At 70.7% G+C, this 461,373-nt stretch carries 397 protein-coding genes, 4 tRNA genes and 1 pseudogene (2 of these 402 cut by a window edge); 227 read left to right on the plus strand and 175 right to left on the minus strand.

Going from position 1 to position 461,373, the window contains the following annotated elements; genetic code table 11:
- The 3 genes from JOF44_RS15685 to JOF44_RS15695 all read left to right on the plus strand — a co-directional run.
- On the plus strand, positions 1–523 hold the 3' end of the coding sequence (locus JOF44_RS15685; protein WP_209893513.1) for a DEAD/DEAH box helicase. It extends 1,583 nt beyond the left edge of the window; only the last 523 of its 2,106 coding nucleotides appear in the window; its start codon lies off the left edge, out of view; its stop codon occupies positions 521–523.
- Positions 524–617: 94 nt separating this feature from the next.
- The gene (locus JOF44_RS15690; protein WP_209893514.1) at positions 618–3,245 is read left to right on the plus strand and encodes an AAA family ATPase; all 2,628 of its coding nucleotides are present in this window, start codon (positions 618–620) and stop codon (positions 3,243–3,245) included.
- 2 nt (positions 3,246–3,247) lie between these two features.
- A complete protein-coding gene (locus JOF44_RS15695; RefSeq protein ID WP_209893517.1) occupies positions 3,248–3,562 on the plus strand; it encodes a hypothetical protein in 315 nt (104 codons plus the stop codon).
- 16 nt (positions 3,563–3,578) lie between these two features.
- On the opposite strand, the gene JOF44_RS15700 is transcribed toward JOF44_RS15695, so the two are convergent.
- Positions 3,579–5,300 (minus strand): DUF2075 domain-containing protein, encoded by a 1,722-nt coding sequence (locus JOF44_RS15700; RefSeq protein ID WP_209893520.1) that lies wholly within the window; start codon positions 5,298–5,300, stop codon positions 3,579–3,581.
- Between the two features lie 252 nt (positions 5,301–5,552).
- Between JOF44_RS15700 and istA the strand changes: the two genes are divergently transcribed.
- Positions 5,553–7,115: an IS21 family transposase gene (gene istA / locus JOF44_RS15705; protein WP_209887479.1), complete on the plus strand. Its 1,563-nt coding sequence runs from the start codon at positions 5,553–5,555 to the stop codon at positions 7,113–7,115.
- Positions 7,112–7,858 (plus strand): ATP-binding protein, encoded by a 747-nt coding sequence (locus JOF44_RS15710; RefSeq protein ID WP_342591655.1) that lies wholly within the window; start codon positions 7,112–7,114, stop codon positions 7,856–7,858. The genes istA and JOF44_RS15710 overlap by 4 nt, the downstream gene beginning before the upstream one ends.
- A 57-nt stretch (positions 7,859–7,915) precedes the next feature.
- On the opposite strand, the gene JOF44_RS21275 is transcribed toward JOF44_RS15710, so the two are convergent.
- Positions 7,916–8,107 (minus strand): MazG-like family protein, encoded by a 192-nt coding sequence (locus JOF44_RS21275; RefSeq protein WP_209893523.1) that lies wholly within the window; start codon positions 8,105–8,107, stop codon positions 7,916–7,918.
- A 267-nt stretch (positions 8,108–8,374) separates the two neighbouring features.
- Here JOF44_RS21275 and JOF44_RS15720 point away from each other — a divergent pair, with 267 nt between their 5' ends.
- The 3 genes from JOF44_RS15720 to JOF44_RS15730 are packed head-to-tail and all read left to right on the plus strand — an operon-like array spanning position 8,375 to position 11,741.
- Positions 8,375–9,463 (plus strand): tyrosine-type recombinase/integrase, encoded by a 1,089-nt coding sequence (locus tag JOF44_RS15720; protein WP_342591810.1) that lies wholly within the window; start codon positions 8,375–8,377, stop codon positions 9,461–9,463.
- The gene (locus JOF44_RS15725) at positions 9,460–9,786 is read left to right on the plus strand and encodes a helix-turn-helix domain-containing protein (RefSeq protein ID WP_209893526.1); all 327 of its coding nucleotides are present in this window, start codon (positions 9,460–9,462) and stop codon (positions 9,784–9,786) included. The genes JOF44_RS15720 and JOF44_RS15725 overlap by 4 nt, the downstream gene beginning before the upstream one ends.
- Complete coding sequence (locus tag JOF44_RS15730; RefSeq protein WP_209893529.1) at positions 9,783–11,741, plus strand: hypothetical protein; 1,959 nt, start codon at positions 9,783–9,785, stop codon at positions 11,739–11,741. Before JOF44_RS15725 ends, JOF44_RS15730 begins: the two co-directional genes overlap by 4 nt.
- 1,537 nt (positions 11,742–13,278) lie before the next feature.
- On the opposite strand, the gene JOF44_RS15735 is transcribed toward JOF44_RS15730, so the two are convergent.
- From JOF44_RS15735 to JOF44_RS15750, 4 genes are read right to left on the minus strand one after another with little or no spacing between them, the layout of a single operon-like run.
- A complete protein-coding gene (locus JOF44_RS15735) occupies positions 13,279–14,190 on the minus strand; it encodes a carbohydrate ABC transporter permease (protein WP_209893532.1) in 912 nt (303 codons plus the stop codon).
- Positions 14,180–15,106 carry a carbohydrate ABC transporter permease gene (locus JOF44_RS15740; protein WP_209896107.1) on the minus strand — a complete coding sequence of 309 codons (927 nt, stop codon included), beginning with the start codon at positions 15,104–15,106 and terminating at the stop codon, positions 14,180–14,182. The genes JOF44_RS15735 and JOF44_RS15740 overlap by 11 nt, the downstream gene beginning before the upstream one ends.
- 54 nt (positions 15,107–15,160) lie before the next feature.
- The gene (locus tag JOF44_RS15745; protein WP_209893535.1) at positions 15,161–16,411 is read right to left on the minus strand and encodes an ABC transporter substrate-binding protein; all 1,251 of its coding nucleotides are present in this window, start codon (positions 16,409–16,411) and stop codon (positions 15,161–15,163) included.
- 40 nt (positions 16,412–16,451) lie between these two features.
- The gene (locus JOF44_RS15750) at positions 16,452–17,741 is read right to left on the minus strand and encodes an alpha-L-fucosidase (RefSeq protein ID WP_209893538.1); all 1,290 of its coding nucleotides are present in this window, start codon (positions 17,739–17,741) and stop codon (positions 16,452–16,454) included.
- Positions 17,742–18,349: 608 nt separating this feature from the next.
- On the opposite strand from JOF44_RS15750, the gene JOF44_RS15755 reads away from it, so the two are divergent.
- The 5 genes from JOF44_RS15755 (at position 18,350) to JOF44_RS15775 (ending at position 23,023) form a co-directional block, all read left to right on the plus strand.
- Positions 18,350–19,180 carry an FRG domain-containing protein gene (locus JOF44_RS15755; RefSeq protein WP_209893541.1) on the plus strand — a complete coding sequence of 277 codons (831 nt, stop codon included), beginning with the start codon at positions 18,350–18,352 and terminating at the stop codon, positions 19,178–19,180.
- Between the two features lie 176 nt (positions 19,181–19,356).
- On the plus strand, positions 19,357–19,998 hold the full coding sequence (locus JOF44_RS15760) for an ABC transporter permease (RefSeq protein ID WP_209893544.1): 642 nt from the start codon (positions 19,357–19,359) through the stop codon (positions 19,996–19,998).
- Positions 19,991–21,232: a betaine/proline/choline family ABC transporter ATP-binding protein gene (locus tag JOF44_RS15765; RefSeq protein ID WP_209893548.1), complete on the plus strand. Its 1,242-nt coding sequence runs from the start codon at positions 19,991–19,993 to the stop codon at positions 21,230–21,232. The genes JOF44_RS15760 and JOF44_RS15765 overlap by 8 nt, the downstream gene beginning before the upstream one ends.
- On the plus strand, positions 21,225–22,019 hold the full coding sequence (locus JOF44_RS15770; protein WP_209893551.1) for an ABC transporter permease: 795 nt from the start codon (positions 21,225–21,227) through the stop codon (positions 22,017–22,019). Before JOF44_RS15765 ends, JOF44_RS15770 begins: the two co-directional genes overlap by 8 nt.
- Positions 22,020–22,021: 2 nt before the next feature.
- A complete protein-coding gene (locus tag JOF44_RS15775) occupies positions 22,022–23,023 on the plus strand; it encodes a glycine betaine ABC transporter substrate-binding protein (protein WP_209893554.1) in 1,002 nt (333 codons plus the stop codon).
- 58 nt (positions 23,024–23,081) lie between these two features.
- Here JOF44_RS15775 and JOF44_RS15780 read toward each other — a convergent pair whose 3' ends face one another.
- The 5 genes from JOF44_RS15780 to JOF44_RS15800 all read right to left on the minus strand — a co-directional run bounded on the left by JOF44_RS15780 (position 23,082) and on the right by JOF44_RS15800 (position 29,156).
- Positions 23,082–24,509: an FGGY-family carbohydrate kinase gene (locus tag JOF44_RS15780; RefSeq protein ID WP_209893557.1), complete on the minus strand. Its 1,428-nt coding sequence runs from the start codon at positions 24,507–24,509 to the stop codon at positions 23,082–23,084.
- On the minus strand, positions 24,506–26,038 hold the full coding sequence (locus tag JOF44_RS15785) for an FAD-binding oxidoreductase (RefSeq protein WP_209893560.1): 1,533 nt from the start codon (positions 26,036–26,038) through the stop codon (positions 24,506–24,508). The genes JOF44_RS15780 and JOF44_RS15785 overlap by 4 nt, the downstream gene beginning before the upstream one ends.
- Before the next feature lie 106 nt (positions 26,039–26,144).
- A complete protein-coding gene (locus JOF44_RS15790) occupies positions 26,145–26,921 on the minus strand; it encodes an SDR family oxidoreductase (protein ID WP_209893563.1) in 777 nt (258 codons plus the stop codon).
- Between the two features lie 54 nt (positions 26,922–26,975).
- Positions 26,976–28,253, minus strand: a complete 1,278-nt coding sequence (locus tag JOF44_RS15795) for an MFS transporter (RefSeq protein WP_209893565.1) — start codon at positions 28,251–28,253, stop codon at positions 26,976–26,978.
- A 315-nt stretch (positions 28,254–28,568) separates the two neighbouring features.
- The gene (locus JOF44_RS15800; protein ID WP_209893568.1) at positions 28,569–29,156 is read right to left on the minus strand and encodes a glycerol-3-phosphate responsive antiterminator; all 588 of its coding nucleotides are present in this window, start codon (positions 29,154–29,156) and stop codon (positions 28,569–28,571) included.
- A gap of 290 nt (positions 29,157–29,446) precedes the next feature.
- Here JOF44_RS15800 and JOF44_RS15805 point away from each other — a divergent pair, with 290 nt between their 5' ends.
- From JOF44_RS15805 to JOF44_RS15825, 5 genes are all read left to right on the plus strand, one after another.
- Positions 29,447–30,151 (plus strand): FadR/GntR family transcriptional regulator, encoded by a 705-nt coding sequence (locus JOF44_RS15805; protein WP_209893571.1) that lies wholly within the window; start codon positions 29,447–29,449, stop codon positions 30,149–30,151.
- Positions 30,152–30,154: 3 nt separating this feature from the next.
- Entirely contained in the window at positions 30,155–31,054 is a 900-nt protein-coding gene (locus tag JOF44_RS15810) for a dihydrodipicolinate synthase family protein (protein WP_209893574.1), read from the plus strand.
- 49 nt (positions 31,055–31,103) lie between these two features.
- Positions 31,104–32,378 (plus strand): extracellular solute-binding protein, encoded by a 1,275-nt coding sequence (locus tag JOF44_RS15815; protein WP_209893577.1) that lies wholly within the window; start codon positions 31,104–31,106, stop codon positions 32,376–32,378.
- An 85-nt stretch (positions 32,379–32,463) separates the two neighbouring features.
- Entirely contained in the window at positions 32,464–33,411 is a 948-nt protein-coding gene (locus JOF44_RS15820) for a carbohydrate ABC transporter permease (protein ID WP_209893580.1), read from the plus strand.
- Between the two features lie 5 nt (positions 33,412–33,416).
- Positions 33,417–34,238 (plus strand): carbohydrate ABC transporter permease, encoded by an 822-nt coding sequence (locus JOF44_RS15825; protein ID WP_209893583.1) that lies wholly within the window; start codon positions 33,417–33,419, stop codon positions 34,236–34,238.
- Between the two features lie 117 nt (positions 34,239–34,355).
- On the opposite strand, the gene JOF44_RS15830 is transcribed toward JOF44_RS15825, so the two are convergent.
- On the minus strand, positions 34,356–36,647 hold the full coding sequence (locus tag JOF44_RS15830; RefSeq protein ID WP_209893586.1) for an outer membrane protein assembly factor BamB family protein: 2,292 nt from the start codon (positions 36,645–36,647) through the stop codon (positions 34,356–34,358).
- A 539-nt stretch (positions 36,648–37,186) separates the two neighbouring features.
- Entirely contained in the window at positions 37,187–37,705 is a 519-nt protein-coding gene (locus JOF44_RS15835) for a hypothetical protein (RefSeq protein ID WP_209893589.1), read from the minus strand.
- Positions 37,706–37,977: 272 nt separating this feature from the next.
- Here JOF44_RS15835 and JOF44_RS15840 point away from each other — a divergent pair, with 272 nt between their 5' ends.
- Together JOF44_RS15840 and JOF44_RS15845 are read left to right on the plus strand one after the other, a co-directional pair.
- Positions 37,978–38,589 (plus strand): CGNR zinc finger domain-containing protein, encoded by a 612-nt coding sequence (locus JOF44_RS15840; RefSeq protein ID WP_209893591.1) that lies wholly within the window; start codon positions 37,978–37,980, stop codon positions 38,587–38,589.
- Between the two features lie 70 nt (positions 38,590–38,659).
- Entirely contained in the window at positions 38,660–39,232 is a 573-nt protein-coding gene (locus tag JOF44_RS15845) for a GNAT family N-acetyltransferase (RefSeq protein ID WP_209893594.1), read from the plus strand.
- A gap of 31 nt (positions 39,233–39,263) precedes the next feature.
- On the opposite strand, the gene JOF44_RS15850 is transcribed toward JOF44_RS15845, so the two are convergent.
- Positions 39,264–40,028 carry an SDR family NAD(P)-dependent oxidoreductase gene (locus JOF44_RS15850; RefSeq protein ID WP_209893597.1) on the minus strand — a complete coding sequence of 255 codons (765 nt, stop codon included), beginning with the start codon at positions 40,026–40,028 and terminating at the stop codon, positions 39,264–39,266.
- A gap of 124 nt (positions 40,029–40,152) precedes the next feature.
- Between JOF44_RS15850 and JOF44_RS15855 the strand changes: the two genes are divergently transcribed.
- The 7 genes from JOF44_RS15855 (at position 40,153) to JOF44_RS15885 (ending at position 48,744) form a co-directional block, all read left to right on the plus strand.
- Positions 40,153–41,544 carry a hypothetical protein gene (locus JOF44_RS15855; protein ID WP_209893600.1) on the plus strand — a complete coding sequence of 464 codons (1,392 nt, stop codon included), beginning with the start codon at positions 40,153–40,155 and terminating at the stop codon, positions 41,542–41,544.
- Between the two features lie 184 nt (positions 41,545–41,728).
- Positions 41,729–43,159, plus strand: a complete 1,431-nt coding sequence (locus JOF44_RS15860) for a plasmid pRiA4b ORF-3 family protein (RefSeq protein WP_209893603.1) — start codon at positions 41,729–41,731, stop codon at positions 43,157–43,159.
- Positions 43,160–43,324: 165 nt separating this feature from the next.
- The gene (locus JOF44_RS15865; RefSeq protein WP_209893604.1) at positions 43,325–45,034 is read left to right on the plus strand and encodes an ABC-ATPase domain-containing protein; all 1,710 of its coding nucleotides are present in this window, start codon (positions 43,325–43,327) and stop codon (positions 45,032–45,034) included.
- Between the two features lie 176 nt (positions 45,035–45,210).
- Positions 45,211–45,741, plus strand: a complete 531-nt coding sequence (locus JOF44_RS15870; RefSeq protein WP_209893607.1) for a Dps family protein — start codon at positions 45,211–45,213, stop codon at positions 45,739–45,741.
- Positions 45,742–45,991: 250 nt separating this feature from the next.
- Positions 45,992–46,642 carry a VOC family protein gene (locus JOF44_RS15875; RefSeq protein ID WP_209893610.1) on the plus strand — a complete coding sequence of 217 codons (651 nt, stop codon included), beginning with the start codon at positions 45,992–45,994 and terminating at the stop codon, positions 46,640–46,642.
- 238 nt (positions 46,643–46,880) lie between these two features.
- Positions 46,881–47,324 (plus strand): carboxymuconolactone decarboxylase family protein, encoded by a 444-nt coding sequence (locus tag JOF44_RS15880; RefSeq protein ID WP_209893613.1) that lies wholly within the window; start codon positions 46,881–46,883, stop codon positions 47,322–47,324.
- A 247-nt stretch (positions 47,325–47,571) separates the two neighbouring features.
- Positions 47,572–48,744, plus strand: coding sequence for a mandelate racemase/muconate lactonizing enzyme family protein (locus JOF44_RS15885; protein WP_209893616.1), 1,173 nt, complete (start codon positions 47,572–47,574; stop codon positions 48,742–48,744).
- 73 nt (positions 48,745–48,817) lie between these two features.
- Here JOF44_RS15885 and JOF44_RS21020 read toward each other — a convergent pair whose 3' ends face one another.
- Positions 48,818–48,952, minus strand: coding sequence for a hypothetical protein (locus tag JOF44_RS21020; RefSeq protein ID WP_281067098.1), 135 nt, complete (start codon positions 48,950–48,952; stop codon positions 48,818–48,820).
- Between the two features lie 3 nt (positions 48,953–48,955).
- Between JOF44_RS21020 and JOF44_RS15890 the strand changes: the two genes are divergently transcribed.
- Positions 48,956–49,792: an SDR family oxidoreductase gene (locus JOF44_RS15890; protein WP_209893619.1), complete on the plus strand. Its 837-nt coding sequence runs from the start codon at positions 48,956–48,958 to the stop codon at positions 49,790–49,792.
- A gap of 164 nt (positions 49,793–49,956) precedes the next feature.
- Here JOF44_RS15890 and JOF44_RS15895 read toward each other — a convergent pair whose 3' ends face one another.
- The 7 genes from JOF44_RS15895 to JOF44_RS15925 form a co-directional block, all read right to left on the minus strand.
- Positions 49,957–51,927, minus strand: a complete 1,971-nt coding sequence (locus JOF44_RS15895) for a BglG family transcription antiterminator (protein WP_209893623.1) — start codon at positions 51,925–51,927, stop codon at positions 49,957–49,959.
- Positions 51,924–52,586, minus strand: a complete 663-nt coding sequence (locus JOF44_RS15900; RefSeq protein WP_209893626.1) for a P-loop nucleotide/nucleoside kinase family protein — start codon at positions 52,584–52,586, stop codon at positions 51,924–51,926. Before JOF44_RS15900 ends, JOF44_RS15895 begins: the two co-directional genes overlap by 4 nt.
- Positions 52,587–52,591: 5 nt before the next feature.
- Positions 52,592–53,437, minus strand: coding sequence for a class II fructose-bisphosphate aldolase (locus tag JOF44_RS15905; RefSeq protein WP_209893629.1), 846 nt, complete (start codon positions 53,435–53,437; stop codon positions 52,592–52,594).
- Between the two features lie 14 nt (positions 53,438–53,451).
- Positions 53,452–53,865 carry a tetratricopeptide repeat protein gene (locus JOF44_RS15910; protein ID WP_209893631.1) on the minus strand — a complete coding sequence of 138 codons (414 nt, stop codon included), beginning with the start codon at positions 53,863–53,865 and terminating at the stop codon, positions 53,452–53,454.
- 14 nt (positions 53,866–53,879) lie between these two features.
- Positions 53,880–55,169, minus strand: a complete 1,290-nt coding sequence (locus JOF44_RS15915; RefSeq protein ID WP_209893634.1) for a PTS sugar transporter subunit IIC — start codon at positions 55,167–55,169, stop codon at positions 53,880–53,882.
- Between the two features lies 1 nt (position 55,170).
- Entirely contained in the window at positions 55,171–55,473 is a 303-nt protein-coding gene (locus JOF44_RS15920) for a PTS sugar transporter subunit IIB (protein WP_209893637.1), read from the minus strand.
- Between the two features lie 76 nt (positions 55,474–55,549).
- Positions 55,550–56,008, minus strand: a complete 459-nt coding sequence (locus JOF44_RS15925; protein WP_209893640.1) for a PTS sugar transporter subunit IIA — start codon at positions 56,006–56,008, stop codon at positions 55,550–55,552.
- A 229-nt stretch (positions 56,009–56,237) separates the two neighbouring features.
- Between JOF44_RS15925 and JOF44_RS15930 the strand changes: the two genes are divergently transcribed.
- A complete protein-coding gene (locus tag JOF44_RS15930) occupies positions 56,238–57,662 on the plus strand; it encodes an Nramp family divalent metal transporter (protein WP_209893644.1) in 1,425 nt (474 codons plus the stop codon).
- Between the two features lie 50 nt (positions 57,663–57,712).
- On the opposite strand, the gene JOF44_RS15935 is transcribed toward JOF44_RS15930, so the two are convergent.
- The 3 genes from JOF44_RS15935 to JOF44_RS15945 all read right to left on the minus strand — a co-directional run bounded on the left by JOF44_RS15935 (position 57,713) and on the right by JOF44_RS15945 (position 61,185).
- Positions 57,713–58,165, minus strand: coding sequence for a hypothetical protein (locus tag JOF44_RS15935; protein ID WP_209893647.1), 453 nt, complete (start codon positions 58,163–58,165; stop codon positions 57,713–57,715).
- 385 nt (positions 58,166–58,550) lie between these two features.
- Entirely contained in the window at positions 58,551–59,621 is a 1,071-nt protein-coding gene (locus tag JOF44_RS15940) for a LacI family DNA-binding transcriptional regulator (protein WP_301472742.1), read from the minus strand.
- A gap of 40 nt (positions 59,622–59,661) precedes the next feature.
- Positions 59,662–61,185, minus strand: a complete 1,524-nt coding sequence (locus JOF44_RS15945; RefSeq protein ID WP_209893650.1) for a sulfatase family protein — start codon at positions 61,183–61,185, stop codon at positions 59,662–59,664.
- A gap of 245 nt (positions 61,186–61,430) precedes the next feature.
- Here JOF44_RS15945 and JOF44_RS15950 point away from each other — a divergent pair, with 245 nt between their 5' ends.
- From JOF44_RS15950 to JOF44_RS15980, 7 genes are all read left to right on the plus strand, one after another.
- Complete coding sequence (locus JOF44_RS15950) at positions 61,431–62,927, plus strand: ABC transporter substrate-binding protein (RefSeq protein ID WP_209893653.1); 1,497 nt, start codon at positions 61,431–61,433, stop codon at positions 62,925–62,927.
- A 19-nt stretch (positions 62,928–62,946) separates the two neighbouring features.
- Positions 62,947–63,915, plus strand: a complete 969-nt coding sequence (locus JOF44_RS15955; protein ID WP_209893656.1) for a carbohydrate ABC transporter permease — start codon at positions 62,947–62,949, stop codon at positions 63,913–63,915.
- Positions 63,912–64,859 (plus strand): carbohydrate ABC transporter permease, encoded by a 948-nt coding sequence (locus JOF44_RS15960; protein WP_209893659.1) that lies wholly within the window; start codon positions 63,912–63,914, stop codon positions 64,857–64,859. The genes JOF44_RS15955 and JOF44_RS15960 overlap by 4 nt, the downstream gene beginning before the upstream one ends.
- A 20-nt stretch (positions 64,860–64,879) precedes the next feature.
- Positions 64,880–66,562 carry an alpha-L-arabinofuranosidase C-terminal domain-containing protein gene (locus JOF44_RS15965; protein WP_209893662.1) on the plus strand — a complete coding sequence of 561 codons (1,683 nt, stop codon included), beginning with the start codon at positions 64,880–64,882 and terminating at the stop codon, positions 66,560–66,562.
- Positions 66,563–66,635: 73 nt separating this feature from the next.
- Complete coding sequence (locus JOF44_RS15970) at positions 66,636–68,069, plus strand: sulfatase-like hydrolase/transferase (RefSeq protein WP_209893665.1); 1,434 nt, start codon at positions 66,636–66,638, stop codon at positions 68,067–68,069.
- Positions 68,070–68,177: 108 nt separating this feature from the next.
- Complete coding sequence (locus tag JOF44_RS15975; protein WP_209893667.1) at positions 68,178–70,964, plus strand: DEAD/DEAH box helicase; 2,787 nt, start codon at positions 68,178–68,180, stop codon at positions 70,962–70,964.
- A 177-nt stretch (positions 70,965–71,141) separates the two neighbouring features.
- Positions 71,142–71,735, plus strand: a complete 594-nt coding sequence (locus JOF44_RS15980) for a TIGR03086 family metal-binding protein (protein WP_209893670.1) — start codon at positions 71,142–71,144, stop codon at positions 71,733–71,735.
- A 656-nt stretch (positions 71,736–72,391) separates the two neighbouring features.
- Here the strand turns inward: JOF44_RS15980 and JOF44_RS15985 are convergent.
- The 3 genes and pseudogenes from JOF44_RS15985 to JOF44_RS15995 form a co-directional block, all read right to left on the minus strand.
- Positions 72,392–72,583 carry a hypothetical protein gene (locus JOF44_RS15985; RefSeq protein WP_209893673.1) on the minus strand — a complete coding sequence of 64 codons (192 nt, stop codon included), beginning with the start codon at positions 72,581–72,583 and terminating at the stop codon, positions 72,392–72,394.
- 101 nt (positions 72,584–72,684) lie between these two features.
- Entirely contained in the window at positions 72,685–73,227 is a 543-nt protein-coding gene (locus tag JOF44_RS15990) for a hypothetical protein (protein WP_209893674.1), read from the minus strand.
- A gap of 334 nt (positions 73,228–73,561) precedes the next feature.
- Positions 73,562–74,525 (minus strand): annotated as a pseudogene (locus tag JOF44_RS15995) (IS256 family transposase); the annotation flags it as partial.
- Positions 74,526–74,962: 437 nt separating this feature from the next.
- On the opposite strand from JOF44_RS15995, the gene thpD reads away from it, so the two are divergent.
- Both thpD and JOF44_RS16005 read left to right on the plus strand, forming a co-directional pair.
- A complete protein-coding gene (gene thpD, locus JOF44_RS16000; protein ID WP_209893677.1) occupies positions 74,963–75,859 on the plus strand; it encodes an ectoine hydroxylase in 897 nt (298 codons plus the stop codon).
- 222 nt (positions 75,860–76,081) lie between these two features.
- Complete coding sequence (locus tag JOF44_RS16005; protein WP_209893680.1) at positions 76,082–77,344, plus strand: glycosyltransferase; 1,263 nt, start codon at positions 76,082–76,084, stop codon at positions 77,342–77,344.
- 78 nt (positions 77,345–77,422) lie between these two features.
- On the opposite strand, the gene JOF44_RS16010 is transcribed toward JOF44_RS16005, so the two are convergent.
- A complete protein-coding gene (locus JOF44_RS16010; RefSeq protein ID WP_209893682.1) occupies positions 77,423–78,061 on the minus strand; it encodes a dihydrofolate reductase family protein in 639 nt (212 codons plus the stop codon).
- Between the two features lie 154 nt (positions 78,062–78,215).
- Between JOF44_RS16010 and JOF44_RS16015 the strand changes: the two genes are divergently transcribed.
- The 4 genes from JOF44_RS16015 to JOF44_RS16030 all read left to right on the plus strand — a co-directional run bounded on the left by JOF44_RS16015 (position 78,216) and on the right by JOF44_RS16030 (position 82,151).
- The gene (locus tag JOF44_RS16015) at positions 78,216–79,007 is read left to right on the plus strand and encodes an alpha/beta fold hydrolase (RefSeq protein WP_209893685.1); all 792 of its coding nucleotides are present in this window, start codon (positions 78,216–78,218) and stop codon (positions 79,005–79,007) included.
- A 156-nt stretch (positions 79,008–79,163) separates the two neighbouring features.
- Positions 79,164–80,342: a MalY/PatB family protein gene (locus JOF44_RS16020; RefSeq protein WP_342591811.1), complete on the plus strand. Its 1,179-nt coding sequence runs from the start codon at positions 79,164–79,166 to the stop codon at positions 80,340–80,342.
- 61 nt (positions 80,343–80,403) lie between these two features.
- The gene (locus JOF44_RS16025) at positions 80,404–81,315 is read left to right on the plus strand and encodes an SDR family oxidoreductase (RefSeq protein ID WP_209893703.1); all 912 of its coding nucleotides are present in this window, start codon (positions 80,404–80,406) and stop codon (positions 81,313–81,315) included.
- Positions 81,312–82,151, plus strand: a complete 840-nt coding sequence (locus JOF44_RS16030; protein WP_209893706.1) for an arylamine N-acetyltransferase family protein — start codon at positions 81,312–81,314, stop codon at positions 82,149–82,151. Before JOF44_RS16025 ends, JOF44_RS16030 begins: the two co-directional genes overlap by 4 nt.
- Before the next feature lie 109 nt (positions 82,152–82,260).
- Here the strand turns inward: JOF44_RS16030 and JOF44_RS16035 are convergent, their stop codons facing one another.
- From JOF44_RS16035 to JOF44_RS16065, 7 genes are all read right to left on the minus strand, one after another.
- Positions 82,261–82,821, minus strand: a complete 561-nt coding sequence (locus JOF44_RS16035; RefSeq protein WP_209893709.1) for a DUF421 domain-containing protein — start codon at positions 82,819–82,821, stop codon at positions 82,261–82,263.
- 36 nt (positions 82,822–82,857) lie between these two features.
- Positions 82,858–83,775 (minus strand): class A beta-lactamase, encoded by a 918-nt coding sequence (bla, locus tag JOF44_RS16040; protein ID WP_209893713.1) that lies wholly within the window; start codon positions 83,773–83,775, stop codon positions 82,858–82,860.
- Positions 83,776–83,805: 30 nt separating this feature from the next.
- Positions 83,806–84,567 carry an SDR family NAD(P)-dependent oxidoreductase gene (locus tag JOF44_RS16045; protein ID WP_209893716.1) on the minus strand — a complete coding sequence of 254 codons (762 nt, stop codon included), beginning with the start codon at positions 84,565–84,567 and terminating at the stop codon, positions 83,806–83,808.
- Positions 84,568–85,026: 459 nt separating this feature from the next.
- Positions 85,027–86,733 (minus strand): glycoside hydrolase family 13 protein, encoded by a 1,707-nt coding sequence (locus JOF44_RS16050; protein WP_209893719.1) that lies wholly within the window; start codon positions 86,731–86,733, stop codon positions 85,027–85,029.
- A 60-nt stretch (positions 86,734–86,793) separates the two neighbouring features.
- The gene (locus tag JOF44_RS16055; RefSeq protein WP_209893722.1) at positions 86,794–87,705 is read right to left on the minus strand and encodes a carbohydrate ABC transporter permease; all 912 of its coding nucleotides are present in this window, start codon (positions 87,703–87,705) and stop codon (positions 86,794–86,796) included.
- Positions 87,702–88,658 (minus strand): carbohydrate ABC transporter permease, encoded by a 957-nt coding sequence (locus JOF44_RS16060; protein ID WP_209893725.1) that lies wholly within the window; start codon positions 88,656–88,658, stop codon positions 87,702–87,704. The genes JOF44_RS16055 and JOF44_RS16060 overlap by 4 nt, the downstream gene beginning before the upstream one ends.
- Positions 88,659–88,707: 49 nt before the next feature.
- Entirely contained in the window at positions 88,708–90,009 is a 1,302-nt protein-coding gene (locus JOF44_RS16065) for an ABC transporter substrate-binding protein (RefSeq protein WP_209893728.1), read from the minus strand.
- Between the two features lie 97 nt (positions 90,010–90,106).
- Between JOF44_RS16065 and JOF44_RS16070 the strand changes: the two genes are divergently transcribed.
- Complete coding sequence (locus JOF44_RS16070) at positions 90,107–91,309, plus strand: ROK family transcriptional regulator (RefSeq protein ID WP_342591812.1); 1,203 nt, start codon at positions 90,107–90,109, stop codon at positions 91,307–91,309.
- Between the two features lie 105 nt (positions 91,310–91,414).
- Positions 91,415–92,488 carry a PQQ-dependent sugar dehydrogenase gene (locus JOF44_RS16075; protein WP_342591814.1) on the plus strand — a complete coding sequence of 358 codons (1,074 nt, stop codon included), beginning with the start codon at positions 91,415–91,417 and terminating at the stop codon, positions 92,486–92,488.
- Between the two features lie 202 nt (positions 92,489–92,690).
- Here JOF44_RS16075 and JOF44_RS16080 read toward each other — a convergent pair whose 3' ends face one another.
- The 3 genes from JOF44_RS16080 to JOF44_RS16090 all read right to left on the minus strand — a co-directional run bounded on the left by JOF44_RS16080 (position 92,691) and on the right by JOF44_RS16090 (position 95,572).
- Complete coding sequence (locus JOF44_RS16080; RefSeq protein ID WP_209893731.1) at positions 92,691–93,161, minus strand: hypothetical protein; 471 nt, start codon at positions 93,159–93,161, stop codon at positions 92,691–92,693.
- An 85-nt stretch (positions 93,162–93,246) separates the two neighbouring features.
- Entirely contained in the window at positions 93,247–93,459 is a 213-nt protein-coding gene (locus tag JOF44_RS16085; RefSeq protein ID WP_209893734.1) for a CsbD family protein, read from the minus strand.
- 169 nt (positions 93,460–93,628) lie between these two features.
- Positions 93,629–95,572 (minus strand): aconitate hydratase, encoded by a 1,944-nt coding sequence (locus tag JOF44_RS16090; RefSeq protein ID WP_209893736.1) that lies wholly within the window; start codon positions 95,570–95,572, stop codon positions 93,629–93,631.
- A 357-nt stretch (positions 95,573–95,929) separates the two neighbouring features.
- On the opposite strand from JOF44_RS16090, the gene JOF44_RS16095 reads away from it, so the two are divergent.
- On the plus strand, positions 95,930–97,087 hold the full coding sequence (locus JOF44_RS16095) for a 3-deoxy-7-phosphoheptulonate synthase (protein ID WP_209893739.1): 1,158 nt from the start codon (positions 95,930–95,932) through the stop codon (positions 97,085–97,087).
- 122 nt (positions 97,088–97,209) lie between these two features.
- Here JOF44_RS16095 and JOF44_RS16100 read toward each other — a convergent pair whose 3' ends face one another.
- Positions 97,210–98,106, minus strand: coding sequence for a phosphotransferase family protein (locus JOF44_RS16100; RefSeq protein WP_209893742.1), 897 nt, complete (start codon positions 98,104–98,106; stop codon positions 97,210–97,212).
- Positions 98,107–98,259: 153 nt separating this feature from the next.
- On the opposite strand from JOF44_RS16100, the gene JOF44_RS16105 reads away from it, so the two are divergent.
- From JOF44_RS16105 to JOF44_RS16120, 4 genes are all read left to right on the plus strand, one after another.
- Positions 98,260–98,664 (plus strand): VOC family protein, encoded by a 405-nt coding sequence (locus JOF44_RS16105; protein ID WP_209893747.1) that lies wholly within the window; start codon positions 98,260–98,262, stop codon positions 98,662–98,664.
- Between the two features lie 146 nt (positions 98,665–98,810).
- Positions 98,811–99,389, plus strand: a complete 579-nt coding sequence (locus tag JOF44_RS16110) for a DUF5701 family protein (RefSeq protein ID WP_377785190.1) — start codon at positions 98,811–98,813, stop codon at positions 99,387–99,389.
- Between the two features lie 228 nt (positions 99,390–99,617).
- Positions 99,618–101,063, plus strand: coding sequence for a DUF1990 domain-containing protein (locus JOF44_RS20845; protein WP_245348977.1), 1,446 nt, complete (start codon positions 99,618–99,620; stop codon positions 101,061–101,063).
- A 77-nt stretch (positions 101,064–101,140) separates the two neighbouring features.
- Positions 101,141–102,031: a dihydrodipicolinate synthase family protein gene (locus tag JOF44_RS16120; RefSeq protein ID WP_209893750.1), complete on the plus strand. Its 891-nt coding sequence runs from the start codon at positions 101,141–101,143 to the stop codon at positions 102,029–102,031.
- A 33-nt stretch (positions 102,032–102,064) separates the two neighbouring features.
- On the opposite strand, the gene JOF44_RS16125 is transcribed toward JOF44_RS16120, so the two are convergent.
- Entirely contained in the window at positions 102,065–102,832 is a 768-nt protein-coding gene (locus JOF44_RS16125; RefSeq protein ID WP_209893753.1) for an SDR family NAD(P)-dependent oxidoreductase, read from the minus strand.
- Between the two features lie 202 nt (positions 102,833–103,034).
- Between JOF44_RS16125 and JOF44_RS16130 the strand changes: the two genes are divergently transcribed.
- From JOF44_RS16130 to JOF44_RS16150, 5 genes are all read left to right on the plus strand, one after another.
- On the plus strand, positions 103,035–104,747 hold the full coding sequence (locus JOF44_RS16130) for a carbon starvation CstA family protein (RefSeq protein WP_209893756.1): 1,713 nt from the start codon (positions 103,035–103,037) through the stop codon (positions 104,745–104,747).
- Positions 104,744–105,214, plus strand: coding sequence for a cory-CC-star protein (locus JOF44_RS21280; protein ID WP_377785193.1), 471 nt, complete (start codon positions 104,744–104,746; stop codon positions 105,212–105,214). The genes JOF44_RS16130 and JOF44_RS21280 overlap by 4 nt, the downstream gene beginning before the upstream one ends.
- On the plus strand, positions 105,205–106,197 hold the full coding sequence (locus tag JOF44_RS16140) for an ArsA family ATPase (protein WP_209893758.1): 993 nt from the start codon (positions 105,205–105,207) through the stop codon (positions 106,195–106,197). The genes JOF44_RS21280 and JOF44_RS16140 overlap by 10 nt, the downstream gene beginning before the upstream one ends.
- A gap of 51 nt (positions 106,198–106,248) precedes the next feature.
- Complete coding sequence (locus JOF44_RS16145; RefSeq protein ID WP_209893761.1) at positions 106,249–107,262, plus strand: amidohydrolase family protein; 1,014 nt, start codon at positions 106,249–106,251, stop codon at positions 107,260–107,262.
- 102 nt (positions 107,263–107,364) lie between these two features.
- Positions 107,365–108,396, plus strand: a complete 1,032-nt coding sequence (locus JOF44_RS16150; protein ID WP_209893764.1) for an aldo/keto reductase — start codon at positions 107,365–107,367, stop codon at positions 108,394–108,396.
- A gap of 114 nt (positions 108,397–108,510) precedes the next feature.
- Here JOF44_RS16150 and JOF44_RS16155 read toward each other — a convergent pair whose 3' ends face one another.
- Positions 108,511–109,212 carry a helix-turn-helix transcriptional regulator gene (locus JOF44_RS16155; protein WP_209893767.1) on the minus strand — a complete coding sequence of 234 codons (702 nt, stop codon included), beginning with the start codon at positions 109,210–109,212 and terminating at the stop codon, positions 108,511–108,513.
- Positions 109,213–109,335: 123 nt separating this feature from the next.
- Between JOF44_RS16155 and JOF44_RS16160 the strand changes: the two genes are divergently transcribed.
- A complete protein-coding gene (locus JOF44_RS16160; RefSeq protein ID WP_209893769.1) occupies positions 109,336–109,704 on the plus strand; it encodes a VOC family protein in 369 nt (122 codons plus the stop codon).
- A gap of 68 nt (positions 109,705–109,772) precedes the next feature.
- Here the strand turns inward: JOF44_RS16160 and JOF44_RS16165 are convergent, their stop codons facing one another.
- The 6 genes from JOF44_RS16165 to JOF44_RS16190 form a co-directional block, all read right to left on the minus strand.
- A complete protein-coding gene (locus JOF44_RS16165; RefSeq protein WP_209893772.1) occupies positions 109,773–110,297 on the minus strand; it encodes a hypothetical protein in 525 nt (174 codons plus the stop codon).
- A gap of 86 nt (positions 110,298–110,383) precedes the next feature.
- Positions 110,384–112,384, minus strand: a complete 2,001-nt coding sequence (locus tag JOF44_RS16170) for a serine hydrolase domain-containing protein (protein WP_209893775.1) — start codon at positions 112,382–112,384, stop codon at positions 110,384–110,386.
- A gap of 59 nt (positions 112,385–112,443) precedes the next feature.
- Positions 112,444–113,031 carry a TetR/AcrR family transcriptional regulator gene (locus JOF44_RS16175; protein ID WP_209893778.1) on the minus strand — a complete coding sequence of 196 codons (588 nt, stop codon included), beginning with the start codon at positions 113,029–113,031 and terminating at the stop codon, positions 112,444–112,446.
- Positions 113,032–113,381: 350 nt separating this feature from the next.
- Positions 113,382–114,986 carry an MDR family MFS transporter gene (locus JOF44_RS16180; protein ID WP_209893781.1) on the minus strand — a complete coding sequence of 535 codons (1,605 nt, stop codon included), beginning with the start codon at positions 114,984–114,986 and terminating at the stop codon, positions 113,382–113,384.
- Between the two features lie 435 nt (positions 114,987–115,421).
- Positions 115,422–116,285, minus strand: a complete 864-nt coding sequence (locus JOF44_RS21200; protein ID WP_209893783.1) for a response regulator — start codon at positions 116,283–116,285, stop codon at positions 115,422–115,424.
- A complete protein-coding gene (locus tag JOF44_RS16190) occupies positions 116,282–117,616 on the minus strand; it encodes a sensor histidine kinase (protein ID WP_209893786.1) in 1,335 nt (444 codons plus the stop codon). The genes JOF44_RS21200 and JOF44_RS16190 overlap by 4 nt, the downstream gene beginning before the upstream one ends.
- A 102-nt stretch (positions 117,617–117,718) precedes the next feature.
- On the opposite strand from JOF44_RS16190, the gene JOF44_RS16195 reads away from it, so the two are divergent.
- Positions 117,719–118,468, plus strand: a complete 750-nt coding sequence (locus tag JOF44_RS16195) for a GAP family protein (protein WP_209893789.1) — start codon at positions 117,719–117,721, stop codon at positions 118,466–118,468.
- Positions 118,469–118,583: 115 nt separating this feature from the next.
- Here the strand turns inward: JOF44_RS16195 and JOF44_RS16200 are convergent, their stop codons facing one another.
- On the minus strand, positions 118,584–119,240 hold the full coding sequence (locus tag JOF44_RS16200; RefSeq protein WP_209893792.1) for a hypothetical protein: 657 nt from the start codon (positions 119,238–119,240) through the stop codon (positions 118,584–118,586).
- Positions 119,241–119,374: 134 nt separating this feature from the next.
- Here JOF44_RS16200 and JOF44_RS16205 point away from each other — a divergent pair, with 134 nt between their 5' ends.
- From JOF44_RS16205 to JOF44_RS16215, 3 genes are all read left to right on the plus strand, one after another.
- A complete protein-coding gene (locus JOF44_RS16205; RefSeq protein ID WP_209893795.1) occupies positions 119,375–119,998 on the plus strand; it encodes a TetR/AcrR family transcriptional regulator in 624 nt (207 codons plus the stop codon).
- A 172-nt stretch (positions 119,999–120,170) separates the two neighbouring features.
- Positions 120,171–121,244, plus strand: coding sequence for a LacI family DNA-binding transcriptional regulator (locus tag JOF44_RS16210; RefSeq protein WP_209893798.1), 1,074 nt, complete (start codon positions 120,171–120,173; stop codon positions 121,242–121,244).
- 5 nt (positions 121,245–121,249) lie between these two features.
- Positions 121,250–122,536: an alpha/beta fold hydrolase gene (locus tag JOF44_RS16215; protein ID WP_425351057.1), complete on the plus strand. Its 1,287-nt coding sequence runs from the start codon at positions 121,250–121,252 to the stop codon at positions 122,534–122,536.
- Between the two features lie 141 nt (positions 122,537–122,677).
- Here JOF44_RS16215 and JOF44_RS16220 read toward each other — a convergent pair whose 3' ends face one another.
- A complete protein-coding gene (locus JOF44_RS16220; RefSeq protein ID WP_209893805.1) occupies positions 122,678–123,712 on the minus strand; it encodes a formylglycine-generating enzyme family protein in 1,035 nt (344 codons plus the stop codon).
- A 179-nt stretch (positions 123,713–123,891) separates the two neighbouring features.
- On the opposite strand from JOF44_RS16220, the gene JOF44_RS16225 reads away from it, so the two are divergent.
- The 3 genes from JOF44_RS16225 to JOF44_RS16235 are packed head-to-tail and all read left to right on the plus strand — an operon-like array spanning position 123,892 to position 127,549.
- Entirely contained in the window at positions 123,892–125,589 is a 1,698-nt protein-coding gene (locus JOF44_RS16225; protein ID WP_245348978.1) for a sugar ABC transporter ATP-binding protein, read from the plus strand.
- Positions 125,586–126,596: an ABC transporter permease gene (locus tag JOF44_RS16230; RefSeq protein ID WP_209893808.1), complete on the plus strand. Its 1,011-nt coding sequence runs from the start codon at positions 125,586–125,588 to the stop codon at positions 126,594–126,596. Before JOF44_RS16225 ends, JOF44_RS16230 begins: the two co-directional genes overlap by 4 nt.
- Positions 126,593–127,549, plus strand: coding sequence for an ABC transporter substrate-binding protein (locus JOF44_RS16235; protein ID WP_209893811.1), 957 nt, complete (start codon positions 126,593–126,595; stop codon positions 127,547–127,549). The genes JOF44_RS16230 and JOF44_RS16235 overlap by 4 nt, the downstream gene beginning before the upstream one ends.
- A 15-nt stretch (positions 127,550–127,564) precedes the next feature.
- Here JOF44_RS16235 and rbsK read toward each other — a convergent pair whose 3' ends face one another.
- Positions 127,565–128,539, minus strand: coding sequence for a ribokinase (gene rbsK, locus JOF44_RS16240; RefSeq protein WP_209893814.1), 975 nt, complete (start codon positions 128,537–128,539; stop codon positions 127,565–127,567).
- Positions 128,540–128,721: 182 nt separating this feature from the next.
- Here rbsK and JOF44_RS16245 point away from each other — a divergent pair, with 182 nt between their 5' ends.
- From JOF44_RS16245 to JOF44_RS16255, 3 genes are all read left to right on the plus strand, one after another.
- Positions 128,722–129,144 (plus strand): RbsD/FucU family protein, encoded by a 423-nt coding sequence (locus JOF44_RS16245; protein ID WP_209893817.1) that lies wholly within the window; start codon positions 128,722–128,724, stop codon positions 129,142–129,144.
- 168 nt (positions 129,145–129,312) lie between these two features.
- A complete protein-coding gene (locus JOF44_RS16250; RefSeq protein ID WP_342591815.1) occupies positions 129,313–130,755 on the plus strand; it encodes an exo-beta-N-acetylmuramidase NamZ family protein in 1,443 nt (480 codons plus the stop codon).
- Between the two features lie 10 nt (positions 130,756–130,765).
- Entirely contained in the window at positions 130,766–132,538 is a 1,773-nt protein-coding gene (locus JOF44_RS16255; RefSeq protein ID WP_245348979.1) for a glycoside hydrolase family 3 protein, read from the plus strand.
- Between the two features lie 58 nt (positions 132,539–132,596).
- Here JOF44_RS16255 and JOF44_RS16260 read toward each other — a convergent pair whose 3' ends face one another.
- A complete protein-coding gene (locus JOF44_RS16260; protein ID WP_209893819.1) occupies positions 132,597–133,850 on the minus strand; it encodes an MFS transporter in 1,254 nt (417 codons plus the stop codon).
- Positions 133,851–133,989: 139 nt separating this feature from the next.
- Between JOF44_RS16260 and JOF44_RS16265 the strand changes: the two genes are divergently transcribed.
- Positions 133,990–134,604: a helix-turn-helix domain-containing protein gene (locus JOF44_RS16265; protein WP_245348980.1), complete on the plus strand. Its 615-nt coding sequence runs from the start codon at positions 133,990–133,992 to the stop codon at positions 134,602–134,604.
- A 7-nt stretch (positions 134,605–134,611) separates the two neighbouring features.
- Here the strand turns inward: JOF44_RS16265 and JOF44_RS16270 are convergent, their stop codons facing one another.
- Positions 134,612–135,850, minus strand: coding sequence for a glycoside hydrolase family 183 protein (locus JOF44_RS16270; RefSeq protein ID WP_209893821.1), 1,239 nt, complete (start codon positions 135,848–135,850; stop codon positions 134,612–134,614).
- Between the two features lie 234 nt (positions 135,851–136,084).
- Here JOF44_RS16270 and JOF44_RS16275 point away from each other — a divergent pair, with 234 nt between their 5' ends.
- The 9 genes from JOF44_RS16275 to JOF44_RS16315 all read left to right on the plus strand — a co-directional run bounded on the left by JOF44_RS16275 (position 136,085) and on the right by JOF44_RS16315 (position 144,513).
- Complete coding sequence (locus tag JOF44_RS16275; RefSeq protein ID WP_209893824.1) at positions 136,085–136,972, plus strand: glycoside hydrolase family protein; 888 nt, start codon at positions 136,085–136,087, stop codon at positions 136,970–136,972.
- Positions 136,969–138,054 carry an enolase C-terminal domain-like protein gene (locus JOF44_RS16280; RefSeq protein ID WP_209893827.1) on the plus strand — a complete coding sequence of 362 codons (1,086 nt, stop codon included), beginning with the start codon at positions 136,969–136,971 and terminating at the stop codon, positions 138,052–138,054. Before JOF44_RS16275 ends, JOF44_RS16280 begins: the two co-directional genes overlap by 4 nt.
- 19 nt (positions 138,055–138,073) lie before the next feature.
- The gene (locus JOF44_RS16285) at positions 138,074–138,481 is read left to right on the plus strand and encodes a GNAT family N-acetyltransferase (RefSeq protein WP_209893830.1); all 408 of its coding nucleotides are present in this window, start codon (positions 138,074–138,076) and stop codon (positions 138,479–138,481) included.
- Positions 138,482–138,556: 75 nt separating this feature from the next.
- A complete protein-coding gene (locus tag JOF44_RS16290) occupies positions 138,557–139,513 on the plus strand; it encodes a phosphotransferase (RefSeq protein WP_209893832.1) in 957 nt (318 codons plus the stop codon).
- A 428-nt stretch (positions 139,514–139,941) separates the two neighbouring features.
- Positions 139,942–141,105: an ABC transporter substrate-binding protein gene (locus JOF44_RS16295; RefSeq protein WP_209893835.1), complete on the plus strand. Its 1,164-nt coding sequence runs from the start codon at positions 139,942–139,944 to the stop codon at positions 141,103–141,105.
- Between the two features lie 113 nt (positions 141,106–141,218).
- Positions 141,219–142,049, plus strand: coding sequence for a carbohydrate ABC transporter permease (locus JOF44_RS16300; RefSeq protein WP_209893837.1), 831 nt, complete (start codon positions 141,219–141,221; stop codon positions 142,047–142,049).
- Entirely contained in the window at positions 142,046–142,870 is an 825-nt protein-coding gene (locus JOF44_RS16305; RefSeq protein ID WP_209893840.1) for a carbohydrate ABC transporter permease, read from the plus strand. Before JOF44_RS16300 ends, JOF44_RS16305 begins: the two co-directional genes overlap by 4 nt.
- Positions 142,867–143,619, plus strand: coding sequence for a hypothetical protein (locus JOF44_RS16310; protein WP_209893842.1), 753 nt, complete (start codon positions 142,867–142,869; stop codon positions 143,617–143,619). The genes JOF44_RS16305 and JOF44_RS16310 overlap by 4 nt, the downstream gene beginning before the upstream one ends.
- 135 nt (positions 143,620–143,754) lie before the next feature.
- A complete protein-coding gene (locus JOF44_RS16315) occupies positions 143,755–144,513 on the plus strand; it encodes an NAD(P)H-binding protein (RefSeq protein ID WP_209893845.1) in 759 nt (252 codons plus the stop codon).
- A gap of 19 nt (positions 144,514–144,532) precedes the next feature.
- Here the strand turns inward: JOF44_RS16315 and JOF44_RS16320 are convergent, their stop codons facing one another.
- The 3 genes from JOF44_RS16320 to JOF44_RS16330 are packed head-to-tail and all read right to left on the minus strand — an operon-like array spanning position 144,533 to position 147,704.
- Positions 144,533–145,372, minus strand: coding sequence for a carbohydrate ABC transporter permease (locus JOF44_RS16320; RefSeq protein ID WP_209893848.1), 840 nt, complete (start codon positions 145,370–145,372; stop codon positions 144,533–144,535).
- Entirely contained in the window at positions 145,369–146,319 is a 951-nt protein-coding gene (locus tag JOF44_RS16325; RefSeq protein ID WP_342591816.1) for a carbohydrate ABC transporter permease, read from the minus strand. The genes JOF44_RS16320 and JOF44_RS16325 overlap by 4 nt, the downstream gene beginning before the upstream one ends.
- Complete coding sequence (locus JOF44_RS16330; protein ID WP_209893850.1) at positions 146,316–147,704, minus strand: ABC transporter substrate-binding protein; 1,389 nt, start codon at positions 147,702–147,704, stop codon at positions 146,316–146,318. Before JOF44_RS16330 ends, JOF44_RS16325 begins: the two co-directional genes overlap by 4 nt.
- A gap of 248 nt (positions 147,705–147,952) precedes the next feature.
- On the opposite strand from JOF44_RS16330, the gene JOF44_RS16335 reads away from it, so the two are divergent.
- The 16 genes from JOF44_RS16335 (at position 147,953) to JOF44_RS16410 (ending at position 167,476) form a co-directional block, all read left to right on the plus strand.
- Positions 147,953–149,077: a glycoside hydrolase family 172 protein gene (locus tag JOF44_RS16335; RefSeq protein ID WP_209893853.1), complete on the plus strand. Its 1,125-nt coding sequence runs from the start codon at positions 147,953–147,955 to the stop codon at positions 149,075–149,077.
- Positions 149,078–149,109: 32 nt separating this feature from the next.
- Complete coding sequence (locus JOF44_RS16340; protein WP_209893856.1) at positions 149,110–150,765, plus strand: fucose isomerase; 1,656 nt, start codon at positions 149,110–149,112, stop codon at positions 150,763–150,765.
- Positions 150,766–150,982: 217 nt separating this feature from the next.
- Positions 150,983–151,978: a LacI family DNA-binding transcriptional regulator gene (locus tag JOF44_RS16345; protein ID WP_209893858.1), complete on the plus strand. Its 996-nt coding sequence runs from the start codon at positions 150,983–150,985 to the stop codon at positions 151,976–151,978.
- Between the two features lie 155 nt (positions 151,979–152,133).
- The gene (locus tag JOF44_RS16350) at positions 152,134–153,798 is read left to right on the plus strand and encodes a purine-cytosine permease family protein (RefSeq protein ID WP_209893861.1); all 1,665 of its coding nucleotides are present in this window, start codon (positions 152,134–152,136) and stop codon (positions 153,796–153,798) included.
- A 3-nt stretch (positions 153,799–153,801) separates the two neighbouring features.
- On the plus strand, positions 153,802–154,104 hold the full coding sequence (locus tag JOF44_RS16355; protein WP_209893864.1) for an urease subunit gamma: 303 nt from the start codon (positions 153,802–153,804) through the stop codon (positions 154,102–154,104).
- 14 nt (positions 154,105–154,118) lie between these two features.
- Entirely contained in the window at positions 154,119–154,439 is a 321-nt protein-coding gene (ureB, locus tag JOF44_RS16360; protein ID WP_209893867.1) for an urease subunit beta, read from the plus strand.
- Positions 154,439–156,142: an urease subunit alpha gene (locus JOF44_RS16365; RefSeq protein WP_209893869.1), complete on the plus strand. Its 1,704-nt coding sequence runs from the start codon at positions 154,439–154,441 to the stop codon at positions 156,140–156,142. The genes ureB and JOF44_RS16365 overlap by 1 nt, the downstream gene beginning before the upstream one ends.
- A gap of 5 nt (positions 156,143–156,147) precedes the next feature.
- Positions 156,148–156,864: an urease accessory protein UreF gene (locus tag JOF44_RS16370; protein ID WP_209893872.1), complete on the plus strand. Its 717-nt coding sequence runs from the start codon at positions 156,148–156,150 to the stop codon at positions 156,862–156,864.
- A complete protein-coding gene (gene ureG / locus JOF44_RS16375) occupies positions 156,857–157,612 on the plus strand; it encodes an urease accessory protein UreG (RefSeq protein ID WP_209893875.1) in 756 nt (251 codons plus the stop codon). Before JOF44_RS16370 ends, ureG begins: the two co-directional genes overlap by 8 nt.
- Positions 157,609–158,331 carry an urease accessory protein UreD gene (locus JOF44_RS16380; protein WP_209893878.1) on the plus strand — a complete coding sequence of 241 codons (723 nt, stop codon included), beginning with the start codon at positions 157,609–157,611 and terminating at the stop codon, positions 158,329–158,331. The genes ureG and JOF44_RS16380 overlap by 4 nt, the downstream gene beginning before the upstream one ends.
- Before the next feature lie 440 nt (positions 158,332–158,771).
- Positions 158,772–159,854 carry an IS110 family RNA-guided transposase gene (locus tag JOF44_RS16385; protein WP_209893881.1) on the plus strand — a complete coding sequence of 361 codons (1,083 nt, stop codon included), beginning with the start codon at positions 158,772–158,774 and terminating at the stop codon, positions 159,852–159,854.
- A gap of 315 nt (positions 159,855–160,169) precedes the next feature.
- On the plus strand, positions 160,170–161,426 hold the full coding sequence (locus JOF44_RS16390) for an IS256 family transposase (protein WP_209886477.1): 1,257 nt from the start codon (positions 160,170–160,172) through the stop codon (positions 161,424–161,426).
- A 177-nt stretch (positions 161,427–161,603) separates the two neighbouring features.
- The gene (locus tag JOF44_RS16395; RefSeq protein ID WP_209893884.1) at positions 161,604–162,149 is read left to right on the plus strand and encodes a hypothetical protein; all 546 of its coding nucleotides are present in this window, start codon (positions 161,604–161,606) and stop codon (positions 162,147–162,149) included.
- Between the two features lie 35 nt (positions 162,150–162,184).
- The gene (locus JOF44_RS16400) at positions 162,185–163,081 is read left to right on the plus strand and encodes an aldo/keto reductase (RefSeq protein WP_209893887.1); all 897 of its coding nucleotides are present in this window, start codon (positions 162,185–162,187) and stop codon (positions 163,079–163,081) included.
- Positions 163,082–163,336: 255 nt separating this feature from the next.
- Positions 163,337–163,837, plus strand: coding sequence for an FBP domain-containing protein (locus JOF44_RS16405; RefSeq protein ID WP_209893890.1), 501 nt, complete (start codon positions 163,337–163,339; stop codon positions 163,835–163,837).
- Positions 163,838–163,930: 93 nt separating this feature from the next.
- Entirely contained in the window at positions 163,931–167,476 is a 3,546-nt protein-coding gene (locus JOF44_RS16410; protein ID WP_209893893.1) for a beta-galactosidase, read from the plus strand.
- A 9-nt stretch (positions 167,477–167,485) separates the two neighbouring features.
- Here JOF44_RS16410 and JOF44_RS16415 read toward each other — a convergent pair whose 3' ends face one another.
- From JOF44_RS16415 to JOF44_RS16460, 10 genes are all read right to left on the minus strand, one after another.
- A complete protein-coding gene (locus tag JOF44_RS16415) occupies positions 167,486–168,154 on the minus strand; it encodes a nucleoside/nucleotide kinase family protein (protein WP_209893896.1) in 669 nt (222 codons plus the stop codon).
- Complete coding sequence (locus tag JOF44_RS16420; RefSeq protein ID WP_209893899.1) at positions 168,138–171,395, minus strand: UvrD-helicase domain-containing protein; 3,258 nt, start codon at positions 171,393–171,395, stop codon at positions 168,138–168,140. The genes JOF44_RS16415 and JOF44_RS16420 overlap by 17 nt, the downstream gene beginning before the upstream one ends.
- A complete protein-coding gene (locus JOF44_RS16425; protein WP_209893902.1) occupies positions 171,392–174,091 on the minus strand; it encodes a PD-(D/E)XK nuclease family protein in 2,700 nt (899 codons plus the stop codon). The genes JOF44_RS16420 and JOF44_RS16425 overlap by 4 nt, the downstream gene beginning before the upstream one ends.
- A 102-nt stretch (positions 174,092–174,193) precedes the next feature.
- A complete protein-coding gene (locus JOF44_RS16430; protein WP_245348981.1) occupies positions 174,194–175,822 on the minus strand; it encodes an MFS transporter in 1,629 nt (542 codons plus the stop codon).
- Entirely contained in the window at positions 175,815–176,831 is a 1,017-nt protein-coding gene (gene glsA / locus JOF44_RS16435) for a glutaminase A (RefSeq protein WP_209893904.1), read from the minus strand. The genes JOF44_RS16430 and glsA (JOF44_RS16435) overlap by 8 nt, the downstream gene beginning before the upstream one ends.
- A 54-nt stretch (positions 176,832–176,885) precedes the next feature.
- On the minus strand, positions 176,886–177,980 hold the full coding sequence (locus JOF44_RS16440) for a DoxX family protein (protein WP_245348982.1): 1,095 nt from the start codon (positions 177,978–177,980) through the stop codon (positions 176,886–176,888).
- 84 nt (positions 177,981–178,064) lie between these two features.
- On the minus strand, positions 178,065–179,537 hold the full coding sequence (locus JOF44_RS16445) for an arylsulfatase (RefSeq protein ID WP_209893908.1): 1,473 nt from the start codon (positions 179,535–179,537) through the stop codon (positions 178,065–178,067).
- A gap of 70 nt (positions 179,538–179,607) precedes the next feature.
- Positions 179,608–180,723, minus strand: coding sequence for an SPFH domain-containing protein (locus JOF44_RS16450; protein ID WP_209893911.1), 1,116 nt, complete (start codon positions 180,721–180,723; stop codon positions 179,608–179,610).
- Positions 180,724–180,789: 66 nt separating this feature from the next.
- Positions 180,790–181,278: a glutathione peroxidase gene (locus JOF44_RS16455; RefSeq protein WP_209893914.1), complete on the minus strand. Its 489-nt coding sequence runs from the start codon at positions 181,276–181,278 to the stop codon at positions 180,790–180,792.
- A gap of 77 nt (positions 181,279–181,355) precedes the next feature.
- A complete protein-coding gene (locus JOF44_RS16460) occupies positions 181,356–182,267 on the minus strand; it encodes a PfkB family carbohydrate kinase (protein WP_209893917.1) in 912 nt (303 codons plus the stop codon).
- A gap of 76 nt (positions 182,268–182,343) precedes the next feature.
- On the opposite strand from JOF44_RS16460, the gene JOF44_RS16465 reads away from it, so the two are divergent.
- Together JOF44_RS16465 and JOF44_RS16470 are read left to right on the plus strand one after the other, a co-directional pair.
- The gene (locus JOF44_RS16465; protein WP_209893920.1) at positions 182,344–182,622 is read left to right on the plus strand and encodes a PIN domain-containing protein; all 279 of its coding nucleotides are present in this window, start codon (positions 182,344–182,346) and stop codon (positions 182,620–182,622) included.
- Between the two features lie 52 nt (positions 182,623–182,674).
- On the plus strand, positions 182,675–184,609 hold the full coding sequence (locus JOF44_RS16470) for a penicillin-binding transpeptidase domain-containing protein (protein ID WP_209893923.1): 1,935 nt from the start codon (positions 182,675–182,677) through the stop codon (positions 184,607–184,609).
- A gap of 18 nt (positions 184,610–184,627) precedes the next feature.
- On the opposite strand, the gene JOF44_RS16475 is transcribed toward JOF44_RS16470, so the two are convergent.
- On the minus strand, positions 184,628–185,104 hold the full coding sequence (locus JOF44_RS16475) for a nucleoside deaminase (RefSeq protein WP_209893925.1): 477 nt from the start codon (positions 185,102–185,104) through the stop codon (positions 184,628–184,630).
- Positions 185,105–185,118: 14 nt separating this feature from the next.
- The gene (locus JOF44_RS16480; protein ID WP_209893928.1) at positions 185,119–187,209 is read right to left on the minus strand and encodes an NADPH-dependent 2,4-dienoyl-CoA reductase; all 2,091 of its coding nucleotides are present in this window, start codon (positions 187,207–187,209) and stop codon (positions 185,119–185,121) included.
- 90 nt (positions 187,210–187,299) lie between these two features.
- Here JOF44_RS16480 and JOF44_RS16485 point away from each other — a divergent pair, with 90 nt between their 5' ends.
- A complete protein-coding gene (locus JOF44_RS16485; RefSeq protein WP_209893931.1) occupies positions 187,300–187,908 on the plus strand; it encodes an isochorismatase family protein in 609 nt (202 codons plus the stop codon).
- A 53-nt stretch (positions 187,909–187,961) separates the two neighbouring features.
- On the opposite strand, the gene JOF44_RS16490 is transcribed toward JOF44_RS16485, so the two are convergent.
- Positions 187,962–189,848, minus strand: a complete 1,887-nt coding sequence (locus JOF44_RS16490; RefSeq protein ID WP_209893934.1) for an HNH endonuclease signature motif containing protein — start codon at positions 189,846–189,848, stop codon at positions 187,962–187,964.
- Between the two features lie 591 nt (positions 189,849–190,439).
- Between JOF44_RS16490 and JOF44_RS16495 the strand changes: the two genes are divergently transcribed.
- Positions 190,440–191,654, plus strand: a complete 1,215-nt coding sequence (locus JOF44_RS16495) for an ATP-binding protein (protein WP_209893937.1) — start codon at positions 190,440–190,442, stop codon at positions 191,652–191,654.
- 43 nt (positions 191,655–191,697) lie between these two features.
- A complete protein-coding gene (locus JOF44_RS16500; protein ID WP_209893939.1) occupies positions 191,698–192,198 on the plus strand; it encodes a DUF1648 domain-containing protein in 501 nt (166 codons plus the stop codon).
- A 47-nt stretch (positions 192,199–192,245) separates the two neighbouring features.
- Here JOF44_RS16500 and JOF44_RS16505 read toward each other — a convergent pair whose 3' ends face one another.
- A complete protein-coding gene (locus tag JOF44_RS16505; RefSeq protein ID WP_209893941.1) occupies positions 192,246–193,349 on the minus strand; it encodes a MerR family transcriptional regulator in 1,104 nt (367 codons plus the stop codon).
- Positions 193,350–193,543: 194 nt separating this feature from the next.
- Here JOF44_RS16505 and JOF44_RS16510 point away from each other — a divergent pair, with 194 nt between their 5' ends.
- From JOF44_RS16510 to JOF44_RS16525, 4 genes are all read left to right on the plus strand, one after another.
- A complete protein-coding gene (locus tag JOF44_RS16510; RefSeq protein ID WP_209893943.1) occupies positions 193,544–194,584 on the plus strand; it encodes a GNAT family N-acetyltransferase in 1,041 nt (346 codons plus the stop codon).
- Between the two features lie 86 nt (positions 194,585–194,670).
- Positions 194,671–195,876: a YncE family protein gene (locus JOF44_RS16515; protein WP_342591817.1), complete on the plus strand. Its 1,206-nt coding sequence runs from the start codon at positions 194,671–194,673 to the stop codon at positions 195,874–195,876.
- A gap of 2 nt (positions 195,877–195,878) precedes the next feature.
- Complete coding sequence (locus tag JOF44_RS16520) at positions 195,879–196,349, plus strand: SRPBCC family protein (RefSeq protein ID WP_209893947.1); 471 nt, start codon at positions 195,879–195,881, stop codon at positions 196,347–196,349.
- Between the two features lie 35 nt (positions 196,350–196,384).
- A complete protein-coding gene (locus tag JOF44_RS16525) occupies positions 196,385–196,846 on the plus strand; it encodes a DnaJ family domain-containing protein (RefSeq protein WP_209893949.1) in 462 nt (153 codons plus the stop codon).
- A 9-nt stretch (positions 196,847–196,855) separates the two neighbouring features.
- Here JOF44_RS16525 and JOF44_RS16530 read toward each other — a convergent pair whose 3' ends face one another.
- Positions 196,856–197,773: a serine protein kinase RIO gene (locus JOF44_RS16530; RefSeq protein WP_245348983.1), complete on the minus strand. Its 918-nt coding sequence runs from the start codon at positions 197,771–197,773 to the stop codon at positions 196,856–196,858.
- A gap of 205 nt (positions 197,774–197,978) precedes the next feature.
- Here JOF44_RS16530 and JOF44_RS16535 point away from each other — a divergent pair, with 205 nt between their 5' ends.
- From JOF44_RS16535 to JOF44_RS16555, 5 genes are all read left to right on the plus strand, one after another.
- Complete coding sequence (locus JOF44_RS16535; protein ID WP_209893951.1) at positions 197,979–198,710, plus strand: VOC family protein; 732 nt, start codon at positions 197,979–197,981, stop codon at positions 198,708–198,710.
- Complete coding sequence (locus tag JOF44_RS16540) at positions 198,707–199,096, plus strand: DoxX family protein (protein WP_209893953.1); 390 nt, start codon at positions 198,707–198,709, stop codon at positions 199,094–199,096. The genes JOF44_RS16535 and JOF44_RS16540 overlap by 4 nt, the downstream gene beginning before the upstream one ends.
- A gap of 128 nt (positions 199,097–199,224) precedes the next feature.
- The gene (locus tag JOF44_RS16545) at positions 199,225–200,505 is read left to right on the plus strand and encodes an ABC transporter substrate-binding protein (protein ID WP_209893955.1); all 1,281 of its coding nucleotides are present in this window, start codon (positions 199,225–199,227) and stop codon (positions 200,503–200,505) included.
- A complete protein-coding gene (locus JOF44_RS16550; RefSeq protein ID WP_209893957.1) occupies positions 200,495–201,406 on the plus strand; it encodes a carbohydrate ABC transporter permease in 912 nt (303 codons plus the stop codon). The genes JOF44_RS16545 and JOF44_RS16550 overlap by 11 nt, the downstream gene beginning before the upstream one ends.
- Entirely contained in the window at positions 201,399–202,229 is an 831-nt protein-coding gene (locus JOF44_RS16555; RefSeq protein ID WP_209893959.1) for a carbohydrate ABC transporter permease, read from the plus strand. Before JOF44_RS16550 ends, JOF44_RS16555 begins: the two co-directional genes overlap by 8 nt.
- A gap of 48 nt (positions 202,230–202,277) precedes the next feature.
- Here the strand turns inward: JOF44_RS16555 and JOF44_RS16560 are convergent, their stop codons facing one another.
- Positions 202,278–203,783: an amidohydrolase gene (locus tag JOF44_RS16560; RefSeq protein WP_209893961.1), complete on the minus strand. Its 1,506-nt coding sequence runs from the start codon at positions 203,781–203,783 to the stop codon at positions 202,278–202,280.
- Positions 203,784–203,895: 112 nt separating this feature from the next.
- Here JOF44_RS16560 and JOF44_RS16565 point away from each other — a divergent pair, with 112 nt between their 5' ends.
- The 7 genes from JOF44_RS16565 to JOF44_RS16595 all read left to right on the plus strand — a co-directional run bounded on the left by JOF44_RS16565 (position 203,896) and on the right by JOF44_RS16595 (position 211,353).
- Complete coding sequence (locus JOF44_RS16565; protein ID WP_209893963.1) at positions 203,896–204,906, plus strand: ABC transporter ATP-binding protein; 1,011 nt, start codon at positions 203,896–203,898, stop codon at positions 204,904–204,906.
- Positions 204,903–205,772, plus strand: a complete 870-nt coding sequence (locus tag JOF44_RS16570; protein WP_245348985.1) for an ABC transporter permease — start codon at positions 204,903–204,905, stop codon at positions 205,770–205,772. Before JOF44_RS16565 ends, JOF44_RS16570 begins: the two co-directional genes overlap by 4 nt.
- A 24-nt stretch (positions 205,773–205,796) precedes the next feature.
- The gene (locus tag JOF44_RS16575) at positions 205,797–206,948 is read left to right on the plus strand and encodes a sensor histidine kinase (protein WP_245348986.1); all 1,152 of its coding nucleotides are present in this window, start codon (positions 205,797–205,799) and stop codon (positions 206,946–206,948) included.
- Positions 206,945–207,583 (plus strand): response regulator transcription factor, encoded by a 639-nt coding sequence (locus tag JOF44_RS16580; protein ID WP_209893967.1) that lies wholly within the window; start codon positions 206,945–206,947, stop codon positions 207,581–207,583. Before JOF44_RS16575 ends, JOF44_RS16580 begins: the two co-directional genes overlap by 4 nt.
- A gap of 68 nt (positions 207,584–207,651) precedes the next feature.
- On the plus strand, positions 207,652–208,578 hold the full coding sequence (locus tag JOF44_RS16585) for a bile acid:sodium symporter family protein (protein WP_209893970.1): 927 nt from the start codon (positions 207,652–207,654) through the stop codon (positions 208,576–208,578).
- Positions 208,579–208,693: 115 nt separating this feature from the next.
- Entirely contained in the window at positions 208,694–210,529 is a 1,836-nt protein-coding gene (locus JOF44_RS16590; RefSeq protein WP_209893973.1) for an ABC transporter ATP-binding protein, read from the plus strand.
- A gap of 35 nt (positions 210,530–210,564) precedes the next feature.
- On the plus strand, positions 210,565–211,353 hold the full coding sequence (locus JOF44_RS16595) for a class I SAM-dependent methyltransferase (RefSeq protein ID WP_209893976.1): 789 nt from the start codon (positions 210,565–210,567) through the stop codon (positions 211,351–211,353).
- On the opposite strand, the gene JOF44_RS16600 is transcribed toward JOF44_RS16595, so the two are convergent.
- Positions 211,319–212,278 carry an arsenic resistance protein gene (locus tag JOF44_RS16600; protein WP_209893979.1) on the minus strand — a complete coding sequence of 320 codons (960 nt, stop codon included), beginning with the start codon at positions 212,276–212,278 and terminating at the stop codon, positions 211,319–211,321. The two genes, JOF44_RS16595 and JOF44_RS16600, sit on opposite strands and share 35 nt — an antisense overlap.
- A gap of 95 nt (positions 212,279–212,373) precedes the next feature.
- Here JOF44_RS16600 and JOF44_RS16605 point away from each other — a divergent pair, with 95 nt between their 5' ends.
- The 3 genes from JOF44_RS16605 to JOF44_RS16615 are packed head-to-tail and all read left to right on the plus strand — an operon-like array spanning position 212,374 to position 215,463.
- Positions 212,374–213,612, plus strand: coding sequence for an SPFH domain-containing protein (locus JOF44_RS16605; protein WP_209893982.1), 1,239 nt, complete (start codon positions 212,374–212,376; stop codon positions 213,610–213,612).
- A 6-nt stretch (positions 213,613–213,618) separates the two neighbouring features.
- On the plus strand, positions 213,619–215,091 hold the full coding sequence (locus JOF44_RS16610) for a TFIIB-type zinc ribbon-containing protein (protein ID WP_245348987.1): 1,473 nt from the start codon (positions 213,619–213,621) through the stop codon (positions 215,089–215,091).
- 51 nt (positions 215,092–215,142) lie between these two features.
- On the plus strand, positions 215,143–215,463 hold the full coding sequence (locus JOF44_RS16615; RefSeq protein ID WP_209893985.1) for a hypothetical protein: 321 nt from the start codon (positions 215,143–215,145) through the stop codon (positions 215,461–215,463).
- A 38-nt stretch (positions 215,464–215,501) separates the two neighbouring features.
- Here JOF44_RS16615 and JOF44_RS16620 read toward each other — a convergent pair whose 3' ends face one another.
- Both JOF44_RS16620 and JOF44_RS16625 read right to left on the minus strand, forming a co-directional pair.
- Complete coding sequence (locus JOF44_RS16620) at positions 215,502–216,752, minus strand: prolyl oligopeptidase family serine peptidase (protein WP_209893988.1); 1,251 nt, start codon at positions 216,750–216,752, stop codon at positions 215,502–215,504.
- A gap of 40 nt (positions 216,753–216,792) precedes the next feature.
- On the minus strand, positions 216,793–217,674 hold the full coding sequence (locus JOF44_RS16625; protein WP_209893991.1) for an NAD(P)-dependent oxidoreductase: 882 nt from the start codon (positions 217,672–217,674) through the stop codon (positions 216,793–216,795).
- A gap of 89 nt (positions 217,675–217,763) precedes the next feature.
- On the opposite strand from JOF44_RS16625, the gene JOF44_RS16630 reads away from it, so the two are divergent.
- Positions 217,764–218,981 carry an endonuclease/exonuclease/phosphatase family protein gene (locus JOF44_RS16630; RefSeq protein WP_209893994.1) on the plus strand — a complete coding sequence of 406 codons (1,218 nt, stop codon included), beginning with the start codon at positions 217,764–217,766 and terminating at the stop codon, positions 218,979–218,981.
- 53 nt (positions 218,982–219,034) lie between these two features.
- Positions 219,035–219,889: a sulfurtransferase gene (locus JOF44_RS16635; protein WP_209893997.1), complete on the plus strand. Its 855-nt coding sequence runs from the start codon at positions 219,035–219,037 to the stop codon at positions 219,887–219,889.
- On the opposite strand, the gene JOF44_RS16640 is transcribed toward JOF44_RS16635, so the two are convergent.
- Positions 219,886–221,673: an alpha/beta hydrolase gene (locus JOF44_RS16640; protein WP_209894000.1), complete on the minus strand. Its 1,788-nt coding sequence runs from the start codon at positions 221,671–221,673 to the stop codon at positions 219,886–219,888. The two genes, JOF44_RS16635 and JOF44_RS16640, sit on opposite strands and share 4 nt — an antisense overlap.
- 95 nt (positions 221,674–221,768) lie before the next feature.
- Here JOF44_RS16640 and JOF44_RS16645 point away from each other — a divergent pair, with 95 nt between their 5' ends.
- Complete coding sequence (locus tag JOF44_RS16645) at positions 221,769–222,710, plus strand: NAD(P)-dependent oxidoreductase (protein WP_209894003.1); 942 nt, start codon at positions 221,769–221,771, stop codon at positions 222,708–222,710.
- Positions 222,711–222,723: 13 nt separating this feature from the next.
- On the opposite strand, the gene mtnN is transcribed toward JOF44_RS16645, so the two are convergent.
- The gene (gene mtnN, locus JOF44_RS16650; protein ID WP_209894017.1) at positions 222,724–223,479 is read right to left on the minus strand and encodes a 5'-methylthioadenosine/S-adenosylhomocysteine nucleosidase; all 756 of its coding nucleotides are present in this window, start codon (positions 223,477–223,479) and stop codon (positions 222,724–222,726) included.
- Positions 223,480–223,587: 108 nt separating this feature from the next.
- Between mtnN and JOF44_RS16655 the strand changes: the two genes are divergently transcribed.
- On the plus strand, positions 223,588–224,484 hold the full coding sequence (locus JOF44_RS16655; protein ID WP_209894020.1) for an alpha/beta hydrolase fold domain-containing protein: 897 nt from the start codon (positions 223,588–223,590) through the stop codon (positions 224,482–224,484).
- Between the two features lie 33 nt (positions 224,485–224,517).
- Here the strand turns inward: JOF44_RS16655 and JOF44_RS16660 are convergent, their stop codons facing one another.
- Positions 224,518–225,225: a lysoplasmalogenase family protein gene (locus JOF44_RS16660; protein ID WP_209894023.1), complete on the minus strand. Its 708-nt coding sequence runs from the start codon at positions 225,223–225,225 to the stop codon at positions 224,518–224,520.
- A gap of 152 nt (positions 225,226–225,377) precedes the next feature.
- Entirely contained in the window at positions 225,378–227,114 is a 1,737-nt protein-coding gene (argS, locus tag JOF44_RS16665) for an arginine--tRNA ligase (RefSeq protein ID WP_209894026.1), read from the minus strand.
- A 195-nt stretch (positions 227,115–227,309) separates the two neighbouring features.
- Here argS and JOF44_RS16670 point away from each other — a divergent pair, with 195 nt between their 5' ends.
- The 7 genes from JOF44_RS16670 (at position 227,310) to JOF44_RS16700 (ending at position 234,892) form a co-directional block, all read left to right on the plus strand.
- Entirely contained in the window at positions 227,310–227,729 is a 420-nt protein-coding gene (locus JOF44_RS16670; protein ID WP_209894030.1) for a YccF domain-containing protein, read from the plus strand.
- A gap of 39 nt (positions 227,730–227,768) precedes the next feature.
- Positions 227,769–228,338: a flavin reductase family protein gene (locus tag JOF44_RS16675; protein ID WP_301472747.1), complete on the plus strand. Its 570-nt coding sequence runs from the start codon at positions 227,769–227,771 to the stop codon at positions 228,336–228,338.
- A 135-nt stretch (positions 228,339–228,473) separates the two neighbouring features.
- Complete coding sequence (locus JOF44_RS16680; RefSeq protein ID WP_342591818.1) at positions 228,474–229,403, plus strand: alpha/beta hydrolase; 930 nt, start codon at positions 228,474–228,476, stop codon at positions 229,401–229,403.
- Positions 229,400–230,875: an alcohol acetyltransferase gene (locus JOF44_RS16685; protein WP_209894033.1), complete on the plus strand. Its 1,476-nt coding sequence runs from the start codon at positions 229,400–229,402 to the stop codon at positions 230,873–230,875. The genes JOF44_RS16680 and JOF44_RS16685 overlap by 4 nt, the downstream gene beginning before the upstream one ends.
- The gene (locus JOF44_RS16690; protein ID WP_209894035.1) at positions 230,872–231,537 is read left to right on the plus strand and encodes a DUF6320 domain-containing protein; all 666 of its coding nucleotides are present in this window, start codon (positions 230,872–230,874) and stop codon (positions 231,535–231,537) included. The genes JOF44_RS16685 and JOF44_RS16690 overlap by 4 nt, the downstream gene beginning before the upstream one ends.
- 189 nt (positions 231,538–231,726) lie before the next feature.
- A complete protein-coding gene (locus JOF44_RS16695) occupies positions 231,727–233,517 on the plus strand; it encodes a DUF7937 domain-containing protein (RefSeq protein WP_209894038.1) in 1,791 nt (596 codons plus the stop codon).
- A gap of 64 nt (positions 233,518–233,581) precedes the next feature.
- Positions 233,582–234,892, plus strand: a complete 1,311-nt coding sequence (locus JOF44_RS16700; protein WP_209896148.1) for a uracil-xanthine permease family protein — start codon at positions 233,582–233,584, stop codon at positions 234,890–234,892.
- Between the two features lie 28 nt (positions 234,893–234,920).
- Here the strand turns inward: JOF44_RS16700 and ctlX are convergent, their stop codons facing one another.
- Together ctlX and JOF44_RS16710 are read right to left on the minus strand one after the other, a co-directional pair.
- Positions 234,921–235,895 carry a citrulline utilization hydrolase CtlX gene (ctlX, locus tag JOF44_RS16705; RefSeq protein ID WP_209894040.1) on the minus strand — a complete coding sequence of 325 codons (975 nt, stop codon included), beginning with the start codon at positions 235,893–235,895 and terminating at the stop codon, positions 234,921–234,923.
- 2 nt (positions 235,896–235,897) lie between these two features.
- Entirely contained in the window at positions 235,898–236,926 is a 1,029-nt protein-coding gene (locus tag JOF44_RS16710) for an ornithine cyclodeaminase (RefSeq protein ID WP_209894043.1), read from the minus strand.
- Between the two features lie 152 nt (positions 236,927–237,078).
- Here JOF44_RS16710 and JOF44_RS16715 point away from each other — a divergent pair, with 152 nt between their 5' ends.
- Positions 237,079–237,510 (plus strand): Lrp/AsnC family transcriptional regulator, encoded by a 432-nt coding sequence (locus JOF44_RS16715; protein ID WP_209894045.1) that lies wholly within the window; start codon positions 237,079–237,081, stop codon positions 237,508–237,510.
- A 15-nt stretch (positions 237,511–237,525) separates the two neighbouring features.
- Here the strand turns inward: JOF44_RS16715 and JOF44_RS16720 are convergent, their stop codons facing one another.
- From JOF44_RS16720 to JOF44_RS16730, 3 genes are all read right to left on the minus strand, one after another.
- The gene (locus tag JOF44_RS16720) at positions 237,526–238,302 is read right to left on the minus strand and encodes a metal-dependent hydrolase (RefSeq protein WP_209894048.1); all 777 of its coding nucleotides are present in this window, start codon (positions 238,300–238,302) and stop codon (positions 237,526–237,528) included.
- A gap of 176 nt (positions 238,303–238,478) precedes the next feature.
- Entirely contained in the window at positions 238,479–239,186 is a 708-nt protein-coding gene (locus JOF44_RS16725; protein ID WP_209894051.1) for a response regulator transcription factor, read from the minus strand.
- Positions 239,183–240,382, minus strand: coding sequence for a sensor histidine kinase (locus JOF44_RS16730; protein WP_209894054.1), 1,200 nt, complete (start codon positions 240,380–240,382; stop codon positions 239,183–239,185). The genes JOF44_RS16725 and JOF44_RS16730 overlap by 4 nt, the downstream gene beginning before the upstream one ends.
- Before the next feature lie 129 nt (positions 240,383–240,511).
- Between JOF44_RS16730 and JOF44_RS16735 the strand changes: the two genes are divergently transcribed.
- Positions 240,512–241,285 (plus strand): ABC transporter ATP-binding protein, encoded by a 774-nt coding sequence (locus JOF44_RS16735; RefSeq protein WP_209894057.1) that lies wholly within the window; start codon positions 240,512–240,514, stop codon positions 241,283–241,285.
- On the plus strand, positions 241,282–242,667 hold the full coding sequence (locus JOF44_RS16740) for an ABC transporter permease (protein WP_209894060.1): 1,386 nt from the start codon (positions 241,282–241,284) through the stop codon (positions 242,665–242,667). Before JOF44_RS16735 ends, JOF44_RS16740 begins: the two co-directional genes overlap by 4 nt.
- A gap of 125 nt (positions 242,668–242,792) precedes the next feature.
- Here the strand turns inward: JOF44_RS16740 and JOF44_RS16745 are convergent, their stop codons facing one another.
- Positions 242,793–245,693, minus strand: coding sequence for an FAD-binding and (Fe-S)-binding domain-containing protein (locus JOF44_RS16745; protein ID WP_209894063.1), 2,901 nt, complete (start codon positions 245,691–245,693; stop codon positions 242,793–242,795).
- A 168-nt stretch (positions 245,694–245,861) separates the two neighbouring features.
- Between JOF44_RS16745 and glsA (JOF44_RS16750) the strand changes: the two genes are divergently transcribed.
- The 4 genes from glsA (JOF44_RS16750) (at position 245,862) to JOF44_RS20850 (ending at position 250,570) form a co-directional block, all read left to right on the plus strand.
- Positions 245,862–246,896 carry a glutaminase A gene (glsA, locus tag JOF44_RS16750; RefSeq protein WP_209894078.1) on the plus strand — a complete coding sequence of 345 codons (1,035 nt, stop codon included), beginning with the start codon at positions 245,862–245,864 and terminating at the stop codon, positions 246,894–246,896.
- Positions 246,897–247,220: 324 nt separating this feature from the next.
- On the plus strand, positions 247,221–247,697 hold the full coding sequence (locus tag JOF44_RS16755) for a GNAT family N-acetyltransferase (RefSeq protein WP_209894083.1): 477 nt from the start codon (positions 247,221–247,223) through the stop codon (positions 247,695–247,697).
- 237 nt (positions 247,698–247,934) lie between these two features.
- A complete protein-coding gene (locus JOF44_RS16760; RefSeq protein WP_209894085.1) occupies positions 247,935–248,765 on the plus strand; it encodes a DUF5926 family protein in 831 nt (276 codons plus the stop codon).
- On the plus strand, positions 248,762–250,570 hold the full coding sequence (locus JOF44_RS20850; protein ID WP_245348989.1) for a glycosyltransferase: 1,809 nt from the start codon (positions 248,762–248,764) through the stop codon (positions 250,568–250,570). Before JOF44_RS16760 ends, JOF44_RS20850 begins: the two co-directional genes overlap by 4 nt.
- A gap of 67 nt (positions 250,571–250,637) precedes the next feature.
- Here JOF44_RS20850 and JOF44_RS16770 read toward each other — a convergent pair whose 3' ends face one another.
- The gene (locus JOF44_RS16770) at positions 250,638–252,758 is read right to left on the minus strand and encodes a hypothetical protein (RefSeq protein ID WP_342591819.1); all 2,121 of its coding nucleotides are present in this window, start codon (positions 252,756–252,758) and stop codon (positions 250,638–250,640) included.
- A gap of 228 nt (positions 252,759–252,986) precedes the next feature.
- On the opposite strand from JOF44_RS16770, the gene JOF44_RS16775 reads away from it, so the two are divergent.
- The 4 genes from JOF44_RS16775 (at position 252,987) to pheA (ending at position 255,723) form a co-directional block, all read left to right on the plus strand.
- Positions 252,987–253,415: a GntR family transcriptional regulator gene (locus JOF44_RS16775; RefSeq protein ID WP_209894088.1), complete on the plus strand. Its 429-nt coding sequence runs from the start codon at positions 252,987–252,989 to the stop codon at positions 253,413–253,415.
- Positions 253,412–254,011 carry a GNAT family N-acetyltransferase gene (locus JOF44_RS16780; protein WP_209894091.1) on the plus strand — a complete coding sequence of 200 codons (600 nt, stop codon included), beginning with the start codon at positions 253,412–253,414 and terminating at the stop codon, positions 254,009–254,011. Before JOF44_RS16775 ends, JOF44_RS16780 begins: the two co-directional genes overlap by 4 nt.
- A 61-nt stretch (positions 254,012–254,072) precedes the next feature.
- Complete coding sequence (locus JOF44_RS16785) at positions 254,073–254,624, plus strand: GNAT family N-acetyltransferase (protein ID WP_209894095.1); 552 nt, start codon at positions 254,073–254,075, stop codon at positions 254,622–254,624.
- A gap of 130 nt (positions 254,625–254,754) precedes the next feature.
- Positions 254,755–255,723: a prephenate dehydratase gene (gene pheA / locus JOF44_RS16790; RefSeq protein ID WP_209894098.1), complete on the plus strand. Its 969-nt coding sequence runs from the start codon at positions 254,755–254,757 to the stop codon at positions 255,721–255,723.
- A gap of 36 nt (positions 255,724–255,759) precedes the next feature.
- Here the strand turns inward: pheA and JOF44_RS16795 are convergent, their stop codons facing one another.
- On the minus strand, positions 255,760–257,001 hold the full coding sequence (locus tag JOF44_RS16795; protein WP_209894102.1) for a diacylglycerol/lipid kinase family protein: 1,242 nt from the start codon (positions 256,999–257,001) through the stop codon (positions 255,760–255,762).
- Positions 257,002–257,064: 63 nt separating this feature from the next.
- Between JOF44_RS16795 and serS the strand changes: the two genes are divergently transcribed.
- Together serS and JOF44_RS16805 are read left to right on the plus strand one after the other, a co-directional pair.
- The gene (serS, locus tag JOF44_RS16800) at positions 257,065–258,327 is read left to right on the plus strand and encodes a serine--tRNA ligase (protein WP_209894105.1); all 1,263 of its coding nucleotides are present in this window, start codon (positions 257,065–257,067) and stop codon (positions 258,325–258,327) included.
- A 94-nt stretch (positions 258,328–258,421) separates the two neighbouring features.
- The gene (locus JOF44_RS16805) at positions 258,422–259,297 is read left to right on the plus strand and encodes an HAD family hydrolase (RefSeq protein ID WP_245348990.1); all 876 of its coding nucleotides are present in this window, start codon (positions 258,422–258,424) and stop codon (positions 259,295–259,297) included.
- A gap of 86 nt (positions 259,298–259,383) precedes the next feature.
- Here the strand turns inward: JOF44_RS16805 and JOF44_RS16810 are convergent, their stop codons facing one another.
- Together JOF44_RS16810 and JOF44_RS16815 are read right to left on the minus strand one after the other, a co-directional pair.
- Positions 259,384–260,325, minus strand: coding sequence for an NAD(P)H-quinone oxidoreductase (locus tag JOF44_RS16810; protein WP_209894111.1), 942 nt, complete (start codon positions 260,323–260,325; stop codon positions 259,384–259,386).
- Positions 260,326–260,327: 2 nt separating this feature from the next.
- On the minus strand, positions 260,328–261,305 hold the full coding sequence (locus tag JOF44_RS16815; RefSeq protein WP_209894116.1) for an MDR family oxidoreductase: 978 nt from the start codon (positions 261,303–261,305) through the stop codon (positions 260,328–260,330).
- Between the two features lie 150 nt (positions 261,306–261,455).
- Between JOF44_RS16815 and JOF44_RS16820 the strand changes: the two genes are divergently transcribed.
- From JOF44_RS16820 to JOF44_RS16835, 4 genes are all read left to right on the plus strand, one after another.
- A complete protein-coding gene (locus tag JOF44_RS16820) occupies positions 261,456–261,815 on the plus strand; it encodes a GntR family transcriptional regulator (protein WP_209894119.1) in 360 nt (119 codons plus the stop codon).
- A complete protein-coding gene (locus JOF44_RS16825; protein WP_209894122.1) occupies positions 261,812–262,690 on the plus strand; it encodes an ABC transporter ATP-binding protein in 879 nt (292 codons plus the stop codon). Before JOF44_RS16820 ends, JOF44_RS16825 begins: the two co-directional genes overlap by 4 nt.
- Before the next feature lie 13 nt (positions 262,691–262,703).
- Positions 262,704–263,420, plus strand: a complete 717-nt coding sequence (locus JOF44_RS16830) for a hypothetical protein (protein ID WP_209894125.1) — start codon at positions 262,704–262,706, stop codon at positions 263,418–263,420.
- 92 nt (positions 263,421–263,512) lie between these two features.
- Positions 263,513–263,600 (plus strand) — tRNA-Ser (locus JOF44_RS16835).
- A gap of 23 nt (positions 263,601–263,623) precedes the next feature.
- On the opposite strand, the gene JOF44_RS16840 is transcribed toward JOF44_RS16835, so the two are convergent.
- Entirely contained in the window at positions 263,624–264,232 is a 609-nt protein-coding gene (locus JOF44_RS16840; RefSeq protein WP_209894129.1) for a TetR/AcrR family transcriptional regulator, read from the minus strand.
- Positions 264,233–264,392: 160 nt separating this feature from the next.
- On the opposite strand from JOF44_RS16840, the gene JOF44_RS16845 reads away from it, so the two are divergent.
- Positions 264,393–265,364, plus strand: coding sequence for an ATP-grasp domain-containing protein (locus JOF44_RS16845; protein ID WP_209894132.1), 972 nt, complete (start codon positions 264,393–264,395; stop codon positions 265,362–265,364).
- Here JOF44_RS16845 and JOF44_RS16850 read toward each other — a convergent pair.
- Positions 265,321–266,235, minus strand: coding sequence for an SDR family NAD(P)-dependent oxidoreductase (locus tag JOF44_RS16850; RefSeq protein WP_209894134.1), 915 nt, complete (start codon positions 266,233–266,235; stop codon positions 265,321–265,323). The genes JOF44_RS16845 and JOF44_RS16850 overlap by 44 nt on opposite strands.
- Positions 266,236–266,337: 102 nt before the next feature.
- Here JOF44_RS16850 and ptsP point away from each other — a divergent pair, with 102 nt between their 5' ends.
- Entirely contained in the window at positions 266,338–268,056 is a 1,719-nt protein-coding gene (gene ptsP, locus JOF44_RS16855) for a phosphoenolpyruvate--protein phosphotransferase (protein ID WP_209894137.1), read from the plus strand.
- Positions 268,057–268,104: 48 nt separating this feature from the next.
- Here the strand turns inward: ptsP and JOF44_RS16860 are convergent, their stop codons facing one another.
- The 12 genes from JOF44_RS16860 to ku all read right to left on the minus strand — a co-directional run bounded on the left by JOF44_RS16860 (position 268,105) and on the right by ku (position 281,328).
- The gene (locus tag JOF44_RS16860) at positions 268,105–268,377 is read right to left on the minus strand and encodes an HPr family phosphocarrier protein (RefSeq protein WP_209894141.1); all 273 of its coding nucleotides are present in this window, start codon (positions 268,375–268,377) and stop codon (positions 268,105–268,107) included.
- A 102-nt stretch (positions 268,378–268,479) separates the two neighbouring features.
- A complete protein-coding gene (locus JOF44_RS16865; RefSeq protein ID WP_209894144.1) occupies positions 268,480–269,622 on the minus strand; it encodes a mannitol-1-phosphate 5-dehydrogenase in 1,143 nt (380 codons plus the stop codon).
- A 5-nt stretch (positions 269,623–269,627) separates the two neighbouring features.
- Positions 269,628–271,940: a PTS sugar transporter subunit IIA gene (locus JOF44_RS16870; RefSeq protein ID WP_209894146.1), complete on the minus strand. Its 2,313-nt coding sequence runs from the start codon at positions 271,938–271,940 to the stop codon at positions 269,628–269,630.
- 132 nt (positions 271,941–272,072) lie between these two features.
- A complete protein-coding gene (locus tag JOF44_RS16875) occupies positions 272,073–272,804 on the minus strand; it encodes a TVP38/TMEM64 family protein (RefSeq protein WP_245348991.1) in 732 nt (243 codons plus the stop codon).
- A 73-nt stretch (positions 272,805–272,877) separates the two neighbouring features.
- Positions 272,878–273,681, minus strand: a complete 804-nt coding sequence (locus JOF44_RS16880; protein ID WP_209894149.1) for a DUF1684 domain-containing protein — start codon at positions 273,679–273,681, stop codon at positions 272,878–272,880.
- A gap of 80 nt (positions 273,682–273,761) precedes the next feature.
- Positions 273,762–274,109 (minus strand): GntR family transcriptional regulator, encoded by a 348-nt coding sequence (locus JOF44_RS16885; RefSeq protein WP_209894152.1) that lies wholly within the window; start codon positions 274,107–274,109, stop codon positions 273,762–273,764.
- Positions 274,106–275,011: a hypothetical protein gene (locus JOF44_RS16890; protein ID WP_209894154.1), complete on the minus strand. Its 906-nt coding sequence runs from the start codon at positions 275,009–275,011 to the stop codon at positions 274,106–274,108. Before JOF44_RS16890 ends, JOF44_RS16885 begins: the two co-directional genes overlap by 4 nt.
- Positions 275,012–275,094: 83 nt before the next feature.
- Positions 275,095–275,406: a putative quinol monooxygenase gene (locus JOF44_RS16895; RefSeq protein WP_209894157.1), complete on the minus strand. Its 312-nt coding sequence runs from the start codon at positions 275,404–275,406 to the stop codon at positions 275,095–275,097.
- 110 nt (positions 275,407–275,516) lie between these two features.
- Positions 275,517–276,356, minus strand: a complete 840-nt coding sequence (locus JOF44_RS16900; protein ID WP_209896154.1) for an SDR family NAD(P)-dependent oxidoreductase — start codon at positions 276,354–276,356, stop codon at positions 275,517–275,519.
- A gap of 86 nt (positions 276,357–276,442) precedes the next feature.
- The gene (locus JOF44_RS16905) at positions 276,443–277,570 is read right to left on the minus strand and encodes an LLM class flavin-dependent oxidoreductase (protein ID WP_209894160.1); all 1,128 of its coding nucleotides are present in this window, start codon (positions 277,568–277,570) and stop codon (positions 276,443–276,445) included.
- Between the two features lie 153 nt (positions 277,571–277,723).
- Positions 277,724–280,234: an excinuclease ABC subunit UvrA gene (locus JOF44_RS16910; RefSeq protein WP_209894162.1), complete on the minus strand. Its 2,511-nt coding sequence runs from the start codon at positions 280,232–280,234 to the stop codon at positions 277,724–277,726.
- 74 nt (positions 280,235–280,308) lie between these two features.
- Positions 280,309–281,328, minus strand: coding sequence for a non-homologous end joining protein Ku (gene ku, locus JOF44_RS16915; RefSeq protein WP_209894171.1), 1,020 nt, complete (start codon positions 281,326–281,328; stop codon positions 280,309–280,311).
- A 93-nt stretch (positions 281,329–281,421) separates the two neighbouring features.
- Here ku and JOF44_RS16920 point away from each other — a divergent pair, with 93 nt between their 5' ends.
- The gene (locus tag JOF44_RS16920; RefSeq protein WP_209894174.1) at positions 281,422–284,064 is read left to right on the plus strand and encodes an ATP-dependent DNA ligase; all 2,643 of its coding nucleotides are present in this window, start codon (positions 281,422–281,424) and stop codon (positions 284,062–284,064) included.
- 535 nt (positions 284,065–284,599) lie between these two features.
- Positions 284,600–284,803, plus strand: a complete 204-nt coding sequence (locus JOF44_RS16925) for a cold-shock protein (protein WP_076810267.1) — start codon at positions 284,600–284,602, stop codon at positions 284,801–284,803.
- Between the two features lie 134 nt (positions 284,804–284,937).
- On the opposite strand, the gene JOF44_RS16930 is transcribed toward JOF44_RS16925, so the two are convergent.
- The gene (locus JOF44_RS16930) at positions 284,938–287,277 is read right to left on the minus strand and encodes a family 78 glycoside hydrolase catalytic domain (RefSeq protein ID WP_209894187.1); all 2,340 of its coding nucleotides are present in this window, start codon (positions 287,275–287,277) and stop codon (positions 284,938–284,940) included.
- Between the two features lie 111 nt (positions 287,278–287,388).
- Between JOF44_RS16930 and JOF44_RS16935 the strand changes: the two genes are divergently transcribed.
- From JOF44_RS16935 to JOF44_RS16945, 3 genes are all read left to right on the plus strand, one after another.
- Positions 287,389–288,105, plus strand: a complete 717-nt coding sequence (locus JOF44_RS16935; RefSeq protein ID WP_209894191.1) for a M50 family metallopeptidase — start codon at positions 287,389–287,391, stop codon at positions 288,103–288,105.
- 108 nt (positions 288,106–288,213) lie between these two features.
- Positions 288,214–289,800, plus strand: coding sequence for a lipase maturation factor family protein (locus JOF44_RS16940; RefSeq protein WP_209896156.1), 1,587 nt, complete (start codon positions 288,214–288,216; stop codon positions 289,798–289,800).
- 40 nt (positions 289,801–289,840) lie between these two features.
- Positions 289,841–290,458 carry a biotin transporter BioY gene (locus JOF44_RS16945; protein ID WP_209894194.1) on the plus strand — a complete coding sequence of 206 codons (618 nt, stop codon included), beginning with the start codon at positions 289,841–289,843 and terminating at the stop codon, positions 290,456–290,458.
- 14 nt (positions 290,459–290,472) lie between these two features.
- Here the strand turns inward: JOF44_RS16945 and JOF44_RS16950 are convergent, their stop codons facing one another.
- The 4 genes from JOF44_RS16950 to JOF44_RS16965 form a co-directional block, all read right to left on the minus strand.
- Positions 290,473–291,489, minus strand: coding sequence for a YdcF family protein (locus JOF44_RS16950; RefSeq protein WP_209894197.1), 1,017 nt, complete (start codon positions 291,487–291,489; stop codon positions 290,473–290,475).
- Positions 291,490–291,600: 111 nt separating this feature from the next.
- Positions 291,601–292,605 (minus strand): YdcF family protein, encoded by a 1,005-nt coding sequence (locus JOF44_RS16955; protein ID WP_209894200.1) that lies wholly within the window; start codon positions 292,603–292,605, stop codon positions 291,601–291,603.
- Positions 292,606–292,744: 139 nt separating this feature from the next.
- A complete protein-coding gene (locus tag JOF44_RS16960; RefSeq protein ID WP_209894202.1) occupies positions 292,745–294,181 on the minus strand; it encodes a tagaturonate epimerase family protein in 1,437 nt (478 codons plus the stop codon).
- Between the two features lie 96 nt (positions 294,182–294,277).
- On the minus strand, positions 294,278–295,330 hold the full coding sequence (locus JOF44_RS16965) for a zinc-binding alcohol dehydrogenase family protein (protein WP_209894205.1): 1,053 nt from the start codon (positions 295,328–295,330) through the stop codon (positions 294,278–294,280).
- 265 nt (positions 295,331–295,595) lie between these two features.
- On the opposite strand from JOF44_RS16965, the gene JOF44_RS16970 reads away from it, so the two are divergent.
- The 5 genes from JOF44_RS16970 (at position 295,596) to JOF44_RS16990 (ending at position 300,161) form a co-directional block, all read left to right on the plus strand.
- Positions 295,596–296,633, plus strand: coding sequence for a LacI family DNA-binding transcriptional regulator (locus JOF44_RS16970; protein ID WP_209894209.1), 1,038 nt, complete (start codon positions 295,596–295,598; stop codon positions 296,631–296,633).
- Positions 296,634–296,643: 10 nt separating this feature from the next.
- Positions 296,644–297,315, plus strand: coding sequence for a helix-hairpin-helix domain-containing protein (locus tag JOF44_RS16975; RefSeq protein WP_209894212.1), 672 nt, complete (start codon positions 296,644–296,646; stop codon positions 297,313–297,315).
- Positions 297,316–297,561: 246 nt separating this feature from the next.
- Entirely contained in the window at positions 297,562–299,316 is a 1,755-nt protein-coding gene (locus JOF44_RS16980) for a potassium channel family protein (RefSeq protein ID WP_209894223.1), read from the plus strand.
- A gap of 131 nt (positions 299,317–299,447) precedes the next feature.
- Entirely contained in the window at positions 299,448–299,921 is a 474-nt protein-coding gene (locus JOF44_RS16985; protein ID WP_209894226.1) for a peroxiredoxin, read from the plus strand.
- Positions 299,922–300,072: 151 nt separating this feature from the next.
- A tRNA-Ser gene (locus tag JOF44_RS16990) sits at positions 300,073–300,161 on the plus strand.
- Between the two features lie 171 nt (positions 300,162–300,332).
- On the opposite strand, the gene JOF44_RS16995 is transcribed toward JOF44_RS16990, so the two are convergent.
- The gene (locus tag JOF44_RS16995) at positions 300,333–301,142 is read right to left on the minus strand and encodes a GntR family transcriptional regulator (RefSeq protein ID WP_209894229.1); all 810 of its coding nucleotides are present in this window, start codon (positions 301,140–301,142) and stop codon (positions 300,333–300,335) included.
- A 290-nt stretch (positions 301,143–301,432) separates the two neighbouring features.
- Here JOF44_RS16995 and JOF44_RS17000 point away from each other — a divergent pair, with 290 nt between their 5' ends.
- The 5 genes from JOF44_RS17000 to ppc all read left to right on the plus strand — a co-directional run bounded on the left by JOF44_RS17000 (position 301,433) and on the right by ppc (position 307,718).
- Entirely contained in the window at positions 301,433–302,359 is a 927-nt protein-coding gene (locus JOF44_RS17000; RefSeq protein WP_209894232.1) for a transporter substrate-binding domain-containing protein, read from the plus strand.
- An 85-nt stretch (positions 302,360–302,444) separates the two neighbouring features.
- A complete protein-coding gene (gene ehuC / locus JOF44_RS17005) occupies positions 302,445–303,281 on the plus strand; it encodes an ectoine/hydroxyectoine ABC transporter permease subunit EhuC (protein WP_209894240.1) in 837 nt (278 codons plus the stop codon).
- Positions 303,278–303,928 (plus strand): ectoine/hydroxyectoine ABC transporter permease subunit EhuD, encoded by a 651-nt coding sequence (ehuD, locus tag JOF44_RS17010; RefSeq protein ID WP_209894243.1) that lies wholly within the window; start codon positions 303,278–303,280, stop codon positions 303,926–303,928. Before ehuC ends, ehuD begins: the two co-directional genes overlap by 4 nt.
- Entirely contained in the window at positions 303,921–304,694 is a 774-nt protein-coding gene (gene ehuA / locus JOF44_RS17015; RefSeq protein ID WP_245348992.1) for an ectoine/hydroxyectoine ABC transporter ATP-binding protein EhuA, read from the plus strand. Before ehuD ends, ehuA begins: the two co-directional genes overlap by 8 nt.
- 195 nt (positions 304,695–304,889) lie before the next feature.
- Positions 304,890–307,718, plus strand: coding sequence for a phosphoenolpyruvate carboxylase (gene ppc / locus JOF44_RS17020; protein WP_209894245.1), 2,829 nt, complete (start codon positions 304,890–304,892; stop codon positions 307,716–307,718).
- A gap of 102 nt (positions 307,719–307,820) precedes the next feature.
- On the opposite strand, the gene JOF44_RS17025 is transcribed toward ppc, so the two are convergent.
- From JOF44_RS17025 to JOF44_RS17040, 4 genes are all read right to left on the minus strand, one after another.
- Positions 307,821–308,837 (minus strand): aldo/keto reductase, encoded by a 1,017-nt coding sequence (locus JOF44_RS17025; protein WP_209894248.1) that lies wholly within the window; start codon positions 308,835–308,837, stop codon positions 307,821–307,823.
- Between the two features lie 150 nt (positions 308,838–308,987).
- Positions 308,988–309,566, minus strand: coding sequence for a GNAT family N-acetyltransferase (locus JOF44_RS17030; RefSeq protein WP_209894251.1), 579 nt, complete (start codon positions 309,564–309,566; stop codon positions 308,988–308,990).
- Positions 309,563–310,678: an App1 family protein phosphatidate phosphatase gene (locus JOF44_RS17035; protein ID WP_342591821.1), complete on the minus strand. Its 1,116-nt coding sequence runs from the start codon at positions 310,676–310,678 to the stop codon at positions 309,563–309,565. The genes JOF44_RS17030 and JOF44_RS17035 overlap by 4 nt, the downstream gene beginning before the upstream one ends.
- Positions 310,679–310,684: 6 nt before the next feature.
- Positions 310,685–311,170: a GNAT family N-acetyltransferase gene (locus JOF44_RS17040; protein WP_209894254.1), complete on the minus strand. Its 486-nt coding sequence runs from the start codon at positions 311,168–311,170 to the stop codon at positions 310,685–310,687.
- Positions 311,171–311,339: 169 nt separating this feature from the next.
- Here JOF44_RS17040 and JOF44_RS17045 point away from each other — a divergent pair, with 169 nt between their 5' ends.
- A complete protein-coding gene (locus JOF44_RS17045) occupies positions 311,340–311,858 on the plus strand; it encodes an arsenate reductase/protein-tyrosine-phosphatase family protein (RefSeq protein ID WP_209894257.1) in 519 nt (172 codons plus the stop codon).
- Between the two features lie 99 nt (positions 311,859–311,957).
- Here JOF44_RS17045 and JOF44_RS17050 read toward each other — a convergent pair whose 3' ends face one another.
- From JOF44_RS17050 to JOF44_RS17080, 7 genes are all read right to left on the minus strand, one after another.
- On the minus strand, positions 311,958–313,277 hold the full coding sequence (locus JOF44_RS17050) for a midas domain-containing protein (RefSeq protein WP_209894262.1): 1,320 nt from the start codon (positions 313,275–313,277) through the stop codon (positions 311,958–311,960).
- Positions 313,278–313,888: 611 nt separating this feature from the next.
- Positions 313,889–315,526, minus strand: coding sequence for a phosphoglucomutase (alpha-D-glucose-1,6-bisphosphate-dependent) (gene pgm / locus JOF44_RS17055; protein WP_209896163.1), 1,638 nt, complete (start codon positions 315,524–315,526; stop codon positions 313,889–313,891).
- A gap of 96 nt (positions 315,527–315,622) precedes the next feature.
- Positions 315,623–316,405: a hypothetical protein gene (locus JOF44_RS17060; protein ID WP_209894266.1), complete on the minus strand. Its 783-nt coding sequence runs from the start codon at positions 316,403–316,405 to the stop codon at positions 315,623–315,625.
- The gene (locus tag JOF44_RS17065; protein ID WP_209894268.1) at positions 316,405–316,545 is read right to left on the minus strand and encodes a hypothetical protein; all 141 of its coding nucleotides are present in this window, start codon (positions 316,543–316,545) and stop codon (positions 316,405–316,407) included. The genes JOF44_RS17060 and JOF44_RS17065 overlap by 1 nt, the downstream gene beginning before the upstream one ends.
- Positions 316,542–317,558, minus strand: coding sequence for an inorganic phosphate transporter (locus JOF44_RS17070; protein WP_209894270.1), 1,017 nt, complete (start codon positions 317,556–317,558; stop codon positions 316,542–316,544). Before JOF44_RS17070 ends, JOF44_RS17065 begins: the two co-directional genes overlap by 4 nt.
- Positions 317,559–318,182 carry a DUF47 domain-containing protein gene (locus JOF44_RS17075; protein WP_209894273.1) on the minus strand — a complete coding sequence of 208 codons (624 nt, stop codon included), beginning with the start codon at positions 318,180–318,182 and terminating at the stop codon, positions 317,559–317,561. It abuts the gene before it with no gap.
- Positions 318,183–318,483: 301 nt separating this feature from the next.
- Positions 318,484–319,107, minus strand: a complete 624-nt coding sequence (locus JOF44_RS17080; protein ID WP_209894276.1) for a hypothetical protein — start codon at positions 319,105–319,107, stop codon at positions 318,484–318,486.
- 237 nt (positions 319,108–319,344) lie between these two features.
- Between JOF44_RS17080 and JOF44_RS17085 the strand changes: the two genes are divergently transcribed.
- Positions 319,345–320,004 carry a PH domain-containing protein gene (locus JOF44_RS17085; RefSeq protein ID WP_209894279.1) on the plus strand — a complete coding sequence of 220 codons (660 nt, stop codon included), beginning with the start codon at positions 319,345–319,347 and terminating at the stop codon, positions 320,002–320,004.
- Positions 320,005–320,056: 52 nt separating this feature from the next.
- Here JOF44_RS17085 and JOF44_RS17090 read toward each other — a convergent pair whose 3' ends face one another.
- A complete protein-coding gene (locus JOF44_RS17090; protein WP_209894281.1) occupies positions 320,057–320,749 on the minus strand; it encodes a hypothetical protein in 693 nt (230 codons plus the stop codon).
- Between the two features lie 500 nt (positions 320,750–321,249).
- The gene (locus JOF44_RS17095; RefSeq protein WP_209894284.1) at positions 321,250–322,167 is read right to left on the minus strand and encodes an alpha/beta hydrolase family protein; all 918 of its coding nucleotides are present in this window, start codon (positions 322,165–322,167) and stop codon (positions 321,250–321,252) included.
- A gap of 258 nt (positions 322,168–322,425) precedes the next feature.
- On the opposite strand from JOF44_RS17095, the gene JOF44_RS17100 reads away from it, so the two are divergent.
- Positions 322,426–323,592, plus strand: a complete 1,167-nt coding sequence (locus tag JOF44_RS17100; protein WP_209894287.1) for an ROK family transcriptional regulator — start codon at positions 322,426–322,428, stop codon at positions 323,590–323,592.
- 100 nt (positions 323,593–323,692) lie between these two features.
- On the opposite strand, the gene JOF44_RS17105 is transcribed toward JOF44_RS17100, so the two are convergent.
- From JOF44_RS17105 to JOF44_RS17120, 4 genes are all read right to left on the minus strand, one after another.
- Positions 323,693–325,111, minus strand: a complete 1,419-nt coding sequence (locus tag JOF44_RS17105; RefSeq protein ID WP_209894290.1) for an ABC transporter substrate-binding protein — start codon at positions 325,109–325,111, stop codon at positions 323,693–323,695.
- 10 nt (positions 325,112–325,121) lie between these two features.
- Positions 325,122–326,060: a carbohydrate ABC transporter permease gene (locus tag JOF44_RS17110; protein ID WP_209894293.1), complete on the minus strand. Its 939-nt coding sequence runs from the start codon at positions 326,058–326,060 to the stop codon at positions 325,122–325,124.
- Positions 326,061–326,074: 14 nt separating this feature from the next.
- The gene (locus tag JOF44_RS17115; RefSeq protein ID WP_209894296.1) at positions 326,075–326,989 is read right to left on the minus strand and encodes a carbohydrate ABC transporter permease; all 915 of its coding nucleotides are present in this window, start codon (positions 326,987–326,989) and stop codon (positions 326,075–326,077) included.
- Positions 326,990–327,061: 72 nt separating this feature from the next.
- On the minus strand, positions 327,062–329,305 hold the full coding sequence (locus JOF44_RS17120) for an alpha-galactosidase (RefSeq protein ID WP_209894298.1): 2,244 nt from the start codon (positions 329,303–329,305) through the stop codon (positions 327,062–327,064).
- Positions 329,306–329,552: 247 nt separating this feature from the next.
- Between JOF44_RS17120 and JOF44_RS17125 the strand changes: the two genes are divergently transcribed.
- Complete coding sequence (locus JOF44_RS17125) at positions 329,553–331,121, plus strand: AbgT family transporter (RefSeq protein WP_209894306.1); 1,569 nt, start codon at positions 329,553–329,555, stop codon at positions 331,119–331,121.
- 161 nt (positions 331,122–331,282) lie between these two features.
- Positions 331,283–332,494, plus strand: coding sequence for a pyridoxal phosphate-dependent aminotransferase (locus JOF44_RS17130; RefSeq protein ID WP_209894309.1), 1,212 nt, complete (start codon positions 331,283–331,285; stop codon positions 332,492–332,494).
- Positions 332,495–332,539: 45 nt separating this feature from the next.
- On the opposite strand, the gene JOF44_RS17135 is transcribed toward JOF44_RS17130, so the two are convergent.
- From JOF44_RS17135 to JOF44_RS17150, 4 genes are all read right to left on the minus strand, one after another.
- The gene (locus JOF44_RS17135) at positions 332,540–334,006 is read right to left on the minus strand and encodes an FAD-dependent oxidoreductase (RefSeq protein WP_209894312.1); all 1,467 of its coding nucleotides are present in this window, start codon (positions 334,004–334,006) and stop codon (positions 332,540–332,542) included.
- Between the two features lie 271 nt (positions 334,007–334,277).
- Entirely contained in the window at positions 334,278–335,258 is a 981-nt protein-coding gene (locus JOF44_RS17140) for a transglutaminase family protein (protein WP_245348993.1), read from the minus strand.
- The gene (locus JOF44_RS17145; protein ID WP_209894318.1) at positions 335,251–337,536 is read right to left on the minus strand and encodes a circularly permuted type 2 ATP-grasp protein; all 2,286 of its coding nucleotides are present in this window, start codon (positions 337,534–337,536) and stop codon (positions 335,251–335,253) included. Before JOF44_RS17145 ends, JOF44_RS17140 begins: the two co-directional genes overlap by 8 nt.
- A gap of 50 nt (positions 337,537–337,586) precedes the next feature.
- A complete protein-coding gene (locus JOF44_RS17150; RefSeq protein WP_209894321.1) occupies positions 337,587–338,264 on the minus strand; it encodes an AIM24 family protein in 678 nt (225 codons plus the stop codon).
- A 228-nt stretch (positions 338,265–338,492) separates the two neighbouring features.
- On the opposite strand from JOF44_RS17150, the gene JOF44_RS17155 reads away from it, so the two are divergent.
- From JOF44_RS17155 to JOF44_RS17165, 3 genes are all read left to right on the plus strand, one after another.
- Positions 338,493–340,598 (plus strand): serine/threonine-protein kinase, encoded by a 2,106-nt coding sequence (locus tag JOF44_RS17155; RefSeq protein WP_209894328.1) that lies wholly within the window; start codon positions 338,493–338,495, stop codon positions 340,596–340,598.
- A 168-nt stretch (positions 340,599–340,766) separates the two neighbouring features.
- Complete coding sequence (locus JOF44_RS17160; RefSeq protein ID WP_209894331.1) at positions 340,767–341,576, plus strand: thioredoxin domain-containing protein; 810 nt, start codon at positions 340,767–340,769, stop codon at positions 341,574–341,576.
- 114 nt (positions 341,577–341,690) lie between these two features.
- Positions 341,691–341,762: transfer RNA gene (locus tag JOF44_RS17165), tRNA-Thr, on the plus strand.
- Between the two features lie 131 nt (positions 341,763–341,893).
- On the opposite strand, the gene JOF44_RS17170 is transcribed toward JOF44_RS17165, so the two are convergent.
- Both JOF44_RS17170 and treS read right to left on the minus strand, forming a co-directional pair.
- Complete coding sequence (locus JOF44_RS17170; protein WP_209894335.1) at positions 341,894–343,447, minus strand: variant leucine-rich repeat-containing protein; 1,554 nt, start codon at positions 343,445–343,447, stop codon at positions 341,894–341,896.
- Between the two features lie 297 nt (positions 343,448–343,744).
- Positions 343,745–345,523, minus strand: a complete 1,779-nt coding sequence (gene treS, locus JOF44_RS17175; RefSeq protein ID WP_209894343.1) for a maltose alpha-D-glucosyltransferase — start codon at positions 345,521–345,523, stop codon at positions 343,745–343,747.
- 130 nt (positions 345,524–345,653) lie between these two features.
- Between treS and JOF44_RS17180 the strand changes: the two genes are divergently transcribed.
- Entirely contained in the window at positions 345,654–346,385 is a 732-nt protein-coding gene (locus tag JOF44_RS17180; RefSeq protein WP_209894347.1) for a hypothetical protein, read from the plus strand.
- A 77-nt stretch (positions 346,386–346,462) separates the two neighbouring features.
- On the opposite strand, the gene JOF44_RS17185 is transcribed toward JOF44_RS17180, so the two are convergent.
- Positions 346,463–347,140 carry a uracil-DNA glycosylase gene (locus JOF44_RS17185; RefSeq protein ID WP_209894350.1) on the minus strand — a complete coding sequence of 226 codons (678 nt, stop codon included), beginning with the start codon at positions 347,138–347,140 and terminating at the stop codon, positions 346,463–346,465.
- Positions 347,141–347,217: 77 nt separating this feature from the next.
- On the opposite strand from JOF44_RS17185, the gene JOF44_RS20855 reads away from it, so the two are divergent.
- The 10 genes from JOF44_RS20855 (at position 347,218) to JOF44_RS17235 (ending at position 357,921) form a co-directional block, all read left to right on the plus strand.
- Positions 347,218–347,694, plus strand: coding sequence for a DUF3263 domain-containing protein (locus JOF44_RS20855; protein WP_245348994.1), 477 nt, complete (start codon positions 347,218–347,220; stop codon positions 347,692–347,694).
- 84 nt (positions 347,695–347,778) lie between these two features.
- Complete coding sequence (locus JOF44_RS17195; protein WP_209894353.1) at positions 347,779–348,375, plus strand: LytR C-terminal domain-containing protein; 597 nt, start codon at positions 347,779–347,781, stop codon at positions 348,373–348,375.
- Positions 348,376–348,731: 356 nt separating this feature from the next.
- Positions 348,732–350,378 carry a chaperonin GroEL gene (gene groL, locus JOF44_RS17200; RefSeq protein WP_209894356.1) on the plus strand — a complete coding sequence of 549 codons (1,647 nt, stop codon included), beginning with the start codon at positions 348,732–348,734 and terminating at the stop codon, positions 350,376–350,378.
- Positions 350,379–350,617: 239 nt separating this feature from the next.
- Positions 350,618–351,772, plus strand: coding sequence for a hypothetical protein (locus JOF44_RS17205; RefSeq protein ID WP_209894359.1), 1,155 nt, complete (start codon positions 350,618–350,620; stop codon positions 351,770–351,772).
- A gap of 23 nt (positions 351,773–351,795) precedes the next feature.
- Complete coding sequence (locus JOF44_RS17210; RefSeq protein WP_209894362.1) at positions 351,796–352,215, plus strand: hypothetical protein; 420 nt, start codon at positions 351,796–351,798, stop codon at positions 352,213–352,215.
- Entirely contained in the window at positions 352,212–352,709 is a 498-nt protein-coding gene (locus JOF44_RS17215; protein WP_209894365.1) for a hypothetical protein, read from the plus strand. Before JOF44_RS17210 ends, JOF44_RS17215 begins: the two co-directional genes overlap by 4 nt.
- A 956-nt stretch (positions 352,710–353,665) precedes the next feature.
- Positions 353,666–354,739, plus strand: coding sequence for a TRAP transporter substrate-binding protein (locus JOF44_RS17220; RefSeq protein WP_209894367.1), 1,074 nt, complete (start codon positions 353,666–353,668; stop codon positions 354,737–354,739).
- Positions 354,736–355,404 carry a TRAP transporter small permease gene (locus JOF44_RS17225; protein ID WP_209894370.1) on the plus strand — a complete coding sequence of 223 codons (669 nt, stop codon included), beginning with the start codon at positions 354,736–354,738 and terminating at the stop codon, positions 355,402–355,404. The genes JOF44_RS17220 and JOF44_RS17225 overlap by 4 nt, the downstream gene beginning before the upstream one ends.
- Positions 355,405–355,407: 3 nt before the next feature.
- Positions 355,408–356,727: a TRAP transporter large permease gene (locus JOF44_RS17230; protein ID WP_209894373.1), complete on the plus strand. Its 1,320-nt coding sequence runs from the start codon at positions 355,408–355,410 to the stop codon at positions 356,725–356,727.
- Positions 356,728–357,105: 378 nt separating this feature from the next.
- Positions 357,106–357,921, plus strand: a complete 816-nt coding sequence (locus tag JOF44_RS17235; protein ID WP_209894376.1) for an endonuclease/exonuclease/phosphatase family protein — start codon at positions 357,106–357,108, stop codon at positions 357,919–357,921.
- Positions 357,922–357,985: 64 nt separating this feature from the next.
- Here JOF44_RS17235 and JOF44_RS17240 read toward each other — a convergent pair whose 3' ends face one another.
- Positions 357,986–358,996, minus strand: a complete 1,011-nt coding sequence (locus tag JOF44_RS17240; RefSeq protein ID WP_209894379.1) for an LLM class flavin-dependent oxidoreductase — start codon at positions 358,994–358,996, stop codon at positions 357,986–357,988.
- A gap of 106 nt (positions 358,997–359,102) precedes the next feature.
- Here JOF44_RS17240 and JOF44_RS17245 point away from each other — a divergent pair, with 106 nt between their 5' ends.
- The gene (locus JOF44_RS17245) at positions 359,103–360,071 is read left to right on the plus strand and encodes an MsnO8 family LLM class oxidoreductase (protein ID WP_209894383.1); all 969 of its coding nucleotides are present in this window, start codon (positions 359,103–359,105) and stop codon (positions 360,069–360,071) included.
- A 3-nt stretch (positions 360,072–360,074) separates the two neighbouring features.
- Here the strand turns inward: JOF44_RS17245 and JOF44_RS17250 are convergent, their stop codons facing one another.
- The 5 genes from JOF44_RS17250 to JOF44_RS17270 all read right to left on the minus strand — a co-directional run bounded on the left by JOF44_RS17250 (position 360,075) and on the right by JOF44_RS17270 (position 363,402).
- Positions 360,075–360,899, minus strand: a complete 825-nt coding sequence (locus tag JOF44_RS17250; protein WP_209894386.1) for a zinc metalloprotease — start codon at positions 360,897–360,899, stop codon at positions 360,075–360,077.
- Positions 360,818–361,360, minus strand: coding sequence for an FAD-binding oxidoreductase (locus JOF44_RS17255; protein WP_342591822.1), 543 nt, complete (start codon positions 361,358–361,360; stop codon positions 360,818–360,820). Before JOF44_RS17255 ends, JOF44_RS17250 begins: the two co-directional genes overlap by 82 nt.
- 42 nt (positions 361,361–361,402) lie before the next feature.
- Positions 361,403–361,969 (minus strand): hypothetical protein, encoded by a 567-nt coding sequence (locus tag JOF44_RS17260; RefSeq protein ID WP_209894388.1) that lies wholly within the window; start codon positions 361,967–361,969, stop codon positions 361,403–361,405.
- A gap of 75 nt (positions 361,970–362,044) precedes the next feature.
- The gene (locus JOF44_RS17265) at positions 362,045–363,028 is read right to left on the minus strand and encodes a cation diffusion facilitator family transporter (RefSeq protein ID WP_209894391.1); all 984 of its coding nucleotides are present in this window, start codon (positions 363,026–363,028) and stop codon (positions 362,045–362,047) included.
- Positions 363,025–363,402, minus strand: a complete 378-nt coding sequence (locus JOF44_RS17270; RefSeq protein WP_342591891.1) for an ArsR/SmtB family transcription factor — start codon at positions 363,400–363,402, stop codon at positions 363,025–363,027. The genes JOF44_RS17265 and JOF44_RS17270 overlap by 4 nt, the downstream gene beginning before the upstream one ends.
- 219 nt (positions 363,403–363,621) lie before the next feature.
- Between JOF44_RS17270 and JOF44_RS17275 the strand changes: the two genes are divergently transcribed.
- Positions 363,622–365,223, plus strand: a complete 1,602-nt coding sequence (locus JOF44_RS17275) for a long-chain-fatty-acid--CoA ligase (protein ID WP_245348995.1) — start codon at positions 363,622–363,624, stop codon at positions 365,221–365,223.
- Between the two features lie 122 nt (positions 365,224–365,345).
- Here the strand turns inward: JOF44_RS17275 and JOF44_RS17280 are convergent, their stop codons facing one another.
- Positions 365,346–366,881 carry a DEAD/DEAH box helicase gene (locus JOF44_RS17280; RefSeq protein ID WP_209894395.1) on the minus strand — a complete coding sequence of 512 codons (1,536 nt, stop codon included), beginning with the start codon at positions 366,879–366,881 and terminating at the stop codon, positions 365,346–365,348.
- 285 nt (positions 366,882–367,166) lie between these two features.
- On the opposite strand from JOF44_RS17280, the gene JOF44_RS17285 reads away from it, so the two are divergent.
- From JOF44_RS17285 to JOF44_RS17320, 8 genes are all read left to right on the plus strand, one after another.
- Positions 367,167–368,258: a LacI family DNA-binding transcriptional regulator gene (locus JOF44_RS17285; RefSeq protein WP_209894399.1), complete on the plus strand. Its 1,092-nt coding sequence runs from the start codon at positions 367,167–367,169 to the stop codon at positions 368,256–368,258.
- A 184-nt stretch (positions 368,259–368,442) separates the two neighbouring features.
- Positions 368,443–370,398, plus strand: coding sequence for a glycoside hydrolase family 2 protein (locus tag JOF44_RS17290; RefSeq protein WP_209894402.1), 1,956 nt, complete (start codon positions 368,443–368,445; stop codon positions 370,396–370,398).
- Positions 370,399–370,532: 134 nt separating this feature from the next.
- The gene (locus tag JOF44_RS17295) at positions 370,533–371,294 is read left to right on the plus strand and encodes a class I SAM-dependent DNA methyltransferase (protein WP_209894405.1); all 762 of its coding nucleotides are present in this window, start codon (positions 370,533–370,535) and stop codon (positions 371,292–371,294) included.
- Positions 371,291–372,298 carry a GNAT family N-acetyltransferase gene (locus JOF44_RS17300; RefSeq protein ID WP_209894408.1) on the plus strand — a complete coding sequence of 336 codons (1,008 nt, stop codon included), beginning with the start codon at positions 371,291–371,293 and terminating at the stop codon, positions 372,296–372,298. The genes JOF44_RS17295 and JOF44_RS17300 overlap by 4 nt, the downstream gene beginning before the upstream one ends.
- Positions 372,299–372,340: 42 nt before the next feature.
- Positions 372,341–373,375, plus strand: coding sequence for an alcohol dehydrogenase catalytic domain-containing protein (locus JOF44_RS17305; RefSeq protein WP_209894411.1), 1,035 nt, complete (start codon positions 372,341–372,343; stop codon positions 373,373–373,375).
- 180 nt (positions 373,376–373,555) lie between these two features.
- On the plus strand, positions 373,556–374,578 hold the full coding sequence (locus JOF44_RS17310) for a ribonuclease HI family protein (RefSeq protein WP_209894414.1): 1,023 nt from the start codon (positions 373,556–373,558) through the stop codon (positions 374,576–374,578).
- On the plus strand, positions 374,578–375,975 hold the full coding sequence (locus JOF44_RS17315; protein ID WP_209894417.1) for a DUF418 domain-containing protein: 1,398 nt from the start codon (positions 374,578–374,580) through the stop codon (positions 375,973–375,975). The genes JOF44_RS17310 and JOF44_RS17315 overlap by 1 nt, the downstream gene beginning before the upstream one ends.
- A complete protein-coding gene (locus tag JOF44_RS17320) occupies positions 375,972–376,529 on the plus strand; it encodes a DUF4031 domain-containing protein (protein WP_209894420.1) in 558 nt (185 codons plus the stop codon). The genes JOF44_RS17315 and JOF44_RS17320 overlap by 4 nt, the downstream gene beginning before the upstream one ends.
- Positions 376,530–376,695: 166 nt before the next feature.
- Here the strand turns inward: JOF44_RS17320 and JOF44_RS17325 are convergent, their stop codons facing one another.
- From JOF44_RS17325 to JOF44_RS17345, 5 genes are all read right to left on the minus strand, one after another.
- Positions 376,696–378,528, minus strand: coding sequence for a sensor histidine kinase (locus tag JOF44_RS17325; protein ID WP_342591823.1), 1,833 nt, complete (start codon positions 378,526–378,528; stop codon positions 376,696–376,698).
- A 17-nt stretch (positions 378,529–378,545) separates the two neighbouring features.
- Positions 378,546–379,265, minus strand: a complete 720-nt coding sequence (locus tag JOF44_RS17330) for a response regulator transcription factor (protein ID WP_209894422.1) — start codon at positions 379,263–379,265, stop codon at positions 378,546–378,548.
- Between the two features lie 54 nt (positions 379,266–379,319).
- Entirely contained in the window at positions 379,320–379,826 is a 507-nt protein-coding gene (locus tag JOF44_RS17335) for a LapA family protein (protein ID WP_209894425.1), read from the minus strand.
- Between the two features lie 265 nt (positions 379,827–380,091).
- Positions 380,092–381,747, minus strand: coding sequence for a DNA repair helicase XPB (locus JOF44_RS17340; protein WP_209894428.1), 1,656 nt, complete (start codon positions 381,745–381,747; stop codon positions 380,092–380,094).
- A gap of 55 nt (positions 381,748–381,802) precedes the next feature.
- Positions 381,803–382,798, minus strand: a complete 996-nt coding sequence (locus JOF44_RS17345) for a hypothetical protein (RefSeq protein ID WP_209894429.1) — start codon at positions 382,796–382,798, stop codon at positions 381,803–381,805.
- Between the two features lie 336 nt (positions 382,799–383,134).
- Between JOF44_RS17345 and gndA the strand changes: the two genes are divergently transcribed.
- A complete protein-coding gene (gene gndA / locus JOF44_RS17350) occupies positions 383,135–384,598 on the plus strand; it encodes an NADP-dependent phosphogluconate dehydrogenase (protein ID WP_209894432.1) in 1,464 nt (487 codons plus the stop codon).
- A gap of 159 nt (positions 384,599–384,757) precedes the next feature.
- On the opposite strand, the gene JOF44_RS17355 is transcribed toward gndA, so the two are convergent.
- A complete protein-coding gene (locus tag JOF44_RS17355; RefSeq protein ID WP_209894435.1) occupies positions 384,758–385,087 on the minus strand; it encodes a hypothetical protein in 330 nt (109 codons plus the stop codon).
- Positions 385,088–385,258: 171 nt separating this feature from the next.
- Positions 385,259–387,421: a helicase-associated domain-containing protein gene (locus JOF44_RS17360; protein WP_209894438.1), complete on the minus strand. Its 2,163-nt coding sequence runs from the start codon at positions 387,419–387,421 to the stop codon at positions 385,259–385,261.
- Positions 387,422–387,561: 140 nt separating this feature from the next.
- Between JOF44_RS17360 and JOF44_RS17365 the strand changes: the two genes are divergently transcribed.
- Both JOF44_RS17365 and JOF44_RS17370 read left to right on the plus strand, forming a co-directional pair.
- Positions 387,562–387,638 (plus strand) — tRNA-Leu (locus JOF44_RS17365).
- 73 nt (positions 387,639–387,711) lie between these two features.
- Positions 387,712–388,443 (plus strand): YggS family pyridoxal phosphate-dependent enzyme, encoded by a 732-nt coding sequence (locus JOF44_RS17370; protein ID WP_209894441.1) that lies wholly within the window; start codon positions 387,712–387,714, stop codon positions 388,441–388,443.
- A 162-nt stretch (positions 388,444–388,605) separates the two neighbouring features.
- On the opposite strand, the gene JOF44_RS17375 is transcribed toward JOF44_RS17370, so the two are convergent.
- Positions 388,606–389,697 carry an ROK family transcriptional regulator gene (locus JOF44_RS17375; protein WP_209894445.1) on the minus strand — a complete coding sequence of 364 codons (1,092 nt, stop codon included), beginning with the start codon at positions 389,695–389,697 and terminating at the stop codon, positions 388,606–388,608.
- Between the two features lie 285 nt (positions 389,698–389,982).
- Between JOF44_RS17375 and JOF44_RS17380 the strand changes: the two genes are divergently transcribed.
- The 4 genes from JOF44_RS17380 (at position 389,983) to cls (ending at position 395,263) form a co-directional block, all read left to right on the plus strand.
- Positions 389,983–391,296 (plus strand): MFS transporter, encoded by a 1,314-nt coding sequence (locus tag JOF44_RS17380; RefSeq protein WP_209894448.1) that lies wholly within the window; start codon positions 389,983–389,985, stop codon positions 391,294–391,296.
- A 183-nt stretch (positions 391,297–391,479) separates the two neighbouring features.
- Positions 391,480–392,613, plus strand: coding sequence for a trans-sulfuration enzyme family protein (locus JOF44_RS17385; protein ID WP_209894451.1), 1,134 nt, complete (start codon positions 391,480–391,482; stop codon positions 392,611–392,613).
- A 142-nt stretch (positions 392,614–392,755) separates the two neighbouring features.
- Entirely contained in the window at positions 392,756–393,673 is a 918-nt protein-coding gene (locus JOF44_RS17390; RefSeq protein ID WP_209894454.1) for a Bax inhibitor-1/YccA family protein, read from the plus strand.
- A 102-nt stretch (positions 393,674–393,775) separates the two neighbouring features.
- Positions 393,776–395,263 (plus strand): cardiolipin synthase, encoded by a 1,488-nt coding sequence (gene cls, locus JOF44_RS17395; RefSeq protein ID WP_209894457.1) that lies wholly within the window; start codon positions 393,776–393,778, stop codon positions 395,261–395,263.
- Positions 395,264–395,324: 61 nt separating this feature from the next.
- On the opposite strand, the gene JOF44_RS17400 is transcribed toward cls, so the two are convergent.
- On the minus strand, positions 395,325–396,143 hold the full coding sequence (locus tag JOF44_RS17400) for a hypothetical protein (RefSeq protein ID WP_209894461.1): 819 nt from the start codon (positions 396,141–396,143) through the stop codon (positions 395,325–395,327).
- A 36-nt stretch (positions 396,144–396,179) separates the two neighbouring features.
- A complete protein-coding gene (locus JOF44_RS17405) occupies positions 396,180–397,109 on the minus strand; it encodes a hypothetical protein (protein ID WP_209894464.1) in 930 nt (309 codons plus the stop codon).
- A 323-nt stretch (positions 397,110–397,432) separates the two neighbouring features.
- On the opposite strand from JOF44_RS17405, the gene thiD reads away from it, so the two are divergent.
- Positions 397,433–398,308: a bifunctional hydroxymethylpyrimidine kinase/phosphomethylpyrimidine kinase gene (gene thiD / locus JOF44_RS17410; protein WP_209894466.1), complete on the plus strand. Its 876-nt coding sequence runs from the start codon at positions 397,433–397,435 to the stop codon at positions 398,306–398,308.
- A 32-nt stretch (positions 398,309–398,340) separates the two neighbouring features.
- On the opposite strand, the gene JOF44_RS17415 is transcribed toward thiD, so the two are convergent.
- Positions 398,341–399,552, minus strand: coding sequence for a glycoside hydrolase family 3 N-terminal domain-containing protein (locus JOF44_RS17415; RefSeq protein WP_209894468.1), 1,212 nt, complete (start codon positions 399,550–399,552; stop codon positions 398,341–398,343).
- 75 nt (positions 399,553–399,627) lie between these two features.
- On the opposite strand from JOF44_RS17415, the gene JOF44_RS17420 reads away from it, so the two are divergent.
- The 5 genes from JOF44_RS17420 to JOF44_RS17440 all read left to right on the plus strand — a co-directional run bounded on the left by JOF44_RS17420 (position 399,628) and on the right by JOF44_RS17440 (position 405,379).
- Positions 399,628–400,215 (plus strand): hypothetical protein, encoded by a 588-nt coding sequence (locus tag JOF44_RS17420; protein WP_209894471.1) that lies wholly within the window; start codon positions 399,628–399,630, stop codon positions 400,213–400,215.
- On the plus strand, positions 400,212–402,392 hold the full coding sequence (locus JOF44_RS17425; protein WP_209894475.1) for a prolyl oligopeptidase family serine peptidase: 2,181 nt from the start codon (positions 400,212–400,214) through the stop codon (positions 402,390–402,392). The genes JOF44_RS17420 and JOF44_RS17425 overlap by 4 nt, the downstream gene beginning before the upstream one ends.
- On the plus strand, positions 402,392–403,051 hold the full coding sequence (locus tag JOF44_RS17430) for a DinB family protein (RefSeq protein WP_209894477.1): 660 nt from the start codon (positions 402,392–402,394) through the stop codon (positions 403,049–403,051). The genes JOF44_RS17425 and JOF44_RS17430 overlap by 1 nt, the downstream gene beginning before the upstream one ends.
- 11 nt (positions 403,052–403,062) lie before the next feature.
- Positions 403,063–404,436: an alpha/beta fold hydrolase gene (locus tag JOF44_RS17435; protein ID WP_209894480.1), complete on the plus strand. Its 1,374-nt coding sequence runs from the start codon at positions 403,063–403,065 to the stop codon at positions 404,434–404,436.
- A gap of 214 nt (positions 404,437–404,650) precedes the next feature.
- Positions 404,651–405,379, plus strand: coding sequence for a hypothetical protein (locus JOF44_RS17440; RefSeq protein WP_209894483.1), 729 nt, complete (start codon positions 404,651–404,653; stop codon positions 405,377–405,379).
- A gap of 36 nt (positions 405,380–405,415) precedes the next feature.
- On the opposite strand, the gene JOF44_RS17445 is transcribed toward JOF44_RS17440, so the two are convergent.
- Positions 405,416–406,852 carry a DUF2079 domain-containing protein gene (locus JOF44_RS17445; RefSeq protein ID WP_342591824.1) on the minus strand — a complete coding sequence of 479 codons (1,437 nt, stop codon included), beginning with the start codon at positions 406,850–406,852 and terminating at the stop codon, positions 405,416–405,418.
- A 177-nt stretch (positions 406,853–407,029) separates the two neighbouring features.
- On the opposite strand from JOF44_RS17445, the gene JOF44_RS21035 reads away from it, so the two are divergent.
- Positions 407,030–409,714: a S8 family serine peptidase gene (locus JOF44_RS21035; protein ID WP_209894489.1), complete on the plus strand. Its 2,685-nt coding sequence runs from the start codon at positions 407,030–407,032 to the stop codon at positions 409,712–409,714.
- 116 nt (positions 409,715–409,830) lie between these two features.
- On the opposite strand, the gene JOF44_RS17455 is transcribed toward JOF44_RS21035, so the two are convergent.
- The 9 genes from JOF44_RS17455 to JOF44_RS17495 form a co-directional block, all read right to left on the minus strand.
- A complete protein-coding gene (locus JOF44_RS17455; RefSeq protein WP_209894492.1) occupies positions 409,831–410,994 on the minus strand; it encodes a sialidase family protein in 1,164 nt (387 codons plus the stop codon).
- On the minus strand, positions 410,991–412,205 hold the full coding sequence (locus JOF44_RS17460; protein WP_209894495.1) for a sialidase family protein: 1,215 nt from the start codon (positions 412,203–412,205) through the stop codon (positions 410,991–410,993). Before JOF44_RS17460 ends, JOF44_RS17455 begins: the two co-directional genes overlap by 4 nt.
- Positions 412,206–412,467: 262 nt before the next feature.
- Positions 412,468–413,151, minus strand: a complete 684-nt coding sequence (locus JOF44_RS17465) for an N-acetylmannosamine-6-phosphate 2-epimerase (RefSeq protein ID WP_209894498.1) — start codon at positions 413,149–413,151, stop codon at positions 412,468–412,470.
- A gap of 37 nt (positions 413,152–413,188) precedes the next feature.
- The gene (locus JOF44_RS17470) at positions 413,189–414,142 is read right to left on the minus strand and encodes an ROK family protein (protein WP_209894500.1); all 954 of its coding nucleotides are present in this window, start codon (positions 414,140–414,142) and stop codon (positions 413,189–413,191) included.
- On the minus strand, positions 414,135–415,070 hold the full coding sequence (locus tag JOF44_RS17475; RefSeq protein WP_209894502.1) for a dihydrodipicolinate synthase family protein: 936 nt from the start codon (positions 415,068–415,070) through the stop codon (positions 414,135–414,137). Before JOF44_RS17475 ends, JOF44_RS17470 begins: the two co-directional genes overlap by 8 nt.
- 103 nt (positions 415,071–415,173) lie before the next feature.
- Positions 415,174–416,004 (minus strand): ABC transporter ATP-binding protein, encoded by an 831-nt coding sequence (locus tag JOF44_RS17480; RefSeq protein ID WP_209894506.1) that lies wholly within the window; start codon positions 416,002–416,004, stop codon positions 415,174–415,176.
- Complete coding sequence (locus JOF44_RS17485) at positions 416,001–418,046, minus strand: dipeptide/oligopeptide/nickel ABC transporter permease/ATP-binding protein (protein WP_209894508.1); 2,046 nt, start codon at positions 418,044–418,046, stop codon at positions 416,001–416,003. The genes JOF44_RS17480 and JOF44_RS17485 overlap by 4 nt, the downstream gene beginning before the upstream one ends.
- 1 nt (position 418,047) lies before the next feature.
- Entirely contained in the window at positions 418,048–419,013 is a 966-nt protein-coding gene (locus JOF44_RS17490; RefSeq protein WP_209894511.1) for an ABC transporter permease, read from the minus strand.
- A gap of 85 nt (positions 419,014–419,098) precedes the next feature.
- On the minus strand, positions 419,099–420,739 hold the full coding sequence (locus JOF44_RS17495) for an ABC transporter substrate-binding protein (RefSeq protein ID WP_342591825.1): 1,641 nt from the start codon (positions 420,737–420,739) through the stop codon (positions 419,099–419,101).
- 428 nt (positions 420,740–421,167) lie between these two features.
- Here JOF44_RS17495 and JOF44_RS17500 point away from each other — a divergent pair, with 428 nt between their 5' ends.
- Together JOF44_RS17500 and JOF44_RS17505 are read left to right on the plus strand one after the other, a co-directional pair.
- Entirely contained in the window at positions 421,168–421,890 is a 723-nt protein-coding gene (locus JOF44_RS17500; protein ID WP_209894513.1) for a FadR/GntR family transcriptional regulator, read from the plus strand.
- 122 nt (positions 421,891–422,012) lie between these two features.
- Complete coding sequence (locus JOF44_RS17505; protein ID WP_209894515.1) at positions 422,013–422,555, plus strand: arsenic metallochaperone ArsD family protein; 543 nt, start codon at positions 422,013–422,015, stop codon at positions 422,553–422,555.
- 25 nt (positions 422,556–422,580) lie between these two features.
- On the opposite strand, the gene JOF44_RS17510 is transcribed toward JOF44_RS17505, so the two are convergent.
- Positions 422,581–423,168: a TetR/AcrR family transcriptional regulator gene (locus JOF44_RS17510; RefSeq protein ID WP_209894518.1), complete on the minus strand. Its 588-nt coding sequence runs from the start codon at positions 423,166–423,168 to the stop codon at positions 422,581–422,583.
- A gap of 93 nt (positions 423,169–423,261) precedes the next feature.
- Between JOF44_RS17510 and JOF44_RS17515 the strand changes: the two genes are divergently transcribed.
- Positions 423,262–424,314: an NAD(P)-dependent alcohol dehydrogenase gene (locus JOF44_RS17515; protein WP_209894521.1), complete on the plus strand. Its 1,053-nt coding sequence runs from the start codon at positions 423,262–423,264 to the stop codon at positions 424,312–424,314.
- Positions 424,315–424,317: 3 nt separating this feature from the next.
- Here JOF44_RS17515 and msrA read toward each other — a convergent pair whose 3' ends face one another.
- Entirely contained in the window at positions 424,318–425,013 is a 696-nt protein-coding gene (gene msrA / locus JOF44_RS17520; protein ID WP_209894524.1) for a peptide-methionine (S)-S-oxide reductase MsrA, read from the minus strand.
- 224 nt (positions 425,014–425,237) lie between these two features.
- On the opposite strand from msrA, the gene JOF44_RS17525 reads away from it, so the two are divergent.
- The 4 genes from JOF44_RS17525 to JOF44_RS17540 all read left to right on the plus strand — a co-directional run bounded on the left by JOF44_RS17525 (position 425,238) and on the right by JOF44_RS17540 (position 430,607).
- On the plus strand, positions 425,238–425,939 hold the full coding sequence (locus tag JOF44_RS17525; RefSeq protein WP_209894527.1) for a DUF6318 family protein: 702 nt from the start codon (positions 425,238–425,240) through the stop codon (positions 425,937–425,939).
- 412 nt (positions 425,940–426,351) lie between these two features.
- On the plus strand, positions 426,352–427,032 hold the full coding sequence (locus JOF44_RS17530; protein WP_245348998.1) for a PKD domain-containing protein: 681 nt from the start codon (positions 426,352–426,354) through the stop codon (positions 427,030–427,032).
- A 307-nt stretch (positions 427,033–427,339) separates the two neighbouring features.
- The gene (locus JOF44_RS17535; RefSeq protein ID WP_209894530.1) at positions 427,340–428,902 is read left to right on the plus strand and encodes an HNH endonuclease signature motif containing protein; all 1,563 of its coding nucleotides are present in this window, start codon (positions 427,340–427,342) and stop codon (positions 428,900–428,902) included.
- A gap of 82 nt (positions 428,903–428,984) precedes the next feature.
- The gene (locus JOF44_RS17540; RefSeq protein WP_245348999.1) at positions 428,985–430,607 is read left to right on the plus strand and encodes a sulfatase family protein; all 1,623 of its coding nucleotides are present in this window, start codon (positions 428,985–428,987) and stop codon (positions 430,605–430,607) included.
- 136 nt (positions 430,608–430,743) lie between these two features.
- On the opposite strand, the gene JOF44_RS17545 is transcribed toward JOF44_RS17540, so the two are convergent.
- Genes JOF44_RS17545 through JOF44_RS17575 form a run of 7 tightly spaced genes read right to left on the minus strand, consistent with a single transcriptional unit; the run spans position 430,744 to position 437,245 of the window.
- Positions 430,744–431,295, minus strand: a complete 552-nt coding sequence (locus tag JOF44_RS17545) for a hypothetical protein (protein WP_209894533.1) — start codon at positions 431,293–431,295, stop codon at positions 430,744–430,746.
- The gene (locus JOF44_RS17550) at positions 431,292–432,599 is read right to left on the minus strand and encodes a DUF58 domain-containing protein (protein WP_342591826.1); all 1,308 of its coding nucleotides are present in this window, start codon (positions 432,597–432,599) and stop codon (positions 431,292–431,294) included. The genes JOF44_RS17545 and JOF44_RS17550 overlap by 4 nt, the downstream gene beginning before the upstream one ends.
- A gap of 47 nt (positions 432,600–432,646) precedes the next feature.
- Positions 432,647–433,672, minus strand: coding sequence for an AAA family ATPase (locus JOF44_RS17555; protein ID WP_245349000.1), 1,026 nt, complete (start codon positions 433,670–433,672; stop codon positions 432,647–432,649).
- Positions 433,669–434,178, minus strand: coding sequence for a hypothetical protein (locus JOF44_RS17560; RefSeq protein ID WP_209894539.1), 510 nt, complete (start codon positions 434,176–434,178; stop codon positions 433,669–433,671). Before JOF44_RS17560 ends, JOF44_RS17555 begins: the two co-directional genes overlap by 4 nt.
- Complete coding sequence (locus tag JOF44_RS17565; protein WP_209894542.1) at positions 434,175–434,930, minus strand: DUF4129 domain-containing protein; 756 nt, start codon at positions 434,928–434,930, stop codon at positions 434,175–434,177. Before JOF44_RS17565 ends, JOF44_RS17560 begins: the two co-directional genes overlap by 4 nt.
- Positions 434,927–436,204: a THUMP-like domain-containing protein gene (locus tag JOF44_RS17570; protein WP_209894545.1), complete on the minus strand. Its 1,278-nt coding sequence runs from the start codon at positions 436,202–436,204 to the stop codon at positions 434,927–434,929. Before JOF44_RS17570 ends, JOF44_RS17565 begins: the two co-directional genes overlap by 4 nt.
- A gap of 54 nt (positions 436,205–436,258) precedes the next feature.
- The gene (locus tag JOF44_RS17575; RefSeq protein ID WP_209894548.1) at positions 436,259–437,245 is read right to left on the minus strand and encodes an NADP-dependent oxidoreductase; all 987 of its coding nucleotides are present in this window, start codon (positions 437,243–437,245) and stop codon (positions 436,259–436,261) included.
- A gap of 150 nt (positions 437,246–437,395) precedes the next feature.
- Here JOF44_RS17575 and JOF44_RS17580 point away from each other — a divergent pair, with 150 nt between their 5' ends.
- Complete coding sequence (locus tag JOF44_RS17580) at positions 437,396–438,655, plus strand: molybdopterin molybdotransferase MoeA (protein ID WP_209894551.1); 1,260 nt, start codon at positions 437,396–437,398, stop codon at positions 438,653–438,655.
- 120 nt (positions 438,656–438,775) lie between these two features.
- Here JOF44_RS17580 and JOF44_RS17585 read toward each other — a convergent pair whose 3' ends face one another.
- The gene (locus JOF44_RS17585) at positions 438,776–439,093 is read right to left on the minus strand and encodes a hypothetical protein (protein ID WP_209894554.1); all 318 of its coding nucleotides are present in this window, start codon (positions 439,091–439,093) and stop codon (positions 438,776–438,778) included.
- A gap of 278 nt (positions 439,094–439,371) precedes the next feature.
- On the opposite strand from JOF44_RS17585, the gene JOF44_RS17590 reads away from it, so the two are divergent.
- The 4 genes from JOF44_RS17590 (at position 439,372) to JOF44_RS17605 (ending at position 445,158) form a co-directional block, all read left to right on the plus strand.
- Entirely contained in the window at positions 439,372–440,364 is a 993-nt protein-coding gene (locus tag JOF44_RS17590) for an ABC transporter permease (RefSeq protein WP_342591827.1), read from the plus strand.
- 4 nt (positions 440,365–440,368) lie between these two features.
- On the plus strand, positions 440,369–441,370 hold the full coding sequence (locus JOF44_RS17595) for an ABC transporter permease (protein WP_209894557.1): 1,002 nt from the start codon (positions 440,369–440,371) through the stop codon (positions 441,368–441,370).
- An 11-nt stretch (positions 441,371–441,381) separates the two neighbouring features.
- On the plus strand, positions 441,382–443,154 hold the full coding sequence (locus JOF44_RS17600; RefSeq protein ID WP_209894560.1) for an ABC transporter ATP-binding protein: 1,773 nt from the start codon (positions 441,382–441,384) through the stop codon (positions 443,152–443,154).
- 273 nt (positions 443,155–443,427) lie between these two features.
- Positions 443,428–445,158: an ABC transporter family substrate-binding protein gene (locus JOF44_RS17605; RefSeq protein WP_209894563.1), complete on the plus strand. Its 1,731-nt coding sequence runs from the start codon at positions 443,428–443,430 to the stop codon at positions 445,156–445,158.
- An 86-nt stretch (positions 445,159–445,244) separates the two neighbouring features.
- On the opposite strand, the gene JOF44_RS17610 is transcribed toward JOF44_RS17605, so the two are convergent.
- Both JOF44_RS17610 and moaA read right to left on the minus strand, forming a co-directional pair.
- Positions 445,245–445,571 carry a MoaD/ThiS family protein gene (locus JOF44_RS17610; RefSeq protein WP_209894565.1) on the minus strand — a complete coding sequence of 109 codons (327 nt, stop codon included), beginning with the start codon at positions 445,569–445,571 and terminating at the stop codon, positions 445,245–445,247.
- Positions 445,572–445,584: 13 nt separating this feature from the next.
- Positions 445,585–446,685 carry a GTP 3',8-cyclase MoaA gene (gene moaA, locus JOF44_RS17615; protein ID WP_209894568.1) on the minus strand — a complete coding sequence of 367 codons (1,101 nt, stop codon included), beginning with the start codon at positions 446,683–446,685 and terminating at the stop codon, positions 445,585–445,587.
- 242 nt (positions 446,686–446,927) lie between these two features.
- On the opposite strand from moaA, the gene JOF44_RS17620 reads away from it, so the two are divergent.
- The 4 genes from JOF44_RS17620 (at position 446,928) to JOF44_RS17635 (ending at position 450,701) form a co-directional block, all read left to right on the plus strand.
- Positions 446,928–448,229 (plus strand): molybdopterin molybdotransferase MoeA, encoded by a 1,302-nt coding sequence (locus JOF44_RS17620; protein ID WP_209894572.1) that lies wholly within the window; start codon positions 446,928–446,930, stop codon positions 448,227–448,229.
- Positions 448,226–448,708, plus strand: coding sequence for a cyclic pyranopterin monophosphate synthase MoaC (moaC, locus tag JOF44_RS17625; protein ID WP_209894575.1), 483 nt, complete (start codon positions 448,226–448,228; stop codon positions 448,706–448,708). Before JOF44_RS17620 ends, moaC begins: the two co-directional genes overlap by 4 nt.
- Complete coding sequence (locus JOF44_RS17630; protein ID WP_245349001.1) at positions 448,705–449,766, plus strand: molybdenum cofactor biosynthesis protein MoaE; 1,062 nt, start codon at positions 448,705–448,707, stop codon at positions 449,764–449,766. Before moaC ends, JOF44_RS17630 begins: the two co-directional genes overlap by 4 nt.
- A gap of 80 nt (positions 449,767–449,846) precedes the next feature.
- A complete protein-coding gene (locus JOF44_RS17635; RefSeq protein ID WP_209894578.1) occupies positions 449,847–450,701 on the plus strand; it encodes a metallophosphoesterase family protein in 855 nt (284 codons plus the stop codon).
- Between the two features lie 205 nt (positions 450,702–450,906).
- Here the strand turns inward: JOF44_RS17635 and JOF44_RS17640 are convergent, their stop codons facing one another.
- Positions 450,907–451,074, minus strand: coding sequence for a hypothetical protein (locus JOF44_RS17640; RefSeq protein ID WP_209894581.1), 168 nt, complete (start codon positions 451,072–451,074; stop codon positions 450,907–450,909).
- 563 nt (positions 451,075–451,637) lie between these two features.
- Here JOF44_RS17640 and groES point away from each other — a divergent pair.
- The 7 genes from groES to JOF44_RS17670 all read left to right on the plus strand — a co-directional run bounded on the left by groES (position 451,638) and on the right by JOF44_RS17670 (position 458,855).
- The gene (gene groES / locus JOF44_RS17645; RefSeq protein ID WP_209894583.1) at positions 451,638–451,934 is read left to right on the plus strand and encodes a co-chaperone GroES; all 297 of its coding nucleotides are present in this window, start codon (positions 451,638–451,640) and stop codon (positions 451,932–451,934) included.
- Positions 451,935–451,938: 4 nt separating this feature from the next.
- Positions 451,939–453,522 (plus strand): chaperonin GroEL, encoded by a 1,584-nt coding sequence (gene groL, locus JOF44_RS17650; RefSeq protein WP_209894586.1) that lies wholly within the window; start codon positions 451,939–451,941, stop codon positions 453,520–453,522.
- 421 nt (positions 453,523–453,943) lie between these two features.
- Positions 453,944–456,034, plus strand: a complete 2,091-nt coding sequence (locus tag JOF44_RS17655) for a BCCT family transporter (protein WP_342591828.1) — start codon at positions 453,944–453,946, stop codon at positions 456,032–456,034.
- A gap of 9 nt (positions 456,035–456,043) precedes the next feature.
- Positions 456,044–456,229, plus strand: coding sequence for a hypothetical protein (locus JOF44_RS20870; RefSeq protein ID WP_245349002.1), 186 nt, complete (start codon positions 456,044–456,046; stop codon positions 456,227–456,229).
- Positions 456,230–456,364: 135 nt separating this feature from the next.
- Positions 456,365–457,066, plus strand: coding sequence for a hypothetical protein (locus JOF44_RS17660; protein WP_342591829.1), 702 nt, complete (start codon positions 456,365–456,367; stop codon positions 457,064–457,066).
- Positions 457,054–458,043 (plus strand): pseudouridine synthase, encoded by a 990-nt coding sequence (locus JOF44_RS17665; RefSeq protein ID WP_342591830.1) that lies wholly within the window; start codon positions 457,054–457,056, stop codon positions 458,041–458,043. Before JOF44_RS17660 ends, JOF44_RS17665 begins: the two co-directional genes overlap by 13 nt.
- Positions 458,044–458,072: 29 nt before the next feature.
- Entirely contained in the window at positions 458,073–458,855 is a 783-nt protein-coding gene (locus JOF44_RS17670) for a hypothetical protein (protein WP_209894589.1), read from the plus strand.
- 9 nt (positions 458,856–458,864) lie between these two features.
- Here JOF44_RS17670 and JOF44_RS17675 read toward each other — a convergent pair whose 3' ends face one another.
- The gene (locus JOF44_RS17675; protein ID WP_209894592.1) at positions 458,865–460,502 is read right to left on the minus strand and encodes an inorganic phosphate transporter; all 1,638 of its coding nucleotides are present in this window, start codon (positions 460,500–460,502) and stop codon (positions 458,865–458,867) included.
- A gap of 297 nt (positions 460,503–460,799) precedes the next feature.
- Between JOF44_RS17675 and guaB the strand changes: the two genes are divergently transcribed.
- Positions 460,800–461,373, plus strand: partial view of an IMP dehydrogenase gene (gene guaB / locus JOF44_RS17680; protein ID WP_209894595.1) — the 5' end (the start) only. Its footprint extends 926 nt past the window's final position; the window shows 574 of its 1,500 coding nt (coding positions 1–574); its start codon is at positions 460,800–460,802; its stop codon lies beyond the right edge, outside the window.

The following is a 461,373-nucleotide window of genomic DNA, read 5'->3' on the forward strand; positions in this document are numbered from 1 at the left end:
GCAGGTGGAACCGTCCACCGTGGGAGGGAAGGTCCGCTGGTCCGGCGTACCCCAGCCGATCTCCGCGGCACTCACCGGCGCGATCAGGCGGTCCCTCCAGGGTGCTGACGCACAGGGAGTGGAGCTCACTCGGCGTGCGCGCGAGAAGCTGGTCGATCTGCGGGTGGAGTTCGCTCCGTTCGTTGGGGTGGGGGAATCCGATGTGCTCTCCCCGCACGATCGTGGCCGTTCCCGCTGGTGGACGTGGGCCGGTGGTCGTGAGAACGCCCGCACTCTCGCAGCGCTCACCCGGGTGGCCCCCGAGCTGCTCGGTGAGGCGCCAACCTGGGACAACTATGCGATCACCCTGTCCGACTCGGCGACGATTCCCGCACTGCGGGCAGCGCTCGAGGAGGCACAGAGGAGGGCGGCCGAGGGTGACAACGTGTTCGCGCCGCTCATCGACGACAAGGTGCTGCGCGAGGTGAAGTTCGGAGACATGGTCCCGGAAGAGATGCTGCGAGCGGAGGTCGCGGGGCGGTGAACTGTTGGCGGCCACTCATGTCCCGCACAAAATTCTCTCGCGATTTTGGTTGATCTCCAACTCACGGGGAAGGAGCAATGCCAACATGTAAGGTATGGAGTCGACGAGCGCATCGATCACTTTCTTCGAGCTGCAGGAGATCCTACGGGAACGGTCTCCTGACGATGTGCAGGCCTCGCGCGGAGAGCGGGGGACGGCTGAGCGGGACCCTGCGTGGACGATGATCCTCGACTTGTGTGATGAGCTCGCCGAAGCGGAGGACGGCAGTTCACGACTCCTCGAGTACCGATGGGCGTTCGAGTCCCTCGAGGTCACGAACTTCCGCGGCGCGAAGCGCAAAAGCATGCTGGAGCTTGATCCGACCTATGCGCTGACAATCCTCCACGGGCTCAACGGAGCGGGGAAGACCACGATGATCGAGGCGCTGAGGGTCGCCATTCACGGAGCTCTGGACTCTTCGCACATCGGGCGCGACGGCCCCGGTATGCGAACGAAGGGGAAGCTCTGGATTGCTGAGGAGCAACGGCCGGATCCGAGCGCACCGGCCAGAATCATCCTTGCGCTCAACGCGGTGGACGCCCCAGGGACCTCGCTGCAGATCACTGCAGGATTCGGTGACGATCATCAGGTGCACCGTACCGCGAATCTTCGACGAGCAGGAGAGGAGCCCCAGACCATCTCCGAAACTTCGGCTGAGTGGAGACTGTGGGATATCAGCGCACGTGCGTTTCCGCCCAGCTACAGCTATGCGTCGCTGAGCGACGAACTCCGCGATCCGCAGGACATTCACAGCTGGTTCTACAGTAGTCTCGGGCTAGGTTTGGCCCCCGCAGCACTTGAGCAGGCGCTGAAGTCACGCCAGCGCATCGCAAAGGAAGCTGACGGTATCCTGAGAGGTGCACTTCGAAGTGCGAGTGATGCCATCCAAGAAATCGACCATGAGGCACGAGAGGCTGGCATAAACATTACTGAAATCGCCTGGGACCAGCTTAGTTCCGCAACAGACGTCGAGAAATGGTGCATCGACAACAACGTCGGTACCGGCGAAATTGTTGGTGAAAGCCTCCCCGACGATGTCGCCGAGGTGCTCGCTGCCGCCGCTCGGGATCTAAGGGCCGCTTTCGCGGGCTGGCGGGAAGCGGTGGTTGAAGGCATGGACAACCACTGTTTGGAAGCGCTTCTGAAACTTCGCAATGCGCTGGGGGAGCGGCATGACCACACCGCCCTGGATACGTGCCCGGTGTGCGGGAGCGCTCGCAGCGACTGGTGGGAATCCTTTCAACGCCGGGCAGATACCTGGGCCGTCAATGAACGTGCGTGGCGGAACCTCGAGGTGGCCGTTGACCGACAAGGCCAACAGCTCGTCGATTTGTATCAGGCAGTGATCGAGCAGGCCCCTGAGGATCCGGTCTTGAGCGCACAGGCACAGCTGTTGCGCCAGTTACTCCCGAATCATGAGCAGAGACAACGCAGCACCTACCTGCAGAGCTCCGAGTCGAAGAACCGTCTCGAGCGACTGGCTCAAGTGGCTGAGGAGCCGAAGACGCGGGCCCTCGTTGATAGCGCAGTGCGCACGGCAGGACGGAGGGGCCGCTGGAGGAATGCACGGCGCATTGCGCTCGCCGAATATCTCGACCTCGACGTCGAGACCAAGCGATCCGCCGAAGAGCTGCCGACGGTGAGACGTGCCGTAGCTCTGTGGAACCCGATCCTGCGCGACTTGCGGGATGAACGCACCGACATACTGCAGAGCCGCGTCGGAGGAATCATCAACGATCTGCTCGCCGAGCAGAACATTGAACTCGACAGCTTCAGCCTCCCGAAGACGGAGAAGAACTTCGAGATGCTCCTCGCTCGAAATGCGACCGATCCCGATACCGAATCAGCCGGGCATAAGGAGCAGCTGAAGCTCGCTCACCTCAGCGCGGGCCAAAGGAACATCCTCCTGCTCTCCCCTATGGTGGCTGCACCCGAGGAGGGACCTTTCGCGTTCCGGGTGTTCGACGACCCTGTCCACGCCCTGGACGAGGTCCGGGTCGACCGACTGGCTCACAACCTCGTCACCCGAATGCCCTCCATGCAAGTGCTGGTTGCAACGCACGATGGGCGTCTCGCCGAGCACCTGACGATCCCGGCAGGAGGAGTCGTGAACACGTACGACGTCAACCTGCTGGACGGCCACGTCACGGCGTCGCCGGTGGAACGGGCATGGACGCAGCTCCTCCGGATGGCCGCGGAGACGAGGGGAGATCTGCAAGTAGCAGCACGGGAGGCAAGGGGCCAGGCCGATACTGAAGCACCCCCTGTTCAGCACTGTGCCGTCGAGGTAAGGACCCTGCTGAGGATGGCGCTCGATGCTTGCCTGGAGTATGCGCTCCGGCGCCGTGCATGGCGTGCCCAGCAGAGCTATGCACGAGAAGCTGATCCACCGGAGAGATCGGTGACCGAGTACATTGCCGCGATCGACGGCGCTCGGACTCTGAGGGCCCGAAGAGATCTTCTGCTCAGTTCCGATCTTCCAGAGGAAATCGACCGCAGTGTCGAACGATCGCGTGAGGCGTTGGACCAGGTGGACGACTGTCTGAAGGTGTGGAACGAGGCAGCCCATGACGTCCGCAATGGTGAGGTCGAAGACTCTCAAGAGGTCGACGTCGCAACGCTGAACGGAGAGATCGACAAGTGCAAGATGGCCTGTAGGCACCTCAGTGGGATCTGGAGGTGAGCATGGACCGTGACGTGCTTCTCCGCGCTGCTCGGCTACGAACCCGTATCGATCGCGCCGGTCGAGAAGCCTGGGAGCACACCGCCCGAGTTGGCCACGGCAGCCACATGCAGAAGCACGAGATCCGAGCATTCCTCGGAGCGGCAGCCGTGGGGGACGCTGAATTGACCGTTGGGCATTTCCGACTTCTGAGGCAGGTTTACTCGGATCTCAGCAATGTCATGCACGGCCGCTGGTCCGCCGCACATTTCACAGGTCGCCATGCTGAGGAATGGGAGCGCGCAGTGGACGCGATTCTCGGCGAGGAGGCCGATTGAATAAAACCGCGGCCACTCATGCTCCCAGTACTCGCCGGAACCTCTCACGCAGCAGCGGGTCGACGACGTAGACGTACGTCCCCCGCATGCCCCGGGTGAGCAGCACGCGATAGATGTTGGTGATGTACTGCAGCAGATCGTCGTCGGTCGTGTCGCGACCGCGCATGCGGTTGTTCTGCTTGCCCTTCTTGTCGAAGTAGTTCGCCTTGTCCGCCACGAGGCGTCCGGTCTCGGGGTCGATCCGGAGGTCTCCGCCGATGAGGACGCCGGCGTAGTTGAGGTCGTAGCCCTGCACGGTGTGGATGGACCCGACCTCTTCGAGCGCGGTCTTCGACGCGATCCAGTCCACGTCGGAGACGTTCCAGTCGAGGCTCACGCCGTCGAGCTCGATGTCGTGCTTCCCGCTCTTCTTCCGGCTGCGCCACTCCCAGGCGTACCCGGCGACGAGCCGTGCCAGCCCGTACTCGGCGTCGCGCTCCCGGATTCGCTGATGCATGGCACCGAGGTCGTCGAACAGCTCGACTTCGTAGTCCTGGAGATCCGGAGCGGTGGCAGGCGGCTCGTTCGAGATCATCGAACGTGCGAACTCGAGGTACTCCTTCCCGCCCTTGACGCGCATCTGGGTCTCCAACGGATACCAGCGCTGGGCCTCTTTCGCCTCGGCGATGACCTGATCGAACACCTCGGGCTCGATGTCCGCCGGCCGCACACTCTGCTCCGTGTCGAGCAGGAGGATCGTGTGGCGGGACCGGGCGCGGATCCAGTCGAGCTGGTTCAGTGAGTGGTCGTCGGTGCCGAACAAACGCTGGGTGATCTTGGCGTAGCGCGCGGTCAGCGTCCCGTGCGACTGCGAGGCGCGCTGCGTGAGACGGTGCGCCTCGTCCACGACGAGCACATCGAAATCCTCCTCGGCGTCGGCCACGTCGTAGGGGGTCAGTACCTGGGCGTCACGAAGCGCGGGCACCTTGCGGAACACCGTCGAGATCGACCGTCGCAGCGATTTCTGCGGGACGACGAGACCGATCCGCAGGTCGTCGAAGAGCTCACGGTTCCCCTCGACGAAGAAGTCGGAGAACATCGAGTCGCCCTCGACCTCGTCCGTCGGATCGAACTCGGCGATGTCCCGCATCAGCTTCATCAGGTAGATGCCCACGATCGTCTTGCCGGTCCCCGGGTCCCCCTGGATGACAGCGAGCGATCGATCCTCGAGGGGGAGGTCCTCGACCAGACCTTCCAAGATGTCCAGCACTGCGATGCCCTGCTCGGTGTTCAGCGCCTTGTACGGGGAGAGCTTGAAGAGGTCGGAGTTCTCGATCTGTGGGATCGTGCGCTCGAAGTAGCCGCGGGCGCGGAGCTCGCCGAAGATCTCCTTGAAGGAGTCGTTGTACTCGCTGCGCTGGTAATAGTCCTGGTTGGTGATGCCCTCGTTCCGATTGAGGAGATCGAACTTCCCGTCGCCGTCGAGCAGCCGGATCAGCAGGGACTCGAGATCCAGGCAGGCGGAGCCGTTGAAGCGATCATCGATGACGATCCGTACCTCGCGGAGATGCTGCTTCTGCTGCGACTTCAGGTGCTGGCGCATGCGGCGGTCCGCGCTGCCGGTCTCGCCCACGTAGATGTCATGCCCGTCCTCGATCAGGTACACGACCGGCCAGTTCGAGAAGCGAGGGAGACGGCTCCTCGTCTCCTCGGCCGACTCCGGGGTGAAGCGGAGCTCCTCGATCTCAAAGCCGGTCATACTTCGTGCTCCGTCCCTTCGCCTTCTCCACGGGGTACTTCTCGCCTGTGCGCTTGAGCTTGGTGCGGATGATCTGCTCGGGATCCAGGTTGAATATTCGCGTCACTGGGGTCCGTCGGTAGCGCGTCTCGGGGCCGGTGCGCGAGTCGGGGTGTAGCGCGCTCGGGGGCCACCGACGGTGTGCTTGGGGGCCACGTCCATAGGCTCCTTCCGCCGCGTGTATAGGGCACGTGGCGGAAGGAGCAATCGGAAATGGTACGGAAGATTAGAGCGAAGCTCGTGCTGCAGCTGCGGGCGGAGGGCTTGTCCGGGCGGGCGATCGCGGCGTCGCAGGGCATGTCGCGCAAGAGCATCACGGCAGTACTGGAAGCTGCAGACGCGGCCGAGATCAGCTGGGACGATGTCGCCGACTTCCCTGACGGGGAGGTGTATGCCTGGTTGTTCCCGGGCCGGGGTGAGCATGAGAGCGTGTTCGCCCAGCCGGACTGGGAACGCGCCCACCGCGAGATGGCCCGGGTGGGGGTGACGCTGAAGCTGCTGCACGGTGAGTACGTCGATGCCTGCGCTGCTGCGGGAGATCCGGCGATGGGCTATGACCGGTTCTGCAAGACCTACCAGCGTCATGTCCTGGTCACCGGGGCCGCCTCCCGGGTCGGGCACAAGGCTGCCGCGAGCGTGGAGGTCGACTGGTCCGGCCCCACGATGACGCTGAGCGACCCGGTCACCGGGAAGGAGACCAGGGTCTACCTGTTCGTGGGGTGCCTGCCGTTTAGCCGCTACGCGTTCGCCTGGCCGGCGCTGGATATGCGTCAGGACACCTGGCAGCGCGCGCATGTGGCGATGTTCGAGGCCTTCGGCGGGTCGACGCCCCGGGTCGTGCCGGACAACCTCAAGACCGGGGTGATCAAGCATCCCCGCGAGGGCGAGGTCGTCCTCAACGACGCCTACCGGGAGATGGCCGCGCACTACTCCGCGGCAGTCCTTCCCGGCCGGATCAAGAAGCCCAAGGACAAGGCCAGCGTGGAGAACACGGTCGCGCACGTGGCGACCTGGATCATCGCGGGACTGCGGGATCGACGATTCACCTCGCTGCCGGAGTTGACAGCAGCGGTCGCCGAGCGGATGGACGAGTACAACGCCGAGCCGTTCCAGAAGCGGCCCGGGTCTCGGGCCAGCGTCTTCACCGCGGAGGAGAAGCCGTTGCTGACCGTGCTGCCGGCGGTGGGCTATGAGATCTCGCGGTGGGTCTATGCCCGCCGGGTCGGACGCAACGCGCACGTGGTCTGGGAACGGAACTACTACTCGGTGCCGTTCGCTCATATCGGGGAGCGGGTGGATCTGCGGATCACCGACCGGGCGTTGGAGGTCTATCGCGGCACCGAGCGGCTGACCAGCCACCTGCTGCTGCCGGAGACTGCGGCCAATGAGTACCGCACCAACGAGGCTGACCTTCCCGGTGGGGAGCGTTACCAGCCCTGGGACGCTGCACGAGTGAGGGCGTGGGCCGAGCGGATCGGCCCCGCAGCCGTGACCGTGATCGACCGGATCTTCGAGTCCGTGCCCATCGATGAGCAGGGCCTGGACGCCGCGCTGGCGGTGCTGCGCCTATCGCGCCGCTACTCCAGTGAACGGGTAGAAGCGGCCTGCCAGCTGGCGCTGGCCGGGAGGGTGAGGTCGCCGCGTTATGCGCACCTGCACCCCATTTTGGCGACCGGCCAGGACCGGATGGCCGCGTTGCGGCCACCACGAGAAGAGAACGCTGAGCAGGGCGGTTACGTCCGTGGCGGCGACTACTACGCCGGAGGTGTGAAGTGAGCGTCATCGATATCGAGACCAAGCGCAAGCTGCGCGAGATGGGCGCGGCACCGCTGCTGGAAGCGTTCGAGACCCAGGATGAGAACCTCGTGCTGGGGATGGGGTTCGAAGACCGTCTCCAGCTCGCCGTCGACGAGGCCCACTCGATGTTCACCCACGCGAAGGTCGAAGGACTGATCCGCCGGGCCAGACTGCGTTACCCCGGTGCTGACCTCCGCCGGCTCGACCTGATCGAGCAGCGCGGCCTGGACCGCAACGTGATCACCCAGCTCGCGACGTGCTCATTCATCGCCCGCCAGCAGAACGTCGTCTTCCAGGGCTTCACCGGCTCGGGGAAGTCGTATCTGGGATGCGCATTGGCCAAACAGGCTTGCCAGCACCGAATCCGTGCCCACTACATCCGGATGCCCGACCTCGCCGAGGCCTGGGCCCTGGCCCGCGACAAGCCCCAGGGGAAGAACAAGTTCCTGCGGAAATACGCAGCGTTCAGCCTGCTGGTGATCGACGAGTGGCTCCTGGACCACCCTGACGCGGACATGCGCTACATGCTGCTGGAGCTCCTCGAACACCGCTACGACAACGCCTCGACCGTGTTCTGCACCCAGTACGCGAAGAAGGACTGGCACCAACGCCTCGGCTCCGGAGTCCACGCCGACGCGATCATGGACCGGATCGTCCACAACACCATCTGGGTCGATACCGGCAGCCACAACATGCGCGAGCACGTCGCCACGCTCAAGTAACCAACCCCGGTGGAGGCCGGCGGCCCCGACAGCCGCGACCGCTGGCCCCCACCGGCACTACCCCTGGCCCCCAGAGGCAATATCCGGTGGCCTCCACAGCTTCAAATATTCATCCAGGTCGAGTCGGTCCGCGAGGAGCAGCGCGTAGGTGAGGACGTCGGCCAGCTCGTCGGCCACCTCATCCCGGTCGCTGGCGGCGTCCCATTGGAAGCACTCGAGCAGTTCGCCGGCAAGTGAGCAGAGTTGCATTGGATGAGTCAATGGTGTGGATGTTGACGCGGCCCCACCGCGCGCCGCAAGGCCGGTTCGACGTGACTGAGTGCCTCCGTTGCCGCGTGCCTCGCGGCGGACTCAGCTCAACAATTCCCTGATCAAGAGGCAGATCGGTGCTTGCTGCATGCTGCGGACACCGTCCCGGGCGTAGTGCCCAATCGTGGATGCCGCGTTGCACTGGCAGACTCCATGATACATTTATGGCATGTATGATGCAGTAGACGCAATGCCGAGGTGCGGGTGGTGACCCGCGAAGTCCGATCCCTGGCTCCGGTGTTACAGCTGGACCCGGCTCGTTCGACGTTCGAGGAGATGCTGCGCCGCTACGCCGTCTCGATGCGCTCGCGTGGCCTGTCAGAAGCCACGATCCGGACGCATCAGTTCGGCGTGAAGCGGTTCTTCCATTTCGCTGAGACCTATCCGTGGGAGTGGCGGCCGCAGGACGTTGAAGACTTCACCTCGTCGCTGCTGTCTCGTCCGGAACCGTTGGCGCACTCCACGATCCGCGGCTACCACCAGATCGTGAAGGGCTTCTGCGGGTACATCTCGCATCCGTCCTACGACTGGGTCGACGTCTGTCTGGAACGGTTCGGGGCCGCGCCAGCCCAGATCTGTCATCCGTGGAACACGTTCGCGCACCTGGCTGAGTTCGAGGCACGGCCCACTCGACGGCCGTTCGGGTATGACGAGCTCGAGGCATTCTTCGCGCAGGCCGATGAGCGCGCCCACCACCTGCTCGCGGGCCGCAAGAAGGGTGCGTTGCCCGCGCTGCGGGACGCGCAGTTTTTCAAGACAGTCTACGCGTTCGGGCTCCGACGTCGCGAGGCGGTGATGCTCGATCTGAACGACCTCCGCCCCAATCCCTACGTTCCCGAGTGGGGCACGTATGCGAAGGTGCAGGTTCGATACGGCAAGGCGATGAAGGGGTCACCGCCGCGCCGCCGCACCGTGCTGGCGTGCCCGGAGTTCGCGTGGGCATCAGAAGGACTGCGCTACTGGGTTGAGGAAGTGCGACCGCGGCTCGCGACTGCGACGGAAGCTCTGTGGGTCAGTGAACGACGCACCCGCATGACAACTCGCACGGTGGACCAGCGGTTCGCGCAGATCCGCGACGCGGCGGGCCTGGATTCTGCGCTGACATTGCACAGTCTCCGCCACTCCTACGTGACCCACCTGGTCGAGTTTGGCTACGCCGCCCAGTTCGTGCAGGAGCAGGTCGGACACAATCACTCCTCGACGACCGCGATCTACACGTCGGTCGGTGACGACTTCAAGAACCGCATCTTCCAAGAAGCGCTGCGACGCGTGCTCGGAGAAGGAGAAACCGCATGACCCGTCAATTCGATTGGCATCTTCGCCGCAAGCTCGCCGAGAACGGCATATACAAGACCACCGAGCTGGTGCCGCTGCTCGCCGATCAGGGCGTGAAACTCTCACGCGAGCAGGTCTACCGCCTGGTGACATCCAACCCGCAACGGCTGAACATCGAGGTCCTCGACGCGCTCTGCGTGATCCTCGACTGCACACCGAACGATCTGATCAGCTTCACCGTCGCGGCACGCGCGCAACCAAAAGCCGCCGGTGGCGGCACGGTCACCGACATCGGCACACTCAAGACTGTCCCGGCGCGGATCACCCGGCCCGACAAGTCGTGACCCCGCGATCATCTACCGCACTTCTCGACAACACCGCCGCGCTGCTCTCCCATGGTGACCCGTGGACGGCGGTCGGCGAGGCGGGGGTGCGGGCGCTGCTCGAGCAGGTTGCCCCCACGCCGCAGGGGCAGGCACATCTTCGACGTTTCCTTGCCGAGGCGGACGCGACCTGGATCACTGACGCCGATCCGCACCTCCCTCGTCAGGCGCAACGATTGCTGCGGATGCTCCGAGCCAGCGGGTTCCCGGTCGCCCTGCCAGTATGCAGCGGATGCGGCCGAGAACAACTGCTCACGCAAACGCTCGAGGACGGACTCCGGGTCTGCAATGCGTGCCGGAACGTTCGATACACCCGTCGCTGCGACGGCTGCGACAAGACCAGAGTGATCTCGCACCGCATCGAGGAGAAGAGCCTATGCGAGACCTGCTACCGGCGACGGCCGGAGGCAAAGAAGACTTGCATCCGATGTGGGCATGACCGGCTCGTCCAGAACCGAACAGCGGACGGCCCGATTTGCCCCCAGTGCGCGCCCGGCAAGATCGAGCCCTGCGTCCACTGCGGCCGTGAGCGGCGAGTCCAGGTCAGGTTCCTCGGCGGCGCGACTTGCGAACCCTGCTTCAACATCATCCGCGGCACTCGCCGCCCCTGCCCGCGATGCGGCACGGTCGGCCTGGTCGCGTCGGTCGCCGACGACGGTACTCTGGCGTGCTCGGCCTGCACAGGGGTGCGATCGCGGTTCATCTGCGCCGCGTGTGGCGTCGAAGACATCCGCAACGGGAAACGCTGCTACCCGTGCCTTGCACGCATCGCCATCGACGACCTGTTCGCCACCGGAACGCCCGCCCGCCGTCAGGCTCTCGAACCGCTCCGGCAACGCCTCCTCCACCACCCCGAACCCAAGAGCATGGCACGCTGGCCCGGCCGCAGCGCATCCGCCGCGATCCTGCGCGAGATCCTTACCGAGGACATCGAGCTCACCCATGAAGCATTGGACCAGCACCCCACGCTTCAGGCGGTGAACCTGCTCCGTCATGCGCTCGTCGACGTGGGCGCACTGGAACCCCGGGACACCGCATCGGTGCAGTTCACGGCCTGGATCGACACGTTCCTCCAGGGCCGCCCCGAACACATCACGCGCACCCTCGGGCCCTTTTGCCGGTGGCACGTCCCTGCTCGCAATCAGATACTCGTCCAACGCAATGGAATCACCGACGGCACGTTCGTTCGCGCCCGCCGCTTATGCCGGATCGCCGCTGACTTTCTCGCCGACCTTGACGCAGGCGGGATCGAACTGAAGACCGCCCCGCAAGACGCCGTGGAGTCCTACCTCGACCGGCACCCGCGCAACTTCGAACCGCTCGCTGCCTTCTTGCGCTGGGCGTCGCAGAGAGGAATCGCCGAACGGATCCACCCGATCCCGTCTCCATATGCGACCCCCTACACCGCGTACCCGATCGACACCTACAGAGCCTGGATGCACCGATTCGCGACGGACGAAACAATCCGGCTCAGAACCCGCATCTGCGGACTACTCGCAGGCATCTCCGGCAGGCCAAGCACGACCATCGCAGCCCTAAGCACCACGAGCATCATCGATGACACCGACGGGATGCAACTCCAGCTCGGGGCGACACCCTTCCAGCTGCCGCCCCCGTTGCCAGCGCTGATCCGACGGCAACTCGCCGCCCCACGGCGATGGGACATGGAATCAACGTGGCTCTTCCCGTCGAAACTGCGAGCCGGCGAACACGTGCACGCCAGCCGATTCACCACAGACCTGCAGAACCTCAACTGCAGCCTCGTCGAACTCCGAGGAGCCGCACTGCTAAACCTCGCCGCCACCATGCCCGTCGCACTGCTCTGCGACCTCACCGGAGCGTCGCCAAACGTCGCCGCAAGATGGCAGACCGTCGCCGCATCCGCCTATGCGCAATACCCCGCGATCCGGCTCTGAGCCGAGCTTGACCACGGGCCCGACGGATCCGTGATCGACGGCTTCGCATGCTCTGGCATGCACCTCGTGTGGTCGCCGACGTGGGCTGGTGGATTAGTCCCGTTGGCCAGGTAGATCGAGGGCGCCACGTGGCTGCCGCAACCTGAATGGTGTAACGTGCGTCACTCACGCATCAGCGAGAGCAATGAGAGGACGTGTTTCACGTATGCGTCGCAAAGTCCTTACGGCCGCGGCAACTCTGGCAGTTTCGGCGGGAACCGCATTCGGCACTGCTGGGGTTGCTTACGCCGATAATCCCAGTGTCTCAGAGACAACCGCTACTTGCATCACTAGCGGAAGTAGCGGTGTCGAGGGCACCCCTTGGACGGGAAAGAATCCCGAAGACTGTTCGGGGGAGTATCGGCTCTATGACATTACGCGAGGCCGGCCGACACTGATCGCTCAGATTGACAATGCCGACTCGATCGGAATTAAGGAAGCTGTAGCTGGAGATTATGCGAGCGCACAGGACTGGTGTGCTGATAACTCGCTTTCCTGTAGCATCCTGACCGGTGCCGGGTTCTTCGTCTTGGGCATTCTTGTTAACAGGTAAGTACAGGAGGGTGCCCGTGTCGCGTTTTACGAGGTTCTGTCTACGATTTGTCGGCGGCTACGTTGGAAGTATTTTAGTACTCAAAATGCTGACAGTGGATGTCGGTCTAGAGGAGTTTCTGGCGGTCGGCTGCACTCTCCTGCTTGGGGAAGTGCTATTGCGGACTGCTCGCAAGGTCCGCTTCCGCTCCGAACGGAACGGTGCCACTCAACCCTAATGTCGCATTTCGTTAGTGGCGGGCGGTTCTTGGGTCGGGAGATCGGATATAGCTCCTTCCCTTGTGTTTCACGATGACGACGACGTGGAATTTCGGCGCTGGCTATTGTCCTCGACGGATGAAGTCTGCTGATCACGGGGAGCGGGCACAGAACCTACTGTTGGGATGCGAAGGTATGGCCAACATCGAGATCGCTCATCGACGCCGGGAACCTGTGCCCAGGCGGTCGGCCCGCGGCCTCAACGTGCGGGCGGTCACTCCACAACTGCGAAGTCATCCGAGTATTGCCCACTGCAATTGAGCACTTGCACCAGACCTCGATCGCGACGGACTTGGCGAGGTTCTCCGGACTGTGGAACTGCTCCCAGTCGCGTTCGGCCATGAACGAGCGAAGAGTCGGAAGGAGTGGGGCATCGGTCACGACCTCACCGTAGCAATGGTCGACACTGGGATAGGTGACGAGAGCGGAAGCGAGGGGCGCGTCTCTGGATGTCGTCCGGCGCGGTCCTCACCATCCGAACGACCGCCCCGTTGGCGCCCCGAATCCGCGGCCTCGCCGCGCAGCCCCTCAGGTCACAGAGCTGCGGCTAAGAGACGGGACCCATGCATTAAGCCATGACGCGTGCATCCGATGATGCCGCATACGGGTCATCGTTCCCTTCGCGCAGAAGCAACGCTCTCGAGGCGTCGTGCGGACATGCCCCTCGGACCTGGCGCCTCCGGCGCTGTCACCGACCGCCGAGGCCTGCGGTGGCGATTCCGCTGACGAGGTGACGCCGCAGCAGCAGCACGAGGATCACCGTCGGGACCATCGAGACGATGGAGGCGGCCATGACGAGGTGCCACTGGCTGCCCTGCTGGCTGAAGAAGAGCGCCAGTCCGACGGGGACCACGCCCTTCTCGTAGATGCTGTGGGTGATCACGAGCGGCCACAGGAAGCTGTTCCAGTAGGTGATGAAGGTGAAGACCGCCAGGACGGCGAGGGTGGGCCGTGCCAGGGGCAGCATCACCGAGAGGAAGATGCGAGCATGCCCCGCCCCGTCGATGCGTGCGGCGTCCTCCAGCTCAGCCGGCACCCCCAAGAAGAACTGCCGGACGAGGAACGTGCCGAAGGCCGTGAAGGCGAAGGGGAGGATGAGCGCCTGGTACGAGTCGACCCAGCCGAACACCTGCATCTCGATGAACAGCGGGATGACCAGGACCTCCTGCGGGATCATCAGCGTGGACAGGAAGAGCAGGAAGAAGAGCGCGCGCATCCGCCACCGCAGCCGGGCGAAGGCGTATGCGGCCAGGCTGGAGACGGCGAGCACGATCACCGTCCCGGCGCCGGCCACCACGAGGCTGTTGGCGATGAACCGCAGGAACGGCAGGTACGTCATCGCCTCGATGTAGTTTTCCCACCGGATCTCCGAGCCCAGCAGAGTCGGCGGGATGTCGAAGATGTCCGCCGGGGGCTTCAGGGAGACCGCCACGGCATAGATGATCGGCGACAGGAAGACGAGGGCGGTTAGCCACAGCAGTGCGGCGGAGATCGCGTGCCGCACCGCCCGCGGACGCCTCCTGCGGCGGGCGGAGGGCTGCGGGTTCCCGGACCGATGGCTCTGCGGCACCAGCGGCTCGCGGGTCGTCTCAGGAGTCATAGTGCACCCACTTCTTCTGTCCGATGAACTGCACGAGTGTCACGAGCAGGATGAGGGCGAACAGGAACCAGCCCGCGGCCGCCGCCGACCCCAGGGAGAAGGCGCTGAACCCTTCCCGATAGACGAAGAGCACCAGTGTCTCCGTCGCGTTCCCGGGTCCTCCGCCCGTCAGCAGGTAGGGCTGGGCGAAGACCTGGAACGAGGTGATCAGCGTCATCGTCGTCGCGAAGAACATCATCGGGGAGATCATCGGCAGGGTGACGGAGCGGAACCGCTGCAGCGGCGTCACCCCGTCGACGCTCGCGGCGTCCTGCACGGACTGCGGGATCTGGTCCAGCGCCGCGGAGAAGATCAGCATGTTGTACCCGAATCCCTGCCACACGCTCATCACGACCATCGAGATCATCGCCCAGGAGCTGTCTCCCAGGAAGTTGGGCGCCTCGACCCCCAGCGGTGCCAGCACTCCATCGATGGCGCCGTCGGGCTGATACATGAGCCTCCAGACCAGTACCTGCGCGACGATCGGCGTGACGACGGGGATGAAGAAGATGACTCGCAGCGTCTGCTTCCCTCTCCTCATCGTGGAGATCCAGATCGCGAGTCCCAGCGACACGATGATGTTCAGCGGCAGGTACAGCCCGGTGTAGAGCACGGTGTTGACGATGACCCGGCGGAACTGGCGGCTGGTGAGCAGATCCGTGTAGTTCGAGAGCCCGAGGAACTCGCGGTCGCCGAAGGCCGGCCAGTTCCACAGGCTCACCACCACCGACATCACGATGGGGAAGAGCGTGAACGCCGTCAGGCCGATGAACGCGGGGGAGGTGAAGGCGGCGGCGGCCACGGAGTCGGAGCGGCGCCGCCGGCGTGCTCCGGGCGTCGGCGGTGTGCGCGTTGCCTGCGCCGCGGTTCGGGTCATCGTCACGTGGTCCTCCTCCGAGAGGTCGCCGCGCCTCGTCGCACGGCTTGTGGGTCAGCGTTCGTACTCGTCCTGGAGGATGCGCAGGACGCTCTGCGGATCCTTCTCCCCGTTGAATGCCTGCCCTCCGTACTGGGCGATGCCGTCGGCGACCTGAGTCCAGTTCTCGCTCGTGACCAGTGGTGTGGCCGTGTCGAGCGCCGCCGACAGAGCCTCTTCGGAACCCGCCGGGGCGTTCGCGTACCAGGACGCCTGCGGTGCGGTCCGCGACGGGAAGGCTCGGCCCTCGGAGGCCAGTGCTTCCAGTGTGTCCGGTCCCGTGAGGCTGGTGACCGCGAGGAACGCCTCGTCGACGACGGGGCAGCTCGTGGAGATGCCGAAGCCGGACCCCGCGGAGAGCGTCGCGGGACCGTTCGACCCGACGGGCAGAGGGACGAGGCCGACGGTGAAGTCCGCCTGGGCGTTGACGTTCAGGATCGCCCACGGGCCGGTGGGGACCATGGCCGCGTTCCCGGCCAGGAACTGATCGAGGGCGACGTCGGTGTTCCCCGAGATCTCCGGTGCCACTCCGAGATCGCGCACCAGTCCGGAGTACCAGCTGAAGGCCTCGATCATGGCCGGGGAGTCGAGGGTCAGCCGGCGATCGTCGGTCACCGCCGTGGCGCCGTTGTAGGACAGCAGCATGGAGAGCATGGGTTCGCTGTTGGGGAACGCGGAGTACCCGAACTGGGTACCCTGCGTCAGGGAACGCGCCGCCTCTTCGAAGTCCTCGATCGTCCACCCCGCGCCGGGCGCAGGAACGCCGGAGGCCTCGAATATGTCCCGGTTGTAGAGCATCAGGATCGGCCCGTTGTCGTACGGCAACGCCATCTGCCTGCCCTCCGATTGCAGAGCCTCGAGGGCGTTGTCATCGAAGGCCGCCAGGTCCAGGTCGCTCTCCGCGATCAGGTCGTCCAGGGGGAGCATCGCGTCGTCGAAGGTCCCCAGCCGCAGGCTCTGCATGCTGACGACGCACGGAGCGGCGTCGCCGGCGATGCGGGTGCCGAGATTCGTGAAGTAGTCCTCGAACGCGCTGGTCTGCAGCTCGACCGTGAGATTCGAGTGTTCGCGCTCGACGGTGCGGGCGGCGTCCTGCCAGGACTGCCGCTCCTCGCTGCCGCCGGACCACATCGTCCACGAGACGGTGGCGTGGCCCGAGGAGTCGGCATGCCCGCCGGGGTCCGTCGCGGGCGCGCACGACGCCAGAAGCGGGCCGGCGAGCATCGCGGAGGTCAGCGTCCTCCGCGAGAGGGTATGAGGGAACATACTGTCTCCTCGTCGAGACGGGCGGGAGTCCGCCGGCGGGTCATTCCTCGAGGAAGATCTCCAGGACGGGGATCCACGGATCGGGCTTCTGCACGGGCAGCTGGAAGGTGACCGTGCCGGGCTCGAGGCCACCGACATTGGTGTTCCACGCTCTCGCCTGCGGGTCCGTCTCCTGGAAGGTGACTTCAGAGGCGTCGTTGAGCAGCTGCGCGTAGGCGATCCGGCCCCCGGCGTTCGTGAGGTGGAGGTGCTTGAGGGGCCACGCCAGGAAATGCACGTACACGCGGTTCTCGCGCTGGGTCATGACGGTCCCCGCGGGTGCTGTCAGCGCAGTGGCCGGACCGGCGCCGTAGATGGACCGCTGGTGGAGGTGCATCCATCGGCCGATGTCCTCCAACCTCTGCGTGTCCTCGTCCCGGACGTTGCCGCGTCCGTCCGGGCCGATGTTCAGCAGCAGGTTCCCTCCCTTCGCGACGGAATCCACCAGCATGCTCAGGAGCATGTGCGTGCTCTTGAAGTCGAGGTTGTCCCGGTCATAGCCCCACGACCCGTTGAGGGTCTGGCACGCTTCCCAGCGCACGGGGCGTCCGTCATCGTCGGTCATGGGGCTGTCCGGCTGATACTGCTCGGGTGTGACGAGGTCGCCGGGGATGCCCAGACGGTCGTTCACGATGATCCCCGGCTGGAGTTCGCGGGTCATCGCCAGCAGCTCCTCGGCGTGCCAGTCCTCCGGGCCCTTCCCGAAGTCTCCGGGGAAGGTGAAGTCGTAGAACATGTAGTCGATCGGGCCGTAGTCGGTCAGAAGCTCGCGCACCTGTCTATGCAGGTAGTCTCGGTAGCGCGCCATGTCCTTGCCCCGGTCGACGCTGTCGATGTCGGAGCAGTCGCGCAGCGGGTGCCGCTCGTCGACCGTGTAGTCGGGGTGGTGCCAGTCGAGGACCGAGTGGTACAGCCCCACCTTCAGGCCATCGGCGCGGACGGCATCCGCGAACTCGCGCACCAGATCACGCCCGCACGACCGCGGTGCGCTGTAGTCGGAGAGCGCCGTGTCCCAGAGGCAGAAGCCCTCATGGTGCTTCGTCGTCAGGACGACGTACTTCATGCCCGCGTCCTTGGCGAGCCGCGCGAAGGTCGCAGCATCGAAGAGATCGGGATCGAAGTACCGCGCGTAGCGTTCGTACTCGGATGCGTCCCGCTCCTCGATGGACATGACCCATTCGTGACGTGCAGGCATCGAATAGAGCCCGAAATGGATGAACATCCCGAAGCGGTCGTGATCGAACCACTCGGTGGAGGGCGTCGGCGTTGTGGCGGTCGACGGTGTCGGCATCACTGATCTCCAGTAGGGGTGTCGTTGCGGTTTCCGTGGGGGACGCGATGGTTGAGCTCGGTGGGTCCCAGGGCGTCTCGAAGCGGCTTGGGAGCACGGCCATGACGTGCATCACATGCTGTAGAGAGGTCGGAGGTATGTCAAGGGGTGTGTTCACGTCTGCCCGCCGAGCTGCGTATGACCGTGGCTCTTACCCGTGATTTCCGTTCTTGTCGTCCATAGACCTCGGATGCCTTCGCGGGGGATCTGGCGGTCATGTGCAGGTCCATGTTGTGTTCCGACGTTGTGTTCCGACGCGTCATCAGCTTCCGGGGTCTTCCGTGCTCGGGCTCCGAGCCGATGCGCCAGAACGGCGACGCCCCCTGCGGCAGCGACCGGGCGCGGGAGCCCGGCGTCGAAAACGGCTCCTGCCGTCGCTCAGCCCGACGTCCCCGAGCCGATGCTGCGGCTCTATTCCAGCGGTGATATCTGACCGAACGGAGAGGTTATGATCTCGTCGGAGTCGCGGGGCGACATGGGCGCCACGCCGCACGAGAGGCGGGGGCAAGATGCCGAGCAAGAAACTCTGGCCTTGGTGGGAGCAGCCGACCGGGACCACGGATTATCGAGTGCGAGAACTGCTGCGAGCGATTCTCGACCTCCATGGCTACTACGGCGACAAGGACGTCTGGCTGTGGCGAGGTCAGGCGAACGCTGACCACGATCTGACCGCAGGGGTTCACACACGGATCGAGTTCTCGAACCGAGCCGTCGATGACGGCTCGGTCGTCTCGGCGACCGAGAGCCTGCTCGACGACCTTCGCAGGGCGAAGTTGGATACTCACGAAGGGGCGGCGCTTCCCGATCTCGCGTTGCTCGCGCAGGCGCAGCACCACGGTGCGGCGACGCCCCTGCTCGACGTCTCAATGGATCCGATGGTGGCGCTCTACATGGCAGTCGTCAGCCCGTCCTCGCGAGACGCGGAGAAGGATGGAGTTCTCTTCGCCATCCGACGTCCCACGATGACGGACGACGTCAAGGTGCTTCCGTTCGACACCCGCTCCTTCCGCAAGATCTATGGTGACCTGCCGCGAAGCAAGCCGATCCTGTACTCGGCACCTGACGTGAGCGATCGGTTGCGCATCCAGCGTGGGCACTTCCTACTATCCACGGTGAGTACGACGGATGCCCGTGTTCGAGTGAATCTGACGGCTGAGTCGCAGGGCGCGTCGGAGACGTGGCTGGCGAACAGGCTCGCGCGACGGGGCAGACCTGGCCGAGTCGGAGCGCCGAAGTCGGATATCGCCACCTTCCGGATCGACAAGAAGTTCAAGAGGATGCTGCAGGACTGGATCGAGGAGCGTACGGGCCTCACCGAGGAGTACGTGTACCCGACGATCTGGCACCAGCCCCACCAAGAGGTCTTCGCCAAGAGCCACGGGCGCCGTTCGAAGGTCTGACGTGTGGGCCACGGCGTGGATCGCGCGATACCGCCGGCTCGGCATGAATCCCAGCCCGCGATACCTGCCCCTGACGTTAGGATCACCCACAACGCTCGGACGGACACGTTCCGTGACCCGATGCCCGTGAGCCGAGCCGAAAGGATTCAGCCACGCTCGATCGAGGGAGTCCACCCGTGTGGGAGTACGTCTCCAGCCGCTTCGACCAGATCGCCTTCAGCTCCTGGCAGCACTTCAGCCTGGTGGTGCAGTGCCTGATCCTGGCGAGCGTCGTGGGCCTCGGCATCGGAGCCCTGGTCTACCGCCGAAAGCGCTGGAGCGCCGCCGCGAACGCCGTCTCCGCGGTCGGGCTGACCATCCCTGGTTTCGCCCTGATCGGACTGCTCATCGCCCCCTTGGGATTCGGGGTCCTCCCGGCGGTCGTGGTCGTGACCTTCTACGCGACGCTGCCGATCCTGCGCAACGCGGTGGTGGGGCTCGCGGGAGTGGATTCCGCGCTCGTCGAGTCGGCGCGCGGCGCCGGGATGAGCAGAATGCGCACCTTCTTCCAGGTGGAGCTGCCGCTGGCCTGGCCCGTGGTGCTCAGCGGGATCCGGGTCTCGGCGCAGATGGTGATGGGCATCGCCACCGTCGCCGCCTACGTGCTGGGCCCCGGACTGGGCGGCTACATCTTCTCCGGGCTCTCCCGCCAGGGCGGAGCCAACGCGCTCAACTCGGTTCTGGTCGGACTGATCGGCGTGATCATCCTCGCGCTCATCCTCGATCTCATCCTGCTCGGCATCGGCCGACTGACCACGTCGAAAGGTATCCGTGCCTGACACTGCCTCCGCCACAGAAACGCCCGACGCAGCCGCCGTCACCGGCCGCTCGATCACGCTCGATGGCGTCACCAAACGCTTCCGCGGCCAGAAGGCACCGGCCGTGGACAGCATCACCCTGGAGATCCCCGCCGGGCAGGTGGTGATGCTCGTGGGTCCCTCAGGGTGCGGCAAGACCACCACGCTGAAGATGATCAATCGGCTGGTCGAGCCCTCCGCGGGGCGCATCCTGCTCGGTGGTGAGGACGTCACCGACATCGACGGGGACAGGCTCCGGCGGCGGATCGGCTACGTGATCCAGGCCGGCGGGCTGTTTCCGCACATGAGTGTGGCCGCCAACGTGGCCCTGGTGCCCAAGATGCTGCGCTGGGACGCGGATCGGATCGAGGAGCGCGTGAACGAGCTGCTGGAGCTGGTCTCGCTCGACCCCGACATCTACCGGGACCGGTACCCCCGGGAGCTCTCCGGCGGCCAGCAGCAGCGCATCGGCGTGGCGCGCGCACTCGCCGCGGACCCCCCGGTGCTGCTGATGGACGAGCCGTTCGCCGCGGTGGACCCGATCACCCGGCAGAGACTGCAGGACGAGCTGATCGGGATCCAGCACGAACTCAACAAGACCATCGTCATCGTGACCCATGACTTCGACGAGGCCGTCAAGCTGGGCGATCGGATCGCCATCCTCGACGAAGGCGCCCGAGTGGTGCAGTACGACACGCCAGAGCGCATCCTGGGCGATCCCGCGGACGACTTCGTCGAGGACTTCATCGGTTCCGGCGCCGGCTTGAAGCAGCTCTCGCTGCGCCGTGTACGGGACGTCGAACTGGTCGAGGCGATCACCGTCACCCCCGACGTCTCGAGCGCCGATGCCCTGGCCCGCGCCCGGCACGCCGGCCACGATCACGTGGTCGTCGTGGACCGGAACCAGCGACCGGTGGCCTGGCCATCACTGCGGGAGCTGGAACGCCTCCCGCAGCTGCCCAGCAGAGCTGATCCCGACCTCCCGCTGGTCGGGATGGGAGCACCGCTGAACGACGCGCTGGACACCATGCTGGTCATCAGCGTGGGTGGAGCCCTGGCCACGAGCAACCGGGGACAGTTCGCCGGTGTCATCGACGTGGAGACCGTGATGAGAGCCATCACCGAGGTCCGCGAACAGTCCGCCCCGGACCCCGACGCGCCCATCGGCACCAACACCAGTGACATGCCCGCGGTGACGAAGGCCGACGATGACTGAGATCCCTCTCGAGGACCGCACGAGCACGGAGGAGCCGCGGACGAAGGAGGCCACCGGTGCGCTGGGTGCGGGCTGGCGGGCGCTCCTGATCCAGCTGGTGGTCATCCTGGTCGCCGTGGGAGCAGTGCTGACCTACGTCGCGGTCGCGCCGCTGACCGACACCGAGCGCAGCACGCTGAACGCGGGCTCGCTGCAGCGATACACCCTCGAGCACCTGCAGCTGACCTTCCTGTCCGCGCTGCTCGTGCTGGCCATCGCCATCCCGCTGGGCGTGCTGCTCACCCGGCCGAGGTTCCGCAAGGCCAGCGGCCCCGTGATCGCCGTGGCCAACGCCGGACAGGCCGCCCCGTCCATCGGACTGGTCGTCCTGCTCGCCGCCCTGATCCCCTCCGGCTTCTGGGCTGCGATCGTCGCCCTGGTGGTCTACTCGGCGCTGCCCGTGCTGCGCAACACGATGGTGGGGCTGCGTGGGGTGGACCAGCGTCTGGTCGAGGCCGGCCGGGGGATGGGGATGAGCGCCGTCGCGGTGCTCGTCCGGATCGAGCTGCCTCTGGCCGTGCCGGTGATGCTGGCCGGTGTGCGCACCGCCCTCGTGCTGCTCGTCGGCACCGCGTCCCTGGCCACGTTCATCAACGGAGGGGGCCTCGGGGTGCTGATCACCACCGGCGTCAACCTGGACCTCAACCCGGTGCTCGTCGTGGGCGCGCTCCTGATCGCCCTGCTGGCCCTGTTGATCGACTGGCTGGGCCGGGTCGTCGAGCACATCGCACGTCCGAAGGGGATCTGATCATGGGTTTTCGTCCGAACCGTCGGCTGGCGCTGAAGACTCTCCTCGGCGCGAGTCTGCTCACCGTGGCGGGCTGTGGGCTGGAACCGGCCGCATCGCTCATCCCCCAGGTGGGACCGGGATCGATCCGACGGATCGAGAACCTGCCCGACGACGCCAAGATCACCGTGACCTCGAAGAACTTCACCGAGCAGATCATCCAGGGGAAGATCGCGCTGCTGGCCCTCACCGCCGCCGGATTCGGCGTCGAGGACCTCACCAATGTGCCGGGCAGCCAACCGGCGCGCGGCCTGATGGAAACCGGCAAAGCCGATATGACCTGGGAGTACACGGGGACAGCCTGGTTGACCTATCTGGGGCACGAGAAAGGGATCCCCGACCGCACGGAACAGTGGGAGGCCGTCAAGGAGGAGGACGCCGCCAACGGCCTGACCTGGCTCGAGCCGGGACCGCTGAACAACACCTACGCCCTGGCGGTGCGCGACGAGGCCGTCGACGAGCTCGACGGGGTGGAGACCCTGAGCGACATCGCCGAGCTGCCGGTCGAGGATCGCACGATCTGCGTCGAGGCGGAGTTCAACTCCCGCCAGGACGGGCTGGACCCGATGCTCGAGGCCTACGGCATACCGCGCGGACAGGCCGACGGCGTTCCCGAGGAGAACATCTCGCTGTTCGACACCGGAGCGGTCTACACGGCCACCGACCGCGGCACGCCCTGCAACTTCGGTGAGGTGTTCACGACCGATGGCCGCATCGACAGCCTGGGGCTGACGGTGCTGGAGGACGACAAGCGCTTCTTCCCCTCCTACAACGTCGCCCCGGTGCTCAACACCCGGACTCTCGAGGAATATCCCAGCCTGGCCGACGTGTTCAGCGAGGTCACACCGAAACTGACCGACGCGACGATGCGGAAGCTCAACCTGAGGGTCGACGAGAACGGCGAGGAGCCGATCGACGTCGCCTATGACTTCATGCTCGACGAAGGCCTCGTCACCGAGCCCTGAACGCGGCAGGGAGCGGGCCAGCGGATCTCCTCCCCGCCCGCCCCGCTCCCTGAGTTCGTCACCCGAGAGTCTCCCGAGTACGTCGGTAGATCCCATCGGTCGCAGCGCGCACATCCCGGTACACCGTCTCGAGGTCCCGGTAGATCTCGGTGTTCTCGGGGATCGGCTCGGTGCGGTCCGTCACGACGGCGAATCGCTCCACCCCGTCGGAGACGGTGGGGACGAGGCCGGTGGCGACGGCGGCGCAGATCGCCGCGCCGCGCCCGGCGGAGCTTCCCCCCTCCAGCCGGAGGCATTCGAGGTCGAAGACGTCGGCGAGGATCTGAGTCAGAAGGTCCGAGGATGCCCCGCCACCGGTGACGACCAGATGCTCGAATGTCGTCCCCAGCTCAGCCGCCATCGCGTCCGTCCGCTCCTTCATCGTCATGGCGATGCCTTCGAGGATCGAGCGGAACATGTGCGCTCTGCCCTGGCGTCCGTCGAATCCCAGGATGCTGCCCTTGCGCGACGGCACCTCGGCGGGGGCGAGCCAGTCCGGCACGGTCAGCAACCCGTCGGATCCCGCCGGAACGCCGTGCGCTTCCCGCCCCAACAGCTCCTCGACGCTCTCACCGCGCGACTCGGCTTCGCGTACGGTTCCTTCGCCGAGCAGGTCCCGGAACCAGCTCACCGTCCACATCCCCCGACGGATCCCGCCGCTCTCGTAGAGATGCTTGCCGGGTTCGGCACCGAAGTTCGTCCAGAAGGACGTGGCCCCGGTCCTCCCGGCATCGCCCACGGACATCCCGGCGATGTAGGTGCCGAGGGACAGCAGGAGGGACTGCGGATCCTGCAGGCCCGCCCCCAGCGCTTCGACCGCCTTGTCGTTCGCGGTGGCGATCACAGGCACCCCGGCGGGCAGCCCCGTCGACCCTGCGGCGGCCGGCGTCAGGGTCCCGAGCTGTTCGCCCGGCATGACCAGGTCGAACAGCATGCGGCGGGGCATGCCCGTGCGCCGGTAGTCCTGCTCGTCGCTGGACCATGCCCAGTGCGCGGCATCGAGGGGCCACACGCCCTGATAGTTCGCCACCGTGTCCGTGAAGTTCCCGGTCATGCGGTGAGTGATGTACCCCGAGGAGGTCGTGACGTAGGCGGCGTCGGGAACCTCCGCGCGATAGGGACGGCCGACGCGCTCGTCCATCCAGCTCTGCACGGGCTGTGCCAGAGAGCCATCGGAGCGCAGGATCGCGCGGCAGAACCGGATCGTGCACAGGCCGATCCCGACGATCCCTCGAGGATCTCCCGAGAAATCCGACAGGGCGCGACGACAGGCCTCGGCGATCGACTCCCACAGGACGTCGTCGGGGTATTCCACCACGCCCGGCCGAGGGGAGTCGTTCGAAGGGAGCGGCACCCTACCCACGGCGCAGACGCGGCCGTGATCGTCGTAGATGGTGACCTTGGAGGATTGCGACCCGTTGTCGATCCCGACCACGTATCTCGTCATGAATCGGTGCTCTCGAGGTCGCGCCCGCTCTCTCGGGACTGCGGCTGCGCAGCTTCCGGCTGGATCGCGCCCTGCGCCGGGATGATCGTTCCCTTGTTCATGATGCCGTTCGGATCGAAGGTCTCCTTGAGGGCCGCGAGCACCGGGTAGGCGGTGCCGTGCTCCTGCTCGGTCCAGGGGGTGCGGTACTTGCCGATCCCGTGATGATGCACCATGGATCCCTCGTGCCGCAGCGCCTCCTCGACGATGATCGCGTTGAGCGGGAGGTGGTACTTCTCGATCTCCTCCTCGGGCGAGGCGTCGATCCGGTAGTCGTACACGAAGTACATGTTCGTCCCGGTCTGGTAGCTGTGCGAGGAGTGGCCACCGAGCATGGTCAGGTCCTCGGCATGCGGGTACTCTTCGCGCACTCGACGGATGACGGCATCGTACAGATCGGCCACCTGGGACCAATTGGCGGAGACCTCCGTCGTATAGCCCAGGTGCTGGGAATCGAGCATGGCGACCTTCTCCGCGTCGATCTTGTCCTGGCCCCAGTTCAGGTGGTCGAACCAGTCCTCGATCAGTGCGGGATCGACCTCGTCGTGCTCGTGCAGATCGAGGACCCGCATGATCTCCTCGCTGGTCGCACGGACCAGGCCCCTCGGTCCTTCCGCCACGAACACGACGACGCACTTGCCCTGGCTGAAGTGGGAGAAGTGCTGGTCGGCGTCCTCCGGCGAGTACAGGCGAGCGACCGAGGGGTGGAAACCGTTGGTGATGACCTCGCGGAGAATGGCGATGCCGGTGCGCATGTCGTCCACCAGCGCCCCCCGGAATTCGTTGTTGTGCGGGTAGTGGCGGAACACCTTGAGGGTGACCTCGGTGATCACGGACAGGGCGCCTTCGTTGCCGATCACGACATGACGGATATCGGGCCCGGCCGCACGCCGGGGGACGGCCTTGATGCGCGCGGTCCGGCCGCCCGGGAAGACGGTCTCCAGGCCGACGACCATGTCCTCGATCGCGCCGTACAGCGTGGAGAACTGGCCGATGCTGCGCGTGGACACGAGGCCGCCGTACTGGGCCAACGGCTTGGACTGGGGGGAGTGGCCCGTGGTCAGTCCCTGTGCGCGCAGCACATCTTCCAGAGATTGCAGTGTCACGCCGGCCTCGACGGTGACCTGCATGTTCTCAGGATCGATCGACAGCACCCGGTTCATGCGGGAGACGTCCAGCACGATCGTGTCGGCGACGCTGGTCTCGAGGCCGCCCTCGGTGCCGGTGCGGCCGCTGCGCGGCACGATGTTGACGAGGTTCTCGTCGGCGAACTCGAGCACCGAGGCGACATCTGCCGTGGACGTGGCGTAGACGATCGCGACCGGGAGCGGGGCGGTGAAGATCCCGTGCGCCGACTGGTACTTCTTGAACCGATCGACGCTGGCTTCCTGCAGCGAGGTCTCATCGGTCTCGATCTGGGAGGGGTTCAGGAGCTCGTGCAGCCGGTCGAGGATCTGGTGGCGGTCCAGGGGGGAACGTGAATCGATCATGATGCGGAGGGTCCTCTCGGGGTGGTCCGTGTCGTCGGGTGGATGGTGGTGGCCAGGAGGTCGGTCGCCGTGGGGCACGCGGACGCGGTGCGCGGCGCGGGAACGGTCAGCGGACGAGGTAGCCCCCGTCGACGGTCAGAACGTGTCCGTTGACGTAGTCGGAGGCACGGGACGCGAGGAACACAGCAGCCCCCATGAGGTCGGCGACATCTCCCCACCGGCCCGCCGGGATGTGCTCGAGGATGCGACCACTGGCGTCGGGATCCGCGCGGGTCGTCGCCGTCAACGCCGTCGCGAAGTACCCGGGGGCGATCGCATTGACCTGGACGCCGTGCTGGGCCAGCTCATCACAGTACGCCTTCGTGAATCCGACGATGCCGTGCTTCGTCGCGGCGTACGCGGGGGAGGACTGGCCGCCGAGGAATGCGAAGAGCGACGCGATGTTGATGATCTTTCCGGAGCCCTGATCGATGAAGTGGTCGACGGCTGCCCGCGACAGCGCGAAGGGCGCCGTGAGGTTCAGCTCCACCATCGGGTCCCACTTCTCGCGGGAGAATTCCTCGACGGAGCCGAGCTTCGACATGCCGGCGGAGTTGACGATCACGTCGAGTCCGCCCAGGGAACCGAGAGCCTCTGCGATGACGCGGTCAGGGGCCTCGGGGTCGGTGATGTCGATCTCGAGGAACTCATAGCGGCGTCCGGTCGCCTCGATGAGCGAGCGCGTGGTGCCGTCGTCGTCGACGATGCTCGGGACGAGGATGTCGGCCCCGGCCTTGGCGAGGGCGAGGGCGAAAGCCTGGCCGAGACCGGAGTTGCCTCCGGTGACGACCGCGACCTTTCCGCGGAGCGAGAAGAAGTCGAGCGAGAATTCAGTGATGTCCATGGTCACGGTCCTTCGGTGAGGGGTGCAGAGGTGGTGGGATGCGGCGAGGCGGTGTCATGCGGGCGTGGGGACGGACTCGGGGGCGCGCGTTTCGCGTGAGTGGATGCGCATCGTCACGGTGCACAGGACCATGCCGATCACGGCGGCGCCGATGAGGACGAGGAACATCGAGGAGAAACCACCGCCTTGGGAGGGGATCCCGTTGCTCGGATCGCCGATCCACCACGAGGCCACGGCGGGCAGGAAGGCGTCGGGCAGGTATGCGAGGCCGGACGCGAGCCCGATCACGCCCCCGCGTTGAGCGGCGGGGATGCCGAGTTCGCCGACCGACGCCCAGTACACGCCGCGGGCGGCGAAGACGGCCAGGCTCATGATGACCATCAGTGCTACGGCGATCCACAGCAGACCGGCTCGTGGGGGCAGGAGAAGATAACCGACGGCCGTCAGCCCGACGATCGCGAAGGTCAGGCGGAGGAACCGGGGCGTGGATCGGAACATCTTGTCCACCAGCACTCCGCCCACGGGGCCAGCGACGAACTGGAAGACGTAGGTGCGGATGACGCCGATGACGCCGATCATGCCGGCCGCGACCCCGAAGCCGTCCTGCAGCAGCGGCGAGAGGTACCCCATCAGCGTGTAGAAGGAGTACATCATCATGACGGTGCCGCCGATGAGCCAGGTGTATTTGTTGGTCGCGGCCTTCAGCAGCTCCCGGAGGCCGACGGACTGGCGCTCGGCCTTGCCCAGCTCGTCCTCGCCCTGGTGGACGACGAGGTGCACGAGAACGGCGAGCACGAGCGCGAGCACCCCGTAGATGCGGATCAGCGTGGTCACGCCGGCGCTGGCCACGACGGCCTGCGCGACGATCGCGGAGCCGACGAGACCGATGACCGTCGTCGTCAGTCCACGGATCCCCTCCAGGAAGCCGAAGAGGCGTCCCTGTTCTCCCTCGCTCCCGAGCAGGCTGATCGACTTCACCAGCGCCGACCAGTACAGACCCATTCCGAGCACCGCGAAGAGTGCATGGACGATGAGCACCATCCAGTATCCGGGCGCGGTGGCGACATACAGATCGAGCGCACCGGTACCCGCCATCGCGATGATGATGAGCAGCTTCGGGGAGAACTTGTCGGCGAACCAGCCGCCGAGGAAGTACATGACGACGGCCACCGCCCCGAAGACGGAGGTGACGGTGCCATACTCCTGCACCGTCAGCCCGAGTGCCTCCGCGCCGTCGCTGAGGAACAAGAACCGTAAGTAGGCGACCTGGAAGATGACACCGCCGGTCATCGCCAGGATGAGAAAGCTTGCTGACCTCCGCAGTCGAGTCATGGGGCCACTCCTTCGTGGAGGAAGTCGGGGGTTGGCGGGGGAGTCGTCGCAGCCGGTCCGGGCAGCTGCGGCGCGTGTCGTGCATGGGGAATCGGGCATGAAAAAAGAGACCAGCAAGCAGTCGCCCCCTGACGGGAGCGACGCCACTGATCTCTTGGTCTCTGTCGTGACGTCCGGGAAGAACCCGGAGTTATGAAGTTTTGTCGGACGGTACCAGCGCCTCGCTCGCGGTGTCCATTCCGTCATCGCCCGGGCGGCCGCGGGCCGTTCGAGCACGGGGCGAGCACGGCGATCGTCCTGCTTCGCTCGCAGTGGTCACATGTCCCAGACGAGCTGGTCGGACGTGGCGATCGCCAGTGCCCCGGCGCCGAGGGCCGCATCGACGTCGCCCCGTTCGCAGACCAGTCCGCCGGCGATGATCGGCGTCGAGATGTCATCCTGCAACCACTCGATCACCCGAGGGACACAGCCCGGCAGAATCTCCACCATGTGCGGCTCGCCCTGTTTCAGCACGCGTCCCAGCTGGTGGTACGAGATCGAGTCGACCAGGAAATACCGTTGGACGGCGGCGAGATGTGCGCGGCGAGCTGCACGCACGACGCTCGGTTTGGAGGAGAGGACCCCGTCCGCGTCCGTGTGGGTCGCCAGCCACTCGACGGCGGCGTCCTGGGAGGACAAGCCGTCGACGAAGTCCACGTTCACCAGCACGATCTTCCCGGCAGACTTGCCCCGGGCGACGGTGTGCACGATGTCGACCAGACTCCCGTAGAGCAGGAAGAGCACCTCGTGCTCGGACTCGAGCGCAGCGGTCAGCCCCGCCTGGTCCTTGACACTGGCGATGACGGGATCGGACTGCAACGACTCGAGAACTGCCGTCGCGCGTGATGAGTCGATTCGCTCCACGAGCACTCCTCCTGGGTGGGATCTCCGGGGCCTGCGCGGCCGATGACCGGTGCGGACGGTGCGTGACGTCGCCATCGGTAGCGGATCACATGCCGAGGCGCGTGGCGCCCCGGCGCACGCTACCGGACCGGGGACGAGAGCCGTGCTGTCGGGTCGGATCGATGTCGGGTCCGTCGTGACGGGTGGGCCGGGGCCGAGGCGCACCCGGTTGCCCCGATCACATATTGCATACCATCGCGCCGCTCAAGGACACCTTCCGCAACATGTCAGATATCTGATAACTTCACTCCATGACCCACGTCACACCTCGCTTCGAGACCCTTCAAGCCGAGCTCCTGGAGCTGATCCAGACGCTCGGCCTGAAGTCCCACGACGCTCTGCCCTCCGAAGGCGAGCTCGCTGAGCGGCTGGGCGTGAGCCGAGCGACCCTGCGTGAAGCAACACGGGCGCTGCAGTCCCAAGGGGTGCTGGACGCTCAGCAGGGGCGGGGCCTCTTCCTGCGCTCGTTCTCCGTGGAACCGGTCATCTCCCGCCTTCCGTACCAGCTGATCGAATCCGGTGCCGATCTCGACGAACTGCTCGTCGCCCGCGCTGCGCTGGAGCGCGGGCTGATCCGCGAGGTGGCAGAGCGCATCGGCGAACAGCGCCTGGCCCGACTCGACGAGATCGTCCAGGAGATGCACGAGCTCGAGGCGAAAGGGCTCGCGTTCCCTGCGCAGGACCGCGAGTTCCATCGCTGCCTGTACGTCGACCTGCACAACCGCGTGATCGACGGGACGCTCGAGGCGTTCTGGCAGTTGATGGACAAGATGCGCGACCGGCTCCCGCCCCTGCGCTACGACGACCTGGCCGACCGGCACGCGGCGATCGTCGCCGCGCTCCGCGACCCGCAACGTCACGACCCGGTCGTCGCCCTGGACGACCACTTCATCGACATCCAGCAGCGCAGCGATGCGCTGGCGCACCGCGACTCCGTCGTCCCCGAGGAGAACTGAGCCATGACCTCATCCGAGACCCTGAGCAGGGCCGACGGGATCGTCGCAGCCCTCCTGACTCCCTACCGCGCTGACGGGTCGATCGCCGTCGACGTCCTCCGGAGGCACACGGCACGCCTGGTCGACGCCGGTATCGACGGGCTCTACGTGTGCGGATCCACCGGTGACGGCGTCGCATTGGACGAGGACGCTCGCGTGCTGTGCACCCGGGTCGTGGCCGAGGCCGTGGATGGTGAGGTGCCGGTGATCGCCCACGTGGGCACCAACTCCACCGAGCTGACTCTGCGGTTGGCCGACCGCTGCGTGGGGGTGGGTGCCGACGCCGTCTCCTCGATCCTGCCGTCGATCCCGCTGACCGAGGCCGAGGTCCGTGATTACTTCCTCGATCTGATCCGCAATGCTCCTGCACCCTTCATCGCCTACAACTTCCCCGCCCGGTCCGGAGTCAGGCTCTCCATCGACCTCCTGGCAGAGCTTGCCTGCGAGCCCAACCTCCACGGACTCAAGAACACCTCTGGGGACGTGTTCGAGATGTCGGCGTTCACCCGGCTTCGGGACGGAGACTTCCGCGTGTGGAACGGCCACGACGAGGTGCTCTACGCCGGATTGTCCGTCGGTGCCTGCGGGGCGATCGGCAGCACCTTCAACGCGTTCCCGACTCTGTACCTGGATCTCCTGCGGCAGTACCGAGACGGCAATCATGAGGCGGCCATGACGCGGCAGCGCCAGGTGGAGGACCTCGTGCGGGTTCTCGCCGGCTATGGAGTCATGCCCTCCCTGCGGGCCGTCCTCGACGCGCAGGGACTCGACATGGGTCCGAGTCGCCGCCCGCTGCTCGATCTCGACGACGCCGGCCGGCGCCGCCTCCTCGACGACATCGCCGCTCTCGACCTGACCGCGTGACATCGCCCTCTCTCCGCTACCTCATCAGTTTGGCCATGAAGGAGTCGTCATGATGAACCACCACCAGAATCTCACCCGGCGCAGCGCACTCGTCGGCGGTGCCGGTCTCACCGCCGCAGCCCTCGCGGCCTGCACCCCCGGGGGTACCCCGGCCACGGGCGGATCCGGAGGAAGCGACGGCGGCGGCGGTTCCGGCGCCCTCACCTTCTGGCACTACTACGGAGGAGCCGCGACCGCCCCGATCGAAGCACTCGTGAAGCGCTACACCGAGGAGACCGGCAACGACGTCGATATCCGCTTCATCCCCTTCGGCGACTTCAATCGGACTCTGCTCCAAGCCGCGACCGGGGGCGGGCTGCCGGACATCGCGCTGATCAATGCCTTCGACACTGCGCTCTTCGCCGGCTCGGACGTGCTCACCGACCTCAGCGACCGCGTCACCGAATGGGGTGAACAGAACGCGTACTTCACCGGCCCGTGGGACACCACGCAGGTCGGCGGGTCCACCTACGCCATCCCGCACGTGGCCGACACCTATTCCTTGTGGACCAACACCGGTGTGCTCGGCGAGGCCGGCGTCGAGGCCCCCACGACATGGGACGAGACCGAGCAGGTCGCGGTCGACACGGCGGCCGACGGTCGCTTCGGCCTCGCGTACTGCGGGATCGATGGTGTGGAAGGCGCCACGGCGTGGCTCCTGCGGTTCCTCGCCGCCGGCGGGGACGTCACCGACTTCACCGGCGATGCCGGCACCCGGGCCATGGGCTCCTTTCAACGAATGCTCGAGGACGGGGGCTTCTCCGAAGGTGTCCTGACCTGGAACGAGGACGACGTCTACACGCAGTTCCGGACCGCAGCGTCCGCGATGATGATCAACTCCGCCTCGTACCTGACCTCGCTCGCCGAGGAAGCACCTGACCTCGAGGTGGACATCGTGCCGATGCCCGCCGACGAGACCTCCGTGTCCTGGCTCTCGGCCGAGAACCTGACGATCACGAGCACCGTGAGCGACCCCGACTCCGCATGGGAGCTGATCACCTGGATGCAGCAGCCCGACGTGATGAACGAGTACCTCCCCGATCGCAACAAGCTCCCCGTGCGTACGGATGTCGCCGAGGACGAACAGTGGCAGGACCCGGTCAAGAAGGTCTTCGTGGACCAGCTCGAGATCGCGTGGGCACCCGACGAGAGCGTCTCGCCGTCCTCGGCCGAGATCTTCACGGCCGTCCAGGCGGCCCTGCAGTCCGTGCTCAGCGGCTCGGCGAGTGTCGACGACGCCCTGTCGACGCTGCAGTCGACCACCGACGAGGCGCTGCAGGCGTGAGGGCGCACCCTTCGGCCGTCACGCGGTACCGAGGGGAGCGCCCGCCGTCGCGCGCTGTCCCCCGCCGCTCAGAAAGGACCCGACGATGACGACGACGCGCGTTGCGGCCGCGACGAAGACGTCACCGGGCAAGCCACCGCGTGCCGGACGGAAGCGGAAGCGCTCCCGGAGCCTTGGCACGTACCTGTTCATCCTCCCGGCAGCCCTCTTCGTCGTCGCGACGACGGTGTACCCCCTGCTGTACAACGTGAATCTCGGCTTCTACGACGCCCCCATCCAGAAGTTTCTGCGCGGGACCGTCGAGTGGGTCGGCCTGTCGCAGTACCAGGAGGCGCTCGGAGACCCGAAGACCTGGGTCAGCCTCGGCACCTCTCTGGTGTACACCCTCGCGACGATCGCCCTCATGCTCACGGTGGGCACGGCCTTCGCGATTCTCTTCACCAAGACCTTTCCGGGGAACAAGCTGCTGCGGTCGCTCCTGTTCCTGCCCTACATCCTGCCCTCGGTGGTCGCCGCCAACGTCTGGCGCTGGATGCTCGACGGCACCAGCGGCTTGGTCAACTACCTCCTCACGACGGTGCGGATCATCCCCGAGCCCGTCTTCTGGCTGGGGAGCCCCACGTTCGCGCTGCCGGCAGTCATCCTCGCGACCGCGTGGACGATGGTGCCCTTCGCGATGTTGCTGATCATCGCCGGCCTCCAGAACATTCCCCGGGCCACCTACGAGGCGGCCGAACTCGATGGGGCAGGGCGGTGGAGCACCTTCTGGCGAATCACCGTTCCCCTGCTGCGCCCGGTGCTGTCCGTGGTGGCGCTCTTGGGATTCATCTACACCTTCAAGACCTTCGACACGATCTTCATCATGACCAGGGGCGGTCCCGGCGATGCGACGACGGTGCTCCCGATCCTCGCGTACAACGAGGCCTTCGTGAACTTCGACCTCGGATCGGGAGCGACGGTGAACACGCTGCTGCTGGTCATCCCGATGGTGCTGGCCATCATCTACTTCCGGTCGACCAGGAAGGAGGGATGAACGGCATGAAGAAGCCGTTTGCGCTCACCGTGGCGGCCACCGCCCTGGTGCTGGTCTATCTCATCCCGGTCTACTGGATGGTCGCGACCTCTCTGAAGGAGCCGGCCGACGTCTTCAACGTCCCGCCGGACATCATCCCGACCCCGGCCACGGTGCAGGCCTATCTCGACACCGTCTTCTCTGACCCTGCGATCTGGCGCGGACTCCGGTCGAGCACGATCATCACCATTCCCACCTTGGTGCTGACTCTGGTGATCGGGGCACCGGCCGCATACGGGCTCGCGAAGTACCGCTACCGCGTCACCGGAGGAGTGCTGTTCCTCCTGCTCGCGGCCCAGATGCTCCCGACCATCAGCCTGGCGCTGCCGATGTTCGCCATCTTCAGCCAGTACGGACTCGTCGACACATATGCCGGGCTGATCATCGCCAACGTCTCGGTCACCCTGCCTTTCGCCGTCGTGCTGCTGCGTCCCTACATGGGCGCGATCCCCGGGGATCTGCTCGAAGCCGCCCGACTCGACGGCTGCACCGCCTTCGGTGCCTTCCGCAGGGTGGGCCTGCCCCTGGTGCGGCCCGGCCTCGTCATGGTCGCGACACTCACCTTCGTGATGACCTGGGGAGAGTTCGTCTTCGGGCTCACTCTTGCCACCAGCGACGACAAGCAACCGATCACCGTGGTGCTGAACAGATTCATCGCCAGCTTCGGTACCCAATGGACGAATCTGATGGCGGTCTCCACCGTCATCGCGATCCCGATCATCGTGGTGTTCATCGTCCTTCAGAAGCACGTCGTCGCAGGCCTCACGGAGGGCGGATTGAAGGATTGAGCGACGGCGCCAGCCATCTCCCAGCCTCCGATCGCGCATGACGCAGCGGTGATATCTGGAGAACGGCATCTCACGGAGACTCATGCTGCCTCGCCTGACCAGCCCCGCCGCAACCCCTCATCCAGCCACCTCACCGAGCCCCGTGATCCCCCGCACCAACCCGGTGTTGTCGATCGTGACCAGCAGGTCCAACCCCTCATCGGCCAGCGGCGCCGGCGTGGACATAGTGTACGTATTCGAGACCTTCAGGACGGTCGTGATCTCGGGCTGGGCGAGGTCGATTCGCACTAGCAGCCCCGCAGTCGAGACCATCCAGTAGATGGCCGGGTCGGCGGTGGGCACGGGGGAGGAGCCCCAGCTGGCGCTGGATCCGGGGACGAAGGGCAAGGTCTCGGGGCCGTCCTGCCACAGGGTCTCGCCGGTGGCCTCCTCGAGCAGGAGCACGGCGCCGTTCTTGCCGTCGATCACCAGGACCCCGAACTCGCTGATCACGGGTCGCGTGAACTGCACCCGGTGCAGGCCGTCGACGCTCCAGCGCACCTCACCGCTGTCCGCGGACAGCGTGGTCGCGCCCGTGTGGGCGGGGACGAAGAGATCTCCGGTCGGCAGCATCTGCAGCGGGGCCGCCCACGGGCCGTAGATCGTGCGGTGGTACGGGGTGTCGGTGCGGCCGGCGACCATGGTCGTCCACGCCTGCTCGCCGGTGCCCGCCTCGAGCGCGTGGACCTGGCCGTCGCTGCTGCCGGTGAAGACCAGCTTTCCGTCGGTGCAGGCCTGTCCGGTGAAGGTGCCGCCGATGTCTGCCTGCCAGACCGGGGATCCGTCCAGGCTCAGCAGGAAGAAGGTGGTGCCCGCGGCGACGCCGATCCGTGGGCCGTCGGGAAGGTCCAGGACGGCGATCTCGCACTGGACCGGGGCGCCCAGGTCGTAGCTCCACACCGTGCGGCCGGTCTCCGCCTCGAGGGCATAAAGCTGGTGGTCGGCGCTGCCGATCAGGACGGTCTTCTCGTCCGGGGCCATGACCGGGGCCTTGTAGACCCCGCCCAGCTCACGCTGCCATGCGGACTGCGCGCCGCCGGTGCCGACGGTCAGTGCTTCGACTGTGCCGTCGGTGGCGGCTGCGATCACCAGGGTCCCGCGCCGGGCCAGACCTGCCATCACGGTGGACATCGACAGCGGGTGGCTCCAGGCCACCTGGGCCGACGACGAAGACGGGACGGTCACCGGGGCGACCGCATTCCACACCGGGTCCTCGCCGCCATCGCTCGCCCGCAGCTGGACGCGATGCTCCCCCGGGGGAAGTGCCGCGACGTCGAGGTGGCCGTCCCAGCGCGGCCCCTGGCCGCGTCGTTCCAAGGGAGTCCACGGCAGCGGCGCCACGCCCTGCGGATAGATCCGCGCCGCCAGCTGCGAGGGCCACTGCGCGCTGCCTCGCCCTTCGCTGCGGGCCCGCACCGTGACCTCCTCCCGGTCACCGGAGAGGTCCACGTCCAGTGGGCCGAAATCGTCCCCGGGCCCGGACTCGCCCAGCGGCGCCTCGGTGACCAGGCTTTCGGTCGCCTCGCCCGAGGCAGGGACGTGTACCTCGGTGAGTGCGAGCCGGTCCTCGTCCGCGTCGGTGATGCGCTCGGCCCAGTAGTAGACCGGAGCCTGCATGAGGGCATCGCCGACCACGTGCGTAAGCCCGTTGAACTTCCGGACCTGCAGCTTGTGGATGTGCCCGGCGAACATCGCGCGCACGCGGTACGGCTCGATGATCTCCAGCAGCTTCTGCGCGTTGTTGACGAACTGGTGGTCGTCGCTGAGCGGGAAATGGTTGAACATGATGATCGGCACGTCGTCGGGCACGTTCTTCAGGTCCGCGCGGAGGAACTCCAGCGACTCCTCGCTGAACTGATAGGAGGGCCACTGCTGGGAGACCAGCGGATCCAGTCCGATCATGTGGAGTCCGGCGGCGTCGAAGCTGTGGCGGCCGGGGCCGAAGTGCCGGTGGTATTCCTCCCAGGCGTCCGCGTTCCACTGGGTCTCGTGGTTTCCCGGGACGTAGTGGATGCGGGAGGCGAGACCCGGCGGGACGGCGGAGAGATAGTGCTCGACCCCGTCGGCCCCGCCGAACTCGGTGATGTCGCCGCAGTGCAGCACGAAGTCCGGATCCCGCGACTCGATGTGCTCCAGGACCCTCGCCACGGTTTTCGTCTCCTCGGGGGCGGCGCCGTCAAGCTGTGAATCCGCGATCACGGCGAAACGTGCGGAAGGCTGCGGCGGCGAGTTCTCGGCCTGCGCCGCTGAGGTGGCCCCCGCGGCGGCGGCGCCGGCCAGCGTGGCACCCAGCAGGCGGCGGCGGGTGAGGCCCGCCTCGGGACCGGCTCCGGTCGGGATCATCGAGTGGTCGGCGGGTCGCTGCCTCATGGAACCTGTCCTTCGTCTCGCGGTGCTGGACTGCTGCGTCGTCGGCCGTTGCCTGGAACCACGCCACGAGCCGTCGATCGGGTTCAGGAGGTGTCGATCCCGTTCCCGATGCTGTCCGTGGCGGTGCGTGCCCGGGCCGGAGGCGACCGGGGGTCACCGTCGCCGACGCGCTCGCTTGTTATTCGTCTCACCGTAGAGTGGATGCGAGCCGAAAGGTGCCTGTTGCAGTGAATCGTGGGTGACCGGCCAAGGAACTCCGGACTATCCGGGGCTCGACTGTTCGCTCCAGGTGCCCGACCCTCGTCGTCGCATCCCCGTACTCGCATGTGCAGTGCTTCGCGCATCCGGGCGCGTCCTGGGGAACACCTACCGGGCGAGCCGTGCTGAAGGCGGCGACGCATCCCCTCACGCATGAAACCGGGCCGTCACCGCTGCGATGTGCAGCGACGACGACCCGGTCTTCCCAGGCGGCGGCCCTCACGGGCGGGGCCCTGGTGCGTATCACCCCGGGATGGCGACCGGGACCCGTGCCCGTCAGATCAGGCCTTCCCGTAGGCCCAGGACGACCAGCCGCCGAAGCCCTCGGCGTCCATCCGGATCGCCACCCAGCGGCCCTCCTTGATGTTGCCGGCGCCGTCCGGGGTGCCGAGGTTGAACACCTGCTCGCGGTCGAAGCCAAGGAAGGTGTCGGTGTCGAGCAGTCCGTACGGGGCGCCGCTCGCATCGGCGGAGTGATAGACCTTCACCTCGACCCGGACGCCGTAGTTCTTCTTCCCCACCCGGATCTCCAGAAGGTCGCCATACGGTTCGAACACCGCGCTCTGCACGGAGCCGTCGTTGAAGGTGGCGCTGACCGCCGCGATGTACCCACCCGTGTCCATGTTGTCCTCGACGTAGCTCTGGCATGCGTAGTCGGACTCGGTGCCGTAGCCCCTCTCGTCCCGGCCTTCGCCCCGTGCAGCGGGCGCCAGACCCGCCACCACGGCGGTCGCGGCGAGCCCGAAGCCCGCTCGTCGGGTCACGCGGTGGTTCAGTCCGGTCGTGAGATGCGTTTTCATCGCAGTGGTCTCCCCTTCGTAGATAGCGACTCTGCTCTCTGTGCGCTCACGGATCGTGGTGAGCTCCCGGTAGCCGACCACATCCCGTGCTAACGGGTCAAGGGGTTCGTAGACCATTAGGAGAGGTGGGGCGCTCACCCCGCTGTCGGGTCGGTGATCGCCCCGCGCTCCGGGAGGGCGGGAGCGGGCAGAAAGGTCGCTTCTGTCGCGCCGAGGCGGAACGGTGGCGCGACCAGGCACATGGGGGCATGCCCGGGCGTACCATTAGAGTCATGGATCAGCTGCCCGCCGTCCTGTCGAATCCCACCTTCACCGCATTCCTGCGCTCCGAACCGCTCGCGGTGGACCTGGTCAACACCCGCCTGTTCCTCGAGGACTCCTGGGTGGATCTGCTCGATGACCGGCCGACGCGGCAGGAGTGGCTGATCGCGGAGGTCGGACGTCTCGGCGTCGGCGGGGAGGACGCCGTCGGGTTCACCGATGCCGCCGTCGACGACCTGCGACCGGTGCGCACGCACGCCGCAGCGGCCATCGACGCCGTCCGCCACGGCGCAGCCCCGTCGGCCCGCAGTCTCTCCGGCCTCAACCGTGCCCTCCGCGCCGCGCCGGTCGTCCCGCAGCTGCACTGGGACGGCCACGCCGTGGTCGCGGCGACCACTCGACGTTCCGGGCCGCTCGGGCCGCGTCTGGCGGCCGGATTCGCCCACGCCACCCTGGACCTCCTCACCGGCTCCGACATCAGCCAGGTCCGGCGCTGCGAAGCTCCTTCGTGCGTGATGCTGTTCCAGGCCAGGAACGCCAGGCGCCGCTGGTGCACCCCGTCCATCTGCGGCAACCGCACCCGCGTGGCGCGCTACTACCGGCGCCATAGCTCAGAGGGGTAGACGGGGCGGCTGGGTGAGGCCCGATGGGGGCGCGGGCCATCGGTGCGCGTGCCTGTGGTGGACTGGCGTCATGGCTGTGAACACGATGTGGCCGCGTCGGACCTCGCGTCTCCACCTCCGCGAGATGGAGCCCGGCGACGTCGCGCGCATCGTGCAGATCAGGCAGCTTCCCGAGGTGGATCGCTGGCTGCTGATCGACGCGGTCGATCCCGGCCAGTACCGCGAGCAGCTGCTGTCTGACATCGGCGACCCGCGTCACCACGAGATCGTCGCCGTGCGAGAGGACGCAGTCATCGCCCACGCCGGCATCACCGTGCTCGATCCCCGGGCCCAGGCCAGCGCCTCGCAGGCCCGCGGTGAAGGGGGTATCGGATACGTGCTGGACCCCGCCTGCGCTGGTCAAGGACTTACGACCGAGATCGCCGAAGAGCTTCTGCTCGTGGCCTTCGAGGAGCTCGATCTGCACCGCGTCACCTCCGACACCCTCGCCGGCAACATCGCCTCCTGGCGGGTGCTGGAGAAGATCGGGATGCGGCGCGAGAAGCACGCGCTGTCCAGCGTGTGGCACCGCGAGCTGGGCTGGGTCGACGAGTACGAGTACGCGATCCTCCGCCAGGAGTGGCTCCGCCGCAGCGAGGGGTGACCGGCGGGTCAGCGGGCCCCGTCGTGGATCGTCACCGCCCTCGCGCAGCGAGCCTCGCCACGAGCCCCGACGGCGCGAATCCCGCGACCGTGTAGATCGCCCGGTACCGCCGGCTCGGCACGGAGACGGCCTTGCCCCGCTCGACATCTCGCAACGACTCGGTGACCACCCGTGGTGCCTCGAGCCAGAGCCAGCTCGGGATGCCCTCCTTGCCCTTCGGCAACCCGAGCCGTGCGTGGAAGTCCGTGTGCGTGTAGCCGGGGCACACGGCCGTGACGGTGACCCCGCGGGATCTGTACTGCGTGTTCGCCCAGCGGGAGAACATCACCAGCCATGCCTTGCAGGCGGCGTAGGTGGAGCGGGGCATCACGGCGGAGGCCGAGGCGATGGTGAGGATGGTGCCCGAGCGCCGGGCCAGCATGCTCGGCAGCACGGCGTGCATGAGGCGCATCGGCACCTCGTCGTGCAGCCGGAGGTGACGCACCTCGTCCTCGATGTCGTTGGTCTCGAAGGCCAGCGGCAGCCCGAACCCGGCGCTGTTGATCAGGGTCTCGACGGGCCGGTCCGGGTCGGTGAGCCGGTCCGTGACCGCGGCGATGCCGTCGGGGGACGACAGGTCCGCGGCCAGCACCTCGACGTCGGCCGCTCCCTCGCGCGTCAGCTCGGCGATCAGCTCTTCGAGCCGGGTGGCATCCCGGGCGACGAGCACGAGGAGGTCGCCGCGTCGGGCGAGCTGGCGCGCGTACTCGGTGCCGATCCCGGAGCTGGCGCCGGTGATCAGGGACGTCGATGTCATGATCTCGAGGGTAGCCACCGCCGGGTGTCGGGGGAGTCCACCGGAGATCGACGCGAACGGCATGTGGGGCCCTTCGGCGCGACGACGCGCACGGGGTGGGCGGAAGACTCCGCATAATGGACGAATGGTGTCCCTGCCGACGAACCCTTACAAGCTCTCCATGATCGTGATAGCGGTGGCGATGGTGATCGTCGTGGCGGGCTACATGGTCTTCCGTGCGGTGACCGCGCCGTCTCTGGAGGGGCGGGTGCTCTGGCACGAGAAGACCGCGGTGTCCCAGCTGGGCCCGAACGGCTGGATCGCTCTGCGCAGCGACGGCGACGTCATGATGCAGAACGTCGTCACGGGCGAGCAGTACGTCGGCGCATCGGACGGGCAGCTGGCCTATGTTCTGCCGGACGGCGGGTACCTCGATGCCTACGACACCCTCGTGATCCACGGCTCTGACGAGGACGAGGGCATCCGCTTGGAGCGGGAGCAGATCGGTGTCGGCGTCGAGAGCATTGCGGGCCTGGAAGCCGGTCCCCCCGAGATCCTCGGCGTCTCGGAGACGACGGTCGCCGTTCTGTCCTGCTTCGCGGCCGAATCGGAGTTGCTGGGGTCGGAAGCGCCCGGTGGGCACACGGTCATGGCGGGGTTCTCTCTGGCAGACGGAGAACGGCTGTGGGCGCGCGACACCGGGCAGGGCTGCGTCGGCACGGACCTCTTCTCTCCTCCCGTGGCGTCGGTGGGCGCCATGGACTACGTGATGACCTACGACGGCGACCAGGCGACGGTCACCGACCTGGCCGACGGGAGGATCGCCGCCACGTGGCCGGATTCTCCCCGGTACTCCGATCGGTTCGACGACGATTCGGTGATCCTGCAGGACGGGCTCGCCCTCCGCCGCACCGGCGAGACCACCATGGAGGTGGTCGACCTGGAGGAGGGGGAGACGCTCGCCGAGACCAGCTGCGCCGATGCCCGACTGATGGACCCGGGGCCGACGGTGAACCTCTCCTCCGAGGCCGCGCTGGCCGTCGAATGCGGGGAGGAGGAGGTGCGGGTCTTCGAGCGCGACGCGCAGGAGTTCACCACGATCCAGGCCCCGTCCCTCCGCATCGTCCCGGACGGCGGCTCGGCCGTGTACGACAAGTACATCCTCAGCCGGGACGGCGAGACCGTGACCATCACCGACGGTCTCAGCGGCACCGAGATCGGCAGCTTCTCCGCTCCCGTGGAGATGCGGACCTCGAACACCGCCGCACGTGGCCGCGTGCTCCTGATGTACATCCGAACGGACAGCGGCGAGTTCGCCGAGCAGCAGATGATCGCGGTCGACCTGCGCACGGCGGACATGCTCATCACCGACTCCCGCGGACTGAGGGTCGGGGCCGGCGTCGATCCGTCCGGGTTCGCGCTGGCCTCCTCCGGCGAGTTCGTGGACCACGGCGGCGGCCGGTACGGGGACGACTGGACCGAGCACCGGATGGAATCGTGGCTCGTCGGAGTCGACGGGACCCCGATCGACAGCTGAGCGCCCGTCGCGCGCGATGCCGCCGTCTGCGGGATGCAGGCCCACGGCGGCCAGGCGTCGGTGCCCTCCGCGCCCATCCGGATGGCCACCCAGCGGCCCTCCGTGATGTTCCCGTACCGTCCGGGGCGCCGTCGGACTTGACGCCGGCCGGACCTGACGTCCGCTCACCGATTACCGTGTCCCCATGACTCCCGCCGACGGCTCCGAGGCCGATTTCCGCCGCCGCTTCGACGAGATCGTCGCGGACATGCCCGCCGACCAGATCCACGAGCTGCTCGGAACTCTGCTTGGCGGTGGCTCCGACGTCGGCGCCGTACCGCCGGCTCCCGATCTGCGCCGCGCGCCGCTCGACCAGCCCGCGATCCTCACGATGCGCCTGGACCTCGAGGGCGCGACACCGCCCATCTGGCGGCGGCTCGAGCTGCGCAGCGACCTCACGCTCGCCGAGCTGCATCGCATCATCCAGATCAGCTTCGACTGGATGGACTCCCATCTGCACCGCTTCGCGCTCGGCGGGAGCCCCTTCGACCCCAGCGCCCAGCTGTTCCTGTGCCCCTTCGACGTCGAGGAGGGGGAGGACGAGGGCCTGCCGGAGGCCGAGGTGCGGCTCGACGAGGCCGTGCAGGAGGTGGGCGACACGCTCCGCTACGTCTACGACTACGGCGACGACTGGCAGGTCCGGCTGAAGGTCGAGGCGGTCCGTCCGGCACCCGAGGACGCTCCGGCCGCGGTCGTCGTCGGCGGTCGTCGCGCTGGGCCGCCCGAGGACTCCGGCGGCATCACCGACGCCGAGAGCCTGGCCGAGGTGCTGGCGGATCCGGCCCATTTCGACCTCGACGCGGTGCAGCAGGCGCTGGAGGCCGAGGAGCGCGGCCTGCTGGTGCCCGGAGCGCATCCAGCGCTCGCGGAGGTCGTCGAAGCCCTGGACGGGACGCCCGCCGCGTACGAGGTCTCGCTGCGCCTGATCGACGTGGTCAGCGCCCCGGAGCCGCCCGAGGAGGACGAGCTGGCCTCGGCGCTGCATCCCGTGCTGTGGTTCCTGGACCGTGCCGGGGACGGCGGCATCGCCCTCACCCAGGCGGGATACATGAAACCGGACATGGTCATCGCTGCCAGCATCGTCGTGCCGGACCAGGACACCTGGTACGGGAAGAACAACCGCGAGACGCTCGCGATCCACGTCCTGGACTTCCGCGAGGCGCTGCAGAGCGTGAAGCTGCTGCGCAAGTACAAGGGGCAGCTGCTGCCCACCCGTCGGGCGGCCGCAGCGAAGACCGATCCCGGTGCCGTCTGGGAGCTGCTGGTCGAGACGCTGATCCCGCAGAAGGAGGGGTTCGTCCGGGAGGCGACCGCGCTGCTGCTGCTCCACATCGCCGGCATGCGACCGGGGGAGTCGGTCTCCTTCGACCAGGTGGCCGAGGAGCTCACCCAGCGCGGCTGGCGGGTGGGCGGCGACCCCGTGGGCTTCATGAGCATCCGGGAGCTGCCGGCCGTCTCCCTGCTGCGCAGCTTCACCCCGGCTGAGGAGGGAACGAGCCGGGCGCTCGAGTCCTTCTCGCCCGTGGCTCGGACCCTGGCGGCGACGGTCCTGGCCCCGCCGATCAGCGAGGACTGACGGCGAAGCACCGGATCGGGGTCCGTCGGGCGGACCGAGCGGTCTTCCCCCCAGGGTCTGCTGGGGCTGAGAGATACGGTGGCCGACCGAGACCACCGGACACGGCACCCGCATGACGCAGGATCGATGCCGCCGTGTCCGCGCCGACGCGAAAGGCTGGTGCGCATGAGCGGCGATGCCGATACCCTCCGACAGCTCCTCACCTCGATCGACGGCCGCGGATACGGTTCCTACAAGCAGCTGAAGGGCTCCTACGACCTGGGATCCTGCCGCCTGCTGATCGACCACGTGCAGGTGGATCCCTTCGCGCCGCCGTCCCTGATGCGCCTCGTCGTCGACGCCGGCACCGCTGCTCTCCCCGAAGACCTCATCAGCGACCGTCACGGACACGTCGCGACCACCGACTACCTGGCCCGCGCCGTCGCCGCCACCTCGCACTCCATCGAGGGGGTCAGCATCGGGACCCCGCAGCAGGAGGTCCTCGAGCGCACCAGCGTCGCGATCACCGAGGACGGGGTCGAAGCGCGCATCGCGGTCCAGCTGCCTGCCTCCGGCCGTCGGGTCCGAGGTCGCCAGGCCGCGCGGCTGCTCACCGAGGACCTGCCCCGGATCGCCCGGGCCGCCCTGGTCCATGTCAGCCTCGACGCGGCGGCCCTGCACGCCCACGTCACCCTCCACCGCGACCAGGAGGCCCTGCGCGATCAGCTCGCCGAGCGCGGCCTGGTGGCCTTCGTCGGCGACGGCGCGATCCTGCCGCGCCGCTCCGGCGACTCCGACCTGCCCCTGCAGCAGGGAGCCGTCCCGTTCCGCAGCCCCGAGACCCTGCAGGTCAGCTTCGACCTGCCCAGCGGTGCCCGGGTGGCCGGGATGGGCGTCCCCGACGGGATCACCGTCATCGTCGGCGGTGGATACCACGGCAAATCCACGCTGCTGCGCGCCATCGAACGCGGCGTCTACCCGCATCGCCTCAGCGACGGCCGCGAATGGGTGATCACCCGGGACGACGTGGCCTCCGTCCGCGCCGAGGACGGGCGCTCCGTGGCCGGGGTCGACATCTCCCCGTTCATCACCGGCCTGCCCTCGGGCACCGATACCCGCAGCTTCTCGACCACCAACGCCTCGGGCTCGACCTCGCAGGCCGCCACCCTCGTCGAGGCGGTCGACGCGGGTGCGTCAGCGCTGCTGATCGACGAGGACACCTCGGCGACCAACTTCATGATCCGCGACGAGCGCATGCGCCGGCTGATCCCCGCCGAGCGCGAACCCATCACCCCGTTCGTCGACCGCATCCGCCCGCTGCACACCGAACGCGGAGTCTCCACCGTGCTGGTGGCGGGAGGGTCCGGGGCCTTCTTCGACGTCGCCGACCACGTGATCGCCCTGGACGAGTACGTGCCCCACGATGTCACCGAGCAGGCCCGCGCGCTCGCGGACGACGCGAGCTCGCTGCCCGACGAACCGGTGTTCGGGCCGTCGCGGGCCCGGGTCCCGGCCGCCGGGGCTCTGCGTCCGCCGGGGAAGACCAAGCCGGCCACGGGGCGCGGACGCGAGACCGTCCGGTTCGGGCGCGAGAACATCGACCTGGCGGCCGTGTCCCAGCTGGTCGATGCCGCACAGACCGAGGCCATCGCCAAGGCTCTCGACCGCCTGGCCGACCTGCTGGACCAGGCGGGACCGGCCGAGCGCACCGGGTCGTCGGACTCCGGCCTCACGCTCGACGCGGCGATCTCCGACGTGTTCGACCGCCTCGACGCCGAGGGCCTCGAGGCGCTCTCACCCCATCGCGGCCACCCGGGCCACCTCGCACGCCCGCGCCCGCTGGAGGTCCATGCCGCCGCCAATCGCTACCGAGGGCTGCGGCTCGACCAGGGGTGAGCGACGAGCCGTTGCACCTGAGGGCCCCTGGGCCTGGTCGGCGCAGACCCCCGTCCGACGAACCGCGCGCGCCCATCCCACTCGTATCGACCGTTCGGCCCGGAAGATTGCCGGACCCTGCGGCGCTCGTTAGCGTGAGAGGCGTCCGAGCATGTCATCGACAAGGAGGACCTCTCATGAACGACACCATCACGGTTCCCGATTCCGCCGGCGCGAAGCGCACGAAGAAGGAGAACGCCGAGAGCGGCTTCCTCGCTCCCGCGGCGCTGGCCAAGAACCTCCAGGCCGTCCTCGTGGACCTCACCGCGCTGCACCTGGTCGGCAAGCAGGCGCACTGGAACATCGTCGGCCCGAACTTCCGCGACCTGCACCTGAACCTCGACGAGGTCGTCGACATCGCCCGCGCGAGCGCCGACGACATCGCCGAGCGGATGCGCGCCCTGCATGCCACGCCCGACGCCCGACCAGCCGTGGTCGCCGAGCAGACCTCCCTGCCCGAGTTCCCGCAGGGCGAGGTGCTCACCCACGACGCGATCGACCTGATGACCGCCGCGATCGAGAAGACGGTGGGAACCATGCGCACCGTCCACGACGAGGTCGACGACGCCGACGCCACCTCGGCCGACATCCTGCACGCCATCCTCGAGAAGCTCGAGCAGCAGGCCTGGTTCATCAGTGCGGAGACCCGCACCCCGAAGCAGCGCTGACCGGCGTCCCCGACGGCGAGGGCCGGGCTGCGAGTGATCGCGGCCCGGCCCTTCGCTGTGACCGTGGCAGACCGCCCGGAGCAGGTACCGTCGACACCATCGACGGCGGCGCCCTCCTCACCCGGACCCACCGCCACCTGCTCACCCTCGGAGACCCCGCTCTCGGAGAACTCACCCCCGAGAACTCACTCTCTAGAACTCACCCTCGAGACCTCATCCTCGAGGCCCCGACCCCGGACGAAGGAGCGCCATGAGCGTCCCCCATCTGCTCGACCACATCGTCATCGCCGGCCCCGACCTGGGCGAGATCGTGGACTGGTTCCACGAGCTGACCGGCGTCACCGCCGCACCCGGCGGCGCCCACCCCAGTGGGACCGCCAACGCGCTGGTCGCTCTCACCGTCGGCGGCCAGCCGCGTCCGCACTACCTCGAGCTGATCGGCCCCGATCCCGACCGGGACGAGGAGGAGCTGCCGAAGACCTTCAGCATCAACCGGCTCAAGAAGCCCACACTGATCACCTACGCCGTGCACCCCACGGGGATCGACCAGGTCGTCGAGCACGCCCGCGCCGAGGGCTTCGACCCCGGCGACGTGCAGGACCTCTCCCGCCGCACCCCGGACGGCGAGCTGCTGCAGTGGCGGCTGACCCAGGCGCAGGCCCCGCGCAACTACGGCGTCCCCTTCCTCATCGACTGGGGCGAGACGACCCAGCCCGGTCTCGGCGAGCTGCCGTCGATCGAGCTGGTCTCCTTCGAGCGCATCGAGGTCAACCCCGGCCCGCAGCAGAAGGCCACCGCCGCGCTCGGCCTCGGCGACGGGGTCGCCGCGATCCGCGAGGCGCAGGGTTCCCGGTTCGTGCTGCGGCTGCGCACCGAGGACGGCCGCGAGATCGAGATCTGAGGCGACGTCGAGCTCCGGCCACCCGGGTGGCAGCCCCGCCGAGCGGGGGAGGAGGTGCCTCGCGGCCTCACGGAAACGGGTCGCGAGTGCCGACGCGCGGTGAGCGGGAGCCCGCGACGAGGAGCCCGAGCGGGACTATGGTGCTGACAGGCGAGCCGGGGACCGACGGCACGCGGACGAGGAACGTCCGAGCACGGCAGGGCACCGGAACGATCCACGACCGGAAGAGATGATGCACATGTCGCACGCACAGCGACTCGATATCGCCGCCATCGACAAGAGCGCCTACGCGCCGCTGCTGGCCCTGGAGAAGTACGTCCACGCCGGGCACCTCGGCGAAGCGCTGCTGGCACTGGTCAAGCTGCGGGCCTCGCAGCTGAACGGCTGCGCCTACTGCTTGAACATGCACGCCCACGAAGCCCGCACGGCCGGCGTCGCCCAGCAGAAGCTGGATGTCCTCGCGGGCTGGGACGAGGCCCCAGAGGTGTATAGCGACCGGGAGAAGGCCGCGCTGCGCTTGACCGAACAGGTCACTCTCATCCGCGACGGCGTCTCGGACGAGACCTGGAAAACCGCGGCATCTCGGTTCGACGACCAGGAGATGGTCGAGCTTCTCATGGCGATCTCGGCGATCAACGTCTGGAACCGCCTCGCCGTGAGCACGCATCAGCACCTGGACTGAGCCCCGGTCCCAGGCCCCCGGGGCCGGCCGTCAGCTCTGCCTCGGAGGGTCCCGCGCTCCGCGCATCGGCCCGGTGTCGTGGCGACGGAGCGCGACCGTTGCGTTGATGGCTCTTTCGAGGTCGCAGAACGCCATCTGCGCAACGGTGGAAGGTACCGGGTGTCATGGCCTCGTCGACCCCCTCCTCTGCCGAGACGTTCCCGCTATCGTCGGTGCCCCCAGACGGCACAGGAATTCGAGACCACCGATGCTCACGATCTCCCGGGTCGACACCTTCGTCCTCACGGTGCCTCTGGGCGCCGACCGCTTCTACTCCTCCCAGGCCGAGTTCCCCGAGCGCACCTCGCTGCTCGTGCGCCTGACCACCACCGAGGGAGAGGTCGGCTGGGGAGAGGGCGGTCAGTACGGTCCCGCCGAGCCGGTCCGCTCCTGTATCGAGGACGTGCTCGCCCCGCAGCTGCTGGCGATGCGCGATGCCTCGCCCGGTGTGGTCTGGGACCTGCTGTACGCCCGCACCCGGGACTTCGGCCAGCGCGGCCCCTACATCGAAGCGCTCAGCGCGATCGACATCGCTCTGTGGGACCTGCTCGGCACGCGCCTCGGCACCCCGATCAGCGAACTCATCGGCGGCCGGCACCGCGAGAGCGTCCACGCCTACGGTACCGGCGGCTACTACACTTCCGTCGACTTCGACCCGGCGCGGGACCTGCAGCAACTCGGCGACAGCGTCGCCGGATACGCTGAGCAGGGTCTGACGATGCTGAAGATGAAGATCGGCCTGCTACCCATCGCCCAGGACGCGAAGCGTGTCGCCACCGTGCGCGAGCGGCTCGGCGACGAGTTCGTGCTCGCGGCCGACGCGAACCACGCCTACAACGCCCGAACCGCGATCGCGATGGGCCGCGTGCTGGACGAGCACGGCTTCGTCTTCTTCGAGGAGCCCGTCCCGCCGGAGGACCGCGAGGGCTACGCGAGGGTGCGGGATCGTCTGGATCTGGCGATCGCCGGAGGAGAGGCCGAGTACACCCGCTTCGGTTTCCGGGACCTCATCGGCGCCGGCTGCGTGGACATCATCCAACCGGATATCTGCGTGACCGGCGGGATCTCGGAGGTCCTGCGCATCATCGCCCTCGCGTCGGCCCACAACCTGCGCATCATCCCGCACGTGTGGGGCTCCGGGATCGCCGTGGCCGCGGCGCTGCAGGTGTGCAGCACGTTGCCGCAGGTGCCGTCCACGCATCGCCCGGTGCCGCTGGAGAACGAGCCGGTCATCGAGTTCGACCGCACCCGCAATCCGCTGCGCGACGACCTGCTGACCGTTCCGCTCACCCTCGAGGGCGGACGGGTCGCGGTGCCGGACGGTCCCGGGCTCGGCGTCGAGGTGGACCTGGACGTCGTCGAGAGGTACACCGTGGGGTGACCCCCGTGACCGGCCCGCTGTTCGCGCGCGGTGATGCGTCCAGCGCCCGGCGACGCGGAATCGGGGTGGATGCTCAGTCGGCCCAGAACTCGTCGGCCTCGAGGATCATGACGTCCAGCGCCCCGGGCCCGCTCGGCGTCCAGTCGGATCTGGATATCGTCGCGGTACGCGCTGCGGGACGATCCTGCGGCATGGAGCGGAGGAGCATCAGATGCAGGACGTCCTGGTCGTGGTCGGCACCGGCGGCATGGGGGAGGCGATCGCCCGGCGCAGCGGGGCCGGCCAGCAGGTGCTGCTCGCCGACTTCGACGAAGCAGCCCTCGAGCGCGTCGGCACCGCGCTGACCGGAGACGGCTTCGCCGTGACCACGCAGCAGGTGGACGTCACGTTTCGCGACTCCGTGGCGGCGCTCGCCGCGGCCGCCGCGGAGCTCGGGCCCGTGCGACGTGTCGTCCACACCGCGGGCCTCTCGCCCCAGCAGGCACCCACCGCTGCCGTGCTCAAGGTCGATCTGTACGGCGTGGCCGTCGGCCTCGAGGAGTTCGGGAAGGTCATCGCCCCCGGCGGCGCGGGCGTGGTGATCGCGTCGATGGCCGGGGCCCTGGCGGTCGGTCGCTTCCCGGCCGAGCTGGAGGGCGCGCTGATCTCCACGCCCACCGAGGAGCTGCTGTCCCTGCCGTTCCTGCAGGAGGGCGCGCTGCCGGATTCCGGCGCCGCCTACAGCATCGCCAAGCGCGCCAACCAGCTGCGCGTGCACGCCGCGGCCACCGACTGGGGCGCTCGCGGGGCCCGCATCAACTCCATCAGCCCCGGCGTGATCTCCACCCCCATGGGCCAGCACGAGCTGGCCGGCGAGAGCGGCGCCGGCATGCGCACCATGATCGAGGCCTCCGGCACCGGACGCATCGGCACCCCTTCGGACATCGCTGGCGCCGCCGCCTTCCTGCTCGGCCCCGACGCCACCTTCATCACCGGCACGGACCTGCTGGTCGACGGGGGAGTGGTGGCCGCTGTGCGGACGGGAGGGATCCAGCTGCCCGGAGCCTGAGGCGGGGCGGAGCAGTCGACGGACGGCATGCCTCCATGTGCATGCCTCGGAATGACCTGGTACGTCTCGAGATGCCCACGGGCTGTCCGACCCGTCGCACATTCTCCGCCCATGACCTCCGCCTCAGCGTCCTCGAGGCCGCCCGGGGCCCTCGTCGCAGTTCCTCAGAGGATGTCGAGCAAGGTCGAGATGAAATCCTCGTAGCTGCTGCCGTGCGCGGCGAGCAGTTCGATGTTGCGGGGCTTGGAGAGCACGCGGATCACGGACTCGAACAGCTCCCCGAACTCCTCGCGGCTGTCCTTGCTGAAGGCCATCATGGCGACCAGGGACACCGGATCGCCGTCCCAGTCGATGGGCTCGGTGGGGACGTGCACGGCGATCGAGGAGGCATTCGCGCCCATGATCATCGAGTGGGGGATCGCGACCCCGCTGCCCAGCGACGTCGAGGCCATCGCCTCCCGCTCGAGCACACCGCGGTGGAAGTCCGCATCGACCACGCCGGCGCTCGTCAGCGCCTCCGACATCTGGGCGAGGACGTCCTCGCGGGAGGTGGCCGTGAGGTCGAGGAAGAACTGCGGCTCGATGAGGTTCACGAGGGTGGAGCCCACTCGGGCCCGGCGCTTGGTCTGGGCGATGTCGAGGACGACGCCCCGCACGCGTTCGAGGTCCTCGGCGTCGGGCAGAGCACTCAGCTGCACGACGGGCCTGTCGAGCGTCTGGGGCAGTCCCACGAGCGGGACGGTGGAGACGATCAGATCGGGCCCCGGCAGATCGGTGGCCAGCTCTGCTTCGTCCACGGCGACCAGTTCGATCTCGCCGACTCCGGCGATCGCGGACTGCAGCAGGGTGCGGGCGGAGTCCTGCAGATCCAGGTAGGTCGGGGAGATCAGGGCGATCCGCACCCGCTGTTCTCGCGCGTAGACGCTCTCGAAGTGTGCGCCGACGTGGAACGAGATCAGCCCGATCTCGTCGGCCCGGATCTCGATGCCGAGTGCCAGCTCGAGCCGGCGGGCGATGAAGATCCCGATCTCGTAGATCAGCGGGTGGGTGTCCTTGATGGACTGTCCGATCGGGATGTGGGCGGCCTGGCCCCGCTGGGCGCGGCGCACGAGGTTGCGCGAATGCACGCTGAGGAACCCGATGAAGCGGTCGTTGTCCAGATCGATCAGATAGTTCTCGCCCACCTGGCCCACGATCCGGCGCACCAGGGCCACGTAGTCGACGTCGCCGTCGGCGATGACCCGTTCTGTGACCAGGAGCGAGAGATCCTCGGGGGTCGTGTTCTCGTCGAGGAGGCCTTCGAGGTAGTCCACTTCGCCGGCGGGCAGGCGCAGCTCGAAGGTCGACTCGACCAGGGCTGCGATGCGGAGAGCGGCTTCGTGGCGCAGCGCGTCGTCGTCGGCCGCGGTGTCCGGGGACTCGAGCTCGTGGCCCTGCCGCAGCCTGCCCACCATGACGGCCACGTGGGCGAGGATCGCGTGCTGGCTGTTCTCGGTGGCGAGCAGTCCCAGCTCGGACAGGATCCGGGTGAGCCCCTCGCGGAACGTCAGCAACGAGGGCTCGGCGGATTCGATCGCGAGCTCGCGCACCGAGACGAACTGGGTGCGGGAGCGGGCCGCGTCGGTCATGATCTGGCGCACGAGGCGGCGCTTGGCGGATTCGGTGCCGACGATCCGCAACGACGGGCCGCGACGCTCCAGAGTGAGCTGATGGATGGACAGCAGGGCACGGCACTTCGTGAGGTCCGCCTCGAGCGTCGAGTCGCTGACCCTCAGCTCCTCGGCCAGCTCGTGCACGTCGGCACCGTCGGCCGTGCTCAGGGAGCGCAGCAAGGAGGAGAGCCGCTCACCCGGGCTGAGCACGCGCCGGGACGCCGCCGGGCGCTGGTCGTCGGCCGAGGCGAGCGCCGCGAGATCGAGCGCGTACCCCTCGCGGGAGGAGGTGACCACCTCGCGATCGTGCTCCGTGTTCAGCCGGGAGACGTAGCTGCGCACGCTGCGGGTCGAGACGCCGAGGCGTCGGGAGAGGTCGTCGGCCCCCATCCGCTCGGATCCCGCCTCGACGAATGCACCCAGCATGCGCTGGCGCGTGGTCTCCCACGGGTCGCGGCGTCGTGCGGTCATCGAAGCGGTCATGCCCTTTCCTTCTCGATCAGGTCTGTGCCCCGGTCGGTCCGAGCAATCCGGGAAGCCTGCGATATCCGGGAGATCAGGTCGTCGTCGTCGATCTGCTCGAAGTCCGTCGTGTCGATCTCGATCGTCGTCCCGAGGGCGAAGGTGCCGTAGCCGCGGTGCAGGTAACGGTCGAGGAACACCTCTCGGCGCAGCAGTCGGGGCGCAGCTCGACGGTCGACGAGCGTATCGCCGGGGCGGTACGTATCGACAAGGTGTCCCACGTGACGGCTCGGATCCAGGTCCCGCTCGCGCTGACGCTCGAAGAGCACCTCGAAGTCCGCGACCAGGCGCACGGTCACGGGCCTGACCTCGTAGTCGGCGCAGGCCGCCTCGAGCTGCGGCCGCTGCTTCTCGCTGAACGGGTACTCGGCCAGGATCGGACGACCGGCGGCCATCATGGTGCGGACCTGGGCGAGGAAGATCTCCAGCGCAGCCCGGTCCAGGTGCTCGCGGGCTGCCGAGTCGACGAAGCCGCGGCAGTCGTACAGCTCCTCCTTCACATCGTCCAGCGACAGGGACGCGAACGGCCCCAGACGCTTCTGCACCAGGGTGCGCAGGCGGCTCTTGCCGGTCCCCGGGAAACCGGCGACCAGCAGCAGGATCTGTTCGCTGCTCATCATCGCGCTCAGCCGACGGTGGCCGGGAGCATCCGCCCGATCTTGTGCGCCACGATCTCCGCGACCGCCGTGTTCGCCGGGACGATGTTGTTGCGCAGCGAGGCATGGAGCTCGGTGGCGCCGAAGGTCTCCTTGGCGCTGCGGGTCCAGCCCACGATCAGCTCGGTGCCGATGTTGAACTTCCGCACGCCGCGCTCGCGCAATTGCGCGTAGTCGGCCTCGTCGACGCCGGTGCCGCCGTGCACCACCAGGGGCACGTCGACCTCGGCGTGGATCTGCGCGATGAGATCGAGATCGATCGCGGTCTTGCCGAGGTACGAGCCGTGATGGGTGCCGACGGAGACCGCGAGGGCATCCACCCCGGTGGCCTCGGCGAAGGCGCGCGCCTCCTCGGGCTTGGTCAGCGCGCCCACCTGCACGGAGATCCCTTCCTCGGTGCCGCCGATGGTGCCGATCTCGCCCTCGACCGAGACGCCCCGGTCATGGGCGAACTCGACCACGCGACGGGTCTTCAGCACGTTCTCGGAGTAGGGGAGCGCGGAGCCGTCGAACATGACGGAGCTGTAGCCGGCGTCGACCGCGTCGCGGATGTCGGCGAGGTTCGTGGAATGGTCCAGGTGCAGGACCACGTCGACCGGCTCGCGCTCGCCGATGCCCTTGCACAGGGCCACCAGGTTCTCCATCCCGATGTACCGGGCGGTGCCGATGGAGGTCTGGATGATGATGGGGCTGCCGGCGTCCCGGGCCGCGGAGATCATCGCGGGGATCATCTCGAGGTTGTGCGCGTTGAAGGCGCCGACGGTCGAGCCGATCGTCTCGGCCTCGGTGAGGACTTCGGTGAGGGTGACGTACATGGTGACTCCCGATCTCAGTAGTTCTCGCGCATGATGCGCTTGGAGGTGGCCAGCAGCTCGTCGATCTTCGACATCCAGGCATTGATCCCGTCGCCGTCGCCGGCGGCCGAGGACTGGGAGAGCTTGGTGTTGTAGAGCGTCATGAGGCGGTTGTACGACTCGCCGTACTGCGTGTGCTCCGCGAGCGCGCTCTCGTGGTCGCAGATCGCGGCGTCCGGATCCCCGAGCCGCTCATGGAGGATCCCTGCCTCTCGGTGGAGCTCCCAGCTCTCGCCCTCACCGGCGGCGAGGGACTGCCGGATCTCCGCCAGCCGGGCGATGGCACTCTCGCGCTCGGCGCCGTCGAGCTCGGGGGCGTCGGTATCTCTCGGGTTCGTGGTGGTGGTGGAGGATGCGGGCCTGCCCAGCAGGCGGTTGAAGAATCCCATGTCTTCTCCTTGTCTCAGAAGGCCTTCATGAGGGGGCCGACGACCCAGGCGAACAGCAGCGCTGCCACGATGGTGTCGACGTCGGTCGCGGAGAGGCTCGGGAACCCGAGGCTCTGGAATGTGCCCACGAGCAGCGCGGGCAGCAGAGTGATGAAGAAGCCGTGCACCAGGCCGCCGATGAGCGCACCGCGTCGCCCGCCCACCGCATTGCCGAAGATCCCGGCCGTGCCGCCGGCGAAGAAGTTCGTGAGCATCCCGGGCACGATCACCGCGAAGCCAGCGAGCGGAAGCACGAACATGGCGATGACGGTGCCCACCGTGGTGGTCAGGAACCCGATGATCACGGCGTTCGGTGCGTACGGGAACAGCACCGGGGCATCCAGCGCGGGCTTGGAGTTCGGGACGAGCTTCATGGAGATGCCGCGGAAGGCCGGCACGATCTCACCGAGCAGCAGTCGCACACCGGCCATCAGCACGTACACGCCGACCACGAACTGCATCGACTGCAGGAAGGCGTACACCAGGTAGTTCGTCTCCCCGGCAGCCTCGGCGGAGGCTGCCGGACCGGCGAACAGAGCGGTGATCAGGTACAGCGGGATCATCACGACAGCGAGGGACATGTAGGTGTCCTGGAGGAACTCGAATGCCCGGGGGAGCTTGAGGTCCTCGGTGGTCTTGCGGTCCGGACGGCGGTCGCGGACGAGGTAGGCGACGCCGGATTCGAGCAGGTACCCGATCGTGCAGAAGTGACCGAGGGCGATCGCGTCGTTGCCGGTGATCCTGCGGACGATCGGCTGGGCCAGCGCGGGCATCGCGACGGCGAAGACGCCGCCGACGATGCTGCACAGCAGGATCAGCCAGATGCCGCTGAGCCCCACGGCCGAACCGAAGACGACGGTCATCGTCGCCATCCACAGCAGCGCCTGCCCGGTCAGGAAGATGTACTTCCAGGGGGTGACGCGGGCGAGCACGACGTTGACGATGAAGATGCCGAGGAACGAGATCGCGATCGGCCCTCCGAGCCCGAGATCGTTCGTCGCGAAGCCGTTGACCGCCTCGATGGACGGGACGATCCCGGTGAGGTTGAAGGCGGCTTCGAACTGCGTCCCGAAGTAGGTCAGGGTCGCGACGAGGACCGCGGAGCCCGCCGCGAGGACCATGAAGCCCAGCAACGTCTTGAACGTTCCGGAGACGACGGATCCGGCATCCTTGCGCTGCAGCAGCAGACCGAGCATCGCGATGAGCGCGATGACGATCCCCGCCTGCGTGAAGATGTTGGAGATGATCCATTCGAGGACGGCCATGTCAGACCTCGCGCCCTGCGATCGCCGGGACGAGCTTTTCCGTGATCTCGTTCTTGTCGACGATGTTGTGCAGGTAGACGATCGTGACCGAGGGGTCGATCTCGTACTTCTCGATCTGGGGGCGGAAGCTCTCCGCCGAGACGATCACGTCGGTCTTCAAGCCGGCGACCGACGAGACGGACTCGTGCTCGAGCTTCGCACGGACCTTGTGCGAGGCCAGCACTTCCTCGGCCTCCATCTGGCAGGCGAGGCTGCTGCCGAGACCGGCGCCGCAGATGAAGTAGATGGTGGGGATCTGGGCCATGATGTTGCTCCTTTGCACGGTGCCTGTGACATGCGGGCAGAACGGAATGATGCCCGGTGAACAGGGACGGGGAGGGTCAGGCGTCCGTCGGGACCAGGCCCGAGGAGAACTCCTGAGGTGACGCGGCGGCGATCAGCCGCTCCACGGATTCGGGGGCGCGGATGATCTGCACGAACGCCTTCAGCGCCTCGAGGTGGGAGGTGCTGTCCTGCGCGGCGAGGCAGAAGACGAGTCGGACGGGATCGTGCTCGGACTTGCCGAAGTCGACGCCCCGGGGCAGGGTCGCCGCGCTCATCGAGGTGCGGGAGACGGAGCCGTCGGGCTGGGCGTGCGCGAGCGCCACCCCGGGGGCGAGCACGATGTACGGGCCGAACTGGTCGACCACGTCGATCATCCGACCCACGTACTCCTCCGTCACCGCCTGCGAGCGGAGGAGGGGGAGAGCGGCCTGGCGGATGGCTTCCTGCCAGGTGTCAGCGGATGCACCGAGGACGACATGGTCGTCGGTGACCAGCTGAGAAAGGGATGCCGACATCGCGGAACCTCTCTGTCGGGATGAACGTCCCGATCAGTCTGCGAGGACGGTGCTGCGGTTCGCCAACAGGGTTTCTTCCGCGAGAAGCCGGGACGGCGGAAGGACGGAGGGGGACCTCCACGGACGCGTATGGCTGCGTTCGGACGTGTGTGGCGCAGGCAACGGCGCGCTCGGTAGGGTCGCTCGACCTGCTCCCGCGCGGAGCGCCCAACCCCACCAGGAGTCATCGGTGACTGCGTCCTCCTCCTCGTCCGAGCTCTCGGAGAAGCCCACTGAGCGGTTCGTCAGCGGCGACCCGTACCGCCTCGACCCATCGGCCGTGAAGGAGCCGCCTGTCGGCTGGCGGGCCTCGTCGAAGTTCTTCGGGCCGGGCCTGATCGTCTCCGCCTCGGTGGTGGGTGCCGGCGAGCTGATCACCGCGACGTCCCTCGGCGCCCAGGCCGGCTTCGTGCTGCTGTGGCTCGTGTTCGTCTCCACCATCGTCAAGGTGGCGGTGCAGGTGGAGATGGCCCGCTACTCCATCGTCACCGGCGAGGGCGGCATGGAGGGCTACAACCGCGTCCCTCCGCGCCTGGGGCGGGTCAGCTGGGTGTTCCTGATGTGGGCGCTGATGGCGCTGAGCAAGCTGATCCAGACGGGCGGGCTCATCGGCGGCATGGCCGCGGCCCTGTCGATCCTGGCCCCGCTCGGATTCGGGCCGCTCTCCCCGGCGGCCGTGACGATCTGGGCCGTGATCGTCACCGTGATCGCCATCGCCACCTTGATCTCGAATCGCTACGGACTGATCGAGAACGTCGCCACGTTCCTGACCATGGCGTTCGTGGTGGTCACCGTGCTGGTCGTGATCGCGCTGCCCGCCAGCGAGTTCGCGTACACGGGAGCGGACCTCGCCTCCGGCCTCAGCCTGCAGCTGCCGCTCGGCGCCGTCGGCATCGCGCTGACGATGTTCGGCCTGACCGGCGTGGCCTCCGAGGAGATCACCGCCTACACGTACTGGTGCCTGGAGAAGGGGTACGCCCGCTGGTCCGGTCCCAACGATGGCTCCGCGGAGTATCGCCGACGCGCCCTCGGCTGGATCGCCGTGATGCAGAAGGACGCGATGGTCTCGTGGCTCATCTATACGGTCTCGACCGCGGCGTTCTTCATCCTCGGCGCCGCCGTCCTGCACCCGCAGGGCCTCGTCCCCGAGGGCAACGAGATGATCCTGACCCTGTCCGAGACGTTCTCCGGAGTCTTCGGCGACGTGGGGAGGATCGTCTTCCTGTTCGGTGCGCTCGCCGCGCTCGGCTCGACGATCTGGGCGGCGATCCCGTCCTGGTCGCGGTCCTGGGCGAACGCCCTGTCCATCGTCGGCGTCTTCGACTGGACCGATGGCCGCAAGCGCACCCTCTGGATGCGCGTGTTCATCGCCTTCCTGCCGACCATGTGGCTGCTGACCTTCCTCTGGATCAACCAGCCGCTGATCATGATCATGGTGGGCGGCATCGCCGGCGGCATCTTCCTCGCCGCCGTCGCGGTCTCCGCGCTCTACCTGCGCCGTCGCATCGAACCCGCGCTGCGGGGCGGACGCTTCCTCCACATCGCGCTGATCGTCAGCTCGCTCGCCATCATCGCGCTGGGCGTGTACTCGGCGGTGACCACGGTGGCGGGCTGAGGGTATCGCCTCGCTCGCCAGGGTGCGCGCCGGATCCGGCACGCCGCGCGTCAGGGTTGAGTCACGGCGTGGAGCGGCTGCGCGGACGCGCGCTGCGGGGAGAGCGACTGCGCGAGGTATCCGAGTGCCAGGAGGAGGAAGACCGCAGCGGTGACCCACCCTGCTGCGCTCTGCCAGACGGCGACCTGCTGCGTGACGGCCGCCAGGGCGCCGACCGCGCTGGTGGCGCACAGCGCACCGGCGACGCGCCGACCGAACGGAGAAGCGCCGATGTCGCGGAGCGCGAGGAGAAGCACGCCGAAGCCGACGCACACCACGCCCAGGAGCCGACCGAGCGCATGTGGTGCATAGGTCGTACCGGCGCCCTCGCCCGCGATCTGCGACGCGTCGCCCAGCGAGAAGCCGTACCCCTGGAGGAGCAGGTTCGCCGTGCCCGCCCAGAACAGGACCCCTGTCGAGATCAGCAGTGCGGCGTGCACCATCAGCAGATTCCGGAGCGTCACGAGCTTCCCCCTGTGGTCGTGAGTCGAAGTGCGTATCAGGCGGAGCGTCGGGTCGACGGGACGAGATTCCGGAGTCCTCGTCCTTGCCCACGGCGTCGTGGTTCGAACCCGGTCCGCTTGTGTCAGTGTAGGGATCGGTGGGGAGCAGGGCAAGAGTCGCTGCGGGACGCTGCGGCGGAGGCGGCCGTCGCCGCCGCAGCCGACATGGTCCGCGTCCCGGACGCCGACCACAGCAGACGGCTGGTGAGGGGACACCGATGGTGTTCATGCCATCGGACGAAAGCCGCATCATGGCGGTGGGCGGCACCCGGCACGGCATTCCGCCGTTCCGCTCCCTTGCCGTCGGGCCGACCACCACCGCGCAGAGCGTGCGACCGACGGGCCGTCAGCGCGGCGGTGCCGTGGACTGACGGACCACGAGCGACGGCGTCACCAGCCGTCCCACCGAGCGGCGTCGGGGGTGCGTACCTTCGGGTGGCACCGTGGCGGCATCGCCTCCTTGCCCGTCGGCCTCGATCAGGCCCAGCAGGTATGTGAGGCTGCGCCGCCCCACCTCCTCGAGGTCCTGCGCGACCGACGTCAGCGGCGGAGTGAGGAACGGTGCGAAGTCCTGATCGTCGTAGCCGACGATGCTGAGGTCCTCGGGCACCCGGATCCCCTTCTCGGTCGCGGCCCGCAGCACCCCGGCGGCCATCTGGTCGTTGGCGGCGAAGATCGCGGTGGCGTCGTCGCGTTCGAGCAGCTCGAGGGTGGCACGATGTCCGGAGGTCGGGGACCAGTCGCCGTGGACCACCGCAGGCACCGGGCGGGCGTTCCGGGTGAGCATCCGCTGCCACGCGGTGCGGCGGCGCCGGGCCGGGTTGGATCCGGACGGCCCGGCAAGATGATGGACCGTCCGATGGCCCAGTTCGAGCAGATGGCCGACAGCCGCGCGGGCGCCGGCGGCCTCGTCCATCCCGAACGTGGGGTGGTCGTGGGAGGTGCCGCTGTCCGCGATCACGACGGGGACCTCCTGCGGCAGCTGGAGATTCGGCGTGTCCAGCACCCGTGCTTCGATGACCACGATCCCGTCGACGGCCCGATCGGTCAGCGTGCGCACGGCGGCACGGACGTCATGCTCGGTCGGCGCCTCGACCACGGCCATGTTCACCGCATAGCCCCGTGCCTGAGCTTCGGCGATGACGGCATCGACGATCCGGATGTTGCCGACGGCGGTGAGGTTGAAGGTGACCACGCCGATGGTGCGGAAGCGGCCCGTCGCCAGGGCACGGGCGGCAGCGTTCGCGCGATACCCCAAGCGCTGCATCGCGGCTTCGATGCGCTCGCGGGTCTCGGCGGAGACGCCGGGATTGTTGTTCACCACGCGCGAGACCGTCTGTCCGGAGACCCCGGCCAGACGCGCGACATCGGACATCGAGGCACCCTTGGAGGCGCCGGTGCCGGGCCGTCGGGTCACCAGAGCCTCCTCTCGCGCAGTTCGGGACGTCGAGCACACCCTATTGTGCGCGGTCGGCCGCCGACGCCTCCTGGTGGAGCTCTCCTTCGAAGTCGCTCAGCGAGGTGTCATAGCCCTTGCCGCCGACCGGGTACATCGAGGTCATCCAGTGATGGAAGTTGTCGCCGCGCACGCGCAGCTGCTCGTACAGCCGATGCAGCAGGTCGTCGCGGACCTCCCGGTACGCCGGATCGAGATACCGGTTGTGGAGCTCGTCCGGATCGGCAACCAGGTCGTAGAGCTCATTGACGCTCTCCGGGTTCACGATCAGCTTGTGCGAGGGGGTGCGCAGCATCCGCTGGGGGTAGGGGAAGTGGTGCCCGTGGAACTCCGCAGTGATGTCCTGTCGCCAGTCGGTCGGCGTCTGGCCCCGCGTGATCGGCAGCAGGCTGAGTCCATCGGCCTCCGGATCGGGCTCCACCCCCGCGAGGTCGAGGATCGTGGCCGTGAGGTCGACCAGGCTGGTGAAGTCCTCGGACTCGACCCCGACCGGGTCTCCCGGGACTCGCAGCAGACCGGGAATGCGGTAGATGTCGTCGTACATCGCCGGACCCTTGTCGTGCAGACGGTGGGCCCCGGTGAACTCGCCATGGTCGGCGGAGAAGGAGACCGCCGTGGAGTCCCACAGGTCCAGCCGCTCCAGGGTCTCGACCAGGCGGCCCACCTGCTCGTCGATGAGCGTCACGTACCCCCAGTACGCGGCGATCAGCCAGCGACGGGTCTCCGGATCCAAGGTGTCGTGGGTCCAGTGCTCACTGTATCGCTGCTGGACGAGAGGCTTTCCCTCGAAGGTCTCGGCCGCCGAGGCGGGCAGCTGGATCGCGCCCGGGTCGTACATCTCGAGGTACTCGCGCGGCAGCAGGTAGGGCAGGTGCGGCCCGAAGAAGTGGGTGGCCATGAAGAACGGGCGGCCCTGTCGGTGGTAGTCCGCTCCGTACTGCTCGAGCCAGGCGATCGTGCGATCGGTCAGAAAGTGCTCGAACGTGGCGTCGGCCGGCTGGTTCAGGGTGCCGGCCAGAAGGTTGCCGGGCTCCCCGTTGGGGAAGGTGCCGCGCACCTCCTGGGACACGGCGGGCTCGGGCAGACCTCGCTCAGCCAGCCAGGCCCGGTACTGGGGATGAGCGATCGGATTGTGCCAGCCCGGATAGTGCGGACCGTCGAATCCGAACTCGCCCGGCCCACGCTTCTTGCCGACGTGCCACTTGCCCTCCAGGCCGACGTTGTAACCGGCGTCCCGCAGGCGGCGGGAGAACGGGGTGAACTCGTCCGAGAGTTCCTCCGCGTACCCGACGTTGCGCTCGTAGTTGGCCAGCAGCTTGTGGCGGAACGGCAGCACGCCGGTCAGCAGGCTCGCCCGGGCAGGGGTGCAGATCGCCGAGGGGGTGAAATGGGCGTCGAGCCGGGTGCCGGCGGCCGCGATGGCGTCGAGGTGTGGCGTGTGCACGATGGGATTGCCGTAGCAGCCCAGAGTGTCCACGCGATGTTGATCCGTCATCAGGAACAGCATGTTGGTGCCGCGGGTCATGAGGCCTCCTGAGGCATGTGTGCGCAAACAGTATGGGCGGTCGTCGGAGCTCCCGAAGGGGCTCGGGCCGACGAGATGCGCGGTCTCGTCGACCCTGTGAACTGGTCCTCATAGCGTCATCACACCATGTCGAGCTCTTGACGCATGAGCTTCGTCACTCTACGTTAGCGCTAACATACAGGAGTCCGGACGGACGGCAGACGAACGGACGCCACCTCGAGTCGACGACGACGAAGGGCATTTCCATGGGTTCACAGCGCAGCACCACCACATCCCCGTCCAGCATTGGCCGCCGCACGGTGCTCGGTGCGTCCGGTGCCGGAGCCGTGGCCGCCGCCCTGGCCGCCTGCACCGGCGGCGGGCAGTCCGCCCAGGAGGCAGGCGGCGGGGGCGGAGGAGACGGCACCCTGCAGTGGTGGGACCAGTTCCGTCCGCTGACCGATACCTTCGAGCAGGACCTGTTCGGGCCGTTCATGGAGGAGAACCCGGAGATCACCGTCAAGCGGCGCCAGCTCGCGGCGGCGGACCTCGGACAGGCCCTGCAGATCGCCAGCCGCAGTGACCAGCTGCCGGACGTCCACTCGCTGGCCGGGCTGGACTCCTCACCTGCGGCGCTGGTCAGCGACGACTGGTTCCAGCCCATCGGCGAGTACGCCGACTTCGAATCCAGCGAGATCGCCGACCAGCTCTACGACGGCATCCAGCGGTTCGACGACGAGCTGTACACCGTGCCCATGTTCTCCGGCAGGTGGCACGAGAACGTTCCCTGGTTCAACACCGCCCTGATGGAGAAGGCGGGGATCGATCCGGAGGGCGAGGGACCGGCCACCTGGGACGAGCTGCGCGACGTCACGCGCCGGGTCATGGGCGGGGCCGATACCGAGGGCATCTTCATCCCCGGTCAGGACCCGGCCTACCTCAACCAGCTCGTGACCCGCCTGGCCCAGACCGCCGGCGCTCCCGGGACCATCGACTGGGCCACCGGCGAGTACGTGCAGGATTCCCAGCCGTTCCTCGACGTCTTCGAGTTCCTGCAGTCCCTGCTCCAGGACGGCCTGATCCACCCCTCCTCGCCCTCGATGAACCCGCGCGACGCCCGGGCCCGATGGGCCGCGGGGGAGGGGGCGATCTACCCGTGGGGCGCCTGGTTCATCGGGGGGCTCTCGGTCGAGGAGCCCGAGGCCGTCGAGCGCGGCATCTCCTGCTGGCACCTGCCCGGACCCGAGGCCGAGCGCAACCCGATCTACTCCGGACCCTCCGGCGGGACCTTCTGGGTCTCCGCGGACGCCCGGGAGCCGGAAGCCGCCGGGCAGCTGCTGCATCGGCTGACCACCCGTGACTTCCAGATGGCGCTGGCTGCAGCGATGGATCAGCCGCCGGCGCTGCTGGACGTGATCGAGGAGGCCGACGTGCACCCCGCCTACGCCCGGTGCGTGTCCTTTTTCCAGGACGACGTCCTGATCTCCCCTGTTCCCGAGTCCGGTACCCCGGGCGCGTGGCGGGTGGCCGCCGAGATGCGGGACATCCGCCCGGACGTCGGAGATCTGCTCCAGTCGATGCTGGCCGGCGAATCGGTCGACGTCGCCGGGGAGCTGACCCGCTTCACCGACGAGCTGAGCAAGGAGCGGGACCGCGCCATCGAGGCCGTCCAGGACGAGACCGATGTCGACCTCGGCGCCTGGGTCTTCGAGAACTGGGATCCCAGCCGCGACTACGAGCGGACGGACTATGACGCACGCTGACGGCACTGTGCTCCGAGACGTGAGCGAGCCAGGACCGGACCGCGCACCCGGTGACTCCGCCACGAGCTCCCGCTCTCGCCCGTCGCTGCTGCGGCGACTGCGTCGGGACTGGTGGATCTACCTGTTCCTGCTGCCCACGATCCTCGGCTACGGGGCGTACACGGTGTACCCGCTGGTGGCCTCCTGGTGGTTCGCGCTGCTGGACTGGCCGGGATTCGCCGCCGTCGGCACCTTCACCGGACTGGACAACTTCGCGCGGCTGATGGGCGACGACCTCTTCTGGAACGCCTTCGGCAACTCCCTGATCTTCCTGGTCTGCGCGGTCCCGCTGCGGGTGGGGATCGCGCTGATCCTGGCGATTCTGCTGAATCGCCGCGCGACCCCGTTCAAGGGGTTCCTGCGGACTCTTTTCTTCCTGCCGGTGGTGACCACCGGCGCGATCATCGGCGTGGTGTTCACCCTGCTGCTGGACGCCGGCGGACCGATCAGCCTCGCGATGGTGGCCTCCGGGCTGCTGGATTCGCCCGCGAACTTCGTCGCCGACACCGGCACCTCGCTCTTCGCCGGCGTGGCCGTGTGGGTCTGGAAATGGCTGGGCATCACGATGATCTACTGGCTGGCCGCCCTGCAGACCATCCCCGATGAGGTGCGCGAGGCCGCCATGATCGACGGCGCCGGCCCGGTGCGCGAGTTCTGGCACGTCACCCTGCCGCTGCTGATCCCGTTCCTGGTCATCATCACCTTGATCGACACCGTCGGCGCCCTGAACGTCTTCGATCTGATGTACACCATGACCGGCGGCGGACCGTCATTCTCCTCCGAGGTGATCGAGATCTTCATCTACCGCACCGCCTTCGGAGCGACCGTGCCCCAGCTCGGCTACGCCTCCGCGGCCGCCGTGCTGTTCGGACTGCTGACGATGGGGCTGGCCGTCGCCCAGGCCGTCGGGGTCCGGTGGGCCCGCCGCGCGACAGGAGCGATGACATGACCGCCCCCGGCTCTCTCGACCGGGCCCCCGAGACCGGCACGACCCGTCGGCCCGTCGGCGGTGGACCGCAGCGTCACGAGCTCGCGCGCGTGCGCCGGGCACGGCGCTGGCAGGCGATCCGCGCCCGGCCCGGCAACCTCCTGATCTTCCTGGGCCTGCTGATCCTGGCCGCCCTGTGGATCTACCCCTTCATCTGGCTGATCTCGGCCTCGCTGAAGACTCCCGGCGAGGTCTTCGGATCCGGCCTCGGGCTGATCCCGGAGACGCCGATGTGGGAGAACTACTCCCGCGCCTGGACCACTGTCGGCTTCGACAAGTACTTCCTGAACACCATCATCATCACCGCCGGCACGGTGCTGCTGATCGTCGTGCGCAGCGCCCTGGCCGGCTATGTGCTGGGCCGCTACTCCTTCGCCGGGAAGAAGCTGCTGATCATCATCTTCCTGATCACCTTCTTCCTGCCGGAGGGATACACCATCATCCCGGTGGTGCAGCTGACCGACCAGATGGGTCTGCTCAACACCCACCTGGGCGTGATCCTGGGCCTCGGTGCCGGAGGACAGATCGCCTCGACCCTGCTGTATGCCGGCTACTTCCGGGGCCTGCCCAAGGAGCTCGAGGAGTGCGCCCGCCTCGACGGCGCGGGTCACTTCCGGATCTTCTTCCAGGTGATGCTGCCGCTGGCCTGGCCGATCACCGCGACCGTGGTGATCCTGACGTTCCTGTTCGCCTGGAACAACTACCTGCTCCCGCTGGTCTTCACCCTCAGCGAGCCGGGTCTGCGCACCCTCGCCGTCGGCATGACGGCCTTCGTCGGCGAGTACGGGACCGACTGGCCCGGCATGGCCGCAGCGGCCATGCTCTCCCTGGTGCCGGTGATGATCGTGTTCGTCGCCCTGCAGAGCAAGTTCGTCGACTCCATCGCCGGAGCGGTGAAGCAATGACCCCATCGGAGGAACTTTCCATGACCGACCCGTCCACCCCGAGCGCCGCCCACCACGTCGGCCACGACCGCGTCCTGCAGGAGGCCCACGTCCGGATCGACACCCGACGCCCGCTGGGCACCGTCAGCGACGACATCTACGGCCACTTCCTCGAATCCGCCTTCTTCGGCAACATCGAAGGCGGCGTGTTCGACGAGGGCTCCGAGCTCTCCCGGACCGGATCCGGCCACCTGGACGGCATGCGCTCCGACGTGCTCGAGCTGGTCAAAGACCTGCGCCCGGGGGCGATCCGCTGGCCGGGCGGGAACTTCACCTCGGCCTATCACTGGGAGGACGGCATCGGCCCGCGCGATCAGCGCCCCGCGCGGCGGGAGCTGGCCTGGGGCGAGATCGAGACCAACCGCTTCGGGACCGACGAGTTCCTGGCCTGGTGCGAGGCCGTCGGGGCCGACGCCTACCTCGCCCATTCCGCGCGCGACGTCGACGAGGCGGTGCGCTGGGTCGACTACACCAACGGCCGAGGGGACACCGCCATGGCCCGGGCCCGCCGGGCGAACGGCCGCGAGGACCCCTGGCGGGTGCGGTACTGGGGCGTCGGCAACGAGGTGTACGGGCCGTGGCAGATGGGCCATCGCGGCGCCGAGCGGTACGCCGAGGACGCCGCCGAGCACGCCCGCTTCATGCGCGCCGTCGACCCGGGCATCGAGCTGGTCGGCGTGGGCATCCCCTGGGACCAGGAACGCTGGACCACCCCGCTGCTGGCGAAGGCGGGGCGCTTCCTGGACCATCTCTCGCTGCACCACTACGGAGCCAGCAACCACCTGATCACCGGTGACGACTACGACGACGTCGTCGCCCAGTCGCTGTTCTTCGAACGGGAGATCTCCCGCTACTCCCAGCTGGTCACCGACATCTCCGCCCGGGTGGGTCTGGACCGGGTGCCGCAGCTGGTGATCGACGAATGGAACATGCGCCACCTCGAACCGGCGTCCTGGCCCGAACCGCAGGCCGGGGCCGACGGCGGCATCGCGGAGCGGGACACCCCCGCGGTCGACGGGCTCCCGCAGCACACGCGCGTCAGCCGCTACAGCCCGCGAACGCTGGGCGACGCCGTGTTCTCGGCCGGGGTCTTCCAGGCCATCCATCGCAGCGTCGGCGATGCCTCGGCCGTGACCATGGCCAACCCGGTGAACCTGCTCAACGCCAACGGCATCGTGGTGGCTCGCCCGGAGGGTGCCTTCGGCTCGACGCTCTACCACGTGTGGCACCTGTACCGGCACCACACCGGCCGCACCGTGCTGCCGGCGACGGTCGATGGGCCCGCGCGGTCCACGAACGTCCGTCTGGGCGACAGCCGGGATCCGGAGGGCAACCAGCCCACCTCCCCGATGACGGTCCCGTACCTCGACGTGGTCGCCACCCGCGCGGACGACGGGTCGATCCGGCTGGTCGTCGTCAACCGCCACCGCTCGCAGTCGATCCGGCTGCGCCCGGTGCTGGACGGCTCCGCCGACGCCACTCCGTCGCGGGCCCGCATCCGGTCCCTCGGCGGTGACGTGACGGATCTGAACGCGTCCAACAGCCTCTCCGCGCCGGAGACGGTCGCCGTGCGCGACCTCGGCGACGTCGAGGCCGACGGGGGAGCGTGGGTGGTGCCGCCCCACTCCGTCAGCGTGCTGACGCTGGCCGGGGCCAGAGCCTGAGGGGCGCCGGGACACATCCGCACCACCGTGCCGAGGCGCGTGCCGCCCCGCCGCACGAGACAGGAAGGACTTCATGGAGCAGCCGAACATCCTGCTGCTGTGCACCGACCAGCAGCGGTACGACGCCGTGGGCGCCTCCGGCAATCCCCACATCGACACCCCGCACCTGGACCGGCTCGCCGCCGACGGGGTGCTGTTCGAGAACTGCTATGTGCAGTCCCCGGTGTGCGGACCGTCCCGCGCGAGCCTGATGACGGGACGCTACGTCCCCTCGCACGGTCTGTACGCCAACGGGGTGGATCTTCCCGCGCACGAACGGCTGTTCACCCGGGACCTGGCCGATGCCGGCTACGACTGCGGTCTCGTCGGCAAACTGCACCTCGGCGCCTGCGCCGGCGGCCGCAGCGAGCCCCGGACCGACGACGGCCTGCGCGTCTTCCGCTGGGCCCACGACCCCTACCCGGGATCCTCGGAGAACGCGTACCACCGCTGGCTGCGGGCCCGGTACCCCGAGCTGTACGAGGAAGCCGTCGGGCCCGGCGGGCGCGGTTTCGACGCTCTCCCCACCCGGGCACACTACAGCCACTGGATCGGGCAGGAGACGATCGACTTCCTGCGCCGCGACCGGGTGGCCGACGCCCCGTTCTTCGTCGCGGCGAACTTCTTCGACCCCCACCACGGATTCGGTGCCCCGCAGGAGTACCTGGACCGCTACCCGCTCCAGGACGTCCCGGGTCCGGTGACGGTCGAGGGGGAGCTGGAGAACAAGCCGCCGATCCAGGCCGAGGCGTCCGAGAGGTCCTACGCCGGGGCGGCGAAGGGGTACGCCGAGTACTCCGCCGCAGAGCTGCAGGAGGCACGCCGCGCCTACTGCGCGATGGTCTCGCTGGTGGACGATGAAGTCGGCCGCATCCTCGAGGCCCTCGAGGAGGCGGGACTCGCCCGGAACACGATCGTGGTCTTCACCAGCGACCACGGCGAGATGCTGGGCGACCACCAGCTGATGCTCAAGGGACCGTTCATGTACGACTGCGCGGTCAAGGTACCGCTGATCGTGCGCTGGCCCGGCGTCTCGCAGCCGGGTTCCCGTCGGCAGGAGCTCGTGCAATGGGTGGATCTGGCGCCGACGTTCCTCGGCGCGGCAGGCATCCCGACCCCGGATGCGGTGCAGGGGGAGAGCCTGGAACCGCTGATCCGCGGAGCGGACGTCCCGTGGCGCCAGTGGGCCCTGTGCCACTACCGCAACAGCGGCAACCCCTATCCCGACCCCGCGCACGTGACCATGCTGCGCCACGGCCGGTACAAGCTCGTCGTCCACCACGGATCCCCGGCGAGCGGGAGGGAACGGACCGGGGAGCTCTACGACCTGGAGACCGACCCGCAGGAGCTCACGAACCTCTGGGACGAGGCGGGGCAGCGCGAGACACGGATGCGGCTGCAGGAGACGCTGCTCGATGTCGAGGTCGCGACCGAGGACCGCAGCGCCGACAGGGTCGCCGTGTGGTGAGGCTGTCGGCCGGCGCGTGATTCCCCACCGACGGGCACCCTTCCTCCACAACGATCCTCCGTCCACAGCCGTCCCCGGGCTGTCCCACCGCGCCTGCATGCTGGGCAGATGAGCAGCCTCCAGCACCCGTCGCACCCCCTGGCGCTCGCCGGCAGCGACGACCCGTCCGAGCTGCTGCGCGTCACGGAGGCCTGGCATCGGCAGGGTCCGAACACCGCGGGGCTGACGGCCGCGGCCCGGGAGCGGGCGGACCAGCACCTCGCCGCGGGTCAGGTGCCGCTCCTGGTCGGCATCGAGGGCCGTTTCCTGCTGTTCGAGTTCCCCGACGGCGCCACGGTCCACACCGACCAGCGCTTCTTCGTGCGGGGCGCCGACCGATGCTCCTGCGGCGAGCGCGAGTGCCGTCACCAGCTCGCGGCGCTGCGAGCTCTGGGCCAGAACCGCTTCCGCCGCTCCTGGCGCAGCACCCCGGTCCTCGCATCGGCCGACGCGGCGGGGGCGTCGGCTGCCAAGCCCGTCGTCACCGGCCTGGTGCTCTCGTGGGACCCCGACTCCAGGCCGCGGGGGAGGGAGGCGATCGTGCTGCGGCCGTCCCGTCGCACCGTCAAGGGCACCTGGCACCGCACCCTGACCTGGGACGCCATCGGTGATGGCATCGCATGGCTCCCCATCGTGCAGCAGAATGTGCTGCGCATGCTGGACCGCTGGCGATGGCCGCATCGCGCCGGGATCCGCCTCGAGGACCACGGGGCGGAGCTGTGGACCCTCGTGGACTCCGCGCGCAGCGCCGGGTTCGAGATCGACGCCGACGGCGACCTGCACCTCGCCGATCAGGAGATCGGGGTCGACCTCGACCTCGAGCGGGCCCCGGGCGGCCTCGTCCTGCGCGCAGCGCCGTCCTGGGACGAGGGGGCCGCCCCGACGGCCTGGTCCCTGCTGGGCGAGCCCGCCCACACGATCCTGGCCGAGCACGCCGACGGCGTCGTGCTGCACCGCCTCACGCAGGATGTCGACGCCCTCGCCCTGCTCGGCGCCGGGGAGGTGTGGATCCCGGACGCCGATCTCCCGGAGTTCTCCCGCACCGCGCTCCCGCGGCTGACCACCCGGCCCGCTGTGCACCTGCTCGGGACGGAGTCCGACCTCGCCGCGCCGGGACCTCCGGCCATCCGCTGGGAGCTCGTCGAGCTCGAGGACCACGATTGGCTGGACCTGGACGGGACCGTCACGGTCGGCGATGAGCAGATGCCGCTGGCCGTGCTCATCCAGGCTCTGCGCTCCGGGCAGCGCTACCTCGCCGCCGGCGGACTGTACATCGACCTGGACACCGAGGAGATGCACCGGCTGCGCAGGCTGCTGGAGACCGCGGCCGCCCTCCCGGACGAGGAGCGGATCCGCATCAGCCGTCACGACCTCGACACCTGGGAACAGCTCTCCGCCCTCGACGGGATCGAGGCCGACGGCGACCGATGGCGAACCCTGCTGCGCGGCATCCGCCCCGTGGACCTGTCCGACGAGATGCTCGATGAGGCGGTCGACGCGGAGCTGCGGCCCTACCAGCTGGAGGGCTACCGCTGGCTGAGCGCCCGCTGGGACGCCGGCCTGGGCGGCGTCCTCGCCGACGACATGGGGCTGGGCAAGACCCTCCAGCTGCTGGCCGCCATCCGCCGCCACCGCCGCACCGATCACCGCCCGGTGCTCGTCGCCGCCCCGCGCTCCGTGCTCGGCACCTGGGAGCAGCAGGCCGCGCAGTTCGTACCCGATCTCCGGATCCGGGTCATCACCAGCCGGCTCACCGCCGCTCTCGAGGCCGACGAGGCCGACCTCGTCGTCGTCTCCCACCAGCTGCTGCGTCTGGACTCCGAGCGGTACCAGGAGGTCAGCTGGGCCGCGCTCGTCCTCGATGAGGCACAGGCCGCGAAGAACCCTTCTTCCCAGCTGCACCGGGCCTTGCGCGCCCAGCATCGGGACGTCACCTTCGTCGTCACCGGCACCCCGGTCCAGAACTCCCTGCAGGACCTGTGGGCGCTCATCGCTCTGGCCGCCCCGGGCCTGCTGCCGCCGCTGCCGGAGTTCACGGTCTCCTGGCGCCGGCCCATCGAACGGGGCAGCGCCCCGGAGCTGCTCGCGACGCTGCGGCGGCGTATCGCCCCGATCCTGCTGCGACGGACCAAGGACCTCGTCGCCCGCGACCTGCCGCCCAAGCTCGAGACCACGCGCTCCCTCCAGCTCGCCCCCGCCCATGTCACCCGCTACACGACGGCGCTGAACAAGGAGCGCCAGCGGGTGCTCGGCCTGCTCGATGACCCCGAGCGCAACCGCGTCGAGATCCTGGCGGCGCTGACCCGTCTGCGCCTGCTCGCCACCGACCCCGGGACCCTCGAGGCGCCCTCGGCGAAGGTGTGCGAGCTGATCGACCGGCTCGAGGAGCTCACCGGAGCCGGCCACCGCGCACTCGTGTTCAGCCAGTTCACCAGCCACCTGCGCACCATCCGCGAGATCCTCGAGCAGCGCGGCATCACCACCGCCTACCTCGACGGCTCCACCGTTGCCCGCGAGACGGTCATCGACGACTTCCGCACCGGGGAACAGCACGCCTTCCTCATCAGCCTCGCAGCCGGCGGCTCCGGGCTGACGCTCGTCGAGGCCGACTACGTGTTCCTCCTGGACCCCTGGTGGAACCCCGCCGTCGAGGAACAGGCGATCGACCGCACCCACCGCATCGGCCAGGACTCCGCGGTGAGCGTGTACCGCCTGGTCTCCGCCGAGACCATCGAGGAGAAGGTCCTCGCGCTGCAGGAGTCCAAACGTGCCCTGATCTCCTCGGTGATGGACCCCGACGCCGATATCACGACCGCCCTGGACGCGGCGCAGATCCGGGAGCTGATCACCGCGTAGGTGCGACGGGCATGCTCTCCGGCCGACCTCTGCGCATTCGTTCCCACAGCTGGTTTTGGCCCCGACACCGCAGAACTCGGCAGTAGCTCGCTCCCGGTGCGGGGCCCGGCACGTCCGCCGCGGTCCAGATCCGCTGAGATCCCTGCGCACGGCGCGCGATTCTGCCACGGTGGACCCATGGCAGAACCGCGAGACCTCCGCCCGGCCGCCAATGCGATCGCGACCATCGTCGAGGGCGTCCCCGAGGATTCCTTGAGGGATCCGACGCCGTCGTCGGACTACCGCGTCGGCGATCTCCTCGAGCACATCGACGGACTCTCGACCGGTCTGCAGGCGGCCGCTCGCAAGGAGCCGGTGCCGGAGGCGGAGCTGCGCGACGGGGACGCCGCCCTGCTGCGGTTCGACTGGCGCGAGCGCATCCCCGTCCAGCTGGCCGACCTCGCGCGGGCATGGGCGCACCCCACCGCGTGGCAGGGCGAGACGATCGAGGGCGGCATCCCCATCCTGGCCTCGGCGGCGGGAATGTTCGTGCTCGATGAGCTGATCGTCCACGGCTGGGAACTGGCGCGAGCCACCGGCCAGCCGTTCGATGCCAGAGAGGACGACGTGCTCTCCCTCATCGACTTCCTGGAATCGCTGCCGCCGATGCCGGAATCGGAAGGACTGTTCGCCCCGCCCGAACCGGTGCCGTCGGCGGCGCCGCCGATGGACCGGTTGATCGGGTTGACCGGGCGCGACCCCGCCTGGCTGGGCGCCTCGCGCGAGCGTTAGGCGAAGCCGCCGGGCATCCGCCCTCGGTGCTGTCGAAGCCGCGGAGGAGGAACGCCCCATGCCCGTGCCGCCCGATGCCGATCGCGTCCGTACCGCCCCGGAGGAGTCGTGGCGAGCTCGACGGCGACCATCACGACCGAAGCCGTGATGATCGCCGTTCCAGCGGGAAAGCTCGCGGCCCCCCGGTCAGGCCCAGCCCCCATAGCAGCAGTGCAATCGCGACAACCTTGACCACCCCACTCGCAAGATGCCCCATGAGAGCGACGGGGAACGCCGGGGGATGGAGTCGCTGACTTCGCTGTTACCTGCCATCACAGTGGATCCCTTCGGGTGAACGATCGGGTCAGAGAGAGCAGGCGGAGACGACGCAGCCCGCTCCGAGGGTGCCTTCAAGGACCTTCACCGCGTCCTCTCCGATCTCCGAAGCGGATCGCCGTCCAGATCACTCGGATCCCACCCCAGATCGCGCGGGCCCGTCGGATCCCGCCGACGACCTTTGCCTCAGGGATCCCGTACTCGATGACCAGCGGAACGATCGCTGCAGCGCAAGCGGCCACGTAGAAGGCTGGGGCGATCCCGCCCGAGGGAGCGGAGTGCCAGGTCACACCCTTACCAGTCGAGAGTTTCGTGGCGCTTCGCCTTCGCCCCACTCCATATCAGCGGCGGCGATTCCGTGATCTGTGTTCCTTCGCCTGTTCCCACAGATAGCCGACAGCGAGCAGGACGGCAATACCCACCAGCGTTCCGAAGAACGTGATGATGCCGTCTGTGGGGCTGTCGAAAACGGCGTCGCCTGCGCCGAAGAGTAGCGCAGTGGGAACTCCGATGATCACCACGACGGCGACCACAGCGATCCAGCCGGTGAACTTTCCGGAGGTACGGCGACTCCTGTTGCGAACGGGCGAGTCGTGTCGGTCGGGTCGACCCGGGTCAGTGCTCCTCGCCAAGACTAGATCTTCCCCAGAGCGCACTGCCCGGCCGCCAGAGCGAGCACGCCGACTACGCCACCCGGAAGGACGGAGTGCGCGGCCTTCTTGGTGAGGAATTTCGCGATCTTAGGAGATGTCTTCCTGAGAATATTGAAAGCGATGGACGAAGCCTTATTCCATTGCTTGCTCTTCAATGCTTTTCGCACGTTAGGTTCAGCAAGCGCTTTGATAATTGCTTTGATGTCCGCGATGCCAATCTTCTCTGCGAGACACTTGCCGAAATGAGCGTTGTCCCATTGTGGGGTGACAGCTGTGGGACGTCTGGAAGAGGCGGCTGCGACCAGCGCGGTCTGGTTCGTGTGGCCACTATCTAGCGCCTTGAACAGCATGTCGAAGTCGAAAGCTTGGAAGGTTCCGTCCTCCAGTCTGATCCCGCCGTTGGTCTCCACGTCCGCGAGCCCAGCAGCGGTGCTGTTCACGACAGTCACCTCTTCGTCGGTCAGCGAAGAGGTGTCTGCCAGAGGGTCGGAGCCCTCAGCTCGGGCAACGGCGGGCGCGGTCATCGAAACTCCAGCGACCGATGCGGCAACAAAAAGCGACCGCCGAGAAGGTGAGTAGCACGCGCCCGTTGTCCCGTTCGCTCCTGCGGCTTCGTCATGGCGTGTTGAACGCTCCATTGCGTGCACTACCTCTCTGCGGGATCTAACGGAACCCTCGGGGGAAACTCGACCGTAGCATCCTCCCCGTGGTGGCTCGAAGGTGCCGGCCGGGCCGGACTTCCATCCGAAGCCTCGAACACGCCCTCCCGTTCGCGAAAGGCGGCCCAGGCTGCGGTGGGATATGCCGGCACACGTGTTCGTCCACGCCTGGGGCGGCATGTTGTCGCTCCCCTGATTCGTGGTCGGTCTGGTCGTCGGGGCGTTCGACGAGTTGGCCTTTCTCGAATAGCGCTCCGGCGCGGACGAGTGCGACCAGGTGGGGTGCGTTCACGGCGCCACCAGGTCGGGGCGGACTCGATGAGCTTGAATGCCATCGCGATGCCGGCGGCGCGGGAGCCGGGCCCTTTGGTGACGCGTTGGCGCAGTCGGATGGTGGCGAACGTGGACTCGATCGGGTTGGTCGTGCGTGGGTGGATCCAGTGCTCGGCGGGGTAGTCGTAGAACTCCAGCAGTACGTGGAGGTCGTCGGTGACCTTCGCGGCGGCCTTGGGCCGCTTGACGCCGTATTCGTCGGCGAAGGCTCTCGCGGCGGCCTCGGCGTGGGTGCGGTCCTCGGCCTGCCGGATCTCGGCCAGGGCCTTCTTCGCACCCGGCTGGGCGGACTTGGGCAGGGCGTTGAGCACGTTGGCGATCTTGTGGAACCAGCAGCGCTGTTCCCGGGTGGCGGGGAAGACGTCACGGAGGGCGGACCAGAAGCCCAGCGCGCCGTCCCCGATCGCGAGAGCCGGGGCGGCCATCCGGCGACGTTTGCAGTCGCGCAGCAGGTCGGCCCACGACTCGGCCGACTCGCGGTGGCCGTCATCGAGGGCGATCAGCTCCTTGGCGCCGTCGGCGCGCACGCCGATCATCACCAACAGGCAGATCTTGTCCTGGTTCAGGCGGACCGTGAGGTGGATCCCGTCGACCCAGACGGAGACGGAGACGAAGACGTAGACGTAGACGTAGTCGGTGTCGGCCAGCGACCGGGTGTTGAACGCGGCCGCCTCGTCCTGCCACTGGCCGGTCAGGCGGGTGATCGTCGCCGACGACAGCCCCGCGGCGGAGCCGAGGAACTGCTCCAGCGCCGGGGCGAAGTCGCTGGAGGAGAGCCCGTGCAGGTACAGCAGCGGCAGCGCCTCGGCCACCTGTGGAGACTTGCGTGCTGTTCGGCGTGCGCATGTTCCTGGCGGAGATCGTCCCGGCGTTCAAGGGGCTGTCCGAGAAGGCGCTGTGCGCGCCGTGCGGTCATCCGCGATACCCCGGAGTTTACGGCCAGGGCCCGTTCGCTGGGGACGGAGAAGCCGACCGGGAGCTCCTCGATCTCGCGGCGCAGGTCGTCCACGAGAGTGCGGAACATGGAGCGGTCGACCATGCGTCGATCTTCGCACGGGCTCGGCGAGAGCACTTCGCCGGCTGTCGGCCGAGACGTGGGCGATGGCCCACCGGGAAGCTCGTGAAGCGACGACCAGGTAGAACACCGCGCGCTTGCCGTGTACGGTCCGTGACGTCGCCGGGCTCCGCGTCCGGCGTCGGCATGTCCTCGGTCGTGCCACGGTCGGGGACCTGCCCGCACTGTGAGAACGCTCGAGGAAAGGACACCATGACCACGGCGACCATGACCGACGATCTCTACCGCACCCGTCTCACGGAGGCGGCCGAGCCCGTCGCCCGCGAGCACCCCACCGTCTGGGGCACGGCGGAGGACGGCCCCTTCGACGCCGAGGCGCTCGCCGCCCATGAGCAGCGCGGCTTCACCATCCTGCAGGACCTCATCACCCCCGACGAGGTGGCGACCTACCGGCAGGAGCTGGAGCGCCTGAGCGCCGACCCGTCGCTGCGCGAGGACGAGCGCGTGATCACCGAGCGCGCTTCCGGCGAGGTCCGGTCGATCTTCGCCGTCCAGCAGCTCAGCGAGCTGATCGACCAGCTCTCCCGCGATCTGCGGCTGCTGGAGCGCGCCCGCCAGCTGCTCGGCTCTGACGTCTACCTGCACCAGACCCGGATCAACTCCATGCCGGGCTTCCGGGGCAACGGCTTCTCCTGGCATTCCGATTTCGAGTCCTGGCACGCGGAGGACGGCATGCCCGCGCCCCGTGCCGTCAGCTGCTCGATCGCGCTGACGCCGAACTTCCCCTACAACGGCGGGCTGATGGTCATGCCCGGCTCCCACCGCACCTTCGTGCCGAGCCTGGGGGAGACCCCCGAGAACAACCACCTCTCCTCGCTCAAGGGGCAGACGGTCGGCGTGCCGTCCGAGGAGGTCATCACCGACATGGCCCATCGCCACGGCATCGATCAGTTCACCGGCCCGGCCGGCTCGGCCCTGTGGTTCGACGCGAACATCATGCACGGCTCGGGCAACAACATCACCCCGTTCCCGCGCTCGAACATCTTCATGGTGTTCAACAGCGTCGAGAACACCCTGGAGCAGCCGTATGCAGCGGCCGCACCGCGCCCGGACCACATCGCCCACCGGGACGCTCAGCCTCTGCGCTGATCACCGAGGAGGCGACCGCGCCACGGGTGATGTGAACCGACGACGGGGACGGGCGAGCGGATCGTCCGTCCCCGTCGTCGTCCGCGCCGGCTCGTCACGGGCTCCTTCGAAAGTACCGGAATCCTTGACGAACCCTGCGGCGCGCAGGAGCGTGGCAGTCGTCCTGGCGGGCTCCGCACCGGAGCATCCGGGGACCGTTCCGTCTCACCAGGGGAGTCATCGATGAAGGTCCTGATCTACGCCAACGGCACCGAGGGCGACATCCGCCCGTTCGTCGCGCTCGCCCGCGGGCTGCACGCGGCCGGCCACGAGGCGGCGCTGTGCGCCCCCGAGGGTTTCGTCGAGCTGGTCACCGGCCACGGGGTCGAGCTGCTGGCGATGGACGACGAGATGCTGCAGCTGATGCAGGGCACGATGGCGCGCTTGCGCGGGCCTCTCGACATCGCGCGCGCGGCCCGGCGGATGACACGCTCCATGCGACAGATGATGCTCGACCAGTGGACGGCCGCCCGGACGTGGCGGCCCGACGCGATCGTCTACCACCCCAAGACGCTCGGCGCCCCGCACGTGGCCGAAGCTCTCGACGTGCCGGCCACGATCGCCCTGCCCCTGCCGATGTTCACCCCCACCGGAGAATTTCCCATCCCCTTCATCGGTGACTGGCCGCTGGGCGAGGCCGCCAACCGGGCCAGCTACCGGATGAACCACTTCGAGATGCTCATCTACGGGTCGATGATCAACGCCTTCCGCACCCGCACCCTGGGCCTGCCCGCCAAGGCCCGCCTCGACGACCTCAAGCACCGTCGGGACGGCTCCCGCGTTCCGACGCTGTACCCGATCAGCCCGCACCTGGTACCGCCCCCGGCGGACTACCCCGCCTCCGCGCACATCACCGGGGCGTGGAGCCTCGACGATGGCGAGGAGGCCGAGCCGTCGGCCGCACTGGAGGACTTCCTCACCGACGGCGAGCCGCCGGTCTACGTCGGCTTCGGCAGCATGGGGTTCGGCTCCGGCGCCACCCAGCGCACCGAGCACCTGGTCGCGGCGCTGCGCAGACACGGCCGACGCATCGTGCTGGCCACGGGCTGGGGCGGACTGACCGCCGTCGAGGGCGCCGAGGACGTCCTCAGCCTCACCTCCGCCTCGCACGAGTGGCTGTTCCCGCGTGTCGAGGCCGTGATCCACCACGGCGGATCCGGCACCGTCCACGCCGGGCTGCGTGCCGGCCGGCCCACCCTGATCTGCCCGTTCCTCGGCGACCAGCCCTTCTGGGGGAAGCGCGTGCAGGAAGCCGGCGTCGGCCCCGCGCCGGTGCCGCGGCGCGTGCTGGCCAGCGACCGGGGCGACCGACTCGAGGAGGCCGTCGACCGTCTGCTGCACGACGACGGGATCCGCGAACGCGCCGCCGAGCTCGGGCGCGCGATGCGCACCGAGGACGGCGTCGCCGCGGCGGTCGAGATCCTCACCGGCGACGACGGCCCGTGAGAACGCTTGCGGTGCGCCTCCTGCGGAGATCAGCGAGGCGAGGGCCCGCCAGGGCGGAGACGAGGTCCCGGCGCGAGCTCACCGCCACAGGAAGCAGTGCGTGTACCCGCTGTCAGCGGTGATCCGCTCCAGCTCGAAACGGTCCGTGAGCTCCTCGGGGCTCTCCCACAGCTTCAGTCCGGTGCCGAGATCCCACGGGGCGACGGCGATGTGCATCTCGTCGATCAGGTCCGCCTCGAGGAACTCGCGGACGGTGCTGACCCCGCCGCCGATCCGCACGTCCTGACCGTCGGCCGCCGCGGTGGCCTGCGCGAGGGCGTCGGCCGGGGTCGCATCCAGGAAGTGGAAGGTGGTCTCGCCGAGCGAGAACGACGGGCGCACGTGATGGGTCAGCACGAACACCGGGGTGTGGAACGGCGGTTCGTCGCCCCACCATCCCTGCCAGGACTCGTCGGCCCAGGGCCCGCGCTGCGGACCGAACTTGTTCCGCCCCATGATCTCGGCGCCGATGTTCCGGGCGAAGTCCCGGGTGAGGTGATCCTCGAATCCGCGCGACCCGCCCGGATCGGTGCGGCCCGGCCAGCCGGCCGTGGGAAAGGCCCAGGTGAACAGTTCGCCGGGATCGACATGGCCGAAGGGCTGCTCGTAGCTCTGCTCCTGACCGGCTCCGATGCCGTCGCGGGAGACGGTGAAGTTCTGGACACGGACACGAGTCATGGGGGAGCCCTCCTCGGGCCTCGGAACCTCGGAATCCCACCCATCGTGCCCGGCAGCGGGCGCGGTGTCACCACGTTTCCGGATGTCCGCACTGGGCACCGCGGACCGCTCCCGCTACGGTGGTCCGGCAACGACGCAGACGATGAGGTGAGCGATGTTCGTCCTCGACCAGGGCAGCGGACCGGCCGTGGTGCTGGTGCCGGGCCTGGGCTGCGACCACACGATGTACGTACCCCAGTTCGACGCGCTGTCGGGCATGCGTCTGCTGGCCGTGGACCTGCGCGGCACCGGGCGCTCGCCGAGCCTCGAGAGCATCCCACTCGCCGACGTGCTCACCACCCAGGCCGACGACATCGCCGACGCTCTGCACGAGCGCGACATCGGCAGCGCCCACCTCGTCGGCATCTCCTACGGCGGCGTCGTGGTCCAGCAAATGATGGCGCGCCACGCCGCGCTGGTCCGCTCCGCGGTGATCTGCGACAGTCTGTGCGACACCGGGGCCCGCACGCTGTCCGAGCGGGTCCAGCTGTGGCCCGCGCACCTGCAGCCGGTGATGCTGCGCGCCATTCCCCGTCGGGCGCTGGCGAGAGCGACCCGCGCGGCCTACCCGCGCTGGCCCGAGGCCGGCGAGGCGATGGCCGACATCTTCTTCGCGGACCAGGGCGACCTCATCACCCAGCGCCGCGTGGTCAACCGGATTCGCTTCGAGCAGATGCTGCGTGGCTGCGAGACGCCGACGCTGTGCCTGGTCGGCGACCAGTCCGCCCTCGCGAAGTCGATGATGGTCCGTACCCACGACGCGCTGCCGCACTCCGAGTTCCACATCATCCCCGACTCCTTCGACCCCTCCAGCCTCTGCAACCCGGAGGCCTTCACTGCTCACCTTCAGCGCTGGGTCACCGCGCGGGAGGCGGGGGAGCGGCTCGGGCTGCCGCTGATGGGCTGAGGGATGTTCGGCGGCGGGCGCGCTCCCGCGGGGCGCCGGGCGCCGCGTGCGCAGCCGACCGACCGACACACTCGATACGCTCGCAGGAGCAGCCCCGCCCTCGCGGGAGCGCCCCGCCATCGCAGGGAACCCCACCGCCGTCGAAGGAGACCTCCAGTGCCCAGCATCGACGAACTCGACGCGATCACCCAGGACGAGCTCATCGCTACCGGCGCCACCCGCTGGGCCCGCGGCGACGACGTGATCGGCGCCTTCGTCGCCGAGATGGACTTCGGCACCGCCGCGCCGATCACCCGGCGGCTGCACCGCGAGGTGGACCGCGGCGCCTTCGGGTACCTCCCCGCCGCCCTGAGGGCAGAGATGCAGCAGGCCACCGCGGAGTTCCTGCATCGTCGGACGGGATGGACGGTGGACCCAGCCGACATCCACGAGATGCCCGACGTCATCTCCGTGTACGAGGCGGTGCTGGACCACTTCCTGGTCCCCGGCGCGAAGCTCATCGTCCCCACCCCGTCCTACATGCCCTTCCTCCAGGTCCCCGACCTCCATGACCGGGAGATCCTCGAGGTCGAGATGCTCGCCGACGACGCCGGCCGCTACCACTACGACCTCGACGCCCTGGAAGCCGCCTTCGACGCCGGCGGCGAGCTGCTCGTGCTGTGCAACCCTCACAACCCCACCGGGCGGGTCTTCACCCGCGAGGAGATGGAGCCGCTGGTCGAGCTGGTGGACCGCAAGGGCGGCCGGGTCTTCTCCGACGAGATCTGGATGCCGCTGGTGCTCCAGGGCGAGCACATCCCCTACGCGACGCTGAGCGAGACCGCCGCCGGGCACGCGATCACCGCCGTCGCCGCCTCGAAGGCCTTCAACCTGCCCGGACTCAAATGCGCCCAGATGATCACCAGCAACGATGCCGACCGCGCTCACTGGGCCGAGGTGGGGCACTTCCCCATGCACGCCGCCGCGAACCTCGGCCTCGCCGCCGCCTCGGCCGCCTACGGAGACAGCACGGACTGGCTCGAGGACATCGTGACCTACCTGCGCCGCAACCGCGAGACCCTCACCGAGATGGTCGCGAGGCTCCTCCCGAAGGCGCGGATCACCACCCTGGAGGGCACCTACGTGGCCTGGCTCGACCTGCGCGCCTACGGCATCACCGGCTCCCTGCACGATCATCTGCTCGAGCACGCCCGCGTCGAATGCACCGACGGCACCGCCTGCGGCCGGTCATGGGAGGGCCACATCCGCTTCATCTACGCCATGCCGCACCCACTGCTGGTCGAGGCGATCACCCGGATCGCGAACGTGCTGGAGCCGGAGCGCGCCGGGCGGTGACCGGACACCGGCGGGGGATGCCCCCTGGCACCCGCATCGCACTGTCGTCATGCTGGGAGGCATGAGCGAGACATCTCCTCCGACTGCGGCCCGGAACGTCCTGGTCGCCGGGGCTGGCGGCTACCTGGGCCGCCACCTCGTCACCGAGCTGGCGAGGGGCGGCCACAGCGTGCGCTGCCTGGTCCGGCGTCCCGAGGAGCTGGCCCGCCCCGGTCGATCTGGCGCCCCCTCCCTCGCCGGGCTCGACCTCGACGTGCGCAGCGCCGATGTCACCGACCCCTCCACGCTCGCCTCGATCGCGGACGGCGTCGACGCCGTGATCTCGACGATCGGGGTGACCGGCCACGGCGGCGATCCGTGGCGCGTCGACCACGCCGGGAACCTCGCCCTGCTCGACGCAGCCCTCGCTGCCGACGTGCGGCGCGTCGTCTTCGTGAACGTGCTGCACGCCGAGCAGATCCCCGCTGACCTCACCCGTGCCAAGAGCGCTTTCGCCGCGACGCTGCGCCGCACCACCGACCAGCACCTGATCGTGAATCCGTCGGGCTACTTCTCCGATCTCGGCGCCTATGCCTCGATGGCTCGGCGCGGCGTCGCCCTCGTCGTCGGCGGCGGGCGGGCACGCCTCTCGCCGATCGACGGCGCCGACCTCGCCGCCGTGATCCGTCAGCAGCTCGAGGCGGGCACGACGGGAGACCTGGACGTCGGCGGGCCGCAGACCCTCACGCACCACGAGATCGCCGAGCTCGCCTTCGAGGCGAGGGGGAAGCGCCCCCGCATCGCCTCGGTTCCGCTGCCGGTGGCGCGCGCCGGCCTCGCCCCGGTGCGCATGGTCGCGCCGTCGGCCGCCGGGATCGCCACCTTCCTGCTCGCCGGGCTCGCCGCGGACTCCGCCGCCCCGCAGTTCGGCCACCGCCGCATCGCGGAGCACTTCCAGCAGCTCGCCGCCGCGGACGACGGCGGCCGACGATGACCGGGGCCGCCCAGGCCGACGGGGCCGACTGGGCCATCGACGCTTTCGACCCCGACGTCTACTTCGACCGGATCGGCGTCGAGCCCGGCCCGCCGGGCCTCGACCTCCTCGAACGCATCCACCGCGCCCACGTGGCCACCTTCCCCTTCAGCAATCTCGACGTGCTGCTGGGACACCACCCCGGCGTCGATCCGGACACCGTCGCCCGGCGCATGCTGCACGAGGGCACCGGCGGGTACTGCTTCGAGCACGCCCAGCTCCTGGCCGGGGTTCTCGAGCGGCTCGGGATGCGGGCCCGCCGCCGGCTCGGTCGGGTCCACGCTGCGACCAACACCCGCACCCACATGACCGTCGACATCGAGCTCGAGGGGCGGTGCTGGATGCTGGATCCCGGCTTCGGCCTCTCCGTGACCGGCCCCATCGCGCGCGAGGACGGTGCCCGACGCGAGGAATGGTTCGGCACCCTGTCGATGCGCCGCCAGGAGCGCACGGACGGCGTCGAGCAGTGGGAGCTGCGCCGCGGCGAGGATCTCCAGCACGTCACCGACCTGCTGCCCGTGGTGCCGGCCGACGTCCGCGCGGGCCACCACGTCACCTCGACCATGCCCGGTGCTGGTCCCTTCACAAAAATGCTCATCGTCAGCCGCTTCACCGTGGGCGGGCACGTCACCGTCACCAGCGCCGCCCGCACGATCCGTCGGCCCGGGCAGGAGACCGTCCACGAGGAGCTGATGCCCGCACAGGTGATCGACGCCGTCGCAGACCTCGGTCTGCCGCTGGACGCCGGCACCGCCCGCACGCTGCGGAACCGTCTGGCGGAGCATGCGGCGGGCTGAGCCGCTGCCCGCTGCCCGCTGCCCGCTGCCCGCTGCCCGCTGCCCGCAGCCGGCGGCTGGTAGCCCGTTGCCGGTCAGCCGACAGCACGCGGCGCGCTGGAGGGGCCGGTCAACCGGAGAGCAGGTGCTCCGGGATGGCCTCGCGCCCCTCGACCTCCGCGATCAGCGAGCGGTCGATGGTCGATCCGTGACGGACGACGGTGAGGTCACCGCGGGTCTCGAGGATCACGAGCTCGGCATCGTCCAGGTCGAGCACCCCGTGGGAACGCAGCAGATCCCACAGGTTCCGCTGCGAGAGGTGGACCCGGTGCAGCCCGGAGGACACCGGCCGTCCCCCGATCATCAGGACCGTCGGCCGTCGCCGGGGCAGCGGGTGCGGCAGCTTGCGCATCGTGCCCAGCAGGTATTCCATGACCATCAGCGTGTTCAGGACGATCAGCGCACCCAGCATGGTCGGCGCCTCGCCGAGGGTGGCGCGCGCGGTGACCCCGCCGATCACGGCGAGCACCGCGAAGCTGCCGACGGTGGGGTTCGCCATCAGGCGGGGGCCCGACAGATGCATGAGCAGCGCGAAGAACAGATACAGCACGATGGTGGAGGCCACCACCCCCAGCGCTCCGCTCCAGCTGATGCCGATGTAGTCCCGCCACACGATGTCCCAGTCGATCATCGCTCCATTGTCGCGCGTCGCCGGCGCCCGGCCTCGTCAGTCCTCCTCGAGCAGCGCCGTGAACGCGACCTTCGCCGCCTCGGCGATGAGCCGGTCGTCGTACTCGGCGTCCGGAGCGTCGCGATGGGTCATCACCGCGATCACGATCGGGGCATCCTTGCCCGGCGGCCAGGCGATGCCCAGATCATTGCGGGTGCCGTAGGTGGCGGCACCGGACTTGCTGCCGACCTCCCACCCCTCGGGCGCCCCTGCCATGATCAGAGTGTCTCCCGTGGTCGTCGCAATGAGCATTCCGGTCAGCAGCTCGCTCCGGCCCGCGTCGAGCCCGCCGTCGAGCACGAAGGTCCGCAGGGACGTCGCCAGCGCGCGCGGCGTGCTGGTGTCTCGGGGATCGCCGGGGGAGACCTCGTTGAGCTCCGGCTCCCAGCGGTCCACGCTCGTGGTGCGATCGCCGATCGCCCGCAGCGCGGCCTCGAGCCCCTCGGGGCCGCCGAGCTGGGCGAGCAGGAGATTGCCTGCGGTGTTGTCGCTGTAGCGCACGGCGGCATCCGCCACCTCGCGGAGGGTGAGCGTGCTCCCGACCTGCTCCTGCAGGACGGGCGAATACTCGACGAGGTCCTCCGCCTCCACCGGGACGGGAGTCTCCAGGTCAGGGGCCGAGGCGAACACGGCAGCGGCAGCCAGGGCCTTGAGGGTCGAGGCGTGGCTGAATCGTTCGTCGGCCCGGTGCTCGATGCGCGTACCGCTGGCCGCGTCGAGAGCGAACAGGCCGAGGCTGGCGGAGAAGCGGCTCTCGAGAGCGGAGAACGCAGCGTCGAGGGAGGCAGGCTCCCGGGTGACGGGCTCAGGGGCGGCAGCCTCCGCAGTCTCGGGGCCCGAGGCCGTGACGCAGCCGGCGAGCGCAATCGGTGCGGCGGACAGGATGACGGTTCGGCGGGAGACGGATGTCGTCATGGTGACCTCCTCAGGATCGGTGTGTGAGCGTCAAGGCCGCAGATGCGAGGCGCCGTTCAGATCCAGCACCGCACCGGAGGCCCACTGCGCCCCGGGCGAGGTGAGGTAGGCGATCGCGGTGGCGACCTCCTCAGCGGTCCCCACCCGCCCGAAGGGGCTCTGAGAGCGCACGTCGTCGCCCGCCGCGCCGTCGAGTGTCGGCTGCTGGCGCTCGGTGGCGATGAAGCCGGGAGCGACCGAGGCCACAGCGATCCCGTGCGGGGCCAGCGAGAGCGCGAGGGACTGACCGAGGGCATGCAGGCCCGCCTTCGCAGCGGCATACGCGGGCGCGCCCGGTTCACCGCGGAAGGCGCCGCGGGAGCCGACGTTCACGATCACGCCCGGAGCGCCGCGGGCGATGAGGGAGCGGGCCACCAGGTAGCTGACGTTCGCCGGGGCCGTGAGGTCCACGTCGATCATCCGGGTGAAGCGCTGCTGCCAGGTGGCGTAGTCCGTCGCCTCCACGGGATGGTTCGTGGACTCCCCGGGGGCGATTCCGGCATTGTTGACCAGCACGTCGATCTGGCCCAGCTCCGCTTCGGCCTCCTCGACCACGCGCCGCGCCGTCTCGGGGTCGGCGAGGTCGCCGCCGACGAGCGCGTGGCCCTCGCCGTGCAGCAGCCTCAGGGTCTCCTCGGCGTCGGCGCGGTGCGCGGCGTAGTGGACCGCGACGCGTTCGCCGCGCTCGCTCAGCGCGATGGCCGTCGCCCGGCCGATACCGCGGGAGGCCCCCGTGACCAGAGCACATCTCATGGGTCGTGTCCTCTCGTGCCGAAGGTGGTGCAGGACGCAGGACGTCCTCCACCATGCCGCACCGTACGGGACGGTGCGGGCCGGCGCACGGGGGATCGAGAGTGTCATTCCGGGGGCCTCCAGGCGGCGCGAGGCACCCGAAACGACACTCTCGATCTGCGCTTCCGGCCGCGATCCTCGCTTCTGGCCGTGATCCTCGCTTCTGGCCGTGATCCTCGCTTCTGGCCGTGATCCTCGCGCCCGTCGCTGGGATGTCTCCGCACCCTGAGTCGGTTGTTCACTGAGGGCGGAATCAGCATCCGGTTCTCGTCATCGACATGCTCAGCGGCGAGCAGATCGCCCAGGCCCACCTGACCGACTGGCGTCGTCGGACCCCCGGCGATGACGGTCTGACCTGCCCCGCCAGGAGGCTCGCCCTGAGCCCTGAGCCCTGAGCCCTGAGCCCTGAGCCCTGAGCCCTCAGGCCTCGCCGCGCCGCAACCAGGCCGTCGTCGCACCGGGCAGCAGCGCCGTCCCGTCGGCGTCGTCCACCGGATCCCCGCTCATCACCAGCAGCTCGCCGTCGGGCAGCGCGACCGGCTCATCGCCGAAGTTGGTGATGCTCAGCCAGCCGCCGGGCCGGGTGAAGGCGAGCACGTCCCCGCCGCTGAGCTCCTCGTCCCAGGTCAGCGTCTCCGCGCCCTGCAGCTCGCGGCGCAGCCGCAGCGCCTCGCGGTACAGCTCCAGGGTCGAACCGGCCACGCCGTCCTCGGCCTCGACCGAGGAGTCGGCGAACCAGGCCGGCTGCGGCAGGTGCGCCCCACCGGTGCCGAAGCCGAAGGAGGAGCCCGTCCGGGTCCAGGGCAGCGGCACGCGGCACCCGTCGCGGCCCAGGCCATCGTGGCCTCGCGTCTCCGGGGTGGTGCGCCAGAAGGCGGGGTCCTGCCGCCGCTCGTCAGGAATCTCGGCGACCTCGTGCAGCCCCAGCTCCTCGCCCTGGTACAGGTAGGCGCTGCCGGGCAGGGCCAGCTCGAACAGGGTCGCGGCCCGTGCCCGGCGCAGCCCCAGCTCCGCGGCGATCTCGTCGGCCGGCCCACCGGCGAGCACCCAGTCGGCGCCCTGCTTGCCGGGCCGACCCGCCCGCGGGGCCAGCCCGTACCGGGTGGCGTGGCGGACCCCGTCGTGATTGGAGAACACCCAGGTGGTCGAGGATCCCGTGACGGCGGACTGCGCGAGGTTGTCGGTGACGATGTCGCGGAAGTGCGTCGCGTCGAAGTCGGCGTCCATGAGGTCGAAGTTGAACGCCTGGCCGAGGCCCGTCGGGCTGGCATACTTCGCGCGCCGCTCCGGGGTCTCCACCCAGGCCTCCGCGACGGCGGTGCGCGCCGGGGTGTACTCGTCGAACACGGCGCGCCACTCGGCGTAGATCTCGTGGACCTCGTCGCGGTCCCACAGCGGGTGGGTGCCGTCCGCCTTCGGCATCGCCTTCAGTTCCGCCTTGCTGGGCAGCACGTCACCGAGATCCTTCGCCAGTCCGTGGGCGACGTCGACCCGGAAGCCGTCGACCCCTCGATCGGACCAGAAGCGCAGCGTGCGCAGGAAGTCCTCGCGCACCTCGGGATGCTTCCAGTCGAAGTCCGGCTGCTCGGTGGCGAAGGAGTGCAGGTACCACTGCCCGTCGGGCACCTGCGTCCAGGCCGGACCGCCGAAGATCGAGGTCCAGTCCGCCGGCGGCAGCTCGCCGCGCTCGCCCTTCCCGTCGCGGAAGATGTACCGCGCCCGGGCATTCGAGCCCTTCGGGGACTCCAGCGCCTCGCGGAACCACGCGTGGCGGTCCGAGGAGTGGTTGGGGACGATGTCGACGATCAGCTTGATGCCGACCCCGTGCAGGGCGGCGACCATCTCGTCGAACTGCTCCAGGGTGCCGATCTTCGGATCGACATCCCGGAAATCGTCGACGTCGTAGCCGCCGTCGGCCAGGGCCGAGGGGTAGAACGGGCTCAGCCACACGGCCTCGATCCCCAGCTGCAGCAGGTAGGGGACGCGGGAGATGATGCCGCGCAGATCGCCGATGCCGTCGCCGTTGCCGTCGGCGAAGGAGCGCGGATAGATCTGGTAGACGGCGGCCTGACGCCACCAGTCGGTCGTCTCTGCCAGGGGAGCGAGGGTGGTCGCGGATTCGGTCACGGTCGGAGAACCTCCAGGTTCGATCGGGGTCTGGTCGTTGTGCGGCGGATCAGGCAGAGGTCACTTGACGGCGCCCTGAGTGAGTCCGGACATGACCCAGCGCTGGGCGACCAGGAAGACGATCACCGCCGGCGCCATGGCCATCAGGTACGAGGAGAAGGCCACGTTGTAGCTGTTGGAGAACTGGGTCTGGAACATGTTCTGCAGCACGGGGATGGTCTGCAGGGTGGGGTCGGAGATGATCAGCGACGGCATCATGAAGTCGTTCCAGGACTGGATGAAGGCGAAGATGCCGACGGTGGCGCACATCGGCGCCAGCAGCGGCAGGATCAGCCGCCAGAACACCCGCCAGGTGCCCGCGCCGTCGATCCGCATGGACTCCTCCAGCTCCACCGGGATGGTGCGCAGGAACGCGGTCAGGAGCAACGTGTTGAACGCGAGCGCGAAGGCGATGTGCAGGATCGCCACGCCGAGCGGATTGTCCAGGCCCAGCATGCCGGTGAGCTTGATCTGCGGCAGCGCCACCACCGGGAACGGGATGAACATGGCCGCCAGCAGGTAGTAGAACGACCAGCGGTACAGGCGCCGGTCCCAGTTGCGCACGATCGCGTAGGCCGCCATCGAGGAGATCAGGATCTCGCCGACCACCGCGACCACGGTGATGAACACGGAGATCGCGAAGCCGCGCGGGAAGTTCGTCAGGTTCCACGCCGCGACGAAGCTCTCCAGGGTCAGCGGGTCGGGCAGGGCGAAGGCATTGCCCTGGACCGCCTGAGAGGTGGATTTCAGCGACATGTTCACGGTGACGAACAGGGGCACCAGCACGGTCAGGGAGCCGACCGCCAGCAGGATCGTCGCCGGCCAGTTGACGCGCCCGCGACCGATCCGTCGGCGGCGGCGCCGGGGAGCGGCCGTCGTGGCCGAGGTCTCGGGGCCGGAGGGGGTGGTCTGGGCAGAGGTGGTCGTGGTCATGATCCGAAGGCCGTCCTTCCCTTGGTCACGCGGAGCTGGAGCACGGCGATGGCGATCGAGATGAGGAAGAAGATCATCGCGTTGGCCATCTGGTACGCGTAGTCGCCGCCTTCGAAGCCGCGGAAGATCGACATCGCCACGGAGCGGGTGGCCACGCCCGGGCCGCCGTCGGTCAGGCCCACGATGATGTCGTAGGCGTTGAGGTAGTTCTTGAAGCTGAGGATCGTGTTGATGACGATGAAGCCGGAGACCAGCGGCAGCGTGATGTGGCGCAGGTTCTGCCAGGCGGAGGCGCCGTCGATGGAGCCGGCCTCGTAGACCTCGGTGGGGATGGTGACCAGGCCCGCGATGTAGATCAGCATCGTGCCGGGGATGGTCTGCCAGGCGGTGACGATCACGATCGACAGCCACGCCCAGTCCGGATTCGCCAGGATCGAGGTGGACAGCGCATCGGAGCCGACGGCCTGCCCCATCGAGGGCACCGTGTTGGCGAACAGGTACTGGAACACGAAGGCGATGACGATCCCGGAGATGACCATCGGGATCACGTAGATCGTCCGCAGCACGGCGGTGAAGCGGATCTTCGAGGTCAGGCCCACGGCGAGGGTGAAGGCGAGGACGTTCACCACGATCACGGTGACCAGCGAGAAGCCGAGGGTGAAGGCGTAGGAGCCGAGGATGCCCTGGTCGCGGAACATCGCGATGTAGTTGCGCAGGCCGATCACCTCCCAGTCCCCGAACCCGATGGAGTTGGTGAAGCTGTACAGGAAGCCCAGCACCGCCGGCAGCGTGATCGCCAGGGAGAAGAGGATCAGGGCGGGGAAGAGGAAGAGGTGGTAGATCGGATCCGTGCGCCGCCGGCGGGAACGCAGCGGCGTGGCGGGGCGCGGCGCGTCGGCCGAGGCCGGAACGTCGGATCCGGGGGCGGACGGGGTCGTTGTCGTCGTCGACATCGATGCTCCTTCATCGTGCGTCATCGGGCTCTCGCTGGTCATCGGGCTCTCACTGCCGGAAGGCGAGTCGCGCCCAGTCGGCGTCCATGCGCGCCAGGATCGGCTCGGGGTCGCTGCCGCCGGCGATCGACTGGATGTAGTTCTGCGCCGGGATCGAGTTGGGGATGAACTGGGACGGGCCCATGTAGAAGCGGCCGTCGTCGAAGTACTGCTGCATCTCGACGATCCGGGGGTCGGACACCGCCGGCGCGTCGGTGGTGGTGCCGAAGGCGAGGAACTCCGCGTTGTACGGGTTCTGCACCTCCGGCTGCATGAGGAACTCCAGGAACTGGCGCGCCCCGTCGTGCTCGTTCGCGGCCTCGGGGATCCACAGGGACAGGTCGATGTTCACCCGCACCCGCAGGTCGGCGGGGTCGTCGGTCACCGGCAGCGGGAAGGTGCCCAGGTCGACGTCGGTCCCGGCCTTGGCGATCTCCCCGAACGCCCACGGGCCCTGGAAGTACATCGCGGCCTTCTCCTGCGCGATGGCGGTGTTGCCGTCGCCGTAGCTGCGGCCCGAGGCGTCGTCATTGACGTAGGGCAGCAGCTCGAGCATGCGGCGGACGGGCTCGAGCATCGTGGCCTGGAAGGACACCTCGGAATCGGGGCCGACGTCCGCGCCGAGCGCGTTCATCTGCTCGTAGAAGGAGCGCACGTCGATCATGCCACCGACGGTGTAGTCGAACAGGCCCTGCTCGATGGTCCACGGGTCCAGGAAGGTGCCGTAGATCGGCGTGACGCCGCTCGAGCTCAGCGTCTCGCACACGGCGAGGAACTCGTCCCAGGTGGTGGGGACCTCGAGCCCGTGCTGCTCGAAGATGCGTCGGTTGTAGATGACCGACGCGGCGGTGACGGAGTAGGGGATCACGCTGGTGCGGCCCTCGTAGGTCGCGTACCAGTCCACCAGCTCCGCGACGTTGTCCCGGATCCGCCCGGCGGCGGGCAGATCAGCGAGGTCCGACAGGGCGCCGCGCGCCATGAACCGGCCCATCTCCAGGTTGTAGTTCAGACAGCCCAGATCCGGCGGATTGTTGCGCACGAAGCTCGCCGAGAGGTTCGTGGCGATGTCGTGCTGGACGCTGTACTGCGATGATTCAGAGGAGAAGTCCTTGGCCAGCTGCCCGAAGTAGGGGATCGCCTCGGGCTTGGACTGGTAGAACGTCAGCTGGGAGGCACCGCTGGTGGCGGTGCAGGCGGGCAGGGCCAGGGCGGCCGCCGTCACGCCGGCGCCGCCCAGCAGGGAACGTCGGGACAGGGGAGTGGATGACGTGGTCGAGCCGGATGAGGTGGTCGAGTTGGTCGAGGAGGACAACGCCGTCTCCTTCGCATGGCGGTCGCACGGGTGCGATGATGTAGTCGACAAGGCTTATATTTAAGGCCCATCGGAAGTATGGGTGAAGGAGGATCGCGTGTCAACGCTTCAGGATCCGGGGGCGAGCTCCCCGCAGCTCCTGCGGCGCGCCAATCGGCAGGCGCTGCTGCAGTACGCCCTGCGCACGGGCACCTTCTCCGCAGCCGACGCGATGACGACGACGGGTCTGACCCGGGCGACGGTGCTCGGGGTGTGCGCGGATCTGCACGGCGCGGGCTGGCTCGCCGAAGTAGAACCCGATGGTGACGGGACGCGGCGGGGCAGGCCTGCCCGGCGCTACGAACTGCGCGCTGACGCCGGTCTGCTGATCGGCGTCGATGCCGGCGAGCACACCCTCGCCGCGCGCGCCGTCGATCTGCGCGGCCGCGAGCTGGCCTCCGAGGTCGAGACGGTCGAGATCGGTGTCGACGATCCCGGTGCCGCCGACGCACGCCGGGAACAGGTCCGTGGCCTGCTCGAGCGGCTGCGCGCTCGGTCCGGGGCGGGAAGCGCCCACCCTCTGCTGACCGTCGTCGGCGTTCCTGCCCCCGTCGGCCCCGACGGGCTCTCCCCGCACGGGGAGGCCGGCTACTGGCCCGTCATGAATCCGGACCTCGGCGGCGCCCTGAACGGCGAGGTGCTCACCGACAACGACGCCAATCTCGCCGTGACCGCCGAGCACGCTCTCCGCGGCGGCGAGCACCTGGCCACGCTGCTGATGGGGGAGCGCTTCGGGGCCGGCCTCATCATCGACGGCCGCCTCCTGCACGGGGCCCTCGGGGGCGCCGGCGAGATGCGCTTCCTCGACGACGTACTGGTCGACTCCCGCGGAGCGGACGGCGTGGCCGCGCTCGCCCGGCGCTGGACCACCACGGCGTTGGAGGCGGGGGCGCGCTCACCGGCCCTGGAGGCGATTCCCGCCGACCGCCTCACCGCCGTGGACGTGTTCGACGCAGCGCGCGCCGGTGATGCCGTGGCGCAGAGGGTGCTGGAGCGTATCGGTGAGCGCATCGCGCGGATCGCCGGGATCTTGGCCAGTCTGCTCGGCGTCGAGACGGTGGTCGTGGCCGGTGCGATCGCCGGGGCGATCGGTCCCGTGCTCGTGCACGCTCGCGAAGCCCTGCCGCAGGTCAGCTCGGCGCCCTACCCCCAGCTGGTGGCCAGTGAGCTCGGAGGGGACGTGGTGGTGCGCGGCGCCGTCGAGACCGCGCTGCGGCAGCTGCGGGAGAACCCGCTGGAGGTGCTCGGGTCGCACGGGTGAGAGTATCGGCGCTCCTCGGGAGCGTCCTGGCCGGGCCCACTGGCCGGAATCCTGCGGCCCTGCGAGAATGCCGGTACCGCATGCGCCAGGACGGGGGACGCTCTCGTGATCACCCGACGACACATCACCGCACTCGGTGGGACGCTCGCTGCCGCGACGTTCCTGGGCGCCTGCGGCGAACCGTTCACGGATCCGTCGGCCGATGAGAGCCCGCAGACATCGAGCGACCAGATGCTCACCAGCGTGGTCACCACCGGGCTCCAGGCGCCCTGGTCGATCGCCTTTTCCGGCGAGACCGCCCTGGTCAGCGAGCGCGACTCCGCCCGCATCCTCGAGATCGCGGCCGACGGCGCCACCCGCGAGGTGGGCGTGATCGACGGCGTCGAGCCCGGGGGAGAGGGCGGCCTGCTCGGCCTGGCCGTCCACGGCGGTCAGCTGTTCACGTATCTCACGGCTGCCGACGGCAATCGGATCGAGCGCCGGGAGCTGACCGGATCCCCCGGGCGCCTCGGACTCGGCGACGCCCGGACCGTGCTCGAGGGCATCCCGTCGGCCCGGATCCACAACGGGGGCCGCCTCGCGATCGGACCGGACGACATGCTGTACGCGACCACCGGTGACGCCGGGGACCGCAGCAGCGCCCAGGACATCGAGTCCCTCGGCGGGAAGATCCTGCGGATGGCGCCCGACGGGACGGCACCGGCCGACAACCCCTTCCCCGATTCGCTCGTGTACAGCTACGGCCATCGCAACTGCCAGGGGATCGCCTGGGCCGAGGACGGCACGATGTACGCCAGCGAGTTCGGGCAGGACACCTGGGACGAGCTGAACCTCATCGAGGCCGGCGGCAACTACGGCTGGCCGGACGTCGAAGGCATCGCCGAGCAGGAGGGCTACCGCGATCCTCTGCAGCAGTGGGAGCCGGCCGAGGCCAGCCCCAGCGGCATCGCGATCACCGGCGGGTCTCTCTACCTCGCGAACCTCCGCGGCCGACGTCTGCGTGTGGTGCCGCTGACGGACCCGTCCACCGCCACGGAGCTGCTGGTCGGGGAGTACGGACGGCTGCGCGACGTGGTCCTCGCACCCGACGGGGCGCTGTGGGTGCTGACCAACACCACCGACGGTCGGGGCGACCCGGCGGAGGAGGGGGACCGGATTCTGCGGGTCGCGATCGGCTGACCAGCGCGAGAAGGCGAGAGTGCCGAAGGGCCGATGCAGATGACATCGGCCGCGGCGATATCGGTCACGACGGGTTCCGTGGAGCCGGAGGCGTGTGCGTCGTCGCGCGTCAGGATCAAGGGGCTCACCGTGCTGTCCGTCCAACGACTCGCCCGATCGGTCAGACCGTCGACGAGCGTGTCCCCTGTCGAGGGGAGACAGCCTATCGTCTCGGGTCCTCACCACGGTCGTCCTCGCTCCGCAGGAGGTCGCGGATCGAGGCCCGGAACGTCGGCGTGACCTTAAGCGGAACCTCCTGATCGATGACGCCGTGGTGACCCAGCCGCAGTGTGAGGACCGTGCCGGTCGGGGTCGCCGCAGTGCGCACGTCGAGGATCTCTGCGGCCGCCTCGGGGCCGACGAGGATCTCCTCGTCCTTGATCGTGAATGCTTCGCCCGCCCGCATTTGCAACCCGTGCGCGGAGCAGACGTCGAAGACGTGATGATCAGACTCGAACCACTCCTGGGGCCGGGAGTCGCACCCCCGGACCTCGCAGCGCACGGGGAACGCGTCCGCGTGCGGTCTGGCTCCGTACCGCATGAACTCAGCTCCCTCCGACTCCACAGTAGGCACCCGACAGCACTTGACCCAAGGGTCCTGACCGGTCGGATGCCCGCCGGGAGAGGGCTTCATGTGGTCTGCTGCGGGGCGTCGTGCCTGATGGGGACGACTGCCCTGCGGGGAGCTCGGCCCGGAGTTCGACGTCCCTGCGTCGGCGTCAGTCGGTCTTGTCCTTGTTCCCGAACATGCCCTCGGCCGCGCCCTTGACGGTGTCGCGGGCGTCCTGGGCCTTGTCCTTCAGGTCGGCCTTGCCCTGCTCGGCCTGGCCCTCGGTCTCGGCTTCTTTGTCGCCGGTCAGCTTGCCGAGGCCTTCCTTGGCCTGGCCGCCCAGCTTGTCCTTCGCGTTCTCGAACTTCTCTTCGTTGCTCATCGGTGCCTCCTGGCGGTGACGGGATCACGCGAATCGTTCGGTGGGACGAGCATAGGACCCCGAGCCGCCGCAGGGCCCGGACTCCGACCTCCCGGTCGGGAGCGGGCCGCGACCTGCCGTCGCGGCCGCAGCCACGGACGCATTGCGGGACCGAGCCGCCACCGTGCCCTCACATCTCCTGCGCCGCCAGCGGGATCCGCCCGCCGGCGAGGATCATGTCGACCTGCCGCGGCGAGAGGTCATGGTGCAGACCCACCTCGCGACCGCCGATCTGCGCGGTGATCTCCCGCCCGGCGCGCAGGGCGTCGTGGATCCCGCTGAGGACCACCTCGTCACCCTGCGTGCACTGCTCAATGTCGGCGGGATCGTCGAACGCGAGGCCGAGGATCCCGAAGTTGGCGAGGTTCTGCCAGTGGATCCGCGCGAAGGACTTCGCGATCACCGCACGCAGCCCCAGGTAGCGCGGGGCGATCACGGCGTGCTCGCGAGAGGACCCCTGCCCGTAGTTCTCCCCGGCGATCACCACGTGCCCCTGCTCGGCGTCCTTGGCACGCTGGGGGTAGGTCTCGTCGATGCGGACGAAGGAGAAGTCGGCGATCTTGGGGATGTTGCTGCGGAAGGGCAGCACCCGGGAGCCGGCCGGCATGATCTCGTCGGTCGAGACGTTGTCGCCCATCACCAGCAGAGCCGGCACCCTCAGATCGTCCTCGACGGGGGAGAAGTCCGGCAGCTTCGAGATGTTCGGCCCCTTGACCAGCTCGACCTTCGCGGCCTCCTCCGGCGGCAGGGGCGGCATCAGCATGTCGTCCACCGTCGAGTAGAACTCCGGCATAGTGGGGCGCGGGTACGCGAGGTCGTGGCTGGTCTCCAGCGTGCGTGGATCGGTGATCTTCCCGGTCAGGGCCGCGGCCGCGGCGGTCTCGGGCGAGCACAGCCACACGGCGTCCTCCTCGGTGCCGGAGCGGCCGGGGAAGTTCCGCGGCATGGTGCGCAGGGAGTTGCGGCCGGTCGCCGGCGCCTGCCCCATCCCGATGCAGCCCATGCAGCCGGACTGGTGGATGCGCCCCCCGGCGGTGACCAGCGAAGTCAGCCAGCCGCCCGAGATCAGGTCGGCGAGGACCTCGCGGGAGGTCGGGTTGATGTCCAGGGACATGCCGGGGGCGATCTGCTGGCCGTCGAGGATCTCGCCGACCACCGCGAAGTCCCGCAGACCGGGATTCGCCGAGGAGCCGACGACCACCTGGGAGACGTCCTCGCCGACCACCGAGGCGACGGTGACGACGTTGCCGGGGGAGGAGGGCTTGGCGATCAGCGGCTCCAGGGACGAGAGGTCGATGTGCTCGGTGACGTCGTAGGTGGCGCCCTCGTCGGCCTCCCAGCGCTCGTACTCGTCGGCGCGGCCGACGGCCTCGAGGTAGGTGCGCGCCGCGTCGTCGGCGGGGAAGACCGTCGCGGTGGCGCCCAGCTCGGCACCCATGTTCGCGATGACGTGGCGGTCCATCGCGGTCAGCTGCTTCAGCCCGTCGCCGTGGTATTCGATGACGCGGCCGACGCCGCCCTTGACGCCGTGGCGGCGCAGCATCTCCAGCACCACGTCCTTGGCGCTGACCCAGTCCGGCAGCGACCCGGTCAGCTCCACGCCCCAGATCTCCGGGGTCGAGACGTACAGCGGCTGGCCGGCCATCGCCATCGCGATCTCGAGGCCGCCGACGCCGATGGCGAGCATCCCCAGCGCGCCGGCCGCGCAGGTGTGGGAGTCGGAGCCGATCAGCAGCGCGCCGGGACGACCGAAGTGGGCCTGGTGGACGGGATGGGAGACCCCGTTGCCGGCCTTCGAGAACCACAGGCCGAAGCGCTCGGCCGCGGACTGCAGGAACAGGTGGTCGTCGGGGTTCTTCTCGTCGGTCTGCAGGAGGTTGTGGTCGACGTACTGGACCGACAGCTCGGTGCGGATCCGGTCCAGGCCCATCGCCTCGAGCTCGAGCATCACCATGGTGCCGGTGGCGTCCTGGGTGAGCGTCTGGTCGACCCGCAGGCCGATCTCGGAACCCGGGTCGAGCGATCCCTCGACGAGGTGTGCGGCGATGAGCTTCTGTGCGACGTTGCGTGCCAAGGGGCTGCCCTCCAGAGGATTGCGGCCGACGCCGATCCGGCGACGGACCTCCCGCCACCATAGGCCGGAAAGGACGCGGGCGCACGAGCACGTGGCATCTGCGCGGGGGAGGCCGTGGCCCCCCGGCTCGCGCGTGCGTCCACCTCGCGGGCGTCTGTTTGCGCTCCGCGCGTATCCCTGTAACCTCACCGCCATGCAGAACCGTTGGTTTACCTATGTGCAGTCGGCCCTGGAGGGGCCGGCGACCACGTAGCGTCACCAACCCCTTCAGAGCCGACCGGGCAGAGCAGATGCTCTGCCCTTCGCCATTCCCGGCGGGCTCTGCAGCGGGTTCGCCCTGATTCCAGGACAGGACCCATGACCGTTCTCGACACCGCCCCCACCGCCGTTCCCGGCGTGCGCACGGCATCCCCCGCCGCCCCCGGCACGGGCGCCACGGCCCCCACCACCGCTCCCGACCGCCACATCGCGAACTACACGCCGCTGCCCACCCCGGCCGAGCTCCTCGCCGAGCTGCCGCTGGATCCCGACCGTGCCGAGCTGGTCGCGCGCAGCCGGGACGCGATCCGCGACGTGCTCGACGGCTCCGACGACCGCCTGCTGGTGCTCGTCGGCCCCTGCTCGATCCACGACCCCGACGCCGGCCTCGAATACGCCCGCCTGCTCGCCGACGCGCAGGAGGACCTGAGCGGCGACCTGCTGCTGGTGATGCGCACCTACTTCGAGAAGCCGCGCACCACCGTCGGCTGGAAGGGCCTGATCAACGACCCGCATCTGAACGGCAGCCATGACATCGCCACCGGTCTGCGCGCGGCGCGTGCTTTCCTGCGGGACGTCACCGCGCTCGGTCTGCCCTGCGCGACCGAGTTCCTCGAGCCGATCAGCCCGCAGTACATCGCTGACCTCATCAGCTGGGGCGCGATCGGGGCCCGGACCACCGAGAGCCAGATCCACCGCCAGCTCGCCTCGGGGTTGTCGATGCCGATCGGCTTCAAGAACGGCACCGACGGCGACATCCAGGTCGCACTCGACGCGGTCGCGGCGGTCTCGGCCCCACAGGCCTTCCTCGGCATCGGGGCCGACGGGCGGGCGAGCCTGGTGTCCACCACCGGTAACCCGGACGTCTCCCTCATCCTGCGCGGCGGGTCGACCGGCGCGAACTGGGGCCCGGGACCCGTGCGCGCCGCTGCCGAGCGCCTGACCGAGCAGGGCCTCGCCCCGCGCCTGCTCATCGACGCCAGCCACGGCAACAGCGGCAAGGACCATCGGCGTCAGGCGGAGGTCGCCGCCTCGCTGGCCGATCAGGTCGCCGTCGACGGCGCGGCGATCGCCGGGATCATGCTCGAGAGCAATCTCGTCGCCGGCGCGCAGAGCCTCGACGTCGACGCCGGACCCGCCGAGCTCGTCCGTGGGCAGTCCGTCACCGACAAGTGCATGGACTGGGAGGTCTCCGACGGGGTGCTGCGCGCGCTCGCCGGGGGAGTGCGGCGGCGCCGGGTCGCGCGGGCGCGGTGAGCCCCGGGGCCGGGCCGGGATGAACCGCAGAAGCGGGACGTGAGAGGCACGGCGCGACGCATGGTGACAGCCCGTTCCGCTGGCGTCCCGGATCTGCCGGCCGGGGGCCGCGCCGGGTCGTCTCAGCCTGCCCGATGCATAGTGCGCGAGATCGTCTCGCGGACCCGGCCGGCCATCCCCGGTCCGTCGACCGCTCGACGCCCGGCGACCTGGAGCGGGATGAATTCGGGCCAGTTCGGGCCGAAGTTCAGCAGGCGCTGGAGGTCGGGCGCCGGATCGACCCTCACTCCGGCCAGTTCCTCGTAGGCGTCGAGGAACCGCATCGCGGCATCCGCGGAGAACAGCACGGCGAGGTTGAGCCGGCAATGGCCGACATCCAGTCCGCGGTCCGCGAGACCGACGGTGGGCCAGTCCACCACCGCCGAGATGCACTCGCCCTGCCAGAGCACGTTGAAGTGCTGGTAGTCGCCATGGCTGAGCACGGCGCGAGCGGGATCGGTGGGCCGCGCGGCGAGCTCGCGGGCGGCGCGGGCGAGCCCCGGGTCGCCGCCCTGTTCCAGCCAGGACAACTCGGAGGAGGCCCACAGCTCGCAGGGGCCGAGCATCGGCGGCGGCACGGCGTGGATCCGTGTGAGCATCGCGGCGAGCCGGCGCACCCAGGCGCGCAGGTCGAGGGGAGCGAGTTCCACCTGGCCGGGCAGGAAGCGGGTGAGCGTCGTCGGTCGCCCGGAGGTGGCCCCTTCGGCATCGGCAACGAGCAGCGACGGGATCGGTAGGTCGGCGCCAGCCACGGCGTCCAGTCCGGCCGTCTCGCGGCGGACCATGTCGTGCTCCCAGGTCCTGTCCCCGGACCAGCGCCGCACGACGACGTCACCGTGGCCGTCCGCGCGCCGCAGTTGCAGCATCTGCCCGGTGATGCCGCCGATCAGCGGACGCACCAGCGAGACCTCGCCGATGAGGGGGGAGAGCCAGGCGCGCAGCGCAGGATCGAGGTCCCAGGCATCGGAGGTCGAGGGCATGCGGCAGAGACTGTCAGAGGCGCCCGAGGGGCTCAACTGCATTCCGGGCCGCTGGAGCTCTCTCCCGGACAGGACCTGTCCTCGCCACTTCCTACGGTGGGAGGACGAAGCGGCTCGGGCATCGGGTCGCGCCCTCTCAGAAGGAGAACTCACGTGTCCGCATCCCTGTCCGTCTTCACCCTGTACCGCGATCCGATGGCGGCCGTGTCCTGGCTCGTCGAGGCCTTCGGCTTCGAGGTGGTCAACAGCTTCGGTGCCGAGGAGGGGACGATCGATCACGCCGAACTGCGACTCGGCGACGCGGTCGTCATGGTGCAGGCCGCCCTCGACGGTCAGGGCCCCGCGCCCGAGGCGGAGGGCTCGACCAGCCGCGCGCCCGTGCTCTCGCTCGACGACGAGGCGTCCGTCGGCGCCCTGTACGAGCGGGTCAGCGCCGCCGGTGCCCGCACCCTGCACGCCCCGGGGACGACGCCCTGGGGCAACTATCGCTTCGAGGTGCTCGACCCCGAGGGGCACCAGTGGTCGGTGGGCAGCTACCGGCCCGGCATGTCCTGGTGAGGGAATAGCGCGGCGCCCGGGGTCGTTGAAGTGCGGCCCGCGCAGGATCCGCCGCTGCCGTCCCCTCCTCAGGAGAAACCATCCCCGAGCACACCGTCGCCCTTCCCACTCTTTCCGCGCAGGTCCAGCGCCTCATCGACCTCGACGTGCCCACCCGCGCCGACCTCTCCGACGAGGCGTTGCGGGCGGCCGTCGCGCAGTGGGGGAGCGACCGTACCGATGCCCTGCTCGCGATCCGTCCGGACCTCGCGCCCCCGTCGGCCCTCGCTCCGCTGCTGCGCCGCGGCGACAAGCCCGGGTTCGTGGTCGAGGACATGACCGACGTCGACCGCTTCGCCCCGACCGGGGTCGAACTGACCGGTGAGGCGCTCTACCTGGTCGAGGGCCTCGACCACGGGGACGACTTCGAGAACGCCTCACCCGCGGAGGCGCTCGCCGAGCTCACCACCCGCGGGCGCACCCCGCTGCTGCTGAGCGAGGGCATCCACTGGGTGCTCCAACAGCCGGAGGCGCTCGAGCGCAACCACTGCTTCATGACCATCGGCTCCCGCATGACGACGGCGACCGGGAAGCTCGACTCCCGCACGCCGGCGCTGTGGATCAGCAATGGCACCGGACGCGACGGGAAGGAGCGCAAGGACTCACCGAAGCTCGGCTGGTGCTGGTGGAACAACCGCCACACCTGGCTCGGCATCGCTTCAGCAGCGGGGCGCTCGGGCGGCTGACCGCGTCGGCCCGGGGATCAGCTGTCGACCCCGTCGGACGTGTCGCTCAGAGCAGTGCTGAGCAGCACATCCGACGGGGTCGATCGCCGGTGGCTGCGTGGAGCACGCGGTCGGTCGCCCGATACCAGGCGCTGCTCCAGGCTCCGAGACGGCCGTCCTCGCCGAGCGCCGTCGCGACCTGCGTCACGGGGTGGAGGCCGAGTGGCGGCGCGCTGTACGGTCCACCTCATGACCTCGACCGCTGCACCCACGTGGTGGGAGGACCATCAGGCGTTCCTGCGCGAGGCCGCCGCCGCGGATCCCTCCTACGAGGATCCGTTGCTGTCCGACGACATCCTTGCTCTGCTCGACGAGGTCGAGGGCGAGTTCGCCGAGACCGGCGCCGGCACCCCTGGTTGGGAGGACCCACACCTCCGAGCAGACGGCGGGACCCGCGGCAGCCGCGACGAGGAGTACAGCCGCTGCCTCGAACCCGGCAAGTACCGGATCCTGTGGACCCGCGCCGAGGCGTGGATCCGCGTGCTCACCGCTCGCGGCTGGGCCGAGGCGGTCAGCGTCGAGGACGGTGGACAGCTCGAGTGGGCCTCGCCGCCGTTCGTGTCACCCCATCGCGCCACCGTGCTGCACCCCCTCCGGCGGGACGCAGAGCCCCTCGTGCTCGCCCGGACAGCTCCGGACGATGCGACCGGCAGCACGGATCTCCGCGGCGAGGACGCTGAGGTCCCGGGCCTCGTCGTCGGTTTCGGTGATCCCCCGCTGCCGGTGAACACCACGCCGGACTGCGGGTGCGACGCCTGCGATTCCGGTTCCGGTGATCTGCTCGAGGACCTCGACCGGACGATCCTCTCGATCGTCGACGGCTCCTTCGAGGTCGTCGCGACGGCAGAGGGCACCTCGCGACGCACGTCCTTCGGTGCCGAGGAGGACGGACCCGGCGGAGGTGACCCGGTGTCCGTACGAGTCACTGCCGGGCCCTGGGCGGAGGGCTGGATCCCGCGACCGATGCGCGCGACGAGCGACCCGCTGGAGTCCGCCTGGGCCGACGAGATGCTGCGCGAGGCGTGGCCCACGCGCCTGCTCGATGCCGTCATCCACGCCCTCCCGCCGCCGTGCGCCGCCCGGATCGACCGCCTCCGCCCCGGGCACTCTGTGTCGGTGACCTCGAGCCTGTACATCCGCTACGCCCCGGAGACCACGGCACCGCTCGACGCCCTGGAGACCGTGCCCGCCGGGTACCGCCGCCTCCACCGCAGCGCCGTGGTCACGGGCACGAGCTTCGAGGAAGCCGCCACCGCGGTGCTGACCTGGACGCTGCAGCATCGCGCGGGCATGGGAGTCATCGCGTCGCAGTCCCCGGTCGAAGTGGGCACGGAAGCACGACTGCGACTGGGCATCGCCCCGTTCACGATCACCGCCCCGTGCCGGGTGCTGCAGGTGATCGACGAGCCGGACCGGCAGGGTTTCACCTACGGCACCCTGCCCGGGCATCCGGAGTCCGGGATCGAGCAGTTCACGGTGACCCGCACCGCGACCGGGCTCGTGCGCGTCCACCTCGACGCCGTCTCCCGTCCCGCCACCTGGTACGCCCGTTTCGGCGCGCCTATCACCCGGATCGCCCAGGAGATCGCCACCCGCCGCTACCTCCGCGCCCTGTCCACGCCGCCCGCTCGATGAGGAGCCCGCCATGCCCGCCACCCTGATCCGCTCGAACACGCCGTCCGACGTCGACTGACGGCACCCCAGGAGCACACATGTTCACCGGCCTCAGCGCCTTCCCGCTCACCCCGCTGCGCGACGACCAGGTCGATCTCGCCGCCTACGGGCGGCTGATCGATCGCCTGGTCGCCGCCGACGTCGACTCGATCAGCGCGCTCGGCTCTACCGGCTCCTACGCCTATCTCGACCGGGCCGAACGACGGGAAGTGGCCGCCGCGACCGTCGAGCACGCGGGCCGGGTCCCGGTGCTCATCGGCGTCGGCGCCCTGCGCACCTCGCAGGTGCGAGCGCTGGCCGCCGACGCCCAGGAGGTCGGTGCCGACGCCGTGCTGCTCGCTCCGGTCAGTTACCAGGCGCTCACCGAGGACGATGTTGCCGGCCTCTACGAGGACGTCACCGCCGAGCTCTCGGTGCCCCTGGTCGTCTACGACAATCCCGGCACCACGCACTTCACGTTCACCCTCGACCTCTACGCGCACATCGCCTCGCTCCCGCACGTCGAGGCGATCAAGATCCCCCCGACCGCCGGCAGCGTGGCCGAGGTGCGCGAGCGGGTCCAGGAGATCCGCGCCGTGATCCCCGAGCAGGTGCGGCTCGGCATCTCCGGAGACGGCTTCGCAGCGACCGGACTCCTGGCCGGCTGTGACGCCTGGTTCAGCGTGCTCGGCGGTACCCTCCCGCACGCCATGGCCGAGATCGCCCGGCCGGCGCTGGCCGGGGACGACGCGGCGCTCGCCGAGTCCGAGCGCCTGGCGCCGCTATGGGAGCTCTTCTCCGAGTTCGGCAGCCTGCGCGTCACCGCCGCGATCGCCGAGCACCTCGGCCAGGTCGACGCACCCTGCCTGCCGCGACCGCTGCTCCGCCTCACCGGAGCCGCCCGCGACCGGGTGCGAGCGGCGGTCGAGGAACTGGGGCTGAGGGACTGACCGGTCGAGAGCAGGGTCGGTTCGCCGGTGACATCAGTGCACCGAGAAACCGCCGTCGACCGCGATCGACTGCCCGGTGACGTACGCGGAGGCCGGGCTCGCGAGGAACACCGCAGCGCCTGCGAAGTCCTCCGGCTCTCCGTTGCGGCCGGAGAGCGTGCGCGCGGCGAGTGCTTCGACCCGGGCCGGATCTGCGCTGAGCCGACGATTCAGTGCGGTCTGCACGAACCCCGGGACCAGCACGTTCGCGGTCACGCCTCGCGGCGACCAGGCTTCCGCCTGTGAACGGGCCAGCGCCTCCACCGCGGCCTTCGAGACCCCGTAGGCGCCGCTGTCGGCGAAAGGTCGATGCGCCTGCTGCGAACTGAGGTGGATGAGTCGGCCGAAGCCGCGCGCCGCCATCGCCGGCGCCAGACGCTGACCGAGCACGAACGGCGCTTCCAGGTTCACCGCCATGGTGGCGTCCCAGGTGTCCTCGTCCAGTTCCGCCAGCGGCGGCCGCAGGTTGATCCCTGCGCTGCTGACCAGGATGTCCACGTCCCCAGCGGTCTCGGCGAGGGCGTGAGAACCGGCCCGGGTGGAGAGGTCGGCCCGGATCCCGTCGGCAGTGCCGCCGTCGGCCAGGATCGTCTCGACGGTCGCGGTGATCGTCGCCTCGGTGCGGGCGGCGATCAGCACCCGTGCCCCGGCTCCTGCGAGGGCGATCGCGATCGCCCGGCCGATACCGGAGCTTCCCCCGGTGACCAGGGCGGTGCGCCCGTCCAGGCCGAAAAGGGACTGAGGAGTGGGCGCGGAGGTCATTTCCCGAAGGTACCCAGTGGACGCCGTGCCCGGCCGCACCGGTCCGCGGGTCCGAACACCTGCCCCACGGCGGCGGGGAGTCGGTTACGGTGACCCCACATCGCGCGCGATGGTGACGCGACAGGTGCCGACGGCCGAGGACGGTCAAGGCCCCGCTCGTAGCCCCGTCGTGGACCCTTCCCCACCCCGACAGGACGGACCCGTGAACTCCCTGATCCTCGCAGTGGTCGGCGTCGGCATGATGATCGCCGGCTACCTGCTCTACAGCCGCTTCCTCGCCCGGCGCGTGTACAAGCTCGACGCCGCCTTCCGCACCCCATCCCATGAGCTCAGCGACGGCGTCGACTACGTCCCCACCAACAAGTTCATCCTGTGGGGACACCATTTCACCTCGGTGGCCGGCGCCGCGCCCATCGTCGGCCCCGCCGTCGCGGTGATCTGGGGCTGGCTGCCCGCCTTCCTCTGGGTCACGCTCGGCACCGTCTTCTTCGCCGGCATGCACGATCTCGGCGCCCTGTGGGCCTCGGTGCGCAACCGCGGCCAGTCCATCGGCGCGCTGTCGGCCCGCTACATCGGCAAGCGCGGCAGCCGGCTGTTCCTGGTGGTCATCTTCCTGCTGCTGCTCATGGTCAATGCCGCCTTCGCCGTGGTGATCGCCGGACTGCTGGTCTCCACCCCCACGGCCGTCATCCCCACCTGGGGCGCACTCGTGGTGGCCGTGCTCATCGGTCAGGCGATATACCGCCTGAAGTGGAACCTGCCCCTGGTCTCGGTCGTCGGCGTCGCAGCCCTGTACGGGCTGATCCTGCTCGGCGACCGCCTCCCGGTGGTGCTGCCGGACTCGGTGCTGGGGCTGTCCCCGGAGGCGTTCTGGATCATCGTGCTGTTCATCTATGCCGCGATCGCCTCGACGCTGCCGGTGTGGGTGCTGCTGCAGCCGCGCGACTACATCAACGGCCTGCAGCTGTTCATCGGCCTGGGCCTGCTGTACGGCTCGGTGCTGATCTTCCGGCCCGAGATCGTCGCCCCGTCGTTCAACACGAACGTGCCCGAGGGGACGCCGGGTCTGATGCCGCTGCTGTTCGTGACCATCGCCTGCGGCGCCATCTCCGGCTTCCACGGCATCGTCTCCTCCGGCACCTCCGCCAAGCAGCTGGACAAGGAGACCGATGCCCGCTTCGTCGGCTACTTCGGCGCCGTCGGCGAGGGGCTGCTGGCCCTCGGCGCGATCATCGCCACCACCGCCGGGTTCCGCACCCTGGCCGACTGGGAGGAGGTCTACAGCGCCTTCAACGAGGGCGGCGTCGCGGCCTTCGTGACCGGCGGCGGGTCGATCCTCAACCAGGGCCTGGGGATCCCAACCTCGCTGTCGGCGACCATCCTGGCCACCATGGCGGTGCTGTTCGCGGCCACCACCATGGACACCGGCGTGCGCCTGCAGCGCTTCGTGGTCCAGGAGATCGGCGACGTGATCGGCGTGAAGCTCGGCACCATCGTGGCCACGGCGATCGTGCTGGTGGTGTGCCTGGCGCTCACGTTCAGCGCAGGGGCCGACGGCTCCGGCGGCATGCTCATCTGGCCGCTGTTCGGCACCACGAACCAGATCATGGCGGGATTGACCCTGGCGATCCTCGCGGTGATGCTGATGCGCAAGCGCCGCCCCGTGCTGCCGATCATGATCCCGCTGGTGTTCGTGCTGTTCATCAGCGTGTACGCCCTGATCATCCAGCTCGGCGGGTTCATCGCCGAGGGCAACTGGCTGCTGCTGGTGCTGGACGTGATCATCCTGATCGCCGCGGTCTGGGTGATCGTCGAATCCGCGGTCGCACTGAATCGTGCCCGTCATGCCGAGCCCGAGCCCGACGACGAGGACGAGCGCGACTCGGTGAACGCCGGCGGGAGCTCCCAGGAGTGAGCCCCGCCCCTCAGCGCCGCCCCGCCGGCGGGTTCCCGGACGACCTGACCGACGGGGCGGTTTCCCGCCCGGTCGGCTCCGACGGGGCGGTTTCCCGCCCGGACGGCTCCGAGGGGGCGACGCACGACGGAGCCGCGCCGCGCACCGTGGCTCCCGACGGGGCGGCTCCCACCGGGGGAGCGCCCCGAGCGGAGGCTTCCCGCCCCGGCCTCCGCGAACGCTGGCGGGCGTTCAGCGCGGGCCTGCACGAGTTCTACGTCGGCCCCTACCGGCGCACGTTCGCCAAGGCCCAGCGGGACGAGGACGACCTGTTCCGGATGCTGGTGATGAGCGAGATGCTCGGAGTGCCCAACCCCGCCTCCTACTACACGATCGAGCTGCTGCCGGTGCTCTACGACGGCTTCCACGACTGGCACCGCCGCATGGGCATGGAGCGCTCGCCCCTGGAGAACTACCGATGCTGCTGAACCTCGCCGCGGAGCGCCGCGTGCTGTTCCTGGGCGGCAAGGGAGGGGTCGGCAAGACCACGGTCGCCTCCGCGCTCGCCCTGCACGCCGCCCGCGAGGGCCGTCGGGCCCTGGTGGTCTCCACCGACCCCGCCCACAACCTCGGACACCTCTGGGACCAGAAGGTCGGGGACCGCCTCACCCGCCTCGGCGACGGGGCCGGCGGGCGGCTGTCCGGGATCGAGATCGACCCCGACGCCAGCACCGACCAGCACCTGAAGGACGTCGCCCGGACCCTGCGCAAACTGATGCCCGAGAACTTAGCGGGCGAGGTCGACAAGCACATGGAGCTCTCCCGTCGCTCCCCGGGCACTCACGAGGCCGCGGTGCTGGAGCGGATGACGGAGCTGGTCGAGACCGGCATGGACCGCTTCGACCTGGTCGTCTTCGACACCGCGCCTTCGGGGCACACCGCGCGGCTGATGGCGCTGCCCGAGCTGATGACCGCCTGGACCGACGGTCTGCTGGCCCGGCGCGAGAAGTCCCAGAAGCTCGGCGCGGCGATGCGCGGGCTCGACGGGGACCGCGGGAAGGCCGTGCTCGGCTCGAGTGCCCCGCGCGATCCGGTCGAGGAGCGCGACGAGGAGATCCGTTCGATCCTGCTGCGCCGCCGGGATCGCCTGGCGGGGCTGCGGGAGGTGCTCACCGACCGCGCGAGGACGTCGTTCGCCATCGTGCTGGCCGCCGAGCGGCTGCCGGTGCTGGAAACCATCGCCCTGCACGAGGAGCTCACCCGCACCGGCGTCGACGTCGGCGGCCTCGTGGTCAACAAGCGCTCCCCGGCCGATCGCGGGGACTTCCTCGCCCGCCGCCACGCCGTCGAGGAGGAGCACCTCGGAACCCTCCGCACGGCACTGCCCGAGGTGCCGCTGCAGCAGATCCCGTTGAAGGAGGAGGACGTCGTCGGGCCCGCGGCCCTGGAGCGGTTCGCGCGAAAGCTATGAGTGCGCAGCAGTTGTGAGGATGGGACGGACCACGAGCGGCACCGGGAGGCGATGGCGACGCGACAGCACCATCAGGCGGAGACCACGAGGGGCCCGGAGCGGCATGCCGCCGGGCCGACCACGGACGAGCAGGTGGCCGACTGGGTGCGCGCGCTCGGGGTTCCCGGCTTCATCGACCTGCACGTCCACTTCATGCCCGACAGCGTCCAGCAGAAGGTGTGGGACTACTTCGATGCCCTTCCCGAGCACGGCGAGCACGCCTGGCCGATCACCTATCGCGGCAGCGAGCAGGCACGTCTCGACCGCCTGCGGCACCTCGGCGTCACCGCGTTCACGACGCTGAACTACGCGCACCGGCCGGGCATGGCCGATTGGCTGAACGAGTACTCCGCCCGCATGGCGGCGGCCCATCCCGACGTGATCCCCTCGGGGACCTTCCACGCCGAGCCTGACGCCGGGGCTGTCGTGGCGCGCGCCCTGGCGCATGGGGCCGAGGTCTTCAAGGTCCACCTCGCCGTCGGTGGCTTCGACCCCCTCGGCCCAGAGCTCACACCGGCCTGGGAACAGCTGGTCGAGACCCGCACCCCGACGGTCATCCATTGCGGCAGCGGGCCGCACGGCGGCGCGCACACCGGCCCCGCGCCGATCCGCGCCCTTCTCGCACGGCACCCCGACCTGGTGCTCGTCATCGCCCACGCCGGGCTTCCCGAGTACCAGCAGTTCGCGGACCTCGCCCTCGAGCATCCCGGCGTCCACCTCGACACCACTATGGTGGCCACCGACTACATGAACGCCCTGTTCCCGATGCCGCCCGACTACCCGCGCACCCTCGCACGCCTCGACGGAAAGGTCGTGCTCGGCACCGATTTTCCGAGCATCCCGTACTCCTACGCGCATCAGCTGCAGGCGCTCGCCGGTCTCGGGCTCGGCGCGAACTGGCTCGCCGACGCCCTGTGGCACACACCGAACCGCCTGCTCCGCCGCAATGCGATGGAGGGGCCCGTTCCCGCCGAGGGGTCGACGGGCGGCACCGGCGAGGTGTCGACGCGCCGTCCAGCTCCGTGACCTGATGTCCCTCCTGCCATTCGGTCGGCGCCCTGGACGCCACGCGCGGCGGGACGGATACTCGGAGCCCACCGACTCCGACGAGCTCACGGGAGAGTGACCATGGAACATCGTCTGCTGGGACACAGCGGGACCTCCGTCTCGGTGCAGACGCTGGGCACGATGACCTTCGGCGCCGAAGCCGACGAGTCCGCGTCGCACGAGATCATCACCGCCTACGTCGAGGGCGGCGGGAACATGCTGGACACGGCCGACGTGTACAGCCGCGGCGTCTCCGAGGAGATCATCGGCCGCTGGCTCGCCGCGCACCCCACCGAGGCCGATCAGGTCGTGATCGCCACCAAGGGCCGGGCCGCGATGGGCGAGGGACCCAACGACGTCGGCCTCTCGAGGCGCCACCTGCGCCGAGCCCTCGACGCCTCCCTGCGACGTCTCGGGGTGGAGCACATCGACCTCTACCAGATGCACGCCTTCGACGCGCTGACCCCGCTCGAGGAGACGCTGGGCTTCCTCGCCGAGGCGATCGCGAGCGGGAAGATCTCCTACTACGGCTTCTCGAACTACCTGGGCTGGCAGCTCACCAAGGCGGTGCACCTGGCGCGCTCGCACGGGTGGCCGACGCCGGTGACCCTGCAGCCGCAGTACAACCTGCTGGTGCGCGACATCGAGCACGAGATCGTGCCGGCCAGCCTCGACGCCGGCATGGGCCTGCTGCCCTGGTCGCCGCTGGCCGGCGGCTGGCTGAGCGGGAAATACGAGCGGGACGTGACGCCGACGGGCGCGACCCGGCTGGGCGAGAACCCCCAGCGCGGCATGGAGGCCTGGGAGAAGCGCAACGCGGACGAGCGCACCTGGGACACCCTGGACGTCGTCCGGGCGGTCGCCGACGCGCACCGTGCCTCGCCCTCGCAAGTGGCCCTGGCCTGGGCGACCGCGCAGCCCGCCGTGACCTCGGTGATCATCGGGGCCCGCACCGTCGAGCAGCTGCACGACAACATGGGCGCCTCCGGGATCGAGCTGAGCGACGAGGAGCTCACGCGCCTCGGCGAGGTCAGCGCACCGACCATGGACGACTACCCGTACGGAGCTGCCGGGATCCGGCAGCGTCACCGCGCTGTGGTGCAGGGGACGTAGACGCTGCGGCGGAGCAGGCCCCGGGACGAACTGGCGGCGAGGAGGGCATGAAAGGTCGAACAGTTCGTGGTGGAGGCGCTCGACCCCCGGGGCCGAGCGCACCGGCACCCGCGCTCATCGATCCACGCCCCGGAAGTCCCACCGGGAGAGGTCCTCGCCCAGCGGATCGGGGTGGCGCTGCGGCGGCACCTCCTGCGTGCTGGTGATCTCGAGGATCCGATCGGTGCGGAAACCCCGCACGCCGCCTCGCAGGCGGCACCAGCCCACCAGGATCCAGCCGCCGCGCACGGTGATCAGCCCCAGCGGCTCGACGGCCCGCCGGGTCCGCTCGCCGGTCTCGGGACGCGTGTACTCGAGCACCACCACCCGGGGATCCTCCAGCACCGATCGCACCACCTCGGCGATGCGCGGATCCGTCGGGCCCTCCGGCGCCATCGCCGCGACCCGGGCCGCCAGCGCGCGGGATCGCTGGCGACGCTCGGGCGGCATCGACCCGAGCACCTTGTCCATCGCCCGGGTCGCGTCCTCGGCGAAGGGTGATCCCATCATGACGCTGAGCCCGGCCGCGACCGCGGTCGTCTCGGCCGGGGTGAAGGCCAGCGGCGGCAGCGAGTAGTCCCGACGGATCGCGTATCCGCCGGTGCGTCCGGGAACGGCGTACAGCGGCACGCCGGCCTCCTGCAGAGCGCGCACATCCCGCTCGATCGTGCGCGTGCTGACGTCGAACCGGGCGGCCAGCCGCGGCACGGAGACCGGGCGCTCGGCATTCGCGCGCAGCACGTCGAGCAGAGCGTGGTGCCGTTCGCTGCGTCGCATCGACCCAGCGTAGGGAGCCGGTGCCCGCGGTGGAAGATCCTCCTGCGAAAACCCCGACACACGGCTGTCGCCGGTGCGGCGGATCCTGAGGCCTCATCACCCCGCATAGCGAAAGAATGTTCCATGACCAGTCCGAACATGTTCATCACGTACGTCAGTGACGTCGCCCGCACGGTCGGTTTCTACCGACAGCTCTTCGGGATCACCCCGGAGTTCTTCCCGAGCCCCGGATTCGCGACCTTCGCCCTCGGGGGAGGGGTCGACCTCGCTCTGTGGTCCGCCCATGACGTCGCGCTCGCCGACGACGTCGTGCGCACCAGCGAGGTCTGCCTGTGCCTGCCCGGCGGCGCCGAGGCGATCGAGGCGCAGCTGAACACCTGGGCCGACCTCGGCGTCACCGTCCTCGAGCCGCCGCACGACGCGGTCTTCGGCCGCACCGCCGTCGTCGCCGACCCCGACGGGAACCGCATCCGGATCGCACCCGTCGACTGATGATCACCCGTCGTCCGCCCCGCCGTGTCCGCGGCGGCGGGGCGGACCGGGGACCGGACTGCTGTCACTCACACTGCAGCACCTCGCCGGGCCGCACGATGGGCGGCGAAGAACCGTCGGACGCTCGGCGGCGCCCACAGCAGCGCCACCATGAGCACGTGCAGGATGTCGGTCGGGATCACGACGGCCAGGTACATCCCGCCCATCGTCGCGGAGTACAGGCTGCCGGCGGTGGCGACCACCAGGTACACGGTCAGCGTGATCCGCGCCCAGTGGCGGCCGCGGAGGATCTTCGGGGTCAGCCACAGCAGCAGGATGACGTCCACCAGATGCAGCACGATCGCGTAGGCGAGGACGAAGACGACGACCCATCCCATCCACTCCTCGCTCAGCGTGCCGGGCGTCTCGCGCTCGATCGCCGCGACCAGCTCGGTGCGCTTGACGAGCATGAGCACGGGAAGGCCGACGAGCAGCACGATGCTGGCACCGATGCCGACCACCAGCCAGCGCAGCGCGGCGGGAGCCCGTGGGGGAGGGTCGTGCCGGTCGGAGCCGGAGTGGGCGGTGGTCGGGGTGAGATCAGGTGATGACATGGTGTGCTCCTCGGTGCGGTGCGGTGCGGTGCGGTGCGGTGCGGTGATCCGGGTGAAGGTCTTCGGGGCTCAGTCGGCTCGTAGGCTCAGACGGTGAGGGTCAGCGGCACCCCGATCAGGCGGTAGAACACGGCGACCGCCACGAATGCGCAGGCCGAGGCGGTCACGACGCCGTAGAGCACCCGTCCCCGCGGGCTCCACCATCCACGCACCCACGCCAGGATCGCGAGGACGAGCATCGCCGGCGCCACCAGGGCCAGGACCGACATCGTGTTCAGGGCGATCGACAGCGCCGGGCTCCCTGTCAGGGGGATCTGCGCGAGCAGGTTCGCGTCGGCCGTGACGATCACGAACCCGACCGCGAAGACCACCGTGCACAGCCCGGCGATCCAGGCCAGCACCTGCGCGATCCGCGCTCCGACGGGCGGCGTCCCGGCGGGCGAGGTGACGCGGCCTCCGCGTCTCCCGACGACCAGTCGCACGGGCAGGACGACGAATGCCGCCAGCAGCACGGCGGCGGACACGGCGAGCACCGCCAGGTGCAGCGCCGGGGACTGATACCAGGGGAGGGGCTCGAAGGAGCTCGACGGCATCTGGGTGGTCACCAGGTCTCCGGAGCCGGTGACTCCCAGCTCGGCCCCGCCGCCCTCGAGGACGAAGCGGTCCGGCGCGGTCGCCACCCAGGTCTGCGCGGTCACGTCGGGGTCGTGGGAGAGGCCGACGGTGGTGATGCGCCCCGGTCCGACGGCCTCCACCGTCACCGGCGCGGTCAGCGAGGAGACCTTGGTGAAGTTTGCGTGCGACGTGCGCGCCGAGCGATACGTGCCGGCGACGGCCTCGCTCGCCTCCTGCCCCGATGTCGCTGCGGCGGCGTCGCCGGGAGGGGTCGAGTCGCCGGGCGAGGCCCCGTCGCCGACCTCGAAGGCCTCCGCGACCACGGCGCGGACCAGCTCCTCGCCGCCCCAGAAGGCGGCCTGATCCGTCCCGTCCCCGGTGTAGGCGACGTGGATGCCGAGACCGTGCTGAGGCAGCAGCGCCATGTTGTGGTGGGTGCCCGGCTGATCGCCGTCCTTGGTCACCACCTGCTGGCCGTGCATCGAGCGCTGCTCCCAGGCGTATCCCATGCCCGGCAGATCCGGGTGGGCGGAGAACTGCTCCTGCTGCATCACGGAGGGGACGTCGGCTCCGAGCGGAGAGTCCGCCTCCAGCTGGGCGATCATGAAGCGGCCCATGTCCGCTCCGGTGGTGAGCACATCGGGACCGGCCGGAGTGGCCGGGCTGAGCTGGGCGCCGGCCCGGGTCTGCCCGTCCTCGGTCGGGCGGTACCCGGGTGCGACCGTCGTCACCTCGTCGGTGGGGTGCGGCTGGCCGACGGAGGTGTGGGTCATGCCGGCGGGTTCGAGCACGTGCTCGGCGACGTACTCGGAGAAGTCCTGTCCCGAGGCGATCTGGACCAGGCGCCCGGCCAGCACGTAGTCGAAGTTGTTGTAGGCGACCAGCTCGCCGGGCGGACGCACCCGGGAGGGCAGCTCGTGCGCCGTGAACTCCGCCAGGCTCGGCAGCTCCTGTCGGTCCCACTGCGACCAGCCGTACACGTCGTCGTCGAAGCCGGCGGAGTAGGTCAGCAGATGGTGCAGGGTCACGGGGTGCCCGGGGTAGGTCTCGGGGATCTCGAGGTCGGTGAGGTATTGGTTCACGTCCGCGTGGAGGTCCAGCTCGCCCTGCTCGACGAGCTGCAGGACCGCGGTCGCCGTGAAGAGCTTCGCGATCGACCCGGTGTAGACGCCCGTGCGATCGGGGTCCATGGCCGTGTGCGCGTGGGGATCGGCCTCGCCGTAGCCCGAGGAGAACACGGTCTCGCCCGCGGCCACCACGGTCACCACGGCGCCGGGGATCTGCCCCTCGGCCAGCTGCGCGGGGACCAGCTCGTCGAGCAGCGGGCCCACGCCCTCCAGCTCGGGCCCGCGCCGACCGGGATCGGCGGCGGCGACCCCTGGGGCGCACAGCATCGCCACCGCGGCAAGGGCGAGGAGGAGGACGAGGGGGCGACGACGAGGGATATCTTGGTGGTACGACTGTGTTCTCACGGTCGTGAACGTACCAACGCCCCAGGGCGGGGGCAAGGAATATCCTCCGGACGGAGGAGTCAGGCCGCCAGAGAGTCCAGATGGGCGCGCAGCAGGCGCCGGGCCCCGTCCGGATCGCCGTCGCCCCCCTCGAACACCAGGTGCATCGCGAGCCCGTCGAGCAGGGCGTGCAGGCGCCGCGCCTCGAGCTCGAGATCGGCCCCGGGGGCGAGATCCGAGCCGTTGTCCAAGGCGCCGATGAGGTTCCGGCAGCTCCTCCGCAACGCCGCCTGGGCCTCCTCCCGCAGTGGGATGAGCTCTGGGTTCGCCCTGGCCGCCATGAACAGGCTGAGGTAGACCTCCATCTCGGCGCAGCGTTCCGGGTCCAGCGGCAGGAACTGGGCGGCGACCGCCTCGACGCCTCGACGGTCGGCCACGGGGAGCATGGGCTCGACGCGACGGCCGACGCGGTCCAGCACCAGCTGCAGCGAGAACGCCAGCAGCTCGTCCTGGCTGGAGAACACGTGGCGCAGCGAGCTCACGGTGAGCCCCGCCTCCGTGGCGACGCTGCGCACCGAGACCCGCCCGACGCCGTCCCGGAGCAGGACCCGCCAGGCGGCCTCGGCGAGCTCCTCGCGGCGGCGGGCATGGTCGATCAGCTTCGGCATGGGATCACCGTAGCGACACGGCCGTGCCACCACAATTTCGCGGTGCGGTGCGGTGCGGTGCGGTGCGGTGCGGTGCGGTGCGGTGCGGTGCGGCGGGGTGGGGTGCGGCGTGTGCACTGTGCGCAGCGCCGACGATCGGGTGCGCGGCGCGCTGCGTCACCGTTGCACAGATGGCGTTTCGGAGCCCCGAGAGCGCCGCGAACGCAACGGTGGGCACCTTTGGGCGCAATGGTGGGCACCCTCGGACGCAACGGTGGGCACCCCCGGTGCGGTTCCGCGTGCCCCTCGTCGTACTCCCTGCCCGCGCCGCCTGCGCCACTGGTCCGCCGGTCTGCCGCCGGCGCCGCTGCTCAGGCGGTGCCGGCGGCCGGGGCCTGCGTCGACTCGTCGGCAGCGGGACCCTGCTCGGCGGGATTCGCCCGCAGCGTGAGCGCCAGGCCCACGGCGATCGTGGTCATCACGCCTCCGAAGGCGAACGCCCAGCCGACGCCGCTGGCCTGGGCAACCTGCGCCGCGGCCCCGGACTCCGTCGCGACGACCGCACCGAGCGTGAGCAGGGCGATGAACACCGCGGTGCCCAGTGCTCCGGCCAGCTGCTGGAGCGTGTTCAGGATCGCCGACCCGTGTCCGTACAGCTCGCGCGGCAGGGCACCCAGGGACAGCGCCATCAGCGGGGTCATGACCATGGCCATGCCGATGCCGAGCGGGACGTTCAGCGCGATGACCATGCCCTGGCCGGCATCGGCGTCCAGCAGGAACACCTCGAGCCAGCACACGATCGCCATCAGCGCCATGCCCGGGACCACGATCGGCCGCGGGCCCAGACGGTCGTACAGGGTGCCCACGAACGGGCCGAGCACACCGGAGGCGGCCGCACCGGGCAGCATCGTCAAGCCCACATCGAGGGTGGACATGCCCAGCGATCCGGTCATGTACAGCGGCAGCGCCACGACGGTGCCGAGCATGGTCGCGAAGCCCATCAGGATCACCACCACGGAGACGGTGAAGGTGCGCACCTGCAGGGGGCGCAGATCCAGCAGCGGCTCCTCGCCGCGGGTGCGCATGCGCACCTGGCGGGTGGAGAACACCGCGAGCGCGAGCACGCCGACGCCGGCCGCGATCAGCGGGATCAGGCGGGCCTCGCCCTCCACGATCTGGCTGATCGACGCCAGGGCGTAGATGACGCCGCCGAAGCCCACCGCGGAGAGGGCGACGGAGACGAGGTCCAGTCGCACCTTCTCCGGCTCGGTGTAGTTGCGCATGAACAGCAGCCCGATCACCAGGGCGACCACGATGATCGGCAGCATCATCACGAACAGCGAGTGCCAGGACCAGTGCTCCAGGATGAACCCGGAGATGGACGGGCCGAGCGCCGGGGCCGCCGAGATCACCACGCCCACCAGGCCCATCACCAGGCCGCGCTTCGAGATGGGGACCAGGGCCAGGACGGTGGTCATCAGCAGCGGCAGCACCATCGCGGTGCCGGCCGCCTGGATCACGCGAGCTCCCAGCAGCACCCCGAAGGTCGGTGCCAGCATCGCGATCGTCGTGCCGACCAGGAACAGTCCCATGGCGGTGAGGAAGACAGCGCGCACCGACAGGCGCTTCATGAGGAAGCCGGTGGTGGGGATGACCACGGCCATGGTGAGCATGAAGCCGGTCGAGAGCCACTGCGCGGTGACCGCGGAGATGGACAGGTCATCCATCAGGGTGGGCAGAGCGACCGACAGCAGCGTCTCGTTGAGGATCATCACGAAGGCGGAGACCACCAGGACGGCGATGATCGGCGCGACCTTGTAGGAGGCGGGCGCCCGGCCATCGGTGACAGTGGTGTCCGGATCGTCGGCGCCGTCGCGGGTGGCGGCCTCGGCCTCGGCGGAGGCGGCTCCGCCGGCGACGATTCCGGGAGACTCGACGGCTGGGAACTCGCCCGTGGGCTGACGGGTGGAGGTCATGGGGTGGCGTACTTTCTGCCTCGAGGGACCGGAGGGCCGGAACCCCTTCTCTCCGCGCGCGGGCGAAGCGGACGGGTCACCATCCGGCGCGGTCGACGGGCGGGGCCCGGAACCATGGAGATTCTTTCATGGACTGCAGGTTCCGGCCCTGTGAGGAGTGCCGCACTCGGGCGCCGTCAGCGGGACGCATTCGGGTGCCGGACCGAGGTGGTCCTGACGGGAGCGACGCCTCGGATCACATGTCCATCCTGTCGGACGTGTCGTTGAGCCCTGCCCATTCCGGCACGTCCGACCGGATCGACGGGAATCGGGCGTGTCTGACGGGATCGGCGGGAATCGGGCGTGTTTGACCGGATCGGCGGGTATCGGGCGTGTCTGACGGGATCGGCGTGAGTCCGGCGCGTCCGACGAGATGCCAGTCGGGCCGACGCCGACTCACCCGCGGTGCTGCTGCCACCACAGGGCGGCCTGCACGCGGGAGTCCAGCTGCAGCTTCGCCAGCACATGGGAGAGATGAGACTTGACCGTGGTGATCTCGACGTACAGCTGCGAGGCGATCTGCTGGTTCGAGCGCCCCTGCGCGACCAGCGCGAGCACGTCCTCCTCCCGGCGCGTGAGGGTCGGGACGGGGCCGGCCGTCCGCGCCGGGGATGACGTGGAGCCGGCGGTCGACGGAGCGGACGGAACTTTCGCGTCCTGCGCCCCCGCCGCTCCTGACGCGCCCAGAGCCCCCGGCGCCGAAGCCGCCCCAGACGCCCCCGACGACCACGGCGCAGACGACGCCCCCGACGACCCCGGCGCAGACGGCTCCCCCGACACTGACGACGCTCCCGCCCCCGGTCCAGCGCTCCAGGGCGCCGTCCGTCCCCGCAGCGCCCCGACCACGGCCCGGGTCGCGGCCGCGGACAGCACCGCGTCCCCGCGATGGACGTCCCGCACCGCCGCGAGGATGCGCGCCGGGTCCTCGGACTTCACGAGGTAGCCATCGGCCCCGGCGGCCAGCGCGCCCAGCACGTAGTCGTCGAGGTCGAAGCCGGAGATCACCAGCACGTGCGCGCCCGTCTGCCGCAGCTGCGGGGTGATCTCGATGCCGGTCGCCCCGGGCATGCGCACGTCGGTGAGGACCACCTCGGGCCGGTGCTCCCGGGCGGCGGCGACCGCGCCGGCCCCGTCGGAGGCCTCGGCGACCACGGTGATGTCGTCGGCGGAGTCCAGCAGGGCCACCAGGCCGGAGCGGACGGCGGGATGATCGTCGGCGACGAGCACACGGATCGGGTCGTGCGCGGGCGCATCGGTCACGGGCGGGCCTCCTGGGTGGGCGTCGGGGCGGTGAGAGATGAGACGGATCTGTCGGAGTCCGGTCGGGCGGGGTCGGACTCCGACCGAGCGGAGCCGGAGTCGGAGCTCGACGGAGTCGAGTCGGCGCTGGGCTCAGCGCTGCGGGCGCGTGCGGGCAGGCGGGCGAGCACCCGCCAGGTCCCGGCTTCCGGGGAGCCCTCCGGGGCGGGCCCCGAAGTCGCACTGCCGCCGACGGCGGTCGCCCGATCTGCGATCGCTCCGCGGCCGACGCCCGAGCGCGGCACCGCCGAGCCCGTCCGACGATTGCGCAGGTCCAGGGTCACGGCGTCGTCGGTCACCTGCACCGTCAGCGAGATCGGCGCCTGACCGTGGCGGACGGCGTTGGTCGAGGCCTCGGCGGCGATGCGCAGCAGCGCAGCCTGCACCGACGGCTCCACCCGCGCGGGATCGGTGGCCGCCGGGTCGATCCGGATCCGGGCCTCCCCATCGCGCCCCCGCAGTCGTGTGCTCAGCGAGGGCCAGTCCAGGGTGACGGCGGGCAGGGTGCCGGATTCCTCCGTGGACAGCACCCCGATCATCGAGCGCAGGTCCCGCAGGGCCGCGTGCGCCGACTCCCGCGCAGTGGTCAAGGAGTGATCGCGGGCCTCCTGGTCCTCGAGGGAGGAGGCGAGGTTCGTGTGCAGGGAGACCGCGCTGAGGTGCCCGGCGATCACGTCGTGCAGGTCGTGGGCGATGGTGCGGCGCTCGGTCTCCACGGCGTGGGCGGCCCGGGTGGCGGCGAGTTCGTGCTCGACGTCGGCGAGGGACTCGGCGGCCAGACGGGCGCCGCGGTGGTGGCGCACCTCCCAGCCCCACAGCAGCGGCGTCGAGACCACGAGGGTAGCGACCAGCAGCACCACCAGCAGGATGGGCCCGCTCGCCCCGAGCGCGACCGCGACGACGAAGGCGAGGACGGCGATCCCGACGGCGACGCCGGTGGTGACCCGGGCCAGACGCCGACTGCCGTGCATGACCGGGGTGAACAGCGCCTCGAACAGCAGGAAGTAGGCGGAGATCTGCCCGCCGACGACGATCTCCGCCGCGGCCAGCGTCCCGGCCACCGCCAGCACCAGCAACGGCAGGCTGCGGCGCCACAGCAGGCTCACGCAGGCCACCAGCAGCAGCGTCACCGACACCGCGGCCGGCCAGCGCAGGTCCTCCCCGAGGAAGCCGGAGTTGGTGGCCCCGGAGACCGCGAGCAGCACGACCACGACCGCGTAACCGGCCGCCGCCATCGCATCGCGACGGTCGATCGCGATACGTGGGCGGTGCTCGACCGGGTCGGAGGGCATGGCTCGAGGCTACGCGGCCGTGGCGCACGCCACCGTCCGTGCGGGCGCACTTCGCACCTTGGGAGGAGGACCGCAGGAGGCATCGGCGGACAGGATGGGGACATGGAATCGCTCCCGGAGTTCGCCGGCCCGCTGGGTCTGCTGGTGCTCGCCCTCATCGACTCCACCTCGATGGGCACCCTCGTCATCCCGGTCATCCTGCTCGTGGTGGGACAGGGCGGAGCGCTGCGCATCGCCGGGCGCACCCTGCTCTATCTCGCCGTGATCGGTGTGTTCTACCTGGTCCTCGGCATCGCGCTGCTGGCCGGTTTGCTGCCGCTGATCGAGTCCTTCGGGCACCTGCTGGCCTCGCCGGTGGTGATGCTGGTGCTCGCCGTGATCGGGGTGGGGTTGGTGCTGTACTCCTTCCGCATCGACCCCAAGGCGGTCGCCAAGCGCGGTGGGGACCCCGAGGCCTCCGCGCGGAAATGGACCGAGCGCGCCCGTCGTGCCTCCGGACACCCCGGGGTGCTGGTGGGCCTGGCGCTGCTGGCCGGCGTGATCGAGGCGGCCTCGATGATCCCGTACCTGGCGGCGATGGGGATCATCGCCGACATGGGGATCGGTCTGGGTCGCGGCGCGCTCGTGCTCGTCGCCTACTGCGCGGTGATGATCCTGCCCGGGGTGGTCCTGGCCGGGGTGCGGGCCGCGCTCGGCGCACGCGCCGACTCCTTCCTCGACCGTGCCCACGACTGGGCCGTGAAGAACGCGACCACCGCGTTCTCCTGGGCCGTCGGCATCGTCGGCGCGATCATCGTCCTGAACACGATCGGGCCGGCCCTGGAGCTGCTGACCGGTGGTGGGGTCTCCTAGAACGTGAGGTGTCGGGCTCGGCGCGAGGAGGGCGCCCGGGTCGAGAGGCGCCCGCTCACCGCAGAATGCTCCGGCTCCCCGCCCTCTCACCGCAGAGTATTCCGGCTGCCGCCCCTCACGGCAGAATCCTCCGGCTGCCGCCCCCGACCCCGCTCCGGCTCCGATTGCGGGTGTGGCGGCGATACATGGTCCACGCCGAACGCACGGTGTCCCGGACCAGCACGGCCGAGTCCCGCTGCTGCGAGGAGCCGGCTCCCCGACCGGTGGTGACCCCGACGGACAGGGCCAGGATGCCCAGCCCGAGCGCCGCGAACTGCACGGCCTCCCCGAGCAGCGTCGCCATCACGGCGAGCCCGCCGTGGTCGCGAGCGAGCAGCTCGTGCTCGACCTCGCCGACCAGCAGCGGCGTGATCAGGCCGACCAGCAGTGGGACGGCGGCTCCCAACACCCAGGGCAGGACCCGGTCGGACGCGGAGCGCCCGTGGAACGCGGCGATCACCAGCAGGGCGACGGCGAGGACCAGCAGCCCCAGACGCAGTGCGGCCACGGTGCCGAGCCATCCCAGCGCTCCCTCGAGGCCCCCGCCGTCCAGCGACCCGAACCACACGACCCGCTTGCCCACGAAGCCGACCAGCACGTTCAGCGCCGCCAGCACGCAGCCGATCACCCCCAGGGCCAGGGAGGTCGATGGGATCGCCCGTCGATAGGCGACCAGCAGGACGAGCGCCGCCAGCGGTGCGACGACGCCCAGGATCTCGATGATGCGGAACATGGTTTCCCTCCTTCGGGCCGGGGCGGGCCGCTCGTCGCGGAGCGGAGGAACCTCGGCAGCCTTCATGGCATGCATGTGCTAAAAACGCTACGGCTCGCACGCACGTGATGGCAAGGGTGTGCTATAAAAAGTGCATGCCGAAGATCGTCGATCCCGAGCAGCGCCGCCGACACATCGTCGCCGCCGTCTTCCGGGTGATCGCCCGCGACGGGGCGGCGCACGCCTCGTTGCGCAGCATCGCCGCCGAGGCCGAGCTGGCGATCGGCTCGGTGCGCCACTACTGCGGCAGCCAGCAGGAGATCCGCGAGATGGCGATCGAGGAGCTCACACGGGGATTCGAGGCGCGGTTCCGGGCCCATCTGGGGGATCTCGAGTCCGTGCGGGCCGGGGAGCTCTCTCGTCGGGTCCTGCTCACCCGGATCCTCGAGGAGTTCCTGCCACTGGACCGGACTCGAGCGGACGAGGCCGCGGTGTGGCTGGAGTTCTGGGTCGCCGCCCGCACCGACGAGGAGTTCGCCCCGTACGTCACGGATCTGCGACGCGGGATGCGCACCATCATCGAACGCACGCTGACGAGGGCGGCGCATGCCGGCGCGCTGCGGCACGGGCTCGACGAGGATCTCGAGGCCGACCGCTTGGCGGCGCTGCTGGACGGCCTGACCCTGCGCTGCCTGGAGCCCGAGAGCCTGTCCACGGACCGGGCTCGCGCGGCCCTGGGCCGTCACCTCGATGAGCTGCTGCGCCCCGAGACCCCCTGATGCCCGGCACGGCGCCGCCGACCTGGTGCCCGGTACGGCGCCGACGACGCCGGTGGAGCCGCCTCTCCGGTCCTGGCCTACTTGATCACCGTGATCAGACCCGGCGGTAGGATGCCGGGAACGAGGCCCGCGCCGACCTGCCGAGCGCGACGAACCAGGAGGTCCAGCCGTCATGAGCAGTGAGGTCGCCGTTCCCGCCCACCGCACCGCGGTCACCCTCGCCGATGTCGCCGGCCGGGCCGGGGTCTCGATCGCCACCGCCTCCTTCGTGCTCTCCGGCCGCGGCGGCAGCCGCTCGGCCGGATCGCCGGCGACCAAGGCGAAGGTGCGCGCGGCCGCGGAGGAGCTGGGCTACGTCCCCAACCGCAACGCACAGGCCATGCGCACCGGCCGCGGCGGCGGCATCGTGCTCTCTCTGGGCACCCTCGATGATCCATGGGGCGTGCAGCTGGCCAATCAGGTGCGTCGCGACGCCCTGCCCCACGACCTGTCCACGCTGGTGCTCGCCGACGAGCGGTGGCTCGAGTACCTCTCCGGCGCCTCGGCCGACGCCGCGTTCATCACCAGCGTCGACTTCGTCGAGGACGGTCCCGAGCGGGTGCGCCGCCTGAACGCCGCCACCCAGACCGGGATCGTCGCCTTCACGGCCCAGATGGAGCCCGAGGGGTTCGACGTCATCTCCTCGACGCCGTACCGGGCCGTCGCCCAGGCCTACCGACGACTGCGGGGCCGCCACGAGAGGGTGCACCTGTTGGCCCCGAACCTGGGGGACGGGCGGTGCACCCGCATCACCCTCGCCCATCCCCGCACCCGGGCCTTCCTCGAGGCCGTGCGCGACCTGGGGGACGGCCGCCCCGAGGATCTCGTGCACGTGAGTCCGGAGGGCAGCCGCGACACCTACCGCGCCGGCCTCGAGTGGCTCTCCGGACCGACCCGCCCGCGCGCCGTCATCTGCTTCACCGGCTACCAGGCCGTGGCCCTCCAGTTCGCGGCCGAGCGGCTGGGGCTGGACATCCCCGGGGACCTCGAGATCATCTCCATCGGGGACGTTCCGGCCGAATCCGAGTACTTCGACCCGATCAGCTACTACGGCGTCGACGACGTGTTCGCCCGGATCTCCTCCGTGGTGATCGACGCCGCCCGCGACCGCGGGGACCGACCCGGTCGGCTGCACGCCTTCGACTGGCAGTTCTTCCCCGGCGCCACCACCCGCGACGACGAAGCCACCCTCCGCGACGACGAATGAGTCCGATGCCCCACACCACCTGGACCCTGCCCGGCCTGCACCTGGAGGACATCACCCTCCCCGTCCCCCTGGACCACGCCGATCCCGCCTCGGCGCGCCTGGAGCTGTTCGCCCGGATCGTGACCGCGCCGGGCGGGGAGGATCTCCCGCTGCTGGTCTACCTCCAGGGCGGCCCGGGTTCCGAGGCGCCCCGCCCGCTGGACGCGTCCTCCCCGGGATGGCTCGCGCGTCTGCTGCGCGAGCACCGCGTGGTGATGCTCGATCAGCGCGGCACGGGGCGCTCCACCCCCGTCGGCCTCGACGCGCCCCTGCCCGCCGGAGCGATCGACGGCGCACCCACCCTGCGCGAGGCCACGCCTGCCCAGCAGGCGCACTACCTCACCCACTTCCGGGCCGACGCGATCGCGGCCGACGCCGAGCTGCTGCGCGAGCATCTCGGGGTGACGAGCTGGTCCCTGCTGGGGCAGTCCTTCGGCGGCTTCACCACGCTGCGCTCCCTCAGCGCCCACGCCGGCAGCGTGGACACGGCCCTGTTCACCGGCGGCCTGCCGGCGCTCGGCCCAGACCTCGACGCCGTCTACACCACCACCTGGCACGGCATGATCGCCCGCAGCGAGCGATTCTGGACGCGCTTCCCCGGGGACCGGGATCGGATGCGCGGCCTGGCCGATCTCGCCGCCGACGGGCGGCTGCGCCTGGCCGACGGGCAGCGTGTGGGCGTCGAGCGCCTGCGCCGTCTCGGGCATCTGCTGGGGGCCTCCCAGGGCGCCGAGCGGCTCCACTATCTGCTGGGCCTGGATCCGTCCGCCCCGGCCTTCGCCCACGACCTCGCCGCAGCGCTGCCCTTCGGTGGCCGCAATCCGCTGTACGCCGTGCTCCACGAGAGCTGCTGGGCCGACGGGACCGCCACGCGCTGGGCCGGGGACCGCACCATGCCCCAGGCTGTGCGCGAGGACCCGACGCTGCTGGCCGGCGAGCACATGCACCGCGACCTGTTCGCCGAGGACCCCGAGCTCGCCCCCTGGGCCGAGGCCGCCGACCTGCTCGCCGAGCACGAGTGGCCGCGGCTGTACGACGAGGAGGCGCTGCGGAAGGCCGACGTCCCCGGCGCGGCTGCGGTCTACTTCGACGACGCCTACGTCCCTCGCGAGTACTCCCTGGCCACAGCGGACCTGCTCGGCGGCGTGACCCCGTGGGTGACCAGCGAGTACGAGCACAACGGCCTGCGCGCCAGCGGTCAGGGCGTCATCGACCACCTGCTCGATCTCGCCGCCGGACGCCGCGCCGCCTGAGATCCCCACGGTCGCCGATCCGTGCAGCCGTCCGCTCGGCCCGTTCAGCAGTTCCGGGACGCCAGCGGCATGAGCTGTCACCATGCGTCGCGCCATCCCGCTTGGTCGAGCTCGGGAGGCGTCGGAAGGCGCGCCGCGCTCTCACGCGTCCATCGCGAGGCGGAAGCCCTTGTTGCCGCTGGCGTCCTCGGCGGCCGTCCCGCTACGGGCGGCGACCCGGTAGCGGTTGCAGTAGGAGTCGTGGCACAGGTAGGAGCCGCCGCGCATCACCCGCACGTCCCCGGTCAGCGAGGACGCCTGGCCCGTGGTCCAGCGATCGCTGCACCATTCCCAGACGTTCCCGGCCACCTCGTACATCCCGTACCCGTTGGGCGGGAACGAGCGCACCGGCGCGGTGCCCAGGAAACCGTCCTCGAGGGTGTTGCGCACCGGGAAGGCGCCCTGCCAGATGTTGCAGCGATGCTCGCCGCCCGGCGTGAGCTCGTCACCCCAGGCGTAGCGGGCCTGATCGAGACCGCCCCGCGCGGCCTTCTCCCACTCCGCTTCCTGCGGCAGGCGCATCCCGCACCAGGACGCGAAGGCCTCCGCGTCCCGCAGGGACACGTGCACGACGGGGTGGTCCGCACGATCGGCCGCGGAGGAGCCGGGGCCCTCGGGACGATCCCAGCGGGCTCCCTCGACGGCCCGCCACCACGGAGTCCCCGGAGGTTTCCGGCTCGCCCGGCGCACATCCTTGTCCAGCAGCGCTCCGAACACGAAGGACCAGCCGAAGTCCTCGGCCTCGGTGACGTACCCGGTCTCGGCCACGAAGGCGGCGAACTCCGCATTGGTCACGCACGCCGGATCGATGCGGAAGGCCGGCAGATCCACGGCGCGGACGGGGGACTCGCCGTCGCCGGGGTTCCGGTCGCTGTCCTCGGAGCCCATGCGGAAGGGCCCGGCGGGGATCGAGACGGCATGGTCGGCGCGGGATCGGACCTGCTCGGTCGGGGCTGCCCAGGCGGCGAGGTCGCGGGCTCGGTCCGTGCGGGTAACCGAGGTCGATGGATGGGACACGTCTTCCGTCCCGTCGAGACTTTCGCGTGCGGCGGCGCAGCACGGTGCCGGCGCGGGACCCGAGGTGTCGTCCTCGGGTGAGGAGAGGGGCAGGGGAGCGGAGGCGCCGGCATCGGTCATGCACCCACCGTATGTCTGCTCGGGCGGCCCTGTCCGTCCGGCCGCTGCGGTGGGGCGGGACTGTGCGGTGTCGGTGTGCCGACGATCCGGCCGCCCGACCGGCCCGTCGAACCGCAGGCTTGACATTCCCGTGACCGATGCCTGTAGCGTGTAATCGATTACTGACGCGATCGCGATGATTGCGGCAGCCGCGACGACGGAGTGCGGAGGCGAGGACGCTGGACGAGCACGACGAGAAGCACACGAAGAACGGGTCCGGGCAGGACGGCCCCGGGGAGGACGCGAGCCCCGAGCTGCTGTTGGGCGTGCGTGGCGCGGTCAAGGAGTTCCCGGGCGTGCGGGCCCTGTCCGAGATGCGCCTCGACCTGCGCGCGGGGGAGGTCCTCGCGCTCGTCGGCGAGAACGGTGCCGGCAAGTCCACCCTGATGAAGCTGCTGGCCGGCGTGCACACCCCGGATGCCGGATCCTTCCACTACCTGGGGCGTCCTCTGCGCGTGAGCGGTCCGCGCGACGCGGCGCAGCAAGGACTGGCGATCATCCACCAAGAGCTGAACCTGATGTCCACGCTGACCGTCGCGGAGAACATCTACATCGGACGCGAGCCCACGTTCGGCGGCCTCCTCACCCGCCCAGCGCAGCTGCGAGCCCGCGCGCAGGAGCTGCTCGATCGCCTCGGGATGGATCTGGACCCGTCGGCCGAGGTCGGAACCCTGCCCGTCGCCCAGCAGCAGATGGTCGAGATCGCCAAGGCCCTCTCCTATGACGCGCGCGTGCTCATCATGGACGAGCCGACCGCCGCGCTGAACGAGCGAGAGACGGACGCCCTGCACGAGCTGATCCGACGCTTCGTCACGCCCTCGACCGGGGTCATCTACATCTCCCACCGCATGGAGGAGCTGCGGCGGATCGCCGACCGGGTGCAAGTGATCCGCGACGGGGAGTACGTCGACGCGACCCCGATGGCCGAAGCCACGCTCGAGGACGTCATCACCAAGATGGTCGGCCGTGCCGTGAACACCCGCACAGGACCGCAGGGCGTCCGACGGGACCGCTCGGTGGTCCTCGAGGTCGAGGGGCTGCGCAGCACGCCCCGCGTCGCCGACGCCACGTTCGACCTGCGCGAGGGCGAGATCCTCGGCTTCGCGGGCCTGATGGGAGCCGGCCGCACCGAGACCGCTCGGGCGCTCATCGGCTCGCTGCCCCGGCAGGCCGGGCGCGTGAGATACCGCGGTCGTCCCGTCACCTTCCGCAGCCCCGCCCACGCCGCGCAGCACGGTTTCGGCTACCTCTCCGAGGACCGCAAGCAGCTGGGCCTGCTGCTGGACCACTCGGTGCAGCGCAACATGGAGCTGTCCGCGCTGTCGGACCGTTTCCAGACGGCCGGCTTCACCCGCGACCGGGCCTCCTACCGAGCCGCCGTCGAACAGAGCCGACGACTGCGCGTGAAGACGCCCGACGTCGCCCAGCGGGTCAAGAACCTCTCCGGAGGCAACCAGCAGAAGGTCGTGATCGGCCGCTGGCTCCTCAAGGATTGCGACGTGCTCATCTTCGACGAGCCGACACGCGGGATCGATGTCGGCGCGAAGGAGGAGATCTACGACCTCCTCGAGGAGCTCGCCGCCGCGGGACGGTCGATCATCATGATCTCCTCCGACCTGCCCGAAGTGCTGCGCATGTCCCACAGGGTGGCGGTGATGAGCGAGGGCCGGGTCACCGGCGTGCTCGACGCCGCCGAGGCCGACCAGGAATCCATCATGGCGCTCGCCACCGCCGGATCGGACGCGGACCTCTCGGCCGAGCCCCGCGTCGGCACCGACACCGCGAAGGGCACCGGCGCCTCCGACCACCTCCCCACCGACGAAGCAGGTGACCGATGACCACGACCACCACCGAGAATGCCCCTGCCCCGCAGCGGCAGAGCACCCGCAGCGGCCCGTCCTGGCGCAGCCGGATGCAGCAGATGCTGGCCGCCGGCACCCTGGTGCTGATCTTCATCGCGTTCTCCATCGCGAGCCCCGAGATCTTCCCGACCTGGGGAAACATCGTCACCATCCTGTACTCCACGGTGGTGATCGGTCTGCTCGCGCTCGGGGCCACCTTCGTCATCACCACCGCCGGTATCGATCTGTCCGTGGGCACCGCGATGGCTCTGTGCGCCGTGATGAGCGGTCTGTTCATCGTCAACTGGGGCCTTCCGGTCCCGCTCGGTATCATGCTGGCGATCCTCTTCGGCGGACTCGTCGGGCTCGTCAACGGCATCAACGTGGCAATCCTCGACCTGCCTCCGTTCATCGCGACGCTGGCGATGATGATGGTCGCCGGGGGACTGGCACTGGTGTTCTCCGGCGCCGCCCCGATCTACTTCGAACAGCCCTCGTACATGTGGCTGTCGACCGGGAGCATCATCCCCTCCGTCCCCAACGCGGTCCTCGTGCTGCTGCTCGCGGCGGTGATCGCCGCCGTGCTCATGTCACGCACCGTGCTGGGGCGCTACACGATGGCGATCGGGGCCAACCAGGAGGCCGCTGGGCTCGCCGGCGTCGCCGTCAGGAAGTGGCTGCTCATCGTCTACACCGTCGGCGGACTGTTCACGGGTCTGGCCGGTGTGATGATCTCCGCGCGGCTGGGCTCCGCCCAGCCCGCCACCGGGATGGGCTACGAGCTGGACGCGATCGCCGCCGTGGTGATCGGTGGGACCTCCCTCTCGGGCGGGCGAGGCACCATCGCCGGCACGATGATCGGCGCGCTGATCATCTCCACCCTCACCAACGGGTTGCAGATCCTCTCCATCCCACAGGAGTGGCAGGACGTCCTGCTGGGCGCCGTGATCCTGGTGGCCGTCTTCATCGACCGTCTGCGCAAGCGCCGGGAGCGCACCTCATGACCGCCTCCCGCCGCACCGTCCTGACCGCCGCGGCCACAGCGCTGCTGCTGCCCGCATCCGCGTGCACCGGGCGCTCACGCGATGACGTCCTGCACGTCGCGATCGTCTCCAAGGGCTTCCAGCAGCAGTTCTGGCAGGCCGTCAAGCGAGGTGCGGACGCCGAGGCCCAGAAGCAGGGCGTGGTGCTCACCTTCGAGGGGCCGCCCACCGAGAGCGACATCGAAGCGCAGATCACGATGCTGCAGAACACCGTCACCCGCAATCCCGACGGCCTGGCGCTGGCGGCGCTGGACTCGCGGGCCGCCGCCCGTGCGCTCGCGGAGGCCGAGCAGAAGGGGATCCCGATCGTCGCCTTCGACTCCGGCGTGGAGTCCGACCTGCCGGTCTCCACGGTCGCCACGGACAACGCGGCCGCTTCCCGCGAGGCCGGCAAACACATGGCCGACCTGCTCGGGGGAGAGGGCCAGGTGGCCGTGATCGCCCATGACCAGGTCTCCCTCTCCGGTACCGACCGGCGCGACGGTTTCATCGCGGGTATCGAGGAGTTCGCCCCGGGCATCGAACTGCTGCCCACCCAGTACGGCGGCGGGGACCAGGCGGTGACCGCGAACATCGCCCGTTCGATGATCACGGCCAACCCGGACCTGGCCGGGATGTTCGGCACCAACGAGGGCTCCGCGATCGGCATCCTCCGCGGCGTCCAGGAGTCCGGGCGTGACGACCTCGCCGTGGTCGGCTTCGATTCCGGTCGCGCCCAGGTCGAGGCGATCCGCGACGGCGAGATGTCCGGCGCCGTCACCCAGAATCCCGTCGCGATGGGGCGCATCACCGTGCAGACCGTGCTCGCCGCGATCCGGGATGAGGAGGTCGAGGAGGTGATCGACACCGGCTTCCTCTGGTACGACGCCGACAACCTGGACTCGGACGAGGTCCAGGAGGCGATCTACCTCTAGCGCGGCCCCCTCGGTTCAGCGCTGGGCGGAGTCTCCCTGCGCGGTCGCCGCGAGCGTGGCGGCGACCTCGTCCGCCCGAGGGATGCTGGGGGAGGCCCCGCGGCGCGTGACCGCCACGGCCCCGGCGGCCGCGGCACGGTCGATCGCCGCCGGCAGTTCGTCGCCCCCGGCCAGGGAGGCGGCCAGGTACCCGGCGAAGGCGTCGCCGGCAGCGGTGGTGTCGACGACCTCGACCGGGTGGGCGGGAACATCCTGCACCCCGTCGGCGTCGACCAGCACGCTGCCGGCCGCCGCCATGGTCACCAGAGCCTGGCCGACTCCGCGGTCGACGAACCACTGCCCTGCCCGGACAGCCGTCTCGCGCGAGTCGACCTCGATGCCGGTCAGCAGCGATGCCTCGGTCTCGTTGGGGGTGACCACGTCGACCAGCGGCCAGATCGACTCGTCGAGGTCATGCGCCGGGGCCGGATCCAGCACGACCGTGAGCCCGGCGTCGTGGGCGCGGCGGATCGCGTGCATCGTCCGCGCAAAGGGGATCTCCAGCTGCGTGAGCAGCACCCGGCTGGTGGGGGTGAACTCCGCGAAGGCGGCATCGATCTGCTCGGTGGTGATCTCGGCATTGGCCAGCGGCACCATGACGATGTCGTTCTCACCGGAGGCGTCGACCCGGATGTGGGCCACGCCGGTCTGCCCGGACACCTCGCGCAGGTGCGAGACGTCGACGTCGGCGTCGGTCAGGGCCTGGCGCACCAGGGGAGCGAAGAGGTCATCACCCACGCAGCCCACGAAGCGGACCGGCGCCCCGGCCCGTCCCGCGGCCACGGCCTGGTTGGCGCCCTTACCCCCGAGCACAAGGGTGAAGGCATTGCCGAGGAAGGTCTCTCCGGGCCGCGGCAGGCGCGAGGAGAAGGTGGTGACGTCCATCGTCACTGAGCCGATGACCAGCACTCCCGCCGCATCCTGGGGCGGACCGGGGATCTGTGTGCTCATGGTGCTCTCCATTCTGATGCCGGTCTCGACACGCCGTCCAACCTGTCATAACGGTAACCGCGCCCGGCACAAGGGTGACCATGGGGTGCGCGTCGGTGAGGACACCGCGCCGTCCGACGACGCCCGCGCTCCAGCAGCGTCGGCCTCGACCCGTTCTCCCACGCTCCCGGAAGGAGCCCCTCATGCTCACCGGCATCGACCCCCTGCTCGGCGGCGACCTGCTGCAGATCCTGGACCACATGGGCCACAACGACACCCTGCTGGTCACCGACGCCCATTACCCCGCCCATGCGATGGGCGTGCCGGTGGTCGACCTGGCCACCACCTCGCCCCAGGCGGTGCGGGCGATCCGCACCGTGCTGCCCGTGGACATGTACGCCGGGCCCTCGATCACCCTCATGACCCCCGAGCCCGGCACCGGCGAGGAGGTCCAGCCGCAGCTGCAGGAGGCCACGGCCACCCGCGCCGACCGTCTGGAGTGGATCGACCGCTTCGCCTTCTACGAGCGCGGGCGGGAGGTCTTCGCCGTCGTGCGCACCCTGGAGACCCGCGAGTACGGCTGCATCATGCTGCGCAAGGGCGTGGTCGGCGACGACGAGAGCTGACGGACGAGGCGACCCCGCGCGTGTGACGCTTGTCACGCGCCTTGTGCGTTGTTAGCGTCGACCCCTGTGCGGCCGAAAAACGATTCGGCCTCGGCACCGGCCACGACGATCTCGCGGCCGGCCGACCCGCGCACACCTGATCCGACGATGACGACGGAGGAATGCGCCGTGACGCAGCCAGCACCGCAGATGCCCGACCACGACCAGGCGGAGGACCACCAGGGGCAGCGCGACGGGGGCCGTCCCGGTCGCCGCCGTCTCCTCGCCTCCCTCGGCGCCCTGCCCGCCGGGGCGGTGCTGAGCTCGGCGGCGACCGCCGCGGCGGCTCCGGCGGATCGCGGCCACGGGGACGAGCACGGCAAGGGCCATGGCAAGGGCAAAGGTCACGGGAAGGGCCACGGCAAGGGCCCCGGGAAGGGCCACGGGAAGTTCGCGCTCGGCGTCGAGAACCTTCTCCACCCCGGCACGCTGAAGAAGACCCTCGAGGGCGCGAAGGTCGGCCTCATCACCAATCCCACCGGCACCGACAGCTCCCTGACCTCCACCATCGACCTGCTCCTGGACGGCGAGGACAAGGGCGGATACACCCTGGTGGCGCTGTACGGCCCCGAGCACGGCGTGCGCGGCGCCGAACCCGCCGGCGGCTCCGTCGGCGACTACATCGACGAGAAGACCGGGCTGCCGGTGCGCTCCCTGTACGGCGAGACGCAGAAGCCGACCCCCGAGATGATCGCCGACGTCGACACCCTGATCTTCGACATCCAGGACATCGGTGCCCGCTTCTACACCTACATCTGGACCCTCTACTACGCGATGGAGGCCGCCTCCGAGAACGACAAGCGGTTCCTCGTGCTGGACCGTCCGAACCCGCTGGGCACCGACGCGGAGGGCTTCATCCTGGAGCCCGCGCTGTCCTCCTTCGTGGGCCTGAAGGAGATCCCGCAGCGCCACGGGCTGACCGTCGGCGAGCTCGCCCGACTGTTCGACGGCGAGTTCCTGGACGGCGCCGTCGACCTCGAGGTGATCGCCATGAGCGGCTACGACCCCGACGACCCCCGGGACGCGGACCTGCCCTGGGTGCTGCCCTCGCCGAACATCCCCACCCCCGACACCGCCGTGGTCTACGCCGGCACCGGGCTGATCGAGTCGCTGAACATCTCCGAGGGCCGCGGCACCACCACGCCGTTCCTGTGGTTCGGCGCCCCGTTCATCACCTTCGAGCAGGTCGAGGCGATCATCGCCGACCTGTCCGAGGCGAAGCTGCCCGGCGTCCTCGCCCGCCCCATGTTCGCCACCCCCGTCAGCTCCAAGCACGCCGGCGAGTTCTGCGGCGGCCTCCAGCTGCACCTCACCGACCCCGGCGAGTACGAGCCCGTGCGCACCGGGATCCACGTGCTCGCGTCCCTGTTCCGCGAGGTCCCCGAGGTCGACTGGCGCGAGGGAGAGGACTGCCGCAGCCAGGACGACGTGTGCTGGATCGACAAGCTCTCGGGCACCCGGCGCACCCGCGCGATGCTCGAGGACGGCGATCCGGCCGAGAAGATCGTCGCCGCCTGGCAGGACGAGCTCGACGACTTCGTGCAGGCCGCCGACGAGTACCGGATCTACTGAGCAGGAGCCGATGATGACCCCCCATATGCCCCACTCCGATTCCCGACTCTCCAGGCGCGGCTTCGCCGCGCTGACCGCCGGAGCCGCCGTCGGCGTGCCGATGGCGGCGCACGCCGCCCCCGGCCGCGGCGGCGGGAAGCACGACGGCCGCATCGACGAGCTGCTGGCCGGGATGAGCCTCGAGCAGAAGATCGGCCAGCTCTTCGTCGCCGTCGGCTACGGCGCCACGGCCGACGCCCCGCACCCCTCGAACACCTCCACCACCGGGGTCGACACCATCGCGGAGATCGTGGCCACCCACCACGTGGGCGGGCTGATCTACTTCACCTGGTCCGACAACCTCCAGGACATCGAGCAGATCGCGACCCTGTCGAACGACGTCCAGGCCGCCGCTCTCGAGGCCGGCGGGGTGCCGCTGATCGTGGCCGCCGACGAGGAGCGCGGCGTCGTCTACCGACTGCCCGCACCCGCCACGCCGCTGCCCGGCGCGATGGCACTGGGGGCGACCGGCTCCCACAGCCACGCGCGGAAGGCCGGCGTGATCGTCGGCTCCGAGCTGCGTGCCTCCGGCGTCAACCAGGCCTTCGCCCCGGTGGCCGACGTCAACATCGAGGCGCGGAACCCCGTGATCGGGGTGCGCTCGCTGGGCGCGGACCCCGAGGCCGTCTCCCGTCTGGTGGCCGCGCAGGTCAAGGGCATCCAGTCCGCGAACTGCTCCGCGTCCGCCAAGCACTTCCCCGGCCATGGCGACACCGCCACCGACTCCCACCTCGGCCTGCCGGTCATCGACCACACCCGCGCCGAGCTCGACCAGATCGACCTGCCGCCCTTCCGAGCCGCGATCGAGCAGGGCGCGGACGTGATCATGACCGCCCATATCGTGGTCCCGGCCCTGGACGACTCGGGCCGACCGGCCACCCTCTCGCAGCCGATCCTGACCGGTCTGCTGCGCGAGGAGCTCGGCTTCGAGGGCGTGATCGTCACCGACTCGCTGGCCATGGAGGGCGTGCGCACCATGTTCGGCGACGACCGGGTGCCGGTCGAGGCGATCCTCGCCGGCGCCGACCAGATGCTCATGCCGCCGGATCTCGCCGTCGCCATCGGCGGGGTGCGCGACGCGGTCGCGAGCGGAGAGATCGGCGAGGACCGGCTGGACGCCTCGGTGCGCCGCATCCTCGCCCAGAAGCTGCGCCGCGATCTGTTCGAGGACGCGAGCGTGGACCCGGGCAGCGCCCTGGCGGAGGTCGGTACCGAGCAGTCCCGGCACACCGCCCAGAAGATCGCCGACGACTCGATCACACTGATCACGGATCAGGACACCGTGCCGCTGGCCGGCGGCACCTCGGTGCTGGTCACCGGGGAGGCCACCGCCGCACGGCTGGAGACGACGGCGCAGGCGCTGACCGAGCACGGGCTGGAGGCGAGCATCCTCGCCGACGCCACCGCGGAGCAGGCCGCCGCGGCCGCTGCGGACGTGGAGGCGGTGCTGGTGTTCACCTCCTCGGCGGGATTCGAGCCCCCGGCGTCCCAGGTGGAGGTGGTCCAGGCGCTGGCCGCGACCGGCGTCCCGGTGGTGCACGCCTCGCTGCGCAACCCCTACGACGTGGTGCACGTCGGAGAGGTCGCCGCATCCCTGGCCGCCTACGGCAATTCGGAGTGCAATCTGCGGGCCGTGGCGGGCGCCGTGGCCGGTGCCGTGCACACCAAGGGCACGCTCCCGGTCGCGATCCCCACGGCCGACGGCACCGGGGAGGCCTTCCCGATCGGGCACAGCCTGCGCTGAGGCGAATTGCGCTGACCTCCCGGCGCTGCGGTGGCCGACGACGGCGAGGCCGCGGCGATCAGCGGCGGGGCAGGTGCTCGCGCTGCGGGCCGCGGGGCGCTGCGTCCGGCGCCCGGCGCAGGCGCCGCGCGTGCATCCGCGCCGCGACGAACACCGTGGTGAGGACCCCGATCGCGAGCGTCATCATCGTCAGCACCACGGCGAACGTCACGTCGAGGGAGACCAGGGCGATCAGGGCGCTGGAGGTGATGATCCCCAGGGCGTTCGCGGTGCGCAGCAGGGCGAACACCTCGGCCCGCTGCTCGGGCAGCACCAGACGGTCCAGCACCAGCTGGTAGTAGGTCGCCAGCGGCGCCAGCACCAGGCCCACCAGCAGCGCTCCGATCATGGTGGCGAGGACCGAGTGGCCCACCATCACCGACAGCACGCCCGCGGCCATCACCATCAGCCACAGCAGCACGGTGCGGCGGCGCGGCGTCGCGTTGCGGACGCTGACCCACACCCCGCCGGTGATCGAGGTGACGCACAGCGCCAGCGGGAAGGCGACGCCCCACGACGGGGCCAGGCCGAAGGAGACCGCCATCGAGACGGCGCCGATCTCGATCGCCGCGATCGCCGCGGAGCTCGCCGCCGCGCAGCACAGCCACACGGCGATCATCGGGGTCACCCGCAGGTTCCTCGGGCGCGCGGTGTCTCGCGAGCTGTCCGTGGCCGGAGCCTCGGCACCCGGGATGCGCGGCAGCAGGAACACCGGGCCCGCCCCCAGCAGCACCATCGCCCAGATGGCCGCCTGCGGGGACAGCGCGCCGAAGGCCGAGGCGATCACGGGCGCGGCGGCGAAGACCACCTCGTTCAGCGTCGCGGTGATCCCCAGGGCCCGCGGCAGCCGTCCTGCGGCCACGAGGTGGTTGAGCACGGCGCGCAGGTGCCCGAAGGCGGCACCATTGACCACGCCCGCCGCGGCCGCGGCCGCCACCAGCAGGGCGAAGGGCGTGCCCAGCCCCGCCATGACGGCGATGGCCACCAGGGCGAGGGTGCGCAGTCCGATCAGCACCCGCAGGAAACGGATCGGGTCGAACCGCCGGCCCAGGCGGGTGACCGGCACGGCGCCGACGACCTGGGCGATCGTCATCGCCATCATCATGGCGGCGCCGCTGGCGGGGTCGCCGGTCAGCGGCAGCGCGATCAGCGCGAAGGCGATCGGTGCGGCGGCCTGCGGCACGGTGAACGAGCCGTAGGAGACGTACCAGCGCAGCAGCGGACCGTCGGCCCGTCGCGCGGGGCGAGCGGGAGCGGTGACCTGGGGCGTCATGGAACGACCTCCTTCAGGGCGTGAGGCGGCAGCACCGGATCGGGCCGGCATGCCAGCAGTGGTGGTCAGGGCCGAGGAAAGACCCTCACTGCGCAACATAATGCCCATGGGTGGATCGTGCAATATAGTGCGCATCACCATGGTTGATCCGAGCGACCCCGCCCCTGCCCCGGACGCGTCCGCACCCGGCTCCGGCGGCATGCGCCAGGCCGTCGTCGAGCAGATCGGCGATCGGATCCGCGCCGCCCGGCAGGAGCTGGACCTCAGCGTCGGCGCGCTCGCCGAACGCAGCGACGTCAGCCGTCGCATGCTCACCCAGATCGAGCTCGGCCAGGCCAACCCGTCGGTCGCGATCCTCGACCGGGTGGCCGCCGGGCTCGGCACCACCTTCGCCGCCCTGATGGGGATCGGCGCCCACGCCCACCCCGACGGCGTCGAGGTCTGGTCGACCGACGGCGGCTCCTGGGCGGTGATCCTCGACGCGATGGATGCCCCGGCCGTCTCCGTCGAGACCTGGAAATGGAAGCTGCTGGGCACCGACGCCTACGAGGGCGGTTCCGGTGTGCCCTCCGCAGGGCGCATGATCCACGTGATCGAGGGCGCGCTGGAGATCTCCACGGGCGAGGGGGCCCAGGTCGTCGAGGCCGGGGGCTCCGGGCGCGTGCTCACCGACGGTCTGTACCGCTACCGGTCCCTGCACGAGGCCGGCACGGTCTTCCTCAGCGTCGCGCTGCAGCCGCGCACGGCCTCCTGACTCCCCGTCAGCGACGCTCGCGCAGCGCCGCCCCGAGCCCTTCGACCCGGTACTGCTGGACGTGGTACGGCCAGTCCGGCCCTGTGTGCCACTGCGAGCACACCAGGTGCAGATCATCGAGCCTCGACCCGGGCAGCACGAAGGGCCCGTAGAGCTGGGCGACCCGCTCGTCGTCCTCCTGACCCCAGTTCGAGCCCCACAGGAGGGTCTCGGTCAGAAGTGGCTCGGTCAGCTCGGTGGGGGAGTCGGCGAAGAGCACGTCGACGCGGTACAGGCCCGCGTTGAACCAGGTCAGCGTCCAGGTGCCCTCGACGATGCGCAGGCACATCTCTCCGACCTGGCCGCCGAGGACCGGCGTCGGAGGGTTCCCCCACGCCCACTGCTGCGCCTCACCCTCCCCGGTCGCCCCCCAGGTCTCGTAGGCGCCCGGGTCCAGGATCGACGCGGCGGGCACGCGCTGCAGGATCGCCCCCTTGTCCCGTTGGAAGCCCGTGGTCAGCAGGTAGACGTGGTCGTCGGCAGGGTTCAGCGCCCAGGTGCACTGCTGGCTGAAGCCGTCCAGGTGGTCCCCGGCGAACATCTCCGCGGTGCGCTCCCAGGTCTCCCCGGAATCGGTCGAGGTCCAGATCTCGGTGGAGGCGACGGTGCCGAAGCCGTGGTTGACCATCATCCACAGGTAGATCGTGTCCCCGATGGTCAGGACGTCGCCCGGCAGGATGGTGGAGACCGGGTCGCTGTCGTGCGCGTACTCGACGAGCTGCTCGGCGGTCTCCCCGCCGACTGCCGAGGTCCATTCCAGGCCGTGCTTCAGCTTCCGATCCGGATCGGCGAAGAGGCCGACGGGGGAGCGCCACCAGCCGCTGCCCACCTTCGGCCCCTCGAAGGTGTCGCCGAAGATCAGCAGGATCCGTCCGTCGGGCGTGACCGCCGGGGCGCCGAGGTCGGTGGCGTCCATGCGGAAGCGCGTGGTGATGTCCGGTCCGGTGAGCGTGGCCAGGCGGGTGACCCTCGGCCGCTCGTACCCCGGGTTCGGATCCACGCCATGGCCCTGACCGCCGCGCCCGCCCTCGCCGGGGAGGGCCGCTGCCGACGGAGCGACGGCGGCCGAGGCGAGTGCCGCGGCGCCGAGGCTCCCGGCGCCGACGGCGAACGCCCCGCCGCGCAGGACGGCCGAGCGCGGCACATGTCCCGCATCGCTCGGGCCGGGGGCGGCGTGGTCGCTGCGGTCAGATCTCGACGTCTTCATCGAAGGCTCCTGGGGTGTGTCGACGGTCACGTTCTGACGCACTCAGCGTAGGGGCGGACGACGCAGGGAGCAATCGTTTACCTCCAAAACCTCCGGTCCGCGGGTGCTCGAGGATTGCGCCGCAGGTGCCTGGTTCCGACAGGACACGACGTGATGCAGGGTTTACCCGCCGTGCCGTCTGGCCTAGTCTCGACCTCCAGCGAGAAAACGATTTGCGACCGACGGGACGTGACCATGCCTGCCCAGGACGAATCGACGCTCGAGGGCGTGACCCTGCGCCCCGGCACGAAGCGCCGCCTGCTGGATGCCTCGCCGTCGGCTGCGGAGCCCTGGTACATCAACGACCACACGCTGATCCAGGACCAGGGCGGACGCTGGCACGTGTTCGGGATCTGGCATCCCGAGCCCGCCGACCCGCTGGGCGAGGACCGCTTCCTGCACGCCTCGGCCGACGCCCTCACCGGCGCCCCCTGGACGATCCACGACCCCGTGCTGCCCGCACGCCCCGAGATCGGCGAGACACACGTCTGGGCCCCGCACGTGATCCGCCACGACGGGCTCTACCGGATGTTCTACGCCGGCGGGACAGCGGACCACACCGCCTACCGGATGACCCTCGCCACCAGCGAGGACCTGTTCGCCTGGACGGTGCAGGAGCCGGTGCTGTTCGAGGACGGCTTCGACGCCCGCGACCCGATGGTCATCCGCGACGGGACGCGGTGGCTGCTGTACTACACCCGCACCTCGACCCCCGCGGGAGGCTTCCACCAGGTCGCGGTGCGCACCTCCGAGGATCTGCTGACCTGGTCCCCGCCGCAGGTCGCCTACGAATCCGCGGTCGCGGGCACCTACGGCGGGCCGACGGAGTCCCCTTTCGTGGTGCGCGTGGGGGAGGGGTGGCTGCTGTTCGTGTGCGAATCCGGCGAGTACGACCGGACCTTCGCCTATTTCTCGACCGACCCGCTGTGCTTCGTCGACGCCGGCCGGATCGACGTGGACCTCGACGAGCACTGCGCCGAGATCGTCCAGGACGGGCCCCGAACCTGGATCACCGGCGGCGGCTGGGGACGAGGTGGGGTGACGATCCGCCCCCTGGAGATCCTCGAGGGGGATCCTGCATGAGCGCTCTGACCGGGCACCGCATCACGGAGGTCACCACCTCGCCGATCCGCAGCCGCTACCCCCGCACCATCGGCCGCAATGCTCGCCTCGGAGCCCACGGCGACGGACCCTCGGCCCTCGCCATCACCGTGCGCACCGAAGCGGGCGCGAGTGGATGGGGACTGTACGAGGGCCCGCAGGTCGACGTGACCCGGGTGGTCGGCCGTCCGCTCGAGGAGGTCTTCGACCCGGCCTCAGGGGCCCTCGACCCCGCGGCGCTCCCGCTCGACGTCGCCCTCCACGACCTCGCCGCCCGGATCCTCGACGTTCCCGTGCACCAGATGCTCGGCGGGCACGGGACCGCCCCGGTCGCCTGCTACTCCGGAGCGATCTACTTCGACGATCTCGACCCCGAGGACTCACCGCGCGGCGTCGACGCCGTCCTCGCCAGCTGCGCCGCGGACCAGTCCAGCGGCCACCGCGGGTTCAAGCTCAAGATCGGCCGCGGCAACCGCTGGATGGGGGCCGAGGAGGGCTTCGCCCGCGACGTCGAAGTCACCCGCGCCGTCCGCACGGCTCACCCGGATGCCCGCGTGCTCGTGGACATGAACGACGGCTACACGCCCGAGCAGACGCTGCGCTACCTCGACGCCGTCGCCGACTGCGACCTCTTCTGGATCGAGGAGCCCTTCGCCGAGCACGCCGAGGGGCTGCGCGCCGTGCGCGAGCACCGCCGCCGCTCCGGTTCGCAGGTCCTGGTGGCCGATGGGGAGTTCGAGCCCGACGTCCGCCGGGTGCTCGATCTGGCCGGCGAGGGCCTGCTGGACGTGCTGCTGATGGATGTGCTGTCCTTCGGGATCACCGCCTGGCGAGAGGTGATGCCCGTGCTGGAGGAGATCGGCGTGGCCGCGTCGCCGCACGCCTGGGGGCACCCGCTGAAGACCCTCTACGCCGCACAGCTCGCGGCCGGGCTCGGCAACATCCCCGTGGTCGAAGGGGTGCCGGGCACCACCGACGGCGTCGACGCCTCCGGCTATGTCCTCGAGGACGGCCGGCTCGCCCTGCCGGAGGCCGCCGGCTTCGGCGTGGCTCCTCTGCCGTGATTGCGGCACACTGGCTCGTATGGAACCCGCGCACCTGCCCTCCTACGCCTGGCGGGAGGAGATCACCGACCACGAGGTCTCCGCGCTGCACGCCGCCGCCTTCGACCGCGAGGAGACGGTCGAGGACTGGACCGAGCGGCTCCAGCGGCATTCGCTCGGCTGGGGGACGGCACGCCGGGACGGTGAGCTCATCGGCTTCTGCAACGTGGTCACCGACGGCGGTCGCCACGCCTTCCTCGTCGACACCGTCGTCCACCCCGACCACCAGGGCGGCGGCATAGGGCGCGAACTGGTCATCCAGGCCATCGGGGAGTGCCGAACCGGCCCCGTTCAGTGGCTGCACGTCGACTTCGAGGCCGACGTCGGCCCCTTCTACCTGGCCACCGGACTGTTCCGCCCCACCGCCGCGGGGCTCATGCGCGTCTGAACTCTCCGACGGGGAGCTCGCTCCCGCCGGGCGAATCCGGGTGCACGGCGGATCAGTGCATGGCAGGGTGATGCCATGACGAACCGCCTGCGCTGGGCCGATTTCCCCGACTCGCTGCGCAGCAGACTTGAAGAGGTCCTCGGCGGTTCGGTGCGGACAACGTCCTCCTGCGTGGGCGGCTTCTCTTCCAGCAGCGCCGAGATCATCCGTTCCTCCGCAGGTCGAAGCCTCTTCGTCAAAGCGGTGAGGGCGCAGGACAATCCGGCCTCGATGCGGCTCAACCGCTCCGAAGCCGCCGCGCTCGCTCACATCCCCCGAGCCGCACCGGTGCCTCGACTCGTCACCGCATTCGACCACCAGGACTGGTTCGTCCTGGTCACCGAGGTGGCCGCGGGATCGCTTCCCGAACAGCCGTGGTCACCCGAGCAGCTGGACAGCGTGCTCACCGCCCTCGACACCTTGCAGGCGGCGGCCACCCCCTGTCCGGTACCCGACCTGCCGACCGTCGCCGAATCACTCGGTCCCGACATGCTCGGCTTCGACCGCATCGCCGAGGAGCCTCCGACTGACCTGGACCCGTGGATCGTCGAGCACCTCGACGACCTGCGCGCAGCGGCCTACCGAGGAATCGGTGCTCTGGACGGTGATTCCCTGTGCCACAGTGATGTCCGCAGCGACAACCTCCTCATCACGGCCAGCGGAGCCGTGAGCCTCGTCGATTGGGCCTGGGCCTCCCGCGGCAGCCCCGTCGCCGACGCGCTGCAACTCCTCTCCTCCATCGAGGATCCGCACGGCACACTTCTCGTCAACGAGAGGGTCGATGCCGTCCTCGAGCGCCACGGCCTGCCCCACTCCTTCGGCACGGACGTTCTCGTGGGGATCCTCGGCTTCTTCGTCGACGCCGCCCGCTGGCCGGTCGATCCCCGCCTGCCTCTGCTCAGCCCGCACCGTCGAGCCCGGCGCGACTCGCTGCTCCCTCTGGTCACGGAGCGATGGGCGGGGTCGCCGTCTCCTTCAGCACTTCCATCTTGATGTTCGCGATGATCTGGCTCGAGAAGTCCAGGCCATGATGCTCGTGGTGCCCACGACCACGACGGATGCTTTCGACAGCGGCGGAGGGTCAGCCCATGTCCCGCGGACACTCGCGAGTCGGTCAGCGATGAGTAATCGTTTCCTGGCTTCTCTTGACTCTCGGACCGCGTAGCCGGAGGATGTCGTGCACGGAGAAGTTTCTGTTCGAGTAAACGTTCCCGCTGATGAACGAAGGAGTTCTCGTGGATCCGTCACGCACAGCTCGTCACCTGCCTGCTCGCCGCGGCCCCGATCGCCGAACGGTGCTCCGCGCGGCGCCGCTCGCTGCCCTGACCATCCCCGCGCTCGGTGCGCTGTCCGCCTGTGGAGGTGGAGGCGGTGGGGATGGAGCTGCCGGCGATGGCACCGGTGAACTGAACCTGATCTACATGGGCGATGCGACTCAGCAGGAGACCTTCCAGTCCCTGTTCGATGAGTTCCAGAGTTCGCACCCCGACATCACCCTCAATGCCAACGGCATCGCCGCCGGCGATTGGGCGACCTTCGGCAACACCGTCTCCACCCGCATCGCCGGTGGAGAGCGCGTGGACGTCATCTCGGTCGCGACGGAAGGGCAGAGGCTGCTCGCGTCCAAGGGCCTCTTCGAACCGCTGGACTCCTACATCGACAGAGACAGCGACGAGACCCAGGAGTTCTACGACCAGGTCGCACCGAACCTGAAGAAGTGGATCGATACCTACGGGTCGCCCGACGGGAGCACCTACTTCGTCCCCGGTGGGTACAACACGGTCGTCATGTACCTGAACCGGGAGGTCTTCGACGCCGCCGGGGTGGAACTGCCCGAGACGGACTGGACCTGGGATGAGTTCCGGTCCATCGCCGAGACCGTGAAAGAGGAGACCGGGGCGTTCATGACCACAGCCGGTGCCGCGTTCCCGTTCGGCGAGATCCTCCCCTGGCTGTTCACCAATGCCGCGAGCACGCTCAGCGAGGACTGGGCCACCGCGACGTTCGACAGCCCGGAAGCGATCGAGGCGGCAGAGTTCGTGAAGGCGCTGGTCGATGACGAGCTGGTTCCGCAACCCGGAGGCGAGTTCGACGGCGCCACGCAGTTCCAGCGCGGGTCGCTCGCCACTCTCACCGGGGGCCGGTACACCCTGCCGGACGTGCGCCGGCTCGAGATGGTCGACAAGACCAAGATCGTCAACTTCCCGCACAACGCGGGTCCCGGCACACCGGTCGGGTGGGACGGATGGGCGACGTTCCAGGCATCCGAGAACAAGGAGGCCGCCTGGACCTTCCTGAAGTGGATGATGAGCGTCGAAGCCTCGACGTACTACGCAGAGCAGGGCGGGACCAATGTTCCGGCGCGCCAGGACGTCGCCTCCAGCGAGGCGTTCCTCAAGAACGCCCCCGAGGGGACCGAGTTGATCGCCACCGGCATCGAGTTCGGCACCCCGGTGCCCAGCCCCGACAAGCAGGCCCAGGTCGACGCCGAGGTGACGAAGGGATGGGAAGCCGCGATCCTCGGCAACAAGCCAGCAGATGAGGCACTCTTTGCCGCGAACGAGGCGATGCAGGAACTGCTGTGACGTCCCGGACCACGGCGCGACGTACAGGTGTCGGGCGCGGAGGAGGAATCGAGTCCGCCGCACCGTCCCGCCGGGGCGATGGGCTCGCGGGAGCCGTCTTCCTGGGACCGGCGATGCTGCTCTTCCTGGTCTTCGTGCTGGGACCCTTCGTCGTGGCCATCGGACTCAGCCTGTTCCGCTGGGACATGCTGACACCGCCCGAGTTCATCGGGATCGAGAATTTCGCGACGCTGGCGACGGATATCAGCTTCTACAACGCGCTGCGCAACACTTTCGCCTTCTCCCTGGCGTCCGTGGTCACGCACCTGACCGCCGGCTTCCTCCTCGCTGTCGGGGTCAACGCACTGCGCAGCGCGGTCGCGTCGTATTTCGTGCGCACCTCGTTGTTCTTCCCTTTCGTCATCTCCTGGGCCGCCGTCGCCCTCCTCTGGCGCTACGTGCTGGATCCGACGTTCGGCATGGGCACCTACTACCTGCAGAAGATCGGGATTCCGACCCCGAACTGGTTCACCGATCCGCAATGGGCGCTGCCGGCGATCATCGGCATCGACTGGTGGCACACCGTCGGCTTCACCTTCGTGATCATGTTGGCCGGACTGCAGACGGTCCCGGCGCAGCTGTACGAAGCTGCTCGCATCGATGGCGCCGGCGCGCTGCAGCGTATGTGGCACGTGACCATCCCGATCATGTCCCCGACCATCTTCTTCGCGAGCATCATCACCTTCATCGGGGCGTTCCAGATCTTCGATCCGATCCAGATCATCACGCCGAACGGCGGGCCGGGGGAGTCGACCCTGTCGATCGTCATGTACCTGTATCAACAAGGGTTCGAGGTGTTCCAGACCGGCTACGCGTCAGCAGTCGCGCTTGTCGTCTTCGTCATCATGGCGCTGGTGACCGCGCTGCAGTTCTGGTTCTCGCGGAAGTGGGTGCATGACGTATGAGAACGGAGCGTCTGGCGCGCTGGGTCCTGACCGCGGCACTCGTGGTGTTCGGAGCCGTCATGCTGGCGCCGCTGGTGTGGCTGATGAGCGAGAGCTTCACCGAGGAGACGTCGGCGTTCTACCTTCCACCATCTTGGATCCCGCGAGACTTCACGTTGGACAACTTCGCCTCGATGGCAGAGCTCATCCCTTTCGGGCGCATGTTCCTCAACAGCGTGATCGTGTCCGTCGTGGCGACGACGGGCGCCCTGCTGGTCAGCGTGATGGCGGCGTACGCCTTCTCACGGCTGCGGTTCCGATTCCGCGACAGGCTGTTCGCGTTGATGCTCGCGGCCTTGATGGTGCCGATGCAGCTGACGGTCATCCCCGTGTTCATCCTGATGCGGAATCTCCAGCTGGTCGACACCCTGGGCGCTCTGATCCTCCCGGCGCTGATCAATGTGTTCGCGATCTTCTTCTTCCGTCAGTACTTCAATTCCATACCGCGAGAGCTCGATGAGGCGGCGACCTTGGACGGTGCGGGGCACGGATGGATCCTCTTCCGCATGCTGCTGCCGCTGTCCGGGCCGGCGTTGGCGGCGATGACGATCCTGAACTTCGAGGCGACGTGGAACAACTACTTCGGCCCGCTGATCTTCATCCGGAGCGAGGAGCAGATGACACTTCCGATCGGTCTGGTGACGCTGCAGGCGGGACAGAGCGGGTCCAGCGTGGTCGTCTTCGCAGCCATCACCGCGGTGGTCGTGCCCGCCCTCGTCGTCTTCCTGCTCTTCCAGCGGGCGTTCATCGCCAGCGTGGCGACGGCCGGAGTCCGAGGATGAGCGGCATCGATCTGGCCGAGCACGCCGGCGCGCGCAGTCCTGCTGCGCGTCTGACGGCAGAGGGACTGCAGCGTCTCGTGCTGCGCAGGGTCTGGAGCTCGCTGTGGCGGCACCTGCCGATGCTCGCGATCAGCGGGGCGGCGACCGGTGTCGCCGCTGCGCTGGCAGTGTTCATCGCCGGCGGCAATCCGCTGCTCATCCCGACACTGCTGGCGCTGTTCGCCGGCCCCACCGTGATGGCACTGCTTGCGGTGGCGCAGGGTGCACTGGTCGACGACGATACGAATTTGCGCACCTATCTGCGAGCACTGAAGACCACCGCCGTGCGCAGCATGGGGTACTCGCTGGTCCCGGCCCTGTGCATGGTGTCGCTGCTGGCGGCGAACGACGTGTATACGCGCACCGGCAACGTGTTCATGCTCTGCTCGCTCGGCATCGCCACGGCAGCGACTGTCCTGACCATCGCGGGGTTCACGGTGCTGGTGCCGCTGGCAGTCGCCCGTCCCGAGCTGCGAGGCCGCCGACTCTGGGTCACGTCGTGGTACCTGCTCGGGCGGTGGCCGGTGCGCTTCCTCGCACCGATCGCCCTGACAGGCCTGGCCCTGTGGATCGCCTTCTCCTTCTCCTCGACCTTGGTCCTCTTGCTGCCTGCACCGATCGCACTTCTGGCGGGCGCCGCCTACTGGTGCTGCGCTGTCGAGCTGGGAGCGGACGATGTGGTTGTACCGGACGGGTCACCTGATCGCTGAGTGCCGAAACGCCCCACGGTCGTTGGTCGTCTGATCGCCGACCCGAGCGTCGAGGTATGGGCCCGGGGCAGGTCGCCCCGGGCGGGTCTACGGTGGCGAGGACACCGTGATGCAGCGATCAGGAGGTGAGGAACCATGGGAACCGACACCACGACGCTGGCGATCCTCGGGGCGACGGGGACGCTCGGCCGCTCCGTGGTCGAGGCGGCCCGCCGCGACGGGCACGAGGTGCGGGAGATCGCGCGCTCCCGCGGCATCGACGTGATGACCGGGCGCGGGCTCGCGGCGGCCCTCGACGGGGCGGACGCGATCATCGAGTGCCTCAAGCCCCCGCAGCTCGACGACACCGCCGGACCGTGGTTCGAGGCCGCGGCGCGGACTCTGGGGGAGCACGCCCTCGCCGCGGGCGTGCCGCGCACGGTGGCGATCTCCATCGTCGGGATCGACCGGATGCAGGACTACGGCTTCTATCGCGCCCAGCTCGTCCACGAGCAGGCCGTGCGCGCCCATTGCCCCGGGCCGATGCCGGTGCGGGCCACCCAGTTCCACGACTTCGTCGGCTCGAAGCTGCGCCGGCTCGGGGACCACCACGAGATCATGGACGTGCCCTCCCAGAGCGTGGACACCCGCGCCGTCGCCGAGCTGCTGCTCGCCCAGGCGCTCGCCGCGGACCCCGCGCCGCTGGTCCAGATCGCCGGCCCCCGCGCGGAGAGCACCCTGGACCAGGCCCGCCGTCTGCTCGCCGCACGGGGGGACGAGACCACGGTCGTCGGCGTCCCGGCCAGCGAGTCCATGCGCGACGGCGGGATGCTGCCGGGCCCGGAGGTGATCCTCGCGGGACCGACCTACGACCAGTGGCTCGCCGAGGTCGAAGGGCCCGGTCGGAACCGGTGATCCGATCGGGACGGCCGACCTACTTGAAGCCGGCGGACTTGATCGACTCCACGATCTGCCGCTGGAAGAAGAAGAAGATCAGCAGCGTCGGCATCGCCGCGACGGTGGCCGCCGCGAGCACGTAGTTCCAGTCGGCGGCGTACTGCTGCTGGAAGGTGGCGATGCCCAGCTGGACCACTCTCAGGTCCGGGTTCGAGGTGATCGTCAGCGGCCAGACGAAGGAGTTCCAGTTCGTCAGGAAGAAGAACACCGTCAGGGCCGAGAGGATCGGTCGGCTCAGCGGCAGGATGATGCTGCGGTAGATCCGCCAGTAGCTCGCCCCGTCCACCAGCGCCGCCTCCTCGAGCTCGGCCGGCAGCGACACGTAGAACTGCCGCAGCAGGAAGATGCCGAAGGCGTTGAAGATCGCCGGGATGATCAGCCCCGCGTAGGAGTCGACCATGCCCAGGGTGCGCACCACCACGAAGGTGGGGATCAGGATCACCGGCAGGCTCACCAGCATGGTCGAGAAGATCAGCATGAAGATCGTCTCGCGACCGGGGAACCGCAGTCTGGCCAGTGCGTACGCGGCCATCGAGTGGAACCACAGCGCCAGCACCGTCACCGCCGCCGAGACCACGAAGCTGTTGAACATGTATCGCAGGAACGGCACCTGCGTGAACACGTAGATGAAGTTCTCCAGCGTCGGGTCCGACGGGAGGATCGCCGAGCCGTTCACCTCGGAGGCCGGCTTGAAGGCGCCGGTGACCATCCACACCAGGGGGAAGATCGTCGCCAGCGCCAGGACGATGCCGAGCACCATCAGCGCGATCTTCGTCGGGCTCCAGCGGGTGCGTCGCGATGCGCGCAGCGTCGTCATTCGAAACGACCTCCCTTGGTCAGGGCGAACATCGCCAGGGACCAGGCGAGCATCGCGACGACCAGCACCGAACCGACGGCGGCCGCATACCCGAGCTCCCCGAACAGGAACGCTTGCTCGTAGATGTAGAAGATCAGCAGCGAGGTGGCCCCCGCGGGACCGCCTCCGGTGAGCACGAAGATCAGATCCAGCCCGCCGGTCATCACCGCAACGGTCGCGGTGACCAGCACGAAGAAGCTCGTCGGCCGCAGCAGCGGCAGCGTGATCCGCACCAGGCGCTGCCAGGCGCTCGCCCCGTCGATCCGGGCCGCCTCGTAGTACTCGCCGGGGATGTCCTGCAGGCCCGCCAGGAAGATGATCATGTAATAGCCCATCTGGAACCAGACGGTCACCACGATCACCGTGGCCAGCGCGAGGGACGGCTCTCCCAGCGGGGAGATGTTCTCGAATCCGAACAGGCCGAGCACCCGGCTGAGGACGCCGACGCGGTCGGCCAGCATGAACTGCCAGACCATCGCCACCACCACCAGGCTGACCACATAGGGGACGAACAGTGCGGAGCGGATCAGGCCGATGAAGGGGAGCTTCTGCTGGACCAGCAGCGCCAGGCCCAGACCGATCACGAAGATCAGCGGGACCACCGCCACCAGGTAGATCAGCGTGATCCGCACGCTGGACCAGAACTGCGGGTCCCCGGCCATGCGCACGTAGTTGTCGATGCCGATGAAGTCGAAGGAGCCGAAGCCGTCGACCCGGAAGAAGCCCAGGACGATCGCGAGCACCATCGGCACGGCGACGAAGATCAGCAGCCCCAGGGTGTCCGGCAGCAGGAACCAGAAGGCCGCGCGCCGCTCCCGACGGGCCCGGGTCACGCCGACGGAGGCGGGTCGCGTCGAGCCGCTGCCGCTGGATGTGCCGGCGGTGCGGGCGAGTTCGATGCCCTTCACAGCAGCGGCCCTCCTTCATAGGTCTCCAGGTAGCTCTCGAGGGCTCCCTGGGCGACCTCGGCCTGCTCCGCGGCGTCGGCGCCACCGAGCATGGTGGCCTGGATCGCGTTGGAGACCGTCTTGTAGATGACGGGCGGGAAGCGCGGCTCGGCCCTCCCGGTGGGCAGGATCTCGTCGCGGAACTGCTGGAGGATCGGGTTCTCGAAGGCGCCGTCGTTCCCGATCGCCTCGGTGACCGAGGCGCGGGCGGCGATGTTCCCCTTGGCGACCCCGTTCCACGCGACGCCGGCGTCGATCGACTCCTGGCTCATCGATCCCATCACCTCGACCGTGAATCGGGCGGCCGCCTCGGGGTCCCGGCCGCGGGCGTTGACGCACCACGCCCAGCCGCCCAGGCAGGTCACGGAGTCGGCTCCGGACGGGGCGGGCAGGGTGAACACGCCGTAGTCGTAGTCCGGGGCGTTCTGGGTCAGGGCCGCCACGTCGAAGATCCCGCCCTGCCACATGGCGGCGTAACCACCGGTCATGGCACTGACGATGTCGCCGTTGGCAGGCCGGGTGCGGGGTGCGGCTCCGGTGCGGATGGCGTCCTGGAACAGCTGCAGGGCCTGGATCGCCCCATCGCTGTCGAAGATCGGGCGCTGGCTGGCGGCGTCGATGACGTCGGCGCCGGTCTGCCACAGCCACGGGTAGAAGGTGAAGTTCTGGTAGTAGCCGGGCAGGGTCTCCAGCACCAGCCCGGCGCGTTCGCCGCCGGTCATCGTCTGCCCGAGTTCGAGCATCTGCTCCCAGGTGGTGGGCAGGTCGCCCTCGGACAGGCCCTGCTCCTCGAAGGCGGCGACGTCGTAGAAGATCGCCAGCGGCTCCTGCTCCATCGGCAGCCCGTAGATGCGGTCGTCGACCGTGCGGGTGGCCAGTGCCTGGGGGTAGAAGTCGTCGATCGCCTCCTGCTCCATGTACGGCGTGAGGTCCTCCAGGACCCCGCCGTTGTAGTAGCGCAGGAAGTCGCCGGGGGAGATGAGGAAGATGTCCGGGCCCGCGCCGGAGGCGAAGGCGGTGATCAGCCGGGTGTTAGTGGGGTCGGTGTAGCCGGGGATGTAGACCGGATCGATGGAATGACCGCCCGCCTCCTCCCAGCCCTTGATCCGGGACAGGAACCACTCGCTCTGAGCCTGCAGGTTCGGGTCCTGCTGGGCGACGGGGGCGTAGAACTGCCAGAACTGCATGGGGTCGGAGCTGCCTGCGCCGCCCGTCGAGCATCCGGCGAGGGCGGAGGCGCCGCCGACGCCGCCGAGGGTCGCGCCGCCGGCTCGCAGCAGATCTCGTCTGCGTGGTCCGCCGGGTCGGCCCGGTCCGGGGGATCCGCTGAAGGGGTGGGTTCGCATGCTCACTTCCCGCGACGTCGAGGGCTCGATGTCAGTAATCGATTTATCGGAACGGTACGAGGGTCGGGTGAGCTCCGTCAACCACTCCGGATCATCCGATGCCCCGAGACGTCTCGCGGCGTCCGCGAGGTGGTGCGAGCTCCCATGTCGGAGGCGGATCCCCATGTGCGTTGACGGCTCACCCCTGATTCCGTAAGGTGCGAGTAAACGTTTCCCGATCATCGTCGATCCACCCCAGGGGGTACCCCGTGACGTCTTCTGCCCGCTCCCTCGCCGCCCTGCGTGCCGTGCAGACCCGCTCGATCAGCCCCGAGAACACCGATGGATCCGTCGGCGGCGGCGGACGCGCCACCGAGGGCACCGGGGCGGAGGCCGCCCGCGACCTCGGTCAGGGCTGGAAGGTCTCGCCCAGCGTGGACGTGAAGGCGGGGGAGACCTTCACCCTCGCGGACATCGACTCCGCCGGCGTGATCACCCACCTCTGGATCACCACCCACACCGACCACTGGCGCCACCTGGTGCTGCGCGCCTACTGGGACGGGGCCGAGGAGCCGGCCGTCGAGGTGCCCTACGGCGACTTCTTCGCCAGCGGCTGGGGCGTCTTCGCCCAGGTCGATTCGCAGATGATCGCCGCGAACCCGCACGGCGGCTTCAACTCCTACTGGCCGATGCCGTTCCGGGAGGGCGCCCGCCTCACCCTGGAGAACACCTCGGACCAGGACGCCCGCGTCTACTACCAGGTGACCTATGAGCTCGGCGGCGACCACAGCGAGGACGCCTACTTCCACGCCCAGTGGCGGCGCTCGAACCCGCTGCCGGAGGCTACGGAGCACGTGCTGCTCGAGGGCGTGAAGGGCCAGGGGCAGTACGTCGGCACCTACCTCGCCTGGGGCGTCAACTCCAACGGCTGGTGGGGCGAGGGCGAGATCAAGTTCTACCTGGACGACGACGATCCCGTCGGCGGATTCCCCACCATCGCCGGCACCGGCACCGAGGACTACTTCGGCGGCGCCTGGAACTTCGACGTGCCGGGGGAGGGCTACACCGCCTTCTCCACCCCGTACCTCGGGATGCCGCAGGTGATCCGGCCCGACGGGCTCTACGTCGCCCAGCAGCGCTTCGGGATGTACCGCTGGCACGTGGCCGACCCGATCCACTTCACCACCGGACTGCCGCGCGTGGACGTCCAGGCGCTGGGCTGGAAGAGCGCCGGGCGCTACCTGCCGCTGCGCGACGACATCGCCTCGACCGCGATCTTCTACCTCGACCGGCCCGCCACCACCCGGCCCGAGCCGCCGACCTTCGACGCCATGGAGATCCACCTCGGCACCGGCCCCGGCCCCCACAGCCCCGTCGGCCCCGCCCGCCGCTGATCCCCGCCCTCCGTCACGACCTGGGAGCACCCATGACCACCACCGCCCCGTACCAGATGCCCGCCGTCCGCGAGGCCGCGCCGGCCCCGGAGAAGACCGTCTACCTCATCCCCAGCGGCGACCTCCGCGAGAGCGCCAACGTCCCCGCCTGGCCGTTCCAGCAGGAGCTCGAGCGGATCGTCGGCGAGGCCGCCGGCGCCACCGGGTGGCAGGTCCAGCGCGGCTTCGAGCCCGATCAGGAGCTCGGCCACGGCTTCATCCGCTCCCAGCGCATGGGGATGGAGGTCTTCCAGGCCATCCCGCCCGAGGCGCCGCTGATCGTGGCGACCGCCAACTGGCAGTACAGCCACCACGTCCTGGCGGGGCTGCGCACCCACCGCGGCCCGATCCTCACCGTCGCGAACTTCGCGCCCGAATGGCCCGGTCTGGTGGGCCTGCTGAACCTCAACGGCGGGCTGACCAAGATGGGGCGGGAGTACTCGACCCTGTGGACCGTCGACGGCAGCGACGACTTCTTCCGCGAGGGCATCGCCACCTGGATCGAGACCGGCTCGATCACGCACGACGACTCGCACGTCCGGCTGCTGCCGCACCTGCCCGGCACGGCCGAGGTCGAGCTGGGCCGGGCGCTCGCCGACCAGCTCCTGGCCGACAAGGCCATCATCGGGATCTTCGATGAGGGCTGCATGGGCATGTACAACGCGATCATCGACGACGAGATGCTGAACCCGCTGGGGATCTACAAAGAGCGCCTCAGCCAGTCCGCGCTGTGGGCCGAGATGCAGACCGTCACCGACGACGAGGCCGACGCCATCGGCGCCTGGCTGAAGGACGCGGGCATGACCTTCCGGCTCGGCACCGACGAGGCCACCGAGCTCACCGAGTCCCAGCTGCGCAGCCAGTACGCGATGTATATCGCCGCCCTGCGGCTCAGCGACGATTTCGGATTGGACGCCGTGGGCATCCAGTACCAGCAGGGTCTCAAGGACGTCACCGCTGCCTCCGACCTCGTCGAGGGCCTGCTGAACAACGTCCAGCGCCCGCCGGTGACCAGCCGCGACGGCTCCCGAGTGCTGTGGGAGGGCAAGGCGCTGCCGAACTTCAACGAGGTCGACGAAGGCGTCGCGGTCGACGCCCTGGTCACCAACCGGATCTGGACCGCCATGGGCATGGACCCCGCCACGACGCTGCACGATGTGCGCTGGGGCGAGGAGTTCGACGGGCAGTACGTGTGGGTCTACGAGATCTCCGGCTCCGTCCCGCCCAGCCACTTCGCGGGCGGCTACGCCGACGCCGAGGGCTGGCGGCAGGGCCCGGAGTTCTTCCCGGCCGGCGGCTCCACCATCAACGGCGTCTCCAAGCCCGGCGAGATCGTCTGGTCGCGCGTCTACATCGAAGGCGGCGGTCTGCACGTGGACATCGGCCGTGGCAGCGTCGTCGAGCTCCCGGAGGAGGAGGTCGCCCGGCGCAAGCAGTCCACCAACCCCGAGTGGCCGATCGCCAACGTCGTGCTGCACGGGGTGAGCCGGGACCAGTTCATGGGACGGCACAAGGCCAATCACGCCCAGCTCGTCTACGCTGACGACGCGGGAACGGCCGACCGGGCGCTGACGGCCAAGGCCGCGCTGTTCCACCGCCTCGGCATGACCGTGCACCTGTGCGGCGACGCCGTGATCGTCGAGGACTGAGCGACGTGCTGCGAATCCGGAGCCGCCGGCGAGGAACGAGCCGGCTGCGCAGGTGAGCGGTAGGAGCACAGTGAATCGGACAGAGGACTGAGCGACGTGCTGCGAATCCGGAGCCGCCGGCGAGGAACGAGCCGGCTGCGCAGGTGAGCGGTAGGAGCGCAGTGAATCGGACAGAGGACTGAGCGCGCTGGATCGCGCAGGAGCGAGGAGGGGGCCCATGGTGTCGCCGAGACCCACGATCATGGACGTGGCGCGCACGGCGGGCGTCTCCTCGGCGACGGTCTCCCGCGTCATCAACGGCGCCTCGAGCGTCGACAAGGAGCTGTCACGGCGGGTGCGGGCCGCCGTGCGGTCGACCGGGTACGTCCCCAACGCCATGGGCCGCTCGCTGCGCCGCGGCGGAACCTCCCAGATCGCGGTGGTCGCTCCCGACGCGGAGAACCCCTACTTCACGCAGATCATCGGCGAGGTCGAGCGGATCGCCCGCCGGGACCACTACTCGGTCACCGTCGCCCACACCGAGGACAATCTCGACATCGAGCGGGACTGCTTCGCCCAGCTGGTGGGCCGTCACGTCTCCGGGGTGCTGCTGGTCCCGGTCCACAGCATCCACACGGACCTGTCGCTGCTCACCGAAGCCGGGATCCCGGTGGTGCTGGTGGACCGGTGGATCGAGGGGGCCGGCACCGACCTGGTGGCGACCGACAACCTCGACGCGGGACGACAGGCCGCCCAGCACCTGGTCGAGCGCGGCTTCCGCGCGCCGGCGGTCCTCGCCGGGCCCGCGGAGCTGCGCACCACCGAGGACCGCGTCCGCGGCTACCTGTCCGCCTGGCGGGAGGCCGGGGTGGGCGTCGAGGACTCGGCGATCCTCCGCGGCGACCTGCACGTGGAGTCGGGCACCGCGATGATGCGTCGGATCCTGGAGACGGGGGAGGCGGACTGCGTCTACGTCACCAACAACCGCATGTCCGCCGGCGCCTTCGAGGCGATGCGCGGGGTCGCCGATGCGCCCGCGCTGCTGGCCACGGACGACGACCTGTGGACCCGCCTGGTCACCCCGTCGGTCTCCGTGGTCCACCAGCCGGTGCAGGCCACCAGCCGCGCCGCCGCCCGCATGCTCGGCCTGCGCATCGCGAACCCCGACGAGGAGCCCTCCACCACGCTGCTGCGCTCGCGGATCATCGAGCGGGAGTCCACGCTGCCGCTCTGACGACGGGCAGGGCACGCGGTGTCCCCTGACTGAGACCGGAGGTCACGAAAGGATCTCGCCGCTCCCTGGCGGAGGTGCCACGGGGCACCGGCTCTTAACGTTCCGGTGTCCCCAACAGGCATTCCCCATGCCGTCCCCTGCCGAACGGAGCCCCGATGAGCGTCGAGGTCAGAACCGAGCCCGACGTCGCGGACGTCCAGTCCGACGCGAGCATCGCGACGAAGGAGAGCCTCGAGGACTACACCCTCCGCTTCGCCCCTCGCTCGTACCGCACCTGGGGGCCGGGCGTGGTCGCCACGAGTGCGCTGGGCGGCATCGCCTATCTCGCGGACTTCTCGATCGGTGCGAACATCGCGATGACCCACGGCACTGTGAACGGGCTCATCGGCATCGCCGTCGCCGCCGGGATCATCTTCCTCACGGGGTTCCCTCTCGCGTACTACGCGGCCCGCTACAACCTCGACCTCGACCTGATCACGCGCGGCGCGGGCTTCGGCTATCACGGCTCCGTGATCACCAACGTCATCTTCGCGACGTTCACCTTCATCCTGTTCGCGCTCGAGGGCGCGATCATGGCGCAGGGCCTCTACCTGGGCCTGGGGATCCCGCACTGGCTCGGCTACCTGATCTCGACCGTGATGATCTTCCCGCTGGTCATCTACGGGATGAAGATCCTCGCGAAGCTGCAGGTCGCCACGACGCCCGTGTGGCTCGTGCTGATGGTCGTGCCGGTGATCTACCTCGTGGTCTCGCACCCGGAGTCGGTCGAAGCCTTCTTCACCTACTCCGGGGAGTCCGGCAGCGGCGTCAGCTTCGCCTCTGCGATGCTCGCCGCCGGGGTCTGCCTGTCGCTCATCGCCCAGATCGCGGAGCAGATCGACTATCTGCGGTTCATGCCGCCGCGTACCGAGAAGAACCGGCGCACGTGGTGGGCGGCCACCATCCTGGGCGGCCCGGGCTGGGTTCTCTTCGGGGCGACCAAGCAGATCCTCGGCATGTTCCTGGCGGTCTACCTGGTCTCCACCGTGCCCGGTGCGCGGGCGGTCGCCAATGAGCCCGTGCAGCAGTTCCTGGTCACCTTCCAGCAGCTGATGCCCGCCTGGCTGGCACTGGTCCTCGCCGTCGTGCTCGTGGTCATCTCGCAGGTGAAGATCAACGTCACCAATGCCTATTCGGGCTCGCTGGCCTGGACCAACGCCTTCACCCGGGTCACCCGCCGTTATCCGGGACGGCTCGTGTTCCTCGCCGTGAACCTGAGCATCTCCCTGGTGCTCATGGAGGCGAACATGTTCGACGTGCTCAACGGGATCCTGAGCTTCTACGCGAATCTCGCCATGTCGTGGATCTGCGTGGTCGCCGCGGACATCGCGATCAACAAGCATCTGCTGAAGCTGTCCCCCAAGCGGCCCGAGTTCCGCCGCGGCATGCTCTACGACTGGAACCCGGTGGGCATCGTCTCGATGGGGCTCTCCGGCGGGATCTCCATCGCCATCTACTTCGGCGCCTTCGGAGCGGCGGCCCAGCCCTTCTCCCCGCTGTTCGCCGTCGGCATCGCCCTGGTGGCGACCCCGCTGATGGCGGTCATCACCCAGGGCCGCTACTACCTGCGTCGCACCGATGACGGCATCGACCTGCCGATGTACGACGAGGACGGCAACCCCTCGAGCAAGACGCTGCGCTGCTGCGTGACCGGCATGGACTTCGAACGACCGGACATGATCGCTTCCGCGAAGCCCGGCCCGGACGGGGAGAAGCAGTACCTCAGCTCCTTGGCCCTGGCGACCGACCGCACGGGCGAGCACGTCCTGCCGAAGGAGTGAGCGGTGCGTTTCACCCCTGGCGACACCGAGAAGCTGATGCTGTCCGTGGCGGGGATGGTCGCTCGCGATCGCCTCGAGCGCGGGGTGCGGCTGAACCACCCCGAGGCGGTGGCGCTGCTGTCCACCTGGGTGATCGAGCGCGCTCGCGACGGCCGCACCGTCGAGGACCTCATGGAGGTCGGCCGCGAGGTGCTCAGCCGTGAGCAGGTGCTGCCGGACGTCCCCGCACTGCTGACCGACGTGCAGGTCGAGGCCACCTTCCCGGACGGTTGCAAGCTCGTCACCCTGCACCACCCGATCGACTGAGAGGACACCTGGACATGGGAGAGAGCGAGAGTCCGGGGCCCGGCGCGATCCGGGCCCGCCCCGGGGAGCGGGTGCTGAACGTGCGCGATCGGGAGGAGGACCGCCTGGTGGTGGTCCTCGAGAACACCGGTGACCGGCCGATCCAGATCGGCTCCCACATCCACCTGCCCGACGTGAACACCTCTCTCGCCTTCGACCGCGAGGCCGCCAGGGGTTTCCGCCTCGACATCCCCTCAGGGACGTCGCTGCGATTCGAGCCGGGCGCCTCGCGCGAGCTGCCGCTGGTGCGGCTCGGCGGCACCGGCCGCGTGCCCGGTCTCCAGGTGCGCCGCTGATGGCGCGAATCAGCTCCGCGCGCTACGCCGCGCTCTACGGACCCACCACCGGCGACCAGCTCCGCCTCGGCGACACCGATCTGTGGATCGAGGTCGAGGAGGATCGCACCTTCGGCGGGGAGGAGGCGGTCTTCGGCGGCGGCAAGTCGATCCGCGAGTCCATGGGCCAGGGCACGACGACCCGCGCCGAGGGAGCCCCGGACACCGTGATCACCAATGCGATCATCCTGGACTGGTGGGGTGTGGTGCGCGCCGACGTCGGCCTGCGCGACGGGCGCATCGTCGCGCTCGGCAAAGCGGGCAATCCCGATGTCTCCGACGGGATCCACCCCGCGCTGCAGATCGGACCGTCGACCGACGTGATCGCGGGGGAGGGGAAGATTCTCACCGCAGGGGCCTTCGACACCCACGTCCACCTGCTCTCGCCCTCCCAGATCCATGAGGCCCTCGCCGCCGGCACCACGACCATCGGCGGCGGCGGCACAGGGCCCTCGGAGGGCAGTCGGGCCACGACGGTCACCCCCGGCGCCTGGCACCTCGGGGCGATGCACCGCGCACTGGACCAGCTGCCGGTGAACGTGCTGCTGCTGGGCAAGGGCAACACGGTCTCCGCCGAGGGGCTCGCCGAGCAGGCGCTCGCCGGCGCCGCCGGGTACAAGGTGCACGAGGACTGGGGTGCGACGCCTGCGGCGATCGACGCCTCGCTGCGCGCGGCCGACGAGCACGGACTGCAGGTCGCCCTGCACTCGGACTCGCTGAACGAGTCCGGATTCGTCGAGTCCACGATCGCCGCGATCGGCGGGCGCACGATCCACGCCTTCCACGTCGAGGGCGCCGGCGGCGGCCACGCCCCGGACATCCTGGAGATCGCCTCGCTGCCGCATGTGCTGCCCGGCTCCACGAACCCCACGCTCCCGCACACCGTGAACACCGTCGCCGAGCACCTGGACATGCTCATGGTCTGCCATCACCTCAAGGCGTCCGTCCCCGAGGACCTCGCCTTCGCGGAGTCCCGGATCCGGGCCTCGACGATCGCCGCGGAGGACCTCCTGCACGACATGGGCGCCCTGTCGATGACGTCCTCGGACGCTCAGGCGATGGGAAGGATCGGTGAGGTCGTCACCCGCACCTGGCAGGTCGCGCACGTCATGAAGGGGCGCGTCGGCCCCCTCGGGGACACCCTCCCGGCGGACAACGAACGCGCCCGCCGCTACGTCGCGAAGTACACGATCAACCCGGCGATCGCTCACGGCGTGGACGCCCACATCGGCTCCGTCGAGGTGGGCAAGATGGCCGACCTGGTGCTGTGGGACCCGCGCTTCTTCGGGGTGCGACCCTCCCTCGTGCTCAAGGGCGGTGCCATGGCGTGGGCGGCGCTCGGGGACCCTGGCGCGTCGATCCCCACCCCGCAGCCAGTGCTCATGCGACCGGCTTTCGGTGACGCGATCGGCGCCCACCTCGCGGTCTCCTTCGTCGCCCCCTCCGCGGTCGAGGACGGCCTGCGGGAGTCGCTCGGCCTCGCGCGGGAGCTGGTCCCCGTCGCCCCGACGCGCGAGGTCACCAAGGCGGACATGCGCAACAACGACCTGCTGCCCAGGATCGACATCCGACCCGACACCTTCGAGATCCGGATCGACGGGGAGCTGGTCGAGCCCTCTCCCGCGAGCAGCCTGCCTCTCGCCCAGCTCTACCAGATGTTCTGATCCTGATGCCGAACCCTCTGCCCGCCGCTGCGACGGCGCCGGCTGTCGCCTCCGCGACGATCGCGATGCTGCTGGCGGATTCGCGGCTACCCGCCGGCGCGCACGTCAGCTCCAACTCCCTGGAGGCGGCGCTGCGCGATGGCCTCGCGCCGTCGGACGTCGGGGACTACCTGGCCACCCGGATGCGCACCGTCGTCCCGGTCGAGGCCGGGACTGCTGTCCTGGCGCGCCGGATCCGCTTCGGAACGGTCGGCGTCGACGAGCTGGCGGCCCTGGAACGACTGCGTGCCGAGTGGGCCGCCCGCACCCCGAGCCGTGCCCAGCGCGAGGTCGCCGAGGCGCTCGGGGACGGTCTGCGGCGCCTGGCCGACGTGCTATGGCCCGGTGCCGTCCCGCCGCCATCGCGCCGCGAGACTCCCTGGCCCCGGCCGCTCGTGCTGGGCCTGGTCGCGGTGGCAGCGGGCCTCGACGGCGAGGACCTCGTGCGTCTGGTCGCCTATGACGACGCCCAGACCGTCGCCGCTGCCCTGCTCAAGCTCGAACCGGGGGACCCGCGCACCGCTGCCTCCCTCGTGCTCGCCGCCTGCGCACTCCTGGAACCCCGCGTGGCGGAACTCGCCGCGCTCGAGGACCCGGCGCGCATCCCGTGCTCCGGGGCACCCCTGACCGAGGGCTGGGCCGAAGCCCAGTCCACCCTGCCGAGGAGGCTCTTCCGTGCCTGAGAACTCCCATCGATCCCCGCAGCGCTCGCTGCGTCTGGGCGTCGCCGGCCCCGTGGGGACCGGCAAGAGCTCGCTCATCGCGACCATCTGCCGCGCCCTGGCCGATGAGATCCGCATCGGAGTGATCACCAACGACATCTACACCGACGAGGACGCGCGCTTCCTCCGTGCCGCCGGGGTGCTGGACCCCGAGCGGATCCGGGCTGTCGAGACCGGGGCTTGCCCGCACACCGCGATCCGCGATGACGTCACAGCCAACCTCGCCGCCGTCGAGGAGCTCGAGCTGGACTTCGACCCGCTGGACCTCGTGCTCGTCGAGTCCGGAGGAGACAACCTCACCGCGACCTTCTCCCCGGCGCTCGTCGATGCGCAGATCTTTGTGCTCGATGTCGCCGGGGGAGGTGACGTGGCGCGCAAGGGCGGCCCCGGCATCGGCCGTGCGGACCTGCTGGTGGTCAACAAGGTCGACCTCGCTCCTCACGTCGGGGTCGACGTCGAGCTGATGCTCGCCGACGCGACCGAGGCGCGCGAGGGAGGTCCGGTGCTGGGGGTCTCCCGGCATCGCGAGGACACCGTCACGCTGCTGCGGGGCTGGGTGCTCGAGCTCCTGGCCGCGCACACCGCCGGAACGCATGCTCCGCTGGATCCCGGCCCGATGGCACCCCACTTCCACGCCGAGGACGGGGATCATGATCACCCCCACGATCACGACCACCCGCACCCGCACGAACCCGCGCCCGCTGGATGACGCGGATCAGCATCGCGCGAGCCGGGAGCGGTCCGGTGCGGGTGAAGGTCACCCAGGGGCTGCTCCAAGCGCGCACGATCCACCGCTCCGCGACAGGTGCGCACCTCGCGCTGGTCGCGGGCGGGGCCGTGCTCGTCGGCGGCGACCGGACGGCGGTGGGCGTCCATGTCGGGGCGGGTTGCACCCTGGAGCTGGAGGACATCGGCGGCACGGTCGCTTATCCGTCGGTCGGGTCGCGCAGCCGCTTCGACGTGAGCATCCGTCTGGAGGACGACGCGACACTGGTGTGGCGGGCCCATCCCTTCGTGGTCGCGGAGGGTGCCGCCGTGGACCGGTCGACCACGATCGTGCTGGGCGCCGGGTCCTCCCTGTGCCTGCGGGAGACCCTCGTGCTGGGACGCAGCGCCGAGCGCGGCGGCGAGATCAGGAGCCGGCTGCGGGCGCACGACGCCGGTGGGCTGCCGCTGCACCTGGAGGACCTCGACCTGGACGGCGACCGGCCCCGGACCGGGGTGCTCGGCCCTCACCGTGTCCTGGACAGCGTGCTCCTGCTCGGTGGGCGGCTCCCGGTCGCTCCGACGGACGCGATGGTGCTGCACCTCGGGACGTGCGGCGTGATGGCCCGCGCGGTCGCGGACGCCACACATCGCACGGGGGTCGAGGACGTGATCACCGGCTGGTCGGAGGAACTGCTCGCCGGCGAGAGGCCCCCGGTCTAGTCTGACCGCGTGAGCCACCCTTCCGGGACGCCCCGGAACTGAATCGGCTGGTCGGAGGAACTGCTCGCCGGCGAGAGGCCCCCGGTCTAGTCTGACCGCGTGAGCCACCCTTCCGGGACGCCCCGGAACTGAATCGCCTGTAAGTGTTCGTGGTGGTCGGCCCGGGGCTGGCTGGCAGGGTTGGTGCTGGTAGCCCGGCGCCCGTCGTGGCTCCTGAATCGGCTGACCCCTACGGGGTGTCATTCCCGGGATCTGTCCGGCGGGGACCGGGTGCCGGCGCCAGCCCTGGCCCACCACGATGGCTTGATCAGAAGCATGCCCACCGCCGGAATCACGATCCTGGCGGCGTGGCTCATTACAGGCCCGCCTCGTAGTGGCTCTCATCCTGGGCCCACGCCGGCAACGACGTCCCGCCCCAGCGATTCGAGAGGAACATCGTCATGAACAGTCTGCCTGCCACCGTAGGGGACTTCTACCGATACGTCGTCGGAGTCGACACCCACGCCGCAACCCACTCCTACGCGATCATCGAGGCCCCCAACGGCGGCCTCATCGATCAGAATGTCTTCCCGGCCAGCCCTGCAGGGTTGCGACGCGCACGAGACTGGATCGCGGGCCGCACCGAAGGAGACCTCGACGGTGTGCTGATCGCCGTGGAAGGAACTGGCTCCTATGGGGCAGTTCTCGGCAACGTGCTGCAGCAGGTGGGCTACCGAGTCGTCGAGGCACCGACCCCGCGTCGTTCACGAGCCCGAAGCAAGACCGACGCCCTTGACGCGCTACTCGCCGCCCGATCGAGTCTGGTCATGCCGTTGACGACGTTGCGAGATCGTCGCGCCGGTGAGATGCAGTCGGCGCTGCAGGTCCTCACCGGCGCCCGCGACCAGCAGAACGCCGATAGATTGCCGTGCATCAACGCGCTCACCGCCCTCGTGAGGACCCACGACCTCGGCATCGACGCCCGCCGAGCCTTGACCGGAACGCAGATCGCGAGGATCGCGAGCTGGCGTCGCCGCGAAGAAACACTGGGGGCGGCGACCGCTCGCGCCGAAGCGACACGCCTCGCGAAGCAGATCACGGTGCTCGAGAGCGACCTCGCGGAGAACCGTGAACAAATCACGCATCTCGTGGAGGCTACGGCTCCCGAGTTGCTGGACCTGCCAGGAGTCGGCGCGGTCACCGCAGCCGTGATATTGACGGTCTGGTCGTACCCTGGCCGGATACGCAACGAGGCTGCATTCGCCATGATCGGAGGAGTCTGTCCGATCCCGGCTTCCTCGGGCAACACCACGAGGTATCGCCTCAACCGCGGTGGTGACCGACGGCTGAACCGCGCGCTGAACACCATCGTGCTCACCAGGATGCGAACCGATCCTGCCACCCGCGCCTACATCGAGCGGCGCCAAAGCGAGGGCAAGACTGCCAGAGAGATCCGACGCTGCCTCAAGCGCTACATCAGCCGCCAGATCTTCCGATCGCTCGCAGTGGCCCACCCCGCCCCGGACGTCGCCGCCGCGGCTTGACACAACATAGAAGCATCCCTGGTCTGGTGGAGGCTCTGAATCCACGGGGAGATCGTGGACAGTCATGCCTCACGGCATCTTGGACGATTCGCCGCGCCTCCCCTCGTAGGTGCGAAGACCCCCAAGAATGGCCCGTCCGGTAATCGACGCCGGGGGACCAGTGCCCAGGTGGTCGGGCCCGGGCTCGACGGGTGGGAGTTGAGTCCCGCATAGTGGTGTAGCGCGGTGGCCGCGTGAACGTTTCCGACGTGGACGCGGCCACCGTGTGATCCTTCGAGAAAGCTCTCTACTTCTCACTCGAACGGAGTCATCACGATGACCGCTCCTCATATTGTCGACCCTGCTGGCCTGCTCAGTCACGCCCTGTCCGAGGCGTCGCCCGATCTGATGCGTGATCTGCTGCAGAACACGATCAACATGCTGCTGTCCGCGGACGCCGACCTGGTCGCCGGCGCCGAGTACGGTCGCCCCGCCCCGGACCGCACCACCCAGCGCAACGGGTACCGCCACCGCGAGCTCGACACCCGCGTCGGTACCCTCGACGTGGCCGTGCCCAAGCTCCGCTCGGGCACCTATTTCCCGCATTGGCTGCTCGAGCGCCGCAAGCGCGCCGAGGCCGCGCTGATCACCGTGATCGCGGACTGCTACCTCGCCGGCGTCTCCACCCGCCGGATGGACAAGCTCGTCAAGACTTTGGGCATCGACGGGCTCTCGAAGTCGCAGGTCTCCCGGATGGCAGCCGAGCTGGATGAGCAGGTCAAAGCGTTCCGCCACCGGCCCCTGGACGAGTCGGGGCCGTTCACCTTCGTGGCCGCCGACGCGCTGTCGATGAAGGTCCGCGAGGGCGGACGCGTCATAGGCGCGGTGGTGCTGGTCGCCACCGGCGTCAACAACGACGGCCACCGCGAATGCCTGGGCATGCAGGTCGCCACCAGCGAGACCGCGGCGGCGTGGAACACGTTCTTCGCCGACCTCGTCGCCCGCGGCCTCACGGGAGTGCGTCTGGTGACCAGCGATGCCCACCGCGGGCTCACCGAGGCGATCGCGGCGAACCTGCCCGGCACGAGCTGGCAGCGGTGCCGCACCCACTACGCCGCGAACCTGATGAGCGCGTGCCCGAAGACGGCGTGGCCAGCAGTGAAGGCCGGGCTGCATGCGGTCTATGACCAGCCCGACGCGGCCTCGGTCAACGCTCAGTTCGACCGGCTGCTGGAACAGACCAGCGAACGCTGGCCCGACCTCGCCGACCACCTCGCCGGAGCCCGGGAGGACCTGCTGGCCTTCACCAGCTTCCCCAAAGAGATCTGGCGTCAGATCTGGTCGAACAACCCCCAAGAGCGACTGAACCGCGAGATCCGCCGCCGCACCGACGCGGTCAGCATCTTCCCCAACCGCGCCGCAGTCACCCGGCTCGTCGGCGCGGTCCTGGCCGAGCAGACCGACGAATGGTTAGAGGGACGCCGCTACCTCGGCCTCGACGTCCTCCGCCGCTCCCAGCTCCTCCTGGTCACCACCAGCCCCGACCACCAGGAGGTAACCCCCACAGACCACCCGGACACCCTCACCGCCTGACCCCTACCCCGGAACATCGAAGGAAAACACCGCTACACCACTACCCAGGACTTGACCCGGGTGGGGGTCACTCCATAACTGCGAAGTCATCCGAGTACTGCTCAGTGCGATAGAACACTTGCACCAGACCGACGCCGCGGATCTCTTGGAGGGCTTCGAGGTGGGGATGGGCTGGCGATGCTCGCGCGAGCGGAGCGAGCTGCGACCGCGGAGGACCAGTGGGGCACGACGGCGCCCTCCATCGAGCTGATCGCGCAGCTCGGCGAGGACCTGGTGATCACCATGTCGGGGACGATCGACGTCTTCGACACCGCAGAGTCCTTCGCGGACGAGTTCCGTGACCTGCCCGGGCTCCTGGGGACCCTCGATCTCGACGACGCCCATCTCGCCAGCGGGTGTTCCATCCCCCGCACCGGGAAGGCCCAGACGCTGGAGTGGATGTGGGCGACCCGCTTCGACGGGGCGGACGACCACGCCTCCCGCGGCGCCGTGCGCGTGCAGGGCGATGCGGTGGACTATGCGCAGGGGCTGCTCGACGGTGCCGCCGATGCCGACACCGCGATCGTGGTCAGGAGGGCGGAGCCCGACGGTGACCTGATCGTGGTGACCCTCTCGCACGATCCGACCGAGGGACCGGCCGGCTGGGACGACGTGCGGCACGTCCATGCCACGACGGCGTACTCCACCGGCGCCGGTCCCGGTGTCCCGATCGCGACCGGGTGATGGCCAGCGCCGCGGACTCGGCATACGCTTGCCCGATGACTGCTCCTCAGACCGCACCCACCCGCCGCATCGGCTCCCTGACCGCCTCCGTTCTCGGCCTCGGTGCCATGCCGCTGTCCATGGGGCGCGGAGAACCCGCCCCGCCCGAGCGCGCCACGGCCACGATCCACGCTGCCCTCGACGCGGGGATCACCCTGATCGACACCGCCGACATCTATGCCCCCAGCTGGGACACCATGGGCCACAACGAGCAGCTCGTCGCCGAGGCGCTGCGCACCTGGGGCGGCGACCGCTCCTCCGTCGTGATCGCCTCCAAGGGCGGCATCACCCGTTCGGCGGAGGGCGGGGGCCGCGACGGCTCCCCGACCTACCTGCGTGCGGCACTGGAGAAGTCGCTGCGGGACCTCGACGTCGACGTCCTCGATCTCTACTACTGGCACCGCCCGGACCGCAGCATCCGCTACGCCGAGGGCGTCGAGGTGCTCGCCGCCTTCCAGCAGGAGGGACTGATCCGCGAGGTCGGGATCTCCAACGCCAACGTCGAGGAGATCGACGTGGCCCGGGACGTGCTCGGCGAGGGCGGGCTCGCGGCGGTCCAGAACGAGTTCTCACCGACCTTCTTCCACACCAGCCTGCGCGAGCTGCGCCACTGCGCCGAGCACGGAATCGCCTTCGTGCCCTGGTCCCCGCTCGGCGGCACCGGCGGCGGGGCGAGTGCCGTGGGGGAGAGGTTCCCCCAGATCCAGCGCATCGCCGAGGCCCGCTCCGTCAGCCCGCAGCAGGTCGTCCTCGCCTGGGAGCTGTCGCTTTCCGAGCACGTCGTCCCCATCCCCGGCGCCAGCCGTCCCGAGTCGATCGCCGACTCCGCCGACGCCATGACGCTCGACCTCGGCAGCGAGGACCTCGAGCAGCTGAACCAGATCATCGCCTGAGGGCATCCCCGCTCCTCGGTGTCCCTTATCGCCTTGCGGGCCGTTCCACCGCGGGCGTAACGTGAACGCGTCCATGACGGGAGAGGAGACCAGCATGCCCACGACGCATGCAGGAAACGGGGCGGCCGACTCGGCCTGCTCGGTGTGACTCCGGCGTGCCCGCACGCCGTCACGACACCTTCCTGAACTCTCCTGCGCGCTGGAAGCCCCGCCCTGAGCGGGCGGCACCGCGCGCCCGTCGTGAGGACACACTCCATGAGACCCCTGACCGAACACCAGATCCGCACGTCCTTCGTCAACGCCAGCAAGGGCGACGCCCAGCGTGCCGCGCTCCCGGACCTCGCGGCCGTGGCGTGGGACGAGCTGGACTACCTCGGCTGGCAGGACCCCCGCAAGCCGCTGCTGCACTATGTCGCGCTCGAGGTCGACGACGAGCTCGTCTGCCTGCTGCTGCGCGGGACCGGGAAAACGCCGCCGAGAAAGATGATGTGCGCCTGGTGCGAGGACGTCATCGACGGCCTCCACGCGGCGTCCTTCGCCGCCCCGCGCGGCGGCGCCGAGGGCCGACGCGGCAACACCATCGGCACCTCGCTGTGCGCCGACTTCCGGTGCTCGCAGAACGTGCGCCGGGCGCCGACGGCGTTCGAGATGCAGACGGAGGACGAGGCCCTGCTCGCCTACCACCGACAGGAGCGGATCGACGGTCTGCGCGATCGCTCCACCGGCTTCGCCCGCGCGGTGATGACCGGCGCCTGATCTCGGGCCGGGTGCGCGTGGTATGCCCTATGAAGCGGTTAAGCGATTTGCTACGGTCGGAGCCACGACCAACCGCTCGATGAGGAGCCCCGCATGCCGCAGACCGATCCGCGCCCGTCCACGCTGAGCCGTCAGAGCTTCCTGCGGCTGGGGGCCTGCACGGCCGGAACGGCTCTCGCCGCTCCGGCCGTGCTCTCCGCGACCCGCGCCGATGCACTCGGCCCGACCGTCCCGGACCACCGCGAGGCGACGGGCGACCTGCTGCGCGGCACCTCGTCCTTCCCCGGCAACGACGGCCGCGCGCACACCGTGACCTGGGACGAGCACTCCTTCCTGGTCGACGATCAGCGCCTGCTGATCTACTCCGGGGAGATCCACCCCTGGCGGGTGCCCGCCCCGGCCCAATGGCGCGACCTGCTGCAGATCGTGAAGGCCGCCGGGTTCACCGCCGTGTCCTTCTACTTCTTCTGGGGACTGCACCAGAGCACGTCCGGCGGCGAGTTCGACTTCCGCGGGATCCGGGACATCGACCTGCTGCTGACCATGGCGGCGGAGGAGGGGCTGTACGTCATCGCGCGACCCGGCCCCTACGTCAACGCCGAGATCTCGATGGGCGGCCTGCCCGCGTACATGACCAACCGGGAGGCGCCGCTGCGCTCGACCGACCCGGAGAACTTCGCCGACTCCTGCGCGTGGTTGAGCGCCGTGAACGAGATCATCGCGCGCCACCAGGTGACCGACGGCGGGGGCAGCGTGCTGATGTACCAGGTGGAGAACGAGCTGATCGCCGAGGACGCGGAGCGCTCGGCGTTCCTGCGCGGCCTGGCCGATCACGTGCGCTCCACCGGCATCACCGTCCCGTTGTTCCACAACGACTACAACCTCGGCGGGCGCTTCGCCGACGTCGAGGAGCACAACACCGACTTCTACGCCTACGACCACTACCCGCTGGGATTCGACGCCGGCGGCCCCCGCGCGCGGATCGGGGAGTCCGAGCAGGTCTACCGCGAGATCTCTCCCGACACCCCGCAGTTCATCACCGAGTCCCAGGGCGGGGCGTTCACCCCCTGGGGTGCATCGTTCTCCTCCCACCAGGCCTACGAGTTCACCGACCCCGCCTTCACCCGTCAATGGGGCGTGCGCAACCTCGCGGGCGGCGTCACCGCCTTCAACTACTACATGGTCTTCGGCGGCACGAACTGGGGCTACACCGGATCCCCGTCCTCGGGATTCACCAGCTACGACTACGGTGCTGCGATCACGGAGGACCGCGAGCTGACCGAGAAGCTCGCTGTCCAGAAGGAGCTCGGCTACCTCCAGCAGGCTCTGCCGCAGATCGCCTCGATGGCACCCGTCGCCCCGCAGGCGCTGCGCGAGAATTCCGGCGGCGCGATCCAGGCGTATCAGCGTCTGGGCACCGACGACGAGGGCTCGGCGACCGACGGCGGCCGTCCCCGGCTGCTCGCCTTCCGCCTCGCCGACTCCAACGACGAGACCGACACCCGCTTCGCGACCTCCCTCGTGCTCGGCGACGGCGAGGACGTCGGCGAGAAAGCGCCGACGGTCGATGACCGCGATGCCGCGATCACGTACGAGGGCGATTGGTCGCAGGTCGAGGATTCCACCGCCTCCGCGTCGACCCTGACCCGCACCGAGGCGGCCGGAGCCACGGCGAGCTGGACGTTCACCGGCACCGCGGTCGACATCATCACCTCCACCGGCACCGATCACGGGATGGCTCGGGTCCTTGTCGACGGGCAGGAGCACGGCACCTTCACCAGCCATGTCGAGACCGAGCAGAACAAGCCCTCCCAGGTCATCAGCTACCAGGTCACGAGGTTGTCCGAGGGGGAGCACACGGTCCTCGTCGAGGCCCTCGGCGAGCCCGCCCCCGGGGCGGAGGGCACGGTCGTCGCCCTGGACGCCTTCGACGTGCCGACCGGCGGAGAGGACGGGGACATCGAGATCCCCGAGGGCGTGACCGGCTGGGCCCGAGTCCCGCAGGACGAGTCGACCTTCCTGCACATCCACGGCCGGGACGCCCTGACGATCGTCGCCGACACGGTGATCGGCGACCACGGCCTGCTCTACTCCACCAGCGCCCTGTTCGGCCCGGCCCTGCCACGGCGCCAGGGCCACCTGCAGTACCTGATCGGCCGAGAGGGCGATCCGGGGGAACTCGTGCTGCGCTACGCGGTGGAGCCCGAGGTCTCCGTCCCCGAGAGCGTGAGCACCCACTGGGACGATGCGACCGGCCAGCTGCGGATCACCCTCGTCCACGGCGAGGAGCCGGTGTCGATCGAGATCACCGGCCGCCCCGTGACCTCCGCGGGCAAGGGCGGGACGAGCCGACTGGAGCTGCGGGCGATCGGCCGCGCCGCCGCCGGCACCACCTGGTTCCTCGGCGGCCGCCCGGTGCACCGCAGCACCACGACGCCCGGCAGCGCCGATGCGCACGTCGTCGTCGAAGGTGCGGAGCTGGCCCGCACGGTCGCCTTCGCCCGGGCGGACGCGGAGGTCGTCCTCGGCACCACCGACCCGGCCGACGTGCGCCTCGACGTCCCCGACGGGATCCGCCGCGTCATCGTGAACGGCGAGTCCCGCCCGGTCGATGACGGCATCGCCACCCACACGCTGCCGGCTCCCGCGGGCCCGACCATCCCGGACCTGACTTTCCGGGTCGCCGAGGAGGCCCCGGAGTCCGCGGCGGACTTCGACGATTCCGCATGGACGCTCGCCGACGCCACTGAAGGCTCCACCCGCTTCCAGGGCCCCGGCCGCGGGGGCGTCGTGCTGGACTCCAACCACTACGGCTTCTTCGAGGGCAGCGTCTGGTACCGCGCCGTCTTCACGGCCGATGGGGGTCGGGAGCTCGTGCTGCGCGGCAACGGCGGGACCGGGCAGCCGCCCCAGGGCCAGGAACCGGCGTTCCTGCAGGTCTGGGCCGACGGCACCTATCTCGCCGCGGCACCGGCGGTGGGAGAGGACCAGACCTTCACGCTGCCCGAGGACCTCGCCGTCGCGGGGAAGGAGCTCGTGCTCAGCGTGCTGGTGCACAACCTCGGCCAGAACCTCGACTGGAGCGACAACGGCCTGTCGAAGCAGAACCGGGGCCTGTTCGACGCCGTGCTGCCCGCCGCCGGGGAGATCACCTGGCGGGTGCAGGGCGCCGCGGACATCGACTCCCGACGCACCCTGTACAACACCGGCGGCCTGCACGGGGAGCGTCACGGCTGGCATCTGCCCGAGCACGACGACTCCACCTGGGACGAGGCCTCGACCCTCGTGGCCGACGCGCCCGGCGTGCGGTGGTATCGCGCCGCTTTCGAGCTCGCCGCGCCCGACGGCGTGGACGTCGGCTGGCGTCTCACGCTGCGCTCGTTCCGCTTCGAGGACGGTCGGCGCGATGCCTGCCAGGCCGTGCTGTACGTCAACGGCTGGAACACCGGGATCTACATCGGGGACATCGGCCCCCAGAGCGAGTTCACGATCCCCGCCGGGTTCCTCGACCACCACGGCGTGAACACCCTCGCCCTCTGGGTCGCGGCGAAGGAGGCGGGTACCGGGCCGGAGAGCATCGAGCTGGTCCCCGCCTTCGCCCGCACCGGATCGATCGGGACCGCGCCGCCGCTGCTCTGACCCCACGCCTCAGCCCAGCTGCACCACCGCGTCGGCCCGGGGGCGGGTGGCGGCGACCAGGCGGGCATTGGCCTCGTCCGGTCCCAGCGCCCACTCCCGGGCGGCCTCCGGCGACTTGCCGAAGTGTTCGTGGCGGGCGATGAGGCGCTGGTGGCGCAGCTCCTCGGGCATCTCGACGAACCAGCGGGCATCGAGCATCGCCGGCACCTGGGCGAAGGCGCCGTCGGCCAGCAGGTAGTTGCCCTCGGTGATCACCAGCGGCACCTCGCCGGTCACCTCGATCGCGCCGGCGAGGGGCTGTTCGAGGTCGCGCTCGAACATCGGGGCCCACACCGGCGGATCGGTCGCCCGAGCGGTGCGGAGCCGCTGCAGCAGGGCCACGTACCCGGCCGCGTCGAAGGTGTCCGGGGCACCCTTGCGGTCCCGGCGGACCAGCCGCTCCAGTGCCACGTCGGCCAGGTGGAATCCGTCCATCGGCACCACCACGCAGGAACCGGCCGGCAGTCGCCCAGCCAGCAGCTCGGTCAGCGTGGATTTGCCGGCCCCGGGCGCGCCGGCGATCCCGAGCAGGCGGCGCGACCCGGAGCGCAGCGCCGCATCGAGCAGCACCCGCGCCGCATCGACCGCCTCCTCGGCGCCGAGCAGCGGGACAGCGGCACTGTCAGCGGGCGTGCTCATGCAATGTCACCTCGAGCACCTCGCCGCGCAGCGGCAGGTGGATCAGGATCCGGTCCGGCTGCGACCCGGCGGCGGCCAGGGCGCGGGAGTAGGTGGACATCTGCCCCAGATACCTCTCCCGCACCGTCGTCACCGGGTCGTCGCCGGGATAGGACTTGTGGTCCACCAGGACCACCGAGCCGTCCGGCAGGCGCAGCAGGGTGTCGATCCACCCTTCCATGACCTGCGCGTCCTCGTTCCACCAGGTGATCGGCTGTTCGGTGAGCTGCTCGGCACCGGGGAACTCGGCGGCGAGGAAGGCATTCCAGGCCTCGCCCGCCTCCCGCAGCACCCCGGGGTCCACCGCGCGGGACACGGCCCACCGCTCGACCAGCCGCGAGGCGGCGGCCTCCTGCTGCGCGAGATCCAGATGCTCCAGGGGCAGCGCGAGATAGGCGTGCACGGCCTCGCCGACCCGCTCCCATCGCGGTCCGCCGTCCGGAACCAGGCGTCGGCCGATCGGCAGCGGCTCCCCGACGGTGCCGAGCGAGACCGCGGAGATCGCCGCCGAGGCCTGGAAACGAGCCGCGGCGCGCTCGGCATCCGCCCCCGTCGGCCGCACCGGGATGTCGGTCACCGCCAGCGGATCGGTCACGGCCGGAAGCCGCGTCGGCACCTCGTCCAGCAGATCGTCGACGTTGGTCCGGGTGACCCTCGCGGGCAGCGGCTCCGCCGTCCCGTCCACCCTGATCCCGTCCTGTGACCATGCCAGCAGCGACGAGGCGGGCTCCTCCTCGGCGGGGCCCTCGATCAGCGCGTCGAGCACTGTCCTCGGACCGGGGACGGCCAGCACGCCGGTGGCCGCCGCGCGGGTGAGCGCGACGTAGTACAGGCGCCCGGCCTCCTCGGCCTCACCGCGGGCACGCCGGGTGGCGAAGTCCGATCGGGCCAGGTGCTCGCCGATCTCCTCGGGCACCGGCATCTGCGGCCAGAACACGAGGCTGCGACCGGCCAGCGGCGCGGTGACGTCCACCCGCTCCGGAGAGCGCACCAGCACGCCCCAGGTCTTGTCGTAGTCCTTGGCCCTGGCGGTCAGGTAGGTGACCACGTGGTCCCACTCCAGGCCCTTCGCACCGTGGACGGTCCCCACCCACACGGCATCGGGAAGCCCGGACAGGTCCGGACCCTCCTCCCAGGCGTCCAGCTCCGCGCGCAGACCGGTCAGCGTGACCGGGGAGCCCTCGGCGCGCCGCCGCTGCGTGGTCTCGCGGGCGAGGGAGCGCAGCGCATCGAGCGAGCGCCGACGGGACCCCTGGTCGCTCCAACGCTTGATGCGCTGCGGCAGGTCCAGGGCGTCGATCAGGGCGCTGATCATCTCCTCGGGGGTGAAGGCGATGCAGGCCCGTCGCACCTCGCGCAGCCCTGCCAGCACGTCGTCCTCCCACCAGGCGGCGAACACCTGCGCGCGCGACGCGCGGTCCGGAGCCGCCATCAGCTGCGCGAACCAGGACTCGTGCGCGCCATGGTCCTCGAGCAGGGTCACCAGCTCCGTCAGCGCCAGGGTGTCGGTGCCGTCCAGGGACACGGCGAGCGCTGCCCGCACGATCTGCGCCTCCCGTGAGGCGAGCAGCGCGTGCGCCGCCCCGGCCGTCGGCACGCCGCGCGCCTGCAGAGCAGCGACGACCTGCTGGCGCTGGGTGTTCGTCCTCACCAGCACGGCGGTCCCGCCCGGCGTGAACGACCCCTCCTCGATCCGGGCGCGGATCTGCTCCGCGATCATCGCGGCGTGCTTCTCGGCCGAGACCACGCGTCGATCGTGCTTGGTCGCCTCCCACACCTCGAGCGCCCCGCCGGCGGCCTGCGCGGCGCGCTGCGGGGGGATCGACAGGGTGATCCGCTCCCTGTCCTGCCCGTGAGGGGCGAAGACCCGGGTGAAGATCGCGTTGGACAGCTCGACCAGGCGCTCGGCGGAGCGCCAGGAGTGGGAGAGGTTCTCGACGTCTCCCCGGCCGAAGACGGTGTCGCCGCGTTCGAGCGCGGCGATGATGTCCTGCATCAGCCGGGGATCCGCGTCGCGGAACCCGTAGATCGCCTGCTTCGGATCGCCCACCCAGATCTTGTCCTCGATCAGCCCGGAGAGCTCGAGGAACAGGGCCAGCTGCACCGGGGAGGTGTCCTGGAACTCGTCGACGGCGAGCAGGCGGAAGCGGGAGGCGACCGAGGCGCGCACCCGCGGGGAGTCCTGCAGCAGGCGCAGCGCCCGCACCTCCTGGTCGATGAAGTCGATCAGGCCCAGGTCCCGCTTGTAGGTCTCGTACGAGTCCAGCGAGTCGGCGGCGGTCTCCAGGATCAGGGCGAGGAGATCGCGCAGATCCTGCTGCCAGGTGATGGTGGAGGGCAGGTCCGCGGCGATCTCCTCCGACAGCGGTGCGAGGGCCTTCTTCGCCGCCGCGCCGAAGCCGCCCTTCGCGATCCGCATCCAGGTCGACCAGGGGGCGCGGTCGTGGTCGGCGAGGGTCCGTCGCAGCCGGCGCAGGCTCTCCAGATCATTCGCGGTCCTGTTCAGACTCGTCGATCTGATGGGCCCGCCCGGGATCGGTTCCCCATCGGCCGTCCGGGAGGCCTCCAGGTCGCCGGCGAGGTCCTCGAGGCGCTGATCCAGCAGGTGCAGCCAGCGGGGCCGCCGGTCCTCGAGCGGTTCCGGCAGCTCGGCGGTGCGTCGGTACTCCTCCCAGGACGCGGCGACCGACGCCCTGAGATCCTCGGCCCCGAGGAGATTGGTCCGCGCGGCATCGGCGACGTCCTTCACCCGGGCCCGCCAGGCCTGCTTGGGGCGGAAGCCGGTGTCGTTCTCGTCCCCGTCGTGCTCGGTGCGCGCGAGCAGATCCGCCCAGCGCACGCCGGCGGCCGCGGCGGAGTGGGCGATCGCGGCGCCGAACGCCGCCTTCTGGGGAGCCGCGTCGAGCACCTCGACCGTGGGGGAGATCCCGGCGTCCAGCGCGTAGTCGGTGACCAGTCGGCCGGCCACCGAGTTCACGGTCCCGATGACGGCGGAGTCGATGCCGCGCGCCTCGGTGACCTGCGATCGATCCAGCAGGGTGGAGCGGATCCGCCCGGTGAGCTCCTCGGCCGCCTTGACCGTGAAGGTGGTCGCGATGATCTGGGCGGGGTCGAGCCCCGCCTCGATCCGCTCGGCCAGCTTGCGGGTCAGGGTGTACGTCTTGCCGGATCCGGCGGACGCGTTGATCAGGGTGAACGTCATGACGCATCGCCTCTCATCCCGCACAGCAGGGCGAACTCGCAGAAGTCGCAGCGGGCGTCGACGACCAGAGCGCCCTCGGCGCGGGCCGTCGCGCGCGCCGACTCGTAGGTCTTCTTCGCGTCGCTGCGCGAGGTGCTCAGGTCCTGGCCGGCGTCGAGCAGGATCTGCCCGCTGCGCGCATCGACCCGCCCCTCGCCGATCGCGTCCAGCGCATCGGTCATCCCGCGTGTCCCGCGCGACCAGAGGTCGGCGATGTCCAGGGTGGGGCGGCCGTGCGGGTCCAGCGCCGGGTTCGCGGCGACGAACTCCCCCTGGGAGAGCAGGTAGTAGCCCACGTCGGCGTGGTCCTCGTGCAGCGACCAGGCGTAGGAGGCCAGCTGCAGCGCCTCGCCGGTGTCGAACAGGTCGGGGTACTTCTTCGCGGCGTAGGTCCATTTCAGGTCGATCACCGTGGGGTCGCCGGCGGCGTCCTCGGCGAGCACGTCGCGATAGCCCGTGAACGGCACGGTGACGTCGCCGCGTCGGAGGCGGAGGGTCAGCGGCTCCGCGAACTTCGACTCGACGGAGGTGATCACGAGCCCGGCGGCGCCGAGCCGGTCGAAGAACTCGACCAGGGAACGCACCGTCTGCTCGCGCATGGTGGCCAGCTCGACCTCGCGGCCGGGCAGCTGCAGCTCGGAGGCGAGGCGCGGCACCTGCGCCGTGATCTCCTCCCGGATCCGCTCCCCGGACGGGGGCCCGCTGCGGTCCTCCGACTCCGCGGTGTTCACCAGCTCCTCGACCACGGCGTGCACGAGGCTGCCGACCATCCGGTTGCCGGTGGGGACGGTCGCGACCGAGGCCGCCCGGATCTGGAGCCCGTTGCGGTACGTCCACTTCTGCCGGCAGCCCAGCAGGTCCTCGGTCTGGGAGTAGGACAGCGAGCGCGGCACCAGGTGCGGGGCGGGGTCGACCTGCCGGGTGAGGTCCTCGGGCGGCGGAGGGATCCTCGTCGGGGCAGGCCGCTGGAGCGGCCGACGGGATCCGGCGAGCTCGAAACGTCCGTCGATCAGCGTCTCGCCGGGGGAGAGGGTGAGCTGGGCGAGCACGTCGGCGACTCCTTCCCCGGGGGCCGCGCGTTCGGCGGCCAGGTGCGCCAGCAGGGCGTTCGGCGCGGTGGCCTTCTGCGCCCGACGGCGCGTGCGCACCACGATGATCCGCTCCGCGCCGCGCAGGCCGCGCAGTCCGGCGTCGGTGGTCAGAGCCGCGAGGCGGGCGGGCTCGAGAATGTCCGCGCCGAGCGCGGTGAGCGCCTCGATCTCGACGGAGTCCCAGACCACGCCGGTGTGGGCGTCCTCGCGGTCTGCGCCCCACCACAGCACGTCGCCGCCGCGGGGCCGCAGCTGGGCGGGGCGGCTGCAGGTGCGCCAGGCGGTCGTCGCCTCGGGCCGGGCGAAAGGTGAGGAGGCCCGTCCGCCCGAGGCCTCGACGATCTGCGACAGCTCGCGCGGGGCCAGGGCCCGGTCCGGGTCCATGGTCTCCAGCACGTCGAGGAGGACCTGCAGATGTGCTGAGGCCCGGGTCAGTCCGGGATCGCCCTGGCCGAGGGCGCGCAGCCGCGCCCCCAGCGGCTCGACGGCGGCGCGGAGCCGGGACGGGGTCAGCGCGGCGGGCGGGATCGGTGTGGTGACCAGGTCGGAGAGCGTCCGGGCGAACGCCAGGCCGCCGTCGGAGACCTTCTCGTCGACCTCGAGAGCGGCCAGGGCGCGCTGCCAGGCGGGACCGCCGACCCCGGGCTCGTCGGCGAGGGCGTCCAGCAGTCGGGTCCGCACCCGCGCCGGCACCAGGCCGACGTGGTCGCGCCCGTCCTCGGGCGCGTCCATCACCCGCAGGTCGAGGAAAGAGGCCAGCTGCTGCACGTCCACCGGGTCCACCGCGATCGACAGGAACAGCGGCAGGATCTGCAGGGCGGTGCGGTCGGCGGCCGCCTCCGCGACGCCGAGCGCCGGCAGCCCGCGACGGTGCAGCTCCTGATCGAGGATCACGGTGTCCGTGCCGGCGAGCACCTGCAGCGGTGCGCCCTCCCGACCGGCGAGGACACGGGCGGCGGTCTCGGCGGCGGTCCATTCGTCCTCCGCCTCGATCACCGTCAGCTCCGGCCGGCCGGTGGCGGCGGGGGCGAGCTGCTCGATCCGGACCCCCGCGTCCTCGAGCAGCGTCAGCAGGCGCGGCCACAGCCCGGGCAGATGGTCCGGGACCTCGTGGCATTGCAGCACCTCGATGCCGAGCGGCCAGGAGACGTCGTCGGCGAGCAGGTCGACGATCTCGCGCAGGTCGTCGGCCGCTCCCGGCGCCGGGGCCGCGACGGTGCGCTGCTCCTCGATCGCGCACAGGGCGTCGATCCGTTCCGGCAGCGCTCCGGCGCCGCGCAGCTGCGCCCCCGCCGCCACCGCGGCATCCCGCCAGCTCAGCAGCGTGGTCGCGGTGGACCACGGATCGGCCTCGAAGGAGTCCCGCGCCCACGGATGGTCCGCGACGGCGACGGCACGGGAGTACTGCGCGACCCGCACCGCCGGGTCCACCGACGGACGGGTCAGGGCGAGCCGCGTCTGCAGCAGCTGCACCAGCGCGCGCGGGCCCATCCGCACCCGCCCGGTCGCGCCGGCGCCGTCGGCCCAGGCGGTCCCGTCCAGCGACCAGCCGAACTCGATCTGCATTCCGGCTCCTCCCTCACCTGTCCCTCACCTGCATGCACGTCACGGACCACAGTAGGGGAGGGGGCCGACAGTTCGGGCACGGTCAGCGCGGCTCGGGTCGGCTCAGCTGTCGTCGGGGTCGGGGATCTCGCCCGGGACGTACTTCGGCAGGCGCGAGGCCGGCAGCGCCGCGACCGCGCTGATCCCGGCGAGGATCAGGAAGCCCGTCTTCAGGGTGCGCAGGCGCTGCTGTTCGTTCAGCTCCACGGCGGCCTCGACCTGCTCCTCCGTGGCGGTGGTGCGGCCGAGGACCTCGTCCAGCTCGTCGTTGCTGACGAAGTTCACCTGGTCGAGGTCCACCTGCGCGACCAGCTCGTCGGGCAGCTCCGGGTGCTCCACGACGGCGCGCCCGATGCCCGCCCCGAGCACCATCACCAGCACCGCGCCCATCACCGCGGTGCCGACGGCCGAGGCCAGGTTCTGGGTGGTGCCGCGGATCGAGCCGACATCGCCGGCGAGGTGCTTCGGGGCCGCCGTGACCAGCACGTTGAACACCAGGGTGACCAGGGATCCCTGTCCGATGCCGAACACGATCAGGCCGAGGATCGTCGGCAGCGTCTCCCAGTTGTTGGTCACCACGGCCGAGAGCCAGACCAGCGCCACCGTGGTCAGCGCGAAGGAGAACAGCGCGATCGTCCGGGGGGCGAAGCGGTTGTAGAACCGGATGATCAACGTCGCGGTGACGAACACCGTGAGGTTGAACGGCAGCATCGCCAGCGAGGTGTCCAGCGGGGTGCGGCCCTGGACCACCTGGATGTAGATCGGCACCGTGAAGTTCACGGCCGCCTCCATCGAGACGATGATGAACATCGCGTACACCGCCGAACGCTCCCGGCCGCTGCCCAGCACGCCGAGATCCACCAGGGGCACCTTCCCCTGGGCCGTCCGACGGCGCGTCCAGACGAAGAACAGCTGACCGAGCACGAGACCGAGAACCACCAGCACCGGTGCCGGAGAGAGGCCCAGCACCGAGAACGGGGCGCCGTCCTCCGCCTGCAGCAGCCCCCAGCCGTTGAGATTGTTGAACCCCAGGGTCAGGCAGACCACCGCCGCCCCGATCAGCACCGAGGCGACCAGGTCGATCCGGACCGAGGAGTCCCCCTTGTCGGAGCGCAGGCTGAAGCTGAGCACGAACACCGCGACCGCCAGCGCCAGGGTGATGAGGAAGATCGGACGCCAGCCGACGAAGGTGCCCAGGGTGCCGCCGATCAGGAAGGCGCTCATGCCGGAGAAGGCGCGGGCCGAGCCCAGGGAGCCGACCGCGGTGGCCTGCTGCGCCCCGCGGTAGTTCTCCGCGATGAGTGCGACGAGCGCGGGCACGATGATCGCCGCGGCCGCTCCTGCCAGCAGCTGGCCGACGATCACCCAGGTCACGGTGGGGGAGAGGATCATCGCCACCGACGAGGCGGCGAAGACGACCAGGACGCAGCGGAAGATGAGGGTCCAGCCGATGCGCTGGCCGAGCTTCGCGCCCGTCATCACCAGGGCGGCCACCGCAAGGCCGTAGACCACGATGGTGGAGCTGGCGACCGTCGGCGGCACCGAGAAGTCCTCGACCATCCCGCCCAGGGAGATGGGCAGCGCCGCGACGTTGAACGACATCAGCACCTGGGCCAGGAACAGGCCGATCATCGGTGTCCAGGAGGATCGAGCGGCCTGGTCGGGCCGGGTGGTCCGGGTGGGCTCATGCATGCTCTGCATCCTTTGCGGGGTGGGGACGGGAGGCGAAGAGGTTCAGCCCGAGCGCGCGGGAGAGGTGGGCGCAGGCCCGTTGGCCGCGCACGCTGTTCCCGGCCCGATCCAGGGGAGGGGAGAAGGCGCCGAGCGCCCCCTTGCCGGGAGCGATCGCGACGATGCCGCCGGAGACCCCGGACTTGGCGGGCAGGCCGATCTCGAACAGCCATTCCCCGGACAGCTCGTACATGCCGCAGGCGGCGAGGACCGACAGGGTGTCGCGGCAGACCTCGGGGGAGACGACCCGCTCCCCGGTCACGGGGTTGATGCCCCCGTCGGCGAGGGTGGCACCCATGACGGCGAGGTCATCGGCCGTCACCAGCAGCGAGCACTGGCGGGTGTAGAGGTCGACCATCTCCGCCGGATCGGCGTGCAGACGGTCGTAGGAGGTCAGCAGGTCCGCGATCCCCTGATTACGATGGTTCGAGGCGGACTCGGAATCGAGCACCCGAGTGTCGAGCTCGAGGGAGCGCCCGGCGAAGCGGCTGAGCCCCTCGTGCAGCGTCCACCACTTCTCCTCGGCGGTGGCGCCCGGCACCAGCGCCGTGGTGGCGATGGCGCCGGCGTTGACCATCGGGTTCATGGGGTTGCCGTCGTTCAGCTCGAGCGCGATGACGGAGTTGAACGGCAGCCCGGTGTTGTTCACCCCGACCACCCGATGGACCTCCTGGTGCCCGATCGCCTCGCACACCAGCGCGAGGACGAAGGCCTTGGAGATCGACTGGATCGTGAAGAGGGCGGCGGTGTCCCCGACCCGGTGCCCGGTGCCGTCGACCTCGGTCAGGGACAGGCCGAACAGAGCGGGGTCGGCTTCGGCCAGGGCGGGGATGTAATCGGCGACCTCACCCGTGGTGACCTCGGCGCATCGTGCGTACGCCTCGTGGAGCAGTCGGGCGATCTGCGACTCGGAGGGAAGAGAGCCGGTCAGTGCTTCCTGGGGGACGTCCTGGACATCGGTTTCGAACACTCCGGAACGTTACATCGAGCCCGTCGGACCCGCCAGTGCCGTAGGTCCCACGGTTCACCGGTTGAAGGGATCATCCGGGCGGATCTGCCAGCTGAAGCCGCGCTCGTACAGCATCGATCCGGATTCGTCGGGGGCGAGCACCAGGTCCTGGCCCTCCCCGGTCACGTGCAGCGTCCCGTCCTCCCGCTCGACGAGGTCGAGGGTGAGCGAGCGCGTCTCCTGCTGGAGGTACTCCTGGATGTCCTGGCCCTCCTCACGCAGCGGGTGCAGTTCGAGCCGGACGGTGCCCTCCCCGGTGCGCTGGTAGGTCCCCGTCACCAGCTCGCCGTCCGCTCGGCGCAGCTGCACGGGGGAGGTGCCGCCGGAGACCGTGTCGCCGAAGGCGATCGCGCTCCACCGGGTGTCCTCGGCGAGCTGCGCGGCCGGGTCCGCGGTGTCCTCCTGCACGGCCCACACGCCGGCCGGGACCGACTCGTCGGTGCTGCGCGGGGGATACATCTGGGCGACGGCCCACAGGGTCACCGCCGCCACGACGACGGCGAGGAGGGGGCCGAGGATGGTCATCACCCGGTCGGCCGGGCGCCAGGGGATCAGGGTGGGGACCGGGCCGCGGCGGATCTCGCCGCGGCCGAGGAACGCCCGGGCCAGCCGCGGCATCCAGGGGATCAGCACGATCAGCGCGAGGATCAGGTAGATCAGCGACGGGGTCTTGACCATCACGTCGTAGCCGATGTTCAGCACCAGCACCAACGACATGGAGGCAGCGCCGATCGCCGCGCCGAGCGGCACCGTGCGCCGCCACAGCAGCGCCAGGCCCGCCCCGAACTCCGCCAGACCCCCGAGGAACTGGAACAGCGGGGAGAAGGCGACCATCCGCCACAGCAGTCCCATCGGGCTCATCTCGCCCTGGGTGATCAGCGCGTCGCCGGGACCGGAGAGCCCGAACTGACCCAGCACCAGCTTCGCCCCGCCGTAATACATCAGCACCAGCGCCAGCACCAGGCGCACGCCCCCATGCGCCCACCAGGCGAGCGTCACCGCGGCGAGCCGGCCGATCCGCTTCTCGACGGCGTAGGAGTCCGTTTCAGGGGCCTCAGGAGCATCGGTGGCGGGGCTGTCGGTGGCGGGAGGGGCCTCGGAACCAGTCATGCCTCCACTCCAGCGCACGAGGACGACCGGCACATCCGCCCTCCAGCGCCGGCGATCTCCGACTTTCGTCAGAGCGGCCGTTCCTCAGAGCATCGCGTGCTCGCGCACCCAGGCCGCTTCGGAGACCAGGGGACGACCCGGCACCAACTCCTCGCCGTCGACGAACCCTTCCTCGCGGTCGCGCAGCGCATCCACCAGCAGCGCGCGGTGGCGGGCGAGCTCGGCCTCGTGGGCCGGGTCGCCGGCGAGGTCGTGCAGCTCCTGCGGATCGTCCTCGAGGTCGAACAGCTGCTCGTGGCCGTCCCCGGAGAACCACAGGTACTTGTGCCGCTGCGAGCGGATCCATTGCATCGAGTGGCGGCCCAGCGAGCTGATCAGGTGCTCGCCGTGGAGGTGCTCGCGCCCCGCCGCGCCGGCGGTGGCCGGACGCAGGCTCTGTCCGTCCACGCCGTCCGGCACCTCGACGCCGGCCAGGTCCAGCAGCGTCGGCATCACGTCGCGCAGCTCGGTGATCGTCCCCACCTCGCCGGGGGCGCCCCAGCCCTCGCGCAGCCGCGGCGGCACGTGCAGCACCAGGGGGATGCGGGCGGATCCCTCGTAGCCCACCGACTTCCGGTACATGTCGTGGTCGCCCATCATGTCGCCGTGGTCGGAGACGAACACGATCACCGTGTCCTGGGTCAGATCGTGGTCCGACAGCGTCTCGCGCAGCCGGTTCAGCTGCAGGTCGATGAACTCGATCGAGCCGTAGTACCCGGCCCGCACCTGCTGGTGCGTCGACTCCTTCTGCGCCCCGAACTCGGCCTCGGAGCCGTGGTCGCGGCGGTGCTCGTCGAAGCGGGAGACCCAGTCCCCGAGCGGCCTGGGCGGGATCTCGCGGCCGCGGTACTTCTTCCACAGCCAGGCCGGCGGGTCGAAGGGTGCGTGCGGGCGGTGGAAGGACATGTACAGGAAGAACGGGCGGGAGGGGTCGCGGCGCTCGAGGAAGCGGAAGGACTCATCGGCCACCCACCGCGTGGGGTGCAGCCGCTCCTCGCGCTCCCAGGGCCGCGCGGTCATCGCGTTGCAGCCGATCCCGGTCTCTTGGTAGTCGGCCCGCGGGTCCCCGGTCTCCCGCCGCAGGAACTCGACGTAGTCGTCGATCGCGGCCGACGGGCCCCGGCTCAGCCGCCGGGAGGTGTGCAGGAAGCCGTCGTGCAGCAGCACCTCGTCGAAGCCGCAGCGGGCCCGGTCGGGGAAGACGTGCATCTTGCCGACGCCGTAGGTCTGGTAGCCGGCCGCTCCGAGCGTGGACTGGAGCGTGACGGGGTAGGCGTCGGGGAAGGAGATGCCCTCCCGGTACCCGTAGCGCCCGTGCCTCTCCTGCGACATCCCGGTGAACAGGGCCACCCGGGCGGGCACGCAGGTGGGGGTCGCCGTGTAGGCGCGGGTGAAGCGGTAGCCGCCGCGCGCGAGGTCGTCGAGGTTCGGGGTGTCGATGTGCTCGTTGCCGGCGACGCCCATGGCGTCGGCCCGCATCTCGTCGACGCAGACCAGGATGATGTTCGGTCGGCTCATGTCGGGCCCTTCGATCGCGATGTGCGAAGGCCCGGGACGCACGCGGCGGCCCGGGCCTTCGAGGGGAGGATCAGCCCTGGTTGCCGGATCCCGGATGCGCCCACGGCGGGGTGTTGTCCGCCGACCGCTGGGCCTCCCGCTGCGCGTCGCGGCTGCGATGCTCGGCCTCGGCGCGCTTGCGCTCCGCACGCTCCTGCTCCTGCTCGCGCAGCTGCTCGGCGGAGATGCGGGCTTCGTCGGCCTCGCCGTCCTTGTCCGCCTCGTGCGCGGCCTGCGCCTGCAGCATGGCGGTGCGGATCTCCTCGCCCATGCTGGAGACGGAGCCGGGGTTCGAGGGCAGGTACAGCACGTTGGACCGGCCGTTGCGGGCCACGTCCTGCATGGTGTCGAAGTACTGCGTCATCAGCAGCAGCTGCTCGGCGGTGTTCTCGATGCCGACCTTGCGCAGCATCTCGTACTGCTCCGCGATGCCCAGGGCGATCGCCTTGCGCTGCGCGGCGACGCCCTCACCCTGGAGGCGCTTGGACTCGGCCTCCGCCTCGGCCTGGGTGACGCGCTTGATCTTGTCGGCCTCGGCCAGGGACTGCGCCGCGACGCGGTCGCGCTGGGCGGCGTTGATGGAGTTCATCGAATCGCGCACCCGCGAGTCCGGGGAGATGTCCTGGACCAGGGTGTTGATGATGCTGAAGCCGAAGTCCGCCATCCGGGTGGAGAGCGTCTGCTCGACGCTGTAGGCGATGTCGTCCTTGGACTCGAAGGCCTGATCGAGCTCGAGGCCGGACAGGGCCGAGCGCACGGTGTCGAACACGTAGGAGCGGATCTGCGCCTCAGGGTTCGACAGCTTGTAGTACGCGTCGACGACCATCTCCTCCTTGATCACGTACTGCACCGCCACCGGGACGGTCACGAACACGTTGTCCTTCGTCTTGGACTCGATGTTGACCTCGAGCTGCTGGACGCGCAATGAGATCGGCCGGGTGGTGTTGTCGATGAACGGTGCCTTGAAGTTCAGGCCGGCCTGCGCGACGCGGCGGAACTTGCCGAACCTCTCGACGATCACCGCCTCGCGGGAGTGGACCGTGAACATCAGCGATGTGCGCAGACCGCCGAACAGCAGTGCTCCCAGGACGATCAGCACGACGATGACGACGACGGCGATGATCAGGAAGATGACGACGCCTTCCATGAGGACCCCTTTCAGATGGTCAGGTCTTGTGAGCCACGCTACCAAGCCCGGCGGTGGATCCGTGGATCAGCGCAGGCCCAGCTCCGACTCGATCCGGCCGGCGATCCGGGCCGGAGGCACCGGCGGGGCCCACCGGCGCAGCACCCGGCCGTCGGGCGCGATGAGGAACTTGGTGAAGTTCCACGCGATGCGCCCGCCCATCACCCCGGCCTTCTGCTCGCGCAGCCACCGCCACAGCGGGAGAGCGTCCTCGCCGTTGACGTCGCTCTTGGCGAACAGCGGGAAGGTGATGTCGTAGGTGGCGGCGCAGGCGTCGCGGGTCTCCTGGTCGCTGCCGGGATCCTGATGGAACTGGTCCGAGGGGAAGCCCAGCACCGTGAATCGCTGCCCGCCGAAGCGGTCCTGGAGGGCCTGCAGCCCGCGGAACTGCGGCGTGAACGCGCACTGGGTCGCGGTGTTGACGACCAGCACGAGCTGCCCGCGGTAGGCGCTCAGCTCCTGGCGCTCCCCGTCGATGGTCGTGGCGTGGAAGTCGTGGAAGGTGGTGGCGTCCATGCTCTGCGTCCTCTCGCCGACCCTGTCAGCGTAGGAGGGCCGGCTGAAGGCTGACTGGTCGCCGCCTCCATGCCTGCTCACGCCAGGAAGGCATCCACCTCGGCGCGGGTGGGTGCGCTCTCGGGGCCCTTGCGCGTCACGGCGATCGCGGCGGCGGCGTTGGCCCGCGTGGCCGCCGACTCCCAGTCCGCGCCGAGCGCCCGCTCGGCCAGCAGCACGCCGGTGTGGGTGTCGCCGGCGCCGTTGGTGTCCACGGCCCGCTGCGGGAAGGCGGGGATCTCGGTGCCGCGGCCGTGGTGGAACACGATGCAGCCGCGCTCCCCGTCGCGCACGATGACCGCGGCGTGGCTGCCGATGCGGCGCCGCAGCGCCTCCGGAGTGTCCTCGGGGGCGTCCAGCCCGGTCAGGGCGCGCGCCTCGTCGGCGTTCGAGGTCCACACGGTGGTGCGCTCGAGCACCCGGTCCTGCACCTCGCGGTCGAAGGAGGCGAAGGGCTCACCGGGGTCGAGCACCACCTCGACGCCGTCGGGCAGGGTCTCCAGGAACTCCAGCAGCGGCTCGCGGGTGGGGTCGAACAGGCTGTAGCCGGAGACGCACAGAAGGTCGCCCGGTTCCGGGGCGAGAGTCGCGAGGGAAGCGGCGGTGATCTCGCGCTCGGCGCCGTAGATCGTCACGAAGCTGCGCTGCGCGGACGGCTCGACGAACACGAGGCAGGACCCGGTGTCGGAGTCCGGACGCGGCGCAGCGGAGACGGCGACCCCGTCGGCCGCGAGCACCGAGCGCACCAGGTCTCCGTTCGGGCCGGTGCCGTGCGCGCCGCCGTGGACGGCGCGGGCCCCGGTGCGGGCGGCGGCGACCAGGATCGTGGCCGCCCCGCCGGCGTAGCGGGTCTCGCTGGTGGCATTGGTGTTCCCTCCCGGAGGCGGCAGGGCGGGCACCTCGACCACGACGTCGACGAGCGCCTGGGCGGTGTGGAGCACGCGGGACATGGCTCAGAGTCTAGGCGTCGAGATGGGAGCATCATGATGCATTGACCGGTGCATCATGATGCACCTACCACGAGGAATGAGTATTCGAACGACGGTCACGCTGGGGGACGACGTGCACGCGGAGATGGAACGGCTCCGGCGGGACGAGGACCTGCGCCCCAGCGAGGCGCTCGATCTCCTCGCCCGGCGGGGGATGACGCAGCCCCGTCCGCATCGGGTCGATATCACCGGGAACCTGGTCCCGGATGCGCAGATCGCAGCTCAGGCGATCGAGCTGGGCGTCGCCGTCGCCTCTGTCGACTCGGATTTCGCCCGCTTCCCCGAGATCCGCTGGGTCAATCCGCTGCACCCGTGAGCGGGGGCGTCGGGAGTGGACTTCAGGGCCCTCCGACCCCGACGATGCTCCTATGAGTTCAGTGCGCGCCCGGTCCCGCCGAGGCCCCGTCATCGTCATCGTCGCCCTCGTCGCGATCGCGGCACTCGTGGTCGGCGTCCTGATGTGGCGGGACCGCTTCGGCGACGGAGCGGAGGAGGCCGAGGCGCTCGCCGAGGCGGTGGCCACCGGGGACTTCGCCGAGGTGCCGCTGGTGGACCGCTCCGCCGAGGAGGCGGCGACGGAGCGCGAGCGGGTGCTGGGGCAGATGCTCGAGGCGACGGGGGAGCCGCCGCAGGTGGAGCTGGCCGATGCCGGCGGCGTCGAGGACGGGGTGCGCACCGCCACCCTGGAATGGACCTGGACCCTCCCGCACGAGGCAGGGACCTGGAGCTACACCACGCAGGCGACGCTGCAGCGCACCGAGGAGGGGTGGGCGGCGCAGCTCGACCCCGCCGTGCTCGGCCCCGATCTCGCCGCCGGCGAGCACATGGAGGTTGAGGCGGTCCAGCCGCAGCTGGGCAGCGTCGTCGGCCGTGACGGCACGGCGCTGTACGGCCCGCACGCCGTGCGCGTGCTCGGCCTCGACAAGACCCAGCTCGAGGAGGACAGCCAGGAGGACGCGGCCCGCGAGCTCGCCGGGCTCCTCGGCATCGACGCGGACCGCTACGTGCAGACCGTCGCCGGCTACGGCCCCGAAGCCTTCGTCCCGGCGCTGACAGTCCGCGAGGACGACCTCGGGGACTACCCGCTCGAGCAGGCCGGGGACATCACCGGCTACCGCGCGATGGAGCAGACGCAGCCTCTCGCTGTCGAACGCGGCTACGCCCCCGGGGTGCTCGGGTCCCTGCGCGAGGCCTCGCAGGAGGATATCGAGGGATCCGACGGCGAGATCGCGGCCGGGGACCTGGTCGCCACCGGCGGCGTCGTCGCCGCGCGGCGGGACGCGCTGGTCGGCCAGAAGGGCGTGGTCGTCCGGGCGGTCGACGACGAGGAAGGGACCCGGCGCGAGCTGCACCGGGTGGAGGCGACCGACGGCAGCGACGTGCAGATCACCCTCGACCGCCAGATGCAGCGCCTGGCCACCGAGGCGGTCGCCGACCAGGACTCCCCGAGCGCGGTGATCGCCCTGCAGCCCTCCACGGGGGACGTGCTCGCCGCAGGCCTCGGACCGACGGGGCAGTCCTACCCGGTCGGGCTCGTCGGCCGGTACGCCCCCGGCTCGACCTTCAAGGCTGTGACCTCCCTGGCCCTGCTGCGCGAGGGCCTCACCCCGGACACCACCGTGCAGTGCCCCGAGACGGCGACCGTCGAGGGAGTCACCTTCAAGAACGCCGACTCGCTGGATCCGAGCCTGTTCGGGCCGATGCCGCTGCGCGACGCGATCGCGCATTCCTGCAACACCGCGATGCTGCTCCAGCATGATGTCGTCTCCCAGCCTGCGCTCGCCGAGGCCGCGACCACCTTGGGCAGCGGCCAGGAGGCTCCGGAGGGGCTGGACGCGTTCATGGGCTCGGTGCCCCCAGAGGACGAGGGCGCCCAGCACGCCGCGGCGCTGATGGGGCAGGGCCGCGTGCAGGCCTCACCGCTGTCCATGGCCGTCGTGCTCGCGAGCATCCAGCAGGGCCACACCGTCCACCCCCGGATCCTCGCCGACGACGAGTCCGGTCCGGTCGAGGTGGATCAGCCGCTGACCGAGGAGGAGACCACCCAGCTGCAGGGCCTGCTGCGCGGCGTCGTCACCCGGGGCAGCCTCGACGACTTCGCCGACATGCCGGGCGAGCCGGTGATCGGCAAGACCGGCACCGCCGAGTGGACCGATGAGAACGGCGAGCTGAAGCTGCACTCCTGGGTGATGGTCGCCCAGGGGGACCTGGTCGTGGTCGCCTTCGTCGAGGACGGCAGCTACGGCTCGACGACCGCCGGGCCGATCGCCCGCGAGGTGCTCGAGGGCGCCCACGGCGGGTGATTCCGCGGGGCGGCCGGATCAGTAGTCGGTGCGCCCCTCGTGGAGCCGCCAGGCGTCGAACGGCGCTGCGGCCTGCGCGCTCCGGGACTGGACGGTGGGCAGCAGCGCCCGGTGGCCGGGAGTCTCGAAGTACTCGTAGAACGCCGCGTCGTCGAAGCCGGCCCGGGCGGCATCGTCCCGGCCGGCGGCGAACACCACTCGGCCCACCCGGGCCCACAGCGCCGAGGCCAGGCACATGGGGCACGGCTCGCAGCTGGCGTAGAGGACGGCGCCCGGCAGCTCGTGGGTCTGCAGCTGCGCGCAGGCCGCCCGGAGCGCCTGCACCTCGGCGTGCGCGGTCGGATCATGGGCCGAGGTGACCCGATTGACGCCGTCGAACAGCTGCCCGTCGGCCGTGGCCAGGACAGCGCCGAAGGGACCGCCGTCCTCGGCGACGTTGGCGGTGGCGAGGTCGACGGCGCGGGCGAGCAGATCGGACTCGGCAGGAGTGCTCATGACGCCCGATTCTGTCAGAGCCCGGCGGCGACCTCGACGGCCTGGCGGATCGCCCGTTCGGCATCGAGCTCGGCGGCGACGTCGGCCCCACCGATGACGTGCACCCGGGGAGCGCGGCCCCGCCGCGCGGCGCGGACGTCGTCGGCCAGGGAGTTCTCGCTGACCTGCCCGGCGCAGACCACCACGGTGTCCACGGCGAGCACACGCTCGGCGCCGTCCTCGATCAGGTGCAGGCCCTCGTCGTCGACGTGCTGATAGGTGACGCCGCGGTGCTGGACGACGCCGGCATGGCGCAGCTCGGCCCGGTGCACCCAGCCCGTCGTGCGACCGAGGCCGGCACCGATGCGGGTCTCCTTGCGCTGGAGCAGGTGCACCTCGCGGGCCACGCTCCCGTCCTCGGCGGTGGCGGGCGGGCGGGTCATGACGCCGCCGCGGTGCTCGTCGGCGTCGACCACGCCCCAGTGCTCCCGCCAGCTCGACGTATCCAGCGCGGGGGAGGGGCGCGGCGCGCTGAGGTACTCGGCGACGTCCACCCCGATGCCGCCGGCACCGATGATCGCGACCCGCTCGCCCGCCTCGGCGCGGCCTTCGAGCAGGTCCGCGTAGCTGATCACCCGGGGCCCCTCGCTGTGCTCCGACGAGCTGCCGGGCAGATCGATCACGCGAGGGACGACGCCGGTGGCGACGATGACGTCGTGGAAGCCGAGCAGGTCCTCCGCCGCGGGACGCATCCCCAGGCGGATCCCGACGCCGGCCGCGGCGAGCCGCATCCGCCAGGACTGCAGCGCCTGGGCGTAGTCCTCCTTGCCGGGGATGCGGGCGGCCAGGCGCAGCTGCCCACCGATCTCCTCGCCGGCCTCGAACAGGGTGACCACGTGCCCGCGCTCGGCGGCCGCGAGCGCGGCCTCGAGCCCGGCCGGGCCGGCGCCGACGACGGCGACCTTGCGGGCCCGGCGCTCGGCGACCGGTTTCAGGACCAGCTCCGTCTCGTGGCCGGCGCGCGGGTTGACCAGGCAGCTGGCCCGCTTGCCGTCGAACACCTTGTCCAGGCAGGCCTGGTTGCAGGAGATGCAGGCGACCACCTGCGAGGCGCGGCCGTCGGCCAGCTTCGCGGGAAGGTGCGGGTCGGCCAGCAGCGGTCGGGCCATGGAGATCAGGTCCGCCTGGCCGTCGGCGAGGACCTGCTCGGCGACGGTGGGGTCGTGGATCCGATTGGAGGCGACGACGGGGACGTCCACCAGCTCGCGCAGCGCCGCGGTCTGCTCGACGAAGGCGGCGCGGGGGACGGAGGTGACGATGGTGGGCACCCGTGCCTCGTGCCAGCCGATACCGGTCGAGAGCACGTCCACGCCCCGCTCGGTGAGGTCGCGGGCCAACGCTGCCGTCTCGGCCCAGGTCTGCCCGCCAGGGACCAGGTCCAGCAGGGAGATGCGGTAGCTGAGCAGGGCGTCCTCGCCGATCGCCTCGCGCACGGCGCGGGCGATGGCCAGCGGCATCGTGCGGCGGCCCCCGGAGCCGCGGCCCCAGCGGTCCCGGCGGCGGTTCGTCGCGGGGGCGAGGAACTGGTTGAGCAGGTATCCCTCGGAGCCCATGATCTCGACCCCGTCGTATCCGGCGTCGATCGCCCGACGGGACGCCTCGGCGAAGTGGTCGATGGTGCGGCCGACGCCCCGGCGGGTCAGGCGGCGGGCCCGGAACGGGGACAGGCGGGAGTGGCCGCGACCGGCCGAGGCAGCGAGCGGCTGGAAGGCGTACCGCCCGGCGTGCAGGAGCTGGAGGAGGATGCGCCCGTCGGCCTCATGGACCTCGCGGGTGATCAGCTGGTGGCCGCGCAGGGCGCGCTCGCTCGCCTGGGCTCCACCCGGGGTGAGTCGGCCGCTGCGGTCGGGGGAGAATCCACCGGTGACGATCAGCCCCGCGCCGCCGCGAGCGCGCTCGCCGAGGTAGGCCGCAAGCTTCTTCGCGTCGGCGGGGCGGTCCTCGAGGCCGACGTGCATGGAGCCCATGACGATGCGGTTGCGCACCTCGAAGCGCCCCAGGTCCAGGGGTGAGAGCAGCGTCGGGTACGAGCGGGGACCGGACGGATGGGGAAGCGACGTGGGCATGAGCCGATTGTGCCAGGGGGCGCGATCCGGGGTGACAGGGCGCGGTCCGTAGGCTGGCCCGTGATCGTGCCACCGACCCGAGGAGGACCCATGTCCGCGCGGATGCTCATCATCGTCGACGTCCAGAACGACTTCTGCGAGGGCGGTGCGCTCGGCGTCGAGGGCGGCGCAGAGGTCTCCGCACGGATCGCCGAGCACGTGCGTCGCGCCGGTGACCAGTACGACCGGATCCTCGCCAGCGGCGATTGGCATCGCGGCGATACCGGCAACGGCGGGCACTTCGCGATGCCGCCGACGGAACCGGACTTCGCCGTGACCTGGCCGGTCCACTGCGTGGCCGATACTCCTGGTGCGGCGTTCCATCCGGAGATGGAGGCCCTCGCGGCCGAGCTGGGGGAGCGGCTGGAGGTGGTGCACAAGGGGCACGGGAATCCCGGATACAGCGCGCTGGAGGGGATCGTCGTCGCAACCGGCGAGAGCGTCCAGGACCTGATCGCGGGCGGCGAATGGGAACGGATCGACGTGGTCGGGCTGGCCTACGACTTCTGCGTTCGGGCCACGGCGCTCGATGCATCCGATGCCAGCACCGATACGCAGGTCCGCGTGCTGCGTCCGCTGACCGCTGCGGTGCATCCGGACGGGGTCGGCCAGCTCGAGCGAGAGCTTGTCGCGGGCGGAGTGAGCGTCGTGGACGGTTGACGGCCAGGGTCCGCTGGCCACCGGGGGTGGGCACGGTGATCCGGCATCGTTCGTCAGAACGGCGGGGGATCGTCGTGGTGGTCGTCGGGCCGTGTGTCGGGGCGGTTGGTGCCGTGGCGGCGTTGTTCGAAGCGTTGGTGTTCGTGGGCGCGTTGTTCGAGGACGCGGTCGCGGTGGGGACGGTTCGCTTCGATCTCGCGGTGTCGGAGGGCGTCGTCGTGGGCGCGGTGGTGCGTGGCCCAGCCGGTCTCGAGGGCTCGGGCGAGGGTGGGGGTGAGGAGGTCGACGTCGTCGCGGGTGGTGGTGTGGACGGTGTCGTCGATGTCCCACCAGGTCACGGTCGCCTCCACCACCGCACGGCCGTGGCGGCGCGGGGTCGTGGGGCCGGGCAGGGGATCCAGGTGCAGGGACCCGGGCGGAAGATCGAGCGGTTCCGGCGGCGGGGGTGGGGGACCGTCCGTGCCCGGTGGGCCGGCCGTGCCCGGGGGACTGTCCGCCTCCTGCTCGACACCGGGGCCGGGGTCGGCTCCGACGCGGTGGGGGTCGATGTGGCCGGCGGTTTTGATCTTGTGGTGCAGCCAGCACAGACGGTGGAGGTTCGCGAGGTCCGTCGCCCCACCCGCCGCGGGGTCACGGTGGTCGAACTCCTCGATGTGGTCGTCCTCGGCCGCGAGGGCGGTGGGGCGGGTGCAGCCGGGGGCGGCGCAGACGGGGTGGCGCAGCCGGAGTTGGAGGCGCATCGCCGCGGTGGGGGTGTAGGTGTCGGCGGTGGTGGGGAGGTAGGCACCGGTGGTGGGATCGGTCAGGATCCGTTGCCAGGTGTTCATCCCCGCGGCCAGGGCCCGGGCCTGCTCGGGAGGGATCGGGGTCAGTCCCTCGATCATCCCGGGCGCGTCTTCGACACCGAGCAGGGTCATGGCCGGGACGGTCACCAGGAGTTTGTAGGCGCTGGCGGGTTCGGGCACCGGGTCGGTATCGAGCAGGGAGTGGGTCAGGATCGCGTAGCGCAGTGCCGCCAGGGACAGGGGCCTGCCGTGGTCGCGGAGGGTCTCATCGATATCGAAGGGGATCTCGCCGGTGTCGGTGTCGTGGAGAGCGGCGCGCTGGGCCTTCTGGACCGCGAGCGCGGTCACGTCCAGGCGGTGGGCGAGGTCTTTGATCTCCGGGATCGGCCCCGTCACCGCCAGGGTGGCGAGCCCGCACTTGGGGTCGGTGACCTCGAGATCCACGCGCCGCTGGGTCTGTGGCGGCACGGGGAGGGTGCCGGCGGTGACGCGGACGATCAGGGTTTTGACGTTGGTCTCGAACTTATGTCGGGAGACGTTGGCCAGGTCCCAGGCCGCGACATGCTCATCAACCATCGCCACGTGCTCGTCGGTCAGGGAGCGGACGTGGCGCAGCAGGTATTGGTGGAATCCTTCGGGCATGTCCCCCGCGGCGAGGTGGGCGAACGTGGCGGGGAGGAGGTCGACGCTGCGGTGGGCGTCGCGGATGAGGCGTTCGGCCTGGCGGGTGGTGATACGCATGCCGGTGGCGATCTTCATTGCGGAGATGTCGGCTTCGTCGATCAGCCCGTCGGTGTCGGGGTCCTCGGTGAAGAAGTCCACCAGCAGTTCTTGTTGGCGGGCGTAGAGGATGGTGCGTTCACGGATCGCGGCATGCAGTTCCAGGATCCGGTAGGCCTGATCACTGGCGGGCTCGACGCCCGCGAGTTTCACCATCCGCTCGCTGGTCAGCGGGACCAGCGCGTCCACCGCCCACGCCCGCACCGGAAGCACAGCATCCACGTCACCCACGGCCGCAGAGGCGTCAGGGGCAGCGGCAGCACCGGGTTCCGCGCCGGGCGGGGTATCGGAGGCCGGGGGATCGCCGGACACCGGGCGGGGCGGCTCTTGGGGACCGTCGCCGGGCCCGTGCCCGGAATCGAACTCCTCACCCACGACCATCACCTCCCCTCCCGAAAAATCATCACCCGCGTCACTGCGAGCGATCCCGTCGGCCTCGATGTCGACGTGTTCCCACACTACGATCCACCCCCGACAATCGAAACCCACGACCGCGAACCAGAACATAATGTGGATAACCACCTCCTGTGGAGGAAGGGCGGTCAGGGATGTGGCGTGCACGAGGCGTCCTGAGGCCACGTCACTGCTGGCCGAGGCTCACCGAGATGCGGTCACGTGCGACGACCGATCGCGACGCGTGTCGTGATCAGCGCTTTGTGGAAAACTGCCCAGTGTGGAGGAAGGACGCGCATCGTGATCGCCATAGACTGATCACGTGCGATTGTGTGATCGTGCTGTCGACGGGCGAATGAGTTTGACTTCGAGAATGCTTTCCGGTGCCCATGTCGTTCCCCGCGCCGCACTCGATGTCGGGCTCTTTCACGCTCCGGCGCGTATCGGGTGTATTTACACACAGACACATACAAGGCAAGCTGGTCGCCGTGAGAACCACACCCCGCAGCACGATCGTCGGCACGGGCCGCACCACGACGATCACCACGCCGACCCACCGCATGGGAGAACCGCATGGACCAGCGTGACCAGCGTGACCAGCGTGACCAGCGCAGCACCAACCCTTTCACCCCCGGATTCGGACTGACCCCGATCATCCTCGCCGGCCGCGCCGGAGCGATCGAGGATTTCACCGCGGCCCTGAAGGGCAACGTGCCCGAAGCCCGTGCCATCCTCATCTCCGGCGCCCGCGGCTCGGGCAAGACGGTGCTGCTGACGGAGTTCAAGGAGCTCGCGCTCGAGGCCGGCTGGACCGATCTGCGGGTGCATACGTCCTCGTCCTCGCTGGTCGACGAGCTGCGGGGCACGGCGATCGCGCAGCTGCGCGAGCAGGATCCGGACGCCGAGTCCTCCCGCCTCACCTCGGCGCGGGTCTCGGGGACGGGGGCCTCCCGCGAGGTTCGCCAGCGCTACGAGGGGGAGCAGGAGCCGCTGACCACGGTGCTGGATCGGCTCGCGGCGCTCACCGATCAGGATGGCGGCGGGCTGCTGATCACGCTCGACGAGCTGCAGTCGGTCGACCGCGACCAGCTGCATGCCCTCACCCAGCATGTCCAGGACCTCATCGGCTCGGGACATGCCGTGGCCTTCATCGCCGCCGGGGTCCGCCCCGGGGTCGACGCACTGCTGGACCACGAGCGCACCACCTTCCTGCGTCGCGCGCATCGCATCGAGGTGGGCAGCGTCGACGTCGGCACCGCGGCCGAGGCGATCCGCATGACGATCGCCGATACCCGGAAGTCGATCACCCCGGAGGCTGCTGTGCTGGCGGGCGAGATCTCGCAGGGCTACCCGTACCTGATCCAGCTGATCGGCTCCAAGTCCTGGCAGAGCTGCGGTGACGCGGACACGATCGAGATCGAGGACGTGCACGGCGGCCGCGAAGCCGTGGTGGCGGCGATGATCAAGAACGTGCACCGTCCGGCCCTGCGCGGGCTCAGCGCCCGCAAGCGCGAGTACCTCCACGCGATGCTCCTCGACGAGGGACCTTCGAGCGTCGGCGACATCGCGGAGCGGATGAACATCGACCCGCGCAACCAGTCCACCTACCGCGAGCGCCTCATCGAGGAGGAGCTGATCCGTCCCGCCGGGCGCGGCTTCGTCGAGTTCTCCCTGCCGTATCTCGCCGAGGCGCTGCGGCACGAGGACCGCGCCGGGGTGGGGGCCGACGTCGAGCCCGACCGGGGCGTCCAGCGCTCGCACCGTGCGCGCCGCAGCACTCGACCATGATGGGAGAGGCTCCTGCACCGACACCGCTATGGTGGATCGCGTCATGACCACGAGCGTCACCGATTCTCCCCGTCCCGCCCGCTCCTATGCCACCGGGCCGGCCACGCGGGGGCTGCGACTGCTCTCCCTGCTCGCGGCGCTGGCGATCACGGCGTGGATCCTCGTGCGCTACACCTCGCTCCCGCCGACCGTCCCGACCCACTTCGATGTGCGCGGGCAGGCCGACGACTGGGGCCCGACGTGGTCCGTGCTCGTGCTCGCCGCGGTGATGCTGCTGCTCTCGCTGGGCCTCGTCGCGCTGTCCGCCCACCCGCGGGTCTTCAACTATCCGCTGGAGGTCACGGCGCGCACCGCTCAGTCCGTCTACCGCGAGGGGGAGCGGATGATGGTCGCGGTCCTGGCCGGGGTGCAGCTGATCTACCTGGGCATCGCCCTGTCGATCCTCGACGGTCCGGGCAGCGGCGTCCTGACCTGGATCGGCATGGCGGTGCTCTTGGGATCCGTGGTCATCGGCATCATCCGCCTGGTGCGGGCGGGGCGGTAGAGCGCGGCCGACGACCCTCCGCCCCACGCCCCGCCCGGTCGTGACCTTCAGACCTGCGCCAGCACCAGCGCGATGTTGTCCGGCGCACCGGCCTCGAGGGCCATCGTCACCAGGTGCTCGGCCAGGGCTGCGGCGTCGGTCGCCGGGCGGGTCAGCGCCTCGGCGAGGGCCGACGGCTCCACCACGGCATGCAGTCCGTCGGAGGCGATGAGCACCAGGTCGCCCGCCTCGATCCGTCGCACCAGCAGGTCCGGGGTCGTCGGGGCCTCGGCCGCCAGCGCACGGTTCAGCACCGCACGGTCCGGATGCGCGGCGACCTCCTCGGGGGAGAGACGGCCCGCCGCGACGAGGGAGCGCAGTCGGGTGTGGTCCTGGGTGACCGGGTCGATCCGGTCACCGTGGACGAGCACGACCCGGGTGTCGCCGAGGTGCGCGATGTGCAGACGGCCCCCGGCCAGCAGCGCCGCCGTGAGGGTGGAGCCGTCGGGCCCCTCCTGAGGGACCAGCGCCTCCGCGGCGGGCCACGCGGTCTCCAGCGCCCGGAGCGGGTCGGCCGACGGGTCGGCCTCGAGGTCGCGCTCGAGCGCTGCGGCGAATGCCGAAAGGATCCGGGCGGACAGCTCGTCGTCGGTGCCGAAGCCGTCGGCCACGGCGATCAGGATCGCACCGCCGGGGAGCTCGCGGTGCAGCGTCGCGTCCTGCTGGGCAGCGCGGACGAGGCCGCGATGGACGGCCGTGGCGACCTGTGCGGGTCCGGCGGACGGGATGGTCGATGTGGTCATGGTCGTGTCCTCCGTGGGAAGTTCCCCGAGGTCGCGGGCGAGGGAGTAGACGGCGGCGCCGCGAGAGAGGATGTCGGCCTCCTCCTGCCGCCACCAGGACCGCAGCTCGGAGACCGCTGCCGCGGCGTCCAGGTCGCAGACGACCCGGATGCGGGCGAGCCCCATCCCGAGTCCGCGCAGCGCGGCGATCAGCCGTGCTCGCTCGACCTGGTCGGTCCCGTAGGAGCGGTAGCCGGTGAAGGGATCGACCCGCCGCGGCGGGAGCAGCTCCGAGTCGGCGTACATCCGCAGCGCCTTCGGGCTCAGCCCGCTCGCGGCAGCCAGCTCGCCGATGCTCAGCAGCGTCTCGTCCCGGCGTCCCTGCGCCATGCGGTCCTCCGTCACTCCTCGCCCGGGCTCCCGGGCACCGGGTCCGTCCCGGCATCGCCCACGCTCCGCATTGTCCCCGGGGAAAGGTCAAGCGCCTCCGACGAGCGCCCCCGACGAGCGCCCCCGACAAGAGCCCCGACGAGCCCCCGGAAAATCCGTCGACCAGCAGGAAACCGATGTGGTCCACTGCGATCATGCACTTCTCGATCCGTCCGCTGGACATCAGCTCCGACCTCGACATCGCCCAGTCGATCGCGCTCGACGCGGCGCTGGACGAGGCCGCCCACGGAGGCAGCGAGACCACCGCCCTCGAGCAGTACCGCGCCTCCCTCGCGGACAGCCCGTACTGGCGCGTCCAGCGCTGGGTGGCGGTCGCCGAGCCGATGGAGGGCGGCGAGATGATCGTCGGCCGGGCAGCGGTGTTCCTGCCGCTGCAGGAGAACCTCGAGACGGTCTCCGTCGGTGCTTCGGTGCATCCCGCCCACCGGGGCCGGGGCATCGGAACGGCGCTGGTCCAGGACGCGCTGCTGCCCGCGATCCGCGAGTCCGGACGCGGCCTCGTCGAGACCTACGGCGAGATCGCGGCCGACGGGGATCCCGATGATCCGGAGCAGCCCGTGCACCGCCTGGCCCGACGCCTGGGCGTCAGCCGCAAGAACCTCGCGGTGTGCCGCACCCTGGCGCTTCCGCTGGCCGAGGAGCTGCTGGATGCCCTGCAGGCCGAGGCGGAGGAGAAGCTCGGCGCCTACCGCATCGAGCTCTGGGACGACGAGATCCCCGCGGAGCACCTTCGCGACTACGGGGTGCTGATGCGTCAGATCGAACTCGACGAGCCCGACGAGGAGGTCGAGCACGAGGCCGCCGAGTACACGCCCGAACGGCTGCGGATCGCCGAGCAGCGACGGCGGTCGTCCGGCACTCGGGCGCTCATCGCCGTGGCGATCGCGCCCGACGGCAGTCTCGCCGGCAACTCCGAGATGCACATCCAGCGCACGGCGGGCACGACGATCGGCTGGCAGGAGAACACACTGGTCATGCCCGAGCATCGCGGGCACCGGCTGGGTCTGGCGCTGAAGGTCGCCACGCACCGTCTGCTGCGCGAGGAGGCCCCGGGCCTGCGGGTGCTGGCCACCTGGAACTCGCACGTGAATCCGTGGATGATCGCCATCAACGAGAAGCTCGGCTACGAGATCGCCTACCGCGAGCTCGCGCTCCAGGGTCGCCCGCAGCTCTGACCTCCTGCGCGACACACCCCGACGCCTCCCCACGGTCAGGGCCCTCTCGGCCTAGGTTCGTGCCCAGAGGCCGAGGGGGTGTGGGCGTGCAGGCAAGGCATCGCAGGAAGCCGCTGCATCCGAGGCGGCCGCACGAGCAGTTCACCGTCGCCATCGCGATCATGGCGGTCATCATGTCCGGCGGGATGCTCAGCGGGCTGCTGACCAGCGCCGCCGTGCCCGAGCCCACGTCGGATCACGAGCGCACGATCCCTCCGGGCGATCCCTCGAACACCACTCGCATGGACAACCGTCGGCGGATCACCGGGGACATCACCCCGAAGTCCGTCGTGGCGAGCTCCACGGGCACCGTGATCGCGAACAACATGATGTACAGCCATTCCTCGACGCTGTACGACGCGGAGACGCTCGAGCTGACCGAGACCGTCGCCGACTCGGTGGACCTGGCCGAGTACGGATTCGAGGATCGCGCGGGGGAGACGAAGGGCGCCCCGGTGGAGGCGGTGTTCTCGCCCGACGGGCAGTACGCCTACGTCTCGCAGTACTCCCTGCACGGGCCGGGCGCGGGGGCCCCGGCGACCGACGACTGCCGCAACGGCGACGCGATCGGCGACTCCGCCGTGTTCCGCCTGGACGTCTCCAGCGGCCAGTGGGACCAGGTCATCGAGGTGGGCAAGGTCCCGAAGTTCATCTCCCTCTCACCCGACGGGAGCCTCGCGCTGGTCTCGAACTGGTGCGATGAGAGCGTGTCGGTGCTCGACCTCGCCGCGGGCGAGGAGATCCGCGAGATCCCCGTCGACTCTGCTCCGCGCGGCAGCGTGATCCTGCCCGACAACCGCACCGCGTACGTCACCGCGATGTACGCCGACGAGCTGTTCCGGATCGACCTGGTCACGGGAGAGAGCGAGATGGTGCTGGAGACCGGCCGCAAGCCCCGTCACCTGCTGCTGGCGCCCGACGCGAGCCGGATGTACCTCACCGAGTCCGGCTCGGACCGCCTGGTCGAGCTCGACCCCGACACCGCCGAGGTGCTGCGCGTGACCGACACCGGGCGCGAGCCCAGGACGATGGCGATCTCGCCCGACGGCCTCGCGCTGTACGTGGTGAACTACTACGCCAACACGGTCTCGAAGTTCGACACCGGGACCATGGAGGAGATCCAGGTGCTGGAGGTCGGGCAGAACCCGATCGGCATCACCTACGAGCCGACGCAGCGGCGCATCTGGGTCGCCAACTACGCGGGGTCGATCGACGTCTTCGACGACACCACCCGCGCCGAGGAGATGATGTGAGCATGGACGAGAACATCGAAGAGGTCCGCGTGGTGAGCGCCTCCCGCGAGATCGCCGCGCCCGTCGAGCGGATCTTCGCCCTGGTCGCCGACCCCGCCGAGCAGCCCCGCTGGGACGGCAACGACAACCTCGCCGAGGCCGCACCCGGCCAGCGGGTCCGGGCCGTCGGCGACGTGTTCGTGATGACTCTGACCAAAGGGGCCGAGCGGGCCAACCACGTCGTGGAGTTCGAGGAGGGCCGACGGATCGCCTGGAAGCCGGGCGAGACGGACGGGTCGACGTTCGGGCAGCTGTGGCGCTGGGAGCTGGAGCCTGCGGGAGAGGGCTCGACCCGCGTCACCCACACCTACGACTGGACGGATCTGCACAGCCCCGAGGCCCGGCTGAAGCGGGCACGATCCACCACCGGCGACACCCTGCGCGCCTCCCTCGACCGGCTCGCGGACGTCGCGGAGGCCGAGGCCGGGCGATGAGCGACGCGGGCCGAAGCGGCCACCGGGGTCCGCCGATGGACCGCGACGTCGCGAAGGTCGAAGGGGCGATCGAGCATGCGATCGCCCGCGGCGACTTCGACGACCTGCCCGGCGCCGGCAAGCCGTTGAACCTGCCGGCCACCCACGACCCGGACTGGTGGATCAAGCAGCGCCTGGCCGAGGACGACGTGGACCACGATGCTCTGCTGCCCGTCGTGGTGCTGCTGCGCCGCGAGTACGAGCAGCGCGACGCGACCCTCGTCGAGCTGCCCGAGGAGCATCTGGTGCGCGAGTACGCCGCGGACTTCACCGAGCGGGTCCACGAGGATCGTCGTGCGAACCCGCTGTCGCGGATGATGGCCCCCGAGATGGATCCCGACGCCGCCGTGGCGCGCTGGCGGGAGCTGCGCGCGGCGACGGCCGATGCCGAACCCGTCCGCGCCGAGCCCACCGAGGAGGAGCCACGACGTCGTCGATGGTGGTGGCCGTTCGGCTGACGGCGCTGATCACGGCACCTGCCACGTGCCGAGAGCGGCCTCGTTCCACTCCTGCGGGTCCGCCGCCGCATCGCTCGCCCCGTTCGCCCGCAGCCAGGTGCACACGTTCTGACAGTCCCGGCGCAGGAACTCCGGGCCGTTCGGGTTCCCGATCAGGTCGATGACCTGCGGGACGTCGATGATCACCGGCTCCGCGCCCTGCCGGCGGGAGTCGATCAGGATGTTGTACGGCGAGAGGTCGCCGTGGACCAGGCCCAGCTCGGCGAAGCCGAGCACCACCTCGCGCAGGGTGCGAGCCCAGTGCTCAGCCTGCTCAGGGCTCGGGCCGGTCTCCTGGAGGCGGGGCGCGGCGAACGCCCCGTCGGCGTCATCGGTGCCGATGAACTCCATGCACACCTCGGTGCCGACGATCTGCACCGGGTACGGCACGGGCAGCCCGGCCGAGAACAGCTGACCGAGCACGTCGAACTCGGCGCGGGCCCACTGCGCCGCGGCGACCTGACGGCCGAAGGCGGTGCCCTTGGCGACGGCACGCGCCTCGCGGGAGTCCGTGCCGCGGCGGCCCTCGGTGTACCGGTGGGAGCGGTGGAAGCTGGAGTGCTCGGGGGAGCGGTAGCGCTTGGCCACCAGCAGGGTCGCCTCCCCGGCGGCTCCGGTGCGGTGCTCGGCGGGCAGGGCGCGTTCGAGCAGGAAGGCGTCGGCCTCCTTTCCGGTCTTGAGCACACCGAGCTCGGTGTCGATCGCCCCGTCGTGCTGGACCACCCAGTCGGGGAAGGGCTGCGGGCCGCGGTCAAGCGTGTGGGCCGTCTCGGGCCAGGTGGACCAGCGCTGGTCGTCGTCGAGCTCGGTGACGCTCATGGTGAGCAGGGAGCGGGCGAAGAAGGCGTCGCGATCGAAGGACGAGGTCATATCGAAGGACGAGGTCATAAGGGACTCCTGAGGGAGGACCTGCGAGATGCTCAGCAGGTCGGAACGGACGGGAGGACGGCAGGGGTCAGCGCGGCGGCAAACATCTGGTCCTCCTTCCCTCAGGGCTCCGGGGCGAGCCGTGCACACCGTACGACGGACCGATGAGGACCTGCGAGCGAATATTCGGCCGACGTCGCGGCGGGATGCTCCGTAGGCTGAGGGCATGTTCCTGGAGAACCTCGGCATCGATGCCGACGACCCGATCCGCCGCGGCCGTTTCTGGGAGGCGGCGCTGGGCACCACCGCGCTGACGGTGGAGCCCGACATCTACGAGACGCGCCTGGACCTCGATGGCGACGCCTACCTCGACCTGTGCTTCGCCCGGGTGCCCGAGCATCCCACCTCACCGCTGCGCCTCCACCTCGACCTGCGCGGAGGGGAGCGGCAGCTCGAGGTGGCCGAGCGCCTGCGTGGCCTCGGGGCGCGCGATCTCGACATCGGCCAGGGGGAGGTGCCCTGGATCGTGCTCGGCGACGTCGAGGGAGCGGCGCTGTGCGTGATGGAGGAGCGGGAGGAGTACACCGACACCGGCCCGCTCGCCGCCCTGCCGCTGGACGTCGCCGATCCGCAGCGCGAGGGGGACTTCTGGGCGTGGCTGACAGGCTGGGTCGAGACGTCCGGCCAGGCGCCGCGCACCCTGCGGCACCCCTCCCGGCGCGGCCCGCTGCTGTCGCTGTACCCGGAGCCCGAGCCGAAGCGCCCCGGCGCCAAGAACCCCATCCACCTGGACATCCGCCTCGAGGCCGGGGACGACGTCGAGGCGATCACCGCCGAGATCGCCGAGCGCGGCGGCCGGGAGCTGCACCCCGGCTGGGGCGAGCTCCCCTGGCGCATCTACCAGGACCCCTCCGGCAACGAGTTCTGCCTGCTGCCGGCCCCAGGAGCCGCTTCGTGACCGGCGCGCGCCGGACCGCGGCATTCCTGTCCGTGCTGCTCGGCGGGGCCGGCGCCCTGCACCTGGCGCGACCCGCACCCTTCGACAGCATCGTCCCGCGGGCGCTGCCCGGATCGGCCCGGGGGTACACCTGCGCCTCCGGGGTGGCGGAGCTCGGCGTGGCCGGGCTGCTCGCGATCGGGCGCACCCGAGGCCGGGGCGGTCTCGCCGCCACGGCCCTGTTCGTCGCGGTGTTCCCCGCGAACGTGCAGATGGCCTACGACTGGCGGCACGCCTCCCCGCGCAAACGGGCGCTCGCGCTGGGGCGTCTGCCGCTGCAGGGCGTGCTGATAGCCCAGGCTCTGCACGTGGCCCGCGCGTCCAAGGGCACCCCGGCAGCCTCCTGACCGACCCCGGACGAGGCGGTGGTGATGCCGTCGCCCGTCGCCCGCGCCCACGTCGCGGACACCGCGTTGGTGAAAGCTTCTACATGCTCTACGGTGGGCGACCGTCCGTCCGGTCCGAAGGAGCACCAGTGATCACCAGACGTTCCCTGCTCGGCGCCGCCGGGCTGGCGGGGACAGCCCTCGCCAGCGGCTGTGCCGGCACCCCGGAGGTCGACCGCACGCTCGGTCGGCCGGCAGGTCGCGGCGACTCAGGCGCGATCACGTTCCAGATCTGGGACAAGGCCCAGGAGCCGGCGATGCAGCAGATCATCGACGCCTTCCACGAGCACTACCCGAACATCTCGGTCACCATGAGCTCCGCGGCCTTCGCGAGCTACTTCGAGCGGCTGCGGATCCAGGCGACCGGCGGTGACCTGCCGGACGTGTTCTGGATCAACGGGCCGAACTTCGAGCTGTACGCCTCCTACGGCATGCTCCAGGACCTCAGCGAACTCGAAGGCTTCGACCCGGCGAACTATCCGTCGAACCTCACCGAGCTCTACACCCATCAGGGAGCGCCCTACGCGGTCCCGAAGGACTTCGACACGATCGCCCTGTGGTACAACCGAGATCTGCTGCACCGCGCCGGGATCGATGAGCCGACCGACAGCTGGAGCTGGCAGGAGTATCGCGACGCCTCCGAGGCGGTGTCGCGGGCCCTCGGCGATGAGCAGATCTGGGGCAACCCGGGCGGCGTCGCGAACCAGGCCTACATCTACCCGCTGATCATGCAGGCCGGAGGGTTCATCGTCGATGAGGACATGACCGTCTCCGGCTACGACAGCCCGGAAGCGATCGACGCGTTCTCCTTCCTCGACGGCATGATCCGCGACGGGATCGCCCCGGGCGTCCGCTACACGGCGGAGAACTCGCCGAAGGACCTCTTCAACAGCGGTCGCGCCGCCCTGTACCAATCCGGGAACTGGGAGGCCGCGCTCCTGCAGAATTCGCCGGTGCGCGAGCATCTCGGCGTGGCGCCGCTGATCCACGGACCGGAAGAAGCCAACGTCATCCACGGCATCGGGTACGCGATGTCCGCCCGCAGTCCTGACAAGCCGGCCGCCTCGGCGTTCCTCTCCTTCCTCGGCTCCGAGGAGGCCAACCGCATCCAGGGTGCGGCCGGTGCCGCCAACCCTGCCTTCGTCGGCACCAACGACACCTACATCGAGGCGCTGCCGGAGTTCTCCCTCGACGTCTTCGTCGACGCGGCGGAGACCGCGAGGACGTACCCGGCCTCGCAGAACACCTCCGCGTGGTTGCAGCTGGAGGAGCTGCTGTTCCCCAAGATCCTCAGCGGGGACGGGCAGCTCGAGAAGCACGCCCACGAGCTCGCCACGAGGATGAACGGAGTGCTCGCCGATGAGTCATGACACGGCACCCCCGATCCGCCGCCGACGGCGCGGGCGCGATGGCTACTGGCCGCTGGTCTTCCTCGCCCCGCTCATGATCGGCGTGGTGGCCTTCTACTTCTGGCCGATCCTGGCGACCGTGCTGAACTCCTTCGCGAGCTTCGACCCGTTCGGTGGTCGTACCTTCGCCGGCCTGGAGAACTACCGGACGCTGCTGAGCGATTCCTTCATCCCCCGGGCGGTCCTCAACACCGCCGTGTACACCGCGATCGTGCTGCTGGGCATCCCGATCGCCGTGGGGGTCGCCTCCCTGTTGACCCAGAAGGGACTGCGGTTCTCCCGCTTCTACCAGGTGCTGTTCTTCCTGCCGGCGGTCTCGATGCCGGTGGCCGTCGCCCTGGTGTGGCGGATGATCTTCAATCAGGAGTTCGGCGTCGTCAACTGGGCGCTGTCCCTGATCGGCATCGAGGGGCCCTACTGGGTCACGGCCCCGTGGTGGGCGCTGCTCGCCGTGTCCGTCGTCGGGCTGTGGGCGAGCCTGCCGCTGGCGGTGATCATCCTGTCGGCCGGGCTGCAGGGCATCCCCGGTGAGCTCTACGAGGCGGCTCAGCTGGACGGCGCCGGCACCCTGCGGCAGTTCCGGTCGGTGACGGTGCCGCTGCTGACTCCCAGCATCTTCTTCCTGATGGTCATCACCGCGATCAACGGATTCCAGCTGTTCGATCTGCTGTTCGCGATGATGGGTCAGTCCAACCCGGCGATGGCCGACACCCAGTCGCTGGTCTACCTGTTCTATTCGGAGGCGTTCCGACAGCACGAGCAGGGGTATGCCTCGGTGATCGCACTGCTGATCCTGGCGATCATCGGGGTGTTCACGCTGCTGCAGTTCCGGGTGCAGAAGAGGTGGGTCCACTATGACTGAGCCGCGCAGGAATCGTCCCCGCTACGCGACCCATGCGGCCCTGCTGATCGGTGGGGCGGTGATGGTCTTCCCCTTCGCGTGGCAGCTGATCATGTCACTGTCCACGCACGCCGAAGTCACCTCGGTGCCGCCCACCTGGGTCCCCGAGAAGCTGCAATGGCAGAACTATCCGGCGGTCTTCGAGCAGATCCCGTTCCTCAGCCAGTTCGTCACCACGGCGGCGGTCACCATCGCCCGCGTCGTCGGCCAGCTGCTGCTGTGCGCGATGGCCGGGTACGCCTTCGCCCGGATGGAGTTCCGCGGCAAGACCATCCTGTTCGGCCTGGTGCTGTCGATCCTCATGGTGCCCTACCAGATCTACCTCATCCCGCAGTACGAGATCATCCAGCAGCTGGGCTGGCTGAACACGGTGGCCGGCATCGCCGCCCCGGGCATCTTCAGCGCCTTCGGCACCTTCCTCATGCGCCAGCATTTCCTGGGGATGCCGCGTTCGCTCGAGGAGGCGGCTCGCCTGGACGGAGCGAACCCGTGGCAGACCTTCTGGCGGATCATGTTCCCGTTGAGCGGGCCTTCGCTCAGCGCCGTCGCGATCCTCACGGCCCTGGCCTCGTGGAATGACCTGATGTGGCCCCTGATCGTGGCGACCTATGACGACCGCACCACCCTCGCGGTGGGGTTGTCGACCATGCAGGGGCAGTTCACCACCGACTACCCGGTGATGATGGCCGCCAGCTTCATGGCCATGCTGCCGCTGATGATCCTGTTCATCGTGCTGCAGCGCCGGGTCGTCGAGGGCCTGGCGCACTCCGGGATGAAGGGGTGAGGCCGAGGCCGTGGTCCCGGGCACGTAGTCCGGAGTGGACGGCAGAGCTCAGGGAAGCCGCCCCGCGACCACCGTCGCCAGCACCGTGGTCTCCCGCAGCTGCTCCGCGGCCTCCCGGGCGGCGGCCTCGACCATCAGGGAGTCGGCCCCGAGCGGCACCTCGGTGAAAGGGTCCTCCTCCAGCAGCACGACATCACCGCGCCCGCCGACCTCGAGGGACGTGATCCCGTCGGTCGAGGCGGCGAGGGCCTCGAGCGGCTGCAGCTGCTGCTCGCGGTGCCAGCCGGGACGCTCATCGGCGCTGCGGTGCACCGCGGCGGCCATCGCCAGCCACGGATCCAGCGGGGCGACCGGGGCGTCGGACCCCAGGACCAGCGGCACCCCCGCGGTGAGCAGGTCCCGCAGCCGGAACGCCCGGGAGCCGTGGCCCGGCCAGACGCTCTCGGTCACGTCGCGGTCATCGAGCAGGTGCGCGGGCTGGACCGAGGCGGTCACGCCGAGGCGCGCCATATGGACCACGTCGTCGTCGGTGAGCATCTGGGCGTGCTCGATCCGCGCCGCGATCCCGACCTGCCCGATCGCGGTGAGGGCGAGCCGCGCCGCGGCATCGCCGATCGCGTGGACGGCCGCGGTGAGTCCCTGGCTCCGTGCCTGCGACAGGGTGGCGGTGAGCTCCTCCGCGCCATAGCTGAGCACGCCCCGACCGGCGTAGCCGTGCCCGTCGGTGTACGTCTCGCGGGTGTAGGCCGAGTGCGAGCCGAGCGCTCCGTCGACGATCACCTTCAGCGGCCCCATGGTCACCAGGCCGGTCGCGTCCAGGACGGCGCCCGTCGGCCGCGGAGCCCCGTCGAGCTCGGCGGGATAGACCGCGGTGCGGACCCGCATCCGCGCCCCGCGCGAGCGCCAGACCTCCCAGGGCCGGCCCCACTCCATGTCCACGAGCCCGACCACCCCGCGCTGGAGCGCCTGGCGCTGCATCATCGCCGCCCCGGTCGCGACGGCATCGCCCACTCCGGGCAGCTCGGTCAGCCGCGGGGCGAGGTCGAACCATTCGTCCTCGGCGACGATCCCGTCGCGCGGCGGCAGCCCCAGCTGCTCCAGTGCGGCGGTGTTCAGCCAGGCGTGATGGGCGTCGCCCCCGATGAGCACCGTGGGAACGGGACCGGTGGCCTCGTCGAGTGCCGGGACCGTCGGCGGCACCGCGAAGTCCACCAGGCGGTGGCCGAAACCGATCAGCGCCTGCCGCGGGTCGGTGCGCGCGTCCCGGCGCACGGCGAGCTCACCGCGCACCAGCTCCAGGATCACCCCGACGCTGCCCGCCCCACCGGTGTCCAGGCGTGCGTGCGCCTGGGCGAGCTGGCCGGTGTGGACGTGCTGGTCCCACAGCCCCGGCAGGGCGAGCGCCCCACCGCCGTCGAGGACCTCCTCGCCGTCGGCCCGGGCCAGATCCGGGGCGATCTCGACGATCACCCCGTCGCGGAGCCGCAGGTCCACGGGGCGCTGGGGGGACCCGCCGGCGGCGGCATCGAGGGGCCGCACCTGTCTGATCAGCACCGATCCAGAGTAACCGCGGGGGCGCCCTCATGACGCCTCATGACGACTGTCATGGGTGGGAGATGATCGCCGGCCCTGGGACCGACGGGCCCGGCGCGACAGGCTCGGAGCCATGAACACGACGACAGCCTCCGCCCCCACTCCGGTCACCGGCGAGGCGCGCCCCACCGCCGCGATCCGACTGGGCGCCGTCACCCGCAGCTACGGACAGATCCGCGCCCTGGACGGTCTCGATCTCGAGGTCGGCCCCGGCGAGATCGTCGCGCTGCTCGGACCCAACGGCGCCGGCAAGTCCACCGCCATGGAGATGATGGTCGGACTCACCCGGCCGGATGCCGGCGAGGTGGCGATCCTCGGCACCGACCCGGTCACCGCCACCCGCACCGGACTGATCGGCACCATGCTCCAGGGCGGGGCGCTGCTGCCCGACCAGACCGTGCGCTCCATGCTGCGGATGCTCCACGCGCTGCAGGCCCACCCGATGCCGCTCGCCGCGGCCGCGGAGCAGGCGGACATCACCGAGCTGCTCTCCCGTCGGATCGGCGCCCTCTCCGGCGGCCAGGCGCAGCGGGTCCGCTTCGCGATCGCCCTGCTCGGCGACCCGCAGGTGCTGCTGCTGGACGAACCGACCGTCGGCATGGACATCGGCGCCCGCCGCGCCTTCTGGGACCAGATGCGCTCCGTCGCCGCCACCGGCCGCACCATCGTCTTCGCCACCCACCACCTCGACGAGGCCGAGCGGGAGGCCGCCCGCGTGGTCGTGCTCGACCGCGGTCGCGTGGTCGCCGACGGCACCGGGCCGGAGATCGCCGCGGTGGTCGGCGGGCGCGTGATCACCCTGCGCGGCGCCGACGCCGCCCGGATCGCGCAGCTGCCCGGCGTCGAGGATGCCGGGCCCGACGAGACCGACCCCCAGCGGGTCCGGGCCGTGTGCTCCGACTCCGATGCGGCGCTGACCGCCCTGTTCACCTCTGAGCTGGCCTCCGCGGTCCACGAGGTGCTGGTCTCCGCCCCGGGCCTCGAGGAGGCCTTCCTGCGCATCACCGACCACACCGACCACACCGGCACCGACGACACCGACGACACCGACGACACAGATGACACGGAAGGAACCGACCGATGAGCCGCGCCGCAGCCTCCGCCCCGACCCCCGTCACCGCCGCCCGCAGGAGCGATCTCATGTCCGCTCCGGCCGAGAACACCCTCCTCACCTCCGCCACCCCCGCCGCCCGCAGCACGGCGGCCACGTCGGACGCCTCGCGCATCGTGCGCTACGCGGGCCACACCACCCGCATGACGGTCACCAACGTGATGTTCATGGTGTTCACCATCGCCATGCCGGTGGGCATGTACCTGCTGTTCTCCATGATGTTCGGTGACCAGTCCGGGGGGCAGGTCCGCGGCATGATCATGGTCAACATGGCCGCCTACGGCGGACTCGGCGCCGCGGTCACCGCCGGCACCCAGATCCAGGAGGATCAGCGCAACGGCTTCCTGCGCCAGCTGATCGTGGCCGGGCTGTCCCCGCGCTCCTTCCTGGCCGGCTCCGTCATGGCCGCGAGCGCCGTGATCATCCCGGCCCTGGTCGCGGTGGGCATCGTCGGCCTGGCCACCGGCGTCGAGGCGAGCCCGGGGGCATTCCTGGCCACCCTGGCCGTGCTGTGGGTCGGACTGCTGCCCACGATCCTGATCGGCATCGTGCTCGGCATGGTGCTCAAAGGCGGTGCGGCGATGGCCGGCGGCGTGATCACCATGATGGCGATGGCCATCTTCGGCGGGCTGTGGATGCCGCTGGAGATGTTCCCGAGCTGGATGCAGACCGTCGGCCACGCGATCCCGACCTACTGGATCTCGTCCCTGGGCGAATGGGCCCTGTACGGCGGTCCGCTGTCGGTGACCGGGCTGCTCGTAATCGGCGCCTGGACCCTCGCCCTCGCCCTGATCTGCACGGTGAGCATGTCCCGCGCCGTGGGCCTGACCCGGCGCTGACGAGGCGCTGGCACAATGACGCTCATGCGAACCGACGAGGCGCCGGCCTGGGGGGCCTGGGCACGCGGCGGCGAGGAGGCCCCCGTGGCCCGGCCCCTCACCCCGCGGGCGATCCACCGGGCCGCCGTCGAGTCGGGAGGCCTGCCCTTCGCCCTCCCCCCGGTCATCTTCATCGCGATCCCGATCGTCTTCGCCTGGATCGGCACCCCCGGCCCCGGCGCCGCTCTCGTGACCGTGATGATGCTGGTCTACGGGCTGCTGTTCGTCTACTGCACCGGCATCGCCCTCTACCCGCATCCGGTGCGCCTGGCCTGGTTCGGCGTCTGCACCGCCCTGCTCCTGGCCCTGATCCCGATCCTCGGTCAGAACGTGCTGTACATGGTGATGTTCCAGGCCATGACGCACGTGCTGCTGCTGCCGTGGCGATGGGCCGGCCCCACCATGATCGCCATGAGCCTGATGGTGTTCGTCATCGCGCTCGTGCTCGGGATCTACGTCGCGGCAGGGCTGGCCGGGATGGGCATGCTGATGAGCTGGGGCTTCGGCTACGGCATCCGCCAGCAGGTGCTGCAGGAGGAGCTGGACGCCGCCGAGGAGCGCAATGCCGTGCTCGCCGTCGCCGCCGAGCGCGAACGCATCGGCCGTGACCTCCATGACCTGGTCGGCCACTCGCTGACCTCGCTGACCATCTCCGCCCAGCTCGCCCGGCGTCTGCTGGAGACCGATCCGGACGCGGCCCGCGAGCAGCTCGAGCACATCGAGGCGACGGTCCGCCAGGCGCTCTCGGACGTCCGTGCGACCGCCAGCGGCATGCAGCACGTGCGCGCCGCCACCGAGATCGCCTCGGCCCGCACCGTGCTGGCGACCGTGGGCATCCAGGCCGAGGTCCCCACCGCGCTGCCGCCGCTGCCCGACGACCGTGCCGAGCTGTTCGGCTACGTCATCCGTGAGGGCGTCACGAACATGGTGCGCCACTCGCGCGCCACCCGCGCCACGATCACCGTCGACGAGGAGTCCGTGACCGTCGCCGACGACGGGGACGGCATCCCTGCGGACACCGCCCGATCGGGCCTCACAGGGCTCGAGGCGCGGGTCGCCATCGCCGGTGGTCACCTGGAGATCGCCTCGGATGACCACGGGACCCGACTGACCGCGACGATGGGGGAGAAGGCATGATCCGACTCGTGGTCGCCGACGACCAGTCCATCCTGCGCTCTGGCCTGGTGGCCCTGCTGCGCCTCGAGTCCGACCTCGAGGTGGTGGGCGAAGCGGCCGACGGGGCGAGCACGCTCGCCACCGTCGCCGAGCACCGCCCCGACGTCCTCCTGCTGGACGTGCAGATGCCCGCCGGGACCGCCGCCGACGGCGGCGTCGGGCCGGAGGACGGCATCGCCGTCGCCCAGTCCCTGCAGGAGGCGGGCGCCGACGGTCCCCGCATCATCGTGCTGACCACCTTCGGCCGCGCCGGGTACCTGCGCCGCACCATGGAGGCCGGCGCCCAGGGGTTCATGGTCAAGGACACTCCCGTCGAGCGCCTCGTCGATGCGATCCGCCGCGTCCACCAGGGCCTGCGCGTCGTGGACCCTGAGCTGGCCGCCCAGTCCCTGGCCGTCGGCCCCAGTCCGCTGACCGCCCAGGAGACCGCGGTGCTGCAGAGCGCCGCGACCGGCAACGCCACCGCGCAGATCGCCGCCGCGCTGTTCCTCAGCGTGGGCACCGTGCGCAACCACGTCTCGGCCGCGATCGGGAAGCTGGGGGTGGCCAACCGCGCCGAAGCGGTGAGGACCGCCTCCGACAACGGGTGGATCTGACGGCTGGATCCGACGGCCGGATCTGAATGGGCGTGCACGTTCCCAGAGCGGCCGCGTAGCCTGCCGGGGTGCATACGATCGAATCCCTGCTGGGCCTGCTGATCCAGGTCAGTGTCCCGGTCTTCGCGATCGCGTCGATGCTCTCCATGGGCCTGCGCACCCCGCTGCGCGCCTTCCGCAACCAGCTGCGCGACCGCCGCACCGTGTTCTCCGTGCTGGGGGCCAACTTCGTGGTGGTGCCCGCCGTCGGCACCCTGATCATCTGGATCCTGAACGGCCTGCTCCCGTACCAGACGGGGGAGGGCTTCATCATCGCCCTGTGCGCGGCCGGTGCCCCGTTCGTGCTGCAGCTGGGGGCGATGGCCCGCATCCCCTACGGCGAGACCGCCGGTCCGATGGCGGTGCTGCTGCTGGGGTCGATCGTGTTCATGCCGCTGGTGGTGCCCTTCGTGCTCCAGGACGTCGAGGTCGACGGCTGGGCCGTGGCCCGCCTGCTGCTGGGCACGATGCTCTCGCCGATGATCGCCGGCATCGTCATCGCGGCCGTGTGGCCGAAGCGGTCGGACCAGTTCGCGCGCGTCGCCGGCAGCGTCGCCGCCGTCTCCGCGGTGCTCATGTTCCTCTCCGGCTTCGGCTCCAACACGGGGCTCGTGCTGAGCCTCGTGCTCTCCCCGGCGATCCTGGTCGCCGTCGGCCTGGTGGCGATCGCCTTCGTCGCGGGCCGGATCTCCGGCGACCTCGCCGGGGACACCCTCACCGTCGACGACGGGCCCGCGATCCTCACCAGCCAGCGCAACATCGCCGCGGCCCTGCTGGTGGCGCGCACCGGGTCCGGCGACGGCTCGATCGTGGTGGCGATCCTGCTGCTGAGCGCCGTCGGCTTCGTGATGCTCGTGCCCTACGCCCTGGCCTCCGGGGTGATCCGCCGCCGCCGGGCGGGGGAGCGGGCCACCCTCGGCGTGCTGCTGGGCGTGGTGGGCCCGAAGTCCGACTGATCGCGCTCCTCGCGCGTCGATTCGCCCAAGGGCTCCACCCCTTTCGCTGTGGGCGTCACCCCGGGAGCCCTCGACCTCTGGTCGCCCCCGGTCGCATCGCCTAGGGTCGTGCGACGTGTCGTCCCTGCTGCGCATCGTCCGCTTCACCCGGTCCCTGGCCCCGCTGTACACCGCTGTCATCGCGTGCTCGGTGCTCACCGCCGCGGCGGGACTGGCCGTCCCCTTCCTGATCGGCTACGCGACCGACACGGTCTCCGGCGCCGTCACCGAGGGGGACGACGTCTCCACCGCGGTGCGCACCGTCGTGCTGATCGCCGCCGCGGTGCTCCTCGCCGAGCTGATCACCACGGTGGTCTCCAACGTCGGCGGCTGGTTCGGCGACGTCATGAGCAACCGGATGCGCACGATCCTCTCGGTGCGCTACTACGACAAGCTGCTCCACCTGCCCCAGCGCTGGTTCGACGGCGAGATCACCGGCACCATCGTCGCCCGGCTGAACCGGTCGATCACCGAGGTCACGAACTTCGTGAAGATGATGTCGAACTCCTTCGCCTCGATGCTCATCACCACGTTCGCGGTGCTCGTCATCAGCGCCTGGTACGCCTGGCCGCTGACGGCGCTGCTGCTGGTCGTCTTCCCCGTCTACGTCTGGCTGACCTCCCTGACCTCGGTGAAGTGGCAGCGGCTGGAGGCGGAGAAGAACGAGCAGGTGGATATCGCCTCGGGACGGTTCGCCGAGGTCGTCGGGCAGATCCGCGTGGTGAAGTCCTTCGTGCGCGAGCGCGGGGAGCTCTCGGACTTCGCCCGCCGCTTCGGCTCCACCGATGACACGACCCGAGAGCAGTCCGCGCACTGGCACCGCATGGACGTGATCCGTCGTGCCTTCCTGAACCTCGTCTTCTTCGGCATCTACGTGATCATCTTCGTGCGCACGGTCCAGGGACAGTTCTCCCTCGGCGAGATGGTGCTGCTGATCCAGCTGATGAGCATGGCCAAGGCCCCCGTGGAGTCGATGAGCTTCGTGATCGACTCCGCCCAGCGGGCGCTGGCCGGCTCGCGCGACTACTTCCGGGTGATGGAGACGGAGGTGGACCCGCGCACCGCCGCGCTGATGGCGGCCCATCCGACCGACGGCGCGACGACCGACGGCGAGGCGATCGATGCCCCGGTCGAGCCGGTGCCCGGCGCCCCCGTGATCTCCTTCCGCGAGGTCGACTTCGCCTACGAGGCGGACGAGGACGTGCTGCACGGGATCGACTTCCGCGTCGATCGCGGCGAGAAGGTCGCCCTGGTCGGCGAGTCCGGCGGCGGGAAGTCCACCATCGTGAACCTGCTGCTGGGCCTGTACGAACCGCGGCAGGGGAGCATCGAGGTGGTGGGGCGACCCAGCGCGGACCTGCCCCTGGACCAGCTGCGCTCGCGGATCGGCGTCGTCTTCCAGGACGCCTCGCTGTTCTCCGGCACGATCCGGGAGAACATCGCCTACGGTCGCCCCGAGGCGAGTGACGAGGACGTGGTCCTGGCCGCGCGCGGTGCCAATGCCGAAGCCTTCGTCCAGCGCTTCCCGGACGGCTACGAGCAGGTGATCGGCGAACGCGGCCTGAAGCTCTCGGGCGGCCAGCGCCAGCGCATCGCGGTGGCCCGCGCGATCCTCAAGGACGCCCCGGTGCTGGTGCTCGACGAGGCCACCTCCGCGCTGGACACCAAGGCCGAGATCCAGGTGCAGAAGGGGCTGGACGAGCTGATGACCGGGCGCACCTCGCTGATCATCGCCCATCGCCTCTCGACGATCGCCGAAGTGGACCGCATCATCACCTTGCGCGACGGGAACATCGACGAGATCGGCAGCCCCGCCGAGCTCGCCACCAGCGGCGGCATCTACGCCCAGCTGCTGGCCCTGCAGAGCTCCGGCGACACCCGGCGCCTGGCGAAGTACGACATCACGGGCTGAGGCCGGACCGTGCACGGCCGCGGCAGGATGGAACCATGAGCACCTTCCACCGCGTCGCGGACGCGTACTGCCGATCCTTCGCGACGCTCTGCGCCGGCACCATCCCGGCCCTGCTGGAGGCGACCGCGCCGGCCACGGACCACCTCGACGTCGGCTGCGGCACGGGCGATCTCGCGCTCGCCGCCGCGCGGGAGGGCCGGCGGGTCCTCGGCGTGGACCCGGACCCGGACATGGTGTCCCTCGCCGGCCGGGCCGCATCGTCGGCCGGGGCGGACATCGACCTTCTCGGAGCCGGGGCGCCGACGCTCCCGCTCGCCGACTCCTCCGCCGCGACCGTCACCGCGAACTTCGTCGTCAACCATGTGCCCGATCCGCGCGCCACGGTGCAGGACCTGGCGCGGGTCGCCGCGCCGTCGGCCCCGATCGCGATGACCATCTGGCCCGCCGCCCCCGGGCCTCACCTGGCGGCCTACGCACAGGCCGCGACCGCGGCGGGTGCCGTCGCGGTGCCGAGCACGCGCCTGCCGGAGCACCTCGATCTCCCACGCTCCGCCGACGGCCTGGTAACTATGGCGGAGGAGGTCGGGCTGCGGGTGCTACGGTCCGAGGAGATCTCGTGGACCTGGAGGATCGCGGCCGATGACCTGATGGCCGGGATCGCGGGCGGCGTCGCCACCCCGGGGCGGATCCATGGAGCGCAGACCCCGGCGGTGCGCGCCGACATCGAGGCCCGGGTGCGCGCGCTGTGGAGCGAGTACAGGACGGACGACGGACTGCTCGCCTTCCCGGTCACCGCCGCCCTGGTGGTCGCCGCCCGTCCCTGATCAGCTGCGGCAGGATCCGCACCAGCAGCACCATGCCCAGCAGCTCGACGAGGGTCTGGGTGACCACCGCCGCCGGCGCCACGGGGATCGGCAGAGCGAGGGCCAGCGGCAGCACCACCAGGGAGTTGCGGGTCGCGCCGGAGAAGGTCAGCGCCCGCGCCGACGGCACGTCCAGACGGGCGAGGCGGCTGATCACGATCCCGGCGGCCGTGGCGAGCACCAGGAACGCGACGTAGACGGGCACCAGCGCAAGCAGGGTCGTCCCCATCCCCAGCACGCGCGGCGTCTGGGAGCTGACCACCGTGAGCAGCGTCAGCATCATCAGGGGGATCATCGCCGCCGAGAGGTCCCAGCGCGGGGCGAGGCGCTGGATCAGCGCCGCGGCCAGCAGCGGCAGCAGGATGAGCAGGATCAGGGCCCGCAGGAAGGGGGCAGGGGTGAACAGCCCGGTCGTCGCGTCGCCGGCGAGCAGCGGCACCAGCACCGGCAGGGCGAGCATCTGGACGAGCATGAGCAGCGGAGTCGCGGCCAGCAGCTGCTCCTTCGCCCCGCCTGCGACGGCCGTGAACACGATGACGTAGTCCACGCAGGGGGCGAGCAGCACCAGCAGTGCGGGCACCAGCAGCTCGGGGGTTCCCGCCAGCGGGCGGGTGATCGCCAGCACCAGCAGCGGCACTGCCACGAAGTTCACCGCCAGCAGCGTGAGCAGGAAGCGTCGGTCCTGCGCGGCGCCACCCAGCTCGCGCAGCGGCACCCCGTGGAAGGTGACCAGCAGCAGGGCCGCGATCACGGGCTCGACGGCGACCTCGAGCGGCTGCGAGACACCGGGCAGCAGCGCTCCGAGCCCGATCCCCGCCCCGATCGCGAGCAGATAGATCGGCACCTGGTGCTCCTCGAGCACGCCGCGGACCGATTGCTGCGCCATGTCGGGAACCGTACTGCGCGGATCCAGGGGATGTTCGGGGCGCGCGGGATAGCATGGCCGGGTCCACACGCTTCGGGGGAGACGAAGGAGATCACATGGGATTCATCCAGGCATTCAAAGGAGCTGTCGGCGGGATGCTCGCCGATCAGTGGAAGGACTTCCTGACCGTCCCGAACGGGCTCCCGCAGACGGCGGCACTGTTCCCGGCGGTCCCGCAGGGCACCAACGCCGGGCGCGGATCCAACACCCGCGGCTCCGAGAACATCATCTCCAACGGCTCGAAGATCCTGGTTCCCCAGGGGTACGGCCTGGTCACCGTGGTCGATGGTCGGGCGACGGGCCTGATCACCGAGGCCGGCGGCTACGAGTTCAACGACTCCTCGCCGGATGCGCGCTCCGTCTTCGCCGGGGACGAGATGCTCGCCTCGACGGTGGGGACCTCGTGGGAGCGCTTCAAGTTCGGCGGCCGCCCCTCCTCGCAGCAGCTCGCCTTCTACGTGAGCCTGAAGGAGATCCCGGGCAACAAGTTCGGCACCCAGTCGGAGATCTACTGGGACGACGCCTATCTCAACGCGCAGGTGGGTGCGGTCTGCCGCGGCTCGTACACGCTGCGGATCATCGACCCGCTGCTGTTCGTGCACAACTTCGTGCCGGCCACCTTCATCTCCGCGAACGCCCCGGTCTTCGACTTCTCCGACGTCGACAACGCCGCCGGGTCCCAGCTGTTCCGCGAGGTCGTCGGCTCGCTCGCCGCGGCCTTCTCGCGCTACACGAACGATCCCGACAAGGGCAACCGCATCTCCCGCATCCAGGGCGACTCGGTCGGCTTCGCACAGTCGCTCTCGGCCGCCGTCGAGGAGGGCTACCGCTGGTCCAGCGATCGCGGTCTCGCGATCGTGAAGACCGCCATCGTCTCGATCGAGTACGACCAGCGCACCCGCGAGCTGCTGGCCGACGTGCAGAAGGCCGACGCGCTCTCCGGCGCCCGCTCGCAGTCCTTCATGAATCAGGCCGCCGCTCGCGGTGTGGAGTCCGCCGGGGAGACCGGCGGCGGTGCGGGCCTGGCCATGTTCGGGGCGGGCATGGGTGCTGCCGGCGGCATGGTCAATCCCGCCCAGCCGTGGTCCCCGCCGGGTCAGCAGGGCCAGCCGCAGCAGCAGGCGGCCCCGCAGCAGCAGGGTCAGCCCCAGCAGCAGGGCCAGCCGCAGCAGCAGGCCGCCCCCGCCCAGGACGATCCGGTGGCCAAGCTCGCCCAGTACAAGGAGATGCTGGAGAAGGGCCTGATCACCGACGAGGACTACGAGGCGGCGAAGAAGGCCGCGCTCGGCCTCTGATCAGACATGTCCCAGCCTCCCGAGGACGCGCCATGGGCGCGGCCGCCCGACCCCGACCGAGCGCCGCAGGGCGATCAGCCGGCACAGTCCGGCCCGTCGGCCGCCTCTGACGACGGGCGCTTCGCCGCGCCCGGCGGTGGGAGCGCCGCCCCCGGTTCCCTGCCCGAGTGGCCGGGCGCCCAGGGCGGGGCCGGGCAGGGCAGGCCCCCGCAGCAGGCCGCGGGTCAGCAGCCGCAGATGCTCGGCGACGAGTCCGTCGACGGGGCGGCGCAGGCCGCGCAGAAGCACTCCAGCGAACGCATCATCGACACCAGCTCGGGCAAGGCCGACGGGCTGAGCAAGTGCCCGCGGTGCGGCAGCACGGACATCCAGTACTCGCTCACCCAGAAGGCTCTGGTGTGCGCCTACTGCCGCCACGCGTGGAACGAGGAGAACGCGGAGGAGGCCTTCGGGCTCGATTCCTCGATCGCGGATCTGCGCGGCGCCACCATGGCCTCCGGCACGGCCGATGTCCGCGAGGACCTCACGGTGATGACCCTGAAGTGCCAGGGCTGCGGTGCGGAGATCGTGATCAACGTGGACCAGGAGCTGCAGGCCCGCTGCCACTGGTGCCGCCAGACCCTGTCGGTGAACTCCCAGATCCCCAACGGCGCGGTGCCGGATGCGGTGCTGCCCTTCCAGCTCACCCGCGAGGAGGCCGTCGAGCGGATCGACGCCTTCGCCGGCAAGCGCAAGGCCTTCGCCCAGGGACGCTTCAAGCAGGAGTTCGTGCCCGACAACGTGATGGGCGTGTACATCCCGTACCTGGTGGTCGACGGCAACATGCATGCCGTCCTCGCCGGCCGCGGCGAGCTGACCACCCGGCAGTACACGGTGCGCACCGGCAGCGGGGACAACGCCCGGTCGGAGACCTTCTACGACGCGGACGTCTTCTCGGTCCAGCGGGCCTTCGATCTGCTGGTCGACGACCTCACGGTCGAGTCCGCGCAGCGCTTCGACATCCACGACAGCACGCAGGCGACCAACAACATCCTCGGCGCTGTGCGGCCCTACGACGTCGAGAACGCCGTCGCGTACAACTCCAACTACCTCAAGAACTTCACCTCCGAGCGCCGTGACCTCAACATCCGCGACGTCGACGACGAGGTGGAGGACAAGTTCCTGGCGATCGCCCGCGCCAAGGCGCTGCCGACGATCAGCCAGTACGACCGCGGCGTGCGCTGGACGGAGGAGGGCGTGGCCGTGCACGGCACCCGCTGGGTCGCCGTGTACGTGCCGGTGTGGCTGTACAGCTACGCCGACTCCGCCCAGGGCGAGGGCTCGCTGGTCCACTACATCGCGGTCAACGCCCGTAACGGCAACACGATGGGCTCGGTGCCCGTCTCCCACCCCAAGATCTTCGCGGCGGCCTGCGCAGCGGGTTCGGTGGCCGCCGTGATCGGCGCCGTGGTCGGCTTCGGCTGGTTCCTGGCGGGATGATGAGGAGGCCGACGGTGATGATCCGGCGAGACGACGAACGGAGCGTGGACGATGTTCCCCCTGCTGGCTGAGCTGGCCGCTGACCCGGTCACCCCGATGCTGCTGGCCGACTCCGGCGACGGGGCCATCGGCATCGCGTTCCCCTTCATCGCCGGGCCGGCGGTGTTCGCGGCCGTCTACGGCGGCATCTACCGGTACTACCGCAATACCGACAAGCGCCACCATTTCGAGCGCGACACCGACGTCGCCGTCGGCAACCTCCGCAGCGGCGACCGCAAGGTCGGCAGCAACAACCGTCAGAAGTCGCGCACCATGGCCAGCGAGAACTCCACCGATCACCTCCAGCGGGTCCGTCGCATCTCGGTGGAGTGAGAGGTGGGCCCGGCCCCTGACCCTGGCCGCTTGCCCGCTCAGAGCTCCTGCGCGCTCATCCACTCCCACAGGCTCTGCCCGTCGTGGGCGGGATCGTTGCGGGCCGCGTAGATCCAGGAGAAGTGCCCGGGATACTGCACGTCTTCCCAGGTCACGGTCTCGTACAACGACATGATCGATCCCTCGATCAGCTCGTGGGCGTGGACCGTGTTGGCCTGCGGATCCACGGTGCCGTCGTCGGCCGAGGCGATCAGCCAGGTCGGGACGGCGATCTCCCGCAGCTCCGCATCGGAGATCAGCGGCCCGGGGGAGTCGTAGTACTCCTGGACCACCCCGCAGATCGGGACCGCGGAGGCGTAGACGCCCGGATTCTCCACCACCATCTTCAAGGTCATGTATCCGCCGTTGCTGCACCCGGTGACGTGGATCCGGTCGCGGTCGATCGGATGGTCGGCGGCGACCTCCTCGATGATCTCGTCGATCAGGGGCTCGAAGGCGGGGCCGTCGAGCATCCAGGCCGACGGGCACTGCGGGGCCACCACGTACGCGCCGCCGAAGAGCTCCTGGGCGGCCTCGGTGGCCACGCCGAGCGCGCCGCGGTTAGCCCGCAGCTGCGTCTCGTTGTCGTAGTAGGTCGTGCCGTCCGCGGTGAAGCCGCCCTCCCCGCCGCCGTGCAGCCACACCACCAGCGGGAGCTCGTCGGACCGTCCCCGCTGCGGCGGGCTGAACAGCCGGTAATTGGTCCCGGAGGCCGCGACGTGGGCGGTGAACGCGTCGACCTCGGGGTTCACGAGCTCACCCTGCGTGAACGAGGCGATGGTCCCGTGCACGCTGCTGCGAGTGGGCAGCGGGGCGTTCTGGGTGATCGTGTACTCGAGGTCGAGCTGCACGTTGCGCGAGGCGTCGCCCATCCAGTCCAGGGTGGTCGCGCCGTCGACGCCGTCGCCGTGCTCGAGGGCGAGGGTGATGCGGCCCCGGTGGTCCGCGTGCGCGGCGGTCACCGGACGATCGAGGTCGAAGGCGACCTTCCCGGTCAGCGGGTTGGTGCCGCGCGCATGCACGGTGAAGGTGGGGACGGGCAGCTCGCCGGTGGGCAGACCGCCCCGGCGGGAGGCATCGATCGTCACCGACACCACCTGCTCCCCGCCGTCGAGGACCTCGGCATCGAGGGTGAAGGTCGCCGAGCGCTCGGACGGGGGAGCCGCGAGGGCGGCAGGGACGAGGCCGACGGTCGCGGTGGCCGCGGCGCCGGCGGCGAAAAGGGTGCGGCGGGGGACGGGGTTGCTCATGGGAGCTCCTCGGTGGGGGCCAGGGGTGTCCCGCGTCACGTTACTCCCCGGTGTGCTCGGCCTCCTCCAGCAGGATCGTGGAGAAGTCGTCGTCCCCGTGCCCGGCCGCGATCTCGGCGTCCAGCGAGGCCAGAGCTGCGCGCAGCGCGGGCAGATCCGTACCGGGACGGGGGCCGGCGTCGTCGGCGGACGCGTCGACCGTGTCGATCATCAGATAGGCGTCCTTGGCGATCGCGTCGGCCGTGAAGTCGCCGCCGTCGGTGCTGCGCTCGCCGCGCACGAACGGCCCCTTCATCCCGGCGATGAAGGCGAGGCCGGTGCCGCCGAGCATCCCGAGGGTCTCCTCGGCCGAGGCCCCGGCGGATTCGCCGAGCGCGAGCGCTTCGCGCAGTCCCTGCGCGCTGACCGCGAGGGCCAGATTCGCCAGCAGCTTGCCGGTGGCGGCCCGGCGGCCGGAGTCCACGCCGTGCAGACGCTCCGGATCGGCCCACGGGGCCACCAGGTCCAGCACCAGGGCGCGTCGAGCCTCGTCCGGGGTGCCGACGTACACGCCGAGCGCACCGGCGCGGGCCGGACCCAGCGAGCCGACCACCGGCACGCCGACGTAGGTGGGGACCGCGGCGGCGAACTCGTCGGCGTCGGCGGGGGAGACGGTGGTGGTGTCGACCCACGGGACGCCGCGGGGGATGATTCCGGGTGCGATCACGCTCTCGCGCACGGCCTCCGGGCCGAACAGCGAGGTGATGATCAGCTCGGCGCCGTCCACCGCCTGAGCCGGGCTGGAGGCGACCTTCGCGCCCGCCTCGGCGAGACGCGCAGTGCGCTCGCTCGTGCGGTTCCACACGGTCAGCTGGTGGTCGGGGATCAGGTGGAGGGCCAGTTCGGTGCCCATGCGGCCGGTGCCCAGGAACGCGATTCTCATATCCCCAGTCTCGCATCACCTCTGGGAACGTTCACAAAGGGCCGTGTCCCGTTTGTCGAGCGGTGGCTGAATCCTGCACAATGGAGACCATGCCCTCGATCTTCAGCCGCCGCCGCGCGCTCGCGGTCGCCGCCGCCGCAGGTCTCGGCCTGCCCGCCGCCGCCCACGCCGAGCCGAACCCGGCCTACCGGGGCGGACCGTTCGAGAACCTGCGCGTGGCCACGTTCAACGTGTCGCTGAACCGCCCCGAGGAGGGCGAGCTGCTGCGCGATCTCGAATCCGGTCAGGACGAGCAGGTCCGCGCGGTCGCCGAGGTCATCCAGATCAACAACCCCGACGTCATCCTGCTCAATGAGTTCGATCACGACGAGGACGGCGCCGGGATCGAGCTCTTCCGCCGCAACTACCTCGAGGTCGGCCAGAACGGGCGCACCCCCGTCTACTACCCCTACGCCTTCAGCGCCCCCGTCAACACCGGGGTGCCCAGCGAGCTCGACCTCGACGGCGACGGCACCGTCGGCGGCCCGGGCGACGCCTGGGGCTTCGGCGAGTTCCCCGGCCAGTACGGGATGGTCGTCTTCTCCCGCCACCCGATCCTCACCGAGCAGGTGCGCACCTTCCAGAAGCTGCGCTGGGCGGACATGCCCAGCAACCTGCTGCCCACAGAGTTCTACAGCGCCGAGGCCGCCGCCGCGCTGCGCCTGAGCTCGAAGTCGCACTGGGACGTCCCGGTGCAGATCGGCACCGCCACGCTGCACGTGCTCGCCGCCCACCCCACGCCGCCCAGCTTCGATGGGCCGGAGAAGCGAAATCAGCGCCGCAACAGCGACGAGATCCGCCTGTGGGCCGACTACCTCAGCCCCGGTCGCCGCTCGCAGTGGATCGTCGACGACGCCGGCACGCGGGGCGGGCTCGCCCCCAGCGAACCCTTCGTGGTCCTCGGCGACTACAACTCCGATCCCGTCGACGGCGACTCCTGGCCGGGAGCGATCGACCAGCTGCTGCACCATCCCCGCATCCGCGACACCAAGCCGACCAGCGCGGGTGCCGTCGAGGCCGCCGAGCTCCAGGGCGGGGCGAACGCCGAGCACACCGGAGAGGCCCGCTACGACACCGCGGACTTCGCGGACGACGCCCCCGGGAATCTGCGGGTGGACTACGTCCTGCCCGCCAAGGAGCTCCAGGTAGCGTCCTCCGCCGTCTACTGGCCCGAGCAGGGCACCCCGGGCGGCGAGCTGACCGGTGAGGACCCGTTCCCCACCTCGGACCACCGCCTGGTGCGTGCGGACCTGCAGATCACGCCCTGATCTGCCCTCCCGGGTCTCGCCGGGTGCGACCCGCGGCGCGTAGGATTCCGGTCATGCCCCCTACCGCGCTCGCCCCGATCATCGACGTCGCCCAGCTCCGCGAGCTGCTCGAGACCGCCCCGTCCGCCGGCGAGGGCGCGCTCCACCTGCTGGACGTGCGCTGGGCCCTGGACGGTTCGAAGAGCCATCGCACCTACCTCGCGGGGCACCTGCCCGGCGCGGTCTACGTCGACCTCGACACCGAGCTGGCGGCCCCCGCCCGTGCCGACGCCGGGCGCCACCCGTTGCCCGCCCCCGAGGACTTCGCCGCCTCGCTGCGCCGCGCCGGCGTCACCGCCGGATCCCGCGTGGTCGCCTATGACGACACCACCGGAGCGCCGGCCGGGCGTCTGGTGTGGATGCTGCGTGCGCTCGGCCACGACGCCGCCGTGCTCGACGGGGGACTCGCGGCCTGGGACGGGGAGCTCGCCACCGACGAGGTGCGGCCGACGGAGGGCGACGTGCCCGCCCGGGCGTGGCCGGCCACGCAGATCGCCACGGCCGACGAGGTCGCCTCCGGGAGCTCCCTGGTCATCGACGCCCGCGCTCCCGAGCGCTACCGCGGCGAGGTCGAGCCCGTCGACCCTCGCGCCGGCCACATCCCCGGGGCCGTGAACCTGCCCTTCACCGGCAACCTGGGCGAGGACGGCACCTTCCTCACCCCCGAGGAGCTGCGCGGACGCTTCGAGGCCGCCGGCGTGGGAGGCGAGCAGGAGGCGATCGTCTACTGCGGCTCCGGGGTGACCGCCGCGCACGACGTCCTCGCCCTGCAGCGCGCGGGCTTCGACCGGGTGCGGCTGTTCCCCGGCTCCTGGTCGCAGTGGAGCGCCGACCCCGCCCGCCCGGTCGCCACCGGCGCGAAGCCCTAGGCTCTGGGGTCGGACGCGCGGATGGCCTTCACGATCGCCCCGTGACGGTTGCGTCGCGTGTGCGGATCCGGCCCGTCCTGTCCGAGCACGGAGGCCCAGATCGGCACCATCTCCTCGTGATAGGCGTGCCCGTGGCCGCCGGTGACGCTGATCGACAGCGGCATGTCCGCCGCGAGCTGCCAGAACGTGATCCAGGGGAACCAGCGGATCGCCGGCGTGACATCGTGCCCCACGCGCTGGCGCAGCCAGGCCGGCTCCTCCCACATCAGTGAGGGCCGCCACCAGGCGACGGGATCCGAGGGGTGCTGGGCGTAGACCACCCGCGGGTGCTGCCACGGCTCGTACAGCCCGCCGAAGTAGTTGCGCTCCAGGTCGCGGGGACGCGTGACCACGCGGACGTGGCGCCCGTGCTCGAGGATCGGGGCGATCGCGGGAGCACCGTCCCGGCTGCGGGCGGCGAGCTCCCGCCACAGCGGGGCGAAGCTCGGTGTGCCCGTCCACACCGCCCCGTCGACCGACGTGAGCATCTCCTGCAGATCCCGGAACGCCGCCTGCCCGCCGAAGGAGCCCAGCGACTCCCCGGCGACGAACAGGCGCGGCCGGGACCCGTCGGGCATCGCATCCAGGCGCCGCCGCACCGCATCGAACAGCAGGTGCCCCGCTCGCCGCGGGGTGCGGCGGTCCGCCAGGAAGCTCAGGGCGCTGGAGTAGACCGAGTACTGCAACGAGGCGGTGGCGCAGTTCCCGCCGGTGAGGAACTCGATCGCGGACAGCGACCATTCCTGCAGCCAGCCGGTGCCGGTCCCGGTGAACAGCACCAGCACGTCCCGGTCCCAGGCGCCGGTGCGGTCCAGCTCCGCCAGCACCGCCTCCACGGTCTGCTCGAGGGTGCGGGAGGTGGATTTGCCCGCATACACCCGGATCGGCTCGATCGCCCTCTCGCCGGTGGCGGCCGCGATCGTCTCCGGCGTCGGCCCGGAGGAGACGATCTTGCGGCCGGGGGCGCCGAGCGACTGCCAGGTCTCCAGGGAATCAGGGCTGCCGGAGCGCAGCGGTGAGCTCGGCCGCGGCACGTCCGGGGAGATCAGCCGGTTCGCGGCCTCGGCCCGCTCGAGCATCTGCTCCAGCACCTGGCCGCGCAGCAGGCGCTCGGCGAGCACGGTGACGGTCGCGACGGTCAGGACCAGGGAGACGGCGCCGACCGCCCGGCGCGGGAGATAGGGCCGCAGTAGCGCCCGGTACAGGTGCGCGGTGGCGATCACGCCGCGCACCACCGCCAGCGCGCCGAGCGATGCGGAGACGCCGCCGACCGTGCCGACCACATGGGTGGAGAGGTTCTTGGGCTCGGCCTGGACGAGATGGCTGATCTCCCGCTGCCGCAGCACCCCGCGCACCCAGGAGTAGGCCGAGATGCTCAGCAGGGCCCCGGCGCCGACCCAGCGCGCCCGCTCCTGCCGGTCCTCGGCGATGTCCACCTCGAGCCCCAGGGTGTCCATGACCCGACGGACCACCTTCTCCGCGACCACCCCGGTGGCGTAGCCGTAGATCTGCGAGAGCCCGAAGTTGGTGGTCCACATCCACCAGGTGCGCGGCAGCAGGCTCGGCGACGTCGAGATCCACGTGGTCATCGAGGCGCCGAGGAACCCGCCGGGGGACAGCGGCCTCGCGATCGCGGTGCGCCGCACCCGACGCTCCGTGCGCCGGGACACGGTGCGCAGGACGTGCACGGCGTCGCCGAGTGCTCTGCCGAGGGTCGTCACGGACGCTCCGGAGCCAGATCGCATGGTCGCGATCGTATCGGACCGTGCCTGATCGGTCAGCGGCGCCCGGGCGGTGGGCATCCTGCCCGCCGACGTCGGTCCCGCCGTAGCCTGGGGCCATGAAGATCCTGCTCCCTGACACCATGCCGCTGGACCCCGCCCTGCCGGAGGGCTGGGAGGCCGTCACCGTCGACGCCCGTGCCGAGATCCCCGCCGCGCATCACGACGCCGACGTCCTGGTGGTCTGGGGCGCCTCCCGCCGGCATCTCGCGTCCGCCGCCGAGAACCTGGACCGGCTGCGCCTGGTGCAGTCGCTGTCGGCCGGGGTCGACGGGATCCTCGCCGGCGGCTTCCGCTCGGACATCACGATCGCCGCGGGCGCCGGACTGCACTCGCTGACCGTGAGCGAGCACGCGCTCGCGCTGCTGCTGAGCCTGCTGCGCCGCCTGCCCGAGGCCCGCGAGGCGCAGGCCCGCCACGAGTGGTCCTCCGAGCTCGGTGGCCTGCAGCCGCTGCACCCCGAGGGCCGGATCACCTCGCTGATCGGAGCGACGGTGCTGATCTGGGGGTTCGGGCAGATCGGACGGACCCTCGCCCCGACGCTGACGGCGCTGGGCGCCGAGGTGCGCGGCGTCGCCCGCAGCGCCGGCACCCGCGACGGCTACGAGGTGATCGCCGAGTCCGACGTGCTGGACGCCCTGGGGGAGGTCGACGTGCTCATCGACATCCTCCCGGCCACCGAGGCGACCGCCGGAGCCGTCGGCCGCGAGGCGCTGGCCGCCCTGCCCGATCACGCCGTCCTGATCAACGTCGGCCGCGGTGCCACGGTGGACCAGGTCGCCCTGCGCGAGGCGCTCGAGGCGGGCACGCTCGGCAGCGCCGGGATCGACGTCACCGACCCCGAGCCGCTGCCGGAGGCGGACCCGCTGTGGGACGCACCGCGCCTGCTGATCACCCCGCACGGGGCCGGCGGTCGCCCGGTCGGGGCCGACGAGCGGATCCGCCAGAACGTCCGAGCGCTCGTGGACGGCACCGAGATCCTGCACGCCGCCGCACGCTGAGGCGGCCGTCCGCTCAGGCGGCGAGGGAGCGGGCGAACTCCTCGACGGCGCGGGCCGAGGTCTCCGAGACCAGGTCGAGCTCGAGGTGGAACTGCTGTCCGGCCGCCGGGCCGCACAGATCCGAGACCGCCCGCAGGGCCACGAACGGCACGCCCAGGGCGGCAGCGGTGCGCGCGCTCGCGGTGGTCTCCATGTCGGCGCTCAGCGCGGCGGGGAACCGCTCCCGCATGGGCTCCGCGATCGCGGCGGTCACGAAGGCGTCCCCGGAGAGCATGAGTCCGCGTCGGTGACCCGGCCCCTGCGCGCCGCCGGGCACCGTCGGACCGGCAGCGCGTCCCGCCGCGTCCTCGGCGGCGGCGGCCCACGCGTCCTCGGCGAGGAAGCGCTCCGGGCCTCCGGGAACCTGCCCGGGGGCGTAGCCGAAGGCCGTGGCGTCGGCGATCGAGTAGGTGAAGGCGTCCCCGACGATCAGCGTGCCCACCTCCACGTCTGCCGCGAGTCCTCCGCAGGAGCCGGCGGCGATCACGACCCGCGGGCGGTGGGCGAGGATGCCCCAGGTGGCTGCCGCGGTCGCGGCGGCGATGCCGATGCCCGTGGTCACCACGACGCTCTCGCATCCGGCGAGCGTGCCGCGCACGGCGGTGACCCCGTCGGCGAAGGGCGTCCACAGAGGTTCCGGCCCTTCGAGGCGGGAGGTCACCGCGGCGGCTTCCTCCGCCATCGCGGCGAGCACCAGGAGCGGTCCGGTCGGATCATGGGACGTCGTCATGACCAAAAGGATATCGGCGCGCGCTGGGGGCGCGGCGTCCCAGCCCGGTTCGTTACGCTGGAGGCATCCGCAGCGAAGCGACCCTCGGGTCGCAGGTAGGAGGCAGTCATGGGTCGCGTCCGCGAGGCAGTGGTCACGGGAGCACGGGCCGTGCGCCGGATCCCCCTTCCCTCGACCCTGACCCATCAGGCGCTGCGGGAGGCCCGCAGCCCACAGCCGCCCAGCCACGTGCAGAGGTCCCACGCCGTCGAGAACGAGATGATCGGCCGCACGCGGACCGTCTGGCTCGACCGCCACCACGCCGACCGCGGGCTGATCGTCTTCCTCCACGGCGGCGCCTACGTCTCCGGTCCCTTCGCCAGCGACTGGGCCTGGCTGTCCCGCCAGGCCGACGCCCGCGGCTGTGCGGGACTGATGGTCGACTACCGCAACGCCCCGGACCACCAGCACCCTGTCGCGCTCGATGACTCCGAGGCCGTCCTGACGGCCCTCGTGGCCGACGGACGCCTCGGCGACCAGCCGTGGGTGCTGGCCGGCCAGCACGCCGGGGGAGGGCTCGCCTTCTCCGTCGCCCGCCGCCTGCGCGGCACCGACGTCCCCGCGCCCGCCGCGCTGATCGCCATGTCCCCCTGGTTGGACCTCGAGCTGTCCAACGCGGGGATCACCGAGACCGATCAGGCCGACCCGGTCCACGAGCGGCGCCTGCTGCGCGACGCGGCCCGCCGCTACGCCGGCCGCACCTCCCTGGACGACCCCGATCTCTCGCCCATCAACGCGAGCCTCGAAGGGCTGCCGCCGGTGCATCTGAGCGTGGGGACGCGGGACCTGTTCCTCTCCGACGTGCGCGTGGCGAAGCTGCAGCTCGAGGAGAACGGGGTGGATCTGGACTATCGCGAGATCAGCGGCCGGCTGGGCCTGCAGCTGCTCGTGCGCAAGGGGGAGGACATCGAGCGCGTCCACCGCGAACAGGCCGACCTCATCGAGAGGGTCTTCGAGCGGGCGTGAGCGGGCGCGTGCCTCGCGGTCGCGGTCCGTCGATCAGTTCTCGACGATCACCAGCGCGGCGGCCGGGGCGCGCGATGTCCAGCGCCGCGCGGGCAGGGTGCGGACCATGCCGGCGATCAGCAGGGCGTGGCCGACCGTGTAGGTCATCATCACCCACACGCCGCTGTACGCGATCGAGGCGCCGGGCAGGAACCAGTCCATCGCCAGCATCGAGCTGGACAGCAGGAACAGCGTCCCACCCGTCCAGGTCATGCCGTTCCCACCGGCCGACAGGAACGCCATGGTCGCCAGCGCCACCGCGTATGCGGCCACCGCGGGCAGCATCGGGCCGGCGCCGTCCGCGCAGGCCACGAACAACCCGATCACGACGCCGCCGTAGGGGATGGCCAGGGCGATGCGCAGCGGGTCGCGGCTGCGGTTCCACAGCGGCGCCAGCGCCGCCGAATAGCAGACCAGGGCGGCCAGGAAGCTGAGCACGGCGATCAGCTGCCCGGACTGCGAGGCGAGCCCGGCGAGGGTGTCGCCCGCCCAGGCGAACAGCAGCCCCAGCACCATCAGGACGCTGGTCCGCGTGCGGCGGGGGACCGCGGTCAGCACCACCGCGATCAGCAGCGGCGCGAACATCGGCTGGGTGATCCGCTGCAGCAGCTCCGCGTCCGTCAGCAAGGACCCGACGTGGACCGCGACCAGAACGGCGTACGCCACCCAGAGGGCGACATGGGCGGTTCTGATCGCAGGCACGCACCCAGGCTAGAAAGCCTTCGCCGAGCGAACCAGAGGATTTTCCCTGGGTACGGGCACGGTTGGGTAACAACGCGGCACGAAGTGGTCACGAGGATGGAGATAACGGACATCCGGGGCGCGAGCGGCGCAGAGCCTCGCGCCCCGCGCCGTCACATCTGCTGCGGGGCGTTCACCCCGAGCGCGTCGAGCCCTTCGACCAGGACCGTCTCGGTCAGCTGCGCGAGGGCCAGTCGCCCCGAGCGCAGCTGCTCGTCGGACTCCTGGAGGATCGGGGAGGCGTCGTAGAAACCGGTGAACGCCTGCGCCAGGGAGAACAGGTACGCGCACAGCCGGTGCGGCTCGTAGGCGGCGCCCACGGCGGCGAGCGTCGGCCCGAAATCCAGCAGCTGCAGGGCCAGCGCCCTCTCGGCGTCGTTCTCGACCCGCGGGGACGCGGACGCGACGATGCCCTGCGCCTCGGCCTTGCGGGAGATGGAGCGGATCCGGGCCACCGCGTACTGCAGGTACGGGGCCGTGTTGCCGGTCAGGGCCAGCATCCGGTCGAGGTCGAAGGTGTAGTCCGAGTCGTGCGCGGTCGAGAGGTCCGCGTACTTCACGGCCCCGATGCCGATGTCGTGGGCGATCTGCACCCGTTCGCTCTCGGGGAGGTCGGGGCGCAGCTCGTCGATCACGGTGCGGGCCGTCGCGACGGCCTCCTCGAGCAGGGCCATCAGCCGCAGGGAGGCCCCGGAGCGGGTGCGCAGGATCTTGCCGTCCTCACCGAGCACGGAGCCGATCTTCACGTGCTGGGCGTCGACCTCGGCCGGCAGCCAGCCCGCCTCGCGGGAGGCCGTGAAGACCATCTGGAAGTGCAGCTCCTGCGCGGAGCCGACGACATAGGCGATGCGGTCCGCGCCGAGGTCGCCCACCCGATGGCGCACCGCGGCGAGATCCGTGGTGGCGTAGCCGTAGCCGCCGTCGGACTTGCGGATGATCAGCGGCAGCGGCTGCTCGTCGCGTCCCGTGAATCCCTCCGGGAAGACGCACAGGGCACCGTCGGAGATCGTCGCGATGCCATCGGCCTCCAGATCCCTGCAGACGGTCTCGAGCTGGTCGTTGTAGGTGGACTCGCCCGCGAGATCCGCATCGGTCAGCGTCACGCCGAGCATGTCGTAGATGCGGTGGAAGTACTGCTTGGACAGCTCCACCAGCTGGGTCCAGATCCGCAGGGACTCGGCGTCGCCGGACTGCAGGGTCGCGACCCGCTTGCGGGCCCGGTCGGCGAAGTCGCCGCCGGCGTCGAACGTCGCTCGCGCCGCCTGGTAGAAGGCGTTCGGATCCGTCTTCAGCAGCTCCGCCTCGGCGCTGTCCTCGCCCACCTCGAGGAGGTGCTCGATGAGCATGCCGAAGGGCGTGCCCCAGTCGCCGATGTGGTTCTGCCGGATCACGCTGTGGCCGAGCTTCTCCAGGGTGCGGGCGATCGAGTCGCCCACCACGGTGGTGCGCAGGTGGCCGACGTGCATCTCCTTGGCGACGTTCGGTGCCGAGTAGTCGATGACCACGGTGTCCGCGTGCTCCGGGACGGGCGCGCCGAGCCGCGGATCCGCAGCCAGCTGCCCGGCCTGCTCGGCGATCCATTCCGTGCGCAGGCGGATGTTCAGGAACCCCGGACCCGCGATCTCGGGGGTCTCGGCGATGCCGCCCAGGTCCACGGCCGCCAGGATGTCCGCGGCGATGTCGCGCGGCTTCCGCCCCAGGCGCTTCGCCAGACCCATCGCCGCGTTGCACTGGAAGTCCGCGAACTGGGACGGTCGGATGATCGGATCCGCATCGGCGTACTCGGGCCCGAAGGCGGAGGCGAAGGCGGATTGGAAGCGCTCGGTCAGCGCGATCTCGGGAGCAGGCATGCGACCAGGGTAGTCGCGTCGGCGGGGGCGGATCGAGTGTGACGTCCGGGGCGGATCGAGTGTGACGTCCGGAACCCCTCGGCGGCGTGGAGGGGTCTCCTCGGTCGCGCTCGGGTTCCGCGGTGCGGTTCCCCGTACCTCGCCCGGGGGCTGACCCCCTGGCCGGGCACCGGCCGTCATGCCTAGGCTGGCGGCATGCGTTCCCTTCTCGCCCTGATCCTGAACATCATCTGGCTGCTCACCGCGGGATGGTCCCTGTTCCTGGGCTACGTGCTCGCCGGGATCATCGCCTGCATCTTCGTCGTGACGATCCCCTTCGGCCTGGCGTCGTTCCGGATCGCGGGCTTCGTGATCTGGCCCTTCGGCCGCGAGGTGGTCGACACCCACCGCGGCGGCGTCGGGAGCGCGCTGGGCAACGTGCTCTGGTTCCTCATCGCCGGCTGGTGGCTGGCCATCGGCCACATCGTCACCGCCGTCGCGCAGGCCATCACGATCATCGGCATCCCGCTGGCCTGGGCGAACATCAAGCTCATCCCCGTCACCTGCTTCCCCTTCGGCAAGGAGGTCGTCGGCTCCGACGCGGCCCGCGCCCGCATGTTCCCCACGGCTCGCTGAGCCGTGCCGCAGAACACCGGCGTGCCGCAGGACGCGGTCGTGCCGCAGAATCCTTCGGTGCCGCAGGCCCCGTCCGCCGATGAGACCCCGACCGGCGTGGAGACTCCGCCCGTCGATGAGACTCCGCCCGTGGACGACGTCGAGTATCGCCGTCTCAGCGACCTGATCGCGGCGGGGCTCGCGGTCGTGAGCACCCGGCAGGGCAGCCACGACGTCGCCGTCACCGTCGACTCCTATCTCGATCTCTCCTACGACCCGCCCACGATGCTCGTGGCCCTGTACGGGATGTCCCGCATCGCCGAGGCCGCCGAGGAGTCCGGGCACTTCTGCCTCAGCGTCCTGGCCGCGGACCAGCAGCACCTGGCCGACCGCTTCGGCACCCCCGGCACACCGCTGATCGGTCTCTTCAGCGGCGTCGAGATCACACGCACGACCGATGGGGACGCGATCCTCCCGGGCACGCTCGCCCACTTCGCGATCCGCGTGGAGCAGGCCGTCGATGCCGCCACCCACCGCCTGCTGATCGGCCCCGTGATCGAGATGGGGGCGGGCCGGCTCGAGATCGGGCCCGCGGTGCGCTTCGCCGCCGAGAAGCGCGAGCTGCGCTGACGGCGGGTCCGCCGCCGCGGCCTGCCTCGTCGGCACGGCCCGCTCCCTCGGCACGACCCGCGCGTCGGCACCCCTGCCTCCCGTCTATGCTGGGCCGATGGATCGCCCCGCCCCGACGACGCCGGCCGTGAGCGCGTGAGACCTCTGCTGCGGCCGCTGCTGAAGGCGTTCGCCGCGCCGCGGTTGAACATGCGCGAGGACTACCAGAAGGTCCGCCGCCTCCAGCGTCACCTCACCGCGCTCCCGCGCACGAGGTACCGCGCCGCCTCCTGGCGCACCGTCCCCGGCGATCCCGGCAGCCACGTGCCGGTGCGGGTCTTCCAACCCCGCGAGAAGCGGCGCGAGGACGTGCTGGCGTTCTTCCACGGCGGCGGCTGGGTCACCGGCGACATCGAGAGCTACACCCCGGCCTGCGCCACGATGGCGGACCTCACCGGATGCGTCGTCGTCTCGGTCGACTACCGACTGGCCCCGGAGCACCCCTTCCCGGCGGGCCTCGAGGACTGCTACCAGGTGGTGCGCCTGCTGCTGGACGAGCCCGGACGCGCAGGACTCGTCGATCCCGGCCGGATCGTGCTGGTCGGAGACTCCGCCGGCGGCAACCTCGCCGCCGCCGTGTCCCTGCTGCTGCGCGAGCGCGGACACGTCGGGGTGCGCCGGCAGATCCTGCTCTACCCGGTGACCCACTGGGACCACGACCCGGCCACCACTCCGTTCGCCTCGGTGCGCGAGCACGGCGCCGACTACCGCCTGACCTCCACCGAGGTCCAGGACTACATGGAGATGTACGTCCCCGACCCCGAGCACCGGAAGGATCCCCGCGTCTCCCCGCTGATGGCGGGCGACCTCACCGCACAGCCGCGGACCCTGGTGATCACCGCGGAGCTGGACCTGCTGCGGGACGAGGGGGAGGCCTACGGCCAGGCCCTGTCCGGAGCCGGCACCGCGGTGCGCATCCATCGCGTGCCCGAGGCGCTGCACGGCTTCATCACCCTGCCGCGCTTCTCGAGATCCCTGCGGGACGCCTACGAGGTGATCGACGAGTTCCTCGAGGAGCCGTTATGAGCCGTGAGGCCTGGGTGCGGCTGGACAACGCCTCGAACATCTTCCTGGCCGCCCGCAGCGAGGTCGACCCCAAGGTGTTCCGCCTCAGCGCCGAGCTGGACCACGAGGTGGACCCTCAGCTGCTGCAGGAGGCTCTGGAGTCCACCTACGAGCGCTACCGGCTCTACCACGCGGTGCTGCGGCGCGGCGTGTTCTGGTACTACCTCCAGGACAGCGATCTGCGGCCGCAGGTGATCGCCGAGGAGACCGCGCCCTGCGCCCCGATCTACCAGGCCGACCGCCGCACGCTGCTGTTCCGGGTCATGCACCACCATCGCCGGATCAGCCTCGAGGTGTTCCACGCGCTCGCCGACGGCACCGGTGCCCTGTGGTTCCTCACCGACCTGGTGGCCGCCTACGTGCGGCGCCGCTTCCCCGACCCCGCGCTGCCCGGCAGTGACGGACCCGGCGGCGACGAGCCCGGCGGCGACGAGCCCGACGCGCCGACCGACGTGCCGGTCGATGACCGGTCGGCGGACGCGGAGCCCGTCCACCACCTGACCACCGACGACTTCGTCCACTACTTCCGCAAGCGCCGCCGTCGCCGCCGTCGGCCCGATGCGTGGGCGGAGCGCGCCGCCTTCAGCCGCGAGGCCGCGCCGGCACCGCTGACCGTCGCGGTCGACGTCGAGGATGCCGAGAGCGAGGACCGCGAGGAGCGGCCGACGCCCCCGGACACCCCGGTGCACCACATGCGCGGGACCCGCACACCGGATTCCCGTCCGCGCCTGGTCGAGCTCACGATGCCCGTCGCCCCGGTGCTGTCCCTGGCCCGCGCCGAAGGCGCTGCCCTGACCATGTACCTGACCGCGGTGCTGTTCGAGGCGGTCCGACGTTCCTCGGGCGGGCTGGGGCACGCCCGCACCCTCGCCGCCTCGGTGCCGGTGAACCTGCGGCAGTTCTTCCCCTCCACCTCGGCGCGGAACTTCTTCGCCACCACCCGCATCCAGCACACCTACGGCGAGGGGGACGACTCCCTCGGGCACATCTGCCGGGTCCTGGAGCGCGACTTCCGCACCAAGGCCTCCGCGGACCATCTGGAGCACAACCTGCGGCGCTTCCTCCGCTTGGAGCGCACGCCCCTGCTGCGCGTGGTGCCGCGCCCGCTCAAGGACATGATCCTGTCCCAGGTGAACCGGGCGAACAATCGAGGACTGACCGTCGCGGTCTCGAACCTGGGCCGGGTCACGATGCCGGATCGGGCCGCCGCGCACGTGCAGCGGCTGCTGTTCCACGTCTCCGCCGTGCGGCCCCAGATCTCCGTCGTCTCCCACGGCGGCGTGCTGACGATCTCCTTCACCGCCCCGTTCGTCGAGACCGACCACATCCGCGAGTTCGTCCGCATCCTCACCGACGCCGGCGTCGAGGTCTCCGTCGCCGCGGCGCGCACCACCGAGGCCGAACTCGCCGCGGTGGGGGAGGCGGGGCCATGAGGCGCTGCGCCGACTGCGACGCCGACGTCGAGGGCGACTGGGCCCGCTGCCCGCTGTGCGCGGGGGCGCTGACAGGGCGGTCCGACGTCGGCCCCCTGCCCGCCGTGCCGCTGCGCTTCTCCCGCCGCCGCCTGCTGCGCGCTCTGGTGCTGACCTCCCTCGGCGTCGTCCTCGCCTCCTTCGCCGTGCAGCTGCTGATCACCCCGGGGGTGCCGGGCCTGGGCGTGCTGCGCTCGGTGTGGCTGGCGATCGCCGGCCTCTGGCTGGTGGTGCTGATGGCGGTGCACAAACGGCGCAATCTCGCCAAGTCCACGGTGTACTTCGTGGTGCTGGTCGGCCTGGTCAGCGTGTACTGGGACTACCTGCTGGGATGGAGCGCCTGGTCGCTGACCTACGCGGTGCCGATCCTGTGCGCCTCCTCGCTGCTCGCGCTGATGATCATCGTGCGCCTGATGCGGATGGAGGTCGGCGAGCACATCGTCTACAGCGGCCTGGTGGTGCTGCTGGGACTGACCCCGCTGGTGTTCCTCGGACTGCGCTGGGTGACCACGCCGCTGCCGTCGGCCGTGTGCGGGGCGCTCAGCGTCGCCGCGCTGGTGCTGCTGCAGCTGGCCCGCGGCGCGGAGACCCGCCACGAGCTCGCCAAGCGCCTGCACCTGTAGCCCTGCACCGGGTGCCCGCCACCGGGCTCCGGTTCGGTGCATGTGGTCTCCGCCGCTGCGCCGGGGCCCCTGCGGCGCGCCGCAGGGGGCAGCGGCCCTCGCGTCCTTATGATCGAGAGCGCATCTGTGCATGCGGCCCCGGGGGATCCCGACGGCCCGGCGCATGACGGACCACGGAAGAGAAGGTTGATGGACAGGGATCGCACCCGCGACGAGAACCAGGATGCGGACTGGATCTTCGCCAGCGACGACCCGCACACCCTTCCCACGGAGCGTCTGCCCGACCGCGCCGAGTTCGATCGCTACTCCGCCCCGCTGCTCGCACGGCGCCGCGCCGAGGCCGCCCGACCGCCGGGCCGGCACGAGACCGACGACCTCTCGGGCCTCGATCCCGCGCAGCTGCGCGGCGGCTCCGAGCCCGACGCGGTCACCGGCGCGATCCCGGCGATCGATCCGGAGGCCGACGACGCGACGTCCGGGTCGGGGGCCGACGGGACCGCCGACGCGTCCGACGCCGATGCGGCCGGTCCCGCGACCACGGCGCCGCTGCGCACCCCGCGCGATCTCGCCTACGCCCGCTCCGGCACCACCCCCAACGCCGAGGACGACGATCCGCCGGCCGGTATCAACGGGTTCGTGCTCCCGGACCGCTTCCGAGAGCTCGGCCTCTTCGACGCACTGCGCGACGTGCTCGCGCTGATCTGCATGGCCACGGCCATGACCACGACCTTCACGGTCGCCCACAGCGCGCTCGTGGACGGCATCGGCAAGGCCGCGATCGGCGTGGGCCTGGCGGCGCTCGTCGCCGTGCACCTGCTGCGCTGGATCCCGAAGCAGCCGCCGCTGACCGCGATCCGCGCGGTCCGCGTGCTCGGGTTGGCGCCGGCGCTGCTGGTGGCCGTCGGTGTGATCATCGACGACGTCGTGCAGTCCCTGCCGGTGCTGTTCGCATCCCTGCCCGAGGGTCCGCCCGTCGGCCTCGGCGTCGGCGTCCCGCTGCTCCTGCTCGGCGCGCTGATCGGGATGGAGCCGCGCGCCCACGAGGGCTACCTGCCCCGCACCCGCGCTCGACGCATCGCCCGGATCGGCCTGGTCGCCGTCGGGATCGCGGCCGCCGCCGCGCTGCTGATGGCCCTCGTGATGATGGTCGGGAGGCTGCTGACCACCGGGTGGGGCTACTCGCTGATGACCTTCGCCGACGCCGTGACCTCCACGCTGCTGCTGGCGGTCGTGCTGCTGTCGGCCCTGCGCCGGGAACGCTCCTGGTTCGTCTTCGCCACCGGCGCCGCCGGCGGCCTGGTCCTCGCGGCGCTCGCCGACAACACGCTGGAGCTGCAGTTCGCGGCACCGCTGAGCTTCGCCACCGACTTCGTCTACCTGCCCTTCCTGTTCGCCGCCTTCGGGCTGATGATCTCGCGGTCCTTCGTGCGCACCATGCCGATCTCGTTCCGCCGCACGGACTGGCTGGTCTACACGGTGCGGGCCTTCGAGTTCAGCGCGGCGATGCACACCGCCGCCGTGCTCTGGCACCTGCTGGCCGCGATCTCCTCGAGCTCCGGGCAGACCCCGGGCGGCCCCGTCCTCCACCTCGTCGACGCCGCCGTCTGCATCTGCTTCGTCGCCGTCTCCCTGTTCGCCCGCACCTCGCTGCTGTCCCGCCCCGCGGTGATCGCCCGGGCCAACGGCGTCGTCGCCGGGCTGATCCTCGTCGTCGTCGGCTTCCTCGACGTGATCGTGAACTCGCTGGCCACCGGCGCCGGAGCCGGCCTGGCCACCGGTGGCACCGCCCTGGTGATCGGCATCGCCGCAGCCCTGATGCTGACCGTCCCCGCCCCGGTGCGCGACGAGTTCGGCGCCCCGGACATCGCCCGCATGTTCGCCGACTTCCGCGCGCGCGACGCCGACAGCGTCTCCCTGCTGTCCCTGGTGCCGGACGTCACCGAGGAGACCGCCCGCAAGAAGACCTTCCCCGGCAGCTGACCCATCGGCCGCCCGATCCCTCCGGCCGCCCGCGGCCGATCCTCCTCACCCCCTTGGGAGAGCCATTTTCCGCTGGAGCCTGCACGGCGACGGCCGCACCATCGCCGCCGACGAGATCGTCCTGCCCGAGGAGCGCCTGGCCTGGCCGCTGACCATCGGCATCGGCGCCCAGCACGTGATCGCCATGTTCGGCGCCACCTTCCTGGTGCCGCTGCTGACCGGCTTCCCACCCTCGACCACCCTGCTGTTCTCCGGCATCGGCACGCTGCTGTTCCTGGTCATCACCGCGAACAAGGTGCCCAGCTACCTCGGCTCCTCCTTCGCCTTCATCGCCCCCATCACCGCCTCCACCCAGGCGGACTCGATGGGGGCCGCGCTCGGCGGGGTGATGGTCACCGGGCTGCTGCTGGCCGCCTTGGGGCTGATCGTCTCCCGGGTGGGGACCCGCTGGATCTCCGTGCTCATGCCCCCGGTGGTGATGGGCTCGATCGTCGCCCTGATCGGTTTCAACCTCGCCCCCACGGCGTACGAGAACTTCCAGCAGTCCGCCGTCACCGCGACGGTGACGCTGCTGGCCGTGGTGCTGTGCACCGCGCTGTTCAAGGGGATGCTGGGTCGCGTCTCCGTGCTGCTGGGGGTGCTGATCGGCTACGGCGTGGCCGTCGCGCGGGGAGAGGTCGATTTCGCGCCGGTCGCCGACGCCGCCTGGATCGGGCTGCCCGAGTTCCATCACCCCACCTTCGACCCGGGCCTGGTGGTGATGTTCCTGCCGGTGGTGCTGGTGCTGCTGGCCGAGAACGTCGGCCACGTGACCAGCGTCGGGCTGATGACCAACCGGAACCTCGACCACATGGTGGGGCGCACCCTGGCCTCCGACGGCCTGGCCACCGCGCTCTCTGCCGGCTTCGGCGGCTCGCCGACCACCACCTACGGCGAGAACATCGGCGTCATGAGCGCCACCCGCGTCTACTCCACTGCCGCCTACTGGGTGGCCGGCATCGTCGCCATCCTGCTGTCGCTGTCCCCGAAGGTCGGTGCCCTGATCTTCACCATCCCGCCGGGTGTCCTCGGCGGCGTGACCTTCGTGCTGTACGGCCTGATCGGCATCGTCGGCGTGCGCATGTGGGTCGACGGCAGGGTCGACTTCTCCCGCCCCAAGAACCAGTTCACCGCGGGCGTCGCCCTGGTCGTCGGGATCGCGAACGTCACCTGGACCTTCGGCGGCATCGAGCTCACCGGCATCGCGCTGGGCACGATCGCCGCCATGCTGATCTACCACGTCATGGACAAGCTCGGCCACGCCACCGGCACCGAGGTCCAGGCCGCCGAGCCGGCCGAGGTCGTCGCGAGCGAGGGCAGCCGGCCGCGGGAGTGAACCGGGGCGACGGCGCCGCCGTGCACGTCTACACGGTCTGAGGCATGACGGTGATCCGGGGGTTCGGCATCCCGGTCGAGGCGGGAGCCTTGCCCAGGGGCAGGTGGATCCCGGCGATCATGCAGCGCACGGAGCCGCCGGCCGCCTCGATCGTCGGCACCGCGGCGGTGAGGATCCGGCAGCAGCGCTCGATTCGTCGACGCTGGGCAGGGGAGAGGTTCCCGGCCGCCCGCGCGGACATCACCAGGGCCGGCCCGTCGCGGCCGGAGACCTCGAGGCAGTTGCCGAGGAAGCCCTGCACCTGGCTCTCGGAGATCTCCACGACGTCCCGGCCGCTGCCGTGCAGCGATCCCAGCACGCGCGCGCGCCGACCGGGGTCCCGGATCATCCCGCTGCCGACGATCGCGACGTCGGTCCCCACGCTCATCAGCACGTTCGTGTGATAGACGGGCATTCCGTCCCGGTCTGCGGCGTCCATCAGCAGCGGGCTGTACCCCAGCTCGGCGCACGCCAGGGCGAACAGCTCCGGGTCCAGCCGCTGGGACCGGCAGGCGTAGGCGATCCGCCCGACGTGGTCCAGCACCATCGCCCCGGTCCCCTCGAGGAAGCGGGCCCGGTCCTCGTACCCCGACAGGTCCAGGACGCGGCGCACCGAGAAGTGCGCGCGCAGGTGCGCGACGACATCGACGCGACGCTCCGCCCGACGGTTCGGCGCGCACATCGGGTACAGCACGACGGTGCCGTCCTCGTGCGTGGACAGCCAGTTGTTGGGGAACACGCTGTCGGGGGTCGTGGTCCCCTCGTCCTCGAAGACGCTGACCTCGACCCCGGCGTCCACGAGCACCTCGGCGAGGCCGTCGACCTCCGCGCGAGCACGGCGGGCGATCTCGCCGCTCGGGGCGGTGACGTCGTGCTGGAAGGCGTTGTCGGCCGCGGTCAGCGGGTTCGGATGGAAGCGGTGGGGACGGACGAGGACGACGTGTGCCGGCGCCTGCCCGGCCATCGTCAGCTCACCGGGGCGAGGACGTCCACCAGGGAGAAGAGGTCCTTGGGGTCGTCGGGGTCCGCCACCAGGTCCACCGCGGACTGCATGTCGGTGCCGGCGGTCGCGTCCCGCGCGCAGCGCAGCGCGGAGAAGTCGGCGATCGCGAAGCCGACGGAGTCGAAGACGGTGATGTCCCCGGCGGCCGTGCGGCCGGTCGCGGTGCCGGTGAGGACCCGCCACAGCTCGGTGACCGGGAAGTCGGGGTCCATCTGCTGGATCTCGCCCTCGATACGGGTCTGCGGCGTGAACTCGACGAACACCTGCGCCTGCTCGAGGATCGCCGCGTCGAGCTCCGTCTTGCCGGGGCAGTCGCCGCCGATGGCGTTGATATGCACGCCCGGGGGCACCTGGGCGGCCTTCAGGACGGTGCTGCGCGCCTTGTCCGCGGTGCAGGTGGTGATGATGTCGGCGCCGCGAACCGCATCGTCCACGGAGGTCGCGGCGCGGACCCGGAAGCCGAGCGGTTCGAGGTTCCGCTGCACCTTCGCGATCGCGGCGGGATCGATGTCGAAGACCCGCAGGTCCTCGATGCCGAGCACCCCGCGGAAGGCCAGGGCCTGGAACTCGGACTGCGAGCCGGCGCCGATCAGCGCGAGGGTGCGCGAGTCGGGACGGGCCAGGGCCTTCGCCGCCAGGGCCGACGTCGCCGCGGTGCGCAGCGCGGTCAGCAGCGTCATCTCCGCGAGGAAGGTGGGGTAGCCGTTGTCCACGTCGGCCAGCACCCCGAAGGCGGTGACGGTCTGGAAGCCGCGGGCGGGGTTGGAGGGGTGGCCGTTGACGTACTTGAAGGAGTAGGTCTCCCCGTCGGAGGTCGGCATCAGCTCGATCACGCCCAGCGGCGTGTGGCTGGCGATCCGCGGGGTCTTGTCGAAGCGTTCCCAGCGGCGGAAGTCCGCCTCGAGGTACTCGGTCATGCTCGTGAGGATCTTCTCTGCGCCGTCGCGCCGGATCCATCGGGACATGTTCGCGACATCGAGCAGCTGCGTCATCGCTGTGCCTCCTGGGTGCGGGGCCGGCCGCGGGATGCACCGGCGCTGGTGCTCTCAGCGTAGATTTCGCAGATGGCAGGCGGTAGAGCCAGATCGCGGAAGATGTGCGCATCGGCTGCGCAGAATGTCATCGTCGATCTATCGTTGTGTGCATGGAGCGCATCTCGGATCTCGACGAACGACTGCTGGCGGCGCTGCGCAAGGACGGCCGTGCCCCGATCGCGACCCTCGCCACGCAGCTCGGGGTCTCCCGGGCGACGATCTCCAACCGGCTCGACAAGCTCACCGCCGCGGGCGTGATCGTCGGCTTCACGGTGCGGGTGCGGGACTATGCCGAGACCGCCACCGTGCGGGCCACCTCGTTCATCGAGGTCGAGGGGCGCAGCACCGATCGGGTGATCACCCATCTGCGCGGCTTCCCGGAGATCCAGGCCCTGCACACCACCAACGGCGGCTGGGACCTGGTCGCCGAGATCGCCTGCCCGGATCTGCCCGCCTTCGACGACGTGCTGCGCCGCATCCGTTCGATCGACGGGGTCGTCAACAGCGAGACCAGCCTGCTGCTCAGCTCCGTGCTGCGGTGACCCGCTGGAGCGGGTTCAGGGTGCCAGGATCCCGGGCGCCGTGGCGACGGTGCCGAGCACGGTGATCGCGGCATAGACGGTCAGCGCCGTGCACAGCAGCCACTCCCGGGCGCTGCCCGCATCTCCGAGCAGCGGCAGGGCGATGTCCCCGCTGCGCTGCCAGAGGCCCGAGGCGAGGTGCTTCGGCGGCTTCACCGTCAGCGGCCAGGTGGGGAAAGGGATCCCGTCGGTGGTGAGCAGATCGCCGACGAGATGGGTCAGCGCACCGACGGCGACAGCGACCGGGAGCCAGAACGAGGTATCCGGGGCGATGACGGCGACCAGCAGACCCGCAGCGAGGCCCACCGCCCAGGGCAGCCACCGTCCCTCGACCACCTTCAGGGCCCGGGTGCCGAGCGCGCACATCGCGGCGACCAGCAGTGCGGCGCCGGCCTGGATCTCGCCCAGGACGGGCAGATCGACCTGCCAGTCGAGCCGATTGATGGCCACCGCCAGGGCGGTGAAGATCGCGACCGCCAGGAGCGTGTGCGTCGCCCCGCGATGCCCGGCCGCGGAGCTGACAGCCCGGGTGAGTGCCTTGGTGAGTCCGCCGCCGGAGCGGGAGATCGTCCCGCTGGGATGGTCGATGTCCGGCAGCAGCGCAGCGCCGGTGGCGACGACGGCTCCGGCGATCACCTGCGAGGGACCGAGCCCCCACAAGTCGAAGCCGGTGACGCGCCCCAGCACCGGGGCGGAGCCCGCCAGCGCCATCCAGGCGGCCGTGCCGCTGATCGCATGGTGTCCGCCCATCATGGGCACCGGCCTCCTCGGAGCTGGTCGACGTGGCCTCACCAGGGGAAGGGTGCGGACGGAGCCGCTGGTGGGACGTCGTGCGTCACCGGGGGAGGAGGGCCGTGGGGAAGGCTATCGGTGGGTCATGACAGGCGATGCGAGGCAACGTCGACCATCCTTCGCGCCATCCGGGTCCTCTACCGTTCCGGCGGCTGATCTCGGAGGAAGGCGATGACCGCCAAGACACGTCGGTTCCCGTCCAGCTCCGAGATGCCGAGCCTGTCGAACACCGCGCTGACATGTTTGACCACCGCGCCTCGAGAGAGGTGGAGTCGTTCGGAGATCTGCTCGTTCGTCTCTCCCCTGGAGACCAGCTCGAGCACCTCGAGCTCTCGGCTGCTGAGCATCTCGAGCGCGCTGGTCTCTCGGCTCATCAGCGCGTTGACCACGAGAGGATCGACGACGACTCCGCCTCCGTGCACGACCTCCAGCGCCTCGAGGAAGTCATGGACCTTCGAGACCCGATCCTTGAGGAGATATCCCAGACCCGCGGTAGCGACGGAGACCGCGGTCGTGGTCCTGGTCGACGCGCTGTCCCTGGCGATTCCCAGCAACGCACTCGCATACCTCTGCTCGACGTACTGGGACAGCACGATGATCGGCATCGTCGGATGCTCCTGACGAATCAGCAGTGCAGCCCGCAGCCCGTCGTCCCCGTGGCCCGGCGGCATCCGAACGTCGGTGACCACCAGGTCCACCGCGCCTGCAGGGATTCTCGCCGCGGCTTCGGCGGCGAGCTCGGTCGCGGTGGCGACCGCGGCGACGACGTCGTGTCCGGCTCTCTCCAGGAGCGCAACCAGCCCGTCGCGCAGCAGGGCAGCGTCCTCTGCAAGCAGGATCCTCACGATGCGCCTCCTTCTGGCGGTGCGGGCACGTGCAGTAGCAGGGACGTGGGTCCGCCGTCCGGACTCTCGAGCTCGACCGCCCCACCGAGACGTCGGGCGCGCGCCTGTAGGCCGACCAATCCTGTGCCCGTGGGCTCGGCCCCACCGTGGCCGTCGTCGATGATCTCCAGGATCAGCGTCGATCCGGATATGACGCAGCGGATCCAGACCTGCTTCGCTCCGGAGTGTCGCACGACGTTCGTCAGCCCTTCTCTCGCGACGAGGTGGACGCTGTGCTCCAGCTCTTCGGGCAGGCGCGGGACGTTGCATGTCAGCTCCGTCGCCAACGGAAGGGCGCGTGCGAGCTCCCGCAGCGCGTGCTCGAGGCCACCGTCGCGGAGCACAGGAGCTACCAGACCGCTCGCCGCTTCGCGGACCGACCGCCCTCCGAGATCCAGCTGCTCCCCGATCTCCTCGAGTCCGGTGAGCATGCGATCGCGGGCGTGACCGACGAGCAGCTGCTCAGCATCGAGCTGCAGGAGGGCAAGACGCATACCGGCGGCGCTCAGATGCATCTGAGCGCCGTCGTGCAGGTCTCGCTCGAGGGTGCGCCGTTCGATCGCCACCACGTCGTCCCGCTGCACGGTCATGTCTCCGAGCGCTTCGATCTGTGCCGCGAGCCGACGCTCCTCATCGCGCAGAAGGGCGAGGCTCAGCCCCGACCAGCCGTACGCGAGCGCGGTCGTCGCCCACAGCACGACCCCCAGCACGACGAGGCCGAGGATCGGTGCGATCACCGCGGCAGGGACGGACGGCAGGATCTGGTCCGCGTTCCAGCCGGTCACCGTCCGGCCGCTGAGAACCGCGAAGGGGGTGACGAAGAGCATGCCGAGCAGGACGACCACAAAGACGACGACGAAGAACATGGCCGCAGCCATGACCGCCGTGAGAAGCACTAGCACGACGTCCTGCCAGCGCAGCGCCCCTCGCCGACGGGCGACGTCCGGGGCCGTTCGCCCCGCCAGAGGGAGGAGGTGCAGCTCGAGGCGCGGCCAGAAGAGCAGCCACAGCGGGATGAGCAGAACGGTGAACCACACCGCGATCGAGACGACTCCGGCCGCGGCCTCGAGAACCAGATAGACCAGCGCGGTCCACGGAGCGCGCGACCGCAGCAGTCTCAGCGGACGGCGCAGATCGGCGAGCTCGAGTCGGGGCACAGGGCGACCCTACGGCGGCGCGACGGCACGCGGGGTGGGCATCCGCCTACCCGTGAGGTCGTCGGGTGCCCCCGACAGACTCGGCGAACAGGCATTCTCGAGAGGTTCGCAGCGAGGTGGACTGGACTCATGACTGCAGATCTCCCACAGCGCCCCGCACGACCGTTCACCCCGGGCGTCACACCCGCAGCCGTCACCGCCCGGGCCCTGACCAAGATCTACGGACGCGGGGCGGAGGCCAGGACGGTCCTGGACCACGTGGATCTCGAAATCTCCCCGGGGACCCTGACGGCGATCATCGGCCCGAGCGGCTCCGGGAAGTCGACGCTGCTGTTCTGCCTCGCGGGCCTGGAGCACCCCAGCAACGGGCAGGTGGATCTGCTCGGGGTCGATCCTTCACGCAGCAGACCGGCACTGATGGCCCGTCTCTATCGCAGCCGAGTCGGGTTCGTGTTCCAGGATTTCAACCTGGTGCCGTACCTCAGCGCGCGACGAAATGCAGCGCTCCCGGGTCTGCTCGCTCACCGTTCGGACGCCCTGCCCCGGGCCGATGCCGCGCTGGCGGAGCTCGGCATCTCCGACCATGCCTCGACCCTCTCCTCGCGGCTGTCCGGCGGGCAGCAGCAGCGCACAGCCCTGGCACGAGTGCTCGCGGGGAGGCCCGACGTTGTGTTCGCCGACGAGCCGACGGGTGCTCTGGACAGCGCCTCCTCGGCCGTGGTCATGCAAGAGCTGAAGGCTCGGGCGAACGACGGCTCGGCGGTCGTCCTGGCCACCCATGATCTCGACGCCGCCGCCCGCGCGGATCGGGTTGTGCTGCTGACGGACGGCAGAGTCCGGGCCGTGCATGGAAGCACAACAGCACCGGTGCTCGCCGAGCTGCTGGATGAGGTGGGTCGATGATCGTCGCGGCGCTGCGCGGACTCGTGGCGGCTCGTGCCTCCTGGTGGGCGCCGGCGCTGGTCTCCGCCCTGGTGTCGACGATGATCGGCGTCTGCCTTGTGCAGGCGGTCGGGACGGACGTGTCCGCTCCCAGGATCCAGGAGGTGCTGCGCCGCGAAGGGCTCAGCAGCGACTACGTCTCGAGCGTCGGCACCGGTATCGCCATGATGATCGTGCCGATGGCCGTGATCGTCCTGGCCACCGTGTCCTCTGCGGCGGTCGGCACGCTGACCCTGGATCTCGCACGTTGGCGTCTGGCCGGGGCCTCCGGACCCCTGCTCGCGGTCCTCGTGATGGGACAGCTCTGCCTCGTGGCGCTCGCCGGGGGAGCTGTGGGGGCGGCTATAACTGTGACCGTCGGCGGGCGGTTGGCGGAGCTGTTGAACCAGGCCATCCTCCCGCAACTGGCAGGGCTGACGGTGATGCCGACGCCGTCGGCGCTGTGGGGCGCCTTGTTGCTCCCTCCCGCGACAGCGCTCGCCGCAGGATTGCTGCCTGCGATCAGGGGAGCCCGGGTTCCTGCGCTCCGTGCCGTGCGCCGCGACGAGGAGTTCGTGGGCCGAGTCGGGCTCCGTCGGCTGGCGGCTGCGGTAACCGGGCTGGTCGCTCTGCTCGCGGTCGCCGTCCCCGTCTACCGGCGACCGCCCGGTGCAGAGGACGGGGCCGCTCTCAGCGCGGGTCTCGGCCTGGCCGTTCTGGTGCTGGTGGTGGCGGCGATGGGCGCTCGCGTCCTGGTGCCTGTCGGCGTTTCGGTGATCGCATGGATCCTTCCTGGCTGGGGCGCGGTCTGGGCGCTCGCGCGAGACGGTGCCGTCGCCCGTGCTCGTGTGAGCGGCTCGACCGTGGTGGCGCTCGCCTGCGGGGCCGGAATCCTGGGGGCCATCACGGGGATGGCACGCACCAGCGAAGCGATTGCCCGTGCCCTCGGCTCGCAGGAGGAATACAACCTGGTGGACACCTACATCATCTGCGGTCTCGTCGGTCTCCTCAGCGCCGTCGGAGGTGCCTGCGTTCTCGCGCTCGGCGCCGCGGACCGCCGCCGAGAGGTCGCGCTGCTGCGCACGGCGGGCATGACTCCACGGCAGATTCTGGGGGCGGCCGTCGCGGAGGCTGTGATGCTCGCTGGGGCGGCGACGCTCATCGGATTCGTGGCGACGGCGCTGTCCACGGGGCTGATCACGCGCGCCGCCGCGTCGGGAGGACTGCCGGTGCGGTTCGTCGTCCCGGTCGCGGAGCTCGCTGTGGCCGCAGTCGTCACGTTCACCGTGATCGCGCTTGCCCTGACGATCCCGGCACGGCGTGCGCTGCGCTCTCCGGTGCGGTCCTCGCTCGCCGTGGAATGAATGGCAGCGCTCTCACCACCGGAGCCCTCGAGGATGGGGGAACGGGATGGGAACGGAGGGGTGAGGTGTGGCATGGGAGGGGTCGCGTGCGAAGAGCGACCGAGCGATGTGCGTCGATGGTCGGCTCACCCCGTCACCGCCGCCAGCAGCTCCAGCACGTGCCGGTACGCCTTCCCGGTCGCCGCCTGCATCCCCAGCTCACAGGTGCGGTTGGCGCTGACGTACCAGTCCGTCTCCCGCTGGGCGACCTCCGCCGCCTCGGCCGCGGTGGCCGAGGCCGTCAGCTCGGGGTGGAGCATCCCGCGGTCGCCCGCGTAGCCGCAGCAGCCCCACTCCACCGGCACCACCACGTCCTCGGCGCAGGCCTCGGCGATCGCGACCAGATCAGCACTCGCCCCCAGATGGGTGGTGGAGCAGGTGGGGTGCACGGTCACGGAGCCGGCGCGCTCGCGGATCTCGAGGCGGTCGAGCAGGTGGGTGCGCACGTAGGTGACCGCGTCGATCACCTCCACCCCGGTGCCGTCCATGGCCCCGGCGATGCCTTCGGTGCAGCTGGCGGCATCGACGATCACCGGCAGCCGGCCGCCCCCGCTCGCCTCCTGCAGCGTGCCGCGCACGCGCTCGCGCATCCGCTCCTTCGCGGCCGTCATGCCCTTCGAGGAGAACGGGGTGCCGCAGCACAGCTCCGCAGCGTCGTCCGGGACGGCGAAACGGACACCGGCGCGCTGCGCGAGCAGGTTCAGGGACGCCGGGACCCCGTCGGAGGTCCGGGGTGTCTCGGGGGTTCGGGGTGTCGCAGCGCGGGAGGAGGCCCCGCCCGTGTCCCCGTTCCCGCTGCCGCAGGCACAGTTCCCACCGCAGCCGCCACCGCCCGAGCCCCCACCGCCCGAGCTCGCGGCGCGCGGCTCCTCGGCGGCCCCGAACATGGTGTGCACGCAGGCCGGGAGGTAGACGGCGCTGACGTCGGCCGAGGCGCGCCCGCGCCCGCCCGCCCGGCGCACGGACCCGCCGCGGCGGGGCAGCTCGGGCCGGTACTGCGGCACCACGTCGGAGCCCAGCACGGCGCGGCCGACGTCGGTCGCCGCCCGCGGCAGCGCCGAGGGCATCGCTCCGGCCGTGCTCATCGCCGCCGATGCCCCGCGGGTGAGCAGATCCCAGCTCCCGGCGGCGGCGCCCCAGGCCGTGTTCTCGGCCGCTCCGGCGTCCTCCGCCCGCAGGCGCCGCACCAGGTCACCGGTGTTGATGTCGACGGGGCAGGCGGTCACGCACATCCCGTCGACCGCGCAGGTCTCCAGCCCCTGGTACTCGTAGCCCTTCCGGATCGCGCTCGCGGTGGCGTGGTCCCCGCGCTGCTCGGCGAGCTTCGCATCGCGCCGCAGCACGATCCGCTGGCGCGGGGTGAGGGTGAGGTCCTTGGAGGGGCACACCGGCTCGCAGTAGCCGCATTCCACGCAGCGGTCCGCCTCCTCCTCGATGTCGATCATCGGCTTCAGATCGCGCATGTGGGCCGACGGATCATCGGTCAGGACCACCCCCGGGTTGAGGATCCCGGCGGGGTCGACCAGCGCCTTGATCTCCCGCATCACGCCGTAGAGCTCGGCGCCGTACTGGCGCTGGACGAAGGGCGCCATCACCCTCCCGGTGCCGTGCTCGGCCTTGAGGTTGCCGCCGTGGCCCAGCACCAGCTCGGCCATGTCCTCGGTGAAGGCCTCCAGCCGCGTCGAGGTCTCGCCCAGGTATTCGTTGAGCAGGAAGTGGATGTTCCCGTCCTTCGCGTGCCCGAAGATCACCGACTCGTCGTAGCCGTGCCGGTCGAACAGGTCCTGCAGCCCGCGGCAGGTCGCCTCGAGCTCGGGCACGGGCACCACCACGTCCTCGAGCAGGGCGGTCGACCCCGCCGGGCGGGCGCCGGCGATCGCGGCGTACAGCCCTTTGCGGGTGGTCCACATCGCCGCCCGACGGGCGGCGTCGGTGGTCATCTCCAGCGGCACCGTCAGCCCGAGCCGCTCGGACATCCCCACCGCCTCGGCCGCGCGCTGCGTGAGCTCGTCCTCCTCGTCGCTGCGATGCTCGACCAGCAGGGCGGCGTGGCCGTCGACGTCCAGGCCGAGGACCTCCTGCGGCGCCCCGGCCACGCCCTGGGCGACGATCAACGAGCGGGCGTCCATCAGCTCCGCGGTCGCGAATCCTGCGCCCACCACCTCCGGCAGTGCGGCGGTGGCGGCCTGCAGCGAGGGCAGCACGAGCAGCCCGGTGGCGATGTGCTTCTGGATCGGCACGGTGCGGAAGGTCGCCGAGGCGACGAAGGCGAGCGTGCCCTCCGATCCGACCACGAGGTGGGCGAGGACGTCGGCCGGGGTCTCGAAGTCCAGCAGCGCGTTGATCCCGTAGCCCATCGTGTTCTTCATCGCGAAGCGCTCGCGGATCACCCGGGTGGCCTCGGCGTCGTCCCGCACCCGCCGCATCAGGCGCAGCAGGCCCTCGTGCAGGTCGGGCTCCTCGCGCCGCAGGCGCGCGTCGGCCCCCTCATCGGCGGTGTCGACGACGGTGCCGCTGGGCAGCACGAACCGCAGCGATTCGAGGGTGCGGTAGGAGTTCTCGGAGATCCCCGCGGCCATGCCCGAGGAGTTGTTGGCGATGACCCCGCCGATGGTGCAGGCGACCTCGGAGGCCGGATCCGGGCCCAGCCGTCGCCGGTGCCGCAGCAGGTGGGCGTTGACCTGCCGCAGCGTCGCCCCCGGCCCGACGCGTACGCGCTCGCCGCGATCGAGCACCTCGACCGAGCGGAAGTGGGTGCGCACGTCGGCGAGGACCGCGTCGGTCTGTCCCTGCCCGGACAGGCTGGTGCCGCCGGAGCGGAAGGTCAGCGGCCGACGGTCGAGCCCTGCCCGGCGCAGCAGGGCGACCACGGCGGCCTCGTCGTCCGGGGCGGTGACCGCCTCCGGCAGCAGCAGGTAGTGCGAGGCGTCGTGGGCCAGCGCGTGACGGGCGAGGACATCGGTGTCCAGCAGCGGTGCGGTGGTCATGCTTCACGGTATCCCGCCCCCGGGAGCGCGGCCACGGGTCTTCTCGTCTGGTGCGAACGGGCAGGGTGACGGCGGTCCGTGGGTGGACGTGACCGGGCAGGGCGGCGGCGATCCGTGGGTGGGCGTGACCGGTCCGCGACAGGTGTGCGGGCCTGTACCGTCGGAGTCGTGACGAGCGCGCTGACCACCTATCTCGACCGCCTCTCCATCGCCCTGTCCAGCGCGACGGCGCCCGAGACCCCCGATGCGGTGCAACCGGACCGCGGGATCACCGGCGACGTCGACACCCAGGGCGACATCCCGGACCTGTCGTTCCTCTCCGGCGCGCGGGAGGACCATCTCGCCGTGGCGATCTGCTCGGTCGACGGGGAGATCACCGCCGCCGGCACCGATCACGAGTTCCCGATCCAGTCGATCTCCAAGGCCTTCGCCTACGGGGCCGCGATCGACCTGCACGGCATGGACTACGTGGACACGGTGGTGGACGAGGAGCCCTCGGGGGAGGAGTTCAATGCCCTCAGCCTCGACCCGCACACCAAGAAGCCCAAGAACCCGCTGGTGAACATCGGGGCGATCCGCACCCACGCGATGCTCGGCTCCACCCGGCAGGAGCGCACGCAGCGCCTGCGCACGGTGCTCGACGCCTCCGCGGGGCACGCCCTGGAGCCGCACCGCGAGACCTGGCAGGAGGAGCTCAAGAGCGCCGACCGCAATCTGGCGCTGGCCTACATGCTCCGCGCCGCCGGGTCCATGACGGAGGACGCCACCGAGGTGGTCGGCGGGTACATCGAGGGCTGCTCCGTGCTCGCCACCGTCACCGACCTCGCCGTGATGGCCGCGACCCTCGCCTCCGGCGGCACCAACCCGCTGACGGGCGAGGAGGTGTTCTCCCGCGTCGCCGCCCGCCAGGTGCTCTCGGTGATGCTCACCTGCGGGATGTACGACAACGCCGGCGACTGGGTCAGCGACGTCGGCCTGCCCGCGAAGTCCGGCGTGGGCGGCGGGATCATCGCGGGGCTGCCCTCCCGCTTCGGCGTGGCCAGCTACGCCCCGCAGCTGGACCTGCACGGCAACTCGGTGCGCGGAACCCTCTTCTTCGAGCGGCTCAGCACCGACTTCGCCCTCCACATGCTCGACGGGGTCGAGCCCCGGGATCTTGAGGAGTGCGCGCAGGAGCTGATGGAGGTCGGCACGCACCCCTGAGACCGGGCCTCATACCGGGATCCCCGCCCCCGAGCTCGGGTCACCACTTCGAGCTCTGCTTTCTCGGTGCCAAGAGCGCGGGTGGCACCGGAAGCGCAGAGCTCGGCGCTGTCCGGAGGGCGCTCGGTGCCGCCCAGGCGGCCTCGGCGCTGTCCGGAGGAGTTCCGTGCCTTTCCCAGAGATGGCAGCACCAGCGGCTCGGGGGCTCCCGGGGAACCAGCGGCCGGGAACGCACGCGGGTGCCGGATACAACGCACGCGGGTGCCGGACACTGGGCGGCTATTTCGCTTGCCGGCCCGGGGACCAGCCAGGACACTGCCTTTCATGACCCGCGTGTTCGCCCTCGACCCCGACGACTGGCCGATCTGGCGCGAGCTGCGTCTGCGGGCCCTCGAGGACGCCCCGGAGGCTTTCGCCAGTACTCTGGCCGAGGTGCTCGAACGGGACACCGAGAAGCACTGGCGCGCCGCTGTCACCGCGCCGATGGTGCCCTTCGTGGCGGAATCCGATGGGGCCCCGGCCGCCATGGGTCGGCTGATGTGGCGTGAGGATCACGACGCTCCCGTCGAACTGATCTCCGTCTGGGTCGCGCCCGAGCATCGCGGTCGAGGCGTCGGGGGCACGCTCGTCACCACGGCTGTCGAGCACCTCGCCATCCATCACCCGCGGACCCGGCTGCTGCTGGCGGTCGTCGAGACCAACGCGCCGGCGCGTGCCCTCTACTCACGCTGCGGCTTCGCCGTGATCGGCCGCAATCCGGATGACGATGCCGAGCTGCTGATGGAGCATGGGGCCCCGTGACCCCGCCGCTCAGCGCCCCGCCGCTCAGCGCCCCGCCCGCGGTGCGACCCGTCGAGATCTGCGGTTTCGGTGCCAAGAGCGCGGGTGGCACCGAAAACGCAGATATCGACGCTGTCCGGAGGGGGCCAGTGCTGCCCAGGGACTCGGTGCTGTCCGGAGGGGGCTCGGGCCGCCCGCTGGAGCTCGGTGCCGCGAGGCGCCGTCGGTGCGGCCCTGCGGATCGGTAGACTTTCCGTCATGAGTCCTACCTCGCACGACGCCCTGGTCCTCCGCCCCTTCGAAGGGCTGCCGAACGAGCGCGATCTGGTGGCCATGCGCCAGTTGATCCCCGCGGCGACGATGGCCGCGAAGACCACCGCCGAGTATGGCGCGGTCGACGTCGAGATCGCGACCATCCTGCCGATGGCGTGGCCGGCCGTGCGCCGCACCGATGGCTCCGTCACCGTCGGCATCCAGGCGGGGTACCCCGGCGGCGACCTCTCCCGCGGCATCGGCCAGGCCATCAAGCAGGCCCTCGCCCTCGAACCCGGCAACCCCATCACCACCGTGACCCTCGACGACGAGGCCCCGCGCCTGCAGGAGATCCTCGACCTGGACGGCGACTTCGCCATCACCGTCCACGACACCTTCGAGTTCTGGCTCGACCCGAGCGCTGAGCGCACCCCCGAGATCGAGTCCTCGATCCAGCAGGCCAACGACTCGATCATGCCCACCCGTCCCGTCGAGGGCCTCGAGCACGCCTACTGGGTCGACGCCGGACCCAAGGAGCACCTGCGCTGGGTGCTGGAGGCCGGCGAGGAGAAGGTGATCGACGCGGTCACGCGCCTGCACGCCCGGCGCGAGTCCGGCATCGGCGAGGGCACCAAATACGTCGGCTCCTTCCGCGCCGAGGGACTGGCGATCCCGGTATGGGACCTGCCCAAGGGCTCCGGTGTCGAGGGTGTGGAAGCGGAGGCGGAGGAGTTCCGCGCCCGCTTCATCGAGGCGCTGGAGACCGAGGAGCCGCTGACCGCGCTCGAGCGTCGGGCACGCGGCGGCATCGTGGCGCGGCAGGTGACCCTGCGATGAGCGCAGCGGGGCCGCTGACGGCGCATCGCCCCGAGCGGGTGGCCGTCGTGATCCCCGCCAAGAACGAGGCGGAGCGGATCGAGGCGACCATCGGCGCCGCTCACGCGATCACGGGAGTCGACCTGGTGGTGGTCGTCGACGACGGCTCCTCCGACGCCACCTCTGCGGTCGCGATGGGGGCCGACGCCCTGGTGGTGCGGCACAAGAGCAACCGCGGCAAGGCGGCGGCGATGGCCACTGGCGCGCAGATGATCGCGCTGCGGGAGGACGCCGAGCGTGCCGAGGGCGGGCAGGGGTTCTCCGAGGAGCTCCATGCGGAACCGCGCACTCCGGGGCACACCGGTCCGCTGCCGGTGATCGATGGCGATACGCCCCCGCCGCGCGCTCTGCTTTTCCTCGACGCGGACATGGAGGGCTCCGCCACCGCTGCGCAGCCCCTGGTGGATGCGGTCCTGGGCCAGGGCGTCGACATGGCGATCGCGCTGCTGCCTCCGCAGGTCGGTGCCGGCGGCATGGGCGTCGTGGTGCGCACCGCGCGACGCGGGATCGAGCGCGCCACCGGCTGGACGGCGACGCAGCCATTGTCCGGAACCCGGTGCATCACCCGCGAGACCTGGGACGCCTGCCAGCCGCTCGCCCCGGGCTGGGGCGTCGAGACCTCCCTGACCATCGACGCGCTGACCGGAGGATTCTGGGTCAAGGAGATCGAGGCCGAGCTCCACCACCGCGCTACCGGGAGCGACCTGCGCGGCCGCCTGCACCGCGCCGCCCAGTTGCGCGACGTGGTGCGCGCCCTGGCCCGCAAGCGCCAGGTGCTGCCGGAGGAGCCGGCCGACGAGGACGACACCGGGCAGGCATCTGTGACTGCGCCCGTCGCCTCGTCGATTCCCGCGGAAGATCCGACGGATCCGACGGTTTCGCCTGATGCGGCCGACGCTGCCGGCCCGGGCGAACCGGCCGACGCTGCCGACCTGTCCGACTCGGCGGACGTGACCGACTCGACCGACCCCTCCGACTCCGCCGACGTGACCGACCCCTCCGACTCGGCCGATCCGGCCCTGTCCTCGCCGGACCCTCTGGACCGCGAGCGCGAGAGGGTCGAACCCGTTTATGACCAGGGACTCGTCGGCACTGCGACGGGGGAACCTGCGGCGGGGGAGTCCGAGGCGGACGGACTCAGGTCGTCACAGGTCGCCCGGACGTGGCCCGGTCGGTCCGGTGCTCACGCAGCAGCGGACGAGCGCACGCCCGATGCTCACGCGGCAGCGGACGACCAGGAGCCGGCCGCCGGAGCCGATGTCGACGAGGTCCACGTCTGGTCGGTGGTCCCCGAGGTGGCGGAGAGCGGGGGACCCGACGATGCAAGCTTCGACGACCCCGCCGCCGACCACGCTGCCGCCGAGGAGGCCGCGGCCGCCGTGCGCGCGGACCGCCGCCGGGAGCGCCTGGCGATCCTCCCCGTCGACGGAGCCTTCTCCGATGACGAGACCCGGGCGATCGGCGACCGTGACATCGAGCTGCTGGACCGTCGTCTGCGCGCTCTGCCCGTGGACGGGGCCTTCGCGCCCGACGACGTCGTCTATCTCGTCGACATCGACCTCGAAGCCCTCGCCGTGCGGCTGCAGGAGGCCCCGGTCGAGGAGCCGTTCGAGCCCGGGCACGCGGTGATCATCGCGTCCCACCTGACGGTTCCGGAGCCCGAGCTGCCCAGCTCGATCCGACCGCCGCTGAGCGGCGACGAGTACACTTCGCTCGTGGTGCACGCCGCGGTCGACGCCGGCAACACCAGCGCGGACGACGCCTGACCTCGAGCCCTGATCATCTCGGGGCGGCGCAGGCGCTGCATCATCGTGGGGAAGCAGGGGCGCTGGATCACCGCGGCGCGGCCGGATGGCCGGCGGCCTCGTCGGCCTCCGTGGGCTCGGCTCCCGTCGGCCGCGGAGCAGGCAGAGCGGCAGGCAGGAAGGCCAGCCAGATCCCGAAGATCGCGGCCACCAGCACCGGGCCGGTGTCGTTGACCGCGTAGCCCACCCAGGTGCCGACGACGAGCGCGACCCGCACCGCGTAGGAGGCGGGATGGCGCTCGTCGAGAGCGGCGAGGCGATGCCAGCGCAGCCGCCGCGGCATGAGGATCGCGACCGAGGCCGCGACCGCCAGCACCATCACCACCGCGAGCGCCCAGTACCCGGTGGTCATCGCGATGTTCTGAGCGAGCTTGCGGACGATCACGGAGATCAGCTCGCCGCCCAGCAGCTCATCGATGAAGCGCCCCAGGTGGGTGCGCTGCTCCGGCGGTCGCAGCCAGTCCAGGAACGACACCCCGAGCACGGCGAACGTCCCCGCGACGCAGAGCACGAGCACATGCCAGATCCGCGGGCGGATCCCCGAGACCAGCAGCGCCAGCAGGCCGAAGGCGGGGATCGTGGCGAGCATCGACCCGAAGTCCGCCCCCATCGACGGAGCCACGCACACCCCGGCGACGACGGCCCCGACCACGAGCGTCCACACCACCCGGGCCCGCGGCGTGCGCACCACGGTGAACAGGCACAGCAGCGCCATCAGGGACGCGGCGAGCACCATGCCGAACAGGTGGTTCGAGAGCCCGTAGAAGCGTCCGCCGGAGATCGGCTGCGCTCCCAGCGGTGAGCCGAGCTGGAACCGGGAACCGGTCGCGGACTCCCCGAGGATCACCGCGGCCACCAGCGCGGCGGAGATCCCGAGGGGGCCGAGGCGGTGGCGGCGCCAGGGCCCCGCGAACGCGATCACCGCCAGCAGCGCGCAGCCGCCCCAGACCACGCCGGCCAGTGCCGGCGTCGCGTTCTCGGCCCGCCACCAGGGGATGATCGAGGCGCACAGCCCCACCGGGAGAGCCAGCGGGGCGATCGCCGCCAGGGCGCGGCCGACGGCGGCCAGGCGCGGCCTCCGCGCCAGCGGCGGGACCAGCAGGATCACGATCCCGATCACGCCGAGCGCGAGCCAGGACCCGAGCGCGGGGATCGTCGCGGCGTCGACCTGCGCGGCCGCCTGCGAGCGGTCCAGGGCGAGCTGCTGGGGATCGTCGTGGTCGGTGCCGCGCAGCGGCTGGCCGGGGACGAGACCGTCGGCCGTGACGTCATAGGAGTCCAGGATCGTCGGCAGCACGTCGGTCAGCACCACCACCCCGTTCTGCTTGGTGGCGCCGCTGGTGAGCGCCTGACCGGGGAAGGCGGAGTCGAGCGCGACCTGGAGGCCGACGGTGCGGGAGGCGACGGCGCCGGTGCGCTCCATCTCGTCGGGATCGACCGGATCGGTGGCCGCGACGGAGACCAGCAGGGTGCGCGGCAGGTCCTCGGCGTCGCAGCCCCCGGCCGCGTCCAGCACGGTGCCGACGCGCGCATCGAGCGCGGCGAGGGCCGAGGCACGATCGGGATCACCGTGGTCCGGCACGGAGCCGACGTCGACCTCGACGATCGCGTCGGTGCCGAGGGCGTCGGAGATCGTGGAGGCGGCATCCCCGACCGCGGCGTCGCCGGTGGCGTCGGCATCACCCGCGGTGTCGGAGGCGCCGGTGGCGTCGGCGTCACCGCCGGCGTCGACCTCGACGGTCTCGACCGGCAGCTGCTCCCACTGGTCCGTCGGCGGCGTGGGGATCCCGGCCGTGCGCGGCGCTTTCTCCGCGAGGCCCCGGTACCCGGTGTGCAGCGTCTCCATCCCTTGCCGTTTCGTGGAGACGACGGAGCTGGAGGTCGTGTTCATCGCCCCGGCACCCGAACGGTCCGCCAGGCACTGCAGGTTGGGGGTCGTCTCCGCGGAGATGTCCTCCCAGTTCAGGCCCGCGGTGGCGATCACCAGACGCACCGGGTCCGCAGGAGCGTCGGGCCCGTCGGCCTGTGCCGCGGGGGAGAGACCCACCAGGAGCGCACCCAGGAGGGTGCCCAGCAGCACGGTCAGCAGCACGCCCGGCAGCGCGCGGAGGCGGCGGGCGGGGGACGGAGCGGCGCATTCCTGGGGCACGCCACGATGCTACGGGCCTCGTCGGGTCCGTTCCGGTCCCTCCCGACAGGATGCGCGGGGCCTCCACGGATCCCTCACCGGCTCCACCGGATGTGACGGGGCCGGACGGCGGGCGATGCGGGGCGGGGTCCGACGGGGACCGCGTGAGGATCCCGACGGTGGTGTTCCGCGCGACGGGGGTGCGGGCCGGGGCCGACCGACGTCGTCGGGCGGCTTATCGTGGACCCCATGAACTCCCCGACCCCGCCCTATGAACAGGTCCGCCGCGAGGTCGTCGAACGGGTCCGCGCCGGCGAGCTGAAGCCCGGCGACAAGCTCCCGGCGATCCGTGTCTACGCCGATGACCTGGGCCTGGCCCCCGGCACCGTGGCCCGCGCCTACAAGCTCCTCGAGGAGGCGCAGATCATCGTGACCAAGCGCGGCGCCGGCACCACGGTGGCCCCGGACGCGGTCGCCGCGAGCGAGCGTGCGGCCGCGACCACGCAACGCGAGAGAGGCGGCACGGCGGACCCCGCGGTGGTGGCGCTGCTGGCCGGACCGGTCGCCGAGGCCCGGGGTCAAGGGCACAGCGACGTCGCGATCATGGCCTCGCTGCGGGCCGCCCTGGCGGGGGAGAACGGCGCCGCATCGGGAACGATTGACCCCTCGTCGGCGTGACGCTGCGCCTCGAACGGCTCGGACCATGGCACGCCGCGGCGATCCTGGCCGGTCAGGACGCGGTGCTGGCCGAGGAGATCATCGGTGCCCGATGGGATCCCGAGGTGCTCGACGACTTCCTGGAGCGCGCCGCCCGCTGGCGGGACGAAGGACCCATCCGCGAATACGCCGCGATGCTCGAGGACACGACACGCTGCGCCTCGTCGGACTCCGACGATTCTCGGCAGTTCGAGGGCAGCCGACGGATCGACAGCGATCGACGGGTCGAGGGAGACCATCCGCTCGGCGGCGAGCTGCTCGGCGGAGGCGGCCTGAACCTCGTGGCACCCGGTCTCGGGCGGGGACAGGCCGCCCTGACCTACTGGCTGCTCGCCGCGCATCGGGGCCGGGGACACGGGCTCGAGCTCGCCGGCTCCCTCGTCGACCGCGCGCGATCCGACACCCGCATCGCGCAGCTCGTCCTGCGCATCGCCCCCCACAACGAGGCCTCCCGCGCGATCGCACGGCGGCTCGGTGCGGTCTCGACGGGAACCCGCGTCCGCCATCCGGCCGATGCCTCTCGTCTCGCCGATCGCTGGGTGCTGGACCTGCGGTGACGCCGGGGAGAACGGGCCGCCGTCGGTGACGCGCCCGAGGGCGACCTGGCACGATGGGCCGATGCAACCATCGATCCGTCTCGTCCCGCCGTCCGTCTCCCGCCATGGAGCCTTCGTCGACTGCCTCGCGGACTTCGCCGGCACGGCCCTGGACGGCGCGAGCATCGCCGACCCCGCCGCGCCGCCCGTGCACGACGCGGATTTCGTCGACTTCGTGACCGGACGGCTCGCCGAGGAGGATCCCGCCACCGAGCTCGAGGAGCCGTGGGTGCACTGCACGAGCCGCTGGATCGTCTCGAACGACGGGTCCGACGAGCTCCTGGGATTCTTCGCGATCCGCCATCGCCTGAACCGCTTCCTGCACGACCAGGGTGGGCACATCGGCTACTCCGTGCGCCCCTCGGCCCGACGCCGCGGCATCGCGACGGCCGCCCTCGCACTCGGTCTGCAGGAAGCGCGCGGACTCGGCATCGCCCCGGTGCTGATCACCTGCGACGAGTCCAACACCGGCTCCCGCCGTGCGATCGAGAAGTCCGGCGGACGGCTCGAGAACACGGTCGAGGGAAAGCTGCGCTTCTGGGTCGGCGACGAGGAACGACCGACGCGCCCCTGACCGGCGCGGCCGGACCGCCGCGACCCGGACCGTCGCGACCACGACCAGCACGACCCGGACCGCCGCGACCCTGACCAGCACGACCCGGACCGGCGCGAGGCGGGCGATCCGCCCAGTACCCTTGGCTCTCATGCGGTACGGATACCTGGGCCCCGAGACCACCTTCACCCATCAGGCGCTGCTGCAGGCCCTCGAGGTGATGCCCCGCGAGATCACCGAGCAGGTGGAACAGGTGCCGTTCTCCGCGGTCGCGACCGCCACCACGGACCTCCTCGCCGGGGACATCGACGCGCTCATCGCGCCCATCGAGAACTCCGTCGAGGGCGGCGTCTCCGGCACGCTCGACGTGCTCGCCGCGACCGACTCCATCACCATCGTCGCCGAGCAGATCGTGCAGGTCACCTTCGTCCTCGCCGCCCGCGAGGACACCGCGCTGAAGGACCTCGAGGTGGTCTCCTCCCATCCGCACGCCCAGGCCCAGGTGCAGGGCTGGCTGCGCGGCAACCTCCCCGACGCGCACGTCGCGGCCGCATCCTCGACCGCCGCCGCCGCGCGGGACCTCGCCGCGCTGAGCCCCGAGCAGGCCCACGGCCGGGCCGCCGTCTGCTCCCCGCTGGCCGCGAAGCACTTCGGCCTCACCGTCCTCGCCGAGCAGATCGAGGACACCGAGGGCGCCCAGACCCGCTTCGTCCTGGTCACCCGCGAGGGACGGATCCCCGCGCGCACCGGCGCCGACAAGACCACCCTCGTCGTCCACCTCCCGCACAACCGCTCCGGCGCACTGCTCGAGACCCTCGAGATGTTCAGCGCCAACGGCGTGAACCTCTCGCGGATCGAGTCGCGCCCCATCGGCGATTTCCTGGGGAGGTACTCCTTCTCCCTCGACGTCGAGGGCCACATCGAGGACCGGCGGGTCGCCGCCTCCCTGCGGGCGCTGCACCGGATCTGCCCCGTCGTGCACTACCTCGGCTCCTACCCCCGCATCGACGGGGCGCACCCCGAGCCGCGCGAGGAGTTCGCCGACGAGACCTACGACGAGGCGCACCGCTGGATCGAGAAGCTCACCGGCATGGTCGCCCCGGAGCCTGACCGGGCGTGACAGCGTCGGTGACGCCGCCGCAGCACAGCCGCACGGTCAGGGCTGCGTCGAGTCCGTGCCCGCCGGGACCCGCAGCCGCAGCGACCCCGGGTCGATCCGGGCGATCAGGTGCGTGGCCTCGGCATCGGTGTCGCCGTCCAGCTGCACGGGCTGCGCCTTCGTGGTCGCGACCTTCACCTCGGTGGCCTGGTAGCGATCCATCGAGGAGAGCCGGGTCGTCTCGGCGAACTTCCCCCGGGGGACGAGCTTGGGGGTCACGACCTCGGTGAGCACCTGGCTGAAGCCGGCCGCACCCTTCCACCCGGCCACCACGATCTCCAGCCGTCCGTTGTCCGCCGTCGCGTCCGGCATGAGCACGAAGCCGCCGGGCAGCTTGCCGACGTTGCCCAGCAGCACGGTGCGGGCCTTGTGGGCATGGCGGGTGCCGTCGGGGAAGTCCAGGACCACGTCGACCGAGCGCCCCAGGATCGTGCGCACCCCGCCGAACACGTAGGCGACCCAGCCCAGGCGCTTCTTCATGGTGTCGTCGGTATGGCCGATCATCTCCGCGTCGGCTCCGAAGCCGGCGATGACCAGGAAGATCTGTTCCGCCGAACTCGCCGCCTCGCCGATCGAGCCGCCGGTGCGCAGCCAGCCCACGTCGATCTGCTTGTCGTGGCCGGCCAGGGCCGCGGTCATCGCTGCGGAGGGGTCCTCCAGCGGGATGTCGAGGTTGCGGGCCAGCAGGTTCCCGGTGCCCGAGGGGATGATGCCCATCCGGGTGTCGGTCCCGGCGAGCACCGAGGCGACCAGGCGCACGGTGCCGTCCCCGCCGGCGGCGATCACCAGGTCCGCGCCGTCCAGTCGGGCCTGGCGCGCCTGCCCCCGGCCCGGGTCCTCGACGCTGGTCTCGTAGAAGGTGACCTCCGCCCCCTCGAGGTGCTCGGCGATCTCGCGCACCCGGGTGCGGAACTGCTCGGCGTCGTCGAACTTCGTGGGATTCAGGACCACGGCGACCTGCTGCACCCGATCCGGGGCGCTGCCGGTTCCGTCGGCCCCGGCAGCCGTCCCGTCGGTCGCGACAGCGGCACCGCCGGCCTCCGCGACCTCGCCGTCGGACCCGCCCCCGGCGACCGAGGCCTCGCGCATCTCCCTCTCGTGCCTCTCGGCCGTCGTGCGCAGCTCGCCGATCTCGCGACGGTGCCGGGCCAGGTGCCGCAGGGCCACGGCCAGCAGCACGACCGCCACGACCAGGATGATGATCGAGACGATGTTGAGCAGGAGGAGAGGCTGGTCCATGGGCACAGCCTACTGAGCGCGGCGGCCGCCGTGAGCGCCTCGTGGCGCGGGTACCCTGGAGCAATGATCGATCTGCGGCTCCTGCGCGAGAATCCCGATGCCGTCCGCGACGCCCAGAGGGCACGTCGGCGAGACCCCTCCACCGTCGACGCGGTGCTCGAGGCCGACTCCCGGTGGCGCGAGGCGACCGGAGCCTTCGAATCCGCGCGGGCCGAGCAGAAGGTCTTCGGCAAGCAGGTCGCCCAGGCCACCGGCGATCAGAAGCAGCAGCTGCTGGCCGAGGTCAAGCAGCTCGCCGCCGACGTCAAGCGGCTGCAGGCGGAGGCCGACGAGGCCATCGCCGCCCGGGACACCCTGCTGCGTGCGATCCCGAACCTCGCCGAGGGCGCCCCCGAGGGGCTCGAGGACGACTTCGCCCTCCGCGAGACCGTCGGGGAGAACCCCGCCTTCGAGCATCCGGTCAAGGACCATCTGGAGATCGCCGAGGGACTGAAGGCGATCGACATGGCCCGCGGTGCGAAGGTCTCCGGGGCCCGTTTCTACTTCCTCACCGGTGTCGGTGCCCAGCTCGAGCTCGCGATCCTCAATTCCGCGATCGACCAGGCCACGAAGTCCGGCTTCACCCCGATGATCACCCCGACCCTGGTGCTGCCGGAGTCGATGGAGGGCACGGGCTTCCTCGGCGAGCACGCCGACGAGGTCTACCACCTCGACAAGGACGACGACCTCTACCTCGTCGGCACCAGCGAGGTGGCCCTGGCCAGCTACCACAAGGACGAGATCCTCGACCTCGGAGGCGGCCCGATCCGCTACGCCGGCTGGAGCGCCTGCTACCGCCGCGAGGCCGGCAGCTACGGCAGGGACACCCGCGGCATCATCCGCGTCCACCAGTTCCACAAGGTGGAGATGTTCTCCTACTGCCGCATCGAGGACTCCTACGCGGAGCACGAGCGCCTGCTGGACCTCGAGCGCGAGATGCTGGCGCGGATCGACGTGCCCTACCGCATCATCGACACCGCCGCCGGCGATCTCGGGACCTCCGCCGCCCGCAAGTACGACTGCGAGGCGTGGATGCCCAGCCAGAACACCTACCGCGAGCTCACCTCGACCTCGAACACCACCCAGTTCCAGGCGAGGCGGCTGAACATCCGCGAGCGCACCGACGACGGCCTGCGCCCCGTCGCGACGCTGAACGGCACCCTCGGCACCACCCGTTTCATCGCGGCGATCCTCGAGAACCATCAGCGCCCCGACGGGTCGGTGGTGGTCCCGGAGGGACTGCGGCCCTACCTCGGCGGGCGCGAGGTCTTCGAGGTCACCGCCTGAGATGCGCCGCGTCAATCCCCTGCGCCGTCTGGTCGAGGCAGCGCGTCACCGCCGGTTCACCCGGGTGTCAGACCGTGCTGGAAGACTGGGCGACATGACCGCTCCGACCTCGCCGACGCCTCTGACCGATCCCGACGCGACCCGCACCCGCCTGCAGGTGCACCTCGACGCCCTGGGCGGCGAGCAGCTGCTGGTGGGTCTCGACGTCGACGGCACGCTCGTCGATCACGACGGCGTCATGTCCCCGCCGATGCGCCGCATGCTGCAGCGCACCGCCGACCAGCACACCGTCGTCATCGCCACCGGCCGCTCCATCGGCGCCACCCTGCCGATCGTCGAGGCCGCCGGGATCACCCGCGGCTACGCGGTGTGCTCCAACGGCGCGGTCACGGTCCGGATGGATCCGCAGGCCGACGGGGGCCACCGCATCGTCGAGACCCGCTCCTTCCAGCCCGGCCACGCCCTGCGCACCCTGCGCGAGGTCCAGCCCGACGCCCACTACGCGGTAGAGACGGCCGACGGCGGCTTCCACGCCACCACCGGCTTCCAGGACGCCAGCTTCGGCGTCCAGGCGACCGAGCGACCGCTGGATGACCTCATGGAGCTCGAGGCGGTGCGCGTGGTGGTCCATGTGCCCGATCTGTCCCCGCAGGAGTTCAGCGAGGTCATCGCGCAATCCGGTGTCCACGGCGTGGAGTACTCGATCGGGTGGACGGCCTGGCTGGACATGGCCGCCCCCGGCGTCTCCAAGGCCACGGCCCTCGAGGACATCCGCGCCCGGCTCGACATCGCCGCCGCCCACACCGTGGCCGTCGGCGACGGCTTCAACGACACCGAGATGCTCACCTGGGCCGGGGTCGGGATCGCCATGGGGCAGGCGCCGCAGGGCGTGAAGGACGTCGCCGACGTGGTCACCGACTCCGTCTACGAGGACGGCACGGTGCTGGTGCTGGAAGCGCTGCGAAGCTGATCAGCGGTTCCGGGGCCGGAGGCAGGTCCCGACCTCTTGCCGAACGGGCAGGACGGCGGCACGTCAGCTGAGAGCCACGGCCGGGATCATCCCGAAGCGACCTCCAGGACCACCTTGCCCAGATGGCCGCCGTCGCGCAGGATCGCATGCGCCTCGCTCGCGCGGTCCATCGGCAGCCGGGCGTGGAGCGGGACGCTGAGCGTCCCGTCGGCCAGCAGCGGCCAGACCAGCTCGCGGGTGGCCTCGAGGATCTCGCGCTTGCCCTCGGTGCGCCGCGAGCGCAGCGTGGTGCCGATGACGCGGGCGCGCTTGCCCATGAGCATGCCGATCGGCAGCTCGCCGATGGCTCCGCCCAGCGTGCCGATGATGACCAGCCTTCCGTGCTCGCGGAGCATCCCCACGTTGTCCGCGAGCGTCGGACCGCCGACGATGTCGAGGATGACGTCCGCCCCGCCGGCCTCCCGCACCACCTCGAGCAGATCGGTGGTCCGACGGTTCCAGACCGCGTCGGCCCCCAGGTCGCGCACCCGGTCGAACGCCTCGTCGGAGCCGACGGTGGTCAGCACCCGCGCGCCGAGGTGCCGCGCCAGCTGGATCGCGACGGTGCCGATGCCGCCGGTGCCGCCGTGGATCAGCACGGTCTCGCCGTCGGCCAGACGTCCCTCGAGCACCAGGTTGGAGACGACGGTGGCGCACACCTCGATGACCCCGGCGGCCTCGACGGGGTCCATGCCCTCGGGCACCGGCAGCAGCTGCCCTTCGGGGACCGCCACCACCTCGGCGTAGCCACCGCCCGCCAGCAGCGCCACCACCGCCTCACCAGTGTCCCGGCGGTGCCCGGAGACCTCCAGACCGGGCAGTTCGGAGGCCCCCGGCGGCGGCGGATACATTCCGGCGGTCTGGGCGACGTCTGCCCGGTTCACGCCCGCCGCGACCACGTCGACCAGCACCTCGCCGGGGGCCGCGACGGGTTCGGGCAGCTCGACCAGTTCGAGCTCGTGCTCCTCGGTGATGGCGATCGCGCGCATGGTCACTGGGTCACGTCCACGACGGTGCGGCCGCGGGTCTCGCCGGCGAGGATCCGCTGCGCATAGGGGATCGTCTCCGACAGCCCGATGCTCGTGGTCATCGAATCCAGCAGGTCGAGGTCGAGCTCGGCGGCCAGCGCATCCCAGGCGCGCTCGCGCAGGTCCGGCGGGGCGTCGACCGAGTTCACGCCGGCGAGGGTGACGTGCCGCAGGATGAACGGCATCACGGACGTCCGCAGATCCATTCCCTGGGCCAGTCCGTAGGCCGCGACCACTCCACCCCAGGAGGTCTGGGCGAGGACGTTGGCGAGCGTCGTGCTGCCCACGGCGTCGATCGCCCCGGCCCAGCGCTGGGCCTGCAGGGGCTTGCCGACCTCGGCGCCGAGCTCGTCGCGGTCGATCACCTCGGCGGCCCCGAGCTCCCGGAGGTATTCCGCGTTCTCGTCGGTTCGTCCGGTCGAGGCCACCACGCGGAACCCGCGGCCGGCCAGCAGGGCGAGCGCGACGGAGCCGCCCCCGCCGGAGGCACCGGTGACCAGCACGTCTCCGTGCTCCGGGGTGACGCCGCCGTCCTCGAGGCGCAGGACCGAGAGCATCGCCGTGAATCCGGCGGTGCCGATGGCGGCGGCCCGCTCGGGGGAGAGGTCCGCGGGCAGGCGCACCAGGGCGTCGGGACGCACGCGGGCCCGGGTGGCGAAGCCGCCGTTGCGGGTCTCGCCGATGCCGTCGCCGTTGAGGACCACGAGGTCACCGGCCGAGTACTCCTCGACCTCGGAACCGGTGACCCGCCCGACCAGGTCGATGCCCGGGATCAGCGGGAACCGGCGGGCGATGCCCTGGCCCGCGATCGCCATGCCGTCCTTGTAGTTGTAGCTCGAGAAGAGCACGTCCAACTCGACGGGTCCGCTCAGCGTGGACTCGTCGGCGTCCTCGACGAGGCGGGCGTCGGCCCCTTCGGCTTCGATCAGTACGGCGCGCATGCGGGCGCTCCTCTCCTCGACTGCAGGTGCCGCCAGCCTAACGGGGCCCGCGCCAGGGATTGACTCCGACCCAGTCCCGTGGTTCATTAGTGGAGTAATGAACCGAGCAACCCGCGAGGGTCCGGATCCTCGACACGACCGGGAGGCGACGTGCTCGACGAGTCGAAGCCGCTCTTCATCGCTGTGGCGGAGCAGATCGAGGACGGGATCCTCGACGGCACCTATCCGGAGGACACCCCGGTGCCCTCGACCAATGAGCTGGCCGCATTCCTGCGCATCAATCCCGCGACGGCAGGCAAGGGACTCCATCGCCTCGCCGACGCGGGCGTCCTGGTCAAACGTCGAGGAGTAGGCATGTTCGTCGCCCACGGCGCCACAGAGCTGCTGCGGCAGCGCCGGCGCGATTCCTTCGCCCGCGCCTACATCGTCCCGCTGCTGCGCGAAGCCGCGCACCTGGGCATCGACCCCCGAGAACTCACCGAGATGATCACGAAGGAGGCGTCCCGATGAGCGCCATCGAGACCCGCAATCTCAGAAAGCACTTCCGCGACGTCGCCGCCATCGACGATGTCTCCCTCTCCTTCACCGAAGGTCGGGTGCACGGGCTGCTGGGCCGGAACGGCGCCGGCAAGACCACGATGATGAAACTGCTGACCGGGCAGATCTTCGCCAGCTCCGGCGAGATGCGCGTGCTGGGCGAGAACCCTGTGGAGAACCCGCAGGTGCTCGCGCAGACCTGCTTCATCCAGGAGAGCCAGAAGTATCCCGACGGGTTCCGGCCCTTCGACGTGCTGCGCATCGCCGAGGGCCTGTACCCCTTCTGGGATCAGCAGCTGGCCCGCGAGCTGGTCGCCGACTTCCGCCTCCCGGAGAAGAGGGCCATCAAGAAGCTCTCCCGTGGCCAGCTCTCGGCCGTCGGCATCATCCTCGGTCTCGCCTCCCGGGCTCCGCTGACCTTCTTCGACGAGCCGTACCTGGGCCTGGACGCCGTCGCCCGGCGCCTGTTCTTCGATCGGCTGCTGGCCGACTTCGCCGAGCACCCCCGCACCGTGATCCTGTCCACCCACCACATCGACGAGGTCTCCAACCTGCTCGAGCACGTGGTGCTGCTGGACGAGGGTCGGGTCGCGATCTCGGAGGAGGCCGAGGCGCTGCAGAGCGCGGCGATCGAGGTCTCCGGCCGGCTCGACGAGGTCAAGGGCTTCATCGCCGGGGCTGACGTGCTCCACCTCCAGGAGATCGGCTCGCTGGCCACCGCCACTGTCCATGCAGAGCCCGGCAGCGCTGAGCGGGCCCGGGCCGCAGGGCTCCAGGTCGCGCCCGTCTCCCTGCAGAACTACATCGTCCATCGCACCACCGCCGCGGCCACCGCCGCGGCGCGCTGAGAGGAGATCCGAGATGCGCTCCCGCAACGTCATCGACATGCACCTGGTCAACCGGATGCAAGCCTACGGCTATCCCCTGATCGCGCTCGCCTTCGCCCTCGTGGTCATCCTGGCGGTCGGCGTGATCATCGGCTCGCAGGGCCCCGAGGCCCAGGCGGGGATGTATTACGGCATGCAGTGGAACGGCGCGATCTTCGCCCTGCTGGGCCCGTTGATCGGTTACGGTTTCACCTCCATGGGCCAGTACTTCCCCCTGGCCCTGGGTCTGGGGTTGACCCGCCGGGAGTTCGCCTCCGGCCTCGGCCTGGTGTTCCTGGGCAACGCCGTGGTCTACTCCGTGCTGATCACGATCGGCAAGACCGTCGAGGTCGCCACCGATGGCTTCGGGCTGAGCATCCGATTCTTCGATGTCTTCTACACCAGCACCGGCGCACCGTGGCAGACCCTCGTGCAGACCTTCCTGCTGATCCTGGGAGTGCTGTTCCTCGGCGCCGCCATCACCGCCGCCTTCCTGCGCTTCGGCCAGGTCTTCCTGTGGGCCTCCGGCGCCGTCCTGGCGCTGCTCGCCCTGGGGATCCTCGCGGGAGTGCTCCTGCTCGACGGCTTCGGTCGGGCTCTGCTCGATGTCCTCACCATGGGCTGGGGCCCGTGGATGGTCGCGATCGCCGTGATCGGTGCGATCTCGGCTGGTGCCTGGCTGGTGCTCGTGCGGCGCACACAGGTGAGCTGAGGTGGGCGTGCAGCCGTGTTCGTGAATCAGTACGCCGGGCAGGTGGGAGCCGCCTGACACCGGTAGACTCTCGCGGGTGCCTCCGGGCACGAGGAGGGTTGTCAGAGCGGCCGAATGAGATGGTCTTGAAAACCATTGTGCAGTGACCCTGTACCGCGGGTTCGAATCCCGCACCCTCCGCCCGAGCTGCCGCGGGTCAGCTCTCAGGCGGCCTTCTCCGCCGGCCAGGTCGCCAGGAACGCCGCGACCCCGGACTCGAGCTCCTCGCGTCGGGCCCCGTCGCGCGCCTGCATCGACATGCCGTTCCAGATCGCGAGGATGTGCATCGCGAAGCCGTCCACGTCGATCCCGGACGGCAGTCGGCCGGCGTCCCGGTCCGCGGTCAGCGCGGCCAGGAGGCGCTGTCCGATCGCGTGACGGATCGCCTGCAGGCCGGCATCGATCTCGGGGGAGGACGCCGACGCCGTGGAGGCGTTGTTCATGATCAGGCACCCGGCCGGGCACCCCGGCTGCGTGTACTGGTGGGCGGCTCCGGTCAGCAGGCGTCGGGTCGCGCCGCGGGTATCGACCTCCTCGTCGAAGGCCGCCTCGACGAATCCGGTGTATCGGTCGGTGTAGACGCGAACCACCTCCTCGAAGAGCTGCTGCTTGCTGCCGAAGGCGTGGTACAGGCTGGGGGCGGAGATCCCCATCGCGGTGCAGAGCTCGCGGGTGCCGATGCCCCCGTAGCCGCGCTCCCAGAACAGCAGCATCGCCTTCTCCAGGGCCTCGTCCCGATCGAAGCTGCGGGGGCGTCCTCTGCTCGCGCTCATGCCCTGAATTCTATAGCGCCCGACCCGAAAAGGGGTTGCCCGTTATGTACCGAGTGATACACAATGTGTCGGATTGCGAGCGGACGACGCGCTCGCCGGTGAGCACGAGGGCGTGTCGCCGTCGACACGACCCGTGATCCACGATTCGGAAGGTCACCTCATGCATCTCGCACCGACCCTCGCTCCCCGCACGGCTCCCGCCGGTCCACCGCTCACCGCTCCTGTCGCCGCGCCGGGCACCGTCCTGGTCACCGGAGCGGGCGGACACGTCGGCGCGCAGGTCGTCCACCTGCTGCTCGAGCGCGGGATGCGCGTGGTCACCACCGACGTCACCCCGCTGCCGGTCCCGAGGGACGACTTCGTGCTCGGCCCCTGCGCCGGCTCCCCCTCCTACGTCCCCTTCCTCGAAGCCACGCTCGCGAGGTTCGACGTCGACCTGCTCATCCCCACCGTGTCGGACGAGCTGCCGGCGCTGGCGGGCGTCGCTCCGGTCCTCGGCAGCCAGGTCGCGATCGCCGCCCCGGGCCCGATCGCCCTGTGCCACGACCGTCTGCTGACGATGAGGTACCTGGCGCGCCATCGGATCCCCGTCCCCACGACGGTGGTCGTGCGTCCGTCCGGGGTGCCCCGGCACCTGATCGGGGAGGGCACCTACGTGGCCAGGCCCCGCCTCGCGAACGGTCCGGGCACGGCGACGATGATCGACGACCCCGAGCAGCTGCCCGCCCGCAACGACACCTTCCTCGCCCAGGAGCTCGTGCCGGGCGAAGAGATCATCGCCCAGGTGCACCGCTCGCCCCGGGACGGCGTCATGACGGTGGTCCTGCTGCGCACCTCGGGCAGCGGACCCGACGCAGGGGGGAAGTCTGCGCGGATGGAGCAGGTGGAACCCGGGGCGGAGCCGGAGCTCGCCGAGCTCGCCCGCGCGGTCGCCCGGGCCCTCGACCTGACCGGCGCGTTCAGCATCGACATGCGCCGCACCGTCGCCGGCACGCCGGTCGTCCTCGCCGTCGACGCGAGACTGGGGGCCCACAGCCACCCTGCCCCGGAGCTGCTCGACGGACTGCTGGACGATGCCGCGCTCCCGCTCAGGACGGTGCGGAGCGCACCTCGGACTGCGCCCAGGCGGTGACCTCCCGGGCCAGGTCGCGGTCCAGGGCGGTCGCCGAACGTCGCAGGAACGTCGGCCGCCCTCGCAGAGCGCGACGACCGTCGGGACCGATGTAGGAGCCCGGGGGCAGAGGCTGAGTGGCGGTGAACAGCACCGAGGAGGCACCGCGCCGCGCCGGCATCGCGATCGGCCTGGTGACCTCGGTGACGAGCCGATCGAGCCGCGCGGACCCGGTCGCGTTCTGCAGGTTCGTGAGCACCCAGCCCGGATGCACCAGCTGCAGGTCCACCCCGTCCCCCCGGGCGTGCAGGCGATCGGCGAGCTCCCGGCCCCACAGCATCGTCGTGAGCTTCGAGCGTCCGTACGCGGCGCCGGGCGACCAGCCGCCGCGGCGGAAGTGCGGATCACCCAGGTCGATCGACCCGAAGGTGTGCGCGTCGGACGCGACGACCACGACCCGCTCCCGCACCAGCGGCAGCAAGGTCTCGGTGAGCAGCAGCGGAGCCAGAGCGTTGACCGCCAGCATCCGCTCGAATCCGTCGATCGTCTCCTCGTGATGCCGGGTGACGAGCCCGGCGACATGGATCAGCAGATCGATCCCGCCCGGCCCGACGAGACGCTCGATCCCCTCGGCGCCCTCGCGCACCGACGCCATGTCGGCGAGGTTCAGGTGGGTCAGGCGCACCGCGTCCGGCCGACCGGTCTCGCGGGTGATCCGCTCGGCGACGACCTCGCCCTTGCTGCGGGTGCGGACCGGAAGGACGAGGTCGGCGCCCCAGAGAGCCAGCTGCAGCGCCGTCTCCCGGCCGAGGCCGTCGCTCGCACCGGTCATCACGACGGTGCGACCGGTGAGGTCGGGCACGGGCAGGTGCTCCCATTCCATCGTGGTCATCGCACCATCGTAGGGACGGCCGTGATCGCCCTCCTCCCGCGTAGCATGAGCGTGTCGTCGCTCCCGTCGACACCGCCCGGATCCCCGCAAGGAGAGTCAGCGATGGCCCAGTACACAGGTGTTGCCGTGAGCCCCGGTCGCGTGATCGGCACGATCCGATCGATGGCCCCGCCGGTCGCCGAGCCCCCCGCGAAGGACACCCTGCCCGAGGGCGCGGACGCCGCCGCCGAGGCCGAGCGGATCCCCGTCGCGGCCGCCGCCGTGCAGGCTGCGCTGACCCGCCTGGCCGAGCGCGCTCCCGGTGACGGGAAGAAGATCCTCGAGGCCACCGCACAGATGGCAGCGGATCCCTCCCTGACCCAGACCGCGCAGGGCCTCGTCCTCTCCGGCGGCAAGTCCCCGGCACGAGCAGTCTGGGAGGCAGGCGACCAGGTCGCCACCATGCTCGAGGGCCTCGGCGGCTACATGGCCGAGCGCGCCACGGACGTGCGCGACGTGCGCGCCCGCATCGTCGCCGAGCTGCGCGGCGAGCAGGCTCCCGGGATCCCGGACGCCTCCGAGCCCTTCGTGCTCACCGCGATCGACCTCGCCCCGGCCGATACCGCCACCCTCGATCCGACCCGGGTGATCGCCCTGATCACCTCCGACGGCGGCCCCCAGTCGCACACCGCGATCCTCGCCCGCCAGCTGGGCCTGCCCGCGATCGTGGCGGCCAAGAGCATCCACGAGTTCACCGACGGCACCGAGGTGTTCGTCGACGCCGGGCTGGGCACCGTCACCGACGAGGTCACCGACGAGCACCACCTTTTCGCCGAGGCCTGGGCCGAGCTGCAGAAGAACCCGCTGACCTACGAGGGCGGGGGAGGGGCCCTGGCCGACGGGACCCGCGTGCAGCTGCTGGCCAACATCGGCGGCGCGGCCGACGCCGAGAAGGCTGCGGCGGCGCACGCCGACGGGGTGGGCCTGTTCCGCACCGAGTTCCTGTTCCTGGATCGCGAGGACGAGCCCTCCGTCGAGGAGCAGACCGCGGCATATGTCGAGGCCTTCGCGCACCTGCCCGGCAAGAAGGTGGTGGTGCGCACCATCGATGCCGGCGCCGACAAGCCGCTGCCGTTCCTCACCGATGCCGACGAGCCCAACCCGGCGCTCGGGGTGCGGGCCTATCGCACCTCCTGGGAGAAGCGCTCGGTGCTGACCAACCAGCTCGACGCGATCGCCGCGGCCGCGAAGCAGTCCCGGGCGACGCCGTGGGTGATGGCCCCGATGATCGCCACCGTCACCGAGACCGAGGACTTCGCGGCCCTGTGCCAGGAGCGGGGCCTGCGTCCGGCCGGGATCATGGTCGAGACCCCGTCGGCCGCGATTACCGCGGACCGCCACCTGGCCGCCTGCGACTTCGCCTCCATCGGCACCAACGACCTCACCCAGTACACGATGGCCGCGGACCGTCAGCTGGGCTCGCTGGCCCATCTGAACAACCCGTGGCAGCCCTCGGTGCTGTCCTTGGTCAAGGCCACCTGCGACGGGGCGCGCGCCGCCGGCGGCGACCCGGAGGCCGTCGGGGAGGAGGTCGCCAAGCCCGTGGGCGTGTGCGGCGAGGCCGCCGGGGACCCCGGCCTCGCGGTGGTGCTCGTCGGCCTCGGCGTCAGCAGTCTGTCGATGACGCCGCGCTCGCTGCCCGCGGTCGCGAAGGTGCTGTCCACCGTCACCCTCGAGCAGGCCCAGGCACTCGCGGCGCAGGCCGTCGGCGCCCGCACGGCCGAGGAGGCCATGCACGCGGTGCGCGCCGGGCTGCCGGTCCTCGGCGAGCTGGGGCTGTGAGGGGCTGACCGGGAGGGTCCGCAGACCCGCGATCTGATCCCGCTCAGCTCACTCCTCGGCGTCGAGGTCCTTCTCCAGCAGGTCCGCGAGAGCGTTCACCGACTCGTCGGCGCCCTCACCCTCGGCGCGCAGGGTGACCTGGTCGCCCTTGCCCGCGCCGAGCGTCATCAGCATCAGCATGCTGGAGGCCTGGACGGGGCTGCCGCCCGGCTTCTCGATGGTGACGGTCGCGGGCTGCTCGCCGGCGGCCTGCGCGAAGATTCCCGCGGGGCGCGCGTGGAGCCCGGAGGCGCTGGCGACTGTGACGGTGCGCTCTGCCATGGTGTGTGTGCCTTTCGACGGACCGCCGCAGGGTGAGCGGCGGATTCTGAGCGCGGTCGTCCGCGCCGGGTTCGTACGGTCTCGGTACGGAATATACCGGGATCAGAGGGTCTTCTGCCGGTCCGCGACGCGCTTCCGTGCCGCGACGAACAGCGGATGGGTCGACTCGAGGCCGGTGATCTCCTCCGTGGCGGCCTCGGCGTCCTGCGCGCGGAGGATCTCCTGCAGGCGGTCCACCTCATCGTCGCCGCTCGGGGTGAAGGCGAGCGCGGCCTCGAACGAGTCCAGCAGACCGTCGTGCTCCAGGCCGCGCTCGGCGAGCTCCGCGGCCGGGCCGACGATGCGCTCGTGCCGGGACAGCTTGCGCAGCGGGGCCCGGCCCACGCGCTCGACCGGATCGGGCAGCGCCTCGTTCGCGAAGCGGCCGAGGACCTTCGTGCGGTAGGCGGCCATGTCATCCGCGGTGAAGCCGTGCTTGGCGACCAGCAGGGCGGAGGTCTCACCGAGCACCGCCTCGACCTGCTGGGCGACTTCCGGATCGGCGATCGCCTCGGCGATCCTCGCGTGGCCGGCGCTCCAGCCGTGCCAGGCGGTGCTCGCATGCCCGGTGTTGACGGTGAACAGCTTGCGCTCGATGTACGGGCCGAGGTCGTCGACCCAGGTGATGCCGGGGACGTCGGGCTCCTGGCCGTCGAAGGGTCCGCGCTCGACCGCCCACTCGGAGAAGTCCTCGACCGTGACGTCGAGTCCGGCGTCCTCGGCCTGCACCGGCACGATCCGGTCGACGGCGGTGTTGGAGAACAGCGCCTTGTCGTCGAGATCGTCGCCGGAGTAGTTCGCGCGGATCTCCTGCTCCAGCAGGTCGGTCGCGTTGATCGCGTTCTCGCAGGCCATCACCGCCAGGCGGGGCGACCCGGACGGGCGGGCCGCGATCCCGGCGGCGATGTTCGGCGCCACGAAGCGCAGGATGTGTGCGCCCACCGCCGTGGTGACGACGTCGGCCGCGGCGATCTGCGCGCTCAGGCCGTCGGGGTCCTGCGCCGAGTTGATCGCCGAGAAGCCGTCGACGACGGTGGTGGTGGGATGCCGGCCGACGGTGCGGACCTGGTAGGAGTCCGTTTCCTGCAGCTGGGTGATCAGGGCGTCGGCGACGTCCGCGAACACCAGCTCGTAGCCGGCCTCGTGCAGCAGCAGGCCGATGAACCCGCGGCCGATGTTCCCTGCGCCGACATGGACTGCCTTCATCGCGTTCACTCCTTCTCATCGCCGAGGATCGCGCGGATCTCCTCGACCGTGGTGGCCTGCTCCAGGCGCTCGACCTGGGCGGGGTCGGAGAAGGTCATGGCGACCTTCTGCAGCAGTTCGAGATGCTCGTTTCCGACCCCGGCGATGCCGATGACGAACGTCGTGGGGTTGCCGTTCCAGTCGATGCCGTCGGGATAGCGCACGAACGACATCGCCGAGCGCGTGATCGAGGACTTGGCGTCGTTGGTGCCGTGGGGGATCGCCAGCGAGTTGCCCATGAACGTCGAGACCGTGGCCTCGCGGTCGTGCATGGCGGTGACGTAGTCCTGGTCGACTGCGCCGGCGGCGACCAGCAGGGCTCCGGCCTCGTCGATCCCGGAGGCCGAATCGGTGGCGCTGCCGGACAGGACGATGCTGTCGGTCGCGAGGATCTCCGGGGCAGGTTCGGTGCCCGCGGAGATCTCGGCGTCCGAGGAGTCGTCCTTCGCGGCGTCGGCGTCCGCGGCGTCGGAACCATCCGCTGCGCCGCGGTCGTCCTCGACGACCTCGGCGCTCGCTACCTGCTCCGGCGGACGCTCCGCGGCGCGGCGGCCGTGGCCCGTACCGGCAGCGGACGACGCAGCACCTGCCCCGGCGGTGGCACCCGCGCCGGCGGCGGCACCGGCGGTCGCCGTGCCACCGCCTGCTCCCACCGCGGCGGAGGCCGGCTCGAACCCGGGCGCCTCGCTCGCCGCCTCGGCCTCGGGTTCTGCGGCCGCGTCCGGATCGTTGCGCTGGTGGACCAGCTCGACGACCTCGTCGTAGCGCGGCGAGTTCATGAACTGGTCGACGCTGACGTGCACGGCGGACTCGGTGCGCTGCTGGGCACGGTCGGTGAGCTCCTTCTGGGTCACCACCACGTCCCATTCGTCGGACAGGCTCGAGATCGCCTTGTTGGTGACCTCGACATCCTCGAAGCCGGCCGCCCGGACCTTCTTGCGCAGCACCGTCGCCCCCATGGCGGAGGAGCCCATGCCGGCGTCGCAGGCGAAGACGATCCTCTCGATGCGGCCGGTGTGCCCGGAGGCGTGGGCCGCCGTGGCGGCGCCCGCACCTGCTGCGCCCGCGCCGGTCAGGGCACCGGCGACGGAGGACTTCTTGCCCTTCATCTGCTCCATCTTGGCGGTGGCCGCACCGATGTCGCCGTCGTCCTGCGTGCCGATCCGGAGGAGGAGCGCCGAGAGCAGGAAGCTCACCACGGCGGCCCCGGCGATCGCGAGGGCGATGCCCAGGTAGGAGTCGCGCGCGGCGACGCCGAAGATCATGAACACCGAGCCGGGAGAGGCCGGGGCGACCAGACCGGTCCCGAAGAGCATGTTGATCAGCACTCCGGTCATGCCGCCGCCGATCGCGGCGATGATGAGGACCGGCTTCATGAGCACGTAGGGGAAGTAGATCTCGTGGATGCCGCCGAAGAACTGGATGACCGCGGCGCCAGGGGCGGAGGCTCTCGCCGCCCCGCGGCCGAAGACGGTGAACGCCAGCAGGATGCCCACCCCGGGTCCGGGGTTCGACTCGAGCAGGAAGAGGATCGACTTCCCGTCCACCCCGGCCTGCTCCAGGCCCAACGGGGTGAGGACGCCGTGGTTGATCGCGTTGTTGAGGAAGAAGATCTTGGCGGGCTCGATCAGCAGCGAGACCAGCGGCAGCACGTGCGCGTTCACCAGCGCGCCCACTCCGTTCGACAGCAGCGTCATCAGGCCGTTCACGAGGGGGGCGAGGCCGAAGAAGCCCGCCACCAGCAGTGCGAAGCCGATGATCCCGGCGGAGAACATGTTCACGAGCATCTCGAAGCCGGCGGGGATGTGCTCCTGCCACAGCCGGTCCAGCCGCTTCATGATCCAGGCCGCGAGCGGGGCCATGATCATCGCGCCGATGAACATGTGCACCTGGCCCAGCTCAACGTAGGCCGCGGCGTCGTTGCCGGCCGCGACCCACTCGTCGAGCAGACGCGCGTTCTCCTGGGCGATCAGCCAGTCCGAGCCGCCGATCACACCCATGGTGGCGATGACGCCGACCACTGCGCCGCGCGCCTCGTAGACCATGCGGCCACCGGTGTTGGCGATCAGCAGCGGCAGGAGGTAGTGGATCATCGGGTCGACGGCGCTGGCCAGCGGCTCGCTGGGCGTCCATCCCTTGGGGATGACAAAGGCTGTCAGGATGCCCCAGGCGATCAGCGCCGGGATGTTCGGCATCACCATGTTCGACAGGGAAGTGCCGACCTTCTGCAGGGCCACCCGCGGGCTGAAACCGCTTCGGGCCTCGGTCGTTGTGCTCATGAGACGTCCTCGGTGACATCCGGGGACCCGCGAGCCCCCGTGGGCGACGGCGCGCCGGGCGACGCGCTGCGGCCGTGCGGGGCGGTCCCCGGGCGTGCGTCAGAGGAGCTGCTCCGTCGGCGTGGACGCAGTCTAGCCGCGAGCAGCCCGCCAGCGGCGCAGCGAGAGCACGGTCAGCACGATGACCACCAGCCAGGAGAGGCCCACCGCGATGCCGTTCAGCATCGTCGGCGAGGCGAGGAACGCCCCGATCGCGATCAGCGAGACCTGCCCGGGCAGCGCGGACAGGCACGTGGCGACCAGGAACTCGCGCTGGGTGATCCCGAGCGCTCCGCTGCCGTAGTTCACCGGCCAGTAGGGGATGCCCGGCATCAGGCGCAGCGTGCACACCGCGTAGAAGCCGCCGTCGGCCAGATGCTCCTCGACCATGTCGGCATGGGAGCCGAGCGACCGCATCACTGTGTCGCGGCCCAGACCGCGGGCGATCCCGTAGCCGCCCCAGCAGCCCAGGACGACGCCGATCATCGACAGCACCGTGCCGAGGGGCAGGCCGAAGAGCATTCCCGCCGTGACGGCCATGATCGTCACCGGGATCGGGGTGAGCGCGACGGCGGCGTACAGCCCGATGAAGGCCAGCGGCCCCCAAGCCCCGAGGTCGGCGATGTCCGCCTGCAGCTGATCCAGTGAGGGCAGGCGCACGTTCAGCGCCAGCCAGATCATGATCAGCACCACCGCCACCAGGACGACGTTGCGCAGCACCGAGCCCCAGGGCACGCCCCCGCGTCCGAGGCTGCGACCGGGGCTGGGGCGGTCAGGCGTCACGGAGTCCGGGGAAGCGGCAGCGTGCTCGGAGTGATCGGGCATCTGGCGATCCTACGGGCGCGAGCGACCGTCGCCGCCGTGCGGCGGGGACGGAGCGGTCCGCCCGCCGTCGTGCTCAGCGCTCGGTCGGCTCGACCCGTCGTTCACCGGCGCGCACCGCCAGCGGCAGATGGTTGCCCTCCGGCGGCCGGGGGCAGGTGCCCCAGGCGCTGAAGGCGGAGGGGAAGTTCAGGGCGACGTTGAGATCGACCCGCACGTCCTCCCCGTCGAGCTGCGCCGTCACCTGGCGCCAGTCGGCGCTGTCGGTCCCGGATGTCTCGTCGGTGAAGAGGATGCTCGACTCCCCGGTGAGCACCATCTCGACGGGGCCGTCGTCGGTTTCGAGGGTGGCCACGCCGGGGGAGGGGAGCTCCTGGGTGAGCCACGGCAGCGCGGAGCCGACCGTCACCGTGGTGGGCTCCCGGCGCCAGGTGCCCCGCAGCACGGCCGCAGGGTCGTAGGGAAAGGTCGGCACGCCGTCGAAGCCGGCCCGGCGCGGGGACGCGGGGTCGAGCAGCCGCAGGCCGATGCGTCCCCCGCGACGGATCACGTCGATCTGCACGTCGTCACCGAAGCGCGCCAGGCGCACGTCGTCGGTGCCGGTCACGGTCGTCGTCGTGCAACCGCCGTCGACCCGAGTCTCCACCTCCTCGTCGGCGGCGAGCAGGGACAGCTCCGCGTCCTCGAACTCGGTGACGAGGCGGTTCTTCGCGAGGTGCCAGCGGCCGGGCACCGCGTCGAGCTGCTGTTGGCCGACGGCCGGATCGATCCAGTGCAGGGCCACCTGGGAGAGGACGCCGTGCGGGGCGGCCAGGGACTCGTCCCGGTGCCGGCGGAAGGCCCGCCAGGCGGACTCGTCGGTGGTCTCAGCGGTGCTCATCCAGGGCCTCCTCGATCAGAGCGGGTCTCACGGTTCTGCACCTCGCGGGGCCGGACGCGCACGGGCGCCGTCATCTGCCGTCACCACATGGCGCGGAGCACCCGGACGGCCTCCTCCAGATCGAGGCCGTCCTGGCGTCCGGTCGAGGCGAGCCGTCGGGCCGCCCGGGCGACCGCAGGAGAGACGGAGGAGGCATCCTCGCTCACCCGGGTCCCCGCGCCGGCCCGAGAGACGATCAATCCGTCGGATTCCAGGGCGCGATAGGCCTTGGCGACCGTTCCCGGAGCGACCTCCAGGTCCGTGGCTAGCTGCCGGACGGAGGGCAGCCGATCGCCCCGGGCGAGGGCTCCGGTGGTGATGAGCCCGGAGATCCGATCGCGGATCTGCTCCGCCGGATTCGCGCCGTGCGGCGTGATCTCGAGAATCATGCCGAGGCCGGTTGCCGAGCCGTCTGGTCATGTCGGCTGCGGCAGCTCAGCGCGGTGAGGATCCACAGCGCCAGCCCGATCGCGCCGGTGAGCAGGGCAGCGCCCTGCAGGACGGGGGCAAGGGCGGCGAAGGAGGTCCCCGAGCGGAATTGCTCCCCGGACTCGGCACCGACCATGAGAGTAGCTCCGGCGGTCCGCGCCACGGACCGGAGCACGGTCGCGAGGTGGAGCAGCAGCGCGCCGGTCGCGATGCGGGCCACGTTCGCGCTCCGCAGCCGGCGCCGTGCGATGTCCGCCTCGAGGTCCTCGGGATGGGGAGGGCGGGCGATCCCGGCCAGGGCCACGACGGTCGCGACGAGCAGGACTCCGACGGCCACCAGGGGGCCGACGGAGAGGTGCCACCCGTAGATGGTCGTCGCCATCGATCCAGGGCCCAGTTCCACGACGTACCGCGTGAAGTGCCCCGCATCGTCGCGCTGCGAGGCGAGGCCGGCGGCGACGGTCACCGCGACGACGACGCCGAGCGCGAGAAGGAGGGCGAGGATCCACGACCGACCGAGGAACGAGGTCCAGGTGCGCCGAGTCAGCTGGGCCCCGCTCACAGAGCCGTTGCGGGCGGGTATCCCGAGGGCGAGGACCGCGAGGATCCCGACCAGTAGAGGGAGGAGGTACCGAACTGCCACGTATGCGTCCCACGGGAAGGCGTACAGGGGGATGACCCCGGACACCGCGAAGACCGCGGACAGCGAATAGACGACCATCGCCAGGGACGACGCGCCGGCCGCCGCTGCGGTCAGCGCCGCGCTGCGCCGATCGAGCGAGGGCAGGTGCGCGCCCCGCAGGAGTCGCAGCAGCACCCCGCCGGCGATCCCGAGGACGGTGGGGGCGAGCAGGTACCACATGACATCCCTCGATCCGTATCAGTTGACTGACACAAACCGTATCAGGGCAGTGGTACGCCTGGGAGTGGCCTCGGGGCCTCGGCTCAGACCGCGCCCTGCTCCGCGGAGCCGACGGGGATCGGGGTCATCCGCGTGACCAGGCCGGGCTTCTCGACGAGATCGGCGACGTCGGCGCGCAGGATCTTGACCTGATCGCTGTCGCCGTGCACATCGAGATCCTCCACGCTCGACCACTTCTCGATCATCGTGATGGTGCCGTCCTCGGCGTCATGGATGGAGTACAGCTCGCACCCCTTCTCGCTCTGGACGGCCTCGATGCCGCGACGCATCGCGTCGGCGAGCTCCTGCTTCCTGCCAGGCTTGGGATAGAACACGGCGGTGACGATGACGGTCATGAGGACTCCTCGGGGTGATGCGTTCCGGAACGTCCCCATCCTGCCTGCTCGTTGCGGGTCGACTCCACCGCGTCCCACGGATGGGCCTCTGCTCGTCGGGGAGCGGCTGCTCAGCTCAGTCCGACCAGCTCGGCGCTGCGGCGCCACAGCGCCTCGGCGAGCTCGAGGTCGTCGGCCTGGGCGTGGACCTTCGTCGTCGGTCGGTCCTGGTCGTAGTAGCGACCGGATGTCCAGGTCGATCCGGGGGTGCCGGTGAGGAACCAGGCGAGGATCGCGCCACCGGCCTCCGGGCTGATCATCGGTACCAGGCGGCTGAGCGCCGACTGGTAGATCCAGCGTATGCCGCTCGCGGAGCCGGTGCCGAAGCTCGTGCGCACGATCCCGGGGTGGAAGGCCGCCGAGGAGAGGCCCTCAGCATGGAATTTCGCGTGCAGGCTGCGGGTGACCAGGATGTTCGCGAGCTTCGCGTCGCCGTAGGCCTTGCGCGCGCTGAAGCGGCGCGCATTGTCCAGGTCCTCGAGGTCGAGATGCCCGAACAGCCGGTGCCCGATGCTCGAGGTGGCGATCACGGAGGCGCCGCCCGGGAGCAGCCGGGGCAGCAGCAGGTTGGTCAGCAGGAACGGGGCGAGGTGATTGACCTGGAAGGTCTTCTCGAAGCCGTCGGCCGTCGGGGTCCGCTGGCCGAAGACCCCTCCCGCATTGTTGGCCAGCGCATCGATGCCGTCCTCAGCGGTCGCCTCGGAGAGCTCGTCGGCCAGGCGGCGGACGTCGTCCAGGCGGGCGTAGTCGGCGACGAAGTGCTTGGCCCCCACCTCATGGGCGACGGCGGCGGTCTTCTCGGGGGAGCGGCCGACGAGGAGCAGGCGGTGGCCCGGGCCGGCCAGCTGCCGCGCGGCGGCGGCACCGATGCCGTCGGAGGCTCCGGTGATGACGATCGTTCTGGTCTCCAGTGCTCTCACTCCTTCGATCGGGCGGTGTCCCCCGAGTGTTCCAGGAACTCGGCCAGCAGCGCGGCGAGCTGCTCCTGAGGAGGTGGTCAGGCCCCGACGGTGACCCGGGCCGCGGCACCGAGCCGCTCACGCACGCGGGGGATCACCTCGCGTCCCACCCGCAGAGCCTCCTCGCGGTGGGGGTAGCTGGAGAAGATGAACTCGGAGATGCCGAGGTCCGCGTACTCGACGAGGCGATCGGCCACCTCCTCGTGCGAGCCGACCAGCGCCGTGCCGACGCCCTCGCGCATTAGCCCGATCCCGGCCCACAGGTTCGGGCCGATGACGAGGTCGGAGACGTCCGCCGGGATCTCGGTGCCGTGCAGAGCGCCCATGCGCGCCTGGCCGACGGAGTCCATCGTGGCCTTGTGCTGCTGGACGGCGGCCACCGCCTCCGCGTCGAAGCCGGACCGGATCTCGGCGGCGACCTGCCAGGCCTCCTCGGCCGTGTCGCGGGAGATGACGTGCAGGCGCAGGCCGTAGTCGAGCTCGCGGCCGACGGCAGCGGCGGCGGTGCGGACGGTCTCGATGCGCTCGGCGATGTCCGCCAGCGGCTCGCCCCACAGCAGGTAGGTGTCCGCCTGGGCGGCCGCGACCTCGACGGCCTTCGGGGAGGCGCCGCCGAAGAACAGCGGCACCCGGGAGGTGCCCGGCTCGACCAGCTGGGCGCCGACCAGGTGGAGGTGGCGCCCCTCGAGGTCCACCTGCTCACCGGCCAGGAGCGGCCGGATCGCCTGCAGCGCCTCCTCGGTGATGTCGTAGCGCTCGTCGTGCGGAACGTGCACGCCGTAGCCGGCCTGCTCGGCGGGGTCACCGCCGGTGACGACGTTGAGGATGATGCGGCCGTCGTGGAGCCGACGGAAGGTGTCCGCCTGCTGCGCGACCAGGGTGGCCGACTGCAGGCTGGGTCGCAGAGCGACGATGAAGCTCAGGTGCTCGGTGCGGGCCGCGATCGCGGAGCACAGCACCCACGGGTCCGGGCAGTTGATCCCGACGGGGGTCAAGGCTCCGTCGAAGCCGCCCTGCTCGGCGGCCAGGGCGACCTCGGACAGGTAGTCCACGAGTCCCGACTCGGGGACGCTCTCGTGCCCGCGCGCGAAGGGCCCGGGTGCCATGGCGTCCCCGCGCGGCGGCAGGAACCAATGGAATCGGGGGCTGGATGCGGTCTCGCTCATCTCGGCGTCTCTCCTTCGGCTGCGTGGGGTGGTCCTCTGAGGGCCTCCATAAGAAACACTAGGGGAGCAGGCTGAGCAGTGCGCTGGACGACGCGGCCGCGGGGCCGGGAGTTCCCGGGATGTTCACCCCGGAGGGGCCTTGCGCCCGGCGCCTCACCCCAGGTGCGCGCGCAGGTACCGCCCGGTCACGCCCGCCTCGTCCGCGGCGATCCTGGCCGGGGTGCCGGTGGCGACGATCCGGCCCCCGTCGACGCCGCCGCCGGGGCCCATGTCGATCACGTGGTCGGAGTTGGCGATCATGTCGAGGTCGTGCTCGATGACGATCACCGTCGCCCCGCGGTCGACCAGCCGGTCCAGCACGTCCAGCAGGGTGCGCACGTCCCGGGGGTGCAGGCCGACGCTGGGCTCGTCGAACACGAACAGCGCCTCGTCCTGGCGGCGGTCGATCTGGCCGGCGAGCTTCAGCCGCTGCGCCTCCCCGCCGGACAGCGCCGGGGTGTCCTCGCCCAGGGTGAGATAGCCCAGCCCCAGGTCGACCAGGGCCTGCAGACGGCGGCGGACGGCGGCGATGTCCCCGGCCGCCTCGAGGGCCTCGCGGGTGGTCAGGGTCATCAGGTGCGGCAGCGAGATCCCCGTCGGAGAGTCCGCGCGGGGCCGGGTGATCTCGTCGGCCTCCGGGGCGTACCGGGTGCCGCCGCAGTCGGGGCAGTCGATGTCGATGTCGGGCAGGAACTGCACGTCGAGGGAGACCTGTCCCGTCCCCTCGCAGCGCGGGCAGCGCAGGGAGCCGGTGTTGTAGGAGAAGTCGCCGAGGCGGAGGTCGCGCTCGCGGGCGTCCTCGGTGCGGGCGAAAGCACGGCGCAGGTCGTCCATCACGCCGCTGTAGGTCGCGACGGTCGAGCGCACGTTCAGACCGATCGGCGTGGCATCGATGCGGTGGACCCGGCTGATGCCCTCCCCCTCGAGGTGCTCGACGTGCGCGGGCACGCTGGATCCGTCGAGACCGGCGGTCAGCGCCGGGACCAGGGACTCCAGCACCATCGTGGTCTTGCCCGAGCCGGAGACCCCGGTGACCGCCGTCAGGCGCCCGCGCGGGATCTCGAGGTCCAGGGCGTGGACCGTGTGCACGGGGGTGGTGCGCAGGTGGAGCCGGCCGAAGGAGAAGACCTCCTCGTCGCTCGCGCGCTCGCGGACCAGGACCCCCTCGCGGCCGTCGAGGAAGCCGCCCAGCGAGGAGGTGGGGGAGGCTGCGATCTCCTCGACGCTCCCGGTCGCGACCACCTGGCCGCCGTCGCGTCCTGAGCCGGGGCCGATCTCGATCAGGTGGTCGACCGCGCGCAGCACCTGCACGTCGTGGTCGACGAGCACCACGGAGTTGCCGTCGGCCAGCAGATCCTCGACCAGCGCCAGGAGCCCGTCGATGTTCGAGGGGTGCAGCCCGATGCTGGGCTCGTCCAGGACGTACAGCACCCCGGTGGTGCGGTTGCGGACCGCACGGGCCAGCTGGACCCGCTGGCGCTCGCCGGTGGACAGGGAGCTGCCGGCGCGGTCCAGGGCGAGATAGCCCAGACCCAGCCGCGTCAGGCGGTCCGCCATCTCCCGCAGCTGATCGACCAGCGCCGTGGCCATCGGGCGGAGGTCCTCCGGCAACGGGTCGATGATGCCCGCGGTCCAGGCGATCAGGTCCTCGAGGGTCTTCGCGGTGGCCGCGGCGAGGTCGATCCCGGCGATCTGCGGGCTGCGCGCGGCAGGGCTCAGGCGGGTGCCCTCGCAGTCGGGGCAGACGCTCTCGTGCAGGAAGCGGCTCACGCGGCTCAGGCGCTTCTCGGTGTCAGCGCGCCGCAGCTCCTCGGTGACGGTCAGGCGGGCGTTGCGAAAGGTGAAGTCGAGCTCGTGCAGTCCCTTCTTGGAGGTGACGGTGATGTGCTTCTTCTCCTCGGGACCGTCCAGGACGACGTCCCGCTCCCAGCCCGCCAGGTCCTGCCAGGGCACGTCGGTGCGGACCCCGAACTCGCGGACGATGTCCGGCTGGACGTTGAAGCCGAACATGTTCCACGGCACGACGGCGCCGCCGTCGAGGGTCTTCGTCGGATCGGGCACCAGCGTCGCGTCGTCGACGGTGCGCACGATCCCGAGGCCCTCGCAGCGCGGGCAGGCGCCCTCCGCGTTGAAAGCGAGCTGCTCCGCGCCCGGGGCGTGGACCTGCTCGCCGCACTCGGGGCAGGAGAAGGGCACCTCGGCGGCCACATCGATGGTCGGATCCTGCCGGTGCCCGTTCGGGCAGAGGTGCGAGCCCAGGCGGGAGAACATCAGCCGCAGGACGTTCAGCAGCTCTGTCGAGGTGCCGAAGGTGGAGCGCACCCCCGGGACGCCGGGGCGCTGGCGCAGGGCGAGGGCGGCCGGCACGTGCGTGACCTCGTCGACGTCGGCCCGCGGGGCCTGGGACATGCGACGCCGCGTGTAGGTCGACAGCGCCTCGATGTAGCGGCGCGAGCCCTCGGCGTACAGCACACCCATCGCGAGCGAAGACTTCCCGGAGCCGGAGACGCCGGCGATGCCCACTACACGGTGCAGCGGCACGTCGACATCGAGGTCGCGGAGGTTGTGCACGCGGGCGCCGCGCACCTCGATGGCCGTGGGCTGGGGGACATGTCGGGCGTTCACCCGCCTCACGCTACTCGCGGCGGCCGACGATCGGGGGTGTGGCTGGGTACGGATGGACGCCGTCGTGGGCCCGGTCAGGCCGATTTCTTGCCCGACTTCTTCGAGGAGGTCGAGGACTTCTTCGATGAGCCGGACGTCGAGCTCGTGCCGGACTTCTTGCTGGACCCGGACTTCTGGCCGGACCCGGACTTCTGGCCGGACCCGGACTTCTGGCCGGACCCTGATTTCTTTCTCGTGCCGGACCCGGACGTCGTGCCGGACCCTGATTCCTGGCGGGAGCCCGAGGTCTTCGCGGAGGACTCCGCGGCACCGCGCCGCGTGGTGACGCTGCGCTCCAGAGCATCCATCAGGCTGATGACCTTGCCGTCCTGCTCGGAGGCCTGCGAGCGCTCCTGACCGAAGGTCTCGTCGGTATCGACCCCCTCTCCCTCCTCGAGCTTCGCATCGACCAGCTCCCGCAGCTGCGCCTGGTACTCGTCGGTGAACTGCTCCGGCTCGAAGTCGCCGCTGAACTGCTCGACCAGCGCGGCCGACATGTCCCGCTCCTTCGCCGAGATCTTCGACCTCGCCGGGGCGAAGTCGACCTCCCGCAGGTCCTTCGGCCAGCGCAGGGTCTGCAGGGCCAGCAGGTCGCCGTGGACCCGCAGGATGCCCAGGCGGGTCTTCGTGCGCAGCGTGAACGTCACGATCGCGGTGCGCTCGGTGTCCTCGAGCGTCCGCCGCAGCAGCACGTACGCCTTCGCGGACCGGCCGACGGGCTCGAGGAAGTAGGAGGTGCCCAGCAGGACGGGGTCGATCTGCTCATCGGGGACGAACTGGACGACGTCGATCTCGTCGTCGTCCTCGACCGGCAGAGCCTCGAGCTCCTCGTCGGTCAGGACCACTGTCTTGTCGCCGTCGTCGTAGGCCTTCTCGATGTGCTCGTAGTCGATCTCGCGGCCGCACACCTCGCAGCGGCGCTCGTACCGGATCCGCCCGTGGTCATCGTCGTGGACCTGGTGGAAGGACAGATCGTGCGAGCGCGTGGCGCCGTACAGCTTCACCGGCACGTTCACGAGCCCGAAGGTGATCTCACCGCTCCATATCGCGCGCATGCTCCATGAGACCACGCCACGGACCGTGCGGACCAGGAACGATCGGTCGGCCGATCCCGTGACGGACGCCGTGATCGGGGGCACAGTGGCCCCATGGCTACCGGTGAGCACAAGGTCGAGGTCGACGGTCACACGCTGAAGCTCTCGAACCTCGAGAAGGTCTTCTACCCGTCCACGGGGACGACCAAGGGCGAGGTGATCGACTACTACCGCCGGATCGCTCCGGTGATGATCCCGCAGGCCACCCGGCGCCCCGCGACGCGGAAGCGCTGGGTGGACGGTGTGAGCACGGAGACGAAGCCCGGCACGGTCTTCTTCCGCAAGGACCTCGAGGACCACGCCCCGGACTGGGTCCCCCGCGCGGACATCGAGCACAGCGACGGCACCTCGACCTACCCCTTGGTCGACGAGACGGCGGTGCTGGTCTGGCTCGCCCAGCTGGCCGCCCTGGAGATGCACACCCCGCAGTGGCGGTTCGACGACGGCGGCGGGGAGACGAATCCCGACCGGCTGGTCCTCGACCTCGACCCGGGTGACGGCGCCGGCCTGGCGGACTGCGCCCGGGTCGCGCAGTGGTGCCGGGAGATCCTCACGGACATGGACTTGGAGTCCTACCCGGTGACGTCCGGTTCGAAGGGGATCCACCTGTACGCCCCGCTGGACGGGACCAGCACCGCTGACGAGGTCGACGAGGTCGCGCACGAGCTGGCGCGAGCACTCGAGCAGGATCATCCCGATCAGGTGGTCAGCGACATGAAGAAGTCGCTGCGCGCCGGCAAGGTTCTGGTGGACTGGTCCCAGAACAACGGCCACAAGACCACCGTGTCCCCCTACTCCCTGCGCGGCCGCCTGCGCCCGACCGTCGCCGCTCCGCGCACCTGGGAGGAGATCGAGGACCCGGACCTCGCCCACCTCGAGTACGAGCAGGTGCTCGAGCGGATCGAGGACGGGCAGGATCCGATCGCCCCGCTCGGCGCGGACCCGAGCAGCTCCTCGGGGCGCTCCGGCAGCTCCGGGGCCTCCGACAGCTCCGGCTCCACCAGCAGGTCGGGCTCCGGCGACCAGGAGCAGGGCGTGTCGGCCGACCGGGCCCGCGACCGGCTCGAGGTCTACCGCTCCAAGCGCGATCCCGAGAAGACCCCCGAGCCGGTGCCGGAGCCCGACGGGCCGGCGGCCCAGGACGCCCGTGAGGCCCTGGATGCCCGGGCGCCGATGTTCGTCATCCAGGAGCATCACGCCTCCTCCCTGCACTGGGATGTCCGTCTCGAGCACGACGGGGTGCTGGTCTCCTGGGCCGTGCCCAAGGGGCCCCCGCTCGAGGTGGACGTGAACCGTCTCGCCGTGCAGACCGAGGATCACCCCCTCGACTACGGCACCTTCGAGGGCACCATCCCTCGCGATGAGTACGGCGGCGGCGACGTGACGATCTGGGACACCGGCACGATCGAGATCGAGAAGTGGCGCGAGGGCGAGGAGGTGATCGCCGTCTGCCACGGTCGCGAGGACGGAGGGCTGGGCGGGGAGCCGCGCCGCTACGCGTTCCTCCACACGGGCGGCATGGGTGGGAAGCAGAAGTCCGCCGCCGCGAAGGAGAAGGCCGCCTCGAACTGGCTGCTGCACCTCATGAAGGACCAGCCCGACAAGAAGGACCAGCCCGACATGAAGGACCAGCCCGACCGGGAGGCGGGGGAGGAGGAGAGCGAGCATTCGTCCGCGGCCGGGAAGGCGGCGCCCACCGCCTCCGCGCCCCGCGAGATGGGAGAGCCGATCACCCCCATGCTCGCCACCCTCGGCAGCCGGGACGACATCCGCGACCAGCACGAATGGGCCTTCGAGATGAAGTGGGACGGCGTGCGCGTGATCGCCACCGTCACGTCCGACGCCGTCCGCCTGACCAGCCGCGGCGGCAAGGACATGACCGCCACCTTCCCCGAGCTCGCCGAGCTGGCCGAGGCGGTCGACCCGGACGTCCTGGCCGCCGGGGAGACCGTGCTGGACGGGGAGATCGTGGCGCTGGACGGCAAGGACCGGCCCTCCTTCTCGCGTCTTCAGCAGCGCCTCGGCCTCACCCGTGAGCGGGACGTCGAGCGGGCCCGGAAGGACGTCGCGGCCCACGTGATGGTCTTCGACCTGCTGGTCCGCGGCGGCGACTCCCTGCTGCGCACCCCGTACCGACAGCGGCGCGAGGCGCTGTTCGAGACGGTGAGCGCGAGCGAGCACGTCCAGCTGCCGCACGCCGACCACGGGGACGTCGACCACGCGGTCGAGCTCTCCCAGCGGCTGCAGCTCGAAGGGGTGATGGCGAAGAAGGAGCAGAGCACCTACCGGCCCGGGAAGCGCGCCCGCACCTGGATCAAGCTCAAGAACGCCCGCCACCAGGAGGTCGTCGTCATCGGATGGCGTCGCGGCAAGGGCGAGCGCTCCGGCACCCTCGGCTCGCTGCTGCTGGCCGTGCCGGACGGGGACGGGACGCTGCGCTACGCGGGCCGCGTCGGCACCGGATTCAGCGAGCAGGACCTCGAGGACATCGCCCGCACGCTGCGCTCTCGATCCCGCAGGACCCCGCCGGTGGACGACGTCCCCCGGGCGGATTCCCGCGACGCCGAATGGGTCCGCGCCGATCTCGTCGGCGAGGTCCAGCACACCGAACGGACCGACGACGGCCGCTTGCGTCACCCGGTCTGGCGCGGCTGGCGTCGGGACAAGACCGCCGACGAGGTGCGCTGGGAGGACTGAGTCACACCCGGCCCCGACCACCCCGGGGCATGCCGTAGTCTTCTCGTAGTCGTTCGCACGATCTCGCCCCGGCGAGGACCGCGGAAGGCCGCACGGCGCTGGATGCCTCTTTCGGAGGCGACCGACGACGGTCGCGCAGAACACCCTACGAAACCGAGTATTCATCACCTCCTTGGCACTTCCGACGTATGACGACGCATCGACGTCACCCCTCTCGTCCGCGCCGATGACCCCCACCCAGGTCGTCGCAGCGCTCCCCACCCTCTCCTGGCTCCGAGCCGATGACGACGTCCATGTCGCCACGCTCGCCGGAGAGTTCGCCGGCCATGTCGTCAGCCCTTCCGCTGACGCGCCGGTCCACACGGCCTTCGGGCCCCATTTCGGCCGCATCGGCGACTTCCTGTCGCTGGATGCGGCTCAGGCGGCCCTCGAGGCCGCACCCGCACGCCCATCACGGGCTGCAACCCATCCGCGGCGGAGTCGTCGCGGATACCCGGGCCACGAACGTGGTTCACGACAACGAAGGAATATCGCCATGGCTACTGGCATCGTCAGCTGGTTCAACTCCGACAAGGGCTACGGCTTCATCGCCCCCGAAGACGGCTCCGCCGATGTGTTCGCGCACTTCAGCGCGATCCAGGGCACCGGTCGTCGCGACCTCGAGGAGAACCAGCGCGTGGAGTTCGAGACCGAGCAGGGCCCCAAGGGCATGCAGGCTGTGAACATCCGCGGCATCTGAGACTTCCGGCCCCGCCTCGCGGGGCTCGGTGATGACCTCGACGCCCGTCGGGTCCGGCATTGCGCCGGGACCGGCGGGCGTCGCTCTGTCCCGGGGCGGGTCGCCCGGCCGCGGCGCATCCGGCCACGGCGCCCTCACCAGGTGACGGCGTGCACCCCGGGATCGAGGAGCTGTTCGCTCCCGGGCACCACCACCCGGGCGCGCGTCCCCTCGGGCACGGCCACGGTGAGGGTGGACGAGTCGCGGTCCACCTCCACGTCGATCTCGCCGTGGATCGTGGTGCGGGTCAGCTCGATCCGGCCGACGGGGACCTCCGGGTCCGGGGCCACCAGGAACTCCCGCCACCCGTCCCGGCCGCGCCGCAGCCCGGCCACGTGCTCATGGATCCACGTCGACGGGGTGCCCATGAAGTAGTGGGAGCACGAGCGCGGGTTCTCCCACATCTCCATGAACGTGGAGTTGCCGGCCTCCAGCCAGGCGCGCCAGCCCGGCGCCGTCGGGTTCGCGAGCACCCGCAGCGCGAGCGCCCCGTGCCCGTGGGCGGAGAGCACCGGCAGCAGGTATCGCACGCCGATGTGCCCGCAGTCGTGATGATCCCCGCGCGCTTCGATGTCCTCGACCAGGTGCGCGAGCACGGCATCGACCTGCCCGCTCGGCACGATCCCGCGGGCCAGCGGCAGCAGATTGCTGGTCTGGCGGTAGACCGTCGAGCCCGGATCCCGGTACACCCCACGATCCGTGTCGAGGAAGACGGTGTTCACCGCCGCTTCGAGCGTCTCGGCGTCCTCACGCAGGCGTCCGGGCGAGGGGAGATCGTCGGGGCGACGCGTCGCCCCGGCCTCGTCGGCCTCGTCGGGCCCGGCGGGCCGGTCGAGATCGTCGGGTCCGTCGGCCTCATCGAGCAGCTCGATCGCATGGGCGAGCGCCCGCAGGCCCTGGGCGACGGCCAGGGTGGCGGTCAGGCGCTTGTCCTCAGGAGCCGGACCCGGGCTGCCCGGGGTGAGGTAGTCGCCGAGCACCCCGGAGATGAGCCCGTCCTCGTCCCGTCGGCCCAGCTCGTAGGTCAGGTAGGCGGCGGCCGCCGCCCCGTGCTCGCGGACCACGTCCGCCTCGCCGTATTCGCTGGCGAGCTCGTCGAGCAGCACCGGCAGCACCGTGGTCCACTCCGGGGCGGGGGAGAGCTCCTGGTAGCCCCAGTCCGGGTTCGGGGCGATCACCGACAGGGACCCGTCGGGGCGCTGGCCGTCCGCCTGATCGGCGGCCCACTTGCGCAGCATCCCCCGCAGGTCGAAGCTCGCCGTCATCGCGGCCAGCCCCGTCAGCGCATCCCCGGTCCAGCCGTTCTTCTCGTGCATCGGGGTGTCGGTGGGGACGTGGTGCATGTTGTTGGCCAGCGAGGCCCGCATCGCCTGGTCGAAACGCTCGAGGTAGCGATCGGAGCTGGTCAGCGTGCTCGCGACGGGGAGATCGGCGTGAGCGAGCAGACCGGTGACCTCCAGCTGGTCGAGCGATCCGCCGCGCGCCTCGAGCTCGACGTAGCGGAAGCCCTTGTAGCTGAACTGGGGCTCGAAGCGGGGCGCGGCCGACTCCAGACGCACCAGGTCCTCCTGGAAGCGCGCGGCATGGATGTGCTCGTTGTCGGCGTCGACGCTGCCGTCCTCGCGCAGCTTCTCGCCGTGGACGGCGGAGAACTCCAGCGGTCCCGGCCCCGTCAGCTCGTACCGGCACCAGCCGGCGATCACCCGCCCCATGTCCAGCACGACGGGCCCGTCCTCGCGGGGAAGCACCCGTGGGGTGAGCTCCTCGCGGACCACCACCGGTTCCTGGACCTGCAGCTGCATCCGCGGCTCGGGCGCGGCGGTGCCGCGGTGCGCGCCGGACCCGGGACGGTCCACGAGCACCTCGGCCCAGGAGGAGTCGTCGAAGTCGCCGCGCAGCCACGCCGTCGGATCGGCCCCGCCCGCGGAGCGTCCGCTCCCGACGCCCCCGCCCTCGAAGACCTCGCCCTCGTACATCGAGTCGCGGGAGATGGGGCCCGGGGCGGTCCGCCAGCCGCTCCCGGTGGTCACGGCGTGCGAGCTGCCGTCGGCCAGTTCGATGCGCAGATGCGCCCAGGCGCGGACCGGGCCCCGCCAGGGCGCCTGCTCCCAGCGCCAGACGTTCGGGGTCGCCATCGCGTGGAAGCCCCGCCCCAGCGCGATCCCCAGCACGTTCGTGCCTCTCTGCAGCAGCGCGGCGACGTCCGCCTCGCACACCAGGACCCTGCGCCGGGCGTCGGTCAGGCCCGGATCCAGACGTGTGGACCGGTAGGGCTCGCCGTTGACGAAGGCCCGGAACACGCCCAGGCCGGTCACCAGCAGGCGGGCCGACGTCGGCGGCGCGGACAGCTCGAAGCTCGTGCGCAGCAACGGGTTCTGGGGGTCCTCGCCGGGCGCCGTGATCCAGCGGGCCAGGGTCGGGTCGATATCCGTCATCACAGGCCACCTGATTCCTCGGGTCGTCGTCGACGCATCGGGTCAGTGTGACACGCACCACGGCGCACATCGGGCAGGCGGGCTCCCAGACGCCGCTGTCACCATGAGCGGATGGACCTCGAGAACCTCGCCCGGGCGGTGTGGGAGCGCATCGTGCCCTCGGCCGCGCCGGAGAACGCCTGGTGGGTGCTGACGGCCCTGGCGGCGGCGCTCGCCGTCGTCGTGCTGCCGCCCCTGTGGCACCTGGTGCGCCCGGCGGTGACGATCGTGCACGAGCTGGGGCACGCGATCGTCGGCATCCTCGTCGGTCGCCGCTTCACCGGCTTCGTGGTCAGCGCCGACATGTCCGGCCACGCCGTGACCGTCGGGCCGCGGCGTGGGTTCGGCCGGATCGTCTCGACCTGGGCGGGCTACCCCGCCCCCGCGATCCTCGGCGCCGTCGGGGTCCAGATCGCCCTGCACGGATGGGCGCCCACCGCCCTGTTCGCCGCCGGCGTGGTGCTCGTGATCTCGCTGGTGTTCACCCGCTCCCTGCACACCGTGCTCGCCGTGCTGGCGACCGCGGTCGCCCTCGGCACCGCCTGGTGGTGGGGCAGCCCGGCGGTGGCCGCCCTGCTCACCCTGGCCGCCTCCGTGTTCGCCCTGTTCGGCGCCTGGCGGCACCTGGGAGCGGTGATCACCGGCGGCGGTCGCGGGGACGACCCCGCCCAGCTCGCCCAGCTCACGGGGGTGCCGACGTGGATCTGGCATCTGCTGTACGTCGCGGTGCTCGCCGCCTGCAGCTGGTGGGCGTGGACCGCGCTGGCCCCGCTGGTGCTCGGCGCCTGAGAGCTCCCGCGGCCTTCCGCCCGGTCCGTCGGCCGCGTGACAGGCGCGCGCTGTCGGCGGATGATCGGAGGCGAGCCCGATCACGGGAGGTGGACCGCCGTGGAATGGATGAACGGATTCGCGCTGCTGGATGCGCAGGACTACACGATCGCGCGCGAGATCATCCAGCGCGGGGTCGCCGCCGTGTTCGTGCTCGCCTTCGCCTCCACGTACCGCCAGTTCCCGGTGCTGCTGGGGGAGCGGGGGCTGCTGCCCACCCCCGACCACCTCGCCCGCTCGCTCGGCCGCGGTGGACCGAGTCTGTTCCGCTGGCGACGCGTCGGCTACAGCGACCGCCTGCTGCGGGGGATGTGCGCGGTCGGGATGCTGCTCGGGGCGTCGGCCGTGATCGGGCTGCCGCAGCAGGGACCGGGGTGGACGACGATCCCCGTGTTCCTGGCCATGTGGGGCCTGTACCTGTCGATCCACTCCGTCGGCCGCATCTTCTACGGCTACGGCTGGGAGTCGATGCTGCTGGAGTGCGGGTTCATCGTCGGCTTCCTCGGCTCCCACCAGGTCGCCCCGCCGCTGCTGATCCTGTGGTTCCTGCGCTGGATGCTGCTGCGCCTCGAGTTCGGCGCCGGGATGATCAAGATGCGCGGCGACCCCTCCTGGCGGGACCTGACCGCGATGGACCACCACCACGAGACGCAGCCGATGCCGGGCCCGCTCAGCCGCCTCGCGCACCTGCGGCCGCGCTGGTGGCACCGGATCGAAGTGCTCGGCAGCCACGTCGTCCAGCTGGGGGCGATCTGGCTGGTGCTGCTACCGCAGCCGATCGCCTCGATCGGGGCCTCGCTGGTGATCCTCACCCAGCTGTTCCTCGTGGTCACCGGCAACTACGCCTGGCTGAACTGGCTGACGATCCTGGTCGCCACCGCGGCGATCAGCGACCCCTTCTGGCGGTGGCTGGGCGGTGGCCCGTTCCCGGGCTGGGGCTGGCAGGACCTCCCGGCGACGGACGCGTCGGCGGCCGGGACGGCAGGCTCCCCGCTGTGGTGGCAGCTGCTGATCCTCGCCGTCGTGGTGTTCCTGGCGGTGCTGAGCTGGAAGCCGCTGCTGAACCTGTTCTCCGCCCACCAGCTGATGAACGCGAGCTTCAACCGCTTCCACCTGGTCAACGCCTACGGCGCCTTCGGATCCATGACCTCCGGTCGCTACGAGGTGATCATCGAAGGCACCCTGGATCCGGACCCGCCCACGGCCGACGAGGTGGCCTGGCACGCCTACGAGTTCCCGGGCAAGCCCGGCGATGTGCGCCGTCGCTCCCGCCAGTTCGCGCCGTACCACCTGCGGCTGGACTGGCAGATGTGGTTCCTCGCCCTGCGGCCCGGTGCCCAGGACTGGTTCGTGGCGCTGCTGGAGAAGCTCCGCGACGGAGACCCCGGGGTCCGACGCCTGCTGCGCAGCGACCCCTTCCACGGCGCCCCGCCCACGGGTCTGCGCGTGCGGTACTTCCGCTACCGCTACGCCACCGCGGCCGAGCGGCGCGAGAGCGGCCAGTGGTGGATGCGCACCGACCTGGGCGTCATCGCCCGGATGGACCCCGAGCCGGATGCCGAGTCGGATCCCGATCCTGCTGCCGAGCCAGAGCCAGAGCCAGAGGCCGACCCCGACCGCGAGACGGGCGCCGGGACGGATCCGGACCGCGACTGATCTACGCTGGTGCTGCCCGTCCCGATCCCCGAGGAGCCCCATGTCCGCGATCGCCGTCCCGGCCCGCCGTCCCGTCCTGGCCGATGCCCTGGCCCCGCACCGCAGCCGCGTCCAGGATGCCGCGCTGGTGCTGGCCGGCACCGCCGTCGTCGCCCTCCTCGCGCAGATCACCATCCCGCTGCCGCTGGTGCCGATCACGGGCCAGACCCTCGGCGTGATCCTGGTCGGCGCGTCCCTGGGCTCCCGCCGCGGCGCCGCCGCGCTGGCCACCTACCTGCTCGTCGGGCTCGCCGGCGCCCCGGTCCTCGCCGGGTTCACCGGCGGACCCGCCGCCGTGCTGACCCCGAGCTTCGGCTTCGTCCTCGGCTTCATCCCCGCCGCCTTCGTGGCCGGCTGGTTCGCCGAGCGCGCCTGGGACCGTCGCCCGGTCCTGGCGATGGTGGGCTTCGTCGCCGCCAGCGCCGTGCCGTTCCTGGTGGGCGTGCCGTACCTGGCCATGATCGCGAACGCCGTCCTGGGCGCCGACCTGGGTCTGACCGGAGTGCTCGCCGCCGGGCTGTGGCCCTTCATCCCCGGCGGCCTGGTCAAGGCCGCCATCGCCGCGGTGCTGATCCCCGCCGCCTGGCGCGGCGTGCGCCGACTCGACGAGCGGGGCTGAACGGGAGGTTCCGCTCAGGTCGCCAGGAGCAGCGCCCGGACCAGAAGCGCGACGAAGGTCAGCGACGGCAGGAACAGCACCGTGATCCACACCTTGTGGTACGACATCACCGCGAGGAACTCGCGCAAGGTGGCGCTGGGGACGTAGTAGAAGGTGGTCGGGCCACCGATCGCCTCATCCGCATAGCCCAGGCCGCGCGCCAGCAGCGCAGCGCGGAACGCGTGATAGCGACTGGTCGAGACGAGGTAGGGACCCTGGTGGCCCGCCTCGTCCAACAGGCGGTGCGAGAAGGTCAGGTTCTCCCGGGTGGTGGTCGAGGCGGTCTCGGCGAGGATCCGATCGGCGGGCACGCCGGCCACCTCGCGCAGGTATTCGGCCATCGCCGCCCCTTCCGAACGGGCCTCGTCCTCGCCCTGTCCGCCCGACGGCACCACCATCGGATCGTGGCCTTCGGCCAGCAGGCGCTCACGTTCCGTCACCGCCCGGTCCAGCCGGCCCCGCAGGAGCTTGGTGACACGGCCGTTGATCAGCCCCGACCCGTGCACGATGATCCCCGTCGTGGGCAGCTTCTTCGGGAACAGCTGGTAGGGGATCGAGGCGCACAGGAACACCAGGAACGCGATGCCCAGGTGGAGGGCGAGGAGGGTCAGCAGGGCACCCGCTCCGACGCCGAACGGCGTCAGCGTGATCCCCAGCGCCACCGCGGCCACCGGAGCACCCAGCAGGGCGAGACCGGCGATCCCGGAGAGCAGATTGCCCAGGGAACGGCCCTCCTTGCGGACCATCGTCAGACCGTTGGCGATCAGGAAGATCCCCAGGGCGATGACGCCGAGCAGGGCCGCTCCCACGGCCACCAGCATCAGGATGTCCCCGAGCAGCAGCGTGGTGGAGATCAGCTGGGTGAGGGTCGAGACGCTCGAGTACAGCGCGATCAGCAGCAGCGCGCCGTTGCGCACCCGCCGTCGGTCCCGTCGGAAGACCAGCAGGTACACCGCCCACCAGAAGGCCGTTCCGACCACCGCACCCAGCATCCACCGCTCCTTCCGAGAATCGACCTGCCCATCCTGACATCGCACGGGACCGATCGGGGCCCTCCGCCGGGTTCGGCCCCTCCGCATGGCCCGCCGCGCTCCGGATGCTCCTCAGGCGGCTCGCACCAGCAGGACGACGAGGGCCACGGTCACCGGGACCAGCGCGGCGATCCACCGCTTCCGGTACGACATGGTGATGACGAACTCGCGCAGCGTCGCGGTGGGCAGGTAGGACAGGGCCGTCGGACCGCCGACCACCTCGTCGTCGAACCCGAGCCCGCGCGCCAGGAGCGCAGCGCGGAAGGCGTGATAGCCGCTGGTGGTGATGATGTACGGGCCTTGGTGACCGGCCTCGTCGAGGATCCGGTGCGAGTAGAGCAGGTTCTCCTCGGTGGTCCGGGAACTCGTCTCGGTGCGGACCCGATCGGCCGGTACCCCGGCCACCCCGACCAGGTAGGCGGCCATGGCCGTGCTCTCGGGCGGGTTCACCGCGTCGCCCTTGCCGCCCGAGGTCACCAGCACCGGATCGATCCCGAGCGCGAGGAGCCGCTCGCGCTCGGCGACGGCCCGGTCGAGACGGCGCCGCAGCAGAGGAGGGACGCGCCCGTCGAACAGGACCGAGCCCAGGATGATGATGCCCGTGCTCTCGCGGCGCGAGGGGAACAGCTGATACGGGACCGTGGCACCCAGGAACACGAGGAAGGCGAGCCCCATGTGCGCGGCGATCACCCCACCCGCGACCCCGACTCCGATCCCGAGCGGTGTCTCCGTGCCCACCAGGGCGACGACGGCCCAGGGCGCGATCAGCAGCGCGAGTCCCCCGAGGCCCGAGAGGAGGCGCCCGACGGGGCCGCTCTCGAGCGGGGAGACCACCGCGGCCCCGACGACCACCGTGACGCCCAGGGTGAGCGCTCCGACCAGGCCGACGGCGCCGGCCACGAGGAGGAGCACCTCACCCGGCGGACGCCCCCGGAGGACCAGGTCGGCGAGCAGCGTGACGCTCGGCCAGAGGGCCAGCAGCAGGGCGAGCCCCGTGCGCAGCCGGCGACGATCCTGCCGGAACAGCAGCAGGTACGCCGCCCACCACAGCGCGACCGCGGCCACCACACCCAGCACTGCAGTCCCCCTCTCCGACGATCACCAGGGTTCATCCTGGCACCTGGGGCGGAGGTCGACTGTCCAGGAGTGGCCCTCCCGGCCCCGCGGGCCGACCCCGCGGGCCGACCCCGCGGGCCGACCTCGAGGGCGCGTCGCGTCAGCTCCGGATGCCGGCTGCGGCGAAGGGGGAGAGGTGGCGACCGATATGGGCCGCGACCACGTCGGTGTGCTCGTTCTGGTGCGAGGCCACGACCTCGAGGAAGCGGTCGTGGATCGAGTTTCCGGTGGCATCGGTGCCGCTCAGCGAGTCGCCGTAGCCCACGTGCAGGATCTGGCGGGCGTCGGCCGAGCGGATCAGGTCCCCCAGGTCCACGCCGGCCAGGGAGGTCGGGGTGCGGTCCTCGTGGGCCGAGACCTGGTAGCTGGCCCGGGCCTTGACGTAGGACGCGCGGGAGATGTCCCAGATCGCCCCGAACAGGTCGGGATCATGGGAGGCCACGATCTCGAGGCCGCACAGGTAGCTGGTGCCCGAGGTCTTCAGGTGCACGTGCCCCTGCGTGGCCGCCACGCACAGCGGATAGATGGAGAACTTGTCCGAGCCCGAGTGCAGGGAGATCCGGTAGCCGCCGAACTGCTCCGAGATCGCGTGGTGCGCCTCGAGGTTCGTGCGCAGCTCCTCGGCGTCCCCGAGGAAGTCCAGACCCTTCTCGAAGCCGTCCACGTAGCGGGGGGCGAAGCTGAACCAGCGCGCCCCCAGGCGCGTGAGCTCGGAGGCGAGGTAGTAGTGCTCGAAGAAGGTGGTCTGCCAGGCCGTCTCGTCGACCGCGATCTCGATCTCCACCTCGTGCCGAGCGTTCTCCGTGACGTGCCGGTACAGGCGCATCGCCTCCACGACCGCACGGCCGTACTTCACCGCGGCGGTCAGGACATCGCGCTCGGTGACCTCGATCTGCGAGTGGCCGACGTCCAGCGTCATCCCCGCGCAGCGCGTGATGAGGTCGGCGAGCGAGTCCCCGAGCTGGTCCCAGGGCAGCGCCTCGGCATCGGCCCTCGTGACCCCGCCGGTCGTGTCGGCGACCAGGTCCCCCGGATCGAGGGTGAACATCGTGAAGCCGGCCTCGAGGCCGCGATCGATGCCCTCGGTGGTCTTGATGTGGTCGCAGTCGGCTCCGAAGCCACCTTCCCACCCGGCCTCGACCAGCCCGAAGACGGCATCGTCCAGGACCGACCGGGCGCTGCGGCCCAGGCGGTCCATCTCGCGGATCGACTGCTGGGCCAGCACCGGCATCACCCCGGCGCCCTCGGCGGCGAAGGCGCGGACCTGGCCGGGCGTGGCCAGTCCGGTGCGGTCCCCGGTGCCGACAGAGGTGCGGTGGCCGCTGATCAGCTGGGGACGCAGGACCGCGAAGGCATCCTGCAGCGCCCGGGCGTTGGGGGTGCTCAGCGGGCCGGTGAGCACGTGGCCGTCACCGCTCGCGGCGGCCTCACCCTCGAAGCCGGCCAGGGCGTCGGCCGAGGCGGCGGTCAGCTGCAGGGAGCGGGCCGATCCGTCGTAGCGGATGCTCGCGGTGAGGGAGTCGGTGCGCAGGGTCATGGGAATCTCCGATCGAAGGGGTGAGGGGTGAGGCGTGAGGGGTGAGGGGCGGTTCGGGAGACGGGATGGGTCGGGACGACGGACTCCGGGGCGCGATCACGGGCCGGGTGGGAACTCCAGGAGCACCTTGACGTCCGCGGTCGACCCGGCGGCCGCGGCCTGCAGCGCCCCCGCCGCGGCGGTGAACGGCACCACGCTCGTGCGCAGCGGGGCGACGTCGACCTGGCCGGTCTCCAGCAGCTCGATGAGGGCCGGGAAGACGCCGCGGCTGTTGCGGGAGCCGACGACGGTGAGCTCCTTCTTGATCAGGACGGATTGCTGGAAGGTGACCTCGGCCGTGCCGTTGCCGATCAGCGCCAGGCGCGCACCGACGGCCGCCGCCTCGATCGCGTTGGTGAAGGAGACCGGCACTCCGGTGGCCTCGCAGACCACGTCGAAGCCGTCGCCGCCGGTGGCCGCGCCGACCAGCTCCGGGATCGTGGCGGTGGTGAGGTCGGCGGTGCCGGCCGCGCCGAGGGAGGCGGCCAGCTCCAGACGTCCCGGGACCACGTCGGCGATCCACACCTCGGCGCCGTGGAGGCGGGCGGCCAGCAGGGTCAGCAGGCCGATCGCCCCGGCGCCGAGCACCAGCACCCGGTCGCCCGGGCCGACCGCGGCGCGTCGCACGGCGTGATACCCGATCGAGAAGGGCTCGACCAGGGCCAGATCCCGGGGGTCGATGCCCTCGGCGCGGTGCAGGCGGTCCAGCGGCATCGTCAGCAGCTCCTGGAAGGCCCCGTCCCGGTGCACGCCCATCGTCTCGTTGTGCACGCAGGCGTTGACCAGCCCGCGGCGGCAGGAGTAGCAGGTGCCGTCCTCGAAGTACGGCACCCCGGTGACCAGGTCCCCGACCGCGAAGTCGCCGGTGGCCCCGGGGGCATCGTCGGGCCCGTGGTCGCTGTCGCCCAGCTCCACGATCTCGGCGGAGAACTCGTGGCCGGGCACGCGGGGGTAGGAGGCGAAAGGCTGGGTGCCGCGGAGGGTCTGGATGTCGGAGCCGCAGATGCCGGCGTAGCGGACGCGCAGCAGCGCCTCCCCGGGGGCGGGTCGCGGGGCGGGGACCTCGACCACTTCGACGGCCCCTGGTCCCATCACCTGCAGCGCTCTCATGATGTTCCTCCCTCCGCAGCAGTGCGGTTCCCTGCGCGCTCTCCACGGCCCGGGGCGCTGGACGAGGTGCCTGCGAGTCCGCGGCGATGTCCACGCCCGGTGTCCGTGACGCGCTGACGTAAACGATTGCATACGTTACTCCTGTGGGGAACCCGGGGTCCATGTCGTAGGATGCTCGCCGAATGCAAAAGTTGCAGTCCGTGGTCGGGGGAGCCGGTCACGGCCGGACCGAGGATGAGCCCGGGAGCGTGAGGAGACAGCGACGATGGCCATGACCCTGAAGGACGTCTCGGCCCGGGCGGGCGTCTCGGTCGCGACCGCGTCGCGCGCATTCCAACGGCCCGAACTGGTCGGAGCCGCCACTCGGGAGAAGGTCCTCGCCGCCGCCGACGAGCTGGGGTATGCCCCCAATCGCAGCGCGCGCGCCCTGATCACGGGCCGCGCCGGGGTCTACGGCGTGATCGTGCCGGACCTGGAGAACCCCTTCTTCCCGGCTGTGCTCAAGGGGGCCCAGGCCCGCGCCCACCAGCTCGGCTCGCAGCTGCTGATCACCGATGCGGGCGAGGTCCCGGAGGGGGAGCTGCCCCTGGTGCACACCCTCGCCGCCCAGGTCGACGGCATCGTGCTGTGCTCGAGCCGGATGGACGAGGACTCGCTGCGCGAGGCGGCCACCATGACCCGCCTCAGCCTCGTCAACCGCGTCTCCCCGGCCCTGCCGGGCGTGTTCGCCGATCCGGCCGAGGGCGTCCCGGCGGCGCTGCGGCACCTGCAGCGCATGGGCCACCGCCGCATCGGCTACGTCGGCGGGCCCAGCACCAGTCGGTCCGACGCCATGCGGCGCACGGTGATCGAGCGCATCTGCACCGGATCCGGGCTGGAATGGACGGACATCGGCTCCTTCCCGCCGTCGGTCGACGGTGGGCGCAGCGGCGCCGAGGCCGTGCTGCTGACCGACGTCACCGCCGTGCTCGTCTACAACGACGTCATGGCGCTGGCGCTGATGGAGCGTCTGCGCAGCTTCGGCGTCGGCGTGCCCGGCGACATCAGCGTCGTGGGATGGGACGACATCGAGTTCTCCGCCCTGGTCACCCCGGGCCTCAGCACGGTGCGCGTGCCGCGCTACGACATGGGGGTCGGAGCCATCGACCTGCTGCACGAGCGCGGTGCGGACCCGACCGGCGCGACCCCGACCGGCGCGATCCCGACGGCCGAGGCGCCGCCCGGGGCCGGGCGCGCTCGCATCGGCCTGCCGACCCGGTTCGTGCCCCGCGGATCGACGGCGAAGGTCGCCGCCTCGGAGTAACCTGCGCCTCATGAGCGACCTCAGCACGCCGATCGGCGAGATTCCCGGCGTCGGCCGGCCGGCCGCGCGAGCCCTCGCCGACCAGGGCCTGTCCACCCTCGGCTCCCTCGCCGGGGCGGACTGGGAGCAGCTGGCCGACCTGCACGGCGTCGGCCCCGCCGCCGGACGTCGGCTGCAGGCGGCGCTCGCCGAGCACGGCGAGATGATGGTGCATCCGCCCGCGCCGCAGCGCCGCGCCGCCACGGTCACCCGCGGCAGCACGGGGAAGAACGCCGCGGATCTGAAGACCCACGCCACCGCGGTGGACCCGGCCGACTACGTCGCGGGCCTCGACGCCCGCCGCAGCCGCGAGGGCCACGTCCTGCTGGAGCTGTTCGGGCAGGCCACCGGTGCGCCGGCGACCATGTGGGGACCCAGCATGATCGGCTACGGGCAGACCCACTACGTGTACGCCAGCGGCCGCGAGGGGGACACCTTCCACGTCGGCTTCAGTCCCCGGAAGGCGGACCTCGCCCTGTACGGCCTGGTGAACCTCCCGCGCAGCGACGAGCTGCTGGAGCGGATGGGCAGGTACCGCCGCGGCGCGGGCTGCGTGTGGGTGAAGAAGCTCGAGGACATCGACCTCGGCGCGCTGACCGAACTGGTCACCCACGCCTGGAGGACCGAGCCCGGCAGCTGCTGAGCCGCTCGGCGGGTGCCGCGCGCCGGGAACCTCCAAGGACCACCCGGTCGGAGGCGGCGGAGACGCACGACGGCGGGGGCACACCGGTCCCTTCGCTGGTGACGAAGGTGTGTGACGAGCCAGGCACGGTGGCCTCGGCCTCACCGGAGCGGACCTGCTGGGCGCGGCCGACGGGACCGGCCTAAGATGCCGCGGGGTGCGCCGCGGATCTCACCGCGAGGGATGTGCGCCCCGGAGAGGAGAGCCATGGGACTGCCTGAGCGCAGGCGTCGGCGGGCCGAGCACGTCCCGGCGGCGCGGCGGAAGTCGCGGGCCGGTGTGCTGATCGTCGCGATCGGGGCCCTGATGGTGCTCCTGGACGCCATCGGCTTCCTGGTCCTGATGGCGCTCGAGGGACGGGAGCATTCCCTCGTCACGGCCATCTACTGGGCGATCACCACCATGTCGACCCTCGGCTACGGCGACATCACCTTCGACAGCGACGGCGGGCGCCTGTTCTCCGTGTGGGTCCTGCTCAGCGGCGTGGTCTACATGCTGGTGCTGCTGCCCTTCTTCGTCATCCAGTACATGGTCACGCCCTGGCTGGACCGACGCCGCACCTCGCGCACCCCGCGCAAGGTCCCCGCGGCCCTGCGCGACCATGTCCTGCTGGTGGGCTCCGACGCCGTCACCCAGGCCTTCGCCGCCCGCGCCGAACGCTCGCAGGTGCCCGCCGTCCTCGTCGTCGAGGACCCGATCGAGGCCGGACGGATCCACGACCAGGGTCGGCAGGTCATCGTCGGCCCGCTGGACTCGGCGATGACCTACCGCAACGCCGGGGCGGATCGGGCGCGCCTGGTCGTCTCCACTCTCACGGACACCGCCAACACGAACGTCGCCTTCACCGTCCGTCAGGTCGGCGGCGACGTCTCCGTCGCGGTCACCGCGAGCAAGCCCGTCTCCGTCGACGTGCTCGGCCTGGCCGGCTCCGATCACGTGCTCGAGCTCGGTGCGGTGCTGGGCCGGGAGATGGCCTCGCGCGTGCTCGGGTCCACGGGGAGGGTCCATCGGATCGGCAGCTTCGGGGACACCTTCATCGCGGAGGCCGCCGCGCGGGACACCGCTCTGGTGGGCATGACCCTGGGGGAGGCGATCGGGAGCCTCAGCTCCTGCGTGCGGATCCTCGCGATCATGCGCAAGGGGCGGCTGCGCCCGCTCAAGCCCGAGCTGCAGATCACCGAGACGACCGTGCTGATCCTCGCCGGGGAGGCGGACGAGCTCGCGGCCTACGACGAGCAGTTCCAGGTCAGCGAGCAGTCCGAGGATCCGGTGATCATCCTCGGCGGGGGCCGGGTGGGACGCTCCGCCTCGCGGGAGCTGACCGCGCAGGGGATCCCCAACACGATCGTCGAGCAGCTGCCGGGCCGGGTCGAGAACTCGTACTCCGCCCTGGAGGGCACCGCCTCCTACACGGTGGCCGACGGGGACGCCGCGGACCAGCGGGTCCTGCGTCGGGCCGGCCTCGACCGCGCCTCCGCGGTGCTGGTGACACCGCGCGACGACGACCTCAACGTCTACCTGACCCTGTTCTGCCGTCGTCTGCGTCCCGAGCTGCAGGTCGTCTCGCGCGCGACCTATGAGCGCAACGTCGCCACGCTGTATCGCGCGGGAGCCGACAGCGTGCTGTCCTACGCCACCATCGGTGCCACCGACCTGTGGAACCACGCCGGGCTCAGCCGTCGGGTGCTGGTGGCCGAGGGGAACGAGCTGTTCCTGGCTCCACGTCCGTCCTCGCTGGTCCGACGGTCCGTGCGCAACTCCGAGGTGCATCGCCGCACCGGCTGCCACATCGTCGCGGTGGCCGAGGAGGACGGCACCCTCCGTTACGACACCGAGTCGATCCCGTCGTCCCCGGGCAAGCTGCTGCTGCTGGGTGACCGCCATGCCGAGCGGCTCTTCCGCGAGGCCTACCTGAAGCGGCGGCGACTGCGGCCGACGGGCCCTGTCGGGCACAACCGCTGACAGCCCGTGTCGGGCCCGCCCGCTAAGGTGTCCGGCGCCCCACCACTGCATCGCCACACCGCTGCACGCCCCCACCGTTTCCCTGCCCCACCGCCGTACTGCCGAACCGTTCCACTGCCCCCAGGAGTGACATGACCGCCCCCGTGAAGCTCGCCGTCGGCGACCGTGCCCCCGCGTTCGACCTGCCCACCGCCGGAGGGGGACGGGTGAGCCTCGACGAGCTGCGCGGAGCCCCGGCCCTGGTCTGGTTCTATCCGGCGGCGAACACCTCGCTGTGCACGAAGCAGGCCTGCGACCTGCGCGACAACCATCAGATGTTCCTCGATGCCGGGTACCGCGTGGTGGGCATCTCCCCGGATCCGATCGCGGAGCTGGACCGCTTCGCCGCGGAGCAGGATCTGCCGTACAACCTGGCCGGCGACGAGACCCATCAGGTCATGGAGGCCTACGGGGCGTGGGGCGAGAAGAACATGTACGGCAAGAAGGTCCAGGGCACGATCCGCTCGACGTTCGCTATCGACGCCGAGGGTGTGCTGACCTTCGTGAAGTACCGCGTGGGCACTCCGAAGCACATCGCGCTGCTGCAGGAGAAGCTCGGGCTCTGATCACCGCCGCCGGGGGAGCGGCCGCGGTCCGATCCCGCCCGTCGCGCGGTGGCGGTCCGCACATGTGACGTGATCTGCCCTCTCCCGCTTTGGCGCACCTCGCGCGCTCCCGTATGCTGTTCCGGCATGCCCTGCCGAGCGCACGGCATCAGGAGACGTGGCAGAGCGGCCGAATGCGCTCCCCTGCTAAGGGAGTAGGCGACCAACATCGCCTCGGAGGTTCAAATCCTCTCGTCTCCGCCCGTATGGAAGGCCCCTGACCTGCGAGAAGATCGCAGATCGGGGGCCTTCTCGCTGTCCAGTGCGCGACGGTGCCGACCAGCGCGGTGCGTGCCGACCAGCGCGGTGCGTGCCGACCAGCACCAGTCAGCACCGGTCTGCGCCAACCCGCGCGGTCCATGACCGCCCGGGTCAGCTCGTGGTGTCGCCCTCGCCCAGGGTCGGCCACTCCGGCGCGGTCGACTCCAGCAGGTCCGGATCGCGCACGACCTCGGTGTCCTCGACGGTCTCGTCGCCCGAGCGCAGACGGCGGGCCAGCTCCTGCAGCGATCCGCGCAGCAGCGCACGGGCCCGGGAGGCATCACCCCGTGAGAGCGCCTCCACCAGGTCCTCGAGCGTCGAGGTGATGTCGGCTCGCACGCCGAAGCCCAGCGGGTCGGAGAAGCTGCCCATGCGGGTGAGGATCACGATCGTGTTCATCGCGGTGACCAGGAAGCGGTTGCGGGAGAGCTCGGCCAGCTGCTGATGGAGGTCCAGGTCGGCGTTGCCGGCGTCGATGACCTCCTCGGCGGCCATCGCGGTGCGGCTGCGTTCCAGACATACCCGCAGCGGGGCGAGCAGGGCCTCGACCTCCTCGTCCTGATCGGTGCTGCGCAGTTTCGTCACCCGGTCCGCGACGATCGTGGCGGCCTGCATCTCGATGCCCAGGCGGTAGTCGATGAAGTCCGACATCGTCTCGGCGTCCATGTGGGTGACGAAGAGCCCGCGACCGGGGATCTGGGTCAGCAGACCGTCACGCACCAGACGCTGGCAGGCCTCGCGCAGCGAGGAGCGGGAGATGCCCATCTGCCGGGAGACCTGCACCTCGGGGACGGCATCGCCCGGGCGGAGGTCGCCGTAGTAGATGCCATTGCGCAGCTCGAGCTCGGCCTGGTCGATGATCGAGGGCCGACGCAGCGGCTGCATCAGCGGCAGCTGCACTCGTTCATGGCGAGTCGTCATCGCCGTCCTCCTTGCTCATGCGGCGCACACGGCGTCGCGACATCCTAGATCAGGGCAGGGGATCCGAGGTCCTGCGCGTCGGTCGGTCCCGGCGACTCCAGGCCTGTGTCCTGCAGGTCCCGAGATCACGATCCCATGACGCGGGGTCACGACCGGATCACGAATCGTACCGTTGCACCGGATAGAGATCGCTTGCCCGATAGCGTGGACGGTAATCCGATATCCAGACGTCTGATTGTCCGACAGCCCGTAGGGTGGTCGAACGTCGAGAGCAAGTGAGAGGGACCACCATGCACAATCGCCGAACTTTCGTCCGCGGCAGCGGACTCGTCCTGTCGGCCGCCGCCCTGGGCGGACTGGCCGCCTGCAGCCAGACCAATCAGAACACCGGTGGCGGTGGGGGCGGCGCCAGCGACGGCGGCGGCGGGGGCGACCTGCTCTCGCAGCTGCAGGAGAAGGGCTCCATCACCGTCGGCTTCGCCGGCGAGGCGCCCTACAGCTTCGAGGACGGCGGCGAGCTCACGGGTGCGACCCTCAGCATGCACCGCGAGATCTTCGGAGAGCTGGGCATCGACACCGTCGAGGGCAAGCTCACCGACTGGAACTCGCTGATCCCGGGCCTGAACGCCGGACAGTTCGACGCGGTCAGCGCCGGCATGTCGATCCTTCCGGAGCGTTGCGCGGAGGCCGCCTTCAGTCATCCAGAGTTCCAGTACACCACTGCGCTGATGGTCCCTGAGGGCAACCCGGACGGGCTGAAGGACATGCACTCCTTCGTCGACTCCGGCCTGACCGTCGCCACCATGTCCGGTGCGATCGAGTCCACCTACGCCGAGGATCTCGGCCTGGACAGCATCGAGGTCGGTGGCCCGCAGGACGGCGTGGACGCGCTGAAGGCCGGCAACGCCGCTGCCTTCGCGCTCACCGCCATCTCCCTGAACTGGCTGGCCGACAACACGGTCGACGGCGTCGAGGTGACCGAGAGCTTCGTCGCGGACATCAACGACGTCAAGCAGTTCGGCGCCGGCGCCACCGTGTTCCGCAAGGACGACACCTCCCTGCTGGACGCCTACAACGAGAAGCTCGACGAGATCATCGCCGATCCCGAGCGCTACCTCTCGATCGTCGGCGACTTCGGCTTCACCGAGCAGGAGCTGCCGCCCGAGGACATGACGACCGAGATCCTGTGCTCGGGCGATCTGTCCTCCTTGCAGTGATCCTCGGCCCCATCGATGAGCTCGATCCGGCGCGTCCCGCCACGGGGCGCGCCGGGTCCGTGCTCACCCAGGAGGTGAGTGGCCGATGGAAGGTGTGATCGGCTTCTTCCAGGACCTCGGCCCCAACATCCAGCTGCTGCTGGATCGGAGGCCGCTGATCCTCGACGGCGTTCTCGTCACGGTGCTGGCGACCGCACTCGGCGCCCTGCTCGCGCTCCTGATCGCCTTCGTCTTCGGCATCGCGCAGGTGGCGAAGCTCGCCGTCGTGCGGATCATCGCGCGCATCTTCGTGGAGTTCTTCCGCGGCACCTCGCTCGTCGTGCAGCTGTTCTGGTTGGCCTTCGTGCTCCCGCAGCTGCCCTATCCCTTCGGCTTCCAGCTCGAACCGCTGGCCATCGGGGTCATAGCGCTGGGGCTGAACTACGGGGCCTACGCCGCCGAGGTCGTGCGCGGGTCGATCGGCTCCGTCCCCAAGGGCCAGTACGAGGCGGTCAGCGCCCTCAGCCTGAGCCCGATGCGCGGGATGTTCCGCGTCGTGATCCCCCAGGCCTGGGCCCTGATGCTCCCGTCGCTGTCGAACCTGTGGATCCAGCTCCTCAAAGGCAGCGCGATCGTCAGCACCGTCCTGCTCTACGACCTCTTCTTCCAGGTCGAGCAGCTGCGTGACCGGTCCGGCACCTGGTTCGCGTACATCTTCGCGCTGCTGGCCTACTTCGTCATCGCCTGGGTGATTGTGATATTCATGAACGCGCTCGAGGTCCGGGCCAAGCACAAGATCGGACGCGGTCCGGCGCTGTCCCAGTCCTGGGGCATGCTGTTCCGTGCTCCCGGGAGCACTCCGGAAGGAGGGCGTTCGGCGCGCGTCGTCCGGGACCGCGCCCGCGCTAAGGCCAGCAAGCCCGCAGGAGGTGAACTGGTATGAACACCTCCTGGTGGGAATGGGACCACGCCTTCGCCGTCTTCCCGGTGCTGCTGGACGGCTTCAAGATCACGCTGCTGGCCACCGTGCTGGGCACCCTCATCGCGCTGGTCCTCGGACTGGTGGTGGCGATGATCCGGCGCACCGCGCCGCGACTGCTCAGCGCTCCGGTCACCGGGGTGGTCGAGTTCATCCGCATGACGCCCCTCGTGGTGCAGCTGGTCTTCGCCAACCTCGCGCTGTCGCCGTACATCGACAGCACCCTCGCCATCGGCATCTGGGTGCTGGGCATCCACTACACGACCTACATGGCCGAGGTGTACCGCGCCGGGATCGACTCGGTGCCCAAGGGCCAGTGGGAGGCCGCCACCGCGCTGTCTCTGCCGCGGCTGCGCACCTGGCGATCCGTCGTCGTCCCGCAGGCGATCCGCAACACGCTGCCCGCGCTGGGCAACTACGCCATCTCCATGTTCAAGGAGACCCCCTTCTTCGTGGTGATCTACATCCCGGAGATGGTCCGGAACGCCCAGACCTATGGAGGGGACACGTTCCGGTACACCGAGGCGATCACCTTGGCCGGCCTCATCTTCCTGGCGGCCAGCTACCCGACGTCCCTCCTGATCCGACGACTGGAGAAGAAACTTGCCTGAGAACACTCCGCACATCGAGTTCCGGGACGTGATCAAGCGCTTCGGGAACAACACCGTGCTGGACAACCTGAACTTCACGGTCTCCCGCGGGGAGCGCGTCACCCTCATCGGCCCATCCGGCTCGGGCAAGACGACGATCCTGCGCCTGCTGATGACGCTCGAGGAGCTCACCGACGGATACATCTACGTCGGCGAGCAGGCGCTGCAGTACGAGCAGAAGGACGGCAAGCGCGTGCGCGTCGTCGACAAGCAGCGCCGCCGCACCACCACCCAGGTCGGGATGGTGTTCCAGCACTTCAACCTGTTCCCGAACATGTCGGTGCTGGAGAACATCATCGAGGCGCCCATCCATGTGATGGGTCTGCCCAAGGCCGAGGCCGTCACCAAGGCCGAGGGCCTGCTGGAGAAGGTGGGCATGGGCGAGAAGCGCGACTTCAACCCCTCGCAGCTCTCCGGCGGTCAGCAGCAGCGCGTGGCGATCGCCCGCGCTCTGGCCATGGACCCGGAGGTCCTCCTGCTGGACGAGGTCACCTCGGCACTGGACCCGGAGCTGGTGGGCGAGGTGCTCGGCGTGCTCAAGGACATCGCCGCCGAGACCGACATCTCCATGCTGATCGTCACCCACGAGATGCAGTTCGCCCGGGACGTCTCCGATCGCGTGATGATGTTCGACCAGGGCTCCATCGTCGAGGAGGGCAAGCCCGAGAAGATCTTCAGCGAGCCCGAGAACCAGCGCACCAGGGACTTCCTGCGCGCCGTGCTCTGACCCGCGAGGCCCGGGACCGGGTCCGACGGAGGTGATCCCCGTCGGCCCCGGACCCGGGCCCGGTCCGTCCACGGACCGTCCCGCCGGATGCTTCGAGAGTGCCTCGCGGTAGTCTGTGCCCGTTCGTTCCGCGCCGAAGCGGTCGCCTCAGCTGTCGGCGGCCGCTGTGTGGCGCCGCCGACCCCAGGAGGCCCCGTGCCAGAAACCGACGCCATTGCCGTCCCGACCCTGACGAGCGAGTTCCCCGTCATCGGCGACGATCCCCATATCGATGCGCCCCTGCGCGCGACCGTCCGCCGCCTGTCGACCCTGCTGGGTCGCACGCTCGCCGATCAGCACGGCCAGGAGCTGCTCGACCTCGTCGAGCAGGTCCGCACGCTGACGAAGGAGGCGAAGTCCTCCGAGTCCGAGGGCGATGCGCGTGACGTCCAGGACCGACTGGCCGAGCTCCCGATCGAGCAGGCCACCGAGTTGACCCGGGCCTTCGCCCAGTACTTCCTGCTGGCCAACGCCGCGGAGCAGGTGTACCGGGTGCGGGGGCTGAAGGACCGCCCGACCGCGGAGTCGTGGGTGCCGCGCACCGTCGCAGACGTCCACGACGAGGTCGGCCCGGACGGGCTGCAGGAGGCCGTCGACTCGCTGGACGTGCGCCTGATCTTCACGGCCCATCCCACCGAGGCCTCCCGACGGGCGGTCCTGACCAAGCTCCGCAAGATCTCCGACGTCCTGGAGAAGGACACCGCCGAGGGCACCCCCGAGCGGCGTCGCCAGGACCACGCCCTCTCCGAGCTCATCGAGTCGCTGTGGCAGACGGACGAGCTGCGCCGGCAGCGGCCCACCCCGCAGGACGAGGCCCGCAACGTCCTGTACTACCTCCGCCAGCTGTACACGCAGACCATGCCGGACTTCCTCGACGACCTGCGCGAGGAGCTGCGCGCCCACGGTGCGGACCTGGCCGAGCGCCAGGTCCCCCTGCGCTTCGGCTCCTGGATCGGCGGCGACCGCGACGGCAACCCCTATGTCACCGCGGAGGTCACCCGCGAGGTCCTGCAGCTGCAGGCGGAGACCGCCGTGGACCTCGCGATCGACGTCATCTCCGAACTGATCGCGGACCTGTCCATCTCCAGCGCGCTGACCGGCGAGGACGAGGAGCTGCGCGCGAGCGTGACCGCCGATCTCGAGTTCGACTCCGAGGTGGACGAGGTCCAGCAGAAGCAGTACGAGCAGGAGCCCTACCGGCTCAAGCTCGGCACCATGCGGGCGAAGCTCACGGCCACCCGCGAGCGGATCCGGAGCGGCGAGCCGCACGTGCACGGCAAGGACTACCGCGATGGCGACGAGCTGCAGGAGGATTTCTCGGTGCTGCGGGGCGCGCTGGGTCGCCACGGCGGCAAGCGCGCGGCCGACGGGGCGATCGCGATCGCCCAGCAGGTGCTGGCCGGCTCCGGGCTGAACCTCGCGACCCTCGACGTGCGCGAGCACTCCGAGAAGCATCACGAGGTGGTCTCGCGCCTCTTCGACCGCGTCGGGGAGCTGGACCGTCCCTATGCGGAGCTCACGCGAGCCGAGCGCACCACGGTGCTGGGCGCCGAGCTCGCCAGCCGTCGCCCGCTGGTCGGCACGGCGCTGAGCGAGGACGAGACGATCCTCGACGACGCCACGCGCACCACCTACCGGGTGCTCGACGAGATCCGTGACGCCCACCGCCAGTACGGCACCTCCGCCATCGAGACCTACATCGTCTCGATGACCCACGGGGCGGACGACATCCTGGCGGTCGCCCTGCTGGCCCGCGAGGCCGGTCTGGTCACGCTGCCGGGAGGCCGGGAGAACCGCGCCGACATCAGCTTCGCCCCGCTGCTGGAGGAGGTCTCCGAGCTGCGCCACGCCGGCGAGATCCTCGACGAGCTGCTCAGCGACCCCTCCTACCGCGAGATCGTCCGCCTGCGCGGCGACTTCCAGGAGGTCATGCTCGGCTACTCCGACGGCAACAAGGACGCCGGCGTGATGACCAGCCAGTGGGAGATCCATCAGGCCCAGCGGCGTCTGCGCGACGTCGCAGCGCGCCACGGGGTCACGCTGCGCCTCTTCCACGGCCGCGGCGGGTCCGTCGGCCGCGGCGGCGGCCCCACCTACGACGCGATCCTGGCCCAGCCGTACGGCGTGCTCGAGGGCGAGATCAAGTTCACCGAGCAGGGCGAGGTCATCTCCGACAAGTACACCCTGCCCACGTTGGCCCGGGAGAACCTGGATCTGTCGCTGGCCGCGGTGCTCGAGGGCTCGGCCCTGCACACCACGCCGCGCTCCACGGACGAGCAGCTGGAGCGCTGGGGCGAGGTCATGCAGGCCGTCTCCGACGCCTCCTTCACCCGGTATCGCACGCTGGCCGACGACCCGGACCTGCCCGAGTACTTCGTGACCTCCACCCCGGTGGAGCAGCTCGGCGACCTGAACATCGGCTCGCGCCCCTCCAAGCGCGCCACCTCCGACAAGGGCCTGGACGGCCTGCGGGCGATCCCGTGGGTGTTCGGCTGGACCCAGTCGCGACAGATCGTGCCGGGCTGGTTCGGCGCGGGCTCCGGGCTGAAGGCAGCCCGTGAGGCCGGCCTCGAGCCGGACCTGCACGAGATGTACCGCAGCTGGCACTTCTTCCGCACCGTGATCAGCAACGTCGAGATGACGCTCGCGAAGACGGACATGCAGATCGCGGCGCACTATGTGCACTCGCTGGTGCCGGAGCGGCTGTGGCCGCTGTTCGATCGCATCAAGGCGGAGTACGAGCTGTCGGTCGCGGAGCTCGAGCGCCTCACCGGGGTGCTGGAGCTGCTGGACAACCAGCCGGTGCTGAAGCGGACCCTCGCCGTGCGCGACCGCTACCTGGACCCGATCTCCTACATGCAGGTCGCCATGCTGCAGCGCGCCCGGGCCGCGTCTGGCCGCGGCGAGGAGCTCTCCCCGGAGCTGCAGCGGGCGCTGCTGACCACCATCAACGGTGTGGCCGCCGGTCTGAAGAACACCGGCTGAGTCGCCACGCGCGCCACCGGAGCGAAGGCCCCCGACGATCTTCGAGATCCTCGGGGGCCTTCCTCGTCGCGGGGTGCTCGCCGGCGCTTCCGACGGTCAGCCTCAGCGGGCGGTGCCGTCGATCGCGTACTCGTCGATGCGGGCCAGCTCCTCGCGCGTGAAGTCGAGGTTCTCGACGGTGAGGATGTTCTGCTCGAGCTGGCGCACCGTGGAGGCGCCGACCAGCGCGGTCGCCACCGAGGGATGGCGCAGGGTCCAGGCGAGGGCGAGCTGCGCCAGGCTCTGGCCGCGCCCGTGCGCGATCTCGCTCAGGCCGTGCCGGCACTCCTGGTAGGCATGGTCGTGGACCTGCCGCGACGTCAGCGAGCCTCCGGTGCTGCTCGCCCGGGACCCCGTCGGCACCCCGGAGGCGTACTTGTTGGTCAGCAGGCCCTGCTGCAGCGGCGAATAGACAGCCAGCCCGATCCCGAGGCCGTCGGCGACATCCAGCAGACCGTGCTCGACGCTCCGGTTGAACATCGAGTAGGAGGGCTGGTGGATCAGCAGCGGCGTGCCCAGGTCGGCGAGGATCTCGGCCGCCTCGACAGTTCGCTCGGGGGAGTAGTTCGAGATGCCGGCATAGAGGGCCCTGCCGCTGCGCACCGCCTGGTCGAGCGCCCCCATGGTCTCCTCGAGGGGAGTGTCCGGGTCCTCGCGATGGTGGTAGAAGATGTCGACGTACCCCAGGCCCAGACGATGCAGGGACCGGTCCAGAGAGGAGAGCAGGTACTTGCGGGAGCCGCCGTCGCCGTAGGGGCCCGGGCCCATCCGATAGCCGGCTTTCGTGGACACGATGATCTCGTCGCGCAGATGACGGAAATCCTGCTCGAGGATCCGGCCGACGTGCTCCTCCGCGCTTCCCGGGGGCGGGCCGTAGTTGTTGGCCAGGTCGAAGTGGGTGATGCCGAGGTCGAAGGCACGGCGCACGATCGCCCGCAGGGTCTGCGGATCGCGGTCCTCCCCGAAGTTCTGCCAGAAGCCCAGCGAGATCGGGGGCAGGAGGACACCGGAACGGCCCACCCGCCGATAGGACGTGCCGTCATAGCGGGTAGGGGACGGGGCGAAGGCGTCGGTGCTCATGGGAGCAGTTTAGTGGCATGGGCCACGTTCCGTCAGAGCCCGTGCAGGTCACGTCTCTGCACCCTCGCGGGTCGGGCCGGGTTGCGCCGGGCTGCGCCGGGCCGGGTCGGGCCGACGTCGGGCGGTCCGCGGCGTCACCACGTGGGCAGGTCAGACTCGACGCAGCGGGCGCTCCATGACGTCCATCCCGAGCCCCTCCACGGTCAACCAGGAGGGGTCGCCCGGGAAGGGGACGGCGGTGCCGGTCCGCACGAAGCCGTGCCGCTCGTACCAGGCGTGCAGCTCGGGACGGGACTGCAGCACCCGGATCATCAGCACATCGACCCCGGCCGCAGTCAGGAGCTCCGCCTGGGACTCCAGCAGACGCCCGCCGAGTCCGCGGGACTGGGCGGACGGGTGGACGGCGAACAGGCCGAGCTCGGCCTGGACCAGGCCGTTCACGTCGGGCGGCTCCTGGCGCGTGTAGCAGCAGCCGACGATGCCGCCCTCCGGGGAGTCGGAGGGCCGCTCGAGCTCGGTGACGGCCTCGGCGGCCAGCAGGGCCACCGCGTCGTCGGCGAGCATCCCGCGGACCTCGTCGGCGTGCGTGCGCGCGCCGCGGACGAGGTGGGCCTCGGTGGTCCAGCCGCCCTCGCCGCGATAGGCCGCCTGGACCAGGTCGACGATCTCGGGGACGTCGCCGGGCCGGGCAGGACGGATCCGCAGGTCGGTGCTCTGCGAGACGGTCATGGGAGTTCTCCTGCGCGTTCGAGCTCGGCGAGCAGCCCGTGCCCGTCGGGGGCCGTGGCCATCGGTGGGGCGTGGGTGCCGCGACGCTGCTGCGCCAGGGGGCGGAGCGTGCCGTGGGCGAGCAGCTGCTCGGACTCGGTCAGCTGCCGGAGCAGGATCGCCTCGACGTGGTCCGGCAGCTCGGAGGCGAAGTCTGCGTAGATCGACGGGTCGTGCTGCCCGTCGTCGCCCACCAGGATCCAGCGCATCCCTGGGAAGTCCGCGACCAGCCGGCGCAGCGCCCGCTCCTTGTGGGCGCGGCCGGAACGGAAGAATCCGGTGTTGGTGGGGCCCCAGTCGGTCAGCAGCAGCGGGCCGTCGGGGTATCCGTTCTTGTACAGGAAGCGCTTGAGCACGGGGAACACGTTCCAGGCACCCGTGGACAGGTACATCACCGGCATCGCGGTGTGCTCGCGGGCCAGGCGCTGGTAGAGCATCGGCATGCCCGGGACGACCTGGCGGGAGGACTGGTGGACCACGAAGGCGTTCCAGAAGGCGAGCAGGGGCCGGGGCAGCCAGGTCACCATCACGGTGTCGTCGATATCGCTGACCAGCCCCACGTTCGCCCCGGTGGGGAACACGGTGATGTCAGCGGTGACCTCGTTGCCGGGGACGGTCCAGAGCACGGCCCGGTGATCGCCGGGGGGCAGGTCGATGTCGATCTCGGCGTCGATGATACCGCTGCGATCGGCGCGCACGCTGAACTCCTGCCCGCCCAGCAGCACGTGCACGGTGCTGTACGGGACCACCTGGGAGGCGAAGTTCCGCCAGCCCCGCACCGCCATCGTGCGCATGTCGTGGACCGGCTGATCGTGGAAATCGGCGGGCGTGCCGGGGGAGGAGTAGAGGACCTTCGCCATCACCCGGACACGCGTCGAGGACCCGTACCCGTGGAAGGGCTGGAGCCTGAGGTCCCAGTGCAGTCGGCGCAGCCCCCGGCCGACGACGGCGTTCTTGACGTCCTCGAGGCGGGCGGCCCAGTGCGGGCGCACCTGCTCGGATCGTGCCCCGACCGTTGCCAGCACGGTGCGGGGCGAGCGGACGCGGGAGCCGACGCGACGTGCGATCGACACCGGGCCTCAGAGGCCTCGGGACATCTTCAGCCAGGCACCGTCGGGATCGTCCTCGACGACCTCCCAGCGCTCACCGGTGTCGGTGAAGCCGAGGCTCTCGTAGGCGGCGCGGGCTGCCGTGTTGGTGGGGCCGACGTAGAGCGTCACCGTGTCGGCGCCGTCCTCCTTCGACCAGTCGAGAACGGCTTCGGCCAGGCGCTGGCCGAGACGGGCCTTGCGTGCGCTCGGCAGCACCCACATCGCCTGGAGCTCGCGCTCGTTGGCGGGGGAGTCGGCCTCGTGGCGGACGGCGACGACGGCCACCGGCTGCCCGGCTTCGATGGCCAGGAACCAGGCGGCCTCGCGGACGCGCTTCCTCCAGACCTTCTCCTCGTAGGTGGACTCTTTCTCCCAGCTCTGGCCGAAGGCCTCCGGATCGGTGCTGAGAGAGCGGAGACGGATCTCGCGCACGAGCGACCAGTCATCGTCCTGGGCACGTTTGATTTCGGCCATGGCTGTCCTCCTGAGCCGTCGTGGCGTGGTCACGGGCGATCATTCCCGGGCGACCACGTCCTGGCGATTGTGCGCGCGGACACGCGGCCTCGCATGCGCTGACATCAGCAGTGTAATCGGGATATCGGTTCAGTGCTCGTCGCCTCCCCGTCGTTGACACAATGGGCACATGTCGCCCCTGCGTATCCTCACCGTCTGCACCGGCAATGTGTGCCGCTCACCGGCCGCCGCCGTGATGCTGCGCGAGGCCGTGCGCGGCGCCAAGCTCGCCGAGACGGTCGATGTGGGGTCGGCGGGCACCAGCTGGGAGGCCGAGGGCATGCCGATGGACGAGCGGACGGAGCTGTCCCTGGTGCGAGCCGGGTACGTGCGGCCGTTCGAGCACACCGCCCGCACGATCCATCTGACCGAGCTGCTGAACTGGGACCTGGTGCTGCCGATGACCGTCGAGCAGGCGCAGGCACTGCGCCGCATGGCGGACCAGGTGCCGGAGGGACGGACGGCGCCCGAGATCATCATGTGGCGGCGGTTCGATCCGGAGGCCCCCGCGGGGGCGCCCGAGACGGAGATCGCCGTCGACGACCCGTGGTACGAGGGCCAGGCGGCCTTCGATCGCACGGTCGTGCAGATGCAGCGGAGTCTGCCGGCGCTCGTCGCGCACGTGCAGGACGTGCTCAGCGCCCGATAGGACGTGACGCTCGTCGGGACGCGGTCCTTCTCGGCGTGAGGCGCGGGGCGTGCGGAGTCGTTGCGGCCGACGGGTGGGACGCGGAGTTCTGCGACGGGCTCAGCGGCCGGTGTTCTTCGAGGTGCCCAGCCCTGCGGCCCGACGGCTGTGCCAGGTGGCGCCGACGAAGCCGGCGGTGGTCAGGAAGCCGATGCCGAGCGCGATCAGGAGGACCGACTGGACACGCCCGAAGGCGGAGTCCGAGTCCTGCGAGGAGATCGTGCTCAGCAGTCGGACGATCGGCCCGCCCTGCTGCTGGGCCGAGATCGGCTCGGGGTTGGGCGCGGCCGCCGGGGTCTCCCCGTTGTCGGGAGCGGCTGCTGCGTCGGTCTCGGAGGTTTCGCTCTCGGCCTGTTCGGCCTCGGTCGTCGCCGGCTCACGAGGCGGGTCGGTCGGGTCGTTCTCCGAGGTGGGGGCCGGTTCCGGCTCCTCCTCAGCGGCAGGCTGGGGCTGCTCCGGGGACGGCTCCTCGACGGGCTCGGGCTCTTCGACGGGCTCGGGCTCTTCGGCGGTCTCGGGCGGGGGCTTCGGCGCGAGCGTCTCCGTCTGGAGCTCATTCTCGGCCTGGGCAGGTTCACCGCTTCCGGACGTGGGGTCGGACTTCTCGGTGTCCTCTTCCGAGGTGGGGTCCTCGGTCGGAGTCTTGTCCGGCGAGGTGGAGTCCGAGGAATCGTCCGTCTCTTCGGGCGGCGTCGACGTCTCTTCGTCCGTCGGGGTCTCTCCGGGAGACGTCGACTCCTCCTCCTCCTCGGTCCCTTCGGGTGGCGTCGACTCTTCGTCCGTGTTGTCGGGCGATGTCGAGGGCTCTTCGCTCGGCGACGTGGGAGACGTGGCGCTTTGCGCCCCGGAACTCGGGTTCAGCGACCCCACGACGGTCCCGTCACCGTCTGCATTGTTCGGATCCTCGTCGTCGCCCTGGGACGCGTCGGCCGCAGCGCCGCCATCCTCAGTCGCGGAGTCATCCTCTGTGCTCCCCGCACCGTCCTGCGCGCTGCCCGCGCCCTGTTCGGGGGCGGGCTCGACCTCGGAGTCGCTGTCCGAATTCTCAGCATCGTCGGAGGTGTCTTCGCCGGTCGAGGGATCCGTGCCTTCGGCAGTTTCGTCCTCTGCGGGCGGCGTGGGCTCGCCGCCCTCGGTCCCGGAGTCTTCCTCTGTGCTCTCCGCGCCGTCCTGCTCCGCCTGATCGCCCGCTTCGGGTGTCCCGTCGGCGTCGGGGTCGGAGCTGTCCGGGTCCTCGACCTCCGGCGAGTTGTTCGCCGTCCCGTCCCCGTCATCCTGCGATGCGTCGTTCGCCTGGCCGGAGTCGGTCTCCGAATCACCGGTCACCGGGCCCGGGCCGGTCTCCACCTCATCGACCACGGGGACCTCATCGAGGGACACCGCATCCTCGACCTCTTGCGTCGTCTCCGCCACGGTCTCGGCGACCGCGCCCTTCGACTCCTCGCACTCCTCCGGTGCCGTTCTTGTGGCCTCTTCCGATGCCGCGAGCGCCGGCGCTGCGGTGAGAGGGAGCGCGACAGCGACAGCTGCGGAATAGGCACACAGGCGTGCACGCAGGCGCATAGGCGCGGTCCCCCCTCTCCATGTCGCATGCCGGTCGGCAGCGGTCGGTGTCGTCATTGGTGGGTCCGGCGAAGCATATTACCCTACCGTCCCTTTACCTTCTGCAGTCATGGTCCAGGCAAGTGGGGGAGGTGCGCAAGGGGGGTGTGGACGGCGCCACCCAGGGGTGACGTACGAGATGTTGGGGCAGATTTGGCGATTCCTTGACTGTCGACCTGGTCAAACAGCTCTACGGATTCTCACATCCCGCCACATGGACGGGATGAGACGGCACTGTGGAGGACGGTCGAAAGCTGCCGAAAAGCTCCGAGAAATCGCGGACGCCACGCCGGGAGTCGAGTCCATGACCTCGAGTGCAGCCGTCGGAGTCCCGAGGTGACCCTGCTCAGTCCCGGGGTGATGATGTTCAGTCCCGGGGCGGGCCCCGCTCAGTCGGCGAGGGCCCCGTCCACGAGCGCCTTGGCCGCCTCCTGGACCTCGGTCAGGTGCTCCTCGCCCCGGAAGGACTCAGCGTAGATCTTGTAGACGTCCTCGGTGCCGGAGGGTCGGGCCGCGAACCAGGCCGACTCGGTGGAGACCTTCAGCCCGCCGATCGCGCCGCCCGAGGGCGCTTCGGTGATCGCCGAGACGATCGCCTCGCCCGCCAGCTCGGTCTCGGTGACCTGGCTCGGACTGAGGGCCTTGAGCTTCGCCTTCTGCTCGCGATCGGCCGGGGCATCGATGCGTGCGTAGGCGCTCTCGCCGAACTCCTCGACCAGCTCCGCGTGCAGGGCGCTGGGGGAGCGACCGGTGACCGCGAGCATCTCGGAGGCCAGCAGCGCCATGATGATGCCGTCCTTGTCAGTCGTCCACACCGAGCCGTCCTGGCGCAGGAACGAGGCTCCGGCGCTCTCCTCGCCGCCGAAGCCGACAGAGGCGTCGATCAGGCCGGGCACGAACCACTTGAAGCCGACGGGCACCTCGTACAGCTCCCGGCCCAGGGAGCCGACGACCTGGTCGATGAGGCTCGAGGAGACGACCGTCTTGCCGACCTCCGCGCCGGTGGGCCAGCTCGGTCGGTGGGCGAACAGGTACTGGATCGCGGTGGCGAGGTAATGGTTGGGGTTCATCAGCCCGGTGTCGGGGGTGACGATGCCGTGCCGGTCCGCGTCCGCGTCGTTGCCGGTCGCGATGTCGAACTCGGTGCGCTTCTCGAGCAGGGAGGCCATCGCCCACGGGCTCGAGCAGTCCATGCGGATCTTCCCGTCGCGGTCCAGGGTCATGAACGACCACTGCGGATCCACCTCGGGATTGACCACGGACAGATCCAGGTCGTGCATCTCGCCGATCTCCGCCCAGTAGTCGACGGCGGCCCCGCCGAGCGGGTCGGCACCGATCCGGATCCCCGAGCGGCGGATCGCCTCGAGGTCCACCACATTCGAGAGATCCTGGACATAGGTGTGCAGGAAGTCGTAGCGGCCCGCATCCTGCAGCGCCTTCTGTCGGCCGTGGCGGCGCACGCCGCGCAGACCGGAGGCCAGCAGCTCATTGGCCCGATCGGCGATCCAGGTGGTCGCGTCCGAGTTCGCCGGACCGCCGTGCGGGGGGTTGTACTTGAACCCTCCGTCGCGGGGCGGGTTGTGGCTCGGGGTGACGACGATGCCGTCGGCCCGCGAGGGGTCGGAGGCGGACTTGCCGCGGTTGTGCACGAGGATGGCGTGGGAGATCGCCGGGGTGGGCGTGTACCCGTCCAGCGAGTCGACCTGGACGGCGACGTCGTTGCCGACCAGCACCTCGAGCGCGGTGTCGAAGGCCGGGCGCGAGAGCGCGTGGGTGTCCCGGCCGATGAACAGCGGGCCGCGGATCCCCTGGCCGGCGCGGTACTCCACGATCGCCTGCGTGGTCGCGGCGATGTGGTCCTCGGTGAAGGCGGTGTCCAGCGAGGAGCCGCGGTGCCCCGAGGTCCCGAAGGCGACGGCCTGATCGGGGTCGGCGGGGTCCGGATGGAGGTCGTAGTAGGCGTCGAGGAGAGCGTCGATGTCGACGAGGTCCTCCGGAAGGGCCTTCTGGCCTGCGCGGGGGTGCATGGTCATCACTCCATCCTCGGGGCGGTTGGTGTCGCCACTCTAGGACAGGGCGCGTCTCGGGGCGGCAGGGACGGTCGTTCCCTGAGACGCGGCTGATCAGGAACGTCGGCTGCGCACCAGCAGCAGGATGCCCACCACGGTGAGCACCAGCCCGACCAGGCCGGCCACGATCCCGATGATCGGGCCGATCAGCATGGGCGCCGCGACGCTGAACAGGCTGTAGGGGCCCAGGAACGCCGGGGCGTCGGTGCCGGTGCACGAGATCGTCACCGTGGTGTCCGCCGTGGCGGCCACGCCCATCCGCTGCTCGTACTGCGAGCCGTCGCCGAAGGTGACCGATCCGGAGGTGGGAACCTCGGTGATCGCTCCCGAGGAGCTGCCCTCGGCCGTGCATTCCGCGTCGGCGGCGTCCTCGGCGGGCACGTACAGGATCAGCATCTCGTTGGCGGCCATCTCGTGCTCGCCGGTGCCGCCCTCGATCACGGTGGGGCCGGAGGAGGCGTCGTCGACCAGGGAGCCGAAGGCCCACACCAGGCCGCCGACGGTGGCGACGGGAGCGATGATCAGCAGCAGGGCGAGCCCGATCAGCAGCGGCCCCAGGCCGCGGCGTCGCCGCGGCGCGTCGGGCCCTCCCGGCCGGGGCGGGAGCGGGCCGGTGGCGGGGACGTAGGAGTCCGACGGGACCGCGGCGGCGTAGGCGTCCTGACCGGATGATTGCCCCGGGGCCGCAGGAGATCCGTCGGGAGCCGGCGACCCGTGCGGGGCGGGAGATCCGTAGGGCGAGGCCGACGGGTCGCCCGGCTGCGGCGTGGTGGGGCCGGGAAGCCCGTACGTGGGGCGCTTCCTCGGGGCGGGCGTCGTGAACTCGCCGTCGGACATCAGCTCTCCTTCGCGGTCAGGATGGCCCAGGATAGCCGTCGAAGCAGGGCGGGGCCCGAGCGTGGCACGGCGGTGATCGGCCGGTGCGGGGACAGGGCGATCTTCCGGTGCTCGACGTCGGCGAGGGCGGGAGGGGTCATCCGGGTGGGAGCTCGAGCAGCAGCCCCGCCAGGGCGGCCCCGAGCACAGCCGTCGCGATCGGAGTCGCCAGCCAGGTCAGGACCATCGTGCGGGCCACCGGCCAGCGCACATGCCGCGGCCCCATGGCGACGCCGGCACCGACCACGCTCGAGGCGAGCCCGTGCGAGGAGGAGACGGGGGATTCCAGGCCGAACAGCGCCACGGACATCGAGATCACCGCAGAGGACTCCGCGGCCAGGCCCTGGGCGGCCGAGAGGTCCGTCAGGCGGCGGCCGATGGTGCGGATGATCCGGTGCCCGCCCAGCAGGGTGCCGGCGGCCACGGCGACGGCCACCGCCGACATCGCGGTCAGCGAGGACCCGACCGACAGGCCCGAGACGGAGGTTGCCAGGACGATCACGGCCAGCGGGAGGCGGGCATCGCTGAGTCCGTGCCCAGTGGCGACCGCGCCGGCGGAGACGGTCTGGGCGAAGCGGATATGGGCCACGCCCAGACGTTCGTTGCGGGCCAGGGCCAGCAGAGCCTGCATCACGACATAGGCCAGGACCACGGCGATCAGCGGGCCGACGATCGAGGCGATCAGGATCTCCACCAGATGGTCCCACGCCGCCGTCGCACCGATTGCCAGCGAGGCCCCGAGGGCGCCACCGAAGAAGGCGTGCCAGGTCGAGGACGGCATGCCGATCCACCAGGTCAGCACCTCCCAGGCGAGGGTGGCCAGCATGATCGCGATCAGTCCCGCTGCGAGCACGTCCGGGGCGCCGGCGGTGGTCTCGGCCAGCCGGTTCAGCCCCAGCAGCTGCAGCGCCCAATCGGCGGTGACGGACAGCAGCAGCATCCCCAGCAGCGCCCCGAGCAGATTGAGGACCGCGGCCATCGCCAGGGCGGTCGATTCCCGCAGGGAGCGGGTGGTGATCGCCGTGGAGACCGCATTGGAGGCGTCGTGGAAGCCGTTGTAGAACGCCATCACCAGCGCCAGGACGACGACCACGACGAGGAGTCCGGGCGTCACTCAGGCATCCTTGACGCGCAGCAGGTCCGCGATCCGGGCGATACGCTCCTGCAGGGCGACGGTGCGACCGATGGATTCGGTGATGTCGTGCAGCGGCAGCAGCTCGGTCGTGGCGCCGCCGCGCCCGTAGAGCTCGGCGAGGCCCTGGCGGACCAGTCGGTCCCCCTGCCTCGTGAGTTTGCGGATCTGCGGGTAGTACTCGCCCAGATCCCGCACCCGATGCAGCGTCCAGCTGGCCGCCACGGTCAGCTCGGCGGAGCGCTCGATGCCCTTGGCCGCCTCGAGCAGCGGGGCGGGCAGGGCGCCGACGCGGGAGAGGACCAGCAGCTCGGCCGTGTTCTCCATGGAGTCGATGCCGTCGGCGATGGTCAGGGCCAGGTCGTAGAGCAGCTCCGCCTCGTAGGGCGTGATCAGGGACTGCGCGAGGCGCTGGGAGATCCGTCGGCACAGCTCTTCGGCCCGGGTCGACTGGTCGTGCAGCTTCGGGGCGATGCGGGTGCGCTCGCGATAGCCGTGGCCGAGCAGCTTGGAGTGGGTGTCGGTGGCCTGGACCAGGAGTTCGGCGAGCTCGCCGAACAGGTCGGTCATCGGGCGTTCGACGCGGCGGGGGAAGAGCTGCACCACCTCAGGTCCCCCTCCTCACGCCCGAGGGCGCCGTACCCGGTGCCGTCGTCCCCGGATGAGCAGGGAGCGGCCGTCTCGTGAAGCTTGGAGCGCCGGGCCGGGATGCGCCTGTCGGCGCGAAGGCCGCTCGAAGCGGCAAATGTTGGAGCCCGGGGCAACCGCGGCCCGACGCCCGATCATCGTAGGGCACGGGGTGCCGCCGGTTCCACCCTGAGGACGGGGCGGCATGGGAAGTGCCACCTCCGGCGGGCTCGTGGAATACGCCGGGACGCGGCGTCCGACGGGCAGGATGCAGCTGCGCTCAGCCCAGGGTTCCGGCCTCGGCGTGCCGGGCGGCGGCGGTGAGCTCCTCCCCGGTGCTCAGCAGCCGTTCGGCCTGGCGGGTGCGGTTGTCGGCGGGATCCTCGTCGGCCAGCTGGGCGGTGCCGTGGGCCACGATCGTGGCCACCGCCCCGGCCCGGGTCAGGGCGAGGCCGAGGTCGCCGGTGAAGGCACCGCGGAGGATGTCGTCCATGGTGCGCTGGACCTGTCGGACGTCGGGCGGCTCCGCGAACCCCGAGAGATAGCGCAGGCCCGGGATGGTGCGCGAGCCGGCGCGGTAGCGGTGGACGACGTCCTCCCCGCTGCTGAGGACCCACGTGTGCAGCACGTACAGCCGCCACAGCGCGCCGGGCAGCGTGGTGGCGGGGGAGCCGGACCACAGGGCGGCCAGGTCCGAGAGCCCGTCTTCGGCCGCCAGGCGCAGCACGCGATCGACGACCTCGGGATCCGAGCTGTGGAACACGCCGTCCAGCAGGGCCTGGGCCGAGTCGTGCGCGAGGTCCGTCGAGGTCGACGGGTCCGGTTCGCCGGGGATCGCCTCCGCGGTGGCGGGGAACAGCGACGCCGGGCGACGGAAGCGAGGGGAGGATCCGGAAGAGGTCATGTCCGAAACTCTACGCATCGCCGGGGCCGCGTCGCATCGACGGTGCGCATGGCGCCAGCCGGGGCGCGGGGCATGGCACCTGCCGGGGCGGGGGCGCGGGGCGTGGCGCCTGCCGGGGCGCGGGGCGTGGCTCCCGCCGGGACCCGGGACACGGCCCTCATCGGGGCCCGACGCACCGGATCCACATGGGCAGTTCGCCCCATCGCCCTGGTCCGAAGCCCGCATTAGCCTGGGCTCATGACCATTCCCCGGCAGCTCGGGCCCCGGACCGGGCCCCGCACCGCCCTGCCCGACTACTCGCGCAGCGCCGCGACGGTCGAGCGCATGGTCTCGAACCTCGATCATGCTCCGCGCCGACGTTCCGGAGCTCGGCCGGGAGCAGTTCGCACGCTCCTGCCCCGTGCCGCCACCCGGGACACCGTGCTGCGGGCCGTGGTCGCGGTGCTGTGGCTGGGCACCGCGCTCCTCATCGCGGTGGGCCTGGTGGTCCTCTGGGCGAGCGTCGAGGACGGTCACGCGCCGGGCATCGCTCTGCTGCTGGTCATGCTGATGCTGGGGGCGTCCCTGGTGCTGGTCGGGGTGCTGGGAGTACGGTTCGCCCTGGTCGCGCTGGGGACCGCGAGGTCATGTGTGGAGATCTCCGAGGAGGGGCTGCACGTGGTCGGCGCCTTCCGCTCCCGCACAGTGCCCTGGCCGCGGATCCGGGCCGTCGAGTCCCGGGTCGTCCATCCGGTGCACTGGCTGACCGCGGCGCTGCGTCTGGACGATGGGTCCCGGGTGCTGATGCCGGCCTTCGACCGCCACATCTGGACCTACTCCGAGCCCGCCGGTCAGGACATCCGTGCGCTGCGCGTCGAGCTGCATCGTCAGCAGAAGGCGTCGGCCCGATTCTTCTGAGGGCCTGAGTGCTGAGGGTCGGCGTGCAGGCCCCAGCAGCCGTTCCGGCCGCTCAGGCCCCGGCGGCCGACGGAACCGTGGCGGCGCCGTCCTCCCACAGTCCTCGCACCGCTTCGGTGACGTCCTCGCGAGCCAGGTCGGAGACGCTCAGGATGCCGTCGTCGTCCAGCGGCAGGTGCCCGAGCTTCCAGGCGCCGTCCTCCTCGACATGGAACATCAGCGGCACCTCGTCGCCGTCGTCTCCGACGTCCCGACGGCGCAGCGAGACGGTGCGCCCGCGCTGCTCCTCGAGGAAGGCGGTGACGATGTCGCTGACCGAGGCGGGCACGTGCGAGGGATCCGGCAGCGCCGAGACCACGAAGGAGTCCAGCTCGTCCTGGGTGAGCATCAGGATCGCCTCGTTGGCCTTGATCACGAAGGCCATCCGCATGGCCTCGCCCTCGGCCAGGGCGATGCCGAGCCAACGATCCGCAGCGGTCAGCGCCGTGGCGATGACCTGCCCCTCCTCGCCGAGCAGCCACTGGCCGTCCTGCGAGCGCTCGACCTTGCCGCGGGCCCGCAGACCCGAGGTCACCGCAGCGGTGACGAACTCCTGGGCGGCCTCAGGCGCGCGGCGCAGTCCGATCTGGTCGCGCGTGATCGCCCCGTTGTCGGTGGGTCGCAGAGACAGCATGAAGTCGATCTCGTAGGCGGTGTAGATCGTGGCCTGCTCGTCGGTCGCGGCATCCGCCGGCGTCTCGCTCATGGGCTCCCCTGCTGCAGTTCGTGGAATCGTCCCGGGGCCGCGGTGCGGGCCGGGTGGTCTGGGAAGAAGCATGGCAGATCGGGCGAGCCCGTTCCACCGGGACGGGTCCGTTCACCGGGGCGGGTCCGTTCACCGGGCTGGGCCCGATGACTGGGAGCAGCCACCTGTGCTGCCGGCCGAGGGCCAGGTCGAGCTCTGCGGTGTTGGTGCCAAGGTGCGCGGTGGCACCGACAACGTAGATCTCGGGTGTCGGCGGGCCGCCGGGTCGCCGGGTACCGGGCTGCTGGGGCAGATGGTCAGGTCGAGCTCTGCGGTGTTGGTGCCAAGGTGCGCGGTGGCACCGACAACGTAGATCTCGGGTGTCGCCGGGCCGCCGGGTACCGGGCTGCTGGGGCCGAGGGCCAGGTCGAGCTCTGCGGTGTTGGTGCCAAGGTGCGCGGTGGCACCGACAACGTAGACCTCGGGTGTCGCCTGGCCGCCGGGCCGCCCGGATACGGGGGTCAGCTGGTCTGCTCGCGCAGCCACTCCCGGATCCCTGCCATCACCGAGCGCGGCAGCGCATGCCCGCTGTCGTGCAGCAGCAGGTCGAGGCCCTGCTCGCCGGGCCAGTGCCGACGGGCCTCGCGGATCAGCTCGAGGTTGTGCTCGCCGTCGCGGTCCCCGCCGCCGGCGACCAGGAAGGGGCGCGGGGCGATCAGGGCGAGCAGCTCGTCCTGATCGTGGTCCCGGGGCACGTCACCGTCGAGATACCAGGGGGCTCCCCAGTTCGGCTGGTCGAAGCCCAGGCCGGCCTCGTGCACGGCGGCGACCTCGATGCGCTCATCGAGCGCCGCCAGGTGCAGGGCGAGCTTGCCGCCCAGGGCGTCTCCGAAGGCCGCCAGGCGGTCGCCGTCGGCCAGGCCGGAGCCCTCCAGCGCGGTGACGGCGAGCATGACGTCGGCGACGCTCCGGCCCAGCGGCGTCACCGACTGCTCGCGTCGGTGACGGTCGGCGGCGGGCCCGTAGCGCTCCGCGAAGTCCTGGGCGTGGGTCAGAGCGGGGTCCTCGGTCGCGACCTTCTCGAACCACCACGGCACGGCGAGGACGGCGTGGCCGACCTCGGCGAGCTGGAGGCCGTGCGCGGTGAGAGCGGGATCCTGACCGGTCAGCTCGGTGCGCTCGGTCGACTCGGCGAACAGGCCCGGGGTGTCGTAGGACGGCACCACCACCACGACGCCCGTCGACGGCACCGACGTCGGCCGGAAGAACTCGGCGACCAGTTCGGTGCCGTAGCTGGTCAGCAGCAGCTGATGGATCTCGCCGCGCACCCCGGGATGCTCCGGCGGGCGACTCACTCCTGGCCGCCAGCTGCCGTCGGGATCGGGGATCGCACCCAGGCGGTCCTGCCACCAGGCGCGGTCGGAGGGGAGGGTGGACATCGACGTCGATGAGGTCTCGTGAAGGCTCGGCATATCCGATGAGGGTGGCGGGCGGGGGAGTGCCAGGCTATCGGTTCGCCCCTCTCGCTGCCGAGTGCGTCTCATGGGTGGCTCGCCAGGGCGTGCTTCCGGGGGCATCGACTCGAGGGCGTCCTGCCGCGGACGATTCACCGAGAGCCTCCACCGGGCCGCCCCACCGGGCCGCCCCCACCGGGCACATCGCCCCGGGGAGCCCTCCGCGCCGGATAAGCTCGTCGCATGCAGGGGAGCGAGGAGCACCGGGCCGCCGAGGCGGGAACTGTGGCGGCCCTCGGTGGGGACAGCGCGCGCGCCGTCTATCGCGATCTGCTCCGCTTCGGCCCTCGCTCGCGCAGCGAGCTCACCGCACGGCTGGGCCTGTCGGCCCCGACGGTCACCCGGGTCACCCGGGACCTGCTCGACGCCCGCCGCCTCCATCAGCTCGGCGCCGTCGTGCGCGCCAAGGGCCGCCCGCACGAGCCGCTGGACATCGAGGAGAACCTCGGACCGCGGTTCATCGGCGTGAAGGTGACGGCAGACGAGATCCACGCCGCGGTCACCACGGTGCGCGGCAACGTCCTCGAGGAGCTCGTGCTGCCCGTGGCGGACACCGCGCCGGAGGCCGTCATCGACGCCGTCCTCGCCCCGGTCCGCGCGCTCGCCGAGGCCCATCCGCACCTGGCCGGGGTAGGCGTCAGCCTCGGCGGACCGGTCGCGGACCGGCGCCGGGTGCTCTCCTCCTACCTCCTGGGATGGGAGCGGGAGTTCGACGTCGCCACCGCGCTCGAGACGCGCCTGCAGCTGCCCGTGGTGGTGGAGAACGACCTGGTGGCCATGGTCAACGGCCTGCACTGGTTCGGCATCGGGCGGTCCTACCGCTCCTTCGCCGTGCTCACGGTCGGCGCCGGCATCGGGACCGGCACCGTCATCGACGGCCGCTTGATCGAGGGCCGGAACCACGTCGCCGGCCTGACCGGCCGTCTTCCCATCGGCCGATGGGCGGACGGAACGCCGCTGCCCGTGCGGGAGGTGGCCAGCACGGACTCGATCCTGCGCCGCGCCCACGCCTCCGCGATGCTCACGGCGGACCAGGGGATGGACGAACTGCGGCGCCTGCTCGCGAACCAGGACCCGGACGCGCTCGAGGCGGCCCGGGAGCTCGCCCGCGCCCTCGCCGCCGCGGCCGCCGGACTGGTCGCGACCGTGGATCCCGAGGCGATCGTGCTGGGCGGGGAGAACGTCGACCTGGTGCGGGCCGTCGGCCCCGTCTTCGAGGACACCCTGCGCGGCGCGATCTCCGCAGCCCAGCAGGGTCTCGTCGTCCGTGTGCTCAGCGGGGACTTCGACGAGTGGGCGCGCGGCGCCGCCGTCATCGCGATCCAGGAGTTCGTCGGGGTCGGATCCTAGGAGCAGGCCTGCTCCCGGACCCGACCCCGACGCGACGGCGCATTCGGCGCCGCCGGGGCGTCCGACGCGGGAACGCCCGGGCCGCCGACCCCGACGGCGCTCACTCGAACAGCGCGTTGACCCGTTCGTTGTACGCCGCGAAGTCCGCCCCGTCGACCTGCCGCATCCAGCACTGGTCGAACGCGCTCTGCATGATGGTCATGATCGAGGCGGAGTTCTCCACCAGGGGATACAGCCCGGTCTCCCCAGCCTCGACCCGGTCGGTGAACGGGGTGACGTCCAGTCCGTCCGCGGCGTAGGCGTCGACCGCCGCCTGCGTGCCCACATCGGTCGCGGGGAAGAAGGGGGCGCGCTCGCCGATCAGCTGCTGCGCCTCGTCCGAGGCGAGGAATGCGATCAGCCGAGCCGCCTCCTCCTTCTTCTGGGACTGGGCGGAGATCGAGTCGCCCAAGCCGTTGAACATCGAGACCGGGTGGCCGACGGGCCCGGCAGGCAGCGGGGCGATGCCGAGGTCCATGCCCTCCATGTTGTTGAACGTCGTGATCATCCAGGATCCGGCCGTGGCCAGGGCCGCACTGCCGGACTGCAGCTGGACCTGTTCGGGACTGGAATCGCCGAAGGTGCCGAAGGGCGGGAAGAAGCCCTTGTCGACCAGCCCGTAGTACCAGTCCATGGTGGCCGCGAATCGCTCGTCGTCGTAGTTGAAATGCGTGCCCCACGTCTCGGCGTTCGTGAAGGTCCAGCCCGTGGACAGCGCGAAGGGTGACCAGCTGGTCTGGCCGGTGTAGTCGGTCCCGGCGCCGGCTGCGAGACCGTAGCGGGCCACGTTCTTCGGGTCGAATCCCTCCTCGTCGCCGCGCACGCCGGCGGCATCCACGCTGAGTCGGGCCAACAGTTTCTCGAAGCTGCCGCCGTCCTGCGGGTTCCAGTCAAGATTCTCGACGTCCTCGGGAGCGAGCCCTTCCTCCTCGAGCATGTTCCTGTCGTACATCACCGCGATGGTGTCGTAGTCCTTGGGCAACCCGTAGCGCTTGCCGTCCTGACCGGTCCACAGCTCCTGCAGGCCCTCCTGGAAGTGCTCGGCCGGGATGTCGTCGAGCGGACCCAGGCCGTCCAGCGGGGAGATCACCCCGAGCTCGAGGAACTCCGGATAGCGCGCGAGGTGGTCGGCGAAGGCGTCGGGACCGGCCTCGGCCACGAAGCTCGCCGTCAGCTTCGTCCAGTAGTCCTCCCAGCCCAGCTGGGTGACGCGGACGAAGATGTCGGGGTTGTTCTCCATGAAGAGGTCGATCGCTGCGGAGTAGGCGGGCAGCTGGTTCGCGTCCCACAGCCAGTAGTCGACCTCGGTCGCTCCGGCCGGGGCGGAGGTTCCGCCGCAGGCGGCGAGGGTCCCCGTGCCGACGGCCCCGGCGGCGAGGGCGGCGGAGCCCTGCAGCAGGCGACGACGGGACAGGCCGCGCCCGGAGTGCGGGGACGGGGCGGTGCGTGCAGTGCGTGCTCGGTGGATCTGGGAGTTCATCTGGGGCACCTCACTTGATCCCGCTGAAGCCGATGGAGTTGACGATCTTCTTCGCGAACAGCGCGAAGAGGATCAGCATGGGCGCGGCCGCGACCAAGGTGGCGGCCATCAGTCCCGACCAGTCCGGGCCGGTGCCCGGCGCTTGGGCGCGGAAGACACCGAGCGCGACGGTGAGCACCCGGGACTGATCGGTGTAGGAGACCATCAGCGCCCAGAAGTACTCGTTCCACGCGGTCATGTACGTCAACAGCGCGAGCGTGGCCAGCGGTGCGCTGGACAGCGGCAGCACCAGGGTGAAGAAGACCCTCACCTTGCTGGCCCCGTCGATCAGCGCCGCCTCTTCGACCTCGCGCGAGATGTTGTTGAAGAACTGTCTCAGGAAGAAGATCGCGAAGGACGAGATGAACAGCGTGGGCAGCATGATGCCCACCAGCGTGTCCACCAGGTGCAGGTTCTTGATCAGGATGAAGTTGGGCAGCAGGGTGAAGATCTGCGGGATCATCAGCGAGCCCAGGAAGATCATGAACACCGTGTCGCGGCCCTTCCAGTGCAGTCGCGAGAACGCATAGGCCGCCATCGCGCAGGAGAACGTCTGCACGACGGTGATCGAGGTCGCGACGATCACGGAGTTCAGCAAGTAGCGCCAGAAGTTGATGGAGGCGCCCGAGCCGCCCTGGGAGATCGCCGTCTCCACGTCCTGCATGCCGAAGACGCGCTCGAAGCCGCCGGTGTTCAGCCCCACCGGCAGCAGGCTGCCGGGATCAGTACCCAGGGCGTTGTTGCTGGACAGCGCGGTGCGCAGCATCCAGTAGAAGGGGAACAGGGTGATCAGCAGGAAGATCACCATCACGGTCCAGGCCAGAATCTTCCCCCAGGGGACGGGGCGGCGCGGCTTGTGGACGGCGGGCCGCTGCGTGGTGTCGGTGACGGGGTGCGTCGTGGTGGTCATGGTGTCCTCTCCCGTCAGTCCAGGTCCGATTGGCCGGCCCGGCTCATCCAGTACTGCGCGAAGGTGACGATCATGAGGATCACCAGCAGCGCGACGGACAGGGCCGAGGCGTAGCCGAACTCGTACTCGGCGAAGGCGTTCTGGTAGATGTACATCTGCAGCACCCGGGAGGCGTCGGCCGGACCGCCCTGCGTGGTCACCGAGACGGTGTCGAACACCTGGAACGAGCCGATGATCGTCATGATCAGCACCAGCGCCAGGATCGGGCGCAGCAGCGGCAGGGTGATGCGGCGGAACTGCGTGATCTCGCCGGCGCCCTCGGTGCGGGCCGCCTCGTAGAGGTGGCTGGGGATCGACTGCAGGCCGGCGAACAGCAGCAGCGCCGTGTATCCCATGTGGCGCCACACGTTCACCAGCGCGACCGTCGGGATCACCCAGGTCTCGTTGGCCCAGAAGGCGACGGGATCGAAGCCGATCCACTGCAGGAAGATGTTGAAGATGCCGAGCTGGGTGTCCAGGATCCACAGGAACACGATCGCCGCGACCACGTTGGAGACCAGGTACGGGGCCAGCACCAGCGAGCGCAGCAGCGTCGACTGGGTCAGGCGCTGCATGAGCACGGCGATCACCAGCGCCACCACGGTCTGGACACCGATGTTGATGACGACGTACAGGATCGTCACCTTCAGCGACGTCCAGAAGATCGGGTCGCTCAGCATCTGCTGGTAGTTCGCCAGTCCCACCCACTCGGGTGGGGTCAGCGTCGTGTACTCCGTGAAGGAGTAGTAGATGCCGGTCAGCAGCGGCCACACGAGGAACACCAGGAGGCCGACGGAGGCGGGCGCGATGAACAGCAGCGCCAGCTTCGTGTCGTCCTTCCGTCGGCGTCGCCTCGGGGCCGACCGCGTCGACGTCGTCGCGGTGGACATGGCTACCTTCTTTCCGTCTTTCCATCGGACGGAGCCGGACCACCCGGCTCCGTGCGTGCAGGGCGCGAGAGGTCAGGAGACCTCGGCGCGGGTCAGGTCGATCAGGAGGGCCTGCTCGGGGTCGAGCAGCGGGGCGGTCAGACCGGCCGCGGTCAGGACGCTGCCCGGCACCGGCAGTCCGCCCTCGTCGGCCGCCTGCTCGGCCAGCTGCATCCAGCGGGGCGGGACCAGGCTGGAGGTGCGGGCGGCCGACGGCAGCGGCAGGATCCGATAGACGGCCTCGGGGTCCAGGCCGGGGAAGCGGAGTCGGTCGTGCTGGGAGCGGTCCGAGCGGCCGACGGCGGCGAGGGTGAACAGGGCGCGCTCGCGGTCGGGGGAGACCACGCCGTGCAGCCACAGCGGACTGTCGCCGCGGTCGGCCCGCACCAGGTCACCGGTGAACAGCAGCTCGCGGCGGTCCTGGTACAGCGCGATCCAGCCGCGCAGGGCGGTGAGCTCCTCGGTGCTCGCCTGCGTGAGGTCCCATTCGATGCCGAGATGGCCGAACAGGGCCGAGGCGGCGCGGAAGTCGAGGCTGTGGAATCGGCCGGTGGCGTGCGAGGCGCCGGAGGCGATGTGGCTGCCCATCAGCTCCAGCGGGACCAGCTGTGCGGTCCAACGGTTCATCTGCTGGCGCTCCAGCGGGTCGATGCAGTCCGAGACCCACACCCGGTCGGTGCGCTCGAGCACGCCGAGATCCACGCGGGCCCCGCCGGAGGAGCAGGATTCGATCTCGAGCCCGGGATGGGCGATCTTCAGCGCGTCCATCAGGGCGTAGGCGGCCCGGGTCTGGGCGTGGACGGCGGCGCGGCCGGAGCTGCGGGTGGCGGCCTCGAGCAGATCGCGGTTGTGGTCCCACTTGATGTAGCCGATGTCGTAGGCGGCCAGCACCGCGGACATCTGCCCCAGCACGTGCTCGAACGCCTCGGGGATCGACAGGTTCAGCACCTGCTGGTGGCGGGAGGGCAGCGGCAGGCGGTCCGCCGACGGCGCCATGATCCACTCCGGATGCGCACGGGCGACGTCGGAGTCGAGGCTGACCATCTCGGGCTCGAACCAGAGCCCGAACTCCATGCCGGCCCCGGTGACGTGGTCGACCAGCGGGCCGAGGCCGTCGGGCCAGACGTCGGTGGAGACCACCCAGTCGCCCAGGCCCGCGGTGTCGTCGCGGCGGGAGCCGAACCAGCCGTCGTCCAGCACGAACCGTTCCACGCCGAGGGCGGACGCCTGATCGGCGAGCTCGGTGAGCTTCGCCAGGTCGTGGTCGAAGTAGACGGCCTCCCACACGTTCAGGGTGACCGGGCGCTCGGTGTCGACGTGGTTCGTCCGTGAGCGCAGGTGGCGGTGGAAGCGGGAGGCCACCGCGTCCAGCCCCTCGCCGTAGGACGCGTACAGCCAGGGCCCGACGTACTCCTCGCCGGAGGCCAGCACGACCTCGCCGGGCAGCAGCAGCTCGCCGCCGCCGAGGATCCGGTCGCCGGTGCTGATCTGCTCGGCCAGGTGGCGGTGGTTGCCGGAGAAGGCGGTGTGCACCGCCCACACCTCGCCGTGGCGGAAGCCGATGCCGGAGGGCCCGGCGTGCAGCACGTGGGCGGCGTCGGGCCCGGTGCGGCCGCGGCGGTTCTCGCGCAAGTGGGTGCCGACGGTGAAGGCGCTGCGCTGCGGGGTGCGCTCCTTGCCCCAGCGGCCGGCGAAGTCCAGCAGCTCCTCGGCGTGACCGGGCACCGGGACGGTCACGGTGAGCTCGTCGAGCGTGTAGGGGAGGTCGGCGGAGCTGGTCAGGCTCGCGCGCTGGCGCAGCAGGCCCGTGGGCAGCAGCTCGACCTCGAGCCCGACCTTCAGGCCGAGCTCGGGATCGGCGAGGTCGAAGCGCACCAGTGCTGCGCCGGTCTCGGTGTGGGCGGCGGTGAGGGGACGGCCGTCGAGCGTGACCGCGCGGGTGAGCAGGCGCGGCGCCCAGCCGGAGCCGTCGGGCCGCGATCCCGTCAGGCCCGGTCGGCCGATCCACCCGTCGCACTGCTGGGGGAGGATCCCGACCCGCACCGGGACGTCGACCGCGTTGTGGGGGACCGGCGCGATGCTCGCCGCGCACGCGGCGTCCAGGCCCGTCGGTCCGAGCGCGCCGAGGTCCGCGCCCCAGTGCACGAGGGCGGGGGAGCGGCCGTCGGTGACGTCCAGGACCACCGAGACCCCGGCGGCGCTCAGGTGCAGGCGCTGCGTCGCGCCCGGGGACGGCGCGACCACCGAGGTGTCGGCAGGGGTCCGGTTCACAGACATCCATGACCTCCGGGATGCGATGGAGCGCGCTGCGCGACGTGTCGCCGGCGGCGAGCTGAACAAATAATTACGCAATGAAAGTAAAGGCTTCCGCGTCCGGCGTCAAGCGGAACGGCGCTCCGTCCTCAGACGCGTCGTCCCTCACCGGGAGCGGCGCTCCTGCGCCGTCCGGGCCCTACGATGACGTCTCGTGCGCGATCCCCGTGCACCTCCCGGCACCGGGAGATGTCCGCTCCGTGGGAGTTCGATGTCCGCCTCCGCCGCGCTCCGCCGCCCGCGACGCCTCGATCGTGTGCTCGACCGTGTCGAGCGGGTGGGCAATCGACTGCCCGACCCGCTCGTGCTCTTCGCCGCACTGTTCCTCCTCACCGCGGTGCTCACCACCGTGCTGGGGGAGCTCGGGGCGCAGGTGCAGGTGCCCGGCGAGGACGAGCCCGTGCAGGTGCGCTCGTTCTTCAGCGGCGCGGGGCTCACCTGGTTCACCACCACGATGGGCGAGAACTACATCGGCTTCCCGCCGCTGGTGAATGTGCTGCCGATCGTCATCGCCGTGGGGATCGCCGAGGGGTCCGGCATGCTCAGCGCCGGAATCCGGGGACTGTTCGGGTCTGCTCCGCGCTGGTTGCTGCCGTATGTCATCGCCTTCGTCGGGGTCAACGGGAACCTCATGAGCGACACCTCGTTCGTGGTCATCCCGCCGCTGGCCGCCCTCGTCTTCGCGGCCGCGGGTCGCCACCCCGTGGCCGGCCTGATCGGTGGCTTCGCGGCCGTCGGCGCGTCGTTCTCGACGGCCATGCTGCCCTCGCCGATCGACGCGAACTTCGCCGGCATCACCTCGGGCGTGATGGGGGCGCTTCCCGAATCCCTCGGCGCTGCCCCCGTCACCGTCGTCTCCAACTATTGGATCAACCTCGCCTCGTCCCTGGTGCTCGTGCTCGCCTGCGGCGCTCTCATCGACCGGGTGCTCGAGCCGCGCCTGGCCAGAGCGGGCATCCCGAGGACCACGACCGCCGAGAACGAGGACGCGCAGGACGACGTCAGCTCGGCGGTCGGGGTCGAGGAGAAGCGCGCGCTGGTCTGGGCGGGCGCGACGCTGGTCGGTCTCGTCGCACTGATCGTGGCGATCGCCGTGGCGCCGTTCTCCCCGTGGCAGAGCGAGAGCGGCGGACTGCTGCCGGACTCGCCCTTCATGGGGTCCATCGTCTTCCTCATCGTCATGGTGTTCTCGGTGACGGGCATCGTCTACGGCGCACGGGTGGGCACCATCCGCACCGGCGGCGACGTCGCCCGCTGCATGGGGCAGGGCCTGCAGTCCATGACCAGCTTCCTCGTCGTGGCCTTCGCCCTCGCCCAGTTCCTCGCCCTGTTCGAATGGAGCGGAGTGGGCACCTATCTCGCCGTGCACGGTGCGGCCTGGCTCCAGTCCGCGCAGCTCGGCGGCCTGCCAGTGGTGCTCGCGTTCGTGGTGCTCTGCGCAGCGGCGAACCTCTTCATCACCTCCGGCACCTCGATGTGGGGGCTGATGGCGGTGGTCTTCGTGCCGATGCTCGGCCTCACCGGCATCGAGCCGGCCTTCGTGCAGGCGGCTTTCCGCATCGGGGACTCCTCGACGCAGATCATCACCCCGCTCAGCCCCTATCTCATCGTGCTGCTGGGGATGGTGCGCCGCTATGAGCCGGGCGCAGGGCTGGGCACTCTGGTGGCACGCCTGCTTCCCTTCACCCTCGTGTTCTTCACGGTGTGGGTGGCGATCCTCCTCGTGTTCTACGGTCTGGACCTGCCGATCGGGCCCGCGAACGACATCCACCTGGACTGACGAACGACATCCACCTGGACTGACGAACGACATCCAGCCGGACCGACGAACGAGATGTGCTGTCGTGGCGAGCGCGGGGCGTCCGTCGTCCGGTCATCCTCCGCGCCGGTCTCCGACGGACGCTAGCCTGATCTCTTCGACGACCAGGCCAGGAGCCCCCGATGATCTTCACCCAGTCCTCCAAGCTGCGCGACGTGTGCTACGAGATCCGCGGGCCGGTGCCCGCCGAGGCCGCCCGCATGGAGGCCGAGGGGCACCAGATCATCAAGCTGAACATCGGCAATCCGGCACCGTTCGGCTTCGAGGCCCCCGACGAGATCCTCGTCGACATGATCAAGAACCTGCCCACCGCGCAGGGCTACTCCGACTCCAAGGGCATCCCGGCGGCTCGGCGCGCGGTCGCGCAGTACTACCAGACGCGGGACATGCCCGGGATCGGACTGGATGACGTCTATCTCGGCAACGGCGTCTCCGAGCTGATCCAGATGGTGTGCCAGGCGCTGGTCGACGACGGCGACGAAGTGCTGGTCCCGCAGCCGGACTACCCGCTGTGGACCGCCTCGGTGTCGCTGGCCGGCGGGCGCGCGGTGCACTACCGCTGCGACGAGGAGGACAGCTGGTGGCCCGACGTCACCGACATCGCCGACCGGATCACCGAGCGGACCAAGGCGATCGTCGTGATCAACCCCAACAACCCCACCGGCGCCGTGTACCCGGAGCACGTGCTGCGCGACATCGTGGAGGTGGCCCGCAAGCACGGGCTGATGATCCTGGCCGACGAGATCTACGACAAGATCCTCTACGACGACGCGGTCCACACCCCGATCGCCTCGCTCGCCCCCGACCTGCTGTCGATCACGTTCAACGGTCTGTCCAAGGCGTACCGTGTGGCCGGCTTCCGGGCCGGGTGGATGGCGCTGTACGGACCGAAGGACGACGCCACCAGCTTCATCGAGGGCCTGGACGTGCTCTCGAACATGCGGCTGTGCCCGAACGTGCCCGCCCAGCACGTGGTCGCCACGGCGCTCGGCGGCCACCAGTCGATCGACGAGCTGCTGCTGCCGGGCGGGCGGCTGCGCGAGCAGCGTGACGTCGCCTACGAGGGCCTCAGCGCCATCGACGGCATCAGCGTGGTCAAGGCCGAAGGGGCGCTGTACATGTTCCCGAGGATCGACCGCGAGATGTACGCCATCGAGGACGACGAGCAGTTCGCCTACGACCTGCTGCGCTCGCAGAAGCTGCTGGTCACCCACGGCACCGGCTTCAACATGAGCACGCCGGACCACTTCCGCCTGGTCACCCTGCCGTCGGTCGAGCTGCTCGAGGACGCCGTGGACCGCATCGGGGACTACCTGGCCGGCATCCGCCGCTGACCCGCGGGAGCGCTGCGTCTGCCGCGGGAGCGCCGCGCCGCGACCTCAGGCGTTCGCGGGGGTGCTCATGCCCTCGCGGGCCACGCGCACCATCTCCTCGCGCTCGACCACCTTCACGCGGGCGCGCGGTTCGTCGTCGGCATCCACCGCAGCGGCGCCGAGAGCCTTCTCGTGCTCGTCCAGCGCCATCCAGCCGTCCCAGGTCGTGAAGGGCACGCCCTTGTCCTCGAGCAGGCGCAGGATCGAATCCTCGTCCCGCTCGGGGGCGGGCGTGAGCGTGCCGGACTCGATGTCCTCGAGCAGCGAGGCGATCGTCTCGATCGCATCGGATTTGGTGGCGCCGATCAGCCCCACCGGCCCGCGCTTGATCCAGCCGTTGGCGTACAGGCCGGGCACCACGGTGCCCTCGGTGTCGGTGACGCGACCGGCGACGTTGTGGATCACGCCGCGCTTCGCGTCGTAGGGGATGCCGGGCAGCTCGGAGCCGTGGTAGCCGACGGCGCGGTAGACGGCACCCAGCTCGTAGTCGACGAACTCGCCGGTGCCCTCGACGCGACCCTCGGTGTCCAGTCGGGTGCGCTCGAAGCGCATCCCGGTGACCCGCCCGTCCTCGCCGAGCACCTCGACGGGCCGGTGCCAGAAGTGCATGTGCAACCGGCGGCTGACCGGCCCGCCGTGCTTGTCGGTCGGCTCCTCGCCCGCGGCCTCGCGACGCTGCTGCTCCTCGAGCCAGCCGGAGAAGTTCCGCACCACCTGGTCGGTGCGCTTGTCGGCCTTGATGGTCTCCCACTCGGCCTCGGTGATCTGCTCGAGGTCGCGCGGATCCATGACGACCTGCAGACCCTGGGGATGGGCGAGCTCGCGGGCCTCCAGCGGGGAGAACTTGGTCTGGGCGGGGCCGCGGCGACCGAAGACGTGCACATCGGTGGTGTTCGCGGCCTGCAGGCCCTCGTGGACATTGGCAGGGATCTCGGTGCGCAGCAGCTCGTCGGCGCTCTTGGACAGCACGCGGGACACGTCGAGGGCCACGTTGCCGTTGCCGATCACCGCGACGGATTCGGCGTCCAGCTCCCAGGTGCGCGGGTAGTCCGGGTTGCCGTCGTACCAGGCGACGAAGTCGGCGGCGCCGTGGGAGCCGGCCAGCTCGATGCCGGGGATGTCGAGGTCGGCGTCCTGGAGCGCCCCGGTGGCGAAGATGACCGCGTCGTAGTGGGCGCGCAGCTCCTCCGCGGTCAGGTCGGTGCCGAACTCGACGTCGCCGAGGAAGCGGATGTCGCCGCGGCCGAGGATGCGGTGCAGGGCCGTGATGATGCCCTTGATGCGCGGATGATCAGGGGCGACGCCGTACCGGATCAGCCCGAACGGCGTCGGCATGCGATCGACCAGGTCGATCGAGACCTCGAGATCGCCGTTCTTGACCTGCTTCGAGCGCAGCAGGGTCTCGGCGGCGTAGACGCCGGCGGGGCCGGAGCCGATGACGGCCAGACGGAAGGGCTGCTGGGAGGAGGACATCTCACCTCGGTCTCGTGGCGCGGAGCGCCGGGTCGGATGCGTCGTCGAGCGCGCGCTGATTTCCGCACCACTGTATACGCGAAATTCAGGGACGGACCGGCCCGTGTGAGCTGGACGACGTGGTCCCGCCGCCCGCCGGCGGCGCCTCGCGCGGCCGAGGAACCGCGCTCCGCCGGATCACGTCGCGGGGGCGACGTCGCTGGTGGGACCGTCACCAGGCGGGACCGCTCCGAGGGGGCGACGTCGCTGGTGGGACCGTCACCCGGCGGGCTCACTCCGCAGGCGCCGCCTCCGAGGGCACGGGCACGACGCCGACGGCGACGTCGAGGGTGCTGGTCGCCCCGGGCGGGCCGACGACGATGCCCTTCAGCGGCGGCACGTCCCCGTAGTCCCGGCCCCAGGCGGTGGTCACGAAGCGCTGGTCGACGAAGGTGCGGTTGGTGGGGTCGATGTCCACCCACCCCGCGCCGGGCACCAGCACGCTGAGCCAGGCATGGGAGGCGGCCGAGCCGATCATCTCCCCGGCCGGCTGCGTGCCGAGGGCCCCTTCGGCCGACGGGGCCGTGCGCAGATATCCCGAGACGTACCGGGCGGCCAGGCCCGCGGCGCGCACCGCGGCCACGCCCACGTGCGAGAAGTCCTGGCACACGCCGTGCCGAGCCGCGAGCACGTCCTCGAGCGTGGAGGTCACCGTGGTGGCGTCCGAGTCGTAGGTGAAGTCGGTATGGATCAGGGCGGTCAGCGCGGCCAGGCATTCCCCGATGGAGCGCTCCGGCGTGAACACCGTCTCGGAGAGCTCGCGGGCGGCCGTCAGCGTCGGGACCCGCGGGGAGGGGTGGAGGAAGTCGACGCCCTCGGCAGGCAGCAGCTGTCCCCAGTGGTCCGGGGCGCACTGCTCCCACGGCCGCGACATCGCCTCGGCGCCGTACCGGCGCTCGGAGACCGTGACATGGGCGTGGGAGTGCACGTCGAGCCGCTCATGGAGGTCGTCGACCAGCAGATACGTCGAGGAATTGCCGTAGAAGTCGGTGTGCGCCGTCAGTCGCGCGGGGGAGGGGTCCACGACCACCTCGTGCGAGAGCACCCGCTGGTGCGGGGTGGCGCGCGGCTCGACGTGGGCGCGGCCGTAGTTGCGTGAGACCGGCTTCGCGTAGTGGTAGCTGGTCAGGTGGTGGACGCGGTAGTCGACGGCCTCGGCCGCCGTGTCGTCCTCGGTGCGCAGCGGGATCATCGGGAGGGGGTTCTCAGACATCATCGACCCCCCAGAGCGAGGTGGATTCCGACGGGCGGAAGAAGCGGTTCTCGAGAGCGCTGGCGAGCTCGCGCAGCGTGGCGATCGCGGCGTCGGCCTCCTCGAGCAGCGCGGTGGGGGCCCCGTCCGAGGCGTCGGCCCCGTCGGCGGGGCGCAGCAGCTCGCGCGGCTCCCACGCGCCGATGCGACCGCGCAGCGCCGTCAGCGGAGCGCGGAGCTCGGGGGAGGGGTCCAGCTCCGGCAGGCGGTCGAGCGTCGAGTGCAGACGCTCCAGCTGGAAGGCGATCGAACGCGGCAGCGTGGTGTCCGTCAGCAGCAGTTCGAGCAGCAGCTCGGACTGCACGGCCGCGTGGTAGGAGCGGCGGTAGGACGCCCCGGACTCCGTGATCACGGCGACCGCTCCGGCGATGCGGGCCTCGGCGGCGCGGCTGCGGCGCCGGCCCAGGGTGGCGCGCAGCAGGGCCAGCAGACCCATGGTCCGCTCGATCTTGCGGCCGATCTCCGTGAGGTCCCAGCCGAGGTTGCGCGGCATCGAGTCGGCGACCGCGCCCGAGAGGGTCAGGCAGCCGTCGACGATGTCCGTCAGCCCGCGCTCCAGCGGTGGGGATTCCGGTCCGGCGAGGGTGTGGATGCGGCCCCGCATGCGCGCGATCACCGGCCAGATGTCATCGGAGATCAGGTCCCGCAGCGTGCGGGTGGTGTGGGCGAGGGAGGCATAGGACTGGGCGAGGGAGCCGGGGCGGCCGACGTCGGTCAACAGGCTCGTGACCTCGGTGTGGACGTCCTCCGGGTCATGGGGGTCCCGGGAGAGGAAGCCCGGATAGGTGGTGGTGACGTCGGTCACCGCTGTCAGCAGCACGGCCTGGGCGGTGCGGGCGGTGGGGCCGTGCTCCGAGCCGAGGTCGTTGGAGGTGTCCAGCACGGTGCGCAGCAGACGGGCGGTGGAATCGACCCGCTCCAGGTAGCGGCCGAACCAGAACAGGTCCGAGCCGATCGAGCGCGTCATCGCGGGATAGGCCGTGAGCACGCCGCGGGTCACCGCCGTCAGGGCCCGGTCCGCCGGATCAGAACCCTGCGCCTCCTCCCCGGGCGCGACGGGCAGCGCGGAGGTCTCCGGGACGGTCACCCACACGTCCTTGAGCGCCTCGGGCCCCTCGTCGTCGGTCAGGGCGACCCCGCCGGGCAGCACCTCGAAGCCGTCCTCGGAGGCGACGACCAGCACGCGCAGGCGCACGGGGCGCTCGACCAGCTCGTCGCCGCCGTCGGGGTCCAGCGACGGCCAGCCCGCGCGTCCGTTCCGGGCCCCGGGCGCGGCGGGACGAAGCTGGAGGTCCTCGTGGAGGATCTGCCGGCAGAGGTCGGGCAGCGCCGACCGCAGCGCGGGATTCTCCAGCAGGCCCGCCCCGAAGGGGTTCAGCACCTCCACGTCGCCGCAGCGGGCGGCCTCGATGAGGCCCGTGACGCCGCCGAGACGGGTGGGTCCCAGGTCGAGGGGGTCCAGCAGCTCGGAGGGCAGCAGGCGGATCATGGCGTCGACCGCGTCCCCGGGATCGGCGTCGGCCCCCGGCAGGCGCAGCGTCAGGGTGCCGGAACCGGTGCGCAGATCACCCGCGGAGACCACCGGGGCGCCCAGCAGATTCGCGAACCAGCTGTCGTCGAAGGCGCGCAGCGGGTCCTCGACGTCGTCATCGGTGACCACGACGGTGCGCCCGGCGCGGCCGTCGGTGCGGGTGCGATGGTGCAGGGTGCTGCGGACGGTGTCGAAGAAGGGGTGCAGGCGGCGCAGGGCCGTCGTGCGGTACAGCGTCGGGGCGCAGCGGGACAGCGCCCGACGGACCTCGAGGGCGATCCCGGCGCCGTCCGGCACGTCGACCGAGTCCTCGAGCACCACCCACGACCCGTCGTCGGTGCGGGTCAGAGTGCTGGTCAGGGCGAAGAGATGGTGACTGCCGCGGGCAGGGATCCCGATCGCGGAGCGGAGATAGGCCGGGTCCTGCAGCAGCTCCGCGGTCGGCGCGACGTCGGTGCCCAGCACCGTGCGCGGCCCGTAGAGATCCGCGTACAGCGCATCCAGCAGCCGGACCCGCTGGATCAGGCCGGCGGAGATCGTCTCCCACTCCTCCGGCGGGAGGACGACGGGCACGGGATCGACGACGGGCGGGGCGACGGAGACGTCGTCGGCGATCATCGCTGCCGCCGACGTCGCCGCCCGGCGTCGACCTCGGGGGCCGAGCGCGGTCAGCGCCTCGGCCAGGGCCTGCGATGGTGCGATGCTCACCGCACCATCGTAGGCATGCTGAGCTCGGTCGTGATCAGGATCGGTCGTGATCAGGAGGAGGCGGTGACGGGCATCCCCTCGGAGGGCTGGACCACCACGAAGCCCGGCCCGTGGAAGCCGAGCTGGAAGGACTCCCCGGAGCCGCGGCCGATCAGCGAACCCATCTTGAAGTCGTTCTTGATCTGCGGCTGGAGGTTCGCCGACCAGCACACCGCGGCCTGGGGGTCGACGAAGGTGGGCTGCTGGGAGCAGTCCAGCAGCATCGGCGGGCCGTCGGAGGTGACGGCGACCATGCCCTGCCCCTGCAGGAACAGGTTGAACAGACCGCCCGCCATGAAGCCCGCGCCGCCGAGGGACTTGATGTCCCACTGGATGGAGCCGTCGAAGGCGAGCATGTTCTTGGTGTTCAGGGTGAGGGCCTCGCCCTCGAGCTGGATCAGGAAGATCTCGTCGGCCTGGTGGGCGAAGAAGATCTCGCCGTGACCGGTGGTGCGCATCATGTTGCCGCCCTCCCCGGTGGCCATCTTCTTCAGCAGCTTCATGCCGCCGCCGGAGCCCTGGTAGGCGAAATCCATCTGCCCCTGGTAGGCGACCATCGCCCCGGCGGAGGAGACGATCTCGGGGGATTGCGGGGTCAGCGAGCAGCGCAGCATCTTGGAGGACTGCAGCGCCCACCGATCGGTGGTCTGCCGTTCCTGGTTGGCCGCGTCGAACAGATTGGAGCGCATGGGTGCCCTTCCCTCTCGGATGCCCGGTCCGGCCCGGGTCGCCACGGCGCCCACCGCGCCGCAGAGCGATGGTCTCACGGCCGCGGGAATCTGCAGAGGGGGCGGGCCGTCCCGGGGCACCGACGCGGAGCGCCCGCGACGGTGCCGGGCGAGGATTCGAGGTGGGAAGGCTGTGGGGGAGCGGTGAAGCCGGGGCCACTTCTCCGGCGCGCCTCGTAGCATGTGCTCATGTCCGATACCCCGATCTCCCGGTCCTCCCGCAGCGCCCGCCGCGATCCGCGGCTGACGGCGCTCGCCGAGGACTCCGGGTACGAGATCCAGGGTCGGATCGGTTCGGGCGGGATGGGCATCGTCTACCGCGCCCAGGACGCCGACGGCCGCGACGTGGCCATCAAGCTGCTGCGCCACGAGGTCTCCGACGATCGCTTGGCGCGAGAGCGTCTGGCCCGGGAGGTCGCCGCACAGAAGCTCGTGCGCAACGACAACATCGTGCGGATCCTGGACGCCGAGCTGGACTCCTCCGACGCCTTCGTGGTCACCGAGTTCGTCCCCGGCCCGACGCTCGATGATGCGGTCCGCGCCCAGGGCGGACTGCACCCGGAGGCGGTGCGCGAGATCGGCCTGGCCATGGGCGACGCCCTGCACGCCATCCACCGTGCCGGGGTGATCCACCGCGACCTCAAGCCGAGCAACGTGCTGCTGCGCAATGCCTCCGAAGAGGACCTGACGGGCTTCGATCCCGACGGCGACCGCCTGGACCCGGTGATCATCGACTTCGGCATCGCGATCGCCGCCGAGGAATCGCGGATGACCTCGACCGGGCTGGTGATGGGCACCGCCGCGTACCTCGACCCCGAGGTGATCCGTACCGACCACACCGGCGAGGCGGGGGACTGGTGGGGCTGGGCCGCGCTGCTGGCCTTCGCCGCGACCGGCCGCGATCCCTACGGCAGCGGCCGCGCCGACCTGGTGTTCCTGCGCGCCGAGCGCGGGGAGATCGACATCGACGGAGTGCCCGTCGAGCTCGGCGACTGGCTGCGCTCGGCCCTGCAGTCGAAGCCGACCGAGCGTCCGGCCCCGGAGGATCTGCTCGCCCGCCTGGCCGAGCTGGACCTCACCCGGTACGAGGACGCGGGGCCGACGGAGGCGCTGCGCGCCGACGGTCGCACCGCGGCCCTGCCGGCCGGGGCGGCCGCCGCAGGAGCCGCCGGAGTCGCTGCAGCGTCGAGCGACCGCGAGAGCGGCGCCGACAGCTCGAGACCGGACGCTGACGCGGAGCCGGCCACCGAGGCGCTGCCGCCGGTGACGACCCCGACCGAGCAGCCCACCCAGGCGCTGCCGCGGATGGAGACGCCTTCGGAGCCGGCCACCGAAGCACTGCCCCGCCACCAGAGTGCGGAGGATGCCCCGACCGAGGCGCTTCCTGTCACGGGCCCGCCGACCCAGCAGATGCCCGTGATCCCGCCCTCGGCGCCGTCGCAGGAGGCCGGCTTCCCCACCGGCACCCAGCACCCGGTCCAGCGGGGGCCCCAGCAGCACCTGGCCTCCCCGCCCCGTCGGCAGGACCCTTACCAGCAGGTGCCGCAGCCTCATCCCGTCCAGCAGGCACCCGCTCAGCAGGCGCCGGTGCAGCAAGCGCCGGGTCAGCAGGCCGTGCAGCCGGGGCAGGACCCGTCGTGGCCCCCGCCGCCCGGGGCAGGGCAGATGGCCCCGCAGGGTGCCTGGGCCACCCCGATGCCGCCGCCGCGGCGACCGCTGCTGGTGTGGATCGGTCACCTGCTGATCGTCGCCCTCGCCGCCGTCGCCCCGTACGTGGCACTGACGGTGTTCCTCCTGCTCGGCGCGCTCGCCCGCACCTGGGAGCGAGCCCATCGCAGCGTCGCCGGGAAGCGCCTGCGCGGCTCGGTCGGCGCGGGACCGCTCTGGGCCGCTGGGCTCTCGAGCCCGTTCACGTTCCTGCTGGGACTGCTCGAGATCGTGCTGCAGGCCCTGTTCCCGCTGATCCTCGGCGTGCTGGTGGGGATCGCGATCGACGCCTCCTGGACGCTCCTGCAGGGCGGGGCGCCGCCGGACGGGGTGGCCTTCGCCGCCGCGATGGCGGTGACACTGCTGATCACCTGGGTGGGGATCGGGTCCCGCACCACCCGCAGCGGTGCTCACCGGATGCTGGACGCCGCCGCTCCCGACGCCGTGTGGACCGCGGTCGTCCTGGTCCTGCTCCTGCTGCTGGTCGGCGCGGTGGTCTTCACCCTCCTCGCCCGCCAGGGAATGGTCGACTACTTCCCCTTCCCCAGCGGTCCGCGGCTCGAGGACATCGCGCTGTGGAGGCGGTGACCAGCGACGGTGAGGTCCGTGCTCGCCGACCGTCTCTGCGCGCGTCATGTGCTCGGGACCACCGGCGCGTGAGGTGTCCCATGGGGCCCGCCGATGCCCAGGAGCGGACCGTTAAACTCTCATCGACCTGTCACCCACCGCAGCCCCGGTCCGGGGCGAGGAGCATCCATGGCCGCGTCCGGCTCGTCGAAGTCCTCCCCGTCGAAATCAGCGCAGGAGCGTCGATCCGCTCAGCGTGAGCAGCTGCGCCAGCAGCGGCAGACCGAGCTGCGGCGCCAGCGCACGGTGCGCACCATCGTGATCGCGGCGATCACCGTGGTCGCCCTGGTGATCCTCGCCGGTCTGGGCTTCCTGATCTACAAGTCCACCCAGCCCGAGGGCCCGGTTCCCACGCCTGCGGGGATGAGCGAGGACCAGGCCTACCTGAGCTTCGGTGCCCCGGAGGACTCCGGCAAGCCCGTCGTGGAGATCCATCTCGACTACATGTGCCCCATCTGCGGCCAGTTCGAGGAGATCAACGGCGAGGACGTCCAGACGATGATCGAGAACGAGGACGCCACCGTCCACATCGTCCCGCGCCGCTTCCTGGACAGCCAGTCGACCACCGGGGACTACTCCTCGCGGGCGGCTGCAGCCATGGTCGCGATCTACGAGGAGGATCCGGCGGCGGCGCTGGCCTTCATGCAGCTGCTGTTCGCCAACCAGCCCGCCGAGGGCAGCGCCGGTCTCACGGACGAGGAGATCTGGGCGTATGCCCAGGAGGCCGGAGCGCCCGATTCCGTGAAGGCGACGATCGACGACGGCACCTATGTCCGCTGGGTGCGGGAGGTCTCCGATCCCTACGCCGACGAGAAGGGTGCGGGCACCCCCTACATCGAGATCAACGGCACGCCGTTCGAGGACTGGTCCACTCCCGGTGCCCTGGCCGATGCGGTCGAGGCCGCCGGCAGCGGTGCCTCCGACGGCGGCGGGAAGTGACGAGTCCCCACGCGGCACGCGCCGTGCCCGGGGATCCGTGGCTCCGACGGGTCCGTCGGCTCCACTAGACTGCTAGGCCCCAGGGGCCGGTCGATCCGTCGGCCGGCCCCTCCCGCTGGAGTGGCGCAACGGTAGCGCACCTGTCTTGTAAACAGGCGGTTGCGGGTTCGATTCCCGTCTCCAGCTCTCCTCCGACCGGCGCACACGCACGCCGCGCATTCTCCGGGGAGCTCTGTGGAGCTGTCGCGCGCACTCCGGTGAGCACATCACCGCGTCCGGGGAGCAGCAGAGCCCCCGCGGTCACGGCCGGACCGCGCTCAGAACGTCTCGTAGGTCGCGCGGTTCACCATGAAGCCGTGCCCGGTCATGACGTTCCAACAGGTCATGCCGTCGAAGCGGCTGGTGCACGCCATGTCTCCGTGCTTCGCGCTGAGGTCGTACTCAAGGGTCGTCGCGTTCTCGTGGAGATAGGACTGGCCGCAGTCGAGCTCGGATTCCTTCCCCGCGACGGTGATCGAGAACGGCCCGCTGTCGCAGTCCTCGAGACCGGCCCCGGAGTAGTCGCGATCGACCAGGGAGCAGGACGCCGAGTCCTCTTCGAGGGTGCAGGAGATGTTCCCGGACGGCGACTGGAGCTTGGTCAGCTCCGTCGCGTCGTCGGGGGCGGGGGAGACGGGATCCGGCTCCGTCGTCGGGGTCTTCTCCGGGGTCGTCTCCTCCTCGGTGGTCTCCGCGGCGGTGGTGCTGTCGCGCTGATAGGTCTCGTCGTCCCCGCCGAACCAGGCGCGGCCCACGAGAGCTGCGACCACCAGCAGGATGAGCACGAGGATCAGGCACCCGCCGCAGGCGAACCAGGCACGACGGCGGGAGCGTCCGGTGTCGTCGGAACCGTCGTCACCGCCGGGCGGTGGCGCGACAGGAGGATGCTCGGCCGTCGAATGCGCGCCAGCAGGCTGCGTGCCCGAGGGCTGCGCACCAGGAGGAGAGGCGGAGTAGCCGTAGACGCCCGCGGCGCCGGCCGCGCCGGCCGCCTTCGCTCCACGCTCACCCGGCTCGCCCGCAGGGGAGCCCGGGGCCGTGCCGGTGGGGGATCCGCCGGCAGGGCCGGCGCCCGTCGGAACGGCGGCGCCTCCCGCAGCGGCGCCCCCGGCAGCAGAAGCACCTCCCGCAGCGGCGCCTCCTGTGGCCGGACCGAGCGGCACCACGGAGGCGTCCTGCGACACGCGGACCCCGTTGGTGGCGCCGGGTACTGAGGCCCCGGGGCCGTCCGCGGCAGGCGGCGGAGCGGATGAGTCCGCCGTGCCCCAGAGTGCCTCGTCCGGGAAGTCGCCCCAGACCGAGGCCTCCTCGGGCTCGGCCGGTGCGCTCGGCGGTGCGGACTGCACGGACGGTGCCGACGGCGGCACGACGGCCGGAGCAGGAGCCGTGTCGTCGGAACCGCTCGGAGGTCCCGACTCCTCGGGCATGCTCCCGGCGGAGCCCTCCTCCGCATCGTCCGGCAGACCGATCGGAGCCATCGCGGCGGTGGAGGGCCCACCGTCCGCGCCCTCGGGATCACCGGCGTGAGCGGTTTCGTGAGCGGTTTCATCACTGTTCCCTGCCTCGGCAGCCTGTTCGGCCTCGGCGTCGCTCGGGGCGGCCTGCTCGGCCCCGGCGGCCTGCTCGGCGTCCCCGGTGCCGGCCTGCTCGTCGTAGGCCTGCTTGGCCCAGGGATTCGTGGCGAGGATCCACTGGCGCGCCACCTCGGGGCACGACGGGTTCAGCACGATCAGCCGCTGGAGCTGGGGACGCTTCTCCGTGAGCTCGAGCAGACGCTCCGGCGACGTGCTCGGATCGCGTGCTTCCTCTGCCGCTGATCGTGGCTCGGCCACAGGCTTCTCCCTCGGTGTCGACACGGGCTCTCGGGCGCGCCCAGGACCTCACCGCAGCCGCACGAGGCGCGCCGCGGACCCCGAGAGTCTGACACCACCGCCCGCGACGGTCCACCTCCGGGACCGGCTCGGACGCTCCCCGGCGGCCGAGCGCGCCACCTCAGGGCCATCCCAGGCTCCCGTGTGACCAGCGTGGTGACCGTGGTTCAGGACCGGGGAGCAGGGCCTCGACGTGACCTCGGCTACTCCGGGCTCCGTCGGCTGCTCCGGCCGGCGTCGGCGCTCACCCCTCGGCCCTCACCCCTCGGCGATCACCGGCAGCGTGGTGGTGGCCGTCATCGGTTCCCCGTCCGGGTGCAGCGCCCGGACCTTCAGCCAGTAGTAGCCGTGCGGCCCGAGCATGACGGTCAGGGTTCCGTCGGCGTCGACCGGGGGGAACTCGTGCCCGCCGAAGAGGTCCCGCACCGTGCGCCGGGCGAAGTCGGCCAGGTCGAGCGTCGCGGTGACGGGCTGGGCGGAGAGGTTGAACACGCACAGCAGCGTCTCGGCGTGGAAATCCGCCTCCTCCCCGTGGTCGGCGCCGTCGTAGGTGCGGGTGAAGGCCAGCACGCGGTCGGAGTCCGCGGCGACGTGGGCGTGGTCGCCCATGCCGAAGGCGTCGTGCTCGCGACGCACGGCGAGCATCCAGCGCACGAAGTGCAGCAGCGAGCTGGAGTGCGCCATCTGCGCCTCCACGTTGGTGGTGACGTAGTGGTGGACGAGCGACTGGATCACCGGCAGGTACAGCTTCCCCGGATCGGTGATCTCGCTGAACCCGGCATTGCGGTCCGGGGTCCACTGCATCGGCGTGCGCACCGCGTCGCGGTCATCGAGCCAGATGTTGTCGCCCATGGCGATCTCGTCGCCGTAGTAGAGGAAGGGGGACCCGGGCATCGACAGCAGCAGCGCGTGGATCAGCTCCGTCTCGGAGCGGGAGTTGTCCAGCAGCGGGGCGAGCCGCCGACGGATCCCGACGTTCGCCCGCATCCGGGAATCGGGGGCGTACCAGCCGAGCATCGCGGTGCGCTCCTCGCCGGTGACCATCTCCAACGTCAGCTCGTCGTGGTTGCGCAGGAAGGTGCCCCATTGGGCGCCGGCGGGGATATCGGGGGTATCGGCGAGGATGTCGATGATCTGCCGGGCGCTGCCCTCGCGCAGCGCGTAGAACAGCCGCGGCATCACGGGGAAGTGGAAGCACATGTGGCACTCGGGTCGATCCTCGGTGCCGAAATACTCCACGACATCGCGCGGCCACTGGTTGGCCTCGGCGACGATCACGCGCCCGGGCCAGTGCGCATCGACGTAGGAGCGCAGGTCCGCGAGGAAGTCATGGGTGGCCGGGAGGTTCTCCCCGTCCGTGCCCTCCTGCTCGAACAGGTACGGGATGGCGTCGGCCCGGAAGCCGTCGATCCCCTTGTCCATCCAGAACCGCACCACGTCGAAGATCGCCTCGCGGACCTTCGGGTTCTCGAAGTTCAGGTCCGGCTGGTGGGAGAAGAAGCGGTGCCAGAAGAACTGGCGGCGCACCGGGTCGAAGCTCCAGTTCGACTCCTCGGTGTCCACGAAGATGATGCGCGCCTCGGCGTACTTCTCGTCGGTGTCCGACCACACGTAGAAATCGCCGTACGGCCCCTCGGGATCCGAGCGCGACTCGAGGAACCACGGGTGCTTGTCCGAGGTGTGGTTCATCGGCAGATCGATGAGCACCCGGATGCCGCGCTGGTGGGCCTCGGAGACCAGACGCTCGAAGTCGGTGATCGAGCCGAATTCCGGCAGCACCGCCTCGTAGTCGGAGATGTCGTACCCGCCGTCCCGCAGCGGGGAGGCCATGAAGGGAGGCAGCCACAAGCAGTCGATGCCCAGCCACTGCAGGTAGTCCAGGCGGTCGATGAGGCCGGTGAAGTCCCCGGTGCCGTCCCCGTTGCCGTCGGCGAAGGCGCGCACGAGCACCTCGTAGAAGACGGCCTTGCGATACCAGTGGGGGTCGTAGTCGACCCCGGGGCCCTGAGGGGAGAACTGCGCAGCGTTCAGGGGCATCGGATCCTCCGCGTCGGTGAGGGCGGCACATCGCCGGACGTGGCACCAGCCTAGTGCTCCCTTAGCATGGTCAACAGCTCGGCGGACGAGGACGTCCGTCGACCGCAGCACCGACGTGCCGGGAGGGGACATGGGGCAGCCGGATCACGGGCAGCCGGGCCAGGGGCAGCATGCGCAGGGGCAGTTCTCTGCGGGGCACGTCCCCGAGGGATCGTTCGCGCCAGGGCCGGGCGGGGGACCGATGGAGCCGTGGCCGCCGCGGCGCTCGCGCCCCGGGATCTGGATCGCGCTGGGCTGCGCGGTGCTGGTGATCCTGCTGCTGCTGATCGCCGTGACCGGGGGTGTCATCTACCTGGTGACCCGCGGCGGGCAGGACGAGACGACGGCGCCCGAGACGGCGCAGCACTCCGGGGAGTACTTCTCCGTGCAGTACCCCGCGACCTGGTTCTCCCGCGAGATCACCGCCGATGAGTCGGAGTACGGGATGGTGCTCGAGGTCGCCGACGAGGAGATCCCGGACGACGCCTATGACGAGTTCGCCACGAACTCCGTGGTCGTGTACGTGTTCGACGCCGACCTGCACGCTCTGAAGGAATGCGAGAGCCAGTCGGGGTTCGTCGGCTACGGCTGGGACGATCCGGGGCCGCCGGAGACGATCGAGTCGGCCACCCTCGACGGCCGGGAGGTGCCCGGCTATCGCGCCACGGGTGAGCACGCCGGTCAGGAGGCCGTGGCCGAGATGTACTGCGCCGACGTCGGGGACCTGGTGCTCCAGGTCGCCGTCGAGACGCACGGGAGCACCGAGCTGTCCCCCGAGGTCCGGACGATCCTGGACAGCTGGACGTGGACCGACGCCGCCTGAGGCGGTGACGACGCGACGCGGCACGGGACTGCGGTGGTGCGCGCCGTCTCGGGCTCGTCGGCCGCGCACCCGTCGACTCAGGCGGGGATCCGCCAGTCGATGCCCTCCGCGCCCTGCTGCTCCAGCAGCGCATTGGCGCCGGAGAACGGACGGGAGCCGAAGAAGCCGCGGGAGGCCGACAGCGGGCTCGGATGCGGGCTCGCCAGATGCGGAACCTGCCCGAGCATCGGGATCAGGGACTGGGCGTCGCGCCCCCACAGGATCGCCACCAGCGGGCCGCCCCGTTCGACGAGGGCGCGGATCGCGAGCTCGGTGATCTCCTCCCAGCCCCGTCGGCGGTGCGAGGCCGGAGCGCCGGGGGTGACGGTGAGCACCCGGTTCAGCAGCAGCACCCCCTGGTCCTGCCAGGCAGTGAGGTCGCCATGGGAGGCCCGGGGGATCCCCAGATCGCTCTCGAGCTCGGTGTAGATGTTCGTCAGCGACCGCGGCAGCGGGCGCACGTCAGCGTCCACGGCGAAGGAGAGCCCGATCGGATGGCCCGGCGTGGGATAGGGATCCTGACCGACGATGAGCACCCGCACCTCCTGCATCGGCCGGGTGAAGGCCGCCAGCACCCGGTCCCCGGCCGGGAGGTACCCGCGGCCGGATTCGACCTCGGTGCGGAGGAACTCTCCCACCATGTGGATCCGGTCCTCCGCGGGGGCGAGGGCCCGGGCCCAGTCGGCACTGATGATCTCGGTCAGAGGCTTCGGCATGTGAGCAGTCTTCCATCGTCGGCCGGGAGGCGGCGAGCCGCCCCGGGCCGACGCGGGCGACCGCGTAGCCTCCTGCCATGCCCCTCCGATCCGCCGGCCCCGCCCCGGACGCCGCGCCTGTCGCGGCGCCGGACGGATCGACGCAGGACGGGCCGGCGCAGCACGGGCCGGCGCAGGATGGACCGACGCCGGACGATGGGCGATCGACCGATCCGGCCGCCGGGCCGACGCAGGACGACGACAGCGCCGGGACCGTCGACACTCCCGCGCCGATGTCCGATACGTCACTGCCCGGACCGCAGGGCGCGCTCACGGAGCGGGACCGGCAGATCCTCGCCCTCGAGTCCCGCACCTTCCGCTACGTCGGCGCCAAGGAGCGCGCGATCCGCGAGGAGATCGGGATCTCCAAGGTGGCCTATTACGTGCGTCTGAACGCCCTGCTCGACGATCCTGCGGCCCTGCGTGCCGCCCCCGCGGTGGTCCACCGCCTGCGCGGCCGACGGACCTCCGAGCACGGCCCCGCCTCCGTCGACGGGCCCGACCAGGTCGCCTGAGGGTTCCCACCGCGTCGCCCGACAGACCCGCTCCCGGGGCGTGTGCTCCGCCGCCGCACCGGGTGGAGCAGGTTTAATGGGGCCGTGGCTGATTCCCAGTATCCGTACCCGCCGGACCGATTCGACGACGAGGCCGACGCCGTGTCCTTCCACGGCGCCCACCGCGCCGAGGAGCCGTTCTGGCGTCAGAACCTGCTCTACATCGTCATCATCGGCGCCGCGCTGGTGATGCTGATCGTGCTGCTCTTCCTCATCGGGGGCATGGGCGGCGGCGGCGACGAGCGCGCCGAGGACCCGACCACCCCGGCGGCGTCGGAGACCAGCTCCGCGCCCGCGGACGAGGAGACCTCCGAGGAGGAGGCGCCCCCGGAGGCCGACAAGTCCGTTCCCGTCCTGGTGGTCAACGCCGGCGGCGTCAACGGCCTGGCCGGCGCCTGGCAGGACGCCCTCGAGGGCGATGACTGGGCGGACGTCAGCCTCAGCACGGCCGACAACCAGCAGCAGGAGCCCGTCGTGTTCTACCGCGACGAGGAGGACAAGGAGACCGCGCAGGCTCTCGCCGCCGAGGTCGGCGCCGGAGAGGCGAGCCAGAGCGACGAGTACGACTCGCCCGTGACCTTCGTGGCCGTCGAGATGCCCGACGAGGGCGGCGACGGCGAGGGAGACGGCGGCGAGGGCTGATCGACCCCGCCCACGCAGCATCGCGCGCGCCGACCTTCCGTTCCGGGAGGGCGGCGCGCGTTCTGCGTGCTCGGCCCACAGCGGAACCCGTGATCCACCCCCGGCGGAGTTAGCACTCTCCGCCTCCGAGTGCTTATGATGATCTGGCACTCGATGATCGAGAGTGACAGCGCCGTATGGCGAAGCCGCACTCGGGCGTCGTGAGCCTGATCGGTCGACAGGCAGCTGCCGGCCGGCCACGAACATTCCGACCCCGTGAGGGATCCGGCGCCGTGGGACATGAACACGGCGTGGGGTTCCGTCCGTCGCGGGCACAGGGTCGGGTGGACACCACACCACACGGGAGAGATTCCATCATGGCCAAGCTCATCTCTTACGACGAGGAGGCCCGGCGCGGCCTCGAGCGGGGTATGAACCAGCTCGCCGACGCCGTCAAGGTCACCCTCGGCCCCAAGGGCCGCAACGTCGTGCTCGAGAAGTCCTGGGGCGCCCCCACCATCACGAACGACGGCGTGTCGATCGCCAAGGAGATCGAACTCGACGATCCCTACGAGAAGATCGGCGCCGAGCTCGTCAAGGAGGTCGCCAAGAAGACGGACGACATCGCGGGCGACGGCACCACCACCGCCACCGTGCTGGCCCAGGCCCTGGTCAAGGAAGGCCTGCGCAACGTCGTCGCCGGTGCCAACCCGATCGCGCTCAAGCGCGGCATCGACCAGGCCGTGGCTGCGGTCTCCGAGACCCTGCGGAAGCAGGCCAAGGAGATCGAGACCAAGGAGCAGATCGCTCACACCGCGGGCATCTCCGCGGCCGACCCGGCGATCGGCGAGCTCATCGCCGAGGCGCTGGACAAGGTCGGCAAGGAGGGCGTGGTCACGGTCGAGGAGTCCAACACCATGGGCCTCGAGCTGGAGCTCACGGAGGGGATGCGGTTCGACAAGGGCTACATCTCGCCGTACTTCGTCACCGACGCCGAGCGCCAGGAGACCGTGCTCGAGGATCCCTACATCCTCCTGCTGTCCTCCAAGGTCTCCTCGGTCAAGGACCTGCTGCCGCTGCTGGAGAAGGTCATCCAGGCCGGCAAGCCCCTGGCGATCCTCGCCGAGGACGTCGAGGGCGAGGCCCTCGCGGTGCTCGTCGTCAACAAGCTCAAGGGCTCCTTCAAGTCCGTGGCCGTCAAGGCCCCCGGCTTCGGCGACCGCCGCAAGGCGATGCTGGAGGACATGGCGATCCTCACGGGTGGCCAGGTCATCTCCGAGGAGGTCGGCCTCAAGCTGGAGACCGCTGGTCTCGAGCAGCTCGGCCAGGCCCGCAAGATCGTCGTGACCAAGGACGAGACCACCATCGTCGAGGGCACCGGCGACGCCGAGCGCATCGCCGGCCGCGTCTCGCAGATCCGCAACGAGATCGAGAACTCGGACTCGGACTACGACCGCGAGAAGCTCCAGGAGCGTCTGGCGAAGCTGGCCGGCGGCGTGGCCGTCATCCGGGCCGGTGCCGCCACCGAGGTCGAGCTCAAGGAGCGCAAGCACCGCATCGAAGATGCCGTGCGCAACGCCAAGGCCGCCGTGGACGAGGGCGTCGTCGCAGGTGGCGGCGTCTCGCTGCTGCAGGCGGGCAAGGACACCTTCGACTCGCTCCACCTCACGGACGACGAGGCCACGGGGGCGAACATCGTCAAGGTCGCCATCGAGGCCCCGCTCAAGCAGATCGCGGTCAACGCCGGTCTCGAGGGCGGCGTCGTGGCCGAGAAGGTCAAGTCCCTGCCTGTGGGCCAGGGCCTGAACGCGGCCACCGGTGCCTACGAGGATCTCCTCGCCGCCGGCATCATCGACCCGGTCAAGGTCACCCGCTCGGCGCTGCAGAACGCGGCGTCCATCGCGGGCCTGTTCCTGACCACCGAGGCCGTCGTGGCCGACAAGCCGGAGCCGGCCCCCGCCGGTGGCGGCGGCGACGACATGGGCGGCATGGGCGGTATGGGAGGCATGGGCGGCATGATGTGATCCAGCCCAGCCTCATGGCTGATCGACGTACTGCGAGCTTGCGAGCGGTAGGAGATCAGTACATCGAGATCTGGTGATCACGTTCGGTTCGCCTGAGCGTCACGGGCCCCGACTCTCCTGACGGAGGGTCGGGGCCCGTCGCGCTGCTGAGGGCTGGGGAGTTCTCCCCATCGTCGGGACTGCCGCGGGACCCTAAGCTCAGGGAGCGACGGAAGACGCCTGACCGACGAAGGAGAACCATGTTCTGCGGAGCAGATACCGAGCAGATGCGTCGGCTCTCGCAGCGGATGGAGCAGACGTCCGAGCATGCCGCCGATCTCCTTGTCGCCCTCTCCGTGACAGTCCGGTCCGTGCCGTGGGAGGGCGTGGACGCCCAGCGCTTCCAGCAGGAGTTCCTCGACCCCGTCACCGACGGATGGGGGCAGATGGTTCAGCGCCTGCGAGATTCCGCGGCAGAGCTCGGGGAGCACGCCGACCAGCAGGACCGGACATCCGAGGGAGCATCGGATCCCGGCGTCACGACGACGCCGGCCGGCAGTGTGGTTCCGACCTCGTGGGGAGACGATCGAGGGTCCGGCGGTGCCGATGTTCCCGTGACGGCCGAGGCCGGCCGCGACGGGGCGGAGGAAGACGGTCCCCCGAACCCGGACGGCACCATCACCGGACCCGACCCGTATCCCGGCAACGGCCTGGGACCAGGGGTCCCGGGGACCAGCGCCGACTCACCGGAACCCCCTGCCTGGGAACCGGCGGACTCGGGGTCCGGCGCCTGGGACTCGCGGGAGCCGACCCAGGAGGACCGCGACAACCGGGACCTCGCCGAGGACTTGGTGCTGGGTGGGCGCTTCACGGGCAAGGGTGCCGCCTCCGACAACCTGGAGCACTACTTGGACAACACCGGCGAGGACATGGCGATCGATGTCGACGACATGATCGAGGAGGTTCCGGAGTTCTCCACCGCGGTGTCCGAACAGCGCAGTTCGATCGGGCAGGAAGCGATCTCCCAAGCACAGCAGAGCGGGGCGACCGGTCCGGTCACCTTCCCGGTGAATACCGACTGGGAGGGCGGCCAGGCGTCGAAGTCCGAGAGCGAGAAGTACTTCTATGCGACCGGTTCGTTCGACTACAACCAGACGGGGACGGTCACGGCGTATCCTCCGGACGACCCCGGTGGTGACTGGACCTACGAGGTCGACACGGCAGTCAACCTTCGGGACCGGTACAACTGGGACACCGGCAAGGGGGTCAACATCGATGTCCCGGACTGGGTGCCGGGATACCCGGACGAGATCAACGTGTCGGATACTCAGATGCAAGGTCTCCACCAGTCCGGTCTGGCGCGGGAGTACAACATCGTCGGGGCGTCCGAGCGGTCGACGCACACAGGCCCATGAGTGCGATCCGGAAGGAGGATCCCATGTCGTCGGAGTTGAGCGTCCCCTCGATCGGGGACGGTGGGGGCACGCGTGACGCCGACGCTCTGCTGCGCTCGGTGGGGCTTGCCGTCGTCAAGGCACCGGTCGAGCACGCCGTGCGCCGGCGTCAGGACGGGCGGGAGGTGATCATCCTGAGATTCCGCCTGGAAGAAGCATCGCTCCGCGGGTGGCTCGAGCAGTCCTTCGGCGTCGGTGGAGGTCCCGGCAGAGCATGGGTGACGTACGAGAACGTGGGTGACGCGCTCGGAATCGGGACCGTTCCGAATACCTGGAGACTGAGCCGCTCGAAGCCTGCCGGGCTGGAGCGGGAGCGGTATCTCCTGATCGATGATGCCGAACCGGCGACGGTGATCGTCGGGATCTGTCCGACCCTCGACGCCGTTGCGGAGGACCGCTGGTGAGAGCGCGCAGACCGATGGAGCGCCGCACCCTTCTGCTCGCCGCAGGGTCCGCCGCGGTGTTCGCCCTGGTCGGATGCGACGGCGGCACCGATATCGAGGTCTCGAGGGAGACGGAGGCGGCCGATCCCCCTGACACCGCAGACGAGGTCCTGGCGAGGGCGCAGCTGGCGCCGCTGCCGGACGACGCCGAATCCCAGCTGAGCTCGAGCGGGACGATCTCCGAGTTCGAGCTCTGGGCCGTCGAGCTGAGCCTGACGGCGCCGGCGGCGGAGATCGAGACCTGGGTGCTCGAGAGCTACGGCGACCCGGATGGGGTGGGACGGGCATGGGTCACCCCGCAGAAGGTCAAGGATGCGCTCGACATCGACGACGTCCCGGATACCTGGCGGATCGAGGAGGCGTCCGTGCAGGGAACTCCGTACGACCGGATCGTGCTGATCGACGACGCTGAACCGCGGACGGTCAGGATCCGGCTCAGCGAGGCAGGGAACTGACACGACCGTCGTCCTGCCGTCCTGCCGTCCTGTGTCCCCGTCGGAACTTCTGGAACCAGTCCATGAACTCCCCGCGGGATGCAGGCCGAGAGCCGTACCTGGCAGACCCTGCCCTTCCTGTGCTCCGCGCTCCCCGGAGGGCGCGCAGAACTGTCGCTCGTGATCGGCATGGGCTGACGGAGCAGGTCCGCGATGTCCCGCCGCTGCACGATCCCCACTCGTTCTCGGTCGCCTGGCTCCGTGCGGCAGAGGGGGAGGGCGTCCTCGAGCACAGCGTCGATCGGCACCAGGTGCTGGTCGCGCACCGGCACCTGGGAGGTGACTTTCGAGACGGAGGAGGGCACGGAGACCGTCGAGCTCAACCGGCTGGATGCGGTCTCGGTGCCTGCCGGGGGCGAAGCGCTCGCTGAAGGCCTCGGCTGCGGGCGAGGACGGCACGGCCGAGATCCTGGTCGTCGTCGAGGGTGACAAGCGGCTGCGGCCACGTACCGGATCCCGATCGTCGTCGCCGATCGCTGCGGCCCGGAGCGCGGGGTCGACTGGGTCGGGGGCAGCCTTGTCGCCGACGCCGAGGGGTACCTTCTCAGCGGACCGGCAACTCCGTCAGGCACGGCTCGACCGACGACTCTCGTCGCCGACGTCGATCTCCTCGAAGGTCGAAGAAAGTCCCTCACCGCGATGGCGCACGTCTGGCACGACCGGCGTCCCGATCTGTACTCGGAGAATCAGTAGCCGGAGGTCACGGGGATTTCGGGCGATCTGGGCTGATCGCATCGAGGAGGCTGCGGAAGGCGCCGTCGGCGACCGGGTCACCTCGTCCGGTGCGGCGGGTCACGGGCAACACTCGGCAAGAGGACGCGTCGAGGGCCGAGCCGCATCACACTGTTCCTTTAAACTTTGAGAATATGCCGACCGCAGACTGCGGTCGGCCGTTCTGTGTTACGAGGAGGTAACCCGTGGGTACACGCCCATCTCGCCGCTCACCCGGCGGGCACCGAGCGAGTCGCCGTGATCTGCTGCTCGGCCTGCCGGCCCTGGGGCTCGGCGCCTTCGCGCTGGGCGGCTGCGCGCAGGCCGGGGCGACGACGGACGTGGAGAACGTCCTGTCGATCTCGCTGAACCAGACCGAGTCCCATCCCAGCTTCTCGGCGCTGTCCTTCTTCGGGGAGCAGCTGGCCGAGGCGACCGAGGGGCGGTGGGGTGCCCGCGTGTACGCCAACGAATCCCTCGGCGCCCAGCAGGAGGTCGTCCAGCTGGTCTCGGACGGCGCCGTGGACATGGCCGTCATCTCCAGCACCCAGGTCGAGAACCTCTCGATGGACTTCCGCCCGCTGAACCTGCCCGGTGCCTTCGAGAGCATCGACCACCAGCTGGCCGTGCTGAGCGATGAGTCGATCGTCGGCGAGCTGTTCGCCTCCCTCGAACCGACCCATCGCCTGCGGGTCCTGGGCGGATTCACCCAGGGCTCGCGGCACGTCTACACCGACCGCGGCCCGATCGAGGGTCCGGAGGATCTCGCAGGGCTGAAGATCCGGGTCCAGGAGTCGGACGTGTTCATGGCGCTCATGCGTGCGCTGGGCGGCTCGCCCACGCCGATGGCCTACGGCGAGGTCTACACCGCGCTGCAGGCGGGCGTGCTCAACGGCGCCGAGAACAACGAGGTCAGCTACGTGACCCAGCGCCACTACGAGATCGCCCCGTACTTCACCCTCACCAACCACCTGGTGGGGCTCGACTACGTGATGGCCAACGTCGACCGCATCGAAGAGATGGACGAGGCCGATCAGCAGGCCTACGCCGACACCTTCGCCGCCGCCCAGGAGGAGTTCGTGCGGCTCTGGATCGCGGAGACCGACGCCAGCACCCAGCAGATGCTGGACGCCGGGGTCGAGATCAACGAGCCGGATCCGGAGGCCTTCGGACCGGCGATCGAGGAGGTCGGCCGCACGTTCCTGGAGTCCGCCGAGGACGAGGGGATGTACCGGGCGGTCCAGGCCGTCGCCGAGAGCATGGGGGAGGAGAACGCATGAGCGCCCTGCGATCGCGCAGCGTCGAGGTGCTGAAGTGGTTCAGCATCGGACTGTTCGTGGTGCTGGTGTGCGTGGTCGTCTGGCAGGTGTTCGCCCGCCAGGTGCTGTCCGCGCCGAGCGCCTGGTCCACCACCGTCTCCCAGTACCTGCTGATCTGGCTGGTGCTGTTCTCCGTCGCGATGGTGTTCGGGGAGCGCGGCCACGTCGCCGTCGACTTCTTCGCCCGGATGCTTCCTCGCGCCGGCCAGCGCATCACCAACGTGCTCGTCGCGCTGTCCATCCTCGCCTTCTCCGCGCTCGGCCTCGTGTGGGGTGGGCTGCGCGGCATGTCCATCTCCTGGCACCAGACCATCCCCGGCCTGCCGGTGACCGTCGGGCAGATGTACCTTGCCCTGCCGATCGCCGGGGTCATCATCGCCGTCTTCGCCCTCGATGATCTGGTGCGCGCGGCGCGCGGCGAGGACATGCTCGCCGGCGACGACGCGCAGCAGGCCGCCACGATCTCTGCGGCCGGGACCGGGGAGGCCGACGGCACGGCGACCGGCGGATCCACCGCCGGTGGCACGTCGGCCGACGACCCCTCGCCCGACGAGCCCCGGAGCGACAACGCCTCCACCGACGACTCCTCCACCGACGACTCCTCGACCGACGGAAAGGGGGCCTGACCCATGGATCCCGCTATGATCGCCGGCGTCATCCTGATCGCCGGAGTCGTCGTGCTCATCGGCATCGGCGCCCCCATCGGCATCGCCATCGGCCTGCCGTCCATCCTCGCGCTGGTCGCCGTGATCAGCCCCGACCAGGCCGTGTTCGTCGCCTCGCAGCGCATGTTCACGGGCGCGAGCTCCTTCACCCTGCTCGCGATCCCCTTCTTCGTGCTCGCCGGGTCGTTGATGAACACCGGAGGCATCGCCGGGAAGCTGATCGACGCCGCCAAGGTGCTCGTCGGCCGCATGCCCGGCTCGCTCGCCCAGACCAACGTGGTCGCCAACGCCCTGTTCGGCTCGGTCTCCGGTGCGGCTGTCGCGTCGGCCGCGGCCATGGGCTCCACGCTCGGACCGCGTGAGCGCAAGGAGGGCTACGACCCGTCCGTCTCCGCGGCCGTGAATGCCGCCTCGGCGCCCTCGGGCATGATGATCCCGCCGTCGAACACGCTGATCGTCTACTCCCTGGTCTCCTCCACCTCCGTGGCCACGCTGTTCGTCGCCGGGTACGGCCCCGGCCTGGTGTGGATGCTGGCCTGTATCGCTGTGGTCGCCCTGATCAGCCGCCGTCGGCCCGAGATGCGTGCGCGCGGCGAGCGGGTGCCGCTGGGCCTGGCGCTGAAGACGCTGGCGAAGGCGGTCCCGTCGATCTTCATGATCGTCATCGTCATCGGCGGGCTGCTGGCCGGCTTCTTCACCGCCACCGAGTCCGCGGTGATCGCCGTGGTGTACTCCCTGGTGCTGGGGCTGATCTATCGGCAGCTGACGCTCAAGAACCTGCCGGACGTGGTCGCCGGGGCCGCTCGCACCACCGCCGTGGTGATGCTTCTGGTCGCCGTGTCCTCGGCGCTCAGCTGGGTGCTCAGCTACGCCACCATCCCGCAGACGATCGCGGACGCCCTGCTGGGCTTGGCGGACTCCAAGACGGTCATCCTGCTGCTGATGATGGTGATCCTGCTGATCGTCGGCGCGTTCATGGACCCGACCCCGGCGATCCTGATCTTCACGCCGATCTTCCTCCCGATCGCGCTGGAGCTCGGGGTGGATCCGATCCACTTCGGGCTGATGATCACCTTCAACCTGTCGCTGGGGACGATCACCCCGCCGGTGGGCAACATCCTCTTCGTCGCTGCGAAGGTGGGCGATGTCAGGGTCGAACCGGTCATCAAGGCGATGATCCCGTTCTTCCTCGCCCTCGTCGTCGGTCTGCTCCTGGTGGTGTTCATCCCGCAGATCACGATGTTCCTGCCCGATGCGCTGGGGATGGTGACCGAAGCTCCCTGACCCGGAGCAGATTCGTGCGGGATGCGGCCCCGGACCTCGACCTCAGCGGTCGGGTCCGGGGCCGCGTCACTGCGGGGCTCGTGCGTCGGCGGGCGGGCCGTGTGCAAAGGGCGTGGTGCGACAGCTCTGCGAACTTTCGCTCCCCGGCGTGACCTCAACGCCTTTACGACGTTGAGGTCACGACCAGGGCCGAAAGTTTGCAGCACGGGGATCGCCGGCCTTGGCCGTGCGACCGGGATGGCCGTGCGCCCGGGATGACGCACGACCGGGATGGCCGTGCGCCCGGGATGACGCACGACCGGGATGACCGTGCGGCCGGGATGACCGCACGACCAGGATGACCGTGCGGCAGGACCGGTCGTGCGACAGGATGGGGGCATGACCCCCATCGAGGACCGCCCGCCTGCCCCTCTGCGACTGCTCACCCAGAACATCCGTCAGCACCGGGCGGAGACCCGGCCCGGCCAGAGCGACCACTGGGGAGAGCGGGCCCCGGTCCTGGTGGACCTGCTGCGCGCGGCCGACGCGGACGTGGTCGGCACCCAGGAGGTGCTGCCCTCCCAGATCGCGACGCTCGACGAGGCCCTCGGGGCGAGCCATCTGCGGCTCGGCTTCGGACGGGACGGCGGAGGGCGCGGAGAGCACAATCTGCTGCTGCTGCGCCGGGAGCGCTTCGAGGTGCTGGACTGGGACCAGTTCTGGCTCTCCGAGCAGCCCGCGCTGATGGGCTCGATGGGCTGGGACGCGCACTGCCCCCGCATCGCGGTGTGGGCCCGGGTGCGGGACCGCCTGGCCGGTGGGGAGCTGGTCCTGGCCGTCACCCACCTCGATCACGCCGGGCACCTGGCGCGGGAGAAGGGCGCGGGGGTCATCGCCCAGCGGGTGAAGGAGGCCGCCGACGGCGCACCCGCGGTGCTGATGGGCGATTTCAACGCCGCCGGCGGGGAGAGCACGCCGTGGCGCGCGCTGCGGGATGCCGGATTCGAGGACGCGCACGAGGTCGCCGCCGTCCATGAGGGCGAGGACATCGGCACCTTCCCGGACTACGGGCCGCCGACGGCGGGCGAGGAGCGGATCGACTGGATCCTCACCCGGGATCTGGCCGTGGACTCCTACGCCGCCACGGTCCCGGAGCTGGACGGCAGGGTCGCCAGCGACCACGCGACCCTCACCGCGACGGTCACGGCGCGCTGACACGGCGCGCTGAGCGGCCTCACAGGTCGCGGGCGGCGATGATCAGCGGCGGCGCAGGGACCCGTCAGCCGCCCAGGCCCCAGGCCTCGGCCAGCAGCTCCATCCCCTTCAGCCGGTCGGCGGGGTCGTAGTAGTAGGCCGTCAGGATCAGCTCGTCGGCGTCGGTGGCCGCGACGATCTCCTCGAGCTGGCGCACCACGGTGGTGGGGGAGCCGACCGCCTTGATCGACAGGGTCTGATCGACCTGCTGGAGCAGGTGATCGGGGGCGACGTCCTCGATCGGTCTTGGCGGCTGGATCTTCTGGCGCTGGCCGGTGACCACGCCCAGGAACATCTGCTGGAGCGTGGAGAAGTGGTGCTGGGCCTCCTCGTCCGTCTCGGCGACCACGAGATTCACCCCGACCATGGTGCGGGGTCGGTCGATCTGGGCCGTGGACGCTCCGGCGTCGAAATGTTCGCGATAGGCCTGCAGGGCGTGCAGGTACTGGAACGGGGCGAAGTGCGAGGCGACGGAGAAGGGCATTCCCAGCTGCGCGGCCAGGCGGGCGCCGTTGGCCGTCGAACCCAGGATCCACATCGGCACCTCGGTGCCGCGGGCGACGTCGGCGGAGATCGGCAGGCTGCCGGTGGACTCCTCGCGCGACCAGTCCCGCATCTGCTCGACCGCCGCGACGAAGGCCTGCGGATCCGCGGAGGTGCGGGCCAGCAGCTGCGCGGTCAGCTGGTCGGTGCCCGGCGCCCGGCCCAGGCCCAGATCGATGCGGTCCCCGTGGAACTGCACCAGCGTGCCGAACTGCTCGATCACGGTCAGCGGGGAGTGGTTCGGCAGCATGATGCCGCCGGAGCCGACGCGGATCCGCTCGGTCATCGACGCCGCGCGGTCGATCAGCAGCGAGGTGGCGCTGGAGGCGAGCGAGTTGGTGTTGTGGTGCTCGGCGAACCAGTAGCGCTCGTAGCCGAGACGGTCGGCGGCCTGCGCGCCGTCCATGGAGGCGGTGATGGCCTCCCGGGTGCTCATCCCTTCGGAGATCGAGACGAGATCGAGGATCGACAGGGGGACATGCGGTGCGCTCATGCTCGTCAGGCTATCGGTGCGCGGCCCGTCCGGGGCCGGGCGGCGATGAGAGGTTCTCGACCTCTCAGCAGGGAAGATTCCGCGGGGCCCTCGCGTTGATCACGGCATGAGGCTCTCCCTGCTCGACCGCTCCCGCACGCGCCGGGGACACCCCGAGGCCGCAGCGCTGACGCATTCGCTCGAGCGAGCGATCGCCGTCGAGCAGCAGGGTTATGAGCGGTTCTGGGTGGCCGAGCACCACGCGGTGCCGGGCATCGCCAGCGGCTCCCCGGCGGTGCTGCTGGCGGCCGTCGGCGCCCGCACGGCACGGATCCGACTGGGCTCGGGCGGGGTGATGCTGCCGAACCACCGACCGCTCGTGGTCGCCGAGCAGTTCCGGATGCTCGAGGCGCTGTATCCCGGGCGCATCGACCTGGGCCTGGGCCGCTCGCTGGGCTTCACCGCCCCCGTGCGGGAGGCCCTCGGGAGACGCGAGGCGGATCCGGCCTCCTTCGCCGCAGAGATCGAGACGTTGCGGGCGCATCTGGAGAACACGGCGGAGATCACCGCGCGTCCCGGGGACGCGGGCCGGGTGCCGCTGTTCGTGCTCGCCACCGGCAGCGGGCTGGACACCGCCGCGGCACGGGGGCTGCCGGTCGTGATCGGCGGGCCGATCCTCGACGCCGATGGGCTGCCCGACCGACTGGCGCAGTACCGGAGCAGCTTCCGTCCCCACCTCGGCAGCGCCCCGACCGTGATCGCGTCCGTGGAGGCGCTGATCGCGGACACCGACGCCGAGGCGCGGGAGCTCGCGCTGCCGGAGATCTGGGCGATGGCCCGCTCCCGCAGCACCGGGGTGTTCGGCGTGCTCGAGCCGCCCGCCGAGATCCGCGCGGCGAGGTGGGAGACCTCGGAGCGCCGCCGCGTCGAGAAGGGACTGGCGACCACCGTCGCCGGCACCGCGGACGCCGTGCGGCGCCGCCTCGAGCAGATCGCCGAACGCACCGGCGCCGAGGAGATCCTCTCGACCGGCTCGACCTACGACCGGGCGGCGCTGGCGGATTCCGACGCCGCTCTGGCGGCGCTGCTGCGCTGAGCCTCAGCCGATATCGACCCCGAAGCTCAGCAGGATATTCCCGGCGACCAGCAGTGCGAGCAGCACCAGGCCGACCACCGGCACGCTGCGCAGGTGCAGCGGCTCGACGGGCACATCTTGCACCCGTCGGGCGAAGATGTGCGCCATCGGGGCGAAGACGAAGGTTCCCGTCCCCGCGGCGAGCACCGCGATCCGAGCACCGGCGGGCATGTCCGCCGGGCTGATCGTGACGTACAGCAGGCTCAGCAGCACCGCGGCGATCATCCCGTACAGCCAGGGGAAGAGCGTCATGGCGTTGCGCCGGTGCGGATCGGTCCCGGCATGGCGGGCCATGTGCGGTGCGAACGCCCGCGCATTGGCGAACATCCCGGCCACCCCCAGCAGGAGCACCACGAACTGGACGAGCACGGGAAGGCCCAGCAGTCGCGCCGCGACCCCGGTGTCCCCGGCCCCGAAGGGGGTCAGGCACAAGTAGGTCACGGCCTCCTGGACCGAGGTGAAGGCGAACCACAGCCACACCAGGTGCGCGAAGCCGCCGCGGTGCCGCAAGGGGGTCCAGATCTGCAGCAGCACGCCGGTGACCAGGCTGAAGACCGGCCCCGCCAGCAGCATCACCACCTGGTCCGGGGCCGAGGGATCCCCGTGGTGGGTGACGCCGAAGGAGTACAGCGTCCCGGGATGGCCCAGTGCCAGGCCGGTCACCAGGTGCGCCAGCTCGTGCACGACGATCATCAGCGCGCTCGCGATCAGCGCGGCGACGAGGCTGTGGAGGAGAAGGGTGCGGGAGGAAGGCAGGGCCGTGGGGACGGCGGTGTCCTGGTTCGCCATGTCCTGATCGTGCCACCGATCGACGTCTCTCGGGGCGGTATGCCTGGTTTGCCGAGGAGGGGTGGCCGGGGAGCCGACGAGGGAGTGGCCGGCCCGTGCGACGGGAACCGGGCGGCGGCGGAGCCGGGGTGCGGACGCAGCCGGCCGCCGGCCCGGCGACCTGGGAGGATGCTCTGGGCAAGGCGGAGCTCGCCGCTGATCGTGCCGCCGAGGTCCAGCGCCGTGCGGACCAGATCGTCGGCCGCGGCGAGGATCGCAGGGGGCAGCTGTCCGGAAGGGTCTTCCGGGACGCCGGGCAGCGAGAAGGAAGGGTGGAGGTTGCCGTCCCCCGCATGGGCGACGGCGGAGGTGCGCACGCCGTGGCGTCGGCCGATCGACTCCAGCTCGGTCAGCAGCTCGGCCAGGCGGGACTTCGGCGCGCGATCCCGGAGCGCGTCGTCGGACGGGACGGTGCGGTGCACGGAACCTCCCGGCGAGTGCGGCTCACGGCCGGCCGGCAGAGGTCAGCAGCCGGTGGATCCGTACCCGCCGGCGGCCGATTGCTGGGCACCGTACTGCGCGTGCGCGGCCCCGTGCTGTGCATAGTCCGCGCGCACGCGGTCGTTGTGGTGTGATGCGGCCACACAGCCCCAGATCATGCTCGTGATCCAGATCGGGATTCCCACCAGGGGAGCCAGGATCACCAAGAACGCTCCGAACCCGAAGGTCACGAGCGTGATCAGCCCGACCACCACCCCGGCCAGCAGTGAGATCACGAGCGTGATCCCCAGCAGGATCAGGGCCCCGGCGACGGTCGAGTAGAACATCCCGAACGGGCCGAAGAAGAAGGTGAGCACGAAGGCCACGCCGACGCTCTTCTCGGGCAGCGGGGGCACCGGCATCGGACCGCTGTAGCGCGGTGGGCCCGATGGTGCGACGTAGGGCTGCAGGGGAGCGTACGGGGGCTGCTGCGCCCCGGCGGCCCCGGCCAGCGGATCGTAGCTGCGCGCGCCGGGGTCGACCTCCCCGGTGGGGACCAGCTCCCCGGGGATCACGGCCCCGCGCGCCCGGTCGTGTGCGTCCTGCGGCATCTGCTGCATGGCTCCCCCTGGTCGGCCGTGGTTGGCCCTCATCGTAAGCCCCAGGACCCGCACGTCCCGGCGTGCTCAGCCCCCGGGCGGTCGGGTCGGGTCGTGGTCGTCCCCGTGGATCGGCACGTGCGCCTCGGGGATGTCGTCGTAGCTGGCAGGATCGGAGATCGGTTCCAGGTGGGTGAGCACCCGGAGCGAGGGCAGCGCCCCCCGCAGCTCGTGCTCGAGGCCCTCGATGTAGTCGTGGCCGTGCTTGACGGTCCACTCGTCGGGCACCAGCACGTGCACGCTCAGGAAGCGCTCCTGGCCGGCCTCGCGGGTCTGCAGGCCGTGGAAGGTGACGGTCTCGTCCGTGCGGCGACGCAGGATCTCGGTGATGATCTCGTGGTCCTCGTCCGGCAGCGCCTTGTCCAGCAGGCCGGAGACCGACTCCGTCAGCAGGGAGATGCCGGTGACGATGATGTTCACCCCGACCGCGAAGGCGACCAGCGCATCGAGCCGCTCCCAGCCCGTCAGCGCCACCAGCCCCACGCCGATCAGCACGCCGGCGCTGGTGACCACGTCGGTCATCAGGTGCTTGCCGTCGGCTCGCAGGGTGATCGAGTTGTGCGTCTTCCCCGCGCGCATCAGCACCAGGGAGACGACCCCGTTGAGCACCGAGGCGATCACCACGATGAGCAGGCCGATTCCGAGGTTCTCCAGCGGCCGCGGATTCACGAAGCGCTCCACGGCGGTGACCAGGATGACCGCGGCGGCCACGAAGATCATCAGGCCCTCGACGGCGGCCGAGAAGTACTCGGCCTTCGCCCGGCCGTAGAGGAAGCGTTCGGTGGCAGGCCGGGCGGCGACGGTCAGGGCGATCAGGGCGACGACGGCGGCCACCAGGTTCACCGTCGACTCGGCCGCGTCGGAGAGCAGGCCGACCGAGTCCGTCATCGCCCAGGCCCCGGTCTTCAGCACGATCGTGGCGATCGCGGTGACGATCGACAACCAGGCGTACTTGCGCAGGTCGACCGTCGACGTTCGAGCGGCGGGGGGATCGGTGGGCGCGGCGGTCATGCGCGGTGGTCCTTCGCGGGGGGATCGGGGGCGAGGGTGCCGTCGGGGGCGATGTGCTCGAAGATCTGCTCGACCAGGGAAAGCACGTGCGGGTCGTCGACCGTGTAGTAGCTGTGTCGACCCTCCCGACGGGCGGAGACCACCCCGGCCAGACGCAGCTTGGACAGGTGCTGGCTGGTGGTGGGCAGGCTGAGGCCGACGTGCGCGGCGAGCTGGCCGACGTCGTAGCGGCCCGCGCTCATGCGCCACATCAGGTGCAGCCGAGCGGGACTGGCCAGCATGGCGAAGGTGTCGGCCGCCGCGGCGAGCTGCAGCTCCGTCGGTTCCTCGACCGGGCCGACGGGGCCCTCGGCCGGGGCGTCGGACGTCTGGATCGGGCTGCCGGCGGGCCCGACCCAGCCGTCAGAGGTCTGCTCGTCGTTCACGTCCTCGATTCTTGCCCAATGTTCACTGTTGCGCAAGATACGAAATGTGGATGTGACATGGACGTGGCGTGCGAGGATCCCCGACCATCCGCGGCGCGGATCCCGGAAATCACCGTGCCGTCCGATCGCTGCTCGTATCGTGAGCAGGCAGCGTGACACCGTCGTCCGATGAAGGAGCTCGCCATGTACAACCTCTCCCTCGTTCTCGAGGACAGTGCCCGCACCGTCCCGGATCGTCCGGCGCTCGTCCTGGGCGAGCTGAGCCTCAGCTACGCCCAGGTCGATGCGATGGCCAATCAGGTCGCGAACCTGCTGGTCTCCCTCGATGTGTCCCCCGGGGACCGGGTGGCGCTGAGCTGCCCGAACCTGCCGCAGTTCCCGATCGTCTATTTCGGGATCCTCAAGGCCGGCGCCGTGGTGGTGCCGATGAACGTCCTGAACAAGGCCCGCGAGGTCACCTACTTCCTCGACGATGCCGAGGCGACGGCCTACTTCTGCTTCGAAGGCAGCGAGGACCTGCCGATCGGTCGGTACGGGCACGACGGGGCCGCGGCGGCGGTCGCGCCGCCGCACCTGGTCCTGATCACGGCGGATCCGTCGGCCGCCAGCCCCTTCGAGGGAGTGCCCACCCTCGCCGAATCCCTCGCGGAGATGCCCACCACCTTCGAGACCCTCCAGGCGCGCGAGACCGACACCGCCGTGGTCCTCTACACCTCGGGCACCACCGGGAGGCCGAAGGGCGCCGAGCTGAGCCATTCCAACCAGCTGATGAACGCCGTGACCTGCAACAGGCTGTTCGGATCCGAGCCGGGCGCGGACACGCATCTGGTGGCCCTGCCCCTGTTCCACACCTTCGGCGCGACGGTGGACATGACGTCCGGGTTCTCGATGGGGGCGACCCTGGTGCTGCTGCCCCGCTTCGACGCCCAGCAGGCGCTCCAGCTGCTGGTCCGCCACCGGGTGACCCGCTTCGCGGGCGTCCCCACCATGTGGTGGGGTCTGCTGCACGTGCTCGACGGGGCGCCGGGAGGGTCCGACGGGGCCGGGGCCGACGGGCCGGACGTCGCCACGATCTCCGAGACCCTGCGACTGGGCGTCTCCGGCGGTGCCCCGCTGCCGGTCGAGATCCTCGAGGCCGTCCGCGAACGGCTCGGGATCTCGATCATGGAGGGCTACGGGCTCTCCGAGACCTCGCCCGTGGCCAGCTTCTCCCTGGCGGAGCGGCCGCGGCCCGGATCCATCGGCCTGCCGGTCTGGGGTGTCGAGATGCGGTTGATCGACCCTGCCTCCCCGGATTGGGCGGAGGTCACCGAGATCGGCGCGGTGGGGGAGCTGGCCATCCGTGGCCACAACGTGATGAGCGGGTATCTGGGCCGGCCCGAGGACACGGCGGCGGCGATTCGCGAGGGATGGTTCCGCACCGGAGACCTGGCGCGGAAGGACGAGGAGGGCTTCTACTACATCGTCGACCGCTCGAAGGACATGATCGTGCGCGGGGGCTACAACGTGTACCCCCGGGAGGTCGAGGACGTGCTCATCTCCCACCCGAAGGTCTCGCTCGCCGCCGTCGTCGGCGTCCCCGACGAGCGCGTCGGTGAGGAGGTCACTGCCTACGTGATCCTGGAGGACGGCGCGAGCGTGACCGCCGAGGAGCTGCGCGCCTGGGGCGCGGAGCAGATGGCGTCCTACAAGTACCCGCGCGAGGTGGTGCTCGTCGAGGAGCTGCCCATGACCTCGACGGGCAAGATCCTCAAGCGCGAGCTGCGCTGACCGGCACGTTCCGCCGGCGCGAGCTGCGCGGACAGCTCGCCCCGAGGCGGGCCCTCAGCGCAGGCGATGCCAGGAGGCGCGGCGCGGGGCATCGACCCCGCGCCGCCGCCCTGTGCATCTGATCAGCGGTTGCGGCCCGAGGAGAAGGAAGCGAGACCGCCGCCCGAGCTTCCGCCGCGGGACCCCTCGGAGCTGGTGGAGTAACGCGCGGGAGCGCCGTCGCGTCGTCCGCCGCCGCTGCGGGCGGGACGACCCTCGCCGCCCTGACCGCCGCGACCGCCGGAACGACGCGAGCCGCCGGAACGGCCGTCACCGCCCTGGCCGCCTCGTCGGCCGCCGCCCTCGCCGGGCCCACGACCCTGGCCGCCGGAGCGACCGCGCCCGCCGCCCTGGCCACCTCGGCCGCCGCCCTGGCCACCACGGCCGCCCTGACCGCCGGAGCGCTGCGGACGCTCGGCCGGTGCGGGCTCGCGCGGTTCGTGCATCTCGACGCGCTCACCGGGGGCGAGCTGCGAGAGCACGGCAGAGGTGGGGACCACGGACTGGTGGACGGTGGGCTTGATGCCCGCCTTGCGCATCAGATCGCTGACGTCGCGCTTCTGCTCCGGGGTCTGCACGGTGATCACGGTCCCGGACTCGCCGGCGCGGGCGGTGCGACCGGAGCGGTGCAGGTACGCCTTGTGCTCGACGGGCGGGTCCGCGTGGACCACCAGGGCCACGTCGTCGACGTGGATGCCGCGGGCGGCGATGTCGGTGCAGACCATCGTGGTGGCCGTCCCCGAGCCGAAGGCCTCGAGGTTCCGGGTGCGGGCATTCTGCGAGAGGTTGCCGTGCAGGTCCACGGCGTCCACGCCGCGGGCGCTCAGCTTGCGGGCGAGATTCTTCGCGCCGTACTTGGTGCGCGTGAACATGATGGTGCGGCCGGGGGCGGCGGCGAGATCGCGCAGCACATCGAATCGAGTACCGGTGTCCACTTCCAGCACGTGGTGCTCCATGGTCCCGACGGGGCTGGAGGCCGGATCCGCCGAGTGGGTGACCGGCTCGTGCAGGAACTGCTTGACCAGCTTGTTGACGCCGGAGTCGAGGGTCGCCGAGAACAGCATCCGCTGCCCCTTCGGCGGGGTCTTCTCCAGGATCTTGCGCACCATGGGCAGGAAGCCCATGTCGGCCATGTGGTCGGCCTCATCGATCACGGTGATCTCGATGGCGCTGAGGTCCGCGTGGCCCTGGCCCATGAGGTCCAGCAGGCGGCCGGGGCAGGCGATGAGCACGTCGATGCCGCCGGCGAGGGCGCTGACCTGGGGCTTCTGGCCGACGCCGCCGAAGACGACGGCGCTGTGCAGACCGGTCGCGGCCGCGAGCGGCTTCAGCGACTCGGCCAGCTGCGAGGCCAGCTCGCGGGTCGGGGCCAGGATCAGCGAGCGGGGCCGACGGGCCGCGCGCTTGCGCGGCGTCTCGAGCAGACGGGCCACCAGCGGCAGCAGGAAGGCGTAGGTCTTGCCCGAGCCGGTGCGGCCGCGGCCCAGGACGTCGCGCCCGGACAGGGAGTCCGGCAGCGTCGCGGCCTGGATGGGGGTGGGCTGGGTGATGCCCTGCGGCGCGAGGGCGCTCGTGAGGACGGAGGGCACGCCGAGGCGTGCGAAATCGGGGGAGGTCACGGAGATCCGTTCTGAAGATGCAGATCCCGCCCGATGCGTGGGGTCCCCGAGCGCAGCCGGGGCGTTCGCTGCGGGTCCTCGCTGTCACCACCGTGGGGTGGGACCTGTGCCGCGGCGGGACGACGGCACGCTGACTCCACGGTAGACCCGCCTCTGTCCAGGGGGAATGATCGGCACCTCAGATGTGAGATACCCCTGCCCCGGGGGCGGGTCCGGGTGCCCGATACAGTTCCGAGGGGGACCGGGACGGGAACGGTCGGGGCGAGCGGCGAGAAGGAGTCGGTGATGGCGCGCAGGGTGAGCATCAAGGACGTCGCGCAGCGGGCCGGGGTGTCCTGGAAGACGGTCTCGAACGTGGTCAACGAGCGCCCGGTGGTGCGACCCGGCACCCGCGCCACGGTGCTCGCCGCCATCGAGGAGCTCGGCTACGTGCCCAACCATGTCGGCCGGGAGCTGCGCGGCGGACCCACCCGGACGATCGCCCTGGTGGTCCCGGAGCTGCAGAATCCCTATTTCGCACGGTTGGCCGAGCGGATGCAGGCCGCCGCCCGGGAGCGCGGCTACACGGTCAGCGTCGAGGTCTCGCTGCACAGCGCCGAGACCGAGCGCGCTCACGTGCGCGGCCGCACCGCACGTCCCGTCGACGCGGTGGTGATCTCCCCGTCCGCCCTCGATCCTGCGGACCTGCTGGACCGGGCCTCCGGGCCGCCGGTCGTGCTGCTGGGGGAGACGCTGCCGGGGGCGGCCGGCGTGGTCCACGTCGCCATCGACAACGTCGCCTCCGCAGCCGATGTGGTGCGCCACCTGGTCGCGGGCGGTCATCGCCGCCTGCTCTTCCTGGGCGCCGAGGACGCGGTGCGCTCGACGGGGACGGATCGTCTGGCAGGATTCCGCGCCGCGACCTGCTTCGCCGAGCTCCCGCAGGATCCGACCCTCGTGCGCGGGGTGGGGGATTGGACGCGCGAGGCCGGCCGCGACGCCGTGCTGGGCGCCCTGGAGGACGGGGCGGAGTTCGACGCGGTGGTCGCCGGCAACGACCTGCTCGCCGTCGGAGCGCTGGCCGCCCTGCACGCCCGGGGCCTGGATGTGCCCGGGGACGTCGCCGTGGTGGGATGGGACGACACCGTCGAGGTGGCGTGGACCCGCCCCGCGCTGACCTCGATCGCTCCGGACCTCGACGCCCTCATCGCCGCCGCCCTGGACGCGGCGATCGCCGGTGCGGAGCAGAACGGCACGGAGCAGTCCAGCGCGGAGCAGTCCAGCGCGGAGCCCGCCGGCGCCCGGAGCAGCGCGGGGGCCACGGGGCGCATCGCCGAAGCAGTGATCGCGCACCGATTGGTCGAGCGCGAGTCCACCCGGGCGGTCCCGTCGGCCTGAGCTGTCCCCGCCCTGCCGGCGGTCCTCTCGAGCGTGCGACCCGTCGATGAGGCATCCTGACGATTCGTATTTCCCACGTTGAAAATGTGGGCCGGGTGCGGTTGACTGATCCCTGACCGATCCGTGCCGACGTGCTCAGCGTCGGTGTCTCGGCGCCGAGCATCATCGATCCCAGGAGCCGTTCGTGAACGCCCAGTCCTCCGCCCTGCCGCAGCACCTCAGCTCCCTGTTCGCCCGGGCCGACGAGCTCGCCGCGCACCTGGATGCCCCGCTGTCGGCGATCACCGACGTGCCCCGTCCGGAGCATCCTCGCCCGCAGCTGCACCGCCGGACCTGGCTGACGCTGAACGGCATCTGGCAGTTCGAGACCGACCAGGGCGACTCCGGCCGCGACCGCGGGCTGCTCGAGCGGGAGCTCGCCGGCGAGATCACGGTGCCCTTCGCCCCGGAGACCGCAGCCTCCGGGATCGGTGACCGCGACTTCCACGAGGCGGTCTGGTACCGCCGCACCGTCACCATCCCCGCCGACTGGGGGCACCTGCGCCCGATCCTGCGCTTCGAGGCCGTCGACCACGACGCCACCGTGTGGGCGAACGGCGTCGAGGTCGCCCGCCACCGCGGCGGCTTCACCCCTTTCGCCGCGGACCTCTCGACCGTTCCGGGCGTCGGCCCCGGCGCGGACGTCGAGATCGTGGTGCGCGCCCGCGACCCCCACGACGTGCCGCAGGCCCGCGGCAAGCAGTCCAGCCGGTTCCGCCCCACCCACGCCAACTACCACCGCACCACCGGCATCTGGCAGAGCGTGTGGCTGGAGGGCGTCCCCCTCGACGAGATCCGCTCCCTGCGCGTACTGCCATCGCTGGCCGGGCGCTCCTTCGCGATCGACGTGCCGCTGTCGCGCAGCACGGCCGGCACCCGGATCGAGATCACCGCCTCCGTGCCGGGCGGCGAGGAGGTCGCCCGCGCCGAGGTCCGCGCCGACCTCGATCTCGCCCCGCACCTGGAGCTGGCGATCCCCGAGGATGCGCTGCGGGTCTGGGGCCCCGGTGCACCGGAGCTGTACGCCCTCACGGCGCGCCTGCGGGGTGCCCACGGCGAGGTCCTCGACGAGGTCCGATCCTATGCGGGGCTGCGCTCGACCTCTCTGCGCGATCACGAGTTCCGGATCAACGGCGAGAAGGTCTTCCAGCGCCTCGTGCTCGACCAGGGCTACTGGGAGGACTCGTTCATGACCTCCCCGACCGACGGGGCGATGACCACCGACATCCGTCTCGCCCTGGAGGCCGGGTTCAACGGTGCCCGGCTGCACCAGAAGGTCTTCGAGCAGCGGATGCTGTTCTGGTCCGACCTGCACGGCTACCTCATCTGGGGCGAGTTCGGCGACTGGGGCGTCGAGGGCTACGGCCCGATGGGGGACAACCAGCAGCCCACCGCGTCCTTCATCGGCCAGTGGGTCGAGGCCGTCCAGCGCGACCTCAGCCACCCCTCGATCATCGGCTGGTGCCCGCTGAACGAGACCCACCAGGTCCTCCACGACCAGGTCACGCAGCTCGACGTCGTCACCCAGGCGATGTACGACGCCACCAAGCTCGCCGACCCCACCCGCCCCGTCCTGGACGCCTCCGGCTACTCCCACCGCGTGCGCGGGGCCGACGTCTACGACTCCCACTCCTACGAGCAGGACCCGGACCGCTTCCGCGCCGAGCAGTCGGGTCTGGCCGCGGGGGAGCCCTTCGCGAACCGTCGCGACCTGGGACCGGATGAGATGCCCTTCGCCGATGGCTCCTTCTCCCTGCCCTATGCCGGCCAGCCCTACTTCGTCTCCGAGTACGGCGGGATCTGGTGGAACGAGCAGGAGGCCCGCGAGGCCGAGGAGGCCGAGCGCGCCGGCAACAATGCCGCCGTGTCCTGGGGCTACGGCCAGCGGATCCGCCGCGAGGAGGAGCTCTACGAGCGCTTCGAGGGACTGACCCGGGTGCTGCTCGAGGACCCGGGGATGTTCGCCTACTGCTACACGCAGATGACCGACGTGTTCCAGGAGAAGAACGGCATCGTCGACTTCGAGCGCGGCCGGAAGCTGGACCTCGCCCGGCTGCGGGCGGTGCAGGAGAAGGCCGCGGCGTACGAGCAGGACACGTGATCTCACGGCAGGGCTGAACGCAGCGGCTCGCGGATCCCACGGGTCGCCCGCTCACGTCGGCTGACACGGCGATCGCCCCGGAGCGCCACGGATATTCCCGTGACGCTCCGGGCGAGCTGTTCCACGATGGGCACATGGTCGATCAAGCACACCTGTGGGACGCCCGCACCGCCGCCGAGTACGACACCCCGGGTGAGGGGATGTTCGCTCCGGACGTGCTGGGTCCGACGGTCGAGCGCCTGACAGAGCTCGCCGCCGGCGGCCACGCCCTCGAGCTCGCGATCGGCACCGGCCGCGTCGCGATCGGCTTGCGAGAGGTAGGCATCGACGTCACCGGGATCGAGCTGTCGGAGGCGATGATCGCGCGGCTGCGCGAGAAGGTCGACGCCTCCGAGATCCCCGTCGTCCGCGGCGACATGACCACGGCGAGCGCGGGCGAGGGGTACTCGCTCGTCTACCTCGTGTTCAACACGATCGGGAACGTCCTGACCCAGGAGCAGCAGGTCGAGTGCTTCCGCAACGCCGCCCGCCACCTCGCCCCGGGCGGCTGCTTCGTGATCGAGCTGGGCGTGCCGGACCTGCGCTCGCTCACCCCGGGCACCGGCGGCACCCTCGAGCACTCCGAGCCCGGATACCTGCTGGTGGACACCTACGACACCCTCGCCCAGATCCTCATCTCCCACCACGTGCATTTCGACCCCCCGGTGGACGGCTCGCGCGAGGCGGGCATCGGCCGCACCCCGCAGCGCTACATCTGGCCCGCCGAGCTCGACCTGATGGCCCAGCTGGCCGGCTTCACCCTCGAGTCCCGGTGGGCCGACTGGGACCGCTCGGAGTTCACCGCCGCGTCCCGCAGCCATGTCAGCGTCTTCCGGCTCTCTACACTTGACCGGTGACTTCCGCCGACACCACCGCAGACTCCCTCACCTGGACGCCGCTCACCCTCGAGGACGTCCCGGCGCTGACCGCGCTGCTCAACCGCGTCGATCAGGCCGACGACCTCGGCGAGCCCGCCGAGGAGGCCGGCACCCGGGAATGGCTCACCATGCCCGGGCGCGACCTGGCGCTGGACTCCCTCGCCGTGCGGCAGGGAGAGGAGCTGGTGGCCGTCTCCCTGGTCGACGTCCACATCGCCCTCGACCGCGACGGCCGCGCGCGCTGCCAGCTGCTCGGAGCCGTCGACCCCGTGCACCGCCGTCGCGGCCTCGGCACCGCTCTGTTCGAGCACGGCGAGCGCCGCGCCGCCGAGCTCGCGTCCGAACGGCACCCCGGGACGGCGGCCGTCTTCCGCGCCTCCGGCGGACGCGATCCGGAGGCGAGTGCGCCGGCGGAGGGGCCGCTCACCGGCGGTGCCGATGTGCGCCCGCTCCTGGAGCGCCGCGGGTACCGCCGCGCGCGCAGCTGGCTCGCCATGACGCGCGAGCTGCCCGGCGCCGACCTGCCCGCCGTCGACCCCGACGGGGCTCGGGTCAGCGCCCCGGCCGACACCGAGCGCGAGGCCACCCGCCTCGCCCATCTCGCCGCCTTCGCCGACCACTGGGGCTCGGCCCCGATCGGCGAGGAGCGCTGGACCGTGCTGTGGTCCTCGCACACCGCCCGCCGCGAGCTGTCGACGATCGCCGTCGGCGGTGAGGGCACCGTCCTCGCCTACGCGATCGCGATGGAGGACAGGCCCGGCGTGCTGCACCTCGCGCTGGTCGGCACGCGTCCCGAGGCGCGCGGTCGCGGTCTCGCTCGCGCGGTCATCGCCCGCACGCTCGCCGCCGGTGCGCGGGCCGGATACGCGTCCGCCGAGCTCGAGGTCGACGCGGAATCCCTCACCGGCGCCACCCGGCTCTACGACGCCCTCGGCTTCACCCGCGAGCACGTCTACGCGACCTTCGAGAAACCGCTCGACTGATCTCGGCGTCGTGACGGGACGGATCTGCGCGAGGATGGCGCCATGAGAGCAGTGCGCTTCGACGCCTTCCGCGAGCGGCCCGCCCTGGTCGAGGTCCCCGACCCCACGTGCCCGCCCCGCGGCGCCGTGGTCTCGGTCCATGCCACCGGGGTGTGCCGCAGCGACTGGCACGCCTGGCAGGGCCACGACGACTCCGTCCACCCGCCCCACATCCCCGGCCACGAGTTCGCGGGCGTCGTCGAGCAGTTGGGGGAGGAGGTCATGCGCTTCGCCCCGGGCGAGCGGGTCACCGCCCCGTTCATCCTGGCCTGCGGCCGCTGCGCGCAGTGCCGCGCGGGCGCGCCCCAGGTGTGCCTCGACCAGCATCAGCCCGGCTTCGATCTGCCCGGCTCCTGGGCCGAGAAGGTGGTGGTGATCGAGGCGGACCACAACCTCGTGGCCCTGCCGGACGCGATCGACATGACCCGGGCGGCCGGGCTCGGCTGCCGCGTCGGCACCGCCTACCACGCCGTGCGGGTGCAGGCGGCTGTCGCCCCGGGGGAGCAGGTCGCCGTGTTCGGCTGCGGCGGACTGGGACTGGCCTGCGTGATGGTCGCGCTGGCCGCCGGCGCCGACGTCGCCGCCATCGACGTCTCCGAGCATGCCCTCGCGGCCGCTGCCGAGCTGGGGGCGACCCCGATCCGCTCCGACTCCGGCGTCGTCCACCGGGTGCGCGAGGCGACCGGCGGCGGCGCGCACGTCACCCTCGACGCCCTGGGCTCCGCAGCCACCGCCCGCTCCGCGATCGGGTCGCTGCGGCCCCGCGGTCGCCACGTCCAGGTGGGGCTGCTGCTGGGCGAGGACGCAGACCCCGCCCTGCCGATGGGCCGGGTCATCGGGCAGGAGCTGACGATCCGCGGCAGCCACGGGCTGGCGGTGGCCGAGTACCGCGACCTGCTCGCCGACATCGCGAACGGCCGCCTCGACCTGGGGCGCACCGTCGGCCGCCTGCTCACCCTGGAGGAGCTGCCCGCGGCGATGCTCGCCATGGACCACCCGCCGACGACCGCCGGGATGACCGTCGCCCGCCTGCGCTGATCCGGCGCACCGCGCCACCGCGCGCAGGAGGCCGCCGGACCTGTGCCGCCGCGAGGAGCGCGCCGCCGCGGGCATCGCATATCGGGAGCGTCGGGGGCGGGTGCGAGACGAACCCCGCATCTCCCCGCCCGGGGCGGCCCGTCGCCCGATCATGTCTCCTCGCTGTGGAACGATTGGGCCATGACCCTCACTGCAGCTGCCGACGGCTCCGCCCTGGGCAATCCCGGCCCGGCCGGTTGGGCCTGGTACATCGACGAGAACACCTGGCGCGCCGGCGGCTGGCCCCACGGCACCAACAACATGGGTGAGCTCAAGGCCGTGCTCGACCTGCTCGAGGCCACCGCCGTCGACGCCGATCAGCACCTGCTGGTCCTGTGCGACAGCCAGTACGTCATCAACTCGGTCACCAAGTGGATGCCGGGCTGGAAGCGCAAGGGCTGGCGCAAGAAGGACGGCAAGCCGGTGCTGAACGTCGAGCTGCTGAAGGACATCGACCGGGCGCTCGCCGGGCGCAGCGTCGAGTTCGAATGGGTCAAGGGCCACTCCGGGCATGCCATGAACGAGGCCGCTGATCAGCGCGCCAACGCCGCCGCGACCGCCTTCTCGAAGAAGCAGGACCCGCAGGTCGGCCCGGGGTACAGCGTCGCCGACGATGCTGCCCGCACCTCGTCGGCCCCCGCCGTCGATCCGACTGCTCGCACCGGACCGGCCGACGGCGAGATCCCGTCGGCCCCGTCCTCCCCGTCCTCCACCGACACCCCCGCCGACGACCTCTTCAGCCTCTTCGATGAGCCCGCCCCGACGGCGGAGTCGTGCAGCACCGCCTCGGAGGAGACCGTGCTGACCGCCGACGCCCCCGGCGCGACCGACTTCGAGCAGGTCACCGCCCGCGAGCAGGCACTGCTCTCGGATGCTCTGCGCGCCGACGCCCCCAGCGCCGCCGAACTGCTGCACCCCTCCTTCACGGAGATCGGCGCCGGCGGACGCACCTATGACCGCGACGCGATCCTCGCCCACCTCGCGCCGGTGCCCGGGCTCCGGGCCGAGGAGTTCGTCGCCGACGAGGTGGCCCCCGGCGTGGTGCTGCTGCAGTACACCACCAGCGGGCCCGACGGCTCCGCCGCCCGCAGCTCCCTGTGGGTCCGCGTGAAGGGACGCTGGCTCCTGCGTCACCACCAGGGCACCGCGACCAGCGGACGCTGATGGCACCGGCCGGGGGCGCGGGCTCGGTCCCGCTGAGCCGCCGCGCGGGAGGACCGGACCTCGCGCGGGGCCTGGCGCTGCTCGGCATCGCCCTGGCCAACACCGTCGGCTGGCTGCACGGATCGACATGGACCGTGCTGCTGAAGCAGCAGGACGCCACGGCCTGGGACCGGGCGGCCGACGTGCTGATCGCGCTGACGGTCGACAACCGCGGCTTCCCCCTGTTCGCGATGCTCTTCGGATACGGGATCGGGATCCTGCACCGCCGCTCCCAGGAGCGCGGAGAGCGCACCGGCCACTTCCTGCTGCGGATGCTGCGGCGTCACGTGGCGCTGCTGGCGATCGGCCTGGCCCATGCGATCCTGCTGTTCCAGGGAGACATCCTCGTCGCCTACGCCCTGATCGGGATGCTCTGCGCGCTGCTGATGACCCGCCGCCGCGTGGTGCTGCCGCTGGCGGGCATCATCGCCCTGCCGGCGCTGGGGGTATGGGGCTGGGTCGACGGAATCATCGGCCTGTCGGACGGGGACGGCTACGCCTCGGCCGCCGCCCCCGACTACCTCACCGGTCTGATCCTGCGCGCCGAGCTGGCCGGCTCCGAGGTGGCCACCGCTCTGGTGAGCGAGATCGGGCTGCTGGCCCCGATGGCGATCGGGGTGATCGCGGCGCGGGTGCGTCTGTTCGAGGAGGTCGAGGCCAACCGCGACGTGCTCGCGCCGCTCGCCCGGTGGGGGATCGGGATCGGCCTGGCGGGGGCCGTGCCGCTGACTGCGGTCCTCGTCCTGGATCCCGGCCATCAGTTGCTCGATTCCGAGACCGCGCTCGGCATCCTCGGCCTGATCCACCAGTACAGCGGGCTGCTCGGCGCGCTCGGTCTCGCCGCGGCCGCCGCTCTTCTCGCCGAGCACGTCCGTGCACGGCGTGCCGCCACCGGTCAGATTCTGGCCGAGAGTGCCGCCACCGGGCAGGTCCGGGCCGGAGGTGCCGCCACCGGGCAGGCCCCGGCTGGAGGTGCCGCCACCGGGCAGACCCCGGCTGGAGGTGCCGCCACCGGGCAGGTCCGGCTGCTGGGCGGAGTCGTGCGCGGCATCGAAGCACTGGGGGCGGTCTCGCTGAGCGCCTATGTGGGCCAGTCCCTGGTCTTCGCCGCCCTGTTCCCGCCGTACACCCTGGACCTCGGGACTCGACTGGGCACGGCGGGCGCAGCCGTGATCGTCGTGGTGACCTACCTGGCGATGATCGGGCCGGCGGTCGCCCTGCGGCGCGGCGAACATCGCGGACCGCTCGAGGTGGTGCTGCGGTCTCTGGCAGGCTCGAGCATGCCCCGTGAGACCGGCCCGGCGCCTGCGAGCTCCGCCGCGCCCTCACCCGCTCGACGCCCCGGAGGTCGTTCGTGACCGTCTTCGCCGACATCCCGCGCTGGCCTCGTCACGGCATGGTCTGGGGGCACCTGATCTCCGATGCCTCGCTGGCCGAGCTGCACGAGACCGCGGCCCGGGCTGGCCTGCCGCCGCGCTCCTTCGACCTCGACCACTACGACTGGCCCGAGCCGGCACGCGCGGATCTCGAGGCCGTCGGCGTCCGCGTCGTCGATGCCGGGGAGCTCACCCGGATCCTGCTCCGCTCCGGGCTGAGGATCCGCCTGCGCGATCGCCCGGCCGCTCGCGCCCGCCGCTCCGACGAGCACGCGGCGCAGCTGGGCCTGGTCACCGTCCCGCGCGATCTGATCTGGGGAACGATCGGCCACGTCGACCCGCTCCCGCTGCCTTCCCAGGCAGCGCCCGGCGCGTTCCGGATGACCCGGGACGATCCGTCGGTCCCGCCCCGCGTGGAGGCCCACGATGCATCCGGGCACCGGGCCGCCGCCACCCTGCTCGAGGAGCTGGACGAGCTCTCCCGGCGTGCGAGCGGGCGGGCCTTCACCGGACAGGTGCTCGTCGACCGAGGCTGAGACATCGGCCAGAACTCGACACCGCGTCGCCGAGCTCGCCGAGAACGCCCCACCGCGTCGGCGAGACCTCGCATCGACCCATCGAGAATGACGTTCGGAACAGCTTCCGTGGCGAAGGTGGTCCGAACGTCGGTTTCGACGCTGCGCACGGCCGGCGCGGGGTGCTTCAGGAGCCGGACGCGGGGTTCGCCGGACCGCCGGGGGAATGGGGGCTCGTCGGGCTGCCGGGGGAATGGGGGCTCGTCGGGCTGCCGGGGGAATGGGGGCTCGTCGGGCTGCCGGGGGAATAGGGGCTCGTCGGGCCGCCGGGGGAATGGGGGCTCGTCGGGCTGCCGGGGGAATAGGGGCTCGTCGGGCCGCCGGGGGAATGGGGGCTCGTCGGGCCGCCGGGGGAGCGGGGGCTCGCGGGGCCCGGAGGGGACTGCGGGCTCGCCGTCCCGGCGGGGGACTGGGGCGTCGTCAGCGACTGGACCTGATCGGGCTGGGAGCGATGCTCCGCCGCGACATCGCTGCCGGGCAGCTCGATCCAGAACGTGGATCCGCCACCGGGTGTCTCGGTGACCCCGATCGTGCCGCGATGCTGGTGGACGATGGTGGCCGCGATGGACAGCCCCAGGCCCGCGCCGCCGCCCTGGGTGGCCGAGCGCACCCGCGAGGAGTCCGTGCGGTAGAAGCGCTCGAACACCTTCTCGCGCTGGTCGTCGTCGATGCCCTCGCCGTGGTCGCGGATCTCGAGGCGCACGGTGCCCTCCTCGGTGTACCCGACGGAGATCTCCACCGGCGACCCCTTGGGGGTGTGCCGGTTCGCGTTGCCCACCAGATTGAGGATCACCTGGCGCAGGGACGCCTCGTCGCCGAGCACCCCGATCGGCAGGTGGGGCTGGACGGACACCGGGGTCCCCGACAGCGAGACCACCATGACCTGGCGGTCCGGGTCCAGCGCCCGCAGGTCCTGGGCGGCGTCGAAGAGGGCGTCGGTGAGGTCGATCGGCTCCAGGGCCAGGTCCGGGTTCTCGTCCAGGCGTGCCAGGCGCAGGAGGTTCTCCACCAGCGAGCCCATGCGTCGGGCCTCGTCCTCGATCCGGCGCATCGCCGAGGCGACGTCCTCGTCGGAGCCCAGCGCGCCCATCCGGTACAGCTCGCCGAAGCCGCGGATCGCGGCCAGCGGGGTGCGCAGCTCGTGGGAGGCATCACCCACGAAGCGGCGCATCCGCGCCTCGGAGCGGGTGGCGTGCTCCTCGGAGGCGGACTGCGCGGCGAAGGACTGCTCGATCCGCACCAGCATCTCGTTCAGCGACCGGGCGAGCGCGTTGACCTCGAGACTGGTCTCGGTGACCGGGACGCGGCGGGAGAGGTCACCGCCGGCGATCTGGGAGGCCGTGGCCTCGACGTCCTGCAGCGGCTCGAGGGCGCGGTGGGTCATGAAGCCGCCCAGCCCCATCCCGACCAGCACCACGAGCGTGCCGACCAGCACGATGATCAGAGCCATCTCGTGCATCGTGCGGTCCACGCTGGTCAGCGGCAGGGCCACGTACACGCTGCCCTTGTCGTCCCCGGCGTTGAGCATGGCGACCACGCGCCAGCGGTTCTCCGAGGAGTCCAGGACGGTGAACGGTCGGCCGCCGCGCTGGAGGATCTCCTCGTCGGAGAGGTCCGGGAAGGGGATCGACACGTCGCCGTCGCCGTAGTGGACGACGACCTGCTCGATCGCGACGCCCTGCTCGTCGCGGATCTCCACGGCGTACTCCACCGGGGTGTAGACGCTGCTGCGGACGTCGTCGTCCTCGTCCCCGGCGAGCTCCTGCTGGGCGAGGGAGAGCATCTCGCCCATGCCCGAGTGGAGATTGTTGTCCACCGACTGGATCAGGGTCCGGTTCAGCAGGAACAGCGACAGGCTCCCGGTGATGACGACGCCGATGACCAGCAGCAGGGAGATCAGAGCGACGATCCGCGTCCACAGGGACACGGGCCGCTCGGTGCGCAGCGTCGGCAGGGTCACGTCTCAGCAGGCGTCGGTCAGGAGGCGTCGGCGGCGCGCAGCACGTAGCCGATGCCGCGCTTGGTGTGGATCATCGGGTCGCCGATGACGTCGACCTTGCGGCGCAGGTAGGAGATGTAGGACTCGACGATGCCGACCTCGCCGGACCAGTCGTAGTCCCACACGTGGTCGAGGATCTGCGTCTTGGACACGACGCGGCCCGCGTTGAGCATGAGGTAGCGCAGGAGCTTGAACTCGGTGGGGGACAGCTCGATGGTGACGTCGGCCCGGTAGACCTCGTGGGAGTCCTCGTCCAGCCGCAGGTCCCCGACCACCAGGGAGCTGTCGATGGTCGCGTCGTGACCGCCGTGGGTGCGGCGCAGCACCGCCCGGATGCGGGCGACGACCTCTTCCAGGCTGAACGGCTTGGTGACGTAGTCGTCCCCGCCGACGGTGAGCCCCGCCACCTTGTCCTGGGTCTCGTCCTTCGCCGTCAGGAACAGGATGGGGTACTGCTCGCCGCGGTCGCGCAGACGCCGGGTGACGGTGAAGCCGTCCATGTCCGGCAGCATCACGTCGAGGACGACGAGATCGGGCTGATTCTCGGTGGCCTCGCGGATCGCCTCGTTGCCGGTGGAGGCGGTGAACACCTCGAAGCCGGCGAAACGCAGGGACGTCGCGAGGAGGTCGCGGATGTTGGGCTCGTCGTCCACGACGAGCAGTCGGGCCTCGAAATCCTGGTCTTCAGTCGTAGTCATGGGACCACCGTGCTCCTGATTCGTGAGAATCGCCTGAATGCGACCTGGGCGGGATCAGCGGACGGCGCGCTGGATCTTCTCCTGCTGCTTGCGCATCTTGCGGATCGTCCAGCTCATCTGGATCATCCGCACCGAGCCGACCAAGGCCATGACCAGAGCGCCCGCGATGGCCGCGAGCAGCATCGCCACGCCCAGGGGCAGGTCGAAGCTGGCACCGAAGTACTCGAAGCTCGCCGTGTCGCTGTTCTGGATCACGAAGATCAGCAGCAGCACCAGCACGATCGCGCCGAGGATCAGCGAGATCCAGATCCCGGCCGTCCGACGGCCGCCGGAGGAGACGGGCTCGACGGGCTCGGACTTCTCCGGTCGCGGTGCGGGCGCCTCGCCGGTGCGGGTGCCTGCGGGGTCGGCGGCGCGGCGTCCCCGTGCCGGCTCGGCAGGACGGTCCGTCCCTTCCGCTGCCTCGGGAGCGCGATCCCGCCCGGTGGTGTCGTCGGCCCCTGCGTCGTCCGCGGGCGTGCGGTCGGTGGGACGATCCGGGGTCTCGGGTCCGGTGCTCATGGTCGCTCCTCGAAATCGGGTGCTGGGATGTCTCCCGCGCGGCCTTCGGGGGAAGGTCGCTGCTGACCACACTGTAACGATTCGAGGAACGTGCAGACCGCAGGCGCCCGGTGCGCCACGGTCCCGACGGCACCCGTCGGGCCAGCGCAGATGGCCGACGCGTCGCGGGGGCTGGACGCTCCGCGGAGGCTGGACGCTCCGTGAGGGGGCTGGACGCTCCGCGAGGGGGCCGACGCTCCGCGGGCGGGTGGCGCTCCGCGAGGAGTCAGCTCCCCTCGTGCGCGGTCTCCAGCTCCTCGGCGTCCACGATCGTGTACGCGTAGCCCTGCTCGGCCAGGAAGCGCTGGCGGTGTGCCGCGTAGTCCTGGTCCTGGGTGTCGCGCATGACCACGGTGTAGAAGTGTGCGGATCGTCCGTCGGCCTTGGGACGCAGCAGGCGACCCAGGCGCTGGGCCTCCTCCTGCCGGGAGCCGAAGGCGCCGCTGACCTGCACGGCGACCGAGGCCTCCGGGAGGTCGATCGAGAAGTTCGCGACCTTGGAGACCACCAGGCGCGTCAGCTCCCCGGACCGGAAGGCCTCGAACAGCTCCTGGCGGCGCCTGACCGGGGTCTGGCCGGTGATGACCTCGGCCTCCAGCCGGTCGGAGATCTCCTCGAGCTGGTCGAGGTACTGGCCGATCACCAGCATCGGCTCGCCCTCATGCCGCGCGGCGATGCGCTCGACCACGCCGATCTTCGCCGGATGCGCGGCTCCCAGCCGGGGGCGGTCCGCGGCCTCGGCCATCGCATAGGCCATGCGGTCCGCCGACGGCATCGCGACCCGCACCTCGGTGCAGTCGGCCGGGGCGATGTAGCCCTGGGCCTCGATGTCCTTCCACGGGGCGTCGTAGCGCTTGGGCCCGATCAGCGAGAACACCTCCCCCTCGCGGCCGTCCTCGCGCACCAGCGTCGCGGTCAGGCCCAGGCGGCGCCGGGCCTGCAGATCCGCGGTCATGCGGAAGACGGGCGCCGGCAGCAGGTGCACCTCGTCATAGACGATCAGACCCCAGTCCCGGGCGCTCATCAGCTCCAGATGCGGATGGATGCCCTTCCGCTTCATGGTCAGCACCTGGTAGGTCGCGATCGTGACCGGGCGGACCTCCTTGGTCGCCCCGGAGTACTCGCCGATCTCGTCCTCGGTCAGCGTGGTGCGCGCCAGCAGCTCGTCCTTCCACTGGCGGGCCGAGACCGTCGAGGTCACCAGGATCAGCGTGGTGCGCTGCATCGCCGCCATCGCTCCGGCGCCGACCAGCGTCTTGCCGGCCCCGCAGGGGAGGACGACCACGCCGCTGCCGCCGTGGCGGAAGCCGTCGACCGCCTCGGCCTGGTAGGGCCGCAGCGACCAGTCCTCCTCGCGTAGGGCGATGGCGTGGGCCTCACCGTCGACGTAGCCGGCCAGGTCCTCGGCGGGCCAGCCCAGCTTCAGCAGCGCCTGCTTCAGGGCGCCGCGCTCGGAGGGGTGGACTATCACGGTGGCCTCGTCCAGCCGCTCGCCCAGCATCCCCTGGATGCGGCGGGCCCGGGAGACCTCCTCGAGCACGGCCCGGTCCAGGGCGTGCAGCACCAGTCCGTGGGTGGGGTCGGCCAGCAGCTGCAGCCGCCCGTAGCGGTCCATCGTGTCCGCCACGTCGATCAGCAGCGCATGGGGCACCGGGTAGCGCGAATGATCCACGAGCGCAGCCACCACCGACTCGGCGTCGTAGCCCGCGGCGCGCGCGTTCCACAGGCCCAGATCCGTGATCCGGTAGGTGTGGACGTGCTCCGGGGCCCGCTCCAGCTCCGCGAAGGCGGCGATCGCGGCGCGGGCGGCCTGCGCCTGGGGGTGGGCGACCTCGAGCAGGAGGGACTTGTCGCTCTGGACGATGAGGGAGCCGTCGGTCATCCCCTCAGGCTACGCGGGGGCCGACGGCGCAGGGCGGGCGGGTGACCCGTCTCGCTCAGCCGCGGGCGGGCTCCGGAAGATCCCGGCCGCTGAGCCGCTCGTACATCCCGACGTAGGCCAGCATGGTGAACGGGATCAGGACGATGACCGAGATGACGATGAGGCCGGCGACGGAGCCGATCACGGCGAGTGCCAGGACCATCACGATCGAGGTCCCGAGGTTCTTCGTGACCAGCGAGAAGCTCTCCTTGACCGCCTCGACGGGTGAGGCGCCGCGCACCGCCGCGGGCACCGCGTACATCAGCAGCACGGAGGCGATGATCCCGGGGATGTAGAGCAGGAGGAACCCGATGAAGGTGATCACCAGGACGAGCAGCGCCGTCAGGATGATCCGCATCGGGCCGATCATCGCCTGGCCGATGCTCGGCCGTCCCCCCTCGAGGATCACGCCGGCGGCGCGGGCGGACCCCGACTGCCACAGCAGGCTGAGCGGAATGCACAGCAGCGACGCGGCGATGATGATCCCGTACAGGGTCAGCAAGGCTCCGATCGGCGGGTCATCGGAGCTCGCGGTCGCCTCCATCTGCGGGATCGTGAGCACGAACCCGAGGACGGATCCGCCGGCGACCAGCACGAACATCACGACGCTGTAGATCAGCCCGGCGATGATGAACGCCGCGGGGTTACGCAGCAGCGAGTTCCCGGCGAACTTCAACGCGGCGCCGAGGTCGGAGGCGAGATCCGTGCCCGGGGGCGGGCCGACGGCGGGCGCGGCGGTCGGCGCCTGCTGGCCCCACGCGTCCTGCCCGGTCGGCGCCTGCTGGCCCCACGCGTCCTGCCCGGCCGGGGCCGGAGGGTTCCCCGCGCCGTAGCCCGCGGAGGGAGACGGCTGGCCGTACTGACCGCCGGGCGCCGACTGGCCGTACTGGTCGGCAGGGGAGGGCTGGCCGTAGGCGCCGGGCTGCGCCGGGGACGGCTGTCCGTCGTGGCCGGCACCCGGTGCGGGCGACGGCTGGCCGTACGGATCGTGCGGGGGCGGGGGAACAGTCATCAGATGGTTCTACTCTCGCGAGGGCGGGCCGTGCTCGGCGACGCGACGACAACGGTCATGAGGTGTCCCGATGGGGACGACACCACGGTACGTGCCCGCGGCCCGGCCTCGCACCCGACCCTGGGCGAGGATGCCCGCCCGCCTCCGGGGACCTTCGTCGGCCTCGTCGACGGAGCCCCGCCACCGTCTCGGCGCACGGCAAGGACCGGCACGCCCCGTCGCCGGTGGCGTGACTTCCCTAGAATGGCCGTGATGGACCGGGACCCCGCCATCGGTCGACGTGCTCGGCCCGGCGGTCCGACCCGGCTCGACAGTCACTCGACCTGAGGAGAACCCATGGCTAGCTTCGCTCCGTCCCCCGCTGATGTCGCGGACATCGGCGTCACCGGAATGGCGGTGATGGGCTCCAACCTGGCCCGCAACCTCGCCCGCAACGGCTACAAGGTCGCCCTCCACAACCGCAGCGTCGGCAAGACCGAGACGGTCATCGCCGAGCACGGATCCGACGGCGATTTCTACCCCTCGGAGTCCATGGAGGACTTCGTCGCCTCCCTGCAGAAGCCCCGCGTCGCGATCATCATGGTCAAGGCCGGCAAGCCCACCGACGCCGTGATCGACGAGCTCTCCTCCCTCATGGATGAGGGCGACATCATCGTCGACGCCGGCAACGCCCTGTTCACCGACACCCGTCGCCGTGAGGCCGCCCTGCGCGAGAAGGGCCAGCATTTCGTCGGCGCCGGCGTCTCCGGCGGCGAGGAGGGTGCGCTGAACGGCCCCTCGATCATGCCCGGCGGCACCAAGGCCTCCTACGAGCGCCTCGGCCCGATGTTCGAGACGATCTCCGCGAAGGCCGAGGACGGCGCTCCGTGCTGCGTCCACGTCGGCTCCGACGGCGCGGGCCACTTCGTCAAGATGGTCCACAACGGCATCGAGTACGCGGACATGCAGGTCATCTCCGAGGCCTACGACATGATGTCCAAGGCGCTGGGCATGGACGCCTCCGCCATCGGCGACGTGTTCGACGAGTGGAACAAGGGCGATCTGGAGTCCTTCCTCATCGAGATCACCGCCACCGTGCTCCACCACAAGGACGCCACCAGCGGCGAGCCCTTCGTCGACGTGGTCCTGGACCAGGCCGCCCAGAAGGGGACCGGCGCCTGGACCGTGAAGACCGCGCTGGATCTGGGCGTGCCGGTCACCGGCATCGCCGAGGCGACCTTCGCCCGGTCGATCTCCGGCGGCACCCCGCAGCGGGAGGCCGCTCGCGGTGTCCTGCCCGGCGAGGAGCAGAAGCTCGAGATCGCCGACCCCGCGCAGTTCATCGACGATCTCCAGAAGGCGCTGTACGCCGCGAAGCTGGTCTCCTATTCGCAGGGCTTCGACGAGATCGCTGCTGGCGCCGAGGAGTTCGACTGGGACATCGACCTCGGCGACATGGCGAAGATCTGGCGCGAGGGCTGCATCATCCGCGCTCGCTTCCTCGACCGCATCACCGAGGCCTACACGCGCAATCCGAAGCTCTCGCTGCTGCTGAGCGACGAATACTTCACCACCGAGATCGCCAAGTGCATCCCGGCGTGGCGTCGCGTGGTGGCCTTCGCGGCCGCCAGCGGCTACCCGGTCCCCGTGTTCGCCTCGACGCTGTCCTACTACGACTCGGTCCGCGCCGAGCGCCTCCCGGCCGCCCTGGTCCAGGCCCAGCGCGACTACTTCGGCGCCCACACCTACCAGCGCGTCGACGCCGAGGGCACCTTCCACGTGGAGTGGTCCGAGGACCGTCGCGAGACCAAGCAGGACTGATCACCCACGGGTGGGCGGCCGGCAGGAATGGCCGGCCGGCCCACCCGGAGTTCGCAGCCGTCCCTCCGCCGGCAGGGGACGGGACGAGCGAACGAGGACGACGAAGGCCCCGGACCGTGCGGTCCGGGGCCTTCGTGGGTCGGCTGACGAGCAGTGAGCTCAGTAGGTCTCGAAGGTCGTGGTGAATGCTCCGGTCATCAGCAGGAACACCCAGAGCAGGATGTAGAGCACCCAGCAGATCGCGAAGACGATCCATCCCCACTTGTAGAGCTTGTTGGCCAGCGGCAGGTCGGTATCGGCCTTCACGAGGCCGATGATCGCCATCACCAGCACGATGAGGTTGAAACCACAGAGCACTGACACGACCAGCTGCACGATCCACTTGGTCTTGGACACCGGCTGGTTGCCACCGAAGCCGCCGCTCTGCCCGCCGACGCCGCCGGGGGCGTCGAAGTTGCCGCCGGGGGCGTTGAAGTTCATGTCGGTCATGGTGATTCCCTCCGAAAGTCGTGCGGGTCTGATCCCCTGAGTGCTGTCGACGCTGCAGGAGTGACCCGCGCAGCGTCGGGCACAGCATAACCAGGCGCCCCGGTCGCAGCGCCATGGGGAGGACTCCCCATGACTGGTCGGTGGCGTGTCGCCGGATCGCGACGGCTCCTGCTATCCCAGCGTCACCCGGTGGACGAGCACCGTGAACTCCTCGTCCTGGCCGCGCTCGCGGGCGCGCAGGCGCCCGCCCTCGAGGGAGAGGGGGCGCACCTGCTTGACGACCACGCCGCCGCGGCCGTCGACGATCCCCAGCGGCAGCTCGCCCTCGTGGGCGATCGCGTCCAGCAGACGGTCGGTCACCGACAGATCCGTCGCGCCGTCCTCCGCCGCCCGGATCCGGGCCACGGCCTCGGCGGCCGGGACGCGCAGCTCGGGGCCGTCGACGGTGACCAGGTCCGGGTCGACGGGCCCGCCGGGCAGCGAGTGCGCGAGCTCGGGTCCGGCGGGGCGCCCGTCGGGCCCGACGGCCTGCGGGGAGAGCCCGGCCTGCCGGGACACCTGCAGGGCGAAGCCGGGATCGGAGAGGGTCACCGCGACCGTCGGGGCCAGGCGGTGCAGCGTCAGCGCCGATGCCTCGGGGGCCACCTGCAGCAGGTCCAGCACCTCCGATTCCGCGGTGAGCACGGTGGTGGCCCGCGAGACCTGGACCCGGCCGTGGCGACGCTGCTCGTCGCGCAGCAGGTAGGTCAGCGCCTGCGGGATGGGGGAGCGGGAGGCGTCCTCGAGCAGGACCAGCAGTGCCTCGGCATCGCGCCCGGCTCCCAGCGCCCGGCGCACCGAGGTGGTGCTGAAGCGCAGCGTGAGCGCGCCGCCGCGGGAGACCACGTCGGCCCAGTCCAGCAGCGGCAGCAGGCGCTCGGCGGGCCGGCCGGGGACGACGGCCGTGAGGTCCGCGTCCAGCAGCACCTCGCCGACCGGCTCCGGGGCCGCCGCCCGCAGCGCCCCGGTGAGCCGGGCGTCGGCCTCGGTGACCTCCTCGTCCAGCGCGAGCACGAGCTCCTGGCCGAGGACGGTCAGGGCCCCGCCGTCGAGCACGCCGAGGGCCTCGCCCTCGGTCAGCAGCGCGGCGGTCTCCTCCTCGATCACCTCGGCGGGGACCAGGGGGAAGGCCCAGGCCAGGCAGAGCGCCAGGGAATCCGCCGTGGCGTGGATGCCGGGACAGGTGCGCAGGGTGCGCAGCAGGAACCCCCGGCGGGTGCGCACGCCGTCGCGCCGGGTCAGGTCCGACAGCAGGGCGCGGCCGGTTCCCGAGGAGTCCGGGGTGCCGACGACCGCGGCGAGGTGGTGCCCGTGGGCCCAGGCGAGCACGAGCTCCGTCCACCGCTGCTCGGGGGCCTGGACGCGGTGGGCGTCCCAATCGCGGGTGGGATGCCATTCCTGGCCGTCGTGACCGATCAGCCCGGCCTGCCAGGCCGACTGCAGCACCGTCGCGACCGTGGGCACCGGGGCACCGGCGCGCTCGGCGAGGCGCCGCAGGTCCCGCTGGGGGAGCCCGCCCCGGCGCAGAACCCCGGGAGGGTCCTCGTCGAAACCGCGGACCGTGCCCAGCAGACGCAGCGCCTCGAAGGCCTGCTCGACGGCCTGGGCGGACCGTGATCCGGCGATCCGCTCGGTGACCTCGGGTCCCTCCGGCGCGGGGCGCCGGGCGGCGTGGGAACGGCGCACCCGCCCGCCGCGCAGCGCCAGGTGGACGCTGCGGGGGATGTGCAGGGTGCCGTCGTCGCCGGTCACCACGATGCCGGCCTCCCGCAGCTCGGTGGCGAGCCGCCCGTGGCCCTCGACGGCCGCCGGCCCCCAGGCCAGGGTCTCCAGCACCTCCGGCATCGACGTGCGGGCGGCGGCCACGCGCTGCGCGGCGGTCTCGGCCGACGGGTCCTCCGCCGCGGCGGGGGCCAGCCCGGCCGGGGTGCGCAGCCCCTCGCGCAGGGGACGGATCAGGTGCAGCTCGTCCTCGCCCCAGACCAGGGCGAGGGTGGTCAGCCGTTCGAGGGCCGGTGAGATCGTGGCGGGCTGCGAGGAGACGGCTGCGGCCAGGGCGGACGGGGCCGTGCCGTCCTCGAGCACGGCGAGGGCCTCGACGAGGTGGAGCTCCGGCAGCCGCAGCGCCCCCAGGGCGCGGCGGGCGGAGGTGGCGCCGGCGGCGCGAGCCGCGAGCGGGCCCAGCCCCTTGGGAAGCGGCGAGGCGAGGTCCGGTCGGGCGACGAGCAGCGCCTCGAGGCGATCGTCGCCGAACCGTCGCAGGGAGTCCGCGAGGGACCGGATCACAGCGCTCATGATGGATCCAGCATAAAGTGACGACGCTGCCCCGGACACCACGGCGCCGCCCGGTGCCCCGTCGGTCGCAGGTTCGGCGCCGCGCTGGCCGCGGTCCGGGCCCGCCGGCGACCGCGGAATCGGTACTGTTCCTGCAGCATGCCCCCATAGCCCAATCGGCAGAGGCGGCCGACTTAAAATCGGCGCAGTGCGGGTTCGAGTCCCGCTGGGGGCACCACCGGGAACCGGAGCCGCCGGCCGCCGGCGCGCGTCCGGACCGGCGACCGCAGATCCGGGCCACAATGGAGGCCATGACCGAGACCTCCGCCGCCGATCAGCTCACCGCCCGCCTCGACGATGTGCTCTCCCGCCTCGATGCCGCTGCCGCCCGCGCCGGCCGGGACGGTCGCGAGATCACGGTGCTGCTGGCCACCAAGACCCGCACGCCCCAGGAGATCGACACCGTCATCGACCTGCTGCGAGAGCGGGAGCGACCGATCGCGGTGGGGGAGAACCGCGCCCAGGAGATCGCCAAGCACTCCGACCCGCTGCTGGCGGACAACGGGGTGCCGCGGCACTTCATCGGGCGCCTGCAGACCAACAAGGCCCGGGACGTGGTCGCCTTCGCCGAGACGATCCACAGCGTGGACCGCGAGGACATCGCCGATGCGCTCGAGCGCCGCGCCGGGATGGCCGGCCTGGTACGGGACGTGCTGGTGCAGGTCAACACCTCCGGGGAGGAGTCCAAGGGCGGCTTCGCCCCGACAGTGGAGTCCGTCGGCCCGATCATCGAGCGGCTGCGCGCCGGCGAGACCCTGCGGCCCGTCGGCCTGATGACGATCGGCGCCAACACCGGCGACGCGGCGACCGTGCGCAGCTCCCTGCGCACCCTGCGGCAGCTGCGCGACCAGGCGCGCACCGAGCTCGACGCGCCACAGCTGGAGCAGCTGTCGATGGGGATGAGCGGGGACCTCGAGATCGCCGTCGAGGAGGGGGCGACGATCGTCCGCGTCGGCTCGGCGATCTTCGGTGCCAGGCCCTGATCCTGCGGCCTGCTGATCCCGGGGCCTGATCGGCGGTGCTCTCCAACGGATCGGACCGCCGCGGTCTCCTGACGGCCCTGCGTCCGACGGCGCTGCGTCCGGCGGCGCTGCGTCCGACGACGGTGAGTCTGGCGGCGCTGCGTCCGACGGCCCTGCGTCGCCTCAGCCGGGGCCGACGAGCGCCTGGGGCAGGCCGTACTCGTGCTCGAGCACCTCGCAGGCCGACCCCACCGCGATCAGGTCGGTGCCCCGGGTGGAGAGCATGACCTCGACGTGGACCCAGGGCTCGGCCCGCAGCCCCTCCTCGAGCGCGGCGCGGATCGCGTCCATCGTGCGCTCGTGCTGGGCGTAGACGGCCCGCCCGCCGAGCACCACCCGGTCCACGTCGACCAGCCGCACCAGATCCACCACCACCGTCGCCAGCACCTGGGCGGCGTACTCCTCGTCGCCCGCCTCCAGCGCGGCCCGGTGCTCGGCCTGGGCGCAGCCCCGCCGCCCGCAGCTGCACGGGACCCCGCCCAGGCGCACCACGGTGTGCCCGACCTCGCCGGCCTGGGAGTGGGCTCCGCGCACGATCATGCCGCCCAGGCACAGCGCCGCCCCCAGCCCGTCCTCGACGAGCACGAGCGCGGCATCGTCCAGCAGACCGGGCTGCGACCAGGCCTCGCCCACCAGGGCGGCCCGCGAATCATGGTCCAGCAGCACGGGCAGCGACAGCTCCTGGGCCAGGAGTCGACGCAGCGGCGCTCCGCGCCAGGGGTCGGGCTGAGCGCTGCCGCGGTAGACGCCTTCGGACCAGTCCACCGGTCCCGGCATCCCCAGCCCGACGCCCAGCAGCTCGCCCTGACCCACCTGGGCCAGGTCGCGCGCCTGCTCGGTCAGGGTCGCGATCAGCTCGTCGACCGGCTGCAGCCGGCCGATCTCGAGCTCACGGCGTTCGAGGATCTCTCCGGTGAGGTCCACCACCACGCCGTGGACCCGGGCGCGGGTCAGGTGCAGTCCGATCGCGCGTCGCGACGAGGGGACGATGCGATAGAAGGTGGTCGGCTTGCCCGGTCCCGCGGCGACCGTGCCGATCTCGGCGATCAGCCCGCGATCCATCAGCCGCCCCAGGATCTTCGAGATCGCCTGCGGCGTGACCTGCAAGGCCTGCGCCAGCCCCGCCCTCGAGACGGGATCGCCCCGTCGGGCGACGGCGAGGACGGCGGCGTCATGGGCGCCTGCCACGCGGTCCAGGGGAGTGCTCTCTCTCACCTGGTCATCCTCCCATGCAGCCTCTGCTGACCCGGGGGCCGGCTGCCGCACACCGGACCGGCGCGCCCGTCGCCGGAGGGGCCGGCACGTCGTCGCCCCAGGACACGGCCTCGTGCGCAGCGTCGACCACGACCCGGGTGCGATCCGGATCCGGCCTGCGCGGGCAGCTGTGACGCGGATCCTCCCCGTCGCGCCCTTGACGTAACGCAACAGCGTTTGCTTACCTGTGTGCCGGGTCGATGGAGCCCGCCCGCCCTGCATGCTCCCGATAGTCGAGGACCAGTCATGACCACTATCGACGACACCACCCGTGCCGCCCCCACCGCGACCCTCACCCCCGCCCGCCGCCGTCTGGCGCTGTTCGCCCTCGCCCTGGGCGGTTTCGGCATCGGCGCCTCCGAGTTCGTCTCCATGGGCCTGCTGCCCGACATCGCCGGCGGTCTGCTGAGCGAGCGCATGGCCACCGATCCCGAGGGCGGCATCGCCCGGGCCGGCCTGGCCATCTCCGCCTACGCCCTCGGCGTCGTCGTCGGTGCTCCGGTGCTCGCCCTGCTCTCGGTGCGCTGGAGCCGGTCGTCGATGATCATCGGCCTCGCCGTCGCGCTCGCCGCCGGCGCCGTGCTCTCGGCGCTCATGCCCACCTTCGAGCTCACGGTCTTCGCCCGCTTCCTCGCGGGCATCCCGCACGGCGCCTACTTCGGCGTCGCCTCGCTGCTGGCCGCCTCGCTGATGGGCCCCGGCAACCAGGGCAAGGGCGTGGCGCTGGCGCTGTCCGGCCTCACCGTCGCCAACCTCATCGGCGTGCCCGTGCTGACCGCCGTCGGCCAGGCCGCCGGCTGGCGCGCCGTCTACCTGCTGATCGCCCTGATCTTCGTCGCCACCGTCACCGCGCTGCACCGGACGGTGCCCCGCGAGGAGAAGGTGGCCGGCCGCCGCATGGCCGATGAGATCGTCGCCCTGCGCCGCGTGCAGCTGTGGGTCATCATGGGCATCGCCGCGATCGGCTTCGCCGGCGCGTTCGCCGTCTTCAGCTACGTCGCCGACATCACCACCAACGTCACCGGTGCCTCCGCGACCGCGGTCCCATGGGTGCTGGCCGCCGCCGGGCTGGGCATGACCGTCGGCAACGTCATCGGCGGCGCCACCACCGATCGCTCCGTCAGCGCCACCTTGATGGTCGGTTTCCCGCTGTACATCGCGGCGCTGGTGGGACTGTTCCTGGTCGCCGACGTCTCCCTGGTCGCCCTGCTCATCGCGTTCTTCCTGATGAACGCGGCCAACGCCTCGCTGAACCCCGCGATGCAGACCTGGCTTATCCGGGTCGCCCACCGCTCCGAGGTGCTCGGCGCGTCCCTGAACCACGCCGCGTTCAACGTCGCCAATGCCCTCGGCGCCGCCCTCGGCGGAGCCGTGATCGCCGCCGGCTTCGGCTACGAGGCACCGATGGTGGTCGCGATCGTGCTGGCGAGCGTCGGCTTCGCGATGGTCTCCGCGACGCTGATCGCCCTGCGGGTGCGTGCCCGTCGCACCCGGGCCCTGCTGGCCCGCCACGAGGACACCCTCACCGGCCAGATCCCGCGGGTCCCCGTCGGCGTCTGAGGCGCGGGGCGACCGGGCACGGGGCCCGTCGGCCGGGACGCCCCCGGGACGCCCCCGGGGCGCCGTCACACTCGGTCATCCCGTGTCCTCGGCCCGCCGCGTGATGCCTACAGTGGCGGAGGCGTCGTCCGGCGCCTCGGGCCGATGACCGACCCGCTCCCCTCGAGATCCCATGGAGGCCCCGTGCGCATCCAGACCGCCGCCGTGCAGACCCTGCGCCACCAGGAGCACGGCGCCGTCGTCCCGCCGGTGCATCTGGCCTCGACCTTCGAGCTCGATCCGAGCAGCGAGGACGGCGCCTACGCCTACCAGCGGGGCGGGAATCCCACGCGCGCCCAGCTCGAGACCCTGCTGGCCGCGCTCGACGGCGCGGCGCACGGCTTCGCCTTCGCCTCCGGCATGGCCGCCACCGCCGCCGCGCTGTCCACGCTGGCGGTGGGCGATGAGATCATCCTGCCGGCCAGCGTCTACGGCGGCACCTACCGCTTCGTCGACCAGGTCCTGCCCGGACGCGGCGTCACTGGACGCTTCGTCGACGACCTGGGAGAGCTGACCGAGGCGGACTTCACCCCGACCACGCGGGCCGTGTTCGTGGAGACGCCCGCCAACCCCACCCTGCGGATCACCGATCTGCGCCGCCTCATCACCCTCGCCCACCGCCACGACGCCCTGGTGATCGTCGACAACACCTTCATGACCTCCCTGCTGCAGCGACCGCTGGAGCTGGGGGCCGACGTCGTCGTCCAGTCGGCCACCAAGTTCCTCGCCGGACACTCCGACCTCTTGGCCGGCGCGATCACCACCGACGACGATCGCCTCGCCGAGGCCTTCGCCCTCGCCCAGAAGGCGCAGGGCGGGGTGCTGTCCCCCGGGGACTCCTTCCGCCTGATCCAGGGCATCAAGACGATGCCGCTGCGGCTGGAGCGCCAGCAGGACAACGCCCTCGCGATCGCCGAGCATCTGCGCGGTCATGACGACATCGCCCGCGTGTGGTTCCCCGGCTCCCACAGCGAGGACGAGGCCAGGATCCACGCCTCCCAGGCCACCGGGACCGGGGCCGTGCTCTCCTTCGAGCTCGCCCCCGGACGGGATCGCGTCGCCTTCCTGCACGCCCTGCGCTATCCCGGCTTCGCCGTCAGCCTCGGCGGTGTCGAGACCCTGATCTGCCGCCCCGCCACCATGACCCATGAGGCCATGACCCCCGAGGCGCGAGAGCGCGCCGGCATCTCCGATCAGCTGCTGCGGTTCGCGGTGGGGATCGAGGACGTGCGCGATCTGATCGAGGACCTGGACCAGGCTCTGGCGGCATCTCGCTGACGGACCGGAGCGCATCTCGCTGAGAGCGCAGAGCACATCCAGCTCGGGCACGGGAAACCCCGTTAGGGTAGTGCCGTCGGCACGCCGGGGACCGTCACGCGATCCCCGACGTCGGCCCACCACATCTCTCGTGAGGAGCGCCATGGCACGCCACAACATCGTGTTCGGACGCGACCAGGCTGTTCAGCAGGGGCGGAACTACCGCGGCCCCCAGTTCGGCCAGTCGCAGGACGGACCGCCGTCCGGGACCCAGTGGTCCACCGACTTCGGACGGACGGGCACCGCAGCGCCGGCCGCCGGCCCGCAGAGCGCCGAGTCGCTCGAGGCGCTGTACGCCCGGCCCGCCGCGACCGGCCACGACACCGGCCGGATGACGATGCGGGACGCCCTGAACGCGATCACGGCGACCCTCGGCACCATCGTGGTGGTCGGCTTCGCCGTCGGCGTGACCCCGGGTGCCCTGGGCATCATCGCCGGCGAGCAGGGCGTCGCGCTCGGACTGACCATCGCGGTCGCAGCGCTGGTCATCGGCCTGGTCGGTGGCCTGGTCACCGCAATGATCAACATCTTCAAGAAGAAGCCCTCGCCGATCCTGGTGCTCGCCTACGCGGCGTTCGAGGGTCTGCTGCTGGGCGGCCTCACCGCCATGCTGGGCCAGCAGTTCCCCGGCATCGGCCTCCAGGCCGTCGTCGGCACGCTCGCCGTCGCCGGCGCCGTGCTGGTGATGTTCCGCCTCGGCGTGCTGCGCACCTCCCCGGTCCTGAACAAGATCTTCATGGTCGCGATGGTCGCCTACCTCCTGTTCGGCATCGTCAACATCGGCTACGTGATGATGACCGGCGGCAGCCTGCGCGACGGCGTCATGGGCCTGGTCATCGGCGGTCTGGCCGTGGTCATGGCCTCGTACTCGCTGGTGATGGACTTCGAGGACGTCCAGCGCGCCGCGAACTCGGCGATGCCGCGGGTGTACGCGTGGCGCTGCGCCTTCGGGCTCGCGGTGACCATGGTGTGGCTGTACGTCGAGATCCTGCGGATCCTCGCGATCCTGCGCGGCGACTGACGAGAGCATCGGGCGGCGCCGGCCGCTCGCCCCGTATGCTGACGCGGCGGGTCCCCTTCCTGGGGGCCCGCCGTTCCGTCGTCGAGAGGGAGGGGCCCGAGGATGGCCGAGGTGTGGCAGTGGCTGAGCGACCACTGGGTGGTCGTCGGCACGTACACATTCCTGGTGATCGACGTGATCCTGCGGATCCTCGGACTCATCCTGGTGCCCCGCAACCGGCGGCCCGGGTCGGCGCTGGCCTGGCTGCTGGCCATCATGGTGCTCCCGATCGTCGGCTTCCCGCTCTACCTCCTGCTGGGCAAGGCCGAGCTGCCGCGCAAGCGGCGCGAGAAGCAGAAGGTCATCAACCGCCTGATGCATGTGCGCGCCCACGACATCCCCGACAGCGAGCTCGACGCCGACGCCCCCAGCTGGCTGCAGTCCGCCGTCAACCTCAACCGGGAGCTCGGGGCGTTCCCGCTGACGGGGAACAACGACGCGGACCTGGAGATCGACTACGACACCTCGATCGCCCGCATGACCGCGGACATCCGCAGCGCGCAGCACGACGTGAACGTGCTGTTCTACATCATGGCCCGGGACCAGATCACCGAGGACTTCTTCGACGCGCTCGGCGACGCCGCGCACCGCGGGGTCACCGTGCGGGTGCTGTACGACCACCTGGGCTCGCTGATGCACGGATCGACCTACCGGTCGATGCGCCGCTTCCTGGACTCCTGCGGCATCGAGCACTACCCGATGATGCCGATCAAACCGTTCAGCGACGGCGCGTTCCAGCGTCCGGATCTGCGCAATCACCGCAAGCTGCTCATCGTGGACGGCCAGATCGGGTGGATGGGCAGTCAGAACATGATCGCCGCCCACTACGACAAGCGCTCCAACATCCGCCGCGGACTGCACTGGCAGGAGACGATGGCGCGGCTGCGCGGACCGATCGTCGCCGAGATGAACCTGCTGTTCGCCACCGACTGGTTCTACGAATCCGCCGAGCTGCTCGCCGAGGACGAGCTGCTGCAGGCCCCGGCCGACACCTCCGGCACCTACGAGTGCCAGCTCGTCCCCAGCGGCCCCGGCTACGTCTTCGAGAACAACCTGGCGCTGTTCAACCAGCTCTTCTACTCAGCCGAGCGCCGGATCAGCGCCGTCAGTCCGTACTTCGTGCCCGACGAGTCGATGCTCGCCGCGCTCGTGACCGCCGCGCGCCGCGGGGTCGACGTGGAGCTGTTCGTCTCCGAAATCGGGGACCAGTTCCTGGTCTTCCACGCCCAGCGCTCCTACTACGACGTGCTGCTGGCCGCCGGGGTGCGCATCTGGCTGTACCAGGCGCCGACGATCCTGCACGCCAAGCATGTGACCATCGACGACTCGGTGACGGTGATCGGTTCCTCGAACATGGACATCCGCTCGTTCCTGTTGGACATGGAGAGCTCCATGATGATCGGCGGCACCGACTTCATGGCGAAGATGCACCAGGTCGAGGACGTCTACCGCTCCCGCAGCCGGGAGCTGACCCGGGAGGAGTGGGAGCAGCGCCCGGTACCGATGCGGCTGCTGGACAACCTGTGCCGGCTCGCCTCGGCGGTCGTCTGAGCCCCTGGGATGCAGGGGCGGTCCGAGCCCGGCGCGGTCATCGTACGGGCGGACTCGCGGCTCAGCCCGACAGGGCCGTCAAGGAGCTATAGGCCTTCTCGGCCGCTTCCTCGTGCGCGGTGACCCCGAGGGCGGTGTCCGTGACGAACGCGCTGGGGCCCTGCTCGGTGTCCAGCACCACCACCACGATCTCGGTGCCGTCGGTCTTCTCGAGGTCGTCGGACCCGAAGTTGACCACCGCCCGGGTCTCGTACCCGGGCATGCCGGCGATCGTGACGGGCTTGGTGGTCTCGTCGTCCCAGGTGCGCTCCCGGGCCTTGCCGCCCCAGTTTCCGTCGGTGAAGAAGCACTTCGCGATCTTCTGCGAGGCGACCTCGTTGCCGGGATACTCGACGCCCGGCTGCCACTCGACCTTGCCCACGGTCATGGTCGAGATCCAGCTCTCCTCGACCTCGGCGTAGGCGGTCTGGGCGTCGTTGAGGAAGTGGACGTACCCGCCGGAGTCCCGCCCGCCGTACGCGGCCGGAGGGATGAACTCCAGCCCGCCGCCGCGGAGCTTGCCGGAGGGGTTCTTCGAGGTCCGCTCCGACGTCGGGGACCAGCAGCGCTCCTCGGCCACCTCGGACGGCTCCTCGCTGGTCGCCGGGTCGGAGACCGTGGCCTCGGGATCGGTCGCGGTCTGCGATTCCGCGACGGCGGTCTCGCCGTCCGCACCGCCGAAGAGGGTCGGGCGCAGCACGAGATACCCCACGGTGGCCCCGACGATCAGAAGGAAGACGATCGCGAAGGCGAGGCCGCCGATCAGCAGCGCGCCGCCGCGCCCGCCGCCGGGGCCGGGGCTCGGCGGCTGGGGCGAGGTGAACTGCTCTCCGGTGTGCACGGGCTGCTCCTTGGGGGTGCGGGACGCGTCAGGGGATCACTCGACGACGTCGAGACTGGCGATGATGTCCTCGAGATCCTGGACGTGCTCGGGCTGATCGGCCGCGACATCGCTGGCCAGGGCGCTGGGTCCGTCGGGCCCTTCGACGACGATCGAGGTCACGATCGAGGCCTTGGTGGTATCGAGGATCTCGGGATCCTCGAAGTGGTAGGTGGCCTGCACGATCCATGCCGGCTGGCCGTCGACCGTCGTGACCTCGGAGCGGTAGTCGGTGACCTTCGGGTGATCGCCGAAGTAGTCGACGACGCCCGAGGTGGTCGCATAGCACTGGAAGAGCGCGACCGCGGCCGCCTCCATCCCGGGGTAGCCGCCCTCCTCCTGTGGCCAGCTGACCTTGCCGAGGTTCACGACGCTGTACCAGCTGCCCTCGACGGGCCGCGCCTGCGCGTCGACCTCCGTGAGATAGGGGAGCGAGGAGGGGCCCCAGGGGAAGTCCCAGGTCTCGGGCACCGTGTACTGCAGGTCGCCGCCGCGGATGGTGCCGGGGTCGGCCGGCTTCGCGGACTGGGGATCGGAGGGCATCGTGCACTCGGTGGTCGGCTTCTCGGTGAAGATCGGCGGGGGAGGAGCGATGTCCGGGTCCTGCGGGTCCGGCACGTACTCCGACTGGCCCTCGGCGGAGCGATCCCCGGTCTTGTACGCCTGGGGGTCGTCCTCGTCCAGCACCGAGCGGAACACCGTCTGCGACAGGACCAGGGCGACGACGGCGAGCAGCACGACGCCGGAGCCGACGACGGCCAGCACCGTGGTGAGGGTCCGGTGGCGGGCGCGCTCGTCGGGCTCGCCGAGGGGGACCCCCCGGCCGGCTCTCTCGTGATCGGGCAGCCCCTCGGGGTCGGCTCCGGTGAAATCGGGCAGGGAGGAGCCCGTCGGCTGCTGGTCGCGGCCGTGCGGATCCTGTGTCATCGCCACCTCCCCGGCGCGGAGGGCCCCGAGCCCCCGTCGGGATCCTCGTCCCATCGGGAGCCTCGTCCCCGTCGAGGGTCTCGTCCCCGGGTGATTCTCGCACGCCCCGTCGGCGTGCACCCACACAGCATAAGGACTCCGACGGCGGGTCCGCGTGATCCACCGGCGGGCATCCGCGTGATCTGCCGGCGGGCGTCCGCGTGATCCACCGGCGGGCATCCGCGTGATCTGCCAGGGGGCGTCCGGAACCCCTTGATAGCCTCCCGGCACACGGTCACGGGAGCCCGCCGCCCCGGTTCCGGCCCCCGACAGATGGAGTTCGCATGCGCCCACCCCTGGTCCTCACGATCGCCGGCTCCGACGCGGACGGTGCCTCCGGCATCCAGGCAGATCTGAAGACGTTCACGGCACTCGGGGCCTACGGGGCCTCCGCGGTCACCATGGTCGCCGCGGTGAACACGCACGAGCTCACCGGGACGCACTACCTGCCGGCCGACGTCGTCCGCAGTCAGATCGATGCCGTCGCCTCGGACCTCCTGCTGGACGTCACCAAGATCGGCGCGCTGGGCAGCGCCGCCGTGGTCCAGGCCGTCGCCGCCGCGGTCCGCGAGCACCGGGGACGTCTGGGACGCCTGGTCCTGGACCCCGTGATGGTCTCCAGCGACGGCGCGCCGCTGATCTCCGCCGAGGGGGCGCAGGCCCTGCGCCGGACGCTGGTGCCGCTGGTGGACGTCATGACGCCGAACATGGCCGAGGCCGCCCAGCTGCTCGGCAGGCCGCAGGCCACCTCGATCGACGAGATGCGCGAGCAGGCGCTCGCACTGCAGGAGCTGGGACCGTCCGCCGTGCTGATCACCGGTGGTCGCCTGGAGGCCGAGGACGCGGTGGACGTGCTCGTCCACCCCGGCGGCACGGACCTGCTGCGCGCGGACCGGGTGCCCGGCCGACGCGTGCGCGGGGCCGGGGCGACGCTCTCGGCCGCGATCGCGGCGCAGCTGGCCCGCATCGAGGAGTTCGACCGCGCCGGGGAGCTGGGGGACATCGGCGGCAAGGGGACCGACGACGACCTGGTCACGATCGTGGCCTCGGCCCGCGAGTTCCTCGCCAGCGCCATCGAGAACGCTGGGGAGTGGAAGATCTCCCGCGAGCGCGGCGGGTACCGCCCCCTGAACCACCTCATCACCCTCGACAAGGAGTAAGGGGCAGGACCCTCGACGGGCAGCGCCTCGTCCTAGCGCTGGAGCATCCCCAGATCCTCCTTGAGCGCGAGCATGCGCGCGGCGGACTCGCGCACCCGCTGCTCGTGCTCCGGCCCCTCGGCGGCCCAGTCCTCGATCGCATCGACCAGCTGCCCGGTGATCGAGGGGTCGGCGCTGACGAGCACGTCGCCGCCCGCCTCGAGCAGGCGGGTGGCCCGCTCGGCGACCGGGACGGCCGCGACGGCCTCCGCCTCGCCGATGTCGTCGGTGATCACGAGTCCGTCGAAGCCCAGCTGGTCGCGCAGCAGATCCTGGATCGCGACGGAGGAGAACATGGCCGGGACGTCGGCCTCGAGCCGCGGGTAGATCGCCGAGGACATCATCACCAGGCCGGCGCCGGCGTCGATCCCGGCGGCGAAGGAGGCGAGGAAGGGATCGTCCATCCCGGTGACCGGATCCTCGATCCCCTCGGCCGAGAAGTCGGTGTTCTCCTCCACCCGACCCAGGCCGGGGAAGTGCTTGAGGGTCGCGGCCACGCCCTGGGCGTCGAGCGCCTCGACCGCCGCGGTGACGCATTCGCCGACCTGCTCGGGCTCCGTGCCGAAGCCGCGGCCGAGCCCGCCGACCGGTTCATTGGCGTCACCGAGATCCGGGTCGACGACGTCGGCGACGGGGGAGAACGCGACCTGGATGCCGTGGGCGGCGAGGTCCTCCCCGATGGTCGTGTACGCCTCGGTCACGGCCGCGGGCCCCTCGGCGCCGAGCTCCTCCGCCGACGGGGTGCGGCGGGCGGCCTCCCCGCGCAGCATCCGCACCTCGCCGCCCTCCTGGTCGACGGCGATCAGCGGGGGCAGGTCCGCCCGGGAGCTCTCGCGGGCGGCGGCCACGGTGTCGTCGACCGCCGTGGCGCTCTCCCACACCTGCAGCAGGAAGATCCCGCCGGCGTGATGCTCGGTGAGCACGGCGGTGGGGATCTCGGTGCCGGCGGCGATGCCGACGAGCACCAGCTGACCGGCCAGCTCGCGGGCGGAGAGGTCCTGCAGCAGCAGCTCGGCGGCCGTGGGCGGCTCCGTGGTCTCCTCGACCTGTCCGTCGTCGGTCGGATCCTCGGCCCGGCCCTCGCCGGTCCTCTCGGGATCGTCCGCTCCGGTCTTCTCCGGGTCGGCCTGCGGGTCCCCGTCCTGCGTGGTGCAGGCGGCGAGCGCGGCCACGGGGGCCAGGGCCAGGAGGTGTCGTCGGCGCATGGCGTCAGTGTTCCACGCCGCAGGGACCTCCAGGAACCGGTGACCTGCGGAACCGGCGGCCCGTAGGCTGGCCCCATGAGCACCGAGACCTCGCCCCGTGCGCATCCTCGGGCTGCGGCGATCGAGACGGCGACGGGTGCGTCGCTCCAGAGCTGGGTCGAGCGGATCGACGGGGCCGACGGTCGGGTCCTCGACCACGCCGCGATCGCCCGGCTTCTCCCGGAGCGCTGGGACATCACCGAATGGTGGGCGCAGGGCGTCACCGTCGCCTACGAGCAGATCATCGGCCGTCGCGTCGTCGGACAGAGCAGCGCCGGCGACTTCGCGGCCTCCGCCTCCAGGACCGTCGTCGGCGACATGGATCGGGTGCGTGATGCGTGGGACGCGTTCCTCACCCCGCGGCGCCGGGAGGAGCTGGGGCTCCAGGAGCCGAGCCTGACCGCCACCGACACCTGGAGGTACTGGCGCGCCGCCGTGGCCGACGGGTCCCGGCTCAGCGTCAGCATCACCGTCAAGGACCATCGTGACGGGTCCGCCCGCAGCACGGTGGGCATCGAGCACAAGGGCATCGGGACCACCGCCGGTCGGGATGCCTGGAAAGACACCTGGAAGGCGGTCCTGACGGACTTCGCCGCCGCCATCGCCGAGAAGGAGCATCCATGACCGACCCCGCCGCGCAGCGCACCCCGCCGCCGTCCCTGCCCGCCGCCGACGGCAGCACCGACCCGCACCAGTGGCTCGAGGAGGTCACCGGCGAGGACGCCCTGGCCTGGGTCCACGAGCGCAACGCCCGCGCGGAGTCCGAGCTCGACCAGGTGGTCGATCCGCGCGCGGCGGACGGGGCCCCGCTGACGGCCACCCTGCAGCGCGAGATCCTCGAGATCCTCGACGCCACGGACAAGATCCCCGGCGTGGTGATGCGCGGCGAGCACCTGTACAACTTCTGGACCGACGCCGAGCACGAGCGGGGGCTCTGGCGCCGCACGACGCTGGAGTCCTACCGCGGCGAGGACCCCGACTGGGAGATCCTGCTGGACCTCGACGCGCTCAACGAGGCCGAGGGCGAGGACTGGGTGTGGCACGGCGCGAGCCTGCTGCGCCCCGCAGGTCTCGCCGAGGGAGAGCCCTACCGCCGCGCCCTGGTGGATCTCTCCCACGGCGGCTCCGATGCCGACGTCACCCGCGAGTTCGACCTCGAGACCCTCTCCTTCGTGCCCGAGTCCGCCGGCGGCTTCGTCCGCCCCGAGGCCAAGGGCTCTCTGAGCTGGATCGACGCCGACACCGTCTGGGTCTCCACCGACTTCGGCGAGGGCACCATGACCACCTCGGGATACGCCCGACAGGCCCGGCTGTGGACCCGCGGCACGGCGCTGTCCGAGGCGCAGCCGGTCCACGAGATCGCCGCCGACGACATGGCGGTCTTCGCCGGCCACGATTCCACCCCGGGCTGGGAGCGCGATTGGGTGATCGAGGCGCACGCCTTCTACGACTCCACCATCCACGTCGTCGACCGCACGACGCAGCCGCCGGAGCTGACCCGGGTCGACGTCCCCCGCGACCTCGAGGCCAATGCCCACCGCGACCTGGGGATCTTCCATCCCCGCAGCGACTGGGACGTGGCGGGATCGACCTTCCCCGCCGGGTCCCTCGTCGTCGGCGACTTCGCCCGTTTCCAGGCCGGCGAGCCCGAGCTGCACATGCTGTTCGAGCCCACCGAGGCCACCTCGCTGGCGGACATGACCATCACCCGCTCGACGATCGTGCTGTCGATCCTCGAGGACGTGGTCCACCGCCTCGAGGTCCACTACCGCGACGAGCACGGCGCCTGGGTGCAGCGCGATCTGTACCCCGAGCTGCGCGGCTCGATCGGGGTGGCCGCGGTCGACGCGGACGTCGACGACCGGGTCTGGGTGACCGTCACCGGCTTCCTCGAGCCCACGACGCTGCGGCTGGGCGACCTCGCGGAGATCCCGGCCGACGGGGAGGCGAGCGATCTGGACGTCATCAAGACCACCCCGCCCCGTTTCGACGCGGAGGGGCTGGACGTCAGCCAGCACTTCGCGACCAGCGACGACGGCACGCGCATCCCCTACTTCGAGATCTCCCGCCAGGACCGGGCGGAGGCCGAGGCACCGGTGCCGACTCTGCTGTACGGCTACGGCGGCTTCGAGATCTCCCTGACCCCCGGGTATCTGGGAGCGATCGGCAAGGCCTGGCTGGAGCGCGGCGGCACCTACGTGCTGGCCAACATCCGCGGCGGCGGCGAGTACGGGCCGCACTGGCACCAGGCGGCGCTGACCGAGAACCGCCATCGGGCCTACGAGGACTTCTCCTCGGTCGCGAAGGACCTGCTCGAGCGCGGGGTGACCGATCGCGATCATCTCGCCGTGCGCGGGGGCTCCAACGGCGGTCTGCTCACCGGCAACATGGTCACCCAGTACCCGGAGCTGTTCGGCGCGGTCGTCATCCAGGTGCCGCTGCTGGACATGAAGCGCTACTCGCACCTGCTCGCCGGGGCGTCCTGGATGGCCGAGTACGGCGACCCGGACACCGACGACTGGGAGTTCGTGCGCACTTTCAGCCCGTACCACCTGCTGCGCGAGGAGGTGGCCTACCCTCCGACGTTCCTGCTCACCTCCACCCGGGACGACCGCGTCCACCCCGGCCATGCCCGCAAGTTCGCCGCCGCCATGGAGACGCTGGGGGCCGACGTCCGCTCGTGGGAGAACACCGAGGGCGGCCACGGCGGCGCCGCCACCAACGAGCAGGCCGCCCGCATGAACGCCCTGATGTACACCTTCCTGTGGAACACCATCGGCGACGCCGGCGGGCAGAGCTGATGGGCCCGAACCACCGCGCGGAGCCGCCGGATCCCGGCGGACTCGACGCTCCCGCTGCTACCCCCGATGCCCCGGACGAGCTCGACGTCCTGGTGGACCGCCTGGCCGACGAGCAGGCGACGACGGCGGCCGAGGAGGCCCGCGGCCCGTCCGACGGCGAAGGCCGCCCCGAGCCGCCCCCGATCGCCGACGAGATGGACACCCTCCAGGGATTCCTCGACTTCCTGCGCGCCACGATCCGGTGGAAGGTCGAGGGGCTGAGCGACGAGCAGGCCTCGGCCCGGATGCTCGGCTCCGCCACGACGGTGACGGGGCTGGTGCGGCATCTGGCGGACATCGAGCGCTTCTGGTTCCAGGAGGTCGTCGGTGCCGTTCCGGCCGAGGAGGTCGGCTACAGCTGGTCGGAGGGGTCGGGTCCCTCCCGCGCCTGGGAGGTGGCCGACGGCGCGTCCCTCGCCGACGCGCTCGCGGACTACGAGGCCGCGACCCGTCTCTCCCGGGGCCGGCTGCACGGCCGCGCGGCCCGGGAGGAGCTGCGCGGCGGGTCCGAGGTGGTCACGGTGCGCTGGGTGCTCGCGCACATGGTGGAGGAGACCGCGCGCCACGCCGGGCAGCTCGACGTGCTCGCCGAGCTGCTGGACGGTCGGACCGGCGAGTGAGCCCCGCCGCCATGCGTTCCGTCGACCTCTTCGACCGTCCCGCGCAGGATGACCTCCTGCAGATCCGCAACGACCTGATGACGGTCTACCGCGAGTTCTCCGCCGACGATCCGCGCCTGTTCCCCCTGCGCTATGCCCGCACGGTGCCGCGCGGGGCCCGCCGTCGCTCTGGGGGGACAGGCGGGGCATTCCCGGCCGGTGCGTCGGCGATGGTTCCGGTGATGCTGATCCCGGACGGGCCGGGCCGGGGCTCGGTGCTGCCTTATGACGTGCTGCGTCGCTCGCTCGCCGGGCGCGGGCTCGATGTGCTGATGATGGAGCACCGCGGCGTCGGGCTCTCGCGCCTGGACTCCACCGGGGAAGATCTCCCGGCCTCGGCGATCCGGCTGCGGGAGGTCCTCGGCGACCTGCTCGCGGTGCTGGACCATGCGCGGGTCCCTCGCGTCAGCGTCTACGGCGTCGGGTACGGCGCCTATCTCGCGCAGGCGCTGGCCGCCCTCCATCCCGACCGGGTGCATTCCCTGGTGCTGGACTCGCCGTTGACCAGCGCCGACGACGAGCGCGTGGCGCAGGCAGCGTTGCGGGCCCTGTACTGGGACGGGACCGAGCCGTCGACCTCGACGATCGCCTCCACGCTGCGACGGCTCGCCGCCGAGGGCGAGATCGACGCCCGCCGCGCCGGGCCCGTGGTGCTCGCCGTCCACGAGCACGGCGGCCCCTCCGCCGTGCGCGACCTGGTGGACCTGCTCGCCCTGGGACGCGGACAGCTGACCTGGAACAGTGTGCGGCAGGTGCTGAATCAGGGGTGGCTGCAGAACACGCCCTATGTGATGGAGTACGACCTCACAGCACGGATCACTCATAGCGAGCTCGGCGCTGGTCGCCACGCCGACGGCGGCCCGCTGGATCCTCTGGTCGTCGTCGGGCAGCAGGCGCGTGCGGTGCCGCCGTTCATGGGCGAGGTGCTGGATCTGCACCAGCTCGCCCCCTCGATCACAGCTCCGACCCTCGTCCTCTCGGGTCGGCAGGACCTCGTCTCGCCGCCTGTGATCGCGCGTGAGCTGGCGGCGCGGATCCCTGGCGCGGATCTGCTGGAGGTGCCTCGGGCAGGGCATTCGATGCTGGACAGCCGCAGTCAGATCACGCAGGTCGCCGCGCGCTGGAGCGCCTGCGGGGCGGCGCATCTGCTGCCGCAGCACGCCGCGGAGCTCACGGCTCTGCCGGCGACGCCGACGGATCAGGCGCTCTCGCGCGGCCTGCAGATCGCCCTGGCCGCGGAGCGCTACTCCCCGTGGCGGCTGTGGGTGGAGTCGGCGAAGGCGAAGCGGGAGCAGGCCCACGTCGACCCGCGCGCCCGCCGCACCCGTCACGTGAAGCTGGACTGACTGAGTTCGTCGTGGTCTGCAGCCTGTGCGGAGGAACGGCTGCCGGTCATCGGCGTCGACCATCTATCCTGGACGAGGACGATCTGGCAGTTCTGGCCGGGGGCCGACCGGCGGTGCCGAGCGCACCGATCGCGAGCGACAGCGCTCGCCCCGCAATCCGATCAGAAGGGGACAGATGCGCAGGCGAGCTCTGGGTATTCGCAGCACCGAGCCGGTGTCCACGAGGCCGCGGACGACCGTGGTGCTGGCCGCGGGCTGCGTCGTCGCCGTCGGGGGACTGACGGGATTCGGCATCGCCGGGATGGGACCGCTGGCCGCGCTCGCCGGGGATTTCGGATCCTCCACCGAGAGCCCGCCGCGCGAGAACGTCCCGTCGGACGGCGGCGGAGCCCCCGCACCGACGCCCGTCGATCTCGATGCCGTCACGACCACGCCCGAGGAGACCGCCACCGAGGATCCGGCGACGGAGGCCCCCGAGACGGAGGGTCAGATGACCGAGGCCCCGGCGACGGAGGATCCCGCGGAGGAGCCCACCGCGGAGGAGACCCCGGCAGCCGCTCCCCAGCAGCCCACCGATCCGTCGGCACCCCAGCAGGACGGCCCCGCCACCGGCACCGGTGAGCAGTCAGAGCCCTCCCGCGGCGGCTCGGGCGGCGGCACCGGCGGAGGCGGCACCGGCGGAGGCGGCACCGGCGGAGACGGCGCGCACGACGGCGGTGGTGCATCCGACGACGGCGGCGGGACGCCGCCCGCGACGCCGTCCGCGAACCCGACGGAAGAGCCGACGACGGAAGAGCCGACGGAGGAAGAGCCGACAGAGCCGACGGAGCCGACGGAGGGAGAGCCGACGGAGCCGGACGAGGACGGCCCCGTCGACGACGAGACCACCGCCCCTGCCCCTGCGGACGAGCCGACTCCGACCACTCCCGGCGACGGCGACTGAAACCCGGAGCCGAGCTCGGGAGCGACCTCCGACATCTCACGCCCGGCAGGCCACCGTGAACCCGCCGTCGTCGAACACGGTCCGATAGTCGCCGTCCCAGGTCTGCTCCGCCCAGGCCGCGATGTCCTCCGGGGGAAGACCGTCCCAGGAGAAGGCGTACTCGTCGCTCAGCACGCAGTCGGGAACCCGCTGGTTGGGGCCGTGGATCCACTGCACGTCGTGGTCGGGGACGGCGTGGGCCATCAGGGTGATGTCCACGGCGAGCACGGCGCGGTCGGGGACGGCCTCGAGCGCCGCGGCGGCCGGTTCGGCGCGCCAGGTGGGCTCCCACTGCGAAGGGCGCACGACGTCGAGCAGCGGCATCGCCCCGCCCAGCACGAGGGTGACGGCGGCGGTGGCCGCGGTCGCCGTGATGCGGACCCGGCGTCCGGGCCGCGGGGCATCCCGGCGCTGCCAGCGGGTGGCGAGCCCGCTGCGTCGGTCGCCGAGCGCATCCAGCAGCGCTGCGAGCGCGATCGGCATCAGCACCGCGTCATAGTGCCAGCCCCATTCCCAGTAGAACTCGACGGTGCCGGTGAAGCGCCAGGCCAGCGTGGGGATCATGAGCAGGATGAGCGGGGAGCGAGCCCCGATGACACCGGCGGCCAGCAGCAGCATGGCGACGGTCACCCACTTCACCGGCGGCCAGAACACCTCCAGCGGCCCGCCGAGGTTGTCGGTGTAGTCGTACTGCCCGGCGGTGTTCAGCAGCGGCAGGATCACGAAGGTGGACAGCACGAACCAGCCCGCGCCCCACCCCGCCAGGCCGATTCCCTCCCGCCGGTGAGCACGGTCCCGCAGTGCGATCAGCCCGCCGAGCAGCGCGACGGTCAGCCCGAGGTCCTCCTTGACCAGCACCAGCGGAGCCGCCCAGAGGACCGCGGCCAGCGGGCGGTCCCGCAGCAGAGCGGTCAGGGACAGGGCGAGCAGCGGCACCGCGAACGCGATCTCGTGGAACTGCACCGCGGCGGCGGACTGCAGCCCGAAGGAGAAGACGTAGGCCGCGCCGGCGAGCGACCCGAGGCCGGGGCCCAGCCGGTCGATCGCCAGACGGGTCAGCGGGATCGCCGAGACGGCGAACAGGAGCCCCTGGGTCCACAGCAGCGCTTCCCCGGAGGGCCAGGCCCACCACACCGGGGCCAGCAGCACCAGGATCGGATGGAAGTGATCGCCCAGCAGATTCACGGCGTCGCCCTTGATGGGGACGATCGGCGCCCGCAGCTCGCCGTAGGCCCGGGCCAGCTGCGTGAAGATCCCCAGGTCCCAGGAACGGGTGACGAGGTGGCGGAACTGCTGGCTGCCGAGCAGCCCGTAGGCGAGCGCGGCCAGCACGGCCAGCACCGGCGGGACCAGGCGCCGCGCCGTGGTGGGATCGGGGACGGGGCGATGCTCGGCCTCCGGCGGCGTCGTGGAGGCGTCGGCGGGGGAAGTCACGCAGGTGAGGGTATCGGGCTCGGCAGGGGCCGCAACCGGATCGAGACGCAGCGATTGCATGATTCGCCTGCGGATCGGGGAGAGCCGTGGTGAAATTCGTGGTGCCGGTGTGCACCGGGTTCCCGGGCGCGATGTGGCGCGGCACACCGTCCATCCCATCCCTGGAGGTCTGCAACGATGCCCCTCGTCCGCCCTGTCCTGCCCAGACCCCGCGGAGCGCTCGCGGCCGCTGCCGGCGCGGCGCTCGTCGCCGGGCTCCTCGTGGCCCCGCCCGCGCTCGCCGACGGCGGTGATCCCGAGCTGCTCGGATCCGCCTCCGATCTCGGGGTCGAGGTCCCCACCCCGGACGACGTCCTGGATTCGACCGAGACCGCGATCCCGGGCCGCTGGCTCGTCGAGGTCTCGGGATCCCCGACGCTGAAGGGCGGCAGCTCCTCCGCCAACACGGCGCACCAGGACGAGGTCCGCCAGCGGGCCGAGGACGCCCAGATCTCGATGTCGGTCGAGGAATCCTTCGTCTCCGGCTGGAACGGCATGTCGGTGGAGATGAAGGACGCCGACGTGGCCAAGCTCCGCGACGTCGCGGGCGTCGAGGCGGTCTACCCGGTTCTCGAGGTCCGGGCGCCGGAGCCCTCCGACGCCGCCCCGCAGGACGTGTACGGCAACGCCATGACGGGCGTCGATCAGGTCCAGGAGGTCGACGGCCTCACCGGTGAGGGCGTCACCGTCGCCGTGATCGACTCCGGCATCGACTACAACAACCCAGACCTCGGCGGCTCCGGGGTCGACGACCAGACGGCGGACTTCCCCGGCGAGCGCGTGGTCGGAGGCTACGACTACGTCGGCGACGACTACGACTCCTCCGCCGGGGACGCACCGCAGCCGGATGCGTACCCCGACGACTGCGGGGGCCACGGCACCCACGTCGCCGGCATCATCGGTGCCGACGGCGAGGTGACCGGCGTGGCCCCGGAGGCCGACTTCCTGGCCTACCGCATCTTCGGCTGCGACGGGACGAGCAGCACCGACGTGATCCTCGAGGCGATGGAGCAGGCCGCGGCCGACGGCGCCGACGTGGTGAACATGTCGCTCGGTGCCAGCTTCGTGACCTGGCAGGACTACCCGACGGCGCAGCTGTCCGACGCGCTCACCGCGACCGGTGTCACCGTCGTCATCTCCGCCGGCAACGAGGGTGAGGCCGGCACCTTCTCCAGCGGCGCCCCCGGGGTCGCGGCCGATGCGATCACGGTCGCCTCGGTGGACAACACCCACCGTCGGTCGCCCTACGCCACGGCGGCCGGGGCGGAGCGGGCATACGCCTCGGCAGAAGGCGCCCCGGATGCACCGACCTCCGGCGAGCTCGCGCTCGTGAGCGCCGGCGCGCCCGGCACCGCAGCCGCACAGGCCTGCGATCCCGCCGCCGTCGCCCCGGCCTCCGGCCCCGGTCAGGCCCTGCTGGTCGAACGCGGGGTCTGCGCGTTCTACGACAAGGCCTTCGCCGGGCAGTCCGCGGGCTATGACGCCGTGATCCTGTACAACAACTCGCCCGGCGCCGTGAACCCGACGGTCGCGGGAGACCCCGCGATCACCGTCCCGGTGGTCATGATCGGTCAGGCCGACGGTCTCGCCCTGCAGGACGCGCTCGCCGCCGGCGAGGTCACGTGGGCCTGGCAGGAGGGAGCCACCACGGTGGAGAACGCGACCGGTGGCCTGGTCTCGACCTTCTCCTCCTACGGGCTCACCGCCGAGCTGGCGCTGAAGCCGGACATCGCCGCCCCCGGCGGGTCGATCTGGTCGACGCTCCCGCTCGAGCAGGGCGGGCACGGCTCCATGTCGGGCACCTCGATGGCGGCCCCGCACGTCGCCGGCGCCGCCGCGCTGCTGCTGGAGTCGGACCCGACGCTGGATCCCCAGGGCGTCAAGACCGCGATGATGAACACCGCGGATCCGCTGACCTGGTCGCTGATGCCGGATCAGGGCTACCTCGAGCCGGTCCACCGTCAGGGTGCCGGTCTGCTGGACATGGTCGAGGCCGTGCACACCACGACCACCGTCGAGGAGCCGTCCATCTCCCTCGGCGAGGGCGAGGACGGTCCCCGGACCGTCACGGTGAACGTCACCAACTCCTCCGACCAGGAGAAGACCTATGACGTCGGCATCCGCCACGGCATCGCCACCGGTGCCCCGACCTACGATCCGTCCTTCTACGTGGCCGACGGGATCGCCGAGCCGTCGGCCTCGTCCGTGACGGTTCCGGCGCAGGGCTCCTCCGAGGTCACCGTGACGCTCGGGGAGGACTTCGGCGTGGACGGCCACATCTACGGCGGCTGGGTGACGCTCACCGGCGCCGACGAGGACCTCGTGGTCCCGTACGCGGGCCTGTCGGGCGATTACCAGGCGCTGCCCGTGCTGGATGACCAGGGGATGGGACTGCCCGTCCTCGGCGTGAGCGACGGGGCCGGCGGCGTGCTGCTGGATCCGGACGGCGGGCACACCTACACGATGCAGAACGGTGACGTCCCGTATCTCGCGTACTACTTCCAGTATCCGGTCGAGCGGCTCGAGGTCCGCGCCTACTGGATCAATGGGGGCGGGAAGGCCAAGCTGGTCAATCCCTCGGTCGGGCTGATCGACGCGGCCGATCACCTCGGTCGTTCGGGCGAGCCCGAGGTCTTCGCCTGGGACGGCAGCTACGCGCTGAAGAACCAGAAGTCGAAGACGGTGAAGAACCGGGACTACATCCTTCAGATGCGGGTGCTGAAGCCGCTCGGTGATCCGGACGACCCGGACCACTGGGAGACCTACACCTCCCCGCGGTTCACGATCGACAACCCGGATCCGCCGAAGCCCGGCGCCCGCTGAGCCGGGACCGGGGCCGGCTCAGCACCCGGCCCGCCGGCCGGGTCCGACGACGAGGGCGGCGGCACCCATCCAGGGTGTCGCCGCCCTCGTCCGTCCGGTGGGGACGGTGCGAGCTGCTACATCTCGAGCGGCTGCGCCTCGCTGCTCGCCGCCTCGAGCTGCTCCGCCTCGAGCTGCTCCGCCTCGACCCGGACGAAGCGGATCTCGCGCGACTCGACCTCCCAGAGGACCCCGATCGCCCCGTCGTCCAGCGGCTGCACCACCGAGTAGTCCAGCGGACCCGGCTCGAACACGAGTGCTTCGGTCCAGCTCGCCCCGTCGTCCGCGGACCTGCTGAGGGTCCCTCGGATCCGAGCGAAGCGGTCCCAGGAGCTGCTGAAGAGCAGCATCCGCGAGCGCGGATCCGCGGGATCGGCATCGGGGAAGCGCCGGGCCAGCTGGGCGTTGTTGCCGGGGTCCACGAACTGCTCGTCGATGCCGCGGTCCTCCCAGGTCGCGCCGCCGTCACCGGAGACCGCGACCCGGCGGTGCCCGCCGCGGGCGTGATCGCGGGAGTTCAGCAGCACCTGCCCGTCGGAGAGCTCCACGATCGTGGTCTCGTCCATGTCCTCGCCGACGGCCTCGCCCCGCTGCCACGTCTGCCCGTGATCGTCGGAGAACAGCACATAGGAGCGGACCACCTCGCGGGTCCCGTCGGCCCAGAACCATCCGCAGTAGGGCTGCAGCAGGCGCCCGGCGTGCGGACCGCGGCGCAGCTGGAGCCCGGCCCCCGAGGTGGGGAACGCCGTGCGCATCAGCTCCGGTGGTGCGGCGACGGCGGTGACGGAGCGGTACGACCAGGTCCGGCCCTGGTCGACGCTGGTGGCGACGGCCGAGCCGAGCACGTCGCGGTCGGCGTCGTCGGTCCCGGCCGCCGCGTCCCAGACCCCGCGATCCTTCGCATGGGTGTGGAACACGTGCAGCGCACCGGTCTCGCGGTCCCGGACGAAGCTGGGGTCGCAGTACCAGTGCCGCCCCTCGCGATCCGCTGCGCGCAGCGTCTCGAAAGATCCCCAGGTGCGGCCGCCGTCCAGCGAGCGGCGCTGGACCAGGCCGGTCGGGTCGGGCACGTCCTGCCCGGTGTCGCGCCCGTCGAAGGCGGCCAGGACCTGGCCGTCCCCGAGATGGACCAGGCCCACGATGCGATAGCGCGGCCACGGCCCCTCCCCGGCCCGGGCCAGGACCGTGTGGGGGAGCGGGGCATCCGGGACCGGGGCGGGGCTGTGGCCGAGGGAGATCACCGCGAGAGGATCCAATCCACGTCGAGTCGGGCGAAGGTGATGGTCGAGTCCGCAGCTTCGTACAGCAGAGCGTATTCATCGCGTCCGATCGCGATGATCACGGAGTACTGGCAGACGCCGGGATCGAAGACGCGCTTGCGCTCCCAGGTGGCGCCGTCATCGGTCGAGATCTCGATCGTGCCGTTCACGCGGTCGTCGGGCTCGTGGTCCGCGTGGGAGAACAGCAGGACGCGGGCCTTCGCGGAGCCCTGCGGCGCATCCGGGTAGGCCCGAGTGATCTGCGCGTTGTTGCCCGGATCCCGCAGGGACGGGTCGCGGTGCAGGTCCTGCCAGGTCTCGCCGCCGTCGTGGCTGAGCGCCACCCACCGGTGCCCGGTGCGCACATGCTCGCGGGAGTTCATCATCAGCGTGCCGTCGGAGAGCTCGACGACCTTGTTCTCGTCCATCTCGGTGCCGACCGGGGTGCCCATGGTCCAGCTCTGCCCGTGGTCGTCGGAGTAGACGGAGTAGGCCTGGACGATCTCGCCGTCGCCGTCGCCGCGGAAGAACCCCGCGTACTGCTGGATCAGGCGGCCCGCGTGCTTTCCGAAGCGCAGCTGGATGCCGGCGCCGGAGGAGGCGAAGGTGGCACGGCAGTCCGCCGGCTTGACGATCTCGGTGACCGAGCGGTGCTCCCAGGTCTCGCCCGAGTCGCGGCTGACGGAGAGGTTGGCGCTGAGCACGTCGCGGTCCTCGTCGTCGTTGCCGTACTGCCCGTTCCACACCCCGGTGTCCTTCGAGAACACGCAGAAGCAGTAGATCAGACCGGCCTCCCGGTCGACCACATAGGACGGGTCGGAGTAGCCGAGCTTCTCGCCGGGCACGTCGGACTCGAAGCCCTGACGCACCACCGTCGGCTCGCCCCAGGTGTGCCCGCCGTCTCGGGAGCGGCGCTGCCACACGGAGTTCGGCGCCGGCGCGTCCCCGAAGCCGGGACGCTTGTCGAAGGCGGCCAGCAGGTCACCGTTGGGGGCGACGGCCAGGGCGGGGATGCGGAAGTTGTCCACGCCCTGGTAACCGGACCAGGCCAGCGCCTGGTCCTCGTAGGTGCCGTGGCGGCGGCCGTTCTCCTTCGGCGGGGGCAGCGCCCCGGCGGCAGCGGTGCCGGCCCCGAGCGCGGTCACGGCGGCGGCCGTTCCGAGCAGGCCACGTCGGGTCAGGTGGTCATCCATCAGGTACTCCTTCATCGGGATGGGGGTCTTCTGACAGCTCGCCCCGTCAGGGGGCGAGAGTGGGTGGCTGCGAACTTTCGTCGCTCAGCGTGACCTCAACGCCTCTATGCGGTTGAGGTCACGCAAGGCGACGAAAGTTTGCAGGTCGGGGGCAGGACAGGTCGGGGGCAGGGCAGGTCGGGGGCGGGACAGGTTGAAGGCAGGAACTGGTCCGGGGGTGATGCGTGCCGGGGCGGGGCCGGGCGCTGTCCTTCGGGACGGGTCAGCTGCTGGTGACGGCATCGTGGAACCAGGTGGTGAGGGTGGTGGGGTGGGTGATGGCGGTGCCGACGACGACGGCGTGGGCGCCGGCGGTGCGGCAGGCGGCGGCTTGGGCGGGGGTGTGGACGCGGCCCTCGGCGATCAGCACGGAGCTGCTGGGGAGCTGGTCGGCGAGACGGCGCAGCAGGTCGAGGTCGGGGCCGGTGGTCGTGGGTCGGGCTCGGGTGTAGCCGGCGAGGGTGGTGCCGATGAGGTCGATGCCGAGGTCGGCGGCGGCGAGGGCGGAGTCGACGGAGTCGCAGTCGGCCATGAGGGGGCCGTCGAAGCGTTCGCGCACTGCGGTGATGGTTTGTTCGAGCGTGCGGCCGTCGGGGCGGTCGCGCCGGGTGCCGTCCAGGGCGAGGATGTCGGCGCCGGCGTCGATCACGGCGAGGCAGTGCTCCAGGGTGGGGGTGATGAACACGCCCTCGGCGCCGTCCTTCCAGATTCCGATGACGGGCTCGTCGACGGCGTCCTGGACGGCGCGGATGTCCTGCAGGCCCTGGGCGCGGACGGCGGATGCGCCGCCGGCGCTGACGGCGGCGGCGACCTGGGCCATGGTGCGCGGATCGCGCATCGGCTCCCCGGGGTAGGCCTGGCAGGAGACGATCAACGAGCCCTCGAGCGGAGCGATCAGGGGGTGCATACGGGACCTTTCACCGGGAGAACGGGGGACGGAGGGATCAGGAGGCGCGCAGCGCGTCCTCGGCGCGGGCGGCGGCGCCCAGCAGCGCGGCATGGTTCCCGGCGCGGGCGGCGAGCACCGGGGTGTCGGCCACGACGTCCATAGCATCGTGCGCGATCCCCTCGGACACGGCGTCGCGCCAGAGGCTCTCGGCCTCGCTCACCCCACCGGTCAGCGCCACCACCTCCGCATCCAGCACGTTCAGCAGGCCGCCGATCGTCCGGCCGGTCGCGACGGCGGCGATCCGGTACGCCTCGCACGCCGTCCGGTCACCACCCCGGGCGGCCCGGGCGAGGGCGTGGCCGTCGGCCGGTGCGGGATCGGCGCCCAGCCGCCGGGCCAGCCGCACGATCCCCGGGCCGGAGGCGAGGCCCTCGAGGTGGCCGGTGCGACCGCAGGGGCAGGGCACGCCCTCGGCCTCGGGCACCGCCAGATGGCCGATGTGCCCGGCGGCGCCGCGGGAGCCCAGCACGGGGGAGCCGTCCAGGACCTGGCAGCCGCCGATCCCGGTGCCGACGGCGACCAGCAGCAGGGAGGCGCGCCCGCGACCGACCCCGAAGCGGGCCTCGCCGAGTCCGTGGGCGTGCACATCGTTCAGCACGCTGACCGGGACCGCGAAGCGCTCGAGGACGACCGGTGCGATCGCGGTCCCGGCCCAGCCGGTCAGCGCATCGGTGGCATGGGTGACCGCGCCGCGGGCGGTGTCGATCACGCCGGCCGAGGAGATCCCCACCGCCCGGATCGCGGCGCCGCCGCGCACCTGCTCGGCCAGCTCGAGCGCGGCGTCGAGGATCGCCGCAGCGCCCTCCGTCGCGGGGGTGGCCACGGTGGCGACGCGCTCGACCCGTGGGGCCGAGGAGACACGCGCCCCGCCATCGCCCCCCGCCCCGGTGACCAGGGCGGCACGGATCTTGGTGCCCCCGAGGTCGAGGGCGAGGACCGGATCAGACACTCGCGCCCTCCCGCAGCCCGGTCTCGGTGAGGATCGCCCGGATCCGCTCGACGGCCTCGCCCTCGATCGGCGTCATCGGGGAGGTCATGACGTTGGACGAGAACACCCCGAGCTCGCGCAGCGCGGTCTTGAAGGCGCCCACGCCGGCGGCCGGGCCGACCTTGCCGACGGGCTGGAAGACGATCTCGAACAGGGCGACCAGGCGGTCCTGCTCGCGGCGCACCTGCTCCCAGTCGCCCGCGCGGGCGGCGCGGTGCATCCGCACGTAGCCAGCCGGATCGACGTTCCCGAGCCCCGGCACGGAGCCGTCGGCCCCCGAGAGATAGGCGCCGTCGACGACGACCTCGTGGCCGGTCATCAGGGTCAGCGGGGAGCCGGCGGCCCGGTTCGCGGCCGACAGACGACGGAAGGAGACGTCGTCGCCGCTGGAGTCCTTGACCCCGGCGATCACGCCGTCCTGCCCCAGCCGCAGCAGCTGGGCGGGGGCGAGCTTGGTGTGCACGCAGACAGGAAGGTCATAGGCCCAGACCGGTGCGTCGGCGGCGGCCGCGACCGCGCGGAAATGGGTGTCGATCTCCTCGGGTCCGGTGATCGCGTAGAACGGGGCGGTGACGACGTATCCGGCGAGGTCGAAGCGCTCCGCGGCCCGGAGGTGCTGGATCACGCGATGGGTCTGCATGTCGATGGCGCCGGCGATGACCGGCACCTGCCCGGCGACGAGGCCGGTGACGGCCTCGAGCACCCGGGCGCGCATCGCGTCGTCGAAGAACGCCACCTCGCCGCTGGAGCCGAGGGCGAAGATTCCGTCGACCCCGGCGTCCAGGAGTCGGGAGACCAGTCGCTCGAGCGAGGGGAGGTCGAGGTCGCCGTCCGCGGTCAGCGGGGTCAGCAGGGGCGGGACGACGCCGGAGAGGGTCGAGGTGGTCATGGCAGGGGTGCTCCTTCGAAGAACGGGGGTGGAGTCGGAGTGGCCGAAGGCCGTGCGGTACGGGTGGATCGGATGGACCGGGAGGACGGGCCCGACGGGCTCGTCAGAGCAACGACGGTGCAGCGGCGAGCAGGGTGCAGGTGTACTCGTCCTGCGCATCGGTGAAGATCCGCCGGGCGGCGTCGTGCTCGACGACCCTCCCGTGGTTCATCACGATGATCGAGTCCGAGACGAAGCGGACCGTGCTGATGTCGTGGGAGATGAACACCAGGCCCAGGCCGAGCTCGCGCTTGAGGTCCATCAGCAGGTTCAGCACCTGGGCGCGCACCGACACGTCGAGGGCGCTGGTGGGCTCGTCGGCGACGATGATCTGCGGATCCAGGGCCAGGGCCCGGGCGATCGCGACGCGCTGGCGCTGACCGCCGGAGATCTGGCGGGGCATCACCTCGATGGCCGACTGGGGCAGGCCCACCAGGTGCAGCAGCTCCTGGACGCGGGCCAGCCGCTGCGGCTCGGTGCCGATGCCGTGCACGCGCAGCGGATCCATCAGCGTCTCCCGCACCGGCAGGCGCGGGTTCAAGGCGGTCGACGGGTCCTGGAACACCACCGAGACGGTGCGGCCCAGCTCCTTGCGCCGAGCCCGCCCACGCTGCATCGGCTCCCCGTTGAACAGGACGTTCCCGCTGGTGACGGGCTGCAGCCCGGTCATCACCCGGGCCAGGGTCGATTTGCCCGAGCCGGACTCGCCGACGATGCCGAGCACCTCGCCGCGGCGGACGGACACGCTCACGCCGTCGACCGCCCGGATGGTGTCCGGGTGGAAGAGGCCGCCGGTGCGCAGCTTGTGCACCACGTGCACGTCCTGCAGCTCGATGGTGGGCGGGTTCCCGCCGGTGCGTTCGGAGACGGACTGCGGTGCGGAAGGGGTGGTCATCGCGGGTCTCCTTCGAGGGGCGCGAGCGGAGCAGGGACGGCCCCGGTGCTGGCCACGCGGTGACCGGAGGCACCGATCCCCAGCAGCTGCGGGCGCGTGGTGGGATCGGCCGACGGATCCAGCGAGCGCGGCGCGAAGCGGTCGCCGTCGGCGAAGTCGCGGGGGGAGGGGACGGTGCCGGAGACCTGGTGGAGCCGGTCGGCTCCGGCCTCGATCGACAGCACCGAGCCCAGCAGGCCGCGGGTGTACTCGTGGCGCGGATCGATGAGCATCTCGTGGGTGGTGCCCTGCTCCATCACCTGCCCCGCGTACATGACCGTCACCCGGTGGGCGAGCTGGGCGACCAGGGCGAGGTCATGGCTGACGAACACCATCGCGAAGCCGAGCTCCTCGCGCAGGGAGTTCAGCAGGTCCACGACCTGCTTCTGCACGGTCACGTCCAGCGCGGTGGTCGGCTCGTCGGCGATCACCAGCTTCGGATCACGGGTCAGCGCCATCGCGATCAGCACGCGCTGGCGCTGGCCTCCGGAGAGCTCGTGCGGGTAGGCGGACAGGGTGCGCTTCGGCTCCAGTCCCACCAGCTCCAGCAGCTCCGAGGCCGAGCGGGTCCCGCCGCGGCGGGTCAGCTGCGCCATCTGCGAGCGGATCAGCATCGAGGGGTTCAGCGAGCTCAGCGCGTCCTGGTAGATCATCGCGATCTCGTGTCCGCGCAGGGCGTTGAGCTGCTTCGAGGGAAGCGTCAGCAGATCGACGCCGTCGAGCTCGACCGAGCCGCTGACCTGTGCGGTGGTCGGCAGCAGCCCCATCACGGCCAGCGACGCCACGGACTTGCCGGAGCCGGATTCGCCGACCAGCCCCATGGTCTCGCCGGGGCGGACCTCGAAGGAGATGCCGTCGAGGATGTCGATGTCACCGTGCGCCTCCGGGAAGGCGACGCGCAGGTCCTCGACCTGCAGCAGGGGAGGCTGCGAGTCGTCGACCGCCGGACGCTCCGGACGCGACAGCTCCGCCCGACGCAGCGCGGCGAGGGAGTCGACCAGCAATCGGTGCGAGGCCTCCTCGTCTCTCGCGCCGAGCCCTCCGGCGGGTTTCTCGTCCGATCGCTCGACGGACTCCTCGGCGGAGCGTTCGGCAGATTGCTCCTCGGCGCGCTCGTCGGCCTCGACGTCGACCTTCGTGCGGATCCGCGGGCTCGCCATGGCATCGGTGAGCCCTTCGGAGAGGATGTTCAGCGAGAGCACGGTCAGCAGGATCGCCAGGCCGGGGAAGAACGTCGGCCACCAGTAGCCGGACAGCAGCAGCTGCTTGCCCTCGGCGAGGATGTTGCCCCAGGAGGGGTCCGGCGGCGGCACGCCCGCGTTGATGAAGGACAGCGAGGCCTCGAGCACGATCGCGTCGGCGACCAGCACGGTCGCGAAGACCATGATCGGCGCGATGCAGTTGCGAGCCACGTGCTTGACCAGGATCCACGGGGTCGAGGCGCCCATCACCTGCGAGGCCGCCACGTAGTCCTCGCCGAACTGCGCCAGGACGTTGCCGCGGATCACCCGGGCCAGCTGGGGGACGTAGATGAAGCCGATCGCGAAGATCAGCACCGGCAGCGAGGTGCCGAAGACCGCCACGAACACGGCGGCCAGGGCGATGCCGGGGAAGGACATGACCACATCGAGCGTGCGCATCAGGATCTCGGAGGGGATCTTCGACGCCGTGGCGGCGAAGGAGCCCAGCACCATCGCGGCCACCAGGGCAGCGGCGGTCGCGAGCAGGCCGATCAGCAGGGAGGCGCGGGCGCCGTGCACGACGCGGGAGAAGATGTCGCGGCCGATGGCGTCCGTGCCCATCCAGTGCTCCCCGCTCGGCGGCAGCACGGGGGTTCCGGTCGCCAGCGGATCGTACGGGGCGGCCACCGGAGCGGCGATCGCCACCAGGACCAGCAGCATCAGGAAGGTGACGGCGATACGGCTGGGCCAGGGCAGGGCGGTGAGGGGTGCCAGCGGCCGGCCGCTGACGGCCTGGAGGCGGGATCCGAGCTTCGGTCGCATGTCAGATGCTCCTGATGCGGGGGTTGATGAGGACGTACAGCAGATCCACGAAGATGTTCACGACGATGAAGGCGATCGCGACGACGAGGGTCACGCCCTGGACGAGGAACACGTCGTTGCGGGTGACGCCGTCGAGGATGAGCTGCCCCATGGCCTGGATGTTGAAGATGATCTCGATGACCACGGCACCGCCCATCAGGTAGCCCACCCGCAGGCCGAGCACGGTCACCGGGGTGATCAGGGCGTTGCGCAGCACGTTGCGGCTGATCACCACCGGGTACGGGACGCCGGCGCCGATGGCGGTGCGCACGTAGTCGCGGTCCAGCTCCTCGACCATGGCCGTGCGGACCACGCGGATCAGCGAGCCCGCCACCGGGACGCCGAGGGCCAGCGCCGGCAGCGCGATGCTGCGCACGTAGGCGGCGGGGTCCTCGGTCAACGGGACCCACCGCGAGACCAGGGCGGGGAAGATCCCCCAGCCGCCGGGCACCTCGCCGAGCCACTGGATCATGAGGATCGCCAGCCAGAACGAGGGGGTCGCCAGCGAGGCGATGGAGAACACGCGGATGATCTGGTCGACCCAGCCGTCGCGGAACAGGGCGGCCAGCACGCCGAGCACCGCGGAGATCACGATGGCGATCAGCAGCCCCAGGAAGGTCAGCTGCAGCGTGATCGGGAAGGCCTGGGCGACGACCTCGGTGACGGGGACATTGCCGCTGGTCGTGCCGAGATCGCCCCGGAACCAGCCGGCGACGAAGGAGAAGTATCGCTGCAGCAGGGGGTCGTTGAGGCCGTTGGCCTCGCGATAGATGTCCAGCGCCTTCGGGGAGGCCGACGGGCCGAGCGCGCGTCGGGCGGGATCCGAGGGCGAGAAGGACATGATGACGAACACCAGCAGCGCGGCGCCGAGGATCATGATCGGCAGCGCGACCAGGCGCCGTCCGATCAGGCGGACGAGTTGGGACACGGGAGGTCCTCCGGTGGGGTGGCGGGTCTGCAGGAGGTCGGCGGGTGCCGGGGCCGACGGCGGGTCGGCCCCGGCACGGGACGGTTCAGGCCGAGGCCGTGGTCGCGACGTCCACGAAGCTCAGTCCCGTCAGGGAGATCGGCTGGAAGTCGACCAGGGTGCTGCCGTCCCAGGCGGTGGGCGACTTGCGGTGGAACAGCGGGTACAGCGGCACCTCGTCCGAGAGCAGGTCGAACAGCTGGCTCCAGACCTTCTCCTGCTCGGCGGCGTCGGCCGTCTCCAGGCCCTTCGTCAGCAGCTCCTGGACCTCGTCGTAGGCGCCCTCGCCCTTCCAGTGCATGCGGGTGTCGGTCCAGATGTCGTTGCCGTACCACCAGCGCATGAGCAGGTCGGGGTCGTTGCCGAAGACGGAGGGGTCGCCGGGGGCGATCACCACGTCGTACGCATCGGGGTCGGAGTCGATCGTGTTGTACACGTCGGCGGACTGCTTCTGCTCGAAGGCGACGTCGATGCCCAGGGCGGTCAGCGACTCCTGGATGATCGGGGTGACCTGCTGGACCCAGCCGTGGTCGGTGACCAGCATCCGGAAGGAGGCCAGCCCGGTCTCGGCGAACAGGGCCTTGGCCTTCTCCGCATCGAGCGAGTAGACCGTCGAGGCCTCCTTGTAGTTCGGGTGCTCGGGCTGGACGAAGCAGCTCGCCGCCGTCGCCTGACCGCTCAGACCGGTCTCGATGACCTTGTCCATGTCGATCGCGTAGAGGAACGCCTGGCGGTTCTTCAGATCGTTGAAGGGATTGTCCGGCGCATTGTTGAACATCGCGAACAGCAGCCCGAAGCCGCCGACGGACTCGACGTCGCTGGTGGCCTTGAGTCCGTCGATCGACAGGTAGGGCACCGAGTCGATGGCCTGGACGGTCTGCGACTGCAGCGCGTTGGTGCGGGTGGCCGCATCGGGGATGATCTGCCAGCTCATGGTGCCGGCCTTCGCGGGCATGGGGCCGGTGTAGTCGTCGAACCGCTCGAACTCGACGATCTTGGAGGCGGCGCCGCTGTCGGTCATCGTCCAGGGGCCGGTGCCGATCGGATTCGAGTCGAAGGCCTTCGGATCTGCCTCGACCGCGGCCTGCGGCACGATCTTCACCGTGGAGAGCCGCTCGGCGAACACGCCGGTGGGGCTGGTCAGGCTGAAGGTGACGGTGGTGTCGTCCTTCTTCTCGACCCCCTCGATGAAGGAGATGAACTGGGCGTACAGCGAGGCGTTGTCCGGGTTCAGCACGCGCTCGAACGAGAAGACCACGTCGTCGGTGGTCACCGGGGAGCCGTCGTGGAAGACCGCGCCGTCGCGCAGCGTCACGTCGACGCTGGTGCCGTCGGCGCTGGGGATCTCGGTCGCCAGCGCCGCGTACACCTCGCGGGTGACGGGATGCAGCTCGGTCAGGCCCTCGAGCGTGTGCCAGTTGACCGCGACCGTCAGGGCGGCCGACGTCGTCATCGGATCGAAGCCGTTGGTCCCCAGCTCGTAGCTGATGGCGGCGGTGAGGTGACCGTCCGGGTCCGCTTCGCCGGCGGGAGCGCCACCGGAGTCGGATCCGCCTCCGCTGCCGGAGCCGGTGTCCTTCGGAGCGCAGGCGCCGATGCCTGCGACGATCCCGGCGGCACCGGCGAGGACGGCGGAGCCGCGGAGGAATCCGCGTCGGCCCATGGGGCCGGTGGAGTTCGTGTTCACCGTGGTGACATCCCTTCATTGGGTTGGTCCCGACGCCCCGGGGCGTCGGGGTCGTGGAAAAACCCCGTCGTCGGGATCTGTCCTGACCCCGTCGTCGGATTCCGGGATGGACCCGTCGTCGGGTCCCGTGGTGGAGCCCGTCGTCGGGACCCGTCCGGATCCCCTCCGCGAGAGACGACGGTTCGCCTCTCCGCGAAGATCAGACGTATGATGTCTGATGACCAGAGAGAGTACATCACCACGACAGTGATCGCCACCACGGGGCGGGCGTTGCGACCAGCGGGTGGTCGTCCGGGCCGACGAGCGATCCGCACGGGGCCGAGACGGCCCCGGTGCGGTCGATACGGACCGGGACGACGCGGGACGAGGCAGAACAGGCACGATGGAGTGATGCACCGCACACGGCTGTGCATCGGGGAGGAGACGACATGGTTCGCACGAAGGGGGCCGGCGGCAGCGCCGTCGAGCGCATCCAGGAGCTCATCCTGGCCGAGGGGCTGGTCCCGGGGGATCCGATGCCCACCGAGACCGCGCTGTGCGAGCGCTTGGAGATCTCCCGCTCCTCCGTGCGCGAGGCCATGCGCACGCTCGCCTCGCTGGACATCGTCGAGGTGCGCCACGGGCACGGGACCTTCGTGGGCCAGCTCTCGCTCGCTCCGCTGGTCAACGGCCTGCTGTTCCGCGCCCGGCTCGACGACGGCAATGACCTGCGGGCCCTGCGGGAAGTGGTGGAGCTGCGCATCGCGATCGATCTGTCCGTCGCCGATCAGCTCGTCGACATCTACCGCGGCACCGTCAATCCCGAGCTCGAGTCGCTCGTGGAGGAGATGCGGACGCTGGCTGGCCGGGGCGAGCCGTTCCCGCAGGCCGACGCGGCCTTCCATAGCACCCTCTTCGCGGACCTGGCCAACGGCCTCATGCGCCAGCTCGCCCAGGCCTTCTGGGAGATCCACACGACGGCGGTGCCGATGTTGGGGCTGGCCCCGGCGGAGGACATCCTGGACACGGTCGAGGCCCACCGCGCCATGCTCGTCGCCCTCGAGGCGGGGGACGCCGACGCCTACCGTGCGGCGGTCCACGAGCACTACCGCCCGCTGGGGCGCACCCTCGATGCGGCCGCGGAGACCGGACGGACCGCCGCGCTCCGGTGACCCGAGGGCTGCCGCGCTCCGGTGACCCGAGGGCTGCCGCGATCCGGTGACCCGAGGGCTGCCGTGGTCCGGCGACCCGAGGGCTGCCGTGGTCCGGCGACCTGAGGGCTACCGTGGGGTCCATGACCTCTGTGGATGAACCCGCGCAGCTGGCGGCCCTGGACATCTTCCTGCCCTCCCCGCCGCCGGATCCCGAGCAGCAGGAGGCCTTCCTGGACGAGGCCGCCGCGCTCGCTCTCGACGGCCACCCGATCACCGTCTACTTCCAGGACGAGGACGCCTGGGCCTTCGAGGAGTGCGAACCGGTGCGGGAGATGCTGGAGGCCGTGGGGGACGCGGTGCTGCCGGTGACGGTGCTGGGGCTGGACATCGTGGTCAGCTGGGCCTATCCGAGCACGGATCAGATGACGCGCTTCGCCCAGGTCGGCGGTGCGTCGGAGGCACCGCGGTCGGCAGCGGCCTCCGCGTGCGGTCCCGGCGGTGCCGGCGCGCCGATGCCCCGCGAGGCAGGCGGCTTCGCCGCCCAGCTGATGGGCGCCGCCCCTGCTCCGGCCCGCCCGGCCGGAGGACCGGAGATCGAGGGTCGACGCAACCTCATGGGCGGTGACCACGGGGACGGTCTGCCCGATCGGGCGTCCCCGGCCCCTGGAGCCGTGGCCGACTGACCTCGCCGGAGGCTCGGGGCGGGCGTCAGTCGGTCATCACCGCGCGTCGGACGCTCTCGCGCAGCAGATCGCGGCGGGCCCGGTGGACGTGCTCGGGCTCGTCCGACGTGGCGGCGTAGACGTTGCTGACCGGCGACCAGGCCATGGACATCCCGATGACCAGTGCCATGATGTCGAACGGCTCGCCGTCCCGCACGGTTCCGGCTGCTTGGGCGTCGGCGATGAAGCGCAGCTTGCGATCGTCCCGGCGGTCTCCCTCCTGGACGAGATGCCCGGTGGGCCTCCGCTCGAGGCGGGTCCATGTGGCGAGCCGAATGAGCGCGGGCTGTCGGAGGTACTCGTCGTAGAGGCGGACCGCCCAGTCCGGAAGGTCCGAGGAGTCGATCGGGACGACTTCGACGATCCTCTCCAAGGAGGCTTCGAAGATCGCGTCGAACAAGCCGTCCTTGCTTCCGAAGTAGTCGTAGAGCTGGGCCTTGTTGGTGCGGGCTGCCGCGACGATGCGCTCCACCCGTGCCCCGGCGATGCCGTGCACGGCGAACTCCTCCGTCGCCGCGTCGATGATCCGTGCCCGGGTCGCGGCCCCACGTGCTGTCAGCTCCTTGTCGGTCATCACCCCACATTACTGAACAGAACGGTTGGTTTGCTTCGGTCGCACGGAGGGTGCACACTGGACAGACCGAACAGTCTGTTTGAAGGAGATCTGATGCGAAGCACTCGAGGATGGGCCGCGGATGGATCCGGGGTGCTCCGAAGGACCCTGCTGGAGCGGCGCGACCTGCGTCCGGACGACATCGCCGTGCGGATCGACTACTGCGGCGTCTGCCACAGCGACCTGCACGCGCTGCGCGAGCACGGTGGCGAATCCACGCCACTCCTGGTGCCGGGCCATGAGTTCACCGGTGTCGTCACGGAGGTGGGGCGGGAGGCGGAGCGCTTCGCCGTCGGCGATGCCGTCGCGGTCGGAAACATCGTCGATGCGTGCCTCCGCTGCGACATGTGCGAGGCGGGGCAGGAGAACTTCTGCCGCGAGTTCCCGACGCTGACCTACGGGGGCGCGGACCGGCGGGACGGCACGGTGACCCTCGGGGCCTTCGCCCGCGAGTACGTCCTGCGAGAGGACTTCGCCCATCGCCTGCCCGAGGGGCTCGACCCCGCTGCTGCGGCCCCGCTGCTGTGCGCCGGCATCACCGTCTGGGAGCCGCTGCGAGCGCTCGGCGTCGGACCCGGAACGCGCGTCGCGGTCGTGGGTCTGGGCGGGCTCGGGCATCTCGCGGTCAAGCTGGCGGTGGCGCTCGGTGCCCGGACCACGGTCGTCAGCCGTTCTGCGGACAAGGCCGCGGATGTGCGTCGGCTCGGGGCCGATGAGCTCCTCGTCTCCGGCGACAGCGGCACCATGGGTGCGGCGCGGGGACGGTTCGATGTCGTGCTGGACACGGTCGCGATCGCCCATGATCTCGGGCCGTATCTCGATCTGCTCGCGCTCGACGGCACCTTGGCGCAGCTCGGCCACCTCGGAACCGTCTCCATCGAGACGACGGATCTGCTGATCGGCCGCAAGAGGCTCACATCGGCCGGGAGCGGAGGGATGCCGCAGACGGCACAGCTGCTCGAGTTCTGCGCGGAGCACGACGTGGTCGCCGACATCGAGATCCTCCCGTCGTCACGGGTCGAAGAGTCTCTCGAACGGCTCGCTCGAGGCGACGTGCGCTACCGCTTCGTCCTCGACCTGTCCGATCTCGACGTCGCCACGCCGTGAGGTTCAGCCCAGGGAGCAGGCCACGCCGTTGAAACCGTGGTTGCAGTACCCGCCGGGGTTCACGTGCAGGTACTGCTGGTGGACGGGCTCGCCCGTGTAGTAGACGCCGTCCCCGGCCTCGGCCAAGGGCTTCAGCTCCGTGGTGATGCGGCCGCGGCCGGCCTCGTCGAGGGCGTCCTGGTAGCGCGCGACGGAATCGCGGACCACCTCGCCCTGGCTCTCGGACGTCCAGTACACGGCGCTGCGGTACTCGGTGCCGACGTCGTTGCCCTGGCGGTTCGCGGTGGTCGGGTCGTGCTGCTGCCAGAACTGCGTGAGCAGGGCCCGCAGGGTCTCCTCGCCGCCGGAGTAGATGACGCGGACGGCCTCGGTATGGCCGGTCTTCGCCGAGAAGACCTCTTCATACGTGGGGTGGGGCGTGTAGCCGCCGGCGTAGCCCGAGGACGTGGTGTGCACACCGGGGATCTGCCAGGCGATGCGCTCGATGCCCCAGAAGCAGCCGCCCGCCAGGATGATCTCGTCGGTGCCCTCCGGCCACGGACGCGGATCGGTGGGGGAGTCCGGGCCGAGCATGTCGGTGCCCAGCACGAGGTGCTCGCGCTCGAGAGCGTAGGGATAGCGGTCCCGGCCCGGAAGGGCGTCCTCCGGCGCGACCATGTCCTTCTTGTGCGCGTACAGGAGGTCCATCATCTGCCACATGAAGCTCACGGTAGCCCTGCCCGGTCGTGCTGGGGAGGGCACAGGGAGGCTTCTCACGGGCGTCGCGCGAACGGGAACAAAGACGTCCGGGCGAGCAGCGGATCCAGCGATGGTCGCGAACTCCCCACGAGGGCAGTTGTCCACAGTCCCGCCGAACCGGTGGTGGGGAGTTTCCGTGCCCGGTAAGGTCACGGTGATCTGACACACAGCTGGAAGGTTCCCGCATGTCCCGACGACTCCTGGCCGCCGTGGCCACTGCCGCCCTTGCCGTCGGGCTCGCAGCCTGCGGAGACCGTGGTGACGGCCCCGTGACCGAGCCGCCGCCCGAGATCAACGCCGGCAGTGATGACGGCGGCGCCGGCGATGACGGTGGTGCCAGCGACGGGGGCGGTGCCGGCGACGCCGGTGGCGCCGATGCTGGGAGCGACGACGGGACCGCAGTCAGTGACGCCGGCGGCGAGGACGACGGCTCGACGCAGGCCGCTCCGGACATCCCGCCGCCGGATCCTGCCGACTTCCCGGGCATGGACGAGAACACGCCGGAAGGGGCGGAGCAGGCTGTTCGTTTCTACTTCGCAAACGTGTACTGGGGGTACCAGACGGGGGATTCCTCGCGGGCAGGTGAGCTCTATTCTGAAGGCTGCGAAGCGTGCGAAAAGTTCGAGACGCAGATCGATGGATTTGAGGACGGGTTGACCTGGGGTCCTGTGGAGATTTCGGACTTCGGGATTACTCATTACGAGTCCGAAAACTTTGATTATGAAATCGGATACATATTCACTGTCGGCAAGCATGAGGCTCCTGGCGACTCGAAAGAAGTCCTCCATGCGGAGGCCACTGACTACACGGCTATTGCGGGGGTCACCTGGGTTGACGGGAGTTGGGTGATCGGCGGCATGTCGTTTGGGGAGGCAGGGAGTGAGTGATAGGTGTTTGTTCCGTAAGCTTCGAGGGGTCTACTCCTGGCTATTACTGGGCATTTCATTCCTGATGGTTGTGACTGTTGCTCCGATAGCGAATGCGGAAACGGTGAATATTCAGCCCTTCCCGGCTTTGGGGGGCGCGGATAATGGATCGGGTGGAGATGGAGGTGTTTCATCTATTATTGATGACGGCGCGCTAGGCGTTGGGCGCTCGCTGGCTGAGAGTGATTTGAGATACGGGCAAGCTGGAAGTGGTGGCGAGCCTTCAAGTTCGTCGAATGGTGTAACGCCGGACGTTTATGTCACCTCTCGTGCGCTCGGCACCAACAGCAAATACACCTGCGAGGACCTTCCGGATGACGGTGACGCGTCAGTTGGCACGGTCTGCAATCTCGCCAATATGGGGTGCGGGCTCATGGATACCGTCGCCGCTGACGGTGAGGGATACCTGACTTCAGAGCGGGTCAGGGTGGACACGCAGGCCGATTCTGAGGAGCTGCTCGGGTTCGACTGCACAGCCCGCGGCGGCGGTGGGGCACCAGCTGAAGGGTCGTCGGAGCCCGTCGTCATCACTATCACGCGGAGCGACTTCGAGTCGATGGAAGTCGAGCCACTTGTCGCGAGTGCAGGTCCGGAAGATGGCTGGTTGCCGGTCAACATGGTCAACGTGCTCTACGCGGAGTCCCAGTCGCAGACTCTGGCGACCGAGGTCCTCGGCGTGCCGGTGTCCGTGCGTGCGGTCCCGGTGTCCTACCACTGGGATCTCGGCGACGGGAACACGATCACGACGACGGATGCGGGGGAGCCGTATCCGTCGGAGGCCGTCTCGGGAACCTACCGGTACGAGGGGTGGTACGACGTCACGTTGACGACGACGTTCAGCGGTCAGTTCTCCGTGGCCGGCGGCCCGTGGCAGGACATCGACGGCACGATCGAGGTCGCGTCGGACCCGATTCCGGTCTACTCGAAGTCGCTGGAATCCCGACTGGTCGACGGTGATGTGCCGGTGGACGAGAACGAGGACCCGTGGGTTCCGGAGCGCACGGCGGAGACAGAGGGCCCGCAGGACCCTGAGGCGACACATCGCGAGACCTGAGCAGCGTTGCGGGCTGCGCGTCTCATGAGCGCCCATCGTCGACGCGGCGATGGGCGCTCTGCGTTGTCTGCCCGTGGCCGCGCGACGATCGAGATCGGCGCTTTGCGTGCCATCGCGGTTGCGCCCCTTCGACCGAGGTTCCGACGGCGCGGACATCGATTCGTCTTTCCTCCACACAGCACCCTTGTCCACATCTGGGCATCGAACATTGCCGAGCTCCTGCCTGCGGGCGACGCTGGAAGCGCAGGAACGAACAAGGGTTCGACGGGACGGGGCGATAGCTCCGAGAACGGGAGAGGAGGCGACCATGGCAACCTCAGTGCAGGAGTGGAACGCGTCCCTGGCTGCGCTCCTCGAGCGGGCTCCCCGAGCCGACGACCTGAAGAGGGTCTCCGATCCGGATCTGATCGACACCATCAGCTCGCTCGAACGGGCGAAGGGCACGATCAGCGCAGCCCAGGCCCATGCCGAGATCGCGTTCCGGGACTCGCAGGTCGATCTGCAGCGACGCCAGGACGTCCCCCGTGCACTACGCGGTCGTGGGGTTGCCGACCAGATAGCGATGGCTCGTCGCATCACCCCCACGCAGGCCTCCGGTCAGGTGGCTCTGCATCGCGTTCTGATCGAGACTCTGCCGCGCACCACGAGTCTGCTCGAGCGCGGCGAGATCAGCGAATGGGCCGCACAGGAGGTCGCCAAGAACGTGTTCGTGCTCGACGATGACAAGCGGGCACAGATCGATGCCGAGCTGGAGCCTCGACTGCCGACGCTCACCGCGACGCGCACCGGGAACGTCACTCGTGCCCGCGCTCAGGAGCTTGACCCCGCGGCGGCCGTGGCTCGGGCGAAGAGGGCCGTGGCCGATCGGAGGACGTCGCTCCGGCCCGCTCCCGATGGCATGTCGATCCTCCGCTCTGTGCTGCCGACGAAGGACGGCGTCGCCGCATACAAGACGCTCACCCAGGTGGCGAAATCCGCGAAGAGCTCGGGCGATGAGCGGAGCAAGGGGCAGATCATGGCCGATACGCTCGTCGAGCGCGTCACCGGTGCGAAGACCGTCGATGAGATTCCGGTCGAGGTCAACCTGCTGATGACGGATACGACGCTGCTGAACGACGACGACCGGGCGGCGTGGATGGACGGGCACCCGATCCCGGGCCGCCTCGCCCGAGACATCGCCTTGGGTGTCGCCTCGAGCCCCGCAGGCATTCGCAGGTCGCCGGACCCGGATGAGACCGAGTTGAGCGGGGTCGACGACGGTCAGGCCGGAGCAGCCCCGGAGCACGCCGTGCAGGACGAGCTTGCGCACGGACCGGACGCGACGGAGGATCCGGAACGAGCCCCATGCGAACCAGAGCGACGGGCCGGGCCGACCGGGCCCTCGCCGAACGACCTGACGAACGCCGCCCGCTGGATCCGACGCCTGTACACCGATCCCCGCACCGGGGAGCTGGTCGCCGCCGATCCGCGCAGGAGGCTGTTCCGCGGGGAGGTCCGCCGCTTCATCCTGCAGCGGGACCAGCGCTGCCGCACGCCCTGGTGCGATGCGGCCATCCACGACATCGATCACGCGACCCGTTACGCAGACGGCGGCGCAACGACCGCCGACAACGGCATCGGGCACTGCCAGCGCTTCAACCTGGTCAAGGAGATCCCCGGCTGGACGACCACCCAGCAGCCCGGGGCCGACGGCGAACCGAGCACCTTGACGATCACCACGCCGACGGGACACCGATACACCTCGTCCGCCCCCGCGCTTCAGCCGCCCGTCGACTCCGCACCGGCCGACGGGCCGCCCGCCGACCCGCTGCCGACGGTCCCGCCGCCCGATGATGGGGACCCTGGCGACGCGTACCCCCGTGCGGGGTGACGCGACGGGCACCGGCGGCACGCCCGCTGCACGGAGCGCGTCGGCGAGGGGATGCTTCCGAGACCGGTGACAGAATGGACCGATGGAGCCGATGAAGACCCCGCACCCCAGCAGCGTCGCCGACACGACCGCCGACAGGAACGCCCCGGCTGCCGCCGAGGGCGCCACCCCGCAGACCGCCCCCAGCCCGGGCGCGACCTCGGGCGTCGACGGTCATGACGGAGCCCGGCCCAACATCGTCTTCATCCTCACCGACGACCATGCCGCTCACGCCATCAGCGCCTACTCCGGCCGGGTCAACTCCACCCCGAACCTCGACCGGATCGCCGCGCAGGGCGCACGGCTCGACTCGCTGTACTGCACCAACTCGATCTGCACCCCGAGCCGTGCCACCATCCTCTCGGGCACCTACTCGCACATCAACGGCGCCGCCACGATCTACTCCGGCTTCGACTACCGGGTGCGCACGTTCCCGCAGGTCCTGCACGAATGCGGGTACCGTACCGCCCTGTTCGGCAAGTGGCACCTCGGCCATGAGGCGCACAACGACCCGCAGGGGTTCGACGAGTGGCGCATCTACCGCGGTCAGGGCGAGTACAACGATCCGGTCATGTACGGCATCGACGCCGCGGGGGAGCGCGTGGACGAGGTGGTCCCCGGCTATGCCACCGACACCGTCACCGACCTGGCGCTCGACTGGCTCGATCGCACCCAGGACGAGAACCCCGACGCCCCCTTCTGCCTTCTGCTGCACCACAAGGCCCCGCATCGCAACTGGATCCCCCACCCCCGCCACGCGGACCTCTACCCGCTGGACTCGATCCCCGAGCCGGACACCCTGTTCGATGACCACTCGGGCATGAGCCGCGCCGTCCGCGACGTGCGCATGAGCATCGCCGACGACCTCACGGAGAACGACCTCAAGCAGCCGATGCCGCCCGAGCTCGAGGGCGAGGAGCACCGGGAGGCTCGCACCCGTCGCAACTACCAGCTGTACATGCGCGACTATCTCCAGACGATCCAGGCGATCGACGACTCCACCGGCAGAGTGCTCGCCGACCTCGAATCCCGCGGACTCGCGGAGAACACGATCGTGGTCTACACCTCCGACCAGGGGTTCTTCCTCGGCGACCACGGCTGGTTCGACAAACGGCTGATGTTCGACCAGTCCCTGCAGATGCCGATGATGGTGCGGTGGCCGGCGCAGATCGCCGCCGGATCGGTGGTCGAGGAGCTCGCCACCAACGTCGACCTCGCCGCCACGCTGCTCGACGCCTGCGGCCTCGACCCCGACGAGTCGCTCCCGGACCAGCAGGGTCGCAGCCTGCTCCCGCTGCTGGACGGCACCGCCGACGATGCCACGCGCGGGGCCTGGCCGGACGCCATGTACTACCGCTACTGGGAGCACGAGGATCCCTCCCACCGCGCCCCCGCTCATTACGGCATCCGCACCAGCACTCACAAGCTGATCCACTACTACGGCGACGGGATGGGGGCACCCGGCTCCTCCGACGCGATCCGCGAGCCCGAGTGGGAGATGTACGACGTGGTCGCCGACCCTGCCGAGCTCACCAACATCGCGGACGATCCCGAGCATGCCGTGATCCGCGCCGATCTCGAGAAGCGCCTGGCCCAGCTGCAGGCCGAGGTGGGGGACCGGCCCTATGAAGGGCCGCAGACGCCGCGCCCGCAGTGGGGTCGGTGAACCGGGGTCGCGCCGTCGGCCTCGGCCCGCACCCGCCTCGGTCCACGTCGGCCCCGGCCCGAGCCGGCCTCGGCTCACGCCGGCCCCGGCCCGCGCCCGCCGCAGCCAGCCCCGGTCTCCGTGGCCCCTGCTGACCTCACCGAGCCCGGGGCAGCACCGTGCAGAACAGCGCGAGCACGGCGAGGACCCCCACGATCAGCATCCACGGCCCCAGGTGGATCCCCGAGAGCACCACGACGAGAAGTCCGGCCACCACGCTCACGGCGAGCACCATCAGCAGGCCTCGGCCGCTGAGCAGCCACGCCGAGCGATCGAACACCCCGTGGACCGGGATCGTCGCGGCCAGCGCGAAGGCTGCGTGGGAGACCAGCAGCGCGAGCCCCACCATCGCTGCCCGCAGCACCGTCAGATCCCCCTGACCGGCCAGGACCAGGATGATCACCGCCGGTGCCAGCAGCCCGACGTCGCTGTCCGGGCGGAACATCTGCACGGACAGCGAGATCGCGACGGCCAGCAGCACGAACACGGCCCCGACGTTCTCGGCCAGACCGCCCGGCATCGCGACGGACAGGGCCAGGAGCATCCCGGCCACGCCCAGCAGGCGCAGCACCCACTGCGTGCCGCTGACCTTCTGCAGCTCCAGCAACCGCCCTGCGATCGGATCGACCAGACCTCCCAGACGCATCACGACCTCCTCATCCGCGGCGCTGACCGCGCCGCCGACAGCGACAGCAGCACCGGGGCCAGCGAGGACGGGCCCTCCCAGGCCGTCACCGGGACCCCGGACTCGCGCAGCTCCCGCACGGTCCTCTCGCGCAGCAGGCGGCGCAGCGCCCACGCCTCCGGCCAGAACCGGTCCGAGACCTTGCCGTCCAGGCGCAGCGGCTTGCCCTTCAGCACGGACACGTCGCCGATGCTCGGCGGGAGCGTGTCCACGACGATGACGTCCGCCCCGTGCGCCACGAGGACCCCGATCTGCGCGATGGCCTCGGCGTGCAGCAGCGGGGAGCAGACCACCGTCAGGGTGCCGGGCCGCACCGTGCGCAGCCGACGGGCGGGGCGGGCGCGACCGTCCTCGCGGGTCGCCCGGGCGAGGGCGTCGGTGAGCACGCGCAGCTGCCGCGGTCCGGTGCCCGGCCGGATCGGACCGATCAGGTGCCCGATGTCGAACACCGAGACCCGATCGCCGGCGGTGAGGTAGTGCCTGGCCACCGCGGAGGTCGCCCGGATCGTCATGTCGAGGCTGGTGGGGGCGCTCTCGCCGCTCCAGGGGGCCGCGGCGACGTCCGCGATGGTATCGGTGACGAGCAGGACGTCGGTGTCCTGCTCGGTGAAGGTCGCGTTGGTGTGCAGCGTGCCGGTGCGGTTGGAGACGCGCCAGTTGATGCGGTGGAGCCGGTCACCGGGGCGGAACGCCCGCACCTCCGACAGGGCGGTGCCGTCGCCGCGCCGCCGGGACAGATGCATCCCGCTGATCCCGATCGGCGTCGGGACCTCCACGGGCGCTTCGAGCACCGTCGAGTGCGGGATCACCTGCACATCCAGCCGCGGCAGCCGCTGTTGGGCGCGGAATGCGCCGAAGGCATCGCTGACCAGCACGTGCACCGGCCCCACACGGATCCGACCCCACCGCTGAGCACTGACGCGCAGCCGGAGCGACCCGTCGCCGGCCGCGGAGCCGTGCCGGGGTGAGAAGCGGGAGTGGGGCGGCAGCGGGATCGTGGCCGCGGTCAGCACGCCCGGAGCGGTCCGGACCGAGACGGCTGCTGTACCGCCCTCCTCGATGGAACGGCGATTGGGTGTCACGGTGGCCGCCACCGTGCCGTGCTCCTCCCCGCGCGCGACCCGACGGGCGACGGCGACCAGCGTCCACACCAGCAGCGGCAGGCCGGCGAGGATGATCACCGGCCGTCCCACCAGAACCGCCAGTGCCAGGCAGGCGCACCCGATCACCGCAGCACGCACCAGCGCGGCGGTCGGCCTGGTCGGCACCCGAGGCGGTCCGGTCGGCCGACCGTGCGGCCCGGGCGGGGAGGTGGTCACGCCGTGGCGCCCGACGGGGCGCGGGCCCCGGCCCCTGCGCCGCCCGACGGGTCGTCCTCGGCGACCGGCACCGGGACCTGGTCCAGGACCGAGTCGACGACGCCCGCACCGGTGGCGTTCTGCAGCCACAGCTCGGGCTTGACCGTGACGCGGTGGTCGAGCGCCGGGTGGGCGAGCATCTTGACGTCCTCGGGAACGATGTAGGTCCGGCCCCGGATCAGGGCGAGCGCCCGGGCGCAGGTGATCAGGGCGAGGGTGCCGCGGGGGGATGCACCGACCAGGGCGTGCTGGTGGCTGCGGGTGGCGGCGACCAGTTCGACCGCGTAGTGGCCCACCGAGTCCTCGACGTGCACGTCCTCCACCGCGGCCTGGACCCCGAGCAGCCCGTCGGCGTCGAGTACTTCGGCGACCGTCTGGTCCTCGCGGCGGCGATCGATCCGGCGCGAGACGACGTCCCACTCCTGAGCCGCGGTCGGGTACCCGAAGGACAGCCGCAGCAGGAAGCGGTCCAGCTGGGCCTCGGGCAGCGGGTAGGTGCCCTCGTGCTCGACGGGGTTGGCGGTGGCCAGCACGTGGAAGGGCTGTGGCAGCTTGCGGGTGGTGCCCTCGACGGAGACCTGATGCTCCTGCATGGCCTCCAGCAGGGCCGACTGGGTCTTCGGCGGCGTGCGGTTGATCTCGTCGGCCAGCAGCAGGCCGGTGAACACCGGGCCGGGGCGGAACACGAACTCACCGGTGCGCTGGTCGAAGACCTCGGCGCCGGTGAGGTCCGCCGGCAGCAGGTCCGGGGTGAACTGAGCGCGGGTGAAGGGCAGGCCCAGCGCTTGGGCGAAGGACCGTGCGGCGAGGGTCTTGCCGAGCCCTGGCAGGTCCTCGAGCAGCACGTGACCTCCGGCGAGGATCCCGGTCAGCACCATCTCGAGGGACTCCCGCTTGCCGACCACGGCGGTCTCGACGGCATCGAGCACGCGCTGGGCGGCGGCGGTCGCCTCGGCAGGGGACAGGGGGGTGGGGTGATTCATCGATCCCTCTCCTCGCCGGCGGCGGCGAGCTCTCGTAGATAGCGGTGCAGGGTGCGTCGGTCGATGGGGCCGACGGGATGGTTCTCGGCGTCGGGATGACGGGATTCGGCGATCAGACGGGTCAGGCCGGCGCTGAGCGGCGGGGCCTCGGGGTCGTGGGCGCGCTCATCGGCGACGTCACCGAGGGTGCGGGCCAGCCCGCGCGAGGTCATGCGGCGCGAGGGCTGGGCACCGTGGACGAGATCCTCGAGGCGCCGCACCCGCATGTCCCGGGAGTGGGGCAGCGCGTAGTCGACGTCCAGATCCAGCTCGGGGGCGTCCAGCTCGTCGGCGCGTGACGCCTCCGACCGGGTGATCCACCAGATCGTCCCGCCGGCGAAGCCCAGCGCGATCGGCACCGGCAGCGGGATCAGCAGGTCGAACAGGGTGAAGACGCCGACGACGAGCAGGGCGATGCCGACGCCGACCCCCAGGCGCCACAGCAGCGGCAGCAGGTTCCGCATCATCCCGCCCCCTCCTCGACGCGGGCGTCGAGATCGGTGGTGAGACGGTCGAGCAGCTCGATCGCGTCCTCGCGGTCGGCCTCGACCAGCGGCTGGTCGTCGAACAGCGCCCGACGGTACAGATGGGCGAGCCGGTCCAGGGCGGAGCGGTCCAGCTGCAGGGTCGCCAGCACCGCCACCACGAATTCGAGGGTGGTCTGGGAAGGCCGACGTCGGACGCCGGCGGCGGCGATCGCCCGCTCCAGGGCCAGCCAGGCCGCGATCACCGCATCATGGGCCTCGACCACCGTCGACAGATGCCCTCGAGCGTCCTCGAAGGCGGCGCGGACCTGCGTGACGGTCAGCTCGTCCTCATCGGCCTCGTCGGCCAGGGGCGGTGCGGGACGGGCGAGCTGGCGCATCCGGTGGATCACCCAGGCGGCGACGATCGCGAGGATCACGCCGAGCACGATGAGGGCGGTGGTCACCGCGGTGCCCGAGCGGTCCGGGCGCGGGGGCTGCTCCGGGGGCGCGGCGGTCTCGAACGTCGGCATCTCCTCCGCCTCGCGGGTGACGAAGCTGGGCAGGTCCCGGGTGGCATCGCCGACGTAGACGGGGTCCCCGGCGCGCTCGGCGGAGGCACCGAGGGTGGCCAGGCCGAGCCCGCCCAGAGCGGCGATCAGCAACAGCACGGCGAGGAGGCGGCGATGCGGGCCGGCGGTGCCCCCGGGGCCGGTGCCGCCGGTCCCGCCGGTGCCGCCGTCCTCGCCGGTCATGTCGTCGGCCCCTCCGAGGTGCCGGGGGCGCCGTGCGGGGAGGCGATGATGATGGACTGCTCCCCGGCGATGCGGGTGAGGATCAGGGTGGCCGCCTCGTGCCCGAACCGGCGCGGTCGGAGCTTGCGGCGCAGCTCATCGGGCTCGACCGCCGTGCCGCGCTTCTTGATCTCGAGCACCCCGAGGTGATGCTCGCGCAGATAGGAGGTCAGCCGCTTCAGCCCGAACGGCATCACGTCGCGCACGGCATAGCCGCGGGCGAAGGGCGTGTCGACCCGGCGGTCCCCGGTGAGATAGGCGATGGTCTCATCGAGCGTGCGGGCTCCCAGCTCGGTGGCCAGGCACCCGATCAGGCCCGCGCGGATCACCGCTCCGTCGGGCTCGTAGAGATGATCGCCGAGCGCACCGGGCGCGGGATCGGGAATCGCCTCCGCGCCGCGGTCCAGGCGGTGCGCCCCGGCCCGGTCGATGAGAACCGCCGAGGAGGTCACACCCTCCCGGGCGAGCGGACCGAACCAGGCGGTGGCCTCGAGGACCTGCCCGTGGAAGGACAGCCACTGGGTCTCGATGTCGTGCGGGAGCGCATCACGGTCGATGCCGGGACCGAGCTTCGCGCCCAATGGCCCGGCCTCTCCGTCGCGGCCGAGGCGATGGGCGAGATCGATGACGGCCGACAGCGGTGGCTCGTACTCCTCGGGGTCGTGCAGCCGCCGCGTGCCGCTGCGGGTCGGGGCACGACGGGCCGGGTCCAGCCAGATGCCCTCGGTGTCGGTGGGGTCGTGGCCCTCGGCCCGGCCCAGATGCACCGTGGCCGCCGGGAAGGAGCGCAGGTTCATGGTGGCGACGGCGACGGCGAGCGGGTCGCGGTCCACGGCCCGCACCTGCAGGCCCAGGCCCGCCAGCGCCATGGCATCCCCGCCGATCCCGCAGCCGAGATCCGCGACCGAGGCGACGCCTGCGCGCTGGAAGCGCTCCGCGTGCATCGCCGCGACCGGCAGTCGGGTCGCCTGTTCGAGGCCGTGCGGTGTGAACAGCATCGAGGAGGCGAATTCGCCGAACTTGTCGGCCGCCCGTGCCCGCAGCCGCGACTGCGTCATCACGGCGGAGACCAGCTCCGGGGAATGGCCGGCCCCGCGCAGCCGGGCGCCCTGACGCAGGGCATCCTGCTCGCGGTAGGGCGGCAACGAGTTCAGCAGCGCCCAGCCGGAGCTCTGCAGGACCGGCTCGAGCGCGCGGACCGCGGCATCGGGATCGTCGAGGGGGCGCGGAACCATACCGACCAGGCTACCTGCTGGACATGTGTCCGGCATCACCGTCCATGGGGGCGGTCAGGCCTGGGCGTCGAGCACCAGCTTGCCGCGCGTGTGGCCGTCCTCGAGCAGACGATGGGCCTCGGCGATCTCCGCCAGCGGCAGCACCTGGGAGACCTCCAGCGGATAGCGGCCCGCACGGATCCCCTGCACCAGGCGGTCCAGGCGGTCCCGGCCCGGCCGGAGACGGGGCACCTTCGCCTCGACACCGCGCTCCTGCGCGGGGCTGAGGTCCGCCAGCGTCGGCAGGGTGACCACGAGGCCGCTGCCGACGACGTGGTCGAGGCTGGGCACGAAGGTCGAGTGATAGTGGGTGTCGAGGACGACGTCCACGCCACGGCCATCGGTCCGGCGGTGGATCTCCGCCTGCCAGTCCTCGGTGTCATAGGCGATCGGGGTCGCGCCCAGGTCGCGGATCCGCTCTGCGTTGGTGGCGCGCCCGGTGGCCCACACCTGTGCTGCCCCGGCCTCGAGGGCCATCGGGATCAGCAGCTGGCCCACCCCGCCGCTGCCGCCGTGGACGAGCACCGTCTGCCCGGACCGGATCCGTGCGGTGTCCTCGATGGTGGCGATCGCGGTCAGACCCACCAGGGCCAGCCCGGCCCAGCGAGGGAGGTCCGCGTCGTCGATCTCGTCAGGGATGGGAGCGAGCTCGTCGGCCGCGATCGCGATCACCTCGGCGGCCACGCCGCGATGATCAGCCGGTGCCCGCATGCCGAAGACGCGGGTGCCGGGGGTGAGGCCGCGGGAACCGAGCTCGGCATCATCGAGGTCCGACCCGGCGCTGAGCACGGTGCCGGCCATCTCCCGACCGGTGCCCGCGGGCAGCTGAAGATCCTTCGCCCGCCCGGACGAGCCGTCGCGGATCTTGTAGTCCAAGGGGTTCAGGCCGACGTAGGCGACGCGGACCAGCAGCTCTTCGGGCCCCGGCTCCGGAGTCGGGGCGTCGGAGTGCAGGGTCAGGACGTCGGGACCGCCGAAGCGATCGAAACGGATCTCACGCATGCCCCCATCATGCACCCCAGGACCCCCGCGTGGGCAGGTGCGCGAGTCGTGCGAGGGGGTGACGGAGGGCAGAGTCGGAGGATCGGAGGAGAGGGGCGCGAGATGGGGGATCATGGTCGGGTGCCCGCTCTCACGGCCCCGAGGAGGACCATGACCGACGCCCGTGTCGACCCCTGGCAATGGCGAGATCTGCTGCAGCGGGAGATCATCCTGCCGCGCGTGGGTCTCGACGCCCCGGTGCACGAGGCCGTCGGCGCCGTGCTGGACGCCGACGTCCACAGCCCCGAGGATCTCCCGGCTCTGCCGATCGCCGCGATGGACGGCTTCGCCGTGCGGCGGGAGGACCTGCAGGGGGAGGACGGCGTCCGCGGCGCGATCACCCTGCCGGTGAGCACCGAGCTCCCTGCCCGGCCGGGCGCGGTCGGCGCCCTCGCCCCGGGCACGGCCGCCCGCATCATGACGGGTGCGCCGGTGCCCCCGGGGGCCGACGCGGTCGTCGAGGTCGAGGCGACCGACGCCGACCCCTTCGGCCCGACGCCGGCCGCCGTCACCATCCGCCTCCAGCAGATGCCCGCTGCGGGCCGCCACATCCTGGCCGTCGGGGAGGAGGTCGCCCGGGGCGCGGTGCTCGCCCGGGCCGGGGACCGGGTCAGCGGCGGTCTGATCGGTCTGGTCCGCGCCCTCGGACTGCCGACGCTCCCGGTCCTGCGGTCACCGCGGGTCGCGGTCGTGGTCACCGGGGACGAGCTCGCGGGAGAGGACGCCGCCCCGGGGGCCGTGCGCGAATCGAACGGGACGATGCTCGGAGCCGCCCTGACCGCCGACGGCGCCGAGGCGCGGGCCCTGCACAGCGGCGACGACCACGCCCAGCTGCGCAGCACCCTGGATGTCGCCGCCGAGCGGTCCGACCTGGTGCTCACCACCGGCGGGATCGGCCACGGCGCCTTCGACGTGGTCAAGACGCTGCTGGGGGACCGGGGCGACGACACCTCGCGCTTCGAGCACCTGGCGCTGCGGCCGGGCGGCCCGCAGGGCGTCGGACGGCTCCCGGACGGGACCCCCATCATCCATCTGCCCGGCACCCCGGTCGGCGCGCTGGTCGGCTACCACCTGTTCGTCCGGCCGCTGCTCGCCGGCATCGAGGCCGCACCGCGTCGAGTGCGCCTCGGTGATGATGACCTGGGAGCAGAGCACTCGCGCCGCGGCGGTCTGCACGCACTGCCCGGCCGGCTGCGGCGGGACGCGGACGGCTCCGAGGTGGTCGATCTGCTGCCCGGCCGGCGCCTGGCACCGTACGGGCGGGCCGACGCGATCGTGCTCGCGGGGGCCGACGCGGGATCAGAGGTCGCGGGGACGGTTGAGGAGATCGGCGGCCGGGACGATGGCCGCGTGCTGATCATCCCCCTCTGACCGGGTGTCGTCCGACCGGGTGTCGTCGCCGTCCGACCGCGTGGTCACCGGACCGCGACCGGAGTGCCACCCGAGCTGATGGCGTCACGGGTACCGATGGCGTCACCGGTGCTGATGGCGTCACCGGAGCCGGTGAGGGTCGCCGCCCAGCTGCGCGGCGCGGGCCGCCTTCCGTCGGCGGGCCATCTCCCGTCGGGTGTGTCGTCGGCGGAGGAACGTCCGACCCCACGAGCCGACGAGGACGATCGAGATCCCCAGCGCTGCGCCGACGGTGAAGGCCAGGAGCCAGGCGCTGTAGAGCCAGCCCGCCAGGGGGATGAGAAGGATCGTGACCACGCCGACCGGCCATGGCCCGATGTCCGCATGGCTGAGGAGGTCGGCGGCGACGAGGGCGACGAGCACGCCCACCGCCAGCACGAGCAGGTGCAGGAAGGTCACGATTCGAGCATAAGGGGGACGCGGCCGTGCCCAGGCGTCCGCCGATGGGTCCCGCGACCGTCGGCGAGGGGCTATCGTGTCCGCAGTGCGGAACCGGGGAGACTTGGAGCACAACACGATGTATGGGAAGTCCGGGCGCACCGAGCCACGCAGGCGTGGCGGTGCGGGGGTCGGGGTCGCGTCGGAGCGGTCCTGTGCCGCGCCGGAGATGCCCGGGAAGAACAGACGGTATGGAGAGGAACGCCCACGAATGATCGTTAGTCAGTGGAGGAGACCGAGTGCTTAAGTTCGTCTCCATGCGGGTGCTCACCTACGTCATCCTGGCGTTCCTCGCGACGAGCTTCGCCTATTTGCTGGCGGCATCGTTGATGCACCCCGAAGAAGTGCTCTACCCCCCGATCGCGACGGAGCCCGTCCCTGAGCAGACTGCACAGCAGTACCTGAACGTCCGCAACGTCAACCCTGACACGCCGCTGTTCGAGCGCTATGCGAACTGGCTCGGCGGGCTGGTCCGCGGTGACCTCGGCGTCACCACCGGCACCAACAAGGCGATGGTCCCGGTCACGCAGGAGCTCGCCAACCGGATCCCGATCAGCCTCCGACTCGTGGTGATCGGCACTGTGATCGGTACCGTCCTGGGCGTCGTGCTGGGCATGATCGCCGCGGTCCGCCGTGATTCGCTCGGCGACCGCCTCTCGACCCTGCTGGCGTTCTTCATCCTCTCGCTGCCGACGCCGGTGATCATCCTGATCGTGCAGCAGGCGAACCAGGGGGTGATGGACGTGACCGGTTGGGGACTGCCGGCGATCAATCCGATCAATCCGCTGCTGGAGGCCGGATCCTGGGAATCGATCAGGTATCAGATCAAAGCCCTGGTGATGCCGACGATCGTGCTCGCGGTCACCGCGGCGGCGTCGTACTCGCGGTACATGAAGGTCACCACCCTCGACGTGCTCGGCAGCGACTATCTGCGCACCGCCCGAGCGAAGGGGCTCACGCGGGGCAAGGCCATGACCCGGCACGGACTGCGCATGGCGCTGATCCCCATGGGTCAGTACTTCGCCTTCGCCGTGGGGGCCGCGTTCTCCGGCTCGCTCTTCGTCGAGCTGATGTTCAACTGGCAGGGGATCGGACGCTTCGCGATCTCCTCGATCGGCATGGCCGACGTCAACGGCACTGCCGGTGTGGTGCTGTACACCGCGGTCCTCACCCTGCTCTCCGCCACCTTCGCAGACTTCTTGCAGGGTGCTCTCGACCCCAGGATTCGGTGACACCATGACGAACCCTTCTGACATGCGGTCGACCGACGACGTGTCGGAGCTGCATTCCAGCACCGACCCCGAAGCCAACCCGGTGCTCGGAGCCACGGTCGACGGTCCCAGCGGATCCGACCCCCATGAGGGCCCCACCTCGACGATGGGTCGCGGTGAGCTGCTGCGGCGTCGCTTCTTGCGCAACCCCAGCGCGTGGATCGGTCTGAGCGTCTTCACGCTCCTCGTGCTGGTGGCGATCTTCGGTCCGATGTTCTACCAGTACGGACCGTTCGAGCGGGATCTGCGCAATGCCCTGACCGGCCCCAGCGGGTACCACTGGTTCGGGGTGAACGAGAACGGACTGGACATCTTCGCGCGCACCCTCCAGGGTCTTCGCATCTCGCTCGTGATCGGCCTGGGAACCGCGGCGCTGACCTCGCTGCTGGCGCTGATCGTGGGCATCACGGCCGGGTTCATCGGCGGCAAGGGCAAGCTGGGCGCTCTCGGCGACGGCGCGCTCGTGAACCTGATCAACCTGTTCCTGGTGGTCCCCTCCCTGCTGCTGCTGATGCTCTTCAGCCCCGCCCTGCAGCGGGCCTCCTGGCTCTGGATGATCCCGCTGCTGGCGGGCTTCGCCTGGATGCTCACGGCTCGCGTCCTGCGCGCCATGACCCAGCAGCTGGTGCGCACCGAGTATGTCGAGGCCGCGCGCTTCATGGGCGTGAATCCGATCATCACGATGGTCCGCCACATCATCCCCAATGTCGCCAGCTGGATCATCATCGACACCACCCTCGGTGTCAGCGCCGCCATCCTGGGGGAGACCGGGCTGTCGTTCATCGGCTTCGGCATCCAGTACCCGCAGGTCTCGCTCGGCACGGTGCTGCAGGACTACAACATCTCCGCGCCGTACACCTGGATGCCGCCGGCGGCGATCCTGGCGGCCCTCGTCATCTCCATCAACCTCATGGGCGAAGCCCTTCGCGATGCCCTCGACCCGACCAGCGGCTCCAGCCGCCTCTGAGAGGGACCTGAATGTCCGATCCGATCCTTTCCGTGCGGGACCTGAGCGTCTCGTTCCCCTCCGAGTACGGCACGGTTCGAGCTGTGCAGAACCTCAGCTACGAGGTGCACAAGGGCGAGGCCCTCGCCATCGTCGGCGAGTCCGGATCCGGGAAATCCGTCAGCTCGCTCGCGGTCATGGGGCTGCTCCCGCGCAACGCCACGATCTCCGGCGAGATCGAGCTGATGGGCCGGGATCTGTTCGCGCTGAACGACAAGCAGCTCGCGCCGCTGCGCGGCAACACGATCTCGATGATCTTCCAGGACCCTCTGTCGGCGCTGACGCCCGTGTTCCAGGTCGGCCAGCAGATCGCCGAGGTGGTGCGCATCCATCACCCCGAGGTCTCGGCCTCGAAGGCGGAGCATCGGGCGGTCGAGCTGTTGGAATCGGTGGGCATCCCGAACCCTGCGCGGCGTGCGAAGCAGTACCCGCACGAGTACTCCGGCGGGATGCGCCAGCGGGCGATGGTCGCCATGGCGATCGCCAACGAGCCCGAGATGATCATCGCGGACGAGCCCACCACGGCCCTGGACGTGACCATCCAGGCGCAGGTGATGGACCTGCTGAAGTCGGCGCAGGAGATGCTCGGCGCGGCGACCGTCCTGATCACCCACGACATGGGCGTGGTAGCCGGCTTCGCCGACCGGGTCCTGGTGATGAAGGATTCGCTGATGGTGGAGACAGGAGACGTCGACGACATCTTCTATCGGCCCCGGGAGCAGTACACCCGGGACCTGCTGTCCGCCGTGCCCCGTGTCGACCTGGCCGATGCCGAGGGCAGCCAGAGCGTCGCCGGCTCCGCGCTGAGCGCCTCCGCCGGCAACGATGCCGAGTACAACGAGCGCAAGAAGCCTCGCGATGAGATGGCGACCGTGCTCGAGGTCGAGGACCTGCACCGGATCTACCCGATCACCAAGGGAGCGATCGTCCGCCGCAAGATCGGGGAGCACCGCGCGGTCGACGGCATCTCCTTCGACATCCGCGAGGGAGAGTGCCTCGCCCTGGTGGGGGAGTCGGGATGCGGCAAGACGACCACGCTGATGGAGATCATGCAGCTGAGAACGCCGCAGAAGGGCGCCATCCGCATCGACGGCATCGAGACCGGCTCCCTCACCCGCGCGAAGCGCCACGCCCTGCGGTCCGACGTGACCATCGTCTTCCAGGATCCGATGGCGGCCCTTGATCCGCGCATGCCGATCGGCGACATCCTCAAGGAGCCGATGCGGGTCCAGGGCTACAGCGCCGAGCGGATGGACGAGCGGGTCGACTGGCTCCTGCGCACCGTGGGCCTGCTCTCCGAGCACGCCGCGCGCTTCCCCGCCGAGTTCTCCGGCGGTCAGCGTCAGCGCGTGGGGGTCGCCCGGGCCCTGGCCTGCGACCCCAAGCTGATCGTGCTCGACGAGCCGACCTCCGCCCTCGACGTCACGGTCCAGGCCGGTGTGCTCGAGCTGCTGGCCGATCTTCGTCGACGCCTGGGCGTGAGCTTCCTGTTCGTCTCGCACGACCTCTCCGTGGTCCGGAACATCTCCGATCGCATCGCGGTGATGCGCGAGGGCAAGATCGTCGAAATGGGAGATACCGAGGACGTCTTCTCGAATCCCCAGCACGAATACAGCAAGGAGCTGCTCTCCTCGGTGCCGATTCCGGATCCGGAGATCGCCCGCCGGCGCCGGAAGAGCGTGATCGATCGCCGTGCCTTCGAACACACCGAGGAGGGCGCGGCTGACGGCGAATCTGCCATCTGACCAGCCTGGAAGTTCGACGAGGCGGCCGAGGAAGAATGTGGGCCGCCGGATTCTCATGCCATTCGTGAAATGGCGCTGAAAACGCGCCGTGAATCGTTATGTTGCGAACCGGTAACAGCCCTTGTCGGAGGTGTGTTCCAGGTCGCTCTCGTGCCTAGACTGGGTGCACCGCGCGGCGGGCGCGACCATGGTGGTCATGCCTCGACGCCGCACGCAGGTCAAGGATATCGAGCGGGCACGACGGTCTCGTCCCCCGCGAGTGAAGGAGAAAACATGCGTTTGACGCGGCGATCGATGCTGGGGGCGACGGCCCTGACCGTCTCGATGGGGGCGCTGGCGGCATGCAGCCAGGACCCGGGGAACGGTGGTGGCGGAGCCTCCGACGGGGGTGGCGGCGGGGGCGAGAAGATCGCCTCCGATGAGAACGACATCAACGCCATGGAGCGCGATGAGCTCGGGGAGGGTGGCGCCCTGCGTCTGGCGAACAATGCATTCCCCGCCAACTGGAATCCTTTCCATTCGGATGGCAACGAGGCCAACACGAGCGACATGCTGCGCGCGATCTTCCCCCTGGAGGTGTGGACCTCGGATGCAGCGGGCGAAGTCGGGCCGAACCCTCACTACCTGAAGCGTCTCGAGCTCACCTCCGAGGATCCCCAGGTCATGGAGATCGAGCTCAACGAGGGGATGTCCTGGTCCGACGGCACGCCGATCGACTACACGTCGGTCGAGAACGTCTTCACGACGATGAACGGCTCCAAGAAGGAGTACGGCATCGCGTCCTCCGAGGGCTATGACCTGGTCGAGAAGGTCGAGCAGGGCGACAGCGACCTGATCGCCGTGGTGACGTTCAAGGAGAAGTACGCGGATTGGAAGGGACTGGCGGGGGCCATGCCGGATGCCCTCGCGGAATCCGCTGATGCCTTCAACACCGGCTGGCAGGCAGAGCCCCTCGTCACCGCTGGTCCGTACAAGATCGGCAAGATCGACGCCGCGAACAAGACCGTGCTGCTCGAGCCGGACGAGAACTGGTGGGGCGACAAGGCGCTGCTCGAGCAGGTCCTGTTCACGACGATCGAGGACCCGGCCGCCACGGCGACGAGCTTCCAGAACGGGCAGCTCGACGTCATCGAGACCACGGTGCCTGCGACCTACTCGGTGGTCGAGCCGATGATCGGCAATGGGGCCAGCATGCGGAAGGCCGCAGGTCCCGACTGGACGCACATCACGCTGAACGGCACCGAGGGCCGCCCGCTGGCCGACCAGTCCGTGCGCCAGGCGGTGTTCCGTGCCATCGACCGCGAACAGGTCTTCCTGTCGGTCAACGCCACCATGCCCTACCCGGACGATTTCGAGCAGCTGAACAACCACATCCTGATGACGAATCAGGAGGGGTACAAGGACAACTCCGGCGATTTCGGTGCCTATGATCCCGAGGCGGCGAAGAAGCTGCTCGAGGACGCCGGGTACACCATGGAGGGCGACGTCGCGACCAAGGACGGCGAGCCGCTGGAGATCACCTACGTCTACAACGACGGGTCGAAGACCAACGAGGCCGTCGTCCCGGTCGTGAAGGAAGCCCTGGCCGCCGTCGGGATCACCATGAAGGTGCAGAAGGTCCCGCCGACGGACCTGTTCTCCCAGTACGTCATCCCGGGCGAGTTCGACCTGACGCTGTTCGGCTGGGTCGGGACCCCGTTCCTCTCCTCGTCAGACGCGATCTGGAAGACCGAGGGCGAGCAGAACTTCGGGAAGGTCGGCAATGCCGAGACCGACGAACTGGTCGAGAAGGCCGTGATCGAGACCGACGAGGACGCCCGGATCGATCTGATCAACCAGTACGACGCGAATCTCTGGGAGCTCGCGGGAACGCTGCCGCTGTGGCAGGCCTACGACTTCTTCGTCCAGAACGACGACCTCGCGAACTTCGGCGCGTGGGGGTTCCAGTCCCCGGACTGGACCAAGATCGGCTACGTGAAGGGGTCGGCGAAGCTCGAGGGCTGAGCGGACCATTGACGGAAGGGCCTCGAGCGGAGACGCTCGGGGCCCTTCCCGCATGTCTGTGCCCGAAGGGCGATGCTGTCGTGCCGTCAGCCGCCGGCGAAGGGTGGCAGCACGTCCAGGCGGTCTCCCTCGGCCAGCGCCCGATCGTGGTCCGTGCAGGCGACGCCGCCCACCAGGAAGCTCGAGCGGCCGATCACCTGTGCGGCCTGCGGGGAGGCGGTGGAGAGCAGGTCATCGAGCGCGTCCTGCAGGGTGGCGCCGTGCACGGTGGTGGACTCGGCCCCGTACTCGGCCGCGGCTCCCGCGAACAGCTGCACTGCGATCGCAGGGGCGGGGGTGGGGGCGGTGCGTGCCGGCCCGGTGGTGGGCGCGGCGGACGTCGTGTCCGTGGTCTGCTGCGTCGTCTCGTCCATGGTCTCTCCCTGCTCAGCCGCCGATGGCGCTCATCGGTCGCTCGGGCTGGACGAAGTCCTCCCGATCCATGCCGTGACCGGCCTTCTTGCCCCAGTGCGCGGCGCGCCAGATGTCCGCGATCGCTTCGTCGTCGGCCCCGGAGCGCAGCGCGGCGCGCAGATCGGTCTCCTCGCGGGAGAACAGGCAGGTGCGCACGCGCCCCTCGGCGGTCAGCCGGGTCCGGCGGCAGTCGGCACAGAAGGGACGGGTGACCGAGGCGATGATCCCGACCCGTCCGCGGTGGTCGCCGGAGGCCCGTTCGCGCACCTCGTAGAGCTCGGCGGGGGCACCGTTGCGGGCCTCGTCCACCGGCGTCAGACGGAAGCGCTCGGCGAGCAGGCCGTGGACGTCGGTCGCGGTGAGCATCGAGGTGCGGTCCCAGATGTGGTCCGCATCCAGCGGCATCTGCTCGATGACCCTCAGCTGCAGGTCGCGGGTCAGGCACCAGTCCAGCAGCTCGGGCAGCTCGTGGTCGTTCACTCCCGGCAGCAGGACGGCGTTGACCTTGATCGGGTCCAGACCCGCCGCGCGGGCGCCCTCGATCCCGGCCAGCACGCGGTGCAGCAGGGGCCGGCGGCTGAGCCGTTCGAAGGTCTCGGAGACCACGGAGTCCAGCGAGACGTTGATGCGGTCCAGGCCCGCGTCCCGCAGGCGCGCGGCACGGTGGTCCAGGCCGATCGCGTTGGTGGTCAGCGAGATGTCCGGGCGGGGGTCGAGAGCGGCGACGCCGGCGATGATCTCCTCGAGATCCGGGCGGGTCAGCGGCTCGCCCCCGGTGAAGCGCACCTGCTCGATGCCCAGGCGCTGAACCCCGATGCGCACCAGATGGACGACCTCCTCGGCGGAGAGCATCTGCTCCTTGTTCAAGAAGGTGAGCCCCGAGGCGGGCATGCAGTAGGTGCAGCGAAGATTGCAGAAGTCGGTCAGCGACAGGCGCAGGTCCGTGGCCTCGCGGTCGAACCGGTCGGCCAGGGCGGGCGTCGTCGGTCGGTCCGAGGTGTCCGGCAGGTCCGTGGCGGTCTCGTCCGTCGTGCGCGGCTTGGGCATGCCCAGGGAGATGCGGCGGGATGCCATGGCACCGTGCTCCTCTCGCGACGCGGGTGTTCCTTCAGGATAGGCCCTTCGTCGGGGATCGTCGGGGCAGGACCTCGGTCTGGGCTCCATGCGGCGGTCCCCGTCGTGTTCCCCGCCGTGAACACAGCAGCCTGCCCGCGCGCCATACTGGGGAGGGACCGCTCGAGGACGGCGGGGACCGGTTCCACCTCCAGGAGCACACGCGACCGGTGCGACCTCCAGGACGACAGGAGACTCTCACGATGGCTGCTGGCGAGCGCATCCCCCTGGCCGATCATGCGGCCGACGCCCGGGCGCTGCTCGCGGCGGCGCGGCGTCGTGTGGTGGAGCGGCTCGACGGCGAGCTCGTGGGACGGGTGGCGGCGACCGAGATCCGCGCCCGCGTCGACGTTCCCGGGCACGACAACTCCCAGATGGACGGCTACGCCCTCGCGAGCGCGGACGTCTCCGAGGCAGGGGGAGCGGTCTCCGGCGGGGCCGCGCTGACACTCCCGCTCGGTCCGATGATCGCCGCCGGCGATCCTCCGGGCGAACTGTCCGCCGGGACGGCGCGACCGATCATGACCGGCGCCCCGATCCCCGTCGGCGCCGACCTCGTGATCCCCGTCGAGGAGAGCGCCGCCGGCCGCTTCGAGGCTGCGGGGGCTGCGGGGGTTGAGGGAGCGGGGGAGGAGCGTTGGAGCACGGTGACCCTCACCCCGCGCTCCGCCGAGCCCGGCCGCTTCGTGCGCCGTCGCGGCTCCGACACCCACCGCGGGGACACCGTCCTGCGCGCAGGACAGGTGCTGACCCCGGCGCGACTCGCCCACCTCGCCGCCTGCGGGGTGGCCGAGGCGGAGATCGAGGACCGGCTGCGCGTGATCGTGCTGTCCACGGGCAGCGAGGTCGCCGTCGGCGGTGCCGCCCCCGTGGCCGGCGGCGTGTTCGACGCCAACGGTCCGGGGCTGTCCGCCGCTCTTCACGAGGCCGGGGCGGAGGTGGTGCATCAGGGCGCGGTGCCCGACGACGCGGGGGAACTGGTCGCCCGGTTGCATGAGCAGGTCGTGTCCTACGACGCCGACCTGATCGTCACCAGCGGCGGCGTCAGCGCCGGAGCCTTCGAGGTGGTGCGCCATGCGGCCGTCGGCGACGGCGTGACCATGGCCTTCCCGACGGTGGCGATGCAGCCCGGCGGACCGCAGGGCATCGGCACCCTGGACCTGCCCGAGCGCCGGGTGCCGTGGCTGGCCTTCCCCGGCAACCCCGTCTCCGCGCTGCTGAGCTGCGAGCTCATCGCCCGGCCCGCTCTCGGGGCCCCGTCCCGCACGCGGCTGCGCCTGCCCCTGCGGCTGGAGGCCCCCGAGCCCTCCCCGTCGGCGCTCGAACAGTACCGCCGCGCGAGGGTGCTGCCCTCCGGCGCCGTGCGCCTGGTCGGAGGGGCCTCGTCGCACCTGATCGGCGGCCTCGCCGCCGCCGACGCCCTGGTCATCGTCCCCGTCGGCACCGACGCCATCGATGACGGGGACGTTCTGGACACGCTGCTCATACCCGGAGGAGACCGATGAACGACCTCTCGCACGTCCGCGCCGACGGCTCCGCCCACATGGTCGACGTGACCAGCAAGGACGCCACGTCGAGGGAGGCGACCGCCCGCGCCGTGCTGCGCACCCGGGCCGACGTCGTCGATCGCATCGCGAGCGGCGACCTGCCCAAGGGCGAGGCGCTCGCGACCGCCCGCATCGCCGGGATCATGGGCGCCAAGCGCACCAGCGACCTCATCCCGCTGTGCCACCCGCTGCCGCTCAGCGGCGTCGGGCTCGACCTCGTCCCTCGCGAGGACCGCGTCGAGATCACCGCACGGGTCCGTACGAAGGGCGTCACCGGCGTGGAGATGGAGGCGCTCACGGCCGCCTCCGTCGCGGCGCTGACCGTGTACGACATGATCAAGGCCGTCGACCACCTCGCCACCATCGAGCAGGTGCAGGTCCTGGCCAAGTCCGGCGGCAAGAGCGGCCCCTGGCACCGGGAGGAGGGGAGGCCATGAAGAAGATGCCCGCCCAGCGCAGCGACGAGGACTGCGTCCAGCGCGAGGACTCGCAGCAGGCTCCGGCGCTGCGCGGCAGCGCACGGATCATCATCGCCTCGACCCGCGCCGCCGACGGCACCTACGAGGACCGCACCGGTCCTCTGCTGGAGACCTGGCTGCGCGGCCGCGGACTGGATCCCGTCGACAAGCAGGTCGTGGCCGACGGGCCCGAGGTCGGTGCCGCGGTCCGGGAGGCGCTCGAGGCCGGCACGGACCTCGTGATCTCCTCCGGCGGCACCGGGATCAGCCCCACGGACGCCACTCCCGAGCAGGTGGCCCCGCTGATCGACCGCGAGATGCCCGGCGTGCTCGAGGCCGTGCGCCGCCGCGGCGCCGAGACCGCCCCGACCGCGCTGCTCAGCCGCGGCGTCGCCGGGATGGCTTCGGACAGCTTCGTGGTCACCCTGCCCGGCTCGCGCGGCGGGGTGCGCGATGGGATCGCCGTGCTCGATCCGGTCCTCGACCATCTGCTCGACCAGCGCGACGGGGGTGGGCACGAGGCGGTCGCGGATCCGACTCGCGGCGCCGCGCCCTTCGCCGGCGACCGCGACCCGCTCCGCATCGCCGAGGATCCCCCGATGGGCGGCGCGGCGGCGCGCGTGCGCCGGGCCGAGCTGGACGAGGGCGAGATCTCCGTGGCGCAGATGGTCGAGGCCGTCACCGACCCGCGCTGCGGCGCGATCGTCACCTTCGACGGCGTGGTCCGCGATCACGACGGAGGCCGCGACGTCGACCGCCTCGAATACGCCGCGCACCCCGGCGCCGCCGAGGTGCTGCGCGAGGTGGCCCGGGAGATCGCCGAGCGCTATCCCGACACCCTGGTGGCCGTCGCCCACCGCCACGGACCGTTGGAGATCGGGGACAGCGCCCTGACCTGCGCCGTGGCCGCCCCGCATCGCAAGCAGGCCTTCGTCGCCTGCGACGACCTCGTCGACACTGTCAAGCAGCGCCTGCCGATCTGGAAGCACCAGGTCTTCGACGACGGCGAGACCGAATGGGTGGGGGCGCTGGGCTGATCGAGGCGGTGCACCGGGACGGCCACCCAGCCGCCCCGGCGCGTCACCGCTGCGACACCTGAGGTCGATACGGTGCCCCCATGCGCATCCTCCACCTCAGCGACACCCACCTCTACGGCGATCCCGCGGCGCGGCACTACGACCGCATCGACACCGCCGCGGCCCTGCGCGGGCTCCTCGCCCGGTGCCGGGACGTCCCGGACCTGGACGCGATCATCCATACCGGCGATGCGTCCGACGACGGCTCCGCGGCCAGCTACCGCCTGCTGCACGAGATCCTCGAGCCGTTCGCCGCCGCGAAGGATGCCGAGCTCGTGATCGCGATGGGGAACCACGACGACTCCGAGGTCTATGGGGAGACCATCGCCCTCGGCGACCGCGGCACCACCGTGCAGGACCGCGTGGTCCCGCTGCCGGGCGGCCGGCGGGTCGTCGTGCTCGATACGAGCGTTCCCGGCGCCGGATACGGGCATCTGGACCCGGAGCAGCTCGTCTGGCTGCGCGAGGTCCTCGCCGAGCCGTCCGCGGCCGGTACCGTGCTGGCGCTCCACCATCCGCCGCTGGCCGCGGCGACTCCGCTGCTGCGCGCCCTCGAGCTCGACGGGATCGACGAGCTCGCCGGCGTGCTCGAGGGGTCCGACGTGCAGGTGGTGCTCTCGGGCCACTACCACCACGAGATGACCGGGCAGATCGCGGGGATCCCGGTCCATGTGGTCCCCGGGGTCACGAATGTCGTCGATCCCGTGACCGCGGGGGAGCGGGAGCAGGCCCGCGCTCTGACCGGCGTCTCCCTGGTGGAGCTCGGCGCGGGAGCACCCCGGGTGATCACGTCCGTGCTGCCCCATGCCGGGGACACCCTCGCGGACCAGGACGTCCCGGTCTACGACTTCGGGCCGGAGCAGGTCACCGCGATCGTGCAGGCCGCAGGACGCTGACGGGCCGCAGGACGCTGACGGGCCGCAGGACGCTGACGGACCGCAGGACGCCGGCGGACCGCAGGACGCTGACGGGGCGCAGGACGCCGACGGACCGCGAGCCTCGGGGACGCCGCGCCATCGGCTGAGCACGCGGCCGGACAGGGGTGAGCCCCCGTCGAGAGAACCCGTGGGGGCTCCGGGCGATGGTGCCGGGTGGGCTCGATCAGCGGACGAAGCCGATGGGCCCCTGGACCCGACGAGCCTTCAGCATCGCGGTGTTCTCGGCGCCCAGGCGCGAGTGACGGGTCGCCTGCGCGCGCTCGATGTCGTGGCTCTGCCTGCGGTCCGAGAATCGGCCCAGAGCGGAATGGAGGGTGCGGAAGATGGCCATGTGATCGGTCCCCTTCGGTGCGGTCGGACGTGGACGCGCGGGCCCTGGATCGCAGGTGCTCCGGCGCGGTGGACACCACCAGTTCTATCGCGACGCGAGCGCAGTGTCAGCAGGTGGGATCGTTCTGGTTGCCAGACTCACAATAAGCATGTGACCTGGTGCGCAGAACGTGGAATCGATGAGGGTGGGCCGGTGGTGCCGCAGGTTCAGGGGTTGCTCGGGGCCTCCCCGCACCGGTCCCGCGTCGGCTCCGGGGTGCCCCCGGCTGCAGCGGCGCTCCCGGGATCGAGGCGTTGACCCGGGCTCGGATCCGAGGAGCGGAGGCTGTCCGACATGGTGGCCGCGTCGAGCGCCGACCCCGACGCGCGGCCGCCGGTTTAGCACTCACCTTGCACGAGTGCCAGAGCGGTCTTAGAGTTGTCCTCGTTGGCAGTCGACGGCCGAGAGTGCCAGAAGCTGCCGCAGAGGGATCCTCCTCGATCGGCACCGCGACGACGATCGGGACCGGGATCCCTGGACCCCGAACTCATACAGAGTCATCTCTTCATGAAGGAGTGAGCCGCATGTCGGTCTCCATCAAGCCCCTCGAGGATCGCGTAGTCGTCAAGCCGCTCGAGGCCGAGCAGACCACGGCCTCCGGTCTGGTCATCCCGGACACCGCGAAGGAGAAGCCCCAGGAGGGCGAGGTCGTCGCCGTCGGCGCCGGCCGCTTCGACGACAAGGGCGATCGCATCCCCATGGACGTCAAGCTCGGCGACAAGGTCGTCTTCTCCAAGTACGGCGGCACCGAGCTGAAGTACGGCAACGAGGAGTACCTCGTCCTGGGCGCCCGCGACATCCTCGCGATCATCGAGGCCTGAGCACATGGCCAAGGAGATCATCTACGACGAGGATGCACGTCGCGCGCTCGAGCGCGGTGTCGACAAGCTCGCGAACACCGTCAAGGTGACGCTGGGCCCCAAGGGCCGCAACGTCGTGCTGGACAAGAAGTGGGGCGCCCCCACCATCACCAACGACGGCGTGACCATCGCCCGTGAGGTCGAGCTCGAGGATCCCTACGAGGACCTCGGCGCTCAGCTCGCCAAGGAGGTCGCGACCAAGACCAACGACGTGGCCGGCGACGGCACCACCACCGCCACCGTCCTCGCCCAGGCCCTCGTCCACGAAGGCCTGCGCAACGTCACCTCCGGTGCCGCTCCGGCGGCGCTGAAGCGCGGCATCGAGCAGGCCGTCCAGGCACTGTCCGAGAAGCTCGGCCAGATCGCCCACCCGGTCGACGGCAAGGAGCAGATCGCCTCCGTGGCGTCCGTCTCCAGCCAGGACCGGGAGATCGGCGAGCTGCTCGCCGAGGCGTTCGACAAGGTCGGCAAGGACGGCGTCATCACCGTGGAGGAGTCCTCCACCACGGCGATGGAGCTGGACTTCACCGAGGGCATGCAGTTCGACAAGGGCTACATCTCCCCGCACTTCGTCACCGACGCGGACCGCCAGGAGGTCGTGCTCGAGGACGCCCAGGTGCTGCTGCATCAGGGCAAGATCTCGGCCGTGGCCGACATCCTGCCGCTGCTGGAGAAGGTCGTCGAGGGCAACAAGCCGCTGTTCATCATCGCGGAGGACATCGACGGCGAGGCACTGTCCACGCTGGTCGTCAACAAGATCCGCGGCGCCTTCAAGGGCGCGGCCGTGAAGGCTCCCGCCTTCGGCGATCGTCGCAAGGCGATGCTGCAGGACATCGCGGTGCTCACCGGCGCCCAGGTCGTCACCGCCGACCTCGGCCTGGACCTCAAGACGGTCGGCCCCGAGGTGCTCGGCCATGCCGGGCGCGTCGTCGTCACCAAGGACTCCACCACCATCGTGGGCGGCGCCGGTGACGATCAGGCCGTGGCCGATCGCGTCTCGCAGATCCGTGGCGAGATCGAGAACACCGACTCCGACTGGGATCGTGAGAAGCTCCAGGAGCGCCTCGCGAAGCTGGCCGGCGGCGTGTCCGTGATCAAGGTCGGGGCTCACACCGAGGTGGAGCTCAAGGAGAAGAAGATGCGCATCGAGGACGCGGTCTCCGCGACTCGTGCGGCCATCGAGGAGGGCATCGTGGCCGGCGGCGGCAGCGCCATCGTCCAGGCGTCCTCCGTGCTCGACGGCGACCTCGGTCTGACCGGTGACGAGGCCGTGGGCGTGCGCGCCGTGGCCAGTGCGGTCGTCCAGCCTCTGCGCTGGATCGCCGAGAACGCCGGCGAGGAGGGTTACGTGGTCGTCGAGAAGGTCAAGGAGTCCCCGGTCGGCACCGGCCTGGACGCCGCGACCGGCGAGTACGTCGACCTTGCTGCGGCCGGCATCATCGATCCGGTCAAGGTCACCCGGTCCGCGCTGCGCAATGCGGCGTCGATCGCCGGGATGGTCCTGACCACCGAGACCCTCGTGATCGAGAAGAAGGACGACGAGGACTGATCACCGGATCACTCCGTGATCCGATCCGGGCGGACCTCTGAGATCGCTCGGGATCAGTTCGCACATGTGATGCCCCGCCGGGTCCGCCCGGCGGGGCATCACTGCGTCCGGGGGCCGGCCGGCGCCGGTGGGGCTCGTGCTCGAGTGTGCGACGCGGCGCTCGGTCCGAACGGGACCGGCAGTCTCCCGGCAAGGTACGGGAAACGATTGACCGTACTGGTCACGGCGTCGTGATCCTTGTCAGGGTGCTCTCTGCTGGTATTCCGTCGACGGTGATCCTACGGTGATATGGCCGGGTACCGGTGGGACGACGACGCCTGTCACATCACCCGGATCCTTCCAGGCCGCCCGTCGGGCCCCGAGGTCGTGTGCGCTCATCCGGTATCCCTCCCGAGCTGTCGACCCGAAACGGAGGAATTGCGTGAGCGAGCGCCGCACGTCGCACTCGTCCCAGGAGCATCCGAGCACGGAGGAATCCCTCCCTGCCCGCGGAAGCGGGGAGCGGGAGGCCGGTGAGCGGGAGGCCGCCGAGATCGCTCGGGGGAAGCTCGGCGCACAGACGCGCCGCGACGAGCGCGAGGAGCGGGAGTCGCGTCGATCCCCGGTCAGCCGGGAGGATCTCCAGAAGGGTCCCGCCGAGCTCGGCGGCGCCCGCGGGCCGCGGGTGAACAGGGTCGTGTTCCTGACCTCCTCCGCGATCATCCTGGCCTTCTCGCTGTGGACGATCCTGGCCCCGGACATGGCGGCGAGCACGATGCTGAAGGTCGTCACCTGGATCGCCGAGGACCTCGGCTGGTTCTACGTCCTGACCGTTACCATCGTGATCATCTTCGTGCTCTGGGTGGCGTTCTCCCCAGGAGGCAGGGTGCGCCTGGGGCCGGATCACGCCCGCCCCGAGTACAAGTTCATGACCTGGTTGGCGATGCTGTTCGCGGCCGGCGTCGGCATCGACATGCTGTTCTACTCGGTCACCGGACCGATCTCGCACTACCTGACCCCGCCGGATGCGGCCCCGGAGTCCGCGGCGGCGCTGCAGGACTCCGTGGTGTGGACGATGTTCCACTACGGCGTGGCCGGCTGGTCGATGTACTCCCTGCTCGGCATGGCCATGGGCTACTTCGCCTTCCGCTGGGGGATGCCGCTGTCCATCCGGGCGGCCTTGTACCCGCTGCTGGGCAAGCGCGTGCGCGGCGCCGTGGGCGACGTCATCGACATCTTCGCCCTGGTGGGCACCGTGTTCGGCGTCGCCACCTCGATGGGCATCGGGGTGGTGCTGCTCAATGTCGGCTTCTCCTGGCTGTTCGGCCTGCCGCAGGGCCTGGGTCTGCAGATCGCCCTGGTCCTCGTCGCGGTCGTGATGACCATCGCCGCCTGCACCTCGGGGGTCGACAAGGGCATCCGCGTGGTCTCGGAGCTGAACCTCTACAGCGCCGGGGCGATGCTGCTGTACATCGTGATCACCGGGAAGTCCTCCTTCCTGCTCAACGCCATCGTCGAGAACATCGGCCGTTTCGTGGCGACGCTGCCGGAGCGCACGATGCAGACCATGGCCTACGAGCCGGGCGGATCCGACTGGATGGCCGGTGCCACCCTCTTCTTCTGGGCGTTCTGGCTCGCCTGGGGGCCGTTCGTCGGCATGTTCCTGGCCCGCATCTCCCGCGGCCGCACCCTGCGCGAGTTCGTGCTCGCCGCGATCACCGCCCCGGTGCTGTGCGACCTGCTGGTGGTCACCGTGTTCGGCAACAGCGCGCTGGCCGTCGTCCTCGAGGACACCCCGGCCAGCCGCGCCTTCGCCCAGCTGGCCGTCGACAGCCCCGAGCTGGGCTGGTACGCGCTGCTGGAGATGTTCCCCGGCGCGCCGTTCCTCATCGGCCTGGCCACGCTCTCCGGGCTGCTGTTCTACCTGACCAGCGCCAACTCCGGCGCACTGGTGATGAGCAACTTCTCCTCGACGATCCCCGACCCCGGCCAGGACGGGGCCAAGTGGCTGCGCATCTTCTGGGCGCTGCTGACGGCTCTGCTGACCATCGCCATGCTCACCGCCGGCGGCGTGACCACCATGGAGTACGCCACGCTGATCTTCGGCCTTCCCGTCACGGTCGTCGCCTATCTGGTGATGGCGAGCTTCTCCAAGGCGCTGCGGATGGAGCGGGCGGAGCTGGAGGGGCGCGTGCTGCGTCGGGCCGACGTCGCCGCCCACGGCGGGTTCGCCCCGGAGAAGTCGTGGCGCCAGCGTCTGGCGAACCTGCGCGCCTACCCCTCCACGCGCTCGGTCGCCCAGTTCTCGCAGGAGACCGTCGCCCCGGCCCTCGAGGACGTCTCCCGCGAGTTCGTCGAGCAGGGCTACCCGGCGGAGACGATGTCGGTCACCGATGCGGGCACGAGCATCTCGATCAACACGCTGATCATCCACATGGGCGCCGAGCGGGACTTCATGTACCGCGTCGCCCCGGTCGAGACCCCCGTGCCGACCTTCGGTGCGAGGGTCGCCCAGGAGCGCACGACGTACTAGCGCCTGGACGTGTTCACCCAGACCGGAGCGGAGGGGTACGACGTGGGCGGACTGACCCGCCAGCAGATCATCAACGACGTCCTGGACCGCTACGAGAACCACATCCAGTACCTCAGCTACGCCGCAGAGGTGGGCGGCGCCAGCGTGCTCACCCCGAGCACCCTCGGCAACGTCCCCCTCGACGTCACCGAATGATGCCGCCGGTGTGACGGGTGCCGATCGCCTCCGGCGGACGACACAGCGACCGACCTGCGGTGAAGGCCGCCGGACTGTCGCCGCCGCGGCTTAAGATGGGCAGGTCCCTGAATGCCGATGGTCGGAGGAGCAGTGGTGATCAGCAGCCCCGATGCCATGCGGTCCTCGGACCATGACGACCGGCCCACCCGGACCTTCGGCCCACCGGCCGGAGTCGTGCTCGGCACCCTGGCGGCCGGGGTGGTGTTCGTCGTGGTTCTCGAGTTCCTGGTGATCATCAGCTTCGTCGGCCAGCGCCTGTGGAATCACCCCGCCCTGCTGCACGACGTCGTGTTCACCGTGCCGCTCCTGCTCTGGGTGCTCGTGGCCGTGGTCTCCTCCCTCGTGTGCCTGCGGGTCCTGACCGCATGGCTGCAGATCGACGAGCAGGGGTTCGAGCTGCGCAGCCTCGCCCGGCGCACCCGCAAAGCCGGATGGGATGAGGTGGGTCGGGTGATCGCCGTGCGGGACATCGACCGCGGCGCGACCCCCGCGGAGATGCTGGATGCCCCCGCGACCGCGTACGACGGCGTCTACCTGCTGGATCCGGCCGGGCACCGGATGCTCGCGGTCTCCAGCCGCTTCTTCGGGCCCCGCGCGCAGGACATGACCCTGCATCGTGCCCGGGAGGCCGGCGTGCGGATCGACCACATCGACGCGATCACCACGGCCGATCTGCGCTCCCAGGCACCGCAGGCCCTGAGCTTCATGGACCGCCATCCCAACCTGCTGCTGCTCCTGCTGGCGGTGTTCTACATCGTCCACAACGTGCTGACCTTCGCCGTGTGGGGGCTGTGAGCGCGGACGTGCCCTCCGGGAGGCCGGGCCGTGCGGCGCGGCGACGGGCGCGCCGGCGCCCCGCGCCGCTGCCCCAGCGGGAGGGACTGGACCCGGTGCGCTGGGTCGTGCCACCCGAGGCTCCCGCGACAGCCGGCGCCCTTGCCGCGCTGGCCGATCGCTTCCCCGCGCTCGCCGACCCGGCCGCGACCCCGCTGCGCGAGCGCTTCGACCGCGGGGATGTCGTCGACGCCGACGGCCATGCATGGAGGGCCGAGGATCCCGTCGGCCCCGGCCACGAGCTGTGGTTCCATCGGGAGCTGCGTGACGAGCACGTGCCCGAGGTCGACCTGGAGATCCTGCACCGCGACGAGCATCTGCTGGTGCTCGACAAACCCCACGACATGGCGACCATGCCGCGCGGGGCGCACGTGCTGGCCAGCGCGCTGGTCCGTCTCCGGCGCAGCACCGGCATCGGGACCCTGGTACCGCTGCACCGCCTGGACCGGCGCACCGCCGGGGTGCTCGCCTTCGGCATCCGTCCCGAGGAGCGGTCCGCCTATCAGCAGCTCTTCGCCCGCGGGGTCGCCCGGAAGGAGTACGACGCCTGCGTGCGCCCCGAGCCCGGAGCGCGGATCCCGACCACGGCGGGGGAGCAGGCCGTGCTGCGCGACCGGTTGGGCAAACGTCACGGACAGCTGACCGCCCAGGTGCTGGCGGGGGAGCCGAATGCGGAGACGAGCCTGGAGGTCGTCGATGTCGCAGCGGACGGCACTACGACGCTGCATCTGCGACCACGCACCGGACGCACCCATCAGCTGCGCCTGCAGCTCTCCGCCCGGGGCGCCCCGATCCTCGGCGAGGACCTCTACCCGCGGCCCGTCGAGCCTCCGTCGATGCCGCTCCAGCTGCTCGCCCGCTCGCTGGCCTTCACCGATCCCGTCACGGGCCAGGAACGGATCTTCCGCAGCGGCCGGACGCTGGCAGCGGCGCGGTGAGCGTCCGCGGCGCCCCGTACTCTGGATCGGTGACCGCCCCGCAGAGCCCCGATGCCTCCGCCCCGGAGCCCGCGCCGCGGCGCTCCCGGGACGGCGCCGTGATCATCGGGCCGACGATCCTCGCCCGCTACCGGCCGGGCGCGCTGATCGGGCTGCCGCTGGTGGCGGTGCTGCTGTCCCCCTTCGCCGGGGCAGGGCTGCAGCAATGGCGCGCGGGTCGGGTCCGGGACGGCCACGACACCCTGCTCGAGCAGCTCCTGGCGCCGGCGGCGATGCAGCTGCTGATCGGCGCCCTGCTGCTGTGGGCGCTGTTCGCGCTGTGGGCGCTCGTGCCGCTGCTGATGACCCATCGCGTGGTGCGCTTCGATCAGCGAGCCGCGACGCTCGTGCTGCGCAAGGGACTGCGCAGCGCGGACCGGGCCGGCCTGGCCGACGTCGACCACGCGGTGGGGGAGCCGGAGCGGGGGAGCATGGCGCTGATCGGCCTGCGCGGTCCGGACGCCGAGGGCGCGCAGACGCTGCGGCAGTGGGTGGTGCCGGAGGTCGGCTGGGACTCGGCATCCTTCGACGGCCTGCGGGTGCTGCAGGCGGCAGCCGGGCTGAGTCCCGCCCCGCCGCGGCTCGAGCTGGTGCTCGAGAACCGCCGCCGCCGGGTCGCCCGCAGCAACCGCGAGCTCGCCGACCGGCTGGGCATGCCGTGGCGACCCGAGTACGAGCACGACGAAGCGGCCTTCCGGGCCGAGTTCGACCGGATCCGCCGGGTGCTCGGTGGACAGGAGCCGCCGCGGAAGGGCGACCCCGAGGGCTGGTGACGCCGGGGCTCAGAAGGCGGCGCGCAGCACCAGCACCACGACGGCGCCGATGCTCGCGGCCGCCGGCAGGGTGATGATCCAGGCGAGGAAGATCGGACGCATGAGCTTCCAGTTCGCCGCATGGTTCACGATCCCGACGCCGAGGACGGCGCCGATCAGGATGTGGGTGGAGGAGACCGGAAGCCCCAGCACGGAGGCCAGCAGCACGACGCCCGCGGCCGCGAGCTCCGCCGCGAAGCCCGAGGACGGGTGCATCGAGGTCAGCCCGGTGCCGACCGTCGCGATGACCCGACGGCCGACGAACCAGAGCCCGGAGACCAGGGCGACGCCGAAGGCGGCGAGCACCGCCGTGGGCACGGCGGCCTCCTCGGAGATCTCTCCGGTGCTGAGCACGTCGAGCACGGCCGCGAAGGGCCCGACAGCGTTGGCGATGTCGTTGGCCCCGTGGCTGAAGGCGAAGGCCGACGCGGTGAACACCTGCATCCAGCTGAACATGATGAAGGTCGCGCGGGAGATCGACTGCTTCTTCAACGCCCGGGCGAACACGGTCACCGCCATCCACACGCCCATCGCGACCATGATCAGCAGGAGCACTCCTCCGCCGATCGAGATGTCCAGCCCCACGTTCTTCAGGCCCTTGAACACGAGCATTCCCGCGATCACGACCGCGGCCCCCGCGGCGAGCGGCGGGACGCGCTTCTCCAGCGCGTGATATGCCGCCTTGCGCTCGACCTTGCGGGCCGCCTTGCGCTCCTTCTTCGTCAGCGTCGAGGCATGCTGGGCGAGCTCGGCACCGGGACCGCCGGGGGTGAGGTCCAGCGCCGCGGACTCGGCGAAGGCGCTCTGCTGGAGCTCGCTCACGCGCTCGTACCCGGGGACGTGACGGCCGTCCTCCTCATCCGCCTCGTCATCGTCCTCATCGTCCTCGTCGTCGTCGAATCCGCGAGAGCCCAGGGCGATCGCGCGCGAGGCCGGGGCCAGGATGTGGCGCTTGATCGCGCCGAAGAGCAGGAAGGCGGTGACGCCGCCGAGCAGCGGGGAGAGGATCCAGGAGATCGCGATCTTGCCGATCTCGCTCCACTGCACCATCTCCAGGCCGCCGGTACCGGTGACCAAGCCGGTGGTGACGGCGGCGCCGACGATGCCGCCGATGATCGCGTGCGTGGTCGAGACCGGCCAGCCCATCTTGGTGGCCAGCAGCAGCCAGACGGCGGCGCCCAGCAGAGCGGACATCATGATGTAGGCGAAGGACTGCGGATCCATGTGCATGCCGTCGATGTCGACGATGCCGCTGCGCACGGTCTCGGTGACGGAGCCGCCGGCGAGGACGGCCCCGGAGACTTCGAAGACGGCGGCGACCAGGAGGGCCTGCTTCATGGTCAGCGTCCCGGCTCCGACGCTGGTGCCGAAGGAGTTGGCGACGTCGTTGCCGCCGATGTTGAAGGCCATGAACAGGCCGAAGGCGATCGCGAGGATCAGCAGGAGGGCGTTGACCTCGCCGCCGGCGTGGGTGAACGACCAGATGGTGAAGGCGACCACGGTCGCTGCCGTCATCAGGCCGGCGCCGAGGTGCCAGTTCCGATCGGGGCCGAGGAACCCACCGGTCACCGGGGCGTCGGAATGCTGCTGGACGGGCGTGGGGGACATTGTCGAGCTCCCGGGATGAGGAGGATCGGGACGGTGGGCCGCAGTCGGACCGTCGCAGGGGCCGACGCCACTGTAGGACACCGTTCGTCCATCGCGAATCCATGCGGCCCGTGCCCGGAGGAGGACACCGGTGGGACCTGCGCCGTCGGTGCGGCGTGTGATTCAGCCCTCGTCGGCCCCGGATCACGGGGTGATGCCCCGCACGCTCGACATCACTGCAGGTCGTGTCGACGTGGCGGGTCGGTGCTGTGATGAGCAGGACTGCACGGGCGGCGCTCGCGCCGCTACCATCGGTGCATGACGAGCGCGGATCCCTTCGGTTTCATCGGACTCACCTACGACGACGTGCTGCTGCTGCCCGGGGAGACGGACGTGATCCCCTCCGAGGCGGACACCTCCACTCGGCTCACGCGGGAGATCAGCCTGAAGGTGCCGCTCGCGAGCGCCGCGATGGACACGGTCACCGAATCCCGGATGGCCATCGCCATGGCCCGCCACGGCGGCATCGGCATCCTGCACCGCAACCTCTCCATCGAGGACCAGGCCCATCAGGTCGACCTCGTCAAGCGCACCCAGACCGGCCGCATCACCAACCCCGTCACCATCGGCCCCGAGGCCACCCTCGAGGACTTCGACGCCGTCTGCGGCCAGTACCGCGTCTCCGGCCTGCCCGTCGTCGACCCGTCCGGGCTCCTGCTGGGCATCTGCACCAACCGCGATCTGCGCTTCATCCCCGTCGCCGAATGGGCCGGGACCCGGATCGCCGACGTCATGACCACCGAGCTGTTCACCGCTCCCGACGACGTCACCAGCGAGCAGGCCACGGCCCAGCTGCGCCGCAACAAGCGCGAGCGGCTCCCGCTGGTCGACG

The sequence above is a fragment of the Brachybacterium fresconis genome, from assembly GCF_017876515.1.
Lineage (GTDB): Bacteria > Actinomycetota > Actinomycetes > Actinomycetales > Dermabacteraceae > Brachybacterium > Brachybacterium fresconis.

Coding starts and splice junctions, on each gene's coding strand:
- JOF44_RS15690 (WP_209893514.1), top strand. CDS start 618: ATGGAGTCGACGAGCGCATCGATCACTTTCTTCGAGCTGCAGGAGATC.
- JOF44_RS15695 (WP_209893517.1), top strand. CDS start 3,248: ATGGACCGTGACGTGCTTCTCCGCGCTGCTCGGCTACGAACCCGTATC.
- JOF44_RS15700 (WP_209893520.1), bottom strand. CDS start 5,300: ATGACCGGCTTTGAGATCGAGGAGCTCCGCTTCACCCCGGAGTCGGCC.
- istA (WP_209887479.1), top strand. CDS start 5,553: ATGGTACGGAAGATTAGAGCGAAGCTCGTGCTGCAGCTGCGGGCGGAG.
- JOF44_RS21275 (WP_209893523.1), bottom strand. CDS start 8,107: ATGCAACTCTGCTCACTTGCCGGCGAACTGCTCGAGTGCTTCCAATGG.
- JOF44_RS15725 (WP_209893526.1), top strand. CDS start 9,460: ATGACCCGTCAATTCGATTGGCATCTTCGCCGCAAGCTCGCCGAGAAC.
- JOF44_RS15735 (WP_209893532.1), bottom strand. CDS start 14,190: ATGACTCCTGAGACGACCCGCGAGCCGCTGGTGCCGCAGAGCCATCGG.
- JOF44_RS15740 (WP_209896107.1), bottom strand. CDS start 15,106: ATGACCCGAACCGCGGCGCAGGCAACGCGCACACCGCCGACGCCCGGA.
- JOF44_RS15745 (WP_209893535.1), bottom strand. CDS start 16,411: ATGTTCCCTCATACCCTCTCGCGGAGGACGCTGACCTCCGCGATGCTC.
- JOF44_RS15750 (WP_209893538.1), bottom strand. CDS start 17,741: ATGCCGACACCGTCGACCGCCACAACGCCGACGCCCTCCACCGAGTGG.
- JOF44_RS15770 (WP_209893551.1), top strand. CDS start 21,225: ATGACTGAGATCCCTCTCGAGGACCGCACGAGCACGGAGGAGCCGCGG.
- JOF44_RS15775 (WP_209893554.1), top strand. CDS start 22,022: ATGGGTTTTCGTCCGAACCGTCGGCTGGCGCTGAAGACTCTCCTCGGC.
- JOF44_RS15780 (WP_209893557.1), bottom strand. CDS start 24,509: ATGACGAGATACGTGGTCGGGATCGACAACGGGTCGCAATCCTCCAAG.
- JOF44_RS15785 (WP_209893560.1), bottom strand. CDS start 26,038: ATGATCGATTCACGTTCCCCCCTGGACCGCCACCAGATCCTCGACCGG.
- JOF44_RS15790 (WP_209893563.1), bottom strand. CDS start 26,921: ATGGACATCACTGAATTCTCGCTCGACTTCTTCTCGCTCCGCGGAAAG.
- JOF44_RS15795 (WP_209893565.1), bottom strand. CDS start 28,253: ATGACTCGACTGCGGAGGTCAGCAAGCTTTCTCATCCTGGCGATGACC.
- JOF44_RS15805 (WP_209893571.1), top strand. CDS start 29,447: ATGACCCACGTCACACCTCGCTTCGAGACCCTTCAAGCCGAGCTCCTG.
- JOF44_RS15810 (WP_209893574.1), top strand. CDS start 30,155: ATGACCTCATCCGAGACCCTGAGCAGGGCCGACGGGATCGTCGCAGCC.
- JOF44_RS15815 (WP_209893577.1), top strand. CDS start 31,104: ATGATGAACCACCACCAGAATCTCACCCGGCGCAGCGCACTCGTCGGC.
- JOF44_RS15820 (WP_209893580.1), top strand. CDS start 32,464: ATGACGACGACGCGCGTTGCGGCCGCGACGAAGACGTCACCGGGCAAG.
- JOF44_RS15825 (WP_209893583.1), top strand. CDS start 33,417: ATGAAGAAGCCGTTTGCGCTCACCGTGGCGGCCACCGCCCTGGTGCTG.
- JOF44_RS15830 (WP_209893586.1), bottom strand. CDS start 36,647: ATGAGGCAGCGACCCGCCGACCACTCGATGATCCCGACCGGAGCCGGT.
- JOF44_RS15835 (WP_209893589.1), bottom strand. CDS start 37,705: ATGAAAACGCATCTCACGACCGGACTGAACCACCGCGTGACCCGACGA.
- JOF44_RS15840 (WP_209893591.1), top strand. CDS start 37,978: ATGGATCAGCTGCCCGCCGTCCTGTCGAATCCCACCTTCACCGCATTC.
- JOF44_RS15845 (WP_209893594.1), top strand. CDS start 38,660: ATGGCTGTGAACACGATGTGGCCGCGTCGGACCTCGCGTCTCCACCTC.
- JOF44_RS15850 (WP_209893597.1), bottom strand. CDS start 40,028: ATGACATCGACGTCCCTGATCACCGGCGCCAGCTCCGGGATCGGCACC.
- JOF44_RS15855 (WP_209893600.1), top strand. CDS start 40,153: ATGGTGTCCCTGCCGACGAACCCTTACAAGCTCTCCATGATCGTGATA.
- JOF44_RS15860 (WP_209893603.1), top strand. CDS start 41,729: ATGACTCCCGCCGACGGCTCCGAGGCCGATTTCCGCCGCCGCTTCGAC.
- JOF44_RS15865 (WP_209893604.1), top strand. CDS start 43,325: ATGAGCGGCGATGCCGATACCCTCCGACAGCTCCTCACCTCGATCGAC.
- JOF44_RS15870 (WP_209893607.1), top strand. CDS start 45,211: ATGAACGACACCATCACGGTTCCCGATTCCGCCGGCGCGAAGCGCACG.
- JOF44_RS15875 (WP_209893610.1), top strand. CDS start 45,992: ATGAGCGTCCCCCATCTGCTCGACCACATCGTCATCGCCGGCCCCGAC.
- JOF44_RS15880 (WP_209893613.1), top strand. CDS start 46,881: ATGTCGCACGCACAGCGACTCGATATCGCCGCCATCGACAAGAGCGCC.
- JOF44_RS15885 (WP_209893616.1), top strand. CDS start 47,572: ATGCTCACGATCTCCCGGGTCGACACCTTCGTCCTCACGGTGCCTCTG.
- JOF44_RS21020 (WP_281067098.1), bottom strand. CDS start 48,952: ATGCTCCTCCGCTCCATGCCGCAGGATCGTCCCGCAGCGCGTACCGCG.
- JOF44_RS15890 (WP_209893619.1), top strand. CDS start 48,956: ATGCAGGACGTCCTGGTCGTGGTCGGCACCGGCGGCATGGGGGAGGCG.
- JOF44_RS15895 (WP_209893623.1), bottom strand. CDS start 51,927: ATGACCGCTTCGATGACCGCACGACGCCGCGACCCGTGGGAGACCACG.
- JOF44_RS15900 (WP_209893626.1), bottom strand. CDS start 52,586: ATGATGAGCAGCGAACAGATCCTGCTGCTGGTCGCCGGTTTCCCGGGG.
- JOF44_RS15905 (WP_209893629.1), bottom strand. CDS start 53,437: ATGTACGTCACCCTCACCGAAGTCCTCACCGAGGCCGAGACGATCGGC.
- JOF44_RS15910 (WP_209893631.1), bottom strand. CDS start 53,865: ATGGGATTCTTCAACCGCCTGCTGGGCAGGCCCGCATCCTCCACCACC.
- JOF44_RS15915 (WP_209893634.1), bottom strand. CDS start 55,169: ATGGCCGTCCTCGAATGGATCATCTCCAACATCTTCACGCAGGCGGGG.
- JOF44_RS15920 (WP_209893637.1), bottom strand. CDS start 55,473: ATGGCCCAGATCCCCACCATCTACTTCATCTGCGGCGCCGGTCTCGGC.
- JOF44_RS15925 (WP_209893640.1), bottom strand. CDS start 56,008: ATGTCGGCATCCCTTTCTCAGCTGGTCACCGACGACCATGTCGTCCTC.
- JOF44_RS15945 (WP_209893650.1), bottom strand. CDS start 61,185: ATGACCCGCGGCACCAACATGCTGTTCCTGATGACGGATCAACATCGC.
- JOF44_RS15950 (WP_209893653.1), top strand. CDS start 61,431: ATGGGTTCACAGCGCAGCACCACCACATCCCCGTCCAGCATTGGCCGC.
- JOF44_RS15960 (WP_209893659.1), top strand. CDS start 63,912: ATGACCGCCCCCGGCTCTCTCGACCGGGCCCCCGAGACCGGCACGACC.
- JOF44_RS15965 (WP_209893662.1), top strand. CDS start 64,880: ATGACCGACCCGTCCACCCCGAGCGCCGCCCACCACGTCGGCCACGAC.
- JOF44_RS15970 (WP_209893665.1), top strand. CDS start 66,636: ATGGAGCAGCCGAACATCCTGCTGCTGTGCACCGACCAGCAGCGGTAC.
- JOF44_RS15975 (WP_209893667.1), top strand. CDS start 68,178: ATGAGCAGCCTCCAGCACCCGTCGCACCCCCTGGCGCTCGCCGGCAGC.
- JOF44_RS15980 (WP_209893670.1), top strand. CDS start 71,142: ATGGCAGAACCGCGAGACCTCCGCCCGGCCGCCAATGCGATCGCGACC.
- JOF44_RS15990 (WP_209893674.1), bottom strand. CDS start 73,227: ATGACCGCGCCCGCCGTTGCCCGAGCTGAGGGCTCCGACCCTCTGGCA.
- thpD (WP_209893677.1), top strand. CDS start 74,963: ATGACCACGGCGACCATGACCGACGATCTCTACCGCACCCGTCTCACG.
- JOF44_RS16005 (WP_209893680.1), top strand. CDS start 76,082: ATGAAGGTCCTGATCTACGCCAACGGCACCGAGGGCGACATCCGCCCG.
- JOF44_RS16010 (WP_209893682.1), bottom strand. CDS start 78,061: ATGACTCGTGTCCGTGTCCAGAACTTCACCGTCTCCCGCGACGGCATC.
- JOF44_RS16015 (WP_209893685.1), top strand. CDS start 78,216: ATGTTCGTCCTCGACCAGGGCAGCGGACCGGCCGTGGTGCTGGTGCCG.
- JOF44_RS16025 (WP_209893703.1), top strand. CDS start 80,404: ATGAGCGAGACATCTCCTCCGACTGCGGCCCGGAACGTCCTGGTCGCC.
- JOF44_RS16030 (WP_209893706.1), top strand. CDS start 81,312: ATGACCGGGGCCGCCCAGGCCGACGGGGCCGACTGGGCCATCGACGCT.
- JOF44_RS16035 (WP_209893709.1), bottom strand. CDS start 82,821: ATGATCGACTGGGACATCGTGTGGCGGGACTACATCGGCATCAGCTGG.
- bla (WP_209893713.1), bottom strand. CDS start 83,775: ATGACGACATCCGTCTCCCGCCGAACCGTCATCCTGTCCGCCGCACCG.
- JOF44_RS16045 (WP_209893716.1), bottom strand. CDS start 84,567: ATGAGATGTGCTCTGGTCACGGGGGCCTCCCGCGGTATCGGCCGGGCG.
- JOF44_RS16055 (WP_209893722.1), bottom strand. CDS start 87,705: ATGACCACGACCACCTCTGCCCAGACCACCCCCTCCGGCCCCGAGACC.
- JOF44_RS16060 (WP_209893725.1), bottom strand. CDS start 88,658: ATGTCGACGACGACAACGACCCCGTCCGCCCCCGGATCCGACGTTCCG.
- JOF44_RS16080 (WP_209893731.1), bottom strand. CDS start 93,161: ATGAAGCCCTCTCCCGGCGGGCATCCGACCGGTCAGGACCCTTGGGTC.
- JOF44_RS16085 (WP_209893734.1), bottom strand. CDS start 93,459: ATGAGCAACGAAGAGAAGTTCGAGAACGCGAAGGACAAGCTGGGCGGC.
- JOF44_RS16095 (WP_209893739.1), top strand. CDS start 95,930: ATGACCGTTCTCGACACCGCCCCCACCGCCGTTCCCGGCGTGCGCACG.
- JOF44_RS16100 (WP_209893742.1), bottom strand. CDS start 98,106: ATGCCCTCGACCTCCGATGCCTGGGACCTCGATCCTGCGCTGCGCGCC.
- JOF44_RS20845 (WP_245348977.1), top strand. CDS start 99,618: ATGACCTCGACCGCTGCACCCACGTGGTGGGAGGACCATCAGGCGTTC.
- JOF44_RS16120 (WP_209893750.1), top strand. CDS start 101,141: ATGTTCACCGGCCTCAGCGCCTTCCCGCTCACCCCGCTGCGCGACGAC.
- JOF44_RS16125 (WP_209893753.1), bottom strand. CDS start 102,832: ATGACCTCCGCGCCCACTCCTCAGTCCCTTTTCGGCCTGGACGGGCGC.
- JOF44_RS16140 (WP_209893758.1), top strand. CDS start 105,205: ATGCTGCTGAACCTCGCCGCGGAGCGCCGCGTGCTGTTCCTGGGCGGC.
- JOF44_RS16145 (WP_209893761.1), top strand. CDS start 106,249: ATGGCGACGCGACAGCACCATCAGGCGGAGACCACGAGGGGCCCGGAG.
- JOF44_RS16150 (WP_209893764.1), top strand. CDS start 107,365: ATGGAACATCGTCTGCTGGGACACAGCGGGACCTCCGTCTCGGTGCAG.
- JOF44_RS16155 (WP_209893767.1), bottom strand. CDS start 109,212: ATGCGACGCAGCGAACGGCACCACGCTCTGCTCGACGTGCTGCGCGCG.
- JOF44_RS16160 (WP_209893769.1), top strand. CDS start 109,336: ATGACCAGTCCGAACATGTTCATCACGTACGTCAGTGACGTCGCCCGC.
- JOF44_RS16165 (WP_209893772.1), bottom strand. CDS start 110,297: ATGTCATCACCTGATCTCACCCCGACCACCGCCCACTCCGGCTCCGAC.
- JOF44_RS16175 (WP_209893778.1), bottom strand. CDS start 113,031: ATGCCGAAGCTGATCGACCATGCCCGCCGCCGCGAGGAGCTCGCCGAG.
- JOF44_RS16180 (WP_209893781.1), bottom strand. CDS start 114,986: ATGACCTCCACCCGTCAGCCCACGGGCGAGTTCCCAGCCGTCGAGTCT.
- JOF44_RS16190 (WP_209893786.1), bottom strand. CDS start 117,616: ATGCCCTCCGACCCGGTCGAGCACCGCCCACGTATCGCGATCGACCGT.
- JOF44_RS16195 (WP_209893789.1), top strand. CDS start 117,719: ATGGAATCGCTCCCGGAGTTCGCCGGCCCGCTGGGTCTGCTGGTGCTC.
- JOF44_RS16200 (WP_209893792.1), bottom strand. CDS start 119,240: ATGTTCCGCATCATCGAGATCCTGGGCGTCGTCGCACCGCTGGCGGCG.
- JOF44_RS16205 (WP_209893795.1), top strand. CDS start 119,375: ATGCCGAAGATCGTCGATCCCGAGCAGCGCCGCCGACACATCGTCGCC.
- JOF44_RS16210 (WP_209893798.1), top strand. CDS start 120,171: ATGAGCAGTGAGGTCGCCGTTCCCGCCCACCGCACCGCGGTCACCCTC.
- JOF44_RS16215 (WP_425351057.1), top strand. CDS start 121,250: ATGCCCCACACCACCTGGACCCTGCCCGGCCTGCACCTGGAGGACATC.
- JOF44_RS16220 (WP_209893805.1), bottom strand. CDS start 123,712: ATGACCGATGCCGGCGCCTCCGCTCCCCTGCCCCTCTCCTCACCCGAG.
- JOF44_RS16230 (WP_209893808.1), top strand. CDS start 125,586: ATGACCACGACCACCACCGAGAATGCCCCTGCCCCGCAGCGGCAGAGC.
- JOF44_RS16235 (WP_209893811.1), top strand. CDS start 126,593: ATGACCGCCTCCCGCCGCACCGTCCTGACCGCCGCGGCCACAGCGCTG.
- rbsK (WP_209893814.1), bottom strand. CDS start 128,539: ATGAGCACACAGATCCCCGGTCCGCCCCAGGATGCGGCGGGAGTGCTG.
- JOF44_RS16245 (WP_209893817.1), top strand. CDS start 128,722: ATGCTCACCGGCATCGACCCCCTGCTCGGCGGCGACCTGCTGCAGATC.
- JOF44_RS16255 (WP_245348979.1), top strand. CDS start 130,766: ATGATGACCCCCCATATGCCCCACTCCGATTCCCGACTCTCCAGGCGC.
- JOF44_RS16260 (WP_209893819.1), bottom strand. CDS start 133,850: ATGACGCCCCAGGTCACCGCTCCCGCTCGCCCCGCGCGACGGGCCGAC.
- JOF44_RS16265 (WP_245348980.1), top strand. CDS start 133,990: ATGGTTGATCCGAGCGACCCCGCCCCTGCCCCGGACGCGTCCGCACCC.
- JOF44_RS16270 (WP_209893821.1), bottom strand. CDS start 135,850: ATGAAGACGTCGAGATCTGACCGCAGCGACCACGCCGCCCCCGGCCCG.
- JOF44_RS16275 (WP_209893824.1), top strand. CDS start 136,085: ATGCCTGCCCAGGACGAATCGACGCTCGAGGGCGTGACCCTGCGCCCC.
- JOF44_RS16280 (WP_209893827.1), top strand. CDS start 136,969: ATGAGCGCTCTGACCGGGCACCGCATCACGGAGGTCACCACCTCGCCG.
- JOF44_RS16285 (WP_209893830.1), top strand. CDS start 138,074: ATGGAACCCGCGCACCTGCCCTCCTACGCCTGGCGGGAGGAGATCACC.
- JOF44_RS16290 (WP_209893832.1), top strand. CDS start 138,557: ATGACGAACCGCCTGCGCTGGGCCGATTTCCCCGACTCGCTGCGCAGC.
- JOF44_RS16295 (WP_209893835.1), top strand. CDS start 139,942: ATGGGCGATGCGACTCAGCAGGAGACCTTCCAGTCCCTGTTCGATGAG.
- JOF44_RS16300 (WP_209893837.1), top strand. CDS start 141,219: ATGCTGCTCTTCCTGGTCTTCGTGCTGGGACCCTTCGTCGTGGCCATC.
- JOF44_RS16305 (WP_209893840.1), top strand. CDS start 142,046: ATGAGAACGGAGCGTCTGGCGCGCTGGGTCCTGACCGCGGCACTCGTG.
- JOF44_RS16310 (WP_209893842.1), top strand. CDS start 142,867: ATGAGCGGCATCGATCTGGCCGAGCACGCCGGCGCGCGCAGTCCTGCT.
- JOF44_RS16315 (WP_209893845.1), top strand. CDS start 143,755: ATGGGAACCGACACCACGACGCTGGCGATCCTCGGGGCGACGGGGACG.
- JOF44_RS16320 (WP_209893848.1), bottom strand. CDS start 145,372: ATGACGACGCTGCGCGCATCGCGACGCACCCGCTGGAGCCCGACGAAG.
- JOF44_RS16330 (WP_209893850.1), bottom strand. CDS start 147,704: ATGCGAACCCACCCCTTCAGCGGATCCCCCGGACCGGGCCGACCCGGC.
- JOF44_RS16340 (WP_209893856.1), top strand. CDS start 149,110: ATGACCACCACCGCCCCGTACCAGATGCCCGCCGTCCGCGAGGCCGCG.
- JOF44_RS16345 (WP_209893858.1), top strand. CDS start 150,983: ATGGTGTCGCCGAGACCCACGATCATGGACGTGGCGCGCACGGCGGGC.
- JOF44_RS16350 (WP_209893861.1), top strand. CDS start 152,134: ATGAGCGTCGAGGTCAGAACCGAGCCCGACGTCGCGGACGTCCAGTCC.
- ureB (WP_209893867.1), top strand. CDS start 154,119: ATGGGAGAGAGCGAGAGTCCGGGGCCCGGCGCGATCCGGGCCCGCCCC.
- JOF44_RS16365 (WP_209893869.1), top strand. CDS start 154,439: ATGGCGCGAATCAGCTCCGCGCGCTACGCCGCGCTCTACGGACCCACC.
- JOF44_RS16370 (WP_209893872.1), top strand. CDS start 156,148: ATGCCGAACCCTCTGCCCGCCGCTGCGACGGCGCCGGCTGTCGCCTCC.
- JOF44_RS16380 (WP_209893878.1), top strand. CDS start 157,609: ATGACGCGGATCAGCATCGCGCGAGCCGGGAGCGGTCCGGTGCGGGTG.
- JOF44_RS16385 (WP_209893881.1), top strand. CDS start 158,772: ATGAACAGTCTGCCTGCCACCGTAGGGGACTTCTACCGATACGTCGTC.
- JOF44_RS16390 (WP_209886477.1), top strand. CDS start 160,170: ATGACCGCTCCTCATATTGTCGACCCTGCTGGCCTGCTCAGTCACGCC.
- JOF44_RS16395 (WP_209893884.1), top strand. CDS start 161,604: ATGCTCGCGCGAGCGGAGCGAGCTGCGACCGCGGAGGACCAGTGGGGC.
- JOF44_RS16400 (WP_209893887.1), top strand. CDS start 162,185: ATGACTGCTCCTCAGACCGCACCCACCCGCCGCATCGGCTCCCTGACC.
- JOF44_RS16405 (WP_209893890.1), top strand. CDS start 163,337: ATGAGACCCCTGACCGAACACCAGATCCGCACGTCCTTCGTCAACGCC.
- JOF44_RS16410 (WP_209893893.1), top strand. CDS start 163,931: ATGCCGCAGACCGATCCGCGCCCGTCCACGCTGAGCCGTCAGAGCTTC.
- JOF44_RS16415 (WP_209893896.1), bottom strand. CDS start 168,154: ATGAGCACGCCCGCTGACAGTGCCGCTGTCCCGCTGCTCGGCGCCGAG.
- JOF44_RS16420 (WP_209893899.1), bottom strand. CDS start 171,395: ATGACGTTCACCCTGATCAACGCGTCCGCCGGATCCGGCAAGACGTAC.
- JOF44_RS16425 (WP_209893902.1), bottom strand. CDS start 174,091: ATGCAGATCGAGTTCGGCTGGTCGCTGGACGGGACCGCCTGGGCCGAC.
- JOF44_RS16430 (WP_245348981.1), bottom strand. CDS start 175,822: ATGCATGAGCCCACCCGGACCACCCGGCCCGACCAGGCCGCTCGATCC.
- JOF44_RS16440 (WP_245348982.1), bottom strand. CDS start 177,980: ATGACTGGTTCCGAGGCCCCTCCCGCCACCGACAGCCCCGCCACCGAT.
- JOF44_RS16445 (WP_209893908.1), bottom strand. CDS start 179,537: ATGAGCCGACCGAACATCATCCTGGTCTGCGTCGACGAGATGCGGGCC.
- JOF44_RS16450 (WP_209893911.1), bottom strand. CDS start 180,723: ATGGAAGGCGTCGTCATCTTCCTGATCATCGCCGTCGTCGTCATCGTC.
- JOF44_RS16455 (WP_209893914.1), bottom strand. CDS start 181,278: ATGGACGCCACCACCTTCCACGACTTCCACGCCACGACCATCGACGGG.
- JOF44_RS16460 (WP_209893917.1), bottom strand. CDS start 182,267: ATGTCCCGCGTGCTCCACACCGCCCAGGCGCTCGTCGACGTCGTGGTC.
- JOF44_RS16465 (WP_209893920.1), top strand. CDS start 182,344: ATGAGTATTCGAACGACGGTCACGCTGGGGGACGACGTGCACGCGGAG.
- JOF44_RS16470 (WP_209893923.1), top strand. CDS start 182,675: ATGAGTTCAGTGCGCGCCCGGTCCCGCCGAGGCCCCGTCATCGTCATC.
- JOF44_RS16475 (WP_209893925.1), bottom strand. CDS start 185,104: ATGAGCACTCCTGCCGAGTCCGATCTGCTCGCCCGCGCCGTCGACCTC.
- JOF44_RS16480 (WP_209893928.1), bottom strand. CDS start 187,209: ATGCCCACGTCGCTTCCCCATCCGTCCGGTCCCCGCTCGTACCCGACG.
- JOF44_RS16485 (WP_209893931.1), top strand. CDS start 187,300: ATGTCCGCGCGGATGCTCATCATCGTCGACGTCCAGAACGACTTCTGC.
- JOF44_RS16495 (WP_209893937.1), top strand. CDS start 190,440: ATGGACCAGCGTGACCAGCGTGACCAGCGTGACCAGCGCAGCACCAAC.
- JOF44_RS16500 (WP_209893939.1), top strand. CDS start 191,698: ATGACCACGAGCGTCACCGATTCTCCCCGTCCCGCCCGCTCCTATGCC.
- JOF44_RS16505 (WP_209893941.1), bottom strand. CDS start 193,349: ATGGCGCAGGGACGCCGGGACGAGACGCTGCTGAGCATCGGCGAGCTG.
- JOF44_RS16510 (WP_209893943.1), top strand. CDS start 193,544: ATGCACTTCTCGATCCGTCCGCTGGACATCAGCTCCGACCTCGACATC.
- JOF44_RS16520 (WP_209893947.1), top strand. CDS start 195,879: ATGGACGAGAACATCGAAGAGGTCCGCGTGGTGAGCGCCTCCCGCGAG.
- JOF44_RS16525 (WP_209893949.1), top strand. CDS start 196,385: ATGGACCGCGACGTCGCGAAGGTCGAAGGGGCGATCGAGCATGCGATC.
- JOF44_RS16530 (WP_245348983.1), bottom strand. CDS start 197,773: ATGACCTCGTCCTTCGATATGACCTCGTCCTTCGATCGCGACGCCTTC.
- JOF44_RS16535 (WP_209893951.1), top strand. CDS start 197,979: ATGTTCCTGGAGAACCTCGGCATCGATGCCGACGACCCGATCCGCCGC.
- JOF44_RS16550 (WP_209893957.1), top strand. CDS start 200,495: ATGAGTCATGACACGGCACCCCCGATCCGCCGCCGACGGCGCGGGCGC.
- JOF44_RS16555 (WP_209893959.1), top strand. CDS start 201,399: ATGACTGAGCCGCGCAGGAATCGTCCCCGCTACGCGACCCATGCGGCC.
- JOF44_RS16565 (WP_209893963.1), top strand. CDS start 203,896: ATGAACACGACGACAGCCTCCGCCCCCACTCCGGTCACCGGCGAGGCG.
- JOF44_RS16570 (WP_245348985.1), top strand. CDS start 204,903: ATGAGCCGCGCCGCAGCCTCCGCCCCGACCCCCGTCACCGCCGCCCGC.
- JOF44_RS16575 (WP_245348986.1), top strand. CDS start 205,797: ATGCGAACCGACGAGGCGCCGGCCTGGGGGGCCTGGGCACGCGGCGGC.
- JOF44_RS16580 (WP_209893967.1), top strand. CDS start 206,945: ATGATCCGACTCGTGGTCGCCGACGACCAGTCCATCCTGCGCTCTGGC.
- JOF44_RS16595 (WP_209893976.1), top strand. CDS start 210,565: ATGAGCACCTTCCACCGCGTCGCGGACGCGTACTGCCGATCCTTCGCG.
- JOF44_RS16600 (WP_209893979.1), bottom strand. CDS start 212,278: ATGGCGCAGCAATCGGTCCGCGGCGTGCTCGAGGAGCACCAGGTGCCG.
- JOF44_RS16605 (WP_209893982.1), top strand. CDS start 212,374: ATGGGATTCATCCAGGCATTCAAAGGAGCTGTCGGCGGGATGCTCGCC.
- JOF44_RS16610 (WP_245348987.1), top strand. CDS start 213,619: ATGTCCCAGCCTCCCGAGGACGCGCCATGGGCGCGGCCGCCCGACCCC.
- JOF44_RS16615 (WP_209893985.1), top strand. CDS start 215,143: ATGTTCCCCCTGCTGGCTGAGCTGGCCGCTGACCCGGTCACCCCGATG.
- JOF44_RS16620 (WP_209893988.1), bottom strand. CDS start 216,752: ATGAGCAACCCCGTCCCCCGCCGCACCCTTTTCGCCGCCGGCGCCGCG.
- JOF44_RS16625 (WP_209893991.1), bottom strand. CDS start 217,674: ATGAGAATCGCGTTCCTGGGCACCGGCCGCATGGGCACCGAACTGGCC.
- JOF44_RS16630 (WP_209893994.1), top strand. CDS start 217,764: ATGCCCTCGATCTTCAGCCGCCGCCGCGCGCTCGCGGTCGCCGCCGCC.
- JOF44_RS16635 (WP_209893997.1), top strand. CDS start 219,035: ATGCCCCCTACCGCGCTCGCCCCGATCATCGACGTCGCCCAGCTCCGC.
- JOF44_RS16640 (WP_209894000.1), bottom strand. CDS start 221,673: ATGCGATCTGGCTCCGGAGCGTCCGTGACGACCCTCGGCAGAGCACTC.
- JOF44_RS16645 (WP_209894003.1), top strand. CDS start 221,769: ATGAAGATCCTGCTCCCTGACACCATGCCGCTGGACCCCGCCCTGCCG.
- mtnN (WP_209894017.1), bottom strand. CDS start 223,479: ATGACGACGTCCCATGATCCGACCGGACCGCTCCTGGTGCTCGCCGCG.
- JOF44_RS16655 (WP_209894020.1), top strand. CDS start 223,588: ATGGGTCGCGTCCGCGAGGCAGTGGTCACGGGAGCACGGGCCGTGCGC.
- argS (WP_209894026.1), bottom strand. CDS start 227,114: ATGCCTGCTCCCGAGATCGCGCTGACCGAGCGCTTCCAATCCGCCTTC.
- JOF44_RS16670 (WP_209894030.1), top strand. CDS start 227,310: ATGCGTTCCCTTCTCGCCCTGATCCTGAACATCATCTGGCTGCTCACC.
- JOF44_RS16685 (WP_209894033.1), top strand. CDS start 229,400: ATGAGCCGTGAGGCCTGGGTGCGGCTGGACAACGCCTCGAACATCTTC.
- JOF44_RS16690 (WP_209894035.1), top strand. CDS start 230,872: ATGAGGCGCTGCGCCGACTGCGACGCCGACGTCGAGGGCGACTGGGCC.
- JOF44_RS16695 (WP_209894038.1), top strand. CDS start 231,727: ATGGACAGGGATCGCACCCGCGACGAGAACCAGGATGCGGACTGGATC.
- ctlX (WP_209894040.1), bottom strand. CDS start 235,895: ATGGCCGGGCAGGCGCCGGCACACGTCGTCCTCGTCCGTCCCCACCGC.
- JOF44_RS16710 (WP_209894043.1), bottom strand. CDS start 236,926: ATGACGCAGCTGCTCGATGTCGCGAACATGTCCCGATGGATCCGGCGC.
- JOF44_RS16715 (WP_209894045.1), top strand. CDS start 237,079: ATGGAGCGCATCTCGGATCTCGACGAACGACTGCTGGCGGCGCTGCGC.
- JOF44_RS16720 (WP_209894048.1), bottom strand. CDS start 238,302: ATGATGGGCGGACACCATGCGATCAGCGGCACGGCCGCCTGGATGGCG.
- JOF44_RS16735 (WP_209894057.1), top strand. CDS start 240,512: ATGACTGCAGATCTCCCACAGCGCCCCGCACGACCGTTCACCCCGGGC.
- JOF44_RS16740 (WP_209894060.1), top strand. CDS start 241,282: ATGATCGTCGCGGCGCTGCGCGGACTCGTGGCGGCTCGTGCCTCCTGG.
- JOF44_RS16745 (WP_209894063.1), bottom strand. CDS start 245,693: ATGACCACCGCACCGCTGCTGGACACCGATGTCCTCGCCCGTCACGCG.
- JOF44_RS16755 (WP_209894083.1), top strand. CDS start 247,221: ATGACCCGCGTGTTCGCCCTCGACCCCGACGACTGGCCGATCTGGCGC.
- JOF44_RS16760 (WP_209894085.1), top strand. CDS start 247,935: ATGAGTCCTACCTCGCACGACGCCCTGGTCCTCCGCCCCTTCGAAGGG.
- JOF44_RS20850 (WP_245348989.1), top strand. CDS start 248,762: ATGAGCGCAGCGGGGCCGCTGACGGCGCATCGCCCCGAGCGGGTGGCC.
- JOF44_RS16775 (WP_209894088.1), top strand. CDS start 252,987: ATGAACTCCCCGACCCCGCCCTATGAACAGGTCCGCCGCGAGGTCGTC.
- JOF44_RS16785 (WP_209894095.1), top strand. CDS start 254,073: ATGCAACCATCGATCCGTCTCGTCCCGCCGTCCGTCTCCCGCCATGGA.
- pheA (WP_209894098.1), top strand. CDS start 254,755: ATGCGGTACGGATACCTGGGCCCCGAGACCACCTTCACCCATCAGGCG.
- JOF44_RS16795 (WP_209894102.1), bottom strand. CDS start 257,001: ATGGACCAGCCTCTCCTCCTGCTCAACATCGTCTCGATCATCATCCTG.
- serS (WP_209894105.1), top strand. CDS start 257,065: ATGATCGATCTGCGGCTCCTGCGCGAGAATCCCGATGCCGTCCGCGAC.
- JOF44_RS16805 (WP_245348990.1), top strand. CDS start 258,422: ATGACCGCTCCGACCTCGCCGACGCCTCTGACCGATCCCGACGCGACC.
- JOF44_RS16810 (WP_209894111.1), bottom strand. CDS start 260,325: ATGCGCGCGATCGCCATCACCGAGGAGCACGAGCTCGAACTGGTCGAG.
- JOF44_RS16815 (WP_209894116.1), bottom strand. CDS start 261,305: ATGCGCGCCGTACTGATCGAAGCCGAAGGGGCCGACGCCCGCCTCGTC.
- JOF44_RS16825 (WP_209894122.1), top strand. CDS start 261,812: ATGAGCGCCATCGAGACCCGCAATCTCAGAAAGCACTTCCGCGACGTC.
- JOF44_RS16830 (WP_209894125.1), top strand. CDS start 262,704: ATGCGCTCCCGCAACGTCATCGACATGCACCTGGTCAACCGGATGCAA.
- JOF44_RS16840 (WP_209894129.1), bottom strand. CDS start 264,232: ATGAGCGCGAGCAGAGGACGCCCCCGCAGCTTCGATCGGGACGAGGCC.
- JOF44_RS16845 (WP_209894132.1), top strand. CDS start 264,393: ATGCATCTCGCACCGACCCTCGCTCCCCGCACGGCTCCCGCCGGTCCA.
- JOF44_RS16850 (WP_209894134.1), bottom strand. CDS start 266,235: ATGACCACGATGGAATGGGAGCACCTGCCCGTGCCCGACCTCACCGGT.
- ptsP (WP_209894137.1), top strand. CDS start 266,338: ATGGCCCAGTACACAGGTGTTGCCGTGAGCCCCGGTCGCGTGATCGGC.
- JOF44_RS16860 (WP_209894141.1), bottom strand. CDS start 268,377: ATGGCAGAGCGCACCGTCACAGTCGCCAGCGCCTCCGGGCTCCACGCG.
- JOF44_RS16865 (WP_209894144.1), bottom strand. CDS start 269,622: ATGAAGGCAGTCCATGTCGGCGCAGGGAACATCGGCCGCGGGTTCATC.
- JOF44_RS16870 (WP_209894146.1), bottom strand. CDS start 271,940: ATGAGCACAACGACCGAGGCCCGAAGCGGTTTCAGCCCGCGGGTGGCC.
- JOF44_RS16875 (WP_245348991.1), bottom strand. CDS start 272,804: ATGCCCGATCACTCCGAGCACGCTGCCGCTTCCCCGGACTCCGTGACG.
- JOF44_RS16880 (WP_209894149.1), bottom strand. CDS start 273,681: ATGAGCACCGCTGAGACCACCGACGAGTCCGCCTGGCGGGCCTTCCGC.
- JOF44_RS16885 (WP_209894152.1), bottom strand. CDS start 274,109: ATGATTCTCGAGATCACGCCGCACGGCGCGAATCCGGCGGAGCAGATC.
- JOF44_RS16890 (WP_209894154.1), bottom strand. CDS start 275,011: ATGTGGTACCTGCTCGCCCCCACCGTCCTCGGGATCGCCGGCGGGGTG.
- JOF44_RS16895 (WP_209894157.1), bottom strand. CDS start 275,406: ATGACCGTCATCGTCACCGCCGTGTTCTATCCCAAGCCTGGCAGGAAG.
- JOF44_RS16905 (WP_209894160.1), bottom strand. CDS start 277,570: ATGAGCGAGACCGCATCCAGCCCCCGATTCCATTGGTTCCTGCCGCCG.
- ku (WP_209894171.1), bottom strand. CDS start 281,328: ATGCGCGCGATATGGAGCGGTGAGATCACCTTCGGGCTCGTGAACGTG.
- JOF44_RS16920 (WP_209894174.1), top strand. CDS start 281,422: ATGGCTACCGGTGAGCACAAGGTCGAGGTCGACGGTCACACGCTGAAG.
- JOF44_RS16925 (WP_076810267.1), top strand. CDS start 284,600: ATGGCTACTGGCATCGTCAGCTGGTTCAACTCCGACAAGGGCTACGGC.
- JOF44_RS16930 (WP_209894187.1), bottom strand. CDS start 287,277: ATGACGGATATCGACCCGACCCTGGCCCGCTGGATCACGGCGCCCGGC.
- JOF44_RS16935 (WP_209894191.1), top strand. CDS start 287,389: ATGGACCTCGAGAACCTCGCCCGGGCGGTGTGGGAGCGCATCGTGCCC.
- JOF44_RS16940 (WP_209896156.1), top strand. CDS start 288,214: ATGAACGGATTCGCGCTGCTGGATGCGCAGGACTACACGATCGCGCGC.
- JOF44_RS16945 (WP_209894194.1), top strand. CDS start 289,841: ATGTCCGCGATCGCCGTCCCGGCCCGCCGTCCCGTCCTGGCCGATGCC.
- JOF44_RS16950 (WP_209894197.1), bottom strand. CDS start 291,489: ATGCTGGGTGCGGTGGTCGGAACGGCCTTCTGGTGGGCGGTGTACCTG.
- JOF44_RS16960 (WP_209894202.1), bottom strand. CDS start 294,181: ATGACCCTGCGCACCGACTCCCTCACCGCGAGCATCCGCTACGACGGA.
- JOF44_RS16965 (WP_209894205.1), bottom strand. CDS start 295,330: ATGAGAGCGCTGCAGGTGATGGGACCAGGGGCCGTCGAAGTGGTCGAG.
- JOF44_RS16970 (WP_209894209.1), top strand. CDS start 295,596: ATGGCCATGACCCTGAAGGACGTCTCGGCCCGGGCGGGCGTCTCGGTC.
- JOF44_RS16975 (WP_209894212.1), top strand. CDS start 296,644: ATGAGCGACCTCAGCACGCCGATCGGCGAGATTCCCGGCGTCGGCCGG.
- JOF44_RS16980 (WP_209894223.1), top strand. CDS start 297,562: ATGGGACTGCCTGAGCGCAGGCGTCGGCGGGCCGAGCACGTCCCGGCG.
- JOF44_RS16985 (WP_209894226.1), top strand. CDS start 299,448: ATGACCGCCCCCGTGAAGCTCGCCGTCGGCGACCGTGCCCCCGCGTTC.
- JOF44_RS16995 (WP_209894229.1), bottom strand. CDS start 301,142: ATGACGACTCGCCATGAACGAGTGCAGCTGCCGCTGATGCAGCCGCTG.
- JOF44_RS17000 (WP_209894232.1), top strand. CDS start 301,433: ATGCACAATCGCCGAACTTTCGTCCGCGGCAGCGGACTCGTCCTGTCG.
- ehuC (WP_209894240.1), top strand. CDS start 302,445: ATGGAAGGTGTGATCGGCTTCTTCCAGGACCTCGGCCCCAACATCCAG.
- ehuD (WP_209894243.1), top strand. CDS start 303,278: ATGAACACCTCCTGGTGGGAATGGGACCACGCCTTCGCCGTCTTCCCG.
- JOF44_RS17025 (WP_209894248.1), bottom strand. CDS start 308,837: ATGAGCACCGACGCCTTCGCCCCGTCCCCTACCCGCTATGACGGCACG.
- JOF44_RS17030 (WP_209894251.1), bottom strand. CDS start 309,566: ATGACCGTCTCGCAGAGCACCGACCTGCGGATCCGTCCTGCCCGGCCC.
- JOF44_RS17040 (WP_209894254.1), bottom strand. CDS start 311,170: ATGGCCGAAATCAAACGTGCCCAGGACGATGACTGGTCGCTCGTGCGC.
- JOF44_RS17045 (WP_209894257.1), top strand. CDS start 311,340: ATGTCGCCCCTGCGTATCCTCACCGTCTGCACCGGCAATGTGTGCCGC.
- pgm (WP_209896163.1), bottom strand. CDS start 315,526: ATGCACCCCCGCGCAGGCCAGAAGGCCCTTCCGGAGGACCTCGTCGAC.
- JOF44_RS17060 (WP_209894266.1), bottom strand. CDS start 316,405: ATGTCCGACGGCGAGTTCACGACGCCCGCCCCGAGGAAGCGCCCCACG.
- JOF44_RS17065 (WP_209894268.1), bottom strand. CDS start 316,545: ATGACCCCTCCCGCCCTCGCCGACGTCGAGCACCGGAAGATCGCCCTG.
- JOF44_RS17080 (WP_209894276.1), bottom strand. CDS start 319,107: ATGACCTCTTCCGGATCCTCCCCTCGCTTCCGTCGCCCGGCGTCGCTG.
- JOF44_RS17085 (WP_209894279.1), top strand. CDS start 319,345: ATGACCATTCCCCGGCAGCTCGGGCCCCGGACCGGGCCCCGCACCGCC.
- JOF44_RS17090 (WP_209894281.1), bottom strand. CDS start 320,749: ATGAGCGAGACGCCGGCGGATGCCGCGACCGACGAGCAGGCCACGATC.
- JOF44_RS17095 (WP_209894284.1), bottom strand. CDS start 322,167: ATGTCCACCCTCCCCTCCGACCGCGCCTGGTGGCAGGACCGCCTGGGT.
- JOF44_RS17100 (WP_209894287.1), top strand. CDS start 322,426: ATGCAGGGGAGCGAGGAGCACCGGGCCGCCGAGGCGGGAACTGTGGCG.
- JOF44_RS17105 (WP_209894290.1), bottom strand. CDS start 325,111: ATGAACTCCCAGATCCACCGAGCACGCACTGCACGCACCGCCCCGTCC.
- JOF44_RS17110 (WP_209894293.1), bottom strand. CDS start 326,060: ATGACCACCACGACGCACCCCGTCACCGACACCACGCAGCGGCCCGCC.
- JOF44_RS17115 (WP_209894296.1), bottom strand. CDS start 326,989: ATGTCCACCGCGACGACGTCGACGCGGTCGGCCCCGAGGCGACGCCGA.
- JOF44_RS17120 (WP_209894298.1), bottom strand. CDS start 329,305: ATGTCTGTGAACCGGACCCCTGCCGACACCTCGGTGGTCGCGCCGTCC.
- JOF44_RS17125 (WP_209894306.1), top strand. CDS start 329,553: ATGTCCGCCTCCGCCGCGCTCCGCCGCCCGCGACGCCTCGATCGTGTG.
- JOF44_RS17130 (WP_209894309.1), top strand. CDS start 331,283: ATGATCTTCACCCAGTCCTCCAAGCTGCGCGACGTGTGCTACGAGATC.
- JOF44_RS17135 (WP_209894312.1), bottom strand. CDS start 334,006: ATGTCCTCCTCCCAGCAGCCCTTCCGTCTGGCCGTCATCGGCTCCGGC.
- JOF44_RS17140 (WP_245348993.1), bottom strand. CDS start 335,258: ATGTCTGAGAACCCCCTCCCGATGATCCCGCTGCGCACCGAGGACGAC.
- JOF44_RS17150 (WP_209894321.1), bottom strand. CDS start 338,264: ATGCGCTCCAATCTGTTCGACGCGGCCAACCAGGAACGGCAGACCACC.
- JOF44_RS17155 (WP_209894328.1), top strand. CDS start 338,493: ATGTCCGATACCCCGATCTCCCGGTCCTCCCGCAGCGCCCGCCGCGAT.
- JOF44_RS17160 (WP_209894331.1), top strand. CDS start 340,767: ATGGCCGCGTCCGGCTCGTCGAAGTCCTCCCCGTCGAAATCAGCGCAG.
- treS (WP_209894343.1), bottom strand. CDS start 345,523: ATGCCCCTGAACGCTGCGCAGTTCTCCCCTCAGGGCCCCGGGGTCGAC.
- JOF44_RS17180 (WP_209894347.1), top strand. CDS start 345,654: ATGGGGCAGCCGGATCACGGGCAGCCGGGCCAGGGGCAGCATGCGCAG.
- JOF44_RS17185 (WP_209894350.1), bottom strand. CDS start 347,140: ATGCCGAAGCCTCTGACCGAGATCATCAGTGCCGACTGGGCCCGGGCC.
- JOF44_RS20855 (WP_245348994.1), top strand. CDS start 347,218: ATGCCCCTCCGATCCGCCGGCCCCGCCCCGGACGCCGCGCCTGTCGCG.
- groL (WP_209894356.1), top strand. CDS start 348,732: ATGGCCAAGCTCATCTCTTACGACGAGGAGGCCCGGCGCGGCCTCGAG.
- JOF44_RS17205 (WP_209894359.1), top strand. CDS start 350,618: ATGTTCTGCGGAGCAGATACCGAGCAGATGCGTCGGCTCTCGCAGCGG.
- JOF44_RS17210 (WP_209894362.1), top strand. CDS start 351,796: ATGTCGTCGGAGTTGAGCGTCCCCTCGATCGGGGACGGTGGGGGCACG.
- JOF44_RS17225 (WP_209894370.1), top strand. CDS start 354,736: ATGAGCGCCCTGCGATCGCGCAGCGTCGAGGTGCTGAAGTGGTTCAGC.
- JOF44_RS17230 (WP_209894373.1), top strand. CDS start 355,408: ATGGATCCCGCTATGATCGCCGGCGTCATCCTGATCGCCGGAGTCGTC.
- JOF44_RS17235 (WP_209894376.1), top strand. CDS start 357,106: ATGACCCCCATCGAGGACCGCCCGCCTGCCCCTCTGCGACTGCTCACC.
- JOF44_RS17240 (WP_209894379.1), bottom strand. CDS start 358,996: ATGAGCGCACCGCATGTCCCCCTGTCGATCCTCGATCTCGTCTCGATC.
- JOF44_RS17245 (WP_209894383.1), top strand. CDS start 359,103: ATGAGGCTCTCCCTGCTCGACCGCTCCCGCACGCGCCGGGGACACCCC.
- JOF44_RS17250 (WP_209894386.1), bottom strand. CDS start 360,899: ATGGCGAACCAGGACACCGCCGTCCCCACGGCCCTGCCTTCCTCCCGC.
- JOF44_RS17260 (WP_209894388.1), bottom strand. CDS start 361,969: ATGCCGCAGGACGCACACGACCGGGCGCGCGGGGCCGTGATCCCCGGG.
- JOF44_RS17265 (WP_209894391.1), bottom strand. CDS start 363,028: ATGACCGCCGCGCCCACCGATCCCCCCGCCGCTCGAACGTCGACGGTC.
- JOF44_RS17275 (WP_245348995.1), top strand. CDS start 363,622: ATGAAGGAGCTCGCCATGTACAACCTCTCCCTCGTTCTCGAGGACAGT.
- JOF44_RS17285 (WP_209894399.1), top strand. CDS start 367,167: ATGGCGCGCAGGGTGAGCATCAAGGACGTCGCGCAGCGGGCCGGGGTG.
- JOF44_RS17295 (WP_209894405.1), top strand. CDS start 370,533: ATGGTCGATCAAGCACACCTGTGGGACGCCCGCACCGCCGCCGAGTAC.
- JOF44_RS17305 (WP_209894411.1), top strand. CDS start 372,341: ATGAGAGCAGTGCGCTTCGACGCCTTCCGCGAGCGGCCCGCCCTGGTC.
- JOF44_RS17310 (WP_209894414.1), top strand. CDS start 373,556: ATGACCCTCACTGCAGCTGCCGACGGCTCCGCCCTGGGCAATCCCGGC.
- JOF44_RS17315 (WP_209894417.1), top strand. CDS start 374,578: ATGGCACCGGCCGGGGGCGCGGGCTCGGTCCCGCTGAGCCGCCGCGCG.
- JOF44_RS17330 (WP_209894422.1), bottom strand. CDS start 379,265: ATGACTACGACTGAAGACCAGGATTTCGAGGCCCGACTGCTCGTCGTG.
- JOF44_RS17335 (WP_209894425.1), bottom strand. CDS start 379,826: ATGAGCACCGGACCCGAGACCCCGGATCGTCCCACCGACCGCACGCCC.
- JOF44_RS17340 (WP_209894428.1), bottom strand. CDS start 381,747: ATGACCGACGGCTCCCTCATCGTCCAGAGCGACAAGTCCCTCCTGCTC.
- JOF44_RS17345 (WP_209894429.1), bottom strand. CDS start 382,798: ATGACTGTTCCCCCGCCCCCGCACGATCCGTACGGCCAGCCGTCGCCC.
- gndA (WP_209894432.1), top strand. CDS start 383,135: ATGGCTAGCTTCGCTCCGTCCCCCGCTGATGTCGCGGACATCGGCGTC.
- JOF44_RS17355 (WP_209894435.1), bottom strand. CDS start 385,087: ATGACCGACATGAACTTCAACGCCCCCGGCGGCAACTTCGACGCCCCC.
- JOF44_RS17360 (WP_209894438.1), bottom strand. CDS start 387,421: ATGAGCGCTGTGATCCGGTCCCTCGCGGACTCCCTGCGACGGTTCGGC.
- JOF44_RS17370 (WP_209894441.1), top strand. CDS start 387,712: ATGACCGAGACCTCCGCCGCCGATCAGCTCACCGCCCGCCTCGACGAT.
- JOF44_RS17380 (WP_209894448.1), top strand. CDS start 389,983: ATGACCACTATCGACGACACCACCCGTGCCGCCCCCACCGCGACCCTC.
- JOF44_RS17390 (WP_209894454.1), top strand. CDS start 392,756: ATGGCACGCCACAACATCGTGTTCGGACGCGACCAGGCTGTTCAGCAG.
- cls (WP_209894457.1), top strand. CDS start 393,776: ATGGCCGAGGTGTGGCAGTGGCTGAGCGACCACTGGGTGGTCGTCGGC.
- JOF44_RS17405 (WP_209894464.1), bottom strand. CDS start 397,109: ATGACACAGGATCCGCACGGCCGCGACCAGCAGCCGACGGGCTCCTCC.
- thiD (WP_209894466.1), top strand. CDS start 397,433: ATGCGCCCACCCCTGGTCCTCACGATCGCCGGCTCCGACGCGGACGGT.
- JOF44_RS17415 (WP_209894468.1), bottom strand. CDS start 399,552: ATGCGCCGACGACACCTCCTGGCCCTGGCCCCCGTGGCCGCGCTCGCC.
- JOF44_RS17420 (WP_209894471.1), top strand. CDS start 399,628: ATGAGCACCGAGACCTCGCCCCGTGCGCATCCTCGGGCTGCGGCGATC.
- JOF44_RS17425 (WP_209894475.1), top strand. CDS start 400,212: ATGACCGACCCCGCCGCGCAGCGCACCCCGCCGCCGTCCCTGCCCGCC.
- JOF44_RS17430 (WP_209894477.1), top strand. CDS start 402,392: ATGGGCCCGAACCACCGCGCGGAGCCGCCGGATCCCGGCGGACTCGAC.
- JOF44_RS17435 (WP_209894480.1), top strand. CDS start 403,063: ATGCGTTCCGTCGACCTCTTCGACCGTCCCGCGCAGGATGACCTCCTG.
- JOF44_RS21035 (WP_209894489.1), top strand. CDS start 407,030: ATGCCCCTCGTCCGCCCTGTCCTGCCCAGACCCCGCGGAGCGCTCGCG.
- JOF44_RS17460 (WP_209894495.1), bottom strand. CDS start 412,205: ATGGATGACCACCTGACCCGACGTGGCCTGCTCGGAACGGCCGCCGCC.
- JOF44_RS17465 (WP_209894498.1), bottom strand. CDS start 413,151: ATGCACCCCCTGATCGCTCCGCTCGAGGGCTCGTTGATCGTCTCCTGC.
- JOF44_RS17475 (WP_209894502.1), bottom strand. CDS start 415,070: ATGACCACCTCGACCCTCTCCGGCGTCGTCCCGCCCCTGCTGACCCCG.
- JOF44_RS17480 (WP_209894506.1), bottom strand. CDS start 416,004: ATGACCACCCCTTCCGCACCGCAGTCCGTCTCCGAACGCACCGGCGGG.
- JOF44_RS17485 (WP_209894508.1), bottom strand. CDS start 418,046: ATGCGACCGAAGCTCGGATCCCGCCTCCAGGCCGTCAGCGGCCGGCCG.
- JOF44_RS17500 (WP_209894513.1), top strand. CDS start 421,168: ATGGTTCGCACGAAGGGGGCCGGCGGCAGCGCCGTCGAGCGCATCCAG.
- JOF44_RS17505 (WP_209894515.1), top strand. CDS start 422,013: ATGACCTCTGTGGATGAACCCGCGCAGCTGGCGGCCCTGGACATCTTC.
- JOF44_RS17510 (WP_209894518.1), bottom strand. CDS start 423,168: ATGACCGACAAGGAGCTGACAGCACGTGGGGCCGCGACCCGGGCACGG.
- JOF44_RS17515 (WP_209894521.1), top strand. CDS start 423,262: ATGCGAAGCACTCGAGGATGGGCCGCGGATGGATCCGGGGTGCTCCGA.
- msrA (WP_209894524.1), bottom strand. CDS start 425,013: ATGTGGCAGATGATGGACCTCCTGTACGCGCACAAGAAGGACATGGTC.
- JOF44_RS17525 (WP_209894527.1), top strand. CDS start 425,238: ATGTCCCGACGACTCCTGGCCGCCGTGGCCACTGCCGCCCTTGCCGTC.
- JOF44_RS17530 (WP_245348998.1), top strand. CDS start 426,352: ATGGATACCGTCGCCGCTGACGGTGAGGGATACCTGACTTCAGAGCGG.
- JOF44_RS17535 (WP_209894530.1), top strand. CDS start 427,340: ATGGCAACCTCAGTGCAGGAGTGGAACGCGTCCCTGGCTGCGCTCCTC.
- JOF44_RS17540 (WP_245348999.1), top strand. CDS start 428,985: ATGGAGCCGATGAAGACCCCGCACCCCAGCAGCGTCGCCGACACGACC.
- JOF44_RS17555 (WP_245349000.1), bottom strand. CDS start 433,672: ATGAATCACCCCACCCCCCTGTCCCCTGCCGAGGCGACCGCCGCCGCC.
- JOF44_RS17560 (WP_209894539.1), bottom strand. CDS start 434,178: ATGATGCGGAACCTGCTGCCGCTGCTGTGGCGCCTGGGGGTCGGCGTC.
- JOF44_RS17565 (WP_209894542.1), bottom strand. CDS start 434,930: ATGACCGGCGAGGACGGCGGCACCGGCGGGACCGGCGGCACCGGCCCC.
- JOF44_RS17570 (WP_209894545.1), bottom strand. CDS start 436,204: ATGGTTCCGCGCCCCCTCGACGATCCCGATGCCGCGGTCCGCGCGCTC.
- JOF44_RS17575 (WP_209894548.1), bottom strand. CDS start 437,245: ATGCGTGAGATCCGTTTCGATCGCTTCGGCGGTCCCGACGTCCTGACC.
- JOF44_RS17580 (WP_209894551.1), top strand. CDS start 437,396: ATGACCGACGCCCGTGTCGACCCCTGGCAATGGCGAGATCTGCTGCAG.
- JOF44_RS17595 (WP_209894557.1), top strand. CDS start 440,369: ATGACGAACCCTTCTGACATGCGGTCGACCGACGACGTGTCGGAGCTG.
- JOF44_RS17600 (WP_209894560.1), top strand. CDS start 441,382: ATGTCCGATCCGATCCTTTCCGTGCGGGACCTGAGCGTCTCGTTCCCC.
- JOF44_RS17605 (WP_209894563.1), top strand. CDS start 443,428: ATGCGTTTGACGCGGCGATCGATGCTGGGGGCGACGGCCCTGACCGTC.
- JOF44_RS17610 (WP_209894565.1), bottom strand. CDS start 445,571: ATGGACGAGACGACGCAGCAGACCACGGACACGACGTCCGCCGCGCCC.
- moaA (WP_209894568.1), bottom strand. CDS start 446,685: ATGGCATCCCGCCGCATCTCCCTGGGCATGCCCAAGCCGCGCACGACG.
- JOF44_RS17620 (WP_209894572.1), top strand. CDS start 446,928: ATGGCTGCTGGCGAGCGCATCCCCCTGGCCGATCATGCGGCCGACGCC.
- moaC (WP_209894575.1), top strand. CDS start 448,226: ATGAACGACCTCTCGCACGTCCGCGCCGACGGCTCCGCCCACATGGTC.
- JOF44_RS17630 (WP_245349001.1), top strand. CDS start 448,705: ATGAAGAAGATGCCCGCCCAGCGCAGCGACGAGGACTGCGTCCAGCGC.
- JOF44_RS17635 (WP_209894578.1), top strand. CDS start 449,847: ATGCGCATCCTCCACCTCAGCGACACCCACCTCTACGGCGATCCCGCG.
- JOF44_RS17640 (WP_209894581.1), bottom strand. CDS start 451,074: ATGGCCATCTTCCGCACCCTCCATTCCGCTCTGGGCCGATTCTCGGAC.
- groES (WP_209894583.1), top strand. CDS start 451,638: ATGTCGGTCTCCATCAAGCCCCTCGAGGATCGCGTAGTCGTCAAGCCG.
- groL (WP_209894586.1), top strand. CDS start 451,939: ATGGCCAAGGAGATCATCTACGACGAGGATGCACGTCGCGCGCTCGAG.
- JOF44_RS17675 (WP_209894592.1), bottom strand. CDS start 460,502: ATGTCCCCCACGCCCGTCCAGCAGCATTCCGACGCCCCGGTGACCGGT.